The sequence below is a fragment of the [Clostridium] colinum genome (assembly GCF_940677205.1).
Taxonomy (GTDB): domain Bacteria; phylum Bacillota; class Clostridia; order Lachnospirales; family CAG-274; genus Tyzzerella; species Tyzzerella colina.
In genome coordinates this window covers 1268075-1729447 of sequence record NZ_OW712331.1, presented here as the reverse complement: position 1 = coordinate 1729447, position 461373 = coordinate 1268075, and the positions used below count along the sequence as shown (strand labels likewise).

At 25.2% G+C, this 461373-nt stretch carries 415 protein-coding genes, 1 tRNA gene, 2 other RNA genes, 2 pseudogenes, 2 riboswitches and 3 other annotated features (2 of these 425 only partly in view); of the genes and pseudogenes, 323 read left to right on the top strand and 97 right to left on the bottom strand.

Going from position 1 to position 461373, the window contains the following annotated elements:
• The 3 genes from NBW53_RS08425 to NBW53_RS08415 all read left to right on the top strand — a co-directional run.
• A protein-coding gene (locus NBW53_RS08425) for a beta-glucoside-specific PTS transporter subunit IIABC (protein WP_250277831.1) crosses the window boundary here: on the top strand, nt 1–812 show its end. The gene continues 1051 nt to the left of window position 1, outside the view; only the last 812 of its 1863 coding nucleotides appear in the window; its start codon lies off the left edge, out of view; its stop codon occupies nt 810–812.
• A gap of 14 nt (nt 813–826) precedes the next feature.
• Nucleotides 827–2257 (top strand): glycoside hydrolase family 1 protein, encoded by a 1431-nt coding sequence (locus NBW53_RS08420; RefSeq protein WP_250277830.1) that lies wholly within the window; start codon nt 827–829, stop codon nt 2255–2257.
• A 141-nt stretch (nt 2258–2398) separates the two neighbouring features.
• Nucleotides 2399–3982 carry a recombinase family protein gene (locus NBW53_RS08415; protein ID WP_250277829.1) on the top strand — a complete coding sequence of 528 codons (1584 nt, stop codon included), beginning with the start codon at nt 2399–2401 and terminating at the stop codon, nt 3980–3982.
• Nucleotides 3983–4022: 40 nt separating this feature from the next.
• On the opposite strand, the gene NBW53_RS08410 is transcribed toward NBW53_RS08415, so the two are convergent.
• From NBW53_RS08410 to NBW53_RS08395, 4 genes are read right to left on the bottom strand one after another with little or no spacing between them, the layout of a single operon-like run.
• Nucleotides 4023–4385: a DUF956 family protein gene (locus tag NBW53_RS08410; RefSeq protein ID WP_250277828.1), complete on the bottom strand. Its 363-nt coding sequence runs from the start codon at nt 4383–4385 to the stop codon at nt 4023–4025.
• An 18-nt stretch (nt 4386–4403) separates the two neighbouring features.
• On the bottom strand, nt 4404–5315 hold the full coding sequence (locus NBW53_RS08405) for a PTS system mannose/fructose/sorbose family transporter subunit IID (RefSeq protein WP_250277827.1): 912 nt from the start codon (nt 5313–5315) through the stop codon (nt 4404–4406).
• A 20-nt stretch (nt 5316–5335) separates the two neighbouring features.
• Nucleotides 5336–6136: a PTS mannose/fructose/sorbose transporter subunit IIC gene (locus NBW53_RS08400; protein ID WP_250277826.1), complete on the bottom strand. Its 801-nt coding sequence runs from the start codon at nt 6134–6136 to the stop codon at nt 5336–5338.
• A gap of 17 nt (nt 6137–6153) precedes the next feature.
• Entirely contained in the window at nt 6154–7119 is a 966-nt protein-coding gene (locus NBW53_RS08395; RefSeq protein WP_250277825.1) for a mannose/fructose/sorbose PTS transporter subunit IIA, read from the bottom strand.
• 219 nt (nt 7120–7338) lie between these two features.
• On the opposite strand from NBW53_RS08395, the gene NBW53_RS08390 reads away from it, so the two are divergent.
• The 4 genes from NBW53_RS08390 to NBW53_RS08375 all read left to right on the top strand — a co-directional run bounded on the left by NBW53_RS08390 (nt 7339) and on the right by NBW53_RS08375 (nt 10025).
• On the top strand, nt 7339–8937 hold the full coding sequence (locus NBW53_RS08390) for a recombinase family protein (protein ID WP_250277824.1): 1599 nt from the start codon (nt 7339–7341) through the stop codon (nt 8935–8937).
• Nucleotides 8938–8956: 19 nt separating this feature from the next.
• Nucleotides 8957–9274 carry a M23 family metallopeptidase gene (locus tag NBW53_RS08385; RefSeq protein ID WP_250277823.1) on the top strand — a complete coding sequence of 106 codons (318 nt, stop codon included), beginning with the start codon at nt 8957–8959 and terminating at the stop codon, nt 9272–9274.
• Between the two features lie 63 nt (nt 9275–9337).
• A tRNA-Leu gene (locus NBW53_RS08380) sits at nt 9338–9416 on the top strand.
• 222 nt (nt 9417–9638) lie between these two features.
• Nucleotides 9639–10025: a hypothetical protein gene (locus tag NBW53_RS08375; RefSeq protein WP_250277822.1), complete on the top strand. Its 387-nt coding sequence runs from the start codon at nt 9639–9641 to the stop codon at nt 10023–10025.
• 68 nt (nt 10026–10093) lie between these two features.
• On the opposite strand, the gene NBW53_RS08370 is transcribed toward NBW53_RS08375, so the two are convergent.
• Nucleotides 10094–11242 carry a D-alanyl-D-alanine carboxypeptidase family protein gene (locus NBW53_RS08370; RefSeq protein WP_250277821.1) on the bottom strand — a complete coding sequence of 383 codons (1149 nt, stop codon included), beginning with the start codon at nt 11240–11242 and terminating at the stop codon, nt 10094–10096.
• 70 nt (nt 11243–11312) lie between these two features.
• Nucleotides 11313–12140, bottom strand: coding sequence for an undecaprenyl-diphosphate phosphatase (locus tag NBW53_RS08365; protein ID WP_250277820.1), 828 nt, complete (start codon nt 12138–12140; stop codon nt 11313–11315).
• Between the two features lie 208 nt (nt 12141–12348).
• Between NBW53_RS08365 and yihA the strand changes: the two genes are divergently transcribed.
• Nucleotides 12349–12933, top strand: coding sequence for a ribosome biogenesis GTP-binding protein YihA/YsxC (gene yihA / locus NBW53_RS08360; protein WP_250277819.1), 585 nt, complete (start codon nt 12349–12351; stop codon nt 12931–12933).
• A 10-nt stretch (nt 12934–12943) separates the two neighbouring features.
• The gene (locus tag NBW53_RS08355) at nt 12944–13534 is read left to right on the top strand and encodes a DUF6715 family protein (RefSeq protein WP_250277818.1); all 591 of its coding nucleotides are present in this window, start codon (nt 12944–12946) and stop codon (nt 13532–13534) included.
• Nucleotides 13535–13576: 42 nt separating this feature from the next.
• Here the strand turns inward: NBW53_RS08355 and NBW53_RS08350 are convergent, their stop codons facing one another.
• Together NBW53_RS08350 and lexA are read right to left on the bottom strand one after the other, a co-directional pair.
• On the bottom strand, nt 13577–14221 hold the full coding sequence (locus NBW53_RS08350) for a 3'-5' exonuclease (protein ID WP_250277817.1): 645 nt from the start codon (nt 14219–14221) through the stop codon (nt 13577–13579).
• A gap of 3 nt (nt 14222–14224) precedes the next feature.
• The gene (gene lexA, locus NBW53_RS08345; RefSeq protein ID WP_250277816.1) at nt 14225–14836 is read right to left on the bottom strand and encodes a transcriptional repressor LexA; all 612 of its coding nucleotides are present in this window, start codon (nt 14834–14836) and stop codon (nt 14225–14227) included.
• Nucleotides 14837–15000: 164 nt separating this feature from the next.
• Here lexA and spoIIAA point away from each other — a divergent pair, with 164 nt between their 5' ends.
• The 10 genes from spoIIAA to phoU all read left to right on the top strand — a co-directional run bounded on the left by spoIIAA (nt 15001) and on the right by phoU (nt 22769).
• Nucleotides 15001–15336: an anti-sigma F factor antagonist gene (spoIIAA, locus tag NBW53_RS08340; RefSeq protein WP_250277815.1), complete on the top strand. Its 336-nt coding sequence runs from the start codon at nt 15001–15003 to the stop codon at nt 15334–15336.
• Nucleotides 15337–15350: 14 nt separating this feature from the next.
• Nucleotides 15351–15782, top strand: coding sequence for an anti-sigma F factor (gene spoIIAB, locus NBW53_RS08335; RefSeq protein WP_250277814.1), 432 nt, complete (start codon nt 15351–15353; stop codon nt 15780–15782).
• Nucleotides 15783–15799: 17 nt separating this feature from the next.
• The gene (gene sigF, locus NBW53_RS08330) at nt 15800–16519 is read left to right on the top strand and encodes an RNA polymerase sporulation sigma factor SigF (RefSeq protein WP_250277813.1); all 720 of its coding nucleotides are present in this window, start codon (nt 15800–15802) and stop codon (nt 16517–16519) included.
• Nucleotides 16520–16748: 229 nt separating this feature from the next.
• Nucleotides 16749–17240, top strand: coding sequence for a DUF6106 family protein (locus tag NBW53_RS08325; RefSeq protein ID WP_250277812.1), 492 nt, complete (start codon nt 16749–16751; stop codon nt 17238–17240).
• Nucleotides 17241–17281: 41 nt separating this feature from the next.
• The gene (locus NBW53_RS08320) at nt 17282–18400 is read left to right on the top strand and encodes an ABC transporter ATP-binding protein (RefSeq protein ID WP_250277811.1); all 1119 of its coding nucleotides are present in this window, start codon (nt 17282–17284) and stop codon (nt 18398–18400) included.
• Between the two features lie 240 nt (nt 18401–18640).
• Complete coding sequence (locus NBW53_RS08315) at nt 18641–19429, top strand: phosphate ABC transporter substrate-binding protein (protein ID WP_250279028.1); 789 nt, start codon at nt 18641–18643, stop codon at nt 19427–19429.
• 76 nt (nt 19430–19505) lie between these two features.
• Nucleotides 19506–20435 (top strand): phosphate ABC transporter permease subunit PstC, encoded by a 930-nt coding sequence (gene pstC, locus NBW53_RS08310; protein WP_250277810.1) that lies wholly within the window; start codon nt 19506–19508, stop codon nt 20433–20435.
• Complete coding sequence (pstA, locus tag NBW53_RS08305; RefSeq protein WP_250277809.1) at nt 20435–21289, top strand: phosphate ABC transporter permease PstA; 855 nt, start codon at nt 20435–20437, stop codon at nt 21287–21289. Before pstC ends, pstA begins: the two co-directional genes overlap by 1 nt.
• Before the next feature lie 16 nt (nt 21290–21305).
• Complete coding sequence (gene pstB, locus NBW53_RS08300; protein ID WP_250277808.1) at nt 21306–22067, top strand: phosphate ABC transporter ATP-binding protein PstB; 762 nt, start codon at nt 21306–21308, stop codon at nt 22065–22067.
• A 39-nt stretch (nt 22068–22106) separates the two neighbouring features.
• Nucleotides 22107–22769, top strand: a complete 663-nt coding sequence (phoU, locus tag NBW53_RS08295; protein WP_250277807.1) for a phosphate signaling complex protein PhoU — start codon at nt 22107–22109, stop codon at nt 22767–22769.
• Nucleotides 22770–23085: 316 nt separating this feature from the next.
• Here phoU and pheT read toward each other — a convergent pair whose 3' ends face one another.
• Entirely contained in the window at nt 23086–25479 is a 2394-nt protein-coding gene (pheT, locus tag NBW53_RS08290; protein WP_250277806.1) for a phenylalanine--tRNA ligase subunit beta, read from the bottom strand.
• A gap of 17 nt (nt 25480–25496) precedes the next feature.
• Nucleotides 25497–26522 carry a phenylalanine--tRNA ligase subunit alpha gene (gene pheS, locus NBW53_RS08285; RefSeq protein ID WP_250277805.1) on the bottom strand — a complete coding sequence of 342 codons (1026 nt, stop codon included), beginning with the start codon at nt 26520–26522 and terminating at the stop codon, nt 25497–25499.
• A gap of 46 nt (nt 26523–26568) precedes the next feature.
• Nucleotides 26569–26793, bottom strand: a binding site (T-box leader).
• A 155-nt stretch (nt 26794–26948) separates the two neighbouring features.
• Between pheS and rbr the strand changes: the two genes are divergently transcribed.
• Nucleotides 26949–27485: a rubrerythrin gene (gene rbr, locus NBW53_RS08280; RefSeq protein ID WP_250277804.1), complete on the top strand. Its 537-nt coding sequence runs from the start codon at nt 26949–26951 to the stop codon at nt 27483–27485.
• A gap of 96 nt (nt 27486–27581) precedes the next feature.
• On the opposite strand, the gene NBW53_RS08275 is transcribed toward rbr, so the two are convergent.
• Nucleotides 27582–28358, bottom strand: a complete 777-nt coding sequence (locus tag NBW53_RS08275; RefSeq protein WP_250277803.1) for a DUF1189 family protein — start codon at nt 28356–28358, stop codon at nt 27582–27584.
• Between the two features lie 208 nt (nt 28359–28566).
• Here NBW53_RS08275 and NBW53_RS08270 point away from each other — a divergent pair, with 208 nt between their 5' ends.
• Together NBW53_RS08270 and NBW53_RS08265 are read left to right on the top strand one after the other, a co-directional pair.
• Nucleotides 28567–33522: a fibronectin type III domain-containing protein gene (locus NBW53_RS08270; protein ID WP_250277802.1), complete on the top strand. Its 4956-nt coding sequence runs from the start codon at nt 28567–28569 to the stop codon at nt 33520–33522.
• 12 nt (nt 33523–33534) lie between these two features.
• Nucleotides 33535–37797: a hypothetical protein gene (locus tag NBW53_RS08265; RefSeq protein WP_250277801.1), complete on the top strand. Its 4263-nt coding sequence runs from the start codon at nt 33535–33537 to the stop codon at nt 37795–37797.
• Between the two features lie 112 nt (nt 37798–37909).
• On the opposite strand, the gene ftsH is transcribed toward NBW53_RS08265, so the two are convergent.
• From ftsH to spoIIE, 5 genes are all read right to left on the bottom strand, one after another.
• Nucleotides 37910–39784, bottom strand: coding sequence for an ATP-dependent zinc metalloprotease FtsH (ftsH, locus tag NBW53_RS08260; protein WP_250279027.1), 1875 nt, complete (start codon nt 39782–39784; stop codon nt 37910–37912).
• Nucleotides 39785–39848: 64 nt separating this feature from the next.
• The gene (gene hpt, locus NBW53_RS08255; protein WP_250277800.1) at nt 39849–40379 is read right to left on the bottom strand and encodes a hypoxanthine phosphoribosyltransferase; all 531 of its coding nucleotides are present in this window, start codon (nt 40377–40379) and stop codon (nt 39849–39851) included.
• On the bottom strand, nt 40380–41753 hold the full coding sequence (gene tilS, locus NBW53_RS08250) for a tRNA lysidine(34) synthetase TilS (protein ID WP_250277799.1): 1374 nt from the start codon (nt 41751–41753) through the stop codon (nt 40380–40382). It abuts the gene before it with no gap.
• Nucleotides 41754–41815: 62 nt separating this feature from the next.
• Nucleotides 41816–42160, bottom strand: a complete 345-nt coding sequence (locus NBW53_RS08245) for a hypothetical protein (RefSeq protein ID WP_250277798.1) — start codon at nt 42158–42160, stop codon at nt 41816–41818.
• A gap of 70 nt (nt 42161–42230) precedes the next feature.
• A complete protein-coding gene (gene spoIIE, locus NBW53_RS08240) occupies nt 42231–44576 on the bottom strand; it encodes a stage II sporulation protein E (RefSeq protein WP_250277797.1) in 2346 nt (781 codons plus the stop codon).
• Nucleotides 44577–44724: 148 nt separating this feature from the next.
• Here spoIIE and NBW53_RS08235 point away from each other — a divergent pair, with 148 nt between their 5' ends.
• Nucleotides 44725–45405, top strand: a complete 681-nt coding sequence (locus NBW53_RS08235; RefSeq protein ID WP_250277796.1) for an RluA family pseudouridine synthase — start codon at nt 44725–44727, stop codon at nt 45403–45405.
• A gap of 45 nt (nt 45406–45450) precedes the next feature.
• Here NBW53_RS08235 and NBW53_RS08230 read toward each other — a convergent pair whose 3' ends face one another.
• The 3 genes from NBW53_RS08230 to NBW53_RS08220 are packed head-to-tail and all read right to left on the bottom strand — an operon-like array spanning nt 45451 to nt 46857.
• Complete coding sequence (locus NBW53_RS08230; RefSeq protein ID WP_250277795.1) at nt 45451–45678, bottom strand: hypothetical protein; 228 nt, start codon at nt 45676–45678, stop codon at nt 45451–45453.
• 18 nt (nt 45679–45696) lie between these two features.
• On the bottom strand, nt 45697–46068 hold the full coding sequence (locus tag NBW53_RS08225) for an NPCBM/NEW2 domain-containing protein (protein WP_250277794.1): 372 nt from the start codon (nt 46066–46068) through the stop codon (nt 45697–45699).
• Between the two features lie 9 nt (nt 46069–46077).
• Nucleotides 46078–46857 carry an immunoglobulin-like domain-containing protein gene (locus tag NBW53_RS08220; RefSeq protein ID WP_250277793.1) on the bottom strand — a complete coding sequence of 260 codons (780 nt, stop codon included), beginning with the start codon at nt 46855–46857 and terminating at the stop codon, nt 46078–46080.
• A gap of 551 nt (nt 46858–47408) precedes the next feature.
• Between NBW53_RS08220 and NBW53_RS08215 the strand changes: the two genes are divergently transcribed.
• Both NBW53_RS08215 and NBW53_RS10195 read left to right on the top strand, forming a co-directional pair.
• On the top strand, nt 47409–48149 hold the full coding sequence (locus tag NBW53_RS08215; protein WP_250279026.1) for a copper homeostasis protein CutC: 741 nt from the start codon (nt 47409–47411) through the stop codon (nt 48147–48149).
• Nucleotides 48142–48381 (top strand): YrvL family regulatory protein, encoded by a 240-nt coding sequence (locus NBW53_RS10195; protein ID WP_408646993.1) that lies wholly within the window; start codon nt 48142–48144, stop codon nt 48379–48381. The genes NBW53_RS08215 and NBW53_RS10195 overlap by 8 nt, the downstream gene beginning before the upstream one ends.
• A gap of 399 nt (nt 48382–48780) precedes the next feature.
• Here the strand turns inward: NBW53_RS10195 and NBW53_RS08210 are convergent, their stop codons facing one another.
• Entirely contained in the window at nt 48781–49314 is a 534-nt protein-coding gene (locus NBW53_RS08210; RefSeq protein ID WP_250277792.1) for an SLOG family protein, read from the bottom strand.
• A gap of 118 nt (nt 49315–49432) precedes the next feature.
• Between NBW53_RS08210 and NBW53_RS08205 the strand changes: the two genes are divergently transcribed.
• Nucleotides 49433–49609, top strand: a complete 177-nt coding sequence (locus tag NBW53_RS08205; protein WP_250277791.1) for a hypothetical protein — start codon at nt 49433–49435, stop codon at nt 49607–49609.
• A 270-nt stretch (nt 49610–49879) separates the two neighbouring features.
• Nucleotides 49880–50059 carry a hypothetical protein gene (locus NBW53_RS08200; protein WP_250277790.1) on the top strand — a complete coding sequence of 60 codons (180 nt, stop codon included), beginning with the start codon at nt 49880–49882 and terminating at the stop codon, nt 50057–50059.
• A gap of 632 nt (nt 50060–50691) precedes the next feature.
• Here NBW53_RS08200 and NBW53_RS08195 read toward each other — a convergent pair.
• The gene (locus NBW53_RS08195; RefSeq protein ID WP_250277789.1) at nt 50692–52461 is read right to left on the bottom strand and encodes an Rqc2 family fibronectin-binding protein; all 1770 of its coding nucleotides are present in this window, start codon (nt 52459–52461) and stop codon (nt 50692–50694) included.
• 186 nt (nt 52462–52647) lie between these two features.
• Here NBW53_RS08195 and ychF point away from each other — a divergent pair, with 186 nt between their 5' ends.
• The 9 genes from ychF to NBW53_RS08150 all read left to right on the top strand — a co-directional run bounded on the left by ychF (nt 52648) and on the right by NBW53_RS08150 (nt 61149).
• On the top strand, nt 52648–53745 hold the full coding sequence (ychF, locus tag NBW53_RS08190) for a redox-regulated ATPase YchF (RefSeq protein WP_250277788.1): 1098 nt from the start codon (nt 52648–52650) through the stop codon (nt 53743–53745).
• A 35-nt stretch (nt 53746–53780) separates the two neighbouring features.
• Entirely contained in the window at nt 53781–54254 is a 474-nt protein-coding gene (locus NBW53_RS08185) for an NfeD family protein (protein WP_250277787.1), read from the top strand.
• A 12-nt stretch (nt 54255–54266) separates the two neighbouring features.
• Nucleotides 54267–55241: a flotillin-like protein FloA gene (gene floA, locus NBW53_RS08180; RefSeq protein WP_250277786.1), complete on the top strand. Its 975-nt coding sequence runs from the start codon at nt 54267–54269 to the stop codon at nt 55239–55241.
• Between the two features lie 35 nt (nt 55242–55276).
• Nucleotides 55277–56359 (top strand): GGDEF domain-containing protein, encoded by a 1083-nt coding sequence (locus tag NBW53_RS08175; protein WP_250277785.1) that lies wholly within the window; start codon nt 55277–55279, stop codon nt 56357–56359.
• Nucleotides 56360–56385: 26 nt separating this feature from the next.
• A complete protein-coding gene (locus NBW53_RS08170) occupies nt 56386–56796 on the top strand; it encodes a hypothetical protein (protein ID WP_250277784.1) in 411 nt (136 codons plus the stop codon).
• Nucleotides 56797–56807: 11 nt separating this feature from the next.
• A complete protein-coding gene (locus NBW53_RS08165; protein ID WP_250277783.1) occupies nt 56808–56963 on the top strand; it encodes a hypothetical protein in 156 nt (51 codons plus the stop codon).
• 210 nt (nt 56964–57173) lie between these two features.
• Complete coding sequence (locus tag NBW53_RS08160) at nt 57174–57656, top strand: UvrB/UvrC motif-containing protein (protein ID WP_250277782.1); 483 nt, start codon at nt 57174–57176, stop codon at nt 57654–57656.
• Nucleotides 57656–58678 carry an ATP--guanido phosphotransferase gene (locus NBW53_RS08155; RefSeq protein WP_250277781.1) on the top strand — a complete coding sequence of 341 codons (1023 nt, stop codon included), beginning with the start codon at nt 57656–57658 and terminating at the stop codon, nt 58676–58678. The genes NBW53_RS08160 and NBW53_RS08155 overlap by 1 nt, the downstream gene beginning before the upstream one ends.
• 11 nt (nt 58679–58689) lie before the next feature.
• The gene (locus tag NBW53_RS08150) at nt 58690–61149 is read left to right on the top strand and encodes an ATP-dependent Clp protease ATP-binding subunit (RefSeq protein ID WP_250277780.1); all 2460 of its coding nucleotides are present in this window, start codon (nt 58690–58692) and stop codon (nt 61147–61149) included.
• A 193-nt stretch (nt 61150–61342) separates the two neighbouring features.
• Here NBW53_RS08150 and NBW53_RS08145 read toward each other — a convergent pair whose 3' ends face one another.
• On the bottom strand, nt 61343–61840 hold the full coding sequence (locus NBW53_RS08145; protein WP_250277779.1) for a GNAT family N-acetyltransferase: 498 nt from the start codon (nt 61838–61840) through the stop codon (nt 61343–61345).
• Nucleotides 61841–61973: 133 nt separating this feature from the next.
• Here NBW53_RS08145 and NBW53_RS08140 point away from each other — a divergent pair, with 133 nt between their 5' ends.
• Genes NBW53_RS08140 through NBW53_RS08130 form a run of 3 tightly spaced genes read left to right on the top strand, consistent with a single transcriptional unit; the run spans nt 61974 to nt 65779 of the window.
• A complete protein-coding gene (locus tag NBW53_RS08140) occupies nt 61974–63488 on the top strand; it encodes a spore germination protein (RefSeq protein ID WP_250277778.1) in 1515 nt (504 codons plus the stop codon).
• Between the two features lie 10 nt (nt 63489–63498).
• Nucleotides 63499–64602, top strand: coding sequence for a GerAB/ArcD/ProY family transporter (locus tag NBW53_RS08135; RefSeq protein WP_250277777.1), 1104 nt, complete (start codon nt 63499–63501; stop codon nt 64600–64602).
• A complete protein-coding gene (locus tag NBW53_RS08130; RefSeq protein ID WP_250277776.1) occupies nt 64589–65779 on the top strand; it encodes a Ger(x)C family spore germination protein in 1191 nt (396 codons plus the stop codon). The genes NBW53_RS08135 and NBW53_RS08130 overlap by 14 nt, the downstream gene beginning before the upstream one ends.
• Nucleotides 65780–65863: 84 nt before the next feature.
• Here the strand turns inward: NBW53_RS08130 and coaBC are convergent, their stop codons facing one another.
• Nucleotides 65864–67060, bottom strand: a complete 1197-nt coding sequence (coaBC, locus tag NBW53_RS08125; RefSeq protein ID WP_250277775.1) for a bifunctional phosphopantothenoylcysteine decarboxylase/phosphopantothenate--cysteine ligase CoaBC — start codon at nt 67058–67060, stop codon at nt 65864–65866.
• A gap of 464 nt (nt 67061–67524) precedes the next feature.
• Between coaBC and NBW53_RS08120 the strand changes: the two genes are divergently transcribed.
• From NBW53_RS08120 to NBW53_RS08100, 6 genes are all read left to right on the top strand, one after another.
• A complete protein-coding gene (locus NBW53_RS08120; RefSeq protein WP_250277774.1) occupies nt 67525–68724 on the top strand; it encodes a saccharopine dehydrogenase family protein in 1200 nt (399 codons plus the stop codon).
• 322 nt (nt 68725–69046) lie between these two features.
• Nucleotides 69047–69508, top strand: coding sequence for a GNAT family N-acetyltransferase (locus NBW53_RS08115; RefSeq protein ID WP_250277773.1), 462 nt, complete (start codon nt 69047–69049; stop codon nt 69506–69508).
• Nucleotides 69505–70641, top strand: coding sequence for a carboxynorspermidine decarboxylase (nspC, locus tag NBW53_RS08110; RefSeq protein WP_250277772.1), 1137 nt, complete (start codon nt 69505–69507; stop codon nt 70639–70641). Before NBW53_RS08115 ends, nspC begins: the two co-directional genes overlap by 4 nt.
• A gap of 109 nt (nt 70642–70750) precedes the next feature.
• Nucleotides 70751–70810, top strand: coding sequence for a zinc-ribbon domain-containing protein (locus NBW53_RS10190; RefSeq protein ID WP_408647060.1), 60 nt, complete (start codon nt 70751–70753; stop codon nt 70808–70810).
• A gap of 322 nt (nt 70811–71132) precedes the next feature.
• Entirely contained in the window at nt 71133–71540 is a 408-nt protein-coding gene (locus NBW53_RS08105) for a DUF2085 domain-containing protein (RefSeq protein WP_250277771.1), read from the top strand.
• A 298-nt stretch (nt 71541–71838) separates the two neighbouring features.
• Nucleotides 71839–73947, top strand: coding sequence for a polyribonucleotide nucleotidyltransferase (locus NBW53_RS08100; RefSeq protein WP_250277770.1), 2109 nt, complete (start codon nt 71839–71841; stop codon nt 73945–73947).
• 407 nt (nt 73948–74354) lie between these two features.
• Here NBW53_RS08100 and NBW53_RS08095 read toward each other — a convergent pair whose 3' ends face one another.
• Entirely contained in the window at nt 74355–77228 is a 2874-nt protein-coding gene (locus tag NBW53_RS08095) for a phosphodiester glycosidase family protein (RefSeq protein ID WP_250277769.1), read from the bottom strand.
• Nucleotides 77229–77252: 24 nt separating this feature from the next.
• Nucleotides 77253–78338 (bottom strand): LCP family protein, encoded by a 1086-nt coding sequence (locus NBW53_RS08090; protein ID WP_250277768.1) that lies wholly within the window; start codon nt 78336–78338, stop codon nt 77253–77255.
• 355 nt (nt 78339–78693) lie between these two features.
• Here NBW53_RS08090 and adhE point away from each other — a divergent pair, with 355 nt between their 5' ends.
• Nucleotides 78694–81318: a bifunctional acetaldehyde-CoA/alcohol dehydrogenase gene (adhE, locus tag NBW53_RS08085; RefSeq protein ID WP_250277767.1), complete on the top strand. Its 2625-nt coding sequence runs from the start codon at nt 78694–78696 to the stop codon at nt 81316–81318.
• 509 nt (nt 81319–81827) lie between these two features.
• Here the strand turns inward: adhE and rpmE are convergent.
• The gene (gene rpmE, locus NBW53_RS08080; protein WP_250277766.1) at nt 81828–82040 is read right to left on the bottom strand and encodes a 50S ribosomal protein L31; all 213 of its coding nucleotides are present in this window, start codon (nt 82038–82040) and stop codon (nt 81828–81830) included.
• A gap of 427 nt (nt 82041–82467) precedes the next feature.
• On the opposite strand from rpmE, the gene gltX reads away from it, so the two are divergent.
• The 9 genes from gltX (at nt 82468) to NBW53_RS08035 (ending at nt 92748) form a co-directional block, all read left to right on the top strand.
• Nucleotides 82468–83892 (top strand): glutamate--tRNA ligase, encoded by a 1425-nt coding sequence (gene gltX / locus NBW53_RS08075; protein ID WP_250277765.1) that lies wholly within the window; start codon nt 82468–82470, stop codon nt 83890–83892.
• 3 nt (nt 83893–83895) lie between these two features.
• A complete protein-coding gene (locus NBW53_RS08070; RefSeq protein ID WP_250277764.1) occupies nt 83896–84483 on the top strand; it encodes a DNA-3-methyladenine glycosylase in 588 nt (195 codons plus the stop codon).
• A 19-nt stretch (nt 84484–84502) separates the two neighbouring features.
• Nucleotides 84503–85687 carry a nicotinate-nucleotide adenylyltransferase gene (gene nadD, locus NBW53_RS08065; protein ID WP_250277763.1) on the top strand — a complete coding sequence of 395 codons (1185 nt, stop codon included), beginning with the start codon at nt 84503–84505 and terminating at the stop codon, nt 85685–85687.
• Nucleotides 85688–85697: 10 nt separating this feature from the next.
• Complete coding sequence (gene rsfS, locus NBW53_RS08060) at nt 85698–86060, top strand: ribosome silencing factor (RefSeq protein WP_250277762.1); 363 nt, start codon at nt 85698–85700, stop codon at nt 86058–86060.
• Between the two features lie 23 nt (nt 86061–86083).
• A complete protein-coding gene (locus tag NBW53_RS08055) occupies nt 86084–87685 on the top strand; it encodes a putative polysaccharide biosynthesis protein (RefSeq protein ID WP_250277761.1) in 1602 nt (533 codons plus the stop codon).
• Between the two features lie 415 nt (nt 87686–88100).
• Nucleotides 88101–90353, top strand: a complete 2253-nt coding sequence (recD2, locus tag NBW53_RS08050) for an SF1B family DNA helicase RecD2 (RefSeq protein WP_250277760.1) — start codon at nt 88101–88103, stop codon at nt 90351–90353.
• Between the two features lie 7 nt (nt 90354–90360).
• A complete protein-coding gene (locus NBW53_RS08045) occupies nt 90361–91032 on the top strand; it encodes a ComF family protein (RefSeq protein ID WP_250277759.1) in 672 nt (223 codons plus the stop codon).
• A gap of 198 nt (nt 91033–91230) precedes the next feature.
• Nucleotides 91231–92151: a TIGR01212 family radical SAM protein gene (locus NBW53_RS08040; RefSeq protein WP_250277758.1), complete on the top strand. Its 921-nt coding sequence runs from the start codon at nt 91231–91233 to the stop codon at nt 92149–92151.
• A gap of 63 nt (nt 92152–92214) precedes the next feature.
• Nucleotides 92215–92748, top strand: coding sequence for a DUF4364 family protein (locus NBW53_RS08035; RefSeq protein WP_250277757.1), 534 nt, complete (start codon nt 92215–92217; stop codon nt 92746–92748).
• A gap of 47 nt (nt 92749–92795) precedes the next feature.
• On the opposite strand, the gene NBW53_RS08030 is transcribed toward NBW53_RS08035, so the two are convergent.
• The 4 genes from NBW53_RS08030 to NBW53_RS08015 form a co-directional block, all read right to left on the bottom strand.
• Nucleotides 92796–92963: a hypothetical protein gene (locus NBW53_RS08030; RefSeq protein WP_250277756.1), complete on the bottom strand. Its 168-nt coding sequence runs from the start codon at nt 92961–92963 to the stop codon at nt 92796–92798.
• 55 nt (nt 92964–93018) lie between these two features.
• Nucleotides 93019–93711 carry a DNA/RNA nuclease SfsA gene (gene sfsA / locus NBW53_RS08025; protein WP_250277755.1) on the bottom strand — a complete coding sequence of 231 codons (693 nt, stop codon included), beginning with the start codon at nt 93709–93711 and terminating at the stop codon, nt 93019–93021.
• Between the two features lie 186 nt (nt 93712–93897).
• Nucleotides 93898–94122 (bottom strand): DUF378 domain-containing protein, encoded by a 225-nt coding sequence (locus tag NBW53_RS08020; protein WP_250277754.1) that lies wholly within the window; start codon nt 94120–94122, stop codon nt 93898–93900.
• Between the two features lie 98 nt (nt 94123–94220).
• Nucleotides 94221–95459, bottom strand: a complete 1239-nt coding sequence (locus NBW53_RS08015; RefSeq protein ID WP_250277753.1) for a M16 family metallopeptidase — start codon at nt 95457–95459, stop codon at nt 94221–94223.
• A 304-nt stretch (nt 95460–95763) separates the two neighbouring features.
• Between NBW53_RS08015 and NBW53_RS08010 the strand changes: the two genes are divergently transcribed.
• The 10 genes from NBW53_RS08010 (at nt 95764) to spoIIID (ending at nt 108618) form a co-directional block, all read left to right on the top strand.
• Nucleotides 95764–96651: a MurR/RpiR family transcriptional regulator gene (locus tag NBW53_RS08010; protein ID WP_250277752.1), complete on the top strand. Its 888-nt coding sequence runs from the start codon at nt 95764–95766 to the stop codon at nt 96649–96651.
• 4 nt (nt 96652–96655) lie between these two features.
• On the top strand, nt 96656–97879 hold the full coding sequence (locus NBW53_RS08005) for a BaiN/RdsA family NAD(P)/FAD-dependent oxidoreductase (RefSeq protein WP_250277751.1): 1224 nt from the start codon (nt 96656–96658) through the stop codon (nt 97877–97879).
• Nucleotides 97880–97888: 9 nt separating this feature from the next.
• On the top strand, nt 97889–98920 hold the full coding sequence (gene cmk / locus NBW53_RS08000; protein WP_250277750.1) for a (d)CMP kinase: 1032 nt from the start codon (nt 97889–97891) through the stop codon (nt 98918–98920).
• Nucleotides 98921–98928: 8 nt separating this feature from the next.
• Nucleotides 98929–99516: a lysophospholipid acyltransferase family protein gene (locus NBW53_RS07995; protein WP_250277749.1), complete on the top strand. Its 588-nt coding sequence runs from the start codon at nt 98929–98931 to the stop codon at nt 99514–99516.
• A complete protein-coding gene (locus NBW53_RS07990) occupies nt 99503–101437 on the top strand; it encodes a bifunctional 4-hydroxy-3-methylbut-2-enyl diphosphate reductase/30S ribosomal protein S1 (protein WP_250277748.1) in 1935 nt (644 codons plus the stop codon). The genes NBW53_RS07995 and NBW53_RS07990 overlap by 14 nt, the downstream gene beginning before the upstream one ends.
• Nucleotides 101438–101670: 233 nt before the next feature.
• Nucleotides 101671–102600, top strand: a complete 930-nt coding sequence (locus NBW53_RS07985; RefSeq protein ID WP_250277747.1) for an HTH domain-containing protein — start codon at nt 101671–101673, stop codon at nt 102598–102600.
• Nucleotides 102601–102833: 233 nt separating this feature from the next.
• Nucleotides 102834–103565, top strand: a complete 732-nt coding sequence (locus NBW53_RS07980; protein WP_250277746.1) for a MurR/RpiR family transcriptional regulator — start codon at nt 102834–102836, stop codon at nt 103563–103565.
• A 136-nt stretch (nt 103566–103701) separates the two neighbouring features.
• The gene (gene mngA / locus NBW53_RS07975; RefSeq protein WP_250277745.1) at nt 103702–105612 is read left to right on the top strand and encodes a PTS 2-O-a-mannosyl-D-glycerate transporter subunit IIABC; all 1911 of its coding nucleotides are present in this window, start codon (nt 103702–103704) and stop codon (nt 105610–105612) included.
• A 15-nt stretch (nt 105613–105627) separates the two neighbouring features.
• Entirely contained in the window at nt 105628–108243 is a 2616-nt protein-coding gene (gene mngB, locus NBW53_RS07970) for a mannosylglycerate hydrolase (RefSeq protein ID WP_250277744.1), read from the top strand.
• Nucleotides 108244–108348: 105 nt separating this feature from the next.
• Nucleotides 108349–108618: a sporulation transcriptional regulator SpoIIID gene (gene spoIIID / locus NBW53_RS07965; protein ID WP_250277743.1), complete on the top strand. Its 270-nt coding sequence runs from the start codon at nt 108349–108351 to the stop codon at nt 108616–108618.
• Nucleotides 108619–108696: 78 nt separating this feature from the next.
• Here the strand turns inward: spoIIID and NBW53_RS07960 are convergent, their stop codons facing one another.
• The 4 genes and pseudogenes from NBW53_RS07960 to ssrS form a co-directional block, all read right to left on the bottom strand.
• Nucleotides 108697–109107 carry an MATE family efflux transporter gene (locus NBW53_RS07960; RefSeq protein WP_250277742.1) on the bottom strand — a complete coding sequence of 137 codons (411 nt, stop codon included), beginning with the start codon at nt 109105–109107 and terminating at the stop codon, nt 108697–108699.
• Between the two features lie 25 nt (nt 109108–109132).
• Nucleotides 109133–109489 carry a hypothetical protein gene (locus NBW53_RS10215; protein ID WP_456300777.1) on the bottom strand — a complete coding sequence of 119 codons (357 nt, stop codon included), beginning with the start codon at nt 109487–109489 and terminating at the stop codon, nt 109133–109135.
• Nucleotides 109490–109549: 60 nt separating this feature from the next.
• Nucleotides 109550–109935, bottom strand: a pseudogene (locus NBW53_RS10210) (MATE family efflux transporter); the annotation flags it as partial.
• A gap of 265 nt (nt 109936–110200) precedes the next feature.
• Nucleotides 110201–110390: non-coding RNA, 6S RNA (gene ssrS / locus NBW53_RS07950), on the bottom strand.
• Nucleotides 110391–110677: 287 nt separating this feature from the next.
• Here ssrS and murA point away from each other — a divergent pair.
• From murA to NBW53_RS07845, 21 genes are all read left to right on the top strand, one after another.
• Complete coding sequence (gene murA, locus NBW53_RS07945) at nt 110678–111943, top strand: UDP-N-acetylglucosamine 1-carboxyvinyltransferase (RefSeq protein WP_250277741.1); 1266 nt, start codon at nt 110678–110680, stop codon at nt 111941–111943.
• A gap of 132 nt (nt 111944–112075) precedes the next feature.
• Nucleotides 112076–113035 carry an alpha/beta hydrolase gene (locus tag NBW53_RS07940; RefSeq protein ID WP_250277740.1) on the top strand — a complete coding sequence of 320 codons (960 nt, stop codon included), beginning with the start codon at nt 112076–112078 and terminating at the stop codon, nt 113033–113035.
• A gap of 108 nt (nt 113036–113143) precedes the next feature.
• A complete protein-coding gene (gene tsaE, locus NBW53_RS07935) occupies nt 113144–113584 on the top strand; it encodes a tRNA (adenosine(37)-N6)-threonylcarbamoyltransferase complex ATPase subunit type 1 TsaE (protein WP_250277739.1) in 441 nt (146 codons plus the stop codon).
• Entirely contained in the window at nt 113565–114266 is a 702-nt protein-coding gene (tsaB, locus tag NBW53_RS07930) for a tRNA (adenosine(37)-N6)-threonylcarbamoyltransferase complex dimerization subunit type 1 TsaB (RefSeq protein WP_250277738.1), read from the top strand. Before tsaE ends, tsaB begins: the two co-directional genes overlap by 20 nt.
• On the top strand, nt 114266–114706 hold the full coding sequence (gene rimI / locus NBW53_RS07925) for a ribosomal protein S18-alanine N-acetyltransferase (RefSeq protein WP_250277737.1): 441 nt from the start codon (nt 114266–114268) through the stop codon (nt 114704–114706). The genes tsaB and rimI overlap by 1 nt, the downstream gene beginning before the upstream one ends.
• 30 nt (nt 114707–114736) lie before the next feature.
• Nucleotides 114737–117124: a Lon protease family protein gene (locus NBW53_RS07920; RefSeq protein ID WP_250277736.1), complete on the top strand. Its 2388-nt coding sequence runs from the start codon at nt 114737–114739 to the stop codon at nt 117122–117124.
• A 13-nt stretch (nt 117125–117137) separates the two neighbouring features.
• Nucleotides 117138–117797, top strand: coding sequence for an HAD family hydrolase (locus NBW53_RS07915; protein ID WP_250277735.1), 660 nt, complete (start codon nt 117138–117140; stop codon nt 117795–117797).
• Between the two features lie 19 nt (nt 117798–117816).
• The gene (locus NBW53_RS07910; protein WP_334302900.1) at nt 117817–119253 is read left to right on the top strand and encodes an MATE family efflux transporter; all 1437 of its coding nucleotides are present in this window, start codon (nt 117817–117819) and stop codon (nt 119251–119253) included.
• Nucleotides 119254–119542: 289 nt separating this feature from the next.
• Nucleotides 119543–119683, top strand: coding sequence for a hypothetical protein (locus NBW53_RS07905; protein WP_250277733.1), 141 nt, complete (start codon nt 119543–119545; stop codon nt 119681–119683).
• A 6-nt stretch (nt 119684–119689) separates the two neighbouring features.
• Nucleotides 119690–120820: a tetratricopeptide repeat protein gene (locus NBW53_RS07900; RefSeq protein ID WP_250277732.1), complete on the top strand. Its 1131-nt coding sequence runs from the start codon at nt 119690–119692 to the stop codon at nt 120818–120820.
• An 87-nt stretch (nt 120821–120907) separates the two neighbouring features.
• The gene (locus tag NBW53_RS07895) at nt 120908–123685 is read left to right on the top strand and encodes an insulinase family protein (RefSeq protein ID WP_250277731.1); all 2778 of its coding nucleotides are present in this window, start codon (nt 120908–120910) and stop codon (nt 123683–123685) included.
• A gap of 22 nt (nt 123686–123707) precedes the next feature.
• Entirely contained in the window at nt 123708–124037 is a 330-nt protein-coding gene (locus tag NBW53_RS07890) for a hypothetical protein (RefSeq protein WP_250277730.1), read from the top strand.
• Nucleotides 124034–124750: an FUSC family protein gene (locus NBW53_RS07885; protein ID WP_250277729.1), complete on the top strand. Its 717-nt coding sequence runs from the start codon at nt 124034–124036 to the stop codon at nt 124748–124750. The genes NBW53_RS07890 and NBW53_RS07885 overlap by 4 nt, the downstream gene beginning before the upstream one ends.
• Before the next feature lie 17 nt (nt 124751–124767).
• Nucleotides 124768–125099: RNase P RNA component class A (gene rnpB / locus NBW53_RS07880), an RNA gene on the top strand.
• A 53-nt stretch (nt 125100–125152) separates the two neighbouring features.
• Nucleotides 125153–125758 carry an RNA polymerase sporulation sigma factor SigH gene (gene sigH / locus NBW53_RS07875; protein ID WP_250277728.1) on the top strand — a complete coding sequence of 202 codons (606 nt, stop codon included), beginning with the start codon at nt 125153–125155 and terminating at the stop codon, nt 125756–125758.
• 55 nt (nt 125759–125813) lie between these two features.
• The gene (locus NBW53_RS07870; RefSeq protein ID WP_250277727.1) at nt 125814–126344 is read left to right on the top strand and encodes a peptidylprolyl isomerase; all 531 of its coding nucleotides are present in this window, start codon (nt 125814–125816) and stop codon (nt 126342–126344) included.
• 237 nt (nt 126345–126581) lie between these two features.
• Nucleotides 126582–127664, top strand: a complete 1083-nt coding sequence (locus NBW53_RS07865; RefSeq protein ID WP_250277726.1) for a PucR family transcriptional regulator — start codon at nt 126582–126584, stop codon at nt 127662–127664.
• A 12-nt stretch (nt 127665–127676) separates the two neighbouring features.
• Entirely contained in the window at nt 127677–128453 is a 777-nt protein-coding gene (locus NBW53_RS07860; protein WP_250277725.1) for a sulfite exporter TauE/SafE family protein, read from the top strand.
• Between the two features lie 88 nt (nt 128454–128541).
• Nucleotides 128542–130098, top strand: a complete 1557-nt coding sequence (locus NBW53_RS07855) for an ABC-F family ATP-binding cassette domain-containing protein (protein ID WP_250277724.1) — start codon at nt 128542–128544, stop codon at nt 130096–130098.
• A gap of 10 nt (nt 130099–130108) precedes the next feature.
• The gene (locus NBW53_RS07850; protein WP_250277723.1) at nt 130109–130672 is read left to right on the top strand and encodes a class I SAM-dependent methyltransferase; all 564 of its coding nucleotides are present in this window, start codon (nt 130109–130111) and stop codon (nt 130670–130672) included.
• 12 nt (nt 130673–130684) lie between these two features.
• On the top strand, nt 130685–131512 hold the full coding sequence (locus tag NBW53_RS07845; RefSeq protein WP_250277722.1) for a Cof-type HAD-IIB family hydrolase: 828 nt from the start codon (nt 130685–130687) through the stop codon (nt 131510–131512).
• 207 nt (nt 131513–131719) lie between these two features.
• Here NBW53_RS07845 and NBW53_RS07840 read toward each other — a convergent pair whose 3' ends face one another.
• On the bottom strand, nt 131720–132922 hold the full coding sequence (locus tag NBW53_RS07840) for a chloride channel protein (RefSeq protein ID WP_250277721.1): 1203 nt from the start codon (nt 132920–132922) through the stop codon (nt 131720–131722).
• 18 nt (nt 132923–132940) lie between these two features.
• On the bottom strand, nt 132941–133666 hold the full coding sequence (locus NBW53_RS07835) for a lysophospholipid acyltransferase family protein (protein ID WP_250277720.1): 726 nt from the start codon (nt 133664–133666) through the stop codon (nt 132941–132943).
• A 164-nt stretch (nt 133667–133830) separates the two neighbouring features.
• Here NBW53_RS07835 and NBW53_RS07830 point away from each other — a divergent pair, with 164 nt between their 5' ends.
• From NBW53_RS07830 to NBW53_RS07820, 3 genes are all read left to right on the top strand, one after another.
• Nucleotides 133831–134067: a phage holin gene (locus NBW53_RS07830; RefSeq protein WP_250277719.1), complete on the top strand. Its 237-nt coding sequence runs from the start codon at nt 133831–133833 to the stop codon at nt 134065–134067.
• 10 nt (nt 134068–134077) lie between these two features.
• Nucleotides 134078–134695, top strand: a complete 618-nt coding sequence (locus tag NBW53_RS07825) for a M15 family metallopeptidase (protein WP_250277718.1) — start codon at nt 134078–134080, stop codon at nt 134693–134695.
• 438 nt (nt 134696–135133) lie between these two features.
• Nucleotides 135134–135406: a DUF6514 family protein gene (locus NBW53_RS07820; protein ID WP_250277717.1), complete on the top strand. Its 273-nt coding sequence runs from the start codon at nt 135134–135136 to the stop codon at nt 135404–135406.
• A 73-nt stretch (nt 135407–135479) separates the two neighbouring features.
• Here the strand turns inward: NBW53_RS07820 and NBW53_RS07815 are convergent, their stop codons facing one another.
• Both NBW53_RS07815 and purB read right to left on the bottom strand, forming a co-directional pair.
• Entirely contained in the window at nt 135480–136751 is a 1272-nt protein-coding gene (locus NBW53_RS07815; RefSeq protein WP_250277716.1) for an adenylosuccinate synthase, read from the bottom strand.
• Nucleotides 136752–136763: 12 nt separating this feature from the next.
• The gene (gene purB / locus NBW53_RS07810; protein ID WP_250277715.1) at nt 136764–138197 is read right to left on the bottom strand and encodes an adenylosuccinate lyase; all 1434 of its coding nucleotides are present in this window, start codon (nt 138195–138197) and stop codon (nt 136764–136766) included.
• 633 nt (nt 138198–138830) lie between these two features.
• Between purB and NBW53_RS07805 the strand changes: the two genes are divergently transcribed.
• The 20 genes from NBW53_RS07805 (at nt 138831) to NBW53_RS07710 (ending at nt 162408) form a co-directional block, all read left to right on the top strand.
• Complete coding sequence (locus NBW53_RS07805; protein WP_250277714.1) at nt 138831–139343, top strand: hypothetical protein; 513 nt, start codon at nt 138831–138833, stop codon at nt 139341–139343.
• 255 nt (nt 139344–139598) lie between these two features.
• A riboswitch (TPP riboswitch) is annotated at nt 139599–139710 on the top strand.
• 84 nt (nt 139711–139794) lie between these two features.
• Nucleotides 139795–140100, top strand: a complete 306-nt coding sequence (locus NBW53_RS07800; RefSeq protein WP_250277713.1) for a thiamine-binding protein — start codon at nt 139795–139797, stop codon at nt 140098–140100.
• Nucleotides 140072–140827, top strand: a complete 756-nt coding sequence (locus tag NBW53_RS07795) for an ABC transporter permease (RefSeq protein WP_250277712.1) — start codon at nt 140072–140074, stop codon at nt 140825–140827. The genes NBW53_RS07800 and NBW53_RS07795 overlap by 29 nt, the downstream gene beginning before the upstream one ends.
• A 15-nt stretch (nt 140828–140842) precedes the next feature.
• Nucleotides 140843–141838: an ABC transporter substrate-binding protein gene (locus tag NBW53_RS07790; RefSeq protein ID WP_250277711.1), complete on the top strand. Its 996-nt coding sequence runs from the start codon at nt 140843–140845 to the stop codon at nt 141836–141838.
• A 10-nt stretch (nt 141839–141848) separates the two neighbouring features.
• Entirely contained in the window at nt 141849–142598 is a 750-nt protein-coding gene (locus tag NBW53_RS07785) for an ABC transporter ATP-binding protein (protein WP_250277710.1), read from the top strand.
• 56 nt (nt 142599–142654) lie between these two features.
• On the top strand, nt 142655–143464 hold the full coding sequence (locus tag NBW53_RS07780) for a hypothetical protein (RefSeq protein ID WP_250277709.1): 810 nt from the start codon (nt 142655–142657) through the stop codon (nt 143462–143464).
• A gap of 255 nt (nt 143465–143719) precedes the next feature.
• A complete protein-coding gene (locus tag NBW53_RS07775; protein ID WP_250277708.1) occupies nt 143720–144037 on the top strand; it encodes a DUF6110 family protein in 318 nt (105 codons plus the stop codon).
• An 89-nt stretch (nt 144038–144126) separates the two neighbouring features.
• Nucleotides 144127–146217, top strand: coding sequence for a heavy metal translocating P-type ATPase (locus tag NBW53_RS07770; protein ID WP_250277707.1), 2091 nt, complete (start codon nt 144127–144129; stop codon nt 146215–146217).
• A 241-nt stretch (nt 146218–146458) separates the two neighbouring features.
• A complete protein-coding gene (locus NBW53_RS07765) occupies nt 146459–148690 on the top strand; it encodes a RelA/SpoT family protein (protein WP_250277706.1) in 2232 nt (743 codons plus the stop codon).
• 9 nt (nt 148691–148699) lie between these two features.
• Nucleotides 148700–149149 (top strand): D-aminoacyl-tRNA deacylase, encoded by a 450-nt coding sequence (gene dtd, locus NBW53_RS07760; RefSeq protein WP_250277705.1) that lies wholly within the window; start codon nt 148700–148702, stop codon nt 149147–149149.
• Nucleotides 149150–149158: 9 nt separating this feature from the next.
• Complete coding sequence (locus NBW53_RS07755) at nt 149159–149800, top strand: MBL fold metallo-hydrolase (RefSeq protein ID WP_250277704.1); 642 nt, start codon at nt 149159–149161, stop codon at nt 149798–149800.
• Between the two features lie 14 nt (nt 149801–149814).
• Nucleotides 149815–151260 (top strand): coproporphyrinogen dehydrogenase HemZ, encoded by a 1446-nt coding sequence (gene hemZ, locus NBW53_RS07750; RefSeq protein WP_250277703.1) that lies wholly within the window; start codon nt 149815–149817, stop codon nt 151258–151260.
• Nucleotides 151261–152520 (top strand): histidine--tRNA ligase, encoded by a 1260-nt coding sequence (hisS, locus tag NBW53_RS07745; RefSeq protein ID WP_250277702.1) that lies wholly within the window; start codon nt 151261–151263, stop codon nt 152518–152520.
• Nucleotides 152521–152532: 12 nt separating this feature from the next.
• Complete coding sequence (gene aspS / locus NBW53_RS07740) at nt 152533–154314, top strand: aspartate--tRNA ligase (protein WP_250277701.1); 1782 nt, start codon at nt 152533–152535, stop codon at nt 154312–154314.
• Between the two features lie 403 nt (nt 154315–154717).
• Nucleotides 154718–155752, top strand: a complete 1035-nt coding sequence (gene mreB, locus NBW53_RS07735) for a rod shape-determining protein (protein ID WP_250277700.1) — start codon at nt 154718–154720, stop codon at nt 155750–155752.
• Between the two features lie 5 nt (nt 155753–155757).
• Nucleotides 155758–156531 carry a flagellar hook-basal body protein gene (locus NBW53_RS07730; RefSeq protein ID WP_250277699.1) on the top strand — a complete coding sequence of 258 codons (774 nt, stop codon included), beginning with the start codon at nt 155758–155760 and terminating at the stop codon, nt 156529–156531.
• Between the two features lie 17 nt (nt 156532–156548).
• On the top strand, nt 156549–157358 hold the full coding sequence (flgG, locus tag NBW53_RS07725; RefSeq protein ID WP_250277698.1) for a flagellar basal-body rod protein FlgG: 810 nt from the start codon (nt 156549–156551) through the stop codon (nt 157356–157358).
• Nucleotides 157359–157376: 18 nt separating this feature from the next.
• Nucleotides 157377–157751, top strand: coding sequence for a rod-binding protein (locus NBW53_RS07720; RefSeq protein WP_250277697.1), 375 nt, complete (start codon nt 157377–157379; stop codon nt 157749–157751).
• An 87-nt stretch (nt 157752–157838) separates the two neighbouring features.
• Nucleotides 157839–159074, top strand: coding sequence for a metallophosphoesterase family protein (locus NBW53_RS07715; protein ID WP_250277696.1), 1236 nt, complete (start codon nt 157839–157841; stop codon nt 159072–159074).
• Nucleotides 159055–162408 carry an AAA family ATPase gene (locus tag NBW53_RS07710; RefSeq protein WP_250277695.1) on the top strand — a complete coding sequence of 1118 codons (3354 nt, stop codon included), beginning with the start codon at nt 159055–159057 and terminating at the stop codon, nt 162406–162408. The genes NBW53_RS07715 and NBW53_RS07710 overlap by 20 nt, the downstream gene beginning before the upstream one ends.
• Nucleotides 162409–162809: 401 nt before the next feature.
• Here the strand turns inward: NBW53_RS07710 and NBW53_RS07705 are convergent, their stop codons facing one another.
• Complete coding sequence (locus NBW53_RS07705) at nt 162810–163070, bottom strand: hypothetical protein (protein ID WP_250277694.1); 261 nt, start codon at nt 163068–163070, stop codon at nt 162810–162812.
• A gap of 242 nt (nt 163071–163312) precedes the next feature.
• On the opposite strand from NBW53_RS07705, the gene lepA reads away from it, so the two are divergent.
• The 4 genes from lepA (at nt 163313) to NBW53_RS07685 (ending at nt 168267) form a co-directional block, all read left to right on the top strand.
• Entirely contained in the window at nt 163313–165127 is a 1815-nt protein-coding gene (gene lepA / locus NBW53_RS07700; RefSeq protein WP_250277693.1) for a translation elongation factor 4, read from the top strand.
• A 2-nt stretch (nt 165128–165129) separates the two neighbouring features.
• Nucleotides 165130–166251, top strand: coding sequence for a radical SAM family heme chaperone HemW (hemW, locus tag NBW53_RS07695; RefSeq protein ID WP_250277692.1), 1122 nt, complete (start codon nt 165130–165132; stop codon nt 166249–166251).
• Nucleotides 166252–166272: 21 nt separating this feature from the next.
• Complete coding sequence (locus NBW53_RS07690) at nt 166273–166998, top strand: pseudouridine synthase (RefSeq protein WP_250277691.1); 726 nt, start codon at nt 166273–166275, stop codon at nt 166996–166998.
• Between the two features lie 87 nt (nt 166999–167085).
• A complete protein-coding gene (locus tag NBW53_RS07685) occupies nt 167086–168267 on the top strand; it encodes an FprA family A-type flavoprotein (protein ID WP_250277690.1) in 1182 nt (393 codons plus the stop codon).
• A 59-nt stretch (nt 168268–168326) separates the two neighbouring features.
• On the opposite strand, the gene NBW53_RS07680 is transcribed toward NBW53_RS07685, so the two are convergent.
• The 13 genes from NBW53_RS07680 to NBW53_RS07620 form a co-directional block, all read right to left on the bottom strand.
• On the bottom strand, nt 168327–168947 hold the full coding sequence (locus NBW53_RS07680; protein ID WP_250277689.1) for a cytidylate kinase-like family protein: 621 nt from the start codon (nt 168945–168947) through the stop codon (nt 168327–168329).
• Nucleotides 168948–169012: 65 nt separating this feature from the next.
• A complete protein-coding gene (locus NBW53_RS07675) occupies nt 169013–169318 on the bottom strand; it encodes a DUF1294 domain-containing protein (protein ID WP_330651607.1) in 306 nt (101 codons plus the stop codon).
• Nucleotides 169294–169692, bottom strand: coding sequence for a methylglyoxal synthase (locus NBW53_RS07670; RefSeq protein WP_250277688.1), 399 nt, complete (start codon nt 169690–169692; stop codon nt 169294–169296). The genes NBW53_RS07675 and NBW53_RS07670 overlap by 25 nt, the downstream gene beginning before the upstream one ends.
• 76 nt (nt 169693–169768) lie before the next feature.
• Nucleotides 169769–170923, bottom strand: coding sequence for an FtsW/RodA/SpoVE family cell cycle protein (locus tag NBW53_RS07665; protein WP_250277687.1), 1155 nt, complete (start codon nt 170921–170923; stop codon nt 169769–169771).
• A gap of 87 nt (nt 170924–171010) precedes the next feature.
• Nucleotides 171011–171286, bottom strand: coding sequence for a cell division topological specificity factor MinE (gene minE / locus NBW53_RS07660; RefSeq protein WP_408647059.1), 276 nt, complete (start codon nt 171284–171286; stop codon nt 171011–171013).
• Nucleotides 171287–171330: 44 nt separating this feature from the next.
• Nucleotides 171331–172131, bottom strand: a complete 801-nt coding sequence (gene minD, locus NBW53_RS07655; protein WP_250277686.1) for a septum site-determining protein MinD — start codon at nt 172129–172131, stop codon at nt 171331–171333.
• A gap of 120 nt (nt 172132–172251) precedes the next feature.
• Complete coding sequence (gene minC, locus NBW53_RS07650) at nt 172252–172923, bottom strand: septum site-determining protein MinC (protein ID WP_250277685.1); 672 nt, start codon at nt 172921–172923, stop codon at nt 172252–172254.
• Between the two features lie 25 nt (nt 172924–172948).
• Entirely contained in the window at nt 172949–175495 is a 2547-nt protein-coding gene (locus NBW53_RS07645) for a penicillin-binding transpeptidase domain-containing protein (RefSeq protein WP_250277684.1), read from the bottom strand.
• A 24-nt stretch (nt 175496–175519) separates the two neighbouring features.
• Complete coding sequence (gene mreD, locus NBW53_RS07640; protein ID WP_250277683.1) at nt 175520–176038, bottom strand: rod shape-determining protein MreD; 519 nt, start codon at nt 176036–176038, stop codon at nt 175520–175522.
• Between the two features lie 71 nt (nt 176039–176109).
• The gene (gene mreC, locus NBW53_RS07635) at nt 176110–176934 is read right to left on the bottom strand and encodes a rod shape-determining protein MreC (protein WP_250277682.1); all 825 of its coding nucleotides are present in this window, start codon (nt 176932–176934) and stop codon (nt 176110–176112) included.
• 12 nt (nt 176935–176946) lie between these two features.
• Nucleotides 176947–177984 carry a rod shape-determining protein gene (locus NBW53_RS07630; protein WP_250277681.1) on the bottom strand — a complete coding sequence of 346 codons (1038 nt, stop codon included), beginning with the start codon at nt 177982–177984 and terminating at the stop codon, nt 176947–176949.
• Nucleotides 177985–178180: 196 nt separating this feature from the next.
• Complete coding sequence (locus tag NBW53_RS07625) at nt 178181–178789, bottom strand: nucleoside triphosphate pyrophosphatase (RefSeq protein WP_250277680.1); 609 nt, start codon at nt 178787–178789, stop codon at nt 178181–178183.
• Between the two features lie 12 nt (nt 178790–178801).
• Nucleotides 178802–179059 carry a DUF4321 domain-containing protein gene (locus NBW53_RS07620; protein ID WP_250277679.1) on the bottom strand — a complete coding sequence of 86 codons (258 nt, stop codon included), beginning with the start codon at nt 179057–179059 and terminating at the stop codon, nt 178802–178804.
• 226 nt (nt 179060–179285) lie between these two features.
• On the opposite strand from NBW53_RS07620, the gene spoIIIAA reads away from it, so the two are divergent.
• The 10 genes from spoIIIAA (at nt 179286) to NBW53_RS07570 (ending at nt 187083) form a co-directional block, all read left to right on the top strand.
• Nucleotides 179286–180233: a stage III sporulation protein AA gene (gene spoIIIAA / locus NBW53_RS07615; protein ID WP_250277678.1), complete on the top strand. Its 948-nt coding sequence runs from the start codon at nt 179286–179288 to the stop codon at nt 180231–180233.
• A complete protein-coding gene (locus NBW53_RS07610; protein WP_250277677.1) occupies nt 180234–180752 on the top strand; it encodes a stage III sporulation protein AB in 519 nt (172 codons plus the stop codon).
• Nucleotides 180753–180763: 11 nt separating this feature from the next.
• Nucleotides 180764–180958, top strand: coding sequence for a stage III sporulation protein AC (spoIIIAC, locus tag NBW53_RS07605; RefSeq protein ID WP_250277676.1), 195 nt, complete (start codon nt 180764–180766; stop codon nt 180956–180958).
• 19 nt (nt 180959–180977) lie between these two features.
• Nucleotides 180978–181364, top strand: a complete 387-nt coding sequence (gene spoIIIAD, locus NBW53_RS07600; RefSeq protein ID WP_250277675.1) for a stage III sporulation protein AD — start codon at nt 180978–180980, stop codon at nt 181362–181364.
• 11 nt (nt 181365–181375) lie between these two features.
• Nucleotides 181376–182491, top strand: coding sequence for a stage III sporulation protein AE (locus tag NBW53_RS07595; protein WP_250277674.1), 1116 nt, complete (start codon nt 181376–181378; stop codon nt 182489–182491).
• Nucleotides 182492–182503: 12 nt separating this feature from the next.
• Nucleotides 182504–183064 (top strand): stage III sporulation protein AF, encoded by a 561-nt coding sequence (locus NBW53_RS07590; protein WP_250277673.1) that lies wholly within the window; start codon nt 182504–182506, stop codon nt 183062–183064.
• 17 nt (nt 183065–183081) lie between these two features.
• On the top strand, nt 183082–183645 hold the full coding sequence (locus NBW53_RS07585) for a hypothetical protein (protein ID WP_250277672.1): 564 nt from the start codon (nt 183082–183084) through the stop codon (nt 183643–183645).
• A gap of 50 nt (nt 183646–183695) precedes the next feature.
• Nucleotides 183696–184319 carry a SpoIIIAH-like family protein gene (locus tag NBW53_RS07580; protein ID WP_250277671.1) on the top strand — a complete coding sequence of 208 codons (624 nt, stop codon included), beginning with the start codon at nt 183696–183698 and terminating at the stop codon, nt 184317–184319.
• 189 nt (nt 184320–184508) lie between these two features.
• Nucleotides 184509–184973 carry an IS200/IS605 family transposase gene (tnpA, locus tag NBW53_RS07575; RefSeq protein ID WP_250277670.1) on the top strand — a complete coding sequence of 155 codons (465 nt, stop codon included), beginning with the start codon at nt 184509–184511 and terminating at the stop codon, nt 184971–184973.
• Nucleotides 184974–185709: 736 nt separating this feature from the next.
• On the top strand, nt 185710–187083 hold the full coding sequence (locus tag NBW53_RS07570; protein ID WP_250277669.1) for a DUF445 family protein: 1374 nt from the start codon (nt 185710–185712) through the stop codon (nt 187081–187083).
• Nucleotides 187084–187135: 52 nt separating this feature from the next.
• On the opposite strand, the gene NBW53_RS07565 is transcribed toward NBW53_RS07570, so the two are convergent.
• Nucleotides 187136–187294 (bottom strand): DUF1540 domain-containing protein, encoded by a 159-nt coding sequence (locus tag NBW53_RS07565; protein ID WP_250277668.1) that lies wholly within the window; start codon nt 187292–187294, stop codon nt 187136–187138.
• Nucleotides 187295–187362: 68 nt separating this feature from the next.
• Between NBW53_RS07565 and NBW53_RS07560 the strand changes: the two genes are divergently transcribed.
• From NBW53_RS07560 to spoVAD, 10 genes are all read left to right on the top strand, one after another.
• Nucleotides 187363–188289, top strand: a complete 927-nt coding sequence (locus NBW53_RS07560) for a dipeptidase (RefSeq protein ID WP_250277667.1) — start codon at nt 187363–187365, stop codon at nt 188287–188289.
• 132 nt (nt 188290–188421) lie between these two features.
• Nucleotides 188422–189066 carry a stage II sporulation protein R gene (spoIIR, locus tag NBW53_RS07555; protein WP_250277666.1) on the top strand — a complete coding sequence of 215 codons (645 nt, stop codon included), beginning with the start codon at nt 188422–188424 and terminating at the stop codon, nt 189064–189066.
• A 164-nt stretch (nt 189067–189230) separates the two neighbouring features.
• Nucleotides 189231–193766, top strand: a complete 4536-nt coding sequence (gene gltB, locus NBW53_RS07550; protein WP_250277665.1) for a glutamate synthase large subunit — start codon at nt 189231–189233, stop codon at nt 193764–193766.
• Between the two features lie 94 nt (nt 193767–193860).
• Nucleotides 193861–194544, top strand: coding sequence for a tRNA (adenine(22)-N(1))-methyltransferase (locus NBW53_RS07545; protein WP_250277664.1), 684 nt, complete (start codon nt 193861–193863; stop codon nt 194542–194544).
• Entirely contained in the window at nt 194535–195341 is an 807-nt protein-coding gene (locus NBW53_RS07540) for a Nif3-like dinuclear metal center hexameric protein (protein ID WP_250277663.1), read from the top strand. Before NBW53_RS07545 ends, NBW53_RS07540 begins: the two co-directional genes overlap by 10 nt.
• Before the next feature lie 12 nt (nt 195342–195353).
• On the top strand, nt 195354–197021 hold the full coding sequence (locus tag NBW53_RS07535) for a nucleoside kinase (RefSeq protein WP_250277662.1): 1668 nt from the start codon (nt 195354–195356) through the stop codon (nt 197019–197021).
• A gap of 298 nt (nt 197022–197319) precedes the next feature.
• Nucleotides 197320–197958 (top strand): stage V sporulation protein AA, encoded by a 639-nt coding sequence (locus NBW53_RS07530; RefSeq protein ID WP_250277661.1) that lies wholly within the window; start codon nt 197320–197322, stop codon nt 197956–197958.
• A complete protein-coding gene (locus NBW53_RS07525; protein ID WP_250277660.1) occupies nt 197945–198376 on the top strand; it encodes a stage V sporulation protein AB in 432 nt (143 codons plus the stop codon). The genes NBW53_RS07530 and NBW53_RS07525 overlap by 14 nt, the downstream gene beginning before the upstream one ends.
• Before the next feature lie 9 nt (nt 198377–198385).
• Nucleotides 198386–198847, top strand: coding sequence for a stage V sporulation protein AC (gene spoVAC / locus NBW53_RS07520; RefSeq protein ID WP_250277659.1), 462 nt, complete (start codon nt 198386–198388; stop codon nt 198845–198847).
• Between the two features lie 32 nt (nt 198848–198879).
• Nucleotides 198880–199887, top strand: a complete 1008-nt coding sequence (gene spoVAD, locus NBW53_RS07515) for a stage V sporulation protein AD (protein ID WP_250277658.1) — start codon at nt 198880–198882, stop codon at nt 199885–199887.
• Nucleotides 199888–199950: 63 nt separating this feature from the next.
• On the opposite strand, the gene rho is transcribed toward spoVAD, so the two are convergent.
• On the bottom strand, nt 199951–201318 hold the full coding sequence (gene rho, locus NBW53_RS07510; RefSeq protein ID WP_250277657.1) for a transcription termination factor Rho: 1368 nt from the start codon (nt 201316–201318) through the stop codon (nt 199951–199953).
• A gap of 8 nt (nt 201319–201326) precedes the next feature.
• A complete protein-coding gene (locus NBW53_RS07505) occupies nt 201327–202214 on the bottom strand; it encodes a LysM peptidoglycan-binding domain-containing protein (protein WP_250277656.1) in 888 nt (295 codons plus the stop codon).
• Nucleotides 202215–202745: 531 nt separating this feature from the next.
• Here NBW53_RS07505 and NBW53_RS07500 point away from each other — a divergent pair.
• From NBW53_RS07500 to NBW53_RS07465, 8 genes are all read left to right on the top strand, one after another.
• The gene (locus NBW53_RS07500) at nt 202746–203045 is read left to right on the top strand and encodes a hypothetical protein (protein ID WP_250277655.1); all 300 of its coding nucleotides are present in this window, start codon (nt 202746–202748) and stop codon (nt 203043–203045) included.
• A gap of 17 nt (nt 203046–203062) precedes the next feature.
• Nucleotides 203063–203983 (top strand): HPr(Ser) kinase/phosphatase, encoded by a 921-nt coding sequence (hprK, locus tag NBW53_RS07495; protein WP_250277654.1) that lies wholly within the window; start codon nt 203063–203065, stop codon nt 203981–203983.
• Between the two features lie 37 nt (nt 203984–204020).
• Nucleotides 204021–204965, top strand: coding sequence for an ROK family protein (locus tag NBW53_RS07490; protein ID WP_250277653.1), 945 nt, complete (start codon nt 204021–204023; stop codon nt 204963–204965).
• 84 nt (nt 204966–205049) lie between these two features.
• Nucleotides 205050–205943 carry a UDP-N-acetylmuramate dehydrogenase gene (gene murB / locus NBW53_RS07485; RefSeq protein WP_250277652.1) on the top strand — a complete coding sequence of 298 codons (894 nt, stop codon included), beginning with the start codon at nt 205050–205052 and terminating at the stop codon, nt 205941–205943.
• A gap of 8 nt (nt 205944–205951) precedes the next feature.
• The gene (rapZ, locus tag NBW53_RS07480; RefSeq protein ID WP_250277651.1) at nt 205952–206818 is read left to right on the top strand and encodes an RNase adapter RapZ; all 867 of its coding nucleotides are present in this window, start codon (nt 205952–205954) and stop codon (nt 206816–206818) included.
• Nucleotides 206819–206842: 24 nt separating this feature from the next.
• Nucleotides 206843–207742 (top strand): DNA-binding protein WhiA, encoded by a 900-nt coding sequence (gene whiA / locus NBW53_RS07475; protein WP_250277650.1) that lies wholly within the window; start codon nt 206843–206845, stop codon nt 207740–207742.
• Nucleotide 207743: 1 nt separating this feature from the next.
• Complete coding sequence (locus NBW53_RS07470) at nt 207744–207989, top strand: HPr family phosphocarrier protein (protein WP_250277649.1); 246 nt, start codon at nt 207744–207746, stop codon at nt 207987–207989.
• A 319-nt stretch (nt 207990–208308) separates the two neighbouring features.
• Nucleotides 208309–209643 (top strand): NCS2 family permease, encoded by a 1335-nt coding sequence (locus NBW53_RS07465; protein ID WP_250277648.1) that lies wholly within the window; start codon nt 208309–208311, stop codon nt 209641–209643.
• A 154-nt stretch (nt 209644–209797) separates the two neighbouring features.
• Here the strand turns inward: NBW53_RS07465 and NBW53_RS07460 are convergent, their stop codons facing one another.
• Entirely contained in the window at nt 209798–210436 is a 639-nt protein-coding gene (locus NBW53_RS07460; protein ID WP_250277647.1) for a redox-sensing transcriptional repressor Rex, read from the bottom strand.
• A 132-nt stretch (nt 210437–210568) separates the two neighbouring features.
• On the opposite strand from NBW53_RS07460, the gene abc-f reads away from it, so the two are divergent.
• Together abc-f and NBW53_RS07450 are read left to right on the top strand one after the other, a co-directional pair.
• The gene (abc-f, locus tag NBW53_RS07455) at nt 210569–212464 is read left to right on the top strand and encodes a ribosomal protection-like ABC-F family protein (RefSeq protein ID WP_250277646.1); all 1896 of its coding nucleotides are present in this window, start codon (nt 210569–210571) and stop codon (nt 212462–212464) included.
• Nucleotides 212465–212748: 284 nt separating this feature from the next.
• Nucleotides 212749–212943 (top strand): small, acid-soluble spore protein, alpha/beta type, encoded by a 195-nt coding sequence (locus NBW53_RS07450; protein WP_250277645.1) that lies wholly within the window; start codon nt 212749–212751, stop codon nt 212941–212943.
• Nucleotides 212944–212996: 53 nt separating this feature from the next.
• Here the strand turns inward: NBW53_RS07450 and NBW53_RS07445 are convergent, their stop codons facing one another.
• Nucleotides 212997–213389: an SseB family protein gene (locus tag NBW53_RS07445; RefSeq protein ID WP_250277644.1), complete on the bottom strand. Its 393-nt coding sequence runs from the start codon at nt 213387–213389 to the stop codon at nt 212997–212999.
• Between the two features lie 849 nt (nt 213390–214238).
• On the opposite strand from NBW53_RS07445, the gene NBW53_RS07440 reads away from it, so the two are divergent.
• The 4 genes from NBW53_RS07440 (at nt 214239) to NBW53_RS07425 (ending at nt 222340) form a co-directional block, all read left to right on the top strand.
• A complete protein-coding gene (locus NBW53_RS07440) occupies nt 214239–217265 on the top strand; it encodes a copper amine oxidase N-terminal domain-containing protein (protein ID WP_250277643.1) in 3027 nt (1008 codons plus the stop codon).
• Between the two features lie 515 nt (nt 217266–217780).
• Nucleotides 217781–218395: a hypothetical protein gene (locus NBW53_RS07435; RefSeq protein ID WP_250277642.1), complete on the top strand. Its 615-nt coding sequence runs from the start codon at nt 217781–217783 to the stop codon at nt 218393–218395.
• Between the two features lie 18 nt (nt 218396–218413).
• Complete coding sequence (gene addA, locus NBW53_RS07430; RefSeq protein ID WP_250277641.1) at nt 218414–222049, top strand: helicase-exonuclease AddAB subunit AddA; 3636 nt, start codon at nt 218414–218416, stop codon at nt 222047–222049.
• 120 nt (nt 222050–222169) lie between these two features.
• Nucleotides 222170–222340 carry a hypothetical protein gene (locus tag NBW53_RS07425; protein WP_250277640.1) on the top strand — a complete coding sequence of 57 codons (171 nt, stop codon included), beginning with the start codon at nt 222170–222172 and terminating at the stop codon, nt 222338–222340.
• A gap of 59 nt (nt 222341–222399) precedes the next feature.
• Here NBW53_RS07425 and NBW53_RS07420 read toward each other — a convergent pair whose 3' ends face one another.
• Nucleotides 222400–223167 (bottom strand): type III pantothenate kinase, encoded by a 768-nt coding sequence (locus tag NBW53_RS07420; protein ID WP_250277639.1) that lies wholly within the window; start codon nt 223165–223167, stop codon nt 222400–222402.
• A gap of 12 nt (nt 223168–223179) precedes the next feature.
• Nucleotides 223180–223794 carry an ECF transporter S component gene (locus NBW53_RS07415; protein ID WP_250277638.1) on the bottom strand — a complete coding sequence of 205 codons (615 nt, stop codon included), beginning with the start codon at nt 223792–223794 and terminating at the stop codon, nt 223180–223182.
• Between the two features lie 181 nt (nt 223795–223975).
• Here NBW53_RS07415 and NBW53_RS07410 point away from each other — a divergent pair, with 181 nt between their 5' ends.
• A complete protein-coding gene (locus tag NBW53_RS07410) occupies nt 223976–225553 on the top strand; it encodes a DEAD/DEAH box helicase (RefSeq protein ID WP_250277637.1) in 1578 nt (525 codons plus the stop codon).
• 230 nt (nt 225554–225783) lie between these two features.
• On the opposite strand, the gene NBW53_RS07405 is transcribed toward NBW53_RS07410, so the two are convergent.
• Nucleotides 225784–226779 carry a LacI family DNA-binding transcriptional regulator gene (locus NBW53_RS07405; protein ID WP_250277636.1) on the bottom strand — a complete coding sequence of 332 codons (996 nt, stop codon included), beginning with the start codon at nt 226777–226779 and terminating at the stop codon, nt 225784–225786.
• A 294-nt stretch (nt 226780–227073) separates the two neighbouring features.
• On the opposite strand from NBW53_RS07405, the gene NBW53_RS07400 reads away from it, so the two are divergent.
• The 9 genes from NBW53_RS07400 to NBW53_RS07360 all read left to right on the top strand — a co-directional run bounded on the left by NBW53_RS07400 (nt 227074) and on the right by NBW53_RS07360 (nt 241898).
• Nucleotides 227074–229338 (top strand): glycogen/starch/alpha-glucan phosphorylase, encoded by a 2265-nt coding sequence (locus NBW53_RS07400; RefSeq protein ID WP_250277635.1) that lies wholly within the window; start codon nt 227074–227076, stop codon nt 229336–229338.
• A 19-nt stretch (nt 229339–229357) separates the two neighbouring features.
• Nucleotides 229358–230818: a 4-alpha-glucanotransferase gene (malQ, locus tag NBW53_RS07395; protein WP_250277634.1), complete on the top strand. Its 1461-nt coding sequence runs from the start codon at nt 229358–229360 to the stop codon at nt 230816–230818.
• A gap of 80 nt (nt 230819–230898) precedes the next feature.
• Nucleotides 230899–232869 (top strand): type I pullulanase, encoded by a 1971-nt coding sequence (pulA, locus tag NBW53_RS07390; protein ID WP_250277633.1) that lies wholly within the window; start codon nt 230899–230901, stop codon nt 232867–232869.
• Nucleotides 232870–233019: 150 nt separating this feature from the next.
• Nucleotides 233020–234273, top strand: coding sequence for an extracellular solute-binding protein (locus NBW53_RS07385; RefSeq protein WP_250277632.1), 1254 nt, complete (start codon nt 233020–233022; stop codon nt 234271–234273).
• 88 nt (nt 234274–234361) lie between these two features.
• Nucleotides 234362–235717 (top strand): carbohydrate ABC transporter permease, encoded by a 1356-nt coding sequence (locus NBW53_RS07380; protein ID WP_250277631.1) that lies wholly within the window; start codon nt 234362–234364, stop codon nt 235715–235717.
• A gap of 17 nt (nt 235718–235734) precedes the next feature.
• Nucleotides 235735–236589: a sugar ABC transporter permease gene (locus NBW53_RS07375; protein WP_250277630.1), complete on the top strand. Its 855-nt coding sequence runs from the start codon at nt 235735–235737 to the stop codon at nt 236587–236589.
• Between the two features lie 70 nt (nt 236590–236659).
• Nucleotides 236660–238411, top strand: a complete 1752-nt coding sequence (locus NBW53_RS07370) for a glycoside hydrolase family 13 protein (RefSeq protein WP_250277629.1) — start codon at nt 236660–236662, stop codon at nt 238409–238411.
• A complete protein-coding gene (locus NBW53_RS07365; RefSeq protein WP_250277628.1) occupies nt 238398–240344 on the top strand; it encodes an amylo-alpha-1,6-glucosidase in 1947 nt (648 codons plus the stop codon). Before NBW53_RS07370 ends, NBW53_RS07365 begins: the two co-directional genes overlap by 14 nt.
• A 9-nt stretch (nt 240345–240353) precedes the next feature.
• Nucleotides 240354–241898, top strand: a complete 1545-nt coding sequence (locus NBW53_RS07360; RefSeq protein WP_250277627.1) for an alpha-glucosidase — start codon at nt 240354–240356, stop codon at nt 241896–241898.
• A gap of 63 nt (nt 241899–241961) precedes the next feature.
• Here NBW53_RS07360 and NBW53_RS07355 read toward each other — a convergent pair whose 3' ends face one another.
• Nucleotides 241962–242606, bottom strand: a complete 645-nt coding sequence (locus NBW53_RS07355; protein WP_250277626.1) for a single-stranded DNA-binding protein — start codon at nt 242604–242606, stop codon at nt 241962–241964.
• Between the two features lie 195 nt (nt 242607–242801).
• Here NBW53_RS07355 and NBW53_RS07350 point away from each other — a divergent pair, with 195 nt between their 5' ends.
• From NBW53_RS07350 to NBW53_RS06885, 97 genes and pseudogenes are all read left to right on the top strand, one after another.
• A complete protein-coding gene (locus NBW53_RS07350) occupies nt 242802–243515 on the top strand; it encodes a sirohydrochlorin cobaltochelatase (RefSeq protein WP_250277625.1) in 714 nt (237 codons plus the stop codon).
• Nucleotides 243516–243522: 7 nt separating this feature from the next.
• On the top strand, nt 243523–244959 hold the full coding sequence (locus tag NBW53_RS07345; RefSeq protein WP_250277624.1) for an NCS2 family permease: 1437 nt from the start codon (nt 243523–243525) through the stop codon (nt 244957–244959).
• 93 nt (nt 244960–245052) lie between these two features.
• Nucleotides 245053–245508, top strand: a complete 456-nt coding sequence (locus tag NBW53_RS07340) for a hypothetical protein (protein ID WP_250277623.1) — start codon at nt 245053–245055, stop codon at nt 245506–245508.
• Entirely contained in the window at nt 245505–245957 is a 453-nt protein-coding gene (locus NBW53_RS07335; RefSeq protein ID WP_330651655.1) for a M23 family metallopeptidase, read from the top strand. Before NBW53_RS07340 ends, NBW53_RS07335 begins: the two co-directional genes overlap by 4 nt.
• 26 nt (nt 245958–245983) lie before the next feature.
• A complete protein-coding gene (locus NBW53_RS07330; RefSeq protein ID WP_250277622.1) occupies nt 245984–246814 on the top strand; it encodes a site-2 protease family protein in 831 nt (276 codons plus the stop codon).
• 44 nt (nt 246815–246858) lie between these two features.
• Entirely contained in the window at nt 246859–248688 is a 1830-nt protein-coding gene (locus NBW53_RS07325) for a TIGR03960 family B12-binding radical SAM protein (RefSeq protein ID WP_250277621.1), read from the top strand.
• A complete protein-coding gene (locus tag NBW53_RS07320; RefSeq protein ID WP_250277620.1) occupies nt 248681–249355 on the top strand; it encodes a TIGR03936 family radical SAM-associated protein in 675 nt (224 codons plus the stop codon). The genes NBW53_RS07325 and NBW53_RS07320 overlap by 8 nt, the downstream gene beginning before the upstream one ends.
• 8 nt (nt 249356–249363) lie before the next feature.
• Entirely contained in the window at nt 249364–250770 is a 1407-nt protein-coding gene (locus NBW53_RS07315) for a ribonuclease E/G (protein ID WP_250277619.1), read from the top strand.
• Between the two features lie 171 nt (nt 250771–250941).
• Entirely contained in the window at nt 250942–252492 is a 1551-nt protein-coding gene (gene rny / locus NBW53_RS07310) for a ribonuclease Y (protein ID WP_408647057.1), read from the top strand.
• Nucleotides 252493–252670: 178 nt separating this feature from the next.
• Nucleotides 252671–253327 carry an HAD family hydrolase gene (locus tag NBW53_RS07305; RefSeq protein ID WP_250277618.1) on the top strand — a complete coding sequence of 219 codons (657 nt, stop codon included), beginning with the start codon at nt 252671–252673 and terminating at the stop codon, nt 253325–253327.
• Between the two features lie 22 nt (nt 253328–253349).
• Nucleotides 253350–255728 (top strand): FAD-dependent oxidoreductase, encoded by a 2379-nt coding sequence (locus tag NBW53_RS07300; RefSeq protein WP_250277617.1) that lies wholly within the window; start codon nt 253350–253352, stop codon nt 255726–255728.
• 107 nt (nt 255729–255835) lie between these two features.
• Nucleotides 255836–256018 carry a hypothetical protein gene (locus NBW53_RS07295; protein ID WP_250277616.1) on the top strand — a complete coding sequence of 61 codons (183 nt, stop codon included), beginning with the start codon at nt 255836–255838 and terminating at the stop codon, nt 256016–256018.
• A gap of 182 nt (nt 256019–256200) precedes the next feature.
• Nucleotides 256201–256635 (top strand): annotated as a pseudogene (tnpA, locus tag NBW53_RS07290) (IS200/IS605 family transposase).
• 494 nt (nt 256636–257129) lie between these two features.
• Nucleotides 257130–257261 carry an oligosaccharide flippase family protein gene (locus tag NBW53_RS07285; protein ID WP_250277615.1) on the top strand — a complete coding sequence of 44 codons (132 nt, stop codon included), beginning with the start codon at nt 257130–257132 and terminating at the stop codon, nt 257259–257261.
• 86 nt (nt 257262–257347) lie between these two features.
• A complete protein-coding gene (locus NBW53_RS07280; RefSeq protein ID WP_250277614.1) occupies nt 257348–257641 on the top strand; it encodes a single-stranded DNA-binding protein in 294 nt (97 codons plus the stop codon).
• Nucleotides 257642–257658: 17 nt separating this feature from the next.
• On the top strand, nt 257659–257796 hold the full coding sequence (locus NBW53_RS07275; RefSeq protein ID WP_250277613.1) for a hypothetical protein: 138 nt from the start codon (nt 257659–257661) through the stop codon (nt 257794–257796).
• A gap of 94 nt (nt 257797–257890) precedes the next feature.
• The gene (locus NBW53_RS07270) at nt 257891–258727 is read left to right on the top strand and encodes a DUF6017 domain-containing protein (protein ID WP_250277612.1); all 837 of its coding nucleotides are present in this window, start codon (nt 257891–257893) and stop codon (nt 258725–258727) included.
• Between the two features lie 348 nt (nt 258728–259075).
• Nucleotides 259076–259333, top strand: a complete 258-nt coding sequence (locus NBW53_RS07265; RefSeq protein ID WP_250277611.1) for a winged helix-turn-helix domain-containing protein — start codon at nt 259076–259078, stop codon at nt 259331–259333.
• 55 nt (nt 259334–259388) lie between these two features.
• Nucleotides 259389–260423 carry an FtsZ/tubulin family protein gene (locus NBW53_RS07260; protein WP_250277610.1) on the top strand — a complete coding sequence of 345 codons (1035 nt, stop codon included), beginning with the start codon at nt 259389–259391 and terminating at the stop codon, nt 260421–260423.
• 107 nt (nt 260424–260530) lie between these two features.
• Nucleotides 260531–261052 carry a hypothetical protein gene (locus NBW53_RS07255; RefSeq protein ID WP_250277609.1) on the top strand — a complete coding sequence of 174 codons (522 nt, stop codon included), beginning with the start codon at nt 260531–260533 and terminating at the stop codon, nt 261050–261052.
• An 18-nt stretch (nt 261053–261070) separates the two neighbouring features.
• Nucleotides 261071–261934, top strand: a complete 864-nt coding sequence (locus NBW53_RS07250) for a prohibitin family protein (protein ID WP_250277608.1) — start codon at nt 261071–261073, stop codon at nt 261932–261934.
• A 12-nt stretch (nt 261935–261946) separates the two neighbouring features.
• A complete protein-coding gene (locus NBW53_RS07245) occupies nt 261947–262363 on the top strand; it encodes a hypothetical protein (protein WP_250277607.1) in 417 nt (138 codons plus the stop codon).
• A gap of 23 nt (nt 262364–262386) precedes the next feature.
• A complete protein-coding gene (locus NBW53_RS07240; RefSeq protein ID WP_250277606.1) occupies nt 262387–262629 on the top strand; it encodes a hypothetical protein in 243 nt (80 codons plus the stop codon).
• Between the two features lie 25 nt (nt 262630–262654).
• Nucleotides 262655–262903, top strand: a complete 249-nt coding sequence (locus tag NBW53_RS07235) for a hypothetical protein (RefSeq protein WP_250277605.1) — start codon at nt 262655–262657, stop codon at nt 262901–262903.
• 3 nt (nt 262904–262906) lie between these two features.
• Nucleotides 262907–263302 (top strand): TnpV protein, encoded by a 396-nt coding sequence (locus NBW53_RS07230; RefSeq protein WP_250277604.1) that lies wholly within the window; start codon nt 262907–262909, stop codon nt 263300–263302.
• Between the two features lie 299 nt (nt 263303–263601).
• Nucleotides 263602–269634 carry a DUF4314 domain-containing protein gene (locus NBW53_RS07225; RefSeq protein WP_250277603.1) on the top strand — a complete coding sequence of 2011 codons (6033 nt, stop codon included), beginning with the start codon at nt 263602–263604 and terminating at the stop codon, nt 269632–269634.
• Nucleotides 269635–269646: 12 nt separating this feature from the next.
• The gene (locus tag NBW53_RS07220) at nt 269647–269853 is read left to right on the top strand and encodes a hypothetical protein (protein WP_250277602.1); all 207 of its coding nucleotides are present in this window, start codon (nt 269647–269649) and stop codon (nt 269851–269853) included.
• 136 nt (nt 269854–269989) lie between these two features.
• The gene (locus NBW53_RS07215) at nt 269990–270949 is read left to right on the top strand and encodes a ParB/RepB/Spo0J family partition protein (protein ID WP_250277601.1); all 960 of its coding nucleotides are present in this window, start codon (nt 269990–269992) and stop codon (nt 270947–270949) included.
• A 6-nt stretch (nt 270950–270955) separates the two neighbouring features.
• Entirely contained in the window at nt 270956–272851 is a 1896-nt protein-coding gene (locus tag NBW53_RS07210) for a DUF3991 and TOPRIM domain-containing protein (RefSeq protein WP_250277600.1), read from the top strand.
• Between the two features lie 313 nt (nt 272852–273164).
• Entirely contained in the window at nt 273165–274109 is a 945-nt protein-coding gene (locus NBW53_RS07205; RefSeq protein WP_250277599.1) for a hypothetical protein, read from the top strand.
• Nucleotides 274110–274163: 54 nt separating this feature from the next.
• Complete coding sequence (locus NBW53_RS07200; protein WP_250277598.1) at nt 274164–274562, top strand: hypothetical protein; 399 nt, start codon at nt 274164–274166, stop codon at nt 274560–274562.
• A gap of 14 nt (nt 274563–274576) precedes the next feature.
• Nucleotides 274577–275845 carry a MobP3 family relaxase gene (gene mobP3, locus NBW53_RS07195; protein ID WP_250277597.1) on the top strand — a complete coding sequence of 423 codons (1269 nt, stop codon included), beginning with the start codon at nt 274577–274579 and terminating at the stop codon, nt 275843–275845.
• An 8-nt stretch (nt 275846–275853) separates the two neighbouring features.
• Nucleotides 275854–277239, top strand: a complete 1386-nt coding sequence (locus NBW53_RS07190; RefSeq protein ID WP_250277596.1) for a hypothetical protein — start codon at nt 275854–275856, stop codon at nt 277237–277239.
• A gap of 77 nt (nt 277240–277316) precedes the next feature.
• Nucleotides 277317–277469 carry a DUF6906 family protein gene (locus NBW53_RS07185; RefSeq protein ID WP_250277595.1) on the top strand — a complete coding sequence of 51 codons (153 nt, stop codon included), beginning with the start codon at nt 277317–277319 and terminating at the stop codon, nt 277467–277469.
• 16 nt (nt 277470–277485) lie between these two features.
• Entirely contained in the window at nt 277486–277848 is a 363-nt protein-coding gene (locus NBW53_RS07180; protein ID WP_250277594.1) for a single-stranded DNA-binding protein, read from the top strand.
• Entirely contained in the window at nt 277832–279694 is a 1863-nt protein-coding gene (locus tag NBW53_RS07175) for a VirD4-like conjugal transfer protein, CD1115 family (protein ID WP_250277593.1), read from the top strand. The genes NBW53_RS07180 and NBW53_RS07175 overlap by 17 nt, the downstream gene beginning before the upstream one ends.
• A 37-nt stretch (nt 279695–279731) precedes the next feature.
• The gene (locus tag NBW53_RS07170; RefSeq protein WP_250277592.1) at nt 279732–280100 is read left to right on the top strand and encodes a hypothetical protein; all 369 of its coding nucleotides are present in this window, start codon (nt 279732–279734) and stop codon (nt 280098–280100) included.
• Between the two features lie 12 nt (nt 280101–280112).
• Nucleotides 280113–280982 (top strand): conjugal transfer protein TrbL family protein, encoded by an 870-nt coding sequence (locus NBW53_RS07165; RefSeq protein ID WP_250277591.1) that lies wholly within the window; start codon nt 280113–280115, stop codon nt 280980–280982.
• 7 nt (nt 280983–280989) lie between these two features.
• Entirely contained in the window at nt 280990–281202 is a 213-nt protein-coding gene (locus NBW53_RS07160) for a hypothetical protein (RefSeq protein ID WP_250277590.1), read from the top strand.
• Between the two features lie 4 nt (nt 281203–281206).
• Nucleotides 281207–281569 (top strand): hypothetical protein, encoded by a 363-nt coding sequence (locus NBW53_RS07155; protein WP_250277589.1) that lies wholly within the window; start codon nt 281207–281209, stop codon nt 281567–281569.
• Nucleotides 281541–282146: a hypothetical protein gene (locus NBW53_RS07150; protein WP_250277588.1), complete on the top strand. Its 606-nt coding sequence runs from the start codon at nt 281541–281543 to the stop codon at nt 282144–282146. Before NBW53_RS07155 ends, NBW53_RS07150 begins: the two co-directional genes overlap by 29 nt.
• Nucleotides 282147–282182: 36 nt before the next feature.
• Nucleotides 282183–283043, top strand: coding sequence for an ATP-binding protein (locus NBW53_RS07145; RefSeq protein WP_250277587.1), 861 nt, complete (start codon nt 282183–282185; stop codon nt 283041–283043).
• Between the two features lie 552 nt (nt 283044–283595).
• Nucleotides 283596–285260 carry a group II intron reverse transcriptase/maturase gene (gene ltrA, locus NBW53_RS07140; RefSeq protein ID WP_250277586.1) on the top strand — a complete coding sequence of 555 codons (1665 nt, stop codon included), beginning with the start codon at nt 283596–283598 and terminating at the stop codon, nt 285258–285260.
• 12 nt (nt 285261–285272) lie between these two features.
• Nucleotides 285273–286361, top strand: coding sequence for a type IV secretory system conjugative DNA transfer family protein (locus tag NBW53_RS07135; protein ID WP_250277585.1), 1089 nt, complete (start codon nt 285273–285275; stop codon nt 286359–286361).
• Nucleotides 286362–287186, top strand: coding sequence for a C39 family peptidase (locus NBW53_RS07130; RefSeq protein ID WP_250277584.1), 825 nt, complete (start codon nt 286362–286364; stop codon nt 287184–287186). It begins immediately after the preceding gene.
• A complete protein-coding gene (locus NBW53_RS07125) occupies nt 287183–287341 on the top strand; it encodes a hypothetical protein (protein WP_250277583.1) in 159 nt (52 codons plus the stop codon). The genes NBW53_RS07130 and NBW53_RS07125 overlap by 4 nt, the downstream gene beginning before the upstream one ends.
• Nucleotides 287342–287363: 22 nt before the next feature.
• Nucleotides 287364–288377 (top strand): hypothetical protein, encoded by a 1014-nt coding sequence (locus NBW53_RS07120; RefSeq protein ID WP_250277582.1) that lies wholly within the window; start codon nt 287364–287366, stop codon nt 288375–288377.
• Nucleotides 288378–288491: 114 nt separating this feature from the next.
• Entirely contained in the window at nt 288492–288746 is a 255-nt protein-coding gene (locus NBW53_RS07115) for a hypothetical protein (protein ID WP_250277581.1), read from the top strand.
• A gap of 20 nt (nt 288747–288766) precedes the next feature.
• Complete coding sequence (locus tag NBW53_RS07110) at nt 288767–289123, top strand: prepilin peptidase (RefSeq protein WP_250277580.1); 357 nt, start codon at nt 288767–288769, stop codon at nt 289121–289123.
• A gap of 22 nt (nt 289124–289145) precedes the next feature.
• Nucleotides 289146–289934, top strand: a complete 789-nt coding sequence (gene cpaB / locus NBW53_RS07105) for a Flp pilus assembly protein CpaB (RefSeq protein WP_250277579.1) — start codon at nt 289146–289148, stop codon at nt 289932–289934.
• Nucleotides 289935–289947: 13 nt separating this feature from the next.
• Nucleotides 289948–290754 carry a ParA family protein gene (locus tag NBW53_RS07100; RefSeq protein ID WP_250277578.1) on the top strand — a complete coding sequence of 269 codons (807 nt, stop codon included), beginning with the start codon at nt 289948–289950 and terminating at the stop codon, nt 290752–290754.
• On the top strand, nt 290755–292143 hold the full coding sequence (locus NBW53_RS07095; RefSeq protein WP_250277577.1) for a CpaF/VirB11 family protein: 1389 nt from the start codon (nt 290755–290757) through the stop codon (nt 292141–292143).
• Nucleotides 292144–293073 carry a type II secretion system F family protein gene (locus NBW53_RS07090; protein WP_250277576.1) on the top strand — a complete coding sequence of 310 codons (930 nt, stop codon included), beginning with the start codon at nt 292144–292146 and terminating at the stop codon, nt 293071–293073.
• Nucleotides 293074–293088: 15 nt separating this feature from the next.
• Entirely contained in the window at nt 293089–293937 is an 849-nt protein-coding gene (locus tag NBW53_RS07085) for a hypothetical protein (protein ID WP_250277575.1), read from the top strand.
• A gap of 14 nt (nt 293938–293951) precedes the next feature.
• Nucleotides 293952–294356, top strand: a complete 405-nt coding sequence (locus tag NBW53_RS07080; RefSeq protein WP_250277574.1) for a DUF4320 family protein — start codon at nt 293952–293954, stop codon at nt 294354–294356.
• The gene (locus tag NBW53_RS07075; RefSeq protein ID WP_250277573.1) at nt 294356–294913 is read left to right on the top strand and encodes a hypothetical protein; all 558 of its coding nucleotides are present in this window, start codon (nt 294356–294358) and stop codon (nt 294911–294913) included. The genes NBW53_RS07080 and NBW53_RS07075 overlap by 1 nt, the downstream gene beginning before the upstream one ends.
• An 83-nt stretch (nt 294914–294996) precedes the next feature.
• Nucleotides 294997–295173, top strand: a complete 177-nt coding sequence (locus tag NBW53_RS07070; protein WP_250277572.1) for a hypothetical protein — start codon at nt 294997–294999, stop codon at nt 295171–295173.
• Nucleotides 295174–295427: 254 nt separating this feature from the next.
• Nucleotides 295428–295709, top strand: coding sequence for a hypothetical protein (locus NBW53_RS07065; protein WP_250277571.1), 282 nt, complete (start codon nt 295428–295430; stop codon nt 295707–295709).
• Between the two features lie 23 nt (nt 295710–295732).
• A complete protein-coding gene (locus tag NBW53_RS07060) occupies nt 295733–296350 on the top strand; it encodes a hypothetical protein (RefSeq protein WP_250277570.1) in 618 nt (205 codons plus the stop codon).
• 19 nt (nt 296351–296369) lie between these two features.
• Nucleotides 296370–297077 carry a hypothetical protein gene (locus NBW53_RS07055; RefSeq protein ID WP_250277569.1) on the top strand — a complete coding sequence of 236 codons (708 nt, stop codon included), beginning with the start codon at nt 296370–296372 and terminating at the stop codon, nt 297075–297077.
• Nucleotides 297078–297148: 71 nt separating this feature from the next.
• Entirely contained in the window at nt 297149–299110 is a 1962-nt protein-coding gene (locus tag NBW53_RS07050; protein ID WP_250277568.1) for a hypothetical protein, read from the top strand.
• 540 nt (nt 299111–299650) lie between these two features.
• Nucleotides 299651–300121, top strand: coding sequence for a hypothetical protein (locus tag NBW53_RS07045; protein ID WP_250277567.1), 471 nt, complete (start codon nt 299651–299653; stop codon nt 300119–300121).
• 31 nt (nt 300122–300152) lie between these two features.
• Complete coding sequence (locus NBW53_RS07040; RefSeq protein WP_250277566.1) at nt 300153–300590, top strand: hypothetical protein; 438 nt, start codon at nt 300153–300155, stop codon at nt 300588–300590.
• 188 nt (nt 300591–300778) lie between these two features.
• Entirely contained in the window at nt 300779–300868 is a 90-nt protein-coding gene (locus NBW53_RS07035; protein ID WP_250277562.1) for a putative holin-like toxin, read from the top strand.
• 186 nt (nt 300869–301054) lie between these two features.
• Complete coding sequence (locus NBW53_RS07030; protein ID WP_250277565.1) at nt 301055–301780, top strand: hypothetical protein; 726 nt, start codon at nt 301055–301057, stop codon at nt 301778–301780.
• Between the two features lie 359 nt (nt 301781–302139).
• Nucleotides 302140–302508 (top strand): hypothetical protein, encoded by a 369-nt coding sequence (locus NBW53_RS07025; RefSeq protein ID WP_250277564.1) that lies wholly within the window; start codon nt 302140–302142, stop codon nt 302506–302508.
• 660 nt (nt 302509–303168) lie between these two features.
• Nucleotides 303169–303258, top strand: a complete 90-nt coding sequence (locus NBW53_RS07020; protein ID WP_250277562.1) for a putative holin-like toxin — start codon at nt 303169–303171, stop codon at nt 303256–303258.
• Nucleotides 303259–303444: 186 nt separating this feature from the next.
• Nucleotides 303445–304155, top strand: coding sequence for a hypothetical protein (locus tag NBW53_RS07015; RefSeq protein WP_250277561.1), 711 nt, complete (start codon nt 303445–303447; stop codon nt 304153–304155).
• A gap of 66 nt (nt 304156–304221) precedes the next feature.
• On the top strand, nt 304222–306315 hold the full coding sequence (locus tag NBW53_RS07010) for a hypothetical protein (RefSeq protein WP_250277560.1): 2094 nt from the start codon (nt 304222–304224) through the stop codon (nt 306313–306315).
• Between the two features lie 88 nt (nt 306316–306403).
• Nucleotides 306404–306820 carry a hypothetical protein gene (locus tag NBW53_RS07005; RefSeq protein WP_250277558.1) on the top strand — a complete coding sequence of 139 codons (417 nt, stop codon included), beginning with the start codon at nt 306404–306406 and terminating at the stop codon, nt 306818–306820.
• Between the two features lie 185 nt (nt 306821–307005).
• Nucleotides 307006–309207: a restriction endonuclease subunit M gene (locus tag NBW53_RS07000; protein WP_250277557.1), complete on the top strand. Its 2202-nt coding sequence runs from the start codon at nt 307006–307008 to the stop codon at nt 309205–309207.
• Nucleotides 309208–309284: 77 nt separating this feature from the next.
• A complete protein-coding gene (locus NBW53_RS06995; protein WP_250277556.1) occupies nt 309285–310607 on the top strand; it encodes a restriction endonuclease subunit S in 1323 nt (440 codons plus the stop codon).
• A gap of 61 nt (nt 310608–310668) precedes the next feature.
• A complete protein-coding gene (locus NBW53_RS06990; RefSeq protein ID WP_250277555.1) occupies nt 310669–312075 on the top strand; it encodes a ParB N-terminal domain-containing protein in 1407 nt (468 codons plus the stop codon).
• Between the two features lie 576 nt (nt 312076–312651).
• Nucleotides 312652–313260, top strand: a complete 609-nt coding sequence (fic, locus tag NBW53_RS06985) for a protein adenylyltransferase Fic (protein WP_250277554.1) — start codon at nt 312652–312654, stop codon at nt 313258–313260.
• A gap of 162 nt (nt 313261–313422) precedes the next feature.
• A complete protein-coding gene (locus NBW53_RS06980; RefSeq protein ID WP_250277553.1) occupies nt 313423–313716 on the top strand; it encodes a DUF6870 family protein in 294 nt (97 codons plus the stop codon).
• 132 nt (nt 313717–313848) lie between these two features.
• Nucleotides 313849–315453, top strand: a complete 1605-nt coding sequence (locus tag NBW53_RS06975) for a recombinase family protein (protein WP_250277552.1) — start codon at nt 313849–313851, stop codon at nt 315451–315453.
• Nucleotides 315454–315465: 12 nt separating this feature from the next.
• A complete protein-coding gene (locus tag NBW53_RS06970; protein ID WP_250277550.1) occupies nt 315466–317133 on the top strand; it encodes a recombinase family protein in 1668 nt (555 codons plus the stop codon).
• 3 nt (nt 317134–317136) lie between these two features.
• On the top strand, nt 317137–318603 hold the full coding sequence (locus NBW53_RS06965; protein WP_250277549.1) for a recombinase family protein: 1467 nt from the start codon (nt 317137–317139) through the stop codon (nt 318601–318603).
• 243 nt (nt 318604–318846) lie between these two features.
• Entirely contained in the window at nt 318847–319671 is an 825-nt protein-coding gene (locus tag NBW53_RS06960) for an Rpn family recombination-promoting nuclease/putative transposase (RefSeq protein ID WP_250277548.1), read from the top strand.
• Nucleotides 319672–320311: 640 nt separating this feature from the next.
• On the top strand, nt 320312–320455 hold the full coding sequence (locus NBW53_RS10080; protein ID WP_284345812.1) for a ParA family protein: 144 nt from the start codon (nt 320312–320314) through the stop codon (nt 320453–320455).
• Nucleotides 320455–320844, top strand: a complete 390-nt coding sequence (locus NBW53_RS06955; protein WP_284345842.1) for a ParA family protein — start codon at nt 320455–320457, stop codon at nt 320842–320844. The genes NBW53_RS10080 and NBW53_RS06955 overlap by 1 nt, the downstream gene beginning before the upstream one ends.
• Nucleotides 320845–321067: 223 nt before the next feature.
• Nucleotides 321068–321349 carry a hypothetical protein gene (locus NBW53_RS06950; RefSeq protein WP_250277547.1) on the top strand — a complete coding sequence of 94 codons (282 nt, stop codon included), beginning with the start codon at nt 321068–321070 and terminating at the stop codon, nt 321347–321349.
• Between the two features lie 195 nt (nt 321350–321544).
• Entirely contained in the window at nt 321545–321811 is a 267-nt protein-coding gene (locus tag NBW53_RS06945) for a hypothetical protein (RefSeq protein ID WP_250277546.1), read from the top strand.
• 319 nt (nt 321812–322130) lie between these two features.
• Complete coding sequence (locus NBW53_RS10075) at nt 322131–322259, top strand: hypothetical protein (RefSeq protein WP_284345811.1); 129 nt, start codon at nt 322131–322133, stop codon at nt 322257–322259.
• A 269-nt stretch (nt 322260–322528) separates the two neighbouring features.
• Nucleotides 322529–322663, top strand: coding sequence for a hypothetical protein (locus tag NBW53_RS10070; protein ID WP_284345810.1), 135 nt, complete (start codon nt 322529–322531; stop codon nt 322661–322663).
• 109 nt (nt 322664–322772) lie between these two features.
• Nucleotides 322773–324104 carry a PapB family radical SAM/SPASM ranthipeptide maturase gene (papB, locus tag NBW53_RS06940; RefSeq protein WP_250277545.1) on the top strand — a complete coding sequence of 444 codons (1332 nt, stop codon included), beginning with the start codon at nt 322773–322775 and terminating at the stop codon, nt 324102–324104.
• Nucleotides 324105–324121: 17 nt separating this feature from the next.
• Entirely contained in the window at nt 324122–324796 is a 675-nt protein-coding gene (locus NBW53_RS06935) for an ABC transporter ATP-binding protein (protein WP_250277544.1), read from the top strand.
• Nucleotides 324797–324801: 5 nt separating this feature from the next.
• Entirely contained in the window at nt 324802–326883 is a 2082-nt protein-coding gene (locus NBW53_RS06930) for an FtsX-like permease family protein (RefSeq protein ID WP_250277543.1), read from the top strand.
• A gap of 122 nt (nt 326884–327005) precedes the next feature.
• Nucleotides 327006–328505, top strand: coding sequence for an ATP-binding cassette domain-containing protein (locus tag NBW53_RS06925; RefSeq protein ID WP_250277542.1), 1500 nt, complete (start codon nt 327006–327008; stop codon nt 328503–328505).
• Nucleotides 328506–329940: 1435 nt separating this feature from the next.
• Nucleotides 329941–330798 carry a P-loop NTPase fold protein gene (locus NBW53_RS06920; protein ID WP_250277541.1) on the top strand — a complete coding sequence of 286 codons (858 nt, stop codon included), beginning with the start codon at nt 329941–329943 and terminating at the stop codon, nt 330796–330798.
• On the top strand, nt 330791–331666 hold the full coding sequence (locus NBW53_RS06915) for a hypothetical protein (protein WP_250277540.1): 876 nt from the start codon (nt 330791–330793) through the stop codon (nt 331664–331666). Before NBW53_RS06920 ends, NBW53_RS06915 begins: the two co-directional genes overlap by 8 nt.
• 1 nt (nt 331667) lies before the next feature.
• On the top strand, nt 331668–333146 hold the full coding sequence (locus NBW53_RS06910) for a class I SAM-dependent DNA methyltransferase (protein WP_250277538.1): 1479 nt from the start codon (nt 331668–331670) through the stop codon (nt 333144–333146).
• The gene (locus NBW53_RS06905; RefSeq protein WP_250277537.1) at nt 333136–333411 is read left to right on the top strand and encodes a hypothetical protein; all 276 of its coding nucleotides are present in this window, start codon (nt 333136–333138) and stop codon (nt 333409–333411) included. Before NBW53_RS06910 ends, NBW53_RS06905 begins: the two co-directional genes overlap by 11 nt.
• Nucleotides 333412–333414: 3 nt before the next feature.
• Nucleotides 333415–334671, top strand: a complete 1257-nt coding sequence (locus NBW53_RS06900) for a restriction endonuclease subunit S (RefSeq protein ID WP_250277536.1) — start codon at nt 333415–333417, stop codon at nt 334669–334671.
• A gap of 19 nt (nt 334672–334690) precedes the next feature.
• A complete protein-coding gene (locus tag NBW53_RS06895; RefSeq protein WP_250277535.1) occupies nt 334691–334837 on the top strand; it encodes a hypothetical protein in 147 nt (48 codons plus the stop codon).
• 138 nt (nt 334838–334975) lie between these two features.
• Nucleotides 334976–335452, top strand: coding sequence for a hypothetical protein (locus NBW53_RS06890; RefSeq protein WP_250277534.1), 477 nt, complete (start codon nt 334976–334978; stop codon nt 335450–335452).
• A gap of 22 nt (nt 335453–335474) precedes the next feature.
• Nucleotides 335475–335828, top strand: coding sequence for an endonuclease domain-containing protein (locus tag NBW53_RS06885; protein ID WP_250279021.1), 354 nt, complete (start codon nt 335475–335477; stop codon nt 335826–335828).
• A 129-nt stretch (nt 335829–335957) separates the two neighbouring features.
• On the opposite strand, the gene NBW53_RS06880 is transcribed toward NBW53_RS06885, so the two are convergent.
• Nucleotides 335958–336206, bottom strand: a complete 249-nt coding sequence (locus tag NBW53_RS06880) for a type II toxin-antitoxin system Phd/YefM family antitoxin (protein WP_250277533.1) — start codon at nt 336204–336206, stop codon at nt 335958–335960.
• Nucleotides 336207–336321: 115 nt separating this feature from the next.
• On the opposite strand from NBW53_RS06880, the gene NBW53_RS06875 reads away from it, so the two are divergent.
• From NBW53_RS06875 to NBW53_RS06835, 9 genes are all read left to right on the top strand, one after another.
• Nucleotides 336322–339342 carry a type I restriction endonuclease subunit R gene (locus NBW53_RS06875; RefSeq protein ID WP_250277532.1) on the top strand — a complete coding sequence of 1007 codons (3021 nt, stop codon included), beginning with the start codon at nt 336322–336324 and terminating at the stop codon, nt 339340–339342.
• Between the two features lie 479 nt (nt 339343–339821).
• Entirely contained in the window at nt 339822–340103 is a 282-nt protein-coding gene (locus NBW53_RS06870; RefSeq protein WP_250277531.1) for a DUF6870 family protein, read from the top strand.
• Nucleotides 340104–340225: 122 nt separating this feature from the next.
• Complete coding sequence (locus tag NBW53_RS06865; protein ID WP_250277530.1) at nt 340226–341845, top strand: recombinase family protein; 1620 nt, start codon at nt 340226–340228, stop codon at nt 341843–341845.
• A gap of 1 nt (nt 341846) precedes the next feature.
• Nucleotides 341847–343490 carry a recombinase family protein gene (locus NBW53_RS06860; protein ID WP_250277529.1) on the top strand — a complete coding sequence of 548 codons (1644 nt, stop codon included), beginning with the start codon at nt 341847–341849 and terminating at the stop codon, nt 343488–343490.
• A gap of 16 nt (nt 343491–343506) precedes the next feature.
• Entirely contained in the window at nt 343507–344988 is a 1482-nt protein-coding gene (locus NBW53_RS06855; RefSeq protein ID WP_250277528.1) for a recombinase family protein, read from the top strand.
• Between the two features lie 33 nt (nt 344989–345021).
• Complete coding sequence (locus NBW53_RS06850; RefSeq protein WP_250277527.1) at nt 345022–346386, top strand: putative polysaccharide biosynthesis protein; 1365 nt, start codon at nt 345022–345024, stop codon at nt 346384–346386.
• 101 nt (nt 346387–346487) lie between these two features.
• Nucleotides 346488–347762, top strand: a complete 1275-nt coding sequence (gene spoIVB, locus NBW53_RS06845; RefSeq protein WP_250277526.1) for a SpoIVB peptidase — start codon at nt 346488–346490, stop codon at nt 347760–347762.
• A 148-nt stretch (nt 347763–347910) separates the two neighbouring features.
• The gene (locus NBW53_RS06840; RefSeq protein ID WP_250277525.1) at nt 347911–349011 is read left to right on the top strand and encodes a stage II sporulation protein P; all 1101 of its coding nucleotides are present in this window, start codon (nt 347911–347913) and stop codon (nt 349009–349011) included.
• Between the two features lie 21 nt (nt 349012–349032).
• Nucleotides 349033–349587 carry a stage II sporulation protein M gene (locus NBW53_RS06835; RefSeq protein ID WP_250277524.1) on the top strand — a complete coding sequence of 185 codons (555 nt, stop codon included), beginning with the start codon at nt 349033–349035 and terminating at the stop codon, nt 349585–349587.
• 204 nt (nt 349588–349791) lie between these two features.
• Here NBW53_RS06835 and thrS read toward each other — a convergent pair whose 3' ends face one another.
• The 5 genes from thrS to NBW53_RS06810 all read right to left on the bottom strand — a co-directional run bounded on the left by thrS (nt 349792) and on the right by NBW53_RS06810 (nt 356090).
• Entirely contained in the window at nt 349792–351735 is a 1944-nt protein-coding gene (thrS, locus tag NBW53_RS06830) for a threonine--tRNA ligase (RefSeq protein ID WP_250277523.1), read from the bottom strand.
• A 137-nt stretch (nt 351736–351872) separates the two neighbouring features.
• Nucleotides 351873–352074: a binding site (T-box leader), on the bottom strand.
• A gap of 39 nt (nt 352075–352113) precedes the next feature.
• Nucleotides 352114–352839: a flagellar brake protein gene (locus NBW53_RS06825; protein ID WP_250277522.1), complete on the bottom strand. Its 726-nt coding sequence runs from the start codon at nt 352837–352839 to the stop codon at nt 352114–352116.
• Nucleotides 352840–352851: 12 nt separating this feature from the next.
• Nucleotides 352852–353586, bottom strand: coding sequence for a flagellar brake protein (locus NBW53_RS06820; protein WP_250277521.1), 735 nt, complete (start codon nt 353584–353586; stop codon nt 352852–352854).
• 2 nt (nt 353587–353588) lie between these two features.
• Nucleotides 353589–354584, bottom strand: coding sequence for a tryptophan--tRNA ligase (gene trpS / locus NBW53_RS06815; RefSeq protein ID WP_250277519.1), 996 nt, complete (start codon nt 354582–354584; stop codon nt 353589–353591).
• 27 nt (nt 354585–354611) lie between these two features.
• Nucleotides 354612–356090, bottom strand: coding sequence for a stalk domain-containing protein (locus tag NBW53_RS06810; RefSeq protein WP_250277518.1), 1479 nt, complete (start codon nt 356088–356090; stop codon nt 354612–354614).
• A 313-nt stretch (nt 356091–356403) separates the two neighbouring features.
• Here NBW53_RS06810 and NBW53_RS06805 point away from each other — a divergent pair, with 313 nt between their 5' ends.
• A complete protein-coding gene (locus tag NBW53_RS06805; protein WP_250277517.1) occupies nt 356404–358491 on the top strand; it encodes an N-acetylmuramoyl-L-alanine amidase in 2088 nt (695 codons plus the stop codon).
• 268 nt (nt 358492–358759) lie between these two features.
• On the opposite strand, the gene NBW53_RS06800 is transcribed toward NBW53_RS06805, so the two are convergent.
• A complete protein-coding gene (locus tag NBW53_RS06800) occupies nt 358760–359707 on the bottom strand; it encodes a class II fructose-bisphosphate aldolase (protein ID WP_250277516.1) in 948 nt (315 codons plus the stop codon).
• A 157-nt stretch (nt 359708–359864) separates the two neighbouring features.
• Between NBW53_RS06800 and lspA the strand changes: the two genes are divergently transcribed.
• The 3 genes from lspA to leuS all read left to right on the top strand — a co-directional run bounded on the left by lspA (nt 359865) and on the right by leuS (nt 363693).
• Nucleotides 359865–360317: a signal peptidase II gene (gene lspA, locus NBW53_RS06795; RefSeq protein WP_250277515.1), complete on the top strand. Its 453-nt coding sequence runs from the start codon at nt 359865–359867 to the stop codon at nt 360315–360317.
• An 83-nt stretch (nt 360318–360400) separates the two neighbouring features.
• Entirely contained in the window at nt 360401–360928 is a 528-nt protein-coding gene (locus tag NBW53_RS06790; protein ID WP_250277514.1) for a DUF6512 family protein, read from the top strand.
• A gap of 57 nt (nt 360929–360985) precedes the next feature.
• Nucleotides 360986–361211 (top strand) — a binding site (T-box leader).
• 70 nt (nt 361212–361281) lie between these two features.
• Nucleotides 361282–363693 carry a leucine--tRNA ligase gene (leuS, locus tag NBW53_RS06785; protein ID WP_250277513.1) on the top strand — a complete coding sequence of 804 codons (2412 nt, stop codon included), beginning with the start codon at nt 361282–361284 and terminating at the stop codon, nt 363691–363693.
• Between the two features lie 54 nt (nt 363694–363747).
• On the opposite strand, the gene NBW53_RS06780 is transcribed toward leuS, so the two are convergent.
• From NBW53_RS06780 to NBW53_RS06755, 6 genes are all read right to left on the bottom strand, one after another.
• Nucleotides 363748–364503, bottom strand: coding sequence for a GGDEF domain-containing protein (locus NBW53_RS06780; protein WP_250277512.1), 756 nt, complete (start codon nt 364501–364503; stop codon nt 363748–363750).
• Nucleotides 364500–364859: a hypothetical protein gene (locus NBW53_RS06775; protein ID WP_250277511.1), complete on the bottom strand. Its 360-nt coding sequence runs from the start codon at nt 364857–364859 to the stop codon at nt 364500–364502. The genes NBW53_RS06780 and NBW53_RS06775 overlap by 4 nt, the downstream gene beginning before the upstream one ends.
• A gap of 331 nt (nt 364860–365190) precedes the next feature.
• Nucleotides 365191–365925, bottom strand: coding sequence for an FAD-binding oxidoreductase (locus NBW53_RS06770; protein ID WP_250277509.1), 735 nt, complete (start codon nt 365923–365925; stop codon nt 365191–365193).
• Between the two features lie 160 nt (nt 365926–366085).
• On the bottom strand, nt 366086–366376 hold the full coding sequence (locus tag NBW53_RS06765; protein WP_250277508.1) for a spore coat protein: 291 nt from the start codon (nt 366374–366376) through the stop codon (nt 366086–366088).
• A gap of 10 nt (nt 366377–366386) precedes the next feature.
• Complete coding sequence (locus tag NBW53_RS06760) at nt 366387–366569, bottom strand: hypothetical protein (RefSeq protein WP_250277507.1); 183 nt, start codon at nt 366567–366569, stop codon at nt 366387–366389.
• 77 nt (nt 366570–366646) lie between these two features.
• Nucleotides 366647–367552: a DMT family transporter gene (locus NBW53_RS06755; RefSeq protein ID WP_250277506.1), complete on the bottom strand. Its 906-nt coding sequence runs from the start codon at nt 367550–367552 to the stop codon at nt 366647–366649.
• 254 nt (nt 367553–367806) lie between these two features.
• Between NBW53_RS06755 and pyrE the strand changes: the two genes are divergently transcribed.
• The 8 genes from pyrE (at nt 367807) to rplA (ending at nt 374541) form a co-directional block, all read left to right on the top strand.
• Nucleotides 367807–368460 (top strand): orotate phosphoribosyltransferase, encoded by a 654-nt coding sequence (gene pyrE, locus NBW53_RS06750; RefSeq protein WP_250277505.1) that lies wholly within the window; start codon nt 367807–367809, stop codon nt 368458–368460.
• A 110-nt stretch (nt 368461–368570) separates the two neighbouring features.
• Entirely contained in the window at nt 368571–370517 is a 1947-nt protein-coding gene (locus NBW53_RS06745) for a copper amine oxidase N-terminal domain-containing protein (protein WP_250277504.1), read from the top strand.
• A gap of 60 nt (nt 370518–370577) precedes the next feature.
• The gene (locus NBW53_RS06740) at nt 370578–372032 is read left to right on the top strand and encodes a nicotinate phosphoribosyltransferase (RefSeq protein ID WP_250279020.1); all 1455 of its coding nucleotides are present in this window, start codon (nt 370578–370580) and stop codon (nt 372030–372032) included.
• A 118-nt stretch (nt 372033–372150) separates the two neighbouring features.
• Nucleotides 372151–372300, top strand: a complete 150-nt coding sequence (gene rpmG, locus NBW53_RS06735) for a 50S ribosomal protein L33 (RefSeq protein WP_250277503.1) — start codon at nt 372151–372153, stop codon at nt 372298–372300.
• A gap of 35 nt (nt 372301–372335) precedes the next feature.
• Nucleotides 372336–372605: a preprotein translocase subunit SecE gene (secE, locus tag NBW53_RS06730; RefSeq protein WP_250277502.1), complete on the top strand. Its 270-nt coding sequence runs from the start codon at nt 372336–372338 to the stop codon at nt 372603–372605.
• Between the two features lie 135 nt (nt 372606–372740).
• Nucleotides 372741–373268, top strand: a complete 528-nt coding sequence (nusG, locus tag NBW53_RS06725) for a transcription termination/antitermination protein NusG (protein ID WP_250279019.1) — start codon at nt 372741–372743, stop codon at nt 373266–373268.
• 90 nt (nt 373269–373358) lie between these two features.
• Nucleotides 373359–373784, top strand: coding sequence for a 50S ribosomal protein L11 (gene rplK / locus NBW53_RS06720; protein ID WP_250277501.1), 426 nt, complete (start codon nt 373359–373361; stop codon nt 373782–373784).
• A gap of 61 nt (nt 373785–373845) precedes the next feature.
• Nucleotides 373846–374541 (top strand): 50S ribosomal protein L1, encoded by a 696-nt coding sequence (rplA, locus tag NBW53_RS06715; RefSeq protein WP_250277500.1) that lies wholly within the window; start codon nt 373846–373848, stop codon nt 374539–374541.
• A 386-nt stretch (nt 374542–374927) separates the two neighbouring features.
• Here rplA and NBW53_RS06710 read toward each other — a convergent pair whose 3' ends face one another.
• Nucleotides 374928–376151: a 6-phosphofructokinase gene (locus tag NBW53_RS06710; RefSeq protein WP_250277499.1), complete on the bottom strand. Its 1224-nt coding sequence runs from the start codon at nt 376149–376151 to the stop codon at nt 374928–374930.
• Between the two features lie 84 nt (nt 376152–376235).
• Entirely contained in the window at nt 376236–376631 is a 396-nt protein-coding gene (locus NBW53_RS06705; RefSeq protein WP_250277498.1) for a hypothetical protein, read from the bottom strand.
• A gap of 214 nt (nt 376632–376845) precedes the next feature.
• On the opposite strand from NBW53_RS06705, the gene NBW53_RS06700 reads away from it, so the two are divergent.
• Nucleotides 376846–377850, top strand: a complete 1005-nt coding sequence (locus NBW53_RS06700) for a hypothetical protein (protein WP_250277497.1) — start codon at nt 376846–376848, stop codon at nt 377848–377850.
• 290 nt (nt 377851–378140) lie between these two features.
• Here NBW53_RS06700 and NBW53_RS06695 read toward each other — a convergent pair whose 3' ends face one another.
• The gene (locus NBW53_RS06695) at nt 378141–378719 is read right to left on the bottom strand and encodes a chemotaxis protein CheC (protein ID WP_250277495.1); all 579 of its coding nucleotides are present in this window, start codon (nt 378717–378719) and stop codon (nt 378141–378143) included.
• A 158-nt stretch (nt 378720–378877) separates the two neighbouring features.
• On the opposite strand from NBW53_RS06695, the gene NBW53_RS06690 reads away from it, so the two are divergent.
• From NBW53_RS06690 to NBW53_RS06670, 5 genes are all read left to right on the top strand, one after another.
• Nucleotides 378878–379534, top strand: coding sequence for a gamma-glutamyl-gamma-aminobutyrate hydrolase family protein (locus tag NBW53_RS06690; protein WP_250277494.1), 657 nt, complete (start codon nt 378878–378880; stop codon nt 379532–379534).
• 31 nt (nt 379535–379565) lie between these two features.
• A complete protein-coding gene (locus tag NBW53_RS06685; protein ID WP_250277493.1) occupies nt 379566–380423 on the top strand; it encodes a mechanosensitive ion channel family protein in 858 nt (285 codons plus the stop codon).
• A 1-nt stretch (nt 380424) separates the two neighbouring features.
• Entirely contained in the window at nt 380425–380604 is a 180-nt protein-coding gene (locus tag NBW53_RS06680) for a DUF951 domain-containing protein (RefSeq protein ID WP_250277492.1), read from the top strand.
• Nucleotides 380605–380684: 80 nt separating this feature from the next.
• The gene (locus NBW53_RS06675; protein ID WP_250277491.1) at nt 380685–381740 is read left to right on the top strand and encodes a 2-oxoacid:acceptor oxidoreductase family protein; all 1056 of its coding nucleotides are present in this window, start codon (nt 380685–380687) and stop codon (nt 381738–381740) included.
• An 11-nt stretch (nt 381741–381751) separates the two neighbouring features.
• Entirely contained in the window at nt 381752–383992 is a 2241-nt protein-coding gene (locus NBW53_RS06670) for a thiamine pyrophosphate-dependent enzyme (RefSeq protein WP_250277490.1), read from the top strand.
• A gap of 62 nt (nt 383993–384054) precedes the next feature.
• Here the strand turns inward: NBW53_RS06670 and NBW53_RS06665 are convergent, their stop codons facing one another.
• The 7 genes from NBW53_RS06665 to NBW53_RS06635 all read right to left on the bottom strand — a co-directional run bounded on the left by NBW53_RS06665 (nt 384055) and on the right by NBW53_RS06635 (nt 392040).
• Nucleotides 384055–384993, bottom strand: coding sequence for a magnesium transporter CorA family protein (locus NBW53_RS06665; protein ID WP_250277489.1), 939 nt, complete (start codon nt 384991–384993; stop codon nt 384055–384057).
• Between the two features lie 209 nt (nt 384994–385202).
• Nucleotides 385203–386195, bottom strand: coding sequence for a DNA polymerase III subunit delta (gene holA / locus NBW53_RS06660; RefSeq protein ID WP_250277488.1), 993 nt, complete (start codon nt 386193–386195; stop codon nt 385203–385205).
• Nucleotides 386196–386197: 2 nt separating this feature from the next.
• The gene (locus NBW53_RS06655; protein ID WP_250277487.1) at nt 386198–388474 is read right to left on the bottom strand and encodes a DNA internalization-related competence protein ComEC/Rec2; all 2277 of its coding nucleotides are present in this window, start codon (nt 388472–388474) and stop codon (nt 386198–386200) included.
• A 26-nt stretch (nt 388475–388500) separates the two neighbouring features.
• Nucleotides 388501–389466, bottom strand: a complete 966-nt coding sequence (locus NBW53_RS06650) for a GerMN domain-containing protein (protein ID WP_250277486.1) — start codon at nt 389464–389466, stop codon at nt 388501–388503.
• Between the two features lie 15 nt (nt 389467–389481).
• The gene (locus tag NBW53_RS06645) at nt 389482–390813 is read right to left on the bottom strand and encodes a sensor histidine kinase (RefSeq protein ID WP_250277485.1); all 1332 of its coding nucleotides are present in this window, start codon (nt 390811–390813) and stop codon (nt 389482–389484) included.
• Nucleotides 390814–390907: 94 nt separating this feature from the next.
• Complete coding sequence (locus tag NBW53_RS06640; protein WP_250277484.1) at nt 390908–391597, bottom strand: response regulator transcription factor; 690 nt, start codon at nt 391595–391597, stop codon at nt 390908–390910.
• A gap of 11 nt (nt 391598–391608) precedes the next feature.
• Nucleotides 391609–392040, bottom strand: coding sequence for a ComEA family DNA-binding protein (locus tag NBW53_RS06635; RefSeq protein WP_250277483.1), 432 nt, complete (start codon nt 392038–392040; stop codon nt 391609–391611).
• Nucleotides 392041–392153: 113 nt separating this feature from the next.
• Here NBW53_RS06635 and NBW53_RS06630 point away from each other — a divergent pair, with 113 nt between their 5' ends.
• Complete coding sequence (locus NBW53_RS06630; RefSeq protein ID WP_250277482.1) at nt 392154–393641, top strand: D-alanyl-D-alanine carboxypeptidase family protein; 1488 nt, start codon at nt 392154–392156, stop codon at nt 393639–393641.
• 42 nt (nt 393642–393683) lie between these two features.
• Here NBW53_RS06630 and NBW53_RS06625 read toward each other — a convergent pair whose 3' ends face one another.
• The 3 genes from NBW53_RS06625 to NBW53_RS06615 all read right to left on the bottom strand — a co-directional run bounded on the left by NBW53_RS06625 (nt 393684) and on the right by NBW53_RS06615 (nt 396721).
• Nucleotides 393684–393884 (bottom strand): cold-shock protein, encoded by a 201-nt coding sequence (locus NBW53_RS06625; protein WP_250277481.1) that lies wholly within the window; start codon nt 393882–393884, stop codon nt 393684–393686.
• 352 nt (nt 393885–394236) lie between these two features.
• Nucleotides 394237–395202 carry a hypothetical protein gene (locus tag NBW53_RS06620; RefSeq protein WP_250277480.1) on the bottom strand — a complete coding sequence of 322 codons (966 nt, stop codon included), beginning with the start codon at nt 395200–395202 and terminating at the stop codon, nt 394237–394239.
• A 55-nt stretch (nt 395203–395257) separates the two neighbouring features.
• Nucleotides 395258–396721 (bottom strand): MBOAT family O-acyltransferase, encoded by a 1464-nt coding sequence (locus NBW53_RS06615; protein ID WP_250277479.1) that lies wholly within the window; start codon nt 396719–396721, stop codon nt 395258–395260.
• Between the two features lie 188 nt (nt 396722–396909).
• On the opposite strand from NBW53_RS06615, the gene NBW53_RS06610 reads away from it, so the two are divergent.
• The 6 genes from NBW53_RS06610 (at nt 396910) to rpoC (ending at nt 411198) form a co-directional block, all read left to right on the top strand.
• On the top strand, nt 396910–397734 hold the full coding sequence (locus NBW53_RS06610) for an Mrp/NBP35 family ATP-binding protein (RefSeq protein WP_250277478.1): 825 nt from the start codon (nt 396910–396912) through the stop codon (nt 397732–397734).
• A 51-nt stretch (nt 397735–397785) separates the two neighbouring features.
• Nucleotides 397786–398586, top strand: coding sequence for a glutamate 5-kinase (gene proB / locus NBW53_RS06605; RefSeq protein ID WP_250277476.1), 801 nt, complete (start codon nt 397786–397788; stop codon nt 398584–398586).
• A gap of 11 nt (nt 398587–398597) precedes the next feature.
• Nucleotides 398598–399848, top strand: coding sequence for a glutamate-5-semialdehyde dehydrogenase (locus NBW53_RS06600; protein WP_250277475.1), 1251 nt, complete (start codon nt 398598–398600; stop codon nt 399846–399848).
• Nucleotides 399849–400166: 318 nt separating this feature from the next.
• Nucleotides 400167–403109 (top strand): S-layer homology domain-containing protein, encoded by a 2943-nt coding sequence (locus tag NBW53_RS06595; protein ID WP_250277474.1) that lies wholly within the window; start codon nt 400167–400169, stop codon nt 403107–403109.
• Between the two features lie 586 nt (nt 403110–403695).
• Entirely contained in the window at nt 403696–407592 is a 3897-nt protein-coding gene (rpoB, locus tag NBW53_RS06590; protein ID WP_250277473.1) for a DNA-directed RNA polymerase subunit beta, read from the top strand.
• A gap of 21 nt (nt 407593–407613) precedes the next feature.
• Nucleotides 407614–411198, top strand: coding sequence for a DNA-directed RNA polymerase subunit beta' (gene rpoC, locus NBW53_RS06585; protein ID WP_250277472.1), 3585 nt, complete (start codon nt 407614–407616; stop codon nt 411196–411198).
• 283 nt (nt 411199–411481) lie between these two features.
• Here rpoC and eno read toward each other — a convergent pair whose 3' ends face one another.
• From eno to NBW53_RS06565, 4 genes are all read right to left on the bottom strand, one after another.
• Complete coding sequence (gene eno / locus NBW53_RS06580) at nt 411482–412822, bottom strand: phosphopyruvate hydratase (protein WP_250277471.1); 1341 nt, start codon at nt 412820–412822, stop codon at nt 411482–411484.
• Nucleotides 412823–412937: 115 nt separating this feature from the next.
• Nucleotides 412938–414479, bottom strand: a complete 1542-nt coding sequence (gene gpmI, locus NBW53_RS06575) for a 2,3-bisphosphoglycerate-independent phosphoglycerate mutase (protein WP_250277470.1) — start codon at nt 414477–414479, stop codon at nt 412938–412940.
• A gap of 20 nt (nt 414480–414499) precedes the next feature.
• Nucleotides 414500–415246: a triose-phosphate isomerase gene (gene tpiA, locus NBW53_RS06570; RefSeq protein WP_250279018.1), complete on the bottom strand. Its 747-nt coding sequence runs from the start codon at nt 415244–415246 to the stop codon at nt 414500–414502.
• 92 nt (nt 415247–415338) lie between these two features.
• Nucleotides 415339–416526, bottom strand: a complete 1188-nt coding sequence (locus NBW53_RS06565; protein ID WP_330651602.1) for a phosphoglycerate kinase — start codon at nt 416524–416526, stop codon at nt 415339–415341.
• A 307-nt stretch (nt 416527–416833) separates the two neighbouring features.
• Between NBW53_RS06565 and NBW53_RS06560 the strand changes: the two genes are divergently transcribed.
• Entirely contained in the window at nt 416834–417208 is a 375-nt protein-coding gene (locus NBW53_RS06560) for an SHOCT-like domain-containing protein (RefSeq protein WP_250277469.1), read from the top strand.
• Between the two features lie 130 nt (nt 417209–417338).
• Here NBW53_RS06560 and NBW53_RS10065 read toward each other — a convergent pair whose 3' ends face one another.
• From NBW53_RS10065 to NBW53_RS06550, 3 genes are read right to left on the bottom strand one after another with little or no spacing between them, the layout of a single operon-like run.
• Entirely contained in the window at nt 417339–417467 is a 129-nt protein-coding gene (locus NBW53_RS10065) for a hypothetical protein (RefSeq protein ID WP_284345808.1), read from the bottom strand.
• Between the two features lie 50 nt (nt 417468–417517).
• Nucleotides 417518–418789 (bottom strand): NAD(P)-dependent oxidoreductase, encoded by a 1272-nt coding sequence (locus NBW53_RS06555; RefSeq protein WP_250277468.1) that lies wholly within the window; start codon nt 418787–418789, stop codon nt 417518–417520.
• 10 nt (nt 418790–418799) lie between these two features.
• Nucleotides 418800–419870 carry a pyridoxal phosphate-dependent aminotransferase gene (locus NBW53_RS06550; protein WP_250277467.1) on the bottom strand — a complete coding sequence of 357 codons (1071 nt, stop codon included), beginning with the start codon at nt 419868–419870 and terminating at the stop codon, nt 418800–418802.
• A gap of 162 nt (nt 419871–420032) precedes the next feature.
• On the opposite strand from NBW53_RS06550, the gene NBW53_RS06545 reads away from it, so the two are divergent.
• The 18 genes from NBW53_RS06545 to NBW53_RS06460 all read left to right on the top strand — a co-directional run bounded on the left by NBW53_RS06545 (nt 420033) and on the right by NBW53_RS06460 (nt 445013).
• Nucleotides 420033–421214 carry a DUF5717 family protein gene (locus NBW53_RS06545; RefSeq protein WP_250277465.1) on the top strand — a complete coding sequence of 394 codons (1182 nt, stop codon included), beginning with the start codon at nt 420033–420035 and terminating at the stop codon, nt 421212–421214.
• A 10-nt stretch (nt 421215–421224) separates the two neighbouring features.
• Complete coding sequence (locus tag NBW53_RS06540) at nt 421225–423885, top strand: DUF5717 family protein (protein WP_250277463.1); 2661 nt, start codon at nt 421225–421227, stop codon at nt 423883–423885.
• 34 nt (nt 423886–423919) lie between these two features.
• Nucleotides 423920–425596 (top strand): Hsp70 family protein, encoded by a 1677-nt coding sequence (locus NBW53_RS06535; RefSeq protein WP_250277462.1) that lies wholly within the window; start codon nt 423920–423922, stop codon nt 425594–425596.
• Nucleotides 425597–425621: 25 nt separating this feature from the next.
• The gene (gene grpE, locus NBW53_RS06530) at nt 425622–427319 is read left to right on the top strand and encodes a nucleotide exchange factor GrpE (RefSeq protein WP_250277461.1); all 1698 of its coding nucleotides are present in this window, start codon (nt 425622–425624) and stop codon (nt 427317–427319) included.
• A 7-nt stretch (nt 427320–427326) separates the two neighbouring features.
• A complete protein-coding gene (locus NBW53_RS06525) occupies nt 427327–428817 on the top strand; it encodes a DUF5716 family protein (protein WP_250277460.1) in 1491 nt (496 codons plus the stop codon).
• A gap of 30 nt (nt 428818–428847) precedes the next feature.
• Nucleotides 428848–430482 (top strand): DUF5716 family protein, encoded by a 1635-nt coding sequence (locus NBW53_RS06520; RefSeq protein WP_250277458.1) that lies wholly within the window; start codon nt 428848–428850, stop codon nt 430480–430482.
• A 3-nt stretch (nt 430483–430485) separates the two neighbouring features.
• Complete coding sequence (locus NBW53_RS06515) at nt 430486–432576, top strand: Hsp70 family protein (protein ID WP_250277457.1); 2091 nt, start codon at nt 430486–430488, stop codon at nt 432574–432576.
• A 13-nt stretch (nt 432577–432589) separates the two neighbouring features.
• Complete coding sequence (locus tag NBW53_RS06510) at nt 432590–433762, top strand: tetratricopeptide repeat protein (protein ID WP_250277456.1); 1173 nt, start codon at nt 432590–432592, stop codon at nt 433760–433762.
• A 237-nt stretch (nt 433763–433999) separates the two neighbouring features.
• Nucleotides 434000–435550, top strand: a complete 1551-nt coding sequence (locus tag NBW53_RS06505; protein ID WP_250277455.1) for a Na+/H+ antiporter NhaC family protein — start codon at nt 434000–434002, stop codon at nt 435548–435550.
• Nucleotides 435551–435658: 108 nt separating this feature from the next.
• Nucleotides 435659–435835, top strand: a riboswitch (cobalamin riboswitch).
• A 175-nt stretch (nt 435836–436010) separates the two neighbouring features.
• A complete protein-coding gene (gene cobT / locus NBW53_RS06500) occupies nt 436011–437078 on the top strand; it encodes a nicotinate-nucleotide--dimethylbenzimidazole phosphoribosyltransferase (protein ID WP_250277454.1) in 1068 nt (355 codons plus the stop codon).
• Nucleotides 437079–437086: 8 nt separating this feature from the next.
• Complete coding sequence (locus tag NBW53_RS06495) at nt 437087–437638, top strand: bifunctional adenosylcobinamide kinase/adenosylcobinamide-phosphate guanylyltransferase (RefSeq protein WP_250277453.1); 552 nt, start codon at nt 437087–437089, stop codon at nt 437636–437638.
• Entirely contained in the window at nt 437635–438372 is a 738-nt protein-coding gene (locus NBW53_RS06490) for an adenosylcobinamide-GDP ribazoletransferase (protein ID WP_250277452.1), read from the top strand. The genes NBW53_RS06495 and NBW53_RS06490 overlap by 4 nt, the downstream gene beginning before the upstream one ends.
• A gap of 9 nt (nt 438373–438381) precedes the next feature.
• Entirely contained in the window at nt 438382–438762 is a 381-nt protein-coding gene (locus tag NBW53_RS06485) for a P-loop NTPase family protein (protein WP_250277451.1), read from the top strand.
• The gene (locus tag NBW53_RS06480) at nt 438735–439337 is read left to right on the top strand and encodes a histidine phosphatase family protein (protein ID WP_250277450.1); all 603 of its coding nucleotides are present in this window, start codon (nt 438735–438737) and stop codon (nt 439335–439337) included. Before NBW53_RS06485 ends, NBW53_RS06480 begins: the two co-directional genes overlap by 28 nt.
• A gap of 11 nt (nt 439338–439348) precedes the next feature.
• Nucleotides 439349–440302, top strand: coding sequence for an ABC transporter substrate-binding protein (locus NBW53_RS06475; protein WP_250277449.1), 954 nt, complete (start codon nt 439349–439351; stop codon nt 440300–440302).
• Between the two features lie 8 nt (nt 440303–440310).
• Nucleotides 440311–441192: a cobyric acid synthase gene (locus tag NBW53_RS06470; protein WP_250277448.1), complete on the top strand. Its 882-nt coding sequence runs from the start codon at nt 440311–440313 to the stop codon at nt 441190–441192.
• Between the two features lie 55 nt (nt 441193–441247).
• On the top strand, nt 441248–441736 hold the full coding sequence (locus NBW53_RS06465; protein ID WP_250277447.1) for a GNAT family N-acetyltransferase: 489 nt from the start codon (nt 441248–441250) through the stop codon (nt 441734–441736).
• 79 nt (nt 441737–441815) lie between these two features.
• Nucleotides 441816–445013: a DUF6240 domain-containing protein gene (locus NBW53_RS06460; RefSeq protein ID WP_250277445.1), complete on the top strand. Its 3198-nt coding sequence runs from the start codon at nt 441816–441818 to the stop codon at nt 445011–445013.
• 60 nt (nt 445014–445073) lie between these two features.
• Here the strand turns inward: NBW53_RS06460 and ymfI are convergent, their stop codons facing one another.
• Together ymfI and NBW53_RS06450 are read right to left on the bottom strand one after the other, a co-directional pair.
• Nucleotides 445074–445808 (bottom strand): elongation factor P 5-aminopentanone reductase, encoded by a 735-nt coding sequence (ymfI, locus tag NBW53_RS06455; RefSeq protein ID WP_250279016.1) that lies wholly within the window; start codon nt 445806–445808, stop codon nt 445074–445076.
• Nucleotides 445798–446661: a deoxyribonuclease IV gene (locus NBW53_RS06450; protein ID WP_330651600.1), complete on the bottom strand. Its 864-nt coding sequence runs from the start codon at nt 446659–446661 to the stop codon at nt 445798–445800. Before NBW53_RS06450 ends, ymfI begins: the two co-directional genes overlap by 11 nt.
• A 235-nt stretch (nt 446662–446896) precedes the next feature.
• On the opposite strand from NBW53_RS06450, the gene NBW53_RS06445 reads away from it, so the two are divergent.
• The 16 genes from NBW53_RS06445 (at nt 446897) to NBW53_RS06370 (ending at nt 460714) form a co-directional block, all read left to right on the top strand.
• A complete protein-coding gene (locus NBW53_RS06445; RefSeq protein WP_250277444.1) occupies nt 446897–447250 on the top strand; it encodes an Asp23/Gls24 family envelope stress response protein in 354 nt (117 codons plus the stop codon).
• A gap of 29 nt (nt 447251–447279) precedes the next feature.
• Nucleotides 447280–447744 carry a transcription antitermination factor NusB gene (nusB, locus tag NBW53_RS06440; RefSeq protein ID WP_250277443.1) on the top strand — a complete coding sequence of 155 codons (465 nt, stop codon included), beginning with the start codon at nt 447280–447282 and terminating at the stop codon, nt 447742–447744.
• 7 nt (nt 447745–447751) lie between these two features.
• Entirely contained in the window at nt 447752–448945 is a 1194-nt protein-coding gene (gene xseA / locus NBW53_RS06435; RefSeq protein ID WP_250277442.1) for an exodeoxyribonuclease VII large subunit, read from the top strand.
• Nucleotides 448946–448952: 7 nt separating this feature from the next.
• Nucleotides 448953–449189, top strand: a complete 237-nt coding sequence (gene xseB, locus NBW53_RS06430) for an exodeoxyribonuclease VII small subunit (protein WP_250277441.1) — start codon at nt 448953–448955, stop codon at nt 449187–449189.
• Nucleotides 449189–450067 carry a polyprenyl synthetase family protein gene (locus NBW53_RS06425; RefSeq protein ID WP_250277439.1) on the top strand — a complete coding sequence of 293 codons (879 nt, stop codon included), beginning with the start codon at nt 449189–449191 and terminating at the stop codon, nt 450065–450067. The genes xseB and NBW53_RS06425 overlap by 1 nt, the downstream gene beginning before the upstream one ends.
• Nucleotides 450068–450100: 33 nt before the next feature.
• Complete coding sequence (locus NBW53_RS06420) at nt 450101–450544, top strand: divergent PAP2 family protein (RefSeq protein ID WP_250277438.1); 444 nt, start codon at nt 450101–450103, stop codon at nt 450542–450544.
• 24 nt (nt 450545–450568) lie between these two features.
• The gene (dxs, locus tag NBW53_RS06415) at nt 450569–452455 is read left to right on the top strand and encodes a 1-deoxy-D-xylulose-5-phosphate synthase (RefSeq protein ID WP_250277437.1); all 1887 of its coding nucleotides are present in this window, start codon (nt 450569–450571) and stop codon (nt 452453–452455) included.
• Nucleotides 452445–453227 (top strand): TlyA family RNA methyltransferase, encoded by a 783-nt coding sequence (locus tag NBW53_RS06410; RefSeq protein WP_250277435.1) that lies wholly within the window; start codon nt 452445–452447, stop codon nt 453225–453227. The genes dxs and NBW53_RS06410 overlap by 11 nt, the downstream gene beginning before the upstream one ends.
• 13 nt (nt 453228–453240) lie before the next feature.
• On the top strand, nt 453241–454083 hold the full coding sequence (locus NBW53_RS06405; RefSeq protein WP_250277434.1) for an NAD(+)/NADH kinase: 843 nt from the start codon (nt 453241–453243) through the stop codon (nt 454081–454083).
• Between the two features lie 4 nt (nt 454084–454087).
• On the top strand, nt 454088–454540 hold the full coding sequence (gene argR / locus NBW53_RS06400; protein WP_250277433.1) for an arginine repressor: 453 nt from the start codon (nt 454088–454090) through the stop codon (nt 454538–454540).
• A gap of 19 nt (nt 454541–454559) precedes the next feature.
• Nucleotides 454560–456248 carry a DNA repair protein RecN gene (gene recN, locus NBW53_RS06395; protein WP_250277432.1) on the top strand — a complete coding sequence of 563 codons (1689 nt, stop codon included), beginning with the start codon at nt 454560–454562 and terminating at the stop codon, nt 456246–456248.
• Between the two features lie 66 nt (nt 456249–456314).
• The gene (prmA, locus tag NBW53_RS06390) at nt 456315–457298 is read left to right on the top strand and encodes a 50S ribosomal protein L11 methyltransferase (RefSeq protein ID WP_250277431.1); all 984 of its coding nucleotides are present in this window, start codon (nt 456315–456317) and stop codon (nt 457296–457298) included.
• An 18-nt stretch (nt 457299–457316) separates the two neighbouring features.
• The gene (locus NBW53_RS06385) at nt 457317–458045 is read left to right on the top strand and encodes a 16S rRNA (uracil(1498)-N(3))-methyltransferase (RefSeq protein WP_250277429.1); all 729 of its coding nucleotides are present in this window, start codon (nt 457317–457319) and stop codon (nt 458043–458045) included.
• Nucleotide 458046: 1 nt separating this feature from the next.
• Entirely contained in the window at nt 458047–459183 is a 1137-nt protein-coding gene (locus NBW53_RS06380; RefSeq protein ID WP_250277428.1) for a cysteine desulfurase family protein, read from the top strand.
• A 12-nt stretch (nt 459184–459195) separates the two neighbouring features.
• A complete protein-coding gene (gene thiI / locus NBW53_RS06375; RefSeq protein ID WP_250277427.1) occupies nt 459196–460377 on the top strand; it encodes a tRNA uracil 4-sulfurtransferase ThiI in 1182 nt (393 codons plus the stop codon).
• 109 nt (nt 460378–460486) lie between these two features.
• Complete coding sequence (locus NBW53_RS06370) at nt 460487–460714, top strand: DUF6870 family protein (protein ID WP_250277426.1); 228 nt, start codon at nt 460487–460489, stop codon at nt 460712–460714.
• A 2-nt stretch (nt 460715–460716) separates the two neighbouring features.
• Here the strand turns inward: NBW53_RS06370 and NBW53_RS06365 are convergent, their stop codons facing one another.
• Nucleotides 460717–461373: the 3' portion of an alpha/beta hydrolase gene (locus tag NBW53_RS06365; RefSeq protein ID WP_250277424.1), read on the bottom strand. It continues 90 nt past the right edge of the window; 657 of the gene's 747 nt are visible here — the last part of the coding sequence; its start codon lies beyond the right edge, outside the window; its stop codon occupies nt 460717–460719.

The following is a 461373-nucleotide window of genomic DNA, read 5'->3' as shown; positions in this document are numbered from 1 at the left end:
TGAAACAATTAGCAACAGCTTCTGCTATATCGGCTATTATGGGTATTACAGAACCAGCATTATATGGTGTTACATTAAAACTAAAACGTCCAGTTGTGGCAGCTTCTATTGCAGCAGGTGTTGGAGGTATTGTTGGAGGTATTTTACAAGTATCTTTATATATATCACAAAATTCAATTTTAGCCATACCAGTATTTATTGGTGATAAAGGTATGACAAATCTTTTATATGGATTAATTATGATATTAATATCATTTGTAGGAGCTTTTATACTTACTTTAGTTTTTGGATTTAAAGATGAAGAGAAAAAAAGTGATGATATAATAGAAAATAAAGAGACAACAAAATTAGTTGAAAAAATAGAAATTTTAGCTCCTATATCTGGTATTGTAAAAGATTTAAAAGAAGTACCAGATAAAACATTTTCAGAAAAAGTTTTGGGAGATGGAATAGCTATTATACCTACAGATAATAAAATATATGCACCAAATGACGGAACAGTTGTATCTATTATGGATACAAAACACGGAATAATATTTAAAACAAAACAGGGTGTAGATTTATTAATTCATATTGGGTTAGATACAGTAAATTTAAAAGGTAAATATTTTAAAACTTATGTAGAAAATAATATGAAAGTAAAGGCTGGAGATTTACTTGTAGAATTTGATTTTGATAAAATAAAAAGTAAAGGTTATAATTTGATAACACCTATAATTGTATCAAATATAAATGATTATATAAAAGCAGTGCTTATGGTAGATTTAAATGAAAATATAGAAAATAAAGATATATTATTGACTATTGTTTAATTGGAGGTATTATTATGAATAATAAAAAAATGCCATTAAATTTTTTATGGGGTGGAGCAACTGCTGCAAACCAATATGAAGGTGGATTTGATAAAGACGGAAAAGGGCTTTCTGTTGCAGATGTTTTAACAGGTGGAAGTGTAGATAAAGAACGTAGAATTACTATACCCAAGCCTTTAGATAACGAATTTTATCCAAACCATCAAGCAACAGATTTTTATAATCATTATAAAGAAGATATAGCACTATTTGCTGAAATGGGATTTAAGGTTTATAGGTTTTCTATTTCTTGGTCCAGAATATTTCCTAATGGAGATGAAGAAAATCCAAATGAGAAAGGGTTAAAATTTTATGATAAAGTTATAGATGAGCTAATAAAATATAATATAGAACCTCTTGTTACAATATCTCACTATGAAAATCCTTTACATTTATCTTTACAATATGGAGGTTGGAAAAATCGTAAATTAATAGATTTTTATTTAAACTTTGCTAAAGTTTTATTTAAAAGATATAAAGGTAAAGTTAAATATTGGTTAACTTTTAATGAAATAAATATGTTAACACAACCTTTTGGAGCTGTTTTTTGTGCAGGTATGTTAGATGAAAAAGATAATAATGAAGAAACTAGATTTCAAGCTATGCATCATCAATTAGTAGCTAGTGCTTTAGCAGTAAAAATGGGGCATAGTATAGATAGTGAAAATAAAATTGGTTGTATGTTAGCTTATCATAATGCATATCCATATACTTGCCACCCAAAAGATGTATATTTTTCACAAAAATATTGTCAAATTCATAATTTTATAGCTGGAGATGTTCATATAAGAGGGGCTTATCCAGGGTTTGCATATAATTATTTTAAAGAAAATAATTTAAATATTAAAATACTTCATGAAGATATAAATATATTAAAAGAAGGTACAGTAGATTTTATTAGTATTAGCTATTATTCTAGTAATTGTGTTGGTTTAACTACAAAAAATGCAGAAAAAACAAATGGTAATGGAGAGCAAAACATAAAAAATCCATGCTTAGAGGCTTCTCAGTGGGGTTGGCAAATAGATGCTTTAGGATTAAGATATGTATTAAATCAAATTTATGATAGATATCAAATACCTATTATGATTGTAGAAAATGGACTGGGAGCTATAGATGAAATATCTAAAGATGGGAAAATACATGATGATTATAGAATATCTTATATGAAAGAGCATATAGAACAAATGAAAGAAGCAATTGCTGACGGGGTTGACCTTATAGGTTATACTTGTTGGGGTTGTACAGACCTTGTTAGTGCATCTACTGGTGAGCTTAAAAAAAGATATGGACTAATATTTGTAAATAAATTTGATGACGGCAGTGGAGATATGTCTAGAAAAAGAAAAGATTCATTTTATTGGTATAAAAAAGTAATTGAAAGTAATGGAGAAGATTTAAATTAATATAATTTATAAAAAGCTAAAAGTATATTTTTAAATACTATTAGCTTTTTTATTTTTATAGTAATTATTTTTATATAAATATAATAAAAATAAAGTGAGGGATTGTGTACAATTAATAAAGATATTTTGGGAGTGTTTAGTATGAATAAATTTAAAACAAGCCTTTATTTAAGGATATCTAAGGAAGATGATAAAAATAATGAAAGTGAAAGTATTATAAATCAAAAAAATATGCTTATAGATTTTGTAAATAGTAAAGAAGATTTAGAGCTGGTATCTATAAAAATTGATGACGGATATAGCGGGGGTAATTTTGACCGACCAGCTTTTAAAGAATTAATGGAAGATGTAAAAAGTAGAAAAATCAATTGTATAGTAGTTAAAGATTTTTCTAGATTTGGTCGAGATTTTATTGAAGTTGGAAAATATTTAGAAGAAATATTTCCTTTTATGAATGTACGTTTTATATCTATAAATGATAATTATGATAGTTTTAAAAATGAAGATAGTATGGATAGCTTGATAATACCATTTAAAAATTTAATTAATGATTCATACTTAAGAGATATTTCATTAAAAGTAAGAAGTAGCCTTGATATTAAAAGAAAAAATGGAGAATTTATAGGGTCTTTTGCTACATATGGATATTTAAAAGACCCTAATGATAAACACAAACTTATAGTTGATGAAGTTGCTGCTAAAGTTGTTAGGGATATTTTTAAGTATAAAATAAATGGATTAAGCGCCGATAAAATAGCTAAAAAATTAAATCAAAATGGTGTGCTTTCTCCTATGGAACATAAAAAGAAAATAGGCTTAAATTTTAACACAGGATTTAAAAAAAATGTAAAATCTTTATGGACTGCAAAAGCTATTTTTCGTATATTAGAAAATCCAGTATATATAGGCACACTTGAACAAAAAAAATATACAACTCCAAATTATAAAATAAAAAAAGTTGTATCTGTACCAAAAGAAGAGAGGATAGTAATAGAGAATAACCACCAGCCTATTATAGAAAAAGAAATTTTTGAAAATGTACAAAAATTAATGCTATTAGATACAAGGATAGCACCTAATCAAGAAGAGTTATATTTATTAAGTGGTATAGTAAATTGTGCAGAGTGTGGTTCAAATTTAATAAGAAAAAATAATGGAACAAAAGCTAAACCATATATTTATTATGTTTGTAATAATGCAAAAAACAAAATGGGGTGTATTGGAGCTAATATTAAACCAAACATATTAGAAGATACAATTTTTAAAGTTATAAAAAATCATATAGATAGTATTATTAATTTTGAAAACATAATAAATGTGATAGACAATTTATCATATACAGTAATAGAAATGAAAAAAATAGAGGAACAAATTATTATAAAAGAACGAGAATTAATCAAATATAAAAATATTAAATTAAAACTATATGAAGATTTAAAAGAGGATATTTTAACTAAGCAAGAATACGAAGATTTTAACATTTCATATACAAATAGAATAGAAGAAACAAAAAAGTTAATAGATAAATTTAAAAATGAAATTGAAATAATAAAAAATGGGCAAGATAATAATCAACTTTTTATACAATATTTTAAACAATATAAAAATATAGAAAAGTTAAACAGAGGAATAGTTGTAAATTTTATAGAAAAAATAGAAGTACATAATGATAAAACAATAGATATTTATTTTAAATATAAAGATGAATTTAAAATATTAAAATAAATTATAAAAGAGCGAAGAATTTAACTTCGCTCTTAAATTTTTATTTACGTTTAAAAATATTTTTAATTCTATCCATAATAGTTAGTGAGTGGAACATTTTATTTAATGGTATATAAACATTTATAGCACGTAAAACTTCTTTAGGTTGTTTAGCCGAAAAATAATAAGTTTTATTATTATTAAGAGTTATAGCAAAACGTTGTATCCATTTATTTTTTAACATAACAGATGCAGTAATATAGTTTATATTAGACCATTTTATTTGGATACATTTTTTAGGGTTAGCATTATTATAAAATTCAAAACCAGCATCACCTATCATAATTTTGCCATAGTTAGGTAAAATGCTATAAAAAATTGCATCTTTTACTAAATCAACTTTAGAATTTAAAGATTGTACCATAAATGAACCTCCGTTATGCTATAATAAACCAATTAAATGACCAACTATACCTACTATAAATAAAGCTACAATGATTAAGATAGGAGAAACTTTTTTCTTTAAAAGTTTGCAACAGAATAAAGTTAATAATAACGCGGCTAATCCTGGTATTAAGCTATCTAAATTTTCTTGAAGTGTTGTAACTTTTGTGTTAGTAAGAGAAAGACCAGCGTTCATTTGCTCAAGAGCGACTTTTATACCTTCAGAACCAGCAGGCAGGCTACTCCAGTCTATAAATGCACCACTTGATAATTGAACCTCAGATATAACAGGTGCAAAGTTTATAGATACCCAACGTTGAACCAATGCACCTAAAACAAACATACCTAAAATAGAGGCACATTTTGTAACTTTTTGTAATAAACCACCAGATAAGTCATCGGCTATACGAGAACCAGCACGATATCCAAATTCTTGAGTATAAACCATAAACCACCATCTAAGAATATTCCATACTACAAAGAATAATATAGGGCCCAAAATATTACCAGATAAGGCAATAGATGCACCTAAAGCACCAAGCATAGGTCTAACAGTAAACCAGAATACAGGGTCACCTATACCAGCTAAAGGACCCATCATACCAACTTTAACACCTTGTATAGCGGTATCATCTACAGGGCTACCGTTTGCACGCTCTTCCTCCAAAGCAAGAGTAACACCTAATATAGGAGAAGCAACATATGGATGAGTATTAAAAAATTCCATATGACGTTTTAAAGCTTCTGTTCGACCTTCTTTTGTAGGATATAATTTTTTAATAGCAGGAATCATAGAATAAGCCCAACCACCGTTTTGCATACGTTCAAAATTCCAAGAACCTTGAAGGAAAGTGGAACGCCAAGCAACTTTCATTCTATCCTTTTTACTTAGAGTAATTTTTTCAGACATATAGTTTTCTCCTTTCAAAATTAATAATCATTTAATATATCATCTAATGGGTCGCCAGTTTTTGGACTACCACTACCTTTTGAAGAACCATTGTCTAATAGATATAAGTATATTAAAGCTATAGCCATTGCTATTACACCAAGTCCCATTAATGTTAATTGTGGGATAGCGGCTAAAACAAAACCAATAGCAAAGAAAGGCCAAACTTCACGTGTTGCCATCATATTTATAACCATAGCATAACCCACGGCAACAACCATACCACCACCTATACTCATACCGTCTGTAAGCCAAGTTGGCATACTTTCTAATAAGTTTTTAACAACGTTTGCCGGAACAAATAATAAACATACTGCAGGTATTACAATACGTAAACCTTGTATTAATATACCTAAATAATGGTACATTTCAACACCTTTAATGTTACCTTTTGCAGCCTGTCTATCCATAGCGTGTACTATAGGTACAGATATTGTACGAGCTAAAATAGTTAAGAATAAACCAGCTATAGCTAAAGGTATTGCTAAAGCTATTGCAGTATCTACACCCTTAACACCTTGCCCACTTAAAACTAATATAATAGCAGATGCAACTGAAGCTAATGCAGCATCTGGAGCAACAGCAGCTCCTATGTTTGCCCAACCAAGAGCAAGCATTTGTAGAGTACCACCTAAAATAACACATTCTGTAACATGACCTGTTGCTAACCCGATTAATGTACAAGCAACAAGCGGTTGATGAAATTGAAATTCATCTAAAATACCTTCAACACCGGCCAAAAATGCTATAATAACAACTAAAATTATTTGATATAACTCCATATTAGTCACCACCTTATTTATTTTTTAGAAAGCTCTAATTTTGCTTTTTTCAAATAATCGTCCATATTAGCACGAGAATCGTTAGGAACTTTACGTACATCAAATTTTACACCTAGTTCTTTTAATTTTTCATATGTTTCTATGTCTTTTTCATCTAAAGATATAGCTTTGCTAACAACAACTTTACCAACAGTATGAGCCATAGAACCTATGTTTATTTCATCTAATTTAACTCCGCCTTCAACAACTCTAAGAACGTCTTGAGGATTTTCAAATAGTAGTAGAGCTTTAGTTTTACCAAAACGAGGGTCTTCTGCTATTTGTAGTAACTTAGATATAGGAATAACATTTGCCTTAACGCCTGGAGGTGCTGCTTGTTCTATTAATTTTTTACGTAAATTATCTTTTGATACTTCATCAGAAACAACAATAATTCTGTTAGGTGAAGTTGCTTTTGTCCAAGCAGTTGCCACCTGTCCGTGTAACAAACGGGTATCTACACGAGCTAAAACATATTCTATACGCCCACTTGTAGGTAAATCAACCATTTGTTGTGTTGTAGGGGTTGTAGATTTTTTAGGCATTAATGTTTCTGGACATATTTTAACTCCATCTTTACCAGACTCTAACACTTGAGTTGCTATTTCTTGTGCACTATCCATATAAGTTGCACAACTGCAAACCTCAATTAACATAGGTAAATTTAAACCAGTTAAAATAGCCCTTTTATCTTCATATCCAGCTAAAAGGCTACTAGCTTGATTAAAAGGTGTGCCACCCCATAAATCAACTAAAAATAAAATATTTTCTTTATCTGAAAAAGAATTTATAGCTGTTTCGAGCTTTTGTTTAAGGTCGTCTGGACCTTCGCTTGGCATTAATGTACAAGCTTTAATATTTTCTTGCTCTCCAAATACCATAGAAGCAGATTGAAGTATGCCCTTTGCAAATTCCCCATGTGTTGCAATAATAACTCCTACCATACCACTATTCCTCCCTTCTAAAATAATTAATATTATATAATTATATATATTTATATATACAGGGTCAATTGTCATTTTTTATAAAAAAATTATGATAAAAATGTTAAAATTGCACTAAAAATTGATTAAAAATACATAAAATATTAATAAATTATCTTTTTTAGAATAATTATGATAATTACTAAATATATTAATAAATAAGCTATAAGGAGGGGTTATGTGGCTAGAAAAAGTAGAAAAAATATACAAAAAAAATTGGACAATCAAATATATAAAGTAGGTATATATACTAGATTATCAGTTTTTAATAATACTAAAAATATAGATACAATAGAAAATCAAAAAAATATAATTTTAGACTATATAAGAAATAAAGAAGAGTTTGTATTAGCAGATATTTATGAAGATAATAATAAAACAGGAACTAATTTTAAAAGAGATGAATTTGAAAGACTTTTAGAAGATATAAAACAAAATAAGATAAATTGTGTTATAGTAAAAGATTTATCACGCTTTGGAAGAAACTATGTAGAATGTGGAAATTATATTGAAAAAATATTTCCTTTTATAAATGTTAGATTTATAGCTATAAATGACAATTATGATAGTAATAATGAAAATACAAAAGAAGCATTAATAATGCATCTTAAAAATATAGCAAACGAAGTTTATGCGAAAGATATATCAAAAAAAATTACTACTGTATTTAGAGAAAAACAAGAAAAAGGAGAGTTTATAGGCAGTTTTGCATCATATGGTTATTTAAAAAATCAAAATGATATAAATAAGCTTGTTATAAATGAAGAAACAGCCCCTATTGTAAAAGAAATATTTGATTTAAGGCTAAAAGGATATGGATATACAAAAATTGCAAATATTTTAAATAAAAAAAACATTTTATCACCTTATGCTTATTTATATAGTAAAGGTTTAATTAAAAATGATAAATTTAAAGATAGTAAATGGATTGATAAAAGTATAAAAAATATACTAACAAATCAAGTTTATATAGGAAATTTAGTACAACGGAAGTATAAAACTGTATCTATAAAAAATACAATATTATCTAATGAAAATGAGCATATTATAGTGGGAAATACTCATCAACCAATAATACCTAAAGATATGTTTATTAAAGTACAAAATATAAATAGTAGAGCAAATGAAATTTATAATAATAACAAGAAAATGCTAGATAAAAAAGAAAATATATTTAAAGGATATATAAAATGTGGTGAATGTAATAAAAATTTGATAAGAAGACAAAAAAGCAAAAAAACTAAATATGATATAAGTCTGTATGATTTTTTTGAATGTAAATATCATAGCATAAATAATTGCAAGTTTAAAACAATAAAATCAATTTATATTGAAGAAATAGTTTTTAATGAAATAAAAAATCAAGTAGAATTATTTATAAACTTAAAGGATATATCAAATTTAAATAAAAATAATTTATATTTAGAAGAAAGTATGTTAATTAAAAAAATTAAAGATATTGAAAATGAAATAATAAAATTAAAAAACTTTTCTAAAATAATATATGAAGATTACATAAATAATATTTTATTAGAAGATGATTATATTTTTAATAAAAATATGTATTTAGAAAAAGAAGAAAATTTGATAAAAACTAAAAATATATTAGAAAATAAGCTAAATTTGATAAAAAATGATTTTAATAAAAAAGGTAGTTATTTAAGTTTTAAAGATAAACAAGTATTAACAAGTGATATAATAAAAATTTTAATAAAAAAAATTGTTGTATTTGAAAATAAAACTGTACAAATATATTTTAATTATAAAAAATGTATTTAAAATATTTTAAAGTTTTAAATTGTCATTATGGTGGAATGAAAAAGGAGGATACAGAGTAGGGATAAAGGCCAAAAGTGGTAACTATTATTATTATGCTCATTTAGATAGTTATGAAGAAGGGATTGAAAAGGGGCAAAAAATATTAGCAGGTAATGTCATAGGGTATATGGGAAATACAGGGTATAGTAAAATTGAAGGAACAAAAGGTAATTTTGAGGTTCACCTACATTTAGGAATAGAAGCAGAAACTACACTTACTAAAGATGAATTTTGGATAAATCCATATCCATTTTTAAGTTTAATAGAAAATAATCAAAAAAATGAAAGCAAAAGTTAAAATATTTAAAAACTATTGACACAATATAAAATATATGTTATATTATATTGGCAGTCAATATTAGCGGATATGGCGGAATGGCAGACGCGCTAGACTTAGAATCTAGTTCCTAGGAGTGTGGGTTCAAGTCCCACTATCCGCATATAATAGAAGCTAGTACCTTTTAGGTACTAGCTTTTTAATATGTAAATATGCTATATACATAAAAAAGATTTTTATAATTTAGTAGAAAATAACTTATATTTGTAAAATATATAATTTTTTAATTTAAAATATAATAAAAAATGTTAATTTCTACTATTGAAATAGAAAAATAAAAGAGTATAATATTAAATAAGAAATAAAGTTTAAAGGAGGCTATAATATGTTACAACGATATATTTGTTTGATTATAATATGTTTTTTAAAGCACGTTAAAAGTAAAGTTGTAAAAAATTTAGTTTATTTATCTTTTATATTAAATATTATTGCAAAACTTAGTACTACATATGAAAATAGCATAATGATAACATCATATATTTTATATTTTATATCGATAATTATACTTTTAAAAGAAAAAATTCTTTCAGATAGTAACGAAGCATATAAACCTTTAAAATTTATTTTTATAGGATTTGGTATTTTTAACTTGATTTTTAGTGTTTTATGTTTAAACTCTAGTGATATTTATGACATTTATTTACCTTTGATAGGAGCTTTTATGTCTATCTCAGTATCTTGCTTTGATATAAAAGAAAAAGCTTTAAAATAGTAAAAATATATTACAAACCCACCAGTTTATTTGGTGGGTTTATTAAAATTAATGATTAATAATAATATTTAATTTAAAATATTAATCCAATTTTTAAATATTTCATTTATATATGAATAAAATGTTTTTTTATCAATATCTTTTTTTGGTAATATATTAGTTTGTGCTACAAGGCTATTATTAATATATATATAAGCAACACCTACTTTTTCATCTTTTTTTACAGGTGCATTTAAAGTTTTTATATAATCTAATTTAATAGATATATTATTTTTTTCATCTTTAGATAAAGGTAAAACAATATCATCTTCATAGTATAAAGGCATAGTATTTTCTTCACCTTTTATAATAGATATAGTGTCTGTACAGTCATCTTTAGATAGTATTTTTTCATAAGAAAAATTTTCAAATCCATAGTTTAATAGAGTTTTTGTATCTACCCATTTTTGTTTTTTTCCTTTTTCTCCCCAGCCACTAGCTAATACAACAGATATAAGAGTCATACCATTTTGTGTAGCAGAGCCAACAAAACAATGTCCAGCTTTATTTGTAAAGCCTGTTTTTACACCATTAGCTCCTTCAAATTCGGATAAAAGTCTGTTTTTATTTATTACATCATAAGAAGACATATTAGTTTTAAAACTAACTTGTTTTGTATTTATAATATCTACAAACTGTTTATTATTAAGAGCATATCTTGCTATTAAAGACATATCATATGCAGTGGAATGATGGTCTAAAGCATCTAACCCATTAGGTGTTCTAAATACTGTATCTTTTGCACCTATATCTTTTGCCTTTTTTGTCATATTATTACAAAATGTATCTACATCTTTATCTATATGTTCTGCTATTGCTACAGCAGCATCATTAGAAGATTGTAACATTAATGCATATAGCAAGTCTTTTAGTTTTATTTCTTCATTTTCTTTTAAGTTCATCTTTACTGGAGGAGCTTTTGTAGCATTTTTACTAACTTTAACAGTATCTTCTAAATTTCCATTTTCTATTGCAAGTATAGCAGTCATTATTTTTGTTGTACTAGCCATAGCCATTGGTTCTGTTTCATTTTTTGCAAAAAGAACTCTACCAGTTTCATAGTCCATTAATATAGCACTTTTTGCGTCAACTTTAACGATTTTTTCTTTATTATCTGCCAAAACTATATTGTTAGATAAAATAAAAAAAACTAAGAAAAATATTATAAATTTTTTCATTTTAGTAACTCCTTTATAAATTTATAAAATTATTTTTCCCAGTTTTTTATATTATATTAAATTTATTTAGTTATTTATTTAAGAAAAAGAAACCTAAAACTATTATACCAAGTATAATTCTATAATATCCAAATACTTTAAAATTGTTAGTTTTTATATAGTTTACTAAAAATTTTATAGCAAATATAGAAACAACAAAAGAAACAATTGTTCCAGATAATAAAACTTGTATTTCTAGAGGGCTCCATTCAAAGCCAAATTTTAAGACTTTTAAAAGGCTAGCACCAAGCATAACAGGAATAGCTAAAAAGAACGTAAATTCTGTAGCTACAACTCTAGATGTACCAATAAGCATAGCGCCTACTATGGTAGCTCCAGACCTAGATGTACCAGGTATTAGGGCTAAAACTTGAAAAAGTCCAATAAAAAAAGCAGTTTTGTAAGATAAAGCATTTAATGTATTTACTTTAAAAGATTTATCTTTATGAACATTTTCTATATATATAAATAGTATACCATAAACAATTAACATAGTAGCAACGGTTGGATAGTTATAAAATAAAGCGTCTATTTTGTCATCAAATAAAATACCTATTATTCCAGCAGGTATACAAGCAAATATAACCTTAAACCAAAGGATAAATGTTTGATGCTTTTGTCTTTTTGTTTTACTAGGTGAAAATGGGTTTAGCTTATGAAAATATATAAATATAACAGCTAATATAGCACCAAGTTGGATAACAACAAAAAACATTTCTTTAAATTTATCACTTAAATTAAGGGATAAAACTTGTTCTACTAAAATCATATGACCAGTACTACTAATAGGCAACCATTCAGTTATACCTTCAACAATACCTAAAAATATAGCTTTAAAAATTTCTATTAGATTTTGCATAATCTACCTCCTTTATAAAAAGATATTTTTATTAACGTAAAAACTTTCCTAAATTATACAATAAATTTATATATATTTCAAATAGTTTGTTATCATTTTTATAAAATTTAAATAGCTATTGACAAATAACGATTAAAGATAAATAATATATATATAAATTAAAATATAGGCTTAACATATCTAGAGATATGACAATAAGGAGAGTTTTATGAATGTAAATAATGTAGAATTGACGGCAGTTTGTGGAAGAAAAGACCAATACCCTAATACAGATTTACCAGAAATAGCCTTTGTAGGAAAATCTAACGTAGGAAAATCTTCTCTTATAAATTGTATGGTAAATAGAAAATCTTTAGCAAGAACAAGCCAAAACCCTGGAAAAACAAGAACTATAAATTTTTATAACATAGAAAATATAGTACATTTTGTAGATTTACCAGGATATGGTTATGCTAGAGCTTCTAAGTCTGAAATTGAAAAATGGGGCAAAATGATAGAAGAATATCTTTTAGAAAGAGAGCAATTAAAATCTATAATATTATTAATAGATATAAGACACGAACCTAGTAATAATGATAAAATAATGTATGATTGGCTAAAACATTATGGGTATAAAATAATAATAGTTACTACAAAAAGTGATAAATTAAAAAGAAGCCAAATAAATAAACATTTAGCAGTAATAAGAAAAAGTCTTGAGCTTGATAAAGAAGATATATTACTTCCTTTTTCTAGCCAAACTAAAGATGGAAGAGAAAATTTGTGGGATATTATAAAAGATATTATAAAATAGAGGTGATACTATGACAAAAAAAGGGAATAATGTAATAGGTATACTTTTTATAATTTTAGTTATTTTTATTTTAATAGGTTTTTTTGTTTTTTCTAGCATTAATAGTAATGATACAGCAGGATATTTTGATAAAGAAGATAAATCTGTTGCAAAACCAATATATGAAAAAGTTATGAGCATAAGTGAAGAAAATTATCCTAAAACACCAGAAGAAGTAGTTAGTTTATATACAGAAGGATATAAGCTTTTATATGGAGATAAAATAAAAGATATGTCAATAGTTTCTAATATATTAGAAAAACAAAGAATTTTGTTATCAGATGAAATAATATCTAAAAACTCTTTAGAAGAACAAACAAATAATGTTTTAGCTAGCATAGAAAATTTAAAAGAAAATAAAGTAAAAATAACAAGTATAGAAGTTAAGCCAACTATGTATGACCCAAGAAATAATAATATAGCATATGTAAAAGTTGATAAAAAAGATAATCTATTTCAAACTTATTATTATCTTTACTATTTAAAGATAGAAGGGGATAAATGGAAAATAACTGGTTGGTATAATACAGATGAAAATTACAATATTATAAATAATAAATAAAAAAATAGCCACTTTAAAACATAATTTAAGGTGGCTATTTTTTTATTTATTAAATTTATTATATAAAATTTTGTATAATTCATACGTAGCTAAAACATCTGACATAGCTCTATGAGCATTTGGATTTGATATGTTAAAATGATTACATAAAAAAGCTAGATTGTATTTTTTTAGCTCTGGAAATAAAGTTTTTGTAACAGAAACAGTATCTAATGCAGAGTTTTTAATATCAAACCCTAAATTATTTGTATTATGAATTAAAAATTTCATATCAAATTTTGCATTATGTATAACTAGTGGTAAATCTTCTAAAAAATCAAAAAAATCTTTAAAAATATCCTCAATAAAAGGCTTATTTTTAACCATATCATTTGTAATATTAATTTTACTGGATATAAAAGGTGGGATAGTAGTTTTGGGATTTATAAGTGTATCAAATTTATCTTTTATATTATTATCTATTATTTTTAAAGCACCTATTTCTACAATTTTATCATTAATATGTGATAAACCTGTTGTTTCAAAGTCTAGTACAATATAATTTTTAAAATTTGGGTTAGATATAGTTGTAAATATAATATTTTTTTCTGTGTTATTTTTTATAGTTTTTGATTTATTATATACAAAATAATCTGTATTTTTTAAATCAGATTTTTTTATTAAGCTATTTAAAAAATCTTTATTCATAGATTAAAAACTCCTAAAAAGACCTATTACTTTTCCTAAAATAGTAACATTTTTACATATTATAGGTTTGTATAAATCATTTTCTGGTTTTAAAATTACAGTATTATTTTCTATAAAAAATCTTTTACAAGTTGTTTCATCATCTATTAAAGCTATAACTATATCTCTATTATTAGCAGTAGACTGTTTGTTTACTAAAACTAAATCTCCATCATGTATACCAGCATTTATCATACTATCTCCAAAAACTCGTAGCATAAAAGCATCATTATTTTTTAAATAGGTAACAGGGATAGGAAAATAGCTTTCAATACTTTCTGTTGCAAAGGTAGGTAACCCAGCAGATACATCGCCTAATATAGGTATATTTACTAATTCTTCATAGTAGTTATTATAAAAATTTTTTTCTAAAATTTCAATATTTCTATTTTTTGATTGTTTTCTTTTTATATAGCCTTTTTTTTCTAAGCTTTCCAGATGAAGATGAACAGAAGAAGTAGAAGAAAGGCCAGTTGCTTTACAAATTTCTCTAATAGATGGAACGACACCATTTAGTTTAACTTGAGTTTTTATATAATCTAAAATAAGTTGTTGTTTTTCTGTTAATGGTTCCATTTTTCACCTCCATAAAATGTATAATATATAAATATTTTATCAGTATTTATCAAAAAGTAAAGTATTTTATAAAAAAAAGTAAAATTAATGAGTTTGATTTAAGTTGATAAGAGTATATGTATTAAGTTATTATATATATATACATAAACTAAGGAGGAATAAAAGTGAAAATAGAGTGTAGTAAAATTAATAGAACATTATTAGTTAAATTATATGGAGAAATAGACCATCATTATACAGAAGATATAAGAGATAAAATAGATAGAGAATTTAATAAACAAGGTTGTCAAAATATGATTTTAGATTTTGAAGATATAAATTTTATGGATAGCTCTGGTATAGGAATGATTATAGGAAGATATAAAATAGTACAAGAAAAAAATGGTAAAATATGTGCATTTGGTTTAAAAGATAATGCCAAAAGAATATTTGATATGTCTGGGCTTAACAAATTAATAAATTGTTTTGTAACAAAAGAAGAGGCTATAAATAGCATATAGGAGGAGAATAAAAAATGCAATATAGTAATAAAGTTAGTTTAATATTAGATGCTAATTCTAAAAATGAGGCTTTTGCAAGAATAAGCGTTTCTGCTTTTGCTACACAATTAGACCCAACTTTAGAACAGTTAGATGACATAAAAATGGCAGTATCTGAAGCCGTTACTAATGCTATAATACACGGCTATGAAGGGATAGAAAATGGCAAAATACATATAGAATGTAAAATATTAAATGACACATTATATATAGACATAGAGGATAAAGGAAAAGGAATTGAAAATATAGAAAAAGCTATGGAACCACTTTATACATCAAAGCCAAATATGGAGCGCTCTGGAATGGGTTTTACTGTTATGGAAACATTTATGGATAGTATAGAGGTAATATCTAAGCTAGGTGAAGGTACAAAAGTTTGTTTGGCAAAAAAAATAAATAAAAATTAGTGCAAGGAGGTTACCTAATGAATGGTGATATATTAGAGCTAATAAAACTTGCACAAAACGGAGACGATAAAGCGGTAGAAATAATAATAGAACAAAATTCTGGGCTTATATGGAGTGTTGTAAAAAGATTTTTAAACAGAGGATATGATGCAGAAGATTTATTTCAGATAGGGTCTATTGGGCTTTTAAAATGTATTAAAAAATTTGATACTAATTATGAAGTAAAATTTTCTACATATGCTGTACCTATGATTATGGGTGAGATAAAAAGATTTTTAAGAGATGATGGGTTAATAAAAGTGTCTAGACCTTTAAAAGAAATAGCTACAAAAGCTAAATATATGAGAGATACTCTTACAAAAGACAATAATGAAGAACCTACAATAAATGAGCTTGCAATAGCTATAGATGTATCGGTAGAAGATTTAGTTTTAGCCTTAGATGCAGATAGAGAGGTAGAGTCATTATATAGTACAGTTTATCAAAATGATGGAAAAAGTGTATATTTGATAGATAAGCTAGAGCTAAAAAATGATAACCAAGAAAAAATAGTAGATAGCATTGTTCTAAAAGATATAATAGAAAAATTAGACCCAAGAGAAAAAACAGTAATAAATCTTAGATATTTTGAAGATAAAACACAAAGCCAAGTTGCTAAATTAATAGGTGTATCACAGGTGCAAGTTTCTAGAATAGAGAAAAAAGTATTAGCTAAAATAAGAGAAAAATTTGGATAAAATATGCCTAAATAAAATATATAAAGTAAGGTTAGTTTTATAGATTAAAAAAGTTATAACTTAGCAACTAGCACATATATTTTAATATATAATGTACAAAGTAAACAAAATTAAAAAAAGATATTAAACATATGTTGACTTTTTGATATTCAAAGGTTATATTAAATATAAATTGATATTAATTTTTTAGTTTATTTTTACTAATATAAAAGATAGCTGAGGTGATTTTTTGACTAAATTTTATGAGCAATTTATAACAAAAGATTATGGAACATTGCCTAATGCTATAAATATTGTAAGCAAAGCTATATTAATAATAGCAGTAGCTATTTTTGCAATATTTGGATTTGTAGGAATATTTTTGGCTATACCTGTTTTTTTATTATTTATACTAATAGAAATTTATATGGTTAAAAAATTTTTAGAATATGAATATGAATATTATGATAGAGATATAACTATATCAAAAATAATGGCAAAAAGAAAAAGAAAAGTTATCACTACAATAAATGTTACAAATATATTAAAAGTTACTAGTGTAGATAGTTTAGGCAAAGATGAAAAATTTATAAGATGCACAATAAAAGGGTTAAATCTTAAAGAAGTTATAATTTTTATTAATGATAAAAACAATAAAAAGGTTGGTTATCTTGTTGGTTTAGATGATAAAATGTTATCTATATTAAAAAAGGATAATCCTACATTGTTTAATTATATTTAAAATAAAACATTTAACTAACTTATATATTTGGGAGGTAAAATATGGCAGGATTAAGACTTAAAAACATAGTAAAAAAATATGATAATGGATTTGAAGCAGTTAAAAATTTTAATTTAGACATTGAAGATAGAGAGTTTATAGTTTTTGTAGGGCCTTCTGGTTGTGGTAAATCTACTACACTAAGAATGATAGCAGGGCTTGAAGAAATATCTAGCGGTGAGCTTTACATAGGGGATAGAATGGTAAATGATGTTGCACCTAAAGATAGAAACATAGCTATGGTTTTTCAAAACTATGCATTATATCCACATATGACAGTTTATGATAATATGGCCTTTGCCTTAAAGATTAGAAAAACACCTAAAGAAGAAATAGATAGAAAAGTTAGAGCAGCGGCAGAAATATTAGATATAGAGCATCTTTTAGACAGAAAACCAAAAGCACTATCAGGAGGTCAAAGACAAAGGGTTGCTATGGGTAGAGCTATTGTTCGTAGCCCAGAAGTATTTTTAATGGACGAACCTTTATCAAACCTTGATGCTAAGCTTAGAGGGCAAATGCGTATAGAAATTGCTAAGCTTTATCACGAGCTTAACACAACATTTATTTATGTTACACACGACCAAACAGAAGCGATGACATTAGGAACTAGAATAGTTGTTATGAAAGATGGAATTATTCAACAAGTAGACTCTCCAAAAGAAATATATGAAAATCCACAAAATATTTTTGTTGCAGGGTTTATAGGTATGCCACAAATGAACTTTTTAGATGCTTCTATCATAGAAAAAGATGGAAAAGTATTAGTTAGTGTTTTAGGTAAAGAAATTGAATTATCTAAAGAAAAACAATCTATTTTAAAAGATGATGGATATATTGGAAAAGATGTTATTTTAGGTATTAGACCAGAAAATATTAAATGTATTATAAATAATATTACTCCAGATGGAAATACAGTATTTAAATCTAAAATAGAAGTTTATGAAAATTTAGGAGCTGAAACATACCTTCATATAGAAGAAAATAAAAAACAAATAATTATAAAAACAGCTACTGTTGACAATGCACCTACATCTGGTGAAATTGAATATATGTTTGATTTAAATAAGGTTTATCTTTTTGATAAAGATACAGAAAAAACAATTTTTAATAAAAAATAAAATAAAAAGGCTAAAGGAGTTAATATTCTTTAGCCTATATTTATTTTATTGTTAAAATAATTTTTAAAAAATATGATAAAATTTAAAAATTTTACAAAAATTTTACAATATCTATACTATATATTGATAGTAAGTTAATATTAATTAAGATATAATTAAGAAAAAATTAAATAATTTTTGGAGAGATAAATTATGAAAAAAATATTTAAAATTTTATTAATACCAACGTTAATTTTAACTATGTTAGTTGGGTGTACAGGAGAAGAAAGTAGTAATATTAATGACAGTTTAAGCGGAACAGTTACTATTAATGGCTCCACATCTATGGAGAAACTTACTAATTATTTAGCAGAAGTTTTTATGCAAAAACACCCAAATGTTTTTGTAACGGCACAATTTACAGGGTCTAGTGCAGGTATAGAAGCCGTTGCTAATAAAACAGTAGATATTGGTAATTCTTCTAGAGCTTTAAAGCAATCTGAGCTTGATAAAGGTGTTGTAGAAAATGTAGTAGCCATAGATGGTATTGCAATTATAACACATTCTAAAAATAGCGTAGATAACTTAACTTTAGACCAACTTAGAGGTATATACGAAGGTACAATAAAAAATTGGAGTGAAGTTGGTGGCGAAGATGCTGGAATAGTTGTTATTGGTAGAGAGGCAGGGTCTGGAGCTAGAGGAGCTTTTGAAGAAATTATAGACCTAGAAGATAAATGTAAATATTCACAAGAGATAGATTCTAACGGTGCCGTTGTAGGTAAAGTAGATTCTACACCAGGGTCTATAGGTTATGTTTCTTTAGATGTTATACATAATTTTACAGTTAAGCCTTTACAAATAGATGGGTTTGAACCAAGTGTAGAAAATATAAAATCTGGAGATTATGTGCTTTCTCGTCCATTTGTTATGGCAACTAAAGGAGAAATATCAGAGCAAAGACCAGAAGTACAAGAAATATTTAACTTTTTAAGCAGTGAAGAAGGAAAATATTTAATAGAAAAAGTAGGACTAATTAGTTTAAATTAACTTTTACTAAGAAAATTATAATAATTTTAATATACTATTTTTTAAATATTTTATATCGACAGAAAGGTAAAATATTATGAATACAAAAAAACAAGAAAGTATTTTTTCTGAAAATAAAAATAAATCTATTTTAGAAAAAAGTATGTATATAGTATTTTTAGTGTGTTCTCTAGTAGCTATTATAGCAGTATTTGCTATAACAATTTATATGATTATATCAGGTACACCAGCTATATTTAAAATAGGTATAAAAGATATGCTATTTAATACAGTTTGGAAACCAACAGCAGACATACCGTCTTTTGGTATAGCATATATTATTTTAACATCTATTATAGGTACATTTTTATCAATAGTTATAGGTGTTCCTATAGGAGTTCTTACTGCAGTGTTTTTATCAGACATAGCAAATAAAAATGTATATAGATTTATAAAGCCTTGTGTAGAGCTTTTAGCAGGTATTCCATCTATAATATATGGGTTATTTGGGCTTTTAATTATAAACCCTATTATATATAAAATAGAATTATTTATATTTAAAAATGACCCTAATCATAAATTTACAGGTGGTGCAAATTTATTAGCGGCTATATTAGTTTTGGCTATAATGATTTTACCAACAGTTATAAATGTTAGCGAAACGGCATTAAAATCAGTGCCTTTAAGCCTAAAGCAAGCATCTTTAGCGCTTGGAGCTACACGTATGCAAACTATATTTAAAGTTTGTATACCAGTTGCAAAGTCTGGTATAATAACAGCAATAGTTTTAGGTATTGGTAGAGCAATAGGTGAAGCAATGGCAATAGTTTTAGTATCTGGAAATTCAGTAAATGTACCACTTCCTTTTAATTCTGTAAGATTTTTAACAACTGGTATAGTGTCTGAAATGTCATATTCTTCAGGTTTACATAGAGAAGCATTATTTACAATAGGACTTATATTGTTTGTGTTTATAATGGTTATAAATATAGTTATAAGTAAAATATTAAAAAAGGAGGATAAATAATGGAAAATAGTATTTATAATAAAAAATCTAGACCTTTAGATAATATTTTACTTGGGTTAATATATTTATCAATGTTAATAACTGTATTTTTATTAGTATCTATAATAGGTTATGTAACATACAGAGGAATTTCAAAAGTTAATTGGGAGTTTATATCCACAGTACCTTCGGCAATTAATGAAACATTTGGTATATTAGGTAATATAATTAATACACTTTATATTATAGTTATTACATTATTAATAGCTTTACCAATAGGTATAGGAGCGGCTATATATTTAAATGAATATGCTAAAAATATGAAATTTGTTCGTATTATAGAATTTACAACAGAAACTTTAGCAGGTATACCTTCTATAATATATGGACTTTTTGGTATGGTATTTTTTGGCATAACACTAAAGCTAAAATTTTCTATATTATGCGGTAGTTTAACTTTAACAATAATGATTTTACCTTTAATAATAAGAACAACGACAGAATCTTTAAGGACTGTTCCAAAGGGGTATAGAGATGGTGCAATAGGTATGGGAAGTACAAAATGGTATATGATAAGGACTATTATATTACCTAGTGCATTACCTGGTATAGTTACAGGTATAATACTTGCTATGGGTAGAATAATTGGAGAATCTGCGGCATTGTTATTTACAGCAGGTAGTGTTTATTTATTACCTAGAAACTTATTTACACATATATTTAATTCTGGTGGAACACTAACAATACAAATGTATCTTAGTATGTCTAAGGCAGAATATGATAATGCATTTGGTGTAGGATTTGTTTTATTATGTTTAGTATTTTTACTTAACATTATAACTAAACTTATATTAAAAAAGGGTAAAAATAATTAATGAAAGAGGAATAAAAATGGAAAATAATATAAAAATTTCTGTTGAAAACTTAAATTTATATTATGGTGCTCACCACGCACTTAAAAATATAAATATGAATATAGAAAAAGGTAAAATAACAGCTTTTATAGGGCCTTCTGGTTGTGGTAAATCTACATTCTTAAAAACTCTTAATAGAATGAATGACCTTGTTGAAAATGTAAAAATAGAAGGCAAAGTATTATTAGATGGAGAAGATATATATTCTCCAAAAGTAGATACTACATTGCTTAGAAAAAAGGTTGGCATGGTATTTCAACAACCAAACCCATTTCCTATGAGTATATATGATAATATTGCATATGGACCTAGAATACACGGTATAAAATCAAAAGCTATTTTAGATGAAATAGTGGAAAAAAGTCTACAAGGTGCGGCTATTTTTGATGAAGTTAAAGATAGGTTAAAAAAACCAGCTTTAGGTCTATCTGGTGGACAACAACAAAGAATTTGTATAGCTAGAGCATTAGCTGTTAAACCAGAAGTGCTTTTAATGGACGAGCCTACGTCTGCTTTAGACCCTATATCTACAATAAAAATAGAAGAACTTATGTTAGAGCTAAAAAAAGAATATACCGTTGTTACAGTTACTCATAATATGCAACAAGCGGCAAGGGTATCAGATTATACTTCGTTTTTCTTAGTGGGGGAAATGGTAGAAATGGGAACAACAGATGATATTTTCTCAAGACCGAGAGATAAAAGAACAGAAGATTATATTACAGGAAGATTTGGATAAAATAAATTGTTATAGTATTTTAATTTTAGGAGGGGTAATATGTCTGCTAGACTTGGATTTCAACATGAAATAGAAAATTTAAATGTGGAACTTATAAAAATGGGAGCTTTAGTAGAAGAAGCAATAGAAAATGTTATAACGGCATTTAAAAAACAAGACCATAGCTTAGCTAAAGAGATTATAAAAAAAGATAGAGAAATAGATGATATGGAAAAGGCAATAGAAAGCCATTGTCTTAATTTAATATTACGTCAACAACCTGTTGCAAAAGATTTAAGAATAGTATCTACTGCCTTAAAGATGGTTACAGATATGGAGAGAATAGGAGACCACGCCTCAGACATAGCTAGTATAATTTTAAAAATGGACGCAGACCACGTTTTTGAAATAGTAGAACATATACCAGAGATGGCTATGCTTGCTAAAAAAATGGTAAAAGGGTCAATACAAGCTTTTGTTGAAGGAGATACAGAGCTTACAAAACAAATTATAGAAATAGATGACCAGTTAGATTCTCTGTTTAAAAAAGCTAAAGCAGAAGTTATTGAAATGCTTAAAAAATCTAACGATTTATCAGATATGTGTGTAGATTTTCTTATGATAGCAAAATATTTTGAAAGAATAGGAGACCACGCAGAAAATATTTGTGAATGGGTAGAATTTAACGAAACAGGAGAATATAAAAACAGAAGAATACTTTAAAAATATAATTTAATATATAAATTTTATTTAATACAAATAAAAAATAAAGCCTCATATATTTTGAGGCTTTTAGACTGTAGACAAAATAGAAATAAAACAAACTTTAAAGCGGAGAGTATGAGAACAAAGAGTTCTCATCTATAATCGTATACGGGGTAAAGCTAGGTTTTTAGGAGGCTTTAGCCCCTTGCACGAGAAAACTTAGCTTTTTTCATACAGTAGCTCAAAAAAATAAAAAGATTATTTTTTTGAAAGGTTGTAGACTTTGTCTACAACTTCAAAGCCTCATATATTTTGAGGCTTTGTTTTTACTTATTTATTTTTCTCTAAGTTGTGCTTGTAATTTTTCTTCTAATTCTTTTAATATTTTTTTCATAGGTGGATTAACTTCTTCATCTGTTAAAGTTTTTTCATTAGACCTAAATAAAATACTATAAGCAACAGATTTGTAGCCTTTTTCTATTTGTTCGCCTTTATATACATCAAAAAGTTTAACTTTTTCTAAAAGTTTACCACCTTTAGATTTTATTATTTTTTCTATTTCTTTTACATTTATTTCATCTTTAACTACCATAGCAATATCTCTTTGTATATTTGGAAACTTTGGTAAAGGTTTATATGATATGTTAAAGTCTGCAAGTTCTATAAGTTTATCAATATAAACTACTCCAAAATATACTTTAGTTTCTATATCATAGTTAGATGCTACTTGTGGATGAATTTCACCTACATATCCTACTTCTTCATTTTTATTATCTGTTATACTAGCAGTTCTACCAGAATGCATATAAGGTAAAGTCTCTAGTGGGCTATATTCTACTTTTTCTATAATGCCTAATTCATCAAATAGGTTTTCAAATACACCTTTAGCATCATAAAAATCTATATTACCATACATAGCAATAGTTAAAACTTCTTTTTCTTCTGGTAAATCTTTAAGAGGTAGCTCTTTTGGTAAGTATATTTTACCTATTTCAAATAAATAAGCTTCTTTATTTCTTCTATTATAATTTGTAGAAATAGATGTAAGCATAGCGTTTAAAGTAGAAGTTCTCATTATGCTAAAATCTTCGCCTAATGGATTTGATATTGTAACAGTATTTCTAAGGTGGCTATTTTCTTCTATATTTAGTTTATCAAAAACTTTAGGGCTTTCAAATGAATAAGTTAATGCTTGGCTAAGTCCACAAGAAATCATTGTATTTGTTATTTTTTCTATTATTGTTTGTTTATAAGTCTTTTTGCCAACTGTTGGTGTACCTGTAGATAAAGTTATATCTATGTTGTTATAGCCATAAAATCTTGCTACTTCTTCTGCAATATCTGCTTCTGTTTCTAAGTCTGGTCTAAAAGTAGGTATTTTAGCAGTTTTACCGTCGGCTTCAACTTCTATTAAAGATAATATATCTATCATTTCTTTTTCAGAAAGGTTTGTACCTAAAAGTTTATTTATCCTTTGGCTATCATAAGAAACAGTTAGGCTTTCACGTTTTTTAGGATAAAAATCTAAATGACCTTTTAACACTTTACCACATTGTAACATATTTATTAGTTGGCAAGCTCTGTCTAAAGCTAAAACAGATAAATTTGGGTCTAAACATTTTTCATATTTACTAGAAGCATCTGTTCTAAGTCCTAGTTTTTTTGCCGTAAGTCTTATATGTGTTCCGTTAAAATTAGCAGATTCTAAAAGAATAGTTTTAGTATCATCTGTAATCATAGAATTTTCTCCGCCCATTATACCAGCAAGGTCTATTATTTTGTTTTCATCTTGTATAACAAGCATTGTTTCATCAAATTCTCTTTCTATACCGTCTAAGGTAACAAGTTTTTCTCCTTTAGTAGCATTTCTAACTATAAGTTTTTTTCCTTCTATTTTATCATAGTTATAGGCGTGCATAGGTTGACCAAGTTCAAGCATAACATAATTAGTTATATCAACTATATTATTTATTGGGCGTATGCCGGCAGAAGTTAGTCTATGTCTAAGCCATTGAGGAGAAGGTTCTATTTTTACATTTTCTATAATACGGCAAGTATATCGAGGGCAAATATCATAGTTTTTAATATCTATATCTATCATATTTTCCATAGTTTTTTCTTCTTCTACAACAGTTATTTTAGGCATATTAAAAGGTTTTTTAAAAGTGGCAGCGGCTTCTCTTGCAAGACCTGTTATGCTAAAACAATCAGGACGGTTAGATGTAATTTCAAATTCTACAACATCTTCTTCTATTTGTAATATTTCTTTAACACAACTTCCAAGAGGATATTCTTTATTAAAAATATAAATACCATTTTCTGGTGCTTCTGGATAGTCACTTCTTGTATAGCCTAATTCTTCAACAGAACAAAACATACCGTTAGACTCTACGCCTCTTAATTTACTTCTTTTTATTTTTAAACCATTTGCAAGAGTAGCACCATCTAAAGCAGCAGGTACATATGCACCAACAAAAAGGTTAGTAGCACCTGTTACTATTTGTATAGGTTCATTTTGCCCTATATCTACTTTTACAACTACTAGCTTATCTGCATCTGGATGTTTTTCTATCTTCAAAACTTTTGCAACAACAACTTTTGTTATATCTTTACCTTTATTTTCTACACCTTCTACTTTAGAACCAGATAAAGTCATTTCATCACAAAATGTTTTTATATTACAATCTATATCAACATAATCTTTAAGCCACGACATTGGTAAATTCATTTTTTATACCTCCTAAATTAAAATTGTTGTAAAAAATTAATATCATTTTCAAAAAGTAATCTTAAGTCGCTAATAGCATATTTTTGCATAGTTACTCTTTCAAGCCCCATACCAAAAGCAAATCCACTATATTCTTTAGGGTCAATACCTGCCATTTCTAATACTTTAGGGTGAACCATACCACAGCCTAAAAGCTCTATCCAACCACTATTTTTACACACTCTACAACCATTACCGCCACAAGCAAAACAAGAGGCGTCCATTTCTGCACTAGGCTCTGTAAATGGGAAATGATGCGGTCTAAATCTTACTTTTGTGTTACTACCTAAAAGTTCTTTAGCAAATACAGTTAATGCTCCTTTTAAATCTCCCATTGTTATATTTTTATCTATAACAAGACCTTCTAATTGATGAAAAACTGGAGAATGTGTAGCATCTACTTCGTCTGAACGATAAACTCTACCTGGAGCTATTATTTTTATAGGCATATTTTTATTTTCCATAACACGAATTTGAACAGGAGAAGTTTGTGTTCTAAGAACAAAATCTCCAAGCCCATTTACATAGAATGTGTCTTGTTCATCTCTAGCAGGGTGATTTTTAGGTATATTTAAAGCTTCAAAGTTATAATAAGCCGTTTCTACTTCAGGACCTTCTGCTATTTCATAGCCCATACCTATAAATATATTTTTAATATCATCTATAACTTGTGTCATAGGATGTTTATTACCTAATTTTTTAGTTTTAGCAGGCATAGTAACGTCTATTTTTTCTTGTTTAAGTTTAAGCTCTTGTTCTTTAGCTAATAAAGTTTTTTTCATAGTATCTATTTTTTCTTCAATATGTGCCCTTACTTCATTAGCAATTTGACCTATTATTGGTCTTTCTTCAGCAGATAAAGCTCCCATACCTTTTAATATGCTTGTAAGCTCACCTTTTTTACCAAGAATCTCTACTCTTATTTGTTCTAAATCTTTTAAATCATTTGTTTTGTTAAGTTTTTCTATTGCTAAATCTTTAATTTGTAATAACTTTTCTCTCATTTTTATGCTCCTTTCAAAATTTTAACAATTAAAAAAGCCCTCGCCCAAAAGGGACGAAAGCAACTTCCGCGGTACCACCCAAATTTGTAAAATAAATTTACACACTTTTAGACGTAACGTGCCTTAAACGTATCTTTTTAATGAGAAAAACTGTTCAAAAGATATACTCCAGCGTGAACTTCTATATTATTTTATCTTAAAAATGCTTTCAGCCACGGCATTTTCTCTCTAAAAGAACCATAATATATACTTTCGCTTTCACAGTATTTAAAATATAAATAATTATATCATAATAGAAAATCTTGTCAAGGTTATTTTATTTACTAGTTTTAATTATTTATGTTATATTTAGTATATTTTATGATTAATAAAATAATAACTGTTAATAATATATACATAATTTTAAATTATATGGAGGATTATAATATGAATTTAAAAGGTACTAAAACAGAACAAAATTTATTAGTAGCATTTATAGGAGAATCTAAAGCCAGAAATAAATACACATATTATGCAGAAAAAGCTAAAAAAGAGGGATATGAACAAATAGCTAATATATTTTTAGAAACAGCTAATAATGAAAAAGAACACGCTAAAATATGGTTTAAACTACTTTATAATGGGATACCCAATACTATAGACAACCTTAAAGATGCTGCTAATGGAGAAAACTATGAATGGACAGATATGTATAGCCAAATGGCTAAAGAGGCAAAAGAAGAAGGATTTGATAATATTGCTAAACTTTTTGAAGAAGTTGGTAAAATAGAAAAAGAACATGAAGAAAGATATTTAGCATTATTAAAAAACATAGAAGAGGGAAAAGTATTTAAAAAAGACCAAGAGGTTGTATGGCAATGTGGCAACTGTGGTCATATACACAAAGATAAAAATTCACCAAATGTTTGTCCAGTATGCTCTCATCCACAAGCATATTTTCAAGTTTTATCTAAAAATTATTAAAAAATAAAAGCCTAATTTAAATAAAGTTAAATTATATAAGGTGTAGATAAAGTCTACACCTCTTTTAAAAAGTTAAAATTGTATCTTATAAAAAAATTAATTAACACTTAGTTGTTTTTCTTTTTCATCTAATAAGATAGATTTGAAAATAAAATGTAAATAAGCAATTATAATACCTACATAAATAAAAAATGGAAGAGGCATTGATAATATAAATAAGCATATTTTTAATAAGTAAGGCACAGTATTAACATATACAGTAAGTTTAAATATATTAGACATTGTAAGGTTTATTTTATAAAAATTAGCTATAAATTTTACTAAAAACATAAAAAATAATAATGAAATTATATCTAAAATAATAAATATTGTAAAAACCAAAATAAAGGCAAATATGTTAGCAAATTTTATTAAAGGTTTTATATTTACTAAATCAGATTTTTTAGTAATATTTAAAGTTTCTAACAGTGGAGCTACAGGAAGATTTACATTTAATGTTGAAGATATGATATTTGTAGGTGTTATTTTTAATATCATATTTTTACTATCTTTTTTATCTTCATCTGTTATTTTATTATTTTCTTTTGTGTCAAAAATGAAAGTTATGTCTAATGGAGTAGAAACTTTACTATATTTATCAAAAATTATTTTATTATTTTCTACTTTAAAATTTGGTATATATTTTTCTATAAAGTTATCAAATCCTCTAGTTTTTAAATAATATGATATGAAAGGAGAAGATGAATATATAGCATTAGAAAATATTATAAAAAATAGAGCATAAAAAATAACTTTAGAAAGTCTAGTTTTTAAAAGCTCTGGATATTTATCAAAATCTAATATTGAATTTTTTGCTTGTTTAAAAATATACATTTTTTCACCTCAAAAGTTATAATTGAACTTTATTATAACATATATACTTTTTTTAGGCAACTTATAAAATAGTGTATAAAATAAAAATATTATATGGTAAAAAATTTAAAAAATAAAATTGACAAAAACTATTTTTTTTTTTCAATTTTTACGATATAATATACATAATGTATAAAATAATTTTTATAAAGACTTAGGAGGTTAAACAATGAAAAGGATAACGGCAAAAATTTTACTATTTGTTATTATAGTAAATGCTATGTTAGCTAATATAACATTAAATATTTTTGCAAATAATGCTAACGTTAATGCTAGAGCTAAAAGTGCAGTAAATTTTGAATGGAACAAAACTAGTACATTAAATGAAAAACTAGACGTAGTAAATAGAGATTCCAATTCAGATGAAGTATTTTTATCTTGGGATATAGATAAAATAGGAAATACAAATAATACAAGTGGAACTTATACATTAACTTATCCTATTGCAGATGATAAAGAGATAGAATTTAAAGTAACAAGGAAAAATGATAAGTCTCAAATTACATATAAAGTTAATGGTGAAAATACAGTAAATGAAGGAAATAAAAAATTATATATTTATAAGGAAGGGTCTTATTTATTAGCAGATAACAAAAGCTTTCCAGAGAGTAATATATTTAAATTAGATTCAGTATATAAGACAGGAAAAGCAAGTAAAGTTTCTTTTGAAATAGGAAAAACAGGAGGAGCAACTTTTCAATATGAAGGTAACACTATAAAGTTTTTATGGAAAGATGGCAAAATGTATTTTGTTACAAATGGTGTTAAAAGAGGAAATATATATCCCTTTAAATTAGAATATACTACTAATGGTAACAATAAAGAAACTGAAGAGAAAAAAATATCTTTAGGTATAGATACAGAAGAAGGCTTTGAAGTAAAGCCTTTTGCAAATAAAGATGATAAAAATGACAAAGGTAAAGAATTAATAGACCAAACAGGAGCTAGACCTATAACAGAATATCCAGGTGGAAAAATTGTAGGGGTAGATATTACATTTAATACATTAAAAGAATGGAAACCAAATAATCAACCACCTAATGGCAATAAAGGAAAATATGAGTTTGAAGATAATACTAAAGCTACAGAAATGATATTTAACATAGGCCACGCGGACCCAACTAAAAAGCTACAATTAAAAATAGCAAATATTTATAGTGATAATAATATTACTATAACAAATAACAATCAAAATGTTAATGGCAAAATTACAGCTACATATAAATATGATGATAAAACTCATACAGGTACAATTACTTTAGAAGGCTTAGAGGCTAGCACTCTATATAGTGATATATCTATATCTACTACAAGAGCAGATAGTGTAAAAGATGAAAATAAATTTGAAACTATTGAAGTACCTTTACCAGTAGGTACAATTTATACATATCCTGCTTATAGAATAGTAGCATTAGGTGCGTCAGAATATTATTTAGAGCTTGAACCATTTAAAGTATATGATGGATACTATAGAGTTTCTCAAGGTTCACAACAAGATACGCTTAGTTCTTGGTATGATTATGCAGAAAAAAATAAAGGTAAAGATAAAATTTTAATACCTGTATCTTTAGATGCTTCTGCACCACAAGAAAAGTTTTTTAAAATAGATTTTAGCTTTACACCTTTTAGTTTAGCTCCTACTACTAATAAACAAAAAATTACATCACAAATATTAAAATTTAAACCATATAAAGAAGATATAGTTTTAGCTACACCTAAAAATTTAAAAGTAGTAAAAGCTAATATCGTTAAAAAAGATAGCGACCCAGAAAATCTATTTTTAACTTTAAAATGGGATATAGACTATGAAGAAGTTTTAAAAATTTTAATGGAACAACATAAACCAACAGATGGTTCTAAATTTAATATAGACTATACTTTTTATAAAGGAGCACAACCAGATAAAGTTGATGATGAACTTTTAAAAGTAAATCTAGAATTTGAAGGAAATGGTTCAAATAAAATAAAATATACAATTAAAAATGGTAAAGATAATCATAACATAGAAATAATAAATGAAGATAATAAGACTTTTACTAGTGAAAGAACAGAAGTTATTAATGGTAAAAGTAAAAAAATAGTAGAAGCAAATGTAACATTTAAAATACCAGTATCAGAAAAAGGTGCCAATGACCAAAAAATATTAGAATATTCTAATACGTATTTTTTAGCTACTAAGGCAGAGTATACTATAAAACCTGCTATAGGAGCAGAAAATAAATATGAAACTGGTTTATCTTTACCAGTAACACTTACTTTAAATGGTATTGAAGATATAGAAGTACCTGCTCCACAAAATATAAAAGTAGATGAAAAAAGTGTAAATGAGAAATCTTTTACTATAGAATATGACACATTAAAATATGAAACAGAACAAGATTTATTATATAACTATAATGAAATTATGTTAAAAACAATAGGTAGATACCTTAAAGAAGATTCTATAAAATATGATTTTTACATTACACAAAGTAAACAACTATTTGATGAGCTTGTAAAATATTCTAAAGATGAAGAAATACCAGAAAATATAAAAAATAAAATAAATAAATATATTAATAGTACATCTATGTCTGCTGAAGGTATAACTATTGATTTTAAAACAATCTCAGGTGAAAAAGGATTAGTATTAGATACTTTAAGACAAAAAGGCATAGTACAAATATCTGGCATAAGTCAAAATAAGGATATGTCTAGACAAAAATTAAATTTTAGTGGTTTAGATGAAAATGAAACATATTATATTATAGGTAGAACAAATGTTATTCCTTATGAGAAAAAAGCTGGAGCTAATGGAGCTAACGGAGAAGAACTTTTAAAAGAAAAATTAGATTATTCTAAATTTTCAAAATTAGTTACAGTTACTACAAGAAAAGATGGAGACACACCTTCTGAGGATGATAAAGTGCCACCAACACCTACTAAATTTGAGGCACAAAATATAACTTTAAATTCTGTAAATTTAATTTGGGACAGAGTTAAAGATAATCTTAAAGAAGATGAAGAACAAAAATCTACATTAGAATATCAGTTTATTAAAGTAAAAGGTACTCAGTTACCAGATTCATTTTTAAAATCGAAATATAGCTATGAAAAAACGTGGGAAAATTTATCTAATGTAAAAAATAAAGAAGGTTTAAAAACTAATCAAAATAAATTATATGAGTTTGATACTAATAGTAAATCATTTTCTAAAACAGAAGCTTCCAAAGATAGATATGAATATGTTAATTGGCAAGGGTCTGAGGGAAATATATTAGATAAAACTTTAGTACCAAACCAAGTATACTTTTATTATATAAGAACAGTTAGAATGGTTGGAGACGAAGAAAAAGCTTATTCTATTTGGGTACCACTCACTTTTACAACAAAAAATACTACAGGGCCTAAAAATCTTAGAGTAGAGCCAAAAGCAGAATATAACAAAAAAAGTGAAGTTGTTATAAGCTTTGATATACCTAAAATGGATACAAAACTTATTGGCACTGAATATGATTTACAATATTCTATAAAAGAAGACTTAGGCGATTGGAGCAAAGATACAACAATGCCTAAAGATAAACTTACTTTTAAAGATAATGATGACGGTAAAACTATGAAAGTAACATATAAAATAACAGGTTTAAAATCTGGTAAAATGTATACAATAAGGGTTAGAATGTTAAATAAACCTTTAAATGCTCCGTCTATATATTCTAATGAAGTAGAACATAGAACAGATTCTGATAATGCAGATAACGATTATGACCAAGATGTTAATAATTGGGAAACAAACTTTAAAGATAAAATAGAAGAATTAAAAAATGAACCATACTGGTTTGGTAAAGACACAAGCTCAAGTACACTAGTATATTACAGACCACAATATTTTGACAAAGTTATTTCAACAACAAATAACAGTATTATAGACCTTGCATTAGGTAAAGGTGGAAATTATAAAGAATATTATTTACCAGCAAGTGCTGTTATAAAAGCTTTTGATGAAAATAAAGGGTTTAGAGTTTCATATAATGATGCAGAGGTAATATTTAGTCCTAAAACTATAAATCCTTATGATAATGATGTTATTAAAAAAATGGCAGAAAGCATAAAATCTAAAAATTCAAATATATCTGATTATTTTATAAAATTAACAGTAGATTTTAAAAATAATAAATATATTATAGATGGTTCTGATAGTATTAGCCCTTCAGCAAATATAACTATAAGTGTTGTTGGCACTAAAAATAAAATTGTAAATTGGGACCAAACAATGCTTAACTATATAGAAGAGCTTTTAAAAACAAAAGAATTTTCAAAAGAAGTTAAAGACAGAATAAGTAAACTTATAAAAGACAAAACAGATAATAAAATAATGGTACAAGAAATAGCTAAAATAGTTGATAGCTTTAAATCAAAATTTGGCAATGAGCTAACAAAGAGTTTAAACAATTTATCAAGAAAAACAGAACATATTCAGTATTTAGCAGGCGATATTATATTTGCTTGTAAAGTTAACACAGGTATTTCTGTTAGTGGTTATAAAAAATCTCAAGGAAACTGGATAAGCATATTAGCTAGAGATTATTTAGGTAAAAAAGCTATATATGTAAAAGAAACAGGCGAATATATATTTGCAGGCAAAAAACTTGTAATTAATGGTGTAGGTAATTTACCTAATGGTAATAAAATTACAGAAATAGTTATAAAATATGGCTTAGATGACTATTTAGGTAAAAATGGAAATATTAATTTAAGAGCACCTATAACAAGACGTACTACAATAGGTTCATTAGCTAGAGTAGCAGGTGCAAGCAAAACACAAGACCCAGTAGAATTTTTCAAAACAAAAAATATTACATTATCTAACAGAAATTTAGATAATAACATTACATCTGAAGAGGCAGTTTATCTCATAATGAAAGTATATGAGATGAAAAGCGGAACTAAATTAGAAACTGTAAAAATAAGAAATTATAAACTAACACAAGACATTAAAAATATTAATACAAATTATAAAAAATCTATACAAGTGGCATTTGAAACAGGCATATATAATAACCCTAATATGAATGCAAAAGGAACTATTAGTGTTCAAGAATTTTTACAAAGCCTTGTTAATATGTCTACTATGTTAGGTATTTAGGAGGTTTACTCTATGAGAGCTAATCTAACAAAAAGATATGTTAGTTTTTTAATGTGTGTTATTATGCTTATTGGTGCTATGCCTTTAAGCATAATGGCAACACCTCAAAAACATGTAAAATTAGAATCAATAAAAGCTATAAATAATGTTAAAGACCCACAATATGATTTTAGGATAGAATGGAAAAATCCAAGCCCTTGGACAGACTCAGGTGATTTAACTCATGACCCTATAGGATTTAAGGTAATGGAGCGAGAGGCAAAAGGTGGAACTTTTAGCAATATAGAAACAATAACTAATAAAGATGCACAAGGACATGATATTAAAAGAAGTAAATTAAATTCTGGTAGTATATATGAATATAAAATTTTACCATATCATACACATCAAAATCAAAATGGAACTACATCAGAGGCTCCTTATGACACAACAACACCAGAAGAAACAGCTCTTTTTATGACAGATATAAAAGTAGATGCAACAGGTTATGGTAACACATTAGAGGTTACTTTTGATAATCCTACTTATGATGGAAAAAATATCTTCTCAGGATATAGGATATATTATGAAGCAGGCGGTTCACAAGTAAAAGAATTTAATTCATCTATAAATGTTGACATAAATAATAAAGATTTAGTACAAAGTAAAGATACTACTAGAAACGTTAATAGATTTACTTATAAAATAACAAATGATAATATAAAGCCTTCTAATATATATGCTGTAAAAGTAGAACCTTTATATAACAATGCTGAAATAAGAACTAACGACTCTACTCAAATTTTAATTAATGATAAATATAAAAAAATAACTTTTAATACAAGACAAAGAGTAGAATATAGAACAAATGATGCTTATGTTTCTATACCTTTAAATATACTAGAAGATGGTAAAGATTATCTTAAGTTACAATGGGGAGATATAAGTGGCTTAATTACAATAGGCGATATTAAAAAAATAGAAATTTTATCTGGTACATCTTCAGATAAAATAGAAAATATAATAGGGACAATACACGGACCAACAGATGTACAAAATATAAATACTGCTAGAATAACAAAACCAACTAGAACTACATATTTTAAAATAAAATTTTATGTAGGCGGGAAAAATAGCAATCTTAGTGATGCAACAATAGTAGAATCTTTAATAGCTATGTATGACCCTTCTATTGTAAATGTTACACCAAATAAACCTAATATATATCCTAAAAATAATATAGTAAGCAACAAAAGTGTTATAGATTTATATTGGGATACATTTATGAGGCCAGCTTACAATAAAGATGAAGAAGCAAATGTAGGCGATGATGGACTTTTATTTGATACAAATGTAGTGTATGATGTTTGGATAACAGATTCTTTAAAAAATCTTGACAAATTAGGATTACCTAAAATATTGGATAAGGCAAAAGCTACAGAGATTGAAACAACAAACATAAAAGATGTTAAAAATAAAGTATTTTATAAACAAATAACAGAATATGTTACTGTTGATGCAACAGGGGCTTTTGTAAAAAAAACTTTAGAAGAAAACAAAACATATTATATAAGAATAGTAGCTACAAAGCCTACAAGTAATGGATTAGGTTTATTGGCAGTGCCGGCTAATAGTCAAATATATGTGCCACCAGCTGGAGATATATCAAGACCAAAAGCATTATCAAAGCCACCATTTAGAGTAAAAAAAGATGAAAATGGTAATGATTTGATAACACAAAATAATATTACTGTTGAATGGAATACAAATTGGTTTGAAGTTTATGATAAAACAACTGGAACATGGAATACTAATGTAGCACTTAGAGATGGTAAGCTTGTTTTTGGAAAAGATGTAAAAGATACAGACAAGATAATACAGTTTTATAACAAAAAAACAGAAGAAGAAGCAAGACTTGAATTTTCTAAAGCAGGATATACTAATACAAGTGATTTAATAATTAGAAATATGGATATATCATCTAAAGATATACAATATGAGATGATAGTAACACCTTTTGATGAAATAAACCAAAGTGGTAGTTATGAAAAATATTTAGAACAATTATTACAATCTGAAGATGATAAATGGCAAAAAATTTCTCCAACTATTACAGAAGAAAATTATGCCGAATATTCAATTGGTGATTTAAAAGAAAATACAATGTATGCTATTTTATTAAGACCTTATAGAATACTTACAGGTGGTAAAAAAGATGCATATCCTACATATCTTTTAGTTACAACATTACCTAAAGATACAAATATAGAAATAACACCAACTATACCAAGGTTATATGAAGTTGGAAAAACAGATACATCTATAGAAGTAGAATGGGAAAAAGTAGCAAATACTGTAGTATATGAATTAGCAATAGATGAAAATATAATAGATGACCCATCATCAGCTAAAATGATTATAGATAGTGAGAATATAAAAAAGAATGCACTTGCTTATAATAAAGATGATGGTAGAGAGTTTTTAAAATATAATATAAAACCACTTTTTCCAGATACAGGCTATTATATTTGGATTAGAGCTATTGTAGAAGATACTAAAAAAGCTTCAGATTGGTCTACACCTATTTATGTTAGAACAAATAAGCTTTCAAAACCACAACCACCAAGCGGATTTGGTTTAGCATCAGAAAAAAGTATTGCTACATATAATACTAATAAAAATACAGACTATAAGCCTATAAGTGATAAATATTTAGTTTTAGAGTGGCTTAGAGACCCAGAAGATTTAGTACAAGATGCTAAAGCAGATACAAAAGATTCAGTAGAGGCTTTATTAGACCCAAATCTTAAAAAAACTTATATGGCAAAATTTAATAATTTAATACCTAATAGATATTATTATACAAGAGCAAAAACAAAAGTATATGTATCTAAGGGTACAGATGGTACTATTGAAAAATTATATAGCTATATAATTCAAGTATCTCCTAACGAAGATTTTAAAGATGTAATTGAAATAGAGATACCAACAGTACAACCTAAAGGGAATAAAGTTTTAACAGAAGAATCTGAATGGACAACTGTTCTTAGATATAAAACAAAATTTGCAACAGATGGAACAGGAGATTATGACGGTAATATAATAGATGACTTATATCCATTACCGACAGAAGATTTTGAAATATTATATGATTATCTTACAAAAACATTAACATATAGATTTAGAACTAATAAAAAAGATGTAAATGGTAATGATGATAATTTAGTAGACCAAAGATTTATAACAAAGCTTATTAATAATCAAGTTTATAATTATAACATAGACCTTACAAGTCATAATGGTTATACTATAAAAAATAGAAAAGTGGAAATACCATATTCTATAATATCTGCTTTTGAACAAAGAAAAATATCTCTTAGCATAACAACAGGTGGAACAAGATTTACATTAAATCCAGGATTTTTAAATACTCAAGAAACTAAAAATATAAGTAAAATGGGTATGAATACAAACGTTGTGATAGATATTTTACAAAATCCAGATGGATTACCTACACTAAAACATAATCAAACTTATGGAACAACACCAGAGTATATCAAAATAGGAATTAATAATAACGGAATTTATACACCATTAACTTATACTGGCTCCGATATGGATATCTTTTTAAAACTTAAAAATAGAAGTTTAACATTAGATAAAAGTGTAGGTGTATATAGAAATATTAATAATAATAACCTTTGGGAAAGAATACCGTCTACTTATAGTAGTGAAACAGGTATGCACAATGTAAAAACTAATAGACTTGGTAAATATACAACTATTGCAACAGGAGTTAATCAAACTAATGTAGGTGGAAATAACAATGTAAATATACTTACAAATGTTAATAGCAAAATAGTATTTACAGATTTAAATAATGTAAACACTAAAAATCCTATATCTGTTGTACAATTTAACAACATAGTTGCAGGTGTGGCTAACGGTAAAAAGGAAATAGCTATAAATGAAGATTTATCTGGAAAAGATTATCAATCTTTAAAAAATTCAGGTATGTTATTACAAGGGGCTGTTGTTGGTAGAGAAGCGGGTATTAACACTTTAGTAAAGCTTTATGAAATGAAGACAAAATCAAAATATGAAGCTGTAAATAATATTAATACTACACCTTACAAAGATATAAAAAATGCTAATAAAGCATATCAAACTAACCTTATAAAAGCAGGGGAAATAGGTTTTTATGGAGATGCAAAAACAGTAAATCCTAAAAATGTAATGACAATAGAAGAAATGCTTTATATGGTAGATATTATACTTGCAGATTGTGGATATTAATAAAAAAAGAAGTAATCTATTATAGATTACTTCTTTTTTTATTAATATATTAACATATAATTTTATAAATTGTTAATAAGTTTTATAATTTTCAGAAAAGTTATTAACATTATTATAAGTTAGTTTCATTTATATCAGAGTTTTTGTCTTCAACTTCTTCATTTTGCGGATAAGTAGGTAATTTTTTTTCAGGAAAATAGTTTTCAGGGAACAATGCCCTAAATTCATCACCTGTTATTTTTTCTTTTTCTAAAAGTAAATTAGCCGTAGAATGTAAATAATCTAAATTATCTAATAATATTTTTTTAGCTTCATCATAGCAAGAAGATATTAAAGTTTTAATTTCTTCATCAATAGAATAAGCTAGGTTAGGGCTTATTTCTTTTTCTATAAATTCTATAGGACCTAAAGAGCTCATACCATATTTTACAACCATACCTCTGGCTATTTTAGAGGCACGTTCTATGTCATTAGAAGCACCCGTTGTTATGTCGTTAAATATAATTTCTTCAGCTATTCTACCACCAAATAATACCATTATTTCTTGTTTAAGATAATTTTTAGAAAAATAACCTTTATCAACAGGAAGATGCATTGTATAACCACCAGCACCACCAGTAGGTATTATAGATATAATATGAACGGCGTCCATAAGAGGAAGCATTTCTGTAATTATGGCGTGGCCTGCTTCGTGATAAGCTGTGATAGAACGTTCTTCTTGGCTTATTATACGGCTTTTCTTTTCTGTACCAACACCAACTTTTATAAAAGCTTTTCTTATTTCTTTCATAGATATAGCTTGGTTACCTTTTCTAGCAGCTATAATAGCCGCTTCGTTTAAAAGGTTTTCCAACTGAGCACCAGTAAAGCCAGAAGTTGTTTTAGCAACTTCTTTTAGATTAACATTTTCATCTAATTTTTTTGTTTTAGAATGTACTTCTAAAATTTCTTCTCTACCTTTAACATCTGGAGCGCCAACATATATTTGTCTATCAAATCTACCTGGTCTTAAAAGAGCAGGGTCTAAAATGTCAACACGATTTGTTGCCGCAATAATAATAATATTTTCATTAGCAGAAAAACCGTCCATTTCTACAAGTAATTGGTTAAGAGTTTGCTCACGTTCATCGTGGCCCCCTCCAAGTCCAGAACCACGTCTTCTACCAACGGCATCTATTTCATCTATAAATATAAGACAAGGTTTATTTTTCTTTGCTTCTTCAAACATATCACGTACCCTAGAAGCACCAACACCTACAAACATTTCTACAAAGTCTGAACCAGATATACTAAAAAATTGAACACCAGCCTCACCAGCAATAGCTCTTGCAAGTAAAGTTTTACCAGTACCAGGAGGTCCAACTAATAATATACCCTTAGGTATTCTAGCACCTATATCTCTATATTTTTTAGGGTCTTTTAAAAAGTCTACAATTTCTTCTAAATCGTTTTTTTCTTCTCTAAGACCTGCAACATCTTTAAAAGAAGCAGTTTTTTGGCCTTCTGTCAAAAGTTTAGCCTTATTTTTACCAAAAGATAAAGCTTTACTTCCACCACCACTGCCTTTAGTTTGTTGTATTATCATAAATAAAACAAATATAATAACTATAGAAACTATAATTATAGGTAGATATGTTACTGAAAATAAGCTAGGCTTGCTAGGTTGGTATGTTTTTATAAGCTGTGCACCTTTTTCAGAAGAATGTACAGTTTGCATAAATGCAGACATACTAGGAATAGGAATATTTTTGCTATATCCATCATTAAAATATACAATAGCAGATCCTTTGTCAAAAAGTTCTTCATTTGTTTTTATACTTATAGATTTTATATTAGAAACATCATCATTTTTTATATCGTTTACTAAATTACTATATGTATAATCATAAAATTTTTCACTTTGGTGTAAATTTATATTTTTATACATCATAAGAGATAAAAATATAAATGTTAATATTAATATATACATTAAAAATGTTTTAAACATAGTATTTTTATTCAATGAAAAACCTCCTCTGTTATAAAATATTTAAAAATTAATTTTAAAAATATTATTCTTCATCTAAATGAAGTATACCTATATAAGGTAAATTTCTATATTTTTGGGCATAGTCTAAGCCATAGCCCACTATAAAAGCATCTGGTATAGTAAATCCAATATAATTGGCATCAACATCTATAATACGTCTGCTAGGCTTATCTAATAATGTACAAAGTTTTAAACTAGCAGGATTTTTTGATTTTAAATAATCTATAAGATAACTTAAAGTTCTTCCAGTATCAACAATATCTTCTAACAAAATAACATGTTTACCTTCAATAGAAGTTTCTAAGTCTTTATTTATAGTTAGTTTACCACTAGACACAGTGCCTTTACCATAGCTAGATACATCTATAAACTCAAATTCTACTTTTTGATTTAATTTTTTTGCAATATCTGTCATAAACATTACACCACCTTTTAAAACACATACAAGTGTAATGTCTTTATCACCATAATCTTTATTTATTTCTTTTGCTATTTCAGATATTCTTTCATTTAACTGTTCTTCTGTGATTAATATTTCAATTTTTTCACTCATTTAATTTTCCTCCCAAATATGTAAATAAACAGTATTATTAAGTTTATTAGAGCTATATTCATTACACAAACAAAGACCTAAAATACCAATAACCTTATCTTCACATATTAAGATAGGGTATAAATCTCTTTCATTACTAGGTATTTTGGAATCTATAAAAATATTTTTTATCTTTTTTGTCATATTATTTATATAGATTTTATCACCATTATTTCTTTGTCGTATAAATAAGATGTCTTTAATTTTATCATAATTTAAAGAAATAGTATATACTTTTGTTGAAATATTTAAAATATTTTTAGATAATAGTACATTTTTATTCAATTCTTTAATGTATATTTGTTTTTCTAGCTCTATTTTATATTTATAAGAAATATCTTTTTTTGATGGTATAATATTTTTACTAATTATTAAATCATTATACTGTTTATATACGTATAAATTATTAGGAAGGTTTATTTTTTTACCTGTTTGCTTTTTTAAAAGGCTAACAATCATATTTATATGTTCATAAGATAAATTATATAATTCCTTATTAAAGTTTGAAAGGCATAATCTTAAAATTCTTTTTTGTAAAACTAAATCAAAAGTTATTAATTTATCTATTTTTAAAGAAATTTTATTATTATTTTTTTCTATTAAACAATCATCTAAAGCTTTTTTTGTAAGGCCATCTAAAAAGTTATTTTCATCATAAAAATTTTTAGACATATTAGATAGAGTATCTATAATATTTGGATTAAAATTTTCTTTTAAAAAAGGTATAAGGTTTAACCTTATTTTGTTACGAGTATAAATATCCATACTATTAGTAGAATCATTTCTATAAGATAAGTTGTTTTTGTTACAATATAGTTCTATATCTTTTCTTAAACAATCTAAAATAGGTCTTATTATGTTATCTCTTTTATAAGCTATGCCACTAAGCCCTTTTGTTCCAGTCCCTCTAAAAAAACGCATAAGCATTGTTTCTGCGTTATCATCTTTATTATGAGCTATTGCAATTTTAGTTGCATTTTCGTCTTCTAACACTTTATTAAAAGCATAATATCTATACTTTCTGCCGGCTTCCTCTATAGATAAATTTTCTTCTTTAGATTTAGCATATATATCAAAATGAAAAACTTTAATAGGTATATTAAGGTTATTACAAAAATCCACTACAAACTTATTATCTTGGTCCGATTCTTCTCCACGCATACAATGGTTTATGTGAACTGCTGTTATTTTTAAATTAAATTTTTCCTTTATACTATATAAAAAATGTAACATACATATAGAATCTGCTCCACCAGATACCCCAACTATTATATGGTCATTATTACATATAAGATTGTGGGTATATATAGTGTTTAAAGCTATTTTTTCTAACAAATTATCACCTCTTTATAATAATGTATTATAATTATAATACAATTTTTATAAAAGATAAATAATTATATATAAATTTGATATATAAGATAGCATATAAAAGCTATAGTAAAAAATATAGAAACATTTAATATATTATTATAAAATTTTATACTTTTGTTATTAGGCTTATTTTTAGAAATATTTTTTGTTATAGTTTTTTTATCAGGTATAGTATTAATTTTATCATAAATTTGGGTGTTAGTTTTATTATATTTTTTTGATATATATTCATTTATTATTTTTTCGGCCTCTAAGACAAGATTTTTTGGTATATTTTCTTGTTTATTTTCTTTTACTATAAATATAACTTGGTCATACCAATTAGATTTATTCCCACTTATAAGTATAACTTTCTTTTTTTCGTTCATAAAAAACCTCCTATATTTAGATAATTTAATTATTAACAAAAATTAGAAAGATATACTTATATAAATAAATTTAACTCCATATTCTAGCTACAAGTATAGTTATATCATCTTTAATATTATCTTTATAATTTTCTTTAGTTTTTTCAAAAATAGCATTAGCTATGTCTTCTGGGTTTGTAGAAGTATTTTTTAATAAAATATCAATTATCCAATGTTCTTTGTTAATTATAGCATTAGTAGAATCTATAACCCCATCTGTAAACATAACTATTATATCACCATCAGATAGCTTTTTCTTTCTTATTTCTGGTTCTACATTATTTAAAACACCAACAGGTAAAGAGGTAGATTTTATTATATCTACTTTATTATTGTGTAAAATAAGGGTAGAAACAGCTCCTATTTTTAATATTTCACAAAATCCAGTATATAAATCAATAGTACACATATCTAAGGTAGCAAAAGTATCTTTTGAAGATTTTAAAAATAAAACAGAGTTTATCATATTTATTGCTAAATCTTTAGAAAAGCCAGCTTGTAAAAAATCTTCCAAAAGCTCTATTGTGGCAGTACTTTCTATTTTAGCTTTTTTTCCAGAACCCATACCATCAGATAAGGCTAAAAGATATGTACCATTTGGTAAAGATAAAAAAGAGTGGCTATCTCCAGATTCACTAGACCCGTCTTTTTGTGTAGTAATTGCGTAGCTACTGACCCTGAATTTTTGTTCTTCTACAAGAGATAAAGAGCATACACTTTCATTATTTTCTTTTGTAACTATACATTCATAGCAAGGTTTACACATTTTTCTACCTAACACTTCATTAACTATCGGGACAATAGTTTTTGTACATTTATTAGGAACATAACAAGGGTTTACTTTTAATAATACCTCTAGCTTACCTTTGTTATTTTCTGTAATAATAACATTTTTTGTAGGTATATTATTATTTTCTAAAGCATATTTAATTTTTGCCTCATAATTTTCTTTAAATGAAACATCTTCACATAAATTTTTTGATAAATCATATATTATACTAGATATACCAGTTAATTGTTTTCCAACTAGTTCACGACTTTCTATAACTTTATTTTTCCACGCTAAATTTAATTTATATATTTCAAAAGTTTTATTCAAAACATCTATAAATTGATTAATATTTATACAATTATTTATAAATTCTGGAGATATAGAGTTTTTTTCTATTTGTCCTGTTTTTTCATAAATGTTTAATATAGAAAATATATTTTGATATGTACTATAAAAATTTTTTTCCCAACAAAAAACTTTCATTTGACAGTTATTACACATTTTGCTAGCTACTTCATCTATAAGATTTGATATATCTTGTTGGTCTAGGTTAGTCTTTTTTTCTGATAAATTGTAAAAAGTTTTTGAAAGTTTTTCAAAAGAATTTGCATATTTATTAAGTTTATCACTTGTTAAAATTTGTAGTTTTTCTGTATATGTAGTAGCAGACTCTAATTTTAGACTATTATTAAAACTAATATTTGCTTTTATATTACAATTTATAGTTAAAAATAATATATCACTACCTAACATAGAAAAGAGCAAAACATTATCTATTAAAGATACATTTATCATAAGGCTTAAAACATATACACATAAATTAAAAGTTAGGGCTAAAAAAAACTTACCTTTTTCTCTTACAATACTTGATAGTATAGAAGAAATAGTTAAAATAATTATTATATCAGCATTTAAAGAGTTTGTTATAAATAATAAAAAGCTAGATAGTATAGAAACAATAGAGCCAACGGCACTACCATATATATAGGAAACAAATAAAAGTAATGTTATAATAAAAAAATATGTAAAAGATATTGTGCCTAAAAAAACATCTGAAGAGCCACATATAATAGAGCCTATAAATATACCAAGGCTTATTATATCTTCGTTAGACATTACATTTTTATTTTCTTTTTTTATATATTCTATACTTTTATTTAATATAAAACACATACAAAAAGTAAGAGCAGTTTCTAGTATAGCTAAAACTAGATAATACATAGAAAATCCATTTAAAATACATATAATTATACCTGATATAAAAATAGAAAAGCTACATAAAATCGCTTTAAAAACAATATTTTCTTTATATTTATTTTTATAAAAACATATATTTATAAAAAATAAAATTATTAGACATATAATATATTTTGTTATGTAAAAATTATTAGTTTTGCTAAAAAATCCTAAAAATGTAAATACTAAAGCTAAGTTAAATATTTTGCCGTTTAATAAAAGACAACCTAAATAAGCAATAGCAATAGGGTTTAACATATGAAATATACTAACTCGTCCGATAAAGAAACCTAATATTGACAAAATAATAAAAATAATATTTAATCCTAGTATTTTTTGATTGGTGTATTTTTTAAAATATTTTTCCATATTTTTACCTCCTTTAATATGCTATATTATAAAATATTATTACTATAAGTTTTGTCATTTTTCTGTATTTATATATAAAAATAATTTGACAAAAAATAAAAAAAATATATATAATAAATGTAAATAGTATGTTAATTGAGGTAATATTATGTTAAAAAATATAATTTTTGAAGATAATTACATTATTGTTGTAAATAAACCTTTTGGTATGTTATCTTGTCCAGATAAAAAAAGTGTAGAAAAAGATTTATATAGTATTATAAAAGAAGAAAAACAATGTAAAGATTTAGCAATAATAAATAGATTAGATAGAGGCGTAGGTGGCATAGTTATTTTTAGTAAAAATAATAAAGTAACAACAGTGCTTACTGAATATATGAAAAATCATACATTTAAAAAGAAATACTTAGCTATTGTTTGTGGTGTAGCTAAAAACGAGGATACACTTATAGATTGGCTTATGAAAAATCAAAGGCTTAATATATCAAAAATAGTTAATAAAAATAGTAGTGGAGCAAAAGAAGCGAGGTTATCTTACAAAAAAATATCACAAATAGAGGTAGATAAAAATACATATAGCTTAGTGGATATAAATTTAGAAACAGGAAGACATCATCAAATAAGAGCTCAAATGGCTAATGTTAATTTACCTTTATATAATGATACCAAGTATAACAAAAATATAAAAAGAAAAGTAGGAAATAAAAACATAGGTTTATTTTGTTATCAAATGGAATTTAAACACCCGATAACAAATAAGCACTTAAAATATACTATATATCCAACAAATGAAGAAATGTTTAAAAAATTTCATAATTTATATAAATAATAAAAAATACTAGCTAATATATTAGCTAGTATTTTTTATTATTTATTACTTTTTAATAGGGTCAGAATCTGATTTATAAACTTGACCTAATTCTTCAATACTATAAATTAAAAATGATTTTAAATCTTTAATATCTTGTAAATTTAAATTATCATCGTTAAGTCTTTGTTTTACATATTCTCTTGCTATAACAAAATTATTAAATCTACTTTCTATATGAGTATTAAATAAAACATAAGACGTATCAATAATTTTATCTGAAAATTCAACCATTTGGTTTAAACTTTCTAATTACTTTTCAAATTCACTACGCATAGTAATTAATTTTATATTTCCCCAAGCACCATGATTATTACCATCACCTTTTGGAACATTTACTAATTTAATACTTTTAGTACCTTCTGGTATTTCTACACAGATACTTTCATAATTATCTTTCCAGCCTAGTATAGAAGATTGATAGATTAATGTAGAATCTGCATAAACCTCAAATTGTACTTTACCGTAATGACCATAACTTTGATTATCTCTTACATTTTTATTAATTCCTACATTTGCCTCAAAATATTTAACATCTTTATTTTCAACGTTATATTCTATATATGTGCTTTCACTTCCAAAAAGACCATTTTGATAAGGAACCTCTTTACCATTAAGATACAAAGATACATCTTAGCTTTTTAAATTTCCAGAAGTTTTTTCTAAATCGTTAATAGAAGTATACTTGCCATCAACAACTTGAACTTCAACTTCAAATTTTACTTTATTACCATCTTTATTTGAAACTTCATATACAACTTTATAGGTACCCGTAACCTTATTATTTACGTTATTTTCTATAATATTAATATCATTGCTTAAATCAGAATCATATATGTCTCCAATGTCTTCAACATAATCTAAAGGATTAAATACTTTACCTAATGGTAATATTATTTTTGAAGGAGTTTTTATCCAAACACCTGGATAAGTTCCCCATTTATAAGGTATACATTCTTTTTCTAAAGTTGACATTATATGATATGTATCGTAATGATAACGTTCACTAACTTCTCCTCTTAAATACCAATTTTGGACACCCCAAGTAGTATCCATTAAATACCACTTATTGTCTATATTTACATAATTCCAAGCATGTGGACCACCAGCAAATCCATTAACCCAAATATTTTCTATACCTAATTTTAATAAAAGGTATTCAAAGCCTTTTGAATATCCACCACATATAGCTTTTTTATTTAAAAAAGCACCTCTTAAATCACCTGGAGAACCAACATTTTCATAAACTAAGCTAGATGCAAATTCTTTTTGTACAGCTTGTATTATTTGATATATAGTCATATCATCTTTAACAACACTTAAAATTTTATTAGCTTCTCTATCTATTTTTGATAATGTTTCTTGATATATATTACCTTCTGCCATACCATTTCCAATATAGCAACATCCCACGCTTTTTTACCTTCTTCATTTAATATTTTTCTAGCATAATATAAATCTGGATTAAATCCTTTATTAACATTAAAATTTTCATTTTCTATACTAGTATAATTAATATTATTATTAATATTATTATTTATATTAGCATATATAGAATATGTATTATTTAATAATAAGCTTGTAGTAATTAAACCTAATGCTAAATTTAATTTGAAATTTTTTTCATAATTTTTCCCCCAATGATAATATTTATTATACTAATATTATAAAGCTTTATTTTTATTTTTCAATACACATTATAGATAAAAAAAATTATAATCAAAATATAAAAATATACAATAAATATAAATATATTGCAAGAAAATGTAAGTTTAATATAAGAATAGTATAAATTTTATATAAATTAGTGTAAAAAAATACCAAAAATAACAATTTTTATATATAGTAAATTTTATACTAAAAAAATAATTTATTTTTTGATAAACTTAATATTGAAAATTAAAAAAATTTTTTTTAAAATAAAAATTAACTTATCAATCAAAAAGGTGGTATTTATGAAGAAAATTGTTGAAGTATGCTGTGGAGGATATTATGATGCAAAACAAGCATTTTTAGGTGGTGCAGATAGAATAGAGCTTAATAGTGGGTTATTTTTAGGAGGTCTTACGCCTTCTATTGCGTCTTTAGAGCTTATAAAAGAAGAATTAGAATTAAAAACTATATGTATGGTTAGGCCAAGAGGTGCAGGATTTTGCTATAATGATGAAGACAAAAAAGTAATGTTTAAAGATACAATATCTCTTTTAAAAGCTAATGCAGATGGTATTGCATTTGGGTTTTTAGATGAAAATAAAAATATTGACATAGAAAATACCAAAAAAATGATAGATATAATAAAAAGTTTTGATACAAAAAGAGAGGTAGTTTTTCATCGTGCTTTTGATTGTGTATCTAACCCTTATGAATTAATAGAACAATTGATAAATTTAGGTGTAGACAGGCTTCTTACAAGTGGGTTAAAAGATAAAGCACTAGATGGTATAGGTTTAATAAAAGAGCTAAATGATAAATACGGTGATAAAATAGAAATTTTAGCAGGTAGTGGTATAAACTATCAAAATGCTAGAGAGTTAATTGAAAAGACAGGAATAAACCAAATACATAGTTCTTGTAAAGATTTTATAAAAGACAATACAACATCAACTAAAAATGTAACTTATTCATATTTAAATAATGAAGATAAATATGACGTTGTATCTTCTAAACTTGTTAAAAAACTTGTAGAAAGCGTAAAAAATGATTAAAAAATTTTTAGGCATTGTTTTAGCTATATTTTTTATAGTATATTTAATTTTTACTATAATAACTATAAATATGCTAATTTATAAAATTTTAGGTATAAAATATAATAGCGTTATTTCACTTTTTTACTTTGTTTTAACTATAAAAATTTTATCTTTACCATTAAAAATTTTATTTGTTAAATTATCTAAAAAGGTTGTTAATAAAAAAAAGTTATTATTTTGTATAGTTTAATTTATAGTTTTATTTTATATTTAATTTTTTATATAGTTGATATGTTTAATTTTAATGTATATGCAAAAAATAATAGTATAATAGCTATTATCATTATTTCATTATTTTTTAATATAATAAGAATTTTTAGCAAGAGAAAAAATAAGTTTTTATGACTTGTTTTTACGGTGTAGATTTTTTCACTTTAAGATATTAATAAATACTTTATGATGTATAATTTAGCAATAGTGCTGACAATGTTATTGGTTTAGTAATAGCACAAAACTTGTAGGTATGGTGCTATTACTTTTTTAATTTTTACAATAATATTTATTTTTATAAGTATAAAACATTGTCGGCTTGTAAGTAATACCACTTGCTATTAACTAGCCTTATTATATTTTATCTTATTTTGTTAATTTACAATTTAAAATATTTATATATTTGTAAATTAACAAAATAAGATAAAATAATAATTTCTTTATTTTGTTGTATAGCATAGTTTAGTGTATTTTTTGTTCCACTTTTTTCTATATTTAAGTCATAAACCCCTAAAATTATATTAGATTTATCTACTAAATATTTATTTCTTTTAAAATAACAATCTGTTGTATAACTTTCTTGTAGTTTAATTGTTTTTGTACTATTATCAATTATATTTTTAAGCCTTAATTTGTAGCTTTCATTCCATTTTTCACAATGATTATTAAAAGGTAAAACACAAAATAATTTTATATCATTATATTTTTTCATTAATTGTAAAACTATTTCGGCACACCATATATCAACTCCCATTGCACAACCTGTCAAAAAATATTTCACACCATTTAGATATAAATTTTCTATTTCATCTATTAGCTTAGCTTTTATTCTAATACAATCGATATGTTCTTCATCATATTTAAAGTTAAATTTGTTAGGTCTATGGCCTGTAAATGAACAAACTTTATTCATATTAAAGCTCCTTTTAAAATAAATATAATTTTATGCACTTAAAATAAGTGTATATATAACATTTTACATCATTTTGCACTTAAAATAAAGTCATATATTTAAAAAGGAGGATTATTTTATGAGTAAAGGAAAACATATAAGTATTCGTATTGATGATGAAATGCACTATAAATTAGGTTATATTTCAAAATATGAAGGTCGTTCTGCAAATGGACAAATTAAATATTTATTAAATAAATGTATTTTGGAATTTGAAAAAGAAAATGGTAAAATAGAATTTGTTGATAAAGAATAATAACGTTTTATAAAAATATATATTTAGATTTAAGATAAACTATATAATAAAATTAACTAAAAATTTGATTTTTTTAATTAAACTTTAATATTATATTTAAAGTTTAATTTATTAAGTATATACTATATAAATAAAATTACTTATATTAAAGCTTTTTTTAATAAAAATAATTTTTGTTCGTCAATAATTCGTCATTTTTACAATATATTATATATATATGTTATAATTTGGTTAATAATGCGTCAAAATATATAAAAGGAGCTTTGTTTTATGAAAGATAATTTACCTAGATATACTTTAAGAATTAGTAAAAATTTATTAAATAAATTAGATTATATAGCTAAATATGAAGTAAGAAGTAAAAACAAAGAAATTGAACAATTAATTAAAAAGCGTATTTTAGAATTTGAAAAAGAAAACGGGAAAATAGAATTTAGTGATGATACATAGAGTTACTTATGTTATATTAAAAATGACAAAGGAATAAAAATAGATAATACAAATCATAAAACTAAAGAAAATGTTACCCAATATATATAAAATATAATTAACAAAAACATATTAAAGAAATATAAAGAATATTGCAAAATAAATAATTATATTGTATAATTTATTAGAGCTAATCTTAATAAAGGGTTGTTAGCCCACTAACTCCTAAAGGGTTAGGGGGTGGTGCTATGAGTACATATGAAACAATAATGATAATATTAGCATTATTAAGTTTAATTGTATCAATAATTAATAGTACAAAAAAATAACAGCCCATGTGTCCGCAAAACTGTGGCTGTTATTAAATAAAAACAGTAGTGGGCTAACAATTAAGATTAGCTTTTCTTTATGTATATTATATCATACAATATGTACAATGTAAATACTTAAATAAAAAATAAAAAGTCTAGAAATATAGTATATACAAGTGTATGTTAAAAGATTTATAAAGATAAAGAGTAGTAGTATTTTATAAAGTTTTATATTTAATCAACTACATTAAAAAAAGCCGATTTTTAAAATTTTAAAAATCTGGCTTTTTTACAACTTAAAACAAAGTCTAACCTTGTTATAATTAGTAAATAATTTTAGGTTTAGTCTATTTTTTGCATATTTTCAATAAGCTTTTCATTTGGTGTTATATATGCCGTTTTATTTGTTTCATATATAACCATACCAGGCTTTGCACCGTTTGGTTTTTTTACAAACTTTTTAGGTGTATAATCAACAGGTACAAGGCTAGAATTTGTAGCTTTGCTATAATATGCGGCAAGGTTAGCTGCTTCATTTAAAGTAGAGTTTGGTATTTCCTTGCCTTCAGATACAACTATAACGTGAGAGCCGGCAATATCTTTAGTGTGAAACCACATATCTAAAGGTTTTGCAAAACGTAGTGTAAGCTCATCATTTTGTGTGTTGTTTTTACCCACGTATATATGAAAACCATCTGTTGATATATAGTGTAGAGGCTTAGCTTTTTTATTATTTTTTTGTTTGTTATTTTTACTATTTTTTTGACGTTTTAAAAAACCTTGTTCAGAAAGTTCTGTTCTTATTTCTTTTATGTCATATTCATCTGTACAGGCATTAACAGAAGATAATACACTTTCTAAATATAAAAGTTCTTCATTATTTTGTTTAATTTGTTCTTGTAAAGCTACAAAAGTTCTTTTTTCTTTGTTATATTTTTTAAAATATTTTTGGGCATTTTCGGCAGGTGTTAAATTTGGGTCTAGTCTTATTTCTATTTCTTCAAAATTTTCAGAATAAAAGTTGTTTAATGTAACTTTTGTCATACCCTTTTTTATAGCATATATATTAGAAGTGATAAGTTCACCATATAATTTTAACATATCTCTATTTGCTATATCTTTTAAAGTTTTTTGTTGTATATCTTTCTTTTTAGCACAACGTTCTATGTTTTGTGAAATAAGCCTTTTTAAATCTTGAGATTTTTGATTTAATCTATATGTTAAGTCTTTAGATTTATAGAAAAACTCTAAAAGTTCAGATATAGAAGAAAATATTTTTTTATCTAAACCTTTAAAAATGTTAAAATCGAAAACAGTAAAATCTAATACAGTTTCATTTTCGTTATAAATTATTTGTGGGTTAAATTTTTCTTCTATATTTAATGTAATAATGTTATTAAAAGCCTTATATAGCTCATTTAATTGGTCATCTAAAATTTCATTTGTATTTGCAGAGCAATCTATATTAGCATTATTACATATTTCAGATGCTAATATAGGGCTTATACCATTATAAGATTTATATATTAGTTGTTGAGTTTTTGTAGGCATAGAGTTTTTAAATATAGCCATAAACTCATCAAAGTTTGTTTTTAATGGATTTTTTTTATTTTGAGCAGGAGGCAAAACGTAAGTTCTATTAGGCAAAACTTCTCTTACAGAGCTTTTATCAAATGATATATGCTTAATAGATTCTAATATATTATTTTTATCATCTATTAATATAATATTACTATGTTTGCCCATTATTTCAAACACTAATGTTTTTACTGAATAATCACCAAGCTCATTTATAGATTCTACGTGGATATTAACAATACGTTCAAAGTTAGGTTGAGTAATATTTATTATTTTACCGCTAGAAAGGTGTTTTCTAAGAACCATACAAAAAAGAGGAGCATTAATAGGGTTTTCCTTTTGTATAGTTGTAAAATGTATCCTAGGGCTAGATGCGTTAGCAGTAAGTAAAAGTTTGTATGCAGTACCTTTATTTCTTATTTGTAAAATTATTTCATCTTTTTCTGGTTGATAAATTTTATCTACTCTACCACCCATAATATTATTTTTTAGTTCATAAATTATATTTGAAATAGCAAAGCCATCTAAAGCCATAAAGTATCCTCCTTTTAACGATATTTTATATTATAACCTTTAGTTAGATTTTTGTAAACTTAAATATATAATATAAGCAAAAATGTAGAAATTAGTATTAAAAATAATATTTAACTTGAAGAAATAAACAATATAAAGTATACTATATATATAATAATGATTAGTTGTTGAAAGGAAGATAAATTTATGAAACTAGGTATAGTTGGTTTACCTAACGTTGGTAAAAGTACATTATTTAATTCTCTTACACAAGGTGGAGCAGAATCTGCAAATTATCCATTTTGTACAATAGACCCTAATGTTGGGATTGTACCTGTTCCTGATGAAAGATTAGAAAAATTAAGAGAAATATATGACTCTAAAAAAGTTTTACCAGCTGTTATAGAATTTGTTGATATAGCAGGGCTTGTAAGAGGTGCAAGCAAAGGTGAAGGACTTGGAAATAAGTTTTTATCTCATATTAGAGAGGTAGATGCTATTGTACATGTTGTTAGATGCTTTGAAGACGGAAACATAGTACACGTAGATGCTTCTGTAAACCCTGTTAGAGATATAGAAACTATAAATCTTGAGCTTATTTTTTCAGATATAGAAGTTATAGATAGAAGAATATCAAGAACATCAAAAGCGGCTAAAGCCGATAAATCTTTACAAAAAGAGCTTAATGTTTTAGAAAGATTAAAGAAAAGCCTTGAAGAAGGTACAGTTGCAAGAAATATAGAGCTTAACGACGATGAAGAAGTAAATTTTGTTAAAGAATTAAATCTTCTTACATTTAAACCAGTTTTATATGCAACTAACGTAGCAGAAGAAGAACTTGCAGATGATGCTAAAAATAATCCATTTGTAAATGAAGTAAGAAATTTAGCTAAAGAAGAAGGCTCAGAAGTGTTTGTTGTTTGTGCTAAAATAGAAGAAGAAATAGCAGAGCTTAACAACGATGAGAAAAAAGAATTTTTAGCAGATTTAGGTTGTGAAACAAGCGGGCTTGATAGACTTATAAGCGCTAGTTATTCTCTTCTTGGGCTTATAAGTTATTTAACAGCAGGTCCTCAAGAGGTAAGAGCATGGACAATAACTAAAGGTACAAAAGCACCTCAAGCAGCAGGTAAAATACATTCAGACTTTGAAAGAGGATTTATAAGAGCCGAAGTAGTATCTTACGACGACTTAGTAAGATTAGGGTCTTTAACACAGGCTAAAGAGCAAGGTCTTGTAAGAAGCGAAGGTAAAGAATATATTGTTAAAGATGGAGATGTTATATTATTTAGATTTAATGTATAAAACTTTTAAAACAGTCTAACAAGGAGGTATATCCTATGGGAACACTTGTTTTTATATTAACGATAATTGGTTTAGTATCTTTAATTTTTGAGCTATTAGCACCAGGATTTGGTATATTTGGTATAATAGGTATTATTTTAATGATTTTATCTTGGGGCATAACTATTTTTACAATAAATTTTGGGTTTATAATAGTTTTATTAGAAATATTTTTAATTACAATATTTTTAGCTTTTATAATAAAAAAATTAAAAAATACTCAAATATATTCTAAATTTATTTTATCAGATGTACTATTAAAAGATAAAAAAGATATAGGAAATATGGAACAATTTGTAGGTAAAGAAGGCATTTGTAAAACAGACCTTAGGCCATTTGGAAATGCCGAATTTAATGGAATAGTTTTAGAAGTTTTGTCAGATGAAGGATATATAAAAAGTAACTCTTTAATAAAAATAACAAAATTTGAAAATAATAAGCTTTATGTTAAATTAGTAAATACTAACTAAGGAGGTAATAATATGCAATTTGTATTTTTTTCTATACTATTTTTTATAGTATTTATAGTAATTGTTATAACACTTAGTTTTATACCTGTTGGCCTTTGGATATCGGCTTATGCAGCAGGTGTTAAAGTTAGTATATTCTCTTTAATAGGTATGAGGCTTAGAAGAGTACGACCAGATAGAATTATAAAACCTTTAATAAAAGGGACAAAAGCTAGCTTAGATATAAATACAAACCAATTAGAATCACATTTATTAGCCGGAGGTAAAGTTGATAATGTGGTAGATGCATTAATAGCAGCTCATAGAGCTAATCTAGAGCTTTCTTTTGAAAAAGCAGCAGCAATAGACTTAGCAGGTAGAGATGTTTTTGAAGCAGTTAGAATGAGTGTAAATCCTAAAATTATAGAAACTCCTTGGATATCGGCTGTTGCAGTAGACGGGATAGAAGTTAAAGTAATTGCTAGAGTTACTGTTAGAGCCAATCTTACAAGACTTGTAGGCGGAGCAGGAGAAGAAACTATTGTAGCACGTGTTGGAGAGGGTATAGTTACCACTGTTGGTTCGGCAAAAAGCCATAAAGAAGTGTTAGAAAATCCAGATAGAATATCTCAAGTAGTATTAAGTAAAGGGCTAGATTCTGGAACAGCTTTTGAAATATTATCAATAGATATTGCAGATATAGATATAGGTAGAAATATAGGTGCTCATTTGCAAATAGAACAAGCAGAAGCAGATAAAAAAATAGCTCAAGCAAAAGCAGAAGAAAGAAGAGCTTTAGCTATTGCTATGGAACAAGAAATGAAAGCTAAAGTTGTAGAATCAGAAGCCCTTGTGCCAAATGCTATTGCAGAAGCATTAAGAAAGGGTAATTTAGGTATTATTGATTATTACAACATAGAAAAAACTAAAGCAGATATATCTTTAAAAGAGAGCATTAGTAATATGAATTTTGAGGTTGGGGTTAAAGGTAGTAATAAAAATAACTAACATAAAATAAAGAGAAAATGAGAAGGTTTATAGGAATGAATAGAATTAAGAAAAATAAAAAGCTAAAAGTTACATTTTTATATTTTTTTAGAATATGTGTTATATTGGCTATGATATTACATTTATTATTTAGCATTTTATTTTTTGCAGATAATATAAAAATTTTAGGTATTTTTAATATATTTAGTGTTATTTTATATTTAAGTTTAACTATTTATCTTAACTACAATAAGGACAGTATAACTTTGGCTACAATTATAACTTTTTTTGAAGTTTGTTTACATATGTTATTATGTATATACTTTATTGGGTGGCAAGGGGGATTTTATGTTTATCCATTATGTATGATACCAGCTATATATTTTGTTACAATAAATGTATTAAGAAAAGAAATATATGGACATATAATAGTTGGCTTGACATTTATTATTTATCAAGTTTCTAAAATATATGCAGGTTCTAGAATTGCTACCTTTCAACAAGAATTTATGTATTTAAGTGAAGTTTTGTATACATTTAATACAGTATCAGCAAGTTTTTTATTTTCTTTTCTTACATATGGCTTTTTATCAGAAATGAGAGATATACAAGAAGACTTGCAATGTAAAAATAAGATATTAAAAAATATTGTAAATATAGATACATTAACAGGTATTTACAATAGAAGAGGTATGAATGAAAAGATTAAGAGGCAAATAGAACAATTTAAATATGATAACAAAGTTTTTTCTATTGGTATTTGTGATATAGATAATTTTAAGAGAATAAATGACACCTATGGTCACGATTGTGGTGATATAATATTAAAAGCAATAGCTGATATATTAATAAACAATAGCAAAAAGTACAATATAAAAGTTTGTAGATGGGGCGGAGAAGAATTTTTAATTTTAATAAAAGATAATATATTATCATCAAATAAAATTTGTGAAAGTATTTTAGATGATGTAAGAGAATATTGTTTAAATTATAATGATGAATCTATAAAAGTTACTATGACAATAGGATTAGCAGAATTTAATAATGAAAATGATAAAATAGATAAAGTTTTAAAAAATGCGGATATAAACCTTTATAAAGGTAAATCATCTACAAAAAATTGTGTCGTACTAAATTAATATTTATTTAATGAAAGAGTGGTATTATGGAAAAATTAAAGTATATGGTTAATAAAATAGGAAAAAATATGATAAAAAGTTCTAAAGATATAATAAAAAATACTAAACTTTCTATGCAATTATCATCACAAGAAGAAAAATTAAAAAATATTTATATTGATATAGGAAAAAAAGTATATGAAATATATTCTTATGGTGGTAATATTGGTGAATTTTTTGATGAAAAGTATAAACAAATACTTGATATAGAAAAACAAATATTAGAGACTAAACAAAAAATAGAAGAAAATAAAAACATAAGTAAAGCTTCAGATACATATATAAAAGATATACCTTCTAAATTATCTAGTGTAGAAGAATGTAGAATATGTAGAGCTTGTGGGCAAAAAAATGATATTAACAATAAATTTTGTTTAAATTGTGGTAGGGCTTTATAAGGAGATAATATATGAATAATAATATGAAAGATGAAAACTTTACTTATACTTTAAAAATACGTAAAAATAAAAATGGCTTAAATTTAGTTAATATATGTAAACGATGTAACACACTTAATAACATAAAAAATAAAAAATGTATAAAATGTATGAAAAAATTGGTTTAGATTAATAAAACAATAACTAACATATAATATTTTTTAATAAAGGTTTTAAATCTTAATATGATAAATAAAAGCAATTTTAATAGTTTTATAAGCCATATAAATATTGTATGTTAGATTTTTTTAAAAAAGTTCTTAGCACTCATTGACAAAAGTGGCTAATAATGATATTATATAATAGTAATAAATTTATAGTATTAAAGGGGGATTTTTATGCTTTGTGAAAAATGTAAAAATAATAATGCTACTATTAAGTATACCCAAAATATAAATGGTTTAAAAGTAGATTACAATTTATGCGACTATTGTTTTAATAAAATTAAAAATAATAACAACTTTATAGATAATTTTTTTAATAGTTTTTTTTCTAGCAACATTTTTGCAGATGAATATGAAAAAAACTATAGGTGTAACGTATGTGGCAATACTTTTGAAAAATTAAAAAATACTGGAAAAGTAGGTTGCAGTAATTGTTATAATGTTTTTAGGGATAAAATAGATATTATGCTTAATAACATACAAGAAAAAAATGTCCATATAGGTAAAAATCCTAAAAATTTAGAAACCTATAAACCTAGTGTAGATACTATAAAATTATTAAAGCAAAAGCTAAATATTGCTGTAGAAAAAGAAAATTATGAAGAAGCTATAAAGATTAGAGATAAAATAAAAGAAATTGAAAGAGGTGAGCTTTAATGTTTTGGTATGAAGAAAAGATTGATGATAACATTATTATATCAAGCAGAGTTCGTCTTGCAAGAAATCTTAAAGATTATCCTTTTTATTATGCTATAAATGAAGAACAATCTAAAGAAATGATTGAAAATATAAATAGAGCAATATTTAATGATAGATTAAGTACAAAAAACTATTTTGAGAAGATAGATTTTGATAATCTTGATAAAGTAAAACAATATACAATGTTAGAAAAATATATTGTAAGTAATAATTTTTTGGAAAGTAATAAACCAAAAGCTATAATATTAGAAAAAAATAAAAATATTAATATTATGATAAACGAAGAAGACCATATAAGAATACAAGCTATAAATAGTGGCTATAATATAGAAAAATGTTTTGAAGAGGCAAATAGGATAGATAATCTTCTTGAAGAAACATTATCTTATGCCTTTGACAAACAATATGGCTATCTTACATCTTGTATCACTAATTTAGGAACAGGACTTAGAGGGTCTTTTATGTTGCATATACCTATGTTGGAAAAATATGGATATATTCAATCTATTGCACAAAATATAGCTAAATTTGGTATGACCTTAAGGGGTATGCACGGAGAAGGTAGTAAAGCCTTTGGTGCTATATATCAAATATCTAACCAAATAACTCTTGGAAAAACAGAAAAACAAATATTAAAAGATTTACAAAATATAACTCTACAAATAGTAGAAAGAGAAAATAGTCTAAGAGAAAGTTTAAAAAGTGATAAAAATATAAATATAGAAGATAAAATCTCTCGTTCTTATGGTATAATAAAATATTGTAAACAAATAAAGTTTGAAGAAGCTATGGAACATTTATCTAATATATGGCTTGGTTTAGATATTGGTATAATAGATAATAATCTATGCGATGTAAATATTTATAATGTTATGATGAACATACAATCTGCTAATATTATAGATAGATATAAAATAAACGAAAAAGAAGATATAAAAATATACAGAGCAAAATATCTTAATGAAGTATTTAATAAATAGGAGGGTTTTATATGCAATTAAAATTTACACAAAAAGCAGAAGATGTAATAAACTATGCAGGAAAAAGTGCTTCAGATTTTGGGCATAACTATATAGGAACAGAACATTTATTACTTGGTTTAGTTTATGTTAAAAATAGCATTGCCTCTAAAGCATTGGAAATGAAAAATGTAAATTATGACAATGTTAAAAATGAAATAATAAATCTTGTTGGTCAATCTAGTTTAAAAGGCAATATATCTTCAGATGCTTTTACACCACGAATGAAAAGAATATTAAATAGAAGCTGTGATGAAGCTATTAATATGAGTACAAATTATATAGGAACAGAACATATATTAATAGCACTTATAAAAGAGTCTAGTGCTTTATATGGAGATAGTATAGCTATAAAAATATTACAAAATCTTAATGTAAACCCACAGGCATTATATGATGATATATTAGTTATGCTTGGAGAAGGTGAAAACAGTACGGGTACTCCTATAAATAGAAGCTCTAAAAATAGTAATAAAAGCAATAATACACCAACTTTAGATAAATATAGTAGAGATTTTACAAGCCTTGCAACAGAAAATAAATTTGACCCTATTGATGGAAGAAATGTAGAAATAGAAAGAGTTATACAAATATTATCTAGAAGGACAAAAAATAACCCTTGTCTTGTAGGTGAACCAGGAGTAGGTAAAACGGCAATTGTAGAAGGTCTTGCCGAAAAAATTGTAAAAGGTGATGTTCCAGAAATATTAAAACATAAAAGAGTAGTATCTTTAGATATTGCATCTGTTGTTGCAGGGTCTAAATATCGTGGTGAATTTGAAGAACGTATCAAAAAAATTATTAAAGAAGTAAAACAAAGTAATAATATTATTTTATTTATAGATGAAATACACACTATAATAGGAGCAGGTGGTGCAGAAGGAGCAATAGATGCCTCTAACATTTTAAAACCTTCTCTTGCTAGAGGAGAAATACAAATAATAGGAGCTACTACCTTAAACGAATATAGAAAGCATATAGAAAAAGATGCGGCTTTAGAAAGAAGATTTCAACCAGTAAAAGTTGAAGAACCGTCAGAAGAAGATGCTATTAAAATGTTAAAATGTTTAAGAGATAAATATGAAGTACATCATAGTGTAAAAATTACAGATGATGCTATAATATCTGCCGTTAAATTATCTAGTAGATATATAACAGACAGATTTTTACCAGATAAAGCAATAGACGTATTAGACGAAGCTTCATCTAAAGTAAGATTAACTACATTTACAATGCCACCAGAAATTAAAAAATTAGAAGAGCAATTAATAGATTTATCTAAAGAAAAAGAAGAGGCTATAAAAACAGAAAACTATGAAAGAGCAAGCCAAATAAAAATAAAAGAACAAGAAATAAGAACTAAATTAGATGAAGAAAAAAATAGTTGGAAAGATAAAAATGGAAATGAATCACAAGTGGTAACACCAGAAGAAATAGCAGATATTATATCTGGTTGGACTGGTATACCAGTTAAAAAAATGCAAGAAGAAGAAAGCCAAAGACTAAAAAATATGGAGAGTATACTTCATAAAAGAGTTATTGGTCAAGAAGAGGCTGTTAAATCTATAGCTAAAGCTATAAGAAGAGGAAGAGTAGGGTTAAAAAATCCTAAAAGACCTATTGGTTCATTTCTGTTCTTAGGACCTACTGGAGTAGGTAAAACAGAACTATCCAAAACATTAAGCGAAGTATTATTTGGTGATGAAGATTCTATGATAAGGGTTGATATGAGTGAGTTTATGGAAAAACATAGCGTATCTAAACTTATAGGGTCTCCTCCTGGATATGTTGGATATGATGAAGGTGGTCAAATAAGTGAAAAAATAAGAAGAAAACCTTATTCTGTTGTTTTATTTGATGAAATAGAAAAAGCTCATTCAGATGTGTTTAATCTTTTATTACAAGTTTTAGATGATGGGCATATAACAGATTCTCAAGGTAGGAAAGTAGATTTTAAAAATACTGTTATAATAATGACATCTAACGTAGGTGCTAGAAGTATAACAGAGAATAAAAAACTAGGGTTTACTGCTTCTGAAGAACAAGTTAAAAAATATGAAGATATGAAAAAAAATGTTATGGAGCAAGTTAAAAAGACATTTAAACCAGAATTTTTAAATAGAATAGATGATATTATAGTATTCCATACATTAAATAAAGATGAAGTTAAAGAAATATCTAAAATAATGTTAGATGAACTTAAGCAAAGAATAAAAGATAACTTAAATATAGAAATAACATTTACAGAAAAAGCTATGGATAAGCTTGTTGAGCTTGGATATGACAATAGCTATGGAGCTAGACCACTTAGAAGAACTATACAAACTAACATAGAAGATACTTTTGCAGAAAAATATCTTGATGAAGATTTTGCAAGTGGTGATAGTATAACAGTAGATTATACAGAAGAGTTTGTATTTAATAAAAATTAATTAAAATTTATAAAAATACCCTTAGTATTGTTTTAATACTAAGGGTATTTAGGTAGTGTATGAAAAAGGTTAATTTTTTTGTACAAGAGCTAAAATTTCTATAAATTTAGCTTTTTGCAAAAAATATAAAAATGAAAATATTACGCTAAAATATTTTATCTTTAGTATGAGATAGTTTTATATTTATAAAGTATTAAACATTATAAACAGTTTTATATAAAATTTTTACTAGATTATTAAAATTTTCATCATCTAATTTTTTAGAACACATAATATGAAGTCTTGTTTTATCATCTCCTATATTATATGGAGGTTGATAGTATAAGTTTTGATGAAATATAAAACCAAAACTTTCATATAATTTTATTCTTTTTTTGTCTATTTGGGTATGAGGTGGTTCTACCTCTAAAAATTTATCACCTTCTAATTTTAAAAAATCATTAAAAATTTTTGTTCCTATTCCAGAACCTCTCATTTTAGGGCATACTGCAAAATGCTCAACAAATAAAAGATTTTTATCTAGTTGCCAATAGCTTAAAAACCCTAATATTTCGTTATTTTCTTTATAGCTAATTATATGATATTTATCATTATTTAAAAGTTGTTTTTGTCTTTTGTATCCTCTGTGTAAAAATGGTTCAAAAGAATCTTCTAATATTTTATAAATTTTATCAAAATCTAAATCATTCATATATTAACCTCCTAATATAAATATATTTTATAGTAAAAATTAAAAAAAGTCTAACCTAATTTTTAAAAATATGTATAAATAAAAAATAGTGGTAAAAGCTAAAGTTATAAACAAAAAATGGGGAGGCGAAATATTGTATATAGATAAAGACATAGACAAAAATATAAAATATTTAGACACAAGATTTAAAGATTTTGGAGATATAGTAAAAAGAAAGTTTCCAGTTGGAGAAAATAGAGAGACAAATTTATATATAAGCTATATAGATGTAATGACCGATAGAGCTTTTATAGATGAGCTTATGGACATACTTATGATAGATTTAAGACAAGTAAGACCAAATGGAAATGAGCTTAAAGAAAATATATTTGAGGCTTTAAAAAATGGAGGCATAGCAACTGCAGATTTTTTTGAAGAAACAGATTTTGAAAAAGTTATAGATGAAATATTAGCGGGAAATACATTATTATTAGTAGATGGATTTGATAAAGCTATTATTTTATCTACAAAGGGGTTTCCTAGAAGAGGCGTTGCTACGGCAGACACAGAAGTAGTTGTACAAGGCTCAAAAGAGGCTTTTACAGAAACCTTTAGAGTAAATACTGTTCTTATAAGAAGAAGAATAAGAGATACTAATTTAAAATTAAAACAAATAAGAATAGGAAAAAGAAGCAAAACAGATATTGGTATAATGTATATGGAGGATATAGCTAGACCAGAAATATTAGAAGAAGTAGAAAAACGGCTTAATATGATAGATATAGATGGTATATTAGATAGTGGATATATAGAACAATTTATAGAAGATGATTATAAATCACCTTTTCCACAAATGCAAATGACAGAAAGACCAGATAAGGTAGCATCGGCTCTTTTAGAAGGTAGAATAGCTATTGTTGTAGATAATACACCTTTTGTAATAATTGTTCCTACTATATTAGCTAGTTTTTATCAATCATCAGAAGATTATTATCAAAGATGGGAAATAATGAGTTTTGTAAGGATTATAAGATATATAGCAGGAGCTTTAGCAGTATGTTTACCAGGGCTATATATAGCAATAGCAGTATATCACCCCGCTATGATACCTATGGAGCTTATTTTAAAAATGGCAGAAGCTAGGCAGACAGTGCCTATACCGGCAGTTGTAGAAATAGTTTTAATGGAGCTTGCCTTTGAAACTTTAAGAGAAGCAGGTATAAGGCTACCTTCGGCAATAGGTAGCACCCTTGGAATAGTTGGAGGTATAATAATAGGACAAGCGGCAGTAGAGGCAGGTTTAGTTAGTCCAATAGTAGTTATAGTAATAGCGCTTACGGCTATTTGTAGCTTTGCTATACCAAATATTGCTCTTGTAGCAGGGTATAGGCTTACTAAATATTTTATAATTTTATTATCATCATTATTAGGATTTTTTGGATTTTGGCTTGCTATATTAATTTGTCTTATACATCTTGTAACACTAAAAAGTTTTGGAATACCTTATTTATATCCTTTTGTATCTGTAAAAGAATATGGGCTTAATGACATTAAAGATACATTAGTAAAGTTACCTATATTTATGCTTAGAAAAAGACCTATTTTTGCTAAAGATAGTCAAAAAACAAGGTTAAGTTTATCTAAAAATAAAAAACAGGACATAAATTAAGGAGGTAGCTATGTTTGCAGAAAATAACTTTATAACTATAAGACAGTTAAAATTACTTTTAATACTTGATATTTTTGGTATGGGTATAACTATTTTACCTCAAAGAGCAGTAAAATTTGGAGGGCAAAATGGTTGGGCACTTATTTTAATAGGCTTAATTTTTTCTATATTTTTTTTAACGATAATAAATGAAGTAGCAAAAATATATCCAGAAGATAATTTTGTAGATTATACTTGTAAAATTTTAGGTAAACCACTTGGAATATTAATTAGCTTTGGGTTTATTATAAAAATAATGATTGGTGTTGCAATGGAAGTAAGAATTTTTTCTGAAATATTAAAAGAAATAATGCTTTTTAACACACCTTTTTGGGTAATATCTTTTAGTATGCTACTTTTAGGCTCATATATGGCAAGCAAAGGATATGAAGCTAGAGGGCGTATAGCAGAAATACTTATTTTTATTGTATTTTTACCTTTGGCATTTGTATTTTTTATAGCAGTTTTTGATATAGACTTTTCAAATTTAAAGCCCTTTTTTAAAGAAATTAAGCCGATAGAGGCCTTAAAAGGCGGGGGCTATATGCTTTTTTATTTTACAGGGATAGATTTTATATTTTTAGTTTATCCATATATTAAAGAAAAAGAAAAAATAAAAAAGGCTACGATAGGTGCTATAACAATAGTAGGAATAATAATGACTATTATAACGCTTATAACGATAGCTAGGTTTGGGAAATATGATATTATGCATCAAATGTGGCCAGTGTTGGAGATAATGGATACGATAGACTTACCAGGGTCTTTTATAGAGCGTCAAGATGCTTTAATAATGACATTTTGGATAATATCTATTTTTATGATGGTTAATGCAGGAATGTTTTTTTCATCTTTAATATTTAAAGATGTAGCAAAGGTAGGCACACATACAACATTTATATGTATATGTATACCAATAGTATATTTTATATCTTTTTTACCAAGCAATATAACTGTTGTATACAAAATAATGGATATATTTTATTTTACATTTGGCGTTTTTTATATAGTAATCTTACCAATACTTTTATATGTAGTAGCTAAGGTAAGGGGGTTAAAAAGTGAAAATATTTAAAACTATATTTATTTTATTATTTTGTAGTGTATTTTTAACCGGTTGTTTTGATAAAGTAGAGCTAGAAGAAAGAGCAATTGTTTTAGCAATAGGTATAGATAAATATAACGAAGAAAGTGATACAAGTATAGAAAAAACAGGAGAAGAAAAAAGATTTATTGTATCTTTAGCTATGCCAGAAGTACCTGAAGGTGAAAAAACGGGCAATACAGAAAAACAAGCCGACCCTATGAGCAAAGATAAACAAGAAAATAGTATAAATGAGGCAGTAAAAATTGCCGAAGGTTCGTCTGTTGCATCTACAATGGAGCTAATTGACACATATATGAGTAAAAATTTATATTATGGTCATACAAAAGTAGTTGTTTTAGGCAAAGGAATATTAGAAGATGATGTATTATTAAAAGAAGTGATAGATTCTTTAGAAAGAAACAATGAAATAAGCCGAAAAATTATAGTGTTAGGAACGCAAGGCAATGCTAAGGAAATTTTACAAACTATACCTAAAGATGAAAAAATGTTAGGTATATATATAAATGACTTTTATAAAAATAATAAGAAAAATTCTTTTTTTACTTACAGAGTAGATTTGGAAGATATTATACAACAGTTGCTATCAACAGGAGATACAGTTATTCCTAATATACAGGTTATAGATAAAGATGTAAGGTTAAGTGGGTTAATTGCATTAAAAGATAGTAGGTATATAGGATATTTAGAAGACGCTACAACAAAAGGAATTTTATGGCTAATAGATAAAAATTCTTTAGGAGAAATATCTATACCTTTTGAAAAAGCATATGTATCTACTTCTATATTTAAAAAGAAAGTAGAGAAAAAGTTTTATGAAGAAAATAATAAAATAACTTGTCAGTTTTTAGTTAATCTAGAAGGCAATATATCTGAATATTATTTGGGTAAAAACATAATGATAGACACAGAAAAATATAAAATGATAGAAGATGAAATATCTATTTATGTAAAAAAAGAGATAGAAAATGCTATTAATAACATTAAAAGTTTAAATATTGATATAATAGGTTTAAAAGAGCTTATAAGAAAAAATGAATATAACTTATATGATAAGTATAATTTAGAAAATAATAATATTTATGATTATGTACAATTTGATATAAAATGTAATACAAAAATAAAAGGCTCTGGAAGTATAAAATAAACAAATGATAATATGAGGCAATATAATAAATATAAGTCTCATATTATCATTTTAACTTTTATATAAAGTCTAAAAAATTTTGTTTTAATTGTGATTATTTATTATTATATCTACAATTTTATTAGCAAGTTCAAATTTTGTTAGTTTTTCAAAAGATATATAATCATCTTTTGATATTAGTGTAGCTATATTTGTATCTACATTAAACCCTGCACCTTCTTCTTTAAGGTTATTAGCTACAATATAATCTAAATTTTTATTAATAAGTTTTGTTTTAGAATTTTCTAAAAGATTTTCTGTTTCCATAGAAAATCCACATAATATTTGGTTAGAGGGCTTGTTATCTCCTAAATATTTTAAAATATCTTTAGTTTGTTTTAGCTCTAGGTTAGGGCTATTTAATGTATGTTTTTTTACCTTTTCATCATAAAAATTTACAGGTGTAAAATCAGATACAGCAGCCGTCATAAAAATCATATCAAAATTTTTATGTATGTCTTTAAATATATCAAACATATCTTGGGCAGATACAACATTTATAATATTAGTAAACATAGGAGGCTTTACAGAAGTTTTTCCACACACTAATGTAACATTAGCACCTTTTAACATACATACTTTTGCAAGGGCAAAGCCCATTTTACCGCTAGATGGATTTGTAATATACCTAACAGGGTCTATATATTCACAGGTAGCCCCGGCAGATATTAAAATATTTTTATTTAATAAAGTTTTTTCAAAAGCTAATTCTTTTAAAATATGTTCAAATAAAATGTCAGGTTCAGGCATTTTTCCAACGCCTGTATCATTACAAGCTAAAAGCCCAACGGCAGGTTCTATAACATCAAAATCGTAATATTTTAGCTTAGATATATTATCTTGAGTTATTTTATTTTCATACATATTAGTATTCATAGCAGGAGCTATTATTTTTTTATATTTTGATGCTAAAACTGTTGTAGTAAGCATATCATCGGCTATACCATTTGCCATTTTTGCTATAATATTTGCTGTAGCAGGAGCTATCATTATAAGGTCTGCTCTTTTTGCTAAAGATATATGTTCTACATCATAATTAGCTTTTTTTTCAAAAGTATCTACAACACATTTGTTACCACTTAAAGTTTCAAAAGTTAGGGGAGATATAAATTCGGTAGCATTTTTTGTCATTATAACATTTACATTAGCACCACATTTTTTTAACATACTAACAAGATTTGCAACTTTGTAGCAAGCTATACCACCAGTAACTCCAATTATTATACATTTTCCTTTTAACATAGTAATTCTCCTTAGTTTTTTTTATATTTTATCATAAAATAATTAATTTTAACACATATTAGTTTTAATATTAGATTTAAAGATAAAATATTTTATACTAATTTTTATGCAAAGTATAAAAATTATAATCACAAGATGGGACTTTGCCTTAGATTTTGTAAAAGTCAGATTTTTAGGATATTTAGACCTTTTTTAAAAAACTTGCTTTATTCATACAGTAAATCATTGTGATAATTTTATTATTATAACGAAAGGGTGTAGACTTTGTATATAACCTTAATGTATTAAAATTTTTAATATATATTAAAAAATTTTTAAAATTATTTTTGTAAAAATCTTGATTAATTAAATTTTATTTTGTATAATTAGTCTTACACAAACAATTTTATATCTTTATGATATTAATGTCTTAACGTATATCAATATGTGGAAAAAATATATTAATTTTGGAGGATAAAAAAGAAATGGGAAAAGCCTTAATTATTGGTGCTGGTGGAGTTGCTAGTGTTACAGTTCATAAATGTTGTCAAAACCCAGAAGTTTTTGAAGAAATTTGTATAGCTAGCCGTACAAAGTCTAAATGTGATGCTTTAAAAGAAAAGCTTGATGGAGGACGCACTAAAATATCAACAGCTCAGCTTGATGCCGACAATGTTGATGAAATTATTGCTTTAATTAATGAGTTTAAGCCAGATGTTGTTATAAACCTTGCATTACCTTATCAAGACTTAACTATAATGGACGCTTGTCTTGCTACAAAAGTACATTATGTTGATACAGCTAACTATGAGCCACTTGATACAGCTAAGTTTGAATATAAATGGCAATGGGCTTATAGAGAAAAGTTTAAAGAAGCTGGTATTACTGCTCTTTTAGGTAGTGGTTTTGACCCAGGTGTTACAGGGGTATTTTCTGCTTATGCCTTAAAACACCATTTTGATGAAATACATTATATAGATATTTTAGATGCAAATGCAGGAGACCACGGTTATCATTTTGCTACAAACTTTAATCCAGAAATAAATATTCGTGAGATTACATCTAAAGGAAGATATTTTGAAGATGGAAAATTTGTAGAAACAGAGCCTATGGAGATTAAAAGAGTTTATAATTTTCCAGAAATAGGAGAAAAAGATATGTATCTTTTATATCACGAAGAGTTAGAATCTTTAGCTGTTAATATAAAAGGTATTAAAAGAATAAGATTTTTTATGACATTTTCTGAAAAATATTTAACTCATCTTAAAGTTTTAGAAAACGTAGGTATGACAAGTATTGAGCCTATAAATTTTGAAGGAAAAGAAATTGTACCTATACAGTTTTTAAAAGCTATATTACCAGACCCAGCTAGTCTAGGGCCTAGAACAAAAGGTAAAACTAACATAGGTTGTATATTTAAAGGTATAAAAGATGGTAAAGAAAAAACTTATTATCTTTATAATGTTTGCGACCATCAAGAATGTTATAAAGAGGTTGGTTCTCAAGCTATTTCTTATACAACAGGTGTTCCAGCTATGATTGGAGCTATGATGATTATGACTAAAAAATGGGACAAGGCAGGTGTGTATAACATAGAAGAATTTGACCCAGACCCATTTATGGAAGAGCTTAATAAATGGGGCTTACCTTGGAAAGAAAGCTTTAATCCAGATATGGTAGATTAATTGTTTTATAATAGTTTTTATTTATATTTTTAGTATTTTTAGCTTTTTAACAATAAAATTAGTTAAAATACTCGTTGTGATAATTTTGTTATTACGACGAAAGGGTGTAGACAAAGTCTACACCCTCGTTATTTAAATAAAATTAAGGGACTCTATTTTTCAATTTAAAATTTATAAATGGGTTTATTTTTTTAATTTTAAAGAAGAAAAATATTAAGAGTGCCTGTTTTTGAATACAAAGTATTTAAAACCTTGATTTATTAAATTATAATTTAATTTTATATTATTAGCTATATAGATATAATGATTTGAAGGTGAAATTTTGAATATTGAGTTTGAAAAAGTTACAAAACAAAATAGAAGAAAAGCATATAAATTAAAAGTTTTTAAAAATCAACAAAAGCATATAGAAACAGTGTATGATTGTATAAAAGAGGCCAGAAGATGTAAATGTTGGAAACCTACGATTATAAAAATAGATAATAAATATGTAGGATTTGCAATGTATGGTCTTTTTAAAAATGAAGGTAAAAATGGTAGAGTTTGGCTTGACAGATTTTTAATAGATAGAAATTATCAAAATATGGGATATGCTAATTTAGTTTTACCTATTCTTCTAGAAAAGATAAAAAGTGAATATAATTATAATAAAATTTACTTAAGTGTTTATGAAGATAACTATATAGCTATTAAATTTTATAAAAAATTAGGATTTAATTTTAATGGAGAAACAGATATTAACGGAGAATTGGTTATGTTTAAATTTTTTAAGGAGGAAAAATGAATATAGATTTTAATAGTTTGCAAACACCTTGCTATGTTGTAGATGAAAAATTACTTAGAAAAAATCTTGAAATATTAAAATATGTACAAGATAAAACAGGAGCAAAAATTTTGCTTGCAACAAAAGCTTTTTCTATGTTTTCTACATTTAATATTGTAGGAGAATATTTAAAAGGGGTAACTTCTAGCTCATTATTTGAAGCAAGGCTTGGATATGAAGAAATGGGAAAAGAAGTTCATATATATGCTCCAGCTTATGTAGAAAAAGATTTTGATGAAATTTTAAAATATAGCGACCATATAGTATTTAATAATTTTAATCAGTATAAAAAATATAAAGATAAAATTAAAGAGTGTGATAAAAAGATAGAAGTAGGTATAAGGATTAATCCAGAATACTCTGAAATAGAAACAGATTTATATAACCCTTGTTTTACAAATTCACGAATGGGTACTACGTTAGAAAATTTTGAAAAAGATTATATAGATGGGCTAGATGGTTTACATTTTCATACTATGTGCGAACAAAATTCAGATACATTAAAGCGTACATTAAAAATTGTAGATGAAAAGTTTGGAAAATATATTAAAAATATGAAATGGTTAAACTTTGGTGGAGGTCATCATATAACTAGAGAAGACTATTATTTAGACACACTTATAGAATGTATTATGTTTATAAAAAATAAATATAATATAGATGTATATCTTGAGCCTGGAGAGGCAATAGCATTAAACACAGGATTTTTAGTATCAACTGTTTTAGACACTATGAAAAATGGTATGGACATAGCTATTTTAGACACATCGGCTACATGTCATATGCCAGATGTTTTAGAGATGCCTTATAGACCTAAAATAATAGGTGCAGGAGGCCCTAATGAATATGATTATACTTATAGATTAGGTTGTCCTACTTGTTTATCTGGTGATGTTATAGGAGATTATTCTTTTAAAAAACCTTTAAAAGAAGGAGATAGATTAGTTTTTTGTGATATGGCAATTTATTCTATGGTAAAAAATAATACATTTAATGGTATAAATTTACCTTCTATATATTTTAATACAGAAAAAGAAGGTATAAAGCTAATAAAACACTTTGGTTATGAGGATTTTAAAAATAGATTATCATAGTGCATAAAATATTATATAATATTTTATATAAAAATGTTGAAAATTGTCAGAGATTATGATATAATTTGCAAGAAATAAATTTTAGGGGTAGTTTTTCCGGTTTTGCAAAATTTGTGGAAATCAAATACCAGAAGATAGTAAAGTATGTCAAAATTGTGGAGCTAGATAAGATATAGTAGTTGATAGTGGAAATTTAGGATATTTTTGCTTAGGGTTTTGTATTCCAATAGCAGGTCTTGTGTTATATTTAGTATGGGAAGGGAAAAAGCCAAAAACAGCTAAAAAATGTTTAATTGGATTTTTAGTATCTATTTCATTATCAATTCTATTTTACATATTTTATATTTTATTAATTGTTTTAGGTGTGTTGTTTAGTGCTTAATATAAAAAGGTATAATTTATTTATACCTTTTTTACTAATGTTAAGTAAATTATAAACTTATATAAAATTAATTGTAATTAAATTTGTTAAAAATTATTTAAGGTGGAATATGTATAGTAAAATAGAAAAATTTTTAAAAATACTTTTTATGTGTCATTGTATGCCAGATAGGTCTTTTTTTTATAAAGGAAAGCAGTTTCCTATTTGTGCAAGATGTACAGGACAACTTATAGGAGTTATAGTAGGTATAATTTTTATAGTAAAATTAAAAGATATTAAAGGAATATATATAATATTATTAACTATGCCACTTATATTAGATGGATTTATACAACTTTTAACAAACTATGAAAGTAATAATATAAAAAGGGTAATAACTGGGTTTTTACTCGGAATAGTAATTATAGCTATTTTGGTAAAATTACATTTTTTTGCAGTTAAAATAGCCTTTGAGATGGTAGAAAAAATACAACCAAGTAATGCTATTATAGAAAAATACGAACATATAGTTAACTAATATCAAACTTAAAGATAAAACAAATACTCGATTTTTATTATGAAAAAGCCAGATTTTTAGTAGTATAATCTTTTATGCTATTAAATAGGCTTTTTTATATTGGTTTAAAACTTAAAAAAATGAATATTTATCTTTTAAAACAGTTTATATAAAGCTTATACTATAAATTAATATTTGATTATTAATATATAAAAATATTTAAAAAACATTGTTTAAAAATATAAAAAGTGGTATAATTATACTTAATGTACAATTTATAAAAATATTAATTTTAGATTGGATACGAAAGGAGAAATATATGTATAATACGTACTCTACAACATTAGCAGGTAGAGAGCTTTCTGTCGAGATAGGTAGAGTAGCTGAACTAGCTAATGGAGCAGCTATTGTTAGATATGGAGATACAGTTGTTTTAGTAACTGTTACTGCATCTGAAAAAACAAGAGATGGTATAGACTTCTTCCCATTAAGTATAGACTATGAAGAAAGATTATATTCTGTTGGTAAAATACCAGGAGGATTTATAAAAAGAGAAGGTAAACCAACAGAAAAAGCTATTTTAACTTCTCGTCTTATAGACAGACCTATTAGACCATTATTTCCAAAAGATTATAGAAATGATGTTGGTCTAGTAGCAACTGTTTTATCTGTAGACCAAGATTGTAGCCCAGAGATAGTATCTATGATAGGTTCATCTATTGTATTATCTATATCAGATATACCGTTTAATGGACCAACAGGTGCTGTTATGGTAGGCCTTATAGATGGTGAATTTATAATAAATCCAACAGCAGACCAAAGAGAAAAAAGTGATTTATCTTTAACTGTTGCATCTACAAAGCAAAAAGTAATGATGATAGAAGCTGGTGCAAATGAAATAGATGACGAAACAATGTATAATGCAATTATGCTAGCTCATCAAGAAAATATAAAAATAGCAGAGTTTATAGAAAATATTGCTAAAGAAATAGGGAAAGAAAAACATAGCTATGAAGAGCATAGTGTAGATAAAGATTTATATAGCAATATAGTAAATATTATTACAGATTCTAGAATGGAAAATGCAGTATTTACAGATTTAAAGCAAGTTAGAGACGAACAAATAACAGCGCTTAAAGATGAAGTTATAGAAAAGCTTTTAGAACAATATGAAGGTGAAGACCAAGAAGGATATATAGTAAAAATAAATGAGGCTATATATAAATATGAAAAAGAAACTGTACGTAGAATGATTTTAAAAGACCATAAAAGACCAGACGGACGTGGGCTTGAAGAAATTAGAAAACTTACTGCTGAAGTAGATATATTACCAAGAACACACGGTTCGGCTATATTTAGTAGAGGACAAACACAAGTTCTTACAGTTACTACATTAGGAGCTATAAGTGAAGCTCAAAAATTAGATGGTTTAGACGAATTAGAAGTATCAAAAAGATATATACATCATTATAATTTTCCAAGCTATTCTGTTGGAGAAACAAAACCATCTAGAGGTCCAGGTAGAAGGGAAATAGGACACGGAGCTTTAGCAGAAAGAGCACTAATACCAGTTATACCTTCTGAAGAAGATTTTCCATATGCTATAAGGCTTGTATCTGAAGTTTTAAGCTCTAACGGGTCTACATCTCAAGCTAGTGTTTGTGGGTCAACACTTTCTCTTATGGCAGCTGGTGTACCTATAACTAGACCTGTGGCAGGTATATCTGTTGGTCTTGTTACTGGTGATACAGATGATGATTTTGTTTTATTAACAGATATACAAGGTTTAGAAGACTTTTTTGGAGATATGGATTTTAAAGTTGCAGGTAGTCATAAAGGTATTACTGCCATACAAATGGATATAAAAATAGATGGATTGACACCAGAAATTATTAAACAATCTTTACAAAAAACAAATGAAGCTAGACAATATATATTAGATGAAGTTATGCTTAAAGCTATTAAAGAGCCTAGAAATGAACTTTCTAAACACGCTCCTAAAATAGCATTTTTACAAATAGACCCAGAAAAAATGGCAGATGTTATAGGGCCTAGAGGTAAAACAATTAATAAAATATTAGAACAAACAAATGTTGATAAAATTGATACAGAAGATGGAGGAAGAATTTTTATTTCATCTCCAGACCAAGATAAGATAAATAAAGCTTTATCTATTATAAAATCAATTGTTAAAAATCCAGAAGTTGGAGAAATATTTACAGGTAAAGTAGTAAGAATTATGAATTTTGGTGCTTTTGTAGAAATTGCTCCAGAAAAAGAAGGACTTGTTCATATATCTAAACTTTCTAAAGAAAAAGTGGCAAAAGTTGAAGACGTTGTTAATATTGGTGATGATGTTATAGTAAAAGTTACAGAAATAGATGAACAAGGCAGAATAAATTTATCTATTAAAGATGCTTTAAGCTAAAAATTAGTTTAAAATATAAATATTTAATAATAATTAAAAGTGATATTTACATTAAATTTTAAATATCACTTGTTTTAGTTTATTTATTAATGTATTTATAAAAATTTTATAAGTTTAGTTTTACTTGTTACATATGATATTTAGTTTTTATAGTTTTTAAAAAAGAAAAAATTAAAGGATATAAAAAAGTGTATAGTTTCTAACTTTAGACAAAATATTTTATGAGTAATTTTTTTATTTTTATGCTTTGTATAAAAATTCTAGTCACAATATGGGGTTTTGCTTCGTATTGTGTAAAAAGTTAGATTTTTAGCCCTTGTGTAAATAAATCAGATTTTTTTGCGATACTGTAGATAAGGTATACAACCTAAGGCTATAGAAAAAATTTATAGCCTTGTTTATATTAGTTATTTATTTGCATTATAAACATTACAAATTTCATATTTTAAATCATTTTCACTTGCTCTTATTTTTAAATATTTATAATTATTTAAATTATTAGGGTCAGAATTTGTCAAGCCATTTAATGTAATATATCTAACACCGTCTTTAACAAATATATTTGATTTATCTGAAACAGCAGATACAACAATTACATTTTTATCTGTTTTATCAACAAATTCTTTTAAAATTTTGTGTAAAAGTTCGTTTTCTCTTTCACCTTTAAGACTGTTATTTTGGTCCCATATATTTTTATCCATAGTTATGAGAATATTTTTTTTGCTTTGATTTTCTAAATAACTTTGAAGCCATCTCCATTGGTCTGGGCTTTCTGTTCTCATAACACCACTTTTTGTAGCGAGATTTATAATAGATAAATAATTTGTATTAGTGGTAGTGTATTTATTATTCCAAGATATAGTAGAAACACCAGTGTTTATATCTTCTAAGTTAGTTGGACCTGCAAAAACTAAAGCTCTAGCGTTATTTTTCATAACGTTTATACTATCTTGTAAAACAGTTTTAGAATTAGGGTTAGATTTAGTTGCTGTTTGTCCAAAAACATTTATATCTTCTTCTACATTAGTAGGTGCAACTTGGCTTATAGGCTGATTTAAATAATCTTTATAAGAATTTATAAGTTGTCCACCGTCTGTTCTTTTTGTCATAGCATTTATTCCATCTATATATACAGTACCACTTTCTTTAGCCGTTGTGCTTTGTGTAGCAGCATATATTTTATCAATTCTAATAGGATAAGCAACATTTGAAGGAATAGCAACATTTGCAGTAACCCATTCATTAGAGTTCATTTCATTTAATATAGGTAAAATATATTCTTTATTATTATTATCTTTTAAAACCATTTTTAACATATTGCCACTAGCATCGCCTTTTACTTGCATTTGGATTGAAGTTGGGCTATTGTTTAATATTATTGGCTGTTTTTCAAAGCAAACATAACTAGCTTGAGGGGTAGGAACATTTTCTTTAAAGTTATAGCTTAATAAAAGGCTATTTTTCCCGTCATAAGCCACAGAATTTGTTATACCCGCACCACCAGATACTGTTTTATCTGCTGGGAAATACATCATAAATAAATTTCTGTTTTCTTCAAATGAAGTAACAGGGCTAGGGGTACTACCAATAGCAATAGTTATAGAGGCAGTAAGACCATTGTATGTTGCAGTAAGAGTAGCTAATCCTTCTGCTTTAGCATAAAATTTATTATCTTGAATATATCCTAAATTTTGATTATCTACTGTCCAAGATACTAAGGAAGAATCTATTGCTTTAGAAAATCCATCTTTATTTATAGCATCTATAGAAAGAGAAGTGTTTTCGCCAATAGAAAGAGAACTTTTACTAGCTTTTGGTATTATAGAGCTAAATCCTTCTACAGATTCAAAAGTAACTTGTCCAGTAGCTCCATTTGGATAAGTTGCATTTATAGTTAAATTTCCTGCATTATTGCATAAAAAGTGATTACCATTTATAGTACCATCTGTTTCATTATTAAAAGTAAATGTAACTTGATTAGGGTCTATATTAACAGGGTTTTTATTAGCATCTATACCAGTTACTTTTAAAGTATAAGTTAATCCAGATATTATTGCATCATCTTCATTTTTATCAATACTTACTAATAAAGAAGCGACATCACCCGTAGTATTTGTGCTTTTAACACCTATTGCATTAGGAACAAGTCTAGGAGATTTTTCTGAAACATTGTTTACTATTTTAACCGAACTTTCACCTTCTTCTCTTAAAGCAACAGTTGTAGAGCCACCACCATCAAGATGTATAGCATCATATGCACCATATTCTAATAATATGTTAGCCATTTCACTATGCGTAGCACCAACGCTTTGTCCACGTCCATCTACGGCAACAAGTATAAGTTTATTTTTTTCTTTATTTACACCAACAGCACTACGAGGTTGTTTAGAATTTGGAGAAATAGCCAAACCTGTAGAAACAGGTGAGCCATTTCTTAATATTTCGCCACCGGCAGAAATACCAGTTAAGACTTCTGATATATTTTTATTTTCTCTAAAAACAAATTTATAACTTTCTGTAAATGTAAGATTATCACCTACATTAAATGAAGCTAATTTTTCAGAAGCAGTAGCTTTGTCCATAACTATTATATATCCATTTTCAGGTATTTCTACAACTTCTCCAGCGCCAGCTTTTTTTGTAATTTTTTTATTTTCAACAACTATTTTAAAAAGGTCTTTTCTTCTTTTATCTAAATCTTGTGTATTAGTTATTATAGTTCTATCAAAATATACTGGTTTTTTAAAATCTGTTATTTTATTTTTAGCTTGTAGCTCTAATGAAATTTTTTCGTTATATAATCTTAAATTAGATTTTATATAGTCTATAAATGCATTACCATATCTATCTAAAAAAATTCCAGCATATTTGTTAGATGAGGCATTATAATAGTTTTGAGCTTCATTAACATTTCCATCTACTATTATTTGTCCCATACTAGAAGTAGGGTTACCAGAGCCAAAAAAATCGGCATTAATACCAGCAATAGCGTTATTTTCTTTTACAAGTGTTTCTACATTTTTTTTAACTCCGTGTTCTGTTGTAGAATCTAATATCTCAACATCTATATTAGGATTTGTTAAATCTATTGTTAAAACATAAACATCTTTCCAACCAGACTTATACAGACGTTCACTTTTTTCATAAATAAGTCCATCTGTAAGAGTTTGTATTTCTTTATCTGTATATAAAAGATTAGTATCTGCAAAAACACTTTTAGGTATAAATGTAGATAAACTTATAGCTAAAGCTAATGTAGATATTAAAAATTTTCTTTTCATAGTTACCTCCTATTTAGTTTATTATTAAGATTTTGTTTTACTGTTAGAGCTAGTTTCAACTTCTTCAGAAGTAGAAGAGGTAGTAGTTTCTTGGTCTGGATCTGTGTTTCCATAGAAAAACTCATTAACAATATCTTTTGTGGTATTAGGGTCAAAAACATAATAAGATAAATTATCTATCATTTGTGGAGAACCTGGCAAGGTCGCTGATTTCATTTTATCTGGATTAATATTTTGTATACACCCCATATATTTAGGGAAATTTGATATACTAAAATCTGTTTCTACATATTTAATAAGATTTAAAGCTATTTCTCCTAAATTATTCATAATAGTTTCCTTGTTTAAAACTTGTGCAACAAATTCTTTTATAAATTGTTGTTGAACTTCTACTCGTTGTAAATCTTGTCTAGCATAGCCTTTTCTAAAACGAACTAAGCCTTCTGCGTCATCACCGTTTAATAATTGACGTCCTTCTTTAAGGTTTATATATAAATTTTGAGTTGGGTCACTATATTTAAGTCCACCTTTTGGGACTTCAAAATATATACCTCCAACAGAATCTACAATATTTTTAAAAGCCTTTAAATCTACCTTTACATAATAATCAATTTTTATGCCAAGCATATCTTCTATACTACTTTTTAAAATATCCATACCACTACTTTTAGTATAAGCATATACAGAATTAGCTTTCATATGGCTTGGCGCACCTCTATTTACACTACGAAGAGTTTTAAGTTTATCACCAGTAAAGTTTATGTATGTATCTCTAGGTATAGAAAGTAAGTTTATTTCTCCAGTAGTACTAATAAAACTAGCAACCATTATAACATCTGTTAAATTTTCTGCTTTATCTACGCCAGTTATTAACACATTTGTTCTAACAGGGGGAGTAAAAATACTTTTAGACTGTTGCTCAGATTGTTGTTTTATTTCTTTATCTGTTATAAGAGCAGAGCTCCTTTGTTTTAAAGGGTCATAAGCAGGTTCGGCATTAAAAAATTTATAGCTTAAAAATATAAGTAATAAAGCTATAAAAAAAACACCTAAAATACTAAAAAATATATAAAAAAACTTTTTTTTATATTTAATATCCAAATTTTTCATAAGTATAAACTCCTAAAATGTTAATTGAATTAAAGTATAACAAAACATATTTATTTTTTCAAGGTAAAAACATTTTTTTTAACAATTTATTAAAATTTGTAATATATTTGTAATGTATAAAAATTTTTTTTATAATTATAAAATAGAAATTTATGTAAAAAATTAAATTTGGTAAAATTTTTTAAAATTATATTGACAAATAAATAACAATACTATATAATATAATTGTTAAATAAATATCAAACAAATGTTGGATTTTATGAATATTAAAATCTAAAGTTTTATAATTTTATTTATTTTACATTATTTATCTTTAGATTATAAATATATTATATCATTTTAGGAGGAAAATTTTATGGCTAACAAAAAGCAACCTATAACTATTGTTAATAGTGAAGAAACTTTAAAAGCAAGAATGAAAGAGCTTAAAGAAGCTCAAAAACAATTTGCTACTTATACTCAAGAGCAAGTAGATGAAATATTTGCAGCTGCAGCATTAGCAGCTAACAAACAAAGAATTTATCTTGCTAAAAAAGCTGTTGAAGAAACTGGTATGGGTATTGTAGAAGACAAAGTTATTAAAAATCACTATGCTTCAGAATACATATACAATAAATATAAAAACACAAAAACTTGTGGTGTTTTAAGCGAAGATAAATCTTTTGGTACAAAAGTTATTGCAGAGCCTATTGGTACAATAGCGGCTGTTATACCTACTACAAATCCTACTTCTACTGCTATTTTTAAAACATTACTTGCTTTAAAAACTAGAAATGCTATTATAATAAGCCCACATCCACGTGCTAAAAATGCTACAATAGAAGCGGCTAAAATTGTTTTAGATGCAGCTGTTAAAGCTGGTGCACCAGAGGGCATTATTGGTTGGATAGATGAGCCATCTTTAGAGCTTACAAACCAAGTTATGGCAGATGCAGATATTATATTAGCTACTGGTGGACCTGGTATGGTTAAATCTGCTTATTCTTCTGGTAAGCCTGCTCTTGGTGTTGGAGCTGGTAATGTTCCTGCTATTTTTGATGAAACAGCAAACGTTAAACTTGCAGTAAACTCTGTTATACACTCTAAAACTTTTGATAATGGTATGATTTGTGCGTCAGAACAATCTGTTATTGTTCACGAAAAAATTTATAAAGAAGTTAAACAAGAGTTTATAGATAGAGGCTGTTATGTATTAAAAGACAGTGAAATACAAAAAGTTAAAGATACTATATTAATTAAAAAAGGTAATGCTTGTGCATTAAATGCAGACATAGTTGGTCAACCAGCATACAAAATTGCTGAAATGGCAGGTATTAAAGTTCCTAAAGAAACTAAAATATTAATAGGTGAAGTTACATCTGTTGACCCATCTGAACCTTTTGCACACGAAAAATTATCTCCTGTTTTAGCTATGTATAAATTTAAATCATTTGACGAAGCTTTACAAAAAGCAGATACATTAGTTAAAGACGGTGGTTATGGACACACTTCTTCTATTTTTATCGATACATTAGTTGGTAAAGAAAGATTAGACCAATTTACAGCTATGATGAAAACAGGACGTATTGTTGTAAACACACCTTCTACTCACGGTGGTATTGGTGATATTTATAACTTTAACCTTGCTCCTTCATTAACACTTGGTTGTGGTACTTGGGGTGGTAACTCTGTTTCTGAAAACGTTGGTGTTAAACATTTAATCAATACTAAAGTAGTAGCTGAAAGGAGAGAAAATATGCTTTGGTTTAGAGCTCCACAAAAAGTTTACTTTAAAAAAGGTTGTTTACCAGTTGCGCTTGATGAGCTTCAATCTGTTATGGATAAAAAGAGAGCGTTTATTGTTACAGATTCATTCTTATTTAAATCTGGTGTTACAAAACAAATTACTGATAGATTAGATAATATGGGTATTAAACATGCTACATTCTTTGAGGTTGAGCCAGACCCAACTCTTGCTTGTGCTAAAGCTGGTGCTGAAGCTATGAGAGCATTTGAACCAGATTGTATTATAGCTGTTGGTGGTGGTTCTGCTATGGACGCTGCTAAAATTATGTGGGTTATGTATGAACACCCAGAAGTAGACTTCTTAAATATGGCTATGAGATTTATGGATATTAGAAAACGTATATATACATTCCCTAAAATGGGTGAAAAAGCATACTTTATTGCAGTTCCTACATCTTCTGGTACAGGGTCTGAGGTTACACCTTTTGCCGTTATTACAGATGAAACAACAGGTACTAAATATCCATTAGCAGACTATGAGTTACTTCCTAATATGGCAATTATTGATGCAGACTTAATGATGAGCCAACCAAAAGGATTAACAGCAGCATCTGGTATTGATGCATTAACTCATGCTTTAGAAGCATATTCTTCTATTTTAGCTACAGACTATACAGATGGTCTTGCTCTTAAGTCACTTAAAAATATCTTTGGATATTTACCACGTGCTTTTGAACAAGGTGAAACAGATGTTGAAGCTAGAGTTAAAATGGCAGATGCATCTACTTTAGCTGGTATGGCATTTGCTAACTCATTCTTAGGTATTTGCCACTCTATGGCACACAAATTAGGTGGTTATCATCATTTACCACACGGTGTTGCAAACGCATTATTAATAACTGAAGTAATGAAATTTAATGCTTCTGAAACACCTACTAAAATGGGTACATTTGCTCAATATGAATACCCTAAAGCTATTGAAAGATATGCAGAAATTGCAGATTTCTTAGGCTTAAAAGGTAATAACAATAAAGAAAAATTTGAAAGCCTTATTAAAGCTATTGAAGAATTAAAAGGTAAAGTTGGTATCAAAAAATCTATCAAAGAATATGGTATTGAAGAAAAAGTATTCTTAGATTCTCTTGACCAAATGGTTGAAGATGCTTTTGATGACCAATGTACAGGAGCTAACCCAAGATATCCTCTTATGAGTGAAATGAAAGAAATCTTCTTAAAAGTTTACTACGGTAAATAATTTAAGTAAGTTTTATATATCAAATGTTAAAAAAGAGTGTAGACTTTGTCTATACTCTTTTTCAATTTAAGATAAACTAAAATTTTTTATAGCCTATTTACCATTTTTAGTGATAGAAAAATATAAACAATTAAAATATTTTACAAATAAGAAATAGAAAATTTACTAATAGAAAAATTATAAACTATATATATGTTTTTATAATAAATATATATATAAAATACTTAGATACTTATAAATTAAATTATGATTTATTTATAGTGATAAATTTTAAAAATTTATCATTAATCTTAACAACAACCAATCTTGCTTTATTCATACAGTAACTTTTTAAAATAATTTTATACAAAATTAAAAATTATTTTAAATATATAAATATCATCTTTTAATAACATAATAAAATAAAGTTATATTTAGAAAGATTAGAAAGTTTATAAAATAAATTAAAAAAACCTAAAGAATTAAATCCTTTAGGGTTAATTTTTAATAATAAGTATATTAAAAATAAATTATTGTTGGTTAGTTCTACCATATTTTTTGTTGAATTTATCAACACGTCCACCAGCGTCAAGTAAAAGTTTTTGGCTACCAGTATAATATGGATGACATTTAGAACAAACCTCAACACGAATTTCTTCATTTGTAGAACCAGTTACAAACTCGTTACCACAGTTACATTTTACCTTAGCTTGAAAGTATTCTGGATGAATTCCTTCTCTCATTGTAAAACACCTCTTTCTAAAAAATTGAGATACATTTTGGCATCTCTATATTAACATAACAAATAGATTATAACATAGCTAATTATACATTGCAATAACTTTTACCATTTTTTTAATTTTAAAATTTTAATAATAAATTATTTTTTTAATATTTAAATAAAATAGTACATATAATATAATATTTGTGTTAAAATATACATAAGATTTATTTTTGTTAAATTTTTATAATTTATAGGCTTAATATATTAGAAGAATGAAGAGAAAATATTTTAGACTAATTTTTTATAAAGTATGTAAAAAAAATAATCTTGTTATTTTTTTGATATTGTAGACAAAGTCTACAACCTAGATATTAAATATTGCATTTTTTTTGTAAAAATGGTATGATATATTGAATAATAATGAAATAATGTAAATGGAGGATACTATGATTAGAACAAGGTTTGCACCTAGCCCTACGGGGTATATGCATATAGGAAATCTTAGAACAGCTCTTTATGAATATTTAATAGCAAAATCGGAAAATGGAAAATTTATACTACGTATAGAAGATACAGATCAAGAACGTTTTGTAGAAGGAGCAACAGATATTATTTATAAAACGCTTAAAATGGCAGGGATTAACCACGACGAAGGCCCAGACGTCGGTGGAGAATATGGCCCATATATACAAAGCCAAAGAAAAAATAATTATTTAGACTATGCTAAGCAATTAGTAGAAAAAGGTGAGGCCTATTATTGCTTTTGTGATAAAGATAGGTTAGATAGCTTAAAAGGAGAAGAGGGTATAGCTAAATATGATAGACATTGTATATCTTTATCTAAAGAAGAAATAGAAAAAAATTTAAAAGAAAATATACCTTATGTTATTAGACAAAAAATAAAAGAAGGTAAAACTACATTTGTTGATGAAGTATACGGTGAAATAACAGTAGAAAATGAAGAAATGGAAGACCAAATATTAATTAAATCTGATGGTTTACCTACATATAATTTTGCAAATGTTATAGATGACCATTTAATGAATATAACACATGTTGTTAGAGGTTCAGAGTATTTATCTTCTACACCAAAATATAATCTTTTATATGATGCTTTTGGTTGGGATATACCTACATATATTCATTTGCCACCAGTTATGAAAAACCAAACAGAAAAATTATCTAAAAGAAATGGAGATGCCTCTTTTCAAGATTTAATAGAAAAAGGATATTTACCAGATGCTATAGTAAATTATATTGCGCTTTTAGGTTGGTCTCCTTCTACTAATCAAGAGATATTTACACTAGACGAGCTTATACAAAATTTTGATGTAAAAGGACTTAGCAAGTCTCCAGCTATATTTGATATAGTAAAACTTACGTGGGTTAATAGTGAGTATATTAAAAAAATGGATTTTGATAAGTTTTTTGAAATGGCAGAGCCAGTTTTAAAAAGTGTTATAACAAAACCTTATAATCTTAAAAAAATAGCAGAACATATAAAAACTAGAATAGGTACTATAAATGATATAATAGATATGGTAGACTTTATAGAACAATTACCAGAATATAGCACAGAACTTTATATACACAAAAAAATGAAAACAGATGAAAGCATATCTTTAAATGTGCTTAAAAATATATTACCTGTTTTTGAAAATCTACAAAATTGGGATAATGATAGTATATATAATGCTATGATGGAGCTTGTAGCTAAAATGGAAGTAAAAAATGGTATAGTTTTATGGCCAGTTAGAACAGCTTTATCTGGAAAGCCTTCTTCTCCTTGTGGAGCTAGTGAAATGGCAGAAATTTTTGGTAAAGAAGAAACTTTATTAAGAATAAAAAAAGGTATAGAAAAACTTTCATAAATTATGGAAAAATTAAAAGAAAGCTTTTTTACAAGAGACGCCCTAACGGTAGGGCGTGAGCTTGTAGGGAAATATATTGTTAGAGAAATAGATAATGAAAAAATAATAGTAAAAATAACAGAAACTGAAAGTTATTTAGGTGATATAGATAAGGCTTGTCACGCATATGGTGGTAAAATAACAAATAGAACAAAAACTTTTTATATGAATGGGTCTACTATATATGTTTATTTAATATATGGTATGTATTATTGTTTTAATATTATTACAGATACAATAAATAAGCCTTCAGCCGTTTTAATAAGAAGTGCTGAGCCGGTAGAAAACATAGAAAAATTAAGTATGTTAAGATATAATAAAAGTTATAATAAGCTTAGTTTATATCAAAAGAAAAATTTTTTAAATGGTCCTGGTAAACTTTGTAAAGGGCTTAAAATAGATAAAACTTTTAATGAAAAAAGTATATTATCTAATGAAATATATATAGTAGATAATAAAGATTTTAATATAAATTCTGTAAAATGTGGCAAAAGAATAAATATAGATTATGCAGAAGAAGCAAAAGATTTTTTATGGAGATTTTATATATAGCTTGGAGTGAATTTTTTAGATGCAAAATTTTAAAAATATAAAAAAATTAGGTATTATGGGTGGGACATTTAATCCTGTACATTATGCACATCTTTTATCTAGTAGTTATGCTTTTGAAAGATATAACCTTGATAAAGTAGTTTTTATACCAACAGGTGAGCCACCTCATAAAAAAAATATTAATATAGCTAGTGGGCAAGATAGATATAATATGTTAAATCTTGCTATACAAGATAATCCTAATTTTTTTATATCAAGCATAGAGATAGACAGACATACAACAACATATACAATAGATACATTAAGACAGATAAAATCTATGTGTGACGAAAATGTAGAGCTTTATTTTATAACTGGTACAGATACAATAAATCAAGTATATAATTGGAAAGATACAGAAGAAATTTTTAATTTATGTAGATTTATAGTTACAACAAGACCTAAATATATTTTAGATGAAAATACTAAAAATTTAATAAATAAATATAAAGATAAAATATATTTTTGTGAAACACCAATGCTTGAAATATCATCTAGCAATATAAGAAAAAGAATAGAGCAAGAAAAAACAATTACTTATCTTTTACCAAAAAATGTAGAAGAATATATTTATAAAAATAGCTTGTATAAAACAGATTTTTTAAAAAAATATGAAAAACAAATAAATATATTAAAACAAAATCTTAATGAAAAAAGATTTTATCACTCTATACAAGTTGCAAAAGAGGCTAAAAGTCTAGCAATAGAACATAATGAAGATAAAGAAAAAGCATTTTTAGCAGGTCTTGTACATGATTGTTGTAAATGTTTTTCTTTACCTAAAATATATGAAGCTTGTGAAAAGTATAATTTTAAATTAGATGAAGTTTTAAAAAAGCAACCAGACTTAGCCCATAGCTTTTTAGGATATTATGTAGCAAAAGATATTTATAATATAAAAGATGAAAATATATTAAATAGTATAAAATATCATACTACTGGTAAAAAAAATATGTCTAATCTTGAAAAAATAATTTATATAGCAGACTATATAGAGCCTACTAGACCTTATTTTGAGGGAATATATAAGGCTAGAGAGCTTGCTTATAAAGATTTAGACAAGGCTATGGCATATATATTAGAAAATACTATACAATTTAATCTTAAAAAGGGACGTATTATACATCATTTAAGTATGGAAGCATACGATTATTACAAAAATTAGGAGGGAAAAAATGAACAAAGAACAAGTTTTTGAAGCAGTAAAAGTAGCATACAAAGCGTTAGATGATAAAATGGGAATAGATATAAAAGTAATAGATATAGCTAATTTATCACCTATTGCAGATTATTTTGTTATAGCAAGTGCTAGCAATTCAAGTCAGCTAAGAGCTATGGCAGATGCAGTAGAAGAAGAGCTACACAAACAATGTAATATACAAAAAACACATATTGAAGGATTTCAAACAAAAAGTTGGATTTTATTAGATTTTAGTGACATAGTAGTTCATTTATTTAATGAAGAAGACAGAGAGTTTTACAATATAGAAAGAATTTGGGCAGATGCTGAAACAATAGATGAAAATATTTTGAAATAAAATATTGCTAAGGAGGTATCTTGTTGAGCAAAACAAAATTTATAAAACAAGCAGCCATATTAGCAATAGCTAGTCTTTTAGTTAGGTTATTAGGGTTTTTATATAGATTACCTTTAACTAATATGCTAGGAGATGAAGGTAATGGTATATATAGTGCAGGATTTTATCTATACAACTTTTTTTTAGTTATGAGTTCGGCTGGATTGCCTGCGGCTATATCAAAAATAGTTTCTGAAAAAATAGCGTTAGAAGAGTATAGAAATGTTAAAAAAACTTTTAAAATAGCTCTTATTTTAGCATCAACAGTAGGGCTAATATTTGCAATAATTATGTTTGTATCTGCTAGATTTTTTTGTAAGATAATAGGTAGCCCTAATAGTTATTACACAATATTAACATTAGCTCCAACAGTTTTTATAGTGTCTGTTATGTCAGTTTTTAGAGGTTATTTTCAAGGGCTTGGAACAACTGTGCCAACAGCTTTATCACAGGTTATAGAGCAAATATTTAATGCAATTTTTAGTATATATTTAGCATATATTTTAGTTAAAATAAGTTTGCCTCTTGGGGCGGCAGGTGGTACAGCCGGAACTGGTATAGGTGCTTTGGCAGGTCTTATATATATATTAATAGTATTTTTTAATAAAAAGAGATATATAAATAGAAAATTAGCAAAAAGGACCCATAAATATAGGATAGAAACAAATAAAGAAATAGCTATAAAAATAGTAAAAACAGCTACTCCTATTATTGCAGGTACGGCTATTTTTAGTATGACAAACCTTATAGATATGCAAATGGTAAATAGTAGACTTTTGGCATCTAAAGCTTTTACAGATAGTCAAATAACGGCTTTATACGGTCAACTTACAGGTAAATATGTAACACTTACAACTTTGCCAGTTTCTATATCTACGGCACTTGCTACTGCCGTTTTACCTAGTATAGCTAGTAGTATGGTGCAAAAAGATAAAAAAACAGTTAGAAAAAAAATAGATATAACACTTAGGCTTACTATGATAATATCTATTCCAGCGGCTATTGGTATGGGAGTGTTGGCAGATGAAATATTGCTTTTATTATTCCCTAATTATTATGACGGTGGAAACCTTTTAAAATGGGGAGCATTAAGCATTATATTTTTAGCACTTTGCCAAATAATAACAGGTATTTTACAAGGTATTGGCAAAATGACAACACCAGCTAAAAATGCTTTAATAGGGTCTCTTATAAAAATACCTATAAATTATGTTTTAATAGCTATACCTAGCATAAATGTTATAGGTGCAATAATAAGTACAACGGTATGTTATATTGTAGCATCTATTTTAAATTTTAGAGCATTAAAAAAAGCTACTAAAATAAGACCAGATTATAATAGTATATTATTTAAACCAATGTTAGCATCTATTGTTATGGGTGTAGTTTGTCATTTTTCTTATAAAGGTCTATTTTATATAAGTAATAATAACACTATATCCACTTTATTTAGTATATTTATTGCAATGATAGTTTATGTTGTTAGCTTAGCTATTATAGGTGGTTTTAAAAGAGAAGATTTAATGTTGTTACCTAAAGGAGAAAAATTTATAAATATTTTATCTAAATTTAAATTAATAGATTAAAAATAAACTTTATTAGTATATAATAGGTTGTAGACAAAGTCTACAACCTTTCAAAAAAATAACAAGATTATTTTTTGAGGTAGTGTATGAAAAAAGTTAATTTTTTTGTATAAGGGCTAGAGTATTAAAAATTTAGCTTTTTGCACAACCCAAGGCAAAGCTTTGTTTTATGATTAGAATTTTTGTACAAAGTATAAAAATTAAAAAAATTAATTCAAAATATTTTGTCTTTAGTTTGACCTTATTAGTATATAATTCTAATAAGGTTATTTAATATATACACATAATAATTATATTTTTGAAAAAATTTTGTATTAATATAAAAACTATGATAAAATGTAAGTTAGGTAAAAAATTATGATAATAAGTAAATTTAAGTATAAAAATTATTTTAAAATTTAGAATGGGGATATAAATGGTAGATGTTATTAAAATAGAAGGTGTAGTAGAAAATATTATATATTTTAATGAAGAAAATGCATACACTGTTTTTACTATTTATTCTGAAGACTATGGAGATATTTTTTCAGAAGCAGAAATAGTTTGTGTAGGGTATATAGGAAATTTAAATGTTGGTGAAAATATATCATTAAAAGGTATGGTTGTAAATCATTCTACTTATGGAAAACAATTTAAAGTAGAAAGCTATGAAAAAACTGCACCTAAAACAGAAAAAGGTATAGAAAAATATTTAGCATCTGGTGCTATAAAAGGTATAGGCAAAACAATAGCAGAAAGAATAGTAGCAAAATTTGGTGTAGATACTTTAGATGTTATAGAAAGAACACCAGAAAAGCTATCTCAAATAAAAGGTATAAGCCTAAAAAAAGCCATAGAAATAGGTGAGATATTTTTAGAGCAAGAAGAGCTTAGAAAAGCTATAATTTATTTACAAAACTATGGGATATCATCTATTTTTGCTATTAAAATATATAAACATTTTAAGGCAAATACAATAGGTATTATAGAAACAAATCCATATAGATTAGCAGATACAATGTTTGGAGTAGGATTTAAACTTGCAGATGAGATAGCTCAAAAAGTAGGTATAGAAAAAGATTCTGAATATAGAATAAAAGCGGGTATAAAGTATGTATTAAACCAAAATTCAAATATTTATGGTAATGTGTATTTACCACAATCTATGTTGATAGAAAGAACAAAAGAACTATTAGAATTATCTGAAGATTTAATAGAGCCTAGTTTGTTTAATTTACAGATGGAAAGACAAATTTGTATTGAAAATAAAACAGATGATAATATGGTATTTTTAAATTCTTACTATTATGCTGAAAGTTATGTAGCTAAAAAGATATTACAGTTAGCTAAAAATAAAGAAATATATAATAAAAAATATGAACATTGGATAGAAGATATAGAAGCAGATAATAATATAATTCTTGCAGATGAGCAAAAACAAGCTATAAGAGAGGCTATGATTAATGGTGTATTAGTAATAACAGGTGGTCCTGGTACGGGTAAAACTACCACTATAAATTCTATTATAGCAATGCTTAAAAATGAAGGATATGAAATAGAGCTATGTGCTCCAACAGGAAGAGCCGCTAAAAGAATGTCTGAGGCAACGGGAATGGAAGCACAAACTATACATAGACTTTTAGGTATTAGCTTTTTTGAAGATGATAAAAAAAGACAAGTTTTTGAAAAAAATGAAGATATGCCAATAGAAGCAGATGTTATAATAGTAGATGAATGTTCTATGATAGATATATTATTAATGAGTGGTTTATTAAGAGCAGTAGCAAATGGGACAAGGCTTATATTAGTAGGAGATGTAGACCAGTTACCTTCTGTTGGAGCAGGTAATGTTTTAAAAGATATTATAAATAGTAATTGTGTAAAAGTAGTAAGACTAAATAATATATTTAGACAAGCTAAAGAAAGTGCTATTGTAACAAATGCTCATAGAATAAACAAAGGAGAATATCCTATATTAAATGAAGAAGATAAAGATTTTTTCTTTTTAAAACGTCATAATATAGAAGATGTAATTACCACTATTATAGAATTAATAACAATTAGACTTCCTAAATTTTTAGGTATAACAGATTTAAAAACTATTCAAGTTTTATCGCCTATGAGAAAATCACCAATAGGTGTAGATAATCTTAATACAGTTTTACAACAAGCTATAAACCCTTATAGTGTAGATAAAAATGAAAAAGAATTTAGAAATATTATTTTTAGAGAAGGCGACAAAGTTATGCAAATAAAAAATAATTATAGTATGACTTGGGAAATTATAAAAGATAGTAAATATTTAGATAATGGAGTAGGTGTATTTAACGGTGATGATGGAATAATAACTAAAGTAGATAACAAAAATGAGTATATAGAGGTTGTATTTGATGATTATAAATATGTAAGATATAATTTTACACAATTAGATGAATTAACGTTATCTTATGCTACAACTATACATAAGTCTCAAGGGAGTGAATATAATGCAGTTATAATGCCTATACATAGTGGAGCACCTATGCTACTTACAAGAAATTTATTATATACAGGTGTAACAAGAGCAAAAAAGATGGCCGTTATTGTGGGAATAGAAGAAACACTTAAAAAAATGGTGGATAATAATATACAGGTAAATAGATATACATATTTAAAAAATAGGATAATAAATTTATCACAATTTATATAGAATAAGTATGTTATTAAAAATTTTAAATAAAATACTAGATTTTCTATATCCTAATAAGTGTATATTTTGTGAAGAAGTTATGCCTATGGGTGAGGAAGAAAGTATTTGTAAATATTGTTATATGAATATAAATTTTATATGTGATGATAAAGAACCTAATTTATCTGTATTTTATTATGATGAAGCAACCAGATTTTCTATATTAAGGCTAAAATATAATAATCAAAAACAATATGCTAAAGTTTTTGCTAAAATAATGTATAATAAATTAACTAAAATAGATTTAAATAAGTATGACTTTATAATTTGTGTTCCTATGCATAGCAAAAAGAAGAAAAAGAGAGGATATGACCAAGCAGAAGTTATAGCAAAAGAATTATCAAAACTAACTAATATACCTTTTGAAGAAAATAACCTTATAAGAACTAAAAATACTTTACCTCAAAGTAAAGTATCCTTTGAAGATAGATCTAAAAATGTAAAAGGAGTTTTTAGAGTTATAAATCCAGATAACATAAAAAATAAAAATATTTTACTTATAGATGATATTTATACAACGGGAAATACTATAAATAATTGTGGAAAAGAGCTTAAAAAGGCAGGTGCAAACAGTATTTGTTATTTTACATTAGCAAAGGTAGATTATAATAAAGATTTAGATGATGAATATAACACATAAAATAATGTTATCAACATATAAATGTTGAAAACTATATATTTATTAACATTTTATCAAAGTTATTACTATATTTTGGTATGTTGATTATTGTGGATATGTTAAAAACTCTGTGGATAGTAGATAAATGGCTTTTTTTAACAAAATAATTATTGTAGATAAATAAATATAAAAACTATATTTAGTGTTAAGGGAGAAATTATGGAGCACAAAATAAGATATTATAATGCAAATAAGTTTTTTAGAGAAAAGTTTGGAGAAAAAATTATAAAAATATCTTTAGATGGAGGATTTACCTGTCCTAATAGAGATGGTAAGTTATCTTATGGAGGTTGCATATTTTGTAGTGAAAAAGGTTCGGGAGATTTTGCAGGAGATAGACATTTAGATATAGAAGAACAATTTAATATAAATAAAGAAAAAATGTCTAAAAAATGGAAAGATGGTAAATATATAGCTTATTTTCAGGCTTTTACAAATACTTATGCACCGTTAGATTATTTAGAAAAATTATTTACAAAAGCATCTACATTATCAGATGTTGTAGGTATATTTATAGCTACAAGACCAGATTGTATAACAGAAGATATAGCAAAATTTTTATCAAAGCTAAATGAAAAAATATATGTTTGTATAGAATTAGGGTTTCAAACTTCTAAAAAAGAAAGTATAAAATTAATAAACAGATGTTATAATAATGATGTATTTGAAAATTGTGTAAAAATGTTGAATAAATATAAATTAGATGTTATTGTCCATACTATTTTAGGTTTGCCCTATGAAAGTAAATTAGATATGTTAAATACTATAAAATATGTATCACAATTTGATATAAAAGGCATAAAACTTCAACTTTTACACGTAATACAAGATACAGCCCTACATAAACTATATAAAGCAAATCCTTTTAAAATTTTATCTTTAGAAGAATATGTTGATATAGTTGTGTCGTGTATAGAAATTTTACCACCAGATATAGTTATACACAGAATAACTGGCGATGGAGATAAAAATACATTAGTAGAGCCTAAATGGAGTTTAAATAAAAAATTAGTTTTAAATAGTATAAATAAGGAGCTAAATATTAGAGATACATATCAAGGTAAATTTTATATTAAATAAATTATCGACATAATAAAAAATTTATTGTATAATAATTATAACTATAAAAAATTAAGAGGTGTTATGATGAAAAACTCTTCACAGTTAGCAGAAAGTAAACTTATAATAATGTATATGTTACATAAAATAAATTTACCTATGTCATTATCCTATATACAAGAGTTTGCTTTAACTTATGAATATATGGATTATTTTTCTCTTTCTAACTATCTTAGTGAACTAGCAGAAAGTGAATATATTATTAAAAATGTAGAGCATAATAAAACAACATACACTATATCAAAAAAAGGATATAAAACATTAAATCTTTTTGAAAATCTTATACCTAATTATATAAAAGAAAAAATAAATGAATATGTAGCTCTTAATAAAAACCAAATAAAAAAAGAGCTTGATATAGTAGCTAATTTTACAGAAAATAATAATGAATATACAGTAAAATGTGCTGTTTATGAAAATAAAATGCCACTTATGGAAATTAGCTTAAAAGTAGCATCTAAAAAATATGCAAATACTATATGTGATAATTGGAAAAAAGATGCATCTAAATATTATTTATCATTTATGAAAACTTTATTAAATGATGATAAAGAATAAATGATTAAATAAATAAAATAGGTTGTAGAAAAAGTCTACAACCTATTTTATTTATTTATAAATATTAAACATAGACCAGTAATGAATAAACCAAAGGCTAATACATATCCCCACCAAGGGATAATAAGCACTAAAAGCATACCAAATCCTATAGAGGTTAATATTATACCTAAAAGTTTTGATAGAGTAATAACATATCTACAAGGTTTTCCCATTTTATCAGCTCCTAAATATATTTATATAATATATTCATATAAATATATTTTTGTACTAATCTATTATTACATCAATTTTACTATTTAAAAAAATTTCATCACTAGATACAAAACAATCATAAGCTAAAATATTTACATTATTATCTTGTGCATTTTTTAAGCTTTCATAAAAATCATAATGTGTTTTTTTATTAGGTTCAAAATATTTTACATTTTTTAATTGTATAATAAATAATATATATGTTTCATATCCATCTCTTTTAGCTTCAATCAATTCTCTTATATGTTTTATAGCTCGCTCTGATGGAGCATCTGGAAATCTAGCTATACCATTTTCTTCTAGAGTTACTCCTTTTACTTCTATAAAGCCTTTTTCACCAGTATTTTTTTCAAAATATATATCAAATCGTGAATTTTTATATTTAACCTCTTGTTTTAAATATGTAATATCTTTTAAATCAGGTATTAATCCTTTTTCTATTGCTTCTCTGGCTACATAATTTGGTATTTGACTATCTATATTTATTAATAAACTTCCTTTTTTTACGCATATAAGAGAATATTTAGTTTTTCTATTTATATTATTATTTTCTTCTACATAAATGTCTGTTCCTTTTATTAATAATTCTTTACATCTACCCGTGTTTTTTACGTGACAAAGCTCTATTTTGTTATTTATTTCTATTTCTGCAATAAATCTATTTTTTCTATTTATAAACTTAGCATATTTTATATTATTATATTTCATATGTACTCCTTTATATATTTATATAAAAATAAAGAGAGATTTGAGAACAAATTCCTCTTTATTTTTACTTATTAACTTTAGTTAAAGTGATACTTTATTTTCTATAAAAATAAATTTTTGTTTAAATTTTTATAAAAAATAATAGTTATATCTTTTTTGGATAATTTTTTATCCTTAAAGGTTTATTTACCTGTTAATATTAGACTGCGTATTGGTAAGCTTAGCGTATAAAGTTATACAGTATAAACCAGAAAGACCAACTAAAGCGTAAACAATCCTACTTACAAGAGAATCCATACCACCAAATAATGTTGCTACTAAGTCAAATTTAAAAAATCCAATAAGCCCCCAGTTTATAGCTCCTATTATTACAAGCGTAAGAGCAGTCCAATCCAAAGGTTTGGTTTGCATAAAAGTACCTCCTAACAAATAAGAATGTTTATAATAGCATTAAGCTATTACTTTTAGTTTACCCAATTATATTAAATTTATGTTAAATTTTTTTTACATTATATTTTTATATCGTCTACTCTACCTACTAAAGATATACTCATTTTATCCATATCAAAAACAGTATCTATTAAGGTATCTATATCTTCTTTTTTTATTGAGTCTACTTCTTTTATTATTTCATCAGGAGTTTTAATTTTATCTATTAAAATTTTAGACCTGCCAATACTTGACATTCTATTAGAAGTGCTTTCTAAGCCCATTATATAGTTACTTTTTAATTGTTCTTTAGTTTTTTCTATTTGTTGGATTGTTAATTTATTTTTTTTAAGAGAATTTAGTTCTGTTTTTATAATATCTAACGTTTTTTGCAGATGAATTTTATTAAGACCTACATAAATATTAAAAAGTCCGTTATTTATATAGTTAGAGTTATAAGAATATATAGAATATGCAATACCATTTTCTTCTCTTACTTTTTGAAAAAGTATAGAGCTCATACCACCACCTAAAATGGCGTTTAATAAGCTCATACTATAATTATATTTGCTTTTTAACGATATACCTTCAAAACCAATATTAAGATGAAGTTGTTCTATGTCTTTAAATATTTGAGCTTTTGATGGTATATAAATATACTTTTTATCTGCTTCTGTGCTAGCTTCACCAGTTGGCATATGTGATACTTTTTCTTTAATTTGTTTTAATACGCTTTCTTTATTAAAGCTACCTGCTATAGCTATTACAGTATTTTTTGCCACATATTTTTTATTTAAGTAATTAATAAAATCATCTCTTTTAAAATTTTCTACATTATATTTAGTACCTAGTACATTATTTTCTAATGGTGTATTTTTCCATACATTTTTTTGAAGCTCTGTAAAAACAACATCATCTGGGCTATCTTCATACATATTTATTTCTTCTATTATAACTTTTGATTCTTTTTCTATATCGATATCATCAAATTTAGAATTAAAAAGCATATCTGTTAAAATATCTATTGCTTTATCTATATGTGTGTCTAATACTCTAGCATAATAACAAGTGTATTCTTTAGATGTAAAAGCATTTAGCTGACCGCCTATATTATCCATTTCTTCTGCTATATCTTTAGATGTTCGTTTTTTTGTACCTTTAAATAGCATATGTTCAATAAAATGTGATATACCATTTGTACTTTTTGTTTCATTTATAGAACCATTTTTTATAAATATACCTAATGATGTGGAACGAACAGAATCCATTTGTTCCATAACAATAGATAGTCCATTTTCTAATTTTATTGTATCAAACATAAAATGCTCCTTTGCTAACTTATAATACATATATTTTACCCTAAAAACTATATATTACAATTAAACTATATTGTGCTTAATAAATTATTATTTTATAATAAGTATTTTTTATTTATTTAGGTATAAAAATAATAATATTAAAACATATTTTAAAAGTATTATAACATAAAATTTGATGATAAGTTATAAAAAATTAAAATATAGACTTGAAGTTTATAGCGTTTTAATATATTATAAATATAGAATATTTATTAATAGATTTAATTGTACATAAAATAAATATAATTTTAAAGGATATATACATATGTTTCAAGATGACTTACTTAATAAAATAAATGAAAAAATGCCTATTTTGAGCAAAGGTCAAAAAAGGCTAGCTTCTTTTATATTAGAACATTATGATAAAGCCGCTTTTATGACAGCATATAAGCTAGGAGAAGTAGTTGGTGTGAGTGAGTCTACTGTTGTAAGGTTTGCATCAGAAATGGGATTTGATGGCTATCATAAAATGCAAACTGAATTAGAAGCTATAATTAAAACAAAACTTACTGCTACACAAAGAATGAAAGTTTCTGCTGAGCAAATGTCTAAAAGTAATAAAGATATTTTAACTAATATATTAGAAAAAGATGCAGAACGTATTAAATATACATTATCAATGCTAGATAAAAATATCTTTGAAGAATGTGTAGAAAAAATATTAAAAGCAAAAAAAGTATATATAATAGGAGTTAGAAGTGCCAATTCTTTATCATCATTTTTAGCTTTTTATCTTAACCTTATGGTAGATAATGTAGTGTATGTAAATTCTTCTACGGCAACAGAAATATTTGAACAAATATTTAGAATAGATGAAAAAGACGTTTTAATAGGCATTAGCTTTCCTAGATATTCTAGAAGAACTATAAAGGCTATGGAATATGCTTTTTTAAAAAAAGCTACAACTATTGCTATAACAGATAGCAAAAACTCTCCACTTGTCAATTTTGCGACAAATAGCCTTATAGCAAGAAGTGATATGGTATCTTTTATAGACTCTTTAGTAGCACCTTTAAGCGTTATAAATGCTTTGCTTGTTGCTATTAGTGTTGCTAAAAAAGATGAAGTTATAACTACACTTGAAAATCTTGAAAATATTTGGAGTGAGTATCAAGTGTATAACTATCAACCAAATAAAAACTTTTTTAGGTGAAAATATGAAAAATACAATAGTTATAGGGGGAGGGCCAGCTGGTATGATAGCCAGTGGCTTTGCCGCTAAAAATAGTAATGTTATACTTTTTGAAAAAAACAAAAAATTAGGAAGAAAACTTTTTATAACAGGCAAAGGAAGATGTAATCTTACTAACGCTTGTGATGTTGAAGAGCTTATACAAAATACTATTGGAAATCCATACTTTTTGTATAGTGCTTTTTATACATTTGATAGCTATGCTACAATGAACTTTTTTGAAGAATTAGGAGTAAAAGTAAAAGTAGAAAGAGGTAACAGAGTTTTTCCAGTTTCTGAAAAGTCTAGTGATATAGTTAAGGCACTTACTAGATTTATGGAAAATAATAAAGTTGATATTAGATTAAATTCTAAAGTTGAAGACTTAATATTAAAAGATAATAAAATAGTTAAAGCTATTGTTAATGGTGAAGAGATAGATGTAGAAAATGTAATAATAGCAACAGGTGGTTTATCATACCCAGTTACAGGGTCTGACGGGGACGGATATAAATTTGCTAAAAAAATGGGACATAAAGTTACTAAATTATATCCTTCTTTAGTTCCACTTAAAATGAAAGAAAAATGGTGTCAAGACTTACAAGGGCTTAGCCTAAAAAATGTGGAATTACATATTTTTGTAGATAATAAAAATGTTTATCAAAATTTTGGAGAAATGATGTTTACTCATTTCGGTATAACAGGTCCATTAGTTTTAAAGGCTAGTAGAAGCCTTGTTGGAAAATATAATAGTAAGATAACAGGATATATAGATTTAAAACCGGCATTATCAGAAAAAGAGCTTGATAACAGAATTCTTAGAGATTTTGAAAAATTTATAAATAAAGACTTTAAAAATAGTTTAGATGAATTATTACCACAAAAAATTATACCAATAATTATAAAATTATCTAATATAGATGAAAATAAAAAGGTTAATTCTATTACAAAAAATGAAAGAAAAACTCTTTGTAATATTATAAAAAAACTACCTATAACAATAATAGGAGATAATGGATATAACGAAGCCGTTGTTACAGCAGGTGGTATTTGTGTAGATGAAATAGACCCAAGTACAATGAAATCTAAAATAATAGATAATTTGTACTTTGCAGGAGAAGTAATAGACGTAGATAGCTACACAGGAGGGTTTAATCTTCAAATAGCGTTTGCAACAGGTTATTTAGCTGGTAATAATATAAATAGTTAGGAGAAGTGTATGAATATTTATTCTATTAGAGGGGCTATAACGATAGAAGAAAATACAAAAGAAAATATTGTTATAAATACAGAAAAATTATTAAATGAGATAATAGAAAAAAATAAAATAGATAAATCAAATATTGTAAATATTATTTTTTCTGCAACAAAAGATATAACAAAAGCATATCCAGCTGTTGCAACAAGAAATATTGGTTTAACAGACTGTGCTATTATGTGTTTACAAGAGATGGAAGTAGAAGATAGCCTAAAAATGTGTATAAGAGTTATGATAACAGTAACAAATATAAATAAACAAGATTTAAAACACATATATTTAAAAGGGGCAAAAAAATTAAGACCAGATATAGCTTTAGATAATACTAATTTTACTGTGGCTATAGATGGTCCAGCAGGGTCTGGAAAAAGTACAGTTTCTAAGATTATATCTAAAGAGCTTAATTTTATATATGTAGACACAGGTGCTATGTTTAGAACAATAGCTTTATATTGTTTAAAAAATAACATAGATTATAATAATGAACAAAATGTTAGTATATCACTTGACAATATAGATATATCATTAAGCTTTGAAAATGGTATCCAACAAATATATTTAAATGATGAAAATGTTACTGAAAAAATAAGAACTCAAGAAATAGCTAAAGTTGCATCTATTATTGCAAAAATATTTTCTGTAAGAGAAAAGCTATTAAATATACAAAGAGAAATAGCTAAAAATAATAATGTTATAATGGATGGTAGAGATATTGGTACAAATGTTTTACCAGATGCTAATGTAAAAATATATTTAGATGCAGATATAGACGAACGAGCTAAAAGAAGATGTGAAGAATTAGCTATAAAAAATGAAGAATTTGAATATAATAAGGTTAGACAAGGTATAATAGATAGAGATAATGAAGATAAAAACAGAGCAATATCTCCTCTAAAAAAAGCAGATGATGCCATAACTATTAATACAACTAACCTTTCAATATATGAAGTTTCCGATTTAATTATAAAAATAATAAAAGATAATATAAAGTAGGTGAAGATATGTTTTATTATATGGCAATGGTTGGTCTTATAATCTACACTAGACTAAAATTTAAAGTAACAGTAAAGGGCAAAGAAAATGTACCAAAAAAGGGTGGTGTAATATTTTGTTCAAACCATTCTAGCAACTTTGACCCAGTTATTGTATGTAGCAGTATAAATAGAAAAATACACTATTTTGCAAAAAAAGAGCTTTTTGCAACTAAGTTTAAAAACTTTTGGATGCATCAGTTAGCAGCTTTTCCAGTTGATAGGGAAGGAACAGACATAAATGCACTAAAATTTAGTATAAATCTTTTAAAAAATGGAGGAGCTTTAGGTATTTTTGCTCAAGGAACAAGGGTTAAAGAAGGTGAAAGCGCCGAAGCTAAAAATGGTGTATCACTATTTGCTTTAAAAAGTGGTGTAGATGTTGTACCTATTGGTATTACGGCCAATTATCAAAATAAAGGTAAAGTAATAGTTAATATAGGTAAGCCTATTTCTTTTGAAAAATATAAAGGGCAAAAACCAAAAACAGAGCTTTTAAATAAAATGACAGAAGAAATTATGCTAGAAATAGAAAAACTAATAGATGAAAACAAATGATATAGAAAGGGAAAAAATGGAAATAATACTTGCGAAATCTGCTGGTTTTTGCTTTGGGGTAAAATTGGCAGTAGACTGTGTGTATGATAAATCAAAAAATGATAAAATATATACATATGGACCTATTATACACAATAAAAATGTAGTAAAAGACCTTGAAAAACAAAATGTAGAAATAATAGAAACATTAGAAAATGATATAAATGGTAAGGTAATAATACGTTCTCACGGTGTACCGCCTAGTGTATATAAATTATTAGAACAAAAAAATATAGAATATATAGACTGTACTTGTCCATTTGTAAAAAAAATTCATAAAATTGTTGATGAAAATTATAAAAATGGTAAAAATATTATAATTATAGGTAATAAAAATCATCCAGAAGTAATAGGAATAAATGGTTTTTGTGATAATACAGCTTTAATAGCAAATAGTATAGAAGAATTTAATAAATTAAATATAGAAAAAGACAAAGACTATATATTAGTTTCTCAAACTACTTTTGATATTACAACTTTTCAAAAGCTATTAGATATAATAGACAATGATAAAATAAAAGTATTTAATACTATATGTAATGCTACTAATGAAAGACAAAAAGAGGCTTTAGAATTATCTAAGAAAGTAGATTATATGATAGTTTTGGGTGATAATAATAGCTCAAATACACAAAAATTGTTTGAAATTTGCAAAAAAAATTGTGAAAATACTTATTTATGTGAAAGTATTAAAGATTTACAGTTGAATATTTTGAAAAAAAATGTTAAAATTGGTATAACTGCTGGTGCATCAACACCACCAGCTATAATAAAGGAGGCTTTAAATAAAATGAGTGAAATGGAAAATATGTCTTTTGAAGAAATGTTAAATGAAAGTTTTAAAACATTACATAGTGGTAATGTTGTAAAAGGAAGTGTCATAAGAGTTACAGACAATGAAGTGTTTGTAAACCTTGGATATAAAGCAGATGGTGTTATAGAAAAATCAGAATTTTCTAACGACCCTAATGTAGATTTAAAAAGCGAAGTTTCTGTTGGCGACGAAATAGATGTATTTGTTGTAAAAGTAAATGATGGAGACGGAAATGTAGTTTTATCTAGAAAAAGATTAGAAATGAGCAAAGGCTTTGAAGAATTAGAAGAAGCATTTAATAATAAAACAGTATTAAAAGGAAAAATAGTAGATGTTATAAAAGGTGGACTTATAGCTAATATTAATAATGTTAGAGTATTTGTTCCTTCTTCACAAATATCAAATAAATTTGTTCAAGATTTAAATAGCTTTAAAGGCCAAGAGCTTGACTTTAACATTATAGAATTTAACAAAGCTAAACGTCGTATAATAGCTGGTAGAAGAGAGCTTGTTCAAGCTATGGAAGATGAAGCTAAAGCTAAAGTTTATGATAATATTAAAGTTGGCGATAAAATAGAAGGTAATGTTAGCCGTATTGTAGATTTTGGTGCATTTGTAGACCTTGGTGGTGTAGATGGTCTTATCCATATATCTGAACTTTCTTGGGGAAGAGTTAAAAAAGTTAGTGATGTATTAAAAGAAGGCGATAAAGTTACTGTATATGTTTTAGAAGTAGATAAAGATAAAAATAAAATTTCTCTTTCTTTAAAAGACGCAGAAAAAAATCCTTGGGTTTTAGTTAAAGACAAATATAAAATCTCAGACATAGTAGAAGGTAAAGTTGTACGTATTGTAGATTTTGGTGCATTTGTAGAGTTAGAAGAAGGCGTAGATGGTCTTGTTCATATATCACAAATTTGTCAAAAACATATTGCAAAACCAGAAGAAGCCTTATCTATTGGTCAAGTTGTTAAAGCTAAAATTACTGAAATAGATGCAGATAATAAAAAAATTAGCTTAAGCATTAAAGAAGTTGATAGCTTAAAAGATGAAAATAACGAAGAATAATAAAAATTTTTAAATTTATAATATGAACAAAGATAAAATATTATTTTATCTTTGTTTTTACTATGTTTAAGATTAATTTGAATATTTATAAGATTAATAATAAAAAAATATATTTATAATCTTTAGTTATAGTATTAAAAATTAATAGTTTAAAATATAAATATATTTTATTTATGTTTAGTATTATTTTTATGATTATAATGTTATAAAATACTATTATTAGAGGTGATTTTTTGAAAAAATATACGTTTTTAAATTTAGCAACAGATATTTTAGAAAAATCTGATAAGCCTTTAACCACTATTGAAATATTAGAAAAATCTAAAAAAGAAGGACTATTTGATAAGGTTGGAAGCAATGGTTTAACCCCAGAAAAAACTTTATCAGCACAATTAGTTAGTGATATTAAAAAAAATGAAAATAGTAAATTTATAAAGGTTGATAGAGGATTATATTTTTTAAAAGATAAAAAAATTGATAAAAATATTAATTGTGATATAGACATAGAAAGTAATGAAAAAAATAAATTTAATGAAAGAGAGTTACATTTATTATTATCTACATTTGTAAATTTAGATGAACATTTTAAATGTTATACAAAAACTATATATCATGAAAAATCTAAAAAAGATAAAAAAGGTTATAATAAATGGTTACATCCAGATATTGTAGGGGTATATTTTCCTTTTGAAGATTATGATGATGCTACATTAAAAATACAGTCGGATTTTAAACAGAATACATATAAATTATACTCATTTGAATTAAAAATAGATTTAAATTTTAGTAATTTAAGAGAATATTATTTTCAAGCAGTATCAAATTCGAGTTGGGCTAATGAAGGATATTTAGTAGTATTAAAGATGAGTAAAGAAGAATGTCTTATTGATGAGCTTAGAAGATTAAATAATGCTTTTGGTATAGGTATAATTGAGTTAAACCCTGAAAATATTTATGAAAGTGAAATAATTTTACCAGCTAAAGAAAAAGTTAATCTAGATTGGGATACAATAGATAGATTAGTTTGTGAAAATAATGATTTTAAAGATTTTATTAATAATATTTTAGAAGATATAAAACTTAAAAAAATTAAAAGTAAATATGATAGAGTAAAGACAGATGAAGAAATAAGAGAATATTCTAAAGAAAAAGGGATAATTTAAAATTTTTATATAATAAATATATTATACTTTATAAAAAGTGGGGTTGAGATGGCTAGTTTTATTATTAATAAAAATATAAATATTAGAAAAATAGTAAAAAGTATTTGATTTATATATAGTTGTATTAAAATATAAGACTTTAAGATTATAATATAAAAAATGAAAGTTGCTTATTTTTAAACAATTTGTTATAATTTATAAAAAATTAACAAGCTAACTTTTGAGGAGTTATTATGGTATTTGAAGATAGAATACAAAAATACAAAAATAAACTTAATAACACAGAAAATATAATTGTGGACTATATATTAAAAAATAAAAATGAAGTTTGTAAATTGACGGTAAAAGAGCTTGCATCAAAATTATATTTAGCACCCAATAGTATTATGCGATTTTGTAAAAAGTTAAATTATACTGGTTTTTCTGAAATGAAAATATTATTAAAAGAAGAAATAGACAAAAGATATATAAGAACAAAAAATAATAGTCTAGAAGATAGTATTTTTAACACAATAAACCTAATAGATAAAGATATAATTGAAAAAACAGCATATTTATTAAAAAAATCTAAAGAAATAATTATATATGGTAAAGGTCAAAATATTTTAATAGCAGAAATTTTTTACAAAGAGTTAAAAATAGTATTAAATAGTGTATTATTTTTTAATCAAAGACATGAATTAATATATAAGATACACGAATTAAATAAAAATGCAACTATTTTTCTTATAAGTCAAAGCGGAGAAACACAAGAGTTAATAGAAATTGCACAAATTGCAAAGCAAAAAGAATGTAACATAATATCATTAACTAATATTGGTAAAAATACTTTACAAACTATGTCAGATATAAATTTATATTGTTATTCACAAATCATAAGTTTAAATAATTATGAAATACAGAACAATATTTCTTTTCTTATCATATTAAGAGCTATATTAGAAAAGGTTATATTAATTGTGTAAAAATACACAAATAATCTTAAAATGTTTTTATTGTTGTATATATATAATAAAAACATTTTTTTTTATTACAAATAATATTTTTTGTAATAATATAACAATATAAATATAAAAAATATTATTTTAGGAGGAAATAGTTATGAGGTTAAGTGATATTACAAATGAAAATCTTGTATTTATTAACCAAAAAATTAAAACTAAAAAAGAAGCTATAGAATTTTTGGTTAATAAGCTAGATGAAAGCGGAAAATTACATTCTAAAGAAGAATATCTAAAGGCAGTATTACACAGAGAAACTCTTTCACCAACAGGGTTTGAAGGTGGACTGGCAATACCTCACGGCAAATCCAATGCAGTAAAAGAAGCATCTTTTGCTGTTATGACAGTTGATGGAGCTATTGATGATTGGGAAAGTCTAGACCCAAATAATTGTGTAAATTTAATATTTTTACTTGCTATACCAGAAAGTGAAGCAGGTGATACACATCTTAGAGTTTTATCAGAGCTTGTAACAAGGCTATCTAATGAAAACTATAAAAATAATTTATTAAAATCCAAAACTCCAAAAGAATTATATGAAAAAATAGATGAAGATAAAAAAGAAGAAGTTGTAGAAAATATACAAAAGCTAAATAAAACAATACTTGCTATAACAGCTTGCCCTGCTGGTATTGCACATACTTATATGGCGGCAGATGCTCTTGTAAAAGCAGGAAAAAAATTAGGAGTAGATGTTTATGTAGAAAAGCAAGGTGCAAATGGAATAGAAGACCAACATACTCCAGATTTAATAAAAAAAGCAGATGCAATAATATATGCAACAGATGTAGCACCAAAAAATACAGAAAGATTTAATCATCTTCCTAGCCTTAAAACAGCAGTTGCACAACCTTTAAAAAGAGGCGAAGAGCTTATAAAAGAAGTCTTAGAAATAGCAGAAAAACAAGGTAAAGGAGAATATATAGAAACAACAAATATAGAAGAAACAAATAAATCATCTTTTAAAAAAGACATAAAATCGGCAATACTTACAGGTGCATCCTATATAATACCTATAATAGTAGCAGGTGGGATGATACTTGCAGCGGCAGTTTTAATATCTCAAGCTTTTGGGCTACAAGAGTTATATAACCAAGAAGGTTCTTGGCTTTGGCAACTTAGAAAGCTATCTGGTGGTATGTTAGGCACATTAATGACACCAGTACTTGTAGCTTATATGTCATATTCTTTAGCAGAAAAACCTGGGCTTGGACCTGGATTTGCAGCTGGTATAGCCGCAGATTTAATAGGAAGCGGTTTCCTTGGAGGTATGGTTGGCGGTTTAGTAGCAGGTTATACAATTAGGCTATTAAAAAAATATATACCAGCAAAAGGTACTCTTGCAGGATTTGTTAGTTTTTGGGTTTATCCTGTTTTTGGCTCACTTATAGTAGGATGTATAATGTTATTTTTAATAGGAAAACCTATTGCATTTTTAAATAATTCTTTAATAGACTGGTTAAATGGGTTAACAGGTGTTAATGCAATAATTTTAGGAGCTATTATTGGAGCTATGGTTTCTTTTGACTTGGGAGGACCTATAAATAAAGCGGCTTATACATTTGCTATTGGCTCTATTGCAAGTGGTAATTTTGTTCCTTATGCAGTTTTTGCATCTGTAAAAATGGTTTCTGCTTTTGGTATTACATTTGCAACTCTTTTTAATAAAAAAATATTTACTGATTCTGAAAAAGAAATTGGTAAACAAACGTGGATATTAGGTCTTGCAGGTATAACAGAAGGTGCAATACCTTTTATGATAGAAGACCCTATAAGAGTTATACCATCGTTAGTTACAGGGTCTGCCGTTACAGGAGCTATTGTTGCATATTTTAACATTGGGCTTCAAGTTCCAGGTGCTGGTATATTTTCTTTAGCACTTTTAGAAAGTAATATGTCTACTTTATTAGAAGCTTCTATATGGTTTTTTTCAGCAGTAATAGGTGCAATAATATCAGCGATATTATTAATAATAACTAGAAAACAAAAAATGAAAAAAATTACACAATAAAAAGGGGGATAATTTATGAAAAAAGTACACATAGTTCCACATATGCATTGGGATAGAGAATGGTATTTTTCTACAGAAGAGTCTAGAATTTTACTTATAAATAATATGGAAGAAATTTTACATATGCTAGAGAATAATGATGATTATCCTTTTTATGTATTAGACGGTCAAACGGCAATTTTAGAAGATTATTTTGCTGTTAAGCCTGAAAATAAAGAGAGGATAAAAAAACTTGTTCAAAAAGGTAAATTAATAATAGGACCTTGGTATACACAAACAGATGAAATGGTAGTAGGTGGAGAGTCTATTGTAAGAAATTTATTATATGGTATAAAAGATTGTGAAGAGTTTGGTGATTATATGAAAATAGGTTATTTGCCAGATTCTTTTGGGCAAACATCACAATTACCTCAAATATTAAATGGGTTTGATATAAAATATACTATGTTTTGGCGTGGTTGTTCTGAAAGAAAAGGAACTAATAAAACAGAATTTTATTGGCAATCAGATGATGGGTCTAAAGTGTTAGCACAGATTTTACCTTTAGGATATGCAATAGGTAAATATTTGCCATTAGAAGAAGAACATCTTAAAGCTAGAATGGATAAATATTTTCCTGTTCTTGAAAAAGGGGCAACTACAAAAAATTTAATATTGCCTAATGGGCACGACCAAATGCCTATACAAAAAAATATATTTGAAGTTATAGAAAAGCTTAAAAAATGTTATCCAGATAAAGAATTTTTCTTAAGTAGGTATGAAAATATATTTAACGAACTTGAAAAAAATGAAAATTTAGACACAATAAGTAGAGAATTTTTAGATGGCAAATATATGAGAGTGCATAGAAGTATTTTTTCTACAAGAATGGATATAAAAGCCCTAAATGCTAGGATAGAATCTAAAATAACTAACATTTTAGAGCCACTTGCAACACTTGCTTATAGCTTAGGGGTTGAATATCATCACGGTCTTATAGAGCTTATATGGAAAGAAATAATGAAAAATCATGCACATGATAGTATTGGTTGTTGTTGTTCTGATAAGGTTCATTATGAAATTTTAAATAGATTTATATTGGCTGAAGAAAAAACAGATAGATTAATAGATTTTTATAAAAGAAAAATAACAGATGCTATGGGCTTAGATATAACTCTTGATAAATTAGTAGTATTTAATTTATTGCCATATAAAAGAAAAGAAAAAGTAAGAGCTACTGTTATAACAAAAATGAAAAAATTTATGCTTTATGATGAAAACAATAAATATTTAGATTTTGACGTTATATATAAAGAGGAAATAGATGCAGGTATTATTGACAGACAAATAGTACATTATGGTGATTATGAACCATTTATGGAATATACATTAGAGTTTTTAGATGAAATACCGGCTATGGGATATAAGTGTTATTTTATAGAACAAAGTGAAAATATGAACGAAAATCAATATGAACAATATACAGAAGTAGATAATGATTTTTATAACATAACAGTAAATAAAAATGGTACATTAAAAATATATGATAAAAAATTAGATAAAATATTTGATAACGTATTACTTATAGAAAATGGAGCAGATGCAGGAGATGAATATGATTTTTCACCACTGGCTAATGAAAAACTTATTTTTAATAAAAATGTTAAAGCAAAATCAGAAATAACAAAAAATAGATTTAATAATACAATAAAAATAAGTTATAAGCTAGATGTTCCTAGTGATATAGAAAGTAGGAAAAAGGGTGATTTAAATAGCTATATAAATTTTGATATAGTAGTAGATATACCTAATGATAAACCTTTAATTGATGTAAAATTTGATATAACAAATAATGCAAAAGACCAAAGAACAAGAGTTTATATACCAACTAATATAGCAGCTAAATTTTCTATATCAGATAATCAGTTTGGATATATAAAAAGAGATGTAGTAGATGATGCTATAAATGTATGGGAAAAGGAAAACTGGAGTGAAAGACCAGATGCTATTTATCCTATGCTTACATTTGTTGGAGTTTGTAATGAAAACAGTGGCATAGCTATTTTTACAAATAGTACAAGAGAATTTGAAATAGTGGGGGATAAATATGACACAATAGCAATAACATTATTTAGAAGTGTTGGATTTTTAGGTAAAGAAGAATTAGTAAGACGTCCTGGTAGACCATCTGGTATAAAATTGCCTACACCAGATTCTCAAATGATAGGCAATATAAAAATAAATTTTGCAATTACAACACATAAAGGCGGTACATTTGAAGCTAAAATACCTGCATTTGCTAAAGAATATTTAACACCTTTAGTAACGTACAATAAAATGCCATATAATGCTATGAAATTAAATCAACCTGAAATTAATACACCTTATAGTTTTAGCTTGTTTGAAGCAGATAATAAAGACTTAGTATTAAGTATTGTTAAAAAAGCAGAAAAAGAAGATAAAGTTATAGTAAGAATGTATAATCCAAATGAAAAAATAAATAATACAAATTTAGTATTTAATAAAAGTATAAAATTAGCAGAAGAAGTTAATTTAAATGAAAAATATATTAAAAAAGCAGAAATTAAAGATAATATTATTTGTGTTGAATGTAATAAAAATAAACTTAAAAATATATCTGTAAAATTTTAAGTAAGTATAAAAAGTAAAAATATTTTTAATTAATTTAAATAAATGTAATAAAAAAATAGCTCCTTCATATAATTAAACAGGTTAGTTTTTAGGAGGAGTTCTTTTTTGAAACCTTATATTGAGCAAAGAGCCGTTGATGTGGCTAATTTTATTATAAATAAAAATGCAACTGTTAGAGAAACGGCTAAAAAATTTGGTATTAGTAAAAGTACTGTACATAAAGATGTTACAGAACGATTGTTAGCTATAAATCCAAACCTTGCTAATAAAGCTAAAAAGGTTTTAGATCTTAATAAGTCTGAAAGACATATAAGAGGTGGATTGGCAACTAAAGAAAAATATTTATCAAAAGGTGTTGGTATATATATAAAATAGTGTTTTTATATTAAATAAAAGTCTTTAAAGAGTTAATATATTCTTTAAAGACTTTTAAATTTATATTTAAATTTATATTTAATTTTTTAAGTTTATTTTTTTTGATAAAAAGATATATAATGTACAAGCTACAAAAACAGAAAATATATCAGCAAAAGGCTGTGCCCAAACAACACCATTTAAGCCAAAAAACATATTACCTATTATTATGGCAGGTACAAATGCAAACCCTTGCCTACAAAGAGAAACGGTAAGAGCAGCACCACCTTTACCCAAAGCTTGAAATGTAGACATAAGTATAAATTGTATACCAAGTATTGTGCAAGGAAACATACTAGCTTTTATAAAATATGAACCATAATCTACAACTTCTGGTGGGTTACTTAAAAATATCTTTACTATAGGTTCTGCAAATATAAATGTTACTAAAAATATAGTAGTACCAATAATTATAGACCATATCATAGCAAATTTTATAGCGTCAGTCATTCTTTTATAATTTTTTGAGGCAAAATTATAACCTATAAAAGGTTGAGAAACCTTGAGCTAAACCTAATAAAAGCATAATTGCTATTGTATTAACTCTACCAGATATACCAAGAGCAGAAACAACAGTATCACTATATGATGCTCCAAAATTGTTTAATAAGATATTAGCAGCACTTATTAATATAGTATTTATAGATACAGGAATGCCAATTGAAAATACATTTTTTATTATATTTAAATTAAATTTAAAATCTTTTATATTAATAGATAGACAAGTCTTTTTAAATAAGAAATAGTAAAAATAGTATATACAACTAGCTATATTACCTATAATAGTAGCTAAAGCAGCACCAGTTACTCCCATATCCATATTTAAAATCATAATAGGGTCTAATATAATGTTTAAAATCGTACCTATCATCATACCTATCATAGATTCTTTAGATGCACCTTCTGCCCTAACTATACCACTAAAAGCTGTTTGTAAACATATAAAAGGAGAGCCTATTGCTAAAATTATTAAATAAGATTTAACAAAGTTGTATGTATTTTCGCTAGTACCTAATAATATTAATAGTGGATTTATAAAAAATATAATACTAAATGTACATAGTAAACCAATAAATATAGAGGCATAACAACTAAATGAAGTAACAGTTTTGATTTTTTTATATCTTTTTCACCTAATAGTCTAGATACGTAGGAACCACCACCTATTGCAAAAATATTACCTAAAGACATAAGTAGCATAGATATAGGTAAACACAAAGTAACGGCAGCAACTTGATTTTGGTCTTTTGTTTGAGCCACAAAAAAAGTATCTGCCATATTATAAATGATATTTATAAGCATACCCAACATAGTAGGTAAGGCTAATTTAGATATTGCTTTAGGTATAGGATATTCTTCAAAAAGTTCTTTATTCATTTTTTCACCTCGTTAATATCGTTAAATTAATGTGAAATATAGATTTATTTTGGATTTTATTAAAATTATAATAGAAAAATAAAATAAAAAGATAAAAAATATAAAAATTTTTAATATTATTTAATTTTAAGAGTATTTAAAACAATAAAAAAGGCTATAAATAGCCTTTTTAACCAGAATGCCGGTGCCCTCTTTTGACACCTAGCTAGGCTAGGTGGGTTTCCGCATAAAAGAACTTTGCCTTCCTCTGCCCAAAGGGAATTAGCTTGAGGCCTGGCATTATTCTTTTAGATGTAGGAATCCCGTATAAGAAATGTAGGTTCAAAATAAAGGGTAAACGTACATCCCAGAAATACTTTACAAATATTATAATATATTATTTTATAAAAATCAATAATTTATTCTTGATAAATTCAAAAAATAATATATAAAATAATAATAATAATTTTATATATTTATATTAAATGTAATATTATTATATAAAATAACTAATACTTTTAATAAAAAAAATAATAAAAATTTATAATTATTGTTTATTTTTTATAATTATTATTTGAAATAATATTTTAATTAAATTTATGTTTTTTATTTTTTAAAAAGGGAAATATAAACATATATATTTTATACTTAAGAGGAGGACATAATGGAAAAATTTTTAGTAGAACAAAGTTTAAACATAAAAGGGGATGTATATATAGAAGGAGCTAAAAATTCTTGTTTACCTATATTAGCAGCATCTATACTATCAAATGGAAAAATAACTATAAAAAGAGTTCCTTTTTTATCAGATGTAAATGTAATGTGTAGCTTATTAGAAGATTTGGGTATAGGTTTAAAAAAAGATATAAAAAATAAAAGCTTAGATATAGATACAAGCAATATATTTAATAAAGATATTTGTTATGAGCTTGTAAAAAAGATTAGAGCTTCTTTTTTGTTAGCAGGACCTTTACTTGCTAGATTTGGTAAAGTATCTATACAAATGCCTGGAGGTTGTGCTATAGGCGTTAGACCTATTGATTTACATTTAAAAGGGTTTAAAGCTTTAGGAGCAGATATTACACAGGAGCATGGTATAATAGAAATAGAGGCAAAAAAAGGTCTTATTGGTACAGAAATATATTTAGATTTTCCTAGTGTTGGTGCAACAGAAAATATAATAATGGCAAGTGTATTGGCAAAGGGAGAAACTACAATATCTAATTGTGCAACAGAACCAGAGATTGTAGATTTAATAGATTTTTTAAATAAGATGGGTGCAGAAATAGAGGGTGGAGGAACAGAAACTATAAAAATAAAAGGAGTAGATAACCTTAATAATTGTACCCACACAATAATACCAGATAGAATAGAAGCTGGTACATTTTTAGTGTTAGGAGCAGCAACAAGAGGAGAAATTAATATTTTAGACATTAATTGTGAACACTTAAAAGCAGTAACATCTAAGCTAAAAGAAATAAATGTGGAAATAGAAGAAAAAGATAATAAAATAAAAGTTTTTGGTAAAAATATATTTAAAAATGTAGATATAAAAACTATGCCGTATCCAGGGTTTCCAACAGATATGCAACCACAATTTATGAGTTTTATGTGTATTAATAAAGGTACAAGTATTATAAATGAAACAATTTTTGAAAATAGATTTATGCACGTTTCTGAGCTAGGGCTTATGGGGGCTAATATTAAAGTAGAAGGTAATAGTGCAATAATAAATGGTGTAGATAAAATAACAGGCTCTAAAGTAAAAGCAACAGATTTAAGAGCAGGGGCTGCACTTATTATAGCAGGGTTATGTGCAGAAGGTATGACAGAAATAAGTGATATATATCATATAGAAAGAGGATATTACAATATAGAAGAAAAAATTAAAAATATAGGAGGTAAAATAAGAAAAATAAAAGATAACTAAAAAATTATTAGTTTTTATTGTATATTAGTATTTAAAAAAGATTTAATTATGCTATTTTGGATAATAATAAATTTATAAAATAATTAAAATAAAGAAATATTAGATATATAATAAAAAAACGAGGTGGTTATTTTGAAAAAAATAAAACATAAAGGTTTAATATATTTTTTATGTATAGCTATAGTATTATTTTTTAGAGAAATGTATTTTGCAGTAGCATATTTATATAACATATGCTTATCACGAACTAATAAAGTTGCTATGATGAAGTTATTAGATATAAAAAAGGAAACAAAAATTGTTTTAGATGATTTTGAAGAAGAAAAAGATAAAATAGAAAAATGGTTACAAAATACATTAGTTAAAGGATTAAAGATAAAGAGTTTTAAAAAGACAACATTATTTGCTGAATGGTTTATTAATAGTGGAAACAAATGGGTTATTGTTTTACACGGATACGGTGCTAACGGAAGACTTATGTATTATGTAGCTAGAAGATTTCATAAAAAAGGATATAATGTTTTAGTACCAGATTTAAGAGGACATGGTATTAGCGGTGGCAATTATGTTGGTATGGGTTGGCACGATAGATTAGATGTTATTAATTGGATAAAAGAAATTATAAAAATAGATAAAAATGCTAAAATAGTATTATATGGAGTTTCTATGGGAGCTAGCAGTATACTTATGGCTTCTGGAGAAAAGCTACCTAAAAATGTAAAATGTATTATATCAGATTGTGCTTTTACTTCGGCTTATGATATTTTCAAACATCAGCTAAAAAACTCTAAAAAAGTTCCTGTTTTACCTTTTATGTATATAATAAATATTTTATGTAAAATAAAAAATGGATATTCTTTAAAAAAGGCTTCGGCTATAAACCAAATAAAGAAAAACAAACTACCTATATTTTTTATACACGGAGCAATAGACAATTTTGTTCCTACACATATGGTTTTTGATTTATATAAATCGGCTAATTGTGAAAAAGAATTAATGATTGTAAATAACGCAGGCCATACTGTTTCTGAAATGGTAGAAAGAAAAATATACTGGCGTAGAGTATCATTATTTTTGGACAAATATTGTTAAACTATTAAAAATATGGTAAAATATTATATAAAATGACTTGATATATTTTTTATAATAAAACATATATTAAGTTAATTTTTAATAATTTATATATTAGGTTGGTTTATTATGAAAATAGAAGTTTTTTCTGAAAAAGAAACAAAAAACATAGCATATAATATGGCTAAAGAAGCTAAACAAGGTGATATATATTGCCTTTGTGGTGATTTAGGCACTGGTAAAACACAATTTAGTAAAGGATTTTCTAAAGGGCTTTTAATAGATGAGGATATTACAAGCCCTACATTTACTATTGTAAATGAATATAGTCAAGGAAGGTTACCATTTTATCATTTTGATGTGTATAGAATAAACGATATTGAAGAATTATACGACATAGGGTATGAAGAATATTTTTTTGGAAAAGGAGTTTGTCTTGTTGAATGGGCAGAGCTTATAAAAGATATTATACCTAGAAATGCTATATGGATAAAAATATCTAAAAATCTTGAAAAAGGAGAAGATTATAGAATAATAGAGGTGATTAAAAATGAATATACTAGCTATTGATACAAGCGGGATAGTAGCATCAGTTGCTATTGGAAATGATGAAAAAATATTAGGTGAAATAAATTTAAATTATAAACAAAACCATTCTGTAACGATTATGCCTATAATAGATAATCTTTTAAAAATGTTAGATATGGACATAAGTGATATAGACTATTTTGCTTTTTCAAGAGGACCGGGGTCTTTTACAGGTCTTAGGATAGGAGCCGCTACTATAAAAGCTATGGCACATACACTTGATAAAAAGATTATCCCTATATCAACATTAGAAGCTATGGCTTATAATATATTAGATACTAATAGATTTATTGTACCTATTATAGATGCTAAGGCAGAGAGAGTTTTTACTGCTATATATGAAAACAATAAAGGTTTATTAGAGCCTATTTTAAAAGAAGAAGCAACAACTATAAGAGAACTTTTACAATATATAGTAGATAATAATATAGAACCAGTATTTTTAGGAGATGGAGCTATAGCTTATAAAAATATTATAAAAGAATATTTTGAAGAAGATAGTTTTGCTCCTATATCTTTAAATATGCAAAGAGCAAGCTCTTTAGTAAGCCTTGCTATTTTATATGAAAAAGAGAATAAATATGTAGATTATAATAATTTAGAGATAGAATACCTTAGAAAACCACAAGCACAAAGAGAGCTAGAAGAAAGGGAAAACAAATAATGATACATATTTTAAAAATGACAACAGAACATATAAAAGATGTACATAAAATAGAGGAAGATTGCTTTTCTATACCTTGGAGTGAAAAATCTTTTTATGACGATCTTACTAAAAATAAAATGGCTATTTATATAGTAGCACAAAAAGATAATGAAATAATAGGATATGGCGGTATGTGGCACGTTATAAACGAAGGACATATCACAAATGTGGCCGTAAAAAAGGAACATAGAGGAAAAGGTGTAGGAGATAAAATAATAAATTCTCTTATAGATATAGCCAAGGAAAAAGAAATGATAGGTATAACACTTGAAGTTAGAGTAAGCAATAAAATAGCACAATCTATATATAAAAAAAATGGATTTGTTATGGAAGGTATAAGAAAAGAATATTATGATGATAACAGAGAAGATGCTATTGTTATGTGGAAACATTTATAAATATAAAAATAAAACTGGAGGTATTAATTTATGGTTAAAGAACTTAATTATAAAGAGCTTAAAGGTATATGTGATATAAAACTAATAGAAAAATATGAAAATATACAACCAGATAATAATATTATAGGACAAAAAAAAGCAATAGAAACTTTAGAATTTGGGCTTAATATAAAAAATAAAGGGTATAATATATATGTTAGTGGTCCTATTGGTGCTGGTAAAACTACATTTTCTAAAAAATATGCAGAAAAATATGCTATTAACCAAAAAACTCCAGATGATTTAGTATATGTTTATAACTTTCAAAATCCTAAATGCCCTAAAGCATTATTTTTAAAAGCAGGGCTTGGCAAAGAATTTAAACAAGATATAGATGATTTAATATATACTTTAAGTGTAGAAGTGCCAAAAGCATTTTCGTCTAAAGAATATGAAGATGAAAAAAATAAAATTATTAAAGATTATAATTTAAAAAGAGAAGATATTATAAAAAAAATTACAGAATTAGCTAAAGAAAAGGACTTTGGTATAAAAAATTCTAACACAGGTATATATTTTATGCCTATTATAGACGGAGTAACCATATCTGAAGAAGAATATGAAGACCTAGAAGAAGAAACAAAAAATATTATAAATAAAAAATCAGATGAATTGCAAGAAGATTCAAAAAAAACAATGAAACTTATAAAAGACATAGAAAAAACTACTAAAAAACATATAGAAAATATGGAATATAATTTAAGTTTATTTACCGTAGGTTACTATATAAATCCAGTACAATATAAATATAAAGATAATAAAAATGTTACACAATATTTAAAAGAGTTAAAAGAAGACATAATAGATAATATAGATATTTTTTTAGAAGAAGACATAGAAGAAGATGAAAATATGCCTTTATTACCACTTTTTAATAAAAAAAATGACGAAGAGCTTTTTGCTAAATATAAAGTAAATCTTATAGTTGATAATAGTAATCTTAAAGGAGCACCAGTTGTTGTAAGCTATAACCCTAGCTATACAAATTTAGTAGGTGAAGTAGAGTTTGAAAGCGAAATGGGAAATTTTACAACAGACTATATGAAAATAAAAGGAGGTATATTTCATAAAGCTAATGGAGGATATTTAATATTACATATAGATGATATTTTAAAAAATACATATTCTTTAGAAACTATTGTAAGAGCTTTAAAAACAGAACAAGTTTGCATAGAGCCTTTAAAAGAATATCAGTTAGGCGGAATAGCTATTACTACCATAAAACCAGAGCCTACCCCAATAAATTTAAAAATAATACTTATAGGGTCTAGTTATTATTATGATGTACTATCTGAATATGAAGAAGATTTTTTAAAACTTTTTAAAATACATTCTATATTTGATTATGAAATGGACAATAATGAAGAAAATATTATTGAAATAATAAAATTTGTAAAAAACTTTGAAAAAGAACAAAATAGTTTAAACTTTGAAAAAACAGCTATAAAATCTTTAATTGAATATATCATAAGATTATCTGGGAGAAAAGATAAATTTACTACAAAATTTAATAATATAATGGAAATTTTAATAGAAGCTAATCAATGGGCTAAAATGGATAATGCCAATGTAGTTTGTAAAAAATATATTAAAAAAGCTATAGATAAAAAAATAGATTTTATAAATCTTTATGAGAAAAAATACGAAGATATGATAATAGAAAATGACATTATGATAAATACAGAAGGTGAAGAAATAGGACAGATAAATGGATTAGCCGTTTTAGACTATGGTAGCTATAGCTTTGGAAAGCCTACCAAAATAACTGCAACAACTTATGTTGGAAAAGCAGGTATTGTAAATATAGAAAAAGAAGCAGAGCTAAGCGGAAGTATACACAATAAAGGTATGCAAGTAATATGTGGATATCTTGGAAAAACTTATGCAAGTAACTTTCCATTAACTTTGTCTTGTAGAATATGTTTTGAGCAAAATTATAATGGTGTAGACGGGGATAGTGCATCTAGCACAGAACTTTATTCTATTATATCTAGCCTTTCTGATATGCCTATTAAACAAAGTATCGCAGTTACTGGAAGTGTAAACCAAATGGGAGAGATACAACCAATAGGTGGAGTTAATGAAAAAATAGAAGGCTTTTTTGATATATGTAATAGAAGAGGGCTAACAGGTGAGCAAGGTGTATTAATACCAGTACAAAATGTAAAAGAATTATGCTTAAAAGATGAAGTGATAGAGGCTGTTAAAAATGGTAAATTTCATATATATCCTATAAAAAATATAGATGAAGGTATATATATATTAATGGGACAAAAAGCAGGTAAAAAAAATAAAAATAATAATTTTACAAAGGATAGTATACATTTTAAAGCTATGAAAAAGCTACAATATTTTTATAAAAAAGGTAATGAACAATAATTAGGAGGCAAATATGTATAAAGCTATTATATTTGATATGGACGGGGTTATATTAGATACTGAAAAACTTTTGATGAAATGCTGGCAAACAGCAGGAAATGAGTTTGGCATATGTATAGAAAATAAGCATTTATCAAAAATGAGAGGAGGCACTATACCAGTAATAAAAAATATTTTTGAAGAGATATTTGGCAAAGATTTAGATTTTTATAAAATAAGAGAAAGACGAGAAGCTATAAAAGATGAATATATATCAAAAAATGGTGTACCAGTTAAAGAAGGAATAGAAGAATTTTTAAAATATATAAAAGATAATAATATAAAAATTTCGCTTGCAACATCTACTATAAAAGATATAGCTATAAAATATTTAAAAGAAGTAGATTTGTATAAATATTTTGATGAAATAGTTTGTGGAGATATGATAGAAAATGGTAAACCTTCGCCAGATATTTATTTAGAAGCTTGCAAGAGATTAAATGTTAATCCAAAAGAGGCTTTAGTTTTTGAAGATTCTAGAAATGGTATTTGGGCTGGATATAGTGCAGGCTGTGATGTAGCTATGGTTGTAGATATAGATGATAAATATGAAGATACTGAAGATAAAATAATTTTAAAAATAGAAAGTTATAAACAAGCAATAGATTTTTTAGAAAAAGCTAAGGAGAAATAAAATGGAAAGTACAGATAAGATGGAAGAAAACAGTAAAAATAATCATTTAGCCACGGAAAGCATAGGTAAACTTTTAATAAAAATGATTATACCTTCTGTTATAGCACAAATAGTAAATTTATTGTATAACATAGTAGATAGAATGTTTATAACAAAAATACCTAATGTAGGGACGTTAGCATTAACAGGGGTTGGTGTTACATTTCCTATAATAATTTTAATTTCGGCTTTTGCCTGTTTAATAGGTATGGGTGGAGCTCCACGAGCGGCTATAAAAATGGGTAAAAATGATTATGAAGAAGCAGAACATATATTATCTAATTGTTTTATAAGCCTTATTATGATATCTGCTATACTTACTTTATTTTTTTTAATATTTAATTCAAAACTATTAATAATGTTTGGAGCTAGCGAACAAACTTTGCCATATGCTAGACAATATGCAAATATTTATGTTATAGGAACTATATTTGTACAAATAACACTTGGTTTAAATCCATTTATAAACGCACAAGGGTTTGTTAATACCGCTATGAAAACAGTATTGATAGGTGCAGGGCTTAACATAGTTTTAGATTTTATATTAATAAGAATATTTAATTTAGGTGTTATGGGGGCAGCGCTTGCAACAGTTAGCTCTCAAGCAATATCAGCTATATGGGTTTTAAGATTTTTAACAAAATCTAAAGCTACAAAAATAAAAATTAGAAAAAAATATTTTAAGCTTAAAAAATCTATAATGTTTCCTATAATAGCTTTAGGTATATCTCCTTTTATTATGCAAAGTACAGAAAGTCTTTTAAATATTGCTTTTAACTCGTCATTAAAAAGATATGGTGGAGATATAGCTGTAGGTAGTATGACAATTATAGCAACAATTATGCAATGTGTAAGCTTGATAGCAACAGGTATAGGGCAAGGTGCACAACCTATCATAAGTTTTAACTATGGCGCAGGGCATATGGATAGAGTTAAAAAGACATATAAATTAACTATTATAATATCTGTAATATTTACAAGTATAATGTGGGTATTATGCGTTTTTAACCCTCAACTTTTTGTAGGTATATTTGCAAAAGGTGATGAAAATATGATGGGATATGCTAGTTTAAGCTTGCAAGTATACATTTTTTCTGTATTTATAATAGGTTTACAGTTTGCTTGTCAACAAACATTTGTTGCTTTAGGTCAGGCTAAAGTATCTTTATTTTTAGCACTTCTTAGAAAAATTATATTATTAATACCACTTATATATATTTTACCAGCTATTATACCAAATGGTATTACTATTAGTTTAAATAGTGATGTTAGCTTAGATAGTAAAGTTTTTGCAATATTTTTAGCAGAGCCTATATCAGATTTTATATCGGCAGTTACAACAGGTATTTTATTTATAATAACAATTAAAAAATTAAATAAAAATTTTGAAAAAAATATTTCTGAAAAAACAACTTAATAGTTGATTAGACTGAAAACAAAATATTTTTGATTAATTTTTTTATTTTTATTCTTTGTATAAAAATTCTAATCACAAGATGGGGAAAAGACTTAGATTATGTAAAAAGTTAGATTTTTAGGAGATTTAGCCCTTGTGCGAAGAAAATTATCTTTTTTTCATACAAGGGTCTTAAAAAAATCTTGTTATTTTTTTTAAAGGTTGTAGACTTTGTCTACAACCTCTTGATATTATTATATTTTAGTGTTAAAATTATAATAATACTATTTAATATAAAAGGGGTTTTTTTATGATTAATTTTGAAGAAGAACTTTTGAAATTTAAACCTATTATTGAAATAGATAATATAGAAGACTCTGTTATTAATGATGAAATGTATGATATAATAGATATTATTAAAGAAATAATAAATGATAAAGATAGGGGTTAGCTTAAAATGAAGTGTCCTATATGTGGATTAATAATACAAAATGACCATATATGTCCTAGATGTAATGAAAATGCCTATGTGCTAAATAAGATTTTTAATATTTCTGTAAGACTTTATAATGAAGCTTTAGAAAAAGCACATAAAAAAGATTTTTCTAACGCTATATTTTTATTAGAAAAAAGCTTATGCTTTAATAAAAATAATACAGAAGTTATAAATTTATTAGGTTTATTATACTATCATACAGGCAGGCTAGGAGATGCTATTAAACAATGGATTTTAAGCACTAATATTAATCCAAATAAAGATAATAGAGCATTTTATTATCTTAATATTTTTAACCAAAATATAAGAAAATTTGAAAAGTTAGATGATGCAGTCAGGCTATATAACCAAGCTATAAAATATTTAAAAAATAGAGATGATGATTTAGCTGTTATAAGATTAAAAAAAGCATTAGATATAAATCCTAAATTTATAGATGCTATGAATTTATTATCATTTTGCTACATAGTTCAAAAAAAATATAAAAAAGCGTTAAAAGTTTTAAACAAAGTTTTATTATTAGATACAAAAAATGAAATTGCACTTAAATATATAGAAGAAATAGAGGCTAGAAAAAACAAAAAGAAAAATAAAAAAGAGATTTTATCAGAAGAATATACACATAATGGTATGATAAAGACTGTTGATGAAGATGAAGAATATAGCAAAATAAAATATAATAATAAAAACTTAGTGATAATTTTTTCTTTTGTTTTTGGTGTTTTATTATGTGCTTTATGTATGTACTTTTTATTTATACCAGATTATAAGTCTAAAAAAACAGATGAAATAGAACAACTAAACAATACAATAAATACAATTAAAGAAGAAACAAAAAATTTTATTTTGAAAAAAGATGAAGAGCTAAAAAAAGTACAACAAGAAAACCAAGAAATAAAAAATAAATTACAAATTTATGAAAACAAAAAAGCTATAGATGATAATTATCAAAAAATAGATATAGCACTAAATTTATATAAACAAGGTAAAAAAACAGAAGCTAAAAATATGATAAATAGTATTAACACTAATGGATTTGATACAGAAGCTATGAAAAAATATAATGAAGTAAAAAACAAGATAAACAAATAATTTTTAAAATTATACATAATATTTTATTATTTAATTTAAACTAATAAGCTACCGATTAATCGGTAGCTTTAAAAATAGGAGAAAAAAATGACATATAATTTATTAAAAAATGAAAATATAGATAATATAGGGCAAGCATTTTTATATGAACATATAAAAACAGGAGCTAAAATTGTATATATAAAAAATGATGATAAAAATAAGGTATTTTCTATATCCTTTAGAACTTTACCAAAAGATAATACAGGAGTATTTCATATTTTAGAACATTGTGTATTATGTGGTTCAAAAAAATATCCGTTAAAGGAACCTTTTAACCAATTAGACAAATGTACTATAAATACATATTTAAATGCTATAACATTTGCAGATAAAACGCTATATCCGATAGCAAGCCCAAATGATAAAGACTATTTTAAACTATTAGATGTTTATTTAGATGCAGTATTTTTCCCTTTGATAAAAGAAAAAAAGGGTATATTTTTGCAAGAAGGTTGGCATTATAATGGAAAAGAAATAAATGGTGTAGTATATAATGAAATGAAGGGAGTATATTCTACACCAGATGTTATAATAGATTTTAAAGTTAAAGAAAAACTTTTTGATAATAAAGGGTATGCGTATGATTCTGGAGGACACCCAGATTATATTACAAATCTTACATATGATGATTTTATAAAAATATATAATAAGTATTATACACCATCTAATAGTATAATTTATTTTTATGGTGATTTAGATATAGATTATTATTTAGATTACTTAAATAAAGAATATTTAGATAAATTTGATAAAGTAAATGTTCATACTATAACAAAAAGTAAAAATTTAGATAAACCTATAATTTTTGAAGATTTTTATTATATAGATGAAGATTTAGAAGAAGATAAAAATTATATACAAGCCAGCTTTAAGCTAAATTTTAGTACAGATGAAGTAAAAAATATAGTATTTGACATTTTGGCAGATATATTAACAGAAAACCAAGAAGGAATATTAAAAAAAGCACTTGTTAATGAAGGCATATGCACAGATGTTACAAGCTATGTAGATGATGATATGATAGAGCCTACATATAACATACTAATAGAAGGAACTAAAGAAAATAATTTAGATAGGTTTAAAAATATATTAGAAAACACTATAAAAAATATAAATATAGATGAAAAATTAATAGAAGGTGGAATATCTACAAATGAATTTTACTTTAAGGAAAAAGATTTTGGATATAAACCTAAAGGGTTATTTTATAACATAATGCTTCTTAAAAATATGCTTTATGAAAAATATGATTTTGAAGTATTAAAGTTTGATAAAATTATAGAAGATATAAAGAAAATAGATTTTAAAAATCTTTTAATAGAAAATATTTTAAACAATAATAATGCTGTCTATTGTATTTTAAAACCATCTAATAAATTAGAACAAAGTAATAATAAAAAATATATAAAAAATACAGAAGATTTAATAAAATATCAAAAAGAAGTAGATAAAGAAGAAGACATACAAAAAATACCACCTATTGATATAAAAGATATAGAAAAAGATATATTTAAAATAAACACACAAATATTAAATGTAAAAAATAGACCATTAATACTTAACAATATAAATTCTGAAATATTATATTTTAATATGATTGTAGATATATCTAAATTTAGTGAAAAATATGGAAAATATATAAGTATATATGTTTATTTATTAGGTAAATTAGATACTAAAAACTATACAAGTGAAAAATTAGAGCAAGCTATAAATATATTAATAGGTGGAGGCAGTACATTTAATAGTGTATCATCTTTAAAAGATAACAAATTTTTTAATAGTTTTGGATTTTCTGCCAAAATTTTAAATAAAAATATAAATGAAGCATTCATTATAATAAATGAAATATTTAAAAATACGATTTTAGAAAATAAACAAAAAGTTAAAAAGTTTATTTTAGAATTTTTATATAAATGTGAGCTAGATATTTTAAAAGACCCTAAGCAATATTCTATAAAAAGAGCAAAAAGTTATATATGTGAAAAAAGCCTATATGTAGAAAAAGTAGAGGGGATAGACTTTTATTATTGGTTGAAAAATTTATGCAAAAATATAGATAAAAATATAGATGATATTATACAAAATTTATTATATATAAAAAATAATATTTTTAATATTAATAATATATACTTTGGTGTTGGGTGTAATAAAGACATACAAAATCAGGCTATTGTATGTATAGAAAACTTAGACTTTTTTAATAATAAAACAATAAATATAGAAGTTGGTAAAAACATTACAGAGATAAAAAATGAGGCATTTTATATGCCATCAGATGTTAATTATAACACAAAAGTTGCCCTTTTAAATAGAAAAAATTTTAAATATACAGGATATTTAGATATATTAAAAAGAATAATAGAAAGTGATTATATATGGTATAAAATAAGGACAGAAGGTGGAGCATATGGAGGAAATATATCTATATCAGATGCGGGGCTTTTAACATTAAATTCTTATAGCGACCCTAATATAAATGATACTTATGATAAGTTTAAACAAATAGTAGACTATATAGAAAATTTAAATATTAGTGATAATGAACTACATATGTATAAAATAGGTACTATAAATATTTTAGATAGACCTATAAAAGATTATGAAATAAACCAAATAGCCATTAATAGATATTTTAAGCAGATAGATGAAAAAGAAATATATATAAAAAAGCAAGAAATTTTATATGCTAATTTAAAAGATATAAAAGCTTATTTTGAAATGATACGAGAGGCATTTAATGAAAATAGTATATGTACAATAGGAAATAAAGAAGATATAAACTTATGTGAAAATTTATTTTTTAATATTAAAAAGATATAATCGTAGATAAGGAGATAATTTTTTGAAAAAAGATTTTAAAGACTTTTTAAAGTTAGCAATAAAAAATTTATTAACATTACTTTTAGTAATAGCATTTATTGTAGTATTTAGTGTTATATTAGGCGAAGAAAATAAGCTTATAGGAGTTGGATTAATAACTGGTGTAATAATGTTTTATAATATAGACTTAGGATTTAATAGAAAACAAGCATTTTTTATTATTTTAGGTATATGTTTATTAATGGGAATTTCTAATATAATTTCATTTTATAATATATATTTAGCAGTATTATTTAATATTGCAACTATATTTATTTTTATGACATTATTGCAACTATATTTATTTTTATGACATTAACAACAGTGAATTTAAGTCATAAAACATATATACCTTTTGCTTTAATGTATGTTTTTGCAGAAGGTTCTCCTATAAATAGAGAACAAATAGTTAGCAGATTTTTATCTTTTATTTTATCAGGAATAATTTTAAGTTCTATATATTATATAAGACATAAAAAATTAGAAAGTGAAAGAACAATAAAAGATATATTTAATAGTATTAGCATATCAAAAGAAACAACGGTATTTAATATTAAAATGACTTTGGGATTAACTGTAGCATTTTTTTTAACCAAATTTTTTGGTATAGAAAAAGGCATGTGGATAAGTATGACAGTAATGTCTTTAACTCAACCTAATTTTCATTTAATAAAAAAAAGAATACAACATAGGTTTTTTGGAACAGTTGTAGGAGGTATATTTTTTCTAATACTTTTTGGAGGACTTATACCAGAAAAATTTTTTGGAGTTATAACAGCTATTTTATCTTATATATATACATTTGCAAAAAGTTATTATATACAAATAATCTTTGTAACTATAAATGCTTTAAATGCAGCAAATGGTATATTTGATACTTTATATCATGGATATATTTATAGATTATCCTTTATATTTATAGGTATTGTAATAGTTTTAATTATAGTATTTTTAGAAAAAATGTTGGATAAAAAAGTTGAAAGTGATAAAAATGATGAAAATGATGTATTGACTAATAACGATTAGTTATGATAAAATTTATATAAGTAAGCCAGATGGTCGCATACTTTTAGTATGAGGAAAGTCCGAGCTCCATAGAGCAGGGTGCTGGATAACGTCCAGTGGAGGCAACTCTAAGGAAAGTGCAACAGAAATAAACCGCCTATTTTTTAGGTAAGGATGGAAAGGTAAGGTAAGAGCTTACCGCTCTTTTGGCGACAAAAGAGGCTCTGTAAACCCCACTTGGTGCAAGAACATTGAAACATATAAGGTTGCTCGCCTGTTTCATAAAAAGTTCGCAAGAGGCTACTGGTAACAGTAGCACTAGATAGATGACCATCAAATACAGAACTCGGCTTATAGGCTTGCTTATATTAAGGCTCTTTATAGAGTCTTTTTATATTAAAAAAATAAAAAGGAATAAAAAATATGTATGAAAATTATACAGATGAGGAGCTTTTAGATAAAATAAAAAACGGTGATAATATAGCAATGGATTATTTAATAACTAAATATAAAAATTTAGTTAAAATGAGGGCTAGAGCATATTTTATAATAGGCACAGATTCAGAAGATATTATGCAAGAAGGTATGATAGGGCTTTATAAAGCTATAAGAGATTATAAAAAAACAGATGCTAGCTTTCAAACTTTTGCTAAAATTTGTATAGATAGACAAGTGATTACGGCTATAAAAATGGCTAATAGAAAAAAACATTTACCGCTTAATTCTTATTTATCTTTAAATATGCTTGTTTATGAAGAAGATTCTGAAATTACATATATTGATAAGCTAGAAGAAAGTAAAGCATTAAATCCAGAAGAAATAGTTATAGATAAAGAAAATGTGAAAACTTTACAAAAACAAATAAATGAAAAATTAAGTAAATTAGAAAAGCAAGTTTTAAAGCTATATTTACGAGGTAAAAGCTATGCTACAATAGCTAAAGAATTACAAAAAGATGAAAAATCTATTGATAATGCAATACAACGTATTAGGAAAAAAATAGAAAAAATACAAGTATCAAAATGTTGACATACATATAAAATAAATGTAATATATAAATAAAAAATAATTGGAGGACATATAAATGAGTAAAAATCCTATTGTTACGATAGAAATGGAAAATGGTGATATAATAAAAGTGGAGCTTATGCCAGAATTTGCTCCTAATACAGTAAACAATTTTATTAGTCTTGTTAATAAAGGATTTTATGATGGACTTATTTTTCATAGAGTTATAGAAGGGTTTATGATACAAGGTGGTTGTCCAGATAAAAATGGTATGGGTGGACCGGGATATGGCATAGACGGCGAATTTGCTTTAAATGGATTTGATAATAATTTAAAACATAAAAGAGGGGTTATATCTATGGCTCGTGCACAACACCCTAACTCTGCAGGGTCTCAGTTTTTTATTATGCATCAAGATGCTCCACATTTAGATGGGTCTTATGCTAGCTTTGGACAAGTTATAGAAGGTATAGAAAATGTAGATAAAATAGCAACAGTTGCTACAGATTTTTCAGATAGACCTAAAGAAGAACAAAAAATAGTTAAAATAACAGTTGACACATTTGGAGAAACTTATCCAGAACCAAAAACTAATAATATGAGATAAAAGTTTTTAAAAGGTATGATTTAATAAATTTTTTGTTATTAATCATACCTTTAAGTTATTATAAAGAGAGAATAAAGGGAGAATTTTATGAAAATAAATAAGAGGGAGTTAATTTATTTTATAAATATTATTTTAGCTTTTTATATATTACCGTATATATATATTTGTCTATATATGATATAAAAAATATTTATTAAATAAATTTATAGTAAGAAGAAATAAATAGGAGGTGGAAAATTGCTTAGTAATAAGGTAATAAAAAAGGTTATAGATGATTTAAAAATAATAAGTAAAGTAGATTTATGTGTGGCAAATATTAATGGAGAAATATGTGCTACAACATTTAAAGAAGAGGGAATATATAAAAATTATATTAAAGATTTTTTCAAGTCTATGGCAGATATGCAGGTTATTTTAGACTATAATTTTTTTAAAGTAACAGATGATGCTTATTCTAGATATGTTGTTATAACAAAAGGGTCAAATGAAGATAGTCATATGATAGGTAAAATTTGTGTTAGCCAATTAAAAAATTTATCTTTAGCATATAAAGAAAGGCTAAATGAAAATGGATTTATACAAAATTTACTTTTAGATAATATGCTTTTAGTAGATATTTATAATAGAGCTAAAAAACTAGGTATAGAAAATAACGTTAATAGAGTAGTTATGATAATAAAGCCTTATAATAATAAAGATAGTAACTCTTTAGAGATGATAAAACATATATTTGCAGAAAATGAAAGAGACTATATAACAGAAATAGATGAAAAAAGCATAATAATAATAAAAGATTTAGGGGAAGATATATCATATAAAGAAGTAGAAAAAGTTGCAAATATTTTAGTTGACATGTTTAATACAGAAATTATGATAAAAGCTAAAGTTGCATATGGAACTATTGTAAATGATTTAAAAAATATTTCAAAATCTTATAAAGAAGCTAAACTGTCTATGGAAGTGGGAGATATATTTTATAATGAAAAAAATATTATAGGATATAATACTCTTGGTATAGGAAGATTAATATATCAATTGCCAATGAATTTGTGTAAAATGTTTATGAATGAAGTTTTTAAAGAAAATATATCTGAAATTTTTGATGAAGAAGTTATAACTACTGTATATAAGTTTTTTGAAAACAATTTAAATATATCAGAAACATCTAGAAATTTATATATACATAGAAATACGCTTACATATAGGCTAGAAAAAATACAAAAAACAACAGGGCTTGATATAAGAACATTTGATGATGCTTTAACTTTTAAACTTGCTTTAATGGTTGTAAATTATATGAAATATATAGAAAATAAATAAAAAGAGGTTAATATGAATATAGTATTATTTTTTGTATGTTTAATTGCTTGTATGGTTGGAAGCATTAGCGGCATAGGCGGAGGAATAATAATAAAGCCTATAATAGATAGTTTAAATATTATGAACATAGCTACATTAAGTTTTTTATCTGGTTGTACAGTTTTATCTATGGCTATTGTATCTTTGTATATGTCTAAAAGTCAATATGCAAAAATAAATTATGTTTTAGCTATTTTTCTTGGGCTAGGAGCTAGTATAGGAGGTATATTAGGAAAGCAAATATTTGGATTTTTTATGAAATATTTTGAAAATAGTAAAATTGGACTAATACAGTCTATTTTATTATTTATAATAAATATTTTTATTTTAGGATATATGTTTGTAAAAAATAAATTAAAATCTAAAAATATAAAGTCTAAAACAATAACTATAATATTAGGAACATTACTTGGGATAATATCATCTTTTTTAGGTATAGGTGGTGGACCTTTAAACATAGCTATTATATACTATTTTTATTCATTAGATGCAAAACAAACAACTTTGTTTTCTTTAATTATTGTATTTTTTTCTCAGTTATCTAGTTTAATATTAACTATATATACAGGTTTACCTAACTTTATATATACTAATGTTATAGTAATGTGTTTTGGTGGAGTTTTTGGAGCATTGATAGGAAGTAAAATAGCAAAGAAAATGAATAATAATAAAACACAAAAATTTTTTATAGGCGTTTTATTATTTTTGATATTTATAAATATATTTAATATAATAAATTTTTTAAAATAAATAAACAAAATTATAAAAACATTTAATATATTAATTTAATATGGTATAATTATATAAATTAGTAAAAAAGAAAAGGAGCTTTTATTGTATGAGTATTCTAACAGTAAAAAATGTAAGCCACGTTTTTGGTGGCAGGACAATTTTTGAAGATGTATCTTTTAGGCTATTAAAAGGCGAACACGTAGGGCTTATAGGAGCTAACGGCGAAGGAAAATCTACATTTATGAAGATAATAACAAATAAGCTTATGCCAGATGAAGGGACTATTGAATGGTCTAATCGTGTTAGAGTAGCATATATGGACCAACATGCAGAGCTTAAAAAGGGAGATAGCATAAGAGATAGTTTAAAAGTTGCTTTTGAATATTTATTTGATATAGAAAAAGAGCTAAATGAAACTTATATGAAAATGAGTGAAGCAGATGAAAAAGAGATGAACAAGCTTATGGATAATGCTGCTAATCTTCAAGATATATTAGATATGAGTGATTTTTATAATATAGATATAAAAGTAGATGAAATAGCTAGAGGGCTTGGGCTTTACGACTTAGGGCTTGATAAAAATGTAGACGATTTATCTGGTGGTCAAAGGACAAAAATATTATTAGGTAGGTTACTTTTACAAAATCCAGATATACTTCTTTTAGATGAGCCTACTAACTATTTAGATGAAGAACATATAGCGTGGCTTAAAGAATATCTTTTAAACTATGAAAATGCATTTATTTTAATATCGCACGATTTAGAGTTTTTAAATAGCGTTGTAAATCTTATATATCACGTTGAAAATGCTAAATTAACAAGATATGTAGGTAACTATGAAGAATTTTTACGTCTTTATGAGCAAAATAAAAGACAGCTAGAGGCAGCATATGAAAGACAACAACAAGAGATAAATGACCTACAAGACTTTATATCTAGAAATAAAGCAAGGGTTGCTACCGCTGGTATGGCTAGAGCAAGGCAAAAAAAGCTTGATAAAATGGATATAATAGAGTTATCTAAAGAAAAACCAAAACCAGAATTTAGGTTTAAACAAGCAAGAACATCAGATAGACTTATTTTTGAAACAAAAGACCTTGTTATAGGATATGATGAAGCATTATGTAAACCTTTAAATCTATTATTAGAAAGAGGACAAAAAGTTGCAATAGTTGGGTCTAATGGGCTTGGTAAAACTACTCTTTTAAAAAGTTTATTAGGAGAGATTAAACCTATTAGCGGTGAAGTTTTAGAAGGTGCAAATCAATTTATTGGGTATTTTGAACAAGAGATAAAAGAAGATAATAATAAAACTTGTATAGAAGAAATTTGGGATGAATTTCCATCTTTTACTCAATATGAAGTAAGACAGGCACTAGCTAAATGTTCTTTAACAACAGACCATATAGAGAGTAAAGTATATGTTTTAAGCGGTGGAGAACAAGCTAAAGTAAGACTCTGTAAAATAATGAACAGAGAAACAAATATTCTTATTTTAGATGAACCTACAAACCATTTAGATAAAGATGCTAAAGATGAGCTTAAAAGAGTTTTAAAAGAATATAAAGGTACTATACTTATGGTTTGTCACGAACCAGAATTTTATAAAGATATTGTTACAGATATATGGGATTTTAAAGATTTAACATTAAAAATAGTTTAATAGGTGGTATATGAAAATAAATACAACTAAGCTTGCTAAAGATTTTATAAAAGAAAATGTACAAAGTAAAGATGTAGTAATAGATGCTACAATGGGAAGAGGTAATGATACTTTGTTTCTTCGTCAATTAGTAGGAAATGATGGATTTGTATATGCTTTTGATATACAAGAAGAAGCATTAATCTCTACAAAAAAGAAACTTGAAGAAAATAATTTATATAATAATGTATCACTTATATTAGATGGACACGAAAATATTGATAAATATATTAAACAAAGTAATATATCTTGTGTTGTATTTAACTTTGGATATTTGCCAAAAGCAAATCATAACATAGCTACTAAGCCACATACAAGTATAATAGCTATAAAAAAAGCTTTGGAAATTTTAAAAACAAAAGGGATTATAAGCCTTTGTGTTTATCAAGGTGGAGATACAGGGTTTGAAGAAAAACAGGCAATTTTAAATTTTGTACAAAATTTAGATTATAATAAATACACTGTTATAATTTCAGAGTTTTTAAATAGACCTAACTATCCACCTATACATATAAAAATTATAAAAGAAATATAGGAGAATGTAGGTATGAAATATAAACTTGTTGCGATAGATTGTGATAATACTCTTATAAAACATAATGGAGAAATACATGAAGATAATATTAAAGCTATAAATATGCTTTTGGAAAAGGGGATAAAAGTTGTTATAGCTACTGGTAGAAATGACATATTAGTAAAAGATTATATGGATGAGGCAGGATTTAAAGAAGAAATAGTAATAGGTTGCAATGGTGCTTCTATAAGAGATTTAAAAGATAATAGTATTATACAATTAAACTATATACCAAAAGATACTATGAAAAAAATGGTACATATTTGTTTAAATAATAATATAAAAGCAAAAATGTATACTTTAACAGAAAGTTACTCTACATCTAAAGAAAATATGGGAGACGAGCTTAAAGAAATATTAACTCATTATACAAAACAGTTAAGTATGTCTTTAGATTATAAATATGAAGAAGACTTAGATAAATTAATAAACGAAAAAGAATTTTTAAAAATGGTAATATTAGAAGATGATAGAGAAAAACTTTTAGATATACAAAATAAATTTAGACAATTAGATGATATAAGTGCTGTTATATCTGCAAAAAATTGTTTAGATGTAATGAAAAAGGGAATATCTAAAGGTGCAGCATTAGAATATTATGCAAATATGCTTGGTATAAAACAAGAAGAAGTAGTAGCTATAGGTGATAGTGAAAATGACTTAGAAATGTTAAATTTTGCAAATTTTTCTGTTGCTATGGGTAATGCAGATGACTTTGTAAAAAACCGTTGTGATATGGTTACATTAACAAATGATGAAGGTGGAGTTGCATATGCTATAAATAAAATATTTGATAATTAGTATAATGCAATAATAAATAAGGATACAAATTAAGGTTGTAGACTTTGTCTACAACCTTTTTAAATTAAGTAAATTATATAAAAAGTAGATTTTTTATATAGTTATTAAAGTTTATAAAAATATAAATTTTATAATTTTTACCTAAATAAAAAATATATATTAAAATAACTTTAAAAATTAACAAAATATTGTTTAAAATATTTATTATTATAGATTATTAGACTGTTGTAACGAATAAATTGATTTATTAAAATTAAATGTATAGGCAAAAACCATAATTATAAAATAAAAAGGCATATATTCATATCCAAAAACTTCTCCGCCTATAAAGATAGGAGCTAAAAATGTATTTGTTGCACTTCCAAATACACTTAAATAACCAAGACCTGCTACAAATTCTATTGGTAAATTAAACATAGTAGCTAATATAACTCCTAAGCTAGCACCAATAGAAAAAAGAGGGGTTACTTCTCCACCTTGAAACCCAATAGACAAAGTAAAAATAGTAAGAATAAATTTTAATATCCAATCATAATAATAGATTTGCTCATTATAAAAGCTAGCATTTATAAGATTTGTACCTAAGCCAGAATATCTACCTTTATGTAATATTAAAAATATTATACTTAATATAATACTTATAACAAAAATTCTTTTTATAGGGTTGTTTATTTTGTTTGTAAAAAAAGATTTTATATATTTTAAACATACAGCAAAGCTACCACCAACTAATCCAAAAATAATACCTAAAATAATTAGTTTTAAAATAGTTGTAAAATCTAAATTTATATTTGATGATAAATAAAATGTAAATTTTTCAAGTCCTAGCAAATGAGATACTGTGCTAGCAGTAAAAGAGGCAGTAATAGCAGGAAGTATTGCGCCATAATGTATAGCACCAGCTATTAAAACTTCAATAGCAAAAAATATTGCGGCAATTGGTGTTTGAAACAAACCAGCAAAACCAGCAGACATACCAGTTATTAAAAAAATTTTATTAGCGTTTTGTATATTTATTTTTTGACTAACCCAGTTAGAAAATGTAGCTCCTATTTGTACAGCAACACCTTCTCTACCAGCGCTACCACCAAATAAATGAGTTAGCCAGGTGCTTAAAATAATAAAAGGTATTAACCTTAAAGGGATTTTTTCTTCTTTATTTTGGGCTACTTCAAAAATAAGGCTCATACCTTTTGAAGCCTTACCACCAAATTTATTATAACAATATACAATTATTACACCAGATAAAGCTAAAAAAGGTATTAAAAATAATGGGAATTGTTGTCTTATATCAGTTATTTTTAATAAAACTTTACCAAAAATAGTGTCTAATATTCCTACAACAACTCCTATTGGTATACCAATAAGACTTAAAAAAATTAAATTTTTATAATTTTTAATATTATTCATTTTTATTTTAGCCTTTCATTATACAGTTTTTGGGAGCTTTTCTTCTATTATATGTTTTACCTTGTTAGGTAAATCTTCTTTTTCTTCATTAGACATATTTTCTAAATAGATAGGGCTATGGATATAAACATTAACTGTGTCAGGTTTTATCATTCCTTTGTTTTTTTCTTTTAGCTTGTAAGAACCATCAATAGTAACAGGTACAATAGGGGTATTAGTTTTTGTAGCAAGCTTAAAGCTACCTGCTTTAAATTCTCCTATTTTATCACTTTTACTTCTTGTACCTTCTGGAAATATAACCATACTATGTCCATCTTTTATAAATTTTATTGCTTGATTTATTGTTTTTAAAGATTGTTTTAAATCATTTCTATCCATAAAAACACAACCTAAATATTTCATCCAAGTTCTTAACACAGGAAATTTTTGTAGTTCTATTTTTGCAACAAAGCCTTTTTCTTTAGGTATTAAAGCCATAAATATAGCTATATCAAAATCACCTTGATGGTTGCTTATAAAAACTACATTTTTATCTTCTGGTATATTTTCTTTTCCATATACATTTATAGTAGCACCGCTATCTTTTATACGATTCATTGCCCAGTTAGAAGTTTGAGAAAAACAATAATTATAAAATTTTTCTATTTCATTATTTTTTAAAAGTTTTTCAGCTTTTTTTAAGCAAGGATAATTTATAAACATTAAAAATATAAACTTAAAATACCATTTTATTGTTCTAAACATATTTTCCTCCTTAGTTATATTAATATATATATTATATCATAAAAATTAAATTTGTATATATATTACAGTATTAACAAATTTATTAAATTTAGCATATATTATTATAGATATATATTTTTATATATCTATGGACAAGTATATAAATAAGGAGATAGTATATTTTTATGAAAATAGATTGGAAAGCTAGGGTTAAAAATCCTATATTTTGGATAAATACAATTATAGCATTTTTAGCACCTATTTTAGTATATTATAAAGTATCATCAGAAGATTTTACAAGTTGGTCTAGCATATTTACTATTGGGTTAAATGCATTAAAAAATCCATATGTATTGGGTCTTGCTTTAGTTTCTTTATGGAATAATATTATAAATCCAACAACAAAAGGTATAAGAGATTAGAGGTGATTTTATGAGTAGAGATATAACTTTATTACATCCAGATTTACAAATAATTATACCAAAGTTTTTAAAAGAATGTGAAAAACATAATTTAATAGTAAAAATAACAGATACATTAAGAACAAAACAAGAGCAGAATAATTTATATGCACAAGGAAGAACAAAACCAGGTAAAATAATTACGTGGGTAAAATATCCATATAGCAATCATAACTGGGGTATGGCTTTTGACATATGTAGAAATGATGGAAAAGGAGCTTATAATGATAGTGGTGATTGGTTTTTTAAAGTAGGAGAAATAGGGAAAAAATTTGGATTATCTTGGGGTGGAGATTGGCAACCACAGGACAAACCTCATTTTGAACTTAGAAAATATGGAACAACTAATTATTTAGTTCAAACTTATAATACATTCAAAAATTTTCAAGAAACTTGGTATAACAATGAGGAGGTAAAGTATATGTTAGTAGATAGAAAATATAAGTATAAAAATAAAACTAAGACTTATAAAGTTATAAATACTGATGGAGAAAATTATATAAAAGTAAGAGATTTTTGTGAATTATTAGATAAAGGTGTAACATATGATAGTAAAACTAAAATAACAACAATAAATGATATTGTATAAACTAATAAATATTTAGGTTGTAGACTTTGTCTACAACCTTTCAAAAAAATAACAAGATTATTTTTTTAAGCCACTGTATGAAAAAAGCAGATTTTTGTACAAAGGCTAAAGTAACCTATAAATATAGCTTTTACATAATACCAGGTAAAGTCTTGTTTTGTGATTAAAATTTTTATGTAAAGTATAAAAATGACAAAATTAACCTAAAATATTTTATTTTCAATTTGATTATTAATAAAAGTATATTTATTGATTATTTTTTTATTTCTAGTATAATATATAAAATATTTTTGTGCAAATTATATATAATACTTTAAGTATTGTTAAAAACATATAAAAATATTTTCAAAATATGTATATTTTCTAACGTAATAATACTATTAGTATATTTAAATAAATAAGACATATATGTATAATTAATTAAAAGGAGTGAAATATATGATAATAAAAACAAATAGTATTATTATAAAAGATGACTTTAATAATGATATAAAAGTAGAATATAACTTTATTAAAACAGATATTGATGAAAATATTTTATATGGATTTAGCATAAAAGCAGTAAATCAAAATAATAATGAAAAATCTTATAAAGAATATTTAGATTTTAGCAAAGATTTAAAATATGCTGAAAAGATATTTAATATATTAATAAAAAATCAAGTTTTACCTGTAAATCTTATTAATATACTAGATGATTTTATAGACTAAAATAGTTTAAGGCTGAAGAAAATCCTCAGCCTTTTTATTTAATAAAAAAGTTTTGATTAATTTTTATAAAAAATTATCTAAATAAAATTTCATCTCTTTTAGGACCATTAGAAACCATAGATATTTTAACACCTAGTTGTTTTTCTATAAATTCTACATAATCTTTAGCTTCTTGTGGTAAATTACTATATTCTTTTATACCACGAATATCAGTTTTCCAACCTTTAAGCTCTTCATAAACAGGCTTTGCTCTGTAAAGTTCTTCAGTTGTTAAAAAGTCTTTATATACTTTGCCATCTATTTCATAGCCAGTACAAATTTTTATAGTATCCATATAGCTTAGAACATCAAGACAAGTAATACAAACTTCTGTTGCACCTTGAATTTCACATCCATATCTTGTAGCAACTGCATCAAAATATCCAACACGGCGAGGGCGTCCAGTAGTAGCACCATATTCACCAGAATCTCCACCACGTTTTCTAAGTTCTTCTGCTTCTTCTCCAAATAGTTCACTAACAAAAGGTCCTTCTCCAACAGCACTAGAATAAGCTTTTGTTATAACAGTTATTTCTTTAATAGTGTGAGGAGGTATACCAGCACCAACACTAGCATAGCCTGCAAGAGTAGATGAACTAGTAACATATGGATATATACCGTGGTCTGTATCTTTTAAAGCTCCAAGTTGACCTTCTAAAAGTATATTTTTCCCTTCTTTAATAGCATTTCTAAGATATGTTGAAGTGTCTTTTACATTTTCTTTAATCATATCTGCATATTTTAAAAGTTTTTCATAAATTTCTAAATAATCTATTTCTGGTTTATTATATAAATATTTAAATTGAATATTTATTTTTTCATACATATGCTTAAGTTTATCTTTAAGAGAGTCTTTTTCATAAAGTTCCCAAACTTGAAGTCCAACTTTAGAAAATTTATCTGCATAAAAAGGTGCAATACCACTTTTTGTAGATCCAAACTTTCTATCACCTAAGCGTTCTTCTTCATAAATATCTAAAAGAACGTGATGAGGTAGTAAAACTTGAGCTCTATCAGATATAAGAAGATTAAATTTTATTCCTTTTGATGTAATACTTTCTATTTCTTCCATAAGATATTCTATATTAAGTGCTACACCATTACCTATAATGTTAACTGTATTAGGATTAAAAACACCAGAAGGTAATTGATGAAGAGCAAACTTACCATATTTATTTATAATTGTATGGCCAGCATTACTCCCACCTTGAAATCTAACAACTATATCAGATTGTTCTGCACAAAGGTCTGTTATTTTACCTTTACCTTCATCTCCCCAGTTTGCACCAACTATTGCTCTAATCATTTTATCTCCTCCTTAAACAGTAAGTTTGCTACCTTCTACAAGTTTAGTTTTGTTACATTCTAAAACAGGTGTAACTTCTTCATTTATATAATCTAAAACTTGCATAGGAGCACGCCCAATAAAGTTTTTAGGCTCTAATATTTTTGTTATATCTTCCATAGTAAGATTAAAAGATTTATCATTTACTATACGCTTAATAAGGTCATTTTTACCACCATCAACTTTAACAACTTTTGAAGCTTCCATAGAATATTGGCGGATTTTTTCGTGTAATTCTTGTCTATCTCCACCATTTTTAACAGCATTCATCATAATATTTTCTGTAGCCATAAAAGGTAGTTCTTCCATTATGTGTTTTTCTATAACTTTAGGATATACAACTAAATTTTCAGATACATTTATATAAATATTTAAAATAGCATCTGTTGATAAAAATGCTTCTGGTATTGCTATTCTTTTATTAGAAGAATCATCTAAAGTTCTTTCAAACCATTGAGTAGATGTAGTTATAGCAGGATTTAACGCATCTACAATAACATATCTTGCAAGGCCTGTTATTCTTTCACAACGCATAGGATTTCTTTTATAAGCCATAGCAGAAGACCCAACTTGATTTTTTTCAAAAGGTTCTTCTATTTCTTTTAAATGTTGTAAAAGTCTTATGTCATTTGAAAATTTTGTAGCACTTTGAGCTAATCCACTTAATAAATTTATAACAATACTATCAAGTTTTCTAGTATATGTTTGTCCAGAAACAGAAAAAACAGATTTAAATCCAAGTTTTTCAGCTATAAGATAATCTAATTTTTTTACTTTTTCATTATCATTATTAAAAAGCTCCATAAAACTAGCTTGAGTGCCAGTTGTACCTTTAGACCCTAATAATTTTAAGTTTTCAAGGCAAAAATCTATTTGTTCTAAGTCCATCATTAAATCTTGTATCCAAAGGCAAGCTCTTTTTCCAACTGTTGTAAGCTGAGCTGCTTGAAAATGAGTAAAAGCAAGTGTAGGAAGTGCTTTATATTCTAAAGCAAATTTAGATAAATTTGATATAATAGTTAAAATTTTACCTTTTATAAGATTTAAAGCATCTTTCATAATAATAATATCGGTATTATCACCAACATAACAGCTTGTAGCTCCAAGGTGTATTATTGGTTTAGCTTTTGGACATTGAACGCCATAGGCATATATGTGAGCCATAACATCGTGTCTTATTATTTTTTCACGCTCTATTGCAACATCATAATTTATATTATCGGCAAAGGACTCTAGCTCTTTTATTTGCTCATCACTAATGTCAAGGCCTAGCTCTTTTTGAGCTTTTGCAAGTGTTATCCAAAGTTTTCTCCAAGTTTTAAACTTTTTATCTGGAGAAAAAATTTGGGTCATCTCTTTACTTGCATAACGAGAGTTTAGAGGACTTTCATAAACATTTTTATCCATATTTTTATCCTTTCTAGATATAAATTATAATAGATAATTTACATTAATAAGGTATATACATATAAAAACTTATAAGTATAAAATTAATATATGATTTAAAATAATACATGAATTACATTTAAGGTTGTAGACAAAGTCTATAACCTTTCAAAAAAATAACAAGATTATTTTTTTGAGGTGCTGTATGAAAAAAAGCTGATTTATTTGCATAAGGGCTAAAGCCTCTATAAATCTAGATTTTTGCATAATACGAGGCAAAGCCTTATATTGTGATTATAATTTTTATACAAAGCATAAAAATAAAAAAATTACTCATAGAGTATTTTGTCTACAGTTTGTAATTATTATTTATACTTGATATTGTATATTTTAAACCATTTTTATTTTAAGTACACATAATAAATAAAATTTTATGTACTAAACCTTAAATTTTTAAATTTGTAAATAATCTTTACTAAAGAATTTTAAACTTTATATAAAAAAAAAGCAAGTATTTTTATAAAAAAATTTATATTATTAAAATTTAATAAATAATAAATCTAAAAAATAGTTTTATATAAATAGTTAAAATATGAATATATAGTATTTCTTAGCATATAAATATATAAAAACAATTTTTTAGGGGGATAAATAATGTATCCATATTTTTCAAAAAAAGATGAAACAATAGAAAAAAAAGATATTTTAGAAAATGATTTAGATGATAAAATAGAAGAAAAACTAGAAAATGATTTTAGAACACATATTATAGAGTCCATAGGAGAAGCTATAAAAGAGCAAGATGAAAATAGTAGATATTATGAAAAGTTATATAATATTGTTAAAGATGAAAAAGATAAAAATACATTAAGACAAATACATCTTAATGAAACAAAATTTAAAAATATATTTATGAAATTATATAAAATGTTAACAGGAAAAGACTTTGAATTAAGAGAAGATTATGAAGAAATTGATTTAGATGATAATATATCAGAAGAGTTTTATGATAGTATAGAAGACCAACTAGAAAATATAGAATTTTATAGAATACTTATGTCAGCTTTTTCAGATTTACCAATAAGAGATATGATATATGAAATTATAGTTGGAAAACAAAAAAATGCTCAATTATTAAGTAATTTATATAATAAGTATAAAAAGTAAAGGCTATATAAGTATATAACCTTTCGTTGTAATAACAAAATTATCACGCTAATTTACTGTATGAATAAAGTAAGTGGTTTTTATGTAAGGGGCTAAAGCCTCTTTAAAACCTAGATTTGCGTATTATACTATTTAAATATCTACTTTTGTTTATAAATTTTAGTTTGCCTTTATTATGAAATTTTTAAGTATAAAAATTAGATAAACGTTTTGTCTTGACAATATTAAAAAATGATAATATACTAAATTTAAGTTAATATTATTCGAGGGTGCTAAGTTTTCTTGGCTGAGAGAATGCTAATAGAAGCATTTAACCTTTATACCTGAACTGGATAATGCCAGCGTAGGAAGAATATGATTGTATTTTATGTGCAAAGGTGTTTTTCCTCTGCACTTTTTTATTATTTAATTTTATATAAATATTAATAAATGTATGTAAAGGAGAGTATTTATGAAAAAATGTTATGAAGCAAGTATGGCAATACAAATATTACCTAATTTACAAGAAAAGGAAGAAAAAATAAAAGTTATTGATAAAGTAATAGAAAATATAAAAAATAAAGGACTTAATATGGTAGTTTGTCCATTTGAAACTGTTGTAGAAGGCAAATTAGATGAAATATTAGGTATTTTAAAAGAAAGCATACTAATAGCAGAAAAAGAAGGAGCTAAAGATATATTAACATATATAAAAATAGCTTACAACCCTTTAGGAGTGATGAGTATAGATGAAAAAATTTCAAAACATAATAAATAAATATATTAGTTTTTTTACAATTATATTAATAATTGTAATATGGTTTATAATAACATATATAGAGCTTATACCTAGATTTATGTTGCCTAGTCCATTAGATGTTTTATTAGCGCTTATAAAAGATTTTAAACTAATTTTTAATCATACAGTTTTTACACTTTTAGAGGCTATTATAGGGCTTTTTATAAGTGTAATATTTAGTTTTATATTATCAATTATTATGGATAGGTATAAAATTTTTAATAAAGCAATATATCCTATTTTAATAATTAGTCAAACGATACCAACAATAGCTATAGCACCTATTATTGTACTTTGGTTCGGATTTGGTATTATGCCCAAAATATTACTTATATTTTTTACTTGTTTTTTTCCAATAACTATAAGTATACTTAATGGATTTAAAAATATAGATGAAGATATGTTAAAATTAATGAAATCTATGGACAGTAGTTATTTAAAAACACTATTTATTATAAAAATTCCACTTTCTATGAGAAGTTTTTTTTCGGGGCTTAAAATATCTGCAACTTATGCAATAGTTGGAGCTGTTGTTTCTGAATGGCTTGGGGGAGAAAAGGGTATAGGCGTTTATATGACTAGAGTAAAAAAGGCATATTCCTTTGATAAAATGTTTGCAAGTATTATAGTAATTAGTTTACTTAGTTTAATACTAGTTAGATTTATAAAATTTTTAGAAAATAAAATAATATACTGGAAAGAATAGTTTTAGGAGAATAATATGAAAATATTTAATAAAATTATATTTATATTTTTAATATGTAGTATATTTGTTGGGTGTGTTAATAATACAAACAATATTGAAGAAAAAAAACAAAATTATAAAGTTAGCTTTTTATTAGATTGGACACCAAATACAAATCATACAGGAATATACGTAGCGTTAGAAAAAGGATTTTATGATGAAGTTTCAATCGATTTAGAAATATTAAACCCTCCAGAGGAATCTACAACACTATTAGTAGCATCTGGTAAAGCAGATTTTGGAATATCTTTTCAAGATACTATTGGTATGGCTATGAATGAAAATGAAAAATTTCCTATAAAAGCTATTGCTACTATTATACAACATAATACTTCTGGTATTTTATCTTTAAAAGAAGATGGGATATATAGTTTTAAAAATTTAGAAGGAAAAGTATATGCAACGTGGGATAATGTTTTAGAACAAGAAACAATAAGACAAGTTATGAAAAACCAAGGAGGAGATTTTGAAAAAGTAAAACTTTATCATAGCTATGTAACAGACGCATTATCGGCAATACAAGCTAATGTAGATGCTGTTTGGGTATTTGAAGCGTGGGATGTTATTAATGCAAAAGTAAGTGGACTTGATTATAATTTTATAAAATTTAAAGATGTAGAGCCTAAATTAGATTTTTATACACCAGTTATAGTATCTAGTGAAAAATGTTTAATAGAAAATGAAGAAATAGCCAAAAGATTTTTACAGGCTACAAAAAAAGGCTATGAATATGCAATAGAAAATCCAGAAGAAAGTGCTAAAATATTACATAAATATGTACCAGAGTATGATGTTAATATGCTTATAGAAAGCCAAAAATATCTTGCAAATCAATATAAAAGTGAGGTAGAAAGATGGGGTTATATAGACCCTAAAAGATGGAATACATTTTATAGTTGGGCATATGATAAGGGTATAATAACAAAAGATTTAACAGATAAAGGTTTTACAAATGATTATTTACCAGAATAAAGGAGAAAATATGGATTATATAAGATTAGAAAATATATGTAAATCTTATAATAATGTAGAAATAATAAAAAATATAAGTTTTACTTTAAAAAAGGGAGAAATAGTATCTTTTCTTGGTAAAAGCGGTGTTGGAAAAACAACATTATTTAATATATTAGCAGGGTTTGAAGAAGCAGATAAAGGTAAAATTTTTTTACAAAATAAAGATATTACAGCAGAAAATAAAAATATAAGCTATATGACACAAAAACATTTATTAATACCATATATTAATGTTTTAGATAATGTTTGTTTGCCATTTAAAATAAAAGGAATAGATAAAAATATAGCATATGAAAAAGCTATACCTATGTTAGAAAAATTTGGACTATCAAAACATATAAATAAATATCCCAATGAGCTATCTGGAGGAATGAAGCAAAGAGTATCTTTTATAAGAGCATATTTAAAAGAAAGTGATTTAATGCTTTTTGATGAGCCTTTTTCAGCTTTAGATAGTATAACTAAACAAAGTATATATGAATGGTTTAAATATATGACAAGATATGAACAGAAAACAACAATATTTATAACACATGATATAAATGAGGCAATTTATTTATCGGATAAAGTATATATTTTGGCAAAAAAACCAGCTAATATAGTTTTATCATTAGAAATAAATAATAACATAGAAAATTTTAGAACAAGTAACGAATTTATGTCTTATTATAGGCAAATAACAGATTGTTTAGAAAAATATTTGGTAGAAAATTACTAAATAATGCATAAAATTTTGTCGATATAAAATAAACAAAAAGTTATGGAGAGGATATAATGGCTTATAATGATAAAAAAATAAAATTAGATGCATCTCAAAAAGAAATAAATAAAAAATTTAAAAATGAGATAGAGGATACAGAGCAAAAAATATATTGGTATATAAAGTTTAGCTCTGCTTTAGATGAAAAAAGTGTATCTACAAAAACAATGAATGTTACAGACACAAAAGGCTATATTTTTAAAACTAACATAGAATATAATAAAGAGCTAGAGCTAATAGTTATAGAAACTTTAGAGCCATACAAAGAAGAGGAATATTATATATTGCACGTTAACAAAAATGTAAGAGCAGAAAATTTAAAAAAATTAAAAAAAGACGTTCATATATTATTTAAGATAAAAGGTGGAGAAGTAGCAGAATTTAAAGAGCTTGGAGATAATGTTGTAGTACCTAAACCTAGATATAGGCCTAAAATGAAACAAAAAGAAACAAAATCTAGAGTATATAACTTTCAAAAAGAAGGACAAGCAGATATGTTAGGTGATAGATTGGCATATGCTCATATTAAATTTAACCCTATTATAGCAATAGTAGGTGTTCCTTTATTTTTGATAGGCATATTTTTAAATAACCAAATTATAATAGCTTTAGGTGGAGTTATAGCTTTTTTAGGATTTTCTCATATAATATTACAGGTAACAAGAAGAGAATTTAGGTCTATGTTAAACTACAATTTGGGAGTTTTTAGTTTTAACAGAGAAAAATATAAAAAAGCAAAAAAAAGATTTAAAAAGGCTTTAAATATAGATGTATATAATGAATTTGCAGAATATGGTTTAAATAAAGTATCATTTTTTTTATAATATAATTTTTAAAAATGTACAATTATTGTGATAAAAAGTCTTAAAAAATAACAAGTATTGACAAAATATTTTATTTTTCTAAATATTTGTTGAAAAGTATATTGAATTAGTGTAGAATAAAATTAAACTAACCTTGAAAGAAGTGATATTATGAAAAAACATAAATTTTGGGCTTATGCAACTATATTTTGTATGGCTATGGTTTTTTATACAGGATACAAACATAAATAAAAATTTACTTAGGAGTTGATAAAAATGTTTAACAAAATAGTTAATAAAGGAAAAATTTTAAAAAATGTAGGTATTTTTGCAGGCGGAGCTTTATTTGGTACAGTAGGTGTTAAGTTATTAGCAAGTAAAGATGCAAAAAATATATATACAAAAACTTTAGCAGCAGGACTTCGTGTTAAAGATTGTGTAATGACAACAACTATGAAAGTGCAAGAAACAGCAGAAGATATTTTAGCAGAAGCACAAGAAATTAATGCTAGAAGAGCAGAAGCAGAATACGAACAAGAAAATGAAAGTTTTTTTGAAGATGAAACAGTAGAAGAGGAAGAAGATAAAGAGTAGTTAATAGTTATAACTTTAAAATAGCTGTCCTTTGAGAAAATTCTCAGGGACAGTTCTTTTATTTATAATTAACTAGGAAAGGAGTAGTTATGAGATATAAGATAAAACATTCTATAAACGGAAGAATTCGTTTTCAAATAGGTATAAGAGAGCTAACAAAAGAGCAAGAAGATATATTAGAACAATATCTTTTATCTAAAGATGGAGTAGAAAAAGTTAAAATATATGGAAAAACAGCAAGTGTTGCTATTTGGTATTCGTCTGAAAAAAGATATATTTTAGCTATTATGAAAGAGTATCAGTATAATACGGCAAAAGAGCAATTTCAATTAAGAGAGTCTAACACAAATGCCACTAATAAATATTATAAAGAAAAAATGATAGAAAAAATATCAAAAAAATTTATAATGAAAATGTTTGTGCCAAGGCCTGTAGGTCTTTTTGTTATATGCTTTAAGGCAGCTAGATACATAGTAAAAGGGATTTTTACATTAGCTAAAGAAGGGTTAAAAGTAGAAGTTTTAGATGCTATTGCTATTGGTGTGTCTGTCTTACAAAAAGATTTTAAAACAGCAGGGTCTATAATGTTTTTATTAGAAATAGGTGGATTATTAGAAGAATGGACACATAAAAAATCTATAAATGCGTTAGCAGATAGTATGGCGCTTAATGTAGAAAAAGTTTGGATAAAAACAGAAGATAGTGAAATACAAATACCTTTTTCAAATATACAACAAGGAGATATTATTGTTGTAAGAACAGGGACTATGATACCGGTAGATGGAGTAGTTGTTAGTGGGGAAGGTATGGTTAATCAAGCTTCTTTAACAGGTGAGTGTGTTCCAATTGAAAAAGAAGAAGGTGGATATGTATATGCTGGTACTGTTTTAGAAGAAGGCGAGCTTTTGATTAAAGTAAAAGATGGAGTTGGGGCTACAAGATATGAAAAAATATTAAATATGATAGAAAACTCCGAAAAATTAAAATCTGGCATACAGTCAAAGGCAGAAAGGCTTGCAGATAATCTTGTGCCTTATACTTTAGCAGGGACTGTTTTAACGGCAATACTTACAAGAAATTTAACAAAATCTTTATCAATATTAATGGCAGATTTTTCTTGTGCTCTTAAATTATCAATGCCTTTAGCAGTGTTATCGGCTATGAAAGAGTGTAGCGAACACAATATTACAGTTAAAGGTGGAAAATTTTTAGAGGCAGTTGCCGAAGCCGATACATTTGTATTTGATAAAACAGGGACGCTTACAAAAGCAGAACCTATTATTAAAAAAATATACACATTTAATGGGTATGACAGAGATGAGGTATTAAAAATATCAGCTTGCCTAGAAGAGCATTTTCCTCATTCTATAGCTAGAGCAGTAGTTCGTCAGGCCATAAATGAAGGCATAGAACATAAAGAAATGCATACAAAAGTAGAATATATTGTTGCTCATGGTATAGTTTCTACTATTGAAAATGAGCGAGCTTTAATAGGTAGTTATCATTTTGTAGTGGAAGATGAAAAAGTAGAGTTAAACGAAGAAGAAAAGGAAAAAATAGAGTCAATAGAAAAAGAATATTCTCGTTTATATCTTGCTATTGGTGGAAAATTAGCAGGTATATTATGTATACAAGACCCTATAAGAAATGAAGCTAAACAGGTTATTAAAACTCTTAAAAAGCAAGGGTTTAAAAATCTTGTTATGATGACAGGTGATAATGAATATACGGCACAATGTGTAGCTAAAGAAGTTGGTATAGATAAATATTTTGCTGAGGTATTGCCAGATGATAAAGCTAATTTTGTAAAAGAGGCTAAAGAAAATGGACACACAGTTTTAATGATAGGAGATGGAATAAATGATTCGCCAGCACTTTCTTATGCAGATGCTGGGATAGCTATGAAAGAAGGAGCTCATATTGCTAAAGAGATAGCAGATATTACAATAAGTTCGGATAGTTTAGAACAAATTGTAATTTTAAGAGAAATATCTCAATTATTAATGAATAGAATACAAAGAAATTATCGTATTATTATTGGATTTAATTTAGGGCTAATTTTATTAGGCTTAGGTGGAATTATAACACCGGCAACATCGGCTTTATTACATAATACATCTACTATTGCCATTGGCCTTGAAAGTATGACAAAATTAAAAAAAGATAAAAAAAGAAATTAAAAAATTTAAACTGAACATAAAATATTTTTAGATTTTAGACTTTGGATATAACATTAAAAATTATGTATATTTATAGATATAATATATAAAATAATATATAAATATTTATTTTAAAAACAAAATTTTATAATATAGGGTATTGTATATAAACTTACAATATCCTATATTATTTTTACTTGAAATTATTTGAAAAAATTAATATAATAATAAGTAATACAATAGCTTTGAGAGGAGGATATTTATGGAAGAATGCAAAATGCTTTATGATGAATTAATACAAAAAGTAAAAAAATATCATCCAGCAACAGATTTTAGCATTATAGAAAAAGCTTATAACCTTGCAAAAGAAGCACACGGCAATCAACTTAGAAAATCTGGCGAACCTTATATTATACATCCTTTATATGTGGCTATTATATTAGCTGAATTAGAGCTAGATTTAGAGTCTATAGCAGCAGGTATTTTACATGATGTAATAGAAGATACAAAATATTCTTTTGAGGATTTAAAACAACTTTTTAATGAAGAAATAGCAATTATTGTAAGCGGTGTTACAAAACTTGATAAATTTACTTATTCATCATCTTCTAAAGAAGAATTGCAAGCAGAAAATTATAGAAAAATGTTTTTAGCAATGGCAAAAGATATAAGAGTAATATTAATAAAGGTAGCAGATAGGTTACATAATATGCGAACCTTACAATTTATGAGCAGAGAAAAACAAATAGAAAAAGCTCAAGAAACTTTAGATATATATGCTCCTTTAGCTACAAGACTTGGTATATTTAAAATAAAAGTGGAGCTTGAAGATTTATGCCTTAGATATTTAGACCCAACGGCTTATTATGATTTGGCAGAAAAAATAGAGCGTAAAAAACACCAACGAGAAGAATATGTAGAAAAAATAGTTGGAGAAATATCAAAAAAATGTCAAGAAGATAATATAAAATGTGAAATATATGGAAGACCAAAACATTTTTTTAGCATTTATAAAAAAATGCTTAACAAAAACAAAACACTAGACCAAATATTTGACCTTTTTGCCGTAAGAATAATAGTAGATAATATAAGAGATTGTTATGAAGTTTTGGGAATTGTACACGAAATGTATAAACCTATACCTAGTAGATTTAAAGACTATATAGCTATGCCAAAAGCTAATATGTATCAGTCTTTACATAATACGCTTATAGGGCCAGAAGGTTTACCTTTTGAAATACAAATTAGAACATGGGAAATGCACCGTATAGCCGAATATGGTATTGCAGCCCATTGGAAATATAAATCTGGTAGTAAAAATGTGAAAGAATCGGCACAGGAAGAAAAACTTACGTGGCTTAGACAAATATTGGAATGGCAAAAAGATATGTCAGACAATAAAGAGTTTATGGAGACAATAAAAACAGATTTAGACTCTTTTAATGAAAATGTTTATTGTTTTACACCTTCTGGAGATGTTAAAAGCCTTCCTTATGGGTCTATACCAATAGATTTTGCATATTCTATACATAGTGCAGTTGGTAACACTATGGTAGGAGCTAGAGTAAATGGTAAAATAGTAACTTTTGACTATATTTTACAAAATGGAGATAGAATAGAGATAATAACAAGTCAAAATTCTCGTGGGCCTAGTATGGATTGGTTAAAAATGGTTAAAAGTAGTGAGGCCAAAAATAAAATAAACCAGTGGTTTAAAACTATAAACAAAGAAGAAAATATATTAAAAGGCAAAGAGATGCTTGAAAAAGAGGCGAAACGTAAAGGCTTTGTTTTTACAGAATTAGCTACTTGTGCAAGGATAAAGAAAGTATTAGAGAGATATGGCTTTAAAGACTGGGACGCAATATGTGCAGCTATTGGCCACGGTGGGTTAAAAGAAGGCCAAATAATAAATAGATTTATAGAAGAGCTTAAAAAAGAAATAAATAAAAATAGAACTGCAGAAGAAATAGTAAAACAAACAGAAGAGATTATATTAAACTCTAATATGAGCAGTGAATTTGTTAGAAAGCATAAAAATGATTCTGGTATAGTTATACAAGGTATAACTGGCTTAGATATTAGAGTATCTAAATGTTGTAGCCCAGTGCCTGGAGATGAGATAGTAGGGTTTGTAACAAAAGGTAGAGGTGTATCTATACACAGAACAGACTGTATAAACATAATAAACCTTTTAGAAGATGATAGAAAAAGGCTAATAGAGGCTAATTGGAGCTTAGATAAAAGCAAAGGAAAAGAGTTTTTAGCAGAAATTAGAATAACAGGTGAAGACAGGCTAGGACTCTTAGTAGATATAACAAAAGTATTTACAGATGAAAAATTATCTCTTAAAAATATTAACGCAAGAACAATAAAATTTGATTTTATTATTGATGCAACTATTACTATAAGAGATAAATCTGAGCTTGAATATATATGTAAAAAAATAAAAAATATTAAAGGTGTTTATGATATACAAAGGGTTACAACATAGGAGGATAATATGAGAGTTGTTTTACAAAGAGTGGCAAAGGCAAAAGTAGATATAAATGGAAATACTGTTGGAAAGATAGACCAAGGTATAGTTGCTCTTGTAGGAATTAATAATACAGACAATATAGAAACTTTTAAGTATATATGTGATAAAATTATAAATCTTAGAATATTTGAAGATAATGAAGGCAAACTTAATTTATCTATAAAAGATTTAGGCTTAGGGCTTTTGATAGTACCTAATTTTACAGTGTATGCAGATGCTAGAAAAGGCCGTAGGCCGAGCTTTGTTGGTGGAGCAAAACCAGACGAAGCAGAAAAAATATTTAATGATTTTATAGCATATTTTAAAGAAAATTATGATAAAGTTGAGACTGGTGTATTTAGAGCCGATATGCAAGTAAATCTTATAAATGATGGACCTATTACTATTCTTTTAGATAGTGATAAATTATTTTAGGAGGTTAATATGAAGGTAAAAGTTGAAATAGTGGGCGGAGCTATGATGCAAAATTGTTATTTTGCAATAGAAGAAAATACAAACAATGCAATAGTAATAGACCCAGGTGCAGATGCCGATAAGCTTATTGATGTAATAGAAAAAGAAAAATTAAACTTAAAATATATTGTTTTAACACACGGTCATTTTGACCATATAGGAGCTTGTGAAGATATAAAAGAAAAATATAATACTCCTATTGTTATATGTGAAGGAGAGGAAACTTTAATTGAGCACTCAGAAAATAACCTTTCACATATGATAAACTGTAAAATAGAGATAAAAGCAGATATAGTTTTAAAAGATAATGATATATTTAAATTTGGTGATAGATTATCATTTAAAGTAATAAAAACACCAGGGCATACACCAGGAGGTATGTGTTTATACTTTGAAGAAGAAAAAGTACTTTTTTCTGGAGATACATTATTTTATGGGTCTGTGGGAAGAACAGATTTTCCTTATGGTAATTCGTCATATTTAATAAAATCTATTAATAGGCTTAAAGAATTACCAGATGATACAGTTGTCTATTGTGGTCACGGTAATAAAACTACAATAGGAACAGAAAAAAATATTAACCCTTATATGGGTAATATGTATGAATATTAGAAAGTTGGACTTATATGTATTATATTGTAGAACATAAATATCAAGATGAAGTTCTTTCTATTATACAATTATTCTATTTTGGAGAAAAAATAATAAAAATAGATAGTATTTTAGATGATAATATAACTATAAAAAGTAGTATTATAAACGATAAAACTACTTGTGAAATATATAAAGATAAAAAACAAATAGTTTATAAGGAAAATAGCTTAAAAGATATAGATGAAGATACCTTTTCTAATGAAAAAGCAAGATTAGTAAAACTTACAGTTTTTCAAGCTATACAACAAATAAGATTTTTAGATATGCCCTGGGGTATATTAACAGGAGTTAGGCCTACAAAAAAAATAAACGAAATGTTAGAAGAAGGGTATTCTAAACAACATATAAAAGATATATTAAAAGAAAAATATTTAGCAACAGACGAAAAAATAGATTTAGCATTAGACATAGCTATAATAGAAAAAAATATATTAAAAAATAATAATAAAAATAAAATATCTATATATTTAGGTATACCATTTTGTCCTACAAGATGTGTATATTGTTCTTTTACATCGTTTAACCTTAGTCAGTATAACAAAAAAATAGATTTATATTTAGATTGTTTAGAAAAAGAAATAATAGCTATGAAAGAATATGTTAATAGCTATGAAATAGAGAGTATATATATAGGTGGGGGCACACCATCATCTTTAAATGAAGAACAGTTTTATAGATTTTTAAAAATGATAGATGATAATTTTAATAAGCCTTTAATAGAATATACAATAGAAGCAGGACGAGCAGATACTATAACAAGGCAAAAGCTTAAGGCTATGAAAGATTTTAAAGCTACAAGAATATCTATAAATCCACAAACTATGAATGATAAAACATTAAAAATAATAGGAAGAAATCATTTAGAAAAAGATTTTTTAGATGCTTTTTATATGGCTAGAGAAGAAGGACATAATAATATAAATACAGATGTAATTTTAGGTCTTACAAACGAAACCTCTAAAGATGTTTTATATACTATGGATAAAATATTAGAGCTAATCCCAGAAAGTTTAACTGTACATACTTTGGCTTTAAAAAGAGCCTCAAAGCTTAATGAAAACATAGATAAATTTAACCCAAGTTCTTTTTATGAAATGGAAGAAATGATAAATATAACAAAAAAATATGCTAAAAAGATGAATATGCACCCATATTATATGTATAGACAAAAAAATATGATAGGTAACTTTGAAAATGTTGGATATTGTAAAGACGGTCTTGAGTGTTTTTATAACATACAAATAATGGAAGAAAAGCAAACGATTATATCTTTTGGCGCTGGAGCTACAAGCAAGTTTTATTTTGAGGATAAAAACCTTATAAAAAGAGCTTTTAACGTAAAAAGCGTAGACGAGTATATAAACCGTATTGATGAGATGATAAAAAGAAAGATAGAAATAATAGAAGGGGAGATATAAATGAAAATAAAAAAGCCAAAGGGTACAAATGATATTTTTGGTAAAGATGCTTATAAATGGCAATTTTTAGAAAATGAAATAAGACAGGCTTGTAAAAACTTTGGTATACAAGAAATAAGAACTCCTATTTTTGAATATAAAAAACTTTTTGAACGAGGTGTTGGGGAAACAACAGATGTTGTACAAAAAGAAATGTTTACATTTAAAGATAGAGGAGAACGAGAATATGCATTAAAGCCAGAAAGCACGTCAGGTACTGTTAGAGCATATTTAGAAAATGGCTTAAGCGCAGATGTACAACCTACAAAATTATATTATATAGCACCATCTTTTAGAGATGAAAGAAACCAAGCAGGAAGATTTAAACAATTTCATCAATTTGGTGTAGAAATATTTGGAACATTTGATGCTAGCTGTGATGCAGAGGTTATATCTTTTGTATATGAACTTTTAAAAAGATTAAAAATTAAAGATGTAACATTAAAGCTAAACAGCCTTGGGGGTAATGAATGTAGAAAAAATTATAATCAAAAGCTTAAATCTTTTGTAGAAACTAAAATTGATTATTTATGTGATGATTGTAAACAAAGATATGAAAAAAACCCTCTTAGAGTATTAGATTGTAAAAATAATAACTGTAAAGAAGCTTTAAAAGAAGCTCCAACAACTATAGATAATTTAGATGAAGAATGTAAAAAACATTTTGAAAATTTAAAAACATATTTAGATATAATGGGAATACCTTATGAAATAGATAGTAAAATAGTTAGAGGGCTTGATTATTACACAAAAACAGTATTTGAATTTGTTTGTAAATCTGATAAATTAGGTTCACAAAGCACTATTTGTGGCGGAGGAAGATATGATAATCTTATAAAAGAATGTGGTGGACAAGCTACAGGAGCCGTAGGGTTTGGTATGGGCATGGAGCGTGTACTTATGCTTATGGAAGAACAAGGATTGCAAATAGAAGAAGAAAATAGACCACAAATATATATAGGGTCTATGGGAGAAGAAGGGTTTAAAAAAGCCCAACAAATAGCATATAGCTTAAGACAAAAGGGTGTATATGTAGAATACGATATAGTAAAAAGAAGTGTAAAAGCTCAGCTTAAATATGCAGATAAAATAAATGCTAAATATGTTGTAATAATAGGAGATAATGAAATAGAAACAGATAAAATAAATTTAAAAGATATGGATAAAAGTGAACAAAGAGAAATAGCTTTATCTAATTTAGAAACAGAAATTTTAAACTAATGGAGGTTAAAAATGAAAGGCTTTAAAAGAACAAATTATTGTGGAGAAATAAAAGAAAATATGATAGGTAAAGAGGTAACCCTTATGGGTTGGGTTAGCCGTAAACGTGTGTTTAGTCATTTTTCTTTTATTTTATTAAGAGATAGAACAGGTATTGTACAAGCAGTTGTAAATCAAGATACTAATTCTGAAGAAGTTATAAAAAAAGATAAAGAGCTAAAGCCAGAATATGTAGTAGCTATTAAAGGTAAGGTAGTAGCTAGAACAGAAGAAAATATTAATCCAGATATGGAAACAGGTAAAGTGGAAGTTTTAATAGATGAAATGGAGATTTTATCTGAATCTGAAACACCTCCTTTCCAAATAGAAGATAGTGTTAACGTAAGCACAGATTTAAGACTTAAATATAGATATTTGGACCTTAGAAGACCTAGTGTTGCTAAAAATTTAATTTTAAGGCACAACATAGCTCAATCTGTTAGAAGATTTTTAGACAATGAAGGCTTTTTAGAAATAGAAACACCATTTTTAACAAAATCTACACCAGAAGGTGCTAGAGATTATCTTGTTCCAAGCCGTGTTCACCCTGGAGAATTTTATGCCTTACCTCAATCACCTCAAATATTTAAACAACTTTTAATGGCTTCAGGCTTTGATAAATATTTTCAAATTGTAAAATGTTTTAGAGATGAAGATTTAAGGGCAGACAGACAGCCAGAGTTTACTCAAGTTGATATGGAGCTTTCATTTATTTATGAAGAAGAAATAATGAGTTTAAATGAAAGACTTATGCAAACAATATTAAAAGAAACAAAGGGAATAGACATACAAATACCTTTTGAAAGAATGCCTTATAAAGAAGCTATGGAAAAATTTGGCTCAGATAAACCAGATATTAGATTTGGTATGGAACTTACTAATATTACAAATCTCGTAGCAGGAAGTGATTTTGGTGTATTTGAAAATGCTATAACATCTGGAGGCAGTGTAAGAGGTATAAATGCAAAAGGTGCTTGTTCTATGCCAAGAAAGCAAATAGATAGCCTTGTAGAGCTTGCTAAAACATACAGAGCAAAAGGCTTAGCGTGGTTAGGTTTAAATGAAGATGGTACATTTAAAACAAGTATAGGTAAGTTTTTTGATGATAATAAGCTTAAAGAAATAGCAGAGGCTTTTGGAGCAGAAAAAGGAGATTTAATTTTAATTTGTGCAGATAAAGATAATATTGTTTTTGATGCATTAGGTGCTTTAAGGCTTGAAATGGCTAAAAGACTTGAACTTACTAATAAAGATGATTATAGATTTTTATGGGTTACAGAATTTCCTCTTTTTGAATATGATGAAGAAGAGAAAAGATATGTTGCAAAACACCACCCATTTACTATGCCAATGGAAGAAGATATTGACTTGTTAGAAACAAACCCAGAAAAAGCAAGAGCTATAGCTTATGATTTAGTTTTAAATGGTTATGAGCTTGGTGGTGGTAGCCTTAGAATATATCAAAGTAAGCTACAAGAAAAAATGTTTAAATGTTTAGGATTTACTAAAGAAGATGCTAACGAAAGATTTGGATTTTTAATAGATGCATTTAAATATGGAGCACCTCCTCACGGTGGACTTGCATTAGGTTTAGATAGGATAGTTATGCTTTTATCTGGTAGTGATAGCTTAAGAGATGTTATAGCTTTTCCAAAAGTAAAAGATGCTTCTTGTCCTTTAGCAGACGCTCCTAATTTTGTAGATAAAAAACAGTTAGAAGAGCTTATGATAGATATTAAAAAAATAGAAGAGTAGAATTATTAATCAGATTGTAGGCAAAGTCTACACCATTTCAAAAAATAACAATATTATTTTTTTAGATACTGTATGAAAAAAGTTAATTTTTTTGTACAAAGACTAAAAGTTACTAAAATTTTAGTTTTTTATACAATCCGATGCAAAGTACCATTTTGTGATTAGAATTTTTATGCAAATCATAAAAATGAAAAAAATTAGTTTAAAAAATTTTATTTTTAGCCTGATTATTAATAGTTTATTGCAAATAAATACTATTTTGTTATTTATTTGCAATACTAGTATTAATAATAACAAAAATGTTAAAAAAATATTAAAAATATAAAAAATACTTTAAATTGTGTTAAGAAAATGATATAATAAAGACGATATATTAATATATAAGACAAAAGGAGAAAGTTTAATGTTTGGTTCTGATATAGGGATTGATTTAGGCACATCTAGTGTACTAATATATATAAAAGGACAAGGCATTGTTTTGAAAGAACCTTCTGTTGTTGCAATAGATAGACGTAATAACGAGGTTATCGCTGTGGGAGAAAAAGCTAAACAAATGATAGGCAAAGCTCCTGCTAATGTTAATGTTATAAGGCCTCTTAGAGAAGGGGTTATATCCGATTATAATGTTACAGAAATTATGTTAAGATACTTTATAAAAAAAGTTATAGGTAAAACATCTAGGTTGCCTAGAATAGCCGTATGTGTGCCTTCTGAAGTTACTGAAGTAGAAAAAAAAGCAGTAAAAGATGCTACAAAAGAAGCTGGTGCTAGAGAAGTATTTGTAATAGAAGAGCCTATAGCTGCAGCCATTGGCTCAGGTATAGACATAACTAGAGCTTGCGGTAGTATGATAGTTGATATTGGTGGTGGAACAACAGATATTGCAGTTATATCTCTTGGTGGAGCTGTTGTAAAAAGCTCATTAAAAATAGCAGGGGATAACTTTGACGAAGCTATAATAAGACATATTAGAAAAAAATATAATGTTCTTATTGGTGAAAAAAGTGCAGAAGAGCTTAAAGTTAACGTTGGAACTGTTTATAAAAGAAGTGCACCAGTAAATATGGACATAAGAGGAAGAAACCTTGTTACAGGCCTACCTAATACAATAAATGTTACATCTGAAGAATTATATGAAGCTTTAAAAGAGCCAGTAGATACAATTATAGATACAATACACAAAGTTTTAGAAAAGACACCTCCAGAACTAGCCTCAGACATATATGAACGAGGTATAGTTATGACAGGTGGAGGAGCTTTAATATACGGATTAGATAAAGCTATAAAAGAGGCAACAGGTATAAATGCTGTTTTGGCAGAAGATGCTCTATCTTGTGTTGCTTTAGGTACAGGGCAATATATAGAATATAATAATAAATTTGAAAGTGCTAGAAATAGCTTTTTCAAAAAAATATTACAATTATTTAAATGGAGATGATTTAATTGAATAGAGGTTTATATACATCGGCAATAGGTATGATGACTCAAATGAACAATATGGACGTTATAACTAATAATATAGCCAATGTTGATAATACATCATTTAAAAAAGATACTGCTGTTGTACAATCTTTTTCAGAAAAACTTATGAAAATATTTGATGACCCAGCTAAAAGTCTTATAAAAAGAGACAATAGCATAGGTAAAGTATCACTTGGTAATTTTGTAACAGAAGTAAGCACTGATTTTTCTACAGGAGCTATGAAGAAAACAGGTGGAGCCTATGATTTGGCAATAAATGGTGATGGGTTTTTTACAGTAGAAGTAGCTAATAAAGATGGTAGTGTTACAGAAAAATATACTAGAGATGGGTCTTTTACTCTTAATCAAAACAATGAGCTTATGACAAAAGAAGGTAATTATGTTTTAGGTGAAAATGGTAGAATAGTTATACCTAATGGTAATGTTACTATTAGTGAAAATGGATATATATATGCTAATGGAGAGTTTGTAGATAGACTAAAGCTTGTTGATTTTGAAAACAAAGAAAGCCTTAGAAAATATGGAGACAATTTATATGACAAAATAGATGAAAGCGTTGAAAAACCTTTTCAAGGTACTATTATGCAAAGTCATATAGAAAGTTCTAATGTAAATATAGTTAATGAAATGGTTAATATGATAAACGTATCTAGAGTTTATGAGCTTAACCAAAAAATGATACAAACACATGATACTGTTTTAGGAAAAGCTGTTAATGATATAGCTAGAAAGTAGTTAGGGGGTAGAAAATTATGATGCGTTCTTTATGGACTGCGGCATCTGGTATGAATGCACAGCAATTAAATGTAGATACTATATCTAATAATATATCTAATGTAGATACTACATCTTATAAAAAAGAAAGAGCAGAGTTTAAAAGTTTATTATATCAAACTATGGAGAGAGCATCTCTTGATGAAGCAGATACTGGTAAACCTTTAAACTTACAAGTTGGGTTAGGGGTAAAACCTATAGCTACAAGTAGAATGTTTTCTCAAGGTAGTATTGAAAGAACAGAGGTAAAAACAGACTTAGCAATAGAAGGTCAAGGTTTCTTTATGATAAAAACTGGTGAAGAAGAAGTATCATACACAAGAGACGGTAGCTTTAAAGTAAGCTTAGGTGATGGACAAAACAATTTAGTTACATCTGAGGGTTATTATGTTTTAAATACAGATGGTGAACCTGTAACTTTACCACAAAATGTATCAGTACAAGATATTATTATAGGACCTAATGGAGCTATAAGCTATATGCAAAATGGTAAACAAGAAGATTTAGGTGTTACTATAGGTTTAGTACAGTTTGCTAATCCACAAGGGTTAGAAGCTATAGGTGGTAACTTATACAGAACAACTCCGGCTTCTGGTGAGGCTGTGTTAGAAAGTGATGGAGAAGTTGTTAAAAGTAAGTTAGCTCAAGGTTTTTTAGAAATGTCAAACGTTAATATAGCAGAAGAAATGATTAGTTTAATTGTTGCTCAAAGAGCATATGAGCTTAATTCTAAAGCCATAACAACTTCTGATGAAATGTTACAACAAGCTAATAACCTTAAAAAATAGTAATTAGAGGTGGATAAAATGAGCTTAAACAATGTATCTGCAGTAAATGGACAAAATGTATTAAATTTAAGTACTACTATAAAAACAGAGGTTGAAACAGATAATTTTAAAAATACTCTTAACAATGCAATACAAAGCGGGGAAGATGAAGAACTTAAAAAGGCTTGTGTACAATTTGAAAGCTATTTTTTAAATATGATGTTTAAATCTATGAGAAAAACTGTTATATCTAATGAGGGTATTTTTCAAAAAAGTAATGCAGAAAAAATGTTTCAAGAAATGTTAGACCAAGAGCTAACAAAAAAAATGGCTAACCAAGGTGGTATTGGTTTAGCAGATATGATGTATAAACAACTTAACAAGCAAAGTAATGCAATGGATATAGAAGCATAAAATTGGGCTGTAGATTTTTATCTACAGCCTTTGTAAATTTATTAATTTTATTATAAGATTAAATTTTAATGAAAAAGAGGTGATTTTTTGAAAATTTTGCATACTTCAGACTGGCATTTAGGAAAATATTTAGATAAATATTCCAGAATAGAAGAACAAGAAAAATTTATACAAGAGCTTGAAAAAATATGTGATAAAGAGCAGATAGATTTAATAATAATAGCAGGAGATATTTATGACACAACTAATCCACCTATATTAGCAGAAAAAATATTTTTTAAAGCAATGAAAAGTTTATCATTAAATGGGAAAAGGCCTATTGTTATAGTATCTGGAAACCACGATAGCGCAAGCAAGCTAGTTTCACCTAGCCCCTTAGCATATGAATTTGGTATTATTATACAAGGTATGTTAAACACAGTTGCTAATGTTGGTGATTATGGGAATTTTAAAATAACAAAGTCTGGCGAAGGTTTTTTTGAAATAGAAATAAACGGAGAAAAGGCAGTATTTTTAACAATACCGTATATTACGGAAAAAAATATTAATGAAGTAATATTTAAAAGTGATGAAGAAGTAAATATGCAAAAAGAATTTTCTGATAAAATAAAAGAAATTTTAGAAAATTTGGCTAAAAACTATGGAGAAGATACCATAAATATTATTGTATCACATTTATTTGTAAAAGGTGGTATAGAAACAGATAGTGAAAGAAAAATACAATCTATAGGTGGAACTTATGCTATAGACCCTAAAGTTTTTCCTAAAAAAACACAATATGTTGCATTAGGACATTTACATAGGTGCCAACAAGTAAAAAAATCTGATTGTTTGGCTTATTATTCTGGCTCACCTATTAGATATAGTCAAAGTGAAGTAGGTTATGAAAAAGTAGTATTAGTTTTAGATATACAAGCTAATAAGCAACCTATATTGAAAAAAGTACCTCTTACAGATTATAAACCAATAGATGTTTTTAAATGTAATAGTTATGAAGAGGCTTTACAACATTGCGAACAAGTATCTAACAAAGATAGTTATACATTTATTGAAATATTAACAGAGAACTTTATAACAGGCGAACAAATAAGAACTTTAAGAGAAATTAAAAAAGATATTGTAAGTATTATATTAAAAACAAGCGAAGAAGAAAAAGTTATTTATGAATGTGAAGAAGAGAAAAGTATTTTAGAGGAATTTAAAGATTTTTATACTTATAAGAGAGGGAAAGAAGCTCCAGATGAAGTTTTAGATACTTTTTTAAATATTTTAGATGAGATAGAAAAAGAGGAGGTGAAAGAAAATGAAACCACAGATGCTTAAAATAACAGGTATAAATAGTTTTGATAAAACTCAAGAAATAGATTTCTCTAAAATTTTAGAGAAAGGAATATTTGGTATATTCGGAGATACAGGAAGTGGTAAGTCTACTATAATAGATGCTATTACGTTAGCTTTATATGGTAAAATAGTACGATATGATGGTAAGGCAGGAAATGGCGACTTTTTAAATCTTAATAGAAATAATGCTAAAGTAGAGTTTATTTTTTCTATAAAAGAGGGGAAAGAGGAAATTTTTTATGAAATAATTAGACAATTTAAGAGAGATAATAAAGGCAAAATAAAATCTGAAGTAATAAGATTATCCATTTTTAAAGGAGAAGAAAAAGAAATTATATCGGATAAAAAACAAGATACAGAAAATAAAATAGTCGATATTATAGGCCTTAGCTATGAAGATTTTACAAAAGCAGTAGTTTTGCCACAGGGTAAATTTAGTGATTTTTTAATGCTTGAAAATACAGACAAAAGAAAAATGTTGCAAAGAATTTTTGGGTTAGAAAAATATGGAGATAGACTAAAAGATAAAATAAATGAAAAAAAATCTATTCAAGAAAACATAGTTGAAAATTTAAAAAAAGAAATAGAGATTTATGGCAGTGTTTATATTGAAGATATTGAAAAAGAAAAAGAAGCACTTAAAGAAAAAGAAAATATTTTAACTGATATTAATAAAAATATAAAAAAAATAGAAGAAGAAGAAAAGTATTTTATTAATGTATTAAATATAAAAAATGAGTATTTAGATTATAATAATAAATTACAAGAGCTTATACCATATAAACAAACTGTTTTAGATTTTGAAAATAAGCTAAATTTTATATTAGAGGCAGAAAAAATATCTCCTTATATATTAGAATTAGATACTATGAAAAATCAAAATAAATTTATTTTAGAAAATTTAAATAAACTAAACAATAAATTTTCAAATATAAAAAATGATTATGATAGTATAGAAAAAGAATATAATTATTGTAAAAATAAAAAAGATGAAGAAAAGCCTAAATTAGATAAGATAAAACAAGATTTAGAGTTATGTATTAGCTTTATTAATGAGAAAAATGTACTAGAACAAGAATTATATCATATAGAAGATTTGCTTAAAAATAGTGTTAAAAATAAAAAAGATTATAAAAATAAAATTGTTGAAATAGAAAATAAAAAAGATTTATTAAAAAAAGAGATAGATGATATAATTTTATTTAATCAAAAAAATAAAATTGATAATAATTTAAAAGAAGCTTTTAAAAATGCTATAGATTTAAAAAATGAGCAAAATAATATAAATACAAAAATAGAAGATATAAAAATAAATATAAATTTAAATAAAAAGAAAATAGATGAAAATGAAGTAAATATAAAAAAAATAAAACAAAATATATTATATATAGAAAATATAATAAAAAAAATTGTTATAAATAATGTACATAAATTAGAAAATGATATTATTTATAATAATAATATAGTGGAACAAAAAATAAATGAAAATAGTATTATAGAACAAGAAATAGAAAATCTTAATATACAAATAAAAATACAAGAAAATAAAGAAGTTTTACAAAATTTAGCTAAAAATTTATTAGAAAATAAACCGTGTCCTCTTTGTGGCTCTATAAATCACCCAAACCCAATTAAAGTTATATTAGATAACATAATAGATACTTTAATTAATAAAAAAATAAATAAGGAAAATCAAATTAAAGAAAATACTAAATATATAAATAATTTAAATTTAGAAAATAATATTATACATAAAATAATAGAAGATTTAAAAGTTATTGGTAAAAAATATTTTATAAAAGATTATCAAGATTTTAATGATGAATATGTGTTTAATAATAATGAAATTTTACCCAATATATATAAATATGAAGAGGAATTTAAAGAAAATGAAAAACAATTAAATATGTTTATAATATCTAATGAAAATATTTTAAACTTTATAGATGAAAAAAATGAAGAAGTGGCTAAAAATAATAAATTGATAGAGGATATAGCAAATAAATTAGAGCATTATTATAATATTTTGAAAACAGATGATTTTTACAAAGAATATGAAAATATGTTAATAATTGAAAAACAAATTAATGAAAATAATGATAAATATTTAAGTATAAATAAAGAATTAGAAGATATTGATAGTAAGAATAGTAATATTATAGAAAGTCTTAATAAATTAGAAAAAGAAGAAGTATTATTACTTACTAAAAAAGAACAAAAACAAGATAATATTAATAATCTTATGATAAAAATAAACCAATTATCTTATGATAAAAACCCTCAAGAATATATTTTAATTATAGAAAAAGATATAAATAAGATATTAGAAGCGGAAGAAAAATATAAAATATTGTTTGAAAAAATATTAAACGAAAAAAACGAATTAGAAAAATGTATAAATGAAAATTTAATAAAAATAAAAATAAATGAAGATAATATACAAAAAAAAGAAATGTATATAGATGAGTTTATACAAAAAAGTATTTTTAAAAATAAATTAGAAATTTTAGAAAACTATAAAGAAATAGAAAAAAAGGATTTCTATGCACAAAAAGTAAAGAGTTATCAAGAAAAGGTTGATAATTATACATTTAATATAAAAAGACTTGAAAAAGATTTTAAAAATTTAGATATAAAACTGGATATAGAAGTAGATTTTTTAAATGAAAAAATAGATAATATAACAAATAAAAAAGAAGAATTGTATAAACAAAATAATATATTTATAGAAAGTATAACAACATTAAAAATAAACATATCTCAAAAAGAAGAGATTTTAAAAAAGACAGAAAAAATATCTAAATTAATTAAGGAAGAAGAAAAAAAGCTAGATATATTAAAAGAGCTTTCAGATTTAAACAAAGCAGGAGCATTTGTAGAATTTGTAGCTAATAGACATTTAAAACATATTGTATTAGATGCTAGCAAAAGGCTTTTTAATATGAGCCAAAGTAAATATTCTTTAGAATTATTGGACAATAGCTTTGTTATAAAAGATAATTATAACGGAGGTATAGTTAGAAGCCCTAGAAGTCTATCAGGAGGGGAAGTATTTATGGCCTCTTTAAGCCTTGCTTTAGCTTTATCTAGCAAAATACAATTAAAAAATAAATCTCCTTTAGAAATTTTCTTTTTAGATGAAGGGTTTGGAACTTTAGATAATAATACTTTAGATACAGTTATAAATACATTAGAACAGTTACAAAATAGTAATATAAGTGTAGGTATTATAACTCATGTAGAAGAAATAAAAAATAGAGTACAAAATAAAATAAATGTTTTAGCTAGCGAAGATGGAGCAAAAGTAACTATTTAGACAAAGGGTATTATCAACAGATTTTAAAGTATAATTAAATTTAATATAGATATATAAAAATGTTAATCTATATTTAAAAGTTTTATTTTTTAGATATTGAATCTATGTCTAAAGAATAACCTAGTATTTCGCCTACACTTGTTATTTTTCATTTAACTATAATTATATCATCTTTTGATAGGCTAGATGTAGATTTTTGTTCATCAGTTTTTATATAACAAGAAATATCATGTAGTGAAAAACCATCATTTGTTTGAAAAATAGAAATATATTTTCCATTTGCATCTATTACATCTAGTTTACCTGTAAGCTTAACATATTGATTTTCATATGTTTATTTTGCTTTTAATAGGTTATTGTCTAAATCTTCTATTAATTTAGATAAACTATAAATAGAATAGTTAATTAGGAATATTTTCTTCAGATGTTGTTTCAGTAGCTTTTGTTTTAGTTTCAGTAGTTACTTTAAAATAACTTGAGCTATCTTCAATAATTATAATTCCAATAAAAGTTATAAAAACTAAAATTATTAAAATTATAATAAACGGACGTTTATAAAATGGTTGTTTATTTTTTGCACCACATTTAGGACAAATTTTAGCAACTTTAGCAATTTCGCAGTTACAATTTTTACAATTTGTCATATTACTTTTATTTGACATTAGATATCCTCCATAAATTATTAATTATTTAATATTTTTGATACAATTTATATCATAGCATAAGTGTAGTTATAATTCAATAAAATTTTGTCTAATTATGTAAAATAATAGATTTTTAACTAAGAGATGAAAAAATATTTAAATATTTTACAAATTATATATTAAAGTTTTAATATAGATTTTTTGTTAAAAATATGATATAATATTGTAATTTCATATTAAAATAAAAATGGAGGATAAAAATGGCTTTAAATAGACAAGAAAAAATAAGAAACTTTAGTATAATAGCCCATATAGACCATGGTAAGTCTACTCTTGCCGATAGACTTATTCAAAAATCGGGGCTTTTAACAGAGAGAGAGATGCAAGCTCAAGTTTTAGATAATATGGATTTAGAGCGAGAAAGAGGTATTACTATAAAAGCTCAAGCAGTTAGGCTTATATATAAGGCTAATGACGGAGAAGAATATACATTAAATCTTATAGATACACCAGGACACGTAGACTTTAATTATGAAGTGTCTAGAAGCCTTGCAGCTTGTGATGGAGCTATACTTGTTGTAGATGCGGCACAAGGTGTAGAAGCACAAACATTAGCTAATGTTTATCTTGCTATTGATAATAATTTAGAGGTTTTGCCTGTTATAAATAAAATAGATTTACCTAGTGCTTGTCCAGAAAGAGTTATAAAAGAAATAGAAGATATTATAGGGATAGAGGCAGAAGATGCTCCTTTAATATCAGCTAAAGCAGATATTAACATAGAACAAGTTTTTGAAAAAATTATATCTAATGTGCCTGCACCAAAAGGTGATGAAAATGCACCTTTAAAAGCACTTATATTTGATAGTTTTTATGATGCTTATAAAGGTGTTATAGTATTTATGCGCATATTTGATGGTACGGTAAAAAAAGGTACAAAAGTTAGGTTTATGGCTACAGAAAAAGAATTTGAAGTAGTAGAAGTTGGAGTATTTGGCCCAGGTAGATTTATACCAACAGAAGAGCTTAAAGCCGGTGAAGTAGGGTATTTAACAGCTAGTATAAAAAATGTTAGAGATACTCGTATAGGTGATACTATAACAGATGCTAATAATCCAGTTAAAGAAAGTTTACCAGGATATAAAAAAGTAAATCCTATGGTCTATTGTGGAATTTTCCCAGCAGATGGGTCAAAATATCAAGACCTTAGAGATGCATTAGAAAAATTACAATTAAATGATGCCTCTTTACAGTTTGAGGCAGAAACTTCTATTGCTTTAGGATTTGGATTTAGATGTGGATTTTTAGGTTTGTTACACTTAGAGATTATACAAGAAAGGCTTGAAAGAGAATATAACTTAGACCTTGTTACAACTGCACCTAGCGTTATATATAAAATATATTTAACAAATGGTGAATGTTTAAATATATCTAATCCTAGTGATTTTCCAGATGTTACAACTATAATAAAAATGGAAGAGCCAGTAGTTAAAGCAGAGATTATGCTTCCTAGCGAATATATAGGTTCTATAATGGAACTTTGTCAACAAAGAAGAGGCGAATATATAGGTATGGAGTATATAGAAGAAACAAGAGCTGTTTTAACATATCATATACCTCTTAATGAAATTATTTATGACTTTTTTGATGTTTTAAAATCTCGTTCAAGAGGATATGCATCTTTTGATTATGAAATAATAGGATATTTCGAATCTAAACTTGTTAAATTAGACATGCTTGTTAATAGAGAAGTTGTAGATGCGTTAAGCTTTATTGTACATGAATCTTCAGCACAAGAAAGAGGAAGAAAAATGGCAGAAAAGCTTAAAAAAGAAATACCAAGACATTTGTTTGAAATACCTATTCAAGCAGCTATTGGTAATAAAATTATAGCTAGAGAAACTATTAGTGCTATGAGAAAAGATGTATTAGCAAAATGTTATGGTGGAGATATTAGCCGTAAAAGAAAACTTCTTGAAAAACAAAAAGAAGGTAAAAAGAGAATGCGACAAATTGGTAGTGTAGAAGTGCCACAAGCAGCATTTATGAGTGTATTAAAGCTAGAAGAAGAATAACAATGAAAGATTTAAGTATATATATACACATACCATTTTGCAAAGAAAAATGTTTTTATTGTGATTTTTTATCTTTTAAAGGTAAAGAAGATTATTTTTATCAATATAAAATAGCTCTTTTAAAAGAAATAGAAGAATTTGCTATATTAAATAAAGACAAGTATATTATAAAAACTATATTTATAGGTGGTGGCACACCTTCTATATTGCCTATAGGATATATAGGCGATATAGCTAATAAAATATATACATTGTTTAAGGTCGATAAAAATATAGAATTTACAATAGAAGCAAACCCTGGTACATTATCTTATGAAAAAATTAAACATTTTAAAGATAGTAATGTAAATAGAATAAGTGTAGGTTTACAAGCATACCAAAATAAATTGTTAAAAAAAATAGGTAGAATACATACAATAGAACAATTTTTACAAAATTATGAAAATATAAGAAAAGTAGGGCTTAACAATATTAATGTAGATTTAATGTTTTCTTTACCAACACAAACAGAAGAAGACTTTACAGAAACATTAAATAATATTGCAAAGCTATCACCAGAACATATATCTACATATAGCCTTATTTTAGAAGAAGGCACTAAATTTTATAGTATGTATGAAAAAGGGCAATTTGAGATATTTAGTGAAGAATTAGATAGAAAATTATATTATAATGCTATAAATATTTTACAAAAAAATGGATATAATTTATATGAAATATCTAATTTTTGTAAACCTAACAAAGAGTGTAAACATAATATAATTTATTGGACTAGAAAAGAATATATAGGATTTGGGCTAGGAGCAAGTTCTCTAATAGATGAAAAAAGAATAATTAATACAAATAATTTTAATGATTATATAAATTTTAAAAACAACAAAGAAATAGAAATTTTAAAAGATAAAGATATGTATAGTGAATTTATCTTTTTAGGGCTTAGAATGACACAAGGTATAAAAAAATCTGAGTTTTATAAACAATTTAATATTAGTATAGAGAGTGTTTATAAAAATGAAATAGAAAAATTTATAAAAAATGGACTATTGATAGAAGAAGAAGATTGTTTAAGGTTATCTAAAAAAGGTATTGACCTTTCAAATGTTGTTTTTTCTGAATTTATATAAACTAATAAAGGGGATAAAAATTTGGTTAGATTGCAAAAATTTTTAGCAGACTGTGGTATATGCTCTAGAAGAAAGGCAGAAGAACATATACTATTAGGTGATGTAAAGGTAAATGGTAAAATAATTAGTGAGCTTGGAACAAAAATAGATGAAAATAAAGATAAGGTTTATTTTAAAGACAAGCTTATAAAATTAGAACAAAAAAAGGTTTATATTATGCTAAATAAACCAGAAGGTTGTGTTACTACTGTTAAAGAACAATTTGATAGAAAAATAGTTTTTGATTATATAAATATAAAAGAGCGTGTTGTACCAGTTGGTAGGCTAGATTACGATACATCAGGTCTTTTAATATTAACAAATGATGGAGATTTAACATATAAGCTAACTCACCCTAAGCATAATGTAAAAAAAATATATATTGCTAAAGTATATGGAGTTCCTAGTAAAGAAAAATTAGAAAAATTTAAAACAGGTGTTATTATAGATGGATATAAAACAGCACCAGCTGACATTAAAATATTAGAAAAAAATGATAAATATTCCATATTAAAAATAATTATAACAGAAGGTAAAAATAGACAAGTTAGAAAAATGTGTGAAGCTATTGGTCATAAAGTAGTTAGTCTAAAAAGAATAGCAATAGAAAAAATATCTATAGGAAATTTAAAAATAGGAGAATATAGATATTTAACAAAAGACGAAATAAGCTATCTTAAAAAAATTTGTGAAAAAATCAATAACTAAACTTGACTTTTTTAGTTGGCTATTGTATTATATAGTTAAATAATAAAATTATAAAATAATAATTATATTTAAAGGGAGTGTAAATAAATGAAGGGACACTTAAAGGTTAAAGAGGATATTTTTTGGGTTGGAGCGTTAGATTTTGACATTAGAACGTTTGATGTTGTTATGTACACAGAATATGGTACAACTTATAATTCTTATGTAGTTAAAGGGAGTGAAAAAACAGCTCTTATAGAGGCTGCTAAAGGTAAGTTTTTTGATGAACATTTAGAAAGATTAAAAGATATAACATTACCAGAAAAAATAGATTATCTAGTTGTAAATCATACAGAACCAGACCATACAGGAGCTATAGAACGTCTTTTAGATGTAAATCCAGATATGACAATAATAGGTTCGGCTTTTGCTATTAGATTTTTAAAAGAAATAACTAATAAAGATTTTAATAGTAAAATTGTAAAAGATGGTGATAAAATAAGCCTTGGTAATAAAACTTTAACATTTTTAAGTGTACCTTTTTTACATTGGCCAGATTCTATGTATACTTATATTGAAGAAGATAAAACTTTATTTACTTGTGATTCTTTTGGATGTCATTATTGTGATGAAAAAGTATTTAATGATTTAATAGATGGAGACTTTTTAGATGCTTATAAATATTATTTTGATTGTATAATGGGTCCATTTAAAGAATATGTGCAAAAAGCATTAGAAAAAATTAAAGATTTAGATATAGAAACAATTTGTCCAGGACATGGACCAGTTCTTAGAACAGATATAGAAAAATACATAGATTATTATAAAGAATGGTCTAAAAATGAAAAGGTAGATGAAATTGTAGTAGGTTATGTATCGGCTTATGGATATACAAAAGCATTAGCAGAAGAAGTTGCTAAAGGTGTTGAAGATAGCGGTATTAAAGCTAAGCTTTATGATTTAGAAACAACAGATAAAAATGATGTTTTATCTAATATTGCTGTTGCTAAAGGGCTTTTAATAGGTACACCTACTATTGCTGATGATACATTACCACCAGTTTGGGATATATTAGTTTCTCTTAATTCTAATGTGCATAAAGGCTTAAAGGCAAGTGTTTTTGGGTCTTATGGTTGGAATGGTAATGGTATAAATAACGTTGAAGATAGACTTAAACAACTTAAGTTTAAAATGCCAGTTGAACCATTAAAAATTTTATTTAATCCATCTTCAGAACAAAAAGAGCAAGCATATAACTTTGGTAAAGAATTTGCTAGTAATATAAAATAAATATTAAAATTAAAAAGTTTATTTTTAAGAATATTCTTAAAAATAAACTTTTTAATTTATTACATATTATTAATATAATTTAATATTGTTTCTACAGAATTATCTATACCAATTTTACTAGTATTTATAACTAAGTCATAATTTGAAGTACTATCCCATTCTTTACCAGTATAATAGCTATAATAATGAGCCCTTTTTTTATCTGTTTTATATATTAAATTTTCAGCGTGTTTAGGGTCTAAGTAATTTCTAGACTCTAATAAGCGTTTAATTCTAAAATCTATGTCGGCTCTAAGAAAGACTTTTACAAGATTTTCTTCATTTCTAAGGATATAATCAGAGCATCTACCAACTATAACAGCAGAGTTAGTTTTTGCAATATTTCTTATAACTTCAGATTGTATACCAAAAAGTTTATCATTAGTTAAAAAGTCATTGTTTTGAAAAAATAAACCAGTTGTAGCAGGTGTACCCATAGCTATAGAATATAAAAAGCTATTAGTAGGTTTTTCATCCATATCTTCAAAAATTGTTTCGGCAAATCCACTTTTTTTGGCAGATAAAGATATTAGCTTTTTGTCATAACATTCACAATTAAGTTTTTTAGCTAATTTAGTACCAACTTCTTTACCACCACTACAAAATTCTCGGCAGATTGTTACAATTATTTTTTTGCTCATAATAAAATCCTCCTAAAATTAGTTTTTATTAATTATTATATAAAATTAAAACAATATTAAATTTATTAAAACATATAAGTATAGTAATAAAATATTATTTTAAAAATTATGAATAAATGCAATATAATAGATACTATACTTATAAAATAAAATTTTTTCTTTTTAGTTTTATGATGAAATAATTTCATTGAAAATAAACCACCAAAAACTCCACCTAATATAAAAAATAATAATAATGTTGATTCTTTTATACGCCATTTATGTTTAATAGCTTTTCGTTTATCAATAAACATAAGGCTAAATAAAGTTAAATTTATTAGTATATAATATATAGAAATAAGATATATTATTGTTTCATAAGTTCTCTCCAATCTAAATCACCTCTATCAAGAGCTAAAAGAAGAGCTTCTGCAGTAGCTAAATTACTAGCTAAAGGTATGTTGTGTTTATCACAAAGCCTCATTATACTATTAATATCATTTTCATAGTCTTTAGCATAAGAAGGGTCTCTTAAAAAGATGAGTAAATCAATATCATTATTTATAATTTGAGAGCCTAATTGTTGTTCACCGCCTAAATGTCCTGCTAAATATTTATTTATATTTAAATTAGCTGTTTCTTCTATTAAAGTACCAGTAGAACCAGTAGCAAATAAAGTATGTTTATTTAAAATATGTCTATAAGCAATACATAGATTTTCCATAAGAATTTTTTTGTTATCGTGTGCAACTAATGCAATATTCATAATATTTCACCCCTTAAAAATTTTTGCTTACTATAATTATAACATAAAAAAATATAATAAATAAATAATAATTTGTTTATTTTTCAAATAAATTTTTTGGTTTAGTCATACCAACATTTAGCACTAAACCGATACAAGACATATTAATAAGCATAGAGCTACCACCAGCACTTAAAAATGGAAATGGCATACCTGTATTAGGTAATAAGCTAGTAGCGACACCAATATTTACAAATATTTGGAAGGCTAACATACCAACAACCCCAACTACAATAAGTGTTCCAAGCATATCAATAGACTTATTAGCTATAATAAGGCATTTACCTATTATTAGCAGTGATAGTAAAATAACTATACAACAACCAACAAATCCAAACTCTTCTCCAATAACAGCAAAAATAAAGTCATTATGAGAGTAGGGGATATAATTTAATTGATTCATACTACCATTAAAAAGTCCTTTTCCCATAAGTTGACCAGAGCCAATAGCCCAAGCAGAATTTTTAGTTTGATATAAAGAACTATCGGTTGTATTTAAATCAAATGATACAATAGAAGATATTCTTTCTAACTGATAATCTTTTAATATTGTACCTAATATAAAGTATTTACCACTAATAATATCTATAGCTAAAATAAGTATAATAGGTATAAATATTATTAATATAATTTTTATATATTTAAAATCTAAATTACCAGCAAATATTTGAAAAACTAAAATAGATAAAATAACTAAAGATGCAGATAATGAAGGTTGAGCTTTTATTAAAATAACAGGAAAAATTGTTAATAAACAAAGTATAAAAAGAGTTTTTAGTTCATTTATAGTTTCTTTATTGTTTTCTATAAATTTAGCTATAAAAATAATCATAAAAATTTTACAAAATTCAGAAGGTTGTATACCAAAAATCCATCTTTTAACACCATTTATAGTTTTTCCTAAAGGAGATAATACTAAAAATAGTAGTATTAAATTAACAATATATATAGGTATATAAAATTTAGCTATAAATCGATAATCTATAAAAGCGGCTAAAAGCATAGCAAAAATACCAATTATAAACCATATAATTTGATTAACAAATTCAGAAGATAAAAACTCTTTATTAAAGCCAATATCTAAAGTATTTATTCTATTAGCACTACCTATAGCAGTTATACCTATAATAACCATACAAAATACCAATATAACTAATAAATAATCAAAATAAAGTAGCTTTTTTTTAAACATATAAAAATCCTTTCTGTATAAATTTGAGATAATGGCAAAAAAGCAGAGAATGCTCCGCTTTTTATTAAGTTAAATATGTAAATTATATTATCCTTGATTTTTGTGCATACTTTTAATAGGTATATTTGCATAAAGCATAGGAACACTATTTTCTTTGTCGTCCGTTTCTGTTTTTGTTATTTGTATATCTAATTCTTCTTCATCTATTTCCATATAATTAGATATAACACGAATAATATCTGTTTTTAACATTTCTAAAACTTGAGTTGAACAATTTGCTCTATCGTGAATTAAAACTAGCTTTAATCTGTCTTTAGCAACATCTTTAGATGAAGCCTTTTTGCCAAATATGTTATTAAATATATCTAACAATATTATTCCTCCTTTGTAAAAAAATAACCAAAATACTATTGAGCTTTTTTATTAAATAAATTTTTAAATTTATCTAATAAAGAAGTATTAGTAGATAATTCCATAAGAGGAACTTCATTGCCCATAATTCTTTGAGCAATATTTCTATAAGCTTGTCCAGCTTTAGATGAATTATCTGTAACAGCTGGTTCACCTTTATTTGCAGATATAACAATGCTTTCGTCATCAGGTACAATACCTAATATATCAATTGCTAATATTTCTGTTACATCTTCCATAGCCATCATATCACCTTTTTTAACCATATCCACTCTAATACGGTTTAATATAAGCATAGGATTAGTTAATTCATTAGCTTCTAAAAGACCTATTATTCTATCTGCATCACGAACAGCAGATACTTCAGGTGTTGTAACAACAATTGCTTTATCAGCACCGGCAATAGCGTTTTTAAAGCCTTGTTCTATACCGGCAGGGCAATCTATAATAATATAGTCAAACTCTTCTTTTAATGTATCACATAATTTTTGCATTTGTTCTGGACTAACAGCATCTTTATCTCTTGTTTGAGCAGCAGGTAATAAGAAAAGATTATCATATCGTTTATCTTTAATAAGAGCTTGTTTTAATCTACAATTACCTTCTACAACATCTATAAGGTCATATACAATTCTATTTTCTAACCCCATTATAACGTCTAAGTTACGAAGGCCAATATCAGCATCTATCATAGCAACTTTTTTGCCAGCAAGAGCAAGACCAGTCCCTAAATTTGCAGACGTTGTTGTTTTACCAACGCCACCTTTACCAGATGTAATAACTATAACTTCACTCATTAAAACTCCTCCTGAAATATAAAATAAAAATGTAAAATTCTTAACATACATATATATTAACAGAATTTTATAAAAATTGCACTAATTTTTTTAAGCAAATATTAACAAAAATATACATAATTATTTAATTAATTGTTTTACAAAAATTTGGTTATCTTCTACATAGGCATATTCTGGAACAATATCTCTTTTTATATCATTTGGAAAATATGCAAGACAATCACCAATAATAAGTTGATTAGGCATCATATGTAAAGCAGATATAAAACAGTTTTTATCACCTTTACAACCAGCATGCACAATACCTTTTAATTTACCAAGAATAATAACATTACCTTCGGCTACCACTTGACCACCAGGATTAACATCACCAATAACAACAACACTACCAGCAAAATCTATTTTTTGACCATTACGTAAAGAACCATTATGAAAGTGTGTTAAAGAATTTTGATTATTTGATATATAATTTTGTATTATTGTATTGTTAGAAATATTTTCTTCTAGAGAAGAGACTTGTGTATCTTCTCTAGAAGTATTTTCTATATTATTTACAAAAGAAATATCTAATCCAGACTCTTTTGATATAATATTTAAAAGGATAGCTTCTTCATCTTCAGATAAATCTCTACCTTTAAATGTTATAGATATATTTGCATCTTTAAAAAAAGATTTTGCATTTTTCATTTTTTCTAAAAGAGATTTTTCTATATCATTAAATGACACTTGGTTATCAAGCATAATTAAAATACCATTTTGAATACCTTTAAAAATAACTATATTTTTATTCAAAGTAATTACCTCCTAATAACTAATACTATTTAGTAAGACTATTTGTATATTTTTTTTCTGGTTCTTTATTTAATGATAAATATTCTTCTAATATTTTTTTGGTAATTTTTGGGGCAGGAGAATAACTATCATCACCATAAGGTATAAAAACAGATATAGCTATTTGTGGGTCATCTAATGGAGCAAACCCAATATAAACATTATGATTATTATATTTTTTATTTTCTTGAGCTGTTCCAGATTTTGCCGCAACCTTAATAGGAAAATCTTTAAAATCTCTTCTTAATGTACCTTGTGTACCAGTTGTAACTCTATACATACCATTATGAACTGCTTGTAAATTTTTTTCGCTAATTTCAACTTTATGCTCTAATATAGGTTCATATTTTTCTTTAATGTTACCTTCATTGTTAGCTATTTTATCTAAAAAGTGTAAAGAATATCTATAACCACCATTAGCTAATGTAGCAGTATATTTAACCATTATAGACGCAGTATAATTATTATAAGCTTGACCTATTGCAGTTCTTATTGTATCTCCAGCTTTCCAAGTTAAATCACTTTCAGAAGCATCTGGATTTCTAGAAGATTCTATATATCTTTTATATTCAGGTGAAGAAATTTTTGAAGGATATTTTTGTAATGAAGAAGAATCATATAGTTCATATATTTCTACACCAGACCTTTGGTTTAATCCAAATTCTTCCATATATTTATTTAATAGCTGTATACCCATTCTATGAGAAATATCATAATAAAAATAATTACAAGATACTTCTAAAGATTTTTCAACATCAACATTACCATGGCTACCGTGTATCCAACATTGAGCATAAGGTCTACCAGCTTCTGTAAAAACGTCTTTATCATAAATAGTAGTTCGTGGTGTAATTATACCATTTTCTAAGGCAGCTATTGCTGTTATTGGTTTAAAGGTAGACCCAGGAGCCCTAGGTTCAGTAAAAGGTCTATTATTCATAGGAGAAGTAGGGTCGCTACTTAATTTTCTATAATAATCATTATCAAAATTATTAACAAATTTATTATTATCATATGAAGGATAAGAAACACTAGCTAAAATACCACCAGACTTTACATCTGAAACAATAACAGAGGCAGAAGCAGGAGCTTGTAACATACCCGTCATATGAGGAGTTATTTGTAAAGACTTCAATTTATCAATTAAAAATTGTAAAGAAGATATATTTCCAGATTTTATACGATTTACATAAGCTTCGTCATCTACTATAACACCTTGCTCATACAATGCCAAAATTATATGAGTTTGTGATACTAAATTATTTTTAACTCCATCAGATAAAATAGTTTTAGCTTTTTCTAAGTCATTTATAGCTGTAGAGTCTTTAGAATAAATATAGTTTTTTAGGTTATTAGAATAAGTTTTTTCTTCAGATGATAATATTTTTTTTATATCTAATGTGTTTGATTTTACCATTGCAGAAAAAATATCTTTAGATGATAAATTAGGTCCATTAGAATTTTTATTTAAAAGTCTGTTTATAATAACTTCACTTAATGTTGTTTCTATAGCATTATATACTACTTTATTTAAATTAGCATCTAAAGTTAAATAAACGTCATTACCAGCTATAGGTTCGATAGATAAGTCTTCATTTTTTTTGATTTTTCTACCAAGATTATCAACTTCATAATATGCTGTACCATCTTTACCATTAAGAACTGTTTCAAATGCTTTTTCTATACCTTCTTTACCGATAATATCATTACTTGTATATTCTGTATATCCTTTACTTTGATAATATTTAAGCTCTTCTGGGTTTATACTTCTTATATAACCTAGTATGTGTGAAAAAGATTGACCACTAGGATAAACTCTTTTTGCTTCAACATCTATATATACACTTAAAAACTCAGAAGAATTTTCTTCAATAGTAGATATAGTTTTTTGGCTTACATCATAAGCTAAAGTTATAGGTATAAATTTAGAAAATCTTCTTTTATAAAGTTCACATCTAACCATTAATATTTTTCTAGCATATTCATCAGATAGAGCAGGGTCTATTTCAAATTTTTCCCTTAATATAATAAAAGCTTGCTCAGCAGTTATATCCTTAACGGGTATATTAAGTGAGTTTTTTTCTAAATTCATGTCATTTTTCCAAATTTTTTCTAAAGATTCGCTACCATCAAAAAGAAATGTATAAGGTTTTTCTTTAGATATAGGAAATTCATCCACTATTTGTTCGTTATTTTTTTCTAAAACATTTATAGTTTTTAATATAATATCATTTAATGTAAATCCAGATATTGATGGGTCTATATTTATACTAGGGTCTATATTTACAGTAAAAGAAGATTCATTTACTGCAAGAGGGCGACCAAATTTATCGTATATATTGCCACGTGGAGCTTCTAAGTTTATAGGTTTTGATATTGTACCTAAAACTTGATTTTTTAAAAATTCACCTTGAACTATTTGTAATGTATAAAGTTTTATTATTAGAATAAAGAATAAAAAGCATATACCTATAAATACTATTAAAAGTCTTAAATTGTTGTTGCTATTATGTTTATTTAAACGTATTTTCATATTTCACCTCTTAAATACTAAAAACTATTGTTTAAACAAATTTTTCTTTTTTCTATCAAATTTTTCTAACTTTTTATTTATAGCAAACAAAATCCTATAAAGAAAGAAAGAAACAATAGCTGTATATAAAGCTTCTGGTATAATTATGTTTTTTGAAAAGGTAAATATGTTAGGGTATCCTCTTAAAAATACATTAAAAAAGAAAAATAAAAATCCGTGAAAAATATTAAAAAATAAAGTTAAAAAAAATGGTATTAAAATACTATCTTTATAAAATTCGTTAAATATTTTTCCACATAAGAACCCTATAATAAGACCTATAAAAGCATTTAATCCTAATACTTGACCAAAATAAGAATCGATTAAAAGACCAGATAAAAAACCTATAATACCACCTTCTATCTCACCACGCATAAAAGCAAAAGAGACTATTAAAATAACCATAGTATTAGGTTTAACACCTATTATTTCTATATAGTTAAATAACGTTGTTTGTAAAATGAAATTTATTAAAATTAAAACTATATAAGTAAAATAACGCAATTATAAACCTCCTAAAATAATATTTTATATGTATAATATTAACAGTTATATAGTTATTGATAAAGTTAAAATTATTTTTTATCTTTATCAATAACTAAAACTTTTTCAAGATGTTTAAAATCTACGGCAGGTTTTATTGTTGCAGTTTTAGATAGTTTATTATTACTATCTAAAGATACGCTTGTAACATAGCCTATTGTTATACCAGCAGGATATATATCACTTAAATGAGAAGTAACTATTTCGTCTCCTTCTTTAATTTCAGCATCTTTATCTATATAGTCCATTTTTAGCATACCTTTATTTGATATATCACCTTTTATAAATCCTTCATCATCTGTTCTTAAAGTTTTTGAACTAACAGAATAAGTACCATTTATTATAGAACTAACTTTAGCATAGTTTTCTCCAACATCTTCTACTTTTCCAACAAGACCACCAAAAGCTAATACAACCATATTTTTTTTAATACCACTACTAGAACCTTTATCTATTGTAAAAGTTTCATACCAGTTGCCAGGGTCTCTAGCTATTATATTACAAGTAATGGTAGAATACTCACCATATCTAGAAGAGGCATCTAAAAGCTCTGAGAGTTTTTCATTTTCTCTTTCTAGTTGTTTTAGACGATTTAGTTCTTGATTTTTTAGTTCTAGTTCAATTTTTAGTTCTTCATTTTCATTTTCTAATTTATTAATGTTGGAAAATGTGTTTATTTTTTTTTCAATCCAGTTTGTTGATGAAGTTATAACATTTTGTATAGGTGTTATAACAAAACCAAAAGTACGTTCAAATAGTGTAGGATTTATTCTATTAAAAGAAAATAAACCTAATAAAATACATAGAATTATAAAAAAACCTATAAATATTTGTTTATTTTTTACAATAATTTTCAATTAAAACGCCCCTTAGTTCATTCTTAACCTTTGAGATGATATAAGAACATTTTTTAAAGTATCAATTTGTTCTAAAACCATACCAGTACCTAAAGCAACACAATTTAAAGGTTCATCTGCTATATGAACAGGCATACCAGTTTCTTGAGAGATTAGTATATCTAAGCCTTTTAATAAAGCACCACCACCAGTTAAATATATACCCGTTTCCATTATATCAGAAGCAAGCTCTGGTGGAGTTTTTTCTAAAGTAGATTTTATTGCATCTATCATAGAATAAACAGGTTCAGTTAAAGCATCTTGTATTTCTTTAGCTGTTATAGTAATTGTTTTAGGAAGGCCTGTTACTAAATCACGACCTCTTATGTCCATTTTTGTTTGTTCATCACCAAGATATGCACATCCAATAGTTACTTTTATATTTTCAGCACTTCTTTCGCCTATTGCAAGATTATATTCTTTTTTAATATAGTTTACTATATAAGAATCAAACACATCTCCAGCTACTCTTATTGATTTGCTAGTAACAATACCACCAAGAGAAATAACAGCTACTTCGCTTGTTCCACCACCAATGTCTACAACCATATTACCAGAAGGTTCTCCAACAGGAAGACCAGCACCTATTGCAGCAGCCATAGGCTCTTCAATAAGGTACGCATTTTTTTCTTTAGCTCCAGCAGCCATAGCAGCCTCTATAACAGCACGTTTTTCAACTTCTGTAACACCAGAAGGCACACATATAACTATTCTTGGTTTACTAGAAAAAAATGATTTATTATATGCTTTTCCTATAAAATATTTTAACATTTCTTGAGTAACTTCAAAATCTGCAATAACACCGTCTTTCATAGGTCTAATAGCTTGTATCGACCCAGGTGTACGTCCTATCATTTTTTTAGCCTCATCACCAACGGCTAAAACTTGCCTTGTTAGTGTATTTATAGCTACAACTGAAGGTTCGTTTACAATAATACCTTTTCCTCTAACAAAAACGAGTGTATTAGCAGTACCTAAATCTATTCCCATATCCTTTGTCACTGATAACATATATATCCTCCTAAAAAATGATCACTTATATTATATCCAAAATTTTATAAAAGTAATACAAAATACAATTATATAAATATTAAACTTTTAAATTAATGTATTAAAATTAAGCTTTATGTATTAATTTGTCAAAATAAAACATTACATTATTATATAATACAATGTTTTTAATTATATATCAAGCAAAAAACTATATCTAATTTGTAAAATTTTTATGACACAAAAAATCGTATTTATTTAGCATATTATAAAGTTTATTTATAGGTAGCCCCATAATAGAATAAAAATCTCCTTCTATTTTAGATACTAAAAATCCACCTTTACCTTGTATACCATAAGCACCAGCTTTATCCATTGGTTCTAGGGTATTTACATATTTTAATAACTCTTCTTTAGAAAAATCAGAAAAATATACATTTGAAGAAGAACAAATAGTTTCTTCAAAATAAACATTATCTTTTAAACCAATTAAACTAAGTCCTGTAAAAACAGTATGCATATTATTATTTAAAAGCATAAGCATATTAAAAGCATCATCTTTATCTTTTGGTTTTCCAAGTATTGTATCATTAATAGAAACTATTGTATCACAGCCAATTATACAAATATCTTTTTCTTTTTTTTCTATTTTATTAAAAATGTTTTTTGCTTTTTCTATTGAAAGAGCTTTAACAAGCTCACTACCTTTTAAATCTTTAAAACTACTTTCATCTATATCACTAGGTATTATATCAAAATTTACACCCATTTGATTTAATAGTGCACATCTTCTAGGAGAAGATGAAGCTAATATAATTTTTTTCATTATGAACCACCTTTAAGACAACTTTTTATATATTAATATAGATATTATCATACCTATAATACCAGCTAAAGTAAATTTTATTGTAAAAGAAAATTGTATAGCGATTATTTCTAAATTTATAGATAAAGGAGAGGTTAGTCCAATAGTTTTTCCATAGCTTAACCAACTAAGATATTTTATTTCTTTTACCATATCACCTATAAAACAACCAATAACTAAACCAGATATAACATTTAGTATAAAAACTAAAGAACTTTTTGTATTTTTCATAAAATCATCACCTTTAAAATTTACATTTAACATAATTCTAATAATATTTATTAACCTTGTATATTTTATAATAGTTTTACAAATTTTTCAACAAAAAAATAAATTATTTTTCATAAATAAACAAATATATACTAAGTATTAAAAAGTATTTTTTTAATAATAAAAATGGAATATTAATTTTATGTATAACATATAAATTATTTAAAAGACAAAGGAGGAACTAAAGATGGTTATAAAGGACAAGCTTATAAACTATTTTGGAAAAAACATAAAAGATTTACTAATTGGAATAGACTATAAATATTTTGAAGAGGCAGAAGAAATAAGAATTAGGCTAGATAGAGGAATAATTTTTAAAACTTTTAAAAATGAATATTTTATATTAAAAAATAAGGAAGTATCAGACATATTTTTAATAGACAAAATTTATAAACCAACAATAGAAGATATAACACAAACAATAGAAACTATGGGAGACTATTCTATATATGCATTAGAGCAGGAGCTAAAAAATGGATTTTTAACTTTAAAAGGTGGATTTAGAGTAGGCATAACAGGAAAAGTAATTTTAGAAGATAATAGTATAAAAACTATAAAAAATATATCATCAATAAATATAAGAATAGCAAGAGAAGTAAAAGGTTGTTCTAACCATATTTTAAAATATATTAATGTACCTAATATAAAATCTACAATGATAATATCTCCGCCCAATTGTGGTAAAACAACTCTTTTAAGAGATATTATAAGAAATATTAGTGACTATAAAGAAAATGTAGGATTAATAGATGAACGTTCTGAAATAGCCGCTACATATATGGGGAAAATACAATTAGATGTAGGTAAAAGAACAGATGTTTTAGATAGATGTCCAAAACCAGAAGGTATGCTTATGCTTTTAAGAAGTATGTCGCCTAGCGTAATAGCGGTAGACGAAATAGGAAGTAATAGTGATATAGAGGCGATAGAAAAAATTTCAAATAGTGGTGTTAAAATTATATGTACTATACACGCTTATGATATAGAAGATATAAAGAAAAAATGCAATATAAAAAATATACTAGATAAAAAGACTTTTGAAAGATATATAGTTTTAACTAGAAAAAATGGAATATGTAGTGTAGATAAAATATATAATGAAGATTTAATAAACATATATAGTGAGGTTAATTAAATGTACATAAAAATTTTTTGTAGTATTATTATTTTAATGGGATTTTCCATTATAGGATTTTACTATGCCTATAAACCGATTTATAGAAAAAATGACCTTTTAGAAATGAAAAGAGCGTTATTATCATTATCTTCTGAAATAAAGTTTTTTTCTAGTTTAAATGAGGCTATTTTAAATATTGAAAAAAATTTAAACAAGCCTATACAAAACATTTTTATAAAATTTAGAGAAAATATGCAAGAAAAAAGAGGAGAAGAGCTAGCTTTTTTATGGGAAGATGCCATAAAAAATGGAGCATATGAAACATATTTTGTAAAAGAAGATATAGAAAATATTTGTGTTATAGGTAAAATGATAGGGTCTTTAGATAAAAATTTTAATATAGAAAGTTTAAATATAGTAATAGAATATATAAATAACACAGTAAAAAATATAGATGATGAAAAAAATAAAAATTTTAAGATGTATCAAAGTTTAGGATTTTTATCTGGACTAATGATAATAGTATTATTAATTTAGAGGTGGGAAATATGGATGTTACAGTTATATTTCAAATAGCAGCAGTTGGTATTTTAGTATCTGTTTTAAATCAAGTCCTTATAAGAGCAGGAAGAGAAGAACAAGCTATGCTTACAACATTAGCAGGTTTAGTAGTTGTATTATTCTGGGTTATACAATATATAAGTGAACTTTTTGAAACAGTACAAACATTGTTTAGCCTTTAGCCTTTTATGGAGGTATAATATGGATATTTTAAAAATATGTATAATAGCTATTATATCTGTTATAGTTATTTTAATTATAAAACCTCAAATGGCAAATATGTCTGTTATGATTGCAATAATTAGTGGTGTAATAATATTTATGATGATTATACCAACGCTAGAAGAAGTTTTAAGCTCTATATTAGATATAGTTTCTATGCTTGATATAGGTATAGAGCATATAGGTGTTATATTAAAAATAATAGGTATATCATATATATGTGAATTTTCTTCACAAATATGTATTGATGCAGGAGAAAGCGCTATTGCATCAAAAATTGAATTAGCAGGAAAGATACTTATTATGTTTATATCTATACCTATAATAACAAGGCTATTAGGTTTAATAACAAGCCTTATGCCTTAGGGGGATAAAATATGAAAAAGATTATACTTATTATAATATGTATTTTAGGATTTTATAAACCAGCTTATGCAAATGAACATTTATCTGAAGCACTTAATAATTTAGAAATAGAACAATATGACACAATAATAAACGAAAATATTTATAAAAGTGATTTTAAATTTTCACAAGTAGTTAAAAATATTCTATCGGGAAAAGGGTTAGATTTTAATATTTCAGATATAATTAATTATTTGATAAAAACAATTTTTGAAGAAATATTTACAAATTCTAAAATAATAAAAAATGTAATATTAATAGCATTTTTATCGGCTTTTTTTAAAATATTAACAGAAAGTTTTAAAAATCAGAGCGTTGCAGAAATAGGATTTTATACAACATATATGGTTATAGCAATGCTTTTAACAACTAGTTTTAATATAGTTGTGGAAATATTATATAGCACGATAGATAGTATATCAAACATTATAAATGGAATAATGCCAATGTTAATTGGACTTTTATTTATGTCGGGAGCCTCTACTAGTGCTACAATATTTAGTAGTTTTATATTAACATCATTATCTATATTATCATTTTTTATGAAAAATATGTTTATACCTTTAATAGCTAGTACAGCTATTTTAAATATTATAAATTATATTACACCAAAGGAAGTTTTAAATAAATTAATAGATTTTTTAAAATGGCTTATAAATTTTTCTTTAAGAGGACTAGCTATTGGGCTTGGATTTATAATATCTATACAGAGAATAGGTGCTCCTGTTTTAAATGGTGCTATAAATAAAACAGCAAAAACATTTATAAGTTTTGTTCCTGTTGTAGGAGATGCTATAACAGGGGCAGTTGATAGCATTATGCATTTTGTAGGGCTTTTAAAAAGTGGTATAGGCATAGGAATATTAATAGCAATACTTATTTGCTCCATTGTTCCAATAATAAAACTAATAGGTATAATACTTATATATAAAATAACAGCAGTATTAATAGAACCTATAAGTGATAGGAGAATAACATCTTGTGTTGATGCAATGGGAGAATATGCAAAATTAGTTTTGTCTGGATTAATAATATTTTTAATATTATTTATATTTTTTATAGCTATCACACTTACGGTAACAGGATAAAGGAGGGGTTGTATGTTAGATTATTTTTATGATTATATAAAAAATATTATTTTATTTTTAGTATTTATGTCTTTCATACAAGTTATTTTGCCAACTAATAAGTATCGCTCATATATAAACTTAGTTTTTGGAATGATATTAGTATTTATTATGATAGAACCTTTAAATTTAATATTTGATAGTGTTAAAAATGTAGAAGCTTTAACTATATTTAATGAGCAAGATTTTAAACAAAATAATATGATAAATGTTGAAAAGTATAAAAATATACAAAATGACATGGTTAAAAGTGCTTTTAAAGAAAATATAAAATCACAAATAAAAACAATATTAAAAGATAAATACATAATAAAAGATATAAATTTAGAATTATATGAAAATAAATATGAAGAGATAAATATTGAAAGTATATATCTTACATTAGTGAAAAATAATCAAAATATTTATATAAAACCTTTTAATGAAGATAAAAATTTACAAAATGCAGAAAAACAAGAAATAGATAATATAAAAAATTTAATTTCACAAGTTTATAACATAAAAACAGATAATGTATTTATAACAATAGCATAAGAAAAAGGAGAAAAAATATGAATATATTTAGAAAAATATTTCAAGATAAAAAAAACTATTATAATATTTTGATAGCTATTTTTTTGGGTATAATGTTACTTATTTTAAGTGATAACGTATTTGTTAGTAATAAAAAAGAAAATGAAAGCATAGAATATAAAGGACAATCTTTAGATTTTAATGCACAAGATAACAATACATATGAAGTGCAGTTGGAAAAAAGACTAGAAAGTATTTTATCTCAAATAATGGGAGTTGGAAATGTAGATGTTATGATAGCATTAGAAAGTGGAAGAGAGATTGTAACAAAAGATGATAGCACAAAAGAAAACGCTACAACAAACGAAGAAACTTTAAATGGTGATAAAAGGCAAATAATAACAGATAAATCTCAATCTACAACTGTTAAAATAAGTGGAGATGAACCGCTTATTTTAAAAGAAATTAGTCCTAAAATATCTGGTGTACTTATAGTGGCTCAGGGTGGAGGAAATGTAGAAATAAAAAATACTTTAATTGAAGCAACTAATGCATTATTAGGTGTAGAGGTGCATAAGATAGAAGTATTAGAGATGAAATAACTTTTATTATCTTTAAAAAATGTATAATTATTTATTAAGGAGGCAAAAAAATGTTTGCATTTAAAAGAAATCAAGTTATAATAACGGCTCTAGTAGTTATGGTAGGGGCAGCAGGATATTTAAACTATGTAGGTAATAGTACAGAAACTGCAGAGGTAGTTTTAACAGATGATGGAGATATAACAGGTCTTGTTCCAGATTCTGATTTATACGGAGAAGAATTAGTACATAATAAAGAAGAAAAAACAGTAGATGCAAACGCAACAGCATCTAATGAAAATGAAGATGATGCAGGAAAAGCAGTTTTTGTAAACAATAGCAACGATACATCATATTTTGTTCAAGCGAAGCTAGAAAGAGAACAAGCAAGAGCTAAACAAAAAGATATTTTAACAGAAATGATTAACAATAGTAACATTGAACAAGATAAAAAAGCAACAGCAGCAGATGAAATGCTTAAAATCCAAGAAAGAATAGAAAAAGAAACAGCAGCAGAGGCTATGATAGAAGCTAAAGGCTTTAAAGAAGTGTATGTTAGAATAGATGATGAAACGGTAGACGTTGTTGTTAATAAAACAGAACTTAGTGAAGCTGAAATTGCACAAATAGAAGATATTATAAAAAGAAAAACAGGGGCTACTGTTGATAAAATAAGAATAAGCCCTAAAAAATAGTATTTTTAATAAATAAAAAATCTCAACTATAATTAAACTAGTTGAGATTTTTTATTGTCGCCGAATAGGCTTGATTAAACCACCAGCTATGCTGGTGGTAGGTAAAAACTCTTATAGAAAAGTAAAAACCTCCTATGATAGAATATAATTGGTCTGGCAACCAAAAATAAAATAATAGGAGGTTTTGTCATGAAAGACATAAATAGTTTATCACATTCTAAATGGAGATGCAAATATCATATAGTATTTGCACCAAAATATAGGAGACAAGAAATATATGGAAAGATAAAAGCAGATATAGGGAAAATATTAAGAATGCTGTGTGAAAGGAAAGGAGTTAAAATAATAGAGGCAGAAGCTTGTAAAGACCATATACATATGTTAGTAGAAATACCACCACATTTAAGTGTATCACAATTTATGGGGTATTTAAAAAGTAAAAGTAGCTTAATGATATTTGATAGGCACGCAAATTTAAAGTATAAATATGGGAATAGGCATTTTTGGTGTAGAGGATATTATGTAGATACAGTAGGTAGAAATCAAAATGCAATAAAAGAATACATAAAAAATCAATTAGAAGAAGATATAGCAAATGACCAAATAAGTTTAAAAGAATATATAGACCCATTTATGGGTATCCAGAGTAAGTAGGCAAAAAAATAGCCACTTTTAGTGGCAGCCAAGAAATAGTAGTGTAATTGTTAGACCATTCAGTGCCTCTTTAGAGGCTTACAACAAGAAAAAAGCCCTTATAGGGCTTGAGCAAACCACCCGTTTAACGGGTGGTTTTGATTTTGTATTAAGTTAATTCTTTACTTTTAATTGTTCTTCTAGTAATATTAATATAGTTTTTATAGCTAAAGATTTAGACGATTTATAAATCATAGAACCTTTTTGTAACAAATTATCAGAATGAATTATTAAAGTGTCTAAAAGGTTATCATTACTATAAAAAGATACATATATATTATATCCTAAATATGTAGTACCTAAGTTTTGTCTTATAAATTTTTCTTTGTCAAAATTATTTATAACGTGATTAATAATATTTTTATCTTCTATAGATAAAAATTCGTTGGTAGATTTACCCTCTATAATTATTTTAGTTATATTGCTATTTGTATAATCTGTTATATGTACGGGAAGTTTATAAATAATAGCACTAATAATAATTAAAAAAAAACACTGAAAAATAATATTAAAAATTTTGCACTACTTTTACTTTTTGGTTTAGAATTTTTGGGACTTATAATAATTCCTCCTTCTATATTAATACATTACAATAATTAACATTATATCATAATATTACAATAAATCAAACAAAATAATATAAAAATCGTATATTTTTATATATTTTTATAAATATTGAACAAAGGAGTAAAATAATATGATAAATAATTTTGTTTCACCAATATTAGGAGCTATAATAGGATATTTTACTAATTGGCTTGCTATAAAAATGTTATTTTTACCTTATGAACCAAAGTATATAGGAAAGTTTAAAATACCTTTTACACCAGGCCTTATACCTAAAGAGCGTAAAAAAATATCAAAAAAAATAGCTAATATTACCGCTGAAAAAATATTGGATAAACATACAATAGAAGAAAATTTATTTTCCACAGAAAATAAAGAAAAAATGTATATTTTATTAGAACGAAATTTGGATAAATTAAGAGAAAAAAATTATACACTAGATGATATATTACAAAATATATATGGAGATAAAAAAGAGAAAATTTTAGATGAAATAGAACAGTTTTTTTTATCTAAAATAAATCAATTTATATTTGATGAAAAAAATAAAAAAATTTTGACTGAGGTTATTACAAATAAAATATATGAAAACATTAAAAATAAAGACATAAAAGAAAATATAAAAAATATTATTATAGAATATATAAATAAGCAAGATATAAAAGAAAATATAGGCAATAAAAAGCTTTCAGACATAATAAGTAAAGAAGAAATATCAAATATAAAAATTAATATAATTGAAAATGTGCCTAAAATATGTGAATATATATGCTATAATATAGAAAACAACAAAGAATGGGAACAAAAATTAAGTGTTTTTATAAAAAATATAATAGCAGATAATGTAGGAACTTTTACTGGTTTATTTTTAAACCCCGATAAAATTTATATGAGTATTAAGAAAAATATAATTATTTATTTAAAAAATAAAGAAAACCAAAATATATTAGCTGTTAAAATATTTGAAGTTTTATCGGCATATCAAGATAAAACATTATTTGAAATATATAAAAACTTACCAGAAAAAACAAAAAATATAATAAAAGAACATTATAATAATACAAATTTAACAAAATATGTAGATAACTTAAAAATATTTGATAGTATTAATGATATTATAGATAATAATATTAATACTTTTATTGAAAAATTATTATCGGATAATATATTAAAAAATATTTATGAAATAATAGAAAATTATATAAAAAATAATAAGAATAAAATATATAATATCAAGATAAATATTATATTAGATAAAATATGTATAGAAAAATTTAAAGACGATATATTTAATTTAATACAAAAATTTATTGACAAAGAAAGAAATAATATATTAAATAATATATCAATATCAGATATTATAGAAAATAAAATAAATAGTTTTGATGTGAAAACTTTAGAAAATTTAGTAGTATCTGTTGCAAGAAAAGAGCTTAATGCTATTACCATAATAGGAGGAATTTTAGGGTTTATTATAGGATTTATACCTATTATTTTAAAATAAAAATAGGCTATATATGGTCTATAATAAACACACCATATATAGCCTAAAAATATTAACTATTTATCTCAAAGCTTTTACATTCTGTATCTTTACAATCTACACAAGAATTATTTCCACCAACAGATATAGTAGTTAATTTGCAATAATTAGATTCATCAAAATGTTTACAGTTAGATATAGAACATTTTACACAATAATTGATGTTTGACATAATATCACCTCCTATTTTTATTGTTTACAGTATTAAAAAAAATATTCTAAATATAAAGGAGAAAATATATGTATAATTTTGTTGATTTGCATTGTGATACCATAATAGCTTTGTACGAAAGAAAGCAAAATCTTTTTGAAAATAATTTACATATAGATATAAATAGACTTAAAAAATTTAAAACTCCTACACAAGTTTTTGCTATATGGCTTTCTAAAAAATACTATAAAGATGCTTTTAATATAACTAATAAGATTATAGATTTTTTTGAAGAACAAATAATAAAAAATGAAAAATACATTAATAAAGTAAGTTGTTATAATGATATATTAAAAAGTAAAAAAATAAATGCCTTATTATCTATAGAGGGTGGAGAAAGTATAGAAAATAATTTAGACAATATAAAGCATTTTTATGATAGAGGTGTTAGAATATTAACTTTATGTTGGAACTATGAAAACAATTTAGGATTTGGAGCTTTTACAAAGTCTGAAGAGGGGCTAAAGCCATTTGGTAAAGATGCTTTAAAAATAATGAACGAAATAAATATGATTGCAGATGTTTCTCATTTAAATGAAGCAGGCTTTTGGGATTTATATAAAATATCAAAAAAACCTTTTATTGCAACACATTCTAATGCGTATAGCATTTGTAACCATTATAGAAATTTAAATGATAACCAGCTAAAAGCTATAAAAGAATGTGGTGGCATAGTAGGCATAAATTTATATCCTAAATTTTTAACAGACAAACATATTGCTACAAAAGATGATATATTTAGGCATATAGACTATATAGCAAATATAATAGGTATTGATAAAGTTTGTCTAGGAAGTGATTTTGACGGAATAGAAGAAACTCCTTTAAATTTAGAAGAAATATCTAAATATGAAAAATTCTTTATAGATATAGAAAATATTTATGGAAAAGAAATATCAGAAAAAATAGCATATAAAAATTTTTATAACTTTTGCAAAAAAAATATTAAAATTTAAAAATTTTAGATAAAAGTCCTATTGAAAAATTCAATTGGGCTTTTAAAAATATAAAAATAAAATTTAATGTATGTATAATATAGAAAAATATGGTAATAATAAATATAAAGTTAATTTTAAGGAGATAAAATTATGAATATATTAAAAAAAGAAAAAAATATAATATTATTATCAGTATTTATAGGAACATTTATTACATTAATATTTATGTTAGCAACTAAAAGTTATTCTTATAGTGTGCAAAAAGGCATAGCAGATGAAGTTATTAGATTACACGTTTTAGCAAATAGTGATGAAATGTATGACCAACAATTAAAAATAAAAGTAAAAGATGGCATAGTAAAAATGTTGGAAACTCAATTACATAACAGTGTATCTAAAGATGAAACAAGAATAATTTTATTACAAAATTTAGATAATATAGAAAAAAGAGCAAAAGAAATAATAAAAGAAAATGGATATGATTATGAAGTTAGTGCTAAAATAACTTTTGATAATTTTCCTACAAAACAATACGCAGATGTTGTATTACCAGCAGGTGAATATGAAGCTTTAAAAATAGAGATAGGTGAGGCAAAAGGTCAAAATTGGTGGTGTGTTATGTTTCCGCCGTTATGCTTTGTAGATGCAAGTGTTAAGGAAGTGCCTAAAAAAGATAAAGAAATATTAAAAGGTGTTTTGACAGATACTGAATATGACATAGTAACAAAAGCTAAAAATGAAAAAGATATACCTGTAAAAATAAAATTTAAAATAGTAGAAATGTGGCAAAAATAAAATTTTTATTTTAAATTTTATAATATAAAAATATAGTAAAAATGTAAGATAATATAAATTCATTGATTTTTTATTAAAAATATATTAAAATAATGCTAAAAATACAATGTTTATATAAATTATTTTTTGATTATAAATATTAAAATATAGAAAGGACTAAGTTTATGACACATTACAATTTACCAAAAAAGCAAGGGCTTTATGACCCAAAGTTTGAACATGATAACTGTGGTATAGGCTTTATTGCAAACATAAAGGGAAAGAAAAACCATAATATAATAACAGATGCAATAAAAATATTAAAAAATCTTACACATAGAGGCGGTGTTGGTAGCGAAGAAGATACTGGTGATGGAGCTGGTATTTTAACTCAAATACCACACAAATTTATGAAAAAAGTTTGTAAAAATGAAGGTATAGATTTACCAGAAGAAAAAGAATATGGCGTTGGTATGTTTTTTTGCTCTCATATAAAAAGTATAAGAGACAATACTATACATAAGCTAAAAGAAATAATAGAAGAAGAAAATCAACATATATTAGGATTTAGAATTGTTCCTACATATACTGAAAGTATAGGTAAATCTGCTAAAGATTCTATGCCTTATATTATGCAAGTATTTATTAAAAAAGCAGATAATATAAAAACGGAAGAAGATTTTGAAAGAAAACTTTTTGTAATATCTAAAAGAGCAGAAAAAGAAATAAGATATACTAAAGAAAATGACCCATATTTTTATTTTACATCTTTATCTTGTAGAACTATTGTATATAAAGGTATGCTTACACCAGAACAAGTGGATAAGTTTTATATAGATTTAATAGATTTAGATTTTGAAAGTGCTTTAGCTTTAGTACATTCTCGTTTTAGTACTAATACATTTCCTAGTTGGGAAAGAGCACATCCTAATAGATATATAATACATAATGGAGAAATAAACACTATTAGAGGTAATGTAAACTGGATAAAAGCACGTGAAAAAATGTTTGAAACAGAGGCTTTTAACAACGAAGATTTAGAAAAAGTATTACCTGTTATAAATGAAGACGGTAGCGATTCTGCTATGCTTGATAATTATATACAAATGCTTAACCTTTGTGGATATAGCTTGCCTAAGGCTATTATGATGGCTATACCAGAGCCGTGGGAAAATAATAAAGATATGGATAAAGATAAAAGAGCTTTTTATGAATATAATAGCTTAATGGGAGAAGCGTGGGACGGACCAGCTGCTATTGGGTTTACAGATGGTAACATAATAGGGGCTACTCTTGATAGAAATGGCTTAAGACCAGCTAGATATTATGTTACAAATGATGATTATGTAATATTATCTTCAGAGGTAGGGGTTTTACCTATAAAAGAAGAAAATATAGTTAAAAAACATAGACTTACACCAGGTAAAATGCTACTTATAGATACTAATCAAGGTAAAATTATTGAAGATAGTGAAATAAAAGAAAATATAGCTAAAGAAAATCCTTATGAACAGTGGCTTAAAGACAATTTAATTTCTTTAGATAGTATAGAAAGTGAATATGTTGAAGAAAAAGAAGAATTACCACTTCTTACAAGACAAAAAGCTTTTGGATATGTAAAAGAAGATATAGAGCTTACTATAAAAGAGATTGTAGAAAAAGGCGAAGACCCGATAGGTGCTATGGGTAATGATGCACCTCTTGCAGTATTTTCTGAAAGAACACAACTTTTATATAATTATTTTAAACAATTATTTGCACAAGTAACAAACCCACCAATAGATGCTATAAGAGAACAAATAGTAACAAGCACAATTTCTTATCTTGGTGGAGAAGGTAATTTATTAAAGCCTAATAGTAAAAATTGTAAAAGAATAAAATTAGATACGCCAATACTTAGTAATGAAGATTTTAGTAAAATAAAAGATATTAATAACCAAAATAAAGACTTTAAAGTTGCTAATATATCAATAGTTTATAATAAAAACAACAAAACTATGGAAGAAGCTATAAATGATATATTTGACCAAGTTGACAAAGAGGTTGAAAATGGTGCTAACATATTAATATTATCAGATAAAGGTGTAGATAAAGATAATATGCCAATACCTTTATTATTAATATCTTCGGGTGTTCATCATCATTTAATAAAAACTGGTAATAGAACTAAAACAAGTATAGTTTTACAATCGGCAGAGTCTAGAGAAGTACATCATTTTGCACTTTTAGTAGGATATGGTGCTAATGCTATAAATCCATATTTAACATTAGAAACTATCGAAAATAATTTTGAAGATAGTAAAAATTCTATAAAAATATATGTTAAAGCTGTTACAAAAGGCATAATAAAAGTAATGTCTAAAATGGGTATATCTACTTTACAAAGCTATCAAGGAGCACAAATATTTGAGGCTCTTGGTATATGTGAAAAAGTTGTGGATAAATTCTTTACAAATACTTCAACTAGAATAGGTGGTATAGATTTAGAGCATATAGAAAAAGAGGCACAAATAAGACATAATGAAGCATTTTTAAATGACGAAGACTTATCATATGGTGGAGAGTATAAGTGGCGTAAAGGCGGAGAATACCATATGTTTAACCCTCAGACTGTAACATTGTTACAAAAGGCTGTAAGAGAGGGAGATTATAGCTTATATAAAGAATACGCAAAACTTATGGATAGCCATAATGAAGGTTTATGCACTATCAGAAGTATGCTAGACATACGATTTAATGAAAAACCTATTAATATAGATGAAGTAGAAAGCGTAGAAAGCATTGTAAAAAGATTTAAAACAGGAGCTATGAGCTATGGGTCGTTAAGCAAAGAAGCTCATGAATGTTTGGCAATAGCTATGAATAGATTAGGTGCAAAGTCTAACAGTGGCGAAGGTGGAGAAATACCAGAAAGATTTGTTCCTATGGAAAATGGTGATTCTAAATGTTCTGCAATAAAACAAGTAGCATCAGGGCGTTTTGGTGTATCTATAAATTATTTACAAAATGCAGTTGAAATACAAATAAAGTTAGCTCAAGGAGCAAAACCAGGTGAAGGTGGTCATTTACCAGGTAAAAAAGTTTATCCGTGGATAGCTAAAGCAAGAAATTCTACAACAGGTGTTGACCTTATATCGCCGCCACCTCATCACGATATTTATTCTATAGAAGATTTAGCTCAACTTATACATGATTTAAAAAATGCTAATAGAAATGCTAGAATAAGTGTAAAGTTAGTTAGCGAAGCAGGTGTTGGAACTATTGCCGTTGGTGTTGCTAAAAGTCTTGCAGATGTTATATTAATAAGCGGATATGACGGTGGAACAGGAGCTGCCCCTAGAACAAGTATAAGGCACGCAGGGCTTCCGTGGGAGCTTGGGCTTAGTGAAACACATCAAGCATTATTATTAAATAATCTTAGAAATAGAGTAGTTTTAGAAGCCGATGGTAAGATGCTAACAGGTAGAGACGTTTTAGTAGCGTGTTTACTTGGAGCAGAAGAATTTGGATTTTCTACTGCTCCATTAATAGCAATAGGTTGTGCTATGCTTAGAGTTTGTCATATGGACACTTGTGCAGTTGGTGTTGCTACGCAAAATCCAGAGCTTAGAAAAAGATTTAAAGGAAAACCAGAACATGTAGAAAACTTTATGGAATTTGTAGCTATGGATTTAAGAGAACAAATGGCTAGATTAGGGTTTAGAACTATAGAAGAAATGGTAGGTCGTGTAGAAAAATTAGTGCCTAAAAAAGTAGATAATTATAAGGCAAAAACAGTAGATTTATCTAGTATTTTATATCAACCAAAAGGCACTATATCATACGAACAAGGATTTTTTAATAGTCCACAAAACCATAATATAGAAAAATCTTTTGATTATAATACTTTATTAAAACTATGTGAACCAGCTATATATGAAGATAAAAAAATAGAGGCTAGATTTAATATTACAAATATTAACCGTGTTTGTGGAACTATTTTATCTAGTGAGATAGCAAAAGTAAAAGGTGAAGATGGATTAAAAGATGATACTATAAATCTTACTTTTGAAGGTTCGGCAGGTCAAAGTTTTGGGGCGTTTTTATCAAAAGGTATTACAATGAAAGTTTTGGGAGATTGTAATGATTACGTTGGTAAAGGTCTTAGTGGAGGTAAAATAATAGTTAAACCAAGTGATAAAAGTAACCTCGTAGCAGAAGAAAATGTTATAATAGGAAATGTAGCTTTATTTGGTGCTATAAAAGGTGAAGCTTATATAAATGGTATAGCAGGCGAACGTTTTTGTGTTAGAAATAGTGGAGCTATTGCTGTTGTAGAAGGCATAGGTGAACACGGACTTGAATATATGACTGGTGGTAAAGTTTTAATACTTGGCAAAACAGGTAGAAACTTTGGAGCAGGTATGAGCGGTGGTATAGCTTATGTTTATAATGAAGATGGAGAATTCCCTAATAAATGTAATCTTCAACTTATTAGCCTAGAAGAGCTTAATAACGAAGATAAAGAAGATTTAAAACAAATGTTACAAAATCATTATAAATATACAAATAGCCCAAAAGCTAAAAAAATGTTAGATAACATTGAAGTAGAAATAAATAAATTTACAAAAGTTATACCAAAAGCTTATAAAAAAGTTATAGAACAAATAAAAATAGCTAAAGAAGAAGGCTTATCAGAAGATGATGCTATGATGAAAGCTTTTGAAAATGCTATAAAATAATATTGTTTTTAATGTAGATTTATGTTAAAATGTACTCATATTTTTATGGGTACATTTTTTATAATTATATATAATAAAAATAGAAGAGGTTAATATGGAACTATCTTATAGATTAAATAAAATAGCACAAAAAGTTACAATAAATGGTATTATAGCAGATATAGGTACAGACCACGCATATGTATCAATTTTTTTATATAAAAATAACAAGATAAAAAGTGGTATAGCTTGTGATATATCAAAAGGGTCTTTACAAAAGGCTAAAGATAATATTAAAAAATATAATTTACAAGATAACATACAAACAAGGCTTAGCAATGGGCTAGAAAAAATAACGCCAGAAGATAATATTGATACTATTATTATTGCTGGTATGGGTGGTATGCTTATGATAGATATTTTGGAAAAAGGAAATCATATAGTAAACAATGTAAAAGAACTTATATTACAGCCACAAAAAGATATAAACAGAGTAAGAGAATATTTACATAAAAAAGGCTTTAAAATAATAGATGATGAAATGTTAAAAGATGAAGGAAAGTATTATACAATAATAAAAGCTATAAAAGGGAAAGACACTTCATATAAAATGGAAGAATATATATTTGGAAAATTTGAAATAGAAGAAAAAAGTGAAATTTTAAAGGAATATATAGAAGAACAACTGTATAAAATGGAAATAGTTTTTAAAAATGTAAAAGAAACTAATGTAGAAAGTCGTATTTTAGAAATAGAAAATAATATTAAAATGTATAAGGAGGTTTTAAAATGTCTGTAAAATGTAGTGATATTATAAATATTATGGAAGAATATGCAAATCCTAACTTAGCGGAAGAGTGGGATAATGTTGGGCTTATGGTAGGAGATGAAAATAAGACTATAAATAAAATATTAGTAGCACTTGATGTAGATGATAAAATAATAGATGAAGCAATAGAAAAAAAATGTGATATGATTATAACCCATCACCCATTTATATTTAAAGGGATAAAATCTATAAAAGCATCAGATATAACAGGTAAGAGAATAATAAAGCTTATAAAAAATAATATTTGTGTTTTTTCTGCTCATACTAATTTAGATATAGCCATAAATGGAACTAACGATACACTTGCAAAACTTTTAAATTTAGAAAAAATTGTTAATTTATTTGAAAAAGATAATAGTGTAGTAGGTCTTGGTAGAGTTGGAGAGCTTCCAGAAACAATGCCTTTTATAGATTTAATAGAAAGGGTAAAAAAAGCACTTAATTTAAATAATTTAGTTGTATCTGGTAGCTTAGACACACCAGTTAAAAAAGTAGCTATATGTACAGGTGCTGGTGGAGAAGTAGATTTTATGTTTCAAGCTATATCAAAAGGTTGTAATGTTTATATAACAGGAGATATAAAATATCATAATTCTCAAGTTGCTAATGATTTAGGCTTATGTCTTATAGATGCAACACATTATGCAAGTGAAGCCATTATAATACCAGTTATATGTGACTATATAAATAGTTGTTCAAGAAGGCTTAATATGAATATAGAAGGTATAGCATCTACTATTAATGGTCAAACATTAAATATTGTATAAAGAGGTGATTTTATGAACAATATAAATGTTAAAGTAGTTTATAAAAATAATAAAATTTTAGAAAAAAATTTTAATAAAGGGATAACTTTATATGATATAAAAGAACAATTAAAAGACAAATTTGATTATCCTATATTTTTAGCTAAAATAAATAATGAAAATTTAGAGCTTTTTAAAGATATAAAAGAAGATTGTGAAATAGAGTTTTTAGATATAACTAATAAACATGCATATTTAACATATAAAAGAAGTGTAGCATTATTAATGATAAATGCAATAAGAAAAATATTAGGAGAAGATACAAGAATTGTTATAAAATATTCTATTAATCAAAACTGGTTTTGTGAAATAGAAAACGTAGAAATAACAGAAAAATTATTAAATGACATATCTAATTATATGATGAATACTGTATTAAAAAATGAAAAGATTGAAAAGATGAATGTTCCTACTAATGAATGTATTAAGCTTTTAAATAAATATAAAATGTATGATAGGGCTAATGGTCTTAGTTTTGTAAGAAAGTCATCTATAAATCTTTATAAATTAGAAGACACATATGATTATTTATATGGTACAATGGCAGTAGATACAAAAGATTTGTCTGGATTTAAAATTATAAAAAATGAAAATAATAGTTTTACATTAAATTTTTTAGATAAAAATAATCCTAGTGAACTTAAAGAATATAAAAATATAAAAAAATTAATAGAAGTTTTTGAAGAATGTTCAAGTTGGTCTAAAATTATAGGTGTAGACTATGTAGCGTCATTAAATAGTGCCATATGTGAAGGAAGAATAGAAGAAATTATATTAATATCTGAAGCTTTACAAGAAAAGAAAATAGCAAATATAGCAGATATGATAACTAAAAATAATAAAAAAGTAGTATTAATAGCAGGGCCGTCATCTTCTGGTAAAACAACATTTGCAAATAGGATATGTGTTCAATTAAAAGTAAATGGAATAAAACCATATGTAATATCTTTAGATAATTATTATTTAGACAGAGAAAATGTTCCTTTAGATGAAGAAGGTAAGCCAGATTTTGAATGTTTAGAGTCTTTAGATGTAGATAGAATAAATAAAGATATGGAAAGCCTTATAAACGGAGAGCCAACTGAAATACCTAAATTTAATTTTTTAACAGGTAAAAGAGAAAAAGGAAAAATAATAACATTAAAAGAAAATGAAGTAATAATAATAGAAGGTATACACGGGCTTAATGAAAAAATAAGTAAAAATATAGATAAAAAAGATAAATTTAAAATATTTATAAGTGCTTTAACACAACTTAATATAGATAGCCACAATAGAATATCTACAACAGATGCAAGGATTTTTAGAAGGCTTGTAAGAGACCATTATTTTAGAGGGTTTGGTGTTAATAAAACTATTCAAATATGGTCTGATGTAATGAAAGGTGAAGTAAAAAATATATTTCCATTTCAAGAAGAGGCAGATATTATATTTAACTCGGCTTTAATATATGAGCTTGCAGTTTTAAAGCCTTTTGCTGAACCATTGTTATATAAAGTAAAAAAAGATGAAGAAGAATATAGCGAAGCAACAAGGCTTATAAAATTTTTAGATAGCTTTTTACCAATAAATCATTTAGGGTCTATACCTTCTAATTCTATTATTAGAGAGTTTATAGGTGGAAGTTGTTTTGAACATTAAAAAATTATTATACAATATTCAATTTTTAGTTTAAGGTTATACAATTGTATAGCCTTTTTTATATTTATGATAAAAAATTAACTATATATTAATAATACTAATTAATGAATAAATTTATAATTTTTGTAAAATATATAATATAAATACAAATACAATAAAAGGAGGGCTTGACATATTTTAAAGTATAAATTTATAGCACTTATTATATTTATTTTTAGCATAATAGGATTATTATTTTTAGTAAATTTTGAAAAAAAAGAAGTATATAATGGAACATTTGTTAAAGTAGGTGATTATTTTGGATATATATGTAAAGCCATTTAAAAAAGTATCTTTATCACAAGTAAAAAAAGTATACTTAAAAGATATAGCAGAAGTTTATGCTCCAGATAAAATATTAAAAAATGTAAAAAATATAAAAGTAATGGAGATTAAAGAAGAAGAACAAAAAAATTATTTAATATCTATAATAGATATAATAAATGTACTAGATAAGGCTATGCCAGGATATACTATTAACAATGTTGGAGAGATAGATACTGTTTTAGAATATTCTCCTGTGAAAGAAAAAAATACTTCATTTATGAAAAATTTAAAAGTTATAGCAGTTACTATAATACTTTTAGCAGGGTCTTGTACAGCTATTATGAGTTTCCACTCAGATGCTCAAATGTCTAAGGTTTTTGAAAATTATTATTATATATTTTTTAATGAAAGAATAGAAAATCCTATGATTTTAGATATACCATATTCTATTGGTTTAGCATTAGGTATAATAGTATTTTTCAACCATTTTGTAGGTAAAAAGATAACAACAGATCCAACACCGATAGAAGTAGAAATGTCTACTTATGAAGCTAATGTTACCGACAATATTATAGATACATTAAATGTAGAAAAGACAAAAGGTGGTAATAGTAAAGATGGAAGCGATTAAAGGTATTTTAGCAATAATAATAGCTTTTTCATCAGGTATAATAATATCGGGAGCAGTTTTTGCATTTATTGCTATAATAGGTGTTGTTCCAAGGCTTGCTCAAAAAACAAGAACAGAAGATAAAATAAGAATTTATGAAGAAGCTATTATATGGGGAGGTATTATAGGAACAGTATCTATGCTATATGATTTTTATATACCTATAGGTAAATTTTTTGCTATGATATATGCAGGTTGTATAGGTATATTTTTTGGTTGTTTAGCAGTATCTTTAGCAGAAATATTAAATGTTTTACCAATACTTACAAGACGTGGAAGAATACAAACAGGGCTTAAATATTTTATAACAGCAGTAGCTTTAGGAAAGTTAATAGGGTCTATAATATATTCACAAATACCAAGTTTTTATTATATGTAGGAGGTAATTATGGATAATAATAAAAGCAAAAAACAACAACAGCTAGAACAAGAATATCAACAAAGAGTAAAAGAACTTTCGCCAAATAGTAAGATAGGGCAAAATTGTTTTAGAGCATTTATAGTTGGTGGGACTATTTGTTGTATAGGACAATTTATAACTAATATACTAGATAAATATGGACTAACTAGAAATGAAACAGGTATGTATACATCTATGATACTTATTTTTATAGCCTCACTTTTAACAGGTCTTGGTATATATCAAAAAATAGGACACTTTGCTGGTGCGGGGTCTATAGTGCCTATAACAGGATTTTCAAATTCTGTTACATCTCCAGCATTAGAATTTAAAAAAGAGGGATTTATACTTGGGCTTGGTGCAAAAATATTTATATTGGCAGGTCCAGTTATATTGTATGGAACACTTACATCTGTTTTGGTAGGACTTGTATATTATTTTGTAAAATAAATTTTTAAGTATTAATAAAAGGGAAGGTATATATGGGAAAACATATTGGCAAACAATCGGCAGTTTTTGATAAAGATATTTTTATAATAAATACGGCCTCAACTGTTGGTTCAAAAGAAGGAGAAGGTCCATTAAAAGATTATTTTGATGTTATTTTAGATGATGCTCTTTTTGGAGAAGATAGTTGGGAAAAAGCAGAAAGTAAAATGGTAAACAGTAATATGAAATTAGTTGTAAATAAAGCTAATTTAGAATTTAAAGATATAGATTATATATATGCAGGAGATTTATTAAACCAGTCTAGTGGTTCAAGCTATGCTATAAGAGATTTAAATGTACCATTTTTTGGGATATTTGGAGCTTGTTCTACAATAGGAGAAGGTATGGCTCTTGGGGCAATAAATATAGAAAGTGGAATAGGTAGAAAAATAATTGTTGGGGCTTCTAGTCATTTTTGTGCGGCAGAAAAGCAATTTAGAGCACCTTTAAATCTTGGTAGCCAACGTCCTTTAACTTCTACTTGGACAGTAACAGGGGCGGCTGCATTAATTTTATCAGATACAGGTAAAAGTATAAAAATAAAAGGCATAACAACAGGTAAGATAGTAGATTTAGGTATAAAAGACCCTAATAATATGGGAAGTGCTATGGCTCCAGCAGCGGCAGATGTTATTATAAATAATTTTAAAGATTTTAATATAACACCAGATTATTATGATATGATTTTTACAGGTGATTTAGGATATATAGGTAAACAATTAACAATAGAGCTTGTAAAAAAAGCAGGATATGATATATCAAAAAATTATACAGACTGTGGCATAGAAATATTTGATAGAGATACACAAGATACACATAGTGGTGGAAGTGGTTGTGCTTGTGCCGGAACAACATTTGCAGGTATGATATATGATAAATTAAAAAAAGGAGAACTTAACAGAATTTTATTTATACCAACAGGAGCTTTAATGAATACAGTTAGTATACAGCAAGGGGAAAGTATAGCAGGTATTGCTCACGGAATAATTATAGAAAGATAAAATAAGCATATAAAAAGGTTGATTATAATTAAAAATATCAACCTTTTTTATATTATAAAAATATTAATTTATATCAGATTTTGGCAAAACTTTGCAAAAATCCTTATTGTTTTTAGTAGATTTTAAAATAGATAAAATTTTTTCTGTTATATCTATATTTTGAACTTGGTTGTTAGTGAAAGATTTTCTAATATAATATGAAGTATCTAAAAAGTCTTTTGTTAGTAAAAGTTCATCTTTTCTTGTGCTAGATTTTGATATATCAACAGCAGGGAATATGCGTTTTTCTGCAATTTTTCTATCAAGTACAAGCTCCATATTACCAGTACCTTTAAATTCTTCAAAAATAACATCATCCATTTTGCTACCCGTATCTACAAGGGCAGTAGCAAGTATAGTAAGGCTACCACCTTCTTCTATATTTCTAGCAGCACCAAAAAATTTTTTAGGCATATATAACGTAGCAGGGTCTAAACCACCAGATAAAGTTCTACCGCTAGATGGTGTTAAAATGTTATATGCTCTTGATAGTCTAGTTATACTATCTAAAAGAATAACTAAATCTTTACCTTGCTCTGCTAAACGTTTAGCTCGTTCTAAAACCATTTCAGCAACTCTTCTATGATGGTCTGGTTGTTCATCAAAAGTAGAATAGATAACCTCTATATTTTCTCCAACAATAGAACGCTGCATATCCGTAACTTCTTCTGGACGTTCATCTATTAATAAAACTAACAAATGCACTTCAGGGTGATTTTTAATTATAGAATTAGCAATAGATTTTAATAGTGTAGTTTTACCAGTTTTTGGAGGTGCAACTATCATACCACGTTGTCCTTTACCAATAGGGCAAATTATGTCTATAATTCGTCCAGATAAGTTATTTTGTCCTATTTCAAGATTTAATTTTTCTTGAGGGTATATAGGAGTTAGTTTTTCAAAGCTAGGTCTTGAAACAATAGACATTGGGGAATCACCGTTAACTGTACTTACAAAGAGTAGGGCAGAAAATTTTTCATTTTCTTTGGGAATCCTTAATGTACCTTTTATGTAATCGCCAGTTTTTAGGTTAAACCTTCTAATATGGGCAGGAGAAACATATACATCATTTGAACCAGAAAGATAATTGTTACTTCTTAAAAATCCATACCCATCGGCCAAAACTTCCAATATACCTTCGGCAGATATACCGCTATCTAACTCTTTTAAATAAGATGCTTTATCTAATGCTTGGTTATTTTGCTTGTCCAATTGTTCTTTATTACAATTATTGTCCATAATTTTACAATTAGATTGAATGTTAGTTTGTTCAAATTTAATATCATTCAATATTTTTATAAGTTCATCTTTTTTATACGTTGTAATAGATTTTACATTGTTCTCTTTTGCTATTTCTCTAAGTTCTGCTAAAGTAAGATTATTATAATCCATATTTCCTCCTAATTAAGTTTTGGTATAATAAGTTTTTGGCCTGGTTTAAGAATGCTATTTTCTGTAAGTCCATTTGCGTCTAATATTTTTTGAAAATGAGAGCCATTTCCATATACTTTTTTACTAATAGTCCAAATCATATCTCCTTCTTTAACAATATATTCGCTTGATGAAGAAGTATTACTAGTATTTTTATTAGGTTTAGAAGTAGTTGTTTGTTTAGAAGTTTCTTGAGTAGCTTTTTCTGTAGTAGCTTGAGTAGCTTGTTGAGCTGATACAGTTTTTAAACGTTCATTTTCTTGTTTTAAGCTTTCTATTTCACTTTTTAAAGATTCTTCTGCAAGCTTATTTTCTGTAGCAACTTGGTTATTTAGTAGTTCTTTTACTTGTAAATTAACTTTTGTAAGTTCTTTTTTTGTAGATATCAAAGTTACAGCTAAAAAAGCCGTAGATATAGTTAAAACTATTATAATAGAAAAAGATATAATTTTACCTATTAAAGAAGAAGAGCTTTCATCATAATAATCTTCATCATATTCATCATCAAAAAAATCTTTTCCATATATTTCTATATTTTTTCTATATTTAGTTTTATTATTTTGAGATTTATTTATTTTTTTTGATGGTTCTTTTTTATGATCTAATTTTTTAGAATTATTAGGTTGGATATCTTCATTATCATAATCTTCATCGTAATTATAATCTTCATCTTCATCGAAGTCTTCTTCTAGGTCAAAAGTATTATTATCATAATCTTCATATTCTATATTAAAATCGGATTTTTCATCTGGTTGATTTTCTTTTTCATCATCTAAAATTTTTTTTACTAATCTTTTGGTAATATCTTCACTAAAAAGTTGTTGTGAATTTTTGTTTTTAGTATCCTTGTTGGACATGTTAAGCCTCCTAAATTTTATTTTTGTAAAAGTATAAACTATTTCATATTACAATTTTATAACCTTAAGCATAAAAAGTCAACTTTAAAATAAATATAATTTATTTATAGATATTTTGAAATATTTTGTTATTAATTGATAATTAAAAAATAAAAAGATTATTTTTTTTTGAGCTACCAAATAAAAAAGCTAAGTTTTCTCGTGCAAGGAGCTAAAGCCATCTAAAAATCTAGCTTTGTCTACACGGAGCAAAGCCTAGTATACGATTATAGATGAGAATTATTTGTTTTCATACTCTTTTCTTTTTTGTATTATTTCTATTTTGTCTAGAGTCTAAAATACATAATATTTTTAATTATTTTTAATAGTTAATATTTTATATATAAATTATAAACATAAAAATAAAGTATATTAAATATTTGATAGTTTTATATAAAAATATATACAAAACTAATAAAAACTAATATTATTATTGAAAAAAAGTTAAATTTGTTATATTATTAGTTATAGAAAATATTTTGAGGTGATACTATGGAAAACTTTGTAACAGACTATGTATATTTTGATAATGATACAAAAGAATTTAAAAATGTACATATAAAACTTAATGTATTAGATGATAAATTTATAATAAATATAACATCAGAACATATATTACAAGAGGTTTCAATATTAGAAATTTTAAAGCAATTTAATAATAATTTTACAAAAAAACTTAGAATATCTTTAGTAGAAGATTGTGATATATTTGTTACAGATAAAAATGGAAAAAGAAAAATAGAGTTAGAATATGGAGAGTTTTTTATTAAAAATACTATTAAAGAAAGTTAATTTTAAGGAGAAAATATATGTATTCTGTAAAAATAGAAGAGTTAGTTAAAGAATATGAATTAAAAAATTTAACACCTAGTGTAGATTTTTCTGAAAAAACTTTATCTCATCCAGAAGTAAACAGACCAGCCCTACAATTAGCCGGATTTTTTGAATATTTTGCTTCTGAGAGAATACAAATAATAGGGCTTGTAGAACATTCTTACATAAATACTCTAACTAAAGAAGAAAAAGAAGAAATATTTGAAAAAATATGTGCCTATAAATTACCTTGTATAGTATTTTGTAGAGATTTACAGCCACCAGAAGAATTTTTAAATATTGCTATAAAATATAATATTCCTATATTTCAAACACAAGATGCTACATCAGAGTTTGAAAGCGAAGTTATAAGATGGTTAAGAGTTCAACTTGCACCAAGAGTTACAATGCACGGTGTTTTAATTGACATATATGGTGAAGGTGTTCTTATAATGGGAGAAAGTGGTGTTGGTAAAAGTGAAACAGCACTAGAGCTAATAAAAAGAGGGCATAGACTTGTTGCAGATGACGCCGTAGAGATTAAAAAAGTTTCACATAATACGCTTGTTGGAAGTTGTCCAGAGGTTATAAGATATTTTATAGAGCTTAGAGGTATTGGTATAATAAATGTAAAACAAATGTTTGGAGTACAATCTGTTAAAGACACTCAAGCAATAGACCTTATAATAAAATTAGAGCCTTGGGAAAAGGGAAAACAATATGATAGATTAGGTATTAACGAAGAATATATGGATATATTAGGAAACGAAATAGTATGTCAAACTTTACCAGTTAGACCAGGTCGTAACCTTGCTATGATATGTGAATCGGCAGCAGTTAACAGAAGGCAAAAGAAAATGGGATATAATGCAGCTCAAAATTTAAGTGATAGAATAATGAAAAGTATAGAAAATTAATTACATAATATTTAAAATATTTAAATAGGAGATAAATATGTACTATATAGGAATTGATTTAGGTGGTACAACTATAAAAGGTGGTATTTTAACAGAAGATGGAAAAATAATAAGGACTATATCAAAACCAACTTTACCACAAAGAGAAGATAGTGAAATAGTAAAATCTATGGCTTTGGTTGCTTTAGAGCTTATAAAAGAAGAAGGGCTAAATATAAAAGATATACATAATATAGGAATTGGAGCACCAGGACTTATAGATAGTAAAAATAAGGTAATAGTAGCCTCTAGCAATATTAATTTTAATAATACAAATATTGAAAAATATATGAAAAATCATATAAATTTACCTATATATTTAGAAAATGATGCAAACTGTGCTACAATAGCTGAATTTTTATGTGGTAGTATGAAAGGATATAAAAATGCTATAATGCTTACTATTGGTACAGGCGTTGGTGGTGGTATTATATTAGATAGTAAAATAGTTAAAGGTAGCTATCTTGGTGAAGGTGAGTTAGGGCACACTATTATAGACTATACTGGCGGAGAATATTGTGGTTGTGGCCAGAAAGGTTGCTTGGAGACATTTTGTTCTGCTAATGCTATTATAAAATATGCAAAACATTTATTAAAAGATGAAAAAGAAAGTAAAATTTTACACTTTGCAGAAAGTTTTGATGATATTAATGCAAAAAATATTTTTGATGCATATGATTTTGGAGATGATATAGCAATAAAGGTTATTGAAAGATTTAATACATATTTAGCTATCGGTATAGTAAATTTTATTAATATATTTAAGCCAGATGTAATAGCTATTGGTGGGGGAGCTTCGGCAAGAGGAGAAAAACTTACAAAACCAATAGAAAAAATTGCTCAAAAAATGATTTATGGAAATGGATTTGAGACAAAAATAGTGCCAGCTACTTTAGGCAATGACGCCGGAATAATAGGAGCAGGTATGATTAGTAAGGTGTAAAGTTTAATAATAAAAACTATATAAATAAAACTTAAAATATTACATATATTATAAGTATATTGTTAGACTTGGAGGCGCTTTATATTGAATATATTTGAAGAAATTTTAAATAAAGAACAAATTTTTATAAATGAGCCTATGAAAAATCATACAACATTTAAAATAGGTGGTAATGCAGATTATTTATTACTTCCTAATACAATACAAGAAATATTAGATTGTATAAAAATTTGTGAAAAAAATAATATAGACTATTACATTATTGGTAATGGAAGTAACCTTCTAGTTTCAGATAAAGGATTTAGAGGGGCTATTATAAAGTTATTTAAAAACTTTAATAATATAGAGATAGATAAAAATATAATAAAAGTACAATCTGGAGCTACATTAAGCTCTATTGCTAAAAAAGCATATGAAAACTCCTTAAAAGGATTTGAATTTGCAGCGGCTATACCAGGAACTATTGGTGGCGGAGTTAGTATGAATGCAGGAGCATATGGTGGAGAGCTTAAAGATGTTATAAAGGAAGTTACTATTTTAGAAAATGGTAAAATAATAACTTTAGACAATAAAGATTGTGAATTTGAATATAGAAATAGTAAAATATTAAAAAATAGGCTAGTAGTATTAGAAGCTATAATTGAACTTGAAATTGGTGAAAAAGAAGAAATACTTGAAAAAATGAAGCAAAATAACAAAGCTAGAAATGAAAAACAACCAGTAGAATATCCTAGTGCTGGTAGTACATTTAAAAGGCCAGTAAATAATTTTGCAGGTAAATTAATTATGGAGGCAGGATTGGCCGGAAAAAGTATTGGTGGAGCTTGTATATCTAATAAACATTGTGGATTTATAATAAATAATGGAAATGCCACTTGTGAAGATGTTTTAAAATTAGCAGATTTTGCTTGTAAAGAAGTTAAAAATAAGTTTAATATTACCCTTGAAAAAGAAATACGTGTTATAGGTGAAAGTTAGGTGATAATATGAAATACGTCATATTAACGGGTATGTCTGGAGCTGGTAAAAGTAGTGTTTTAAAATTTTTTGAAGATATAGGATATTTTTGTGTAGATAATTTACCACCTTCTTTAATACCAAAGTTTATAGAACTTTGTGATAAGCCAGCTACCGAAATAGAAAAAGTTGCTATAGGTATAGATATAAGAGGTGGAAAGCTATTTGATGATTTTTTTACGTATTTATCTGAGATGAAAAATGAAAATCACTCTTTTGAAATATTATTTTTAGACTGTTCTGATGATGTATTGTTAAAAAGATATAAAGAAACAAGAAGAAGCCACCCCCTTGCAAAAGGTGAAAGATTAATAACAGGAATAATAAGAGAAAGAGAACTATTAAGCGATATAAGAAGAAAATCGGATTATATTATTGATACAAGCCATATTTTAGCAAGACAGTTGAAACAAAAAATAAATGATATATTTATAGAAAATAAAGAGTTTGATAGCCTTATGATAAATGTTTTATCTTTTGGATTTAAATATGGTATACCTAGTGATGCAGACTTAGTATTTGACGTAAGATTTTTACCTAATCCATTTTATATAGAAGAATTAAAACCACTTACAGGTAATGATGTTTCTGTACACGATTATGTTATGAAATACGAAGAAAGCAATATATTTTTACAAAAATTATTAGATATGATAAATTTTTTAATACCTAATTATATAAAAGAAGGGAAAAATCAATTAGTAATAGCTATTGGTTGTACAGGAGGTAAACACCGTTCTGTAACATTAAGTAATGAACTTTATAATCAACTTAATAAATTGCAATATAGTACTATTATCACACATAGAGATATTGACAAAGATAGTAAGAAATAGTATATTACAATAAGGTGATAAGATATGTCTTTTTCTTTAAATGTAAAAAAAGAAATTTATACAATAATTAATAATAGACATTGTGCTATATCTGAGTTATCGGCTATTATTGACCACTGTGCAGATATAGGTTATAATCCTTTATTTATTAATATAGTATCAGAAAATATACTTTTATTAGAAAAATTTAAAAATCTTTTAAAATTTATTTTTGATATTGATGTTTGTATAACAAAAGATAATAGTAAAACACATAAAATTTTTATACAAAAAGAAGAATTAATAAATAAAATATTTAATATAATAAATAAAAATATATATGAAGAAGAATTATACAGCTCTATGATAGTAAGTAAAATATGCTGTAAAAGAGCGTATATAAGAGGAGCTTTTTTAGGTGTTGGATATATTTGTTCTCCAGAAAAAAACTATCATTTAGAATTTATATGTAACACATACAATCAAGCCCAAAATCTTAAAAATTTAATCAACTTTTTTGATATAGATGCAAAATGTATAGAAAAAAAAGAATATTTTATTCTTTATATTAAAGAAGCAGAACAAATAGTTGAATTATTAAACATTATAGAAGCACATAAATGCTTATTAGAGCTTGAAAATATAAGAATATTTAAAGAAGTTAGAAATAATGTTAATAGAATAGTAAACTGTGAAACTGCTAATCTTAGTAAAATTGTGTCAACAGGTGTTAAGCAAAAAGAAGATATAGAATTTATAAAAAAAACTGTTGGATTAGATTATTTGCCAAAGCCTCTTAAAGAAATAGCTATTTTAAGACTTGAAAATCCCGACAAAAGTCTTCAAGAGCTTAGTCAGATGACAAATCCTACAATAACTAAGTCTGGTGTAAATCATAGACTAAAAAAAATAAATCAAATTGCAGAAAACCTAAGGGGGAAATAAGATGAAAGAACAAAATTTAAAAATAACAGCATCTATCGAGGCAAGAGAAGTTGCATTAATTGTACAAATAGCTAGTAAGTTTACTAGCAACATTAAAATTATACTTGATGATAAAAAAGTAAATGCAAAAAGTATAATGGGTCTTATTGCCCTTGGCAGCTTAGATGGTAAAAATGTTACCATATTAGCAGAAGGAAATGACGAAGAAGAGGCTGTTAAAGATTTATCAGATTTTTTAACAAAATAAATTTTATGCTACCATTTTGGTAGCTTTTTTTATATTTGTAAATAAATATAATTTTTAAATAAAATATAAAGGTAGAAAATACAAAAATAAAATCAATAAAATAATACTTTATACACAAAGAAATATTATTGAAACAAAGAATATTATAATAATAATGTAATAAAAATAATTTTATCTCCTAAGTTTATAATAAAAATACAACATTTAACTAATAAAATTACTATATATAAACTATTAATAGCGAGCTTGACAATATTATGAAATTTGATATATTTATAGATGAGGTACTATTAAAAATAATTTATAGGAGATTAGAAAAATGAACTTATTTAAGCTAAAAGAAAATGGAACAGATGTATCAACAGAAGTTTTTGCAGGTGTTACAACATTTATGACAATGGCATATATATTAGTTGTAAACCCGAATATTTTAAGCTCAACAGGTATGGATAAAGGGGCATTGTTTACAGCAACCGCAATAGCAGCATTTATAGGGTGTTTAACAATGGCGCTTTTAGCTAATTATCCTTTTGGATTAGCACCTAGTATGGGACTTAATGCTTATTTTGCTTATACCGTAGCTAATGAATATGGTTGGCAATTAGCACTTTTTGCAGTATTTATTGAGGGTATCATATTTTTAGTATTTTCATTTTTTAATATTAGAGAATCTATATTTAATGCCGTACCAAAAAATTTAAAAAATGCCGTTAGCGTAGGACTTGGTGTCTTTATAACATTTGTAGGGTTACAAAATGCTGGTATTGTTGTTAAAGACCCAGCAACAGCATTAACTCTTGGTAATATAAAATCTGTAGGGCCAGCTTTAGCTATGCTAGGTGTTATCATCACTGTAGTTTTAAGTGTAAAAAAAGTAAAAGGTTCATTGTTTTGGGGTATATTAATAACATGGGGACTTGGTATAATTTGCCAGTTAACAGGGTTATACCAAGTTGATATAGAACAAGGACAATTTAACCTTATACCAGAAGGAATTATATCTATACCTCCTTCTTTAAAAGATATAAATATTTTTACAGCATTTAAAAGTATAGATTTTGACATTATAAAAATAACAGATATTGTTGTTATTGTATTTGCTTTTTTATTTGTAGATATGTTTGACACAATAGGGACACTTATAGGAGTTTCTGAAAAGGCTAAATTTTTAGATAAAGATGGTAAACTACCAAAATTAAAACAAGCACTTTTAGCAGATGCAGTTGCTACAACAGCAGGGGCTATGCTAGGAACATCTACAACTACTACATTTGTAGAGAGTGCATCTGGTGTTGCCGAAGGTGGTAGAACTGGTTTAACATCAACTGTTACAGGTTTATTATTTTTAGTATCTTTAATATTTTCACCTATATTTATTACAATACCAAGCTTTGCAACAGCTCCAATCCTTATAATAGTAGGTTTATTTATGATTGAAAATGTTGTAAAGATAGACTTTAGTGATTATACAGAAGGTTTACCAGCTTTTATAACTATAATAATGATGCCATTTACTTATAGTATAGCGGATGGTTTAGTATTTGGATTTTTAAGTTATGTATTTATTAAAATGTTAACTGGTAGAGCTAAAGAAGTTAATAAAGTAATGTACATATTAGCTATATTATTTTTATTAAAATTAATATTATCTTAAAAATTTAAAATATACTCAAAATAACTTAAGATTATTATAATTTTAAGTTATTTTTTTATTAAACAAAATATTTTAAAGTAACTTTTTTATATTTTTGAAAGGGTGTAGATAAATTCTGCACCCTCAAGTTATTTTTTTGTTAAAAAAATTAATTTTAGTCTTCTGTAATTTCTCCAGAGTTAAATCTGTAAGCTAATGTCATTAAACTATCTGTAAGATGAACATTTTCTACAATAATGCCATCAGATAATTTTAATTCAGTGTTGGAAAAATTCCAAATGCCTTTTATACCATAGCTAATAACAGATTTATATAATTCGTAAGCATTTACTCGAGGTACAGCTAATACAGCTATATCTATTTGATTTTCTTTTGTAAATTTTTCTAAATTTTTTATGTCTTGTACTTCTAAGTCTTTTATTTTAGTTCCTATAATATTAGAATCTATATCAAATATACCTATAAAATTAAAACCTCTTTTTTCAAAATTAGAATAGTTTAATAATGCTTGTCCAATCTTTCCAGCACCTAATATAACTAAATTATATGTTTTATTTAACCCTAGAATTTCTCTAATTTCATTTAAAAGAAGTTCTACGTTATATCCATAGCCTTGTTGTCCAAAACAACCAAAGGTATTTAAATCTTGTCTTATTTGAGAAGCTGTAATGTTCATTTTAGCGCTTAAGTCTTTAGAAGAAATTCTTGTTATACCATTATCTAGTAAATCTCCTAAAAATCTATAATATCTAGGCAAGCGTTTTATGACAGCTAAAGAAACTTTTTTATCCATTAACACCATTCCTTTATTAAGATATTAACAAAATTATACAACTTTGTTTTCTTTTTGTCAATGTTAGCTCTTTTAAAACTTATTATATTTTGTTATAATTGTTATAATTAATTAAAATATAGGAGGCAAAATATGATATGCGCTTGTAATAACATAAATAAATCTTTTGGTATAACAAATGTATTAACCAACATATCATTTAACATAAATGAAAAAGATAGAGTTGCTCTTGTAGGGGTTAATGGAGCTGGTAAGTCTACATTATTTAAAATAATAACAGGAGAAATATCTCAAGATAGTGGTGAAGTTATTATACCTAAAAATACTAAAATAGGATATTTTTCTCAAAATTTAAATTTAAATTTAAATGAAGATAACACACTATTTGAAGAGCTTTTAACAGTTTTTTCACACATAATAAATATGGAAATAAAGTTAAGAGATTTGGAAGAAAAAATGAGTATATTAAAAGATGAAGAGCTTAGCTTAACAATGAAAGAATATGACAAAGTGTGTGAATATTTAAATCAAAATAACGCATTTGATTATAATAGCCGTATAAAAGGTGTATTAAAAGGTTTAGGATTTGTAGAAGATGATTTTTATAAACAAGTTAAATGTCTTTCTGGTGGACAAAAAACTCGTATAGCTCTTGGCAAAATATTATTAGAAGAACCAGATATTTTACTTTTAGATGAACCAACAAACCATCTTGATGTAAAATCTATACAATGGTTAGAAAATTTTTTAAAATCATATAATAAAGCATTATTTATTATATCTCACGATAGATATTTTTTAAATAAAGTAGTAACTAAAGTAATTGAATTGGAAAATAGTAAAGCAACAGTATATAATGGTAATTATTCTGATTACTCAAACAAAAAGCATATAGCTAGAGAGATAATGCTAAAGCAATATTTAAATCAACAAAAAGAAATAAAAAAACAAGAAGAAGTTATAAAAAAATTACGCTCATACAATAGAGAAAAGTCTATAAAACGAGCAGAAAGCCGTGAAAAGCTATTAGATAAAATGGAGAAAATAGAAAAGCCAGATAGTTTGCCACCACAAATGCGTCTTACATTATCACCAAAAAAAGAAAGCGGAAATGATGTATTGACTGTTAAAAATTTATCCAAAAGTTTTGATTTTGAACTTTTTAATAATATATCTTTTGATATAAAAAAAGGGGAGAAAATAGCACTTATAGGGGCTAATGGTATAGGGAAATCTACATTAATAAAAATGATAATGAATAAAATTTCTATTGATAAAGGTAGTATTGATATAGGAGCCAATGTTATTATAGGATATTATGACCAAGAACAGGAAAATTTAAATATGGATAAAACAATATTTGATGAAATATCGGATACATATCCTAATTTAAAAAATGAAGAGATAAGAAATGCACTTGCCGTATTTGTTTTTACAGGTGATGATGTATTTAAAAAAATATCTAGTTTAAGCGGGGGAGAAAAAGGAAGAGTTGCACTTGCAAAAATAATGTTATCTAATGCAAACTTTCTTATATTGGACGAGCCTACAAACCACTTAGATATGGTATCTAAAGAAATATTAGAAGATGCATTAAAATCTTATACCGGAACTTGTATATATATTTCGCACGATAGATTTTTTATAAATAATACAGCAACAAAGGTTATAGAATTAACTAAAAATAAAATGAACGTATATTTGGGTAATTATGATTATTATTTGGAAAAAAGCCAACAACAAATAGATATAGCAGATAGCAATGTAAAAAAAGAAACCCAAGATACAAAATTAGATTGGAAAGCACAAAAAGAAGCACAAGCAGAACTTAGAAAAAAACAAAATGCTTTAAACAAGGTAGAAAAGCAAATAGAAGAAATAGAAGAAAAAATTAAAAATGCAGACGAGCAATTAAGTCTAGAAGAAGTATATACAAGCCCACAAAAATCTAGAGAAATATTTGAAGAAAAGAAAAAGCTAGAAGAAGAGCTTGATATATTATATGAACAATGGGAAAATTTAACATAATATGCAAGATAATATATGAAAAAACTAATCTATTCACACAAGGGCTAAAGCCTATATAAATCTAGCTTTTCACACAATACGAAGCTTTGCCTTGTATTGTGATTAATATTTTTATGTAAAACATAAAAATAATTATGCAAAGTAAGTTACCGCTAATATATTTTGTCTACGGTCTTTGATAATATGTTTTATAAATTCTCCTATATTATTTAAAAATATATAGGTATAAAATATAAAAAATTTTTTAATAATATTTATACTACTATATATTTAAAGGAGAAAGTATGAAAAAAGGTAAAAAAAAAGACGACAAACCTAAAACAAAAGAAGAACTATTAAAATATGAAATAGCAGAAGAATTAGGATTTATGGATAAAATAAAAGAGGGGGGCTGGAAGAGCTTAACGGCTAAAGAAAGCGGAAAAATAGGAGGGTTAATGACAAAAAGAAAAAGAGAAAAAAGACTTTACAATAAATAATAAACAAAAAATATAAGCCAAAAGCAGATAATACTGTTTTTGGCTTATAAAATTTAGATAAAAGTTTCTTTAGGTATAAACAAGGCCTCATCACCAATATTTATAACAAAACCTTTAGCATCTGTATCTACGCTAGTTAGCATATAATGAAAATCTTTAAGTGTAGCATCTATAGCTGTAAATTGATTATCTTTTTTAAATTTATTAAATTTATCCCAGTCTGTAAAAGCTAAGAAAAATTTGTTGTCATCTCCGTCTGTAATATTTATGAAAGAAACATCTGTATTGTTTAAATCATTAGTAGCATTTTGGTTTATTATAAAAACAGGAGAAAGAAATTTTGTTTTTTCAATTTCTTTTTCAAAATTAGCGTAATTTTCTTCACTTTTATCTTGTAATAAATTTTGCATTGCATTTAAAAAATCATTGTTAGAAACATTAGACATAATAACACCTCATTTATTTAATTTAATTGGTTGTTTACCGTTTTTAGAGATAGATAAAAATATAAATAATTAAAATGTTTTATAAATAGAAAATTACTATTAAAAAATCATAAATTAATATATATTTTTATAATAAATGTATAAATAAAGTGCATAGATACTCATAAAGTAAATTATAATTTAGCTATATTTATAGATTTTAAAAATTTATCACTAAATTTGACAAACAACCATTTAATTTTATTCGATTGATAGTTTATTATCATAAAAATAGTAACCCCTTAATCGATTATATAGACTATAATAAGAATAATTTGTTTAGCCTACAAAAATATTATATCCAAAAGACATAATTTGTAAAGCATTAATTTTAAATTATAACTATAATAAATAGTTAGTTATTTTAGATAATAAATTTTGTAGGGGATAGGAGATAAAAACCTTTAGAAAGTTTGAGAAACACAATAGTTTAAGATAGTATATAAAAATATAATTTATTACTGAAATGTAACTAATATTACAGGTAAATTACAAATAGGCTAAACCTATTGCAAAAAATTTTAACTAGTGTTATATTATATACAAGCAAGGCAAACAAACAAAAAAGCCAAAGTTTAGATATGATTTTTACAATAATAAAAAACGATTATATATCTAAAATTGCTCCATAGTATAAAAACTTATAGGGGTTAGGCAAAAGTTGTTATAAAATGTTACGATAAATATTACAGTAATGTTACATCTTATAAAACACTATTGACTATATAAGTTTGCAATGCTATAATGATGATACAGTGGTTGACTAATGTAAATTAGTTATAAACTCAAATTTTTAGGAGGAATTTTATAATGAAAAGAAAAATTGCTATATTATTATCAGCTATGATGGTTACTAGTGCAATGCCACTTAGTGCAAACGCAGCTCAATTAAAAGCTGATAGTGTATTAAATACTACATTTGCTAAAGCGGGTGAAACAATCGACCCTAATGCAAAAGATTATGCAAGCGCTGAAAAATTTAAAACAGTTAGCGATTTAAAAAGTAGAAAAAGCGTTGTTAAAATAGCTCTTAACAATGATGGTACTGAAAACATTGGCGAAACTACTTTTAAAGTACAACTTGAAAATGGTACTTTTGATGAAAGTAATTTAGCAGCATATCAATACTATAATAGTAATGGTACTGATAAAGTAACTTATGAACAAGCAATGAATGGTGCAAAATCTTTAACAGATGTTTATAATAACATTGTATCTAATTCAAAAGATAAAGCAACAATTACAGTAAATAGTGCAGTTGCAATTACTGAATTTTCAGAATTTAATACAATGTATGATGCTGAATTAAAAAGTACAGGTAATAAACTTGATGCTGTAACAAGTCAAGCAACTTTTGAAGCAGTACCAGAAGTTAAAGCTGAATTAGATAAAATTAAAGCTAAAGTTCTTGCAGAACAAAATAGAGCAGTACCAGAATTAGCTCATATACCATATACTTTAAAAATTGATAGCCCTACAACAGCTACAGTTACAGTTCCTAATTTAGATCTTAAAGATAGTGATAAAGAAATAAATATGGGTACTACTAATAAAGTAACTGAAGATCAAATTACTTTTAAATTTTATGATTCAATGGGTGTAATAGCAGATAGTAACTTTACAAAAGAAAAAATTAAATCTGATGGTGGAAATAATAAAATAACAAAAATAGAAGTTGTTATTTCTAAAGGAACAGAAAATACTAAAGTTAAAGATCCATACATTGCTTTACCTTTAGGTGCAGTAAAAGCAGATGGTAACTCACCAGTTAAAGTAAAAATCGTTTCTGATTACAACGATAAAGTAAAAGGTGGCGAATATACACTTACTAAAGCTGGTCAAGAAGGTGAAACTACTTTAGAATATAGCTCAAGCAACATTAAATCTTTCGAAGATTATGCTAAATTATCTCCAGTTGTTATTAAAGAAAACGTAAGAGGTACAATTGGTAATAGCAAAGGCGAAGCTACAATCACTTTAAGAGTAAATGGTGGTTTTAGATTTAAAACAGGTAGCACTCTTAAATTCTTTAATGATAAAACAGGTAAAGAATTAACTGTAGATACTACAGGTACAGGTCTTGGTTATTCTGGTAATGATTCTGTTCTTAAAGTAAAAGTATCAGGATTAGAGACTAATCGTACTACACCAATTGGTATTAGAGTTGAAGGATTACAAGTAGAAGCTACTAATGATAAAAACTTTGGTAATGTAGACCTTACTGTTTCTGGTGACGGTATCTCTAGTGCAACAAAAACAGTTGCTAAAAGAGAAAAATTAGGTTTCAAACTTGAAACTTTAAAAGATGCTAAAGAAATTATTTCTGGTAGACATTATAGCAAAAATGATTCTAGCATGTCTGAACAAGATAACACTACTGTAGAAGTTAAATTCTCAGAAGCTGTTTCTAATACTTTAGTAAAATCTAGAGCTTTAGATTTTAATGTTCCAGAAGGTGTTAAAATCGTAGGTATCGATCTTAGCAAAATCAATAACTTTAATGGTTTGTCTGCTGAAGACTTTGAAATTGTTAACCATGGTAAAACTTTAAGACTTAAAAGAGATAGCTATGAAGTTAAATACGGTTCAACTAGCTCAAGCTCTGTAGCTAATTTCGTATTAAAACTTAACTTATCTGTAGATCCTGGTTTCAAAGGTGACATTAAACTTGGTGTAACTGGTGGTGGACAAAGCAATGTTACAGAAGCAGTAGTTGCTAAAGCTGTAATTCCTTTCGAAATCAAATCTAATACTACAAAAGCTAACATTGGTTACCAAAACTACAGCACTGCTGATATTGTTATCACAGAAGCTAAACCAGGTATGTTCTTAGAAAATAAAGAAGCTGTATTATATCTTTCAGCTCCTTATGGTACTCAAGAATTAGGTTTCTCTGAAGCTAAATTCGAAGTAAGTGGTGGCGAATTAGAAGTTAAAGAAAAAGACTTTAAAGTAGGCGATGTTAAAGACAGTAGCAATAATACAGTTAGAGGTGCTATCAAATTCAAAATTAACAAAGCATCTTACAAAAACCCATCTACAATAACAATTAAAAATGTTAAAGTAGGTACTACTCGTTCTGTACCATTTGGTGCATATGACTTAAAATTAGCTGGTGATGCAGTTATCAATAACTATGATTCTAAAGTAGAAGATGATAAAACATTCTCTGCTACAAGCAAAGATAAAAACTTAGTTAACCAAAATAATACAAGTTCTTATGTATTCAAAGAATATGTAAACGTTATTACAGAAACAGGTACTTTTGATCAAACTGTTAAAGTAAGCGTTGGTGAAAAAACTGTTCTTGTTGGTGACAAAACTATTGATATGGATGTAGCTCCTTATATCCAAGCTTCTAGCAACAGCACAATGGTTCCTTTAAGATTTGTTTCTGTAGCTTTAGGTGTAGATAGTGCTAATGTTACTAACCCAGATGCTTCTAACAAAATCGCTTTTGATGCAAATACTAAAACTACTACAATTTACTACGGTGCAGGTACTGGTCAAAAAATTATTCAATTCCAAGCTGGTAGCAACATTATGGTAGTTGACGGTACTAGAATTCCTATGGAATTTGGTGTTAAAGCTGAAATCAAAGATGGTAGAATGTTCGTTCCTTTCAGAGCTTTAGGTCAAGCTTTAGGCGTGGCTGTTAGCTGGAATGCAGATACTAGAACTGCTATCTACAATGAAAACGCTTCAAAAGTAGCTACAACTACAGCTGCTACAACAACTAGCACAACTGCTTCTACAACTACAACTAAAGAATCTACAACTCAAAGCACAACTGCTTCTAAAGATTCTACAACAGAAACTACTACTGCTAAAAAATAATTTAATAGTTAGTTAGTTTAAAGCCTTCCGAAAGGAAGGCTTTTTTAATATATTCTACTATAGTTCTAAAAGGATTTTAGGTTGTATGATGTTATAAGTGATAGAAAAAATATAACTTATAACATCATACAACTTTTTATTGTATATTTTATTATGATTGTATATCATTTTTAGTGATAAAAAATAGGATTAAATTTTTAGAAAAAATATGAGTTTAAAGAAAAAATTAATTATTTCATTATATCAGTTTGAAAAGTTTTACTACAATAATTAAATTTATAGATTTTAATAAGTAAGATAATATATATTTTTTATACTTTTTGAAATATAAATAAGTATAATTATTTTATAATTTATTAGTTAAATTTTTGTTAATTATAATATTATATAATTTTTTTATTTTATATAATTATAAAAAAGTAAAGTTTGATTTTTAGTTGTAAAAATATATTTAATATGTTAAAATTTTTACATTAAGAAAATATAAAGGAGGAGTTATTATAATACTAAAAACAATGCCAATATTTATTGCAGTTATTAGTTTTATTATAGTTAATAAAATATTGTTGAAAAAAAGAAGTAATGGATTTGATAAATCTGTAGATGAATTTATAGATAGAGAAAAAAAATCAAATATGGTTATTAAAGATTTTAATAAATTAAATATTAATTTTGTAACACCATCTAACAATTTACCTTTTAAGGATTATGAAAATATACTTATTTATAAAAAAGTTATAAAAAAACAAAATATAGTTAAAAGAAAAGTAAATTTAGAAATGATAAAAATACCTTCTAACCTTACTAATACAGAGCTTAAAGAAATGTATGGAATAAATAATTTTGATAAAGTGTCTAGATTAGAAGAACATTATAATTCTTATATAAGAGCATTGTTTGAATGGGGGATAGAGCTTTATAATATTGATGATATACAAGATTGTAAGCAAGTATTATTAGAAGCGTATAGACTTGAATCAAATATTAGTCAAGTATATATATTATTAGCAAAAATATATTTAAAAGAAAATGATAAAAATAGTTTGATAAAATTAAGAAATGGTATTGAAAATATAGAATTTTCTTTTAAAGATAAAATTTTACAAGAAATAGATGAATATATACAATAATTTATTAAAGGTGATAATATGGCATTTACAAAAAATCAATTACAAGCTATAAATGAACGAAACAAAAATATACTTGTTTCAGCTGCGGCAGGTTCGGGTAAAACAACTGTTTTAGCAGAAAGAATAATAAATAAAATTATAAATGATAGAGTAGATGTTGATAGGCTACTTGTTGTTACATTTACTAGAGATGCTGCAGAAGAAATGAAAGAACGTATTATAAAACGTATAAATATAGAGTTACAAAAAGATACTAATAATGAGTTTTTATCTGAACAATTAGTTAGAATAAATAAAGCACAAATATCTACGATAGATGCTTTTTGTTCAAAAGTTGTAAAAACGCATTTCAAGGTTGTTGATATAGACCCTAATTTTAGAATAGGCGATAAAGGTGAGATTGATATATTGACAGATGAGTCTTTACAAAATTTTTTGGATAAATATTATGAAGAAAATAATGATTCATTTATAAACCTTGTAAATTCTTTTACAAAAGGTGCTAATGATGAAAATTTTAAAAAAATATTTTTAAATATATATTTTAAGGCACAAAATTTACCATATCCTAAAAAATGGTTAGAAAATGCTTATAAACAATTTGAATTTACAACAGAAGAAGATTTTTTTTCGTCTAAAATATTTTTAAAGCTAATAGATTATGTAGAACAAATTTTAGATGAAATATTAATTATATGTGATAAAATAAAGTTTATATCAACAGGTATTTTAGACTTTGAAAATAATAGTAATAATAAAGATACTCTAGAGTGCTTTTTAACAAAAGAATTTTCTCATTTTTATAATATGAAAATGTATATACAAGATAAAAAGTACAAAGATTTTATAGATAATGTGTTTACTTTAAAATATGAAAGATGGAAACCTAGTTTTTTAAAAGAAACACCAGAATTAAAAGAAGAAATAAAGCAGCTAAGAGATATATACAAAAAATTTTTTAATGATGAAATAGTTAAAAACTTTTTTTCAAAATCTATATCAGATATAATGGAAGATATAAATGCTATTTATCCTATATTAAAAACATTATGTAATCTTATTATAGAATTTGATGATTATTTTATGGCAATAAAAAAAGAAAAAAATATATTTACATTTAGTGATATATCTCACTTTTGTTTAGATATACTTGTTAAAAATGATGAACCAACTAGTATTGCTAAGCAATATTTAGATTTATTTAAAGAAATTATTATAGATGAATATCAAGACAGTAATTCTATACAAGAAACGATTTTATCTTCTATAGCTTATAATAATAGATTTATGGTAGGAGATATAAAGCAGTGTATTTATAGATTCAGACAAGCAAATCCTAATATATTTAACAAAAAGTATATAGAATATTTTAATAATGAAAATGAAGGTAAAAGGGTAGATTTAAATGCTAATTTTAGAAGTAATACTTCAGTAATAGATAGTATTAATATAATATTTGAGAATATTATGTGTGATAAATTAGGAGAAGTATCTTATGATGAAAATGCAAAACTTTATAATGAAGCTAATTTTCCAAATGTAGAAGAAAATGTAAGTATATTAAATAAATGTTCATTAAATATCATAGATTGTAGTCAAGCAATGGAAGATATAGAAGATAGCAGTATAACAGAAATTGCTAATGACGAAATAGAAGCAACATTTATTTGTAAAAAGATAAATGAACTTTTTAATAATAATATAATGATATTTGATAAAGATATAAAAAAATATAGAAAAATAGAATACAAAGATATAGTAATATTAATGCGTAGTAAGTCTAATTTTGATATATTCTCTAATGTTTTATCCCAAAATAATATACCAGTATATACAGAAACATCTAATGGGTTTTATGATTTTACAGAGATAAAAACAATAATAAATATATTAAACATACTTGTTAATCCTTTACAAGATTATGCTTTAATTGGTACTATGTATTCTCCTATTTTTAACTTTTCATCAAATGAGTTATTGGAAATAAAATTATTTTCAGATGAAAAAATTTTCTATAATAATATACTTAAATTTATAAAAAATAGTGAAAATAATATTTTAAAAGATAAATGTACAAAATTTTTAGACAAGATAGATAAATGGCAAAATTTATCAAAAAGTTTATCTATCAATGAACTTTTATCTTACATATATGAAGATTCTAATTATTATAATTATCTTGCATTATTAGAAAATGGTAATATTAGACAAGCAAATTTATATAGCCTTTTAGAAAAAGCTATATCTTTTGAAGAAACAAACTTACACGGTTTGTTTAATTTTATAACATATATAAATAAATTTAAATTATTTAGTGATGATGGGAAGGCTTCTATTTTATCTAAAAATGAAAATGTTGTAAAAATTATGACAATCCATAAAAGTAAAGGGTTAGAATTTCCTGTTGTTTTTTTATCAAATTTATCAAAAGGGTTTAATACATCAGACTTAAAAGAGCCAATTTTATTTGATGAAGATTATATGTTTGGTATATCTATATTTACTGGTAATGATAAGTATGAACCAAGAAAGAAAGTTTCTAGCATACAAAAAAATATTATTGCATATAAAAATAAAGAAGAAAGCTATTCTGAAGAAATGCGTATTTTATATGTTGCTTTAACTAGAGCTAGAGAAAATTTAATTTTAACAGGGTGTATAAATAAAAAGTTTAAAGATACTTTAGAAAAAATGGAAAAATTAATTTTACCTAGTGTTAAGTATATTTTGCCTAGATATTTTATAAAAGAAGGTATATCTAACAATTATTTAGCGTGGGTTTATACAGCCATAAAAAACTTTGATATAAATAATATTTGGCAAGTTAATTTTATTACATATGAAGATATATTATCACATAAAATAAATGCTAAAAGACAAGATGAAATATCTAATAATAAATCTAAAATATTTTACGAATTAATAAATTTAGACAAAAACAAAAATTATACTGATAATAAAGATAATATCTACAAAAATTTATCGTGGCAATATAATAATAAATTAATGCAACAAATAAGCTCTACTTTATCCGTTTCTGAAATAAAAAGAATTTATCAAACAAAATTTTTAGATAATTTAAAAACATATGATAATACAAGCTTTAATTTACCTAAATTTTACACCATTTCTAAAGATAGTTTAACACCAATGGAGGTAGGGTCTATTTATCATAAAATTTTAGAAAATATAGATTTTTCTATAAAAAATGATATAGAATTAGACAAATTTTTAAATGATTTAATATTAAAAAATATAATTAGTATTAAAGAATTAGAATTTTTAGATAAAAATATAATATTATCGTTTTTAAATACTAATTTAGTTAAAAGAATTAATAAATCTAAATTAATAAAAAGGGAATCTGCTTTTACTTTAGGTGTTGATGTTAAAGAGATATATAAAAATGATGAATTTAAAAATATTGATAGTATTATTTTAGTTAGTGGTATGATAGATTTATATTTTGAAGAAGAAGACAGTTTAGTTTTAGTAGATTATAAAACAGATAAAACAAAAAATAAAAATATTCTTTTAAATAGATATAAATCCCAATTAGAATTATATAAAAAAGCTTTAGAACAATCTAGTGGTAAAACAGTTAAAGAATGTATAATTTATTCTATATTACATAATATTTCTATTACTATATAATGTTTATAAATAAAAAAATTGTCAATAATATTACTAATAATAATGAAACAAATATACTTATAATATAAAAATTTAAAGTTAAATTAAGTATAATTTATTATATTATTACGAGGTGATATTTTGAAAAGAAAAAATTTAAAAAATTGTCCTAGTTTTAAAGCTATTACATTTAGAGAGGCAATGCATAATAAACCTTTAACAGCTAATTGTTCTCATTGTATTTACTTTTCTTCTAAAAACTGTCATTTTGAAGCATCTAATGATATAGAACCAGATATAGATTTTATTTAACTAAAAAGGCTGATTTTAAATCAGCCTTAAATATTATATACTTTTTTTATATTTTAATATTAGTGTTTATTTTTTATATAAATATTGTAAAGACCTTTTAACAATAAGTCATCATCATATATAATTTCTTTTTTACAAAAAGGTATTATATGATTTGCTATGCCACCTGTTGCAACAACAGTAGATTTATATCCTAAATCTTCTTCTATACGTTCTATCATACCATCTATCATAGATGCACTACCTAAAACAATACCACTTTTCATACAATCTATTGTATTTGTACCTATAGTTTTTTTAGGTTCATCTAAACTAATATGAGGTAGTTGAGCAGTCATACCAGATAGAGCATTTAAAGATATTTTAACACCAGGTATTATACAACCTCCAATATAATTTTTGTTTTTATCTATAACAGATATAGTAGTTGCAGTGCCCATATCTATTATTATTAAAGGTGGTTTAAATTGATTTAAACAAGCAACACTATTTACAACTAAATCACTACCTAGTTGAGCAGGATTATCCATTAATATATTAAGCCCTGTTTTTATACCTGGACCTACTATTATAGGGTCTTTTTTTATTAAAATTTTTACAGCTTGTACTATTGCGTCTAAAACTGGTGGAACAACAGAAGATATAATACAATCGTCTATATTTTCTATATTTATATTATATATATCTAACATATTTTTTATTTGTATAGTATATTGGTCATAAGATAACTTTTTTTCAGTATATAGCCTTGCTATAAAATATATATTATTTTTATCTATACCACCAAGAACAATATTTGTATTGCCTATATCTATTGCTAATAACATTTTTATCTCCTTTTATTTTGATATTTTAAAAATAGCTTTACATATGCTTAAAACCAATATGGAAGATGCTATTGCTTCTAATGTAGCATTAACACCAACACTGGCCAATATAACGGGTATTAAATTGTCTAAAGAAGTATTTAATATTTCGGCATATTTTTCTGCAAAAAATATATAAATAAAACTTAAAACAAAAATAGTATTTACTAAAGAGCCAACTAAACCACTTATTATAAGAGATAAATTTAAATTTATTTTTTTTAATAGGTTAAAAATAAAATAAGGAACTATACCAACTAAAATTCGAGGTATAAAACATACAATAAGGCTAAATATATTACCACTTATAATAGGAGAAAAAAAGTAAGAGGTAATAGCTGGTTGTAGATGAGACATAATAAAGCTAGTTAGCCCAAATATAAACCCAAGAAAACTACCTTTTTTAGGACCTAAAACTATAGAACCTATAATTACAGGAATGTGTACGGTAACTATTTTAAAAGCTCCTAAAGGGATATAACCAAAAGGTGTCATTCCCAAAGTAAAAATTATAGCAGAAAATAATGATATTTTTACAATGTCTTTTGAAAAATTTTTTTTATCATTTTTAGATAAAGAATTATTCATATTAGTCCTCCTTGCTACTATTCTTATAAAAAGATACAGTGCTTTATTTCAAAAATATTATAACAACTAAATATAAGATTTGCAAGAAAAATTTAAAAATATAAAATAAAAACATTGTATTTTTTTTATATTAATGATATACTAAAAAAATATGTAAATTACTTTATGAAAGGACTTATTTATGACAAATTTAAAATTTGAAGAGTTACAACTATCTAACCAGCTAGTAAGAGCAGTTAAAGATATGGGGTTTGAAGAAGCTACACCTATACAGTCTAAGGCGATAACAAAAGTTTTAGAAGGTAAGGATATAATAGGACAATCTCAAACAGGTACAGGTAAAACAGCTGCTTTTGGTCTACCTTGTATAGATATGATAGATACAGAAAATAAAAAATTACAAGCGGTTATATTATCACCTACAAGAGAACTTGCAATACAAATATGTGAAGAATTTAGAAAATTTTTAAAATATAAAGATGATATAAAAGTTTTACCAGTATATGGTGGACAACCTATAGAAAGACAAATAGGAGCATTAAAAAAAGGTGTTCAAATAGTTGTTGGAACACCAGGACGTGTAATGGACCATATGAAAAGACGAACATTAAAAATGGAAACTGTAAAAATGGTCATATTAGATGAAGCAGATGAAATGTTAGATATGGGCTTTAGAGATGATATAGAAGCTATATTAGATAAAATACCAGAAGATAGACAAACAGTTTTATTTTCTGCAACTATAGCTAAAGAAATTATGGAGCTTACAGATAAATACCTTGTAAACCCTGAAATTATAAAAGTTGCAAGAAAAGAACTTACCGTTCCTAATATAGAACAAATATATTTTGAAATAAAAGAAAAAACAAAAGTAGAGGCTACTTCTAGGCTCATAGATATGCATTTTCCAGAGCTAGTAGTTATATTTTGTAATACTAAAAAAAGAGTTGATGAGCTTGTAGAGCATTTGCAAGGTAGAGGATATTTTGCAGAAGGTTTGCACGGAGATTTAAAGCAAATACAACGTGATATTGTAATGAAAAAATTTAGAAATCGTACAATAGAAATATTAGTGGCAACAGATGTTGCAGCACGTGGTATAGACGTAGATGATGTTGATATGGTTATAAACTATGATTTACCTCAAGATGAAGAATATTACGTACATAGAATAGGAAGAACAGGTAGAGCAGGGCGTTCTGGTAAAGCTTTTAGCTTTGTTGTCGGTAGAGAAATATATAAACTTAGAGATATTATGAAATATACTAAGGCAAAAATAAAATTAGGTAAATTACCATCATTAATGGATATAGAAGAGGCTAAAACTAATAATTTTATAGAAAAGATAAAAGGTGTTATAGAAGAAGGACGCCTTACTAAATATATAAATATTGTAGAAAATATTATAAATGAAGATATATCGGCTGTGGATATATCAGCGGCTTTATTAAAAATGAGCTTATATGATGAAAATACAGAAGATATAGATTTTGAAGATGATTTAGAAGACAATAATGAAAAATTAGTTAGATTATTTATAAATGTAGGTAAGAAAAAAAGAGTAAGAGCAAAAGACATAGTTGGTGCTATTGCTGGAGAATGTGGAATACCAGGAAAAGCTATCGGCGATATTGACATATATGACGAGTATACATTTTTAGATGTACCTAAAAAATATGTAAAAGATATTTTAAAAGGTATGAAAGGTAAAAAAATTAAAAAAGTTAGTGTAAAAGTTGAACGAGCTAAAAGTAGATAATATAAAACTAAAGGTTTTATCTTTAGTTTAAGGGTGTAGACTTTGTCTACACCCTTTTATCGTAATGATAAAGTTATTACGACAAGTTAATATATGAATAATGGATTAAAACTATCTTAAAACTTAGGCGTATAATAGGCAAGGTCTCGTCTTATGATTAAAATTTTTATATAAAATATAAAAATGAAAAAATTTAGCCTAAAATATTTTATATTCAGTCTTTTATATTACTATATTATTTTTTTAACAGAATTACGTTTTATAAGTTTTGGCCTTAAAGTAGTTTTATTTATACAAACATTACGCATAATACCTTCTAAAGAAATATAAGCACATTTACCAATTTCTAGTCTATTTTGTTTAATAGTTGTTATTTTAGGTGTAGACTTTTTACAAATATCTATATCATCAAATCCAATTATACTAATATCATTAGGTACATTTATTCCCATTTTTTCACAAACTTTTATAGCACCGTAGGCCATAAGGTCGCTACCACATAATATAGCGGTTGCGTTGTTTTTTATTATATTAGGTATATGATATTCGGCTGAGTCTATAGAATAATGACCAAAACAAATAAGGTTTTTATCAATATTTAAATTATGATTTTTCATAGCTTTTAAGAAAGCATCATATCGTTCAGATGAAACCATAGAATCTAAAAAGCCACTAAAAAAGCCTATTTTAGAATGTCCAATAGATACTAAATAGTCTATTAGTATATCAAAAGCTTCAAAATTATCTGTTCCTACGTAGCTAACATTAAAATTTTTAGGTATATAGTTATCTAACAAAACTGTTGGGGTAGTTGTTTTTGATAAATTTTGTAACCATAAATCATCTAATGCAAATCCAACAAAAAAAGCACCACTATATCCTTTAGCTAGCATATATTTATCATAGTTATTTTCTTCTTGAAAACTGTGATTAATTTCTTCTATATATACTTTCCAATTATCACGTATAGCACATTTTTTAAATCCTAAAATAATATCATATCCAAAATCATTTTTAGATTTATAATCCATATTAGTGATAAATATACAAAGTTTTTTTGAATTGCCATTAAGCATTTTTTTTGGCTTATAGCCCATTTCTATGGCAGTATCTAATATTAACTGAGTTAAATCATAGCTTATATCAGAGGCTCCGTTTAATCCTTTTGAAACAGTTCCAACAGATATATTTAGTTTTTTTGCAATATCTTTTATTTTTACAGGCATATAATCACCTCCTAAAATTAATTATAAATAAATCTATTATATTAATATATAGTATAAATCTATTATATTAATATATAGTATAAAACTATTTTAGTCAATTACAATATGAAAATTTAAATATTAAATTTATTTTATAAAAAATATAATAAATTAATAAAAAAATGCTATAAAATAAATAAAAAATAGTATAAATAACATAAAAATAATTTGATAATTAAAAATATATAGACAAAATATAATAAAAATAGTATAATTTAATAAATCGAAAATTTACGAAAAAAATGAGGTGTATATATGATTAAAGAAAAACTTCAAAATATTGTATTTAAAAGATATAATAAAGAAATATCTAATTGCACTAATGAAGAATTATACTATTCTATTTTAGAATTAGTAAAAAAAGAGGCTAAAGAAAGACCTATTATAAAAAATAATAAAAAAGTTTATTATGTATCTGCCGAATTTTTGATTGGTAAATTATTATCAAATAATTTAATAAATTTAGGTATATATGAAGAGATAAAAAAAATATTAAAAGAAAATAAAAAAAATCTTACAGATATAGAAGAAATAGAGCCAGAGCCATCTCTTGGCAATGGTGGACTTGGTAGACTTGCTTCTTGCTTTTTAGATTCTATTGCAAGCATAGGGCTTAGTGGTGATGGTATAGGTCTAAATTATCATTTTGGTTTATTTAAACAAAAATTTGAAGATAATCTTCAAAAAGAATATAAAAATGAATGGATAGAAAATGAAAGTTGGCTTGAAAAAACAGATACAACTTTTGATATAAACTTTGGAAATAAAAAAGTTGTATCTAGAATGTATGACATAGATATTATAGGGTATGATGAAGGGATAAATAAGCTACATTTATTTGATTTAGAAACTGTAGATGAAAGTATTGTTTTAGAGGGAATAAATTTTGATAAAGAAAATATAGAAAAAAATATTACGTTATTTTTATATCCAGATGATAGCGATGAAGCAGGACATTTATTAAGAATTTTCCAACAATACTTTATGGTTAGTAGTGGTGCACAATATATTTTAAAAGAGGAAAAGTTAAAAGGGCATAAGCTAGAAGAGTTATATAAAAACGTAACAATACAGATAAATGATACACACCCAACATTGATTATACCAGAGCTTATATATTTATTAATGCAAGAGGGTATAAGGTTAAAAGAAGCTATAAATATTGTGTCTAAAACTTGTGCTTATACAAATCATACAATTTTAGCAGAAGCTTTAGAAAAATGGCCAATTAAATATTTATATAAAGTTGTACCACATCTTATGCCAATTATAGAAAGTTTAAATATGATTGTATGTGAAAAATATGATGACCCTAAAGTTTATATTATAGATGAAGATGAAAGAGTTCGTATGGCACACATAGATATACATTTTGGATATAGTGTAAATGGTGTTGCAAAATTACATACAGATATATTAAAAAATTCAGAGCTTAATCATTTTTATAAAATTTATCCAGAAAAATTTAACAATAAAACTAATGGTATAACATTTAGAAGATGGTTGTTACACTGTAACAATGAGCTATCAGATTATATTACGTCTTTAATAGGTAATGAATATAAAAAAGATGCTACAAAGTTAGAAAAATTATTAGACTTTGTAGATGATACAAATGTTATAAATAAAATAGGTGAAATAAAAAATATTAAAAAGAAACAATTAAAAGAGTATATAAAATTAACACAAAATATAGATATAGATGAAAATTCTATATTTGATATACAAATAAAAAGATTACACGAATATAAAAGACAACAAATGAATGCTTTATATATTGTGTATAAATATTTAGAGATAAAAAAAGGTAATATACCAACTAAGCCTATAACTTTTATTTTTGGGGCTAAAGCAGCTCCTGCTTATATAATAGCAAAAGATATAATACATTTTATATTATGTATGCAAGAAATTATAGAAAAAGATGAAGAAGTATCTAAATATATTAAAATTGTATTTATAGAAAATTATAATGTGTCTAAAGCAGAAAAACTTATTCCTGGTTGTGATATATCAGAACAAATCTCTTTAGCTAGTAAAGAAGCTAGCGGAACTGGTAATATGAAATTTATGTTAAACGGAGCACTAACTTTAGGTACTTTGGATGGAGCAAATGTAGAAATATGTGAGCTTGTTGGTGAAGAAAATATTTATATATTTGGAGAAAAATCTGAAGCAGTTATAAACCACTATAAAAATAAGGATTATATCTCTAAAGATTATTATGAAAAAAGCCCAATAATAAAAGAAGTTGTAGATTTTATAATAAATGAAAAAGTTTTATCTGTTGGTAGAAAAGAAAATTTAGAAAGATTATATAATGAAATATTAAACAAAGATTGGTTTATGACTTTATTAGATATAGAAGATTATATAAAAACAAAAGATAAAGCATTAGAAGATTATAATAATAGAGAAAAATGGTTAAAATCTTCGTTAATAAACATAGCAAAAGCAGGATTTTTCTCATCAGATAGAACAATAGAAGAGTATAACAAAGATATTTGGAAATTAAAATAGTATTATAATGGAGGATTATATGGATAGAAAAGCAGGAGTATTAATGCCTATATTTTCTTTACCAAGCAAACAATATGTAGGAGATTTTGGTAAAGAGGCTTACAAGTTTGTAGATATAATTAAAAAAGCTAAATTTAAAGTATGGCAAATATTACCACTAAACCCTATTGGATATGGAAATTCACCTTATCAACCTTATTCATCTTATGCAGGTGAAGAAATATATATATCTATTGAAAAGCTAAAAGAAATGCAACTTGTTGAAAATATAGAGCGTATTGATTATAAAGAAGAAAAAGTTGATTATGAAAAAGCAAGAATATTTAAACAAAAATATTTTAAAGAAGCATTTTCTACTATGAATGAAAAAGGAATTTTTAAAGATGAATTTTTAAAATTTAAAGAAGAAAATAAATGGGCTAAAACTTATGCAACATTTATTACATTAAAGAAAAATAATAATTTAAAATGTTGGATAGAATGGAATGAACAAGATAAAAAATGGATAGATACAAAAGAAGAATTAAATAACTTAAAAGATAGTATAGAGTATGAAAATTTTGTTCAATTTTTATTTTATAAACAGTGGTTTGAGCTTAAAAAATATGCAAATGATAATGGAATAGAAATATTAGGTGATATACCTATATATGTAGGGATAGACTCTGTTGATGTTTGGGAAAATAAAGAAAACTTTTTATTAGATGAAAAGGGCAATCCAACGTTTATAGCAGGTGTACCACCAGATTATTTTAGTAAAACAGGGCAAAGATGGGGTAACCCTATCTATAATTGGGATTATTTAGAAAAAGATGGATTTAAATTTTGGATAGATAGACTAAATTGGAATAAAAAAATATATGACATTATAAGAATAGACCATTTTAGAGCATTTGATACTTATTGGAAAATACCGTCTAGTTGTGAAACGGCTATAGAAGGTGAATGGGTAGAGGCTCCAGGTTATGCTTTGTTTGATAAAATATTTGAAACTATGCCAGATATAAAAATAGTTGTAGAAGATTTAGGAGAATTAAGACCACAAGTATTAGAACTTAGAGATTATTATAAATTAAGTGGTATGAAAATATTACAATTTGAACTAAATCCAAAAGAAACTAACAATGATTTTAAAGAAACAGAAAAAACTATTTTATATACTGGTACTCACGATAATCAAACTCTAAAAGGCGCATATAATAGCTTTGATAAAGAAGACCAAGAAAATATTAAAAAAATGTTTGATACATATGACGGAGATAATATTATAGATAAAATGATTTATAGATGTTTAGATAGTGTATCAAATCTTGTTGTAATACCTATCCAAGATATATTAAATTTAGATGATGAAGCAAGAATTAACACTCCATCAACTATAGGTAGCCCTAATTGGCAATGGAAGTTAAATAATTATGATTTATTAAATAATAAAATAGAAAAATATAATAATTGGATATTAAAAACTAATAGATATTAATCTTTTTAAGAGAGTGTATTTTAATGTATACTCTCTTTTAAAAAATTGAATATTTATATGTATAATAAAAGGTGATTAATATGAAAATAAACGAAAAAAAATCTTCACTAGAATGGAAAGAAATTTTTACATCTAAAGAGTTTGAAGAGCAGTATACATATTTAGAAAATGATTTAGGATATCAATACAGTGGTGAAAAAACTATATTTAAAATATGGGCACCTACTGCACAAAATATAATATTAAATTTATATACTAAAGGTAGTAAAGAGGAAAAAGAAGATAAAAAGATTAATAGCTACAATATGAGCCAAAAAGAAAAAGGTGTGTGGAGCATAACTATAAATGAAGATTTAAAAGATTTATATTATACATACACTATAACGGCTAATGGAGAAACAAATGAAACAAATGATATAAATGCTAAAGCTTGTGGTGTTAATGGCATAAGAAGTATGATTATAGATTTAGAAGATACTAACCCTAAAGGTTGGGAAAATGATAAAAGGCCTAACATACCAATAGAAGAAAGAGTTATTTATGAATTACATATTAAAGACTTTTCTTATAATGAGAATTCTTGTATAGATGAAAAATATAGAGGTAAATATTTAGCTTTTACACAAAAGGGAACAAATTTATATGGAGATAAAAATTATCCAACAGGAATAGATTATATAAAAAGTTTAGGTGTAACATATGTACATTTATTACCTTTTTATGATTTTGGGTCTATTGATGAAACAAGTAAAGAAGATTGTTTTAATTGGGGTTATGACCCAATAAATTATAATGTACCTGAAGGTAGTTATTCTACAAATCCATATGATGGAAAAGTTAGAATAAAAGAAACAAAAGAAATGATAAAAGCACTACATAGTGAAGGTATAGGCGTAATTATGGACGTTGTATACAACCATACATATAGTTTAGATAGTAATTTTAATAAAACAGTTCCTTATTATTATTACAGAATAAATGAAAAAGGTGAGTGTTCCAACGGGTCTGATTGTGGAAATGAAACAGCAAGTGATAATATTATGTATAGAAAGTATATGATAGATTCTATTTTATATTGGGCTAAAGAATATCATATAGACGGGTTTAGGTTTGACTTAATGGGAATACACGATACACAAACTATGAATGAAATAAGAAAAGCCTTGGATAATGAATTTGGTAAAGGCAAAATTTTGATTTATGGGGAGCCTTGGTCAGCTGGAGAGCTTGCAATAAAAGAAGCATATAAAGCAGCTAATAAAGAAAATATAAATTTATTGGATAATAATATAAGTGCATTTTGTGATATTATCAGAGATTTAATAAAAGGTGATGTTTTTGTAGAAAAAAATTGTGGATATGTAAATGGAGATAAAGATTCATTTTTTAATCTTAAAAATTATTTTTATAAAGTATGGAATAATGAAAAAATAGAAAATTTTACTGCTAATTTACCCAAACAGTTTATAAATTATATTTCTGCACACGATAATTTAACTCTTTGGGATAAATTAGTTATAACTAATAATAAAGAACCAAATTTTAAACTATATGATGAAGAATTAGTTAGACAAAATAAATTGGCAATAGGTATAGTGTTTACAACTTGTGGTATACCGTTTTTTCAAGCAGGAGAAGAGTTTGCAAGAACAAAAGAAGGTGATGAAAATAGCTATAAATCTTCAACTAAAATAAATGCTTTAGATTGGGAAAGAACAAAAAAATTTGAGGATTTAGTAAACTATTATAAAGAGCTTATAAAATTAAGAAAAACTTTACCTGTTTTATGTAATGCAGATAATAATTATGTAGATAAAATAGAATTTGAAGAAGATGATAATACAATAATATTTTATTTAACTAAAACAGAAAATTGTAAACAAGAATATGATAAATTATGTATTGTATATAATAGGGAAAATAATAAAGAAGTTATTTTAAAAGATAGTAACTGGGAAATTTTATTTAATAATCAAAATTGTAGTATTATTAAAAATAAGTTGAATATAGCTAATAAAAATATATGCATTTTAGCTGAAAAAATAATATAAAAATAATAAAAAAATAAACAAAATTTATATTAAAAAAATATATAAATTGCCTAAAATTTAAAAATTTAATAAAATATATAGACAAAATATATTTTGTTAGTGTATAATTACTCATATATCGAAAATTTACGAAAAAATGGAGGGATGTATATGAAAAAGAAAATATTATCTACATTACTTACAGTAGCAGTAGCACTTACAACATTAACAGGTTGTGGTGGTGATAAATCTAGTGAAACTTCTTCACAAGGTGATATAAAACAAGTTGATTTAAAAATATGGACGGCAGAAAATCAAGTTTCTAGTGGCACTATGGATTCTATGACAAAGTCTTTTCAAGATTTACATCCAGAATGGAAAATAAATTATACTGTTGAAATAGTAGGAGAAGATGTTGCAAAAGATGAAATATTAAAAGATGTAGAAATGGCTGGAGATGTATTTTTCTTTGCAAGCGACCAGCTACCAGACTTAGTTAATGCAGGAGCTATTGCAAAGCTAGGAGGCTCTGTTGAAGAAATGGTTAAAGCAGATATGTCGCCACAAGTTGTAGACACAGCAACTTATGAAGACCATCTTTATGCAATACCTTTTACACACAATACATTTTTTATGTATTATGACAAAAGCTTATTATCTGAAGAAAATATAAAATCTGTTGAAGATATATTAGCAGTTTCAACACCAGAAAATGTGTATAATTTCTGTTTTGACAATGCAGGAGGTTGGAAACTTGGTGCTTGGTATTATGGAGCAGGGCTTTCTATATACGGAGAAAATGGTACAGAATTTGAAAAAGGGTGTGATTGGAACACACCAACAGGTATAGCAGTTACAAATTATATAATAGATTTATTAAATAATCCTAAAGTTGCTTATGCAGACGATATATCTGTAACAGAGCTTATAGAGACACATAGACTAGGTGCTTGGTTTGATGGAGCTTGGAACTATAATGTTTATAAAGAAGCATTGGGAGATGATTTAGGTGTTGCAATATTACCTACATTTAATCCAGATGGAAATGATTATCAATTAAAAAGTTTTTATAGCTCAAAATTAATAGGTGTTAATTCTAAAACTAAAAATCCAGAGGTTGCAGTAGAATTTGCTAAATATTTAGGTAGTGAAGAAATGCAAATACAAAGATTTAAAGAGACAGCTCAAGCACCTACAAACTTAAAAGCATCTGAAATAGAGGAGGTTAAAAATGATATCGTTTCTAACGTACTTATACAAGAGTCTGAGGCTGCATCTGTTATACAACCTACATCAATAGAATTTAGTAAAAGATATTGGGTAAATGCAGGAGCTATTGCAACAGAGATAAGAGGTAAAACATTAACAAAAGATAATGTGCAAGAAAAAATGGATACTTTTGTTAAAGCTATGGAAGTAAAATAAACTATATATTAATATGTTGGTGGGACATTTCTTTTATTAAATGTCCCATTTGTATATAAATATATAAAATTTAGAAAGGAGTATCAATATGTATAATGATATATCTTTAAAAGAGGCTTTAAAAAAATCTAATATAAATACTAAACTTTCTATGATAATATTTGGATTTGGTAATATACGTAATGGACAAATAATTAAAGGATTAATATATTTAATATTAGAAGTTTTATATATAATATATATGGTATCTTTTGGCTTTACATCTATTATAAATTTAAAAACATTAGGAACTAAAACTCAACAAGAAGTTTTTAATGAAGCAAAACAAATATATGAGTATGTATCTGGAGATAATTCTATGTTATTTTTGCTATATGGCATAATAACAATATTTATAACGTTAGGGTTTATATGTATTTTAATTAAGTCTATAAAAAGTGCTTATAATGTACAATTAAGAAAAGAAATGGGTAAAGGTATACCTAAATTTTTAGATGATTTAAAAAGCTTAAAAGAAGAACGATTACATATAATGTTATTATCTTTACCTGTTTTAGGCGTTATATTATTTACAATAATACCAATAGTATTTATGATTTGTATAGCTTTTACAAATTATGACCATAAACATCAACCACCAGGAAATTTATTTACTTGGGTTGGGCTTGAAAATTTTAAAAGTATGTTTACTTTAGGTGGAGAACTTTCAAAAACATTTTTTCCAGTTTTAGCTTGGACTATAACTTGGGCAATAGTTGCTACTTTTTCTTGTTATATTTTAGGTATGTTGCTTGCTATATTAATAAATAGAAAACAAACAAAATTTAAAAGTTTTTGGAGATTTATATTTTCTTTATCTGTTGCAGTGCCTTCATTTGTTACGCTTCTTACAATGAAAACAGTTTTTAATACAAATGGACCAATGAATGTATTATTAAGACATTTAGGGATAATAGCACAAACAGAAGCTATACCATTTTTTACAGACCCTACATTAGCTAAAATAACAATAATATTAGTAAATATATGGATAGGTGTTCCATTTACTATGCTTACAACAACAGGTATTTTACAAAACATACCTCAAGAATTATTTGAAGCTGCTAAAGTTGATGGAGCTAAACCTTCTACAATATTTAGAAAAATAACTCTACCTTATATGTTATTTGTTACAACACCGTATTTGATAACAGCATTTGCTGGTAATATTAATAATTTTAATGTAATATTTTTATTATCAGGTGGTGGACCAGATTCATTAGAATATTATTATGCAGGAAAAACAGATTTACTTGTTACTTGGTTATATAAATTAACTATTACACAAAAAGATTACAATTTAGGCTCTGTAATAGGTATTTTGGTATTTGTAATATTGGCTACACTTTCATTAGTTACATATAGAAGAACAAATGCTTATAAAAATGAAAGTTCATTCCAATAAAAAGAGGTGACTAAAATATGAAATTAAAAAAATTTTTAAAAGAAACAATAGTACACGGATTTTTAGCAATATTAGGGTTTATATGGATTTTACCTATATTTTTTGTAATATTAACTTCATTTAGGGCAGAAAAAGGGTCTTATAAAAGTTATATTTTTCCTAAAGAATATACATTAGATAATTATATAAATTTATTTACAAAGTCTTCAAGCGGTATAGATTATCCAAGATGGTTTTTTAATACGCTTATTGTTGCAATAGCAAGTTGTATATTATCAACATTATTTGTGTTGTTTGTTTCTTATGTTATGTCTAGGTTAAGGTTTAAAATGAGAAAAGCTTTAATGAATATAGCGTTAATTTTAGGTATGTTTCCAGGGTTTATGTCTATGATAGCTATTTACTATATATTAAAAGGATTAGGATTTTTAGAAACAGGACAATTAAAGTTAATAGCACTTATTATGGTTTATTCTGGAGGTTCGGGGTTAGGTTTTTACATAGCTAAAGGATTTTTTGACACAATACCTATAAGTGTAGACGAGGCAGCTTATATAGATGGTGCTACTAAATGGGACGTATTTAAAAATATAACTATACCATTGTCAAAACCAATAATAGTTTATACATTGTTAACAGCTTTTATGGCGCCTTGGGTTGATTATATATTTGCTAAAGTTATTTTAGGGACAGATAGAGAATATTATACAATTGCTATTGGGCTATGGACAATGTTAGAAAGAGAATTTATAGAAACATATTATACACAGTTTTATGCAGGTTGTGTAATAATATCAATACCAATTGCTATATTATTTTTAATGACACAAAAATATTATGCAGAGGGTATTTCTGGAGCAGTAAAAGGTTAAAAATTTTATAGTGGTTTTAAACTTTTAGTTTATAACTACTATTTTTATATAAAAATATGAGGTGAATTTAATGAATTTTGGGGCAATAATACATAGAACATCAGATAGTTTTTGTTATCCTTTAGATAATGATACTATACAAATAAATTTAAAAACAGGATATGATATAGAAAAAGTTAATATTATATATGGAGACCCATTTACAGCAGGTATTTTAGGTGGAAATGAGAAATGGACTGGAGAAAAATTAGAAATAACAGAAAAAATAGAGTTAGATTATCACATACTTTGGAAGATAAAATTAAAACCAGAATATAAAAGGCTTAAATATTATTTTGAGATATTTTCTAAAAATGAAAAAGTTTACTTTTATGAAGACGGATTTTTTTATGATAATGAATTAAGTAATGGACAATGTTTTATTAAACCGTGGTTAAATCCTATTGATGTAAAAAACACACCAAAATGGGTAAATGATACTATATGGTATCAAATTTTTCCAGATAGATTTTGTAATGGTGATGAAAGCATAAATCCTATTAATACAAAACAATGGGGAAGTGAAAAACCTAAAAATGAAGATATATATGGTGGAGATTTAAGAGGAATAATAGAAAAATTAGATTATTTGGAAGACTTAGGAATAAACGGTATATATCTTACGCCTATATTTAAGGCAGAATCTGTTCATAAATATGATACAATAGATTATTATGAAATAGATGAAGCCTTTGGAGATAAAGATACATTTAGAGAACTTGTTAAAAAGGCTCATAGCAAAGGAATAAAAATAATGTTAGACGGTGTTTTTAACCATTGTGGTAAAAATTTTCCACTATGGCAAGATGTATTAAAAAATGGACCTAAATCTAAATATTATAATTGGTTTATGGTTAATAAATGGCCAATAGATGAAACAAAAAAAGGCACAGAAGATAAAAGTTTTTATTCTTTTGCATTTACCTCAAATATGCCAAAACTAAATACTAATAATATTGAAGTTGTAAACTATATTTTAGATATTTGCGAATATTGGGTTAAAGAGTTTGATATAGACGGTTGGAGATTAGATGTTGCTAATGAAATATCCCATTATTTGTGTAAAGAGATTAGAAGAAGATTAAAAAATATAAAGCCAGAAATATACATATTAGGAGAAATATGGCATGATGCAATAGATTGGCTTAGAGGAGATGAGTTTGATTCTGTAATGAACTATCCTTTACAAAGTGCTATAACATCTTTTTGGAACAATAAACAAATGACAAATATAGATTTTATACATAAAGTAAATAAATGTTATGAAACATATATGGAACAAACTAATAATGTTTTATTTAACCTTTTAGATTCTCACGATACAGATAGATTAATACATAGAACGAAAGATGAAAACATTTTTTTACAACAATTAACTATATTGTTTACTTTAGTTGGTAGCCCTTGTATATTTTATGGTACTGAAATAGCATTAGAAGGAGCACACGACCCAGATTGTAGAGCTTGTATGCCGTGGGATAAAATAGAAAATGGTGTTTATAATTTACAAATAGAAAAAATAAAAAAATTAATAAACCTTAGAAAAAGTATAAAAGCTTTTAGAAATAATAATATAGAGTTTTTTAATGATAGTAAAAATCCTAGAGTTATAAAATATTGTAAAAAAGATGAAAGTGGTAGTATTATAGTTACAATAAATGCTAGTGATAGCAATATTAATGTATTATATAGAAATGAAATTTTTTCTAATTTATTAGATGGTAATATATTAAAGCCTAATGGAATTTTAATAGAAAGGGTAGAAAATAATGATAAAATTTAGCTATGGCAAAAATAATTTTAAAAATAAAGAAATAGCACAAGAAAATTGTTATTTACTTACAAATGGTTTAGGTGGATATAGCACATTATCTATTATTAATTCTATTATAAGAAATGATAATGGAGTATTTGTTGTAGCAACAACAGCACCTAATATTAGATATGTTCTTATTAGTAAATTAGAAGAAGTAGTTATTATAAATAATAAAAAGTATGAATTAACTTCACAACAATATGTGCAATATACAAAAGATAAAGACGGAGAAAAATATTTAGTTAATTTTAGCCAAGAATATTTACCAAAATGGCATTATATAGTAGATGGTGTAGAGATAATAAAGGAAATAGTATTAGTTTATGTAGAAAATACTTTAGGTGTAAAATATGAAATTATAAATCACCTTAATAAAAATGTTAGTATAGAGGTTGTACCAACACTACAATTTTGTATAAAAGGAAATATAATGGACTATAACCAAATGTTTAAAATAACAAAAAATAAAATTAGTGCTAACAATATAGATATGAATGTTATATGTAACAATTGGGACGTAGAAATTTTTCAAAATATACAATATGAAAATGATATATATTACCCATATGATGCTAAAGACGGAAGGGAAGCCGTAGGAAGAATTGCAAAAGGTATAAAATATACATATAATTTTATTGACAAAAATAAAGCATATTTACAATTTAGTTTAGAAAATGAACAAAAAGATACAGAAATAATTTTTGAAAATGAAATAAAAAGGCAAAAAGATTTAATAGAAAAAGCAGGAATAAAAAGTGAAATAGGTAAAGTTTTAGTTAGATCAACAGACCAATTTATATGTAAAAGAGAATCTACAAATAGCTTAACTATAATAGCAGGTTATCCATTTTTTGCAGATTGGGGCAGAGATACAATGTATGCAATAGAAGGTTGTTGTATAGCTACTAAAAGATATGATGATGCAAAAAATATTTTTAGAACATTTATAAAATACTTAAAAAATGGTATTATGCCTAATCTTTTTCCAGAAGGTGAAAATAAACCATTATATAATACGGTAGATGCTTCTTTATTATTTATCCAAAGTGTGTATAGTTATTATAAAGCTACAAAAGATTTAGATTTTATAAATGAAGTGTATGACCCAATAGTTTCTATTTTAGAAAATTATATAAAAGGTACAGATTATGATATAAAAATGGATACAGATTATCTAATAAAAGCGGGAAGTGGACTTAATCAACTAACGTGGATGGACGTTAGGTTTGAAGAAGAGCTACCAACGCCACGCCACGGAAAACCAGTAGAGATAAATGCATACTGGTATAGCTCATTAAAAATAGTTAATGAATTTGGAAAATTATTAAACAAAGATACTAAAAAATATGAAAATTTATCTAAAAAAGTTAAAAAGTCTTTTAATGAAAAATTTTGGAATGAAAAAGAAAAATGTTTAAAAGATGTAGTGTCTGGTAATGAATACGACTATCAAATAAGGTGTAATCAAATTTGGGCTATATCTTGTGAATTTTCTCCAATAGATAAAGAAAAAGCTAAATTAGTTGTAAATAAAGTATTTGATAAATTGTATACACCTTATGGTCTTAGAAGTCTTTCTTTAGAAGATAGTCAATTTGTAGCAGAATATGGTGGAAAACATTATAAAAGAGATATGTCTTATCATCAAGGCACGGTATGGACATTTCCTTTAGGTTCGTATTTTAGAGCATATTTGAAAGTAAATGATTATAGTGATGAGGCAAAAGTTATAGTTAAAAATCAGTTATCATTTTTTGAAGATGCATTAAGAGAAGGCTGTGTAGGACAGATAGCAGAAATATATGATGGGCTTATACCTAATGAAAGTAGAGGATGTTTTGCTCAAGCGTGGAGTGTATCAGAAATATTAAAAATATATGAAGAATTAGATAATAAGTAAGGTGATTTTATGAGAGATTTAGAAAATAAAGTAATATATCAAATTTATCCTAAAAGCTTTAAAGACACAACAGGAAATGGCTATGGAGATATAAATGGGATAATAGAAAAACTCGATTATTTAAAAGATTTAGGGGTAGACTATATATGGTTAAGCCCTTGTTGTAAATCTCCACAAAATGATAATGGATATGATATATCCGACTATATGCAAATAGATGAAATTTTTGGAACAAACAAAGACTATGAAAATCTTATAAAAGAGGCTTCAAAAAGAGATATAAAAATAATGATGGATTTAGTCTTAAACCATACATCTAGCGAACATATTTGGTTTAAAAAAGCTTTAGAAAAAAATAATAAATATTATAACTATTATATTTGGAGAGATAAACCTAATGAGATAAAGTCTATGTTTGGTGGTAGTGCGTGGAGTTATAATGAAAGTGTAGGTAAATATTATTTAAGGTTATTTGATAAAACTCAACCAGATTTAAACTGGGAAAATGAAGAGGTAAGAAAAGAACTTTATAAAATGATAAATTATTGGATAGATAAAGGTGTAAAAGGATTTAGGCTAGATGTAATAGATTTGATAGGTAAAGAACCAGAAAAGTTAATAATAAGTAAAGGTCCAAAATTTTATGAATATTTAAAAGAGCTTAATTATAATACATTTAAAGATAAACTTTTAACAGTAGGTGAATGCTGGTGTTCTAGCATAGAAGAAAGTTATAAAATGTGTAACAAAGAAGGTTTAACACAAGCTTTTCATTTTACTCATCAATGTTTGACACACATAAACGGTGATAAATGGAACCAATCTAAAATAGATTTATATAAACTATGTGAAAGCCTTGACAAATGGGAAAATGAATATAAAGGCATAGAAGCTATTGTTATGAACAACCATGACTTACCAAGAATGATTTCTTTGTGGCTTAATGACAACAAATATAGAAAAGAAAGTGCTAAGCTATTAATAAGCTTATTTGGACTTTTAAAAGGAAATTTATATATTTATCAAGGTGAAGAAATAGGTATGACAAATGCATATTTTGATACTATTGATAAATATGTAGATGTAGAAACTATAAATAAATATAACGAGCTTAAAGAAAAAGAAATGCCTGAAGATAAAATAATGGATATAATAAAACTTGTATCTAGAGACAATGCAAGAACACCTATGCAATGGGATAGTACAACAAATGCAGGTTTTTCTACTGGTAAGCCGTGGCTTGAGGTTAATAAAAACTATAAAGAAATAAATGTTTTAAATGATATTAATAGTGTAGATAGTATATTTAATTATTATAAAAGTATAATTAAATATAGAAAAGAAAACTATGAAAAAATAGATAAAAAAGCTATTTTTAAAACAGATGGAAAAATATTAACTATGGAAAAAGAAAAATTTATATTATTTGCAAATTTTACAGATGAAGATTTAAATATAGAGGCAAAAAATAAAGATTTAGTATTATTTAAAAATTATAATAATATAGAAGAGGGAAAAATAAGAGCTTTTGAAGTTATAGTTTTTAGTAAATAAATAAAAGGGTGTAGACTTTGTCTACACCTTTCAAATTAAAGATTTATTTTAGTTTTATACTTATTAATAATCATTATTAGTATTATTACTATCTAAAACTCCTAGCTTAGATACACTTATTTCATATGCCGTTTTTTCTAAAACACTGCCATCTTCTAGCTTTTTTTGATAGTTTCTACTTTGCATACGTCCGTAAATTTTTATGTTATTTCCAACTTCTAGGTTGTTAGCAAATTTTGCGTTTCTTCCCCATATAATACAAGGTATGTAATCAGATTTGTTATAAGAGCGATTTACAGCCAATAGCACATCTGCTATTTCTCTTCCAAAAGGTGTTTTTCTATATACAGGTTGTTTACAAACATATCCATTTAATGATACTTGATTTGGATTTTTATTAAAATCTAAATTAAAGTTTATTTCCTTAGTAAAAACTGTTAAAACAAGATGATTTTTATTATCTATAATACTATTATAAGAACGTATTTGTCCATTTATTTCTATTAAAGCACCTATTTTAAAAAGATTTTTATCTATAAGTCTTTCAGATATTGTTATAGGTAAAATATCTGTTGTTTCACTTAATCTAGATGTTTCTAACTTAAAGGTATAAAAAGCTTCTCCGTACATTTCGTGAGAAAATGTATAATCTGATACTATTTTTCCTATAAGTGTTACTACGTTGTTTTCTCTTAAATCTGTTTGCATTTAAAAATTTCTCCCTTCAGTAGCTTAAAAAATTTAGTATTTGTAACCTTTAACATACTTATTCATAAAAATTTTAATATATACTAAAAACATTTAAACATATTGCTTATAAATAGTACAAAATATATAAAAAAAACATTAAATATTGAAAAAAAGCAAAAAAAATGATAAACTAATTACCTAGTAGGTGATTATATGAAAAAAGCAGTCATATTAATTTGTTTTGGAAGTAAAAATATAGATTTACAATTAGAAAAACTTAAGAAAAAAATAATAAAAAATTTTTATGGATATAGCATATACATATGTTTTACAAGCAATTTTTTTATAAAGAAATATGGATATGGTATAGATGAAATTTTAAATAATATATATATCAATAATTATGAAAAAATAATATGTTTACCTATTTTTACAATAGATGGGATAGAATACGAAAAGGCTTTAACATATATAAATAATTATAAAGGAAAAATTAAATCAATAAAAATATCAAAGCCTTTGTTATATTATGAAGAAAATTTTATTGATATATATAGTTATATTAATGGAATTAATAAACAAAATGTACTTTATATATGCCACGGCACAGATGATAAAAGTAATTATAAATATAAAAAATTGTTTAGTATGTTTAAAGAGAAAAATATATTTTTTTCCAATTTAGAAAATGAACCTTACATAGAAACAACTATTAAAATAATAAAAGAAAAAAACATAAATAATTTATATGTAAAGCCATTTCTACTTTTTAATGGAAAGCATATAGAAAAAGACATAGCATATAATATAAAAAACGTATTATTACAAAATAATATAAATATTATACTAGATTTAAAACCACTGTTACAGTATGATGAGATAGTAGATATATTTATAAAAAATTTAATAAAAAGTAAGGAGATATAAACATTTAATGATAGATTATATAAAGAAGTTTTTATATAAAAAGTTTGACATTATAGAGCACAACTCTAGTTTAAGGACAGAAATTTTAGCAGGAGTTACAAATTATTTTACACTTATATATTTAGTTATGCTTGTTCCAGAGATTTTAATGAATATATTTACTGGAATAATATTAGAAGATGGAACTATAATAGGCGGGTGTGCATTAGAAAATGGAATAACATTAAATGAAATGTTAATATCTTTAACTGCGGCTTCCTTTATATGTTCGGGATTAAGTTCAATAATTATGGGGTATTTAACCAACTTACCTTTTGTACAAGGTCCTAGCTTAGCAGTCGGAACATTTATAACATACACAGTATGTATAAGTTTTGGATATACATATAACCAAGCTTTAGCTATTGTTTTTATATCGGGTATAATATTTTTTATTTTAGCTATATTTGGTATGGAAAAAAAGATACATAAAGCTATACCTAAAAATATAAAATATGCAGTTACTTGTGGGATAGGGTTGTTTATAGCGTATCAGGGGCTTTTAAAAGCACATATAGTAGAACAAAGTGCTTTAAATACTAATTTATTTGATTTTGCAAACATAACAAGTAAAGATACAAAAACGGCTATATTAGCTTTAGCTGGTGTAATTTTAATAACTATATTACATAAAAAACATATATATGGGTCTATATTTATAGGTAAGATAGCTTGTATAATATTAGCATTTCCATTAGGTCTTATTAGCTTAAAAAATTTAGATTTTTCTAACCCTATAAATTTAGATGCAGTATTTTTTCAGTTAGATTTTAGAGGGCTTATAGAATTTGACAATCCAGGTCTTATTTTTGAAACAACGATGGCAATATTAGTAGTGCTTTTCTCTATATGTATAATGGATATATTTGAAACAATGGCTATGCTTATTGTTGCAGATAATTTTGCAGAGATAAGCAAAGAAGGGTTTACTAATAAACGAATACCGCAAATATTAGAGATAGATTCTATAACAACATGTGCTGGAGCTAGTATAGGAAGTGTTACTGTGTCTACATATGTAGAAAGTACTGCAGGTATTATAGAAGGTGGTAGAACAGGTCTAACGGCAGTAGTAACAGGGATATTATTTTTATTATCAACATTTTTATCTCCTCTTGTTGCTTTAGTTCCTTCGGCGGCAACAGCTACTACACTTATAATTGCAGGTGTTTTAATGATAAATATAATAAAATTTATAGATTTTGAAAACATAGATGAGGCAGTACCAGCCTTTTTAACTATGATTTTAATGCCACTTACTAATAGTATATTGGTTGGTATAGCTTTTGGGGTTATATCATATGTTGCAATACATTTATTTTTAGGCAAAGGCAAAAAAGTTAGTAAAATATTATATGTATTATCAATTTTACTTTTAATATGTTTAATATATTTACCTAGATAATATTTTATAAAATAGTAATAACCTACCTTTATTTTTAATATATATTTTATGTGTACATATTTAAAATATAAAATACAAAGGTAGGTGATTTTTTTGATAAATGATAAAAAAGAATTTTATAGAAGATTAGCAGAAAATTCTTTAAAAGATGTAAGAACAAGAAGGAACATAAAAACAACTAGAACAAATACATCTAATCAGTTATCTAAAAATAGAAATTTAAGAAACACAACTAAAAATGGTATGATAAGATTTGATGAACAAAACAATGAACCAGTAAAATCAAAATTTTTTATACAGTGTATAATATGTGTTTTTATAATAGCAATATTTTATTATTTATCAAATAGTAATTCTAGTATGGCAAATGATATAATAGAAAAAACTAAAATAATGATAGATAGTGAATTTAATTTTAACGATAAAATAAATAATATTTTATCTAAATTTAATATTACAAATAATTTAAGTAAAAAAGGAGATTTACTTATAGAAGATAAAATTATAGAACAAATGGAAGAAGAAATAGAAAATACACCAAAAAAATAGATAGCCTCAAGGCACAACAAGTTGTTCTTGGGGCAGAAAATAAATGGATAAATCCAGTAGAACAAGGCACTATTACAGATTATTTTGGATATAGAGAAAATCCTATATTAAAAAAAGAAGAGTTTCATAATGGTTTAGACATAGGTGCAGAAGAAAATAGTCCTGTATATGCTGTAAAATCTGGGGTAGTAATAGATGTTGGTAATTCAGAGACTTATGGAATATATATAAAATACAAAACTTATGACGGTTATGAAATAATGTATGCTCATCTTAATGAAGCTTTAGTAAAAAAATATGATAAAATAGAGCATAGCCAAAAGGTTGGGTTAATAGGAAATACAGGACTTTCTACTGGTGCACATTTACACTATACAATAGTAAAAGATGGTGAATATTTAAACCCGATAGATTTTGTAGCTTTACCTAAAGCTAGTTATTTAGAATAGTTATTAATAATAAAATAGGTGGGTGTATGTTAAAAAAAATAAGTATAAATACAACATTTTATGTAGCATTAATTTTAACAGTAATTTTTAAAGTATACGAAATATTTTTTTATTTTTTTATATTTGTATTTTTACACGAATTAGCACATATTTTTGTGGCTAAAAAATTTGGGTTAAATATAAAAAAAATAATTATAACGCCAATAGGACAAATAGCAGTTATAGATAATATAGAAAAATTGGAATTGTATAAAAAGATTTTTATTGTTAGTGTAGGTGTTTTATTAAATATAATATTAGCATTATTTTTTAATATGTTTACAAATGAAAAAATGCAGTTGATGAAAAATATAAATTTATCAATTGCATTTTTTAATTGTTTGCCTATCTTCCCTTTAGATGGAGGAAGGTTTTTTTGTTATATTTTAGGGAGTAAAATAGGAGATTTAAAAGCTAGTATAATTTTAAAAAAAATAAGTTTATTTGGTAGTTTTATTATGTTTTTATTAGGATTTATACAAATTATTTTATATCCTTATAATGTGAGTCTTTTATGTTTGTCTTTATATTTTATAAAAGTAAATAAAAGTGAATATATTTATCAATTTTATAAAGCAATAATTAATAAACAACAATATGAAAAAAGTAAGATATTAAAAATAAAACAAATTTTAATAGATAAAGATTATGAAAATAAAGATATTGTATTAATTCTTAGTTCAGATTACTATTTAATTATAAATGTTTCTATAAATGGAAATATTTATTTTACATTAAATGAAAAAGTTTTTTTAGACTATATACAAAAATATGGTATTAATGGTACAATATATAACGTAGTTAAAAAATTAAAATAAATCTATTATTATGTAAAAAAATTACTAAAGATGGAGGACTTAATATGATTGATGAAATATTGATGCAGGTTGAAAAACCAGCAAGATATATAGGTAATGAAATAAATATGGTTGTAAAAGACCCTAAAGATGTGGATATACGTTTTGCATTTTGTTTTCCAGATAATTATGAAGTTGGTATGAGCTATGTTGGACTACAAATATTATATTTTTTTATGAACAGAAGAGATGATTTATATTGTGAGAGGGTGTTTGCACCTTGGCACGATATGGAACAAAAAATGAGAGAAAATAATATAGAATTATTTACATTAGAAACAGGAACAAATGTAAAAAATTTTGATTTTGTTGGGTTTACATTACAATATGAAATGACTTATACAAATATTATAAATATGTTAGATTTAGGGAAAATACCTATATGGAGTAAAGATAGAACAGAAGAAGACCCTATAATTATAGCAGGTGGGCCTTGTGCATATAACCCAGAACCATTAGCAGATATAATAGATATATTTTATATAGGTGAGGGTGAAGTTAAATATGACGAGTTTTTTGATTTATATAAAGAAATTAAAAAGCAAGGTGGTACAAAAGAAGATTTTTATCTTAAACTATTAAAAATGGATGGTATTTATATACCTAAATTTTATAATGTAGAATATAAAGAAGATGGTGAAATAAAAGAATTTAAACCAATACACAAAGAGGCTCCTAAAAAAATTAAAAAAGTTATAGTTGATGATATGGATAGTGTTTTTTATCCAGATAAACAACTTGTACCATTAATTGATGTAGTACACGATAGAGTAAATTTAGAAGTATTTAGAGGATGTATAAGAGGGTGTAGATTTTGCCAAGCAGGATATGTATATCGTCCTGTTAGAGAAAAAACATCAGATGCCGTTCTTGAAAAGTCTAAAACATTAGTAGAAACTTCAGGGCACGAAGAGGTGTCTTTAACTAGCCTTAGTACAGCCGATTATAGAGAGTTTAGAAAACTTGCAGAAGGTCTTTTAGAACAATTTAAAGATGAAAAAGTTAATATTGCATTACCTTCTTTAAGGATAGATGCTTTTTCTTTAGATTTAATGCAAAAAGTACAAGGTGTTAGAAAATCTAGCTTAACATTTGCACCAGAGGCAGGCACACAAAGACTTAGAGATGTTATAAACAAAGGTATAACAGAAGAAGAAATTTTAAGAGGTAGTAGTCTTGCTTTTGAAGGTGGTTGGGATAGAGTTAAATTATATTTTATGGTAGGGCTACCAACAGAAACAGATGAAGATATAAAAGGTATTTCAAAATTAGCATCAGACATAGTAGATAAATTTTATGAACTACCTAAAGAAAAAAGAAATAGAGGTGTTTCTGTTACAGTTAGTTCATCTTGTTTTGTACCAAAAGCTTTTACACCTTTTCAATGGTCTGCACAAGATACTTGTGAAGAGTTTTTAAGAAAGCAATATCTCTTAAAAGATAGTAATGAAAGAAAACAAGTAAAAGTAAACTACCATGAACCAACTGTTAGTTCTATAGAGGGTATACTTGCTCGTGGAGATAGAAAAGTATCAAAACTTATAGTTAAAGCGTGGGAAAATGGAGCAAAATTTGATGGTTGGACAGAAAGCTTTAAATATGACGCTTGGCTTAAAGCACTAGAACAAACAGGCCTTAATAGAGAATTTTATGCTAATAGAGAAAGAAGTTATGATGAAATATTACCGTGGGACCATATATCTATTGGTGTGTCTAAAAGATTTTTTATAGAAGAAATAGAAAAAGCTAAAAAAGAAATTGTTACACCTAATTGTAGACAAAATTGTAGTATGTGTGGAGCAAAAGTTTTTGGGGGAGGTGTTTGCTTTGAATAAATACAGACTTAAGTTTTCTAAAACAGGGAAAATAAAATATACAGGACATTTAGATTTATTAAAAATATTTCAAAGAGCTATAAAAAGAGCTAATTTACCAATATCTTATTCTCAAGGGTTTAATCCACATCAAATAATGAGCTTTGCTATACCTTTACCTCTTGGTATGGAAAGTGAAGCAGAATATATTGATATGCAATTTGATATACATTTAAATGAAGAAGATATAAAAAATACTTTAAATAAAACTATGCCAATAGGTATGGAAATTTTAAATGTAATTAAGCTAAAAGAAGGACAAAAATCGGCACCTTCTATTGTTTGTATAGGAGAATATGAAGTTATTTTAGATAAAAATATTAGTAAAAATAATATAGATAAATTTTTAAGTCGAAAAGAAATAAACGTAGAAAGAATTAGTAAAAAAAGAGGAAAAGAAATTGTAAAAACAGTTAATATTAGAGAAGATATATTTAATATTGATTATATTGATAGTAATAAAATAAAAATTTTAATATCAACAGGAAGTAGCAAAAACCTAAAACCAGATGTTTTAATAGAAACTCTTTATAAATTTTTAAATTTAAATTATGAAAAATATAAAATACATTATAAAAGAGTGGGACTTTTTAATGAAAATAATATACATTTAGATTTTTATAAGTAGGTGTTAAAATGAGTAAAACTCTTGTTATAGATTCTCTTTTTGGATATGAAAGAGCAGGGCTTATAGAAAATAATGAGCTGAAAGAAGTAATAATAGAAGAAAAAAATAACTTTCAAATAGGAGATATATTTGTAGGTAAGGTAAAAAAAATACTACCTAATAAATTTGCATTTATAGATATAGGTTATGACAAAAATGTATTTTTAGGTCTAACAGATAAGAAACAAAAAGATATTTATGTATATAATGAAAAAACAAATAAGTATGTTTTAAACTTAAAAGAAGGACAAGATATAGCTATTCAAATAGATAAACAAGGAACAGATATAAAAGGTGCAAGTGTTACAACAAATTTAACAATTACTGGTAAATATATAGTTTTATTGTTAAAAGAACAAACCATAGCTATATCTAAAAAAATAGATGATAAAGAAAAAAGGGAATTTTTTAAAAATTTTGCTAAAGAAAATTTACCAGAAGGCTATGGAATTATTTTTAGGACAAACTGTCTTATAGCTAATATTGAAGATATAAAAGATGAAATAATAAATCTTATAGAAAAAGCTAAAGATTTATTAGAAAAATCAAATTATATAAAACCTCCTAAAAAATTATTATCAGCAAATACAGAGATAGAAAAAGTAATAATTGATATTTTAAACAAAGAAGATAAAATTGTAACAAATAATGTAGAAAGCTATAATAATTTAAAGCAAATTTTTAAAAATATAGAAATGTATGACGATAATTTACCTATATTTGAAGCATATAGTATAGAAAGTAAAATAGAAAAATTATTTAATAACAAAATATGGCTTAAAAGTGGTGGATTTTTAATAATAGACTATGTAGAGGCAATGACTATTATAGATGTAAATACAGGTAAAAACATTACAAAAACATTTGAAGAGATGATTTTTAAAACTAACAAAGAGGCAATAGAACAAATAGCTAAAGAAATAAGACTTAGAAATATATCCGGTATAATATTAGTAGACCTTATAGATATGAAAAATGAAGAACATAAAAATCAATTACAACAATATATGAAGCAACTGTCAAAAGCAGATAGAATGCCTATAAATGTATATCCTATAAATGAACTTGGTATAATGCAACTTACTAGAAAAAAAGGATTAAAGCCACTTTATGAAATAGTATCTAAGCCTTGTAATGTGTGTAGTGGCACTGGTAGGGTAAAAAATGAAAGTTACATAGCTAATACTATAAAAAATCAAATATTATCTATATTTTCAAATACTATTTATAAAAGAGTAGTAGTATCGGCTAATAGTAAAATTATAGATAGTCTAAAAAATATAAACATAGATAAAATTGAAGATAAAAAAGTAGAATTTGATATTATTTATTCTAACAAATATGATTATTTTACTATACAAAAATTTATAGATTAATAGTGCATATTTAAGGTATGTAAAAATATAAATAGATTAGTTAATATCTTGACAATTTTGTATAAAAAAGATAAAATATAAAATAAGGTATATTTTAATAAAGTTTAATAATATCTTACAAATTTTTAATATAAACGTCTAAAATATAAAATAAGTAGGGAGGTGTTTTTTCTGGACGTAAAATACGTAATACCAATTATAATAATAAGTTTTATATCGGTCATCATAGGTGGTTTGATTGGTTTTGCTATGCGTAAAAAGATTGCCGAAGCAACCATAGGTTCAGCAGAAAAAGAGGCAGATAATATTTTAATAAACGCAAAAAAAGAAGCGGAAGCTAAGAAAAAAGAAATTTTACTAGAGGCTAAAGAAGAAAGCCTTAAAGTAAAAAATGAAATAGAAAACGAAAGTAGAGAAAGAAAACAAGAGATGCAAAGGTTTGAAAAGAGACTTATACAAAAGGAAGAATCTCTTGAAAAAAGATCTCAAACTCTTGAAAGAAAAGAAGAAATTCATCAAGAAAAAATAGCTAAACTTGAAGAAGAAAGACAAAATATAGAACAGATATCTAATAAGAAATTAGAAGAGCTTGAGAGAATATCTGGGTTTACAATAGAACAAGCTAAAGAATATCTTTTATCTAGTTTGGAAGAAGAACTTATACATGAAAAAGCTATACGTATAAAAGATATGGAAGCTAATGTAAAACAAGAAGCGGATAGAAAAGCAAAAGAAATAATTGGATTTGCTATACAAAGATGTGCAGTAGACCACGTTGCAGAAAGTACGGTTTCGGTTGTTCCATTGCCTAATGATGAAATGAAGGGCAGGATAATTGGACGTGAAGGTAGAAATATTAGAGCGATAGAATCTCTTACAGGGATAGATATTATAATAGATGATACTCCAGAAGCAGTTATATTATCTGGATTTGACCCTATGAAAAGAGAAATTGCAAGAATAGCTTTAGAAAAGCTTATTTTAGATGGAAGAGTACATCCAGCAAAAATAGAAGAAATGGTTGATAAAGCCAAAAAAGAAGTAGAAACAATGATTAGAGAAGAAGGCGAAAGTGCTTGTTTTGAAATAGGAGTACACGGTATACATCCAGAGCTTATTAGATTACTTGGTAAAATGAAATTTAGAACAAGCTATGGACAAAATGTTTTAAAACATTCTTTAGAAGTTGCATATCTTACAGGAATTATGGCTGGAGAATTAGGACTAGATGTTACACTTGCAAAAAGAGCAGGGCTTTTACACGACATAGGAAAAGCCGTAGATTATGATGAAGAAGGGTCTCATATAGAGCTTGGTTCGGCGCTTTGTAAAAAATATAAAGAAAATAGTGTAGTTATTAATGCAGTAGAGTCTCATCACGGAGATACAGAACCAACATCTTTAATATCCGTTCTTGTTCAGGCTGCAGATGCTATATCTGCTGCTAGACCAGGTGCAAGAAGAGAAACTTTAGAAACCTACATAAAAAGGCTACAAAATCTTGAAAATATTGCCGATAGTTTTGAAGGTGTAGAAAAATCTTTTGCTATACAAGCAGGAAGAGAGCTTAGAATAATGATTTCTCCAGATATAGTAGATGATGATAGACTTGTACTTTTAGCTAGAGATATATCTAAAAAAATAGAAGAAGAATTGGAATATCCAGGGCAAATAAAAGTAAATCTTATTAGAGAAACTAGAGCAATAGATTATGCGAGATAAATTTAAATAATTTATATATTAATTAAAAATGTATTTATGTGCTTTAAAATAGTATTCAAGTACATTTTTATTTATAGATATTTTAATTTAATTTTATAAAATAATTATAAAATTAATAAAACTATAATAATTATCTAGTTATTTTATATTAGATAATAATTTATAAGAGGAGGTTTTTATGGACAAAAAGATAGCAATATTTGATTTAGATGGTACTTTAGTAGACTCTATAAATTCTATTGCAGAAGCTTGTAATGAGGCTTTAAGAAAAAATGGACTTGTAGAAAGAGATATTAATGAGTATAAATATTTTGCAGGTGATGGTGCTTTAGAACTTGTTAAAAGAGCAGTTTATGCTAGTGGAGACATAAAATATGAAAAATTAGAAAATGTATATAAAATATATAAAGAAATATTTGTAAAAGATTGTACAAGAGGGGTAGTACCATTTGAAGGAATAAATGAACTTTTAAAACAATTAAAAGATAAAAATATAAAGCTTGCTGTATTATCAAACAAACCACACGAAAGAACGTTAGATGTAGTAAATAAAGTATTTGGAGATAATATATTTGACATGGTGTTAGGCTACAAAAATGAAGAAACTAAAAAGCCAAATCCTCATGGAGCATTATTAATAGCTAATGAATTTAATATAGAGCCTAAATATTGTGTTTATATAGGAGATACAGATACAGATATGCAAACAGGAATAAATGCAGGTATGTATACTATAGGTGTAACTTGGGGGTTTAGAAAAAAAGAAGAGCTTATAAAAAATAAAGCTAATAGTGTAGTTGATAATCCTATGGATATATTGAATTATTTTATTTAAGTAAAGGCTAAGGGGGATAAAAATGAAAAATATTGTAATAATTGGTTCTGGTATGGGAGGACTAACAGTAGGGGCAAAATTAGCAAAACAAGGATATAATGTTACTATTATAGAAAAGCATATTGTTGCTGGTGGATATTCTACTAATTTTGTTAGAAAAGCAAAAACAGGAGAGAAAGTTACATTTGATGTATCTTTACACGGTATAGGTGATTTAAATAAAGATAGAATATTTTATAAACAGTTAGAAGAAATAGGTATTTTTCAAAAGGTTAAACCAATTAGAAAAAAAGAAACAGCAACAGTTATGTTTAATAATGGAGAATTTTTTGATGTAGCAGATAGTTTTGAAAAATATAAACAAGACTTAATTAATAAATTTCCAAATCAAAAAAGTGGTATAGAAAAATTATTTGATTTTCTAAAACAATTTGATGAAGACATGGAAAAGAATGTTCATAAAGATAGACAGATGCCTAAATATATACACATATTACAAAATATTAGTTTATATGACTTTTTAAAAGAATATATAACAGATGAAAAGTGTATAAATTTATTTTGTTTTTTATGGTTATATTATGGATTACCTGCTAAAGAAATAAATGCTTATTATTATTTAGTTGCTTGGCTTGGTTATCATATAGGAGGAACTTATTATATAGAAGGTGGCTCGGGTGCTTTAAGCAAAGCTTTTATAGATATAATAGAAGAAAATGGTGGACATATTGTATTAAAAGAAGAAGTTATAAAAATAAATACAGATGATAATAAAATTGTATCTGTAACAACAGATAAAGGAAAAACTTTTAAAGGTGATATTTTTATAATAAATGGTTGTATAGAAAATACTTTAAAATATGTAGATAATCAACAAAAGGTAGATAAATATTTAAAAGATATAGAACAAAAAGGTATAGGGTGTAGCTTAACTCAATTATATATAGGTATGGATTGTAACCCAACAGAACTTGGGCTAGAAAAAGCAGATTATTTTTTTGATTATGAAGAAGATTCTCAAAAAGGATATGAATATGCACAAAAAGCAGATTATGAAAAAGTTCATTTTGGCCTTGTAAACTATAATATATTAGACCCTAATTTAAATAAAGATACTGGATTTGTATGTATTACTATTGCAGACTTTGAAAAAAATTGGCCAGATAGAAATACAGAAGAATATAAAATAAAAAAACAACAAGTAACAAATATACTTTTAAAAAGGTTATATAAGCATTTTCCTAAAACAGAAGGACACGTTGTAATAACTGAGCTTGGAACACCAAGAACTATGAAGAGATATACAAATAATAGAGAAGGTGCAGTATATGGATTTGCTCAAGATTTAAAAAATGGAGGATTTGATAGATTACCACCAAAAACTCCTTTTGAAAACTGTTATATATCAAGTGCTTGGACACAACCAGGTGGAGGATATCAAGGGGCTATTTTATCTGGTATATTATGTTCTAATATAGTAATTAATAAATATAGTAAAGACAATATATTTTTAAAAGATGATGAAATATTAGAACCTAATATGTTTATATCTGGTATGATAGAAGAAGCCAATAAAGACAATATAAAAGGTGTATCTGCTAAATATATGTTTAATTTTAAAGATATAAATAAAAAATATATTATAAAAATAGAAAATGAAAAAGTATTTTTAGATAAAGATACAAACAATATAGATACAGAAATAATATGTGATTATAAAATATGGGCTATGATATCTAATAATAAAATTTCTGGTGAAACAGCATTTAGAGAAGGTAGCTTAAAAGTTAAAGGTAATATAGAAAAATTTAAACTTTTGACTAAAATATTTGAACCTAATAGTGAGATAGAAAGTGAACCAGTAAAAAAATTAATAAGAGGAGATATATTATTTCCTATAGCATTAGTACCTTTTATATTTTATTGGTCAACATCAAATATACCAATGTTAAATATACCGTATAGTGTATATACAACGGTTGCTATTTTATATACGGTATTAATAATTCCATTATTTAAACCTAAATATATAAAAAATCAAATAACAAATTTAGAAAAAATAACGTTAATTACATTTACCTTAATGCTTTTATTAGACGAAAATTTTTCTAAATATATGGAAATTATATTGCCAATAGGATTATTAATATTTTCATTTAAAGGTGAAAATATGATAGGTCAGTATTCTAAATTAGGATTTAATGATAGTGTATCTAAAACTAAATTATTTAATAAAATAAATAAAAATTTATCTATTATGTGGTCTATTATATTTATTACACAATTTATTGTTGCTAAAGTTATTTTTATAGACAATCAATTAGCTAGTTTGATTTATATTTTAAGTGGAATAGGTGGTATAATTTCATTTATTTATCCTAAAAAAGCTATGGGAAATTAACATAAATATAAAAAATAAAATTTTTATAAAATTTTTGTAAGGACAGGCAAAAAAATTAATTTTTATCATACAATATAATATAAATTAATTTTTTAAGGAGAAATGTTATGAACAATTCAATTGGTACAACAAACTCATTTTTTGGAAATAATAATGAAAGTTTATTATTAATCTTAGTATTATTAATGGTATTATGTCCAGGGTTTATTGGCGGTTTTGGTAATGATTCACTTATCCTTATTTTATTCTTATTAATGTTTATGCCTAATTTAGGCAGAGGTATTTGCTAATATAATTTTAGTATTAAGGCTAGAGATTTTATCTCTAGCCTTTTTTATTGTCGCCGAATAGGCTTGATTAAACCACCAGCTATGCTGGTGGTAGGTAAAAACTCTTATAGAAAAGTAAAAACCTCCTATGATAGAATATAATTGGTCTGGGAACCCAAAATAAAATCATAGGAGGTTTTGTCATGAAAGACATAAGTAGTTTATCACATTCTAAATGGAGATGCAAATATCATATAGTATTTGCACCAAAATATAGGAGACAAGAAATATATGGAAAGATAAAAGCAGATATAGGAAAAATATTAAGAATGCTGTGTGAAAGGAAAGGGGTTAAAATAATAGAGGCAGAAGCTTGTAAAGACCATATACATATGTTAGTAGAAATACCACCATATTTAAGTGTCTCACAATTTATGGGATATTTAAAAAGTAAAAGTAGCTTAATGATATTTAATAGGCACGCAAACTTAAAGTATAAATATGGGAATAGGCATTTTTGGTGTAGAGGATATTATGTAGATACAGTAAGTAAAAATTAAAATGCAATAAAATAATACATAAAAAATCAATTAGAAGAAGATATAGCAAATGATCAAATAAGTTTAAAAAATATATAGGCCCATATGGGTAGCCAGAGTAAGTAGGCAAAAAATAGCCACTTTAGTGGCAGCCAAGAAATAGTAGTGTAATTGTAAGACCATTCAGTGCCTCTTTAGAGGCTTATAACAAGAAAAAAGCGCTTATAGGACTTGAGTAAACCACCCGTTTAACGGGTGGTTTTGATTGTCGTCAAATAGGTTTGTTATAAAATAAATAGTTTATCAAATTAGGGAGGATAAAAATTATGTTCTCAATAAAAAAGTCAGTAAATAACAGTAGTTGAGTTGTAGTTAAAGTTAGATTTAATAAAAATAAAAGAGATTTTATGACACAAATTTTATTTTCTTACAAGAAGTAGTTAAAAACTAAAAATAAATATTATTTTTTAATATTTATGATGAAAATTTAAAATATATATTATGTTTTATAAATTATAATAAAAATATATTATAGTAGAATATTAATATAAAAAGCTCCATATATTAATAAAAAATAAGGAGTTTTTTATCATATGAGTAAAAATTTGATAATAAAAGGTGCAATAATATTAACACTTGCTAATGTTATTACCCGTATTTTAGGTTTTGTATATAGAATATATATGTCTAATATAATAGGAGCGGAAGGTACTTTGTTGGTATAATAAGTCATAATCAAAAATAGTAAAGAACTAGATTTGATTGTGTCTTATTTTTTTTGATTTAAATTTATATATTTGGAGGTAATAATATGAATAACGTATCACTTATAGGGCGTTTAACAAAAGACCCTGAAATTTCAATTCTAAATATTAATGGCGAGGAAAAACAAATGGCAAAATATATTTTAGCTGTCGAAACAAGAAATCAAACGGATTTTATACCTTGCTCAACTATAGATAAAGGAGCTGAGTGGATTAAGAAAAACATTAGAAAAGGTAGCCGAATAGGTGTGGTAGGCTCACTTAAAATAAGTAATTATGAAAAATCTGGCATTAAGTCATACAAAGCAGAGATATTAGTTAAGGAGCAATATTTTGCTTAAATAAGGTGAATTATAAAATGGTTGTAATAGAAGAAGATTTGATAGCTATATTTTTATTACATATTAGTGGTATTATAATAGCATTTTCAGAAGGAGAAAAAGTTTTAGCTATTATAGGAATAATAATTTTATTAATTGGTATATCTTTTTTGTAATAGTAGGAGAATACTTTCAAGAAGAAGAAAAAGAAAATTAAAAATAAAAAAGTAATTGATAAATAAGGATAAAAAAATTAGGAGGATAAAATATATGGAAAAAGTAATTGTAAGAAAAGATTTAGTACAAATAACAAATGATTTTATTATGGGTGTAATTTTAAATGAAATTATAGAGATTGCTCAAAGGTTTAGAAAAGAATTTATAGATAATAATTGGCATTGTCCTGAATTTTTTGAGATAAATATTGAAAAAATATCAAAGGATAATATGCTTAATTTATCAAAGTCTAGCATAAGAAGATACATAAAAAAACTAGAAAGTTTAGGATTTTTAACAATAGATAGATTAGAAAAGAAACATAGATATAGAGTTAATTTTGATGCAATAAATGAAGCATTACAAAAGATTGGTGGAGATACTATAGAAAGAAATAAAAAAAATTATAAATATAAAGAAATAAAAGACAATGAAAACTTAGAAGATAATAAAACTAATAACATACATAATTTTGAAAGCAAAAAAGAAATGGTAGAACCTCATAAAAAAGAAAATAAAGTAAGTCAAACCATTTCATTAATAAAAAATAATATTAATTATAACATAATTAATGAAATGTGTCAAGATATAAAAAATGAACATTTTGTAAACATGTTTGATAGCGTATATCGAGTTATAATTGATGTTATGACTACGGATAGTGAATATATAAAAATTAATAAAGAAAATAAACCGGCAGAAATTGTTAGAGGAGTATTTTCTAAAATAAATGATATGGATATATTAGATATAATAGAACGATTAAAAAGAGTAGGAACTAGAATAATAAACTTTAAAAATTATATGATAACAACTATTTATAATCATTATATAGAAAAAGAATATAAGTTGCAAAATGACTTATACATAAATGAAGGTATTTTGTTATAAATTGTTCCAAAATGCAACATTAATAAAATGTGGACAAAATGTTAATAAGTATCTTATAGTTTTAAAATGAAACAATTTATTTATATTTTTTTGTAAATTTTGCTTCAAAATGCTTGAGATTATTACAGTATGAAACAAATTTGCCATATTATATATAAAAATAATTATATATATAAATATTATTATATATAAAAATATAAAAATAATTATATATAAATATTATTATATATATATATAAAGTCTTATATCTGTCAAATCAATATTAGATATTAGTTTTGTTTCAATATAGAGCATAAAGAGTTTAAAGGTTAAGAATAATTAAAACAAAAAAACAATAAGGAGATATTTATGAAAAGTCTAAATAAAATAGACATTGTTTGCTTAAAAGACTTAGAGCAACAGAATAAAACAAGCTACTTAAAGAGTTTTGAAATAAAAAAATTTATGTTAGTTAATAGTGGAAATGTAAAATATAACACAGTATATAAAAGGCTTGAAAAATTAAAACAAAAGGGTCTAATAGATTATGGTATTTTAAGTGGAAATGCTAAAACTTATTACATCACAGATAAAGGATTAGAAATTTTAAACAAGATTGAAGATTAAATATAAATATAAAAACAAAAAGAAAAATAAAAATAAAAATAAAAGGGGAATAGTTATGAAAGAAAAAATAGGATTTATAGCAATTGGACAAGCAGGAGGAAATATCGGTAAATTATTAAAGGTAAATGGCTTTGATGTAGTATTTATTAATTCAAGTAAAGGAGATTTAGATACTGTAAATGTTGATGAAAATATAAAATACCACATAAAAAATGGATTGGGATGTGCTAAAGATAGAGATAGTGCTAAAAAAGTAGCAAAAGATGATTTTAATGCTATAAATGAGTTTATAGACCAAACATTAAGTAAAAGAGAATTATATTACATAGTATCTTCTACTGGTGGTGGTACAGGAAGTGGCATAAGCCCTACACTTGCAAACATTTTTATTAACGCATTTAACAAAGATGTTGGATTAATAAGTATTTTACCAAGCGATAAAGATACTCTTCAAGCTAAAATAAATAGCTATGAATATTTGAAAGAAATTACAGAAATAGAAAATTTGTGTGGTTGTCTTATGCTTGATAATAATAAAAAAAATGATATTGAACATATAAATAAAAGTTTTGTAAATTTATTTAGTAAAATTTTTGATTATAAAAAATATGAAACAACAAAAGGAAATATTGATGAGGCAGAAATATTAAGACTTTTAAAGACAAAGGGAATGATAAATATTGCTAGTTGTAAAAATGATGAAAGTACTAAAAATTTAATAGAAAATATAAATAATGGTATATTTACTAGATTAGAAGAAGATGGTGTTATAAAATATCTAGGATTATCTAAAGGGATAAACTTTGACGAAAAATTGTTTTTTGAAAAAGTAGGTAAATACTTAGATAAATTTCAAAATATAAATAAGGACTATACACTAGCGATATTGAGTGGATTAACATTTCCATTAAAAAGAATACGTGGCTTAAAAGATGAAATATCAAAAGAAAAAGATACTATAATAAAGTTAAATACTGAAAAAGATATAAAGTTAGAAGATATAGATTTTTTAAATAAAAATATTAAAGAGAACAAGCCAAAAGAAAATAAATTATCAACAGATAATATTTTAGACTTATTTTTTAAATAAGAGGATGATTAAAATTATGTTTATTATATTAAGTTTAATAGCACTAACTGTGATAGTAAATACGATATTATTTAAGTTTATAGTTTTTTTATATATTGAGGTGTGATATGAAAAAAGAAAATATAAAATTAGTGGAAGAAAAAATAAAGGAATATTTTCAAAATGAGGAAAAAATATTATTTATAAAAAATTTAATAGTATCTTTAGAGGATAAAAAAATACTTTTAAAAGAAAAAAATAGAAATTTAGAATTAGATTTTGATATAGATATTAAAAGTATAGCTATGGATAATATGCCAAAAGGTAATAGTGATGGTACTTCATATTTTGAAAATAATATACTGAAACAAATTCAATATAATGAAAAAATGATTGAAAAGATAGAAGAAGATATAAAAAATCAAGAAGATGAAATATTAGTATTAGAAATAAAAAATGCAAAAATGAAAAATATAATAGACATTTTAAATGATGATTTTAAACAAATGTTAGAATTAAGATATAAAGCACAAGAAAGTGAAATATATATTTTTAATAAGTTGAATTTATCAAAAAGTCAATATCATCTTTTAAGAAAAAAAATACTTTCAAGCATATATAATATATTAATAATGTATAAAGAAATCTAAATACAAAAGGAGAAAGAGATGAAAAAGAAAGTTTTTGTAGCAAGTGAAATAATAGTATTATTAGCAAGTGCAAGTATATTACTTTATTTTAGTACAACTATTATAAAAGCTGGTTATGTTGGAATACAGTATAGTTTAAATGGTGGTATAAAAAATGAAGTTCTTGAACAAGGGTTAAGGTTTAAAAGTCCTATTGTAAAGGTTACAAAATATCCTATATCAAGGCAACAAGTATATTTAAGTGCGAATAAAGATGAGAGTAAAGATTCGGATAGTTCTTTTAATATACCAACTTCGGATGGAAAGTCGGTTAGTGTAGATTTAGAGTTTTCTTATAAATTTGATGTAAATAATTTAGCAAAGACATATACAGAGTTTAGAGGTAAAAGTCCAGAATACATAGAAGAAACTTTTATAAGAGCAAAAATGAAATCTTGGAGTGGAGAAGTTTCTTCAAAATTTTCATTAATAGATATATATGGAGAAAAGAGAACAGACTTAAATAATTCAGTACAAAGTTATGTTGCACCTAAATTTGAAGAATATGGAATAATAATAGAAGGAGTTTCTTTTACTCAAATTAGATTAGATGAAGAAACAACAAAAGCAATTCAAAATAAAATAAATAAACAACAGGAAGTAGAAACTTCTAAATTAGAGTTAGAAAAATCTAAAATTGAAAATCAAAAAAAGATAGAACAAGCAGAAGCAGAAGCAAAACAAATAAAAATTAAAGCACAAGCAGAAGCAGACGCAAATAAAACATTATCTCAGTCTATTACAGAAAATTTAATTAAACTTAAAGAAGTTGAGGCTCGTGATAAACACGGATGGATAACTGTAAATGGGACTAATACTACAGCAGTTATTAAAGATGAGTAAGAGGAAAAATAAATGGAAGAAATAAAAGAATATATAGACAACAGGTTTTTAGAGTTAAGAAACTATGTAGAAAATTGTTTTGAAGAACAATCAAAAAATAATAATATATTTTTTGATAATATTCTTGAACTTGTAAAAGTAAGTATAAGTAAAGAAAATCAAGCAAATAGCAAACAAATGCTTGATTTAATTGAAAATCTTAAGGACACAACAAATATAAATGATGTTTTGTGTAAAAAAATGATAACAGAGTTAAAAAACATCGATAGTATTTATGGTATGTTAAAAGATGAAGAACCTAATAATAAAAAAATATTATACACTGATATTTTAAAAGGGGTTAAGCAATTTGCTTTACAGTTAATAATTACAGTTACAATATTATTAATTATATTAGGAGCATTTCAATTAATAAGTTTAATATTTTAATATGGTGAAATGATATTTATAAAATGATTGTAACAGAAAAAGATTTAATAATTCTTACTATAGCATCAATTTTTATGATAATCAATTTTTTTGTAATATTAAGAAAAGAAGGATTTTTTATAAGTATAATTATTGATATTTTTATTCTTTTTTTGATAAAAGATAGCTTAGGAAATGCGATTAATTATTTACAACAAGAAAAATCAACAAATATAGAGAAGATAGTAGAAGAAAAGGTAAAACAAGAACTTCAAAAAAGAGAATAGATGTAAATCAAGTTCTAAATTATTATTGTATACAGTTGTTTTTTATGCTTTTATAATAAATATATTTTTTTGTACACAAACTTATACTTTACCAAATCAATTAGATAAGTTAGAGAATAAATTATTTATTAAAGAACAAATCAATAATGATAGAAAAATAAAATATGAATTAATAATAGATAAATTATTAGATAAAATAGATATAACTGTTACAGATGAAGAGATAGAACAATATAAAAAAGAATTAAAAGAAAAATACAAAATGGAGGAATAAAAAATGGAAAAGTATAAAATCGAAAATGGTATAAAATATGAACTTGGGAAACACGGTATGTATTATCCTATTTTTGAAGAGGAAGAGTTTAAAGTTGGTAAATATGGTAAAATGGCAATGGAGCATATGAAAACAATAAATAAAGCTAGATATAGTTTTTTAGGTGTAGCAGGTAAATTACCTAAAATATTTAATGATATAGATGAAAAAGTTTATAATATAATAGATAATATTATGGAAAAGAAACTTGAAAAAGAGCCTATTCAAGATGATTGGAATATAGTTGAAATAGAAAGACATAAGAAAATGCTTTATAGAGAAGCAGAAGAAATAGCATTACAAGAAGTAGTATATCAAGACCATTTTTTAAATGTTGATATTGAAAAAGTTTTAGAATAAAATAGTATAGGGGTAGTCTTAACTATCCCTTTTTTGCTTGATTTATATCAAGCAAAAAATATAGGACTTTTTCTGGACTTTTTCTGGACTTTTTCTGGACTTTTTCTGGACTTTTTCTGGACTTTTTCTGGACTTTTTCTGGACTTTTTCTGGACTTTTTCTGGACTTTTTCTGGACTTTTTCTGGACTTTTTCTGGACTTTTTCTGGACTTTTTCTGGACTTTTTCTGGACTTTTTTAATAAGTTTTTATGTTATTATATTAGTATGAAATAATATATCAAAAGAAAGGTTGATATAAATGTCTAAATATGAAGATATAAAAGTTAGTTTTGGTAAAAAAGTAAAAGAGATGCTATCAAATAAAGAAGAACTTATAAAGTTTATAAAGTTCTATTCCAAGTTTTATAAATATAATTTTGTAGATGCATTATGTATATATGTACAAAATGAAAATGCAACAGCAGTAGCAGATTATAAAACTTGGCAAAGGATAAAGTATCAAGTAAAAAAGGGAGAAAAAGGTATAGGACTTTTTGATGATGGGACTTTTAGCAAGTTAAGATATGTTTTTGATGTATCTTCTACATACCAACAAAAAATAAAGCTATGGGAATATGTAGAAGAAAGACATAAAAATATAGTAGATTTAGATTTTAGTAAAGATAAATTTTATGAAAAATATGTATTTAATAATATAGGAGATGAAGATTTAAAAGATTTAATATACTATATGAATAGAATTGCTAAAAATACAAGACTTGGTATACAAAAAGATAGTGATAAGTTGGAAATTTTAGCTACTAAAATTTTACATAAAGTAAAAATACAAGATATAGATATATTTTTTGATAAATTATGTGCAACTATAAAATTTGATTTACTAGAAATAGAAAGTAATATAAAAGATTATGAAAGAAACTTGTTAAATATTAGTAATTCTAATACAAAAACTGAAAAGGAGCAGGAAAAAACTGTTCCTTTTTCTGTTGTAGAAAATAAATCTAACGAAAAACTAAAAGATGAAGAAATAAGCCTATTTAATAATAATTATTATAATGAAATTAAATCACAGGAAAAGGCAGAAAACAAAAATACTATTGAAAAACAAACAGAACAACAACAAACAAGTTACAACATAGGAGATACAATAATTCTTGAAGAAATGGTAGGAGAAAACCTTCCTAACGGCTTAAAAGGAGTTATAAAAAGTGTAGATGATATAGGGCAAATACATATTGCTTGGGAAAATGGTAGCTCTTTGGCAATAGACCCTAAAATAGATAAGTTTGAGATAATTCAAAAAGAAAAAATAGAAGAAATTTCTAATGATGAAATTATGCTAAAATATATAAACTCATATATAGGAAAAGAAATAGAGTTTGAAAAACAAATTTATACTATCTATTCCGTAAACAATCTTTTAAAGCGAGTTAATTTAACACTTGATGTTAATTTACCTGTGTTTAAAGATGAGAGTGTAGAAACAATTTATCATATTTTAAAAAATCAAGAAGAAATAAATAAATCTTCTTCTTTTTTGTTTTCAAACTTTAATATACACAACAAAAAAACACCATATCCAACTACAACAAATGAAAAAATACAAGCTAACATAGATGCAATAAAAACATTACGTTTAATAGAAAGTGAAAAACGAGTAGCGAGAGCAGAAGAAAAAGAAATATTAGCTAATTATGTTGGTTTTGGTGGTTTGCCTCAAGTTTTTGAAAATATTGATAACATAAAAAGTCCATTTATTAAAGAAAAAGCTATTGAAATTAAAGAACTTTTAACAGATAAAGAGTATGAAATGGCAAGAGCATCAACTCTTAATGCACATTATACATCAAAAGAGATTATTGATTGTATTTATGATGCAATTAAAAATTTTGGATATGATAGTAACATAAAAATACTTGAGCCATCTTGTGGGATAGGTAATTTTATAGGAAATTTACCTGAAAACTTAAAAAATAGTAACATTACAGGTGTTGAATTAGATAGCATAACAGGTAGAATAGCAAAACAATTATATCCAAATGCAAAAATAAAAATAAATGGCTTTGAAAAAGAATACTTTAATAAAAATAGTTTTGATTTAGTTGTTGATAATGTTCCTTTTGGAGATTATAGTATTTATGATAAAGAATACAATAAAAATAATTATTTAATACACGATTATTTTATAAATAAAAGTATAGAACTTACTAAACCAAATGGAATAGTGGCAGTAATAACAAGTAAAGGAACACTTGATAAAAAGGACGATAGTTTTAGGCGAGAAATTTCAAAAAAAGCAGAACTTATAGGTGCTATAAGACTACCTAATACTGCTTTTAAAAAGTTAGCAGGAACAGAAGTTACATCGGATATTTTGTTTTTCCAAAAGTTAGAAAAAGAGAGACAAGAAATACCAGATTGGGTAAATACAACAGAAGTAAAGTTTGAAAATAGAATAAACAACTATTTTACAAATCACCCTGAAATGATTTTAGGAGAACTTAATTATAAAACAAACAGGTACGGTAGATACGATTTAACAGTAGATGCTACAAATGAAAATATATCAGAAGATTTAAAACAAGCAATAGAAAATTTACCTAAAAACATTGTAAATAATCAGTTGTTGATTACAAATGATGATATTATTAATGAAGATAATGGACAAAGTGATAAAGACATAGACTATTTACTTAATCAACCTAATTATAGAATTTATAGATACGCTTATTATAACGATAAAATATTTTACAAATATTCAAACAATCATATTGAACAAGTTAATGTAAAAAACAAAGATAGAGTTATTGGTATGATAAAAATTAGAGATTTAGCAAAAGAAATAATAGATGTACAGTTAGATGTATATTCTTCTGATGAATTATTTAACAAAAAGCTAAAAGAATTTAATCGTATATATGATGAGTTTGTAGCAAAATATGGTTATATAAATAGTAGAATAAATATATCGGCTTTTAAGGAAGATGACGACATACATTTTTTAACTTCATTAGAAAAATCTGTTGATGGAAAATATGAAAAAACAAAATTTTTCTTTCAAAAGACTATTGCTCCAAATATTGAAATAGAAAGTGTAGACAATGCAAAAGATGCACTTGTATTATCACTTAATAAGTATGGGGATATAGATTTTGAGTATATGCAAAAGTTATATGATAAGCAGATTAATGAAATAATAGACGAGCTTATACAAGTGGATTTTATATACTTAAACCCTTTAAATTATAGCAAAGAAGATATTACAAAAGGTTGGGAAGTAAAATCTATTTACTTAAATGGTAATGTTAAAAATAAGTTAAAAATAGTAGAAGAGCTAGAAGAAGAAAGTCCATATTTTCAAAGAAATATTGAAAAGCTAAAAGAAGTTATACCTAAAGATGTAGATTTTTCTGATATAAAAATAGATATAGGTTCAGACTTATATAAACCTGAAGATATGAAAGCTTTTGCTAAAAAAATATTAAATTTATATTCAGAGCCTGATATTAGATATAATGAAAAAACTTCTGAATGGAAAATATATAATAAAACAGTACATAACTATTTAGCCACACAAGAATATGGTACAAATCGTATAGGGGCGTTATATATATTTGAAAAAATACTTAATAATACAGAAGTTGTTGTTAAAGATGAAGTTGAAGATAGTGAGGGCAGAAAAAGGTATGTTCAAAACAAAGAAGAAACTATAAAAGCAACAGAGAAAAAAATGCTTATAGAACGAGAATTTGAAGAGTTTATTCATCAAAATAAAGAAATTAGAGATAGAATAATGAAAGAATACAATGAAAGATTTAATAATTCTATAAACGCAAACTTTGATTTAGAGCTTACTTTACCTAACTTGTCGCCTGATATAAAACTTCGCCCACACCAAAAAAGAGCAGTAGCAAGGAGCATTTTTAACCCTAATAACTTACTACTTGACCATCAGGTAGGGGCAGGCAAAACTTTTATAATGATAGTGTCGGCAATGGAAAACAAAAGACTAGGAAGAGCAAACAAGCCACTTTTAGTAGTACCAAATAACATAATGGGACAGTTTAAAAATGATTTTTATCTTTTGTATCCAAATGCTAACATTTTGTATGCAGATGAAAAAAGTTTTGAAACCAAAAATAGAAAAAGATTTTTATCTAAAATTGCACAAAATGAGTATGACGCAGTAATTATGGGGCAGTCGCAATTTGATTTACTTAAAATATCTAAAGATAGAATAATTGAAAACTTAGAAAATGAAATTAAAAATATAATTAATGAGATGAGTGAACTTGATAAAAATGAAGATAGGCTTACTATAAAAATGCTTGAAAGAACTAGAAAATCATTAGAAAGAAGTCTCATAAAATTGATACATAGTAAAGAAGAAACAATACTTGATTTTGAACAACTAGGTATTGATGCTTTATATATAGATGAGGCACATTTGTATAAAAATTTATATTTTATAACAAAACTTAGAAATATAGCAGGTATAAATCAAACGGCATCAAAAAAGGCTTTAAATTTAAAAATGAAAATAGACTATATAGAAGAAATAGGTGGCAAAGTAACATTTGCAACAGGTACACCTATATCAAATACAATGGCAGAGATGTACACAATGCAAAGATATTTAATGCAGGATACATTAAGAGAACAAGGCATTTATAACTTTGATAGTTGGCAAAAAATATTTGCAAGTACAGAAACAAAGTTAGAAATATCTCCTGCAGGAAATGGGTTTCAATTAAAAACAAGGTTTTCAAACTTTAGAAATATACCTGAACTTATGAACTTATATAATAAAGTGGCAGATGTAGTTACAACAGAAATGATAAATTTACCTGTTCCAAAACATATAAAAGAAGTATTAGAAGCAGAAGCAAGTGAAGAATTGGAAAAAGAGATGAAAAGCTTTGGAGAAAGAGCAGAATTTTGTAAAAATGGTAAAGACCCTAGAGAAGATAATCTGTTAAAAATTGTAAATGAAGGTAGATATGCAGGGCTTGATATAAGACATATTGATGAAAATAATCCTGATTATGAAGATAGCAAAGTAAATCTTGTTGTTGATAAAGTTTATGAAATATATAATCAAACAATGGAAAATAAATCTACACAAGTTATATTTTCCGATTTATCTACACCTAAAGAGAATGAATTTAATGTGTACGATGATATAAAAAATAAGCTAATAGAAAAAGGAATAAAAGAAGATGAAATAGCTTTTGTACATAGTGCTAAAACTTCAAAACAAAGGGAAGATATGTTTGAAAAAGTACGAATAGGCGATATAAGAGTTATTTTAGGTAGCACTGCAAAAATGGGAGCAGGTACAAACTTTCAAAATAAGCTAGTAGCTCTTTATCATTTGGATACACCTTGGCGACCGTCAGACCTTGAGCAACGAGAAGGTAGGATATTAAGACAAGGCAATGAAAATGAAGAAGTAAAAATATTTAAGTGTATTACAAAAGGTAGTTTTGATGCTTATAGTTGGCAGATTTTAGAGCAAAAACAAAGGTTTATAACACAGGCAAAAGTTGGCGCTATAACAGGGCGAGAAGTTAAAGATATAGATGATATAACTCTTGATTATGCAGAAATTAAAGCACTAGCAACAGGTAATCCCAAAATTAAAAGAAAAATGGAAATAGATACAGAGATAGAAAAACTTAGAGTTTTAGAAAAAGCCTATAGGAAAAAGCAATATTCAAGCGAAAACTTTTTAAATGAGATTTATCCAAAAGAACTTGAAAGGCTTAACAACAGAATAGAAAAGTTAAAGCTAGATGATGAATATATAAAAACTTTAGGAGATTTATCTAGTGATGAAAATTTTGAAATAACTATAAAAGGCAATAAATATACAGATAAGGAAAAAGCAGGTGCATTTTTAATACAAGTAACTAATGCGTCGGGCTTTGGAGATTTAATCGGCGAGTATAAAGGTTTTAAAATTTATAGTGCTAGAGTACAGGTACTTGCAGATATAAAATTAAAACATAATGCTAGCCACAGATTAACTTTAAATAATGGTTATAAAAAAGCAAATATAGATTTACTTGACGAGTGTATTTTATCAATAGATAAAAGGATAGAAATAGCAGACAAAAACATAAAAGAGTTACAAGAACAAAAAGAACAAGTAGAAAAATTTCATAACACACCATTTGAACACAAAGAAACTTTAGAAAGTTTGTTAAAAGAAAAGATAGAAATTGAACGAGAGTTTGATGAACAAAGCAAAGGTGTTGTTTATGATGAAGATGAGCTTGAGCAGACAGGAAAAATAGAAGTTGTTGAAGAGTATGAGATGGAAATGTAAAAAGGAGATTTTATGAAAATAAATTTAGTAATAAGTTTATCAAGTAGTATAGATATTGAACTGAAAGATAATGAAATATCTAAAATGAAGAAAAAAGGTATCGACCTTGATAACTTTAAAGAAATTGAAGAATGGGTACAGGATAATATCCAAATATCTAAAGAATATATGGATATAGAAAATTTTAATATTGATTTAGTACATTATGAAATAAACTAATAATTTATTACCAAAAAAGGTAATCATACATAATCATAGTTAGTAAGAGATAGTAAGAGACAATCATACATAGTCAGAGTTTGTCAGAGATAATCAGAGATAATCATACATAGTCAGAGTTAAAGGAGTGTTATTTATGAACATAAAACAAGTAAAAGAAGAACTATTTAAAGATATACATAAAAATAATGATTTAAATACTGAAATTAAAGAAGAAAGTAAAATACTTACCAACACACAACAAATAGATATAAATAAAATCAAAAGTTTTGAAGAAAATCCTTTTAATTTATGTAGTAAAGAAGATTTAGAAGAACTAGCAGAAAGTATAAAAGATGAAGGGCTACTAAACCCAATAATCTTATGGAAAAAAGATGATGATTATATTATTTTAAGTGGACATAATAGAGTAGAAGCTTTAAAAATGCTAGGGTATGAAACTTTGCAAAGTAATATGTATGTGTTAAAACAAGATATAAGCCTTGATGATGCAAGGCTTATTTTAGTTGATACAAATTTAGTGCAAAGGAAGAATTTATTACCTAGTGAAAGGGCAAAGGCTTATAAAATATGGAAACAAGTATTAGAACAAAAACAAGCTAAAAGAAGTGAAAATTTTGTGTTTGAAAATGCCGTCAACACAGGAGAAATAGCCGAACAGAAAGATTTGTATCACGATGTTACAAACGAAAATAGAATGACAATATTTAGGTATTTAAGGCTAAACTATCTTATTAAAAATTTACTTAATAAAGTAGATGAAAAAGAATTAAGTTTAGTTATGGCAGTTGAATTATCTTATCTTAAAGAAAATGTACAAAACATAGTTTTTGATTATTTCTTTATACAAAATAAATCTTCTTTAAGTATGGATATTTGTAAAAAGATTAGAGAAAAAGCTACAAAAGTTGAAATAACAAAAGAAACTTTAGATTTAATAATCGAAAGTGTAGAGAAGAAAAAGACACCACGAACTTTTAAATTAAATTTTAAAGATATAAGAGAAATAAGTAGTAGAACTTTTACAACAGATAAAGAAGCTAAAGAATATGTGCTAGAGTGTGTAAAATTTTATGAAGAAAATAAAAAGGAGTGATAGTTTATGGCAGGATTTACTCAAGAAGAATATGAAAAGGCAAGCCAAGTAGAGCTACTAGACTATCTAATTTCTAATGGGTATAAATTAAAAAAGGTTGGTACTAATGAATATACACTTGAAGAACACGATAGTATGAGAATCAACCCATTAAAAAATACTTTCTTTTGGAATAGTAGAAATGTAGGTGGATCTACTATACAGTTTTTACAATACTATGAAGGAAAGACACTTGTCGAGACAATAAAGACTTTAAATGGAAAAAGTATAACAAGCTATATTAATTCTAGCAATAAAGGTAAAGTATCTAAAGAAGTATTAAAAGAAGAAAAAGGAGATTTAATTTTACCTGAAAAAAATGAAGATAATAAAAGAGCTATTGCATATTTAACTCAAACTAGAAAAATAGATATTGAAATAGTAAATAGTTTAATAAAAAGTGGTAATATATATGAAAGTAAAGATAAACATAACATCGTATTTTTAGGTATGGATAAAGATAATGTACCTAAATATGCAATGAAAAGAAGCACACTAACTAATAGTAATTATAAAGGTGATTGTAAAAATAGTGATAAAGAATTTGGATTTAGAATAAATGGAAAATCAAATAGTGATAGAGTTTATGTATTTGAAGGGGTTATTGATTTACTTACTCACGCAAGTATATCAAAACATTTAGGAGGCAATTGGAGAGATGCTAATAGAGTATCTTTAGGTTGTTTATCTTTTAAATCTATGGATAATTTTTTACAAGATAATAAAAATATAAAAGAGATTGTATTGTTTTTAGATAATGATAAGTCAGGTATAAGAGATAGAAATAAGCTATATAGACATTATGGTAATGATTATAAGATAGAAATAGTTAATGTGAAAAATAAAGACTTAAATCAAACTTGGCAAGATTATTTAAAAGATAAAGAAGTAGATAAAAATATTAAATTTAATAACTATATAAAATATGTAGATGACAAACCATTTTTAGTACCTAAAGTATTAGAAAATCAAGATAATATACGAAATTATACAATTAATATGATGATAGATAATAATAATATGAAATTTCTATTTAGAAATGATAGATTGGTAGAAACACAGGATAATAAAGCAATTTTATTAATAAAAAATGAGAAAGATGAAAATATAGGAGGTTATGAATGGGATATTTATAATAAAGAATATAGTAATTTAACTTTATTAGATAAAAGTGTAGAAAAACCTTTAATTTTTAAAGCGTTAGATAATAAAAGTGATTCAGTCTTTTTATATAATGATATAGTAAGCCCCTTATATATGATGAAAAAAGTTAATACAGGTTATACAAACCATATAGAAAATTTAGATAATATTGATTGTATTATAAATGATAATAAAAATTTAGAAAGTATATTTTTATGTGTAGACCCTAATACAGAATTTTATAAACAAGCTAAAGACAAAAATAGCTTAATTTATAAGCAATTAAAAAATAAAGAAGAAAATTATAACATAAAAATAGGAGTTGAAGAATGGAATAAAGATAATTATAAAGAGTTTTTAAAAGATGATTATATAAAAAGTTCTTTTATAACTAAAGAAAAAGGAGATAATGAAGAATTATATTCTTTTTTATTGAGAAAAACTAATATACCAAAACAAAAGTTAGTACAAATGTTTAAATATAACCATATTTATCAAGATGTTGATAGAAATATGGTTTTTTTAGTTAAAAATGAAGATGGTAAAAATATAGGAGGATATTCATTAGATATTTATAATAAAAGTCCACAATTAAAAAGATTAGAAAATACATATATACCTAAAGAACAAGAAGATAAAATAATAAATTTTGCTACCTATATATATAAAAATATAAATAGTAGTTTAGAAATAGAACAAGTAGAAGAAATGGAGATATAATATGAGTAGATAATTTAAAGCATATGGAGATTATAATATAATAAAATGTTAAAATAATTAATTAATATGCTAAAGACTTTTTTAGAGATTTAAATTATGTTTTTTCTTTTTTTGTATTAGGGGGTTAGGGGTTTACCCCATCTAAGACACCTTTTAGGTGGTAAGGCAGGATAAGGCGTTTTACCAAACGCCTAAAAACAGCTTGAACACTAGTGTTCAACGGTTAAACATTAAGTATATGTGTAAAATTTTTGTTAAACCATAAAATATTGACTTTAAATATTTAATTTTGTAAAATTAGGAGGTAAATAAAATGTTTTTAAAAATAATATTAGTAATTTTAGGAGTTATGGTTATGGCAAAATTTTTTAATTGGATAGCAGGTGTTTTAATTTCACATAATACTTTAAATGAGGGACATAAAGAAATAAAAAATTTGCTAAGTGAAGATGGAAATCTTAGAAAAGAAAATAAAGAAATAAAAGATTTACTAAGTGAAAATGGAAATCTTGCAAAAGGACATAAAGAAATAAAAGATTTACTAAGTGAAAATGGAAATCTTGCAAAAGGACATAAAGAAATAAAAGATTTACTAAGTGAAAATGGAAATCTTGCAAAAGGACATAAAGAAATAAAAGACTTGCTAAATGAAAATGGAAATCTTAGAAAAAATGTAGATGAAATACTTAAAATAACACAAGAAGAAAAATCTATAAGAAAAGAAATTGATAAACAAGATATACCAATAAGTGATTCAATAAATAATATAATTTTGCTTACAGAAAAATATACGAAAAAAGAAATTCAAATAGCGATGCTTGAGCGAGATAATAAAGAGTTAAAAGATAAAATTTTAAAATTAGAGGAAGAAATAAAAGAGTTTAAAAGTAAAAGTATTAATACAAAAGATGTATACTTAGATTTAAGTTTAGAACAAGGAGATAATAATAAATTATATCAAAAACTTTTGAGAAATAGTAATCTAAATAAAAATGAGATTGTAAATATGTTTAAAAATAATGACATATATGCAGATGAAAATGGTAATGCTATATTTCCAATAAAAAATATAACAGGGCAAGTAATAGGAGCATTTGAATTAGATGTTAATTGTAATGATAAAATCAAAAAACCTAAGTTTTGGAAACAAGGAGACTTACATAGAGCAGAACATTTATCAAATATAGTTTTTGAAAGTATAAAAGTTGTAAAAGAAAAATATAAAGAACAAGAAAAAGATTATGAGCAAGAGTTTTAAGGCATTTCTTAAAGAAATGCTTTTTTTATACTCAAAATTAAGGAGTAATTTTATATGAAAGAACAATTAGAGTTTATAGGTATAAAGATACCTAAAAACAAAAAAGAACAATTAGAGAAATATGCTAATAAATATTATAATGGTAACATATCTATGGCAATACGTGAATTTATAAATAAAGGACTTGCTATAAATTCATATAAAGATGAAATAGATTTTTTAAGAGAAATGATAAATGAAGAAATAGAAAATAGTTTAAACCCATATATGAATAGACTTATAGCTATATCTTCAAAAGGAGCTATAATGAGTGCTAGTAGTCATTTTGCTTTAGGTGAAACATTAAATAAGTTAGTTGACCCTATATATAGAAAAACTTTAGAACAAGCGTTAATTGAAAGTAAGAAAAAAGGTTATGCATATATTACTTCTAAAGATGAAAATTTAAAATAAAAGTAAGTGATATTATGAAAAATATAGTATTTAAAATTAAATTTAATCACCCTAATAAAAGCAAAACTCCTAAGTTAAATGTAAATCATTTTGCTTATATATGTAAGCGACCTAGAGCAGTACTTAATAAAGGGCAAGATTTTTGTTGTTTTGGCAAAGTATCGGAATTAGGATACAGTAGTTTTGGGGATATAAACCAGTTTAATTTAATAAAAAATCATATTAAAGAAAAGTCAAAAAATAAAACAACCTTTTATAAATGTGTAATATCATTAACAGAGAAAGATGCACTTAAAAAAGGCTTTGATGATAGAGAAAAATGGGAACAACTTATTAAAAATAATTCAAGTAAGTTAGCCAAACAAATGGGAATAAAAATAGAAAATTTTGAGTATGTTTGTTCTGTACATATGGAAAAAGGACATCCACATATACATTTTATGGCTTGGGACAAAAATCAAGAGATATTAAGAACAAATATATCTAAGAGTAATCTTGCTAAAATAAGAACAGAATTAACAAATTATGTTTTTAAAGATGAACTACAAAATTTTTATAATAGTAAAAACAAAAATAAAGAAGATTTTAAAGCTTTTATAAAAAATATAATAAAAGAAATAGACCCATTTTTTGAAATAAGTGATGAAGAATATAAAAAATATACTGAAGAGTTAAAATCATTAGATAGTGATTTAAATGAAAATAAAATATTTAATATAGACTTATCTAAAAAATATATTAGGGAAATAATGAAAGATATATATTTATTAAGAAAAGACCTACCCAAAACGGGTAGGTTAAATTATGCCTTTATGCCTGAAAATATCAAAAATGAAATAAATGTTATAAGTAAAAAAATATTAGCTAGTGATATAGAAGTAAGAAAAAGTTTTTCTAATTACATACAGTCTATAAAAGATATAACAGAGTTTAGTATTAAAGATGATAAATATATAAGTAAAAGTGTAAAATCTGCAGAAAATGAATTATTAACTTTTACAGGAAATCAAATATTAAATATTTGTAAAAAAATAAATAAAAAAGAATTTAACATTAGAAAGGAGGAGTTTGAAAAGACAAAGAAAGAAATAGAAGAACAACAAAAAAATTTTGAAAGACAAGAAATATTAGGACTAGTAACAAACTTAATTAATTTCATGACCAAAAATGAAAGTAAAAATAAAAATATTAAAAAGCAAAATGTAGATAGTATAGAAGCTAAAAAGGAATTAGCTAAAAAACTAGAAAACAAATCACAAATAGATTGGGAAAATGAAAGGTAGGAAGCTTTATGGAAGAATTGAAAAATGACGTATTAATTGGAAAGTATGAAGATTTTTATAAGAATACTTTAAAAGAAAAAATATTAAATGTATTAAAAGATATAACGCAAAATAAAGATTTAAGTTGGGATAGCACAATATTAAATGATTTTGGTAAGGAAGTAAATGTTAAGGAAGAAATAGATGAGTATGTAGAAGTTATGTCTAATGAGCTAATAAATGATTTAGCTAGCATTGATAATAAAATAAATGAGTGGTTTATTGACTATGAGAAGATAAAATATACAAATGAAAATACAATAGTAAGTGATATAAAAAACTCTAATTGTATATTAAATGATATACATACTACAAAAAAGGAGCTAGAAAAAATAGAAGATAATTTCATTAATGAAATAGATGAAAACACAAACTATAACAATTCACAAAAACAACAATATAAAGATGTAGTAAAATTATTACTAGAAAATATAAAAAACGTATTAAATGAATTGGCAAAACAGATTGAATTAGAAATTGGTATTTTAAAATATAAGTTTGAAAATTTATTAAAGACTGAGGAAAAAGAGAAAGAAAATCTTAATCAACAGTTTAATTTAACAGATAAAGATATATTGGTGCTTGCAAAAAATAATGAAACTCCTATAAGTATACTAAAAGATTTATCAAAAACAGAAGATATTAAAGTATTAAGAATTTTAGCATTAAATAAAAACTTAGATAACCAAACATTTATAAAATTAGCTAAAAATAGTGATTTAAAATTAAAAGAATTGTTATTAGAAAATGAAAATATATCTGTTGAAGCATTAAATATTTTAATAAATGACAAAGATAAGTTTATTAAATTAGAAGCTATAAAGCACAAAAATATGTCTATTGAAAAATTAAATGAAATCTATAATAAAAATATTAAAGATGATGAAATAATAGGATGTATAGCTAAAAATAAAAATGCTCCAAGAGAGCTATTGGAGAAAATATCTAGTAATTTAAAAACAACAGATGAAAATAGAAAACTAGCATTTAAAAATAAAAATCATCCTATAAATAATGTTTTTGAAAAACCTGAACTGTCAAAAGAGAAAAGTAACGAGCTATATCAAAAATTACTTTTAAAAACAGATATAAGAAAAAATAATTTATTAGAAATGTTTAAAAATAAAGAAATGTATGCAGATGAGAAAGGTAATGCAATATTTCCTATAAAAGACAGTGAAGAAAAAATAATTGGTGCTTATAAACTTGATTTTAGTAAAAATGAAAAACCTATATTATTAGAAAATAGCTATGCAAAAAAAGAATATTTGGAAAAGGTAAGTAATTTAGCTAATAAAATATTTGAAAGCCTACAACAAGAAATATTAGAGCAAGTTGAAGAAATGGAAATGTAATAAAACAAAAATAAAAAAGGTGTTCTTTTAGTTAGAGTGCTTTTTTATATCTAAAAATTTTTGAAAGGAGGTGAATTATGAAAAACGGTAGAAAATTAACAGAAAGACAAAGGAAGTTTTTAGAAACTAAAAAACTAAACCCTAAAAACTGGTGGCTTATTAAAAACACATCAACAGAAATGGAAATTTTACACAAAATAAGTGGAAAGTTAAAAATAATAAAGAAATAGGAGGAGCAATTTTAAAATGAATAAAACAATTTTTAGTGGTAGACTTACTGATAATCCAGATATTAAATATTCTCAAAGTGTAGAACCTATTGCTATACTTAATTTTTCTTTAGCAGTGCAAAGAAAATATAAAAAAGAAAATGAACCTGATGTAGATTTTGTTAATTTTGTAGCCTTTGGTAAAATAGCAGAATTTATAAGTAAATATTGTACAAAAGGTAAAAAAATAGCTGTGATAGGTTATTTAAAAAATAGGACTTGGAAAGATGAAAATAACAAAACTAAAACTTTTACTGAATTTATTGTAGAAGAAATTGAATTGTTAGATAAAAAAGAAAATAATGAAAATAAGGAAGTAGACGATGAAAAAGTGGTTTAAAATTTTAGGTTATGCTCTAACACTTAGTATACCATTAGCATTATTAATAACAATGGCATTTAGCAAAGTATTTTTAGGTAAGCTTATTATTATAAACGATATGAATATTTTGCTTTTTTTAAGTTCAACTATTTTAATAACTATATTTGTTGGGTATTGGCTTAGTGAAAGTGATAGAAGATATTTAAAATATGATGAAGTAAATATTGAAATAATGGATGGTATTTTTATACCAAAACCTATAAAAAATAAATTTCAATATGGCTCTAGTTGGTTTTTAGAAAAAGAAGAAATAGAAAAAAAATTTAGCTACAATGTGATAGAAGATAACAAAATGATACGATTATTACTTGCAGATAGAAAAATATCTGAAGAAATTTTTGAAAAATATAAATTTGAAAAAGGTGGTATTTCTCTAGGTTTATGTAAAGAAAACGGCAAAGAAAAAATTTATTATAATGATGATGATACACACTCAATAATACTAGGAGCTACAAGAAGTGGTAAAGGTAGAACTGTACTTTTACAAACAATAGGCATACAAGGATTAGCAGGGGAAAATATGATTTTATCCGACCCTAAAGGAGAATTATTTTGTTATACAAATGAGTTTTTAAAAAATTTAGGTTATGAGGTAATAGCACTTGATTTTGAAGAGCCTGAAAAAAGTAATAGCTATAACTTTTTACAAAATGTAATTGACTATGTGAACGAGGGCGATATGACAAGGGCTATTGATAGTGTAGAAGATATAGTAGATATGTTAGTACAAAAAGGAAGTAATGAGCCTATTTGGGAAAATGGAGAAAAATCTATATTAGCTTTTGCAATACTTCTTATAGTTATAGAAAACAAAGATAAGCCTGAATATCAAAATTTAACAAATGTATATAACTTTTTATCTAAAATGTGTATATCCGATGAAAATGGTAAAATACCACTTAATAAGTACATACAAGAATTACCTGATGACCACCCTGCAAAAATGAAAGCTAGTATATCCCTTGTAGCACCTGAAAAGACTAGAGGTAGCTTTTTTACATCGGCATTATCAACTTTAAGGTTGTTTGCAAGTCCATTTATTTATGAAATGAGCAAGCAAACAGATTTTAATATAAATGATAGCAGTAAAAAAAGAGCTATATTTATTATACTACCTGACCAAAAGCAAACTTATAATTCACTAGCGGGGCTTTTTATAAGTCAGTATTATAACTCGCTTATAAAAAATGCTAAAGCTAATGGTAATAGGTTGGAAAGAAGAGTTAATTTTAATCTTGATGAGTTTGGAAACTATCCTGCTATTAATGGTATGGAAAGTAAAATGACGGTATCGGCAGGGTATGGCATAAGATTTAATTTATTTATACAAAGTTTTGCTCAATTAAAAAGTGTATATGATGAAGATGTAGCAAGAGTCTTAAAAGATAATGCCGAAACCTTAATATATTTACGTAGTAAAGATACAGAAACTTTACGAGAAGTTAGCGAAAGACTTGGTACTTACACTGTTTTAAATGTTACAGAAAGTAACGGTAAAGGTAGTTTTACTTCTAGCACAAGCTATGTAGAAAGACCTCTTCTTAATTACAAGGAGGTAGAAAAAATAAAACGTCCTAATACTCTTGTATTAAAAGATGGGGAAAATATAATATTTTATGCCCCAGATTTATCTAATTGGTTTTTTAATAAAATATTTGGATTAGGAGATAAAGAACACAACAGACAAGTTATATTAGAAAGACAAGAAAAAAGACCTAAAAAATTAAGTAGTGATATAAAAATGAAACTATGGAATAGATTTTATAAAAGTTTAGAAGAAGAAATAGGCGATTATGAAATTTAGTATTTAATATAAATATTTAAAAATAAAGGAGATTATTATGACTAAAAAATTTATTAAAAAAATTAATGATAAAGCGTTAGTTTTATATACTTTAATAATTTCAATAATAATGGTAAAAACAAATATAGCATTTGCAAATGATTTAATAAATAATCCAATAACACAAGGGTTTAAACAAATGTTGCAAGATGCCTTAAATGTTCTAATGTTACTTGCGAATGTTGCGACACCATTTTTTATTGGTTTATATCAGTTTAAAAAGAAAGCAAGCGATGATGAGATGGAAGGTAAGCAGTATGACAAAAGGACAAAAGCAGTTATTTTATGTTATATAGCTATAATGAGTGCAGGTATTATTGTTAAAATTGTTGCACACTATTTTAAAATAGGTGGAACGGCAGTTTAGGAGTGTTAACATATGACAAAGATATTAGAAGCGTTGTTAACTGATTTTTTTAAAGATGCTTTTCCTATTGCAGATGTTTTGTTTGCACAACTTATAAATATAGTATTTTGGGTAGAAAATCATATAAGTGATGGTTCTATTTTTCAAAATACAATATTAGATAATAGTAAAAGTGATATATTTTTTGATAAGCTATTTCAAGTTACTACAGTTTTTGGAATAGCTTTTTTGATATTTAAATTTTTAAAGAAAATATTTGATACATATATAATAGGTAGTGATGGCGACCCATCTATGTCTGTTGAAAATATAGTTATAGGTTTTTGTAAAGGTTTAATAATAATATTTTCATTTAATTTTTTATATGAAATATTTGTAAGTATATCAATAGATTTTATAAATCAAATGTTAGATGCAGTAGGGCTTGTAACTATACCTAGCTTAATGGAAATATTTGAACACTTCTTTTTAGGTGGTGGTATATTTATGTTACTTGGTTTATTGGTATTTTTTATTTGCTATTTATTATTAGTATTTCAATTTATAAAGCGTGGACTTGAAATGTTAATATTAAGATTAGGTATACCTATTGCTTGTATTGGTTTAATAGATAGTGATAATGGTGTATTTGCTCCATACATAAAAATATTTATACAAAATAGTGTGACTGTTGTAATACAGCTTGCGATGATAAAGTTAGGGTTTGGAGTAGTTGCAAATGGTAATATATTTTTTGGCATAGCTTGTATGATAATGGGGATAAAAACACCACAATTTTTACAACAATTTATGGTAGGCTTAGGAAGTAGTGGAGTAAATATGATGACTATAAATCAAACGGCTAGTATGGTTTCAAGGGTTAGTAGGTTTATAAGAAAGTAGGGTTAGTATGGATACAATAAATAGCTTAATAAATGTAATGATAGGCTTAATAACTGTTGGTGTAGTTTTTAAATTAGCTAACCACTTACTAGCTATGATGTTTAACTTAGAAGAAAAGGAAACTTATATTAAAAAAATAAAAAATTGTTTAATAGCTTTTATAGTTTCTGTATCAATTTTTTCTATAAAAGCTATTATAGAATACTATTTTAGGAGATGATTTTTTGAACCAAGAAAAAAATGAAAATAATTTATATATGCCATCAAATTTAGCAACAGAAAATCAAATAGTATCAGGAATAGGTAAGAAAGAAGCAAAATATTTTGTCTATCTATTTTTATTTAATGTTATTGTTGGTGTAACAGTTGGAGTTTTTATAACGGCAAACATAGGTATTTTAGTAGTAGTACCTTTAACTATATTTTCATATTTTTTAGTTGTTAAAAATCCAAATAATAACCACTCAACAATGACACAATTAGTAGGTATATATAAATACTACAAGAAACAAAATTTATATAAATATAAGTATACGGAATGGTGGGAAAAATATTTAGATGAGGAAGAAAAACAAAAAACAAAATAAAAAAACAACTGTTAATCAGTACATAAATGTAGCAGATATAAAAAACAATATGTTATATACAAAAGATAACTATATAATAGGTTTTATTAAGGTTGGGACAGTTTCTATAAGCACAATGAGTAAAACTGATATAAATATACTTATAAAAACTTTAAGCAGTGAATTTGCATCAGTAAAAGACAATCTTAGAATGCTTAAAATATCAAAGCCAGTTGATATAAGTGGACTTGTAAGTTTATATAGAAATATGTACAAAAATTCAAATGATTTAAAACAAAAAGAACTTTTAAGAGAAGCAACATTGTTTTTACACAAATATTCTGTAAATGGTAATGAGCTAGAAAATGAATATTACTTTTTAATTAGAGAAAATTTAAATAACTTTATAGAGCTTGAAAAGAAAATGACAAATATAGCAAGAAAGTTTCAATCAGTAAAAATACAAGCAAATATTTGTAAAACAGAAGAAATAGCAAGAATTTGTAATTTATTTGCTAATTCTTCTTATGGGAATATTGAAACAATGGAGCTTGAAGATAGTTTATCAATAATAAATATGACCTATGATGAAGTGTGATTATATTTGATAATGTACGATAAAAAGTGATTAAGTATGAAAGGAGATATTATGAAAGGTTGTAAAATAAATATAAACGAAAGTTTACTTAATATAATATCGCCAACAATATTAAAATTTAAAGACAAAGGTATTGAAATAGGCGAAAATCTAGCAAAATGTTATGTAATATCAAAATACCCAAGTAGGTTAGAGTATGGTTGGCTTGGTAAAATAAGTAACGTACAAGGGACAATAATGCTTAGTGAATTTATCCCACAAGCTGAGGGTATTTTGGTTTCTGCTTTTAGCAAAGATATTGCAGACAACAAAATAAGAGCAATATCTGAAAGAGATAATTACAGAAGAATACAAGCCGAAAGACGTGTAGAAGATGGACAAAATATCCTAAAGCAAATAGAAGAAAATGGCGAAAGTATTGGAGTTATGGCTAATGTAATTTTAGTTTTAGGTAATAGTGAAGAAACTTTAAGAAAAAATAGTGAAAAGCTAATAAATACAGTTGCAGGTTTAGGTTGTCAAGTAAGACAAGTACCTTTTTATCAAGAAGATGGCTTTTTAACAATAGCCCCCTATGGATATACTACTGAAATAATGAGAGAGCTAGCAGGAAGAGTAACTTTATTATCCACTTATATAGGTGGTTTTTTTAATTCTAGTGAAGGGTTTAGTGATGAACAAGGTTTTTATTTTGCAAAAGATATAAACGGAAAACTTATGATAATGGACTTGTGGAAACGAGGCGGTGATAGAACTAATTCAAACATAGTTGCAGTTGGAGCTCCAGGCAAGGGGAAGTCAACGGCTATCAAAAAAATAATACTTAATGAATATATGTTAGGTACAAAAATTCTTATTGTAGACCCTGAGCGAGAAGTGCGACACGAAGTCGTATAATGAATTGCTTAAAAAAAAGCTACCCTTTCCATTTGGGGTAATCCTACCATAATCTGCGTAAATGGTAACGTTTATGTGGAAAGCTTATGGGACTATATGGGAAATCTGATAGCCTAAATCGGACGTACTGTTAGGATAAGAATACTATGGAGAACGTAAAGTGAACTATTGTAAAAGTCGTTACAGGGAATAAGTGAAATAAGGCTGATACACTTACACCAAAAGGTGCAGAAGTAGGTTATAGAAATTTTCTCAGTTCTATAACAAATGGACAAATACTTCTCGGCTTAAAGATAGCTCCTAAGGTATTCACGTTTTAATTTGCTAAATAATTAAAACAATATTTATTATACGGAACGTGGTAAGCCCTATGCGTTCCTTGAAAAAGGTATCGACTTTGTAAAAAGAAGAAATGACGTAGAGGGTAGAGGAATTGGAGAAAAAGCGAATGGCATACTGTAATGGTGTGTATAGGGGTTCAAAATTTGCCCTAACTTGAAAGAGTGCAGACTTCTCCTGAGGTATTTCATAGCAAGAAATGGAGGTAAACTTATGAATGATAATAATTCAACGACAGTTAAAACTGAGAGATTATCAAACAGTAAACAGCTTGAATTACAATGGAAGAAAATAGATTGGAATAAAGCTGAAACCTATGTTAATAGGCTACAAGTCAGGATTGCTAAGGCAACTCAAGAAAAGAAATGGAATAAAGTTAAAAGACTTCAATATTTACTTACACACTCATTTTACGCTAAAGCATTAGCAGTAAGAAGAGTAACAACAAATAAAGGTAAAAATACATCAGGTATTGATAAAGAATTATGGACAACAATGGCTTCAAAAATGAAAGCCGTTTTATCACTTACAGACAAAAACTATAAAGCTAAACCTTTAAGACGTGTTTATATAGAGAAAAAGGGGAAGAAAGCTAAACGCCCTCTAGGGATACCTTGTATGTATGATAGAGCAATGCAAGCATTATACGCACTAGCACTAGAGCCAGTAGCAGAAACAACAGCAGATACAAAATCTTTTGGTTTTCGTAAAGGCAGAAGTTGTCAAGATGCTTGTGAATACATATTTACAGCACTATCTAGGAAATTTAGTCCAACTTGGGTGCTAGAAGGTGATATAAAAGGTTGTTTTGATAACATAAGTCATCAATGGCTTATAGATAACATACCTATGGACAAATCTATACTAAAGCAGTTTTTAAAGGCAGGATTTGTATTTAAAGATAAACTATTTGCAACAGATGAAGGAACTCCACAAGGTGGGGTAATATCACCGATACTTGCAAATATGGCACTAGACGGTATACAAAAAGCATTAGTAGAAAATTTTGACACTAACTCTAAAGGTAAAATTGATGCTAGATTACACAATAAAAATCAAGTAAATCTTGTAAGATATGCAGATGATTTTATAGTAACAGCTAGAACAGAAGAAATTGCACTTAAAGCAAAAGAAGTTATAAAAGATTTTCTAAAAACTAGAGGACTAGAATTATCAGAAGAAAAAACTTTAATTACAAATATAAAAGAAGGGTTTGATATGTTAGGGTGGACTTTCCGTAAATTTAAAGGAAAACTAATTGTTAAACCTTCAAATAAGGCAGTTAAAAGTTTTGTAGAAAAACTGTCTGAAACAATACTAGGTAATGGAAAAGCATTAACACAAGATGTTTTAATTGAAAAATTAAACAGTCAAATAAGGGGATTTGCTAATTATCATCAGTCTGTGTGTGCAAGTGAAACATTTACACATATAGATTATGTACTATATCAACTTTTATGGAGATGGGCAAAACGCCGTCATCACAATAAAGGTAAATGGTGGATTTCAACTAACTATTGGCACACAAGGGGTAATAGAACTTGGGTATTTTCTACTGAAGATAAAGAACTAATTAGAGTAGACCATATACCAATAGTAAGGCATATAAAAGTAAGAATGAACGCAAATCCATACTTTGATAAACAATACTTTATTGATAGAAAGTTTGAACAAGGTAAAAGAAGATTATCAGGAAAATTTAAACGAGTATGGGAAAATCAAAAAGGTTGTTGTTATCATTGTAAATTACCTATGGAATTAAATGAAGATAGAGAAATATTTTTTAAAAACAAAGATGAAAATGTTAAATATGAAGTAACTAATATGGCATATGTTCATAAACATTGTCAAAAAACTTATCTTGAGTGTCGCTCATAAAAGAGTGATGAAATGCTTGAGCCGTATGAGTGGAAACGCTCACGTACGGTTCTTAGACGAGAAAGGGCGAGTAATCGCCCCGACTTAGTCGACTACGATGATATTGTTAAAAATTTAGGTGGAGATTGGATAAATTTAGGTGGTAGCAACAAAGGAAATATTAATCCACTTGAGATAAAGCCTATATCTTTAGATAAAGATAATGAAAATCATGCATCTTTAGAAGATGATGAAATAGAATTTGATGGTATAGGTGCATTAGCTTTACATCTACAAAATTTAGAAGTATTTTTTGGCTTGTGTTTGGCAGAAATAACAGAAAGACAAAAAACTATTTTAAATGATAATCTAATAAAACTTTACAATCAGTTTAATATATTTTGGAATACAGATACAAGTAATTTTAACAATGAAGACTTTCCAATTATGTCAAACTTATATGAAATGCTTTTAAATAATAAAGAGCTTGAAACAGATGAGAGAACAATAGAAGATTACAATGATTTGCTTTTATATATAGGTAATTTGATAAATGGACAAGACCAATTTTTATTTAATAAGCATACAAGTTTACATATAGATAGTAAAATAGTATGTTTAGATACACACGACCTTAATAATTCATCTGAAAGAATAAAAAAAGCACAGTATTTTAATATAATAAGTTGGTGTTGGAGACAGATAACAAAAGATAGACATGAGAAAATAATGCTTATATGTGATGAAGCTTATTTACTTATAGACCCTGAAATACCTCAAACACTAATAGGACTTAGAAATATTGCTAAAAGGTGTAGAAAATATGAGGGTAGTTTAGTTGTTATAAGTCAGTCTATAATAGACTTTTTAGACCCACGTATAAAAATGTATGGGCAAGCCTTACTCACTTTACCTTGTTACAAAATATTTTTAGGTAGTGATGGTAAAGACTTGCAAGAAATAGTTGATACATTTGAGCTTAAACAAATACATAAAGATATAATACAGGCAGGTGTACAAGGACGTGGGCTTTTAATAAATGGTAGCAATCATTATATATTTAATATGGAGCTTGCAGACTATGAAGCAAAGTATATATTAGGTGGAAAAGGTGGAAGATAAATGCCTAAAATAGCCTATTTAATAATAAGAGAGTTAATATCAAGATTATTAGATGAAGAAAAGCGACAAAAATTAATAACAGGTTTGATTATAGGTATTGCTATAATTTTTCTTTTTTTGACTTTTATATATTATATAATAACTTCACCTATAAATGTAATTGCTAAAGTAATAGAAGTAGAGCTTGATAGTGATGATAGTGAAATAGTTAGTATTTTAGAAGAATTTAAAAATGAAAATCATATAAAAGATAATGCAATATATGAGGGTAGAGATATACCTTTATTTTTTCAGTTTGATACAAGATGGGCAAATTATTCGTATGCAGGGGATACAATAAAAATATCAGGTTGTGGACCCTCATCATTAGCAATGGTTGTAGTAGGTTTAACAGGAGATACTTCTATAACACCACTTACTATGGCACAATTTAGTACAAGTAGGGGTTGGGCTATTAATGGAATGGGAAGTAGTTGGGAGCTTATGACAACAGGTGCAACATCGTTTGGCTTAAATTCAGAACAAGTATCTACAAGTGCTGAGAGTATAGTACAAAATTTATCACAAGGTAAGGTAATGATAGTATCTACTTGTTATAAAGGATATAATACACCAACAGGAACAAGCACAGGATATTTTACTAATGGTGGACATTTTATTGTATTAACAGGACTTACTGAAGATGGTAAAGTGAAAGTTAATGATAGTTGGAGTGAGAAAAAATCGAATGAGACTTTTACACCTGAATTTATAGCAAATGAAATAAAAGGTGCTTGGGCATATAGTTATGATGATTTAAAAATAGAAGAAAGTGAAGATGTATGAGAAAAATATTAATTTTTATAATTTTAACCTTGTTAAGTATTTTTATTTATTTTAATTTTAAATCTGAAAAAAATATAGAAGTACCTATAAACGAATATAAAACATTTCCACCTAAACAATATTTAGATAAGTTGGAAGATATGAAAGTACAGTAAAAGAGTAAAAAGGGGGAGCAAAATGTTATTATATTTTTCATCAGAAAAAAATGTAGATATTTTTGATAAACAAGCACAAGAATTAGGAATACATATAGATTTAGTACTTGAACGAGATTTTACAGGTTATATAGAATCTAATAAAACTAAACTAAATCATTTAGAATTTTTAGCTATTGATTTAGAAAATATAATTGATGATGAAATTGAGCTGATTAAATCTTTATGTGCTTTTAGACTTTGCAATAGTAGTGTTAACATAATAATAGTTGGGATAGGTAAAGAAAAAGGCGATAGTATACTTGGTAGATTTTTTGCCGAAGGTATTTATAACTTTATAACAAGTAAAGATGAAGAAATTAGAGATTTAGAAATAAAAAGTTGTTTTGAAAAGACAAATAATTATGCTAATACTTTAGGTTATAGAGTTGAAAACTTTGAAATACAAAAAACTACTGATAAAAAAGGATTTTTTAATAATTTTTTAAATAATATAAAAAAGCCTAAAAATGAAAAAGTTTATAAAAAAGATAGTATGGCTAAAGCAAAAAAAGAAAAAACAAAAGGTAATATATCAAAAGCTTTGCAACAACAGACAATAAAAGAACAACATTTGATGGAAGAAAATATTGCTAAAGATTTAAAAGAAAAAGAACAATATTTGAACAGTATGGATTTAAAAGAAGATGAAACAAAAATAACAAGTCTTGTGCAAAAAATAGAAAAAAGTAAGAAATGCAACAATATTTATAAAGACTTTGACAATGAGATAAATAGTATTTTTGAAAATAGTTTTGATAGATTTAAACAAGAAAAACGACGTCTTAAAATGGAAATAGATACATTAAAAGATGACGTTTTTTTATTTTATTATTATCAAAAACCTGTTGGTATTATTTTTGAAAATGTATGTATTGTAGATAGTCTTTATGAAAAAGAAGATATAAAAAAGTTTTTTCTATTAAAAAACATAGAAGTAAATTTTAAAGATAATATTTTAGTTAAAATAAAAGAATTATTACTACAAGCTAATTAAATGTTTGAAAGGGGTGATGCTTATGATTGTAGACTATAAATTTTTTTAAATTAAAATAATAAATTATAAATTAAAAAACAAATCAAAAAAATTAAATTATTGGAGGAAATAATTATGAAAATGGTAACAAAATTTAATGAAAAAATGGTAGCAGGATATATGTTTATTAAGGCTATGTTAATACAAATATTAGGAAAGTTAAAAGAAGAAAACGGTGCAGATGGAACAACAGAAAAGGGTGGTTGGATAGTAGCAGCACTTATATTAGTAGGGCTTGCAATAGTATTTATAAATACTTTTTTCCCAATGTTTTTTGAAAATATAGGTAAAAAACTTATGGAAATGTTTAATATTATTAAATTTAAGTAATGAATATTTTTTTATTTATAATGTTATTAGTAATTGGAATTATTGATACTAAATATAAAATTATACATAACAAATCAAGCCTATTAACATTGTTAATAGGCTTTGTTTTGCAAAGAAAATTATACATAACAGGATTATTTGTAGCATTAATAATATTACTAATATGTGTATTTGTAGACGAAAAATATAAAGGGGGTGGAGATATAAAATTTATAGGAGTTATAGGGCTTTTAAAAGGGTTTAACTTTACTATGGAATTTTATATAATATCCGAAATTTTATGCTTTACTTATAGAAAAATAAAAAGAAAAAATAAAACAGAACAATTAGCCTATGCTCCTTTTATGTTTTTAGCTTTTTTATTGAAAATAATTTAAAAAAATAAGGAGAAAAAATTTTATGAAAGAAAAAATAAATAGACTTATGCACAACAAAATGGCATTAGGTATTTTTTGTATAGTTATATCGTTATTACTATCATTATTTACCATTAATTTTAAAACAAGCTCAAGTGAAACAAAAAATGTTGTAGTAACAACTAAAAAAATTGAAGTTGGAGATAAAATAACAGATGAAATGTTGACATTTAAGAAAATATCAGGAGACACAAGTGGACTTATAACAAACAAAGAAGATATTATTGGTAAATATGCAAAAGTACCTATGGTAGCTAATGATTATGTAACTAACGATAAATTAAATATAGAAGCATTGTATGGCAGTGCTTACTTAGAAAATTTAGGAGACGATGACAGAGCAATATCTGTAAGTATAACGACAAATGCTAAAGGATTAAGTGGTAAGCTAGAAAGTGGAGATATTGTTTCTATAATACTTAGTAATACAGAAAATGAAGAAGGGACAAAAAATACATATATACCTGATGAACTTAAATATGTTGAAGTAATTAGTGTATCAGATACATCAGGTAATGATGTTGGTAGCAATGAAGATGCAGAAAAAATAGGTAGTACTGTTACACTTCTTACAAGAGAAGAACAAAGCTTAATACTTGCAAGGGCAGAAGGATATGAAGATATACATTTTCAATTAGTATATCGTGGAAATGATGAAAGAAAACAACAACTTTTACAAGAACAAAAAAGTATAATTACAAGAGAAATATCTGAAAAAATAACAGAAACAGAAACAAATACTAAAATACAAGAAACAACTAATAATCAATAAAGGAGGTATAAAAATGGCATTAAAAACAAAAAAACCAATTAAGGCAGAAGAAAAAATACAAGAAGATAGAAAAATTAATAATAGTATTGGTGCTAAATCAGTTTTATTTTGGGGTAGTACTGACAGTGGTAAAAGTGTATTATCTACAATATTTGCGAAAAAGCTAGCAAGTGAAAATAAAGATAAAAATGTAGTTTTGTTATATGCAGATGAAATTACACCTATAATGAATTGTTTTTTTCCAACAAACAGTTTTAATACCATTGAAAGTTTAGGAACAATTTTTACTCCTATAAAATTAACAGAAGATTTAATTTTTTCAAATTTAACAACTTTTAAAAAATGTGAAAATTTAGGGATACTTGGATTTAAAAATTGTGAAAACTATGCACAATATCCTGAATGTAGTGAAGATATTGCTAAACAATTAATAACTTTATTAAAAAAAGAATTTGATTATGTAATAATAGATGGTTCAGCAACTTTTATATATAACCAACTTACAAGTGTAGCATTTAACGAAGTTGATGTTTGTTTTAAAGTTTGTACACAAGATTTAAAAAGTGCTAGCTATTTTGGTAGTAATGAAGCTTTTTTAGATACAGTTGATATAAAAATAAATAAACAACTTGTAATACTTAATAAAATAGATGAACGTGGAGTATATGAAGAAGTTTTTAATAAAACTAATAGCTATGATTATAAAATAGATTTTAGTAAAGAATTAAAATCTATTGTAGAGAAAGGTAATTTGATGATTGATGTAAATGATAAAAATTTTAATAATACAATAAATGGTATAATAAAGGAAGTGTTTTAGTTGGAGTTTGAAGAAAAAAGAGATAAACAAAGAATAGATTTTAAAAATAAAAAAGTTTTAGATTATGAAAAAGTTTTAGAAATAACAACAGATTATTTAACACAAAATTTTTCTGATATTATTTTAAATCTTTTTGATGAAGAAAATAAAGAAAATATAAAAAATCAATTACAGAGCAAAATAAAAAAATATTTACAAGACAATTCATTAGCTGTTAAAAATATGAATACAAATGAATTAATTGAAAAAATATATATAGATGCTTTTGAATTTACTTTTTTAAATAAATACATATTTGATGAAAATGTAGAAGAAATAAACTGTAACTCTTGGGATTGTATTTATGTAAACTTTAGTGATGGTAGAATTGTGCAATTAGATGAAAAATTTCAAGATGGAGAGCAAGCATTAAGTGTAGTTAGAAGAATACTAGCTATATCAAATAATAGAGTAAATGACGCAGAACCTATAGCACTTGGAGATATAGGAAAAAATAGAAGAATAACAGTTATGATACCACCTATTGTAGATGATGAAGTTGGTGTTACGTTTAGCTTAAGAAATGTTAATTCGGCTAATATCGATGCAAAAACATTTTTAGAAAAGGGTACAGCAACAGAAGAAATGCTAGACTTTTTAGAGATTATGCTTAAATATGGTGTAAGTGTTTGTATAGCAGGAGGTACAGGTAGTGGGAAAACAACTCTAACAAACTGGTTATTATCTACTATACCTAATAATAAAAGAATATACACTATTGAAAGTGGTTCAAGAGAACTAGACTTAGTTAAGAAAGATGAAAACGGTGAAATAATAAATAATGTCGTATCTACTAAAACAAAAGAAAATAAAAATAAAGAGTTTAGTGTAGACCAAGATAAATTGCTACAAATAGCATTAAGATTTCATCCAGATGTTATATGTGTTGGTGAAATGCGTGATAAGGAAGCCTATACGGCACAAGAAGCTAGTAGAACAGGGCATAATATAATAACAACAGTACATGCAGATAGTGCAGAAGATACTTATGATAGAATACTAACACTTTCCTTAAAGTCTAATAACAATATAAATGATGAAAGATTATTTAAATATATAATAAAAGCATTTCCTATTGTTATTTTTGCAAAACAACTTGAAGATAGTGATAAATCTAGAAAAATAATGGAAATAATGGAAGGATATATTGATAATGATGATAAAATAAGATTTAACACTATATTTAATTTTGAGGTAGAAAAAACAGATATAGATATAGAAAAAAATAAAGTATCTATAATAGGTAATCATAAAAAAATAGGAGGAATTAGTGAAAAGTTAGCTAAAAGACTTAGAAACAATGGTATACCGACTAATGAACTAAGAAAGCTTATAAGGGAGGAAAAATAAATGTTAGAAGGAATTTTAGGACTAGTTATATTTTTTCTTATAACAATAGGGCTTTTTAATATTTTAAATATAAATTTTTTAAGTATTACAAATCAAGGCTTAAATTATTTAATGCAAGATAAAAAAATAAACATTAAAAAACGTGTTAATATATTAAAAGGTAAAAATAAAGAAAATTATGTAATTAGCCAAATAAAAAGAGTTAATTATATATTAGAAATAACAAATAAAAAAAGACAATTACCATTTATTTTCGCCATAGCTTGTTTAAGTGGATTAGTTGGTATAAGTATATGTGTTGCAATAAATAATGTTTATTTAATGCCTGTTTTATCAACAGGTTTATTTTTAGTGCCATTTTTTATAATGGAAACGCAAATGAATTTGTATAAAGAAGAATTAACCTCAGAGCTTGAAACAGTTATGAGTATAATAACTACAAGTTATTTAAGAACAGAAAATATTATTTTAAGTGTTAAAGAAAATTTAGATTTTATAAATCCACCACTGCAACAATATTTTAAAGAATTTTTAATAAATACACAAGTAAATCCAAATACAGAATATGCTTTAAAAATATTACAAAATTCTATTGAAAATAAAATATTTAAGGAATGGTGTGAAGCACTTATAAGTTGTCAGTCAAACCATACATTAAAAACAGTGTTAAATCCAATAGTGGCAAAACTTTCAGATTTACAAGTTGTAAATACAGAATTAGATATGCTTTTTGCAAAGCCTAAAAATGACTTTTTAACAATGGTAGGTATAATAGGCATAGGGCTACCAATGCTTCTTGTAATGAATAAATCTTGGATAGCAGGACTTTTAACAACACAAATAGGTAAAATTGCCTTAGCAATAGGTGTAGGCTTAATTTTCTATGCAATACTTAGTGTTATGAAACTTATTAAACCATTAGAAGATTAAGAAAGGGGGCTTATTATGGAATTATTAGCAGGTGTATTTTTTGGGTATGGACTATACAATATTTTAAAACATATATTTAAAATACCTGATAGTGCCTATGTAAAGCCTTTTAGAAGATTTAAAACTAATACTAAAAGCGAAAGTTTTTTAACAGAATTTAAAGCGAAAATATATTATAAAATATTAGATTTTATAAAAATAGATGAGCTTAAAAGAAAAAAGTTAGAAAAAACACTTTTTCTAGCCAATATAGATAAAAAGCCAGAGGAATATATTGCAGAAGGATTGTCAGAGTTAATATTTTATAGCTTAGTTGGTTTTGTTACTATAATAATAAGTCCAATTATGACACTTATTATTATAGTATATGGTTTTTGGCTTTATAATAAACATAAAAAATATCCATATAATCAAATATCAAAAAACAAAGACCTTATAGATAGTGAGCTTTACAGATTTTCAACAACTATTGAGCAAGAATTACTTATAGATACAAATATAGTAAGAATTTTAGAAGCTTTTAAAAATAGAACAAATCCTGTTTTTAGAAAACACTTAGAACGTTGTTTAACTGAAATGCGTACAAGTAATGAAATATCTGCATTAAAAAAACTAGAAACAAGAATAAATTCTCCTATGTTATCAGATGTATGTAGGGGGCTTATTGCATTATCTCGTGGCGAAAATAACAGAGAATATTTTGCAAGGTTATCAACTTCATTTAAAAGTATGTATATAAACCAAAAAAGAAAAGAAGCAAGTTTGCTACCAGATAAAATTAAAAAGTATGAAACTTATGTTCTTATAAGTCTATGTGTTATTGGTATAACTGCAATGATTATGGGAAGTTTACCTAATTTTTAGAAAGAAGGTGCAAAATGCTAAAAAAAATAAAATCTAAATTAAAAGAGCAAAAAGGAGTAGATAACACTATCGAAATGGGAGTTATTTTAATAATATTATTTATCGTATTGTTTGCTATAATAGGTTTTTGTAATTTGCTTTATATGAACTATAAAGTTGCTCAATTTACAAATGAAACAGTACGTATTGCAGAGCTTTATGGAGAAGTTGGAGATAAATCTTTAGAACAAATAGAAAAATTAAAAAATTCAATAGGAATAGACCCTGTTGTGAAGTTTAGTAAAACTGGAAAAGTAGAATTTATGGAAAGTATAACTTGTACAGTTGAATTGCCTTATAAACTAAAAATACCTTTTTTAGATATAAATATAAAAATAAAAAAAAGTGCTAGTGGAGTTGGTGAAGTATATTGGAAGTGATGAAATTAAAATTTAGGTTAATAAAAAATAAGTTTGCAGAAGAAAAGGGTATAAGCACTACAACAATTGGATTTGGAAAATTATTTTTGATATTATTTATCTTTTATTTGATTTTTACGATGATGAACATAATATTTTTAATAACAAATAGTAGAGAAATAGTACAAAGTGCAACAATAGCAACAGTACAAAGAAATTATGCAAAAGTTTATCATACTTCACGTGAAAGTTATTCAGGTGGGTATCGTCCAAATGGTATAGGTTTTTATGAGAGTTACATAGACGATACTACTAGCTTAATACAATATTTGACTAAAAATGACAAATTAAATTTAGTAGATGCCTATAACTTAAATAAAGTTGGAGCAAATGGAGAAAAATTATATGCTATTAACAATATAAAAGTAAATGTAAATAATGAACCTATACGTAGTGGTACGCAAAAATTTCTTATAACAACAAGATATAACTTTGAATATCCTATTAACTTTTTTGGTAACGAATTTAATGTTGTTGTACCTATTAAAGTATCTGTTAAACATACGGCTAAATATTAAAATAAACATCTTAATATAATAGATGAAATTAATAAAAGGTACACATATATTAAAAATTTAAATTTTAATATTAGATAAAGTAGGTGATAGATATTAGTAACTGTAAAAGAGATGTAAAGATAAAAGTTATAGAAAAGACAAGCTCTGGTGTTAGATTTTTAGATTTAAAAGGTAAGATAATAAAATCTCAAGACCAGTATATTTATATAAAAGGATACGTAATAAATACAGAAAATATAGTAAAATGGGAAGAAATTTGAAAAATATACATAAATATATACTTGACAAATAAATTATATATACGTTATAATAAATTATAACGTATATATAAAATTAAGAAATTTAAAAGTTATAGTAAAGGGAAAAAATAATGTTATTAAGTAATAAGTATAGAAATATAGTATAAATGATGATATAAGAAGTCGTTAATAAAACAAACTTGATAGATTTAATATTATATGGTAGTATTAATATATAAAATATCTAATACTATTATATTATGAAGGAGTTTATTATGGAGAGTATTTTTTCTAAAATAGAAAATTTTTTAAGTAAAAATTTAGATAAAATATTACAATTTATTGATAATACAAGCGAAACAAAATTAATTATTATTTGTGCATTTATCTTAATTTTTACAGGACTTATTATATTTTATTTATTAAATAGAAAAGATAAGACTATTGAGATATTAAATAATAATATAGAAGATAAAGAAGCAATTATCACAAGTTTAAATCTTTGCATTAAAGATTTAAATGATAAACTCTCTAAACAAAGTTTAACTATGTATTAATAGTAAATAAAAGGAGAATTATTATGAATAAATTTTTAATTATTATAGTTATTTTATTAATTATATTTATTTTATTTCTGATACTTAAAAAATTTATTTATTTACCTATAAAGCACGCTATATTAAGATATACTTATGAAAAAGAAAATTTAATATTAATTATAAATAAGAAATATGATTTTATTAAAGAAGATAATATTATAAAAAGGTATCCTTATTTAAAAAATCATATTGAAAGAAATATATACCTTATTAATGAGTGTTTATATAAAAAAGAACTTTTTGTTAATGTTTTCCAACTAAACAAAGAAACTTTTGCTTTTTCTGAAAAAAATATTGAATTCATTAAAAAAGAGATTACAAGTGTTATAGATAATAAAGAACAAGAGCTAATTGAAATATTAGATAATATAGTAGAATTAAATTTACTATTTTTAAAAAATAGAAAACCAATTAAATATTTTAAATTAGTATTAAAAAAATTTGTTTTGATAAAAATTATACCTAAATTAGTAAAATTGCTTAATAAATTTGATAAATTTTTAAGAAAAGAAATTGTAAAAGTTGAAAGTTATAATAAAGACAATATTTATGAGGAACTGAATAAAAATATATTAATTGATAAGTTTTTAATAAAATAAAAAAAGAGAGGTAAAAATTATGAAGAAGAATGAAGGTAAAAGTAAAAAAGGTATTATTATTGGTATATCTGCTTTAGTGTTAGTGCTAGTATGCGGTGGTGGGTATATGGTGCTAAATAATAATGAGAGTAAATTAGTATCTAATAGTACAGAGAAAACAAGTGTTAATAGTGAAAATACAACAAAAGAAGATACAACATTATTTACTGAAACTGAAAAAGATAGTACAGAAAATACTACTAATACAAATGAAGAACAAAGCACAGAAACTACATCATTAGAACAAGATACAACAATAGTTAAAGATGAACAAAACAAAAAAGAAAATAATAATAAACTAGCAGAAAGTAAATCTGTACAAAAAGAAACACAAACTACTACAACTAAAAAAGAAGAAACTACGAAAAAACAAGTAGTAACAGAAAAACAAACAGAAGTTAATACACAAGCAACAACAAAAGCATCTATTAAACAAACAACACAGACAACAACTAGAAAAGTTACAACAACACAAACTACTACAAAAGAACCAAAAACAGAAAGTACAACAAAAGCTCCTGTTAATAACGGTGGTGGAAATAGCAAATCTAAAGATGAAATAACAGATGAAAACTTTTGGGACAAAGCAGAAGAAATACTTGGACCTACAATAGATACAGGTGAAGTAGGTGGTGTAGAACGTTTTGACATGTCAGAGGGTAGTATGGATGTTATAATAGGACAATAATAAATAATATTTATTTAAAGCATTTCATTTTATGAAGTGCTTTTTTATATGTAAATTTAAGGAGGTAAACTATGAAGAAGATTAAAACAATAATAGCTATTATCTTAATTTTTTCTTTTTGTTTTAATAGTGTGAGTATATTTGCAAAGGGAGATACTAATATAGGAAATGGTGGTAACGATGGAGATTATGATAATGGTGGTAGTGGCAGACCTGATACTATATTAGATAATGAGCAAGATGAAGGGGTAAGAGTTACACTTGTTGATGCTAAAACTTATAAACCTGTTACAAGCCCTATGGACTTTGCTAACAATCCTAGACAACCTATACAAAAGTATTTAGGTACAGGGTATAAGTTATACTATAAAGAAAATAAAAAAGTTAATATGTATGATGGAGCAGGTTATAGATGTAAAAAACCTGATATAAAATTACCTAAAATAGTAGGAGGAGATTTACAAACGATAAAAAATTATTTTGGTAGTGAAAAATTTCTAAAGAATTTTTCTAATTTAACAGGTTTTGATTATGAAAAAATGATAAGTGGTAATTATAAACTTATGTTAGAGCCTGTTGGTTATCCTAAAATAGCAGGAAAAGTAACGGCTTGTACTGCAACAGAGTTAGCATTACTTGATGTAAAAATGAACGGATATGTATCTAATAGCTATATTAAAAATTTTAGCCATATGAACCTACCTTTAGCTATGTTTTTAGAACGTGATGAGTTTGGTATTAAAAAATGGACAGGAGCTACTAACACAAAACAAAAAAATGACACAATCATAGCTATGCTTGGTGTAGGTGCAGTTACATTTGTACCAGAAGAGCCTGAAAAACCACCAATAATACCACCTAGCTATGAGTACAGAGCAAATACAGATGTATATACAAGTTTAGAATTAACAGGTATTGACTGTTTGTTATATTATCAAAACAAAGAAATAAAAAATCCTGTTACAGTAACATTTAATATTGATGGTAAAGATTACAAAGCAGATAATGACAATGGTGGTGGTATAGTATTTAAAGGAACAGGTATAGCTTACGTTAAATGGCATACACCTAATACTCCTCAAGATATGGTTATAAAAGCTAAAGTAAGTTATAAAGAAGTTGAGTATAATGAAATAACAGGAAAGCCGTATTTAAAATCTAAAACAGATGAATATGATATAGGTGTAAAAATAGTAGAAATAAAGGAAAAAACACCACCAAATCCAGACGCAGATGATAAAAATAGCAACTTTAAATTTCAAGACCCACAAATAATAGCAAATAATAATATTGAAGGAAGTTGGCTTGAATATGATGTAAATCTAGAAAGTATACCTATCTTTAATAATAAAGGAGAATGGATACGAGATAAAGAAGAGTGGATATGGACAACTTATGAATATAAAGCATATTTAGGTACATTTTTAAATATATATCCTGCCCCTTTATGTAAAACTTATGAATCTCAAAATTATGATTTATATCACAATAGTAAAGCTGGTATACATACTCAACGTTTTTTATATAAATTAAAAAGTGGGTATGGTATAAGACAAAAAATAGAGAGTAAGCTTATTGTTAAAAAGACAACAAAAGTAAAACATCTTGATGGTACATTTGAAGATTATACAGAAGTTGTAGCAAATGTAGGTATAGCACCACAAAATGCTATAAATTATTTTTCAGATTTTTATTTCAAAAATTATTTTAGATTATCAGAAGTAACAGACTTAAGCTCAAATAAATCTATTATGGAATTTAAGAAAAATCCATATTCTACATATCAAAATAGAACACACTTTACACCGATATGGTATCCTGACAATGAATTTTATGTTGTAAACAGTATGGTTTTTGATGCTTGGATACCTTCAGGACAGTTATATATTGGAGCTCATACGACAAACGGTGCAAGTGTTAGTCAAAAAACTGCAGGTAATGCTATATATATAAAAGGTAACTTATGGGATGATTGGTATGTACAACCGTTACCAACATATGGAACAGATCCTAGAGAAATAACTATAAATTAATTTTATATTTTTGATTTAAAGACAAATCTTATGGTTTGTCTTTTTGTTGTTATAGTTAAAATTAAAAAATAAACAGGAAGTCATAGTAATGTTTTTATATGAAAAAAGTTTTAATGAAGCAAAAAATAAATATTATATATTATTGAAATGTAATGTTATAACTTATTAAATATTATTTTGAAAATTATTAAAAAGGGAATTTACATATGCCTTTGATGTGTGGACACCTGTAGGTATCTTATTTATAAATTTATTGTATATGTTGATGGAGATATGTGGTATGATTACCATTATCTGTAAATTAATGATTTTGTAATAGATTTAAAATCTTTGAGTTTTCAATGATTTTTAAAATTAAAATACTTGGCCAAAGAATTAGCCGTATTTTAATTTTAAAAATTTAAGGCAAAAAAAGAAAATAATTTTGTAAATTAATAATGTCTAATGTATAAACCTTGACTTAAATTTTAAAATACTATATTATGTAAGGAGATAAAAATGGTAAAGATAATATTTATATTTTTAGGAGCCATAATAATTATGAAAATTTTAAGTTGGATTAAAAATACTATCAATTTTTCAGAAAATTTTAAAAGAAAATTTGAAGATTTAGAAGAGGATATTCAAAGTTTAACAAATATTTTGAAAGAAAATGGTAGTATTAGAATAGAGCATAAAGAAATAAAAGATTTGATCTCTAAAGATAATAAAGATATAAAAAATCTTTTATCAGAAGAAAGTTTTATAAGAAAGGATATAAATCACATAAAAGATAAAATAAATGAGGAAAGAAATTTAAAACAAAATTTAGCTGGAAAAGAGCTTGATATAAATAAGACTATGGAGCATATACAGTCTATTTATGAAAATCAATTAAAACAAAAAGATAAAATAAATGAATTAGAACTAGAAAATCAGAAATTAAAAAATTATATAAAAGATTTAGAAAAACAAAATTTAAAACTTAAATTAAAATTCAATAGAGAACAAGATTATGACTTGGAATTATAAAGGCAAACTTTTTAGTTTGTCTTTTTATATATTGAAAAAGAAAGGAAAAAAGATGTTTTTATATGAAAAAGATTTAAAATATAAATTTTGGAAGTTTTATAACAATAAAAATAGAGCTAAAAAATATCAATTTGAATGTCCTATAAGGGAAGGAAATGTAGATTTAGTAACTATTGAAAAATATCAAGGTAATTATCAAGTAAATGCATTTGAATTTAAGATAAGTGATATAAAAAAGGTATTGTTACAAGCAGAAACAAATTTAGACTTTGTTAATAGAAGTTGGGTAGTTGTACCAATAGAAAAGAGACAACTTATATTAGAAAAATATAAACATTATTTAGATTCAAAGAAATACATAGGAGTTATAGGTGTACATAGTGAAGGTAAATATGAAATAATATATCAACCTAAATTTAAACAAAATATACTTATTAATCAAACAATATTAAACTTATGTATTTTGTAAATAAATAGCTAAAAAATATGATATATTAATAAATTCAGTAATAAGGTATTTAATAAGATACAATATTCTTAAGCAGACTTAGAAAATGTTGTATAAGTAAAAAATATATGATATAATCTCAAATAGGGTAATGGTTTGGAAATTACGGTTTAGCCTTTCTACATAAGAGTAGAAAGGGGGTTAATAATATGAGTACTTATGAAGTTTTAACACTTATTATAAGTAGTAACATTTTATTAATCACTCTTTTAAATTACATAAATAATAATAAAAAGTAATATAAGAGAAAACCGTAAACTAGCTCCAATAGTCTACGGTTAAATTAAAACAAAACCGAAAGGCTAAACCGTTCTAAACGGTTACCTTACCCTTATATAGATATTATATCTTATATTATTAAGATTGTAAATATATTTTATAAAAGTTTAATTAATATTTTTAATATAAAAAGAGAGGTAAAAATTATGAAGAAGAATGAAGGTAAAAGTAAAAAAAGTATTATTATTGGTATATCTGCTTTAGCATTAGTGCTAGTATGCGGTGGTGGATATATGGTGCTAAATAATAATGAAAGTAAATTAGTATCTAATAGCACAGAACAAACAAGTGTTAATAGTGAAAATACAACAAAAGAAGATACAACATTATTTACTGAAACTGAAAAAGATAGTACAGAAAATACTACTAATACAAATGAAGAACAAAGCACAGAAAATACATCATTAGAACAAGATACAACAATAGTTAAAGATGAACAAAACAAAAAAGAAAATAATAATAAACTAGCAGAAAGTAAATCTGTACAAAAAGAAACACAAACTATTACAACCAAAAAAGAAGAAACTACGAAAAAACAAGTAGTAACAGAAAAACAAACAGAAGTTACTACACAAGCAACAACAAAAGCACCTATTAAAGAAACAACACAGACAACAACTAGAAAAGTTACAACAACACAAACAACAACAAAAGAACCTGTTACAGAAACAACAACAAAAGCTCCTGTTAACAATAGTAATAGTAGTAGTAATAATAACACTATACCTAAAGGACAAAGTGTAGATGAGTTTCTAAAGGCTAATGGTTGGACTGATGAGCAAATACAAAATGGAAGTGGTAGTATTGCTGAAGAATTTGATATGATGAAATATAGTACAGATGGGACTATGGGAAAACAAATAGGACAATAATAACCAATTATATTTAAAGCATTTCATTTTTATGGAGTGCTTTTTTTATGGAAAAAGGAGGATAAAATGAACAACATAGCACAAAAAATAAAGAGATTTATAAAAAAGTGTGAAAAAAGTAATATATTTTTGATTTTTTGTATTATTTTAAGCGTTGCTAAGGATATGTAATAAATACAGAAAATATAGTAAAATGGGAAGAAATTTGAAAAATATACATAAATATATACTTGACAAATAAATTATATATACGTTATAATAAATTATAACGTATATATAAAAATGATAATTTTGCAAGAAAATATACCATTGAAAGTAAATTTTACAAATTTTTCTAAATCAAATTAATGGAGGAAAAAATGAAAATTTTAGAAGGGTATAATAAAAGACAAAAAATAAAATTAGCAAAGTATAAAAATACATCTATTGAAATGTTAAATGAATTGGTAAAAGATGAAGATATAGAAGTAAGAATTGAAGTTTATGGAAGAAAAGATTTTATAAACATTAAAGACCTCATTACTAATTTAAATCAAGAAGAGTATGAAATATTTATGGTTTCAATAAAACGTGAAAAAGAAAAAAATGATTTTGAATATGCCTTAAACATAGTAAATAATACTACAAAAATTGCTATTGTAATATCATCATTAACAGTAAGCGTTTGTATAATATCTAGTATAATACTATTTTCGGCAATTAAGTTGGGTGAAATATTAAATGTGTAAGAAAAGAATTATTTATAATATAATAGATATAATTTTAGGTATTATTTTTATATATTTCATATTTAAGGAGAAAATAAGTATATCTTTATTTATATTTATAATACAATATTTATATAACAATTTTTATTCCTATAAAACTTTATATAAGTATAAGAAACAGAAAAATATTTATTGAAAATTAGATAAGGAGTTTATAAGGGAGAGCTACTATTATAGTATTATTTTAATTTAAACATAATGATAGAAATTAAGATGATTATTACTATTGAAATAGAGAAAGCAAAAAAAATATATAACTTTATTCTATTTTTAATTTGTTCTTCACTATAGTAAATATTATCATTATTATAATAAAAATTAAGTGCTTTTTTAGCAAATATAAAAAATATAATTATTGGGATAAGTACTCTTCCAAATTTAAGAATATCGTAAATCATATTAATGAATGGTAAAAATAGGTTATCCATATAAAATCAACTCCTTTAATTTTAAAGCTCCCCTTTAAAATTTTAACATAAGTTTACCAAAAGATAAAATAATTTATAAAGAAATAGAAAATGTTGTATAAGTAAAAAATATATGATATAATCTCAAATAGGGTAATGGTTTGGAAATTACGGTTTAGCCTTTCTACATAAGAGTAGAAAGGGGGTTGATAATATGAGTACTTATGAAGTTTTAACACTTATTATAAGTAGTAACATTTTATTAATCACTCTTTTAAATTACATAAATAATAATAAAAAGTAATATAAAAGAAAACCGTAAACTAACGCCAATAGTCTACGGTTAATAAAACAATTAACTTACAGGCTAAACCGTTCTAAACGGTTACCTTACCCTTATATAGATATTATATCTTATATTATTAAGATTGTAAATATATTTTATAAAAGTTTAATTAATATTTTTAATATAAAAAGAGAGGTAAAAATTATGAAGAAGAATGAAGGTAAAAGTAAAAAAGGTATTATTATTGGTATATCTGCTTTAGCGTTAGTGCTAGTATGCGGTGGTGGATATATGGTGTTAAATAATAATGAGAGTAAATTAGTATCTAATAGTACAGAGAAAACAAGTGTTAATAGTGAAAATACAACAAAAGAAGATACAACATTATTTACTGAAACTGAAAAAGATAGTACAGAAAATACTACTAATACAAATGAAGAACAAAGCACAGAAACTACATCATTAGAACAAGATACAACAATAGTTAAAGATGAACAAAACAAAAAAGAAAATAATGATAAATTAGCAGAAACTACATCTGTAAAAAAAGAAACACAAATTACTACAACTAAAAAAGAAGAAACTACGAAAAAACAAGTAGTAACAGAAAAACAAACAGAAGTTACTACACAAGCAACAACAAAAGCACCTATTAAAGAAACAACACAAACAACAACTAAAAAAGTTACAACAACACAAACTACTACAAAAGAACCAAAAACAGAAAGTACAACAAAAGCTCCTGTTAACAATAGTAATAGTAGTAGTAATAATAACACTATACCTAAAGAACAAAGTGTAGATGAGTTATTAAAAGCTAATGGTTGGACTGATGAACAGATAGCAGGTAGTGAGAGTGGTGGTGTAGTAGAAGAAGCTCATTATAAGTTATCAGGCATACAAATAGGACAATAATAACCAATTATATTTAAAGCATTTCATTTTTATGGAGTGCTTTTTTTATGTAAAAAGGAGGATAAAATGAACAATATAGCACAAAAAATAAAGAGATTTATAAAAAAGTGTGAAAAAAATAATACATTTTTGATTTTTTGTATTATTTTAAGCGTTGGTATGGTAGTTACTAGCTTTGCAAAATCAAATATATTTAAAACATCAAAAATAGAAAAAGATAGTAATATAGAAGTAGCTATGGTTAGTGATAGGACTAGTAGCATAAGAACAACTAGGAATGGAAATACTAACATAGGTAATGGTGGAAATGGTGGTGATTATGAAAATGGCGGTAAAAAATCTGACAGTATACTAGATAATGAACAAGATGAGGGAGTAAGAGTAACACTTGTTGATACAGAAAGTAATGCACCTGTTACTGTGCCTATTGATTTTGCCAATAATCCTAGACAACCTATAGATGTACATTTTGGTAAAGTAAGTAAGCTTCAGTATTTAAAAAGTCAAAATTTATCTTTTTATAAAGGTAATAGTTATATATTAAAAAAACCTGATTCAAAATTACCTAAAATAATAGGTGGAGATTTAGCTACTATTAAAAAACACTTTGGGGATAAAGAGTTTTTGCAATATTTTGCCAAAGAAACAGGCTTTAATTATGAAGAAATGATAAGTGGTAAGTATAAACTAATGCTTGAGCCTATAGGTTATCCTAAAATACAAGGCAAAGTAACAGCTTGTACTGCAACAGAAATAGCTTTATATGATAAGGCATTAAACGGATACATAAATAAAAGTTGGATACAAAATTTTTCACACTTAAATTTACCTTTTGCAATGTTTTTAGAACGTGATGAGTTTGGTATTAAAAAATGGACAGGAGCTACTAATACAAAACAAAAAAATGACACAATCATAGCTATGCTTGGTGTAGGTGCAGTTACATTTGTACCAGAAGAGCCTGAAAAACCACCAATAATACCACCTAGCTATGAGTACAGAGCAAATACAGATGTATATACAAGTTTAGAATTAACAGGTATTGACTGTTTGTTATATTATCAAAACAAACAAATAAAAAATCCTGTTACAGTAACATTTAATATTGATGGTAAAGATTACAAGGCAGATAATGACAATGGTGGTGGTATAGTGTTTAAAGGAACAGGTATAGCTTACGTTAAATGGCATACACCTAATACTCCTCAAGATATGGTTATAAAAGCTAAAGTAAGTTATAAAGAAGTTGAGTATAATGAAATAACAGGAAAGCCGTATTTAAAATCTAAAACAGATGAATATGATATAGGTGTAAAAATAGTAGAAATAAAGGAAAAAACACCACCAAATCCAGACGCAGATGATAAAAATAGCAACTTTAAATTTCAAGACCCACAAACAATAGCAAATAATAATATTGAAGGAAGTTGGCTTGAATATGATGTAAATCTAGAAAGTATACCTATCTTTAATAATAAAGGAGAATGGGTACGAGATAAAGAAGAGTGGATATGGACAACTTATGAATATAAAGCATATTTAGGTACATTTTTAAATATATATCCTGACCCTTTATGTAAAACTTATGAATCTCAAAATTATGATTTATATCACAATAGTAAAGCTGGTATACATACTCAACGTTTTTTATATAAATTAAAAAGTGGGTATGGTATAAGACAAAAAATAGAGAGTAAACTTATTGTTAAAAAGACAACAAAAGTAAAACATCTTGATGGTACATTTGAAGATTATACAGAAGTTGTAGCAAATGTAGGTATAGCACCACAAAATGCTATAAATTATTTTTCAGATTTTTATTTCAAAAATTATTTTAGATTATCAGAAGTAACAGACTTAAGCTCAAATAAATCTATTATGGAATTTAAGAAAAATCCATATTCTACATATCAAAATAGAACACACTTTACACCGATATGGTATCCTGACAATGAATTTTATGTTGTAAACAGTATGGTTTTTGATGCTTGGATACCTTCAGGACAGTTATATATTGGAGCTCATACGACAAACGGTGCAAGTGTTAGTCAAAAAACTGCAGGTAATGCTATATATATAAAAGGTAACTTATGGGATGATTGGTATGTACAACCGTTACCAACATATGGCACAGACCCTAGAGAAATAACTATAAATTAATTTTATATTTTTGATTTAAAGACAAATCTTATGGTTTGTCTTTTTGTTGTTATAGTTAAAATTAAAAAATAAACAGGAAGTGATAGTAATGTTTTTATATGAAAAAGATTTAAAATATAAATTTTGGAAGTTTTATAACAATAAAAATAGAGCTAAAAAATATCAATTTGAATGTCCTATAAGAGAAGGAAATGTAGATTTAGTAACTATTGAAAAGTATCAAGGTAATTATCAAGTAAATGCATTTGAATTTAAGATAAGTGATATAAAAAAGGTATTGTTACAAGCAGAAACAAATTTAGACTTTGTTAATAGAAGTTGGGTAGTTGTACCAATAGAAAAGAGACAACTTATATTAGAAAAATATAAACATTATTTAGATTCAAAGAAATACATAGGAGTTATAGGTGTACATAGTGAAGGTAAATATGAAATAATATATCAACCTAAATTTAAACAAAATATACTTATTAATCAAACAATATTAAATTTATGTATTTTGTAAAGTTTATAAATTTATTTTAATGAAAATAAAACATAATTGAAGTAAAACTATTTTCGTTTATACTAGTTTTAATAGATATATAATTTATATTTTTAATTATAAAAAGCTATATTGTAAAAATTACTAATTTATATTAAAATATATATATACTATTAATATTTATTGTTAGATATAAGGAGAAAAAAATGCAACCATTAATAATAGATTATATTAAAGAAGCTGAAAATAAAGGATTAATTAAGTTTAATTTAGATAAATCAATTATTACATATTTATATGAAAATAAATCGAGAAATTATAATAATCCAGAAGAAAAAGTTCAGGCTGAAACATTCGCTAAACTTGTATTACAATATAAATATCCTGTTGAAAATATTAGACAATTTGTTTCTGTGACTATAGGTTCTGAAATAAAACAAGCTGATATTATAGTATATAATGATAATAATCAAAAATTACCTCATATTATAGTTGAATGTAAAAAAGAAAATATTTCTGAACAAGAATTTATACAGGCAACTAATCAAGCTTTTTCCTATGCACATGCTACTGCAAGTACTCTTAAATATGTTTGGACTACTTCAGGTATTAAGGATACATACTATAAGTTTGATAAAAATAGTGAATTTCGTGAATCTATATCAGATATTCCTAAATATGGTGTTGAAAAAATTAGTTCTTATAAATATGGATATAATGGTGGAAAAACAGAAGATGGACAAGAAGTATTACCACTTCAAAAAGTAACAGAATCAGAGCTTACAAATATTTTTAGACAAGCACATCAAGCTCTTTGGGGTGGTGGAGAACTTAATCCATCAGAAGCTTTTGATGAGCTTGATAAACTTATTTTTTGTAAAATCTTTGATGAAAAAAAAGACCGTTTAGAAGGAGATGCTTATGATTTTCAAATAATAACTATTGAAGCTAAAGATAGCAGTGAAGAATCTAAAAGCGAAGCAGAAAAAGAAACAAATATAAAATTATTAGAACGTATTAAAAATCTTTATGAAGAAGGACGTAAATTAGGAGAACGTAGAAATGATCCAGACATATTTAAAGATGATATAAAGCTAAATGCTAATAAAATAAGAACTGTTGTAGGATATTTGCAAGGAATTGATTTACTAAACACAGATCTTGATAGTAAAGGGCGTGCATTTGAAACTTTTATGGGTTCATTTTTTCGTGGTGATTTTGGTCAATATTTTACACCAAGAAAAATTGTAAGTTTTATAATAGATAGCCTACCAATTAAAAAAGATAGTAAAGTACTTGATACTTCTTGTGGAAGTGGTGGATTTTTACTTCATGCATTAGATAAAGTTAGAAGAGAAGCTACAGAAATATATCCCAAATATAAAGAAGATGTTAATGCTTATAAACGTTGGTTTAAATACTGGCATAGTTTTGCAGAAAACAATCTTTTTGGTATAGAAATAAATGAACAAATAGCAAGAACTGCAAAAATGAATATGATTATTCATGATGATGGGCACACGAATGTTGTAAGTGCAGATGGTTTATTAGCCCCTGAAGATTTGATAAAGCGTACAGGTAATATAGGCTTTAAAGAAGGTTCTTTTGACTTTATAATAACAAATCCTCCTTTTGGTTCTATTATAAAACAAACAGAAAAAGCGTATTTACATCAATATTCCTTAGCTATTAAAGATAGTTATTGGTTAAACCCAGAAAGTAAAGTATCTAAACGTCCTAGTCAAAGTACAGAAGTTTTATTTATTGAACAAGCTGAAAAATATTTATGTCCTGGAGGATATTTAGCTATTGTTATACCGGATGGAATATTGACAAATAGTAGTATGCAATATGTTAGAAATTATATTAGTGAAACATTTCGTATAATAGCTATTGTATCTATGCCTCAAACAGCTTTTACCGCAAATGGAGCTGGTGTTAAAAGTTCGGTAATGTTTTTAAAAAAGTATAGTAAAAATGAAAAATTAACTAGAAAAACAACAAGGAAGGAAATAGAAAATTTATTACTTGAAGAAAGTGATGAAGGAAAGGAGCTTTTTAAACTACTTGATGACAAAAAGAAAACTCTAAAAATTATACAAAAAAATATAAAAGAAGCAAAAAAATTAAATTTGGCTAATTTAAATTTATTAGAAGAAGAGAAAAAAGATATAATAGAAAAATTTGATGAAAAAATAGAAAAAATTCGTGAAATTTTGACGGAAAAATTTGATGAAAAATTTAGAAAAAGATTAAAAAACTATCCTATTTTTATGGCAATAGCAGAAAATATAGGATATAATGCTAAAGGTGAAAATACAGGTATAAATGAATTAGAACATATCTCAATAGAATTAGCTAGATTTATAAATGCTATAGAAGAAGAAAATGATAGTTCTTTTCTTTAAGCCCCAATTTTGATAAAAATAAGCTATTTATATTAAATTGGGGCGAACTTGATAGAAGGCTTGACTCTGAATACTATTTGCCTGAAATAATAAAAAAAATAAATATAATAAAAGAAACTACTTATAAAACTTTAGGAAGTATTAGTAAGAAAATAGTAAATGGTTCTACACCGCCAGGTGGTATATTTGAAAGTAAAGGGATTTTATATTATCGTTCTCAAGATATATCTATATATGAAATGAAAAAAAGCCAATATATAACATTAGAATTTGATGAAGAATTAAAACGTTCTAGATGTTGTGAAGGTGATATTTTGGTTGCTGTTGTTGGAAGTGTTGGTAAAATAGGATATATATATAATAATGATTTGATGGGAAATATTAGTCAAAACTTAGCTAAAATTTCTATAAATGATAATAATTTTATACCTAAATATGTTGCTATATTTTTAGATAGTTTATTAGGACAAATTCAATTATTTAGACTTGCAACAAAAACTACACATTTGTATATTAATAATTTACAATTAAGTAAAGTTTTGATTCCCAAACTAGATAAATCTATACAACAAAAAATAATTGAAATAATGGATATTGCTTATGAAACAAAACAACGAAAAGAAAATGAAGCAAAACAACTTATTGAAAGTATAAATAATTATATTTTAAATGAACTTGGTATTGATATACCAAAAGAAGAAGAAGATAGTCTTGAAAATAGAATGTTCTATGTAGATTCAAATAATGTTTTAGACAGCAGATTTGATGTATTTTATCATAAGACTTCATATAATAAATATGAAAATGCTATTTTAAATTGTAAATTTAAAGCTAAAAAACTTGGAGATTTTATTACATATATAACATATGGAGCATCTATAAATAATTGTTATGTAGATAGTGGAATACCATTATTAAGAATAAAAAATTTGAATGAAAATGAACTTAATAGTAATGAAATGGTATATTTGCCAACAGATTTGGAAAGTAAATTAAGTAGTAGTAAAGTAAATACTGGAGATTTATTAATATCACGAAGTGGTAGTATAGGTATTTGTAGTGTTGTAGATAAAAAACATAATAATTTTGCTTTTGGTTCATTTATGATTAAATTTATTATAAATAATTTAAATAGTGAGTATGTATCATATGTTATAAATAGCATAATAGGTAAAAAATATTTTGAAAAAAATAAAATAGGTACAGTACAAGAAAATATAACAATTCCAATTATTAAGTCATTTTATATTCCTATACCAGATGATGGCAAACAAAACGAAATAGTCTTACAAATAAAAAATATCCGTTTAAAAGCTAAACAATTAGAAAAAGAAGCAGAAGAAATAGTACGAATAGCTAAAGAAAAAGTAGAAAAAATATTATTGGAGGGTAACTTATGAAGTTAACTGGTATTGTAGATATGTCTATGAAAAATTTTTTTGTGTACGTGGCTTTGCACCAATGATAAATATTGCAAACAGTTCACAATCTATTGAGGGTATACAGAGAGATTTAATTAAAGAGCATACAGGGGAAATGAAGGAATTTTTAAATAGTGGAAATTTTACTTTTTTTCCGGAAGTAATACTTTGTGTTGACCTTGCGGCTAATAAAGCTGATAAATTAGCTATAGATATATTATATGAAACTATTAGATATAGAAAACCTTTAAGAAGGAAAAAAATTGGTAATTTTAATATTTCTATTTCTAATAATAGAAAAAATATTAATTATTGTGATATAGTCCAATCTATTTATATAGATTTTGAAGAAGATAATATTATTAAGTTTTTGAAAATTGATGGAAATCATAGGCTGAGTGCTGTTTCTGAAAATGATAAGTTTAAAAATTATAATATACCTTTTTGTTTATTATTATTTAGAGAAAAAGATGAAACAGATAAGTTTTGTAGAGCATTATTTCATAATATTAATACTAAACAAGTCCCACTAAAAACCGAAGAAAATTTAAAGGTTATAATAGAAAGTGAACAGCTCTTTAGTGATGAAGTTTTAGAAAATGATAATAGTTTTGGAAAAGAATATTTATATACAAGGAAACTTTGCAAAAGTATTGATTTAACTTTATTTCCACAAGTTAATAAATTTATAAGTAAAAATAAATATACTTATTTTATAGAATTATTTAATTATCTTTTAAATAATCAGAAAGACTTAAAAGATAAAGATTTAGTTTCGATAGTTAGAGAAAATATTACAGAAATTAACAGTTCAATTAGAGAATCATTATTAACAAATATAACAGATAATATATCTATTTTAGCAGTAATGACTTTTTATAAATTAAATAATGAAAAAGAAAAATATGAAGCATTTATATCTTGTATAAATAAAAATAATATTGGAGATATAAAAAATTTACGTATTAAAGATTTAATAAATATTTATAATTCAATATATGAAAGAATTCCTAAAAAAGTATTTCTTGCTAGATGGTATCCACAAGAAACAGATAAAGCTTATAAAGATTCTATGAATAGACGAAAGGTAATAAAGGAAGTTGTTGTAGAAGATTTAAAATTAGAATCAACTGATTTAGGAACTCTAGATACTGCTACATTTGATATTAGAGATAGAATGTATAAAGATATAAGAACATGTGATATATTTATAGCAGATTTAACAGGAGCACGTCATAATGTTATGTTAGAAGTGGGATATGCCTTACAACATGTTGGAACATCTCGTATGATTTTTTATTTTCAAGAAACTGATATTTGTAAAACCGTACCATTTGATATAAATCATCTTGCTTATGATAAAATTGAAGATTCTTCAGACATAAAAGATAAAACAAAAAAAAGAATAGAAAAAATTTTGAATCAAGCTAAAGAAGGCGAAATATAAATTAATTTTTTCTAATAAGTTATATTAAAATTATAAAATAATTTATTTATAATGATTAAATTTATGTATATAATATAGATAAAAAATTAATTTAAGGTTCAACTTTATTATATTAAGTACAAAAGTAGATTTTTGATTTAATATAATATTTGCTTTGAAATAAAATAAAAATATATTAGTTTCTTTTTTTAATTTGTTTTGACTTAGTATAACAAAATAAATACATTAAAATTAAAAAAATAGACATATAAAAAGAATATTTAAGATATAAACTTTCAATTATATATATTAAAACTATAAATAATAAAAAAGAAATAGTGAATGTAGAGATTGACTAATTTAGATTTGAATACAATTAAAAAATTAAGATAAAGTATATAACTTTCATATTTTAATAAAAAAATAAATATATTATATGTATTATATCATTATAAGGTAATAATATTAAGTAGGAAAAATAAAAATAATATTTAAAATAATTGTGTGTTCATTTTATTTTTATATTAACATTGATAGATTTACACTAATAATAAATTATGTTATAATATTATCAAACATTATAAAAGGAGTAAGTTTATGATATTAGAAAATAAGCTAGGTATTACAGATTATACTGAACTTGCTAGACAGGAAGAAAAGATAAGTAAAGCTAAAGCCATACAATTATTTGAAAATAATATTATAGAAGATAGTGAAGTAGGTAGCTTTAAATGTTTAGCAAAAATACATAAGTTTTTATTTGAAGATATATATAATTTTGCAGGTACAATAAGAAATGTAAATGTAGCAAAAGGAAATTTTAGATTTGCTCCACTTATGTATTTAGAACAATCTTTAAATTATATAGATAATATGCCGCAATCTAATTTTGATGAAATTATAGAAAAATATGTAGAGATGAACATAGCACATCCTTTTAGAGAAGGGAATGGAAGAGCCACTAGAATTTGGCTTGACTTAATACTTAAAAAAGAAATTAAAATGGTTGTAGATTGGGGTAGAATAAATAAGAATGATTATTTACTTGCAATGGAAAGAAGCCCTATAAAAGATATAGAAATAAAAGTACTAATAAAACAAGCTCTCACAGATAAAATAAATGATAGGCAAGTTTATATAAAAGGTATAGATGCAAGTTACTATTATGAAGGATATAATATTTATAAGTCAGAAGATTTTATATAATAAAATAAAGTTTAATAAAAACACTTATTATTAATTAATTTAATTAAAAAAGGTAACTATATTTTATATAGATTATCTTTTTTGTATTATTATGTGCTTAAATATATTTTTAGAATAAATAAAAAGCTAATTAAATATATTAAATTAAAAAGGAGAGATAATATGTTTAATAGTTATAATTTATCTAAAGAAGAAATAAAATTATATAAAAATATAGACTTTGATAAATTAAAAAATATGGATATTAGAGAAGTAAAAAGAGAAGATTTAGTAGATATTAGCAAAATAAAAATAGATGCTAATTTACCATATCAATTAAAAATTTTAAATTTTTTAAAAGTAATAAAAAATCCATATTTTTTTAAAGTAGGAGATATAATTGTTAATACTACATATAATGAGTGTAATAACAATATTACAATTGAAGATTGCATTAATACTCATTTTAAAAATTAATAAAATACATAAAAAATCAACTAGACATATAAAAAATTTTGTGATATACTTTCAAAAAAAATAAGACACAAAATATTCTAGTTGATTTTTTAACTATTTTTTGATTAAATAATTCACTAGGAGTGTAAAAAAATGAAAAAATTTAAAGTTGGAATGTATTTAAGAATTTCTCGTGATGATGGTAAACAAAATGAAAGTGAAAGTATAACAAATCAAAAAGCTTTAATACAATCTTTTATTGATGAAAGAGAAGATTTTGAACTAGTTTCAATAAAAGTTGATGATGGTTACAGTGGAAGTGATTTTGAGAGACCTGGCTTTAAGGAGTTGATGGAAGAAGTAAAGCAAAAAAAGATAAATTGTATTATAGTAAAAGATTTTTCAAGATTTGGACGTAATTTTGTAGAAGTTAGTAAATATATAGAAGAGATATTTCCATTTATGGAAGTAAGATTTATTTCTATTAATGATGATTATGATAGTATAAACGGCGATAATACAAATTTAATAGTACCTTTTAAAAATCTTATAAATGATGCTTATTTAAGAGATATTTCAATGAAAGTAAGAAGCCAACTTGAAATAAAGAAAAAAAATGGACAATTTATAGGGGCATTTGCAACATATGGTTATCTAAAAGACCCTAATGATAAAAATAAATTAGTTGTAGATGAATATGCTGCAAAAATAGTACAAGAAATCTTTAAATTAAAATTAGAAGGGTATTCCCATATTAAAATAGCCGAAAAACTTAATAAAGATGGTATTTTATCACCTCAAGAATATAAAAAACATATAGGACTAAATTTTAATAATGGCTTTAAATCTAAATCTATCGGAAAATGGCATCATAATGCTATAATAAGAATTTTAACAAACCCTGTATATATTGGTGTGTTAGAACAAGGAAAAACTACTACTTTAAATTATAAAGTAAAGAAAAAAATTCAAAATGATAAAGAAAAATGGGTAATTTCAGAAAATTCTCATAAAGCTATTATAGATAAAAATACCTTTGAAATGGTTCAAAGTTTAATGCGTTCTGATACAAGAATAGCTACTAATAAAGATAAATTATTTCTACTTTCTGGTATTTTATATTGTGCAGATTGTGGAAGTACTTTAATAAGAAAAAATTATGGAAAACCAGACAAAAGATACATTTATTATGTTTGTTCTGGTGCAATAAAGAAAAATGGTTGTACAAAGCATTCCATTAGAGATATAGTAATAGAAGATGCTGTGTTACAAGCTATAAAAGTACATATAAAAGCTTTACTAGATATTGAAAAAATGATAGAAAATCTTAAAGAATTATCATATACAGAAAATAAAATACAAAAATTAGATACCAACATTAATGACAATAAAAATAGCATTATAAAATTACAAGAACGTAAGTTTAAAGTATATGAAGATTTTAAAGATGGTTTAATAAATAAAGATGAGTATATTAAATTTAGTGGAATATTAGAAGATAAAATAAATATTTTAGAAAAAAGTACTAAAACATTAAAAAATAAATTAAAAAACTTAATAGATGGAAATTCGGAGGAGCAACAATTTATAAAATATTTTACTCAATATAAAGATATTGAAAAATTAGATAGAAAATTAGTTGTTTCTTTAATTGAGAAAATTTATGTTTATGAAGATTTAAGAATATCTATTAAATTTAGGTTTGAAGAACAATACAAACAAATAACCCAAATTTTAAGTGAACTTGAAAATTTATAGGGGGATATTTGTATGGCAAGAAAAAGCAGAAAAGTAGATAATGCAACTAGCTTAAAAAAAATATACAAGGTGGGTGCTTATGTTCGACTTTCAATTTTAAATAATAATACAAATGATGAAAGTACTATTGAAAATCAAAAAAATATAATTTTAGATTATATTAATAAAAACGATGATTTTAAATTAATAGATATTTATGAGGATAATAATAAAACAGGTAGAAATTTTGAAAGAAATGAATTTCAAAGGCTTTTAAATGATATAAAATTAAAAAAAATAAATTGTATTATAGTAAAAGATTTATCAAGATTTGGGCGAGATTATAAAGAATGTACTAATTATATTGAAAATATATTACCATTTTTAAATGTAAGATTTATTGCTATTAATGATATGTTTGATAGTAATAATATTAATGGTAATGATATATTATCTATGCAATTAAAAAATATTATTAATGAATTTTATTCGAAAGATATATCTAAAAAAATTTTAGCTAGTTTAACACAGAAAAAAGAAAGTGGAGAGCATTTATGTGCTTTTGCACCTTATGGATATTTAAAAGATAAAGAAAATAAAGGTAAAATTATTATAGATAATAATGTTAATCAAGTTGTTATAGATATTTTTAATTGGAGATTACAAAATTATAGTTGTAGTGATATTGCATTAAAATTAGAAAAATTAAATATAGATTCGCCTGCTAAATATTTTTATAAAATAGGAATTTTAAAATCTAATAAATATGCTAATACAAAATGGAATAGAGAAGCTGTTAATAGAATTTTAAAAAATGATATTTATATTGGAAACTTATGTCAAGGTAAATATACTAAAAGAGTAGAAAATAATAAAAAACAATTGCCTGTTAATAAAGAAAGTTGGATAATTAAAGAAAATAATCATACACCAATAATAGATAAAGAAACATTTTATAAAGTACAAGCTATAAATGAAAATGTAACATTAAAATATAATAAAAATAAGTATACAAATAAAAAAGAAGATATTTTGAAAGGCTTATTAAAATGTGGTTGTTGTGGTAGAAATCTTACTAAAAGAGTAAATATAAAAACTTATGAACTAAATAAAGTTAACATACAAAATAGGATTATTTGTGAAGGAAGATATAAAGTAGTAGATAAATGTAATTTTAAAGGTATAAGAGAAGATGTTATACTAAAAACTATTTTAGAAACTATAAAATTAAATATAAAACTATCAAAAGATATTAATAAAATAATTGAATTTAAAGAATATACTAATAAAATAAATTTACATAAACAAAATTTAATTAAAGAAATAAATATTACTAAAGAAAAAATACAAAATATAGAATATAATTATGAAAAACTTTATAATGATTATTTAGATGGAGTTTTAAGTAAAGTTGATTATATATTTATTAAAGATAAATACATAACCAAGCAAGATAATTTTATTGCCCATTTAAATGTATTAGAACAAAATTTGAAAGAATTTGAAAAAAACATAATAAATAATGAATTTTTAAATAATTTTTTGATATTAAATGATAATGATATTTTAAATAGAGAAATACTATTAAATTTAATAGAAAGTATAACAATATATAGCAATAAAAGTATGAAAATAAAATTTAAGTTTTTTAAAAACTACGAAATTTTAAATGAATATTTGTTTGATATGGGAGTTATATAAATTATGTCTTTAGATTATTCAGTAGCAAGTTACTTAAGAATTTCTAATGAAGATAAATACAAAAAAGATGAAAGTAATAGTATAATAAATCAACGGAATTTAATTAAAGACTTTATAAATAAAGATAATGAATTAAGAAGTTATAACTTTATTGAATATGTAGATGATGGTTGTAGTGGATTTGACTTTAAAAGACCTGGTATAAATAAGTTGTTTGAAGATATAAAAAAAAATAAAGTTAATTGTATAATAGTGAAAGACCTATCTCGTTTTGGTAGAAATTATATAGAAGTTAGTAATTATTTAGAAAATATATTTCCATATTTAAATATAAGATTTATAGCCATAAATGATAATTTTGATAGTAAAAAGTCTAAATATAATTTAAATGATATAGATATAAATTTTAAAAATATTATCTATGACTATTATTCTAAAGATTTATCTAAAAAGGTTACTATTTCTAGAAATATTAAAGCTAAGCAAGGTAAGTATGTGGGAAGTGTAGCACCTTTTGGGTATAAAAAGTCTTCTTATGATGTTGGAATATTAGAAATAGATGAAGAAAGCTCTAAAGTTGTAAAAGATATATTTAGTTTATTTTTATCTGGTAAAAATTATTTAGAAATAGCTAATATATTAAATGACCTTAATATATTAACTAGAAGAGAGTTTTCAAAAAATAAAAAGCAAAATAATTTAACTAAAAAAAATATTTGGAAAAGTGAAATGATTAAAGACATTTTAACTAATAAAACTTACATAGGTACATTAGAATATCTAAAATCAAGTAAATCAATAAAAACAAGAAGAAAATTTGTAAGAAATTCTAAAGAAAATTGGATTGTAGTAGAAGATGCATACCCTTCAATAATAAGTAAAGAAGATTTTTTTAAAGTACAAACTCTTTTAAAAAAGAAAAATTCAAAAAAAGAAATAAAAAGAAAAAATATATTTGCTTATAAGTTATATTGTGGATATTGTAAATATAGTATTTTTAATTCTAGTAAAAAATATTTTTGTCAAAATATAAAGTATAATTATTTTGATGAATGTAATAAAAATATTATACTAAAAGAAAAACTTGAAAATATTGTATTTAGTCTTATAAAGAAAAAAATATATAAATTTAAACAAGAAAATAAAAATAATATAGAAAATGAAAAAAACTTATATAAAATTAGGTTAGATAATATAGAAAGCGAAAAAACTAGAATTTATATGTTATATTTAGATGAAAAAATAACTAAAGAACAATACATAAATAAAAAGAAAAATTTAGAAAATGAACAGAAAAATATATATTTAAATTTGGAGAAGTTAAATAATAAAAATGAAAATTATATTAATTTAGCTCATATTAATAAATTTATAAATGTAGAAACTTTAAATTATGATTTAGTAGATTTTTTTATCGAAAAAATTTATTTATATGATAGTAATAAAGTTGAGATTGATTGGAAATTTTAATATTAAATTAGATTGATAAGATATATACTGATAAATTTTGTTAAAGTGTCAAAGATAGGCTATACTTAAAAGTTTTTTAACAAAGATAAGAATAAGTAGAATAAAATAATTTCTTATCTTTGTTTTTATATTTATATATATTATACTTCAACAAAAGTGTTTCCTAAAATTTATAACTATTATTTTATATTTTAAAATATTATGTTAAAATATAATTATATAAGATAAAAAGGAAGTGATTTAGTGCAAATAAAGGATGAGCAAAAATGGGAAAAATTAGATATAAGTAATGATTTTATTTTTTCTAAATTGATGAGAGATAAAGAAGTTTGTAAAAAAGTATTAGAAGTATTGTTAAAGTTTAAAATATCTAATATAAAATATATAGAAGATGAAAAAACTATAAATATAGGATATGATGCTAAGAGTATAAGACTTGATATTTATGTAGAAGATGATGAGAAAATTTATAACATAGAAATGCAAGTCGTAAATAAAAAAGATTTAGCAAAAAGAAGTAGGTATTATCAATCTATGATAGATTTAAATATTATAGAAAAAGGAGAACACTATAAAAATTTAAAAGAAAGTTATGTAATATTTATATGTACATTTGACCCATTTAAAAAAGATTTACCAAAATATACATTTGAAAATATTTGTAAAGAAAATAATAACTTATTTTTAAAAGATGGAGCATATAAAGTTTTTTTTAATACAAAAGCATTTGAAAAAGAAGAAGATATGTATTTAAAATCATTTCTAAAATATATTGAAGGACAAATAGAAGATAATGATTTTATAAATATGATAAATAATAAGTTAAAAAAAATAAAAGAAAATAAAGAATGGAGGCAAGAATATATGACTTTACTTATGAAAGAACAAGAAAAATTTGAAGAAGGTTTACAAGAAGGAATACAACAAGGGATACAACAAGAAAGATATAATAGAATGAAAACACAAATATCTTTATTAAAAGAGCTTAATATTGATAATTCTATTATAGTTGAAAAAATTACTAGAGATTATGAAGTTACAGAAGAAGAAGTTAAAAAATATTTATAAAATTTAAAACATATAATTAATAAATAAAAGTACTTATTAAAGATGATAAACTTTAGCAAGTACTTTTATTTTTATATTATTTATTATCCAGTTGAAACATTTAAATAAATATTTTATAATATCAATAATTATTTATTAAATTTTTGTATAATATAAAATTATTTTTGAAGGTTAAGATAGTGTATACACAGTATAAAAATGAAATTTTAAAAATATTTATATACGTTTTAATACTTATAAATATACTATCTTTATACAAAACAAAGATAAGTTAGAGTTTTATTCTACTTATTATTTAATAAATATAATAATTTAATAAAAAAATTATTGCAAAAGATTAAAAAATATATTAAAATATCCTAAGATACTTAATTCAAAAAATTATTATTTCATAAATATTTTAATAAAAATCTTACTTATTATACTAACGAAAAAATAATGTAATATATTAAAAAAATTTTATTAAAAAATGTATTACTTATCTTGACATCTTGCTATGGGATTATATCAACTTATAATGCCTATATATATAATACTGTTATAATAGGACTTAATCAAAAAATATTGAAAAAATAGAGTTTTTTTGATTAAGTCTTATTTTTTTACTTTTTTAAAATTATATACAAGAAGTTATTTTATTATGAGTACAATTATAGCAATTATAAATGAGAAAGGGGGAGTTGGTAAAACTACAACAGCAACTAATATGGCATATTTGTTAGGTAAACAAAATAAAAAAGTTTTATTAATAGATTTTGATGGACAAGCAATACTACAATGTTGATGTGTAATGAAAATCCCAATAGTATAGGTGTAACTATTTCAACTATTTTAAATAACATTATTGATAATAACTACATATTACCATCAGAAGATTATTTAATAAAAACTAAAGGTATAAATTTAGTACCAGCTAATTCAAATTTATTTTCATTAGAAAGTAAATTGTCAACAGTAACTTTTAGGGAATATATATTAAAAAAATTTATTGATGACATTAAAAATGACTATGATTATATTATTATTGACTGTATGCCTCAAATAGGTGTTCCATTAATTAATGTAATGGTTGCATCAGACAGGTTAATTATACCTACACAATCAGAAATATTATCAGTAAAAGGGTTAGCTGAATTAATTAGATATTATATAGGTGTAAAAGATGTTAACTAAAATTTAAAAATAAGTGGAATACTTATAACAATGGATAGCAAAAACACGAAAACGTAAAAAACTATTAGATGGTAGCTTTAAAGAAAATGTAAATATATTTAAAACAGTTATACCTAATAGTATTAAAGTAGCAGAGGCTGATATTTATAAAAAAATTATATATGAATATTTACCTACAAATATTGCCTCAATATCTTATGAAAAATTTTTAAAGTAGGTATTAATGAAGTCTTTAACGGCAGAACTATCCGAAATACAATATCCTTTTAAATTTATAGTAGTATCACGACCTGTTGATATAAGCCCTATTATATCAAGTATGCAAGAAATGATAAAATTTTCTAATGATAGTCAAAAAGAACTATTAAAGAAAGATATTATTGAAATGAATAATTTTGCATTAAGTGGGGATATAGTAGAGCGACAATTTTACCTAGTTATATGGGAAAAATATCAAGAAAGTATTGAAAAGGAAACAAATAGAAAAGCCATGTTACTTGCATAAAAGTTTACTATAAATAATATAGTTTGTGAAATATTAAATCAAAGATAAATAATGAGATTTATAAACTTAATAAATAACCCTTACTATGCACATTTAGAAGATACAGATTTTACAAAAGATATACCAATAATTATAAAAGAATAATAAAATGGTAAAAAAATAAATATAAAAAATAAGAAAAAACAAACTAATCCAATGCTTGATATATTAACACCAATAGGCTTGAGATTTAATAAAAATACTTTACATATAGGCGAAAGTTTTATAAAAATTTATGTTATTATAAAATATCCTAATAAGGTAAAAAGCAAATGGTTATCTAAAATAACAAATATACCTAATACAGTTGTAACAATAGGTATAAAGCCAGTTGATAATACAAGTTTAATAACAGCAATATCAAGAAATATTACATATGATAGAAGCTTAGCAGAATCTTCAAAAGACACTTTAACTAGATAAAGTGCAGAAAAATCGGGAAAAGATATAGAAAAAATAATTTTACAAATAGACCAAGAAAATGAAACAGTAGCACTTATGACAATTTGTGTAGCTACAATATCAAGAGATGAACAAGACTTTAAGAAGTTTGTAGACGTTCAGAAAGTATGATAAGTGTATTAAAATGTAAAATGAGAGCTATACCTAACTTACAAAAGGAATTATTTAAACATATATATCCTACTTTTACTAATAAGGAAAAAATAGAAAATATACTACAAAAAAATAGTACCTATATCAACATTTGTAGGTGGATTTCCATTTATAAGAAGTGGATTTGATGATAGTGCTGGTTATTATTTTTGCAACAGATAGTAATGGAGGGGTTGTTATAGCCGATATATGGAAAAGAAAAAGCGATAGGATTAATTCAAATATTGTAATAATTGGCAAAAGTGGTGGAAGATAATAAATATAGAGATTTATTATTTTTTATGTTTAATATTGAAAAGATATTTTTTATATTTGAATAATTTATTAAAACATTACCAAATAGTAAAATTTCACAAAAAAATGAAAAAAATATATATAAATTTATAATATATTGATATATAAAATATTATATATAGAAATTATATTGAAATAATTTACATATTGCAGTATAATTTACTTAAGATAATTTAAAAATAATAAAAATGTATAGAATATAGACATTATAATATATGGAGGGTGATATTTATGTTAAAAAAAGTTAATGGAAAAAAAGATACTGTAAATTGGCAACCTTGTATGTGGTGTGATGAATCTGATACTTGTGCAGATTTAAGTTGTGTTTTCTGTGATGGTAGCAAAGATGATATTATAGGCAATTAATTAAGCATACATATACTTTACCATAATAAATTTTTATAAAAATTTTTAAATTATCTTATTAAAATAATTGTGTCTATATTTTATACATTTATTTGAAGGGATGATATATATGAAATTAAATACATTCACAATAATTAATCACTTAAACAATGATTATTGGTTGGATACAGATAAACTTTTACTTTTTCAAATAGATGAAAAAGTAAAAAAATTTTTAAAGTATGCTCATCTTGAAGAAGATGAAATATATGATAAAACTAAAGATATTTTTACTAAAGACGAGCTTGATAATTTGTTAAAAACTATAAAAGAAAATGGTCTTATAAATGAAGTAGTTGATAATAAGATAAAGGATGTTCCTAATATTTCATCGATAACACTTATGTTAATTCAAGGGTGTAATTTAGCTTGTTCCTATTGTTTTGGAGATGGAGGAACATATAATAATAAAGGCTTAATGACTGAGGAAATAGCTAAAAAATCAATTGATTTTTTAATTAAAAATTCTACATCAAAAAAACTTAATGTTACATTTTTTGGAGGAGAGCCTCTTTTGAATTTTTCTTTAATAAAACATATTATTTCTTATTGTAATGATATTGAAAAATCTAGTGATATAAAATTTTATTATAATATGACTACAAATGGTACTTTAATAAATGATGAAATATCTAAATTTATAATAGACAATAAAATTAATACAATGATAAGTATTGATGGTGGAGAAGAACACAATAAGGAGAGAGTATATTTAAACAAAGAACCTGCTTATAACGATATTATTAATAATACTAAAACATTAAGAGCTAAAGGGCTACTGGCATCAAGACCAACAATTACTCCTAGTAATTTAAATTTAATAGATGTATTTAATAAGTTAGATAATTTGAATTTTAATAAGATACCTATGGCTTGTGCTGATAATATTATGGATATAGTTAGTTATAACGATTATTTAAACGAAAATTTAAAGCTCATATCTTTTTTCAAAGATTTAATTGATAATAATAAATATGATATAGCTAAAAAAATTAATATGATTCATAGAGCACTTGTTCAGCTTAATAGTGCAAAAGTACAAAAAAGTCCTTGTGGAGCTTCAATAAATATGGTTGCTATTGATATTAATGGTGATATATTCCCTTGTCATAGATTTGTTTCTAGTGAAACTCATAAAATAGGTAATGTTAATTTTGGCATTGATAGAGAAACATTTATAGAGCAGTTATCAAATGAAGATACTAAATTTGATGAATGTAATAATTGTACAGTAAAAATGTTTTGTAGAGGTAGTTGCCCATATGAAAATTATAATAATACTAAAATATTAAATAGACCATCTATTAGACAATGTTATTTTAATAAAGTATTTTTTACACAAATAATACACTTATATTTAGACTTATCTGATGGACAAAAAGAAAAATTATTTAATAACTAAATATAGGAGGATTAAAAATGGATACTTTAATCAAAATTAATAACTTATGTAAATATTATGGTAATAAAAATAGCCGAGTAGACATATTAAATAACATTAATTTAGAAATTTATAATGGTGAATTTTTAGTTATAATGGGTAAATCTGGTTCTGGAAAATCTACTTTATTAAATATTATTGCCACTATTGATAAAGGTAATAGTGGTGAAGTTATTATGAATGGTGAAAATTTAGAAAAATTTAGCCCTTCAAAATCTAATGATTTTAGGAGAGAAAATTTAGGTTTTATTTTTCAAGATTTTAAACTACTTGATACAATGAATGTTAAAGAAAATGTGGCTGTTCCATTATTATTAAAAAAAGAAAACATAAATACTATTAATAAAAAAATAGATGAAATTTTAGAAAGACTAGAAATTAGTTATTTAAAAGATAAAAGAATATTTGAAATTTCAGGTGGAGAAAAGCAAAGAGTGGCTTGTGCAAGAGCTATAATTGGAAATCCAAAACTTATTATTGCAGATGAACCAACAGGTGCTTTAGATTCTAAATCAAGTGAAATTGTTATGAATTTACTTAAAAAAATAAATAAAGAATTTAATACTACATTAATAATGGTTACACACGATAAAAATATTGCTAATTATGGTGATAGAGTTATTGAAATTAAAGATGGAAGTATTAAGGGGTGATTTTTATGAATATTAAATTTTCAAATCTTAATATAAAAGAAAAAATAAAAGAGTATAGTATATATTTTTTTACTATTGTAATTACTACTTGCCTATTTTTTTCTTTTCTATCTATTGGAGACTCTAATAATATAGTAATGAATAATAGTGAATATGATTTTTCATATTATTTGAATGTTGTAAACATATTAGTTTATGTAACTTCAATAAGTATACTTTTTATTGTTAGTTATGTTAATAATTACATATATAAAGAAAAAATGAAAAGTATTTCTATCTTAAATATATTAGGAGCAGATAAGAAAACTTTAGCTATAAATTTTTCAAAAGAAGTTTTTCAAATTTCGTTTATAGGTGTTTTAATAGGTTTAATTTTAGGTACTATATTTTCTCAAATACTTTCTTTGTTTATGCAGTATGCTATATTTTCAGAAATAAAATCTAATTTTTCTATATATTGGCTTACATACATAAAAACAATTATATATTTTTTAATTTTATTTTTGTTTATGACTTTAATAAATATTTTTAAAATAGGTAACAAAAGACCTATTTATTTAATAAAAGATGGTATAGATGCTAAAATAAAACCGAACTCAAAAATAAAGCAAATTATAAATGTTATCTTATTTCTTATGTCCTCTTTATATATTATATATAATATTTATGTTTATTTTAATATAGGTAGAGATTTTAAGGGTATAATACCTCATTATGAAAGTAATAAAGTACAATTAAAATTATTTATAGTAATATTAATATTTATATTTACATTTATTACTACAATTATAGCATTTATTGAAAGAAAAAGAAATTTAAACAACAAACTTTTTGTATTTACAAGTATAGAAGCTAATTTATATAAAAACATAAAATTAATGGCAGGGTTAGTAATTCTTATGACTATATCTATATTAAGTTTTTCAATGTCTAAAATTTTATCTATTTCAGCAGAAGAAAATTATATTAATAGAATGAAAAATGATATGTATATAAATTTTGATTCTTTTGTTATAGAAGATAAAAAAGATATACCAGATATTGATTATTATAATATTGTAAGTGAAGTTTTAAAAGAAAAAAATAATGAAATAGAAGATTATGTAAATTTAAAATTTTATTATATAGATGATAGTGATTTTAAACCTTATAGTGAAAAAATTAATAGATATGACCAAAACAGACTTGCCATAGGGCAAACAGATTATAATAAACTAAGAGAAATGCAAGGATATAATAAAATAGAATTAAATAATGATAAATTTTTATATCAAGTAAGCAATACTATCGATACATCTGATATAGAAGAAAATTTAGAAGCATTAAGTAAAATAAAAGTAAATAATAAAATTCTATATAATGTAGGAGAAACTCCACAAAATTATATAAATAAAGATAATTTAGGAAGTTACATATATGATGGTGTAAATCAAGATTTATTAGTTTTTCCAGACGAAATAATAGAAAATTTATCATTAGCTAAAGTTGATTTTGTTGCAAACTTTAAAAATAACTTAACATATAAAGATGCTAAAGATATTGATGAAAAGGTATTAACAATATTAAATAATAAACTTGAAAGTTTAAATAATAAATATAAGAAACATCTTGAAACTGAAAAATTAAATAGTTTTATTAGCCTTATAAGAATAGATGATATAGAAAAAGTAGATATTAAATTTGGTTCATTAATAACTATTTTATTAGGCAGTTATATTGGGTTAATATTCATCATATTAGTTATGTCTATACTAACTATTCAATCATTAGTTAATATAAAAAATAACCTAAAAAATTATAAAACATTATATATTTTAGGAATGGATTTTCAAGATATAGAAAATATAAATAAAAAAGTTATAAATAGTTTTATAAGTATACCTTTAATATTATCAATAACATCTTTAACTTTTATTATTGTTTCTTTTTACATAAGATATAAAATTAAAATAGATCTTTTTATGGGAAGTGTACCTTATTTTATATTTGTTGTGTTTCCAATAATTATAATAATTGCGTTAGTTTTTATTTATATAAAATTAATTTTAAAAAATAGTTATAATATATTAAAAACTAATCTTCATTAACATAATAAGGTGTGATAAATATGTTTTTAACTAGATTTATTGATAAGCGATGTATTAAGTTCTATATATTCGGTATTATATTAATAATTTTTAGTAGTTGTATATCTGTATATATTCCAAGTATGTTAGGAAATATACTTGATAAAATACCAAATATAGATAGTTATAGTAATTTATTCAAGTATTATTTTTTATTTTTATTATTAGGTATTTTGTTGGTTTTATCTAATTATTTATCATCTAAAATTTTTAATAAAGTAAATATAAAATCAAATGAGTATATAAATAAAATAATTTTTAAAAAATTAAAATCTTTAAATATGTTATATTGGGAAAAACAATCTATTGGTGAAGTTTTTACTATTATTAATAATGATGTGGTTACAGTATTAGATTATTATACTAAATCATTTCCACAATTAATAGCTCTATTTTTATCTATTTTATTAATATTTATATATATTATAAGAACTAATATATATATAGCAATAATACTATTTTCTATTAATATTATACTTGCATATATACAATATAATTATAATAAAAATATAAAAGTAAAGATGAAAGAATTTAGAGATATAAACGGAGTATTTAATTCTAAGTTAAATGATATATTAAATAATATAGAATCTCTTCAAATAAAAAACTATTGTAATTCAGTTGAGAAAGATTTTTATCAAGATAATTTTTTATTATTTAAAACTAAAGAAAATTTTTTAAATAAAATTATTAAATCTTCATCTATTAATTTAATTACAAGCACACTTAGTATGATAATTATATTAGTTATAGGAGGATATGCTATAAATACTAAAATTATGTCTATTGGAATTTTAGTAAATTTGATATTATATTCTCAGAAAATTTTTTCTCCTTTGACTAATATTATAAAATTATTTATACACTATGAGTCAATAAAACCATCAATTTCTAAAATTAAATTATTATTAGATAATAAAAATGAAATGTTGAGTGGAAATATAGAAATTGATAATAAAAAATTTATAACTTTAGAAATTGAAGATTTAAGTATTAAATTTAAAAATAAATATATTTTAAAAAATTTAAATTTAAAATTTGAGAAAAGTGAAATTATTGGAATTGTTGGTAAAAATGGTTCGGGTAAAAGCACATTAATTAAAGTAATTAGAAAATTAATACCTATTGATGAAGGGAAAATTTTATTAGATAAAATTAATATTAATAATATTAGTTATAATTCATTATTAAAAAGTATAAGTATAATGTCTCAAAGTATATTTGTTAATAAAACTACTCTTGATGTCATCAAGGATAAACTAAAAAATTATAAAGATATAGATTTACTAAATAAATTTTTAGGGGAAAATAAAAATTTATTTAGTGATATAGATGGGATAAAATACAAAGTTGACACCAACTCTTTAGGTGAGCTTCAAAAAATATTATTTTTAGAAACTATTTTAAATGAAGCAAACATATATATTTTTGATGAGCCATCATCAGCAATTGATATACATAGCGAGAAATATATGGCTCAAATTTTAAAAAGTATTTCAGAGAATAAAATAATAATAATTATCACACATAGAGAATTTTTATTAAATATATGTAATAGAATTATAAATTTAGATGAAATTTAATTTATTTAATCTTTATTATAGTAAGGTATCATAGAAAATATTGTATTTTTGTTGCTAAATTAAAAAGTAAAATATAAATAAAAAAATATTAATATTGTAATTATGAATTAAAGACTGGATAAAAATGATAAAAATTATGTCTTTTTTATTATTATAATTAAGATATTACTTAGTTTCTCTATTTTAAATTTTAAAGAAGAAAGACAATATAGGTATCTGTTTTTTATACAAAGTATTGTAAATAAACAAAAAATAGAAAAAATAGAAAGGAAGATATTATTTGAAAGAATTAGCAATAAAAATATTAATTCAATTATCAATAGAGGAAGAAAAAAGAAAAAAGGCTTTAAATATTTATAGTATCAGTTGTTACAGGGCTATTAATATTAATAGCCTTTTTTTATACTTAATAACAAATCCTTTAGATATGTTCAAATAATTTATTTTTGGAGATGAAATATTAGCAATAGAGCAAAAAAGATTATGGATATAACCAAAGTATAGGTATTTATGATAAAGATTATATTAAAGTAGATGGACAAGATTATGCAGATATAACATTTACAGATAGTGAAATAATGTTGTATATTTTAATCAATTAGATAAAAAGTACAAAAATCAATTGTATGGAACAGATAAAGTCGGGACGCACGGATGTGGGCTATTGTACTATCTATTTTAATAGGGCAAATATACGACCCTATATACTTATATATGGATATTATGCTAAAGGAAGTGGTTCATACTATAGTTTAATACGGCTTTTGGACTTAATGTAGAGGAGTTAGGAAATGATAAAGTAAAAGTAGTAGATGCACTTAATGGTAAGTTAGTAGTAGCACTTATGAGTAAAGGAACATTTACAAATAGTGGGCACTTTATAGTATTAAAGAGAATAACAAGTGAAGGAAAAATATTTGTAGCAGACTCTGCTAGTTATAAAAGAAGTAAATAGCAATTTGATATAGACTTAATAATAAATGAGGCTAGAAAAGGTGCAGGAGAAGGTGGAGTTTTCTGGAGTATATGGAATTAAAATTTAAAATAAAAAAGTTGTCAAAAGGAGTTTAAAATTATGAAAAAGTCAGAAATAAAAAATATATTATATAAAAGAAATTTAAAAAGTAGACCATTAGATATATTATTATATTTGAAATAACTAATGAAATTTGTAATAATAAATATAATTTAGTTAAAAAAGATATATTAAAAAGTATAAAGAAGATAATGCAAATGATATATATTTTTAAAGATATAAAAGCATTAAAAAATGAACTGGAGAGGGGTTCATTTTTACACTACTTTTAACTTACAATATAACATTATATTAAAATTGAAATATAAGTATACATGATTGAAGGTAGTTGTGAAATAATACTATAATATGTTATAATATATAATATTATGAAATTAACTTTAATAGGAGTATTCTTAAATGAGTAGTAATAGTTTTAATACCCAAAATACAATAGATGTAATAAAAGATTACTTAGATGACAAAATATATTCATATGCTATTATGTTAGATGGAGAATGGGGAAGTGGAAAAACATATTTTGTTAAAAATATTTTAGAGAAAGATATTAATAAGAAAATAATATATGTATCCTTGTATGGTATTAATTCACTTGATGAAATATCTAATGCTATTATTTTTAGTAGTTTGAAAAATAAAAATAATAAGGTAGTAATAGCAAGTAATTTAGGTATAAATATAGGTAAGTTATTATTAAATAATTATTTACCTAAAGAAGTAGTTGAAATAAAAAAAGAATTATTGGAAAGTTTAGATTTTAAAGGAATTTTTGAAGACAATAAATTAAAAAATAAATTTTTAATTTTTGATGATTTAGAAAGATGTAAACTTCCATTAAATGAAGTTCTTGGATATATAAATAATTATATTGAGCATCAAAATGTAAAAGTTATGATTGTTGCAAATGAAAATAAAATAAAAGAAAATTTTGAAAACTACACAAAAATAAAAGAAAAACTTATTTCTCAAACAATAAATTATATTCCTAATTTAAAAAATAGTATAGAAAATATACTGAAAAACTCTGATATAAATGAAGAATTAAAAAATATTTTGAAACAAGAAGAAACAATAGAAGTTTGTGTCAATATGATGAATAAAGAACAACATTTAAATTTAAGGACATATCAATTTTTTCTTTCAAAGATAAATATATTGTATAGTAAAATATTTAATAATATAGAAAACATTAATGAAAAAGATAAATTAATATTTGAGCTTATACAAATCTTATTATGTTATAGTTATTTTGTATAAAAAAGGTGAGATAATAAATAAATCCAATAATTTTATTGAAAAAATTCATTCATATAGATTAATAAAATTTAGTACAAAAGATTTAAATGTTTTTCTAAATTTTATAGAAAATTCTGTTTTAAATGAAAAATATATAGAAAAATTTAAAGAAAGAGAATTTGATGTATTAAACCAATATAATAAATTAATTTCAAATTTACATAATTATTGGGATTATTTTTATGAAAAAGAAATATTGAAACAAGTTAATGAACTATTAAAATTTATAGAACCTAAATATGCTACTAAAGAATTTATAGAAAAATATCCATATATAATTAAGATAATATTAGAATTAAATCATATGAAGATTATTGATATAAATTTAGATAATATATTTGATAAAATGAAAGAAAATATTAAATATTTTGATGATTATATTTTGGTTTCATATGATTTACCCAATATGTATAAAGAAAAAATCAATGAGAAAACAAATATATTAAGAAAAGAAATAAATAATAATTTTGAACTAAAAATAAAAAATAAGTTTAACTATATATTATGTTCTACAACAAATGACGAAGAATGGATAACTGATTTTTTTGATATTAGTATAGGACATATAATTATAATAGGATTTTTGGCTAATGTCAATATAGATAAACTTGTACAAAAAATATATAGGTCTAGTCCTAAACAAATAAATGGTTTCTTAAAAAACATAAATAATAAAGTATATTATAATATTCCACAAATAAAAGAATTTGATAAAGAAAAACAAGCATTAACTGACTTTAAAACAGCATTAAAAGAATATAAAAAAGATAATATAGATAAAGTTGTTATATTGCAAATAGAAAATATAATAAATTATATAGGAGGATAATATGGAAAGAGAAATTGAAAATAAATTATGGGATATAGCGTGTACATTAAGAGGAAATATGGACGCATCAGAATATAAGCAAGTTATATTAGGGCTTATATTTTTAAAATACATATCAGATAAATTTGAAACAAAATATAAAGAGCTTGTGGCAGAAGGAGATGATTTTGAAGATGATGAAGATGCATATATTGCAGAAAATATCTTTTTTGTGCCAGAAGATGCAAGATGGGGCTATATATTAGAAAATGCAAATAGTGAAGAAATAGGACAAGTAATAGATAATGCTATGAAAAGCATAGAAAAAAATAATAATAGGCTTAAAAATGTATTACCTAAAAACTTTGCAAGAGAAGAACTTGATAAAAGAAAACTTGGGGAAGTTATAACTAAGTTTAATAATATAGAAATACCAAAAAATGATAATGATGTTTTAGGTAGAGCTTATGAATATTGTTTATCACAATTTGCAGAACAAGAAGGGAAAAAAGGGGGCGAATTTTACACACCAGAATGTGTTGTAAAAACAATAGTTGAAATATTAAAACCTTACAATGGTAGGGTGTATGACCCTTGTTGTGGTAGTGGTGGTATGTTTGTTCAATCTAAAAAATTTATAGAAAGTCATCAAGGAAACATAAATGATATTTCTATATATGGGCAAGAATCTAACCCTACAACTTGGAAGCTTGCTATGATGAACCTTGCTATTAGAGGTATAGAGGCAGATTTGGGACAATATAATGCCGACACTTTTTTAAACGATGTACATTCAAATTTGAGGGCAGATTTTATAATGGCAAATCCACCGTTTAATCTTTCAAACTGGGGCAGAGATAATTTAGAAGATGACAAAAGGTTTAAATATGGATTGCCACCAGATGCTAATGCCAACTTTGCTTGGTTGCAACATATGATATACCATTTATCAAATAATGGTAAAATAGGTATGGTTCTTGCTAATGGTTCTTTATCTTCTCAATCAGGAGGCGAAGGAGAAATAAGAGCAAGAATAATAGAAGATGATTTAGTAGATTGTATAATTGCTATGCCTTCGCAACTTTTTTATACAACACAGATACCTGTTTGCCTTTGGATAATAGCTAAAGATAAAAAACAAAAAGGTAAAACACTTTTTATAGATGCTAGAAATATGGGTGAAATGAAAACAAGAAAGTTAAGAGAGCTTACAGAAGATGAAATAGGTAAAATAGCAAAAATATATACAGATTATGAAAATGGAATATTAGAAGATGTGAAAGGTTTTTGTAAAGTGTCTACAACAGAAGAAATAAAAGCTCAAGATTATATATTAACACCTGGTAGATATGTTGGTATAGAAAAACAAGAAGAAGACACAGAACCTTTTGATGAAAAAATGGAAAGGCTTATAAAAGAGCTTTCAGAAATGTTTTCTAAAAGTAGACAATTAGAAGATAAAATAAAAGAAAGATTAGGGGGAATAGGATTTGAGTTTTAATATTGAACAATTTAAAAAAGATAAAGAAAAGTTAGATTTATTAAAAGATATAGAAGAAGGCAATAAAATTTTAAATAATTTTAAAAGAGAAGATGCTATTGATTTTATAGAAAAACAAAAATTTGAAAATGCAGAAACTAATATAACAAATATAAATACACAATTTATACCTTATAATCAAGCTAGTGATAATATGTTAAAAGATAAAATTTATGAAATAATAAGTATTCTTCAAGCTAAATTTGTTTCAAAGGCAGGTGAGTAATTAGTGAAACATTGGAAAGAAGTCAAATTGGGTGATATATGTGATATTATAATGGGACAATCTCCAAAATCTGAATTTTATAATAATGAAAATAAAGGAATTGAATTTTTGCAAGGAAATAAAACATTTGGTATAAAACACCCCATATATGATACATATACAACTCAAATAACAAAAAAAGCACTTAAAAATGATATTATTATGAGTGTTAGAGCACCTGTTGGAGATATAAATATAACTACAAAAGATATTTGTATAGGTAGAGGTTTATGTAGTTTAAGAATGAAAAATAATCAACAAGAATTTTTATATTATTTGTTAAAAAATTATTCAAAAGAGTTGCAAAGTAATCAAAACGGAACAGTATTTGGTTCTATAAATAAAAATCAAATATTTAATTTTAAAGTATTAATTACAACAAATATAGAAGAACAAAAAGCAATAGCAAAAAACCTTTCTTGCCTTGATGAAAAAATAGAGCTAAACAACAAAATTAACAAAAATCTTGAAGAAATGGCTCAAGCTATTTTTAAAAAATGGTTTATTGATTTTGATTATCCACTTACTGATGAAGAAATAGCTAATGGTGGGCGTGAATTTGTAGATAGTGAACTTGGCAAAATTCCTAAAAGTTGGCGTGTTGGAAAACTTAATGATATTATTTATGATATAATAGGTGGAGATTGGGGAAAAGATAAAGTGCAAGGTAATTATATAAAAAATGTTTTTTGTATAAGAGGAGCAGATATTCCTAAAATAGAAAATGGGGAATTAATTAATCTACCGAATAGATTTATCATTAATAAAAATTTTGAAAATAAAAAACTTTTATCAAATGATATTATAATTGAAATATCTGGAGGCAGTCCAACTCAATCAACTGGAAGAGTTACTATAATAAAAAATAGTATTTTAAAAAATACTCCTAATCTCATTTGTACAAATTTTTGTAGAATTTTAAGAAGTAAAAATAATTTTCATAATTTTATGTATTATTATTTAAAATTCATTTATAATAAAGGTGTTATGTTTACATATGAAAATGGTACAACAGGTATAAAAAATTTAGATGTTAAAAATCTATTAGAAAAAGAAGTTTTAACAATTCCAGATATTAAAATAATTCATAATTTTAATATTATTATAGATGCTATAAAATATAAAATTATAAAATCTTCAGAACAAAATGAAAAACTAGCTCAAATAAGAGATACTTTATTACCTAAATTAATAAATGGTGATGTTAGAGTGCCTTATTAATACTAAAGAGAGGATTTTTATGATGTTAGAATTAGTAAAAGATAACTTAGGAGATATTTCATCAGTTACAACAACAGTTATAATTGCTATAATAGTTTATTTTCAAAATAATAAATTTAATAAAAATAATCAAAATTTACAAGAAAAGTTAAGTAAAGATAATTAAGAGTTACAAAAGAAGATAAATGAAATTGAAAATAAAAAAATACTATATAATAATATATTAAGTATTTATCATAATTTTACAAAAGTTAAAGACATTATTTCAAAATTTAAAAATAAAGAGTATTTTTTAAATATATTAATGGATTATAAACATATTAATGATAAAGTAAATAAATTAAATATTTTGAAAGATGATATATCTAAATCTTTATTAGAAGCAAAAATTATATTTTCAAAAGAAGAGATTTTACTTATTAATTTAATAAAAATAGAACAAATATATAGTGGTTTTTATTATGATTTTGAAGATTATATTAAAAATAAATATGAGGCAGATTATTTAGATGCTTTATGGAAACTTTGTAAATTAAGTGATATTAATATAATAAGAGATGGAAATTCTATTTTTGGTAATGAATTTGATGGTAATTCAAATACAGCTGAATTAGATATTTTGAATGATAAAGAGTTAATAAAACAATTTAATCAAAATTTTAACTTTGATTATTTATTGACAATTACATCAGAATTTGAAATAATTTTAGATTATTTTGAAGAGGAAAATTTTGATATACATTTTAAAGAATATTTATCTATTGATAAAATGCTTATTTAAAGAAGGTGATATATTGATTAGAATGTATAATAAAAATTTAATACCAAAAGCTCAAGATTTAAGAGAAAATATGACACATCAAGAAAAAAAGCTATGGTATGGTTATCTTAGTAAATATCCTTTAAGATTTAGAAGACAAAAGCTTATAACAAAGTATATTTTAGATTTTTATTGTGCTAAAGCTAAACTTGTTGTAGAAATAGATGGCAACCAACATTACACAAAAGAAGGTTTAGCTTATGATGAAAAAAGAACTGCATTTTTAGAAAATGTATTTAAGCTAAAAGTAATAAGATTTAAAAATGAAGAAGTAGATAACAATTTTCAACAAGTATGTAATACAATAGATAAAGTTGTAAGAGAAAGAACAAATTAAACTTTTTAATAAAGATAAGGATTGTATAAAAATCAATACAACCTTATCTTTATATTAAATTTATAATAGATATTTTTTAAATTAGTATTATATCTTTAATATCTTTTTTAGTATACACTATTTTATACATTACCAAATAACCTCATCTTCTGAAATACATTCATTTAAAGAAGTATTCATTCCATCTATTAATTTATTTTTCATTACTTTATTAGACATTAATTCAAGTGTAGCAATCATACCATTATATTCTTCTTCACTAATTAATATAGCATTACCTTCTTTTGTATTTATTGATAAAGTTTCATTAAATTTTATAGTATTTTCAGTAAGTTTATAAATATTTTTTCTAAAATTAGTTATATTTGTTGTTATCATTTCAAAATCACCTTTCTAAATATATTATAACATACAATATAAATAAATTTATGATATAATAAAATTAAATTTTATAAGTAAAAATAATAAATAAATTCATAAGGGAGAATATACAATGAAAGAGGCAGACTATGAAAATGCAATATTAGAACTATTTGAAAATATAGGATATAAAAAACTTAATGGTGCAAATATAGAACGAGATTTAAAAAGTCCTTTATGGGAGCAAGAGCTACAAGAAAGCTTAGCAAGAATAAATAAAAATTTACCTAAAGATGCTATACAAGAGGCTATTTATAAAATTAAAAATATAGAAAATGGTTCATTAGAACAACAAAATGAAATATTTATGAACTATTTACAAAATGGAGTAACGGTAAAATATAAAGAAGATAACGAAGAAATACATAAATTATGTAATCTTATAGATTATGAAAAAATAGGCAATAACTCTTTTTATGCAGTTAATCAATTTACTTTTATTGAAAGAGAAGAAAAACGCCCTGATATTATATTATTTATAAATGGACTTCCTTTAATATTAATGGAGCTTAAATCTCCTTCAAGAGAAAATACAACTACAAGTGAAGCTTATAGACAAGTAAGAAACTATATGCAAGTTATACCATCTATGTTTATTTATAATGTAGCTATTGTTTTAAGTGATTTAGTAGTTTCTAAAATAGGAACAATAACTTCTAATGAAGACAGATTTATGGTTTGGAAAACTAAAGACGGAAAATCTGAAGATAAAAGTTTAGTTAATTTTAATGTATTCTTTGAAGGTATTTTTCAAAAAGAAAGATTTTTAGATATTGTAAGAAATTTTTGCCTTTTTTCAAATACTGGTGTAAAAAAAGTTAAAATTATAGCAGGTTATCATCAATATTATGCAGTAAAAAAAGCCGTTGAACGAACAAAAGAGGCTAAAGAAACTGATAAAAAAGGGGGAGTATTTTGGCATACACAAGGTAGTGGAAAATCTTTATCTATGGTTTTTTACTCTAAGTTATTATCAAAAGAAATTCCTAATGTAACTATATTAGTCTTAACAGATAGAAAAGATTTAGATAATCAATTATATACACAGTTTGTAAAATGCACAGACTTTTTAAGAACAACACCTATACAAGCAGAAGATAGAAAACACCTTAAAAAGCTTTTAGAAACTACAAAATCGGGAGAAATTATTTTCACAACAATGCAAAAATTTGAAGAAAGTTACGAAGCATTATCTGAAAGAAATGATATAATCGTTATGGCAGATGAAGCTCACCGTGGACAATATGGACTGAAAGAAAAAATAGATGAAGACGGTAAAATAAAAATAGGTTTTGCTAGAATGATAAGAAATAGTTTACCTAATGCAACATATATAGGTTTTACAGGGACACCTATTTCACAAAAAGATAAAAGCACAAGAGAAGTTTTTGGAGATTACATAGATATTTATGATATGACACAAGCTGTTGAAGACGGAGCTACAAAGCCAGTTTATTATGAAAGTAGAGTTGTTAAGCTACAACTAGACGAAGATACATTAAAACAAATAGATGAAGAATATTCTAATTTAAGTGATTTTGCCGATGAAATAACAATAGAAAAAAGCAAAAAACAATTAGCTAAAATGGACGCAATACTTGGTGCAGAAGAAACAATAAATTCTTTAGTTACTGATATTTTATCTCATTATGATAATTATAGAAAAAATCTTTTAACAGGGAAAGCTATGATAGTAGCTTATTCTAGGGATATAGGTATAAAAATATATAAAAAGATTATAGAGCTAAAGCCAGAATATGAAAAAAATGTAAATATTGTAATGACTTCAAGCAACAACGACCCTGAAGAATGGAAAGCACTTATAGGAGATAAAAAATATAAAGAAGAATTGGCTATACAATTTAAAGATGATGAAAGCGATTTTAAAATAGCTATCGTTGTTGATATGTGGCTAACAGGATTTGATGTACCTTCTCTTGCTACAATGTATGTTTATAAACCTATGAAATCTCATAACCTTATGCAAGCTATAACTAGAGTAAACCGTGTATTTAAAGAAAAAGAAGGTGGACTTGTTGTAGATTATATAGGTATTGCAACTGCTTTAAAAGAGGCTATGAACGAATATACTTTAAGGGATAGAGAAAAATATGGTGATACAGATATAAAAACTAAAGCATATCCTATATTTTTAGAAAAACTTAGTTTTTGCAAAGATATGTTTGTAAAATTTGATTATAGTAAATTTTTAAATGGTACAGATTTAGACAGAGCAAATACTATTTTAGACGGAGTTAATTATATAATATCAGATAATAAGAAAAAAGATGATTTTGCAAAAACAGCTAATGAACTTAAACAAGCTTTATCTTTATGTGCTAGTATTGTTTGTGAAGAAGACAGGTTGCTATCGGCTTTTTTTGAAGCAGTTAGAGCTACTGTTGTGAAAATTAGTTTTAATGGGGAAAATGAAAAAAGATTATCTTTAAACGATGTAAACGAAAATATAAATAATCTTTTAAAAGCAAGCATAAAAAGTGAAGGAATAATAAACTTATTTTCTGATATAAAATCAGAGTTTTCTATATTTAATCCTGAATTTTTACAAGAAGTTAAAAAAATGAAACAAAAAAATATAGCAATAACTTTACTAAAACAATTATTAAATGAAGAAGTTAAGCAATATAAAAAAAGTAACTTAGTAAAATCAGAGCTGTTCTCTGATAAAATTAAAAAGCTTATGAATTCTTATGTAAATGGATTAATTTCTAATGAAGAAGTAATAGAAGAACTTATAAAAATTAGTAAAGAAATAATGGAAATGAAAGAAGAATCTAAAAAATTAGGATTTACTGAAGAAGAATTAGCTTTTTATGATGCTCTTACAAAACCTCAAGCTGTTAAAGATTTTTATGAAAATAAAAATGAAGATTTGGTTAATTTAACAAAAGAATTGACAGATATGTTAAGAAAAAGCCGTACAGTTGATTGGCAAAGAAAAGAAAGTGCTAGAGCTAAAATGAGGCTAATGGTAAAAAAATTATTAAAAAAATATAAATACCCACCTGAGGATTGTGATGATGCAATAGATACAGTTATAGAACAATGTGAATTATGGACAGATAATTTATAATATTATTGTAAACTAAAAATCAAATTATGTAAATATCATTTTAGATTTATTCATAATAAAAATATATTTTATATATTGCGTAAAAAGGCAACTAATAATTATTTATTAGTTTGTCTTTTTTTGTGTCTTATAAAGTCTAAATTGACGAGAAATGTTTGTAATAATAAGGTTTTAACAATTTTTAATTATAATGTAATTAAAAATGTTATAGATTGAACTAATTGCCAAGACATTTATTTAACATAATAATACTTCTAGAATGTAGTCTGTCAGTTAGGGGGAGGAGTTGAAGACTACAAAACAAGCTATAAAGATATTAATATAATATTTGTAATAATTAAAATAACTTGTTTTGCATTAAATATAAATCTTTTTTTAGTATAAAATAAAATGTATTTTATATTTAAAAATTATTTTATATTTTAGAATAATTATAACAATAATCAAATATATTAAATTAAAAAAAAGGAGAAAAATTCATGAAAAATAAATTTAATATATCAAAAGAAGAATTAGAAGATTATAAAAATATTGATTTTAACAAATTAAAAAATATGGATATAAATAATATAAGATTAGAAGATTTAAAAGATATTAATGATATAGAAATTGATGATAGTTTACCATATGAATTAAAAGTTTTAAAATTTATACAACAAATAAAAAATCCATATTTTTTTAAAGTAGGTGATGTTATAGTAAATAGTACTTATAATGAGCCTAAAGAGAATATTTACATTGAAGACTGTTTAAATAAATAAAATATAATTATAAAAATCAACTAGACAGATGAAAAAATTTATAATATACTTTCAAAAAATAAGACGTATCAAAACTCTAGTTGATTTTTTTGATTAAAAATAATCAATTGGGAGTGTTAGAAATGAAAAAGTATAAAGTTTCAATGTACTTAAGAATATCTCGTGAGGATAATAATAAAAACGAAAGTGAAAGTATAATAAATCAAAAATCTATGATACAAACTTTTATTAATGAAAGAGAAGATTTAGAATTAGTTTCTATAAAAATTGATGATGGTTATAGTGGGGGAAATTTTGAACGACCAGCCTTTAAAGAGCTAATGGAAGAAATAAAATCTAAAAAAGTAAATTGTATTATAGTAAAAGATTTTTCTAGATTTGGACGTAATTTTGTTGAAGTAGGAAAATATATAGAAGAAATTTTTCCTTTTTTAGGCATTAGATTTATATCTATTAATGATGGATATGATAGTATCAATAATAATTCGGAACAAAGTTTAATAGTACCTTTTAAAAATCTTATAAATGATGCTTATTTAAGAGATATATCTATAAAAGTAAGAACTCAATTAGATTTAAAAAGAAAGAATGGAGAATTTATAGGTTCTTTTGCACCATATGGATATTTGAAAGACCCTAACAACAAAAATAAATTAATTATAGATGATTATCCATCAAAAATAGTACAAGAAATATTTGAAATGAAATTAGAAGGTTATACTCATACTAAAATAGCTGAAAAATTAAATAACAGAGGTGTTTTATCTCCAATGGAGTATAAAAAACATATAGGTTTAAATTTTAAAAATAGTGTAAAATTTAAAAAAACCTCTTTATGGAGCCATAAAACTATAATTGATATTTTAAAAAGTAAAGCTTATATTGGTATATTAGAACAAGCAAAATTTACATCTTTAAATTATAGAGTTAAAAAGTTAGTTAAAAATCCTGAAGAAAAATGGTTAATTTGTGAAGATACTCACCCACCAATAATAGATAAACAAACTTTTGAAATTGTACAAAGTCTTATGCTATCTGATACAAGAGTAGCACCTAATAATGAAAAAGTATCTTTATTTTCTGGTATTTTATATTGTCCTGACTGTGGAAGAAGTATGGTAAGGAAAAACTTTGGTACAAAAGAAAATAGAAATATTAATTATGTTTGTTCTGGTTGTATTAAAGGTAATGGTTGTACTAAACATTCTATAAAAGAAACAGTTATAAAAGAAACTCTATTAAAAATAATAAATTTACATATTAAAACTTTAATAGATACTGAAAAAGTTATAAAAGATATTAAAAAATTACCTTTTAGTGAAAAACAAATTGAAAATATCAATATAAATATTAGTACAGGAAAAAAAGAAATTGATAAATTAAAAGAACATAAATTTAAAATATATGAAGATTATAAAAATGAAATATTAGATAAAGATGAATATATTAGATATAATGATATAATAGAACAGAAAATTAAAAAGCTTGAAGATGGTATAAAAGATTTTGAATTTAAATTAAATGATTTAATTAATGGAAATAAACAAGAATTAGAACTAAAAGAATATATTAAGAAATATAAAAATATTAAAGAATTAGATAGAAAATTACTTGTTTGTTTGATTAATAAAATTTATGTTTATGAAAATTTAAGGATATGTGTAAAATTTAGATTTGATGAGCAATATGGAGAAATAATCAACCTTTTAAATAATTTAAAAGATTTAAAGGAGGTTATTTAATATGGCTAGAAAAAGTAGAGTAAACTTACAATTAAATTTAAATAATCCTAAAAAATCTTTTCAAGTTGGAGCTTATGTTCGCCTTTCAATCTTAAATAATAATACAGATGATGAAAACACTATTGAAAATCAAAAAAATATAATTTTAAATTATATAAATAATAATAATGATTTTGAATTAGTAAAATTTTATGAAGATAATAATAAAACAGGTACAAACTTTAATAGAAAAGGATTTGAAAGTCTTTTAGAAGATATAAAATATAAAAAAATAAATTGTATAATAGTAAAAGATTTATCTAGATTTGGACGAGATTATAAAGAATGTAGTAATTATATTGAAAATATATTACCATTTTTAAATATAAGGTTTATAGCTATAAATGATAATTTTGATAGTGTAAATATAAAAAATAATGATATATTATCAGTGCATCTTAAAAATATTGTTAATGAAATATATTCAAAAGATATTTCAAAAAAAGTTTCATCTGCTTTACAGTCTAAAAGAAAAAAAGGACAATATTTATGTACTATTCCTACTTATGGATATTTAAAAGATACACAAAATAAAGGTAAAGTAATAGTTGATGAAAAAGCAAGTGAAGTTGTTAAAAAAATTTTTAATTGGCGTTTACAAAATAAAAGTTATAATGAAATATTATTTGAACTTGAAAAATTAAATATAGATGCACCTTATAAACATTTTTATAATTTGGGACTTTTTAAAACAGATAAATATGCTAATGTAAAGTGGAATAAAGAATGTATCAATCGAATTTTAAATAATGATTTTTATATAGGCAATTTAACTCAAGGAAAAACTATTCAAACAATAAGTAATAATCATAAAAAAATAAATTTACCTAAAGAAGAATGGGTAGTTATACATAATAATCATATACCTATAATAGATGAAGATACATTTAATCAAGTGAAAGATATAAATAATCATTTAAAACAAAAATATTTTAAAGAACACAATACAAATATTAATGATGAAAATATTTTAAAGGGAATTATAAAATGTGGTTACTGTGATAAAAATATTAGATTAGTTAAAAATATTAAAAAAAATTATGTAGATAAAAGATTTACTTGTTCTAATAAGCTAAAATATAAAGATAGATGTAATTTTAAAAGTATAAAAGAAGAAATAATTTTAAATATTATTTTGGAGACTATAAAATTACAATTAAAACTTGCTAAAAACCTAAATGAAATAGTTAAAAGTAAAAAGTATTTACATAAATTTGAATTAGAGAAAAAATGTATAGAAGATAAAGTAAATAAAATAAATTTTGAAATAGATAATATTAATAATATATATGATATTATGTATAATGATTATTTAGAAAATGTATTAAACAAAGAAGATTATATTTATAATAAAACTAAATACAAGCAAAAAGAATTAAAACTTAAAGATGAATTAATAAAATTAAATCAGGATTTAAACAAAATTGAAGAAAGATTTAATGATAAAAATTTTATTAATGAATTTTTAATTTTTGAAGATAAAGAAATTTTAACTAAAGAAATGATATTAAAATTAATAGATGAAATAGTTATATATAATGATAAAAAGTTAAAAATAGCTTTTAAATTTTGTGATAGATTTGATGAAATTAAAAGTTTTAAATAGTTGAGAGGTGTTTTAAATGACTTCTAAGTATTCAATAGCTATGTATTTAAGAATTTCAAATAAAGATAAAAATAAATATGAAAAAGCTGAAAGTAATAGTATAGAAAGTCAAAGACATATTATACAAAATTTTATAACTAAAAAAGAAGAATTTAAAAACTTTAAAGCAGTTGAATATGTAGATGACGGTTTCTCTGGCACAGACTTTAAAAGACCTAGCATACAAACACTATTTGAAGATATAAAAGAAAATAAAATAAAGTATATAATAGTAAAAGATTTATCTAGGTTTGGAAGAAACTATATAGAGGTTGTAAACTATTTAGAAAATATATTACCATTTTTTAATGTAAGATTTATATCTATAAATGACAATTTTGATAGTAAAAATTCAAAATACAATTTAAATGATATTGATATAAATTTTAAAAATATAATATATGATTATTATTCTAAAGATTTGTCTAGTAAAATAACGAGTAGTAAAATAAATAAGGCTAAGCAAGGAAATTATTTAGGTTATACTGCCCCTTTTGGTTATAAAAAATCTAAAGAACAAAAAGGTAAATTAGAAATAGATGAAGAAACATCTTTAATAGTTAAAAATATTTTTAATTTATTTTTAGATGGAAACAGTTGTTTAGAAATAGCTAAAAAATTAAATGAAAATAATGTTAAAACAAGATTAGATTTTATAAATAAAACAGTAAATTCTAAAAACTTATGGAAAAGGGAACATATTAGAGAAATATTGTCCAATAAGGTTTATATTGGTACAATAGAGTATTTAAGGACAAGTAGAAATATAAAAACTAGGCATAAGCAAGTAACAAATAATAAAAGTGATTGGATTATAGTAGAGGGTTGTCATACTGGTATTATAAATAAACAAGATTTTTATAAGGTACAAGATATGCTAACTACAAGAAAGACAACAAAAAACAAAGAAAGAAAAAACATTTTTGCATATAAGTTATATTGTGGCTATTGTGGTTATTCTTTATATAATTCTAGTAAAACATATTTTTGTAGGACAAGAAATTATGAATATAATGATAATTGTAAACATAATGTAATTGAAAAAGAGCTTCTTGAAAATGTTATATTAAAAGGTATTCAAAAAATAGAATTTGATATATTAAACAAAAACAATAATAATACAAAAAACGAATTAAAAATGTTTGAAAAAGAATTAATACAACTTGAAGATGAAAAAGATGAATTTTATATGTTATATTTAAATGAAAATATGGACAAGGAACAATATTTATTAAGTCGTAAAAATATAGAAAGTAGAAAAGAAAATATAACTAAAAAAATAGAAATTTTAAAAAATGAAACAAGAAGGTATATAAAACTGGATGGAATAGAAAAAGTCATATATAAGGATAAATTAACTTATGAAATAGTAGACTTATTTGTAAAAAAGATATATATATATGACAAATGTAAAATAAAAATAGAATGGAATTTTGAGTTAAATTTCAACCTTTTTTAATAATTTTTTAATTTCCTGTCTTGACAATATACTATGTTAGCGTGGAGTATATCATCATCTGGTTTTTCTACAACTATATCAAAACTAGTAGCAGAAGAAAATTCCAAAAAAGAATATGGTAACATAAAAAGAATTTTATCTATTTGTATATTTATATCTGGATTAATATCTTGTTTATTAAGTTTTTTAGTATTTATATTTTCAGGATATATAGCTAATAATTTATTAAAAAGTAAAGAAACGTTATTATCATTACATATTATGTGTATAAGTTTTCCTTTTATGGCAATAGGGTCTTGCATAAGAGGGTATTTTTTAGGAATGCAAGATGCTATAGTGCCAGCTATCAGTCAAGTATTAGAGCAAGTTTCTAGAATGATTACTATATATATTTTAGCCTCAATATTTATACCTATGGGTTTATCATATGCTTGTGCAGTTGGTGTCATAGGTATGTGTGTAGGAGAAATATTTGCATTTTTATATGTACTTATGGTTTATAATGCAAAAATTAATAATGGTAAAAAGCCTACAGTATCAACTGTAAAGTATACATCAATAATATTAGCTATGGCAATACCTTTAACAGCAAATAGAGTTTTAGGTTCATTTTTAAGTACAATAGAAAATATATTAATACCACAAAAGTTAATAGAATATGGGTATAATGCTACAGAAGCTATGAGTTTGTATGGACAGCTTAGTGGTATGTCTATGCCACTAGTTATGTTTCCTTCTTCACTTCTTACAGCACTTGCAATAGCTATGATACCAGCTATATCGGAAGCAATGGCAAAGAATAAAATTAGTACTATAAGGCAAACTATATCCAAAACACTTAATATAACAGCATTTATAGGTATTGGAACAACTGGATTATTTATATTTTTTTCAAATGAGCTTGGAATGACAATATATTCACAAGATGATATAGGTTGGCAACTTCTATACATAGGATTTTTATGTCCATTTTTATATTTACAAGTTACATTTTCAGGTATATTAAATGGGTTAGGTGAGCAGTTTTTAATATTTAAAAATAGTATTGTATCTTCAATAATAAATATTTGTTTTATATATTTTTTAATACCTAAATATGACTTATATGCATTTATAATAGGTTGGTTTTTAAGTTTAATAATAGTAAATATAATATCTATATCAAAATTAAAAAGTAAAATAGATTTTAAAATAGATATTTCAAATAGTGTATTAAAACCTATAATTTGTATATTGTCTAGTGGTATAATTGCTAAATATTGTTATAATTTATTAATATTAACATATGGAGAAATTTTTAGTTTAGTTATATCATTAAGTATTTTAGGATTAATATATATTATATTATTAATATTAGTTGGAGCTTTAAATATAAAAGAATTTATAATTTTAAAATAAGGTAATAGATTACTATTTAATTTTTGTATAACTATTTTTATATTTGGCAAGCATATCTTTATAAACTTATTAAATTTATGAAGATATGAGGAAGGTTATATATGCAAAAATTAAATAAAAAATATTTTTATATAATAGGTTTAATATTAGTAAGTTTAATATTTGTTATACCTATAATAATAAATTTTATGTTTTTTCCAAAACAAATTAATCTTTTAGCAGGAAATATTCATAAATTAGACTTTAATATACCAGCTGTTGCAACTATTGTTTCAAATGATGATAGTGTTATAAATGTAAATAATAAACCATTAGAAGAAAAAAGTAATATAAATCTTAATGAAACGGTATATTTACAGTCAGAAAAAGAAGGTGCTGTAAATATGAAAGTTTCTTTAATAGGAATACCTATAAAAAATGTTACAGTATCTACTTTACCAAACACAAAACTAATACCTTGTGGAGATTCTATTGGTGTTAGGATAGATACGCAAGGTGTTATGGTGTTAGGCTTAGGTAGTGTTATAGGTGAAGATGGAAAAGAATATGAACCTTCAAAAAATATATTACAACCTGGAGATATGATATTAAAAATAAATAATGAAGAAATAGATAGTAAAGAAACTTTAATAAAGTGTATAGAAAATAATGATATTTTAAATATGGAAATAAAAAGAAATAATAAATTAGAAAATTTAGTAATAAAATGTGTTAAAGGTCAAGATGGAAAAAATAAAATTGGTGTATGGGTTAGAGATAGCACTCAAGGTATTGGAACTATAACTTATATAAATCCAGAAACAAAATATTTTGGAGCTTTAGGTCACGGCATTGTAGATGTAGATACAAAAGAAATAATGGAAGTAAAAGATGGCAAAATAATGAAATCAAATATTGTTGATATAAAAAAAGGAGAAAAAGGTTCGCCAGGAGAATTAGTAGGAAATATAAATAAAAATGAAACAATAGGAAATATTACAAATAATACTAATGTTGGTATATATGGCAAAATAACAAATGATGATTTTTTTGATAATAAAAAAGCTACTCCTATTGGGCTTAAAGATAGTGTAGAGATAGGACCAGCATCTATACTTTGTAATATAGATGGAGAAGAAGTTAAAGAGTATGACATAGAAATAGAAAGTATAAATAAATATAATATAGATAATTCAAAATCTATGGTTATAAGAATAACAGATAAAGAATTACTAGAAAAAACAAACGGTATTATACAAGGTATGAGTGGAAGTCCTATAATTCAAAATGGAAATATAATAGGTGCTATAACACACGTTTTTGTAAATGAGCCATCAAAAGGATATGGAATATTTATTGAAAATATGCTAAATAATGAACAAAAACATATAGGATAAACATAAAATACATTTATTATTAATTTATACAATTTAAAATATAGCAGTTGTAATATATAAATTTATATTATAACTGTTATATTTTTTTATTAAATTGAATATAATTTTATAACTTATATATTTTACTATGTTTACAAGGAGAAAAAATATGGACAAGAAGATAGAAAAATTTTGTGAAAAAATAGGATTTGGAATAGCCATAAGTATAATATTAATAATTATATTATTTTTTAATATAAATGAAGTTGCTTTTGGAGAAATTATGCTATATGATACATTGCCTAATTATAAAATAAATGAAGAGGCTAAAGATATATTTAAAAAAGAAGATACCATAATGGCTTCTAACATAGAAAATATGAAAAGTGAAGAAATAGGAGATATAGAGCTTATAGGACTTGATGATATAGATTATGAACATAAAAAAACAGAAGATGAAATAAAAAAAAGTACATCAGTTTCAAATACTAATATAGATTTAAAAAAACTTGAAAATTTAGAAGAGTTAAGAAAAGAATTTTATATAGTAGATTCATCAACAGGTATGTCTAAAGATTATTTCGATGTTAATAAATTTATAAATACAGATTTAAAAATAGAAAAAAGTGAAGATGAACCTAAAGTATTAATTTTCCATACACATCCTCATGAAATGTTTAAAGATAGCTATGTGTATGATATAAATGAGGGTATAGTAGGTGTAGGAGCAAGATTAGCAACTATTTTAGAAGAAGAGTATAATATAAAAACATTACATATAACAAATTCATCTTTTGATATGTTAAATGGAAGTTTACAAAGAAACGGTGCATATGAAAGAATGGAGCCAGTAATAAAAAAAGTGTTAGAAGAAAATCCATCTATAGAGCTAGTTATAGATTTACATAGAGATGGAGTAGGGGAAAATACACATCTTGTAGAAACAATAAATGGTAAACCAACAGCTAAAATAATGTTTTTTAATGGTATATCAAGAATAATGGAAAATGGAAAGTTAAATAATATATCAAATTTACCTAATCCATATATACCTACAAATCTTGCGCTTAGCTTTAATATGCAAAAAAAGGCTATGGAAAAATACCCAAATTTTACAAGAAAAATATACATAAAACCTTATAGATATAGTCTGCATTTAAAACCTAAAACTATGTTGATAGAAGCTGGAGCACAAACTAATACTAAACAGGAACTATATAATGCTATGGAGATTTTAGCAGAACTTATAAATGATGTTATTTTTTCTTAAGTATAAAAAGGAGAATTAATAATGGAATATTTAAAAGATAAATATTATGGATATAAAATAAAAGATAATACATTAAAAAATTTAATGATTGTAATGTTTTTAGGAAGTATTTTAGGTTCATTATTTGCTTGTTTAATAAAAGATAGTAGTATTCAAAAATTAGATATATTTATAGATAGTTTTGTAACACAAAATAATAGTATAAATTTTAATTTTATATATTATTTTGAAGTATTTTTTAAAGGTATAAAATATTTTATATTTATATGGTTTTTAGGGTTTATACCTTTAGGAATTATATTTATATATTTAATAGTATTTTCTAAAGGATTTTTTATTAGTTTTACAACAGCATTATTTTTTAATGGTTACTATTTAAAAGGATTAGAATATATTTTTAATATATATATTATAGAAAATATAGTAGTCATTATATTAATATTTTATATATCATTTAAATCAATAAATTATTTTAAAAATAAAAGAATTGGGTTAAAAATAGATATAAAGCAATATATAAAAAATCTTTTAGTATGTATTTTTATAAATATGATATTATTTTATTTTATTGTATAAATTTTATATAAAGAGCATTATAAAAACTGTACTTAGATTTTATAAGTACAGTTTTTATAATGTTAATATATATAAACAAAAAAATAATTATAAATTGTTAGCTTTATAGTATATTAAAAATTTTATCTTTACTTTATAATTATAATTTTGGAATTTTATAATATAGTATATTTTAAAATTTATGATTTTGATACAATGTTTTTATTATTTCATTATTTTCTTGTCTATTTCTTCTTTTATATCGTGTAAGAATATATCTAATGGTTTAGAGCCTAAATCTTCACCACGGCTTTTAATAGAAACTTCACCAAGTTCTGCTTCTTTTTCACCAACAACAAGTAAAAAAGGAATTCTTTGTAACCTAGCTTCTCTTATTTTATATCCAATTTTTTCAGCACGATAGTCAACATCTGTTCTTATACCATTATTTTTAAGTTTTTTAACAACATTTTCTGCATAATCGTGATATTTTTCAGATAAAGGTAAAACAATAGCTTGAACTGGAGCAAGCCAAGTAGGGAAATTGCCAGCATATTTTTCAATAAGCATAGCTAAAGTTCTTTCATAACAACCAATAGATGTTCTGTGTATGATAATTGGATTTTTCTTTTCACCATCTTTATCTACATAAGTCATATTAAACAATTTACCTTGTAAAAAGTCTATTTGTACTGTTATAATAGTGTCTTCTTTACCGTGAACATTTTTAAATTGTATATCTAGTTTAGGACCATAAAAAGCAGCTTCTCCTTCTGCCTCTGTAAAATTAAGACCTATTTCATTTAAAAGCTCACGCATAACATTTTGAGTTTCTTCCCATTGTTCAGGAGTTCCTTCATATTTATCTTTATTGTTAGGGTCCCATTTTGAAAATCTATATGTTACATCATCTTGTATACCAAGAGTAGTCATCATAAAGTTTATCAAATCTACAGCACCTTTAAATTCTTCACCTAATTGTTCTTTAGTACAAATGATATGTCCTTCAGATATAGTAAATTGGCGAACTCTTATAAGCCCATGCATTTCCCCAGAAGATTCGTTTCTAAATAGTGTAGAAGTTTCACCATATCTAATAGGTAAATCTCTATAACTGTGTTGTTCAGCATTATATACAGTATATTGGAATGGGCAAGTCATAGGTCTAAGAGCAAACACTTCAGTATCATTTTCTTCATCTCCAAGAACAAACATACCATCTTTATAATGTTGCCAATGTCCAGAAATTTTGTATAAATCATTTTTTGCCATTAAAGGTGTTTTTGTAAGGCTATATCCTCTTTTTTCTTCTTCATCCTCTACAAAACGTTGTAAAGTTTGAACTATTTTTGCACCTTTAGGCATTAAAAGTGGTAAACCTTGGCCTATTTCTTCAGATGTAGTAAATATACCAAGTTCTCTACCTAAGCGATTATGGTCTCTTTTTTTAGCTTCTTCTTTTTTTTCTAAATATTCTTGTAGCTCACTTGCTTTAGGAAATGCAGTTGCATATATTCTAGCCAACATTTTATTTTTTTCGCTACCTTTCCAATATGCACCAGATGAACCTTCTTCATTTAATATTTTTATAGCTTTTAAATATTTTGTGCTTAAAAGGTGAGGACCAGCACATAAATCAACAAAATCACCTTGTTTATAAAAACTAATAACAGCATCTTTAGGTAAATCATTTATAAGTTCAATTTTATAAGGTTCATCATTTTCTTCCATTAACTTTAAAGCATCTTCTCTAGATAATTCGAAGCGTTCTATTTTTAAGTCTTCTTTTACTATTTTTTTCATTTCTTTTTCTATTTCTATAAGCTCTGTTGAAGAAAAAGGTTCTCTATCAAAATCATAATAAAATCCTTCATCTGTAGCAGGTCCTATAGCTAATTTAGCATTAGGATATAATCTTTTTACAGCTTGAGCTAATATGTGAGACCCAGTATGTCTAAATGCTTTTTTACCTTCTTCTGTATCAAATGTTAAAAGGCTTAAAGAACAATCTTTTTCTATTATTGTTCTTAAGTCACATACTTTTCCATCAACAAGACCAGCAAAAGTATTTCTAGCCAATCCTTCACTTATATTTTTAGCTATATCTAAAATACTACTGCCTTTTTCAAAACTTTTTATTGTTCCATCTTTTAAAGTAATATTAATCATAATTTAAATCCTCCTTATAATAATTTTGAGCTAATATTATTATTTGTATTAAATAATTTATTATTATAGTTTTATATATTTATTGAGATTTATGATTTAAAAATTTATATTAAAAAGCCCCATTTTCCATAGAAGGAAAATGGGGCGTAATATACGCGGTTCCACCCAATTTCATAGTAAAAACTATATCTCTTATTGTCTTTAACGAAACAACCCGTGCTTTATTAGAGCCATTACTCAAAGGTAGTTTTCATTTATTTTTAGTTAAGATACTTTCAGCCTAAGGTATCTCTCTCTTTGAACATCAAAATAAACTACTGTCCTTATCTCAAATTTAAATATGTATATATTATATCATTAAAAAATATATTGTCAATATTATTTATTAAATATAACACCTTTTTTAGATAAATTTCTTTGGGTATCAAATATATATTTAGATAAATCCTCTTGATATTTTTTAGGTATATTTTCAAATTTACACTTATAAGAATATCTATATTCTTCACCTAAATTAGATTTTTCTTTGTGTATTATAGTACATATAGCCACTACGAATAATTCATCAACGTTTATTAATATTTTTACATGTTGTCCTTCTTTCAAATCTTCATTAGCAAAAAATTTAATACCACCACTACTTATATCAATTGTTTTAGCTTTATAAAATAAAATATCCGTATTTTTTAAAGTATCTTCATTACAATTTTCTACAATATCATATTCAAAATTAAGACTTACCTCTAATCTAAAACTAGCTCTTCTTTGTAATTTTTCACTTTTATCTAAAATTTCAACTTTTACTAAAGCTATGTTATCTTTTACAGTGTATGAGATTACTTTCATAGTATTTTTAAATAGTCCATTATTTGTTTTAAACATTATAGAATATTTTGTGCTATTAGATAATTTTACTATGTTGCCATTAGACATAGGAGCTAATATTATAGCTTCTTTTTCAGATACGAATTCTTCTAATTTAGTTTTATGAGAGTATGCAAAATCTTTGTCATTTAATTGGCTTATTTCTATAGGTATCCCTGTTTTCAAATTTAAAATAGAATCTAGTTTTTTTTCTTCTTCCTTTTTCTTAAATAACCCCATAATTATCCTTTCCTATTTATTATTTATTTTCCCTTTTTTAGATAATATTCTTTGTGCATCAAATATATGCTTTGTTATAAGTTCTTTAAATTTTTCAGATACATTTTCAAATTTACACGTATAATAAAATTTACATTTTTCTTTATTTTCAATGTCTTCTTCAGATTTATCTATTATAGTTGCTAATATTATTATAAGTTTATTTTTTATATTTAGTAATATTTTTATTTTAGAATTTAAATCTATATTTTCATTAGTTTTAAATTTTAAACCTCCACTACTTATATCGATAGTTCTACCTATTAATTTAATATCATTAATAGAATTTGGACATAATAATTTATTATTTGTAACTATTGTAAATTTAAACTCTAAGTCTATATTTAATCTAAAACTTTCTCGTCTTTGAATTTTTCGAGTATTACTTAATAGTTTTATTTTTATTATTGGCATATCATTGTATATGTCATATTCTAAAACTTTCATTTTATTTTCAAATAATCCAGAGCTAGTTTTAAATGTTATTTCATATTCAGTTTTTTTATCTATTTTAACCATATGACCATTTTGGGATTTAGGCATAATGATAATAACTTCAGTATCTGATAGTACAAAAACTAATTTACTATACATATGAATTTTATCGTTACTTTCTAGTGATATTTTTATAGGAGTGCCATATTTTAAATGTGATATACTTTCTCCATTTTCTTTTCTGTCATGCTTAAATTGTCTAATAAAATCCATTTTTAAATAAATCCTACTTTCTTTTTGACCTTTCTTAAGGTTTTATTAGCTATATATTCAGCTCTTTTAGCTCCATCTTTAATAGCATCTTCTAAAAATATTTTATCTGATAATATTTGTTTAAATTTTTCTTGTATAGGTCTTATTTCTTCTATAACAACTTCTGCAATAGCTTCTTTAAAGCTACCATATCCAAAGTTACTAAAATATTTTTCAGCATCTTTAATAGTACTATTTGTTATAGCACAATATATATTTAATAAATTTTTTATACCAGGTTTATCATCACTATATATAATTTGGTTGTCAGAATCTGTAACACTTCTTTTTATTTTATTTGCTATTACTTTTAAATCATCTAATAGATAAATAACATTATTTTCATTATCTGCATCAGATTTACTCATTTTTTTAGTAGGGTTTTGTAAGCCCATTATTTTAGCACCTACTTTAGGTATATATATTTCTGGTATAGTAAAAATATCACCATAAATATTATTAAATCTTATAGCAATATCTCTAGCTAGTTCTAAATGTTGCCTTTGGTCTTCACCAACAGGAACAATAGAAGTTTGATATAATAAAATATCTGCTGTTTGTAAAACAGGATAAGTAAAAAGCCCAGTTGGTATGTTATTACCCTGTTTTTGAGATTTATCTTTAAATTGGGTCATTCTAGATAGTTCGCCCATATAGCTATAGCAATTTAATATCCAACCAAGCTCAGCATGTGCAGATACATTAGATTGTATATATATTAGATTTTTAGTATTATCAAGACCAGCTGCAAGGTATAATGCTAATAATTCTTTAGTATATTTTCTAAGCATAGTAGGGTCTTGTCTAACGGTTATAGCGTGTAAATCTGCTATACAGTAAATACAATTATATTCTTCTTGCAAAACGTTCCAATTTTTAAAAGCACCTAAGTAGTTACCTAGTGTTGGTTTACCAGATGGTTGCATACCACTGAATAAAACTTTTTTATTTTCAGTCATATATAATATTACCTCCTTATGTTTAATTTATCTAATATTTAAGTTGTTATCGAGATATATAATATTATTATCTAAAATAAATTTTAAAAATTGTTTTTCTTCGTCCATTTCTAGAGATTTAAAATTACCTTTAATAAATCTTCTTTCTACATATTCTATTCCATTTAATGTAGCTTTGAATTGATATAAATTATTATTTTGGTTTTTATGTGTTGTTACATATATATTATCTTCATTAATTATAACGTCATTTCCCATACCTAAATAAACACTATTAGATAGAGGTTTATACATATCATATAGATTTATATAAGATATTAGAGTATAGTTATTATCGTTTATATCTGGAAAATAAAAAATTTTATTAAGATTAAAGTTTTGTGTTTTAATATCTACAACAACATTATTATTATAAATACACTCTTCAAAATAAGGTTCTTTATTTTTATATTTATTTATATTTATTTTAGATATAGTATATAAATTATTACCATCTATAATATTTTTGTAAAAATCTCCATTATTTTCTATAACTTTAACAGTTTGTATATTTTTTCTATCAGATATATCATAAATAACCGTTTTAAGATTACTATCCATATATGTTATAATAAATCTGTTATCTGTTATTTTTATATCTTTTATGTTATTGTTTATTTTTTCAACTTTAAAGCTAAAAATTTCTTCTTTATCTTTTGTTACAAAATAAACTTCAATAAATGCTTGATTTACATATATATTATAGTTGTTAGTTTTCTTTATAATAATAGGATTATTATCTTTTAGTAAATTAGGTAAATCATTTATATTTAATAAATTTTCTTGTGGAGTTTCTAAATTATTTTGGGTATCTAACGCATATTTATTAGATAAATGTCTTAAATTTTCATTATTACCAACTATAGGTAATTGTTTTACTTGTTTTTCTAGTTCTTTTAAAATATTTAATTCTTCTATTGGGTCAAATAAATTAACCATATTACTAATAATAATTAAGTCATCATTATAAAAGACCTCTTTATCAAATATATCGGCAAAGCTTCTAAGAGGTATATAAAATCTATCATTTATTATTTTAGCTTTTGTATCTATTTTTATAGTTTCTTGACTTGTATTATCTATAATTTGTATGCTTGTACCATTATTAGAAAATATTATAGCTTTATTATATAACCTTATAATAGTTTCTTTAGTTTGTTTAGAAAAACTAATATTAGCACCAAAGGCTGTTTGTAAAAATTTTGCTGGTATATAAACTTTTCCGTCTTCAATTATTGGTACCAGAGTAGAATCATTTTCATCTATTAAAAATTGTTTTTCATTTATTATAATTACAGGACTATTTATTGCTAACACAACAGAATTTTTAAGTTTATCTTCTGCTGTTAGTTCATTTGGTAAAGGCTCTATTGCATTTGTTTTTTTAGATGATAATTGTATTAATAAAACTGAACTTAATATTAAAAAATAAATAATTAGTATATTTAATATGATTTTATTTTTCATAAAATACCTCCAAACAAAGGTTTGTAACAATTTTTATATATTTTATCATATATTTATATATTTTTCAAATAGTTTTAATACAATTTTTATTGTTTTTATAATGTAAATATATTTTAATAAAATTATAGATTATTTTGTATTTCTATATAAAATTAATACTACAAAAATATAAAAAAATATATATTTAAAGAAAATATTGTTAATTTTATTTTTAAATTATTACATTTTTATTTCAAATAGTATATATATTGGAATTATGTCAAATTTTCTGCTATAATAATAAGAACTAGAAGAAAAATTATGGAGGCTACTTATGTTTAAATCAAAAAATATTTTTGTTATTGTGTGTACAACTGTTTTTATTATTATGTCAAACATTTGTGTATTTTCGGCACCATATGTTAATTTTAAAATAAGTTATGATGGTAAAACTTATACATACAACAAAGAAAAAGTATATTTATACGTTAATGATAAAAAAATAGAAAATTTACCTTTAGAACCTATTATTATTGATAATTACACACTTGTACCGGCAAGAGAAACATTTGAAAAAATAGGAGCAACTGTTACTTGGATTAAAAATACTGAACAAGTTCAAGTAGTATATAAAGATATAGTTGTTCTTATGAAAATAAATGATATTAATGCTACAGTTAATGGTAAATTATTTAAAATGAGTATACCACCTAAACTTATAAATGGAAAAACAATGATACCAGTTAGATTTGTAAGTGAAGCTGTTGGACTTGAAGTAAAATGGGATAATAAAACAAGAATAATAAATATTAATGAATCAGTAATTAAAGATACAACAACAGAAACAACATCAATTACAGAAACAACAACTCAAGTAAAAAATCAAGAAATAATTATAGAAAAAATAGACATGCCAGATTCTGATGAGCGAACATTTGCAATATTTGCTAATAAAAAAATTGATAAATTTGAGCAAATAATATTAGAAGATGGTTCGGTTGCTATCGATATATATAATTGTAAAAATAATATAGTAGAAACATCTTTAGAAAGTATTACAGAATTTGTATCTAATGTTACTATAGAAAATAAAGAAAATAATGTTACTAGATTTATATTTAAAACGAAAAGTTCTGTTTTAAATAATAACTTTTTATCTGAAGATGGTAAAATATTATATGTTAATTTTGGTGGAAATCCGATTAAAAAATTACAATTATTTAATGATGGAACAAATGATATATTAAAAATATATGGAGAATTTGCACCAGATATTAATATAAGAAAAAATGATTTTAATGATAAAATTAGCATAGAAATAAAAAATTCAGCTATTGTAAACTTAACAGAAGATATTAAAGAAACTAAATATATTGAAAATATTGATTATAGCAAAAGCACAAATATTATGGTAAATATAGAGGCTAATCTTAAAGAAAATGTTGATTTTTCTTATAAAAAAGAGGATAATGTAACAACTGTTACTTTAGGTTTAAACATAAATAAAGATAATAATGTAAATAATAATACAACAAATGATAATACAAATATTGTATCTGGTAGACAATTTAAAATAGAAAAAAAATCTTCTATATCTATTGATATAAATAATGTTAAACATACAGATAATTATTTAAATAAAGAATATATTCTTACTTTTGATAAGGATATAACTTCCTTAATAGCCATAGGTGAGTATAAAGTAAATAATGAGCTTGTAGATACAATTACAGTACAAAATGTTGGTGGTGTTACTCAAATTGTTCTTAAATGTAAAAAAATAACAGCAATTAATGTAACAGAAGACAATAATTATATTTATATTAATATGCTTTTACCTAAAGAAAAATATAAAAATATAGTTGTTATAGACCCTGGTCACGGAGGAGAAGCTCCAGGTACATCTGGTAATGGGCTTATTGAAAAAGATGTAAACCTTGAAATTTGTCTTATATTAAATGATTTATTTGAGGCTAATAAAGATGTTAAAGCATATTTTACAAGATTAGAAGATGTAAATCCAAGTTTTGTAGATAGAACTAATATGTCTAACGAAGTAGGGGATATGTTTATATCTATACATCAAAATGCATCTGGAAATGGCTCTACAGGACCTAATGGTACAGAAGTATTTTATTTAAACCCTAATACTAGTGATAGAGGTATTACAAGTAAGGCAATGGCAGAAATATTGCAAAAAAATCTTTTAAAAGATTTAGGACTATTAGATAGAAAAATAAAAACATCTAATTTAATTGTTCTTAGAAATAACAAAGTGCCAGCTGTTTTATGTGAAATAGGATTTTTAAGTAGTCCATCAGATGCAAGTAAGCTAGCACAAAGAGACTTTAAAGAAAAAGCAGCTCAGTCTATTTATAATGGTACATTAGAAATATTTGAAAAATATCCAAGTAAAAGATAAAATACTAAATTATAGTAAAAATACACTACAAGTATTAGTAAAATTTAATATTTGTAGTGTATTTTATTTATATATTTATTATGAAAACATATATACAATTTATGATTTTTTATTAGTAATTTTATATTTTTTATTTGTAAAATATTTTAATTATTTATATTTTTATATCACTAAAACGGTAAAGAACAAAATTAAAATAATTTATCACAATATAAAAATAAACCCAGTTATCATATTAAAGATAACTGGGGAAAAAGATAATAAAAAATTATTTCATAGAATCTTTAGAACCTAAAACATTTTCAATTTTATCTTCTACTAATTTTTGGATAAGCTCTCTACTATCACCTAAATATCCTCTAGGGTCGAAAGCAGAAGGATTTTCTCCAAAGAATTTTCTAATACCTGCTGTCATAGCAAGTCTTAAATCTGTATCCATATTTATTTTACATACAGCCATACTAGACGCTTTTCTAAGCATATCATTAGGAATACCGCTAGCACCATCAATTTTACCACCAAAATCATTGCACATTTTTACGCAATTTTGGTCAACAGAAGAAGCACCGTGTAAAACGATAGGGAAATTATGTATACCTTCAGATTCTAATTTAGCAGTAATATTTTCTAAAATATCAAATCTTAATTTAGCTTCACCTTTAAATTTGTAAGCACCATGGCTTGTACCAATAGCAATAGCTAAAGAGTCTACGCCTGTTCTTTTGATAAAGTCAACAGCTTGTTCTGGGTCTGTGTAAGTAGCATGTTCTTCAGAAACATTAACATCGTCTTCCACACCAGCAAGCATACCAAGTTCAGCTTCAACTACAACACCTTTAGAGTGAGCATAGTCTACAACTTCTTTAGTTTTAGCAACATTTTCTTCATATTCAAAATGAGAACCATCAAACATAACAGATGTAAAGCCAGCATCAATAACTTTTTTTACTGTTTCTAAGTCTGGACCGTGGTCTAAGTGTACAGCAATATCTATACCAGTCTCTTCGATAGCAGCATTAACCATAGCCATTAAATATTTAGGACCAGCATATGCTAAAGCACTTTTAGAAACTTGTAAAATAACAGCAGAATTAAGTTTTGCAGCTGCATTTACAACCCCTTGTATGATTTCCATATTATTGATGTTAAAAGCACCGATAGCATATTTACCTTCGAAAGCTTTTTCAAACATTTCCTTAGTAGTTACTAAAGCCATTTTATTATCTCCCTTCAAAAAAACATTTTTGTAATATAATTATAATATATTTTTAATATTAATACAACAGTTAAATTAAATTTTATCCAAAATAATTTAATAGCTATTTAATGTATAAAATTTATGATATAATAAAATAAAAAGGAGAGATACTTTAATGATATATATTTTTTTAATAATATTTTTAATATTAATAGATTTAATAAGCAAAAGGTATATTAATAAAAAATATAAAATAAATGAAGAAAAAAGTTTGTATAAAAATAAAATTTATATTCGTCATATAAAAAATGAAGGGCTTGCTTATGGAATTTTAAAAAACAGTAAAAAATTAATATATATAATAGTTTTTATATGTACATTACTTGTAAGTATATTATTTTATTGTGCTTTTAAAGAAAACTCTAAATTAAAAAAGATAGCTTTTTCATTTGCTTTAGGAGGAGCCTTAGGAAATTTTATAGAAAGGATAAAAAACAAAAGTATAACAGATTTTATATATATAAAATATAAAAATGCACCAATTTTTAATTTTGCAGATATTTTTTTATTCATATCATCAATACTTCTAATTATAAAAGAAATAAAAGATATTATAATTAGAAAATAAGTTTTTAAATGTTTTACTAATATTAAGTATAATAAAAATTTTTATGCATATGATATAAATATTCATATATTTGAGGTGATTTTATGAATTTAAAAAAATATCATATAATAGGGTTTATTTTTACAGCAGTATTAGGAACTATTTTACATTTTACATATAACTTTTTTGATAAAAATATTATAATAGGTTATTTTACTCCAGTTAATGAAAGTACTTGGGAACATTTAAAACTATTAATAACGCCAATTATAATATTTTCTATATATGAATATTTTTCATATGGAAAAGATTTAGAAAATTTTATTATTGTTAAGGCTTTGTCTATATTATTAGGAATGTGTGTTATTGTAGTAGCATTTTACACTTATACAGGGATTATAGGTAAAAATTATTTATTACTAGATATAGGAACATTTATTTTAGCTTCATTTTTATCTTATTATTTTTCTTATAAAATGTTAAAAAATAAAATTTTTTATAATGAAAATAGCAAATATATAGGTGTATCAATAATATTTATTATACTTATTTTAATGATAAACTTTACAACAAACCCACCTAAAATAAACTTATTTTTAGATACTACAACAAATACTTATGGTATAGAGTAATATTTTTATAAAATAATACTTGAAATAGTATTTATTTTATGGTATAAATTATATTATGTAAATGCAATGAAGAGGACTATTAAGCAAAATAAGTATTTTTAGAGAGTTGACGGTTGGTGTAAGTCAATATTACTTTTTGCCCAACTCACCTTGGAGCAGAAATACTGAAGTAATAGTAGGTATTTTCGGTTTGTCCCCGTTACAGACTTATAAGTGCGTAATTTTAGGTTTTACCTTTTACGAAATAGAGTGGTACCACGGAAAAGCCCCTTTCGTCTCTATATTTTAAGGCTTGTGCTTTAAATGAGATAAAGGGGCTTTATTATAACTAAATTTAAATTTTGGAGGTAAATATGAATAGATACGATTTTAATAGTATAGAAAAAAAGTGGCGTAAAATTTGGGAAGAAAATCCAATAAATCCTACAAACACTAATAAGCCAAAATATTATTGTTTAGATATGTTTCCATATCCATCTGGTAATGGTTTACACGTAGGTCATTGGAGAGGATATGTGTTAAGTGATGTTATAAGTAGATATAAAGTTTTACAAGGGTACGAAGTGTTGCATCCTATGGGGTGGGATGCGTTTGGTTTGCCAGCTGAAAATTATGCTATAAAAACTGGAACACATCCATCTGTAGCAACATCTAAAAGTATATCTAATGTTAAAAGACAATTAAAAGAAATAAGTGCTATTTATGATTGGGACAAAGAAATAAATACAACAGACCCTAAATATTATAAATGGACTCAATGGATATTTTTAAAAATGTTTGAAAATGGGCTTGCATATGAAAAAGAAATGCCTTTAAATTGGTGTCCTAGCTGTAAAGCCGTTTTAGCTAATGAAGAGGCTACAAATGGTGAATGTGATAGATGTGGTTCACAGGTTACAAAGAAAAATCTTAGACAATGGATGCTTAAAATTACAAATTATGCAGAAAGACTTTTAAATGACCTAGATAAATTAGATTGGCCAGAAAAAGTTAAAAAAATGCAAGCAGATTGGATAGGAAAAAGCTATGGTGCTGAAATAGATTTTTCGGTAGAAGGTAAAGAAGACAAAATTAAAGTATTTACAACAAGACCAGATACTTTATATGGTGCTTGTTTTATGGTTTTAGCACCAGAGCATAACATCATAAAAGATATTGTTACAGATGAACAAAAAGAAGCAGTAGAACAATATATATTTGAAGCTAGTACAAAATCATCTGTTGATAGAATGACAGAAAAAGAAAAAACAGGTGTATTTACTGGTGCTTATGGTATAAATCCATTAAATAATAAAAAATTACCTATATGGATTTCAGACTATGTATTAGCAGATTATGGAACAGGGGCTATTATGTGTGTTCCAGCTCATGATGAGAGAGATTTTGCATTTGCTAAAAAGTTTGATTTGCCTATTGTACAAATTATAAAAAAAGCCGATGAAGATATAAAAGATAATCTAGAACAAGCATTTTTAGAAGAAGGTGTTATGGTTAATTCTGATAAATTTAATGGTATAAAATCTTCTGAGGCAAAAGAAGTTATTGCTTCATTTTTGGAAGAACAGGGAATAGGTAAAAAAACTGTAAATTATAAACTTAGAGATTGGGTATTTTCAAGACAGCGTTATTGGGGAGAGCCTATACCTTTGGTACATTGTGATAAATGTGGTGTAGTAGGTGTTAAAGAAGAAGATTTACCAGTAGAACTACCTAATGTATCATCATATCAACCAACAAGCACAGGAGAATCTCCTCTTGCAGATATAGAAGAATGGGTAAATACTACTTGTCCTAAATGTGGTGGTAAGGCTAAAAGAGAAACAAATACAATGCCTCAATGGGCAGGGTCTTCTTGGTATTTTCTTAGATATTGTGATGTAAATAATGATACTCAACTTGCAAGCAAAGAAGCCTTAAAAAAATGGTTACCAGTTGATATGTATGTAGGTGGTATAGAACACGCGGTATTACATCTTTTATATGCAAGATTTTACACTAAATTTTTAAAAGATATAGGAGTAGTAGATTTTGAAGAGCCATTTTTACATTTATTCAATCAAGGTATGATTACTAAAGATGGAGCTAAAATGAGTAAATCTAAAGGAAATGTTGTATCTCCTGACGAACTTGTAGAAAAATATGGTTGTGATTCTTTAAGATTATATGAACTTTTTGTAGGTCCACCAGAAATAGACTGTGAGTGGGATGACAGTGGAATAGATGGTACATTTAGATATTTAAATAAAGTTTGGAAATTTATAGATGAGTATAAAGATAAAATAGTAGAACCTAGTGATGAAATGGTTAAACTTCGTCATAAAATGGTATATGAAATAACAATAAGATTAGAGGCTTTAACATTAAATACGGTTGTTTCAGGATTTATGGAATTTACAAATAAAATAATTGCCGAAGCTAAAAATATAGGTGGTGTAGATAAAGATACATTAGAAACAATTATTATACTTTTATCTCCATTTACACCTCATATTTGCGAAGAACTTTGGCAAATGATAGGACACACTGAAACTGTGTTTAAAAATGAGTGGTGTACTTATGATGAAGAAAAAATGAAAGATAGTACAATAGAAATAGCTTTACAGATAAATGGTAAAGTTAAAGGTAGCCTTAAAATAGATGCAGATGCTAATAAAGATGAAGTTTTGGCTTTAGCTAAAGAAAATTTAACTGACAAATTAGAAGGGTTAAACATTGTTAAAGAAATATATGTTCCAGGTAGAATAGTCAATATAGTAGCAAAATAGTTATAATTAAAAAGGAGTAAAAATTTTAAATTTTACTCCTTTTTAATTAATATTTTAAATATTTTCAATACTAAATACTTTCATTTGGTTTTTACCACTTTTTTTAGCTAAATACATCGCCTGGTCTGCTTGTTTATATAATTTTTTATATAAGTTAATATTATTATTTTCAGAAAAAGCAATACCAATGCTACATCCTATTTCAATTTCACCATCTTCATATTCATATTTTATTGGAAAAATTTCCATAATTTTTTTAGCTTTTTTTAATGCACATTCTTTGCTTAATAGTTCTGGTATAAATATCATAAATTCATCTCCACCTAGCCTAGATATACAATCTGTACTGCGAAATATTTTTCTTAATTCTAAAGAAATGTGAATTAATGCTTCATCGCCTTTTATATGTCCTAGATTATCGTTAAGACCTTTAAAATTATCAATATCTAAAATAAACATTGTACATAAATTGTTTTTTGTTGAGAATTTTTGAACAAAATTTTCAGCAGCAGTTCTATTTAATAAATTTGTTAAGCTATCGCGTTCACTTAAATATAATAGTTTATTTTTTAATTTAATATCTTTATATTTTAATTTTGAAAAGCAAATATTAATACCTACTGCAAACATAACTATAAATACATTATCCATAATGTATAAATTTATATTACGTATAGAGTCAAAGCCATGTCTTTGCATTATACCTATAACTGTATCAGTAAAAAATACTAAAAATATTGAAAGAAAATATTTAACATTACTTTCAATTATAGTTAATGCTGTGGCCATTATTATACAGCTAATCATCATATATGAAACAAAATTACTGTATAAAAAAATTGTACTTCTAATAATACTATAATTTGAATTACATTTATATATGCAAAACTTATAGAAAATTTTTTATTATTAGGGAAATAATATTTAAATAAAATATATCCCATTAAAGATAAGAAACATTGTAATAAACAAATTTTAGTTGTTGGATTAAAAGAACCATTATCAATAAACTCTATAAAGTTTATTATAGGTATATAAAAAATAAAAAATATAAAAAGTGAAATAGATAACATTTTTTGTGCAATAATTGTATATTCTTGAACTTCATTGTAATAATTTTCAGTATTATTATTCCTATTTTTTAAATTTCTAGAAAATATGTTCATTTATTTTGTAACCCCTTTATTTACCTTTTCTAAATTATTATACTATTATAAAATATGTATATGAAGACTTAATAATATTTATTATCGATATCATTTTGTAGAAGATTTATAAAACCTATTGAAGATTTATATATTAAATAGTATTGATTTTATAAATACTCCATCTTAATATTTATAAAAAATAATAGCATTTTTTATTCAATTTGTCAAACATAAAATTATATTTTAAATCAAAAAATTTTTAAATAAAAAATAAAACAACATTTTATTTTTTTATTTGAAATGTTGTTTTATTAATAAATATAGAAATTTATAATTATTTTGTATATAATTAACTAAATCTTTCGTAGTTTATTTTACTTTTATCTACTCCAAGTTCTAAAAGATTTTTTTCTAAAGATTCCATAAAGATTGGTGGACCACAGAAGTAAAATGAGCCATTTAAAGGTAAGTTTTGTTTAATCCATTCTTTTGTTACAAATCCTTTAACATCATAATTTTCTCCTAATGTGTCTTTATCTAGTGGATTAGAGAAGAATACAGTATTTTTTAAATTATTTTCTTTACAAATATTAGCAATATCTTCATTAAAAGGATGTAAGTCAGAGTTTTGAACTGCTTGTACCATATGTATTTCTCTATTTTTTGCATTAGCTAGCAACATAGATAGTAAAGGAGTTATACCAATACCACCAGATAATAAGATAATAGGTGTTTCTTTAGGTAAAGATTCGTCCAATATAAAATCACCAGCAGGCGGCATAGCTTCTATAATATCACCAACTTGTAATTTATCGTGTAAATATGAACTCATTAAACCATTATCTATTTTTTTTATACTTAGTCTATACATTTCATCATTAGGTAAATCTGAAAGACTGTAACATCTAATAACATCTTTAATTTCAGCATTATCTGTTTTTATTTTTAAAGGCAAAAATTGCCCTGCAATATATTTATTTAATTTTTCACCATTTTTAGATTTAAAATAAAATGATTTTATTGTATCACATACATCTTCTTTTTTTATTAAAACTAACTCTTTAAATCCATTCCAATTAGTCATATAAGCACCTCCTAAATGATAATAATTATCATACAATAATTATAATCTTATAATATGAATATGTCAATATATTTATAAAAAGTTTATTATAATATTTAAAATAAGTACTATAATAACGTATAAAATGATTATTTTATACGTTATTATAGGGGAGGATAAATTATTTTAAAACAGGCATAGGACCAGCACCATTTTTGGCCGTTAGTACCTGAGTTAATTTTGTTTTTAGTGTTTGTATTTCATAGTCTGTATCTTTAGGAGAGGGTATATAATAACCTTTTTTTTCAGCAAATTTATATAAATTATATTGAGCTTCTTCTGCTTCATTTCTCATTTGTTGAAAAATTTGTCTTAAATTTAAGTCGCTACATTCTGTTATCATCTTTGCATAGTTAAGGATACTAGCTTTTAAACCAGTTAAAATATCTAAAACCATATCTTTTTCATTCATAATAAGCCTCCTATAACAGTTGTATTAATTTTTGAGCCGATTGTTCAGCTTTTATGCTAGAGGATTTAAACATTTCTTTAAGCTCACTATCACAAGCTTTATTAGCATAGCAAGATAGCTTTGAAGACATTGTAATACTATTAGATACACATTCCCTAATTGAGTTTATCTCCATTTGATTTAAGTTAGACATATATTCACCCCTCTAAAATTAAAATTTTATATAAATATTTTAACCTTAAAAATAAAATATATACCTATTTAAGATATTTATTTGTTTTTATCATCTAAAATCTTATTATTTATAAAGAACATAAATATAGCAACAGAAAAAATTATAAAGTAACCTATAAAGCTATATACATTAGGTTTTTGATTAAAAACTATATATCCTAATATACCAGAGAATATTATTTGAGAATAATCAAAAATAGATATTTCTTTTGCAGGAGCATTTGCATAAGCATATGTTATAGCAAATTGTCCAAAGCTTGCAAATAAACCAGCTAATAAAAGATAGATTAATTGAGTTATAGACATAGGTGAAAAATTAAATACTATAAAAGGTAATATAGATAAACAAGAAAAGCAGGAAAAAAAGAAAACTATAAAAAGTCCCTTTTCACCACGTATACTTAAAAATCTTACTAAAGTGTAAGCTATACCAGCACACATTGCACCTAAAACGCCTATTAAAGCTGGGAAACTGGTTAAACTAGTTTTTTCTATATTGTTATTTAAAAAGCCTATTATTAAATTTGGATTTATAATAAATAAACTACCTAAAAATGCTATAAATATAGACACAATTTGCCATAGCTTAATTTTTTCTTTTAATATTAAAAATGAAAATATGATAACAAAAAAAGGTGAAAGCTTATTAAGCATATTAGCATCAGATAGTATTAAATTTTCTATTGCATAATAATTAAATATTATACCTAAAGTACCAAAAGTAGCTCTTAATATTAAAAGTATTAAGTTTTCTTTTTTAAATTTAAATCCTATTTTAGATTTTTTTATAATATAAAATGAAAAACCTAAAGCTACTAAATTTCTAAAAAAACTTTTTTGTAGAGAAGGTAAATCACCAGATAGTTTTATAAATAGACTCATAAAAGCAAAGCTTAAAGAGGATAATATAATAAATAATATTCCTTTATTTTTTTTTGACATAATAAACTCCTTTCTAAAATATTAAACTGAAGACAAAATATTTTACGTTAATTTTTATGATTTTCAAAAAAACTTTAATCACAAGATAGGGCTTTAGCCTTTGTATAAAGAAATTAATTTTTTTATATAACCTTAAAATATAACAATATTTTATAATAAAAATAAAAAAATGTAAATTAGACATTGTAAAAATCTAAAAATATATTATAATTAGTTTAGATAAGTTAATATTTTTGAAAATTTGGAGGTAAAAGATGAGTTACAAAAATGAGTTCATTAAATTTATGTGTGATTCTGGAGTTTTAACTTTTGGAGATTTTGTAACAAAAAGTGGCAGAAATACACCATATTTTATTAATACAGGTAATTATAACACAGGTGAACAAATAAATAAATTAGGATATTTTTATGCAAAATGTATGCAAGAAAATAATATAGATAGTAATGTTTTATTTGGACCAGCTTATAAAGGTATACCTCTTTGTGTAACAGTTGCATCTGCTTTATATAAAGATTATAATAAAAATGTAAATTATTGTTTTAATAGAAAAGAAGCTAAAGACCACGGAGAAGGTGGTGTTATGGTAGGATATAATATTAAAGATGGTGATAAAATAACTATTATAGAAGATGTTATAACGGCGGGTACTGCAATAAGAGAAAGTTTGCCTATATTAAATAAGATGGGAAATGTAACAGTAGATTCGGTTATTATATCTGTTGATAGAATGGAAAAAGGCAATAATGAAAAGTCAGCAATACAAGAAGTTTATGAAGAATTTGGAATAAAAGTATATCCAATAGTTACAATAATAGATATTATAGAAGCTATAAAATCTGGTGTAATAGAAGGAAAAGAATATTTAGATAAAATGATAGCTTATAGAGAAAAATATGGAATAAAATAATATTGTAACCTAATTGTAACAAATATGTTACTAATTGGAAATGTTTTTATTTTTTATATATGATATAATTTAATTATATTAAACATTTTTAAAGAAAGGAAATAAAAATTATGGTTAATAAATTAAAAAAATCTTTTACATTATTAACATTAGTTTTTATAATGTTAATGCCAAGTGTTAGTGCATTTGGTGCCGAACCAGTTTATGTTAAACTAAATGGTGCACCAATTGTTTATGAAGATGCACAACCACAAATTATGAACCAACGAGCTATGGTTCCTTTTAGAAAAACAGCAGAAACATTAGGAGCTGTTGTTGAATGGAACAAACAAACAGAAACAGCTACTTTAAGAAAAGGTGATAGAGTAGTAGTACATACTATGCGTAGTAGTGTTATTACTGTAAATGGTAAAGCTTCTACATTTGATACGCCTTCTGCAGTTGTACAAAATAGAACAATGATGCCTGTTAGAATGCTTAGCGAAGCATTAGGTAACTCTGTAACTTGGGATAATTCTACAAGAACAGTTAACATAATAGCAGACCAACCTACTGTTATAAATGTTGTACCAGATAAAACAACTGTTAATAGCGGAGAAAAAATTAACATTGCAATAACAACAAATTCTACAACAGATAAAATAAAAATTGTAGATGTAAATGAAAATGATAGTATTATATCAGAAGCTAATACATATAGTTCAAACCCAGATGGTACTAGATTATTCTCTGTACCTTGGACACCAAATGTTGCAAAAAGTACATTTAAAACACTTAAAGTTGTTCCAGGTAATTTAACAACATATAATCAAGATAGTACATCTTATAAAGTTTGTGCAATTAGTGTAAATGCCGATGTTAAACCTAAAGTTACATCTTTTAAATCAGATAAAAAAGATGTTGGCAGAGGTGATAAAATAAAATTAACTATAGAGGCTAATGCTAATACAGATAGAATAAAAATAGGCACTGAGAAAAATAATAAATTATTAGAGATAACAAATTATAAGTTAGGCGAAGGAAATAACTCTAACATAAGAGTCTTTGAAACAGAAATGAAGATGGAAGATAGAGGAGACATAGAGCTTAGAGCTTATCCAGGTAATATATCTAACGGATATGAATCTAGCTATGAAACATTAAAAATAAGTGTTGGTGGATCAGGTAGCACTACTTCAACTGAAAAACTTAAAATAAAAGATACTTATATTTTAAATGATGGTATATATGTAGATGAAACTATAAAAGTTATTGTAAAAACTTCAACAGACATTGATAGAGTAGAAATTTTAAATGAAAATGATAAAATTGTAGATGAAACAAGATTTACTTCTGTGAAAAATAATAGCGAATATATTTGGTTAATGGATATACCAGTTAAAAGTAGTGGAAGGAATAGATTTTATGTAGTAGCATATAATACTAATAAGGATAAAGTAAAAGAAAGTATTAGCTTTAGTGCATCTACTTATTCTAGCAGTGATTTAGAAATAATTAATATAGAACAAAGAGATATTGGTGCTGTATCTGGAGATACTGTTAAATTCCGTATCAGAACAACAAACCAAGCAGATTCTATCAAAGTATTTGATGGTAGTTCAGAAGTGGCAAAAGTAACAGATTATAACAATAATGGGTCTATTAGAGAATGGGAAGTTAAAGTAAAAATTACTTCATCTAATAAAGATAGCTTAAAAGTTGTAGCATATGATAAAAATCAAAAACAAACATCTACTAAATTAAATGTTTATTTAGATGTACAATCAAGTGGAAAAATATACGATTATAATTTAAAAACTTCAGAAGTATATAAAAATGAATATATAAGAGTAGATGTATATACAAATAAAGCTATTTCTAAAGTTTGGGTAGAAGACAGTAATAATGCAAGGGTTATATTAAAAACTTCTTATGATAGTGTAAGCGGAAATGAATACACTTGGGAGCTTAAATTTGTAGCAGAAGAAGCAGGAAGTAGTATGAGATATACTATATATGCAGAAGACCAAAATGGTAAAAGATATGATGAAACATTTAGAGTTCGTGTAAATAAATAATAAATTTAATATTTAAAAAGTTAAGCCCACCTTAATGGTGGGTTTAGCTATATGGAGGTAATTATGGTTAATAACTTAACTCTTATGACAGACCTTTATCAATTAACAATGATGCAAGGTTATTTTGAGGCTAATATGCATAATAAAAAAGCTGTTTTTGATATGTTTTATAGAAAAAATCCTAGTAATAATGGTTATGCAATAGTTTGTGGATTAGAACAAATAGTAGATTATATAAAAAATATAAAATTTGATGAAGATAATATTAATTATTTAAAAAGTCTTAATATATTTAAAGATGATTTTTTACAATATTTAAAAGAGTTTAAGTTTACAGGAGATATTTATGCTATACCAGAAGGTACAATAGTTTTTCCTAATGAACCATTAATAAGAGTAAGCTCTAATATTATGGAGGCTCAATTTATAGAAACAACTATATTAAATATAATAAATCATCAAAGCCTTATAGCTACAAAAGCATCAAGAGTAGCCTGGGCAGCAGAAGGTGATTTTATTATGGAATTTGGACTTAGACGAGCACAAGGACCAGATGCTGGTGTTTATGGTTCTAGAGCAGCGTTTATAGGTGGGTGTATGGCTACAAGCAATGTTTTAGCAGGAAAAATGTTTAACATACCAGTGTCTGGAACACACTCGCATAGTTGGGTAATGAGTTTTAAAGATGAGATAACGGCTTTTAGGACATATGCTAATATTTTTCCAGATAGATGTATACTTTTAGTAGACACATATGATACATTAAAAAGTGGAGTACCTAATGCTATAAAAGTTTTTAAAGAAATGGAAGAAAAAGGGGTAAAACTTAAAAGCTATGGAATACGTTTAGATAGTGGAGATTTAGCCTATATATCAGACAAAGCTAGAACTATGTTAGATGAAGCCGGATTTAAAGATGCAATTATAACAGCATCTAATGATTTAGACGAAAACATTATATCATCTTTAAAACAACAAGGTACTAAAATAAATGTTTGGGGAGTTGGTACAAACCTTATAACTTCTAGTGATTGTCCGGCTTTTGGTGGTGTTTATAAGCTTTGTGCAGAAGAAGTTGATGGAGAAGTAATACCAAAAATAAAGCTATCTGAAAATACAGATAAGGTAAATAATCCAGGGGTTAAAAAAATATTTAGAATTTATGATAAAGCTACTAATAAAGTAAAAGCAGACCTTATTTGCCTTGAAGATGAAAATATAGATGAAAATGAGGACTTAACTATTTTTCACCCAATAAATACTTGGAAAACAATGACATTAAAAGCTAATGAGTATTATACAAAAGAGCTTTTAAAACCAGTATTTTTAAATGGTAAATGTGTTTTTGAAAAAATAGAAACTGTGGATATAAAAAAACATTGTGAAAATGAAAAAGAAAGCTTTTGGAATGAGTATAAAAGGCTTATTAATCCACATATTTTACCAGTAGACTTATCTTTAAAGTTATATAATCTTAAAAAAGATATGATTGATAGCATAAGAAGGAATAAATAAAAAATGTATATAAATATTGGTATTAAATATTGACAATGTATAAATTTTATGTTAATATGACATTGGCGTTATATGCGTCTTTTTTTGCATAAATAAAAATACAAGAGAGGTGGAAGTCTTGAGAACAAAAATTACTTTAGCATGTACTGATTGTAAACAAAGAAACTATAACACAATGAAAGACAAAAAAGTACATCCAGACAGAATGGAAACAAAAAAATATTGTAAATTCTGTGGTAAACATACTTTACACAGAGAAACTAAATAATTCTCTCTAGTTTATCGAAAGGAGTTTGATAAAGTATGCAAGAGAATAATGAACAAACCAAAAACGTATCAAACGAATCATCTTCTAAAGATAAAAAGTCTAAGAAAAAAGAAAATAAGAAAAAAGGCGGTTTTTTTTCAGAATCTAAAGCAGAGTTTAAAAAAATAACTTGGCCAAATAGAAAAGTTTTAGCAAAACAAACAATTACAGTTATTTTTATATCTTTAATTGTTGGAGCTATTATTTTTTGCTATGATTTAGGTATAAACTTTATATTTAAAAGTTTAATTGACTTAATGGCATAAAATTAAAAGGATATTTATTATATGGATAAAGAAAATGAATTATATCTAGAAAATGAAGAGCTAGATAGTAAGCTTGATAATGAAGAAAAAATAGACACAAATATTTTAGAAGAAGAGTTTTCATCTGATAAAAATATGCCGAAAGAAAAACCTAAATGGTATGTTATACACACATATTCTGGATATGAAAACAATGTTAAAGATAGCATTCAAAAAATAATAGAAAATAGAGAAATGTATGATGTTATAACAGAGGTTGTTGTTCCAGTACAAAAAGTTTATGAAACAACAAAAACGGGTAAACAAAAAGAAATACAAAGAAAGATTTTCCCAGGATATGTTTTTCTTAAGATGATAATGAATGATGATACTTGGTATGTTGTTCGTAATACTCGTGGTGTAACTAGTTTTGTAGGCCCTGGTTCTAAACCAGTACCTTTAACAGAAGATGAAGTTATATCTATGGGTATAGAAAGCTTTTTAGACACTTGTGATATAGAAATAGGCGATTTAGTTCTTATAAAAGAAGGACCATTTGCTAAATCTAGCGGTGTTGTTAAAGAAGTTAATGCTAACAGGAAAACTGTTATTGTTAATGTTAACTTTTTTGGGAGAGAAACTCCTGTTGAATTAGATTTTCATCAAGTTCAACAAATGGGATAATTTCCCGCTTACAACTGTTATTGGTATAGATTTATACCGTGGGAGGGAAAGTCCCGCTAATTACCACATTACTTAGGAGGTGCCTTAAAAATGGCAAAGAAAATTTCTGGTTATATAAAATTACAAATTCCTGCTGGTAAAGCTACTCCAGCACCACCTGTTGGTCCTGCTCTTGGTCAACATGGTGTAAACATTATGGGCTTCTGTAAAGAATTTAACGAAAGAACATCTAAAGACGCTGGTCTTGTTATCCCAGTTGTTATAACTGTATATCAAGATAAAAGTTTTACATTTGTTACAAAAACTCCACCAGCTGCAGTTCTTTTAAAGAAAGCTTGTAAATTAGAATCTGGTTCTGGTGTTCCTAATAAAACAAAAGTTGCAAAAATATCTAAAGAAGAAGTTAGAAAAATCGCTGAATTAAAAATGCCAGACTTAAACGCTGCATCTGTTGAAGCTGCTATGAGTATGATTAGCGGTACAGCTAGAAGTATGGGTATTGTTGTAGAAGATTAATAATTCAGTTAAATTAAGTGGGAGGGAAAATCTCGCTATTACCACATAAGGAGGAACTATTGTGAAAAGAGGAAAAAAATATCTTGAAAAAGAAAAATTAATTGATAAATCTATGCTTTATGATACAAATGAAGCAGTGGAATTAGTTATTAAAACTTCTACTGCTAAATTTGATGAAACAGTTGAAGCACATATTCGCTTAGGTGTTGATAGTAGACACGCTGACCAACAAGTGCGTGGTGCTGTTGTTTTACCACACGGTACAGGTAAAAAAGCTCGTGTTTTAGTTTTTGCTAAAGGGGCTAAAGCTGAAGAAGCTGAAAAAGCTGGAGCAGATTATGTTGGTGCTGAAGATATGGTTGCAAAAATTCAAAACGAAAACTGGTTTGAATTTGATGTAATAGTTGCTACACCTGATATGATGGGGCTTGTAGGACGTATTGGTCGTGTATTAGGCCCTAAAGGTCTTATGCCTAACCCTAAAGCAGGTACTGTTACAATGGACGTTGCTAAAGCTATTGAAGATATTAAAGCTGGTAAAATTGAATACCGTCTTGATAAAACTAATATTATTCATGTTCCAGTTGGAAAAGTTTCTTTTGGAGCTGAAAAATTATATGATAACTTCCAAACTCTTATTGGTGCTGTAATTAAAGCTAAACCAGCAGCTACTAAAGGACAATATTTAAGAAGTGTTGTACTTTCTACAACTATGGGTCCTGGTGTAAAAGTTAATCACGCTAAAATTACAGAGTAATATATAATAAAGTTTTACTTTTGGCTATAGATTTTGTCTATGGCCTTTTAAAGTATAAAAAAATGGTTGTTTACCGTTTTTAGTAATAGAAAAAAATATAAATAATTAAAAAATATTTTACAAATAAAAAATAGAAAATTACTACTAAAAAATTACAAATTGTATATATGTTTTTATAATAAATATATAAATTAAATTATGGTGTAGTTATATTTACAAATTTAAAAAAATTATAATAACTTAAAATGTATATATAGATAAGATTAAATTAAATAGTATTTATTGTAATATTTTTTAATATAAATGTCATAAATAAATAAAAGCTATTTTATTACTTAAATAATAAAATAGCTTTTATTTATTTATGAACTTAATGAGTATTTGTATTATTTATTAGTTAATTTTAAATGTCGTGGTAAACCATCTACCATAATAGGATATATTTCACCTTGTATAAGAGGTTTGATATAATCTATAAGCTCTTTAGAGACAGATCCATTTTTACCATCTATCCATTCTAAAGGTACTTTTTTCTCAAAGTTTGCTATATCATAAACACTATGAGATTTCATATTTATATTATAAGGCGTATTACTAGTTCGTTCAAAAATAACAACCTTTCCAGTTTCACCAGATAAAGCTATATTAACTGCATACATACCAGCTAAAAAACTTTCATTCATATCTACTTCGGATACAGAATGACTAGCACATCTTTGAGTTGTATTAAGTTCAATAGCTCGTGTTTTACACCCAAGTGTTTTATGTAGTATTTTAGCTAATGTATTTGCTGTACCACTTAAAGATTTATGACCAAAACAATCTAAAAACATATTTTCTTCTTCTATTTCACATATATTAGTACCATTTTTGTTTTTTATACCTTCAGATATAGCTATTACTAAACTTTTTTTTGTTTTTTGTAAAGATTTAATTTTAGCTATAAATTCTTCTATGTCAAAAACAACTTCTGGTAAGTATATTAAATCAACACCACTACAATCTTCAGATTTAGTAATAGCAGTAGAAGCAGTTAGCCAACCAGCATTTCTACCCATTATTTCTATTATTGTAATATTTTTGGCATCATAAACTGTTGCATCTTTAATAATTTCTTTTATTGTAGTAGCAATATATTTACAAGCACTACCAAACCCTGGAGTATGGTCTGTAATTGCTAAATCATTATCAATAGTTTTAGGAACACCTATAAATTGTATTTTTTTATCTGTAGCTACACTATATGTATGTAATTTTTTTATAGTATCCATAGAGTCATTTCCACCTATATAGAAAAATTTATCTATATTTAATTTTTCTAATATAGAAAATATCTTTTCATATATTTCGTTATTTTCTTCCATATTAGGTAGTTTAAATCTACAAGAACCTAAATAAGCCGAAGGTGTTCTTTTTAAAAGTTCTATTTCTAATTCAGTTTTAATTTCTTTATCAAGCTCTACATACTTTTCGTCTAAAAGACCTTGTATCCCATTTATCATACCATAAACTTTTATATTATTATCTTTACCACCTTTAAAAACACCAGCTAAACTAGCATTTATTACAGCTGTTGGGCCTCCAGATTGACCTACTATGATATTTCCCATTTTTTTATAAGTCCTCCTAAAAAGTTTTTTATTTATTATATCAAATTTTTATAGCATTTACAATAATTTTTATACATAGTAAAATTATATTTGGATTAAAATAATAGGAATTTGTTTAGCTGTTATTGTATCTATATTTAGAAAGTTATAAGCTTTAGATACTTTTTCATAGTCTAATTCATATATGTACGATAAATCTTTAGCATTGTAAAAATAAGGAGAACCACATTCAATTTCTCTTTTTAAAATTTTACAAATAAAACTAGTGCCATTTAACATTATAGATAAAAAATTTGAACTGTTAATTTCTTTTTGATTTATTTTAAACAATATATTTTTTACTTCTTCTTCACTTAATTCTAATATTTTAGAAACATCTTGTAAAGACATATTTTCATTTGTTTTTAAAAATAAATCTAGCTCTTTAATTTTAGGCACTATTTTATTATTATATGTATCTATTGGATGTTGTTTGTTCATATGTATACCTCTCTTTATAAAATTCTATAAATAAATTATAACATTTATATAATTTTATTCTATATAAAACTGTTGGTATATATAGAAATAATTAGCATATATAATATAAAAAATAGAGTATATTATGTAGATAACTTATTATTTACAAACTCTAAAAGTTTTTATATAATTAAAGTTATAATAAGTTTATTTTAATCGTAAATGAGGTATAACAATGAAAAAAAACAATAAATGCATTACTACATCTATTGTAGCTACATCTTTAGCAACAATAGGGGTTATATCATATAAAGTTTTAAAGAAAAAATATCCAGCTAAACTTAATGTAATTAATAAATATATCAAAAATAATATTTTAAGTTTTAAAAATAATAATATAGAAGAAGATATATATACTAAACCATTAAAAAGTAATAAAATAAAAGAAAAAGAGATTATCACAACTATTGAAGAATATAAAAATAATGAAGTTGAAAAAAATATTAATAATAATTTAGAGATTGATAATTCTATGAATTATGATTTTGATAATAGTATTTTAGAAGAAAATGATTTTGAAGATAAAGCTAAACAGACTATTCAAAAATGTTTAGATGATATTATAAAAGATAATGAAGAAGATATATTAATACCAGATGATTATATAGAAGATGAAATAAGATATCAATTATGTTTGTCTAATAAAGAACCTATTACTAAAAATATATTAAATAAGCTAGAGCGTATAGATTTTTTTGAAATTGATGATAACGATATAAAAGTTTATTGTGAATTTTTAAGTAAATATACAAATATTAAATCAATAGTTATAGACTCTTTAAATCCTTTAAAATATGATGGTAAGATAGAAAATAGCAGTTCTAAGTATTGTTTAAAGGATATATCTCCTATTAATAAATTAAAATTTTTAGAAGAATTAAGTTTTAATTGGGGGATAGAAAAAATAGATTTTTCAACCTTAAAAGATTTAGATAAATTAAAAAAACTAGAAATAAAATTTGGAATGTTAAATGATATAACTTTTATATCACATCTTAATAATTTAGAGCATATAGAAATAATGCTATCTAATAATGTAAAAGATTTATCTCCAATAGCACAGTTAGAAAATTTAAAAATATTATATTTATATACAAATATAAAGTTAGATATGGAAATTTTTAAAAATATGAAAAGTTTAAAAAAAATATATATAAATGGAGAAAGTATTACCATATAATTAATAAGGCTATAGACTTTGTCTACAGCCTTAAAAGAGTATTTATTAAACTATATAAAAAATCCAATTTTTTAACAAGGGATAAAGTATTTAAAAATATACACTTTACACAAGTTAAAAAAAGTAGCATCTTTTAATTGTAATTTAAAAAAAAGTATAAAAAGATATTAAATTACTTTAAAAATAATTTGTTTTTAATATGACAAGAATTTATATTTTAAATTTTTTATAGAAAATAAATAAAATCTACATATACATGATTTAAATAATAGTTTATAAATATATAGAAATTATTTAACTTCTGGTATAAGCATAAAGAATCCGGACAAGTCTGAGCTATCATCAGAAGCCTGTTTAAATGTAGATTCTATAAATAAAACTCTATCTGCAACACGACCAAATTGGATAGCAGGAACACTTAATATAGCACCGGCCATATCAACAGATAAAGAAGGCACAGATTGATTTATTTTATAGTTCATAAGTTGAGACAAAGCAGTAAGATAAGAGCTTGTAAGAATGTTGCCAATTTCTGTAAGCATAGAATAATCTATGTCGTCAAATTCTGAAAAATTATTTTTCTCTCTCCCCATAATCTCTTTGGCAAGTGTACAAGCAGATTTTTCTGTCATAAGATACATCATAATACCATTAACATCACCACTAATACCTACTAATAAACCAGCTATCAAAGCATCGGCACCACCTATAATATCGGCAAGGTGTTTAAACTCTGGCATTTTTACAGTAGGAACATTCATAGATATGCGTTGGTTAACAAGGCTTGATAAACTAGTGGCAGCATTACCTGTTCCTATGTTAGCAACTTCTTTTAGCATATCTATATCCATTAAATTTAAGTTACCCATAATAAACTCCTTACAAATTTAATTAATTTACATTATTAACAATTTATAGTATAATAATTTTAACACAAAAAAATAATTTTGAAAACTATTTTATAAAAAATAGTAATATTTTTAAAATATTATAATAAATATAAGGTATATTAAAACAAGGAGGCTTTATGAAAAAATTTATTTTAATAGTTCCTTCTAATGATGATGAAAAGTTTTTTATAAATAAAAACTATATAAATAATATAAAAATTTTTAATATTCCTTATTATGTGTGTGATTATAATATAAAAAATATAGATTATGATTATATAAATGGGATTTTATTAACAGGTGGTGGAGATATAGAGCCTTCTTTATATAATCAAAAAAAACATTGGCAATCACAGGATATATATTTAGAAAGAGATAATTTTGAAATATCGTTGCTAAAAGAAGCATTTAAGAGAAAAATACCTACACTTGCTATATGTAGAGGTATGCAAATAATGAATGTAGCTTTTGGTGGCACTATTAACCAACATATAGATGGACATATGCAAAAAGAAGATAAAAAAATACCAACTCATTATATAGATATAGAAAAAGATACTATTTTATATAATATATTAGAAAAAGATAGCATAAAAGTTAATTCTGTTCATCATCAAGTGGTTGATAAAGTTGCTAATGGATTTAAAGTATGTGCTAAATGTGAAAATATAATAGAAGGTATTGAATATATAGATAAAGATATTTTTTTTATGGGATTACAATGGCACCCAGAGGCATTATATGATGAGAATAGTAAAAAAATATTCTCAAGTTTTGTAAAAAATATAAAATAATTATTAAAAACAAAAGAAGAAGGAGCTAAATATGAATAAATTAAATGAAAAAATGGAAGCTATAAAAAGTTTAGATTGGCTTATAGAAGTAATAGCTGATATAGGTTTAAGCATTATACAAATAATAATAGCAAGTATTATAATAAAAATTTTAACAAGTTTTATAAAAAAATCTTTAAAATTAAATAGTAAGCTTAGTGATAGAAAAAGGCAAACTTTATCGGAAGTTTTAATTAGTGTAGCTAAATATACTGTATGGTTTGTAGCTATTTGTAGCATACTTGGAAATTTTGGTGTAAATATGACATCTTTAATAGCAGTTGCGGGTGTTGGTAGCGTAGCTATCGGTTTTGGAGCCCAAAGTCTTGTTCAGGATATTATAACAGGTATGTTTATATTATTTGAAGACCAATTTGGCGTTGGAGACATTATAACAGTAGATAGATTAACAGGAACAGTTGAAAGTATTGGGCTTAGAAGCACAAGAATAAGAAGCGTTGATGGAGATTTACATATTATACCAAATGGTATGATAAAAATAATAACAAATATGTCTAAAGAATTTAACAGAGCAACAATAGATATAGGGGTTGCATATGAAGAAAATATTGATAGAGTAATAGCTGTTATGAAAGATGAAACAGACAAAATATTTAAAAATAATCTTGTAAAAGGTCTTATATCGGAGCCTAAAGTTTTAGGAATAATAGACTTAGCAGATAGTGCTGTTGTAATACGAATATTGGCAGATACTCAAATAGGTGAAAATTGGCACGTAGAAAGAGAAATAAGACGTTTTATGAAAAAAAGGTTTGATAAAGAAAATATTAATATACCTTATCCTAAACGTGTTGTAGAAATAATAGATAACAAAAGAAAGGAAGCCTAAAATGGAATATTTAGTTGGAGATATTGTATATACTAAAAAACCTCATCCTTGTAAAAGTCATGAATGGGAAGTTATAAGAATTGGAGCAGATTTTAAAATAAAATGTTTAGGATGTGGACATATAGTTATGTTACCTCGAGTAAAGTTTGAAAAATTTGTTAAAAAGAAAATAGAAAAATAAAAAATAAAAATAATAAATGTATAAATTACCCTTTTAGAATAAATACTAATTTTAGTTATTTGTTTTGAAAGGGGTTTTTTATGAGCTTTAAAAAAGATTATTTTGAAATAAGATTAGAAAGTATTGGTGGACTTGGTGCAAATTTAGCAGGCAAAATATTAGGAGAATATGGTGCATTATACTTAGGTCTTAATGCTTCTAATTTTTCAAGCTATGGTTCAGAAAAAAGAGGGTCTCCGGTTAAATCATATATAAGATATGCAAAAGAAAATGTACCAATAAGAGTTAATAGCCCTATACAAAATCCAGATATTTTAGGGCTTTTTCATATAGCTTTAGCTGGTAAAGAAAATGTGATGGCAGGTGTATGTGAAAATACATCAGTTGTTGTAAACACTGAAAAACAACCAGACGAAGTAAGAGATATATTAAAAATGTATTCTGGTAAATTATATTGTATAGATGCTTTAAAAATAGCATTAGATACCAAAAGTCGTATAAATATGGTTATGCTTGGAGCAATTGCAAAAACTAATGATTTTATGTGTATAGATAAATTAGAAGAATGTATAAAAAATACAATAGGTAAAAAATATCCTAATGCTTTGGAACAAAATTTAAAAGCTATAAAGCTTGGATATGAAAATGTTAAATATAAAGAAATAAAAGTAGATGATAAATATGATTATATTATAGGCAAAGATATAGAAAGAGCGTGGGGGTATAAAAATGCACCAATAGGTGGAATAAACACTTGTTTTGGTAGTACAATATCTAATGATTTATCGGCTAGTAGAGAAGGATATGTACCTATTTTTTTAAAAGACAAATGCATAAATTGTGGGCTTTGTGATTCGACTTGTCCAGATATGGCTTTTCAATTTGTTAAGGGAGAATATAAAGGTAAAGAAAGTATGGTAAATTTAGGTATAGATTATCATCATTGTAAAGGTTGTATGAGGTGTGTAAATATTTGTCCAGTAAATGCTTTAAAATCTTGTTTAGAAAAAGATGTAGATATATTTAAAAATCATATAAGAAATAAAGATTTGATTGTAGATAAATTAGAATTTGAAAATGTTGGAGCAAACTCTTTTGTAACTAGTGAAAATAATTTAGAAGATAATGAGATTTAAGGAGGAAAGATATGCTTAAACAAAAAGTCATATTTGAAAGTGGTAACGAGCTTGCAAGTATAGCTTGTAAACAAATAAATTATCATATAATGGGATATTATCCAATAACACCATCTACACAGATAGCTGAAAATTTGGATTATATGATAGCTAATGGAGAAAGCCAAACCAAACTAATAGCAGCAGAAGGTGAGCATAGTGCATTAGGGATATGCTATGGAGCATCTGTAGGTGGAGGTAGAGTATTTAGTGCTACAAGTGCTAATGGGCTTTTATATAGCTTAGAACAATTACCAGTTCAATCTGGTACTAGGTTTCCTATGGTTTTAAATGTTGCTTGTAGGACAGTGTCTGGCCCTTTATCTATAAAAGGAGACCATAGTGATATAATGTATACTTTAAATACAGGTTGGATAATACTTTTTGCAAAAGATAACCAAGAAGTATATGATTTTAATATAATAGGCCTAAAATTAGCAGAAAAAGTAAATTTACCAGTAATAGTAGCTTTTGATGGATTTTTTACTAGTCATCAAAAGAAAAAAGCACATATTTTTGATGATGATAAAGATGTACAAAATTTTATAGGGGAATGTAAAAGAGATTATACGGCACTTAATATGAATAACCCTATAACAATAGGGTCTTATATGAATGAGCCTGATTTAATAAACAATAAGTTTCAATTAAGTTTAGCTATGGAAGAGGCTAAAGATTATTTACCAAAGCTTTTTGAAGAGTATAAGGAAATATCGGGAAGAGAATATAAAACATCTGAAGGATATTTAACAAAAGATGCAGATGTTATTATATTTGCTTTAGGGTCTACTTTTGAAACTGTTAAAGATGCCGTAGACAAAATGCGAAAAGAAGGTAAAAAAGCAGGGGCTTTTACTCTTAAAGTTTTACGCCCGTGGATAACCAATGACATATATGAAATATGTAAAGATACTAAGCTTTTAATATGTCTTGATAGACAAGATAGCTATGGAGCTAATGGTGGAAATATGAGTATAGAAATAAAAGCTAGTTTACAAGAAAAGGAATTAAACACAAAAGTAATAACTCGTATATACGGGATTAGTGGTAAAGATTTTTATGTAGAAGATGGATTAAAATTATTTGAAGAGGCTTTTTCTTGTATTGAGGGAACTGAAACAAAAAGATTTGACTATTTAGGAAAATATGAAGGGAATTTAGACAATCAACAAACTAACTTTTTTAAACCAATAAAATTAGAAGATATAAAACTTAACATAACAAATGCAGAGTATAATGAAGAAACAAAAACATTTAATGTTACAGGTGGTAATATAAAAGATATAACAGCTATGCCTAAAAGATTAGCTCCAGGACACGGAGCTTGCCCAGGTTGTGGAATACCTGTTAATTTAAATCTTTTATTAAGTGGAATAGAAGGAAATGTAGTTTTACTTTTCCAAACTGGTTGTGGAATGGTTGTTACCACTTGCTATCCTAAAACATCTTTTAAAGTAAATTATGTTCATAATCTTTTTCAAAATGGTGCTGCCACATTATCAGGACTTTTAGAAATGTACAATGAAAAGAAAAAAAGAGGAGAAATGTTAGATGAAGATATAACATTTATAATGGTATCTGGTGATGGTGGACTTGATATAGGGCTTGGGTCTGCTTTAAGCACAGCTATAAGAAATCATAATATGATAATATTTGAATATGATAACGGTGGATATATGAATACTGGTTATCAATACTCATATTCTACTCCAAAAGGAGCTAGAAGTTCTACAAGTCATATTGGAGAATGTGAGTATGGTAAACAAATATTTCATAAAGATAACCCACAAATATTTGCAGCCACTAATATACCATATGTTGCAACAGTTGCAGAAAGTCATATAACAGATTTTGTAAGAAAAGCAAGAAAAGCTCAAGAATATAGTAAAAAATTTGGATTAGCTTATATAAAATGTTTATCTGCTTGTCCTTTAAATTGGGGAGATGAGCCTCAATATGAAAGAGAAGTAATAGAAAGTGCTGTAAAAAGTTGTTATCATCCTTTATATGAAATAGAACAGGGGATAACTAAAATAAATTATAATCCAGAAGATAAAAATGAAAAAATACCTATTAAAGAGTTTTTGTTTAAAATGGGTAGAACAAAACACTTAAAAAATGAAAAATATAATTATATAATAGATAGCATACAAGAAGAAACAGACAGAAGATGGCAAAGGTTAAAAGCAAGAGCGGAAAGTCCATATTTATAGTACTATATATAAAAAAGGTATGAAATAATATCATACCTTTTTTTATATATTTAAAATAATTTTTAAAACATATCTTTCTTAGACATAATTTTTACAACAAGTAAACATATACCAACAGAACCTAATATAATCCATAAAAATGCAAGGGGATTATCTGAAAAAGGCACTGGAACGTTCATACCAAAAAAGCTAGATACAATAGTAGGTATGGCCATAATAATAGTTATAGATGTTAATACTTTCATAACAATATTTAAATTATTAGATATAATAGAGGCAAAGGCGTCCATTGTACCTGCTAATATATCACTATAAATTTTTGCCATTTCTATTGCTTGTTTGTTTTCTATAATAGTATCTTCTAGAAGTTCTTTATCTTCATCATATTTTTTTATAAAGTCATATCTTAAAAGTTTTTCCATAACTAATTCATTAGATTTTAAAGAAGTAGAAAAATATACTAAACTTTTTTCTAGTGTTAAAAGTTGTATAAGTTCTTTATTTTTCATAGATTTATGAAGCTCATTTTCTATAATGTTACTTTGTTTATCAATTCTTTTTAAAAAATATAAATATAAAGAAGCATTTTTATATAATATTTGTAAAATAAATCTAGCTCTTTTGTATGTGTAGAAAGTTTTAACACGATTTTTAATAAACGGTTCTAAAACTAAAGTATCGTTAAGAGATACAGTAATAATGGCTTTATCGGTAGATATAATACCAATAGGTAAAGTTTCATATATATTAGATTCTCTATCTTTAGATATACAAGGAGTATCTACTAATATTAAAAAATGGTTATTATCATCATCTATTTCTATTCTTGAGCGTTCTTCTTCATCTAGAGCTGCATTTATGAAATCAACATCAACATTTAAAGTAGTAGCAATTTCATTAACTTCTTTTAAAGTTGGGTTTACCATATTTATCCAAACGCCATCTACAATAGTATCTGTTTCTACAATTTCATTATTTGAAGTTATATACATTTTTATCATTTTGTTTCCTCCTTCAAGTCCATATTAAATGTAGGAAACAACTATATATTTATAGAAAAGTAACCTATTTTATGGACAATATTAAAATTTTAAAAGTTTTTATAAAATAATGCTGTGGAATAGTGTCCATAAAGTCACCTCTTTCTTAGATATACTAACAATCAATATATACCATTTTAAATGATTTAGTTAGATTTTGCAAGTATTTATTATATAGTTGCATACTTTATTATTAATAACTCTACTGCTAGTTCATCTTCTATTTTACCAGTTTTTATATTATTATCTATTTCTAAACATTCATTTAGAGCCTGTAATAATGTCTTTATAGAAAAGTTTTTACTTTGTTTAAGAGCATCTTTAACTATGAAACTATGTATATTAATTTCAGAAGCAATAGTAGATACATTATAATTTTTATTATATAAATATTTACATTGTAATATAATTTTAAATTGTCTGTAAATCATATTTAAAACAACAAAAGGTGAAGTTTTATTAAATATTAAATTTTTATACATACTTATAGCTTTATCAACATTTTTATTAGCCATAAAGTTTATTAAATCAAATATTTTACTTTCAACAGATTTAGTACAAATAGAATCTATATCATTTATGGTTATTGTTTGTGAATTACTAAACGAGATTAATTTATTTATTTCATTTAGTAATATTTCCATATTGCAACCAATGTTTCTTATTATATACAAACTTTCTTTTGGTGTTATGTTTTTATTATTATCTTTAAATATATTAAATATCCAATCAATAAGTTCATTTTCAGATAACGTATTAATATGGTGTATAGAGCCTATTTTAGATATTGTTTTAAAAATTTTTAATTTTTTATCTATTTTTTCTTCCAGAAAAACTAATATAGTAGTTTTAGGTAAAGTTTTTAAATATTCTTCTAAAATAGTTAAGTCATCTTTTTTACCATTGTAAAGTAAGCTAGTATTTTTTAAAATAACTAATCTATATGAATTCATAAAAGGTAATGTATCACAAGCATCTATTATTTCAGATATATTTATATTTTTACCTTCAAAGGATATAAAATTCATCATTTTTAAATCTTCGTTTACAATGCTAGATATTAGTTTTTTTTCATAAGTATTTTTTAAATAGTTTTCTTCACCAAATATAATATATATATTTGAAAATGTTTTATTTTTTATATGATTATCTAAAGTTTTCAATATTATCTCTCCCAAGAGGTATTTTCTATACATTTAATTTTATATTTATTTTTATAAAAATTTATAGATATAGCTTTGTTTTTATCTGTTCTATAAATATAAATATTATTTTCAGTGAGAATATTTATAGTTTCTTCGCTAGGGTGATTATATATATTATCTTTTTTACAAGATATTAAAGCTATATTAGGGTTTACTTTATTTAAAAATTCTTTTGTTGTAGAAGTTTTAGAGCCATGATGAGCTATTTTAAGTATATTTGCAGATAAATTTAAATTATTATCTACTAAAAATTTTTCGGCTTCTTTTTCTATATCACCAGTAAATAAAATAGAATGATTTTTATATTTTAATTTTAAGACAATAGAATTATTATTATCATCTTTATTATAGAAATTTTTGTTAGGGTGGAGTATATCAAATTCAATGTTTTTATCTAATATAAGTTTATCTCCAGCTTGTAAAAAATATATAGGTATGTTTTCATTTTTAGCAGTTATTAAAAGATTTTTATAATTTTCATCTATAGTATTATTTAGGGGTAAGAATAAATTTTTTATATTAATTTTATCTAAAATTTCTATTATACCTTTTATGTGGTCCGTATCATTATGTGTTACAAAAACAAAATCAAGAGATTTAATACCTTTGCTTTTTAGATAAGGTAAAATAATATTTTCTCCAACAGAATAACTTTTATTACCGCCACCGTCTATTAAAAATGTACTATTATTATTTATGCCAACAATACTATCACCTTGACCAATATCTAACATAGTTATATTAAATGGTTTAGGTATAAAACTTGATAAAAACATAGATATTATAAATATTATCATACCAATATTTATAAATTTTTTTCTTTTTCTTAAAAGGTATTTATCGTAAAATGCATAAGCTATAAAAATTAGCATAATATAAAGACCTAATATAACAAAAATAGATGGTTTACCTATTAATATATTATTAAAATTCATATTTTCAACTACTTTACAAATATATGTAAAAAATCTAAGTATATAATATACACTACCTATTAAAAACTTTGAAAGAGGTATGCTAAAAATACCTATAATAGTTGTTAAAAATCCAATAATAATAACAATAGACATAAAAGGTATAATAATTATATTTAACAGTGTATCTAAAATAGTAATATTATAAAAATAATAAGCAGTTATAGGTTTTATAGATAAGCATACAAAAAATGATATAATAAAAGATTTAAATATACCTTTTAAATTATATAACTGACAAATTCGTCCACCTAAAAACGCTATAGAAAATACAGATGTATAAGAATATAAAAATCCAATATCAAAAATATAATAAGGATTTTTAATAAGTAAAATTATAGCAGATAAACTAATAGAAGATATAAAATCTAGACTTCTATAAATCATATGGCCTATTAAAACAGTTATACACATAATAGTTGCTCTTACTGTTGATAAACTAGCTCCAGTAAATATACAATAAAAAATTAAAACTATAATAACTAATATATATCTAAAACGATTATATAGTAGTTTGAATAGTTTAGTTAAAAAAATTGATAAAGTTGCTATATGAAGACCGGAAATTGCTAATATATGATATATACCAGATGTTTTGTATAAATCTATAGTGTTATTATCTAAAAATTGTTTTTCGCCTAAAATCATAGCCTTTAAAATATTACTTTCTGTAATAGGCAAAATATCATCATAAATATTACATATATTATCTTTAAGGTTAGATAAATAAAGTTTAAATTTATTATACTTTAATATATTAATATTTTCTGCATACATTTTATATGTTATATCATTTATTTTAAAATTTAGTTCTTCATCATAACTATTTGGATTTGATTTTTTATTAGGATAGTATATAGTTCCATTAATAGATATTTTAGCACCATATTTTATATTATTTAAATTATCAGTATATACAAGAATATTTAAGTTTTCATTTTTATTATTTATTGATACAGTTTTTAATATGAATTTATATTTATTATTAGATGTATTTTCTATATTTTTAACATATCCAATAGCATTAATTTTATCCTTTTCCTTTAAATTATATGTAGTATTGTTTAAATAAATTAAATAATAACCTAATAAAGTAAACAATATTAAATATTTTGGAAACTTTATTTTGTATAGCTTAGAAAGGTATAAAGATATTAATAATAACACAAAAAATAAAACTATTACCAAAAAGCCATTTATAAAGTTTCCAATTAATATACCTAAAATTAAAAATATAAGAATAAATAATAGCGGTCTTTTCATAAGCATTAAATAATAAAAGATTTATATTAATCTTTTTTATCTCCTAAATTGTTTAAGGTATTATTTTCTATAATATTTTCATAACGCCCTATAGGCTGGCTAACATCTATATTAGCTTTAAAAATATTTATTTTTTCACCCTCTATTAAAATTTGTACTTTATTAACATTAGAAAGGTTTGTTAAAGAATTTACGATAGAATATATAGCAAGCCTTTCTTGCTCTTCATTATTTGATAATTTATTTATAAAGTCTGAGGTTAAATCTACATAACATATACTGTCTTCTGTTTTTACATTTCTAATTTTTGTTTCGGAAGGTAAAGTTTTAATATTTTCTTGCATTTTAGGACCATTTATAAGCTCTTCTACAATATGCCATTCCATACTTTTATTTTGTTTAAATTCTATATTTCTACTTTCTGCTACTAATTTATTATCATTGTTTGCAAAATAGAGAATAACTTTTTCTTGTTCTATTTTATCTGGAGATATAAAAGGATTTAAAATAGTGTTATTTCTATTTAATAAAATAATATTATCACCATATACAATTTCTTTATTATCTACTAATATTTTTATATTATTAATAAAATTAACTTCTGTCATAGTCCAAACTAAACCGGCTTTAAATATTAATTGTTCTATATCTGAAAGAAAGTTATAATTTTTAGAAAGGTTTAAATATAATGTATTATTACTTATATTATAATCTAGTAAGGATACATTTTCTGGAACAACAGATTTTAAATTTGTAGATTTTGAAGGGAGTTTCATTTCTTCAAATATGTTATTTACAAAAGTATCTTTATTTATTTCTACTTTTTTTTCTTCTGGTACAAGATTATTATTTACTTTATCATAATAATAAATAGAAATATTTTTTAAAGTATCCTTTTTTTCATTAGATGTTATAGAAATAAGAGTTATTAAAACAATAGACATTATTACAAAAATTACACCAAATAGAAATAGTTTTTTATTATTTTTCATATTTCCTCCTAGTATTTATTCTTGTTTATCAGTAAATTTTATAGGAATTCTTACAACAAATGTAGAACCTTCGCCTTCTTTACTAGAAACTTTTATACTACCTTTATGAAGTATAACAGTAGAGTGGGTAATAGATAAGCCAAGGCCAGTGCCACCTGTTTCTCTGTCACGAGTTTTATCTACTCTATAAAATCTATTAAATATTTTTGTTTGTTCTTCATCGTTAATGCCTATACCAGTATCAGATACTGTTATAAATGCATTTTGATGGTCGCAGTCTAAAACTACTTTAACACTACCTTCAGGGTGAGTATATTTTATAGCGTTTTCTACAAGGTTAGATATTGCTAAGCTAAATTTCATTTCATCGGCTTCTACAATTACATTTTTTAAGTATTCTTTAGATAAAGAGATATTTTTTTGTTCTGCTAAAGGTGTTAATCTTTTTAATATATCATCTAACATTGTATTAAGGTCACTTTCAGATATATTAAGACCTGCTTCTCTATAATCTAGCTTAACTAAAGCTAAAAGATTATTTACTATTTCAGTCATTCTATCTATTTCAGAATTTATATCTTGTAAAAATTCTATATACATTTCAGAAGGTATATCTTCTTGTAAAAGGATAGAATCGCTTAAAACTTTTATAGAGCTAAGAGGAGTTTTTAACTCATGAGAAACATTAGAAACAAATTCTTGTCTTGAAGTATCTATTTGTTCTAATTTTTCTGTCATAGCATTAAAAGCTTCACCTAATTGAGATATTTCATTATTGCCGTTTATTTTTACTCTTTGGTGTAATTGACCATCAGTTATTTCATTTATGCTTTTTAGAATTTTTTTTAGAGGTGTGATTACAATTTCAGAGGTGAAAAATACAAATATGCCTATAATTATACTTATAAATATAGTTAGCATAAACCATTTTTGAGAAACACCATCTATTAAAGCTTGAGAATCTTCAAAAGAAGATACTAATAAAACAACACCTTTTTTATGTGTAAATTTTTCTTCTATATAGCTAGAAGAATAAATAACACCTTTATCTTTATGATAATTAGAAGCATTTTTACCTTCTAATGCTAATAAAATTTCAGAAGTTAGAAAAGTTTTGCCAACATCTAAATTGTTAGAATCTAAAATAACAATACCTTGATTATTTATAATTAATATTCTAAAATTTTCTTCAATGCTTTTTTCTTGTAAAATATCCAAAAGTTCAGATTGTTTATCTACATTTGATAAATATGAACCTTCTTGTATCATAACAGCTATTTTATTAGCTTGATATAATAAATCTCGTTCTTCAACATTTTTAAAATACGACTCCATAGTATTTTTCATTGTGTTAGAGAAAAATACTAAAGGAAAAAAACTTATAATAAAAAAACATATAAAAAGTTTTGCTCTAAGACTTTGATACCATTTTACCGGTTTATTACTGTAAATAATAACCAACTCCCCATTTTGTATGAATATATTTTGGCTCACTAGGACACTCTTCAACTTTTTCTCTAAGGCGTCTAACGTGAACATCAACACTTCTAGCATCGGCAGGGTAGCCATAGCCCCAAACAGTGTCTAGAAGGTTTTCACGGCTATAGACTTTTCCTACATTTTTCATAAACAACTCTAGTAAGTCAAATTCTTTTGCTGTAAGATTTATTTCTTTTTGATTTATAAATGTACGTCTAGATTCTGTGTTTATTTCTATATCTCTAAATTTTATAATATTTTTATTTTGTGGAGTTATATCAACTTTTCTTACACTTCTTCTTAAAATGGACTTTATTCTTGCTTTAAGCTCTAATATGTTAAAAGGTTTTGTAATATAGTCATCAGCCCCATATTCAAGCCCCATTATTTTATCCATATCTTCACCTTTAGCAGTTACCATTATTATTGGAACATTAGAAAATTCTCTTATCATTTGACAAGCAGTAAGACCATCTATTTTTGGAAGCATTACATCTAATAGTATAAGGCTATATTCTTTTTCTTTAGAAAGACGTAGAGCTTCTTCTCCATCATAAGCAACATCTACGTTCATACCTTCTTGTTCTAGGCTAAATTTAATACCTTTAACAATAAGTTTTTCATCATCAACAACTAAAATATTTCTGTCCATATGTTATCTCCTCAATCAACAGTTATTAAATTTTTAATTTTTTCATATGTTTTATCACCAATACGGCTTACATTTTTTATATCAGATATATTATAAAATAAAGAAACATTTTCTCTATATTCTATAATATTTTTAGCAATAGTATCACCTATATTAGGTAATGTTTTTAAAGTTTCTTTATCAGCTGTATTTATATTTATAAGGCTATTATTATTTTGTATATTATTTATATGTTTGTCAATAGTTTTTTTATTATTAGTTGTTAAATTATTATATAAAAAGTTATTTTCTTTTGTATTTAAATTTTTATAAAATTCATCTGTTATTTGATTAGCATTTATAGAAAAATTATTATTATCATTATTACAAGTAGCACTTGTAATATAAATACAACTAAATAAAAAACATAATATTATTAATAATATGGTATATTTATTTTTCATAAAAACTCCTTAATTGTGTTTTAAAAATATTGAATTTATATATAAAATATTATATAATAAAAAAATGTTAATTTTTAACCAAATTATAATAGCTTAAGGAAGAGGTTACATTTATGAATTTTTATACTATTTTAAAAAAATTTACTTGTTTTATACTATTATATACCATTTTCTTTTTAAATACCAGTGTATTTTATGTTTTTGGAAATGAAACAAGTGAAGTAAGCGAAACAAATGAAATAATAGAGAACGAAAAAACAGATGAAACAACAGAACAAATAACAGAGCAAGAAGAAGCAAATGATATGTTAAATTTAACAGCTAAATCAGCAGTTTTAATAGATGCTAAAACAGGAATTGTAATATATGAGAAAAATAAAGATGAAAAGTCTTATCCAGCCAGTACAACAAAAATAATGACAGCTTTATTAGCAATAGAAAATACTAACCCAACAGATATATTAACACATTCTCATAATGCAGTTTATAACATAGGTCCAGGAAGTAGCCATATAGGTATGAGAGAAAATGAACAGATAACAATGGAACAAGCCTTACACGGAGTTTTATTAGCATCTGCAAATGAAGTTTGTATGGCTATAGCAGAGCATATATCTGGAAATGTGGAAGATTTTGTAGAGCTTATGAATAAACGTGCACAAAAATTAGGTGCTAAAAATACACATTTTGTTAATCCACATGGATTTCACGATGATAACCATTATACAACAAGCTATGATATGGCATTAATAATGAAAGAAGCTATAAAAAACGAAGAGTTTGTTAAATATATAAATACACCAACTTATAGAATATCTACAACTAATATAGTAAATGAAGAAAGAGTGTTGAATAATTCTAATAAATTAATATTAAAAACATCTCCTTATTATTATGAATATTGTATAGGAGGTAAAACAGGATTTACAAATGAAGCAGGAAACACATTAGTAACATACGCTAAAAAAGATAATATAGAGTTAATAAGTGTTGTTATGAGAGATGAAGGTTATAAAGTTTATGATGATACTAAAACTCTATTTGAATATGGGTTTTCGGCTTATGAGCAAAAAGAAATTTTTAATAAAGAAGGATATAAAAACAAAGTACCTGTATTTCAAAAATTTAAAGAACAAGAAATACCATTAGGTGATATATATTTATTAGCAGAAGATAATTTATCAATAAATTTACCTAAAAATGTAGATGTATCTAAAATAATAAAAGTAGATAATATACCTAAACCAGTTTTAGGGCCTATAAATATAGGAGATAAAGTAGGAACATTAGATTTTTTATATGAAGACAATATTATAGCTAGTGTAAATCTTATTTCTGAAACAAAATTAGACATTATAGACGAGGCAAAATTAGAAAAAAAAGAAAAATTAAAATCTATGTCAAAAATATTTTTAAATATTGTTAAATATATAGGTATAGGATTAATAGTTTTATTAATATTATTTTTTATATTAATGATTATTGTTAAAAGTGTTGTAAAACGTAAAAGAAAACGTAAAAGGTTTAGTAGATATGGATATAGTAATAAACCATTAAAACCTATGAAAAATAATAAGAAAAAAAGAAATAATAGAAGATAATAAAAAAACACTATATGCTTTAAAACATATAGTGTTTTTTTATTATACTAAACACACATTTGAAGCTTGAGCTCCTTTTTCACCTTGAACTATTTCAAATTCAACAGCTTGACCTTCTTTTAATGTTTTGTATCCTTCAGAGTTGATAGCAGAAAAATGTACAAAAACATCATTTTCTCCTTCTACAGTAATGAAACCAAAGCCTTTTTCTTCATTAAACCATTTTACAGTACCTTTTTTCATAAAAAAATCCTCCTAAAGATAAAATAAATATTTAATTTTATATAGAAAAATTAACATTATTTACAAGCTGTTAGCTTTATAGAAAGTAACAATTTTAAAATTTAAAAATAATACTAAAAAATGACATATTTACTTTTATACTGTACAATATTAAAAAATGATTATTAAAAATAAAAGGCGAGGAAAACCAAGCTTAAATTATAAAAACAACTATTTAATTTAACATAACTATACTAAAAGTAGTACGTTAAATTTTAGAAAAATTAATAAAATATAAAAAACTTGCTTAATATTAAAAACCTATAATAAAACTATATTTATAATAACATAGGCATATAGTAAAGTCAATATTTTATGGTATTATATCATTTTTTAATAAAATATCTATAAAATCATTAGAAACTATTTTTACACCACTATCGTTAAGGTGGGCATCATCTCTAAAGTTATCGTTTGTAAGAAGATTTTTTTCTTTATTTATTAAGTTATAGTCTATATAAAATATATTATTTTGCTTTGCAAAATCTGAAATTTGGTTATATATAAATTCATAATTTTTGATATAATCCATAGATACATTAGCAATAGGAGCAGTAACAAATACTAAAGAAATGTTATTTTCTTTGCAAAGGTTAATAATTTTTAGTAAAAATTCTTTTTGAGTTTGTGAAAAGTTAAAATTTTTACCGTCTAAATTTTTAAATTGGTTTGTTTTATCATATTCATCATTTAACATTTTATAATCACAATATACATAACCTTTAGAACGATATTCTTCAATACCAATTTGTTTTTTACGGTCTTTATCTTTTAAGTTAAATTTATTTTTTATTTTTTTATTATATTCATTGCCTTTGTATGCAAAAAAGTCTTCTTGATATTTAAAAATATTATTTTTATATTTAATTTTTTCAGATAATGGAAAATCATTTTTTATATATTCATTTTTTAAATCAGTATTATTTAAAACTTGGAATAGAGTTTTAACTTGATTAAGCTCAAAGTCATTTTGCAATAAATCCCAATATATTTCTAAAACAACTACTTTAGGTGTTTGATAATTTAAAATTTCTCTTAAAGTATAGTAGGCAGAATCAGGGTGTTGTAGAGGCATACCCATCTGAAAGCTATTTATACCAAGTTTATTATCAAATATTTCGGGGTCAAATGTACAATATGAATGAGAAGAACCTAAAAATACCATATCTAAGCTATTTGGACTTAGATTGTAAAAATCTTCAAATCTTTTTTTATTAAAACCATTTATAATATTTTCTGTACTAGCAGACGAATATTTTTTACCTATAAAATTTATCATAGGTATTAAACATAATATAAATATAAATATTTTTATTATAAATTTTATATTTAATTTAAAATTGGAAGTATATAAATTGTCCGGCATCACTAAAAACCCCCATAGAAAGTATAATTATAGTTATTATATAATAGAAAATAAATTTTATAAAAAAAGGCATTTTGTCTAATGTAATATATATTCTTTGTTTATATTCAAAAATTTCTATAAAAAATAGTAAGGCTATACAAGATGTTACCATTAATATTTCAAAAATATTAAGCCCAAGCTCTGTTGAAATATTATATAAATATTGAATATTAGTAATATTTGTTATATCTGAAAATAAATTATTTACTATATAAAAGCCATCTTTTACTGTGTTTGCTCTAAAAAATATTAGAGAAAAACATATTAAACTAAAAGTAATAATAATTCTAAAAATATTAAAAAAGTTATCAACATATTTATTTTTTATATTAAATCCTATAAAATTTAAAAATTTATTTTTTAAATCTCCAATAATTTGATAAAATCCATTTAAACCACCCCAAATAAGAAATGTCCAATTAGCACCGTGCCATATACCACTTACTAAAAAAGTAATCATTAAATTAAAATAAGTTCTTATTGTGCCTTTTCTATTTCCACCTAAAGGAATATATAAATAATCTTTAAACCAAGTGGATAAAGAGATATGCCATCTTGTCCAAAATTCTTTCACATTTTTTGAAAAATAAGGACTTTTAAAGTTTTCCATTAAGTTTATACCAAATAATTTAGCACAGCCAATAGCTATATCAGAATAACCACTAAAGTCACAATATAATTGTATTGCAAAAAATACAGTAGCTATAATAAAAGATATACCACTATAATTATAAGGTGAGTTGTAAATAGTATTAACAAGTATAGAAACTCTATCTGCTATGACTATTTTTTTAAAATATCCTATAAGCATTATTTTTAAACCAGTTGATATATTGTTAGTATTAAATTTATGTTCTTTAAATAGTTGATTTAAAAGCCTATCAGCTCTTTCTATTGGACCTGCTACTAACTGTGGAAAAAACATTATATATAAACTTACTTTTAATATATTTTTTTCGGCTTTATATCTTTTTCTATAAATATCTATTATATAGCTTGTAGCTTGAAATGTATAAAAAGATATACCCATTGGTAAAACTATGTCAAAATTTTTGATAGGATAGGGAATATTAAGGTAATTATATAAAGTTATAAAAGAATGGTTTATAAATACACTATATTTAAATATAAATAATATTAAAAAGTTTATAAACAAACCAAATATTAAAATAGTTTTACTTTTGGTGTAATATTTTTCTATTAATAATCCTATAAAATAATTAAAAAAGCTAGAAAATAAAATTAAGAAAATAAACTCTATTCTCCAAGCCATATAAAATATACAACTACTTATTAAAAGTAGATACCATCTGTATTTATTAGGTATAATATAATATAAACTTAATATTATTGCTAAAAATATCAAAAATGTAAGGGAATTAAAAAGCATTTTACACCTCTTTATATTTTATTTTTTATTATACGTTATTTTTTATGTATTTTCAATACTAGGATTTAATAATAGTTATCATTTGACAATATATAGTATATTTGTTAATATTATTAAGAAAACAAATTTTAATTAATATAAAATTATAAATATTGATATAAATAATAAAAATTTAAGGAGATGATATTATGGGAAATTGTAACTCTTGTCCATCTAAAGGTAGATGTGGAAAACAAGAAGACAGTTGTGGGATAAAAGTAAACCCTAAAAATAAAATAAAAAATGTTATTGGTGTAATGAGTGGTAAAGGTGGCGTTGGTAAAAGCACAGTATCTGTTACTTTAGCAAAAGAGCTTAATAGCCAAGGCTATAAAGTAGGTATATTGGATGCAGATATTACAGGCCCTAGCGTTGTTAGACTTTTGGGTATAGACAAAGACGTACGTGCTATGGGTACGGCAGAAAGAGAGATTATACCGGTAGTATCTAAAGAAGGTATAAAAGTTATATCATTAAATCTTTTAATAGAAGATGAAAACCAACCAGTTATATGGAGAGGGTCTTTACTTAGCAACTGTGTAAATCAATTTTGGTCAGATGTTTTATGGGAAGAGCTTGACTATCTTATTATAGATATGCCTCCAGGAACTGGCGATGTAACTTTAACTGTAATGCAATCTATACCTTTAACAGGACTTATTATAGTATCTGTACCTCAAAGTATGGTATCTATGATTGTTACTAAATCTATAAATATGGCTAAAAAAATGAATATAAAAATATATGGAGTAGTTGAAAATATGAGTTATATACTATGTCCACATTGTAATGAGAAAATCTATATATATGATAGAGAAGAAACAGATAAATTATTAGAAGCTAATAATGTTAAACTTTTAGCAGAATTACCTACAACAAAAGATTTGGCTAATATATATAAGTCGGGAATTGAACAATGTGATAATCTTATAAAAGACCAGTTTAAAAACATAGTAAAAGAAATAGTAAAATAAATTATATATAATATTAATATATATGCTAAAACTAACAAAGGAAATAATATTATGAATTTTAGAGAAAGAATAAAAGATTATAAAAGTGTTGTTGTAAAGGTTGGAACTACATCTTTAACACATAAAAATGGTAAAATAAATTTACAAGCTATAGAAAATTTAGCGTGGGTTTTATCAGATATTAGAAATCAGGGTAAAAAGGTTATATTAGTATCATCTGGTGCTATTGCTGTTGGAAGCGAAAGATTGTCTTTAGATGAAAGACCTAGAGATATAATAGGAAAACAAGTGGCATCTGCTGTTGGTCAAGGTGTTTTGATGCAAATATATGAAAGCTTTTTTTCAAAATATAACCAAAAAATAGCACAAATATTACTAACAAAAGATGTTTTTGATAATAGTATAACTAGAGAAAATGCTCAAAATACTTTATTTAAACTATTAGAGATGGGAGTTATACCTATTGTAAATGAAAATGACACTATATCAACAGATGAGATAGAAGGATTTTCGGATAATGACACTTTATCTGCATATGTTTGTGATATTGCTAAAGCCGATATATTAATAATACTATCAGATATTGATGGTATGTACACAAAAGATCCCAACAAATATAATGATGCAAAGATAATTAGTGAAATAACAAAAATAGATAATGATATAGAAAATAGTGCAAAAGGCTCTAACAGTAGCTTAGGTACTGGTGGTATGAAAACAAAGGTTAGCTCTGCAAAAATAGTTAATAAAAATGGAGCAGATATGATTGTAGCTAGTGGCAAAGAAGCTAGTATATTATTTAAAATATTAACTGGTGAAAATATAGGTACATTATTTGTTGGAAAAAGATAAGGGGTGATTTTATGGAGCTTACAAAAATATGTGAAAGAGCAAAAAAAGCTAGTAAAGACTTAGCAAAACTTAAATCTATTGAAAAAAATAATATATTAATAGCTTGTAGCAACGCACTTTTAAAAGAAAAAGAAAATATAATAAAAGCTAATCAAATAGATTTAGAAAATGCAAAAAAAAATAATATAAAACAAAGTTTATTAGACAGAATAATGTTAAATGAGCAACGAATAGACAATATGGCACAAGGTATTTTACAAGTTGCTAATTTAAACGACCCATTAGATGAATATATGGATATGAAAGTTTTACCAAACGGTTTGAAGATTGGTAAAAAAAGAGTTGCTATGGGTGTTATTTGTATTATATATGAAGCTAGACCAAATGTAACTTCAGATGCTTTTGCTATGTGCTTTAAGGCTTCAAGCGCTGTTATTTTAAAAGGTGGAAAAGAAGCTATAAATTCTAATAAAGCTATTGTAGATATATTTAAGAAAGCTATAAAAGAGTTGGGTTATAATGAAAATATGATTACTTTAATTGAAAGCACAGATAGAGAAACTACTACAAAGCTTATGAAAATGAATGATTATATTGATTTATTAATACCTAGAGGTGGAGCTAATCTTATAAAAGCAGTTATAGAAAATAGCACAATACCTGTTATAGAAACAGGAGTGGGGAATTGTCATATATTTATTGATGAATATGCAGATGAAAACAAGGCTATAGATATTGTATTAAATGCTAAAGTACAAAGACCTTCTGTTTGTAATTCTCTTGAAACATTAATGATACATAAAAATATTATTAATTCTGTACTACCTAAAATAATAGAAAAATTAAAAGAATATAATGTAAAAATTAAAGGAGATGAAGTAGTAAAAAATATAGCTAGAGATGAAGAAATAGAGCTAGCAACAGAAGAAGACTGGAAAGAAGAATTTTTAGATTATATCTTAGCTATAAAATGTGTAAACAATATAACAGAGGCTATAAAACATATAGAAAAATATTCTACAGGACATTCAGAAGCTATTATTACAGAAAATTATTGTAATGCTAATAAATTTGTTGAAGAGGTAGATTCGGCTGTTACATATGTAAATGCCTCTACTAGATTTACAGATGGAGAACAGTTTGGGTTTGGGGCTGAAATAGGAATTAGTACACAAAAATTACACGCTAGAGGTCCTATGGGTATAAAAGAAATAACATCCTATAAATATATTGTTTTTGGTGATGGACAGATAAGAAAATAAGTAAAAAAATATATAAAAAATATTGAATTTTAATAAAAATATGTTATAATTAATATTATTTATAAAAGTCAATATTGTAACTTAATATTTAAATATAAAAAATATTTTTATATTAAAACTATATATATGTTATAATAATATTTTTTAAAAGTAATTTTTTATATATTTTGTATACACAGATTTATAATTAAAAAGGTATTTACATATTATATGGGGTAAAAATATAAGTAGAAAAAGTTAATATGTTACATAAGGGCATTTATAATGAATTAATTATTATAAAATTTATATTTTAAAAGTATTTTAAGGAGTGTAAATATGAAGAAAAATTTAAGAACATTTAATAAAGTTGTTTCTATATCTACTTTAGTTGCAGCTTTTTCAATGACTACATATGCAAATACATTAAATGTAAAAGACATAGAGGGTCATTGGGCAGAAAATGTTGTTGCTAAATGGGTAAATAATGGTTTGATTAGTGGATATGAAGATGGAAACTTTAAACCAAACAATACTATAACGCGTGCAGAATTTGTTACAGTTGCAAACAAAGGATTAAATTTTACTAACAAAGGAAATGCTAATTTTACAGATGTTAGTGAAAATAGTTGGTATTATAACGAAGTTGCAATTGCTACAGGTGAAGGGTATATAAAAGGATATCCAGACAATACCTTTAAACCAAATGATATTGTAACAAGAGCACAAGTTGCAGTAGTACTTTCTAATATATTAAACTTAGAAAGCAAAGAAAGTGTTAGTTTTTCAGACAATAATGAAATACCATCATGGGCTAATGAAGCAGTTATAAAAGTAGTATCTAATGGATATATGAAAGGCTATCCAGACGGAACATTTAAGCCAAATCAACCACTAACTAGAGCAGAAGCAGTTTTTGTATTAGATAAAGTTAAAGAAGCAAAAAATGGACAAGAAGGCAATAAAGAAAATAATAAAAATACAGCAGATACACAAAATGATTTAAGAACAAGCACAACAACTGGTACAGGATATGATTTTAGCAATAGCACAAATAATGGTGGAAATAATAATGGAAATAATGGTGGAAATGGAGGAAGTGGTACAGTTTCTAACAAAACACAAGAAGTTAAAAACAAAGATGAATTAAAAGCGGCTATATCTAACAACGAAGTAGGAATTATTAACATTGTTGGAGATATACAAGGAGACATTGAAGTTACTAGAACAGGTAACACAGATTTAACAATTAATTTTGGAAATTCTAAAGGAATCAACTCTTTAAAAATTAATGCTCCAGAGGCTAAAAAAATTATATTAAGTGATTCGGCTGAAGGTGCTAAAGTTAATACTATAATAATTAATGCACCTAAAGCACATATTGAAAATACTGTAGAAGTATCTGAAAAAATAGTTATAGAGTCAGTTGCAAAAAATACTTTTGTAATAAAAGACAAAGCTCCTAAAATAGAGTTACGTGGAGAGGGTAAAATAGACGTTTTACCATTAAGCCAAAAACCAGTTGTAGAAATTTATACAGATAAAGAAGTAAACTTAAGTGGTATAATGGGAAATGTAAAAGTAAATGTAGATAATTCTAAAATTACTGTTGAAAAAAGTACAACAATAGATAAAATAGAAGTTAATCAACATATAAAAGATTGCCTTATAAAAACAAATAAAGATACAAAAATAGAGCTTGTAGAAACATATAGTGATATTAATGTATCTGGTGAAGATGGAATAGTTAAAGACGTTAATGTATTACAGGATAATGTAAAAGTAACAATAAATGGTTCAGTTATAGTAGAAAATGTAAATACAGAAACTGAATTTGACAAAGTAGAAATAAAAGGTGATGGAACAAACAAACCAAATAAAGTAAATAGATTAGCTCCAGAACTAGAGGGTGTTAGCTTTGAAGATGATGAAGCAACAGATGAAAAAACAAAAATTAAACTTCCACAAGCAGGTGATGGTAATAGCTTTAAATATAAAATTTCAGATAATGACCAACCAGTAAAAAGACCAAATATAGGAGATGATACAACAGGTTGGATAGATATTCAAAATGATGATACTTTTGAAACTACAAATGGTAAAAACATAGGTGTTGCAGAAGCAGATAAAGAGGGCAAGGTTGTTAAATTTGTAAACAAACAAGCGGATGTATTTGCTAATGTAACAGAAGAAAAAAATCTTAAATCAATGGAAGAATCTCTTAAAAAATTAGAAAATAAAGTAAGTGTAGAAGATGGAAGAGAGATTGATAAAACTATTACAGATTTAAAAGATTTAGTAAGATTAGATAAATTTAAAGAAAGAATAGAAAAGCACGCTCAATATAGCAAATATCTAAAATTGCAAGAAGAATTGAAAATAATGAATGATATTGATAAATATTATCCAAATAAGACAGTAGTGCTTGATGATAAAGGTGATATACAATTACATGAAGATATAAAACTAGAATTTAAAGCTACATTGAAGAAAGCAGATGGTAGCGAAGTAACTGTAAAAAATAAAGAGAAAAAAGTAGAAAATAATAAAGTATCTTTTAGAAAAGAAATGAGAGCAGCAGGGCTTGGTAAATATAAAGTTATTTTAGAGACAACAAAAGATGCGGATTTATTTGAAACACTTGATCAAGGTAAAATTACTTTAACTACTAATGAGCAAGAAGTGAAAAAATTAGAAAATACTTTACGATTGACAATATATGATAAAAATTTAAATATAAAAGAAAAAGGAAGTGCAACATTAGATTTTGAAAATAGAATTTTAAGCTGGGAGCCAGTGCCAAATGCTACATCTTATGATATTTATGGAGAGCTTACAATTAAGAATACAGAAGGAGCTTTAGGAACTTATTATATGAACTTAGATGAAGAATCAAAACATGCTGAAAATTCATTTGAAGCTAAAAGATTTATTGTAAGTGAGGATAATAAAGTACAAAATTATAGTAATGAGGTTTCATTAATAGCAGCAAATGTAAAAGAAACGAGTATTTCTCTTGATGATAATTTATTTTTACCAGGCTCGAATGTATATGGTTTATCTAACAGATTAAATGAGTTGGAAAATTATGAAAAAGAAAATACTTCTGTTTATATTTGGATTATACCTAGAAATGAAAAAAGTTTATATATATCCAAAGTGTATAAAAATCCTACTAAAGATTTTGAAATTCAAGATAGAAATAGTATTAAGGTTTCAATTCCTCTTACAACAATGAAAAATTATTGGGAAAAAATATTAGGATTTGAGCCTAAAAAATGAGATTAATAATAGGTTGTTTACTATTTTTAGTGATATAAAAAATATAAACAATTAAAAAATATTTTATAAATAAAAAATAGAAAATTATTGATAAAAAATCATAAATTATTTATATGTTTTTATAATAAATGTATAAGTAAAATACTAATATAGATACAAATTAAATTAGAATTTATTTTATAAATTTAAGAAACTTATTATTAATTTTATTCATAGATAACATGAAAACAAAAGATATGATAAAATTCATATCTTTTGTTTTCATTATAAAAATCTTATCAATTACATTAAAATATATTGACAAATAATACAAAATATGTTAAAATTAAAAAATGTATCAAAAGGTACAATTATTGATGAAAAATTTAAAAAGTTATTTATTTTTACTCAAAAAATATATAAAATAGAAATAGAAAAGGATGTATTTATATGTATTACAACCATTTGATTTTATAATAATTTTAGCCGAACACAATAATTTTAAAAATAAAATAATAGTATTCGGTGGTTTTTTGTGTTTTAAATAAAACTTATTTATAGCAAACAAAGCTTTTTAGCTTAAAATATATTTAAGGAGTGTAGTGCCGTGGAGAAAAGTAGAATACAACCGATTAAATTTGGCGATGTTGTTCGTATGAGCTATTCCAGAATAGATGAAGTTTTAGAAATGCCTAATCTTCTTGCTCTTCAAAAAGATAGCTATGATTGGTTTATTGAAGAAGGGCTTAAAGAGGTGTTTGAAGATATATCACCTATAACAGACCACAGCAATAATCTTATACTTGAATTTGTTGGGTTTAAAATAGACTCTGAACCTAGATATTCTATTGCTGAATGTAAAGAAAGAGATGCAACTTATGCAGCAGCTTTAAGAGTAAAAACTAGACTTACTAACAAAAAAGACGATGAAATAAAAGAACAAGAAATATTTATGGGTGATTTTCCATTAATGACAGATACAGGTACATTTGTTATAAATGGTGCAGAGCGTGTTATTGTTAGCCAACTTGTTCGTTCTCCTGGTATATATTATGCTATGGAAAAAGATAAGGTTGGTAAAAACCTTATAAGTTCTACTGTTATACCAAATAGAGGTGCGTGGCTTGAATATGAAACAGATTCTAACGATGTATTTTATGTTAGGGTAGATAGAAACCGTAAAATACCTGTTACATCTTTAATACGTGCTTTAGGTATAGGCACAGATGAAGAAATTATCCAATATTTTGGCGAAGAAGGAAAAATTTTAGCTACTATAGAAAAAGATATAACTAAAACATACGAAGAAGGCTTGTTAGAAGTATATAAAAAAATAAGACCAGGTGAACCACCTACGGTAGAAAGTGCACAATCTTTATTAACCAGTATGTTTTATGACCCTAAAAGATATGACCTTGCACGTGTTGGTAGATATAAATTTAATAAAAAACTATCATATAAAAATAGAGTTCGTGGATTTAAATTAGCAGAAAATGTAGTGGATACTACAACAGGTGAAATATTAGCTAATGAAGGAGAAAAAATAACATCTGAAATAGCAGATAAAATACAAAACGCCGGTATACCATATATTAATGTATATGTAGAAGATGATAAAGTATGTAAAGTAATAGGTAACCTTACAGTTGATGCAACAGAATATTTAAAAGCCTATGATATTACTAAAGAAGAAGTGGGTATTAAAGAAGATGTTTATTATCCAGTTTTATTAGAGTTACTTGAGCTTGCAGACGATAGAGAAGATTTAAAATATAAAATAGAAACTAATCTTCAAAGATTAGTACCAAAACATATTACTTTTGAAGATATTATGGCTAGTATTAACTATAATATACATTTAGATTATGGTATTGGTGCGGAAGATGATATTGACCATCTTGGCAATAGACGTATTAGAGCAGTTGGGGAGCTTTTACAAAACCAATTTAGAATAGGGCTTTCTCGTATGGAAAGAGTTGTAAAAGAAAGAATGAATACTCAAACATTAGACACAATAACTCCACAAGCCTTAATAAATATTAAACCAGTAACAGCTGTTATAAAAGAGTTTTTTGGTAGCTCACAACTTTCACAGTTTATGGACCAAAACAACCCTCTTAGTGAAATGACACACAAACGCCGTTTATCTGCCTTAGGTCCTGGTGGTTTATCAAGAGATAGAGCGGGCTTTGAGGTTAGGGACGTACATACCTCACATTATGGTCGTATGTGTCCTATAGAAACACCAGAGGGGCCAAACATCGGTCTTATTAACTCTTTAGCTACATTTGCTAAAATAAATCAATATGGATTTATTGAGGCTCCTTATAGAAAAATAGATAAATCTGGTGACAAACCTCGAGTTATCAATGAATTTATATATATAACTGCAGATGAAGAAGAAAATTATGTTATAGCACAAGCTAATGAACCATTAAATGAAAATGGAGAATTTATTCATCCAAAAGTTACAGCTCGTCTTGGCGAAGATAACGTAGAGATAGAACCAAACAAAATTGACCTTATGGACGTTTCTCCTAAACAGCTTGTTTCTGTAGCTACAGCTTTAATACCTTTCCTTGAAAATGACGACGTTACAAGAGCATTAATGGGGTCTAACATGCAACGTCAGGCAGTACCTCTTTTAACAACAGAAGCACCAGTTGTTGGTACTGGTATGGAACATAAAACAGCTAAAGACTCAGGTGTTGTTATAGTAGCTAAAAATAGTGGTATTATAGAAAAAGTAGATGCTTCAGAAATAATAATAAAAACTAACGAAGGTAGAAAAGATAGATATAAACTTAGCAAATTTAAAAGAAGTAACCAAAGTAACTGTATGAACCAAAAGCCAATTGTTTCTAAGGGGCAAATTGTTAATGCTGGAGACATTATAGCAGACGGTCCTTCTACAAAAGATGGCGAGCTTGCACTTGGTAAAAATCCACTTATCGGATTTATGACTTGGGAAGGTTACAACTATGAAGATGCTGTTTTACTTAGCGAAAGACTTGTTGCAGAAGATGTATATACATCTATTCATATAGAAGAATACGAATGTGAAGCTAGAGATACTAAGCTAGGACCAGAAGAAATAACAAGAGATATACCAAACGTTGGTGATGATGCATTAAGAGATTTAACAGAAAGTGGTATTATTAGAATAGGGGCAGAAGTTTCTCCTAATGATATTCTTGTTGGTAAAGTTACACCTAAAGGTGAAACAGAGCTTACAGCAGAAGAAAGACTTTTAAGAGCTATTTTTGGTGAAAAAGCACGTGAAGTTAGAGATACATCTTTAAGAGTACCTCATGGAGAATGTGGTATAATCGTAGATGTTAAAATATTTACTCGTGAAAATGGCGACGAATTACCACCAGGTGTTAATAAACTTGTTCGTGTATATATAGCTCAAAAAAGAAAAATATCTGTTGGGGATAAAATGGCTGGTCGTCACGGTAACAAAGGGGTTGTATCTCGTGTGTTACCAGTAGAAGATATGCCTTTCTTACCAAATGGTAGACCACTTGATATTGTTTTAAATCCTCTTGGGGTTCCTTCTCGTATGAACATTGGTCAGGTATTAGAAATACATTTATCATTAGCAGCTAAAGTGTTAGATTGGAAAATAGCAACACCAGTATTTGATGGTGCAAACGAAAATGATATTATGGAAACATTAGAGCTTGCAAATGATTATGCAAATTCATCTTGGGAAGATTTTGAAGCTAAATGGAAAGATAAAATTAATGATGAAATATTTGATTATTTAGAAAAAAATAAAGCCCATAGAGAAGAATGGCGTGGTGTTAAGCTTAATCATACAGGTAAAATAAAGCTTAGAGATGGTAGAACAGGCGAAGAGTTTGACAATGCTACAACAGTAGGATTTATGCACTATCTTAAATTACATCACCTTGTAGATGATAAAATACACGCACGTTCAACTGGTCCATATTCTTTAGTTACACAACAACCACTTGGTGGTAAAGCACAATTTGGTGGACAAAGATTTGGTGAGATGGAGGTTTGGGCACTCGAGGCTTATGGTGCATCATATACTTTACAAGAAATATTAACAGTTAAATCGGACGATATAGTAGGTCGTGTAAAAACTTACGAGGCGATTGTTAAAGGTGAAAATATACCAGAACCAGGTGTTCCAGAATCATTTAAAGTATTGTTAAAAGAACTTCAAGCATTAGGTTTAGATGTTCGTGTCTTATTAGAAGATTCTACAGAAGTTGAAATAAAAGAATCTATAGAAGACGGTGATGCTATCTCTGTAAATGTAAATATAGAAGGCACAGAAGAAGAAGAAACTGAAGATATTTTAACAAATGTTTTAGAAAAAAATCTGATTATAGATGAATTTACAGACTATGATGATATTGACCCTATAGAAGAAATATTATTAGAAGAAGACATTGATTTAGATTATAACGATGAAGACATTTTTGCCGAAATAAGCAAAGAATTTATTGATGAAGATAATTTTGAATAATAGAAAGGAGAAAGGTGTTATATGAGTGCACAAAATAGTGAACAATCTATAATTTTTGATTCTATTAAGATTGGATTAGCATCTCCTGAAAAAATACGTGAATGGTCTAGAGGCGAGGTAAAAAAACCAGAAACTATAAATTATAGAACCTTAAAACCAGAAAAAGATGGTCTTTTTTGTGAGAGAATATTTGGTCCACAAAAAGACTGGGAATGTCATTGTGGAAAATTTAAAAGAGTTAGATACAAAGGCATTGTTTGCGACAGATGTGGTGTTGAAATAACAAAATCTAAGGTAAGACGCGAGAGAATGGGGCATATAGAGCTAGCAGCCCCAGTATCTCACATATGGTATTTTAAAGGAATACCAAGCCGTATGGGTATTATACTTGGTATGAGCCCACGTTCTTTAGAAAAAATTCTATATTTTGCAAATTATGTAGTTTTAGATGCTGGTAATACAGCTTTATCTTATAAAGATTTATTAACAGAAAAAGAATATAGAGAAGCATATGATAAATATGGAAATACTTTTACAGTTGGTATGGGTGCTGAGGCTATAAAAATTCTTTTACAACAAATAGATTTAGAAAAAGAATCTAAAGAGCTTAAAGCCCAACTTAAAGAAAGTACTGGTCAAAAAAGAGTTAGAATAATTAAAAAATTAGAAGTTATAGAATCATTTAGGGTGTCAAATAATAAGCCAGAGTGGATGATTTTAGATGTATTACCAGTAATACCACCAGATATTAGACCGATGGTTCAGTTAGACGGTGGTAGGTTTGCAACATCAGACTTAAATGACCTTTATAGAAGAGTTATAAATAGAAATAATCGTCTTAAAAGACTTTTAGAGCTGGGAGCTCCAGATATTATAGTTAGAAATGAAAAAAGAATGCTTCAAGAGGCAGTAGATGCACTTATAGATAACGGTAGAAGAGGGCGCCCTGTTACAGGCCCTGGCAACAGAAGCTTAAAATCTCTTTCAGACTTATTAAAAGGTAAACAAGGTCGCTTTAGACAAAATCTTTTAGGAAAACGTGTTGACTATTCTGGACGTTCTGTTATCGTTGTAGGTCCTAACCTTAAAATATATCAATGTGGTTTACCAAAAGAAATGGCAATAGAGTTATTTAAACCTTTTGTTATGAAAAAATTAGTAGAAGATGGAATTTCTCATAATATAAAATCTGCTAAACGTATGGTAGAAAGATTACAAAGAGAAGTTTGGGACGTTTTAGAAGAAGTTATTAAAGAGCACCCTGTTATGCTTAACCGTGCTCCTACTCTTCATAGACTTGGTATACAAGCATTTGAGCCAGTTTTAGTAGAAGGACGTGCTTTAAAATTACATCCTCTTGTTTGTACAGCATATAATGCCGACTTTGATGGAGACCAAATGGCTGTTCACGTTCCTTTATCTGTAGAGGCACAAGCAGAATGTAGATTTTTACTACTTGCACCAAACAACCTTTTAAAACCTTCAGATGGTGAACCTGTTACAGTTCCTTCTCAGGATATGGTTTTAGGTATTTACTATTTAACCCTTGAAAAAGACGGAGAAAAAGGTGAAGGTAAAGTATTTAAAGATGAAAATGAAGCTATTTTAGCTTATGATAACCATATCATTAGTCTACATGCTAAAATAAAAGTAAGAAGAACTATTAAAAATGAAGATGGAACAATAGAAAGCAAAATAGTAAATTCTACTGTTGGTAGAGTAATATTTAATGAAATAATACCTCAAGATATAGGGTTTGTTGATAGAACAAAAGAAGAAAATAAATTTGATTTTGAAATAGATTTCTTGTGTGATAAAAAAGCATTAGGTAAGATAATTAATCGTTGTATAAATAAACATTCGGCAACAGATACTGCTAAAATGTTAGATGATATTAAAAACTTAGGATTTAAATACTCTACAAAAGGAGCTTTAACTGTTTCTGTATCCGATATGGAAATACCAGAAGAAAAAGAAGCATTTTTAGAAGAGGCAGACAAAGAAGTTGATAAAATTACAAAAATGTTTAGACGTGGTCTTATGACAGATGAAGAAAGACATTTTAAAGTAATTAAAGCTTGGGAAACAGCCGATGATAAAATAACAAATGCACTTTTAGCAGGTCTTGGTAAATATAATGATATTTATATGATGGCGCACTCTGGAGCGAGGGGCTCTAATAGACAGATTAAACAGCTTGCAGGTATGCGTGGTCTTATGGCATCACCTTCTGGGGAAACTATTGAGCTTCCTATCAAAGCTAATTTCCGTGAAGGTCTTACAGTTCAAGAATACTTTATATCTGCTCATGGGGCTAGAAAAGGGCTTTCAGATACAGCTCTTAGAACAGCCGATTCTGGATACTTAACAAGAAGATTAGTTGATGTATCTCAAGATATTATTATTAGAGAGTTTGACTGTGCTGAAGAAACAGGCGAAGTTCCAGGTATGTGGGTTAAAGCATTTATGGATGGACAAGAAACTATTGAACCTTTATCAGATAGAATAAGAGGTAGATATTCAGTTGAAAATATTAAACATCCAGAAACAGGTGAAATAATAGTAGAAGCAGATACTATGATTACACCAGACCAAGCAGAGCTTGTTGAAAATCTAGGTATAGAAAAAGTTCTTATAAGAAATATTTTATCTTGTAGATCTAGAAAAGGTGTTTGCTCTAAATGTTATGGTGCAAATATGGCTAGTGGTCGTGTTGTTAGAATAGGTGAGGCAGTAGGTATTATTGCTGCACAATCTATAGGTGAGCCAGGTACACAGCTTACTATGCGTACATTCCATACAGGTGGTGTTTCTGGTGGTACTGACCTTACACAAGGTTTACCTCGTGTAGATGAATTATTTGAAGCAAGAAAACCTAAAGGACTTGCTATAATAGCTGAATTTGGCGGTAAAGTTTCTATTACAGAAACTAAAAATAAACGTGAAGTTACAGTTACTGCAGATAATGGAGAGATAAAAGAATATCTTATACCTTATGGGTCTCGTATAAAAGTATTAAATGGTGATTATATAGAAGCCGGAGATGAGCTTACAGAAGGTAGTGTTAACCCTCATGATATACTTAGAATAAAAGGTATTAGAGGTGTTCAAGACTATATGATACAAGAAGTTCAACGTGTATATCGTTTACAAGGTGTTGATATCAACGATAAACATATAGAAGTTATTGTTAGACAAATGCTTAAGAGAACAAAAATAGAAGAACCAGGGGATACAGAGTTTTTACCAGGTAGCTTAATAGATTGGTTAGAATACGATGAAACTAACAAAAAAATGTTAGAAGAAGGTTTGGAACAAGCAAATGGTACACGTGTGCTTTTAGGTATAACAAAGGCATCTCTTGCTACAGAATCATTCCTTTCTGCCGCATCTTTCCAAGAAACAACAAAAGTTCTTACAGAAGCAGCTATCAAAGGTAAAGTTGACCCACTTATTGGTCTTAAAGAAAATGTTATTATAGGTAAACTTATACCAGCAGGTACAGGTATGCAAACTTATAGAAAAATAGATTTAAGACTAGATAAAGATAAACAAAATGAAGAAATAACAGATGAAGTAGAAGAAAATATAGATGATATTGTATAAAAAATATTATTAATATTAAAAGGTTGTATATTGTTTTTAGTTGTATAATTACAGTATGCAACCTTTTTATTACTTATTTAGCATTTTTTATTGATATATACTTAACAAAGAGGGAAATTATATAATTCTAAATAAATATAAGATTATTTATAAATAATAAATATAGATTAATTTTATTTTTTTAGTTTTATATTAAAAAATAAATATTAAAATTTTAATTATTTAAAATATTAGAAAAGGCTATATCAAAAATTGATATAGCCTTTATAAAATATTTTATAAATTATTTATTTTTTAAATTGAAAAAAGTGTTAAGACCTAAATATTCTGCAATATCACCAGAATCATTAAGCTCTTCTTCAATTCTTAATAATTGGTTATATTTTGCAACCCTGTCAGAACGGCAAGGAGCACCAGTTTTAATTTGTCCTGCATTTACTGCAACAGATATGTCTGCAATAGTAGAATCTTCTGTTTCACCAGAACGATGAGATACAACAGCAGTCATATTATTTCTATTAGCTAATTGGATAGCTTCAAAAGTTTCAGTTAAAGTACCGATTTGGTTAACTTTAATAAGGATTGAGTTAGCAACGCCAAGCTCGATACCTTTTTGTAATCTTTCTGTATTAGTAACAAATAAGTCATCACCAACTAATTGGATTTTATTACCTAATTTTTCAGTTAATAATTTCCAACCATCCCAGTCGTTTTCATCTAAACCATCTTCAATAGAAATGATTGGGTATTTAGCAACAAGTGCTTCATAGTAAGCAACCATTTCTTCAGAAGTTCTGTAGATTTCTTCGCCTTTCATTTTACTTTCACCTTCAAAGTAGTATTTACCAGAAGATTTGTCATAAAGTTCAGAAGAAGCAACGTCTAATGCCACTTTAATTTGTTCGCCTGGTTTGTAACCAGCTTTTTCAGTAGCTTCAAGGATTAAATCAATAACTTCGTCAGAAGTAGCTAAGTCTGGAGCGAAACCACCTTCATCACCAACAGCTGTAGAAAGACCTCTAGATTTTAATACTTTCTTTAAGTTGTGGTATATTTCAGCACACATTCTTAAAGCTTCTTTAAAAGAAGTAGCACCAACAGGCATAATCATAAATTCTTGAACGTCAACAGTGTTATCAGCGTGTTTACCACCGTTTAAAATGTTCATCATAGGAACTGGTAAAGTTTTAGAATTAAATCCACCTAAATATTGATATAAAGGCATATTTAATGCTTCAGCAGCCGCTCTAGCAACAGCCATAGATACTGCTAAAATAGCATTAGCACCTAATTTAGCTTTATTAGGAGTACCGTCTAAAGCAATCATAGTTCTATCAATAGAAACTTGGTCAAGAGCGTTCATACCGATAATTTCTTCAGCAATAGTTTCGTTTACGTTTTTAACTGCTGTTTCAACACCAGCACCAACGTATCTATCGCCACCGTCTCTAAGCTCAACAGCTTCGTGTTCACCAGTAGATGCACCAGAAGGAACAGCTGCTCTACCCATAACTAAGTTACCTACTAAATCTTCAACGATAACTTCAACTTCAACAGTAGGATTAGCTCTAGAGTCTAATACCTCTCTTGCAATTACATCAACAATTTCAATATAACCTTTCATTATATAAAAATCTCCTTTCAATTTATGTTATATAACATAGCCTGTTATAATATAATAATAACTTTAAATGTAAATAATGTCAATATTTTAACATAATAATTTTTTTATTAATTATTTATTTTATTAATAAAGATTCACCAGTCATTTCTTTTGGTTGTTCTAAATTCATCATATCTAAAAGAGTTGGAGCTATATCAGCAAGTTTTCCATCTTCTTTAAGACCTTTAGCTTTATCACAATTAATAAGAATAAAAGGTACTGGATTTGTTGTATGAGCTGTAAAAGGTTCGCCAGTAGTATAGTCTATCAATTGGTCGCTATTTCCGTGGTCTGCACAAATAAACATTTGAGCATTATTTGATATTACTGTATCTACTACTTTTCCTATACATTCATCTATAAATTCTATAGATTTAATAGCTGCATCTACAACACCAGTATGACCTACCATATCTGGATTTGCATAGTTTACAATAATTAAGTCATATTTGCCACTTGCAATATTTTCTGTTAATTTTTCTGTAACTTCTTTAGCGCTCATTTCTGGTTGTAAATCATAAGTTGCTACTTGTGGTGAAGGGATTAAAATTCTATCTTCATTTTTATATGGCTCTTCTACACCACCATTAAAGAAAAATGTAACGTGAGCATATTTTTCTGTTTCTGCAAGTCTTAATTGTTTAAGACCTAAATTAGATATGTATTCGCCAAAAGTATTTGTTAAACTTTCTTTTAAGAACACAACTTCTTTATTTTTAATAGAAGAATCATAATCTGTAAAAGTAACAAATTTTAAATTAAAGTAACCTTTAGCTCTATCAAAACCTGTAAAGTCTTCATCACAAAAAGCTCTTGTCATTTCTCTAGCTCTGTCAGGACGATAATTAAAGAAAATAACAGAATCATTTTCATTAATAGTAGCTATTGGCATATCATTTTCTGTAACTACAGTAGGTACTACAAATTCATCATTAACATCTTTAGAATAAGAATTTTCTATATAAGATATAACATTGTCTGTACTACCACCTTTACCCATAACCATAGCGTTGTATGCGTGTTCTACTCTTTCCCAACGATTATCTCTATCCATAGCATAATATCTACCACTAATAGTAGCTATTTTTCCTACACCAATTTCATTAATTTTAGCTTGTAATTCTTCTAAAAATCCTTTACCAGAGGTTGGGGGAGTGTCTCTACCATCTAAAAATGCATGAACATATACTTTTTCAATACCATTCATTTTAGCCATTTTTAATAGGCCATATAAATGCTCATTATGGCTATGAACACCACCGCTAGATAAAAGCCCCATTAAATGTAAAGCTGTATTTCTTTCTTTACAATTATCCATAGCACTTTTTAAAACATTGTTTTCAAAAAAATCTCCATCATGGATAGATTTAGTTATTCTAGTAAGCTCTTGATAAACAATTCTACCAGCTCCCATATTTAAATGTCCAACTTCAGAATTACCCATTTGACCGTCTGGTAAGCCAACAAATAAACCACTAGCATTACCTTTAACACAAGGGTATTCTTTAGTTATTTTATCAATATTAGGAGTATTAGCAAGTTTTATAGCATTACCTTCAGTTTTATCATTTATACCAAACCCATCTAATATCATTAAAATAGTTGTTTTTTTCTCCATATTTACCTCCTTACTAAGAATTAATAGTTTACAACTTTAATAAAGTCTTCTTTAAGGCTAGCGCCACCAACTAAACCACCATCTATATTAGGCATATTAAATAGTTCGTTTGCACTATCTCCAGTAACACTTCCGCCATATTGTATTCTAATAACATCAGAAACATCTTGACCATATATTTCTGCTATAACTTTTCTAACTTCTGCACAAACTTCTTCAGCTTGTTCTTTTGTTGCTACTTTACCAGTACCAATAGCCCAAATTGGTTCGTAAGCAATAACAACTTTTTTAGCATCTTCTTTAGAAATATTAGCAAAAGCCTTTTTAACTTGCATTCTAACTAATTCTATAGTAATATTAAGCTCTCTTTCTTCAAGGCTTTCACCAACACATAAGATAGGGATAATATCGTGTTCTAAAGCTTTTTTAATTTTTTTATTTACTATTTCATCAGTTTCTCCAAAATATGCACGTCTTTCAGAATGACCTATAATAACATATTTTACGCCAAGTTCTTTAAGCATAGATGGAGCAATTTCTCCAGTATAAGCACCAGATTCTTCAAAGTGCATATTTTGAGCTCCAAGATTAATATTTGTGCCTTTAATAGCTTCAGAAACAGACATTAAATCTACAAAAGGAACGCAAACTACTACATCACTTTTATCTGTATCAATACCACTTTTTAAAGTATTTATAAGCTCAACTGCTTCTTTATGATTTTTATTCATTTTCCAGTTACCAGCAATAATTTTTTTTCTCATAATATCCCTCCATAAATATATAGGCTAAGACTAAATTAAGCCTTAGCCTTTAGTTATAAAAATAATTAAGGTAAAATTTTATATTAAAAGTATAATTATTTGTCATCTGCTGCAACAACACCTGGTAATTCTTTACCTTCTAAAAATTCTAAAGAAGCACCACCACCAGTTGAAATATGGCTCATTTTATCTGCAAAACCAAGTTGGTTAACGGCTGCAGCAGAATCTCCACCACCAATAATTGTTGTAGCATCAATGTTTGCTAAAGCTTCTGCTACTGCGATAGTACCTTTTGCAAAGTTAGCAAATTCAAACACACCCATAGGTCCGTTCCAAACAACAGTTTTAGCATCTTTTAATGCATTTTTAAATAATTCTCTAGTTTTTTCACCTATGTCAAGACCTTGCCAACCTTCTGGAATATTTCCTTCTACTGTTTTAAATTCTGTATCATTTTTAAATTCTTGTGTGATAACTGTATCAACAGGGATTAAGAAGTTTACTCCTTTAGCTTTAGCTTTTTCCATCATTTCTTTAGCATATTCAACTTTGTCTGCTTCTAATAAAGAGTTACCTACTTCAAGGCCTTTAGCTTTCATAAATGTGTAAGCCATACCACCGCCAATAATTAATGTATCAACTTTTTCAAGTAAGTTATTGATAACATTAATTTTGTCAGAAACTTTAGCACCACCTAAGATAGCAACAAAAGGTCTAACAGGGTTATTTACAGCATTACCTAAATAAGTTATTTCTTTATCCATTAAATATCCAACAGCTGATTCTGAAACAAATTTTGTAACACCAACAGTTGAACAATGTGCTCTATGAGAAGAACCAAAAGCATCATTTACATAAACATCACAAAGGCTAGCAAGCTCTTTGCTAAATGTTTCTTCGTTTTTAGTTTCTTCTTTTCTAAATCTAGTGTTTTGTAATAAAACAACGTCACCTTCTTGCATTTCTTCAACGGCTTTTTTAGCATTTTCGCCAACAACTGTATCATCAGCGGCAAAAACAACTGTTTTACCTAATTTTTCAGATAATCTAGTAGCAACAGGTACTAAAGATGCAGTAGGAGTAGGCTCTTTTGGCTTACCTAAATGAGAACATAAAATAACTTTTGCACCTTCATTTATTAATTTATTTATTGTTGGAAGAGCAGCAACTATTCTGTTTTCATCTGTAATAACACCATCTTGTAATGGAACATTAAAGTCGCATCTTACTAATACTCTTTTCCCTTTTACTTGTAAATCATCAACGGATTTTTTATTTAACATAATAAATTCCCCTTTCAAAATACACAATATTTTGTGCTACTAAATTTAAAGTTAATTTTTAGAAATTGTGATTAATAAAAATATTCATCACATTGATAATATTATAACATATATACAATTTTATTGCTTTATATTTTTTATACAATTTTTTTTGTCATTTATTAGAAATTTTTATTAATAACACACAATTTAATATATTTTTATAGTTATTATATGTTTAATAAAATTATTTTATAATTAATAAAACATTTGTATACATAGTTACGTATATTATATATATCTAATAAAATTTATGGAGGTAATTAATATGACAAATGAAAGAATAATGATTTTGGAAATGGTTAAAGAAAACAAAATATCTGTTGATGATGGGGTTAAACTTTTAAACGCAATAAATAAAAATAGTTCTTCTAATTTTGAAGATTTTAAAAATGATTTAAAATATAAATTTGACAATATGCCAAAGCCAGATACAACTAAAATAAAACAAAATACACAAGCAGTTTTTAATAAAACAGAAGAATTATTTGATGAATTTGCAAAATCTATAAAAGATTTTTTTAATACATCTAATACAAATAATAATACACAAAATAATGATAATAATACAACTATAAATGTTGAGCCAGTAGAACCTGAAAATAAAGAAAATAATACTAATAATGAAGATAATAATAACTAAAATATATGTAAATAAAGATATAGATTTTTTCTATAACTTTTAAAAAGTTTTAGAAAAATTTATATAAAAAGAGTATATTAAAATACAATAATTTAGTATTTTAATATACTCTTTTTTACTTATAAACTTATTAGTTTTTAGCTTTGCCTTGTATTTCAGGAACAGGGTCTAATGTATTTTTATTAGAATGATATTTTTTATTACTTTCTGTTTTAGGTTGACTATTTTTACCAGGTCTTTTCATACCAGCTTTTGCCATAAATATACCTCCTTTATTTTATGTAAATATTATTTGATGCAGTGAAAAATTTATTCATAAAATTTTGAAGAAATATATTCTTTTATGCTATGTGCAGTTTTTCTTCCTTCACGCATAGCGACAACAACTGTGTCTGGGCCATTTACAACATCTCCACCGGCAAAAACACCATCTATATTTGTCATACCAAAAGGAGAATCGGATATTTTTATACAACCCCAATCATCTAATTTTATAGAATTATCTTCTACAATAGGTTTAGAGCCAATAGCAGTTAAAACAATTGTACAAGGTATAATAAACTCTTCTTCTGTGTCTAAATTTTTTACTTTTAATCCAGTAACTTTATTATCTTCACCAATAAACTCTAAAGGGTTACATCTCCACATAAAGTTAACATTATCTTTAACTGCTTCTTCATATTCTTCCAAAGAAGCAGGCATTTCTTCTCTTGTTCTTCTATATACAACAGTTGTTTTGTCAGTTAAAATTTTTGCTGTTCTAGAGGCGTCCATAGCAACATTACCACCACCAATAACTAACACAATGTCTGAAGATTTTATAATAGGGTTATTTTTATCTTTAGCAAAGTCAGTTAAAAACTGATTAGCGTGTATAACACCATTAAGATTTTCACCTTTAATATTAATAGATTTTGGCATATTTGCTCCAGTAGATAAAAATATAGCATTATATCCTTTATTTTTTAATGTTTCTATTGAAAAGTCTTTACCAAATTTACTATTTAATATAAAGTTTACACCTAAATTTTTTAATTTTTCTATCTCTCTATCAACGGAATATGTAGGTAGCCTAAACGTAGGAATACCATAGGATAATATACCGCCTGGTTTTTCTTCCATTTCGTATATATCAACATTAAATCCATCTTTAGCTAGTATGTATGCACAGCTAAGACCAGAAGGACCAGAACCAACAATAGCAACTTTACTTAAGTTATTATTAAATTTTTGATTATCTATAAAATTATTTTCATAAGCATAATTGGCTATAAAATTTTCTATCCTACCAATTTTAACAGGAGTTTTTTTTCTACCTAAGATACAACTACCTTCACATTGTTTTTCGTGAGCACAAATTTTTCCACATATAGCAGGTAAATTTGTCTTTTCAGATAATATTTTATAAGCTAGTTTTAAATCATCATCTACAACGGCTTTTATAAATTGTGGAATATTATTTTGTATAGGACAACCAGTAACACAAAGGGGTTTTTTACAATTTAAACAACGTTTTGCTTCTTCTAAAGCTTCATCTTTGGTTAAATCTAAAACATCTAAAGTATTAAGTTTATTTAACATATAACACCTCTTATAGTAAAATATTTTTTAGTTTATTTATTAATCGTTTGTTGTTTTCTTCAGAAAGGATACAAAATCTAAAAAAACTATCATCTAAAAAAGTAAAATTTTTAGCATCTCTTATTAGTATATTTTCTTTTATAAGTATTTCAAAAAGGTTTGTTGAAGTAGTTTTTTTGTTTAAAATTTTGCATAATATAAAGTTAGATTTACTATCATAAAATTTTAAATTATTAATGTTAGAAAGTTCTTTAAATATATATTTTTTTTGTGTAGATATTAAATTTTTGGTGGCTTTAATATATTCTATATCATTAAATATAGTTATACCAATTAAATTTGCAATAGAATTAACGCTCCAAGGGTCTTTGTATTTATTTATTTTATGTAAAATATCTTTATTTTTACAAATACCATAACCAAGCCTTATACCAGGTATAGCAAAAAATTTTGAAGTACCTCTTATAATAAATAAATTGTCATAATAGTCTACAAGAGAGGTAGCACATATATTTTCACTTTCACTAGAAAACTCAGCATATGTTTCATCTATCATTAAGAATTTGCATTTTTCTAATAAAAGTTTAATTTGGTCATTATTTAGAGCAGTACCTGTTGGATTATTAGGGTTACATAAAATAACTAAATCTATTTTATCGTTAATAATATTTAAAAGATTTTGTATGTTTAGTATAAAATTATCTTCTTCTTTTAAATGAAAAAAATGTATATTACAGTTATTATTTTTTAATTCTCGTTCATACTCAGAATAAGAAGGAGAAACAATAATAGCATTTTTAGGAGATAAATTTTTTATAAACAAAGAAATAATTTCAGTAGCTCCATTACCAACAATTATACTATTTTCACTACAATTGCAATAATTAGATATAGATTTTTTTAAAGTAGAGTAGTTTTTATCTGGATAAGTCGTTATAACATCAATATTACTACTTATAGTATTTTTTATTTTATTAGACATACCTAAAGGGTTTATATTTCCACTAAAATCTATAATAGAATTTTTAGGTATGTTATATTTTTGATTTATCATATCTAAATCTCCACCATGATTAAGCATAAATCTCCTCCTTTAAAATTTTATCAATATATATATTAAAATAAAAATCTATTAATTTCAACAATTATTTATTTAAAAGTTGATAGTTTGCAAAAAATGATTTATAATAAAATTAACATTTATTAGAAAGTATAAAAACATATTATTAAAGAAGGTAAAAAAATGGATTTAAAAGAATTTTTAGAATATCCTTTACCTAATATACAAATAGATATAGATAAAATAGCTATAAATATGAATGAAAAAAATAGCGGGACTATAAATATCAAAAATATTGGGGGAGGTACATTATCAGGTAATATAATATCAAATACAGACTGTATAATACTAGATAAAGAAGAATTTTATGGTAATGATATAAACATAGAATATCGAGTGGTACCTTCAATATATTCTAGTGGGGACTTTATAAAAAGTGAAATAACTATAATATCTAATGGAGGTCAAATTTATATTCCTGTTTTTATTAATATTTTAAATTTTGATTATTTAGAATGTGGTAAAAATAAGATATATACAATAAAAGATTTTTATCAGTATTATTTAAAAAATTATATTGATGCAATAAGAATTTTTTATTCTTATGAGTTTGTATTATGGTTAAAAAATATAAAATATAAACATATAGACGTAGTAGAAGAAATACTAAAAGATGCCAATAAACAAAGGGCTTTAGATAACTTTTTTATTCTAACAAAAATGAAAGAAAGAGCATATATACAAATAATGCAAAAAAATTTTAAATACAAATATTTTACCACAAGATTGGATACAGAGATAATAGGGATTATACCTATAAAGCTTATAGGTACAGGATATTTTGAAGAAGATATTATATTAGAAGAAGATATAAATTTTATAAAAATATCTAAAAGTAAAATTACTAATAAAGATTTTGATGAAAATGGAATATATAATTTAGAATTTAAAATTTTAAAAAATAAAATAGATAGTTTTTTTGAAAAAAGAAAAATATTATTTAATAAAACAAATCAGAGTGTAACAATAGAGCTTAACAGAAAAAATCCAGTTGAAATATTATTGGAGCGAAAATATTTTACAATAACGGATAAAGGAATATTAAAAATATTAAATAATACAGAGGAAGACATAATAGTAGAAATTATACCTAATGATACTTTTATACATTTTGAAGGTAAAAAGTATCTTGTATCAAAATATGCAGAAATTGGATTTGACGTAAGATTAACAGGATTTTTAAAGGCACAGATGGATTTTACTAAAAAGCCTAACTTAGAAAGTGAAATATTTATAAAAGTTATTTTTGGAGATAATATATATAAAATACAAAAAATTATATATATTGGCAATAGTTTAATATAGGAGTATTAATATGCAATTTTTAGAAAAAAATATTAATAATATAGAAAAGCAATATAATAATAAAAAAAATAAAAAAAGACTTATATTCCTTTTAAACACATATTATTTAGGATTTTTAACTATGGATAAAATTACTTATTTAAACAAAGCCTATAATTATTGTGCAGAATATTTAAACAAAAATAAGTCGGATATAGATATTTTGCTTGCAATATTGTTTTTTAGTATAAATATTAAAGATAAAGAAAAAATAGATTATTTTAATAGTAATATTTCTAAATATAAAAAATATTTAAGAAATAATGATGAAGAAAAATATGAATTTTATTTATTTTTGCAAGGGTTAATAAGAGCTAATAAAGGAGCTATTAGGTCTACTAATAAGTATATAAAATATTTACAAAATATAGAAAGTGATAAATCAAAATTATATATAATATTTTTAAAAATAATAATAGATGATGTTGATAGAAATATTATGGAATATATAAAAAATATAAATGATAATAGTTTTTATAAAAATATAATTTTGTATAATATTTTAGAAAAAAAGCAAAAATTTATAAATATAGATAAAGGAATATTTAAAAATTATATAAAATGGTCTTTATACAATGGAATAAATATAGAGAAAACAATAATTAGATACGAAAATAGTATAATGTTTAATTATAGTGAAAATACATTTAATAAAAAACTATATTTTAATTATAATTTAGATTTTATTTTAATAAAAATTTGCGAGGTATATCTTCAAAATAATATACATAATAAATATAGTTATTTTTTCTTTAAAGAAGCTATAAATAGGCAATTATCTATGGATAAATTAAATAATAATTATATAAAAGCTTGTTATAAAAATAATATGGAAGATATAGGGCTTTATCCTATAAGGCAATTTTTAAAAGAAAAAAATAAAGACATAGATTTAATGTTATTTATATATTATATTATTCTAAATGATAAAAAATACAATAGTTTAGTTTTGGAAAATAAAAATAAAATATTACAATATTCAGCTTATTTTTTAGAAAAAGGTTGCACAGGTAAATATTATTATACACTTTATAAATATTTATTAGATTTTGTAAAAGAAGATAGCTTAGAAGAAAAGAAAATAATGGATATTTTATATCCTAATAATTTTTTATATGAAATATTTATAGAAGATAATAAAGCTAAAGTTATCCTTATAAAAGATTATGAAATAGATAGTATTACAGAATACAGGATAAATAATAATAAGGCTATTATAACAGCAAGCTCAACAAATTTTTATTATTATGTATTTACTGAAGAAAAAAAAGATTTATTAGACTGTAAAGTAAAAATTAAAAGAGTTGTAGAAAGAGTTAATGGTAAATATTTTAATAGATTTTATCAAAAAGGTTATAGAGATAAATTTACACTAATAAATACAGTAAGATATTTTTTAGAATGTGATGATTTAGATAGTAGCAAAATAGAAATTTTACAAGAAGCATTAAATTTAAACATATCAATACATTTTAAAATGAAAATATTATTAAATATTGGTAACATTAATTTTTATAATGAAAACTATGAAATAGCAACAAGTTATTATAAAAAAGTTTTAGAAAAATATATAAACGATAAATATTTAGATAATATTCTAAAATCTTATATTATTTGTAAAGAATATGAAAAATCTATTGAAATTATTAAAAAGAAAGCTCATATTTTAAGTGATGATGTGTTATTTTATGCTATAAAAAATATAAGTGAAGATGAAAAATATGATAAAGATATAGCGGTATTTGCATATGAGCTTTTACTTCGTTCAAAGGTTGATAATATTTTTATAGAAATAGTTTTAAAAAATTATAAAGGTAGTCTTAAAGAATGGATTGAGCTTAGAAAATCTTTAGAAACAATAGGTATTTTGAAAAAAGAGATAGATGAGCATATATTAAAAATAACAATATATACACATAGTATAAATAGTTATAGTGAAAAAATATTTTTAAAATTATATCAAGAAGATGTAGACAGTAGTATTATAGAATATTTTTTAAATTATTGTATGTATGAGGCCTTTAATGGTGATTATATATTTAGTGATGATGTTTTATACATTATGGAATATATATTTAAAGAAACTAACTATAACATATTAGGATATGCTTTGGCACATATATATTTAAAAGGAAATTATAATTTAGAAAATAAAAATAATATATTAAATCAAATTATAAAAAATATGGAAAAGGAGCAAATAGGATTTAAAATATTTGAAAATAATAAAGACAAATTTAAAGATTTCTCGTATTTATATAAAAATAAACCTTTTATTTACAATACTGTACCTAATAGGGAGGTTTATTTACATTATAAAAATATAAACCAAGATAAATTTTTATCTATAAAAATGAAATATTTTAAATTTGGAATATATATTGTAACTTTACCTATTTTTTATGGCGAAGATATAGAATATTATTTTGTAGAAAATATAGAAAATGGTAGTATCGCTACTAAAAGTTTTTTTACAACTAACAATAAAAATATAATATTTGATATAGATGATATATATTTTAAAATAAATAATGCTTTTATAAATATTTATGAAGGAAAATATAATCAAGTGCATAATTCGATAGAACAACTTATTTTAAAAGATTATAACTTAAAAGGAAAAATATTATAAAAGTAATATTTTAAAACTAAGGAGGAAAATAAAAATGGGAACATTAGGTCTTGATTTAGAAAGAGGATTATTTTTGGGGATAGATTTTGGTACAACAAATTCGGTTGTTAGTATATTTGATTTTAAAGACGGTGAAGTTCAAACAATACCTATTGATGGTAGTAATATTTTTCCAACTGCTATCCAGTTTGAAACAGATATAGAAGATGAAAACAAATTATCTAAAATATTTGGAGTACAGGCTAAAGAGGCGGCTATGATATACCCTCAAAGTACTATTTTATCTATAAAAAGATTTTTAGGTACAGATGAAAACATTGTAGTTAATGTAGATGATAAAGAGTTTGTGTTTAAGCCAGAACAAATAGCAGGAGAGATAATGGGATATCTTAAAAGAATGGCAGATGAATATGCTAGAGAAAAGCTTAATATATCTGGCGAATTTTCAGGTTGTGTAATAACAGTTCCGGCTAACTCTACAGATAAACAAAAGAAAATGACAAAAGAGGCAGCTATACTAGCAGGCTTTGATGAAGATAGTGTATATTTAAGACTAGAGCCAGCAGCCGCTGCAATAAGCTATGCAGTAAATGAAAGAAAAGATAAAAAAGTGTTAGTTTATGACTTTGGCGGTGGAACATTTGATGCTTGTATATTAGAAATAAAATTAGATGAAAATAAAGAACCAAATATATCTATTTTAAGCACTTATGGAGATAATAATTTAGGTGGGAATGATGTTGATAAAATATTAATAGATATGATATATGAAGAGTTTAAAAAATTGACAGACAATGAAATAGATTTATTTGATGAAAATATAGATGATGGTGTTTCTAAAAGGCAAAAAAAGGTAGCTTTAGTTCGTTTAGCACAAATGGCAAACCAAGCAAAAGAAAGACTTTCACAAGCAAAATCTACAAAAATAGTATTAGCACCATTTATACAAGAACCTAAAATAGTTAATATCAATATGGAAATAACAAGAGATGACTTTTTAAATCATAAGAGAGTAAATAAACTTAACGATAGTGATGAAATATTTGAAAAATTTCAAGGAAAGTCTGTTATAGATATGATTAACCAAACTATTTTATGTGTTGATAAATCTTTAGAAACGGCTAAAATAAAAACTGAAGATATAGATGAAATATTTTTAGTAGGGGGTAGTTCATCTATGCCTATTGTAAGTGAAAAAATAAAAGAAAAATTTAATAAAGAACCTTTCAAATCTAAAATAAGTCCAGCACTTAGTATATCTCAAGGAGCAGCACATTATTGTAATATGATTATGATGCCAACAGTAAAAGGTCCTGTTGTTCACGAAAAAACTATTCACCCAATAGGGTTAGAAATAGCAGGTAGAAGGTTTATGGAGATTGTAAAAGCAGGTATGGATATACCAAAAGATAGCCTTGTAGTAGAAGCTCCAGAACCATTAATAACTAATTTTGACAATGTTAGCAGTATGGCTATTGTTGTTTATGAAAACACTATACCAGATGATACAAAAGGAAATACTTTTGTTACTAATGATGGTATGAAAAGGCTTGCTGGAACTTCTTTAAGAGGGATACCACAAGGACCAAAAGGAAAAGAAAAAGTAAAAGTAATATTTAGTGTTAGCCCAGATAATATGCTTAAAGTTACAGCTAAAAGTATGAGTGATGGTGGAATTGTTACAGAACTTTCAGTTGATGAGCTATACTAATAAAGTATTATGAAGGGAGGAGCCTATGTGTAAATCTACCATAGAAATGGAATTTGAAAAAATTTTTATGGAGCAAGATTGCTTTAAAAAACAGTATATTTGTATGCTTAAAGAAAAGTTTATATCTAGTAAGAAGCAATTAAAAAGGCTCATTTTATCTATATTTATGAATCATATATCAAATAATGAAAGCTTAGCATTATTTGATGAGGAGATTTTTAACATTTATAAAACAATTATTGATAATTATATAACTTTTTTAAATAACATAGAAAATATGAATTTTAAATTTAATAATGAATTATTAAAAAATTTATCTGGCATAGTTTCTGTTTTAAAAAGTCAAGTTAGCTTTTTTTCTGATAATAAAAATTTGGATATAAATCCTATTTATACAGAAAAGAAAAATGTAACAACAAAATATGTAGATAATATTTATAAAAATCTAGATATTTTATCGGATAATAGTTTTGAAAATATAGATTTAAAAAATATTAAACAACATTTTATAACCACTATTATAGAAAATATATTATCTAATTATAAAACAAATCTGATATGTTGCTTTAATTCTATTAATGATATAGAAAATAGAAAACAAGTAAAATATTTTAAGGAAGTTTTAGAAGAAGAAATTGAAATTTTAACTTCTATAATAAAATTTCAAATAAAGGCTTTAGAAGACTTTTGTGAGAATGATGATGAAAAAATTAATATAGAAAATTTACTAAATCCTATAATAGAATCTTATCAACAAACAAGCAAAAGCTTTAATGAGCTTAATAAAAAGATTAAATCAATAGATACAAATATTAATATAGATTTTGATATAGACAATAAAAAAATAGAAAAATTTATTATAGGGATTTTTAAAGATATTAAAAATCCCGAAGATAAATTTAAAGAAAAAGCTTTTAAAATATTTGAAAAATATCTAGCCGAATTAAAAGAAAAAACTATATTAAAAGAAGAAGATAATATAAATTTATTTAAAAATAATATAGATAAATCTTTAAATTTTTCACAAAATATTAGAAATAAATTTGATGTGATTTGTCAATATATAGAGCAAAATAAGTCATTTTATGAAAAAAATAATGTATATAATATTATAGATGGAATATATGAAAGTATAAATATTAAATCTATTAATATAAAAGAAAAAGAAGACGAAATATTTTTAGATAAAGATAAAATGTATATAAAAATAAATGAAGAGTTAAAAATTTTTAAAAATTATGATATAGAATATGATTTTAATGCCATATATAATACATTAAAAATAGATTTTAATATGGAAAATATAAAAAATCATATAAATATTGAGCCTATGTTATGTAATTTAGAAAAAACTTTTAGCCTTTACATAAAAAAGATAGATGATTTTATAAAAAATACAATTTTATTTGAAATAAGCACATTTCAAGAAATAATGTATTATTCTGTTGTAAGGCTTAGAGATAGTGAAGATGAAAAAATAAAAGATTTTACTAAATATATAGATAATATTGAGATGGATATAGAAGACATTTTGACACAAAATAATATTTTACTTATAAAACCAAATCCACACGATATGTTTAATGCAAAAGAACACGAAGTTTTATTAGCCGAAAAAAATGAAGATTTTATTAAAGGTCAAATAATAAAAGTTGTAAATTATGGATATAAGGAAAAAGATAAAGGAATTATAAAAAGGGCTACCATTATAGCAGCAAAGTAGGGGTTTTATGATTAATGAAAATAAATTTATTATAGGAATAGATTTAGGTAACCTAACCTCAACTATATCTTATTTTGACTTTAACCAAATGGATATAGATGTTGTTGATGTTAGCGGAGGATATGGAAAAGCTAGTGTGCCAACAGTTGTTTCTTATAATATAGACACTGGAGATTGGATTTTTGGAGAATATGCTATATTAAATAAAGGATTTGCCAATGAAATAATAATAGATAATATAGTAGATAATCTTGGAAAAGGTTTAACTTATACTGTTAAAGATAAAAACATAAGTTTAACTTTAGCTTTAAGTAAATTTATATTATTTTTAATAGAAAATATAAAAAATATTAATCCTAATGCTAATATAGAAGGAATTGTTTTATCTATATCTTCCTATGCTAATTATGATGATGTAAAAGAAGCTTTTAAGCTTGCTAATATAGACCATTTATTATTAAAAATTACAAATGATAAAGAATGTATTTTAAAAAGCTATTTTTATGAAAATGATATTATAGGAGATAAAATATTAATAGTTGATTATAGTAATAGGCAACTTAGAGCTTCTATTTATAAAATACAAGAAGAAGGCAAAATAAAATGTGTAAAAACATATTTTAATGAAAAAATAGGACAACAAAGATTATTTAATATAACAAAAAATTTAATAACAAAAAAATTTTTAGAAGAAACAGGTAAGATAGATTTAACAGAATATGAGAAAAATAGTTTAGATTCTTTTGTATACCAACAATTTGATATTATTTTTCAAAGGCAAAGCTTGTCGGATATAAAGCTATATTATAACTTTTTTTATCCACCATTTCAAAAGATAATAACAAAGCAAGAAATTTTTGATATAATCTCTTTTTTTGAAAAAGAAATGAATACATTTTTTAATGACTTATTTCAAAATATAGAGATTAAAGAAAATGATATAAAAAACATTATATTAACAGGTGGTGGAATAGAGATAGATTTTATACATAAGTTTATAAAATCTAGGTTTAATTTAGAAAAAAGTTTTAAGACAAAAGCAAAAAGATTTATATCAGACGGAGCTTGCATAACAGCTTGTCAAGAGCTTGGTGTTTTACCAAAAGATAAAATGTATATAGAAGATGAAGAACAAATAAAGTCAAATATAGGTATATTTATAAAAAAATTAGATAGTGTAAAATTTGAACCTTTTGTCTATAAAAATAGTTTTATTTGGCAAAAATTTGATAAAAAAGTATTTTGTTTAACTAATGATAAAAATATAGATATTAATATTGCTTTGCAAGAAAACGAAAATTTTAAGGTTATAGAAAATATAAAATTAAATTTAAATGATTATTCAGATTTTGATAATAGTGATGTTAAAACAATTAGACTTTTAATGTATGTAGAGTTTAAAAGTAATAAACAAATGATTTTTAATATAGAAGATTTTGGATTTGGTGATATACGACCTAAGACTCAGTTTAAAAAACAATTTATTATAAATATATAGTACAAATAGTAGATAAAAGAGGTGATATATATGAAATGGACAGAATATAAAAAGCAAATAGAAGAAAATAAAAACTTATTGGAAGATTATTATATTTTAGGTATAGACCTTGGGACAACTAATTCTATAATAAGCTATTGGGATATGATAAATGAAAAACCAGAGCCAATAGATATAAGCAATGGATTTGGAAAAATACCTATGCCTTCTGTTGTTCAATATAGAAAAGATGACGAAGGAGAAGGCGAGTGGGTTATAGGTGAAGAAGCTTTTCGCTCAATGAAAATATATCCAGAAACTACTATACGTTCTATAAAAAGAAAAATGGGGACTAATGAAACAGTTGAGCTAGATGGAAAAAAATACTTACCAGAAGAAATATCTGCTAAAATATTAACAGAGCTTATAGAACATTGTAAAAGTTTAAATCCTAAAGCAGAGATAGTAGGACTTGTTGTTTCTGTTCCTTATGATTTTGACGATGCCGCAAAAAAAGCAACTATGAAAGCTTGTGAAATAGCTGGAATATCGGACAAGCTTATTTGTCTTATAGAAGAGCCAAAAGCAGCGGCACTTGCATATAACTTTAGACATCAATTAAATCAAGATGAAAAAATAATGGTTTTTGACTTTGGTGGTGGTACATTAGATATCACATTATTTAATGTTTTAGAAAAAGATGATAAGCATATAAAATTACAGGTTATAAGTGAAGGTGGAAAAGCCTATCACGGTGGAGATAATGTGGACGAGTATATTTTAAATAGATGCTATAATTTTATAGAAGAAAAAGCTAATCAAAAAAGAGAAGATTTAAGCCCAGAAAATATGGTAGAGCTTATTTGCCGTGCTAGAGAGTCTAAAGAGCGTCTTTCTGGAGTAAAAACTTTTAGAATACCTTTTACATTTTGTATACCACCTTTTGTAGAACAGATGACAAGAGATGATTTAGAAGAAATAATTAACCCTTTTATAGAAGAAACTAGAAAGCTTGTTTTAAAGGCTTTAAGAGAAGTTTATACAGGTGCATTAACTCCAGATGATATAGATAGAGTTTTATTAGAAGGTGGGTCTTCTCAGATGCCGTGGGTAAAAGATATGCTTATAGCTATTTTTAATAATGAAAGTAAAATTTACACATCTGAAAGACCAGCTTTAGATATATCTCTTGGTGCAACATATTATGCAGCTATGAAAATGGGACTTTTATCATCTCCAGATATAGAAAGTGAAAAAATGTCTATAGAATTTGAGGTTACAGTACCTCACGATATAGGGCTTGAAATAGAAAATAATGGTGTTAAATCTTTTTACACAATGATTAGAAGAGGAACACCATATGCATTAGCTAAAAAAGAACAAATATTTACTCTTTCTGGTACTGAAAAAGAGGATATGACAAACTTTAATTTAAAAATAATGGAAAGAATAAATAAAGAAGATACTATTGAAAAATGCAAACTAATAGGCGAAGTTTTAATAAAAGATTTACCAGAAAGACCTAGTGGTAAAACAAGACTTAACATAACATTGCAAGTAGAAGAAGAAGGTGGCCTTGTTAAAGGGTCTGTTACCGATATGGGATATGGTACAGAATATGAACCTTCTGGATATAGTGAAAGTTTTGACCCAAGCAGATTTAATAAAACAATTTTGGAGGGCTAAAAAATGGCATATTTAGGAATAGATTTAGGTACAACAAACTCCGTTGCAACAATATATAGAGATAGAGATGATAAAATTGAAGTAGTAAAAATAGATGGTACAGACGAAGTTTTGCCTTCTGTTGTTAATTATCCAACATTAGAAGGGGAAGAAATAGTAGTAGGGTCTGAGGCTAAATTAGCATCTATTATTTACCCAGAAAGTACTGTTATATCTATAAAAAGAAAAATAGGAACAGATGAAAAAGTTATTATAAATGGAGAAGAAAAAACTCCAGAGCAAGTAAGTGCAGAAATATTAAAAAAACTAAAAAAATCTGCAGAAGAGCAATCTGGAGAAACTTTTGATGAAGTTGTTATAACACACCCAGCATATTTTAACGATAGACAAATTTTTGCTACAAAACAAGCGGGTATATTAGCAGGATTTAAAAATGTTTATCTTTTATCTGAACCATTGGCTGCAGCTATTGAATATGGATATAAACAAGGCTATGCACAAACTTTACTTGTATATGATTTTGGCGGTGGAACTTTTGATGCTTGTGTTTTAAAAGTTAGCATTGATGAAAATGGGGAAGAAATTTTTCAAGAGCTTTCAGACGTTGGGGATATGAACCTTGGTGGAGATGATTTTGATGCAGAGCTTATAAAGTTTATGAAAGAAAAATTTATGCAAGATAGTGGCATAGATATAGATAGCTTAGATGATTTAGACAGAAAAACAGTTATGCAAAAATTAAAACAAGAAGCAGAGCAAACTAAGAAAAAATTATCTGGTACAGGAAAAGTGTCAATAAAAATAAATCCACTTGTAATTATTGATGGTGTACCTAAAAATTTATCTATTGATATAACAAGAGAAGACTTTGAGGCACTTATTAGAAAATATGTAGAAAGAAGCCGAGAAATTTTAGAAGAAGCATTAAAAAGAGCAAATAAAGAGCCAGATGAAATATCAAAAGTTATATTAGTAGGCGGGTCTACACTAATACCAATGGTTAAAAGAATGGTAGCCGGATTTGTAAAAGAGCCTTATAGAGCAACAGACCCAGCTAAAAGTGTTGCTATGGGAGCAGCTATTTATAACTATCTTATACATTTACCTAATAGAAATGTTAAAGTAGGGCAAATAACAAGACAAATTTTTGGAACAGAGGCTATAATAAATATAGATACAATGGAAAGAGGACTTATACCTATTATACCTATGGGTAGCCCTATACCAAGTAAATTTTCAGATTCTAAATTTTCTAATGCTAATGGTGCTAGCACAGTAGCAGTTGATGTTTATCAATGGGAACAAGGAAATGAAGAAAATAAAAAATATATAGGTACAGCTATTTTGGACAATCTTAAAGGTGAATCTCAAATAGAAATAACATATGCTATTGATGAAAATAACCTTTTTGAAGTATATTTAAAAGATATAAATACAGGTAAAATAAAAATAAAAGAATTTGATAGAACAAAATTTTCTTTACCACCTGAAAAAGAAGATGTTAAGCTTGTAGGTAAAGAAAATGTAAATATTACATTTTTAATAGATACAACAGGTAGTATGGATAGCTATATAAATGGTGTTAAAGACAGAGCAATTGAATTTTCAAATATATTAAGTGAACGAGGGGCTAAATTTAAACTTGGGCTTATAGGATTTGGAGATTTAAATGAAAAAGAAAAACCTAGTGTATATAATTTTACAAATGATATAGAAAAATTTAAACGTCAAGTAAAAAATATACCAAGAACTTATGGTGGAGATATACCTGAATCATCACTTGATGCCTTAGAAACAGGTGTTCAACTTTTACAAAATTCTGATTTAGAGCCAGATAGTCAAAACATATTTATATTAATAACAGATGCTCCTCCTCATGTTCCTACTAATAGTGGTAAAAGTGTTGAAGATATTTGTAATATGCTAAAACAGGCAAAAGTTACAACATATGTTGTAGCAAGGCGTGATAAAGAAAGCCTAAAATCTTTCGACCCAGTTACTGCTCCAAATGGAAAATATTATGACTTAAAAGATAAGTTTTATGATATATTAGATAATATAGCTAGAAGTATAACAGAACTAATAAGATTATAAAGAAGGTGGTTATATGGTTGCTAGCTTAAAGCAAAGTTTGGCAGAAGATAAAAATATATCTCCATATAAACTTACAAATGGTATAAATATTTATTCGATAGAAGAGGCTATATATCTTTTTTATAAAAATTTTAAAGAGTATAGTACAGATTTTTTTGAAGATAAGTTTATAAACTGGGTATATAATGACCTTTTAAATGTTGATATAGCTAACAAATTGATTGAAATAAAAAAACAAGAAAGTTTTTATCAAAGAAGTATAGAATTTTTAACTATTAATGATTTTTATACATTAGAAGAAATAGAAAGTATCTCGCTAGAACTTTTTAATTGGGAAAAAAGAGGACAAGTAGAGCGAAAAAAGATTAAAGGAGATAGATTTTTTAAAGAAAATATGTTTGAAAAAGCTATAAAGTCTTATAAAGATGCATTAGACTTTGATGTTTCAAATTATATTTTATATAATAATATAGGAATTTGCTATATAAGACTTAAACAATATGATTTAGCATTAACATATTTAAAAAAGGCTATAAATTTATCTAACAATAATTTAGACATATTATTTAACCTAATAGAATTATTAATAGAAAAAGAAGATTTTGACGATGCTAAGGAAAATATAAACAAATTAAATGATGATATTGTGTATAAAAAATATTATTATTTAGGCGAATTATATTTTAAAAAGAAAGAATTTGATAAAGCTAAAAGTTTATTTATACAAGCACATTTGTTTAATAAATCAGATGATATATTATTAAAAATTGCTAATTGTTATGTAAAGCTTAATTTATATGATAGAGCTACGAAGTGCTTAGAAATTATAGAAGATAAAAATGTTGATATTTTAATAGCTAAAAGTGATATATACGAACATCTTAATAATATACCTAAAGCTATAAAATGTATAGAAAAAGCAAATTTTTATAATAGAAATAATTATATATTGTGGCTTAAGTTAGCTAAATATTACAGGCAAGAATATAATCTTTTAAAAGCAGAAGGAGCTATAGCTAAAGCATATACTTTAGCACCAGATAACGAAAGAGTATTGTTTGAGCAATCTCTTATAAAAAAGGCTCAAGGTAAATTTAAAGAATATCAAAGTATATTATCTAAAATAGTACAAAAATCTAGTGAAGAATATAGGCAAAATTTGTATACTAATAACAATGTAAAATAGTTTTAAATATACAAATTTATACAAAAACTAGTATTTTATAATTAAATACTAGTTTTTGTTATATTATTTTAATAAAATTATTAATAAATATTTAAAAATTTGCATATATAAATATTTTGTGATAAAATTATAAAAATAATGGTTCAATAAATATTGAGATGTTATAATTTTATTAAAATTTAAAATTTACCTCAATTTTGAAAAAGAGCCCAAAATATATACAAAGGAGAGATTTTAATGGAAATACACACGGTGGGTATTTTATCTTTGCTCCCACCTATCATTGCTATTATATTAGCGCTTAAAACAAAGGAAGTTATATCTTCGCTTATTGTAGGTATTTTATCTGGAACATTAATATATTCTATATATGATACAGATGGAGTTATACAAGTTGGTACTAGAACTATTGAAGTTACTATGAACCTTATGGCAGAAAAACTTTCAGAAAACAGCTCTATTATAATATTTTTAGGAATTCTTGGGGCTATAGTTGTTATTATAACAAAAGCTGGTGGCTCTAAGGCTTATGGTGAATGGGCGGTAAAAAAAATAAAATCTAGAAAAGGGGCTAAGTTAGCAACGGCGGTATTAGGTGTTATTATATTTATTGATGACTATTTTAACTGTTTAACAGTAGGTACAGTTATGCGTCCTGTTACAGATAAATATAAAATATCTCGTGAAAAACTTGCATACATTATTGATGCAACAGCCGCACCTATATGTATAATAGCTCCAGTCTCTTCTTGGGCAGCATCTGTTATATCTCAAATGACAGATAGTGGTTTAAATGGTATACAAGATTTTGTTAGAACTATACCTTACAACTTATATGCTATTTTAACAATGATTATGGTTTTAATCGTATGTTTAACAAAATTAGAATTTGGTAAAATGGCAAAATGTGAATATTTAGCCTTAGAAGGCAAAAAAAATGATGACTTTGAGGCACTAGATGAAGATGATGAGCTTAGTAAAATATCTATATCAGAAAAAGGTAAGGTGTTTGATTTAGTTATACCTATATTAGTATTAATAGTTTCATCTATTTTATCAATGTTATATGTTGGTGGTTATTTTAATGGTGGTATGACTTTATCTGAAAGTTTTGGTAACACTAATGCAGGGCCAGCACTTGCTATGAGTGGATTTTTTACATTAATAGTTACATTTTTATTATTTATCCCAAGAAAAGTATTAACTTTTAAAGAGTTTATGTCTGGCATAGCTACAGGTGTTAAGTCTATGGTATCTGCTTATATAATTCTTATATTAGCCTGGACAATAAGTGGTGTTTGTAGAGATTTATTAAATACAGGTGGATATGTAGGTGGGCTTGTAGAAGGGTCTAGTGTGGCAGGAATGTTAATACCAGTTGTAGCATTTTGTGTTGCTGGGCTACTTGCCTTTTCTATGGGTACATCTTGGGGTACATTTGGTATATTAATACCTATAATAGCTGTTGTATGTGAAAATACAGCACCACAACTTACAATAACATCATTAGGAGCTGTTTTAGCAGGGTCTGTTTTTGGGGACCATTGTAGCCCTATATCAGATACAACCATATTATCATCTACAGGAGCTAGATGTAATCATATAAGCCACGTTGCAACACAAATACCATATACATTTGTTGTGGCTATAAGTTGTGTAATAGGATATATTGTAGCAGGTATAACGGCTAACCTTTTATTAACTTGGATATTTGCATTAGGTAGTATGCTTATAATTTTATTTGTTTTATATTTAAAAACAGAAAAAGAATTGAATAAAAATCATTAATTTTTTATATAATAAATAAGGTAAGATATATTCTTATCTTATTTATTGTACTGTAATTGTATGTGTTGACAATAATTTATATTGTGTGTATAATTTATAATAATTAAATATTAAGATAGACTTGCTGGTGCGTTTTAACGATAATAGGGAATTGAGTTAAAATCTTAAACAGACCTTGCTGCCGTGATGAAGGAGTTTATTTATATATGCCACTGGGTTAAACTGGGAAGGCTAAATAAATGTTGATGTCTTAGTCGGAATACCTGCCAAAAAATAATATAACTATATTATGCAAGTTTTAGTTTTAAAACTCACAGGTTATTGAGGTTTATAACTTATCTATTTACATAGCTATTAATATTATATATTAAAATTATTTAATAATACTATTTTATGCTATACATAATAAAATAGAAAGTTATAAGTCTTAGGTTATACTAAGGCTTTTTTAGGTGTTTATATGGAGTATTATTTAAAAAATATAGAAAAAATAAATGAAAATATTTATAATGAAGCTAAAAAATATATAGATTTTTTGGCAAAGCCTATAGGTAGTTTAGGAGAACTTGAAGAAATATCTGCAAAACTTTGTAGTATATATAATAGTTTAAACATAAATATAGACAAAAAGGCTATAATAGTTTTAGCAAGTGATAATGGTATATTTGAAGAAGGTATAGCATCTACACCACAAGAGGTAACAGCTATACAAACAATAAATATTTTAGAAGGTAAAACAGGTGTATCTGTCATAGCTAAACAATTTAATACAGATGTTTTAGTTTGTGATGTAGGCATAAAATGTGATATAAATCATCCTAAACTTATAAATAAAAAAATACGAAAATCTACTAATAATTTTTTTGAACAAGAGGCTATGACAAAAGATGAAGCTATAAAAGCTATTAATATAGGTATTGAACTTGTTAACCAAGCTAAAAAAGATGGATATAGCATAATAGGTACTGGAGAAATGGGAATAGGCAATACGACAACAAGTAGTGCTATTTTAGCGTCTATATTAGGCTTAAAAGAAGATGAAATAGAAAGTGTTGTAGGTGTTGGCGCTGGTCTTACTAAAGATGCTTACAATAAAAAAGTAGACATAATAAAAAAAGCTATAAAAAAACATAAACCTAATCAAAATGATGTTATAGATATTATAACAAAAGTTGGTGGATTTGATATAGCTACAATGATAGGAGTATATATAGGGTGTGCATACAATAAAATTCCTGTTGTTGTAGATGGATTTATAGCAATAGTAGCAGGCTTATGTGCTATTAAGCTAAATGAACATATTAAAGGATATATGTTTTTATCTCATAAGTCTATGGAAAAAGGATATATTTTAGCACAAAAAGAAATAGGACTACCATCTTATTTAGATTTAAAAATGAGATTGGGCGAAGGTAGTGGTTGCCCTTTAATGTTTTCTATAATGGAAGCATCTGTTGCTATGTTTAAAAATATGGCAACTTTTGATGAAGCTAAAATAGATACCGATTATTTAAATAATTTAAAGTAGGTGCTTTTATGATTGTATATGTTTCTGGTGGTTGTAAAAATGGAAAATCTAGTATAGCAGAAAAAATAGCATTTTCTTTAAAAGAAGAAGATAAACCGTTTTATTATATAGCAACTATGTGTCCAACAGATGAAGAAGACTTAATAAGAATAGAAAAACATAAAAAAAATAGATTACATTTAAATTTTAAAACAATAGAAATACAAAAAGATATTAAAAATATAGAAAATTTATGTGATTTAAAAGGAACATTTTTAATAGATAGCGTTACAGCACTTTTAGCTAATGAGATGTTTAAAGATAATTTAATGTTAGAGGCTTATAAAAAGGTTAGTGAGGATTTATTATATATAATAAGTAAAATGAGAAATGTGGTATTAGTTTCTGACTATATTTTTTCTGACAGTATAAAATATGATGAAATAACTAACACATATAAAAAAGGGCTAGCTTTTATAGATAAATCTTGTGTTAAAAATGCAGATGTTTTAATAGAAGTATGCTACAACAACATTATAGTGCATAAAGGCAAAGAAAGGTTTGATGAAATAAAATTATGATAAATGGACTTTTTATGGCTTTTTCTATGTATACAACAATACCTATGCCTCAAGTAAAATGGGAAGAAAAAAATTTTCCTTTTATTATAGTTTATTTACAGTTTGTAGGATTAGTTATTGGATTAATATGGTTTTTGGGTATAAATATAATAAGTAATTTTAATATACCAATAACTATAAAGTCAGCATTAGTATGTTTAATACCATTATTTTTAAGTGGATTTATTCATATAGATGGGTATATGGATACTTGTGATGCTATATTTTCAAGAGCTAGTTTAGAAAAAAAATATAAAATTTTAAAAGATTCTTGTGTTGGGGCATTTGCAGTAATAGGATTATTAATAATAAATGTTATATACTATGTATGTATTTATGAAATATTAAAACAAGATAAAAATATAACCTCTTTAATATTTATACCTTTGTTTTCAAGAGGTATTACTAGCTTATTTATTATAAAAGTTAATCCTATATCTAAAGAAGGGTTTATAGCTAATTTTAAAAAAGATTTAAATAATAAGCATTTTTATACTATTTTAATAATTTTATTAATGTTTTTATTTTTATCATATTATTTTAGCATATTAAAAATAATTTTAATAAATATATTAAGTTGTTTTATTTTTGCTACTTTTTGTATAAAAGATTTAAAAGGTATATCTGGAGATTTATGTGGATTTATAATAACAACAAGTTCTTTAACATCTATACTTTTTTTATCAATATTATAGGAGGAATTTATGATACTTATTATAGGAGGAGCTTATCAAGGTAAATTAAGTTACGCTAAAGATAAGTTTAATATAGATGATAGTAATGTATTTTTTTGTGATGATAAAAATATCCAAATAGATTTTAATAAAAAAATAATAGCTAATATAGATAAATTTATTTTGGCTATGATAAAAAACAATAAAGAACCTATAATATACATAAAAGAAAATATAGATAGGTTTAGAGATAAAATAATAACTTGTGAAGATATATCTTGTGGTATTGTACCAATAGAATATGAAATGCGTCTTTTAAGAGAAAGTATAGGGCATAGCTTATCTATATTATCTAAAAATAGTGATAAGGTGGTTAGATTATTTTGTGGGATACCAATGGAGATAAAATAAAAATAAATTTAATAAGGCACGGTAAAACATATGCAAATGAACAAAAGCTATATTATGGATTTTCAGATATAGCGTTAAGCGAAAATGGGATAAAAGAGTTATACCATTTGAAAAATATTATACAATATGAAATGCCTAGTCTTTTTATAACAAGTGGGCTTAAAAGAACTATTGAAACATTAAATATACTTTTTGGAAAAGTAGATTATATAGTAAATGAAAATTTTAAAGAAATGAATTTTGGTGATTTTGAGCTTAAAAGTTATAAACAGTTAAAAAATAATGAAGATTATAAAAAATGGATTGAAAATATAGATGAAAATAATATACCTAATGGTGAAACAAAAAAAGAGTTTGAAAACAGAGTTATAAAAGCTTTTGAAGATTTATTTCATCATTGTAAAAAACAGAAAATTAAAGATGTAGTAGTCATTTGTCATAGTGGAGTAATATCAATTATAATGATGTATTTATTTAAAGAAAAAAGTAAAAATTTTTATGATTGGTTGCCTAGTTATGGCAGAGGATATACTATAATCTTTAAAAATAAATATAAAAATTATAAAAATATTTAGGAGGAAAAACTATGAAAAAGTTTAAAAATTTAATTTTAATTTTTGCTATTTTATTGTCTACATTATTAGTTGGTTGTATTTTTAATGAACAAGAAGGTAGCATAGAAAGTACTACTATAGAAAATAGTAATATAGTGCTAGATAGAGAGGGTAATGAAGTTATTTTACCAGAAAAAACAGATAAAATAATTTCATTAGCACCTAGTATAACAGAAACATTAGTTAACTTAGGTCTTGCAGACAACCTTGTGGCAGTAGATAAATATTCTTTAAAAGTAGACGGAGTAAATAAAGATTTACCTATATTTGATATTATGACTCCAGATGCTGAAAATATTGTTGCATTAAAACCAGATATTATATTTGGTACTGGTATGAGCAAATCAGATGGTACAGACCCTTTTGCACCAATGGTAGAAATGGGAGCTTTTGTAACAGTTGTACCTACTTCTACAAGTGTTGAAGGTATAAAAGAAGATATTTTATTTATAGGTAAAGTTACAAAAAAAGAAGAAGAAGCTAAAAAAATAGTTAGTGATTATGAAGAAAGAATGAATTCTATTTTAGACAAAGTAAAAACAGTAAAACAAGAAAATCCTATAAGTGTATATTTTGAAACTTCTCCAATGCCAGATGCTTATACTTTTGGAAAAAATACATTTTTAAATGATATGATTAATTTATTAGGTGCAAAAAATATTTTTGAAGAACAAGATGGTTGGATACCAGTTTCTGAAGAGCAAGTAGTTGCTAAAAATCCTAGTGTTATACTTACAAACGCAGACTTTTTAGAAACACCAGTTGAAGATATAAAAAAGAGAGCTGGTTGGGAAAATATAGATGCAGTTAAAAACAATAAAGTATATTTAATAGAAAAAAATACTAGCTCAAGAGCAAATGAAAATTCTATTGTAGCTTTTGAAAATATAGCAAAAGCATTATATCCTGAATTATTTGAAAATTAGGTGAAAATATGTCTAAAATAATAATGATACAAGGTACATCATCTGGTGTAGGAAAGTCTATATTTGCTACTGCTTTATGTAGAATTTTTACTCAAGATGGATATAAAGTAGCACCATTTAAAGTACAAAATATGTCTTCTAATGCACATATTTTAAAAGATGGAAATAAAATGGCTCGTTCTCAAGCTATTTGTGCTTACGCTTGTAACACAGAACCAGATTATAAAATGAACCCAATATTATTAGTACCTACAAAAAATAATGTAGAAGTTTATTTAAACGGTAAATATAAGGGAAATATGGACGGATTTGGTTATGAGGAAGTTAAAACAGACTTTTTAAATCAAGCTAAAATGTCTTTTGATAGTCTTTGTGAGCAAAATGATATAGTTGTTATTGAGGGAGCCGGAAGCCCTGTTGAGCTTAATCTTATAAAAAATGATATTGTAAATATGGGCTTTGCTAAAATAGTAAATGCCCCCGTATTATTAATATCAGATATATCAAGAGGTGGTATTTTTGCGTCTTTATATGGAACTATAAAACTTATGACAGAAATAGAACAGTCTCTTATAAAAGGTATTATTATAAACAAGTTTAAAGGTAATATTAATTATTTTGAAGATGGTAAAAATATTATAGAAGATATTTGTAAAAAAGATGTTTTAGGCATATTACCATATTTTGATATAAATATTGAAGATGAAGATAGCCTTGTAGATAGTGGAGAAATGAAGACAAAAGAAATTTTAATACAAAATCTAAAAGGTGAAAAAACAGAAGATTTATATATAAAATATTTAAAAGAACAGTTTGATTTGTTAGCAAATAATTTTAAATCAAATTTAGATATGAAAAAAATTTATGATATTTTAAATTTAAGGGTATAGTTTATAGACTATGCCCTTAAAAATATTTAAAAGGATAAAATATAAGGAGAATAAAATGATAATACAAAAAGCAGATGAAAAGCATTTAAAAGAAATAAATGAAATAACAAATTATTTTATAATAAATACAAATTTTAATTTTAATTTTGAACCAAAAACTTTAGAAGATACAAAAAAATGGTATAATGAACATATAGAAAATAATTTACCTATAATAGTATGTTTAATAGGTCAAAAAGTAGTAGGTTGGGCATCTTTATCTAAATTTAGAGATTATAGAGGCTATGATAAAACAGTAGAAGTATCTTTATATGTAAAAAATGAATATAAGAAAATGGGAATAGGTAGTTTATTATTAGAAAAAATAGAATATGAAGCTAGAGAAAGAGGGTTTCATTCAATAGTATCTGCTATAACAGGTGGTAATGAGGCTAGTATTAATTTACATAAAAAATTTGGATATGATATAAAAGGTATTTTTGAACAAATAGGATATAAAAATAATACTTTTTTAGATGTAATATTTTTATATAAGATATTATAGAAAATTAAATTTTTATATATAAAGTTAATTAAAATAAATTATATACCGATATATATTATATATATGTAGGGGTGATATTTTGAAGATAGAAAAAATAAATAATAACAATACAAATACTGTAAATAATGAAATTATTAATTTTGAAAAAGGAGATATTATATCTGGAGAAATAAAGTCTTTAAAAGATAATAAATATATAATACATTTAGAAGACAAATATTACATAAATGTAGATAAAGATAAAATTTCAAACAAAGTAGGAGATACTGTATATTTTAGAGTAGAAGATGAGAAAAACACTTTAAAACAAATTTTTAATACTGAAAGCCAAGATAATTTAAATAATGATATAAACAATATAAAAATTAAAAGAAACTTAGATAAAAATACATTATTAAATAATAGAGCTCAACAACAATATAAACTTTTTTTAGATAAAAATAGTCAACCATCAGTACAAGAAAATAATTTATACAATTCTAAAATAAAAAATAAATTATCTCATTTATCTAATACAGTAAATAAAAAAAGTTTACAAAATTTGATAAATAATGGAGTTGACCCTAAAAAAGTAGATGTATTAACATTTAGTGATTATTTAAGTATTAGCACAGGTGTAGACGTAGAAAACAAAGAAAAGCCAGAAGAAAAAACTTTACAAGAGTTAAAAGAAGATAAAAAAAAGGCTATTAAAATGGACTTAAATATGAACGGGCTAGACGAAGAGGACTTATTTAATTTTGAAGATATTTTATCTAAAGTTGGTTTGCCTAATACAGATAAAAATATATCAGCATTAAAAAATGTAAAAGATAAAATTGATAATATAGAAAATATTGACAAAGACACTAGCTTAAATATTATAAAAAAAGGAAATAAAACAACAATAGAGGATTTATACTCATCTAAATATTCAAGAGTGTCTAATAAAGATAGTATAGATATAGAAAATATAGAAAACCTTGAAGAACAAATAAAAAATATATTAAACCAAAATGATATAGAGATTCATGAAGAAAATATAGCTATTGCAAAAGATTTTATAAAAAGTGAAGTTGATATATCTTCTGAAAATATAAAAAAATATAAAAAGTTAGCAAATATAAAACAAGAAATAGATATTAAAAATATTTTAGAAAAAAGTGCTAACAATATATTAAAAAATGAAAATGTATTAGACATAGATATATTTAATAATGAAACTATAGAACAATATATTAAATATAAAAATATGTTACCAAAAATTTTGCCAGAGCATATACAAGGGCTTATTGATGAGAATATAAATATAAATCTTAAAAATATAGAAAATAATTATAAAAATATTAATATACAAAATATTAATGTTACTGAAGAAGCTATATCTGAAAGATTAAATCTTTCTAAAATTCAATTAAAGCTTACAACAGAGGCTATGTATTCACTTTATGATAAAGGTATAAATATAGATACAAAACCATTAAAAGATGTTATAAATTATCTTGAAAATATAGAACAAGAAAATTATAAAAAATATCTACAAATAAATAAAGTAGAACCTACACAAAATAATGTTGAAACAATGAAAAATGTATTTTCAACTATAAAAAGTTTTTATCCAAATGCAGTTTATAATACATTTAAAGATATAATAGATAAAAAAATAGATTTTTCATTATCTGGCATTAATAAAAGTTTAAAATCTCAAAATATTATTGATACCTTTGAAACTTTTAAAACTACACCTAATAAATCTTTTGGTGATAGTATTAATAAACTTACAGAAGATTTTAAAGATTTACTTATAAAAAATGGATTTGAACCTACACAACATAATATAAAAGCATTAAAAATTTTATCACTTAATAATATAGATTTTACAGAAGAAAATATTTTAAATATTAAATTATTAGATAATAAAATAGATTATGTAGCAAATAATTTACATCCATTAACAGTTGCAAAAATGCTAAAATATAATTTTAACCCTATGGATAGAAAAATAGATGAAGTTATAGATTATATAGATAATAACAAATTTGGACAAACATCTAGAGAAAAAATAGCAGAGCAAATATTAGATATAGATAGAGAAAACATATTGTCTAAAGAAGAAAGAAATGCTATAATTGCTGTTTATAGAATGCTAAATATTGTTCAAAAAGGAGATAGTGCATCTATTGGAAATTTATTAAAAGCAGAAAAAAATGTTACTTTATCAAACCTTTTAGAGGCATCTAAAATATATGAAAAAAGCAGAAAAAATATAGGCTTTGACAAAAAGATAGATAAATCAGTAGGTGAAAGTGAAAAAATAATACCAGAAGATAATATCACTAATGCTATAAAATCTGGAATAGAAAAAGCTAATGAAAATTATAATAAATTTATTTTAAATCAAATATTAAATTATGCAAATCCAGATAAAATTTTACAAATTGATAATTTTAATACTAATATTGAAAATATTTTAGATAAATTAAAAGATAAAGATAAACAAACTATATCTAATAATACACAAAGTGATTTAATTAAATCTATACAAAGTTTAGAAAGTGTAGATATAGATACTATAAATTATTTAACAAAAAATAATCTTCCAATTACTCTTGATAATATTCAAATAATGGAAAATATTATTAAGAAAAATACTAAACTTAGTAAGGATATAGATGATTTTAAATCTGAATTAGAAAAAAGAGATATTTCTTTTGGTGAAAGTATTTTTAATATTGAAGATGATAAAAATATGACAAAAGAAGAATTGCTTAATACAATGGAAAATTTAAACCAAGAAAATCAACAAGTGTTTGATGAGATAATAAATTTAGAAGATTTAGATGATATAAAATATATGATATTAAAAAATAAAAAAGTATCTTCAAATATTAATTTTATGCAAGATTATAATAATATAAAAAATGGTAAATATACATTACCTATGAAATTATCTACAGGTAAAATAACAGACCTTAATATGTATATATTAAATGACATGGCATTAAATGATAAAAACTTAAATTTATATTTAAACTTTGAAAATGATAATAATAAATCTATTGAGGCTTATGTTAAAGTATTTAATGACGGAACAATAGTTGATATTGTAACAGATACAACAAGCGATATACAAAATTATGAAAAAGATGTTTTAAATATTTTAAGTAATTTTAATATATATCCAGATAATATTACATATAGTGTAGATAATCCAAAAGATTTATATAAAGAAGATAATATTTTAAATATAGAAGAAAAGTTTAAAGACTTTGATAATAATTTTAATAAAGTTATTTAATTAACAAAACTAAAAAAGAGTATATTTTGTTTCTATAAATTTACTCTTTTTTAGTTTTAATTATATTAAACCACCATCTAATGTTATCACTTGCCCTGTTAGATATGAAGAATTGTTAGAAGCTAGATAATAAGCTAAATTTGCTACTTCTTCTGGTTTACCAAAACGCATATAAGGTATATCATCTATAAATGCTTCTTTTTCTTCTGCAGATAAAAAGTTATTCATTTCGGTATCTATAGCACCACAAGATATAGCATTAATGCGTATACCGCTAGGGGCAAGCTCTTTTGCTAATGCTTTTGTAAAAGAATTTATAGCACCTTTTGTAGAAGAATATACAACTTCGCAAGATGCACCAACATTTCCCCATATAGAAGAAATATTTATTATTATACCATTTTTTTTATTAATCATACTTTTAGAAGCTATATGAGAACAATTAAAAACACCTTCTATGTTGGTTTTTATGAGTTTTTGCCAAATATCTGGCGTTATTTCATTAAAAAGACCTATATGAGAAATGCCTGCATTATTTATTAAAATATCTACACAACCAAAAGTTTTTTCTATTTCTTTAAATATATTAAGCGCTGTTAAATAGTCAGAAATATCACCTTGTAATGCTAATATATTAGGATTAATTTTTTTTAATTCAGTATAAGTTTTATCTAAATCATCTTTTCTATTTATACAGTTAATAACAACTTTAAAATTGTTTAAAGCAAATATTTTTGCAATTTCTTTACCTATACCTCTTGATGAACCAGTAACAAATACTACTTTAGACAATATGTTCACCTCTAAGCCTTGCAATTTCTTCTTTATATAAATTAGTTTTTGTATCTAGCCAAGGTGTTTCTAATATAAAAATTTTATCTTTTAAATATTTTGAATGTACTATATTATAAATAGCATCAAAACCTATAAAATCTTTGCCTTTTGGATTTGTTTCATCTGCACCTAAATTTGCGTGCCTATCTTTTCTTGCTCCACATTTATTTAAAGACCCATTTATATGTACTACTTTTATTTTATCAAGTCCTATTATATTATCAAAATCAATCATTACGTTATCAAAATCATTTACAATGTCATAGCCACTATCGTGAAGATGACAGGTATCAAGACATATACCTATTTTTTCTTTTTTTTCTACTTTATCTATAATTAATTTTAATTCCTCAAAATTTTTCCCAACTTCAGAGCCTTTGCCAGCCATTGTTTCTAAACAAATAAAGGGTTTTGTATCATCTTTCAAAACAGAATTAAGTCCATTTGCGATTCGTTCTATTCCATAATCTAAAGTTTTTTCTGTAAAAGAACCTGGGTGTAATACAATATAATCAGACCCAATAGCAGTTGTTCTTTCTATTTCTTGTTTTAAAAAATCTATTGCTAAGCTATATGTATCATCTTTATAAGATGCTAAGTTAATAATATATGGTGCGTGAACTACTATATCACTTATATTATGTGTTTTCATAAAATTTTTACCTTCTTCTATTTTTAATTTTTCAATAGGAGAACGTTTAGTATTTTGAGGAGCACCAGTATATATCATAAATGTATTAGCTCCATAAGAATATGCCTCTTTAGCAGCATTTATAAGTCCACCAGATATAGACACATGAGAACCTATTTTCATAATATCTTCCTTTCATTTTATATTTTATACTATAATTATATAAAAACTTAGTTATTTTGTAAACTTTAATCTTTTTATATATTATGTTAAAATTTTTGTAGATAATAAATTTGTGTATTATATATAGATTTAGGATAAAATATATTTATATTTATCTTTTCAAAGGTTAAAAATTTTGATATAATAAAGATAATTTGATTGTTAAGAGATTATTATATATTAGTTGGAGGTTAATATGGCGTTTACAAATAATAATGGTATAGTTCAAATATCTGATGATGTTTTAGTAGCTATTGTTCAAACAGCTACTTTAGAAATAGAAGGTGTTCATTCTATTAATTCTAGCTTAGCAGGTGAGATAATAGGTAAATTTGGTAAGAAAAATTCTAAAGGAATTAATATTCTTAACCAAAATAATAAACTTACAATAAATATAAATTTATCTATAAAACAAAATTATAAAATATTAGAAGTTGCTAAAAATGTTCAAAATAAAGTTAAAAATGCAATAGAAAATATGACAGGATTAGGAATAGAAAAAATAAATATAAATATTGTTTCTGTTGAAATAGATAAAAAAGAAGAATAAAATTTTTATAGAAATAGAGGTGATAATATATGCAAGACTTACATATGCCCGTTAGACAAAAGCTTGAAACAAGAAGTAATACAAGAAATCACGTTTTTAATTTAATATTTCAATTAGAGTTTTTTGATAAAGATGAAATGAAACAAATTTTAAATAAATATTATGATATCTTAGAAACAGAAGTTGTTTTAGAAAGTAAAAAAGATGAAAATTATATTCCTTTAAAAATAAATAAATCTATTATAGAAAAGCAAATTTTTGATTTAATAAATAAATTAGAAGATATAGATAAAAAAATAATAATAAATTCTGAAGGTTGGGATATATCTCGTATTGATAAAGTTGATTTAGCTATCTTGAGATTAGCTATTTATGAAATTTTATTTGATGATGTGCCAGCAAAAGTTGCTATAAATGAGGCTATTGAGCTTTCAAAAGAATATAGCTCAGAAAAGTCTTATAGATTTGTAAATGCAGTGCTTGCAAAAATTTAAAAACATTATGAAAAATAATATTTATACAGTTACACAAGTTAATAATTATATAAAATTAGTTTTTGAAGATGATTTTTTATTAAATAATATATATATAGAAGGTGAAATATCTAATTTTAAAAGACATATATCTGGGCATATATATTTTACTATAAAAGATGAAGAATGTTCTATAAATGCTATTATGTATAAACAAAATACATTATTAATGGAAGATAATATTCAAAATGGTACAAAAGTTATTTGTTGTGGGTATATATCTTCCTATCCTAAAACTGGACAATATCAACTATATGTTATAAGTATTAAATGTAGCGGAGTGGGTAATGTTTTTTTAGACTTTGAAAAATTAAAAGAAAAATTAAAAAATGAAGGACTATTTGATAATGTTTATAAAATGGAGATACCTAAAATACCAAAAACAATAGGTGTTATAACTTCAGAAACAGGTGCTGCAATAAGAGATATATTAAATGTTGCTAAAAGGAGAAATCCTAACGTTAAAATAATATTAATACCAACATTAGTACAAGGAAAAGATGCTCCAAATGGCATTATAAATGCAATAAATATAGCTAACGAATATAAAAAATTAGATGTTATTATTTTGGCTCGTGGTGGTGGTAGTAAAGAAGATTTATGGGCGTTTAATGATGAAAATGTAGCAAGAGCTATATTTTATTCTTCTATACCTATTGTAACAGGAATAGGCCACGAGATAGACTTTACAATAGCAGATTTTGTAGCAGATTTTAGAGCACCAACACCATCTGCAGCTATAGAGGTATGTTTGCCAGAGGCTGATGCTTTAAAAGAAAAGATATGTAATACATTTAATAATTTAAATAACAATATTAATAAAAAGATAAATGAAAATAAACTTAATTTTAATATAAATATTAATAAAAGTTGTTTTACTAATTTTTTTGATAAAATTTTAGATTATAAAAAAATTACAGAAAGTAATTTTAATAATATAAATAAAAATATACACATAAAAATGAAAGAAAATAAACTTATTTTAAATTCTAATATAGATAAAATAGAGGCTTTATCTCCTATGAATATATTAAAAAATGGATATACTTTAATATCTGATAAAAATAATAAAAATATTATTTCATCAAAGCAATTAAAAAAAGATGATGAAATAAAAATAAACTTTTATGACGGAGATAAAAAAGCAAAAATAATAGAATGAGGTTTTTATGGTAAAGAAAAAAATTTTTGAAAATTCTTTAAAAAGACTAGAAGAAATATCAATTCAAATGGAAAAAAATGATATAAGTCTTGAAAATTCTTTAAAGCTATACAAAGAAGGAGTAGAAGAAGCTATTTTTTGTGCCAACTTTTTAAAAGATATGGAACAACAAGTAGCTATTCTTCAAAAAGATGCTGCTGGTATATTTAAACTTAACCCATTTTATGATATGGAGGAAAGTTAATGGATAATATAGAAATGAGAAAACATATATTTGATATTATAAATCAAAATATATTAAAATATTTGAACATATATGCTAGTAAAGAAATGTATTTACCTATGGAATATAGTTTAAAAGTTGGGGGAAAGCGTTTTAGACCTATGCTAATGTTATTAACTTGTGATGCTTTTAGTAAAAACTATGAAGATGCTATTCCTTTTGCCGTGGCTATGGAATGTATACACACATATTCTCTAATACATGATGATTTACCAGCTATGGATAATGATGATCTTAGAAGAGGGTTTCCAACATGTCATATAAAGTTTGATGAAGCAACAGCTATTTTAACTGGTGATGGACTTTTAAATATTGCATTTGAAATTATGATTGACAAATTAAAAAATAATTTTGAAAAAAAATATTTAGATGCTATTCAATGTATAGCTAATGCATCTGGTACAAATGGTATGATAAAAGGACAAGCTTTAGATATTAAGGCTGAAGGTAAAAAAATTAATAAAAATGAACTTTTTGATATATATGAAAATAAAACAGGAAAGTTAATTTTAGCAAGTATGAAAGTAGGAGCTATTATAGGTGGAGCTAATGAAGAACAAATAAAATTAGTAGAACAGATAGCTTATAATCTTGGAATTGCCTTTCAAATACAAGATGATATACTAGATATAGAAGGAGACCAACAAAAAATAGGCAAACCAATAAATAGTGATATAAAAAATGATAAATGTACATATGTTAGTATTTATGGTTCAGAAAAAGCAAAAAAAGATTATATTTTATTATCATCACAGGCTTTAGAAGGATTAGAAAAATTAGGCTTTGGCGAAAAACAAATTTACTTTTACATTAAAAACCTAATTAATAGAGATAACTAATATATAAAATACAAATGGAATTAAGGTGATATTATGACAATCTTTCTTCAAATTATTAATAATAAAATAATACAAACATCTGCTTTATCTTGGTTTATAGCACAAATGATAAAAATAATTATAGATTGTATTAAAAATAAAACTATAAATCCAGCACTTATAGTAAGCTCTGGTGGTATGCCAAGCTCTCATAGTTCTTTTGTGACTTCGCTTGCTTGTGCAACTGGGCTAAAAGAAGGCTTTTCTTCAACATTATTTGCTATTACTTTTGTTCTTAGTATGGTTGTTATGTATGATGCATCTGGAGTTAGACGAGCAGCTGGTAAACAAGCAGAAGTGCTTAATATATTTATAGCAAATTTTGAAAAACACGGAATAAAAATAGATTCTAAGCTAAAGGAGCTTTTAGGGCATAGTCCTATTGAAGTTTTTGCAGGAGCTATACTTGGTATAGCTGTTGCTATAGTTATGTTTTAAAATTTATTGAAAAGGAGGACTAATATGGCATATTTAGATAATATTAATAGTCCGTCTGATTTAAAAAAACTTGACATAGATGAGTTAAATTGTTTAGCAAAAGAAATAAGAGATTTTTTAATAAGCTCTTTAGCTAAAACAGGTGGACATTTAGCATCTAATTTAGGCGTTATAGAACTTACGATTGCACTTAACTATTGTTTTGATTTTTCAAAAGATAAAATTATATGGGACGTAGGGCATCAAGCATATACACATAAAATCTTGACAGGAAGAAAAAATTTTTTTGATAGCCTTAGAAAAAAAGATGGACTTAGTGGCTTTCCAAAAACAGAAGAAAGTATATATGACCATTTTAACACAGGGCATAGTTCTACATCTATATCGGCAAGCCTTGGGTTTGTAACAGCTAGAGACTTATTAGGAAAAGATTATAACGTAGTTTCTGTTATTGGCGATGGGGCTATGACAGGAGGCTTGGTTTATGAGGCTATGAACAATGCTGGAGCTAATAATAAAAAACTTTTAATCATATTAAATGATAATCAAATGTCTATATCTGAAAATGTAGGGTCTATGAGCAAACATTTAAGTAGTTTACGTTTGGCACCAGAATATATAGAAGCTAAATTAGATGTAAGACAGTTTTTAGAAAAATTTAATATAGTTGGAGATAAAATAAATAAAGTATTAGAAAAAACAAAAGAAGGCATAAAATATGCAATTTTACCTAATGTAATGTTTGAGCAACTTGGAATAAAATATATAGGACCAATAGATGGGCATGATATATCTGGCCTTATAAAAGCTATAAATAATGTTAAAAATATAAACAAGCCAGTATTATTGCACATAATTACTAAAAAAGGGTTTGGTTATATACATGCAGAAAACGAACCATATAATTATCATGGAGTAGCTCCATTTGATATGGAAACAGGTAAACCTATTAGTTTTAATAAATCTGAAACATATTCAGAAGTTTTTGGAAAATTTATGGTTAGAGAAGCTAATAAAAATAAAAAACTTTTAGCTATCACTGCTGCAATGCCTTCTGGTACAGGTTTATCTTTTTTTTCAAAAGTATATCCAGATAGAATATTTGATGTTGGAATAGCAGAAGAACACGCTGTTATATTTGCTGGTGGGCTTGCTATGAGTGGATTTATACCAGTTTTTGCAGTTTATTCTACCTTTTTACAAAGAGGATATGACCAAATAATACATGATATATGTATACAAAATTTACATGTTGTTTTTGCAATAGATAGAGCAGGAGTTGTTGGTGATGATGGTGAAACACATCAAGGTATATTCGATATATCATATCTTTCTCATATACCAAATTTAACTGTTTTATCACCAAAAAATAAAACGGAACTTTTAAAAATGTTAGACTATGCTATAAACAAACATAAAGGGCCAATAGCTATAAGATATCCAAAAGGGACGGTTAATAATATATATAGCGAAAATGAACCAGAAGTTATTTATAATAAGTGTGAAGTTATAAATCAAAAAGGTAATATATGTATTATATCTGTTGGTACTATGATAGAAAATGTTAAACCAGCTTATGATAAATTAATAAGTGAGGGTTATGAAATTTCCTTAATAAATGCAAGATTTATATCTCCAATAGATGAAAGTCTTATTGAAAATATAAAAAATAACTTTGATTATATCTTTACTGTTGAAGACAATGTTTTTAAAGGTGGATTTGGTTCAAATCTTTCATCTCAACTTATTAAGAATGAAATTTTTAATAAAAAAATATACAATTTATCTTTTCCAGATGAATATATAGAGCAAGCAACTATAAAAGAAATACATCAAAAATATAAACTAGATAAAAATGGAATATATGAAACTATTAAAAGTAAGATTGGAAATATAAAAAATGGAAAATAGGCTTGATATAGCTATTAAAGAAAAATATGGATATTCTAGAGAATATAGCAAAGAAATAATTTTAAAAGGATACGTTAAGGTTAATAACAAAAATATTAAAAAACCTTCATTTAAAGTTGCTGATACAGATATTATAGTATTATCTAAAGAAGCTATACCTAAATATGTAAGTAGAGGTGGGTTTAAGTTAGAAAAAGCTTTAGAATATTTTAATATATGTATTAAAAATAAAGACTGTATGGATATAGGAGCATCTACTGGTGGATTTTCAGATTGTATGTTACAAAATGAAGCTAATTTGATTTATGCCATAGACGTTGGAGATAGTCAATTAAATGAAAAAATTATAAATAATTCTAAAGTCATATCTATTGAAAATATGGACATAAGAGATTTTGTAATAGATAAAAAGTTTGATTTTATATCTGTAGATGTTTCTTTTATATCATTAAAAAAAATTATTTATAAATTAAATGATTTTATAAAGGACACAGGGATTATAACATTGCTTATAAAACCACAATTTGAAGCTGGTAGAGAAAATATTGATAAAAATGGTATTGTTAAAAATAAAAATGTACACATAAAAGTTTTAGAAGATATATCAAATTTTTGTAAAGAACACGGATTTTTTATACAAGGGCTTACTTATTCTCCTATAAAAGGTGGTAAAGGAAATATAGAGTATCTTATTTGTTTAAATAAACATTTTGAAAATAAAGATTTACCTTTTAAAAAAATAGTTTTTGAGGCTTTTGAAAACTTGAAATAAAGGAGAATACATTATGAACATAGGTATTATAACAAATGAAGATAAAGATAAAGACTTTGAATATACTAATAATTTAATAAAATTTATATTAAAAGAAAACACTAAACCTATAATATTAAAAACATTTAAAAATTTTATAAATAGCAAAGAAGTTTTATTTTTAGATGAAGAAGAGCTTTTTAAGCAATCAGATTTTATAGTTATACTTGGTGGAGATGGAACTATACTTAGATGGGCTAAAAAAATATCTAAATTTAATAAAAATATTTTAGGAATAAATATAGGAAATTTAGGTTATTTAACAGATGTAGAGAAAGATGAAGGAACTTTGGCTATAAAAAGAGTTTTAAATAATCAATATAATGTGGAAAAACGTATGATGCTTAGTGCTACAATTAATGATAAAGAATATATTTGCCTTAATGAAGTTAATATTAACAACGGAAATATTTCTAGAATGGTAAAAATTGCTATTGATATAAATGATAGATTTGTAGAGGCTTTTAGTGCAGATGGGCTAATTATATCTACTCCAACAGGGTCTACTGCTTATAATTTATCGGCAGGTGGGCCTATTTTAAAACCGGATACAGAGCTTATTGCAATAACTTATGTTTGTCCACATGCATTATTTTCTAGACCATATGTAATATCTGCAAATGATAAAATAAGAGCCTATGTTGTAAATGAAGATAGTGTTGCTTATTTATCTTTAGATGGACAAAGTTCTATACCTATTAACTATGGAGATAGTGTTTATATTAAAAAATCTTCTTTTTATACTAATATTATAAAAACAACTCAACATAGTTTTTACGATATACTAAGGAGAAAAATGTTTGAGATAAGGAAGTGATTTTATGAAGACAAAAAGACATTCTAAAATAAAAGAATTAATAACAGAATATGATATTGAAACACAAGATGATTTGACAAAAAAGCTTAGAGAAGCAGGATTTGATGTTACACAAGCTACAGTGTCTAGAGATATAAGAGAACTAAAGCTTACAAAAGTTACAAATAGCGAAGGAAAACAAAAATATCAAGTTTTTTTACAAGAAGATAAAAAAATCTCTGAAAAGTTTATAAGAGTTTTTAAAGACGGTGTTGTAAGCATAGATTATGCACAAAATATTATTGTTATAAAAACATTAAATGGTATGGCTATGGGTGTTGCTACTGCTTTAGATTCTATGGGAAATGATGAAATAATAGGAAGTATAGCAGGTGATGATAATATTTTTTGTGTAGTAAAAAATGAAGAAAAAGCTATAAAACTTGTAGAAAGACTAAGAGCTAAAATAAATTCTTAATATAAAAGGAAGTGTCAACTTGTTACAACAACTATACATAAAAAATGTAGCTTTAATAAACGAAGAATTAATAGAATTTGATAAAGGCTTAAATATATTGTCTGGTGAAACAGGGGCTGGTAAATCTATAGTTATTGGGTCTTTATCATTTGTTTTGGGAGCTAGAGCTACAAAAGATTTTATAAAAAAAGGTGAAGATTTTGCTATGGTGGAAGCTTTGTTAACCTTAAAATCTGAAACTATAAAAAATGAAATTAGAGAACTTGGTGTTGATATGGATGAAGATAGTTGTGTACTTATATCTAGAACTTTTAATAAATCTGGAAGAAATATTTGTAAAGTTAATGGCAGACCAGCCACTCTTGGCATGATAAAAGAAATTTGTGAAAAACTTATTGATATTCATGGACAACACGAGCATCAATCTTTATTAAATCCAGCTAAACACATATTATTATTAGATAGATTTTGTGAAGATGATTTATTAGAGCATAAAACAAATCTTTTAAATTTAATTAAAGAATATAAGCAGGTGTTAAAGCAAATATCAGATTTATCTATGGGAAAAGATAGAGAAGATTTAATAGATTTTTTTAATTATCAAATAAGTGAAATAGAAAATGCTAAACTTTCTGAGAATGAAGAAAATATTTTATTAGAAGAGAGAAAAATTTTGTCTGAGGCAGAAAGATTAAAATCTCTTTATACAGAAAGCTTAGCACTTTTATATAGTGATGAAGACTTATCGGCTCTTGATAAAATAGGGGTTGCACTAAATAATATACAAACGATAAGTAGTATAGATAATGAAAAAAAATATATATATGATGATTTACAAGATATATATGCTAAGCTAGAAGAAATAATAAGAGATTTAAAAAAATATGATGATAATATAGACTATAACGAAGACAGACTTAATGAAATAGAAAACAGGCTAGATTTAATACAAAAGTTAAAGAGAAAATATGGTTCTAATATTAAAGAAGTTTTATTGTTTAAAGATGAAATAAAAATAAAATTAGATAATTTAATAAATAGTGAAGAAAAAATATTAAAACTATATGAAAAAAAAGAATATATTGAAAAACAGATTAAACAATCTTGTATAAATATAAGTAACATTAGAAAAGAAAAAGCAAAATATTTAGAAAAAAATATTGAAAAACATTTATTTGATTTAGGAATGCAAAATTCTAAGTTTAAAATAGATATAAAAACGAAAGATACTTTTAATCAAAATGGATTTGATAAAGTAGAATTTTTAATATGTACAAATTTAGGCGAAGATGTTAAACCTCTTTCTAAAATAGCCTCAGGTGGTGAAATGAGTAGGGTTATGTTATCTTTAAAAGCTGTTTTATCTTTTGTAGATACCATAGATACATTTATTTTTGACGAAATAGATTCAGGTATTAGTGGTAGAACGGCTCAAATGGTAGCTGAAAAAATGTCTTTATTATCTAAAAATAATCAAATAATTTGTATAACACATTTACCACAAATAGCAGCTATGGGAGACCAACATTTTTTGATAAATAAATCATCTGATGATAAAAATACTAAAACTAGTATAGAACGTTTAAAAGATGATGAAATAGTTAATGAAATAGCAAGAATGACAGGTGGAGCTACTATAACAGATTTTACATTAGCATCTTCTAATGAGATGATACAACAAGCTAAAAAAATTAAAGAAAGTATGTAATATTAGTAAAAATAAGATTAATAGTTTAAAATGTTTATATATTTAAAATAATTGGAGGCAGTATAAATGGAATGGATTGAAGCTAAAATATATACAACAAGAGAGGGGATAGAGCCAGTTAGTGCAGTTTTATTAGAAACAGGTATAACTGGTATACAAGTTGAAGATGATGATGAGCTTAAAGAATATCTTGAAGAAAGTTCTATGTATTGGGACTATGTAGATGAAGAACTTTTAAACAAAGAAAAAGAAGAAACTAAGCTAAAAATTTATGTTAGTGATAATCCTTATGGTAATGAAATTTTATTAAACGTAAAAGAAGCTATAAAAAATTTAAAAAATATAGAAAATGAAATAGGACTAGATTTAGGAAGATTAGATATAGAAATAAAATCTAACTTAAATGATGAAGAATGGCTTAATAAATGGAAAGAATTTTATAAACCTTTCACATTAGGAGAAAAAATACTTATAAAGCCAGTTTGGGAAGAGGTAGAAAATACTAACAATAAAGTTATATTTAATATTAATCCTGGACACGTTTTTGGAACAGGGCTTCATCAAACAACACAACTTTGTATAACAAATCTTGAAAAATATGTAACAAATGAAAGTGTTGTTTTAGACCTTGGTTGTGGAAGTGGTATATTATCTATAATTTCGCTTTTATTAGGGGCTAAAAGTGCTTTTGCTGTTGATATAGATGAAAATGCCGTAAAAGTTGCTTATGATAATGCAAAATTAAATGGTATAGATAATGATAAGTATTACGTAACTTCAGGAAATGTTGTTACAGATGAAAAGTTAAAAGATGAAATAGGGTATAAAAAATATGATATAGTATTAGCTAATATTATAGCAGATGTTATATGTTTTATATCTCCTGTTGTTCCTAAACAGTTAAAAGAAGATGGTATTTTTATATCTAGTGGTATTATAAAAGATAGAATAGAAGATGTATATAATGCTTTAAATGAAAATGGGCTTGAAGTGGTAGACACTATTACAAAGGACGAATGGGTTTGTATTGTATCTAAAATAAAAAAATAATATAGGAAGAGTGTGTATATGGCTAAATTTTTTGTTTCTAGTGATTTAATAAAAGATGATAAAATTTTTATAACTGGTGAAAATGCAAATCATATTATAAATGCTCTTCGTTGTAAAATAGGTGAAGAGATAGAAGTTTCTTCAGGTGATGGGTATGATTATATTTGCAAAATAGAAGAAATTGAAAAAGATAAAGTTTTAGCAAAAATAATTGATTGTTTTGGTAATGAAAGTGAACCTAATATTAAAATAACACTTTATCAAGGTTTACCGAAATCTGAAAAAATGGAGCTTATTATACAAAAATGTGTAGAACTTGGAATAGATGAGATTATACCAATAAATACAGACAGAACAATTGTTAAATTAGCAGGTAAAGAAGAAAAAAAGATAGCTAGATGGAACAAAATTTCAGAGTCTGCCGCAAAACAATCTAGACGTGGTAAAATACCTAAAGTATGCCAAGTTATGAATTTTTGTGATGCAATTAAAGAGGCAAGTAAAAATGATTTAAACATTATACCTTATGAAAAAGAACAAAAAAACGGTATAAAAAATGCAATAAAGAACTTTGATGGTAAAAGTATAGGAATTTTCATAGGACCAGAGGGTGGGTTTAGCGAAAAAGAAATTGAATTTGCCATAAATAATAATGTTAAACCTATAACTTTAGGCAAAAGAATACTTAGAACAGAAACAGCAGGATTTATAACAACTGCAATTTTACTTTATGAGTTGGAGGACTAATATGATTTATTTTGATAATTCGGCAACAACTAAAGTTTGTGATGAAGTTTTAAATCAAATAATTGATAGTATTAAAAATAATTTTGCTAATGCATCATCTTTACATAGATTAGGATATGAGGCAGAACAAAAAATAATAGACGCTAAAAAAACTATTGCAAATATTATAAATAGTAAAGAAGATGAAATTTATTTTACATCTGGTGGTACAGAATCTAATAATATTGCTATTTTAGGTGTTTGTGAGGCATATAAAAAATATGGAAATAAAATAATAACGACAAAAATAGAACATCCATCAGTTTTAAAATGTTTTAATGAGCTTGAAAATAGAGGATTTGAAGTTTGTTATTTAGACGTAGATGATAAAGGGTATATTGATATAGATAATCTTATAAATGAAATAAATGAAAATACAATATTTGTTAGTATTATGTATGTTAATAATGAAATTGGAACTATACAAAATATTAATGAAATAGGCAAAAGAATTAAAGAAAAAAATAAAAATACTATTTTTCACACAGATGCTGTACAAGCATTTGGAAAACTTAAAATAAATGTAAAATATATAGATTTAATGAGTGTTAGTGGTCATAAAATACACGCACAAAAAGGTATAGGGTTTTTATATATAAAAAATGGTATAAGAGTTAACAATATAATGTTTGGAGCAGGGCAACAAAAAGGGCTTCGTTCTGGAACAATAAACAATGAAGGGATAATTGGACTTTGTAAAGCTAGCCAAGTAGCTTATAAAAATTTAGATGAAAACTTTGAAAAAGTATTAAAAGTAAAAAATGAAATATTAAATTTAAAAAATTTAGTTGATGATATTTATATAAATGGTGATGAAAGTAATGGAATACCATATATATTAAGTCTTAGTTTTAAAGATGTTAAAGGAGAAGTTTTATTACACGCATTAGAATATAAAGGTATTTTTGTATCTACAGGGGCAGCTTGTAGCTCAAAAAGTAAAAAAGATTTTTCTACAATACATTATGTTAATCCTGAAAATATTGGACATACTATAAGATTAAGTTTTTCTTCAGATAATACTATAGAAGAGGCAAAAATTTTTAACAAGACCATTTTAGAACTTATACCTATGCTTAGAATTTATAAAAAAAGATAATAGGAGAAAATTATGCAAAATGTTTTATTAGCTAAATACGGAGAAATTGCTCTTAGAGGCAAAAATAGACATTTGATAGAAAATGCACTTTTAAAAACTATATCTAAAAATCTAGATAAAGTTGGTAAATATTATGTTTCTAAAGAGCAAGGCAGGATATTAATAGAAAGTAAAGAAGACAATAACGAGTTTGATTATGACAAAGTTATACCTTTAGTTGTAAATGTATTAGGCATAACAGCAGTTTGTCCTGCTATAAAACTTGATGATAGTAAAATTGAAAATATAAGAGAAAAAGCACTTTTACATATGCAACAGCATTGGAAAGATAAAAATTATACATTTAAAGTAGAAACAAAACGCTCAGATAAGCAATATCCTATGGATTCTAGAGAAATATCAACAGATATAGGTGGATATATTTTTAATAATATGGATAATATAAATGTTGATGTAAGAAATCCAGATATAACATTAATGGTAGAAATAAGAAATTATGTGTATATATATAGTAAGCTAATAAAAGGCTTTGGAGGATTACCTATTGGTACATCTGGTAAGGCAACTGTATTATTATCTGGTGGTATTGATAGCCCTGTGGCGGCTTTTATGATGGCAAAAAGGGGAGTTTCTGTTGAAGCAGTTTATTTTCATAGTCCTCCTTATACTTCTGATAGAGCTAAACAAAAAGTTATAGATTTAGCTAATCAACTTTCTACATTTACTGGAGAAATAAAATTACATATAGTACCATTTACAGAGACACAATTAAAAATATATGAAAGTGTTTCGCCAGAAAAAATGACTATTATTTTAAAAAGAGCTATGTTTAAAATAGCAGAAAAAATAGCTATAAAAAATAAATCACAAGGTATTGTTACAGGGGATAGTATAGGGCAAGTTGCTAGTCAAACAATGCAAGCTATAGAGGCTATAAATTCTGCAGTTTCTACTTTACCAGTTTTTAGACCTTTATGTAGCTTAGATAAGCAAGAAATAATAGATATAGCTAGAAAGATTGGTACATTTGATATATCTATTAGACCTTATGAAGATTGTTGTACAATATTTGTAGCAAAATACCCAGAAACTAAGCCTAAAAAGAGTATTATTGAAAATATTGAAAAAAACATAGAAAATTTAGATAATTTACTTGAAAAGGCTATAAGTGAAATAGAAACTATAATAATTTAATAATTATTAATTAAAAACTTAATTTTTTATTTTTATATTAATTAATAGTAATTTTTTTTGTACAAGATTAATAGATATATATAAATAAGATAATTAAGGAGTAAAATTAATGGAAAATTTAGAAAAAAATATAGATTTAGATGAACTTGTAGATATAAGAGATGTTAATGTACATACTGATTTAACAAAAGAAGAAAGAATAGAAGATTACATAAAACAAATAAAAAATCCTTATTGTTATAAATATAAAAATTTTCAAGTAAATGTATTTTTTAATGAAGATGAAAATGCTCCAACTTTGGAAGAGTGTTTAACTAAATATATAGAAAATTTATAATTTTAGATACAAAAAACACTAGTTTTACTAGTGCTTTTTGTATTTGGAATATTTTTATGTTTATTTATAAACTCAGTTATAAATTTAATAGTTATATCTTGTTGTTGTTTATGTGTAATATTTGCAATACCATCATTTTTTTGATTACCATAATTACCAAACATAGAATGATTTCCACCAGGTATAGATATTTCATTAGTTGTATTTTTCAATTTATTTTTATTTAAAATTAAATCATTAGAACCATATATAACTAATGTTTTATCTAAAGGAATATCACCATAAACATAAGCTCCTAATAAAATTATGCCATTTATTTTATCTAAATTTTTTGAAGTATAGTAACTAGCCATAGCACCACCTAATGAGTGGCCAGACATATACCAATTTTTAATACTAGGATTATTTTTAATTATTTTATCTGCAATATTATAATTAAAAAATGCAAAATTAAAAGGCATTTTAGCTAAAATACAAGTGTATCCTTGTTGAGTTAAACTTTTTAATAAGGGTAAATATGAAATATATTCTACTTTAGCACCTGGATAAAATATTATACCTATATTAGATGGATTATCTGGATATAGAGTTATAGTATTTTTTTCTATTTTTATATTATTTTCAGATAAAATTTTATTAGCAATTTCATCTGCTTTATA

Bases quoted from the DNA above. Each gene is read 5' to 3' on its own strand.
- NBW53_RS08420 (WP_250277830.1), top strand. From the start codon at position 827: ATGAATAATAAAAAAATGCCATTAAATTTTTTATGGGGTGGAGCAACT.
- NBW53_RS08415 (WP_250277829.1), top strand. From the start codon at position 2,399: ATGAATAAATTTAAAACAAGCCTTTATTTAAGGATATCTAAGGAAGAT.
- NBW53_RS08410 (WP_250277828.1), bottom strand. From the start codon at position 4,385: ATGGTACAATCTTTAAATTCTAAAGTTGATTTAGTAAAAGATGCAATT.
- NBW53_RS08405 (WP_250277827.1), bottom strand. From the start codon at position 5,315: ATGTCTGAAAAAATTACTCTAAGTAAAAAGGATAGAATGAAAGTTGCT.
- NBW53_RS08400 (WP_250277826.1), bottom strand. From the start codon at position 6,136: ATGGAGTTATATCAAATAATTTTAGTTGTTATTATAGCATTTTTGGCC.
- NBW53_RS08395 (WP_250277825.1), bottom strand. From the start codon at position 7,119: ATGGTAGGAGTTATTATTGCAACACATGGGGAATTTGCAAAGGGCATA.
- NBW53_RS08375 (WP_250277822.1), top strand. From the start codon at position 9,639: ATGTTACAACGATATATTTGTTTGATTATAATATGTTTTTTAAAGCAC.
- NBW53_RS08370 (WP_250277821.1), bottom strand. From the start codon at position 11,242: ATGAAAAAATTTATAATATTTTTCTTAGTTTTTTTTATTTTATCTAAC.
- NBW53_RS08365 (WP_250277820.1), bottom strand. From the start codon at position 12,140: ATGCAAAATCTAATAGAAATTTTTAAAGCTATATTTTTAGGTATTGTT.
- yihA (WP_250277819.1), top strand. From the start codon at position 12,349: ATGAATGTAAATAATGTAGAATTGACGGCAGTTTGTGGAAGAAAAGAC.
- NBW53_RS08355 (WP_250277818.1), top strand. From the start codon at position 12,944: ATGACAAAAAAAGGGAATAATGTAATAGGTATACTTTTTATAATTTTA.
- NBW53_RS08350 (WP_250277817.1), bottom strand. From the start codon at position 14,221: ATGAATAAAGATTTTTTAAATAGCTTAATAAAAAAATCTGATTTAAAA.
- lexA (WP_250277816.1), bottom strand. From the start codon at position 14,836: ATGGAACCATTAACAGAAAAACAACAACTTATTTTAGATTATATAAAA.
- spoIIAB (WP_250277814.1), top strand. From the start codon at position 15,351: ATGCAATATAGTAATAAAGTTAGTTTAATATTAGATGCTAATTCTAAA.
- sigF (WP_250277813.1), top strand. From the start codon at position 15,800: ATGAATGGTGATATATTAGAGCTAATAAAACTTGCACAAAACGGAGAC.
- NBW53_RS08320 (WP_250277811.1), top strand. From the start codon at position 17,282: ATGGCAGGATTAAGACTTAAAAACATAGTAAAAAAATATGATAATGGA.
- NBW53_RS08315 (WP_250279028.1), top strand. From the start codon at position 18,641: ATGTTAGTTGGGTGTACAGGAGAAGAAAGTAGTAATATTAATGACAGT.
- pstC (WP_250277810.1), top strand. From the start codon at position 19,506: ATGAATACAAAAAAACAAGAAAGTATTTTTTCTGAAAATAAAAATAAA.
- pstA (WP_250277809.1), top strand. From the start codon at position 20,435: ATGGAAAATAGTATTTATAATAAAAAATCTAGACCTTTAGATAATATT.
- pstB (WP_250277808.1), top strand. From the start codon at position 21,306: ATGGAAAATAATATAAAAATTTCTGTTGAAAACTTAAATTTATATTAT.
- phoU (WP_250277807.1), top strand. From the start codon at position 22,107: ATGTCTGCTAGACTTGGATTTCAACATGAAATAGAAAATTTAAATGTG.
- pheT (WP_250277806.1), bottom strand. From the start codon at position 25,479: ATGAATTTACCAATGTCGTGGCTTAAAGATTATGTTGATATAGATTGT.
- pheS (WP_250277805.1), bottom strand. From the start codon at position 26,522: ATGAGAGAAAAGTTATTACAAATTAAAGATTTAGCAATAGAAAAACTT.
- rbr (WP_250277804.1), top strand. From the start codon at position 26,949: ATGAATTTAAAAGGTACTAAAACAGAACAAAATTTATTAGTAGCATTT.
- NBW53_RS08275 (WP_250277803.1), bottom strand. From the start codon at position 28,358: ATGTATATTTTTAAACAAGCAAAAAATTCAATATTAGATTTTGATAAA.
- NBW53_RS08270 (WP_250277802.1), top strand. From the start codon at position 28,567: ATGAAAAGGATAACGGCAAAAATTTTACTATTTGTTATTATAGTAAAT.
- NBW53_RS08265 (WP_250277801.1), top strand. From the start codon at position 33,535: ATGAGAGCTAATCTAACAAAAAGATATGTTAGTTTTTTAATGTGTGTT.
- ftsH (WP_250279027.1), bottom strand. From the start codon at position 39,784: ATGTTTAAAACATTTTTAATGTATATATTAATATTAACATTTATATTT.
- hpt (WP_250277800.1), bottom strand. From the start codon at position 40,379: ATGAGTGAAAAAATTGAAATATTAATCACAGAAGAACAGTTAAATGAA.
- NBW53_RS08245 (WP_250277798.1), bottom strand. From the start codon at position 42,160: ATGAACGAAAAAAAGAAAGTTATACTTATAAGTGGGAATAAATCTAAT.
- spoIIE (WP_250277797.1), bottom strand. From the start codon at position 44,576: ATGGAAAAATATTTTAAAAAATACACCAATCAAAAAATACTAGGATTA.
- NBW53_RS08235 (WP_250277796.1), top strand. From the start codon at position 44,725: ATGTTAAAAAATATAATTTTTGAAGATAATTACATTATTGTTGTAAAT.
- NBW53_RS08230 (WP_250277795.1), bottom strand. From the start codon at position 45,678: ATGGTTGAATTTTCAGATAAAATTATTGATACGTCTTATGTTTTATTT.
- NBW53_RS10195 (WP_408646993.1), top strand. From the start codon at position 48,142: ATGATTAAAAAATTTTTAGGCATTGTTTTAGCTATATTTTTTATAGTA.
- NBW53_RS08210 (WP_250277792.1), bottom strand. From the start codon at position 49,314: ATGAATAAAGTTTGTTCATTTACAGGCCATAGACCTAACAAATTTAAC.
- NBW53_RS08205 (WP_250277791.1), top strand. From the start codon at position 49,433: ATGAGTAAAGGAAAACATATAAGTATTCGTATTGATGATGAAATGCAC.
- NBW53_RS08200 (WP_250277790.1), top strand. From the start codon at position 49,880: ATGAAAGATAATTTACCTAGATATACTTTAAGAATTAGTAAAAATTTA.
- NBW53_RS08195 (WP_250277789.1), bottom strand. From the start codon at position 52,461: ATGGCTTTAGATGGCTTTGCTATTTCAAATATAATTTATGAACTAAAA.
- ychF (WP_250277788.1), top strand. From the start codon at position 52,648: ATGAAACTAGGTATAGTTGGTTTACCTAACGTTGGTAAAAGTACATTA.
- NBW53_RS08185 (WP_250277787.1), top strand. From the start codon at position 53,781: ATGGGAACACTTGTTTTTATATTAACGATAATTGGTTTAGTATCTTTA.
- floA (WP_250277786.1), top strand. From the start codon at position 54,267: ATGCAATTTGTATTTTTTTCTATACTATTTTTTATAGTATTTATAGTA.
- NBW53_RS08175 (WP_250277785.1), top strand. From the start codon at position 55,277: ATGAATAGAATTAAGAAAAATAAAAAGCTAAAAGTTACATTTTTATAT.
- NBW53_RS08170 (WP_250277784.1), top strand. From the start codon at position 56,386: ATGGAAAAATTAAAGTATATGGTTAATAAAATAGGAAAAAATATGATA.
- NBW53_RS08165 (WP_250277783.1), top strand. From the start codon at position 56,808: ATGAATAATAATATGAAAGATGAAAACTTTACTTATACTTTAAAAATA.
- NBW53_RS08160 (WP_250277782.1), top strand. From the start codon at position 57,174: ATGCTTTGTGAAAAATGTAAAAATAATAATGCTACTATTAAGTATACC.
- NBW53_RS08155 (WP_250277781.1), top strand. From the start codon at position 57,656: ATGTTTTGGTATGAAGAAAAGATTGATGATAACATTATTATATCAAGC.
- NBW53_RS08150 (WP_250277780.1), top strand. From the start codon at position 58,690: ATGCAATTAAAATTTACACAAAAAGCAGAAGATGTAATAAACTATGCA.
- NBW53_RS08145 (WP_250277779.1), bottom strand. From the start codon at position 61,840: ATGAATGATTTAGATTTTGATAAAATTTATAAAATATTAGAAGATTCT.
- NBW53_RS08135 (WP_250277777.1), top strand. From the start codon at position 63,499: ATGTTTGCAGAAAATAACTTTATAACTATAAGACAGTTAAAATTACTT.
- coaBC (WP_250277775.1), bottom strand. From the start codon at position 67,060: ATGTTAAAAGGAAAATGTATAATAATTGGAGTTACTGGTGGTATAGCT.
- NBW53_RS08120 (WP_250277774.1), top strand. From the start codon at position 67,525: ATGGGAAAAGCCTTAATTATTGGTGCTGGTGGAGTTGCTAGTGTTACA.
- nspC (WP_250277772.1), top strand. From the start codon at position 69,505: ATGAATATAGATTTTAATAGTTTGCAAACACCTTGCTATGTTGTAGAT.
- NBW53_RS08105 (WP_250277771.1), top strand. From the start codon at position 71,133: ATGTATAGTAAAATAGAAAAATTTTTAAAAATACTTTTTATGTGTCAT.
- NBW53_RS08100 (WP_250277770.1), top strand. From the start codon at position 71,839: ATGTATAATACGTACTCTACAACATTAGCAGGTAGAGAGCTTTCTGTC.
- NBW53_RS08095 (WP_250277769.1), bottom strand. From the start codon at position 77,228: ATGAAAAGAAAATTTTTAATATCTACATTAGCTTTAGCTATAAGTTTA.
- NBW53_RS08090 (WP_250277768.1), bottom strand. From the start codon at position 78,338: ATGAAAAATTTGGATATTAAATATAAAAAAAAGTTTTTTTATATATTT.
- adhE (WP_250277767.1), top strand. From the start codon at position 78,694: ATGGCTAACAAAAAGCAACCTATAACTATTGTTAATAGTGAAGAAACT.
- rpmE (WP_250277766.1), bottom strand. From the start codon at position 82,040: ATGAGAGAAGGAATTCATCCAGAATACTTTCAAGCTAAGGTAAAATGT.
- gltX (WP_250277765.1), top strand. From the start codon at position 82,468: ATGATTAGAACAAGGTTTGCACCTAGCCCTACGGGGTATATGCATATA.
- NBW53_RS08070 (WP_250277764.1), top strand. From the start codon at position 83,896: ATGGAAAAATTAAAAGAAAGCTTTTTTACAAGAGACGCCCTAACGGTA.
- nadD (WP_250277763.1), top strand. From the start codon at position 84,503: ATGCAAAATTTTAAAAATATAAAAAAATTAGGTATTATGGGTGGGACA.
- rsfS (WP_250277762.1), top strand. From the start codon at position 85,698: ATGAACAAAGAACAAGTTTTTGAAGCAGTAAAAGTAGCATACAAAGCG.
- recD2 (WP_250277760.1), top strand. From the start codon at position 88,101: ATGGTAGATGTTATTAAAATAGAAGGTGTAGTAGAAAATATTATATAT.
- NBW53_RS08045 (WP_250277759.1), top strand. From the start codon at position 90,361: ATGTTATTAAAAATTTTAAATAAAATACTAGATTTTCTATATCCTAAT.
- NBW53_RS08040 (WP_250277758.1), top strand. From the start codon at position 91,231: ATGGAGCACAAAATAAGATATTATAATGCAAATAAGTTTTTTAGAGAA.
- NBW53_RS08035 (WP_250277757.1), top strand. From the start codon at position 92,215: ATGATGAAAAACTCTTCACAGTTAGCAGAAAGTAAACTTATAATAATG.
- NBW53_RS08030 (WP_250277756.1), bottom strand. From the start codon at position 92,963: ATGGGAAAACCTTGTAGATATGTTATTACTCTATCAAAACTTTTAGGT.
- sfsA (WP_250277755.1), bottom strand. From the start codon at position 93,711: ATGAAATATAATAATATAAAATATGCTAAGTTTATAAATAGAAAAAAT.
- NBW53_RS08020 (WP_250277754.1), bottom strand. From the start codon at position 94,122: ATGCAAACCAAACCTTTGGATTGGACTGCTCTTACGCTTGTAATAATA.
- NBW53_RS08015 (WP_250277753.1), bottom strand. From the start codon at position 95,459: ATGTTTGATACAATAAAATTAGAAAATGGACTATCTATTGTTATGGAA.
- NBW53_RS08010 (WP_250277752.1), top strand. From the start codon at position 95,764: ATGTTTCAAGATGACTTACTTAATAAAATAAATGAAAAAATGCCTATT.
- NBW53_RS08005 (WP_250277751.1), top strand. From the start codon at position 96,656: ATGAAAAATACAATAGTTATAGGGGGAGGGCCAGCTGGTATGATAGCC.
- cmk (WP_250277750.1), top strand. From the start codon at position 97,889: ATGAATATTTATTCTATTAGAGGGGCTATAACGATAGAAGAAAATACA.
- NBW53_RS07995 (WP_250277749.1), top strand. From the start codon at position 98,929: ATGTTTTATTATATGGCAATGGTTGGTCTTATAATCTACACTAGACTA.
- NBW53_RS07990 (WP_250277748.1), top strand. From the start codon at position 99,503: ATGAAAACAAATGATATAGAAAGGGAAAAAATGGAAATAATACTTGCG.
- NBW53_RS07980 (WP_250277746.1), top strand. From the start codon at position 102,834: ATGGTATTTGAAGATAGAATACAAAAATACAAAAATAAACTTAATAAC.
- mngA (WP_250277745.1), top strand. From the start codon at position 103,702: ATGAGGTTAAGTGATATTACAAATGAAAATCTTGTATTTATTAACCAA.
- mngB (WP_250277744.1), top strand. From the start codon at position 105,628: ATGAAAAAAGTACACATAGTTCCACATATGCATTGGGATAGAGAATGG.
- NBW53_RS07960 (WP_250277742.1), bottom strand. From the start codon at position 109,107: ATGACTGACGCTATAAAATTTGCTATGATATGGTCTATAATTATTGGT.
- NBW53_RS10215 (WP_456300777.1), bottom strand. From the start codon at position 109,489: ATGATTTTAAATATGGATATGGGAGTAACTGGTGCTGCTTTAGCTACT.
- murA (WP_250277741.1), top strand. From the start codon at position 110,678: ATGGAAAAATTTTTAGTAGAACAAAGTTTAAACATAAAAGGGGATGTA.
- tsaE (WP_250277739.1), top strand. From the start codon at position 113,144: ATGAAAATAGAAGTTTTTTCTGAAAAAGAAACAAAAAACATAGCATAT.
- tsaB (WP_250277738.1), top strand. From the start codon at position 113,565: ATGAATATACTAGCTATTGATACAAGCGGGATAGTAGCATCAGTTGCT.
- rimI (WP_250277737.1), top strand. From the start codon at position 114,266: ATGATACATATTTTAAAAATGACAACAGAACATATAAAAGATGTACAT.
- NBW53_RS07920 (WP_250277736.1), top strand. From the start codon at position 114,737: ATGGTTAAAGAACTTAATTATAAAGAGCTTAAAGGTATATGTGATATA.
- NBW53_RS07915 (WP_250277735.1), top strand. From the start codon at position 117,138: ATGTATAAAGCTATTATATTTGATATGGACGGGGTTATATTAGATACT.
- NBW53_RS07910 (WP_334302900.1), top strand. From the start codon at position 117,817: ATGGAAGAAAACAGTAAAAATAATCATTTAGCCACGGAAAGCATAGGT.
- NBW53_RS07905 (WP_250277733.1), top strand. From the start codon at position 119,543: ATGATTAATTTTGAAGAAGAACTTTTGAAATTTAAACCTATTATTGAA.
- NBW53_RS07900 (WP_250277732.1), top strand. From the start codon at position 119,690: ATGAAGTGTCCTATATGTGGATTAATAATACAAAATGACCATATATGT.
- NBW53_RS07895 (WP_250277731.1), top strand. From the start codon at position 120,908: ATGACATATAATTTATTAAAAAATGAAAATATAGATAATATAGGGCAA.
- NBW53_RS07885 (WP_250277729.1), top strand. From the start codon at position 124,034: ATGACATTAACAACAGTGAATTTAAGTCATAAAACATATATACCTTTT.
- sigH (WP_250277728.1), top strand. From the start codon at position 125,153: ATGTATGAAAATTATACAGATGAGGAGCTTTTAGATAAAATAAAAAAC.
- NBW53_RS07870 (WP_250277727.1), top strand. From the start codon at position 125,814: ATGAGTAAAAATCCTATTGTTACGATAGAAATGGAAAATGGTGATATA.
- NBW53_RS07860 (WP_250277725.1), top strand. From the start codon at position 127,677: ATGAATATAGTATTATTTTTTGTATGTTTAATTGCTTGTATGGTTGGA.
- NBW53_RS07855 (WP_250277724.1), top strand. From the start codon at position 128,542: ATGAGTATTCTAACAGTAAAAAATGTAAGCCACGTTTTTGGTGGCAGG.
- NBW53_RS07850 (WP_250277723.1), top strand. From the start codon at position 130,109: ATGAAAATAAATACAACTAAGCTTGCTAAAGATTTTATAAAAGAAAAT.
- NBW53_RS07845 (WP_250277722.1), top strand. From the start codon at position 130,685: ATGAAATATAAACTTGTTGCGATAGATTGTGATAATACTCTTATAAAA.
- NBW53_RS07840 (WP_250277721.1), bottom strand. From the start codon at position 132,922: ATGAATAATATTAAAAATTATAAAAATTTAATTTTTTTAAGTCTTATT.
- NBW53_RS07835 (WP_250277720.1), bottom strand. From the start codon at position 133,666: ATGTTTAGAACAATAAAATGGTATTTTAAGTTTATATTTTTAATGTTT.
- NBW53_RS07830 (WP_250277719.1), top strand. From the start codon at position 133,831: ATGAAAATAGATTGGAAAGCTAGGGTTAAAAATCCTATATTTTGGATA.
- NBW53_RS07825 (WP_250277718.1), top strand. From the start codon at position 134,078: ATGAGTAGAGATATAACTTTATTACATCCAGATTTACAAATAATTATA.
- NBW53_RS07820 (WP_250277717.1), top strand. From the start codon at position 135,134: ATGATAATAAAAACAAATAGTATTATTATAAAAGATGACTTTAATAAT.
- NBW53_RS07815 (WP_250277716.1), bottom strand. From the start codon at position 136,751: ATGATTAGAGCAATAGTTGGTGCAAACTGGGGAGATGAAGGTAAAGGT.
- purB (WP_250277715.1), bottom strand. From the start codon at position 138,197: ATGGATAAAAATGTTTATGAAAGTCCTCTAAACTCTCGTTATGCAAGT.
- NBW53_RS07805 (WP_250277714.1), top strand. From the start codon at position 138,831: ATGTATCCATATTTTTCAAAAAAAGATGAAACAATAGAAAAAAAAGAT.
- NBW53_RS07800 (WP_250277713.1), top strand. From the start codon at position 139,795: ATGAAAAAATGTTATGAAGCAAGTATGGCAATACAAATATTACCTAAT.
- NBW53_RS07795 (WP_250277712.1), top strand. From the start codon at position 140,072: ATGAAAAAATTTCAAAACATAATAAATAAATATATTAGTTTTTTTACA.
- NBW53_RS07790 (WP_250277711.1), top strand. From the start codon at position 140,843: ATGAAAATATTTAATAAAATTATATTTATATTTTTAATATGTAGTATA.
- NBW53_RS07785 (WP_250277710.1), top strand. From the start codon at position 141,849: ATGGATTATATAAGATTAGAAAATATATGTAAATCTTATAATAATGTA.
- NBW53_RS07780 (WP_250277709.1), top strand. From the start codon at position 142,655: ATGGCTTATAATGATAAAAAAATAAAATTAGATGCATCTCAAAAAGAA.
- NBW53_RS07775 (WP_250277708.1), top strand. From the start codon at position 143,720: ATGTTTAACAAAATAGTTAATAAAGGAAAAATTTTAAAAAATGTAGGT.
- NBW53_RS07770 (WP_250277707.1), top strand. From the start codon at position 144,127: ATGAGATATAAGATAAAACATTCTATAAACGGAAGAATTCGTTTTCAA.
- NBW53_RS07765 (WP_250277706.1), top strand. From the start codon at position 146,459: ATGGAAGAATGCAAAATGCTTTATGATGAATTAATACAAAAAGTAAAA.
- dtd (WP_250277705.1), top strand. From the start codon at position 148,700: ATGAGAGTTGTTTTACAAAGAGTGGCAAAGGCAAAAGTAGATATAAAT.
- NBW53_RS07755 (WP_250277704.1), top strand. From the start codon at position 149,159: ATGAAGGTAAAAGTTGAAATAGTGGGCGGAGCTATGATGCAAAATTGT.
- hemZ (WP_250277703.1), top strand. From the start codon at position 149,815: ATGTATTATATTGTAGAACATAAATATCAAGATGAAGTTCTTTCTATT.
- hisS (WP_250277702.1), top strand. From the start codon at position 151,261: ATGAAAATAAAAAAGCCAAAGGGTACAAATGATATTTTTGGTAAAGAT.
- aspS (WP_250277701.1), top strand. From the start codon at position 152,533: ATGAAAGGCTTTAAAAGAACAAATTATTGTGGAGAAATAAAAGAAAAT.
- mreB (WP_250277700.1), top strand. From the start codon at position 154,718: ATGTTTGGTTCTGATATAGGGATTGATTTAGGCACATCTAGTGTACTA.
- flgG (WP_250277698.1), top strand. From the start codon at position 156,549: ATGATGCGTTCTTTATGGACTGCGGCATCTGGTATGAATGCACAGCAA.
- NBW53_RS07720 (WP_250277697.1), top strand. From the start codon at position 157,377: ATGAGCTTAAACAATGTATCTGCAGTAAATGGACAAAATGTATTAAAT.
- NBW53_RS07710 (WP_250277695.1), top strand. From the start codon at position 159,055: ATGAAACCACAGATGCTTAAAATAACAGGTATAAATAGTTTTGATAAA.
- NBW53_RS07705 (WP_250277694.1), bottom strand. From the start codon at position 163,070: ATGTCAAATAAAAGTAATATGACAAATTGTAAAAATTGTAACTGCGAA.
- lepA (WP_250277693.1), top strand. From the start codon at position 163,313: ATGGCTTTAAATAGACAAGAAAAAATAAGAAACTTTAGTATAATAGCC.
- hemW (WP_250277692.1), top strand. From the start codon at position 165,130: ATGAAAGATTTAAGTATATATATACACATACCATTTTGCAAAGAAAAA.
- NBW53_RS07685 (WP_250277690.1), top strand. From the start codon at position 167,086: ATGAAGGGACACTTAAAGGTTAAAGAGGATATTTTTTGGGTTGGAGCG.
- NBW53_RS07680 (WP_250277689.1), bottom strand. From the start codon at position 168,947: ATGAGCAAAAAAATAATTGTAACAATCTGCCGAGAATTTTGTAGTGGT.
- NBW53_RS07670 (WP_250277688.1), bottom strand. From the start codon at position 169,692: ATGAATATTGCATTAGTTGCACACGATAACAAAAAAATTCTTATGGAA.
- NBW53_RS07665 (WP_250277687.1), bottom strand. From the start codon at position 170,923: ATGTTTAAAAAAAAGCTACTTTATTTTGATTATTTATTAGTTATATTG.
- minD (WP_250277686.1), bottom strand. From the start codon at position 172,131: ATGAGTGAAGTTATAGTTATTACATCTGGTAAAGGTGGCGTTGGTAAA.
- NBW53_RS07645 (WP_250277684.1), bottom strand. From the start codon at position 175,495: ATGAAAATACGTTTAAATAAACATAATAGCAACAACAATTTAAGACTT.
- NBW53_RS07630 (WP_250277681.1), bottom strand. From the start codon at position 177,984: ATGTTATCAGTGACAAAGGATATGGGAATAGATTTAGGTACTGCTAAT.
- NBW53_RS07625 (WP_250277680.1), bottom strand. From the start codon at position 178,789: ATGAAAAAAATTATATTAGCTTCATCTTCTCCTAGAAGATGTGCACTA.
- NBW53_RS07620 (WP_250277679.1), bottom strand. From the start codon at position 179,059: ATGAAAAATACAAAAAGTTCTTTAGTTTTTATACTAAATGTTATATCT.
- spoIIIAA (WP_250277678.1), top strand. From the start codon at position 179,286: ATGGTTATAAAGGACAAGCTTATAAACTATTTTGGAAAAAACATAAAA.
- NBW53_RS07610 (WP_250277677.1), top strand. From the start codon at position 180,234: ATGTACATAAAAATTTTTTGTAGTATTATTATTTTAATGGGATTTTCC.
- spoIIIAC (WP_250277676.1), top strand. From the start codon at position 180,764: ATGGATGTTACAGTTATATTTCAAATAGCAGCAGTTGGTATTTTAGTA.
- spoIIIAD (WP_250277675.1), top strand. From the start codon at position 180,978: ATGGATATTTTAAAAATATGTATAATAGCTATTATATCTGTTATAGTT.
- NBW53_RS07595 (WP_250277674.1), top strand. From the start codon at position 181,376: ATGAAAAAGATTATACTTATTATAATATGTATTTTAGGATTTTATAAA.
- NBW53_RS07590 (WP_250277673.1), top strand. From the start codon at position 182,504: ATGTTAGATTATTTTTATGATTATATAAAAAATATTATTTTATTTTTA.
- NBW53_RS07585 (WP_250277672.1), top strand. From the start codon at position 183,082: ATGAATATATTTAGAAAAATATTTCAAGATAAAAAAAACTATTATAAT.
- NBW53_RS07580 (WP_250277671.1), top strand. From the start codon at position 183,696: ATGTTTGCATTTAAAAGAAATCAAGTTATAATAACGGCTCTAGTAGTT.
- tnpA (WP_250277670.1), top strand. From the start codon at position 184,509: ATGAAAGACATAAATAGTTTATCACATTCTAAATGGAGATGCAAATAT.
- NBW53_RS07570 (WP_250277669.1), top strand. From the start codon at position 185,710: ATGATAAATAATTTTGTTTCACCAATATTAGGAGCTATAATAGGATAT.
- NBW53_RS07565 (WP_250277668.1), bottom strand. From the start codon at position 187,294: ATGTCAAACATCAATTATTGTGTAAAATGTTCTATATCTAACTGTAAA.
- NBW53_RS07560 (WP_250277667.1), top strand. From the start codon at position 187,363: ATGTATAATTTTGTTGATTTGCATTGTGATACCATAATAGCTTTGTAC.
- spoIIR (WP_250277666.1), top strand. From the start codon at position 188,422: ATGAATATATTAAAAAAAGAAAAAAATATAATATTATTATCAGTATTT.
- gltB (WP_250277665.1), top strand. From the start codon at position 189,231: ATGACACATTACAATTTACCAAAAAAGCAAGGGCTTTATGACCCAAAG.
- NBW53_RS07545 (WP_250277664.1), top strand. From the start codon at position 193,861: ATGGAACTATCTTATAGATTAAATAAAATAGCACAAAAAGTTACAATA.
- NBW53_RS07540 (WP_250277663.1), top strand. From the start codon at position 194,535: ATGTCTGTAAAATGTAGTGATATTATAAATATTATGGAAGAATATGCA.
- NBW53_RS07535 (WP_250277662.1), top strand. From the start codon at position 195,354: ATGAACAATATAAATGTTAAAGTAGTTTATAAAAATAATAAAATTTTA.
- NBW53_RS07525 (WP_250277660.1), top strand. From the start codon at position 197,945: ATGGAAGCGATTAAAGGTATTTTAGCAATAATAATAGCTTTTTCATCA.
- spoVAC (WP_250277659.1), top strand. From the start codon at position 198,386: ATGGATAATAATAAAAGCAAAAAACAACAACAGCTAGAACAAGAATAT.
- spoVAD (WP_250277658.1), top strand. From the start codon at position 198,880: ATGGGAAAACATATTGGCAAACAATCGGCAGTTTTTGATAAAGATATT.
- rho (WP_250277657.1), bottom strand. From the start codon at position 201,318: ATGGATTATAATAATCTTACTTTAGCAGAACTTAGAGAAATAGCAAAA.
- NBW53_RS07505 (WP_250277656.1), bottom strand. From the start codon at position 202,214: ATGTCCAACAAGGATACTAAAAACAAAAATTCACAACAACTTTTTAGT.
- NBW53_RS07500 (WP_250277655.1), top strand. From the start codon at position 202,746: ATGGAAAACTTTGTAACAGACTATGTATATTTTGATAATGATACAAAA.
- hprK (WP_250277654.1), top strand. From the start codon at position 203,063: ATGTATTCTGTAAAAATAGAAGAGTTAGTTAAAGAATATGAATTAAAA.
- NBW53_RS07490 (WP_250277653.1), top strand. From the start codon at position 204,021: ATGTACTATATAGGAATTGATTTAGGTGGTACAACTATAAAAGGTGGT.
- rapZ (WP_250277651.1), top strand. From the start codon at position 205,952: ATGAAATACGTCATATTAACGGGTATGTCTGGAGCTGGTAAAAGTAGT.
- whiA (WP_250277650.1), top strand. From the start codon at position 206,843: ATGTCTTTTTCTTTAAATGTAAAAAAAGAAATTTATACAATAATTAAT.
- NBW53_RS07470 (WP_250277649.1), top strand. From the start codon at position 207,744: ATGAAAGAACAAAATTTAAAAATAACAGCATCTATCGAGGCAAGAGAA.
- NBW53_RS07465 (WP_250277648.1), top strand. From the start codon at position 208,309: ATGAACTTATTTAAGCTAAAAGAAAATGGAACAGATGTATCAACAGAA.
- NBW53_RS07460 (WP_250277647.1), bottom strand. From the start codon at position 210,436: ATGGATAAAAAAGTTTCTTTAGCTGTCATAAAACGCTTGCCTAGATAT.
- abc-f (WP_250277646.1), top strand. From the start codon at position 210,569: ATGATATGCGCTTGTAATAACATAAATAAATCTTTTGGTATAACAAAT.
- NBW53_RS07450 (WP_250277645.1), top strand. From the start codon at position 212,749: ATGAAAAAAGGTAAAAAAAAAGACGACAAACCTAAAACAAAAGAAGAA.
- NBW53_RS07445 (WP_250277644.1), bottom strand. From the start codon at position 213,389: ATGTCTAATGTTTCTAACAATGATTTTTTAAATGCAATGCAAAATTTA.
- NBW53_RS07440 (WP_250277643.1), top strand. From the start codon at position 214,239: ATGAAAAGAAAAATTGCTATATTATTATCAGCTATGATGGTTACTAGT.
- NBW53_RS07435 (WP_250277642.1), top strand. From the start codon at position 217,781: ATGCCAATATTTATTGCAGTTATTAGTTTTATTATAGTTAATAAAATA.
- addA (WP_250277641.1), top strand. From the start codon at position 218,414: ATGGCATTTACAAAAAATCAATTACAAGCTATAAATGAACGAAACAAA.
- NBW53_RS07420 (WP_250277639.1), bottom strand. From the start codon at position 223,167: ATGTTATTAGCAATAGATATAGGCAATACAAATATTGTTCTTGGTGGT.
- NBW53_RS07415 (WP_250277638.1), bottom strand. From the start codon at position 223,794: ATGAATAATTCTTTATCTAAAAATGATAAAAAAAATTTTTCAAAAGAC.
- NBW53_RS07410 (WP_250277637.1), top strand. From the start codon at position 223,976: ATGACAAATTTAAAATTTGAAGAGTTACAACTATCTAACCAGCTAGTA.
- NBW53_RS07405 (WP_250277636.1), bottom strand. From the start codon at position 226,779: ATGCCTGTAAAAATAAAAGATATTGCAAAAAAACTAAATATATCTGTT.
- NBW53_RS07400 (WP_250277635.1), top strand. From the start codon at position 227,074: ATGATTAAAGAAAAACTTCAAAATATTGTATTTAAAAGATATAATAAA.
- malQ (WP_250277634.1), top strand. From the start codon at position 229,358: ATGGATAGAAAAGCAGGAGTATTAATGCCTATATTTTCTTTACCAAGC.
- pulA (WP_250277633.1), top strand. From the start codon at position 230,899: ATGAAAATAAACGAAAAAAAATCTTCACTAGAATGGAAAGAAATTTTT.
- NBW53_RS07385 (WP_250277632.1), top strand. From the start codon at position 233,020: ATGAAAAAGAAAATATTATCTACATTACTTACAGTAGCAGTAGCACTT.
- NBW53_RS07380 (WP_250277631.1), top strand. From the start codon at position 234,362: ATGTATAATGATATATCTTTAAAAGAGGCTTTAAAAAAATCTAATATA.
- NBW53_RS07375 (WP_250277630.1), top strand. From the start codon at position 235,735: ATGAAATTAAAAAAATTTTTAAAAGAAACAATAGTACACGGATTTTTA.
- NBW53_RS07370 (WP_250277629.1), top strand. From the start codon at position 236,660: ATGAATTTTGGGGCAATAATACATAGAACATCAGATAGTTTTTGTTAT.
- NBW53_RS07365 (WP_250277628.1), top strand. From the start codon at position 238,398: ATGATAAAATTTAGCTATGGCAAAAATAATTTTAAAAATAAAGAAATA.
- NBW53_RS07360 (WP_250277627.1), top strand. From the start codon at position 240,354: ATGAGAGATTTAGAAAATAAAGTAATATATCAAATTTATCCTAAAAGC.
- NBW53_RS07355 (WP_250277626.1), bottom strand. From the start codon at position 242,606: ATGCAAACAGATTTAAGAGAAAACAACGTAGTAACACTTATAGGAAAA.
- NBW53_RS07350 (WP_250277625.1), top strand. From the start codon at position 242,802: ATGAAAAAAGCAGTCATATTAATTTGTTTTGGAAGTAAAAATATAGAT.
- NBW53_RS07345 (WP_250277624.1), top strand. From the start codon at position 243,523: ATGATAGATTATATAAAGAAGTTTTTATATAAAAAGTTTGACATTATA.
- NBW53_RS07330 (WP_250277622.1), top strand. From the start codon at position 245,984: ATGTTAAAAAAAATAAGTATAAATACAACATTTTATGTAGCATTAATT.
- NBW53_RS07325 (WP_250277621.1), top strand. From the start codon at position 246,859: ATGATTGATGAAATATTGATGCAGGTTGAAAAACCAGCAAGATATATA.
- NBW53_RS07315 (WP_250277619.1), top strand. From the start codon at position 249,364: ATGAGTAAAACTCTTGTTATAGATTCTCTTTTTGGATATGAAAGAGCA.
- NBW53_RS07305 (WP_250277618.1), top strand. From the start codon at position 252,671: ATGGACAAAAAGATAGCAATATTTGATTTAGATGGTACTTTAGTAGAC.
- NBW53_RS07300 (WP_250277617.1), top strand. From the start codon at position 253,350: ATGAAAAATATTGTAATAATTGGTTCTGGTATGGGAGGACTAACAGTA.
- NBW53_RS07295 (WP_250277616.1), top strand. From the start codon at position 255,836: ATGAACAATTCAATTGGTACAACAAACTCATTTTTTGGAAATAATAAT.
- NBW53_RS07285 (WP_250277615.1), top strand. From the start codon at position 257,130: ATGAGTAAAAATTTGATAATAAAAGGTGCAATAATATTAACACTTGCT.
- NBW53_RS07280 (WP_250277614.1), top strand. From the start codon at position 257,348: ATGAATAACGTATCACTTATAGGGCGTTTAACAAAAGACCCTGAAATT.
- NBW53_RS07275 (WP_250277613.1), top strand. From the start codon at position 257,659: ATGGTTGTAATAGAAGAAGATTTGATAGCTATATTTTTATTACATATT.
- NBW53_RS07270 (WP_250277612.1), top strand. From the start codon at position 257,891: ATGGAAAAAGTAATTGTAAGAAAAGATTTAGTACAAATAACAAATGAT.
- NBW53_RS07265 (WP_250277611.1), top strand. From the start codon at position 259,076: ATGAAAAGTCTAAATAAAATAGACATTGTTTGCTTAAAAGACTTAGAG.
- NBW53_RS07260 (WP_250277610.1), top strand. From the start codon at position 259,389: ATGAAAGAAAAAATAGGATTTATAGCAATTGGACAAGCAGGAGGAAAT.
- NBW53_RS07255 (WP_250277609.1), top strand. From the start codon at position 260,531: ATGAAAAAAGAAAATATAAAATTAGTGGAAGAAAAAATAAAGGAATAT.
- NBW53_RS07250 (WP_250277608.1), top strand. From the start codon at position 261,071: ATGAAAAAGAAAGTTTTTGTAGCAAGTGAAATAATAGTATTATTAGCA.
- NBW53_RS07245 (WP_250277607.1), top strand. From the start codon at position 261,947: ATGGAAGAAATAAAAGAATATATAGACAACAGGTTTTTAGAGTTAAGA.
- NBW53_RS07240 (WP_250277606.1), top strand. From the start codon at position 262,387: ATGATTGTAACAGAAAAAGATTTAATAATTCTTACTATAGCATCAATT.
- NBW53_RS07230 (WP_250277604.1), top strand. From the start codon at position 262,907: ATGGAAAAGTATAAAATCGAAAATGGTATAAAATATGAACTTGGGAAA.
- NBW53_RS07225 (WP_250277603.1), top strand. From the start codon at position 263,602: ATGTCTAAATATGAAGATATAAAAGTTAGTTTTGGTAAAAAAGTAAAA.
- NBW53_RS07220 (WP_250277602.1), top strand. From the start codon at position 269,647: ATGAAAATAAATTTAGTAATAAGTTTATCAAGTAGTATAGATATTGAA.
- NBW53_RS07215 (WP_250277601.1), top strand. From the start codon at position 269,990: ATGAACATAAAACAAGTAAAAGAAGAACTATTTAAAGATATACATAAA.
- NBW53_RS07210 (WP_250277600.1), top strand. From the start codon at position 270,956: ATGGCAGGATTTACTCAAGAAGAATATGAAAAGGCAAGCCAAGTAGAG.
- NBW53_RS07205 (WP_250277599.1), top strand. From the start codon at position 273,165: ATGTTTTTAAAAATAATATTAGTAATTTTAGGAGTTATGGTTATGGCA.
- NBW53_RS07200 (WP_250277598.1), top strand. From the start codon at position 274,164: ATGAAAGAACAATTAGAGTTTATAGGTATAAAGATACCTAAAAACAAA.
- mobP3 (WP_250277597.1), top strand. From the start codon at position 274,577: ATGAAAAATATAGTATTTAAAATTAAATTTAATCACCCTAATAAAAGC.
- NBW53_RS07190 (WP_250277596.1), top strand. From the start codon at position 275,854: ATGGAAGAATTGAAAAATGACGTATTAATTGGAAAGTATGAAGATTTT.
- NBW53_RS07185 (WP_250277595.1), top strand. From the start codon at position 277,317: ATGAAAAACGGTAGAAAATTAACAGAAAGACAAAGGAAGTTTTTAGAA.
- NBW53_RS07180 (WP_250277594.1), top strand. From the start codon at position 277,486: ATGAATAAAACAATTTTTAGTGGTAGACTTACTGATAATCCAGATATT.
- NBW53_RS07175 (WP_250277593.1), top strand. From the start codon at position 277,832: ATGAAAAAGTGGTTTAAAATTTTAGGTTATGCTCTAACACTTAGTATA.
- NBW53_RS07170 (WP_250277592.1), top strand. From the start codon at position 279,732: ATGACTAAAAAATTTATTAAAAAAATTAATGATAAAGCGTTAGTTTTA.
- NBW53_RS07165 (WP_250277591.1), top strand. From the start codon at position 280,113: ATGACAAAGATATTAGAAGCGTTGTTAACTGATTTTTTTAAAGATGCT.
- NBW53_RS07160 (WP_250277590.1), top strand. From the start codon at position 280,990: ATGGATACAATAAATAGCTTAATAAATGTAATGATAGGCTTAATAACT.
- NBW53_RS07150 (WP_250277588.1), top strand. From the start codon at position 281,541: ATGAGGAAGAAAAACAAAAAACAAAATAAAAAAACAACTGTTAATCAG.
- NBW53_RS07145 (WP_250277587.1), top strand. From the start codon at position 282,183: ATGAAAGGAGATATTATGAAAGGTTGTAAAATAAATATAAACGAAAGT.
- ltrA (WP_250277586.1), top strand. From the start codon at position 283,596: ATGAATGATAATAATTCAACGACAGTTAAAACTGAGAGATTATCAAAC.
- NBW53_RS07135 (WP_250277585.1), top strand. From the start codon at position 285,273: ATGCTTGAGCCGTATGAGTGGAAACGCTCACGTACGGTTCTTAGACGA.
- NBW53_RS07130 (WP_250277584.1), top strand. From the start codon at position 286,362: ATGCCTAAAATAGCCTATTTAATAATAAGAGAGTTAATATCAAGATTA.
- NBW53_RS07125 (WP_250277583.1), top strand. From the start codon at position 287,183: ATGAGAAAAATATTAATTTTTATAATTTTAACCTTGTTAAGTATTTTT.
- NBW53_RS07120 (WP_250277582.1), top strand. From the start codon at position 287,364: ATGTTATTATATTTTTCATCAGAAAAAAATGTAGATATTTTTGATAAA.
- NBW53_RS07115 (WP_250277581.1), top strand. From the start codon at position 288,492: ATGAAAATGGTAACAAAATTTAATGAAAAAATGGTAGCAGGATATATG.
- NBW53_RS07110 (WP_250277580.1), top strand. From the start codon at position 288,767: ATGTTATTAGTAATTGGAATTATTGATACTAAATATAAAATTATACAT.
- cpaB (WP_250277579.1), top strand. From the start codon at position 289,146: ATGAAAGAAAAAATAAATAGACTTATGCACAACAAAATGGCATTAGGT.
- NBW53_RS07100 (WP_250277578.1), top strand. From the start codon at position 289,948: ATGGCATTAAAAACAAAAAAACCAATTAAGGCAGAAGAAAAAATACAA.
- NBW53_RS07090 (WP_250277576.1), top strand. From the start codon at position 292,144: ATGTTAGAAGGAATTTTAGGACTAGTTATATTTTTTCTTATAACAATA.
- NBW53_RS07085 (WP_250277575.1), top strand. From the start codon at position 293,089: ATGGAATTATTAGCAGGTGTATTTTTTGGGTATGGACTATACAATATT.
- NBW53_RS07080 (WP_250277574.1), top strand. From the start codon at position 293,952: ATGCTAAAAAAAATAAAATCTAAATTAAAAGAGCAAAAAGGAGTAGAT.
- NBW53_RS07075 (WP_250277573.1), top strand. From the start codon at position 294,356: ATGAAATTAAAATTTAGGTTAATAAAAAATAAGTTTGCAGAAGAAAAG.
- NBW53_RS07065 (WP_250277571.1), top strand. From the start codon at position 295,428: ATGGAGAGTATTTTTTCTAAAATAGAAAATTTTTTAAGTAAAAATTTA.
- NBW53_RS07060 (WP_250277570.1), top strand. From the start codon at position 295,733: ATGAATAAATTTTTAATTATTATAGTTATTTTATTAATTATATTTATT.
- NBW53_RS07055 (WP_250277569.1), top strand. From the start codon at position 296,370: ATGAAGAAGAATGAAGGTAAAAGTAAAAAAGGTATTATTATTGGTATA.
- NBW53_RS07050 (WP_250277568.1), top strand. From the start codon at position 297,149: ATGAAGAAGATTAAAACAATAATAGCTATTATCTTAATTTTTTCTTTT.
- NBW53_RS07045 (WP_250277567.1), top strand. From the start codon at position 299,651: ATGAAAATTTTAAGTTGGATTAAAAATACTATCAATTTTTCAGAAAAT.
- NBW53_RS07035 (WP_250277562.1), top strand. From the start codon at position 300,779: ATGAGTACTTATGAAGTTTTAACACTTATTATAAGTAGTAACATTTTA.
- NBW53_RS07030 (WP_250277565.1), top strand. From the start codon at position 301,055: ATGAAGAAGAATGAAGGTAAAAGTAAAAAAAGTATTATTATTGGTATA.
- NBW53_RS07025 (WP_250277564.1), top strand. From the start codon at position 302,140: ATGAAAATTTTAGAAGGGTATAATAAAAGACAAAAAATAAAATTAGCA.
- NBW53_RS07020 (WP_250277562.1), top strand. From the start codon at position 303,169: ATGAGTACTTATGAAGTTTTAACACTTATTATAAGTAGTAACATTTTA.
- NBW53_RS07015 (WP_250277561.1), top strand. From the start codon at position 303,445: ATGAAGAAGAATGAAGGTAAAAGTAAAAAAGGTATTATTATTGGTATA.
- NBW53_RS07010 (WP_250277560.1), top strand. From the start codon at position 304,222: ATGAACAATATAGCACAAAAAATAAAGAGATTTATAAAAAAGTGTGAA.
- NBW53_RS07005 (WP_250277558.1), top strand. From the start codon at position 306,404: ATGTTTTTATATGAAAAAGATTTAAAATATAAATTTTGGAAGTTTTAT.
- NBW53_RS07000 (WP_250277557.1), top strand. From the start codon at position 307,006: ATGCAACCATTAATAATAGATTATATTAAAGAAGCTGAAAATAAAGGA.
- NBW53_RS06990 (WP_250277555.1), top strand. From the start codon at position 310,669: ATGATAAATATTGCAAACAGTTCACAATCTATTGAGGGTATACAGAGA.
- fic (WP_250277554.1), top strand. From the start codon at position 312,652: ATGATATTAGAAAATAAGCTAGGTATTACAGATTATACTGAACTTGCT.
- NBW53_RS06980 (WP_250277553.1), top strand. From the start codon at position 313,423: ATGTTTAATAGTTATAATTTATCTAAAGAAGAAATAAAATTATATAAA.
- NBW53_RS06975 (WP_250277552.1), top strand. From the start codon at position 313,849: ATGAAAAAATTTAAAGTTGGAATGTATTTAAGAATTTCTCGTGATGAT.
- NBW53_RS06970 (WP_250277550.1), top strand. From the start codon at position 315,466: ATGGCAAGAAAAAGCAGAAAAGTAGATAATGCAACTAGCTTAAAAAAA.
- NBW53_RS06965 (WP_250277549.1), top strand. From the start codon at position 317,137: ATGTCTTTAGATTATTCAGTAGCAAGTTACTTAAGAATTTCTAATGAA.
- NBW53_RS10080 (WP_284345812.1), top strand. From the start codon at position 320,312: ATGAGTACAATTATAGCAATTATAAATGAGAAAGGGGGAGTTGGTAAA.
- NBW53_RS06955 (WP_284345842.1), top strand. From the start codon at position 320,455: ATGTGTAATGAAAATCCCAATAGTATAGGTGTAACTATTTCAACTATT.
- NBW53_RS06950 (WP_250277547.1), top strand. From the start codon at position 321,068: ATGAAGTCTTTAACGGCAGAACTATCCGAAATACAATATCCTTTTAAA.
- NBW53_RS06945 (WP_250277546.1), top strand. From the start codon at position 321,545: ATGCTTGATATATTAACACCAATAGGCTTGAGATTTAATAAAAATACT.
- NBW53_RS10075 (WP_284345811.1), top strand. From the start codon at position 322,131: ATGATAGTGCTGGTTATTATTTTTGCAACAGATAGTAATGGAGGGGTT.
- NBW53_RS10070 (WP_284345810.1), top strand. From the start codon at position 322,529: ATGTTAAAAAAAGTTAATGGAAAAAAAGATACTGTAAATTGGCAACCT.
- papB (WP_250277545.1), top strand. From the start codon at position 322,773: ATGAAATTAAATACATTCACAATAATTAATCACTTAAACAATGATTAT.
- NBW53_RS06935 (WP_250277544.1), top strand. From the start codon at position 324,122: ATGGATACTTTAATCAAAATTAATAACTTATGTAAATATTATGGTAAT.
- NBW53_RS06930 (WP_250277543.1), top strand. From the start codon at position 324,802: ATGAATATTAAATTTTCAAATCTTAATATAAAAGAAAAAATAAAAGAG.
- NBW53_RS06925 (WP_250277542.1), top strand. From the start codon at position 327,006: ATGTTAGGAAATATACTTGATAAAATACCAAATATAGATAGTTATAGT.
- NBW53_RS06920 (WP_250277541.1), top strand. From the start codon at position 329,941: ATGAGTAGTAATAGTTTTAATACCCAAAATACAATAGATGTAATAAAA.
- NBW53_RS06910 (WP_250277538.1), top strand. From the start codon at position 331,668: ATGGAAAGAGAAATTGAAAATAAATTATGGGATATAGCGTGTACATTA.
- NBW53_RS06895 (WP_250277535.1), top strand. From the start codon at position 334,691: ATGATGTTAGAATTAGTAAAAGATAACTTAGGAGATATTTCATCAGTT.
- NBW53_RS06890 (WP_250277534.1), top strand. From the start codon at position 334,976: ATGGATTATAAACATATTAATGATAAAGTAAATAAATTAAATATTTTG.
- NBW53_RS06885 (WP_250279021.1), top strand. From the start codon at position 335,475: ATGTATAATAAAAATTTAATACCAAAAGCTCAAGATTTAAGAGAAAAT.
- NBW53_RS06880 (WP_250277533.1), bottom strand. From the start codon at position 336,206: ATGATAACAACAAATATAACTAATTTTAGAAAAAATATTTATAAACTT.
- NBW53_RS06875 (WP_250277532.1), top strand. From the start codon at position 336,322: ATGAAAGAGGCAGACTATGAAAATGCAATATTAGAACTATTTGAAAAT.
- NBW53_RS06870 (WP_250277531.1), top strand. From the start codon at position 339,822: ATGAAAAATAAATTTAATATATCAAAAGAAGAATTAGAAGATTATAAA.
- NBW53_RS06865 (WP_250277530.1), top strand. From the start codon at position 340,226: ATGAAAAAGTATAAAGTTTCAATGTACTTAAGAATATCTCGTGAGGAT.
- NBW53_RS06860 (WP_250277529.1), top strand. From the start codon at position 341,847: ATGGCTAGAAAAAGTAGAGTAAACTTACAATTAAATTTAAATAATCCT.
- NBW53_RS06855 (WP_250277528.1), top strand. From the start codon at position 343,507: ATGACTTCTAAGTATTCAATAGCTATGTATTTAAGAATTTCAAATAAA.
- NBW53_RS06850 (WP_250277527.1), top strand. From the start codon at position 345,022: ATGTTAGCGTGGAGTATATCATCATCTGGTTTTTCTACAACTATATCA.
- spoIVB (WP_250277526.1), top strand. From the start codon at position 346,488: ATGCAAAAATTAAATAAAAAATATTTTTATATAATAGGTTTAATATTA.
- NBW53_RS06840 (WP_250277525.1), top strand. From the start codon at position 347,911: ATGGACAAGAAGATAGAAAAATTTTGTGAAAAAATAGGATTTGGAATA.
- NBW53_RS06835 (WP_250277524.1), top strand. From the start codon at position 349,033: ATGGAATATTTAAAAGATAAATATTATGGATATAAAATAAAAGATAAT.
- thrS (WP_250277523.1), bottom strand. From the start codon at position 351,735: ATGATTAATATTACTTTAAAAGATGGAACAATAAAAAGTTTTGAAAAA.
- NBW53_RS06825 (WP_250277522.1), bottom strand. From the start codon at position 352,839: ATGGGGTTATTTAAGAAAAAGGAAGAAGAAAAAAAACTAGATTCTATT.
- NBW53_RS06820 (WP_250277521.1), bottom strand. From the start codon at position 353,586: ATGGATTTTATTAGACAATTTAAGCATGACAGAAAAGAAAATGGAGAA.
- trpS (WP_250277519.1), bottom strand. From the start codon at position 354,584: ATGACTGAAAATAAAAAAGTTTTATTCAGTGGTATGCAACCATCTGGT.
- NBW53_RS06810 (WP_250277518.1), bottom strand. From the start codon at position 356,090: ATGAAAAATAAAATCATATTAAATATACTAATTATTTATTTTTTAATA.
- NBW53_RS06805 (WP_250277517.1), top strand. From the start codon at position 356,404: ATGTTTAAATCAAAAAATATTTTTGTTATTGTGTGTACAACTGTTTTT.
- NBW53_RS06800 (WP_250277516.1), bottom strand. From the start codon at position 359,707: ATGGCTTTAGTAACTACTAAGGAAATGTTTGAAAAAGCTTTCGAAGGT.
- lspA (WP_250277515.1), top strand. From the start codon at position 359,865: ATGATATATATTTTTTTAATAATATTTTTAATATTAATAGATTTAATA.
- NBW53_RS06790 (WP_250277514.1), top strand. From the start codon at position 360,401: ATGAATTTAAAAAAATATCATATAATAGGGTTTATTTTTACAGCAGTA.
- leuS (WP_250277513.1), top strand. From the start codon at position 361,282: ATGAATAGATACGATTTTAATAGTATAGAAAAAAAGTGGCGTAAAATT.
- NBW53_RS06780 (WP_250277512.1), bottom strand. From the start codon at position 364,503: ATGATGATTAGCTGTATAATAATGGCCACAGCATTAACTATAATTGAA.
- NBW53_RS06775 (WP_250277511.1), bottom strand. From the start codon at position 364,859: ATGAACATATTTTCTAGAAATTTAAAAAATAGGAATAATAATACTGAA.
- NBW53_RS06770 (WP_250277509.1), bottom strand. From the start codon at position 365,925: ATGACTAATTGGAATGGATTTAAAGAGTTAGTTTTAATAAAAAAAGAA.
- NBW53_RS06765 (WP_250277508.1), bottom strand. From the start codon at position 366,376: ATGAATGAAAAAGATATGGTTTTAGATATTTTAACTGGTTTAAAAGCT.
- NBW53_RS06760 (WP_250277507.1), bottom strand. From the start codon at position 366,569: ATGTCTAACTTAAATCAAATGGAGATAAACTCAATTAGGGAATGTGTA.
- NBW53_RS06755 (WP_250277506.1), bottom strand. From the start codon at position 367,552: ATGTCAAAAAAAAATAAAGGAATATTATTTATTATATTATCCTCTTTA.
- pyrE (WP_250277505.1), top strand. From the start codon at position 367,807: ATGAGTTACAAAAATGAGTTCATTAAATTTATGTGTGATTCTGGAGTT.
- NBW53_RS06745 (WP_250277504.1), top strand. From the start codon at position 368,571: ATGGTTAATAAATTAAAAAAATCTTTTACATTATTAACATTAGTTTTT.
- secE (WP_250277502.1), top strand. From the start codon at position 372,336: ATGCAAGAGAATAATGAACAAACCAAAAACGTATCAAACGAATCATCT.
- nusG (WP_250279019.1), top strand. From the start codon at position 372,741: ATGCCGAAAGAAAAACCTAAATGGTATGTTATACACACATATTCTGGA.
- rplK (WP_250277501.1), top strand. From the start codon at position 373,359: ATGGCAAAGAAAATTTCTGGTTATATAAAATTACAAATTCCTGCTGGT.
- NBW53_RS06710 (WP_250277499.1), bottom strand. From the start codon at position 376,151: ATGGGAAATATCATAGTAGGTCAATCTGGAGGCCCAACAGCTGTAATA.
- NBW53_RS06705 (WP_250277498.1), bottom strand. From the start codon at position 376,631: ATGAACAAACAACATCCAATAGATACATATAATAATAAAATAGTGCCT.
- NBW53_RS06700 (WP_250277497.1), top strand. From the start codon at position 376,846: ATGAAAAAAAACAATAAATGCATTACTACATCTATTGTAGCTACATCT.
- NBW53_RS06695 (WP_250277495.1), bottom strand. From the start codon at position 378,719: ATGGGTAACTTAAATTTAATGGATATAGATATGCTAAAAGAAGTTGCT.
- NBW53_RS06690 (WP_250277494.1), top strand. From the start codon at position 378,878: ATGAAAAAATTTATTTTAATAGTTCCTTCTAATGATGATGAAAAGTTT.
- NBW53_RS06685 (WP_250277493.1), top strand. From the start codon at position 379,566: ATGAATAAATTAAATGAAAAAATGGAAGCTATAAAAAGTTTAGATTGG.
- NBW53_RS06680 (WP_250277492.1), top strand. From the start codon at position 380,425: ATGGAATATTTAGTTGGAGATATTGTATATACTAAAAAACCTCATCCT.
- NBW53_RS06675 (WP_250277491.1), top strand. From the start codon at position 380,685: ATGAGCTTTAAAAAAGATTATTTTGAAATAAGATTAGAAAGTATTGGT.
- NBW53_RS06670 (WP_250277490.1), top strand. From the start codon at position 381,752: ATGCTTAAACAAAAAGTCATATTTGAAAGTGGTAACGAGCTTGCAAGT.
- NBW53_RS06665 (WP_250277489.1), bottom strand. From the start codon at position 384,993: ATGATAAAAATGTATATAACTTCAAATAATGAAATTGTAGAAACAGAT.
- NBW53_RS06655 (WP_250277487.1), bottom strand. From the start codon at position 388,474: ATGAAAAGACCGCTATTATTTATTCTTATATTTTTAATTTTAGGTATA.
- NBW53_RS06650 (WP_250277486.1), bottom strand. From the start codon at position 389,466: ATGAAAAATAATAAAAAACTATTTCTATTTGGTGTAATTTTTGTAATA.
- NBW53_RS06645 (WP_250277485.1), bottom strand. From the start codon at position 390,813: ATGAAAAATACTATGGAGTCGTATTTTAAAAATGTTGAAGAACGAGAT.
- NBW53_RS06640 (WP_250277484.1), bottom strand. From the start codon at position 391,597: ATGGACAGAAATATTTTAGTTGTTGATGATGAAAAACTTATTGTTAAA.
- NBW53_RS06635 (WP_250277483.1), bottom strand. From the start codon at position 392,040: ATGAAAAATAAATATACCATATTATTAATAATATTATGTTTTTTATTT.
- NBW53_RS06630 (WP_250277482.1), top strand. From the start codon at position 392,154: ATGAATTTTTATACTATTTTAAAAAAATTTACTTGTTTTATACTATTA.
- NBW53_RS06625 (WP_250277481.1), bottom strand. From the start codon at position 393,884: ATGAAAAAAGGTACTGTAAAATGGTTTAATGAAGAAAAAGGCTTTGGT.
- NBW53_RS06620 (WP_250277480.1), bottom strand. From the start codon at position 395,202: ATGATAAATTTTATAGGTAAAAAATATTCGTCTGCTAGTACAGAAAAT.
- NBW53_RS06615 (WP_250277479.1), bottom strand. From the start codon at position 396,721: ATGCTTTTTAATTCCCTTACATTTTTGATATTTTTAGCAATAATATTA.
- NBW53_RS06610 (WP_250277478.1), top strand. From the start codon at position 396,910: ATGGGAAATTGTAACTCTTGTCCATCTAAAGGTAGATGTGGAAAACAA.
- proB (WP_250277476.1), top strand. From the start codon at position 397,786: ATGAATTTTAGAGAAAGAATAAAAGATTATAAAAGTGTTGTTGTAAAG.
- NBW53_RS06600 (WP_250277475.1), top strand. From the start codon at position 398,598: ATGGAGCTTACAAAAATATGTGAAAGAGCAAAAAAAGCTAGTAAAGAC.
- NBW53_RS06595 (WP_250277474.1), top strand. From the start codon at position 400,167: ATGAAGAAAAATTTAAGAACATTTAATAAAGTTGTTTCTATATCTACT.
- rpoC (WP_250277472.1), top strand. From the start codon at position 407,614: ATGAGTGCACAAAATAGTGAACAATCTATAATTTTTGATTCTATTAAG.
- eno (WP_250277471.1), bottom strand. From the start codon at position 412,822: ATGAAAGGTTATATTGAAATTGTTGATGTAATTGCAAGAGAGGTATTA.
- gpmI (WP_250277470.1), bottom strand. From the start codon at position 414,479: ATGGAGAAAAAAACAACTATTTTAATGATATTAGATGGGTTTGGTATA.
- NBW53_RS06565 (WP_330651602.1), bottom strand. From the start codon at position 416,526: ATGTTAAATAAAAAATCCGTTGATGATTTACAAGTAAAAGGGAAAAGA.
- NBW53_RS06560 (WP_250277469.1), top strand. From the start codon at position 416,834: ATGACAAATGAAAGAATAATGATTTTGGAAATGGTTAAAGAAAACAAA.
- NBW53_RS10065 (WP_284345808.1), bottom strand. From the start codon at position 417,467: ATGGCAAAAGCTGGTATGAAAAGACCTGGTAAAAATAGTCAACCTAAA.
- NBW53_RS06555 (WP_250277468.1), bottom strand. From the start codon at position 418,789: ATGTTAAATAAACTTAATACTTTAGATGTTTTAGATTTAACCAAAGAT.
- NBW53_RS06550 (WP_250277467.1), bottom strand. From the start codon at position 419,870: ATGCTTAATCATGGTGGAGATTTAGATATGATAAATCAAAAATATAAC.
- NBW53_RS06545 (WP_250277465.1), top strand. From the start codon at position 420,033: ATGGATTTAAAAGAATTTTTAGAATATCCTTTACCTAATATACAAATA.
- NBW53_RS06540 (WP_250277463.1), top strand. From the start codon at position 421,225: ATGCAATTTTTAGAAAAAAATATTAATAATATAGAAAAGCAATATAAT.
- NBW53_RS06535 (WP_250277462.1), top strand. From the start codon at position 423,920: ATGGGAACATTAGGTCTTGATTTAGAAAGAGGATTATTTTTGGGGATA.
- grpE (WP_250277461.1), top strand. From the start codon at position 425,622: ATGTGTAAATCTACCATAGAAATGGAATTTGAAAAAATTTTTATGGAG.
- NBW53_RS06525 (WP_250277460.1), top strand. From the start codon at position 427,327: ATGATTAATGAAAATAAATTTATTATAGGAATAGATTTAGGTAACCTA.
- NBW53_RS06520 (WP_250277458.1), top strand. From the start codon at position 428,848: ATGAAATGGACAGAATATAAAAAGCAAATAGAAGAAAATAAAAACTTA.
- NBW53_RS06515 (WP_250277457.1), top strand. From the start codon at position 430,486: ATGGCATATTTAGGAATAGATTTAGGTACAACAAACTCCGTTGCAACA.
- NBW53_RS06510 (WP_250277456.1), top strand. From the start codon at position 432,590: ATGGTTGCTAGCTTAAAGCAAAGTTTGGCAGAAGATAAAAATATATCT.
- NBW53_RS06505 (WP_250277455.1), top strand. From the start codon at position 434,000: ATGGAAATACACACGGTGGGTATTTTATCTTTGCTCCCACCTATCATT.
- cobT (WP_250277454.1), top strand. From the start codon at position 436,011: ATGGAGTATTATTTAAAAAATATAGAAAAAATAAATGAAAATATTTAT.
- NBW53_RS06495 (WP_250277453.1), top strand. From the start codon at position 437,087: ATGATTGTATATGTTTCTGGTGGTTGTAAAAATGGAAAATCTAGTATA.
- NBW53_RS06490 (WP_250277452.1), top strand. From the start codon at position 437,635: ATGATAAATGGACTTTTTATGGCTTTTTCTATGTATACAACAATACCT.
- NBW53_RS06485 (WP_250277451.1), top strand. From the start codon at position 438,382: ATGATACTTATTATAGGAGGAGCTTATCAAGGTAAATTAAGTTACGCT.
- NBW53_RS06475 (WP_250277449.1), top strand. From the start codon at position 439,349: ATGAAAAAGTTTAAAAATTTAATTTTAATTTTTGCTATTTTATTGTCT.
- NBW53_RS06470 (WP_250277448.1), top strand. From the start codon at position 440,311: ATGTCTAAAATAATAATGATACAAGGTACATCATCTGGTGTAGGAAAG.
- NBW53_RS06465 (WP_250277447.1), top strand. From the start codon at position 441,248: ATGATAATACAAAAAGCAGATGAAAAGCATTTAAAAGAAATAAATGAA.
- NBW53_RS06450 (WP_330651600.1), bottom strand. From the start codon at position 446,661: ATGAAAATAGGTTCTCATGTGTCTATATCTGGTGGACTTATAAATGCT.
- NBW53_RS06445 (WP_250277444.1), top strand. From the start codon at position 446,897: ATGGCGTTTACAAATAATAATGGTATAGTTCAAATATCTGATGATGTT.
- nusB (WP_250277443.1), top strand. From the start codon at position 447,280: ATGCAAGACTTACATATGCCCGTTAGACAAAAGCTTGAAACAAGAAGT.
- xseA (WP_250277442.1), top strand. From the start codon at position 447,752: ATGAAAAATAATATTTATACAGTTACACAAGTTAATAATTATATAAAA.
- xseB (WP_250277441.1), top strand. From the start codon at position 448,953: ATGGTAAAGAAAAAAATTTTTGAAAATTCTTTAAAAAGACTAGAAGAA.
- NBW53_RS06425 (WP_250277439.1), top strand. From the start codon at position 449,189: ATGGATAATATAGAAATGAGAAAACATATATTTGATATTATAAATCAA.
- NBW53_RS06420 (WP_250277438.1), top strand. From the start codon at position 450,101: ATGACAATCTTTCTTCAAATTATTAATAATAAAATAATACAAACATCT.
- dxs (WP_250277437.1), top strand. From the start codon at position 450,569: ATGGCATATTTAGATAATATTAATAGTCCGTCTGATTTAAAAAAACTT.
- NBW53_RS06410 (WP_250277435.1), top strand. From the start codon at position 452,445: ATGGAAAATAGGCTTGATATAGCTATTAAAGAAAAATATGGATATTCT.
- NBW53_RS06405 (WP_250277434.1), top strand. From the start codon at position 453,241: ATGAACATAGGTATTATAACAAATGAAGATAAAGATAAAGACTTTGAA.
- argR (WP_250277433.1), top strand. From the start codon at position 454,088: ATGAAGACAAAAAGACATTCTAAAATAAAAGAATTAATAACAGAATAT.
- prmA (WP_250277431.1), top strand. From the start codon at position 456,315: ATGGAATGGATTGAAGCTAAAATATATACAACAAGAGAGGGGATAGAG.
- NBW53_RS06385 (WP_250277429.1), top strand. From the start codon at position 457,317: ATGGCTAAATTTTTTGTTTCTAGTGATTTAATAAAAGATGATAAAATT.
- NBW53_RS06380 (WP_250277428.1), top strand. From the start codon at position 458,047: ATGATTTATTTTGATAATTCGGCAACAACTAAAGTTTGTGATGAAGTT.
- thiI (WP_250277427.1), top strand. From the start codon at position 459,196: ATGCAAAATGTTTTATTAGCTAAATACGGAGAAATTGCTCTTAGAGGC.
- NBW53_RS06370 (WP_250277426.1), top strand. From the start codon at position 460,487: ATGGAAAATTTAGAAAAAAATATAGATTTAGATGAACTTGTAGATATA.